The following is a 461,373-nucleotide window of genomic DNA, read 5'->3' as shown; positions in this document are numbered from 1 at the left end:
CGCTTCACTATCTCGGCGTTGCGCACATGGGTCGCGGCCGTGGGGCCGTGGGCAGCGTAGTCGGGTCGCAGTTCTACCAGCGGTACCCCGTTGGCCCGTGCCCAGCTGGCCGCCAGGGCGTCCACGCCGGCCGCGCCGCCACTTACCACTTCCGCCGGCTCTAGTTCGGCCAGTCGCCGGGCAAGTGCCGCGCAGTGTTGAACGCCCCGGCTGCCTACTACTGCCACTGCTTTATTTTTGTATTTTTCCATAATTAAAGATACGTAAAAATTAGTTGCTGTCATATCAACTATTATAAAACTTTAGTTTGTTTATGTCGCTTTTAGTTGTATCTTTGTTTGGTAGTCGGGAAGGCCCTGGCTACTCGCCCATCCGGAGGCCTACGGCGCGGGCACCCCACGGCTAACACCTACAGCCATGCAACCCAATCAACTTTTGCAGCTTGCCGCTGCCGCCTGGAAAGGCCCCGCCCTCTGCCCGTTCGCCGGCATTTGGGTATCGCAGTCCGCCGCCACCTACGACCAGGGCGGCACCTCTTGGTACATCAGCCTTAAGCTGGCCCAGCAGCCCGCCGAAGGGCAGCCCCGCCCGGACTTCAAAGGCACCGGCAAGTGCCCGTTTCACGCGCTGCGCGAGGCGTTCCGCTCCATGCGCGCTGCCTATCCCGGCTATGCTTTTGGGGCCGTGTGGGAGGTTATCAAGGCCGAGGATGAGTTTGCCGGGGTGCCCGCTCATGCCTAGCGTCGCCATTGCCCCAGCCGCGCCCGTCGTGGGCGCGGCTGCCGGCGTACTGGCTACCAAGCTGGCTGCCTTGCAGGCCACCCTAGACCAGCTAGCGGCCAAGTACCCGTCTCGGCCCCAGCCCGCTCCCCGGCCCACGCCGGCCCCCATCGACCCGGCCACCGTTGCCGTTCGCCTGGCCTTGTCTCGCACGCAGTCGGCTCTGTTCGATGCCCGCGCCGCCCGGTATGCGCTGCGCGACAACTACTGCCCCGGCCCCGGCCGCTTTGCTCAGCTGCGCGCCGCCGTCGTGCGCTACCAGCAGGCCCGCGCAGCCTATGCCGCTGCCGCCGCGGCCTTCCATGACAGCCCGGCCGGTGCTGCTCTGCAGGCGGCCCGCGCCAAGTATCACCGCTTTTAGCCACTAGGCCCGCGCCAAGTAGGCGCGGGCCATAAAAGTTCCTCATCATGCCTCAAACAGTTACTTCCTATCAACCTCATTTGCTCGACCCGCACAGCGCCACGCCGCAGCCGGTCAGCCCCAGGAACGGCCGCAGCTTCAAGCTGGATGAATTGTACCAGCTGCTCGATTGCCGCCTGGTCGATGTCGTCCGCCTCACGCCCGAGTTGATTTTGATAATCGACGACGAGGGCAAGTTCCGCAACCCGGCCTACCTCAACCTGCTGGCTACCTACCTCTGGTATCACCACCAGCCCGCAGCGCGGGGCCATGATTCCATCGTCGGCCGCGCCATCCTCTGCCACGACAAGCAATTCAAATAATCAGCCGGCGCAGGGGCCGGCCGCCAACGGGCCCCACCTTTTTCATTTCATACTCCCAAACCATTACCGTCATGTCCACCAAAGCCAAACCCCAGCGCAGCGCCACCACCAAAGAAGTAGCGGCTCCCGCCTTAACCCTCACCAGCTCGGCCGCCGCCGTGCCCGCTTACCTCACCGAGAAGCTGGACGAGGCCACGGGCGAAGTCGTGCAGGTGGCGCGCTTCCGCTACCTGCCCGGCCACCCGCGCCAAGTGCGCTTCGACGCCAAAGCCGGCCAGTTCAACATCAATGGCACCGTGCCGCTCGGCAGCTCGCTTTCCTTTATTCCGCTGGCTTGGCGCGTGTTCCAGGATGATATTCTGAACATGGGCCGCAAGCTGTGGGCCGAGTTGTTTTTTGCCGATGACAAGGGCGCTATCTGCGCCGTGCTTTTCCACGGCTACAGCGTCGAAAATCTTTACCGCCTGATTGAGCCGCTATTTTACGACGACCTCACCCTGGCCGATGTGGTTGTAAAGGTCACGGCCGAGAAGAAGCAGACGACCAAAGAGGACAAAACGGCCACCTACTACATTGCCCAGTTCAGCTACGAAGCCGCCGACGCGGCCGAGGTAGCCGCCCGCCGTGACTTCGCCCGCGACTTCCCCATCTGGCGCGCCGAAACCTACACCGGCGCGGCCGATATGCGCATCCAGCACGGCTACACCGTGCCCGTCGAGGACGACCCCCACACCCCGGAGCCCGCCGCCGAGCTGGCCGCCTTGCCCATCGCTGCCTAGCGGCAGCAACCGCCGGCCGCCCGTCCCACCCAGGGCCGGGCGGCCCCAGCGGGCTAATTCATCGTTGCTCATTTCCATTTCCGCATTATAGCGCAGCACTATGTTTCACGCCATCACCCATCACCCCGAACTGACCCAGGCCCAGCACCGCGCCCTACCCCACGTCAGCAATACCGACCTGAGTACCCTCAAAAACCGGCTTTTGGGCCAGCCCCGCCAGCTCAACCCCGTGGCCCTGTCCTACGGCAGCCACTTTCATACCGCCGTGCTGGAGCCCCCGCACTACGCGCGCACCGAGGAGCGCGGCATCAAGTGGGCCGACCTGGAGCAGCTGGCCCGCCAGGTGCGCCGCCAACGCTACTGCCGCGACCTTTTATATAGGGGCCAGGCCGAACAGTCCTACACCGCCACGCACACCCCCACAGGGGTAGGGGTGAAGCTCCGTCCCGATTTATTAGTGCGCAGCCGCGCCGGCCGCCAGCTCACGCTTATCGACTTCAAAACCACCAGCAGCCCCGACCTACCCCACTTTCTCACCACCATCGAGAAATATGACTACGACCGCCAAGCTGCCCTATATCTTGACGTACTCGGGGCCACCCGCTTCCTCATCATTGGCATGCAGAAGAAGGCCCCGCACGACGTTTGGCGCGTCGAGCTGACCGCCACGCCCGGCCTCATCGAGCAAGGCCGCAAGAAGTACAGCACCTTACTTCGGCATCATGCCCAACAAACCCACCGCTTGCCTCAAGTCGCCGCACCACTGGCCATAGCTGGACCATTGGCGCAGGCCGCCTAACTTGCTACCATTCGTTTCACGCCCAACTTCCTTTTTCCTCATGGCATCATTTGAAATATTTGCAAAAAGCGGCCAATTCTGGTATCGTCTGCGCGCCAACAACGGCGAAATAGTGCAATCCAGCGAGGGCTACACGGCCAAAGCCAGCTGCGAAAACGGCATTCGCGCCGTGAAAGCCAATTGCCAGCCCAACCGCTTCGAGTCGTTTTTCACAGCCGGCCAATACGGTTTCAACCACGTGGCCGCCAACGGCGAAATCATCGGCCGTAGCGAGAAATATACTACTGCCCAATCCCGCGACCACGGCATCCAGGTCGTGCTGCGCGAAGCCCCGGAGGCCCGCGTCCAGGACCTGAGTTAACCATTTTGCTGAACGCAAAAAAGCCCGTTGGCATCTTGCCAGCAGGCTTTTCGCGTTAGGAACCGAAGGCCGTAAAATCATTCATAACTACGGCTTCGATACTGCTGTTGGCTCACTGCGTCCGCCCGTTTGGTAGCCTACCTTGCAGCATGACTCCTTGCCCCCAATTCAGCCACGACGACCATACCCGCGTCTTCCACCAGCACGAGTGGGGCGAGCCAGTGAGCGACCCCGCCATTTTGTTCGAATACCTGATACTGTACACCTTCGCCGCCGCGCTGCCCCTCGGTTGGGTTCTGAAACGCCGCGAAGCCTTCCGGGATGCCCTCTGCAATTTCGAGCCCGCCTGCTTGGCCCACTTTTCCGACGACGACATCAGCGAGTTCTTACGCAACCCGCACGTCATCCGCAACCGCCGAAAGGCCGAAACCACCCGCCAGAACGCGCAGGCGTGGCTCCGGCTGCGCACCGAAGTGGGCAGCGACGCGGCCTTGCTCCGCTGGTTCTACGCCTTTGTGGGCGGCCAGCCGCACCCCAACCAGTGGGCTACGGCTGCCGAGTTGCCCGCCACCACGCCCGCCAGCCACGCCCTGAGCCGCGAGCTGAAGCGCCGCGGCTTCGGCCTGCTCGGTCCCGTGGGCTGCTACCAGCTGCTGCAAACCGCTGGCTTCGTCAACGACCACCTCACCACCTGCCCGCGCCACGCCGAATGCGCCCAGCTCGCGGCCGAGTGGGCGCTTCCGCTCGAAGCCTGACGTTGGATTGGCAATCGGGCCGGGCGCTAGTCCAGGGCCCGGTTGCAAAAAGCCACCAGCGGCCCCAACGCAGCGAAAGCCCCGCCGATGCGCGCCCGCAAGTCCGGCCCAAACAGGTCGGCCTGCGCCAGCGAATGACTGGCCGTAAAGCTTTTCAGCTTCAGGTATGCCACGGCCGGGTTGTCGGCCGCGTAGCCCTTGGGCGGGCGCTGCAACACGTTTTCCCGGCTTAGCTCCCCCAGCTGCCCGGCAAATGCCGGCTGCCGAAGCAGCGCCTCAAACGCGGGCAGATCGTAGTCAATTTCCTGCCGGATGCGGGCCAGTACCGACGGCTCGGGCAGGTACATGCCGCCCGCCGCGAAAGAGTCGCCCGACTCAATGTTGAGGTAGTAGCCGCCAGTTGGCGTCTGCCGGCCCCCGGCGCTGAACCAGGCGGCGAAATTGGTTTTGTAAGGCGACTTGTCGGCCGAAAACCGCACGTCACGGTTCTGCCGGAACACGCATTTTTTCGGGTCCAGCGCCGCCTGCCCAATGGCCGGGTCCGCCGTGCCCAGGTCGGCCAATACGCCGGTCACCAGGGCCAGAAAATCGGCCTTGGCGGCCTCATAGGCCCGCCGGTTGCCTTCCAGCCAGTCGCGGTTGTTGTTGGCCTTTAATTCGGTCAAAAAAGCCAGGGTATTCGGTTGCAGCATGAGGGAAGCGGAAAAAGGGTAACGCTTTGCAAAATTGGTGCACTATAAACTCAAAAAAGGCCCTCGGAAACTCCGACGACCTTTTTTGCCAGCCCTGCCGCCGGCTACCCGTGCAGCTCGGCGAAGAAGTTGACAATGTTGCCGTCCGGGTCGATGACGCGGGCGAAGCGCTGGCCCCAGAACGCATCCCAAGGGGCTGTGTGGCTGCCGTGGCCGGCGGCCATCACGCGGGCATAGGTCGCGTCTACCTCGGCCGGGTCGGCGCACCGGAAATGCAGGCCCACCCGCTGCCCGCTCGGCTGCGGCCACTGCGGGTCAAGCTGCTTCACCATTGCCTCGGTGTCGAAGCCCAGCGTTGGCCCGCCGGGCGTGTGCAGCTCTACATGGGCCTCATCGGCCTGCCCCTCGGGCACGGGCAGGCCCAGGGTGCGGTAAAAATCCAGGGCGCGGCCCATGTCGGCCACGACCAGGCCAATGGTATCCAGTTGAATGCTCATGAATCCGGGTTAGCTCTTGGTGATTTTGTTGATGATTTTCAGGAAGCGGCCGGGGGCCACGCGAGAGCCGATGCGCAACACCCGCGCCAGGCCCACGGCCGCTTCGTAGTCGTCGGCGCGCAGCGCCGCCAGCGTGGCCGCAGCAACCTGCTCCGGGGCAAGTCCCTTGCTGGTTTGGCCGCGCTGTACCCGCGCGCCCTGGTCCAGCTCGGTGTCCACGATGGGCGGGATGATTTCAAACACTTTCACCGACGTAGTCCGCAGCTGATGGCGCAGCGAGATGCTGAAGGAGTGCAGCGCCGCTTTGGTCGCGCTGTACACCGGGGCCCGCGTGAGGGGCACAAACCCCAGCCCCGACGACACGTTGACGATAGCCGCCGTCGGCTGCTGCCGCAAGTGCGGCAGCAGCAGCGCCGTCAGGTGCAGCGGCCCTTCCAGGTTGATGGCCACTTCGCTGGCCCCTGCCCAGAAGGCTTCGGGCTGGTTTGCAAAATCAACTTCGCGCTGAATGCCGGCGTTATTGATGAGCACGTTCAGGCGCGGGCACTCGGCCACGGCCCAGGCCGCCAGGGCAGCGCGTTCGGCCGCCACGCCCACGTCGCACACCCGCACGCGCACGCCCGGCAGCAAGGCCTGCGCCGCCCGCAGCTTCGCTTCCCGCCGCCCGCAGATAAGCACTTCGTTGCCGGCCTTTACCAGGGCCGTGGCCAGGGCCAGGCCAATGCCCGTGGCCCCACCCGTAATCAAAATCGTATTTCCGCTCAGCTGCATGAAGTAAGGCGTTGGTTGACGCTGCAAAACAACGACCACCCTTCCATTCAAAATAGCCGGTTTCGGCCAAAAATCAGTCCGTTTCGGCCACCGCCTGCCGGGCGTACTTCTTCGGCGTGGTGCCGGTTGCGGCCCGGAACAGCCGGGCAAAGTGGCTCAGGTTGGTGAAACCCAGCCGCTCGCCCACGTCGGCCACCGACAGGGCCGGGTCGCGCAGCAGGTGCCGGGCCTCGTCCAGCCGGGCCTGCTGGAAATAGGCGTGGATGCTGCGCCCGAACACCTGTCGGAACAGCACCTTGAGCCGGGTTTCGCTCAGGCCCGCCGCCGCAGCCAGCGCCGCAGCCGTGGGCGGCTGCGCCAGGTCGGCCAGCAGCCGGCCGCGCACCTGCATGAGCCGTTTGGCGTCGGCCGGGTGCATGGCCGGCAGCGTGTGGCCCGCCCGCCCCGCCAGCCGCCCCAGAAACAAGTACAGCAGCTCCTGCGCCTTCAGCCGGTAGTAGAGCGGGCCGAGCGCGGGCGAGGGGGCGGCCGGCGGCTGCCGCAATTGGCGCAGCACGGCCAGAATCTCCGCCCCGGCGTCCTCGTACACGAAAAACGACTTTGCCCCGGCTTGAATTTCGGTCAGCAGCGTGGGCTCCCCGTCCGGCCCCAGCAGCTCGCGCAGCACCGCCAGGCGCACGGTCAGGATGCCCACGAAGATTTCCACCCCCACCGGAAACGCAAATACCCCGCCCATGTCGTCGGTCGAGAGCGTGATGCCGCCCGCCGCCCGTCCGGTGTGTCCGGCATTGGCTCCGGCAAATTCCTGCCGGATGGGCAACTCGTTGAGGTAGAAAGTAATGCACACCAAATCGGTGCGCGGCACGGCCGGTTCGCGCCGCAGCGTGACAGGGGCGCACAGCGTGTAGTGATGCGTAATCAGCTCAAAGCCCGCTTGCAGCACGTGCGCCTGCAAGCCGCCGGTGCCCAGCGCCGCCGGCAGCGTGAGCGTGTGCCCCACCGGCTTCACGCCCGCCACGGCCGCAAACTCCTGCAGAAAATTAACCGCGCCGGTTGGGGTAAAAACTAGCTCCATATCCAGGAAACAAACCTACCCGCTTTTGTTGAAATTATGCTTTGCGACGCAATTAAAAAGCCCGCTGGCAACTTGCCAGCGGGCTTTTTTGTATTGCAAAATATAGCTAATTCTCTCCGGTCAGCCGAGCGCGGCAGCCTTTTCAGCCTGGCTTCCTTATCCGAAATGCTGACCCGTAAAGTACTGCGCGTAAGATTTCGCTTGGTCGCGCACCGCCCGGAATTGCCAGAGGATTTCTTCCTCGCTGCCTGGCACCGCCGAACCTGCACCAACGCCGGTGTTCACTTTTACGCAGCCCGGTAATTGACCTCGGCACAAGGAGGTGCCGCTTCGACTGGCAGCCTCACAAACAGACCCAACAAGCGGCCACTAGCACCAGCAACAGCACTACCGCGTTCCAGCCAGCGGCCGGGCCGCATAGTTGGCCAAACCGTGAGCAAAGTCGGCAAACATCTTCGTGAAAACCGGCCGGAGCAGCCCCGCCAAGGGCCGCAGGCCCCAGGCCAGCTCGTAGCACACCAACCAGTCGATGCGCGTATTATTTTCATTCAGCGCCACAAACTGAATGTCTTCCACCATACGCCGCACCAGTGGTACGGACAGCGCATCGGAACTGAAGGCGAAGCGCCGCCCCGGCTCCAGGGCCAACAGCCGCTCCCGCACCCGAATCCATTGCAAGTGAATGTCGCGGATGGAGCCCATTGCGTAGGGTGAGGCATTGTACCACACGGTTTGCACGTAGCCTTGCGCCCAGACGGGTTGATTTTCGCCCGTCAGCAGCACTTCGTACAGGCGCTCGGCCGACACCGGGGCCACAAGCTGCGTGAGAATCTTTTCCGGGGCCGTGTCGCAAAAGCGCAGGTCCACCGGGATGCTGTTAAACCACATAAGCCGTTAGAGAGAGTCGCCGGAAGCCGCCCGGCGGGCGGGGTCAATCGACGCAATTGGTCAACACCTCCTCCATGCTGCGCAGCAGGTTGGCGCGCATAGCTTCCAGTTGGCGGATTTTCTCGTCAATGGCGGCCAACTTGCCCGCCATGCGGGCCTGCTTTTCGGCGGCCGGCAACTCCTGGTTGGCCCACAGGTCCAGCACGTCGGCAATTTCGGCCAGTGTAAAGCCCAGTTCTTTCGCCCGGTTGATGAGCGTGAGCCGGGCCACCGTCGTGGCCGGGTACGACTTGTAGTTGTTGAAGGGCGAGGGCCGGCCCTCGGCCCGCAGCAGGCCCATTTTCTCGTAGTACCGGATGGTGTCGCGCGAGACGCCGGCTTGCTCCACAATTTCGCCGATAAGCATAAGGAAGGGGATGGAGGTTGGGAAAAGGAGGGAGCAGCTGCCCCGCCCAGGGCCGGCCGCTCCGCTCCCGCGTTACGCGGCTTTGGTGAGCAGGGCCGGATGCTGGCGCAGGTACTCAACCGCCTCGCGCACCGTTTCTTCCACCGGCCGGGGCCGAAAGTTTAGCTCCCGCCGCGCCTTGCTGGTGTCGTAGTCCAGGCGCAAGCCCCAGAACATGTCCACGAACGAAGTTTGCAGCAGCGGGGCCTTGCCCGCGATTTTGCCGCCCGTTTCCATCAGCCAGGCCATGCCCCACAGCAGCGGGCGGGGCAGCCGCGGCGGGGTTTTGAGCGGGTGCTCGGGAAAGAGCTTATTGAGCAGCCCAATCGTTTCGCGGATGCTGGTGCCTTTTTCCTGCGCCAATAGGTACCGCTCACCGGGCCGGCCCTGCGTGCTGGCCGCTACAGCGGCTTTCGCCACGTCTTTTACATCAATCCAGTTAAGGAAAATGTTGGGGTCGATAGGCAGCTTGCCCTGGTAGATGTCAGCTAGAATCTGGTACGACTCGTTCAGGCCGAAATTCTCGCTGCCAATCATGGTGCCCGGCAGGATGCTCACCAGTTCTACCCCCAGCCGCTTCGACAAGTCCAGCGCCAGCTTGTCGGAGTCGTTTTTGGAGTTGTAGTACACGTTGCGCCGGTCGGGGTTGTAGCCCCCGGCTTCCGTGGCGGGCAAGTGGGCATAATTCACCGAGGCAATCGACGACACGTACACGACGCGCCGCACGCCGGCGGCTGCTGCCGCCTCAATCAGGTGGCGGGTGCCGTCCATGTTCACGTCGTAAATCTCCTTTTGCGGGTCTTTGGCCCAGAGCTTGAACGAGGCGGCCACGGCGTACACGGTGTCCACGCCCTGCATGGCGGCCCGCAGTTGAGCCACGTTGGTAATGTCGAGCGGCACGAGTTCGGCCGCCAGCCCGGCGAAGGGCGCGGTGTTTTTGGTGTTTCGCACGCCGGCTCGGACCGGAATGCCCTGCCGGAGCAGTTCGCGGACGATGTTGTTGCCGAGGTGGCCGTTAGCCCCGGTAACCAGGGCAAGTGTAAGAGGGTTCATCTTCTGAGGTGTTAAGTGGCGAAAAGAACTGCCCCCAATAAACACCGTGGAGTATAGTCCACGGTCAAGTCTTTTCAGTAACTATTTTTCAAAATGTGCCTTTACGCCTTGTTGAGGGGTATTTATTTTTTGCTTATGGTGCGTTGGGAATACAAGGAGCCGACTCCCCATAACGGGAGCCAGCTCCCTTTGAGTTTTCGGGTATTACCTGCCGATAGCCGTTGGCGGCAACAACTTCGTCCACATCGGCGGGCAGCATAAACAGCGCCACCCTGCCATCGCTGGTACACATGCCTTCATCACTGCGAGACCACCGAGCACAAAAAGGCCGGCTCCCAATCAAGGAAGCCGGCCAGTCGGCAAGGTTTCAGCCGCCGCAACTGCCCAAGGGGCAGCCACTCCTTTTAGTCGTTCACTTGCTCGGGCACCTTTTCCGCGAGCAATGCAGTTGCCGTCTGCGCGGGCGGCATAATGGGCGTACCCGCCACCAGCTCCCCAAAAAGCGGGTTATTGGGCAGAGGCTGCCCGCCATTGCCATCCGGCACCTGGTTGAACAGGACCACTTCCTCACCGGGCGTACTTTGGGCCAAATGGTCCACCAGCACCTCCTGCCCGCTGTTGGCGTGCAGCGCCTGCGTGAGCAGCGTGTAGGTACTCACATCCACGTTGTAGAGCTGGTTCAGCGCGTTCATCTGCATGGCCGCATCTTCAGCCGCGCCGATGGCATCCGAGAGCAGTTTGGTATAGCGCCGGGCTTTCTGGTCGGCCTTCGCCCGCAGGCTGATAGCGCGCTTCATGCGCCGCTTGAATTGGGTTTGATAAGCAGTAAGTGCCATGATAAAAAGAGGTTAAAAAGTGGAAGAGGGTAGGGAATGAAAAACGGCCAGCCGCTGCCGGCTGGCCGTTTCGGTTTGAGGATGCCCAAGGCTAGGCCACGTACTCAATCGCCAGCGGGTTCGTGCTGTTGTTGTTGAGCGGGTAGAACTTGCCGTTTACCTGCTGGTAAAAGTTGATGCCTACCACGCCCACCACCAGATTAGCTGCGGGCGGGGCCGCCGGGAACGTCGCCACCATCGCCTGGTTGGCTAGGGCCGCACTGTTCACCGCTAGGATGCCGAGCGGGGCCGCTACCACGGCATTCGTGAAGGTCAGCGCCTCCATGTCCACCGACGACACCGCGAATACCACCTCAAAGTGCGTCGTGCCCTGCGGCGCGGCAATGTCGCTGGCCGGGTTCAGGCTCGGGATGGTCATTGTCACGTCCGCCCCGTTGCCCGTCACCTCGTAGGGGAAGTACGTCGTCTGCCCGATGCCTGCCCCCGCGTTGAAGTTGAAGCCGAGCAGCGGCGCCGAGTTGCTGGCGTCGAATATGCGCTGGCCCCGGTCGTTGGTGTCATCGAGGCCGATGACTTCGCGCATCAGCTTAGTGAGGCGCGAGGCCACGCGGCTGTCGCTGGCCGAGGCAATAGCCACGCGTAGCGAGTCGCGTACTGCCTTGCTGTACTTGGCCGCCTGGCCAAATTCTGCCGTGTTCTCCCGAGTACGGGCCATGCTGGCCGCCGTCAGGTACTTGGCTTTGTTGGAAGCCGGCTTTTGCCGGATGCTTCCGTCTTTGGCAAACACGAGGCCCCCTACGGTGCCCTGAATGCCCAAAATGCCGGTTTGTTGAGCCATAGTAAAAAGAAATTGATGAAGTGGATGATTTTAATTGTCGTCCAAGGTGTATAAATAGCCCTGTGCGCAATTGTGAACCAAAATTCATCTACTATTTTTGACTAACCAAGCTCCGCGCCCGAACTAACCCGGTTTGCGCCCACCCATCCCCATGCCGCGCATCTGCATCTATCCAAAAGACGTGGCCCAACTCACCGGCCGCAGCTACGACGCCGCCAAGCGCCTGGTCCGCCGCGCCCGTCAGGCCGCCGGCAAGCCAGCCGGGGCACTGGTCACGGTGCAGGACTTTTGCCAGCTCACCGGCCTCGATGAGGCCGAGGTTTCCCGCGCCCTAAATCCAAGGTCCGCGTAGCAGCCGACCGAGGCTCCCCCGTAGCTCGCCCGTACCTAAACCCAGGCTAAGCCCTACCCGCCCCGCGCCGCTCTCACCAGCCGCCGCCCACAAAAACGCCCGGCCCGGAACAAGCTTCGGCCGGGCGTTTTTGTGTAAAACCACTCGTCAGCTAACCCCTCTAAGCGGCCAGCAGCACCTGGCAAACTTCCGGCACGGCGGCAGTAGCCGCTACCGCCTCCCCGTCCCAAATCCGCCGCATCTCCTGATGCTGGAAGTCCTCAATAATCTTGGCGTAAATCATGGTTGTCTGTATGCGGGTGTGGCCCATCACCTTCTGCAATACTTCCATTGCCATGCCCCGCAGCAGGCTTTGCGTCGCAAACGTATGGCGCGCCGTGTGCATCGTCACCAACTCGTGCTTGGGCACCTGCCGCTTCACCACCTCGCCTAGTTCCGTTGTCACGACTTCCACCATTTCCCGCAGCCCCGCCAGCTCACTGATTTTCTTCAGATTCCGGTTCATCACCTGGTTGGCCATTACCGGCATCAGCTTCTGGCCTACCCCCCGGTACTTGTCCAACAGCGCCGAGGCCGCCGCCGTCAGATAGATACTCACCGACGTGCGCGTTTTGGTTTGCGTCAGCCGCAGCACCCGCGCCCCGCTCCATTCGTGCAAATTTCCTTCGCGCAGTTCGGCTAAGTCCGAGTACCGCAGCCCCGTGTAGCAGCAAAACAGGAAAGCATCCCGCGTCCGCACCAGCCCCGCCGGCAACGCCGCCGCTTCCAACAGTTTCAGGTCCGAAGCCAGCAAATATACCTTGTCCACGTCCACCCACGCCGCTTTCAGCTGCCGCACCTTCAGGGCCAGCGTCAACCCCCGGTCTTCTCCCAGGTACGCCAGCAGGGCCTTGATGTGCTTGACAACTTTCCAGATGGAATTTTGCGCCAGCTTCTTTTCATTCCGCAGAAAGCCTAGCAGCCGGTCGTGCATGGCCACGTCGTAGGCCGCCAAGGTCAGCTTGCGCTTTAGCCTCCCCTCAAATTGCTCCATCAGGTTGCGCGTCGTTTTTACGCCCTTCAACGTGCTGGCCCGCCGCCCCCGCGCCGCCAGGGCTAGGCGGTACTCATCAAACAATTCAATCAGGGGCAGCACCGGCACCGCCTTGGGCTTTTCGACGGGGGCAGGCGGGGCTAGTGCCGCCTTCAAGTCTTCCGGCGTGGGTTCTACGCCCGAGGTGCGCAATTGCCGGTAGGCCGCCTGAACCCGCGCCGCCAAGCTGTCCAGGTATTCGTTGGCTTCCTGAAAGCCCGGCTTGGAGCGCCGAAACTTCTGCTTGTCGGTCTGCCATTCCGAGGCCAAGCATTTTTCGCGGGTCACCAGGCGCAGGCGCTGCCCGTCGAAATAGGCCCGCAGGTGAATGGTGCAGCGCCCAGCTGCGTCCGGCCGGTCGGTGCGGCGTTCAAATTGTACCGTCATGGGGGTTGGAAATGGGGGTGTGGTTGGGGGCGCATTTGGGGGTTTAGATAAGGTGAAACCAGGTAGTAAAGACAGTCCGGGCCAAATGCAAAAACCCCGGAAAACCGCTTCAGTTACCTGATTAGCGACTTTCCGGGGTTTCCGGGGGTAATTACCTGTGGTCGTGTAAGGAGGAACACTAGTTCCGTTGAAGTGCGCTGAAGTCGGCTGTTATCATTGTTTCGGCTCCTCTACGTCCGGTTTGCTTGAGCATGGGCGCTAGAAATACCTGAAGTTAGCTGCGGTTGCATACTGGGTGCATACTGCAACAACGCTCGTTTCAATTCTTCGCTCAGCAATAAATCGGGATTGTCACGAATGAAACCCTCGACCACCAAAGTCAGGCTGGTGGGAGCTGCCTTCGACTTTGTTCGCTTAGCCTCCCATCGCTCGTCAAACTCTTTGCTGCTTTCGGGACGTTGCGCGGTTGCCCCAACGTATCGCTGGAACGAAGCAAAAGTAGTGTGCCCGCTCCAGCTCATGACGTCCTTCTGGTGGAAGCCATTGTCTAGGCATTGAGTGACAAAGGTGCGGCGGAGCGTATGCGAGGTTACATACTCCCACTTTGGTTTTGACCGTTCCAGTGCTTTGCCTCGCAGTCGATAGTCTTGGATATGTTCCTCGCGCAGGCTCGCAATTTGTTGGCACACTTCTTTAATGCCTTCATTGAACTTCTGCTCGCTTATTGTGGGCAGTCTCAACTCGCCATCGCAGGTATATTTAGCCAATACATGTCTTGATTGGCGGACCAGTGGAACATGAACCTTCACTGCCTTCGACGCGCTTTTTTTCATGGGTATGCTGATGAAGTCGTCCGTCACGAACCGATTCTTCAAACGACGCAGGTCGCTCCACCGAAGCCCACAGAAAGCCTGTAAAATGAGCACATCCCTAATCTTGTCCAACCGAGAAAGGTGCGGTAGGGCGAGCCCCTCAATTGCGTCCAAGTCTGTTTGACTTAAGACGAAGGGAGTAGTCAACATTACGGCGTGTAATGCCTTCGCCCCATCGTCGTCCAGATTCACTCCGGGCGCGGGATGTTTCCGTAGGAACTGGCGCAACAAGCGCACCCGCTTGTGTAAGGTCGCGTCGTTGTAGCCCTGCTGTTCCTTCCCCTGCTTTGCTGTTTTCAGCCATTGCTGCCAGCGTCTCACGTCCTCGGTCTGCATGGAAGACAGGAACCAGACAGTGTTATGCGCCTTCTCAAAATCTTGAATGTTGTGCAGAACCGTGTTGAAATTACGCCGAGTACTTGCTGCCCAGTCCTCCTTTGTGTCCATCCACGCCCGCAGCACGGCGGTCAAGGGCTGCTCCGCCACCACTGCCTGTATCGAGGCGGTTCGCTTTTGTCGTTGCTGGTTGAGTTGCTCGATGGTCGGGTACACGCTCCCATTGGCAAGGTATATCTCCCGGACTTGTACTTTCAGTGATGCCAGCACGGCTTGGGCTTTCTTATTGGCTGCGGCAGCCCCTGCGCCAGTCACGCACCGGCTATGGTTGTCCCATTGTGATTTAGCCACACGCACTCCCGTAGGGAGACGTTTGGTTTTGCGGGCGTGGGAATATTCGGCGTAGATGGTGACAACGCCGTTGCCGCCATTACGCGCAACCAGATAACTTTTGTTTTCCATTGTGGAAGTTTTAAAAATGAATGTAAACGGAGCCGTGACCGTGCCCTGCTCAGGAGCACATCTCTCAGGTTCGGCGCTTATAGCATCTCAAAAATCAAAAGTTTTAAATCTGGGCTGGTACAGGTAAAATATATTTTCGGGCTGGCAACTCTTCTTGCTAACGCCCCGGAAAGATGTAGTAATAAAACACTGAAGTCCAATGCCCATAAATGCTCAGGCAAAGATAATTGCTTGCTTGGAGATAGCCTAGCTCCAAGCAAATATTTTGCTATTTTTTGGTAGGAGGGGTGTAATTAAAGGGCGGGCTGGTGAACACAGCCAGCAGCGCATCTAGTCGTTGCGTCGTCCGAGGAATGCGCGTCTTATTTTTATCGCGTAGTAACAAAGCCTGCGCCATCTCCACGCTCATACCCGCGTCCAGTGCCGCTTGGCTGATTCGGATGTATTTCGCGTACCGTTGCACCCATTGTCGCAAATCTTCCCACTCTTGCTCAATGTCCATTCTTGCAGGGTGGAGCGACTGTGAGTTATCAGGAGCGGGAGGAGTAAATGGCATTGATTAAGTAGATGAACTTGAATAATAATATGCTGGATTAATAAATGAATTCCAGTTAATTATTAGCGGGTTGACCATCGCATTGAGTTTCCCTTTCTTCGCCGATGCTCCCGTCGTGTTGTTGGAGGTCGGCTGGCAATTCCGGTGGGGTGTTGTTCATATACTTTCGGAGCTCTCGACTATTGAGGACGCGCCGTAAAGATTCGGTCTGCTCAGATGGGTTTAAATTAGCTAAGCCGACCTCGATGACATGGTAAAGGTCATTAAAATCAGTGTTGAAGCCGAGCTGTTCACCGGCAACTAAAAACCCTTCGAGCGTTCCGGGGGAGTTGAAGCCGCATATGCTATAATACGATAAAAACATCTGGTCCAATTCCTGCGCGATGTTGTCCAGTTCGTCCACTTCGATATTCGAATGGGCGTCGAAATTGCGAGTAAGCCTTGTCCGGTCGGCGTGCGCAATCTCCTTGTCGCGCTTTGTTTTTATGCGGGTAATCAAATCCTCGTACTGCGCGAACTTGAGTTCGTCCGCTATAAGCGCCTTGTCCAGAGCTGTAAATACCTCGGGACTCAGGCTCCTCCGCTCTTGTTGGCGTATCAGATTAACTAAATACTTGAAATTGATGGAGCTACTACCGGTATCAAAAATTTTGCTCAGTTCTAATACTGCGCGGTCTAGAAGCAGTACGGCAGCCATCATCATAAAATGAAAAAACAGCGATACAGCATCGGGGTGCTCCCGAAAGCCATTGTAAAGCTGCCTCCACAGGCGGAGGTACAGCCTAGTGTCTATCACGACGCGATGCAGGCGGTCTAACGTGAGATTTATCTTCGTCTTTCTGCTTTCTGCTTCCCTTAATTGGGCAAAAGCCCTCTCTATTTCCTCGTAGTTCATGGTGTCGGCACATGTTTGACAATGGGTAGCTACTAGATGAAAAAAGCCTCTAGCAGCGAGGTGCGCAAGTAGCCGTCAGCATCGACGTCATCGGTGCCAACGGGTAGCTGCCCACTGCCCACCTGCACGAACACAGTACTGCATTGTACCAAATCCTTGTCCGCGCACATTGGTAAGTGGTCGGGATGCTGGAACGTGCCTTGGACCGCTTGCTCGTTTGCCGTGTGGGGATAGAGCAGTACCGTGTGCTTAGCGTCGTAGTGGTGTGCGTAGGCGTAAAGTTGGCGTAAGTCGGTTTCGGCGGGGCGACCTTGCGGGCGCTTCCACTTGGCGTCGAGAACGATGTTGCCTACACCGGGAACCGTGACCAGTATATCCGGCTGCATCTCGCTGGTTGAGCCCGTAGTAGCTTCCCAAAAAACCTTATAACTGGGTTTCTGCACTGTCCAGCCCAATGGGGTGCCGATGCGCTGCAACGTGCGCAACAGGTACCGTTCCCAGAGCTGATTCATGTTGAACAGCAGTGCCACCAAGTCTTTGGCGCCGCCGCGCAGGTCGGGGCGGTGGTGGAGCAGCAGCAAGCGGGCGATGACCAGCGCGGGACGGTAAGCTTCCGTTTTGCGGTCAAACACAAGCCGGGCGAAGGTTGCAGCCGTGACTTTAAGCGCGGGGGCATCAGACCATTGCAGAAGCGCCCGCGCCGTGCGTCCGCGCAAGGTAGGGGAACTGGTTAGTCGAGGCAGCAGGAGCAGGGCTTGGCGGAGGAGCTGGTTGTGGAGGTGCTGGTGGTCGTAGGTTTGGTGGCGGGTATAAAACCGCTCTTGGTGCACCAGATTGCGGGCAATATGGGTGCCGAATTGGATAGCCCCGCGTAGCGCCATTTGCTGCCCCTCAGTGTGGCGGTAACGCTTCACCAGTCCCCGGTGCAATAAGGCTTCCACCTCGTTGAGGAACAGGTCGAGGTAGATATCGAGCAGGCTGTTCTCCTTCTCGCGCAGCATCGCATTGCTGAGCGAATCCATCGGCAGCGTGCCTGATTCGCGCAGCATCCGCAGCAGAATGTCGCGCCATTTTTGCAGGTCCTCTCCCGAAGTAGTGTCCACGTCGTCCACCTTGGGCAGAATCTCGATGGTCAGGTCACCGGCTTGAATGACGCCCACGTAGCTGCGGAACCGCACCCCATCGTGGCGCATGTCGTAGTAGCGGTGCGCGGCGTGCTCGTCGTGGTAGCGGAAGAGTTGTTCCCAATGCCGCTTTTCGAATGTCACTCCTTGCTGCTCCGCGCCGATACGAAGGGTGCTGTGTTCCAGCACCTGCATAATCTTAGCCATGGGCAGGAAGGCTATGCGTAGATGTCTTGGAATGCCTTGGCTTCCAGCTTTACCACGTCGGTGAGCTTGTACACGGATTTCTCACTCAACTCCCCCGTGTTGTACTTGTCGAACGATATCAGTTTATAGCCGGATGCGTTCTGCTTCTTGTCCACCGGCTGAATGAACGCGCCGCCGAGCACTAAGCCAATCTTGCCCCAATCACCAAAGAAGTACTCCTGTAGCAACGGCAAGATGTTGCGCCGAAAGGCTTCGCGCAATTCCGTTAACGTGGTCACGCGCATGAGCAAGGCGTGACCGATGCAGTGGTCGTGGTCCAGCAGTTGTTCCAACCGCGCATTGATGGCGATGAGCATTTCCCGCACGTTCACGCCCTCTACGTCGGTCGGTAGCAACTCGGGGTCGGGCAGCATTTCCGTGAAGCTGAAACGACGGCGCAACGCGGTGTCCAACGCTTCCACGCTGCGGTCAGCAGTATTCATGGTGCCGAGCAAGTACAGGTTCGGCGGCACGGAGAACTCCTCCTGCGAATAGGGTAGGATAACAGCCAATGCCTCCGCGCAGCCCGCACGCTTGTCATCTTCCAGCAAGGTTATCAGTTCCCCAAAAATGTTGGCGACGTTGCCCCGATTTATCTCATCGATGATGAGAACAAAGGGGGTTGAGGAATTAGGAGCTAATTCAATCCCATGCCAAAGCTCTGAGTTGTTTTCATATCTCTTCAGAGCATTGAATGCAACCCAAAGTAGGGTCATGTGGGAGCCGCCAACTTTATTGGAAATATCGCGCTGCAAATTTGTGATTTGCTCGATGCTTGGGTAGAGTTTATAGAGTTTTTTAATCCGGTCCTTGTCAGCAATATATCCTCGCTCAACTTCCCTGCCTCTGGGGTATCTGAAAGTAAGCTGCCCAGAATCCTTATCGACATTGATAAGCTCTACTTCACTAGACTTTTTATCATTAGACTTTTTAGTTGGTAATAGTACGGGTCCACTGGTGTGGTGAAGGAGGTCATCAAGATGGTCGAGGAAGCCCGTATACAGCTCGTCGAAGGAGACGGATAATGCAGTTGTGCGTGCTGCGCCGTAGTTAGCATAGGGAGCAGCCGTATCACACATTTGCCGAAAAATGCCTTTGCGTACGTCATATTGCACACCGCCGTGGCTGGCGTGGACAGTGCCATCCTTTCCCGTTTCAGCATCCTGCTCGCCTAGCTCAACAGCCGTAGGTGCGGGGGTAGGGGCTTGATGCCTTCCACGAAATCCTCGTAGGTGAAGGCTTGGTGGAAGGTGACAAATGCAATGCGACCTGCCGCCCGGTAATCCTCGAATTTTTGGCGCAGCTCGGCGCGCTTCTCTTTCGGATACTTTGCCGCCAGCTCATCGTCGCTGATACCTTCCAACAGTGCCACAGCACGGGCGGTGGTATGATAGGTCTTGCCTGTGCCGGGAGGACCGTAGAGTATCTGATTTCGGGGTGTCATGGTGGCAGTGTATGCAGTGCCGGGCGGAGGACTGGCTATCAACGTTCGGTCAAAGAAGGGCTCAAAAATATGCTGGTTGGCTCCCGCTAAATCGTTGACCTCGTAGAACGTGCTGAAGCCGCTCGGTGCCCAGTGCTTGTTGATATTCTTGATATTCCAAATGTCACCCTTAACTGGCTCGACCACCAGTTCTGCAGCGCGGTATCCCCACTCATTTCCCACAGGTAGCAACGTAGTGATGTCGTCGGGCAACTCCGACCATTCTCCCGTGAGCCGGTAGATACCCCATAACTCCCTAGACCCAACGCAGGCGTACACGTAGTCGCCAAGCTTCGCCACCTTTTTGAATAGTTCGCCCTGCCCAGCTTTGGCGCTGCCATCAAGAACAAGCCAATGCTTGTCTTTGAGCTTCCCGAGTAGCGGGTATTTCTTCTTGATGAATAGATTGCTCATTGACAGCTTGTACATGGACTTGCCGTCGAGATATAATGGGGTAGGCATAGTAGAGTGACTTTCAGCCGTATTGAGGCGATTGGTGCGCGCCCCAACACGGCTGTTCTAGTTCAAGGTTGATATGAGCAGGTTAATCGAACAAAGGCGCATCTGCAATTGCCTTAGGCTTACGCCCACGCTGACCTTTCGTCGGGGCAGCCACCTCGACGCTCAGCCGTTCCAAGAGTGCGCTAGCGGGCTCGTCCTCGGGGTCTTGCGGTACGAGTTGCCCGTTGAACGCCTTAGCAAGCAACGCCTGCGGCAACTGTTCCACCAGCGCGGCTGCCTGCTCGAATCGGGCTTCCAGTTGGTCGGCGAGTCCAAAGTAGTGGTTGACTTGGCGCAGAATTTCTTGTTGCTCTTTAAATGGTGGAAGGGCAACAGGTAGATTCAATAGCTGTTCTGTATTGATTCCATCACGGGTTGCACCATGGTTCACACGCACTAGATAGTTCGTAACCTCAAAGGAGCCCCTCACATAATAGAGGAAGTAATGAGGTAAAATAGTCTCCCCTGAAAGTCGGAGCCGCATGATATGATAGTTGAACAGTGCTCCCTCAAACTCAGAAGTAACATAGCCTGCTCTGCCCACTGAAGCCATGCGAGAAAAGAGTAAATCGCCTTCGGAAAGCCGATAACGGTTTATTTCATCTGCTTTATCTTCTGTGACATAAGCGGATTTGACTAGGTTAATACCTTGCTCAGTTAAGCAGCCAATTGTCAGTACGGGTACTCCTTCCCTAGTAAAATCATCTTTGCCAAGGGAGGTTCCAAACGGACCAGTCATAACCGGCTGCTCGCCAATTGTACCGACCTGTTCTACTGTAGCCCACGCCCACCCATCTGGCAACTCTGGGAGTTCCGCCGTATCCGGTGCGGCGGGCTCCTCATACTTCCGCTTCCAACTATCGTTCAAGCTGAGCTGCTTGCCCTTCATCTTGGCTAGCTGCTTTTCTTCCCACTGGGCGCGGCGCTCCGCACGGATGCGGTCAAGCAATTCCGACGCCGTTTCTCCCTGTGGCTGCTCTGCCCGCCACGCTTCGGTCAGCTTCCCTGACACTGCTGCCGCCAGCACCGCATTCCGAAACTTCTTCAGCAGCACTGGTAGCTTCTCAAGGCGCTCTTGGCTGGCTTCCATTTTCTGCATGGCGGCATCGAGCTGCGCGACGATGCGGTGTTGTTCAGCAAGGGGAGGTAGGGGAAAGGTCAGTTCATCGAAGGTCACGCTAGGCACCCGAAGATGACCTACTGCGCCATTGAATTTTGATTTGGCATATTGCCGAAATCGCCTCTGCACCAGATAGTAGAAGAGAAATTTCGCTATGCAAATATCCTTCTCACGGAACACGAATACTTCTGTCGTACCGCACCCAATTCCATTGAGCAAACCAGAGGCAATTGCCACTTTACCATTCTCCATGCAAGGAGTGATTTTGGCAAACAGCACGTCTCCATCAATAAATTTCGTGTAGCCTTTCTTAACCTCTCCATATGGTTTCGCATTGGCTGGATTGAGTCTTCCAGTCTCCTCCTCAATTTCGGGCATCGGGACGAATGAGACATCCATATCATCCGAAATATCAATGCCAGAGTGTCCGGGGTTAAGCGCGAAGGCAGTAGATATGCTAGTGGTTTCCCAGCCTGCCGGTAGATTACTTTTCATTGATTTCGAGCAGGCGCAACAGTTCTTTCAATTCATCAACCACGACTTCCAGTTCTACTATAGCATCGGCTGCCAAGTCTTTCGGGTCAAGAAGGTCAGCCGCGCCTGTGAGGCTGGCATTGGCGATAAGTCCCAAGTCCAACGTGTCGCCGCGCTGCTGAATCTCGGCGCGGGTGAAGCTCATCCACCGCGCATCAACATGAGCGGCGCGGTCATCGGCACGATACGCCTCCACGAAGTTGTTGAAGTGGGCGCGAGTGAAGGGCGTCCGCTTCCCAAAGTTCTCCATGTTGGTGCGCAGGTCGTAGTACCACACCTGCTTCGTGTTGCCTTTGTCGGTGGTGCCCCGCTCGAAGAACAACACGTTGGTTTTCACCCCGGCAGCATAGAAAATGCCCGTGGGCAGGCGCAGGATGGTATGCAGGTTGCACTTATCCATTAGGTCCGCCCGCACCTTTTGCCCATCTCCGTCTTGGAAGAGCACGTTGTCGGGGAGCACCACTGCTGCCCGCCCACCCGGCTTAAGCGAGCGGTAAATGTGCTGAAGAAAGTTGAGCTGCTTATTACTGGTTGGGTAGGTAAAGTCAGAACGGGTGGGGCGTTCACCGCCTTTCTTGGTGCCGAAGGGTGGGTTGGCTAGTACCACGTCGTAGCCCTTCATCTGCTCGCCAATTTGGGTGAGCGTGTCGCCCAGCAGGATGTCGCTTTCCATGCCGTGCAGCATGGCGTTCATCAGCGCCAGCCGGTGCGCATCCGCTACCAGTTCGCAGCCCGAGAATGCCTGCTTGCGCTGGAACTCCGCCTGCTTCTCCGTGAGGGTGTAATAGTTATCGGTTTGCGCTTTTACGTGGGCATCCGCCGCAATCATGAACCCAAACGTCCCGCACGCGGGGTCATTGCATTGCTCGCCGGGCTGAGGGTTGACCAGCTCCACCATAGCATTAATCAGCGGGCGCGGAGAAAAATACTGCCCACTTCCAGATTTCACTTCGCCCGCGTTCTTTTCCAGCAACCCTTCGTAGAGGTTGCCTAGTCCTTCCTCCCGCGCCGAATACCAGTCCAGTTCATCAAGGCTCTTGATGATTTTGCGCAGGTTCTTCGGCTCATCAATGTGTGTCTGGGCATTGCGGTAAATCTGGGCGACGGTGCCAGTACCTTCCGTGCCGAGGTGCAGCAGCAGGGTGCGGTAGAAGGTCTTCAGGGTTAAGCCTTCCTTACTAGCGAGCTTGTCCCAACGGTATTCCTCCGGTACATTTTCCTCATTGCCCGTCTCCTTCAGCATTTTGAGGAACAGCAAATAAGTTAATTCGGTGACGTATTGATGATAGGTGATGCCGTCGTCGCGCAGAACATTGCACAGGTTCCACAGCTTCGAGACGATTTCTTGGTTGTTCATGCTTCGATAAAATAACGGAGCAAGGCAGGTGCCTTGCTCCGGGGACTATTGGCTTGATTGAAAAGGAAAAGCTAGGCTACGTACAGGTGCGCTTGTATCGTGAGCAGCACATCATCCAGCTCATTATTAAAGAGGTTGTTGAAACGGTTGTAGCCGCCATCCCCCTTGAAAGGTTGTTGGTCAAGGTCGTCGCGGGTGAGCACGGTCTCCAGCATCAGTTGCGTTTGCACCCGGTCGAGGAACTTGCGCTGGTGGATGTTCCAGCTCTTTTTGTTCCGCACGTGGTCTACCGCCTCCTGCACCCGCAAGGCGAGCGGGCGAGCCGCCACGCCGAGTGCCAGACTACGAATATAGGCGATGATGTCGGCACCCAAGTCCTGTTTTTTGACTGCTTTCCACGCCACATTTAGCTGCGTGTCGGTAAAGCCTTGCTGGTCAAGCGCCCACTTTAGCTCCCGAAGCATGGGGCGGGTCAGCGCCTGTGGGTTGGAGCAGACGATGCTGAGCGAGGTGATACTATTCTGATTGTTCTGCACGAACTCGGCGAACGAATGCAGGTAGTCTTCGGGACGCTGGATAGGATTGGCAGCGTCGCCGCCGTAGCCGCGTTCCGATGCCCGCGCTTCGTCTTGGTGGGTACTGTAGAGCTGCGGTTTCTGAGGGCGGTGTACGCCCGATACCCAATTCAAGGTGGTTTGGTGTTGCTGCAACACGGTGGCAGCCTCGGAGGAGGAGAGCGTGCGTACGTGGTCAAGGAACTGCGCCAGCGTCTGTCCATTCGCACTGTGCGCAAATTGCTCAGATTGCTTTGTCGATAAGGTTTTGCGCTTGCGTTGGAGCTTGGCAAGAATCTGCTCCACCTGCTGCTGCCTTGCCTCATCCGACTCGATGTGGGGCAGTTCAGCAATCAGCTCCGTCACCGACTGGGCAGGGTCCGCCACGACGGGCTGCATAGTGGTCACCGCCTGCATCCCCTCGTACAGCCGTACCGCGTCGTAAATGCGGAAAGTCTCCTTCCCGATGTCGTCCGCCCGGCGCGTAGCCCGCCCCAGCATCTGTTCGTAGAGGATGCGCGAGCGTACTCGGCGCAGGAACACAAGGTTGCAAATGTGCGGGATATCCACCCCGGTCGTGAGCAAGTCCACGGTCACCACGATAACCGGAAAATGCTCGTTCTTAAATTTCTTGACCAGTTGCTGTGGCTTGTCGGCGCTGCCTGTGATTTTGATAATGGCGTCATCGTCCGCCTCAATCCCTGCCTCGGCATACTCTTCCTTTAGAATGCGCACGAGCAAGTCCGCGTGTTGGTCGGAAGCCGCGAAAATTAGAGTCTTCTCGGGTCCTTCCGGCGAAATCTCCTCCACCAGCATCTTCGCAATGGTGCGGTTGAAGCTTTCGGTGAGCACCAGTTTGTTGAAGCCGTCCACTTCCACCCGCAGCTCATCTTCCAGTACATCGAGGTCTTCAATGTTCTGGGTATCGGGATTGAACGCCTGCGGGGTGCTGCCAGACTCCCACACAATACCTTCCTCGCTGAGCTTGGTTTTAAGTAAGATAGGGGGCTCGTGGTCGATGAGGTAGCCATCCACTACGGCTTGCCGGTAGGTGTAGCGGAACACTGGGTGTCCGAACACTTCCACCGTATGCAGTGCCGGCGTCGCCGTCAGCCCCACGCGGAAAGCATCAAAATAATCGAGGACTAACTTGTAAGTGCTCAAGAAGTCCAGTTGCTCCTTATAGGAAATCTGCTCTTCCGACATTTCCCGGTCGAGCGTGTATCCCCGGTGCGCCTCGTCCACGATGATGCAGTCGTAGGCGTCCACCGGCAGTACGGGGGTGTCCGGCTCGGGGTAGTAGATGCGCTTGACCAACGATTGCACCGTTGCCACGTGCAGGCGCGTTTCTGTTTCCGGGAGCCGGTCTTTCAACTCCTTCATGTCGTAAATCTGCCCCAGCGTCTGGTATCCTTCCACGTGGACATCATTGAAGCTGTCCGTAGCTTGGTTGCCCAGAATCTTGCGGTCTACTAGAAAGAGGATGCGCCGGTACAGGCTGCTTTTCAGCAGCCTGTATACTAATCCGAGAACTGTGCGCGTCTTGCCCGTGCCGGTCGCCATTGCCAGTAGTGCCCGCCGCTCGGGAGCATTAGCTAAAATGGCTTCCTCCACTTTCTCGATGGCGGCGACCTGATAGTCGCGCAGCCCTAGTCCATGTGCATCCCGCAGGTAGTCGAATCGGTCTGCCTGCAATGCCGCCTCGGCTTCCTCAATATCCCGTTTGTGCAGCTCAACCAAAGCTTCCGGGGTATACCAGCCGCGCAGGGCACGGGAGTGATTGCTAAGCTTGCGCCCATCCAAAAACCAGATGCCTGACTTCTCTGGAAGCTGGTAGTGGTAGGGTCTGCCGTTGGTGGCAAAAAGGAAGGGGGCTTGGTAGTCTGCCCACGGTGCCCCATCAAGCAGCGCCATACCAGCGGGCAGCTTGATGTCCTTAGCGTACCGCTTCGCTTGTTGCAAGGACCCCGAGACATCCTTGTTTTTCCGCTTTGCCTCCACAACTCCGACGAGGGACAGCCCGACAAACAAGGCATAGTCCGCTGGTCCCGATGCCGTTTGCCACTCGGCAATGGCAAGGTTCCGACCCTTCTCGGGGCGGGTGCCGTTGGAATAGCGCAAAGTCAGGGTGTCGGCTTCCCAGCCTGCCGCCCGGAGCTGCTCATCGATAATGGCGCGGGTCTCGGCTTCGCTCAGGTTCAGGTTGTCGGCTGCCTTCTGGGCTTTCTGCAGGAGCTGTGTCCGTTCCGGCGCAGATAGCTCGGGGCGAGCCGCTAGTGCGGCTTGCAGTTCCACTACGCGAGCTTCTAGTGCCTGCCTCTCCGCTTCGAGCTGCGCCAGTTCCTGCGCTGTATCTCGGCGTTTGGGAAGCACAAAGGCAGGGGGCGTTGCGGCTTCTGAATTCCCATAAGCATCAACCAGCCATTTGCCTAGATGATAGGCGGACTCTAACAAGATGGTCGCGTCGGCGAGGCTACCGACATTCTCATGCGCGGCTTTGTTGCCCCGGCGTTTCAGTAAGTGCAGGATATCCTCCACCTGCCGAGGAAGAAGCCCTTGATGTTTTAGTTGCTCTAAGCGGCGGTGCTGCGTGTTCTCGACCAGCGGAGGGAGCTGATGCTCCACGTACAGGCGGTCCACCAACTTCTCGCCGAACAAACGCAACTTGAACAGGGTAGCGGCGGGGTCTTGGTAGAGTTGGAATTCAGCTTCTTTGCCGAGCGTGTACAACGCTGGAAACTCTTGGTGTAGAAACTGGAAGTTGCTAAAGGGATTCGACACGCAGGATGGAGTGAGAGCAATATACCTAACTGGTCAGCTAAAGTAGGGACCCTGTAGGCGAGTTCAAAAAAGGTTGAAGAAGGCTCCTATCGGGTAGCTCCAAGTATAAAGGTGGAGTGCTGCTAATTATATTGGGCGGTCATTGTTGTGGCAACGCACAGCGCCTTTGTTGACTAATAAAATTAGTTTTATTTAAAGTGTACATTTGCGCCATGATGTATTACAGGAGAAAGGTGTTACTAGGGCTACTGGAGAGTTTCGGTGGAGAGCTGTCAAAGTTGTCCCTGCAAAAGCTACTTTTCCTCGTAGCCCGCCATCAGAAAATAGCCTCCTTCGATTTCTTGCCTTACCACTACGGATGCTATTCCTACCAGATAGGGTGGGATATCAGCGCGCTGACGAAATATGGATACATCAGGGAGTCAGAAAATCAATATGAACTGATTGCCCCCGGTGGGTTCATCGCGCAGTTGAAGCCGGAGGATAAATCTGCGGTGCTTCATGCTTTCAGAACGTACCAAGGGCACGATACGGACGCCCTGATTACGGAGACATACATCAATTACCCCTACTACGCCATCAAGAGTCGTATTGCCGAGCGCGTGCTCACGACCGCGCAGTACCAGAGGGTGCAGGAACAGATTCCCCAGAAGCACACCTCTACTTTGTTCACGATAGGGTATGAAGGGTTATCACTTGAGAAATACTTTAATAAGCTCATTATTAATGATGTAAAGGTGCTGTGCGACGTGCGCCGTAACCCGTTGAGCCAGAAAGTGGGCTTCTCGAAAGGGACATTGCAAAAGGTCTGCGCCGCTCTTGACATTATCTATGTGCACCTCCCCGAGCTAGGCATCGAGAGCAGCAAGCGCCAGAGTTTGAATAGCCAGCGAGATTACGACGAGCTGTTTGCGGATTACGAAGCGAATTACCTTATTCATCAAGGCGAGGGATTGGATAAAATCGTGGAACTATTAGGTACTTACGGACGGGTCGCCTTAACTTGCTTCGAGGCTTCGCACTGTCAATGCCATCGTGGTCGTGTGGCGCAAGCCCTTGTCAATCGCCCTGCTTTTGACGTGCCGTTGAAGCACCTGTAGTTACCCCTACCGCTATATGCCCAAAACCAAAGTCCTTATCGCCGTTAAAACTTATCCCGCCCTATCTACCAAGTACGATGAGTTAGTTTGCACGGCGGGTTTCCTGCCGGATGGGTCGTGGATTCGCATCTTCCCCATCAAGTTTAGGAGCATGGACTATATCAACCAGTACAAAAAATACGACTGGGTTGAAATAGACTTGGTGAAGAACGAAAGCGACATTCGTAAAGAAAGCCACCGACCCCGTACCATCGACGAGGTGCCGACCATTCTTTCCTCGGTGGGGACGCAGAGCAATTGGGCAGAGCGGAAAGCAGTCGTGCTTCAGAACGTGCATACGAACCTCACGCAGCTTATTGAGGAGTCGAGGCAGCGCCCGGCACCTACTTCGCTAGCGGTGTTCAAGCCCACGCGCATCTTAAAATTTGAGTGCCGCCCCACTGAGCGGGAATGGGATGCTAAGAAACTTCAGGCGCTTCAGCAGCAAAGCCTTTTTGAACCAAAAGGCGATAAAATCCAAGTAGTCAAAAAGCTGCCCTATACTTTCCACTATGAGTTCGAAGACGACGCGGGCAGGACATGTTGTCTGATGATTGAGGACTGGGAAATCGGGGCGCTCTATTGGAATTGCTTGCTTAGAGCAGATGGGGATGAGCGTGTTGCGTGCGAGAAGGTGAAAGCCAAATATCTGGATGAGTTCACCACGCAGAAAGACCTATATCTCTTCCTCGGCACCCGCCACACGGCGCATATGAAGAACTACCCAAACCCATTTTCCATTATTGGGGTGTTCTGCCCCAAGAAGGAGGAGTTGACCAAGCCAGTGGCTAAAGCAAAGACTTCAGGGCAGATGGAGCTATTTTAGTCATTCCACCGAAGACGAACTATTGGTCGAGTAGATAACCGCCGCGAGCATGAGCATCTTTCCCATTGTGGCGGCGCACACCATCGGCAAACATTCATGGTCACCAAGACCCCCGAGGGAGCAGTGGTCAGCCGCGCCGACCCTCTTGGACAGACGGGACTACCGGTCATGTAGCGAACCAGTGGACTAAGCAAAGGTATTAAAAAGGCGGGCTGAACATGTTCAACCCGCCTTTTCGGTGGTTATACTGGGCGAGAGAATTGGCTCTTAGAATTTTGCCTCCATGGTTGAATGAGCGTTGTCGGCGCTGGGCAAAAAGATTGAGGTATCACTGTCATCGAGGGGGAGCATGTCTTTCCCTAATAATAACGCCAGTGTGTAGCGGAGGCGTGCAGGAACGGTCTTTTGCTTGTACCACCACTCTAAATGCCACCGAGTGGTTACCAGCAACTCGGTTAACGCTTTGCCCTTGAACGTGCCGTGGGGCATAAATTGCTCCGGCACGGAGGGATTCTTCAACCAGTCGAAAAAATCATCGCGCCGGGTGGTGTGCCACTCGTTCGTTCCCGCAAACCGGTACCGATACAAGGTGCACCCCCAGCCATCGCGCTGGCTTTTCAGGGACAAGTATATTTCCGGCGCATTGGGTTGCACGATAACTACTACGTGCGGTACCCCTGATTGGAAATAGGCGATTCGGTGTTTTCGTAAAGCATTTTCAACGGCGCTGACGGCTGCGTCACGGCGTTGCTTGCTTTCCATTCTCAAGGTGGCTTTCACGCATTCGCAAAAGTCTTTGGTCAGGCAATTGGGGCAAATCATAAAAGAGAAATTTAGAAGTAGGGGAGCGGCTATCGTGGGCGAATAGCAGGCACTAGAGCAAGCAGCCGCAACGATGAAATGCCGGTGGGTTTTAGGTCGCTGCTTTTAGAAACTGGCTAAAGCACCTTTTTCGGTTTAGGCACCAATTTGCACAGCCAGCTTTTTCATCCGTCGAATCCACTCTTCGACTTGCCCCACTACTTGCTGGAGCGTTTCATCGGGTAGACATTGCCCTTTAACAACGCGGTGGAGTGCGAAGCTCAACCAGAAGAGCTTAGTTTGCTGCCGTGCCCGGACAAGCAAGTCCAGTTGCAGCAGGCGGCGTACTTTCCTGTTTTTTTGGAATACGAGCAAGCGGTCCTGCATGTCGAGCAGCTCACAGCCCAAGGCATAAGCTTGTTGGTCTGCGATGTGGGGGTAGGTAGGGTACCCGGTTTCAAATTGCAACATTATTTAAGGGGTTTAAAAAGAAACCGTGTGTCGATTTCACCCCTTATATTCTGCTGCTTCAATTAGTTTAAAATAATTATGGTGTTGAAATCATCGAAGTAAATAATTAAATGAATATCTAAAATTGTAGAAATGTATTTCTGCAATTGATAATAAAGTACTGTAGGATGGAGAAATATATTTCTGCACTCCTCTCTTGAAATATTAGTTTATAGGGCACAACTTTTTTGAAAACAGCACTATAACACCCGTCAAGGGTGTGCAATTACTCTTGCCAAGCTTGTCAGGGCTTACCTGACCGGGGCAGCGGGAGTTTTTACAAGTGATTTTCTCCCGCTGCGTTCCAACCCGCCAAAAAATTACTTCTGGCTCTGGAACGCCGGTAAAAAAAATCACTTCATGGCTATTCACCACAAGTTGTTGGTGCCCTCGCGCATCAATATTCCGCAATTACTTGCCGCGCTCGGGTACGACCAGCGGTACGTCAACGACCACCAAGACAAATACCACTACATCCTGCACAAGATTTTGGAGCAGCGCCTATTTGACTCCAGCATTGAGGCAGATGGCTATTCACCTCTGCATCTGGACACGCTCCGCCGCTTTCTTGGTCGCCGGTACGCGGACGACATTCTCAATCAATTGGTGGTGCTCGGCATTATCCAGTGCGACTATATTAAGCTCTATGGCAAAGAAGGGCAGAAAGCCTACGGCTACCGCATCAACCCTGAGTTCGCCTCAAGAGCAAGCTTGCAGCCCGTAGTGAAGCAGGGATTTGACAAAAAACTCCGCGCTGCCGCCTACAGCTACAAACAGAAGTGGTCGAAGACCATCACGTGGAAGAACCTCGCCCAACTTGGCATCCGCGACAAGGCAGCCACTGCGTTCATCAACGACAAATTAGAAAGTTCGCGGATGATGTTGCAGGAATACAAGGATGTGCTGGCACAGGTAATTGACAAGAGTAATGCCCCACAGGTCATGAATGTGTACCGGAGTATATACAACTCGTACTCGGCGAAGGAGGATAGGTATAAGGCAAGGCATACCAAATCTACCTCCTCTTTCCCCTCCTCATCTGTTTATTCTCTTATTCCGGTACACTTGGTCAAAAAAGGGATACAAAGAAAAGATAATCAAGGTATTACACTGGGTATTTACCTTGCGAGCTTATTGCAAAACAAGCACGGCGCGGACGAGCAGAGCATCCAGCTGATTGCCGAAGCCAAGTACTTTATCGAGCAGCCCGACCCCAGCAGCCGCGTCTTCACCAACCTAAGCAACCTGAGCGGCGAGCTGCGCCAATTTCTTTTCACAAGCGGTTTCCCAGCACGCTGGTAAACCTTGACATCCGCAACAGCCAGCCGTATTTGCTCTCGCTGCTGCTCGTGGACAAGTACGCCGGGCAGCCCTTACCGGCAAGGGTGCAACACTACATCGACCTGACGGCAACAGGGGAGTTCTACGAGCACATGATGAGGCTCATGGGCATCAATTCGGCTGCCATAACCAAGCGTAGCCGGAGCGAATTCAAAAAGACCTTCTTCGCCAAGATATTTTTCTGCTCGGTATATTATTCCCGTAGAACCCCGGAAGGCAAGGTGTTCCGCCAACACTTCGAAGAAGTAGCCGACCTCATCGAAGCCTATAAAGGCAAGGAACACGGGGAGTTGGCGATAACCATGCAGCGCCGTGAGGCAGGCATTATTTTAAAGGTTATCGGGTCGGAGTTGCGACAGCGGGGTATCTGGTACGCCACCATTCACGACTCCGTCGTCGTGATGCCCGAGCATGAGGAGCAGGTGAAGGAATTGATACGCGTTTCTTTCGAGACAGCAGTAGGGGTCGCCCCAACCGTTAACCCCGACTACTTGAGTGCGGAAGGTAATCCTGCCCATGTGAAAGAGTTGGCAGCCGCCGCATTGTTACGGCGAAGCGAAAAACTGCTCGGTGAGATGGCGGAAGAAAGCCAATTTGAATTTTCTGTGCTCGCCACGTTGGACAACTACGCTCCGGTTAGCGGCGACCATTTCTTCGATGACTAGGGACGATTTGTAAGTGCCCTAGTCCAGCATCAGCATACTGTGGGCAACGTCTACGATTGTGGAGCTGCTACTTCCCGTCGTCTGAATGGGTGATTGCCGGGTCATTCACAAGGTCGTGGACCTCAATCCCCAGCATTCGGCTAATAGAAATTAGCGAATCAAGGGAGGGTGCCAGCAAGCCGCGTTCAAACCGACTGACGGTACTCCGTTCCAGATTGGCTAAGTCAGCCAGCTCTTTTTGAGAGAACTGCTTGCCTATTCGGAACGCTCGCAACCGCTCGGCGAACACCTTGATACCTGCCGGATTTTTCACGGCGGCAAGCTGCGCGGAGCCGTTTGGGTAATGTGAGGCTTATAAGCCTCATTTAAGAAAGCCTCCTTATATTTATCACCACTAATTCATCTCTACTCTGCTTCCATCTTAATGAACTTCTTGTCCACGTCGCGCCGCGTTATGCTCGTCGCAACCCTTACCCTATCATCAGTAGCCGCCTCGGTGGCACAAACACAGTCCACACTACCGCCTGCCAAAACGTATTTCGTGGACCAAACTGGCAAACGCCTCGGGGTGAAGGAGCGGTGGTCCGAAGATGCAAATGGTGAGCGGCATGGACGATACCTCCGGTACAATGAAAAGGGACTGGTGGTAGAGGCGCTGCCGTTTGTCCACGGTGCGCAGACTGGTGCTGGGTATCACTATAAGAATCTGAACCCTAAATTCTTCAACCCCTTTCAAACCCGCCCCGACACGAAATTCAGCGGTAACTATCGTAACGGGGTTGAAGTCGGGACGTGGACGGGACGTGATGCTAATACCAATGCGTTGGTTGTGACCGTTGTCTTCGATGCCAACGGGCGCGAACAAACCGTGACGTACGCAGCCGATAAAACTGCCCCAGCGCAAGTAGTGCCCCCCGCGCCGCCGATTTCTGCCGAAGAGCAGAAAAAGTTAAACCAGCGATACGCAGATTCTCAACGAGAAAAAGCTGAAGCTTCTAAGATGCAACACGTAACGCGCGATATTGATACAAGAGGCGTTGCTTTCTATGACAACAGCTATATTTTGAATAAGGCTGGAATGCAAACGTTGGACACCATAGTGAATTATATCAATGTGCGAACTCAGTTGAATAAGCCTATCAAAAGTATTGATGTTGGCGTGACTACTAAAAACGCCAAAGGAGATGATGTGGAAAGAAAAAAGCTATGTATACCTTAAGTATAAACAGGGGAATCGTAATAAAAAAATATTTAAATCAAAAATTGGTAGATAAATCTATTGAGATAAATATTTATTCGTTAGGCTCTACATTCAATCGAAAGTATCTTGATATTGGAGATTTCGATGACAATGTATCGCTGACCATTAAAGGTCCTGTCGGCACCTCGGATATCGGTCCTCGTTGTGTCTGTTATCTGGATGATAAAGATAAGGAGGAGGTTAGGCAGTATAATTTGCCGCAGACTGTAGACCAAATTATCCCTAATGAGAGTTTAAAACAGTATATTTTAAATTCTATTATTGAAATATATGCAAACACAAACATGTATGATGTTTCGGCTGAACAAAATACGAGTCGCTCTGAGAAGATGTATATGATTCCCAGTGAACTTTGGCTTTCAAACATTGATGGGATAATGCCGATTGCGCTGTCAACTTTGGAGGAGCCAACTCCATTCCGAAGCCAAGTAAACGCGCTGATTAACAAAATGAATAAAATGCACGGGGTACATGTTAAATCCGATGTTTTTTTCACACAAGACTTAGGGCGTAGACCTATTCAGTAGTGCAATAACAAGCGTAGCTAAATTCGTAAAAATGTAAGCGCTAATCGTGCCCGCTGTTACTACCACCCATTTGTGGGCAGCCAGTACAGTGACAGAAAAGTATCTGGGATGTAAAGGCTCTAATCGAAGTCGAGAACGGGCAGCTCTGTGCGTGGGTGATATAAGCCCATAGTGGCGGTAACCCCAGAGCTGACACGCAGAGCCAAGCCGTAGCCCAGATGTGGTAGGTGGGCTCCGAAAAGCACGCGTTTGTCAGACATGTAGAGCCCAAGAGTTATCTGCAAGGGTGCCGTCGAGGTGCCGTGTTCGAGAAGTACAGCCCACACTACCTTCTGAACCGGCAGCAGAGCAGGAGTAGCGCCCGTGCCGGCAACCCTGACAGCAACAGCAGAACAACGACCACCCGATATGGTCGGTTCGATAGCCATCCAATAACCATGAGCGAAGAAGAAGAAGAAATGCAGCAGGGCTGCGGGTGCCTGCTGCTTATCCTGCTGCTGGTAGGAGGGTTGTACCTGTACCGGGCGGACGTAAGACGTTTCGTGCACCATGTAGCGCAGGTTTCCAATACGCTGGACAAGGAAAGTGCCGCCCGTCGCAAGGCTGCCCGTTCGGCTCAGGAGGCAGTCCCAACCCGGAACCTAACTTTTCTCTATCGGTTCAACGGGAAAGACCCCAGCGCGGTCAAGCTGCTGCGTCATCCCCGGCTCAAAGCCCGATTACAGAAACTGCTGGGCAGCCAGTATACCTACCTGAAAAGCATCTGGGAGGTGGAAGCGCCCATTGAGGTTGAGGATGGACTGCTCTATGCGTCGGGGATGCAAGCCCACAGCGGCGGCAACCCCGGTGCCGTGCTGATGGCGGACATTGAAACCAACGTACTCTACGTTGGTATTCGCCGCAACCATCGGGTACGGCTCTACTCCGAGAACGATGAGGAGGTGCCTGCCAAAATGCAGGAGTGGGCAAATGAGGGCGAAGCCGATGTGGACGGCAGGGACATATAACAGACGACGGCGACTAAATTCTTGAATGCAGATGGAAGTGAACAATCTTCGTGGGGGACCTTCCTGACCGGGGAGAGCTGCACCGGTCGTTTCGGTTACTCGATGCGCCTGAACGGAATAGCGCCGGGTGTGATACAAGGCGGGGCTCTTGTGTACGTGACTCACTGATACCAATGCTCGCCAAACACCCGTTCCCCCAACGATTTATCCTGCTCCTGTTGGTAGGGAGTCTTCTCCTAGGACTTTATTGCCGCTGGACCGCCGTGCTCTCGCTCTACTACCGCACCAAGTATCACAGCGGAACCCTGCCGCCCGGACGCCGGGAAGTAGCAGCGCGGCGCATCTGCCAAGCAAATCCCTTCTTTAATCAGCAGTATGCGGTGCTGATTAATATGGGGTTGTCTTCCGCGAATAATAGGCTACAGGTCTACAGTTTGCACAGTCAGCGCCCCGTGTTCTCCACGCGGGTGATGCATGGCAGGCGCAGTGGCAGCCTACGGGCAACCCGGTTTTCAAACCAAGTAGGCAGCAATAAAACGGCGCTTGGGCGTTACGTGGTAATTGGAGCATATATTGGGAAGTACGGTCACGCCTACCGGCTGGCGGGACTAGATGCGACAAATGACAATGCCCTGACCCGCAGTATCGTTCTGCACTCCTCAGCCTACATAAGTTCGAAGCGCATAGGGCGCAGCGAGGGGTGTCCTGCCGTATCCCGTGCGGCACTAGCGGCTCTAAGACCTTTTTTGACGACTGGAAGTCTCGTCTGGATTTATAGATGAGGTTGTCAGCCAGCTAATCATCCATATCCGATTTGGACAGGCAGCGTCATTGAATCATCACAAATCGCCTTTTACGCATAGTCCATGGACAGATTGGTGTTCATGTTTCACCCAATGTTGCGTCGTATGCTACCCGTCCGCCGTTGCATTCGCTTGAGCATGGTGGCGATGTTGGCAACGGGGGGTAGCGGGGGTAATTCCGCTATGATACCCCCGCAGCACAGCATACCATCACACGACTACCTCTTGCGGCTTAATCAGGCGTATATCGCCGCGTTGAATCAACACCGCCAGCATAAGGTGCCGGGCAGCGCCCCTGCTCGATTCGATAAGAGTCTCATGAAAAGTGCTGTTCTGTTTAACCAGCAGTTAGACAGCGAGGATACACTTTACCACGACCCTAAGAACCGAACAGCAGAATTGGGAGGCAGCCTCGTAGGCGTGAAGTGCTGGGACCCGCAAGGGCTGTCACAGCATATTTTCGCGCAACTCCAATCGTCGCCGCCGCACGCAGCCATTATGCGAGATACTTCGCTTATTTACATTGGTTTAAGTTCCAGTAGAACAAGGTTCGTAGTACGGCTGAGCAGCACCCCCGCTGCCACACGTTCGCGCAAATCAAGCGAGTAAGCTTTCATCCCAAAAAGGTAGGTCTAAATCCGTAAATCATCCTGAGAACCGCTCTAGTAGAGCAACTAGTCCCACAGTTTGGTTATCTATACTATCTCAGGGGACCAGTAACCAAAAAATAGCTAGTAGTAGCGTCTCCAGTCGGTAACCAAGTGGTTGGCACCTCTGGCAGAGCGCGGCAAAGTGTGGAAAACGCGAACACCCTTTCAGAAGAAAAACATTAATTAAAGGGCTAGAAAATCTAATTGAAAAAACATAGTCTTACACTTTCATGACTACTCTCGCGCGCAATTGGCTCAGAAACGAAGCAGGTGAGTTACTGAAAGGTGACTCGGGGTTGCCGCTGCTAACTTGTTTTTGCGCAGAATGCTTGGACCTAGTACCCGCAGAGCCGGGACTGGCACTGCTTCGAGCTGGAAATGTATATGAGGTCCTTTTTGACTGTCCGGACCATGGACCTATCTACCCTTGGGAATATTGTGACTTGCCGCCCGGCTACTGCGTGGTGGAGGGGCACTTTGAGAAGAAATAAGCCACTGCTTGACCAAGACTTAGAAGGCGGGAATCATCGTCCCGTGCGCACCCACCGGGAGTGCTTAGGTTTGACGATGATTCCAAGTGCTTGCAGGCGGTACTTGATGACGGTCTTACTCACGCCGAATCGTAGGATGAGGTAGTCTAAGGTAGCCCGGTAGTCCTCCCGGTTGACGGGTTGATGGTCGCGGTAAATAATGCCCCGGTTGCGGGAAATGCCGAGGTGTATCTGACAGGCAATCAGGTGTACCCGCAGGATGTCCTCGGGTAGCAGCAAGGCAGCGGCAAATTGATTGGCTTGCCATTCAATCCAGTTTTTGGGATTGGTCAACTCGTGTCTGCCCAGCGTCACGTTGTAGGCAGAATCCCGGAAGCTGTCGTAGAGCTGCTGGCTCAGATGCAGCTCGCGGTGCAAGAAGAAATGCCCTATTTCGTGCGCCAGAACAAAGGCGAACCGGGGCGTGTGCCGGATGGAGGGGCAATGCGGATAATAGAGCCTGCCACATCAAATTCGCCTAGTATGGCATTACCGTAGACGTCGTGCCCAAGTAGCATCGTCGTTTCAATCCGCAGCCTGTAGGTAATTTCCAAAAAGGTCAAAAAGCCGCCGATATCGACAGGACGGTATTCTTTTAACAGGGAAGGATTATAGTCGCCCAGTAATGTCAAGGCGCTTTTCTCAAGTGCTGCTGCCGACCAGTAACGCAAGCCCTGTACCTGCTCCGCAGCCGGAGCGAACAGGTTGGTGAGGAACAAGTGAAGGTGGTTGGTAACTTCCAGTGGGTCATCCTCGGAGGGGGACGTGAAGGACCGGTCTATCTTATGCAACCGAATGTTGTACCCTTCGGGATGAGTTTCCAGCAGCATCATGCCTTTAGCGCGGGCGTATTTGAATGCGCCCTCGTGGAACGTGCTGTCCGTAATGAAGACCCCCTTGACGTTGACGCCTGCGACTTGGATTATTTTGGCGTAAAACTCCTCTACATCATTGACCGGAACTGGGTGGCTGTAGCTCTTGCACTCGATGATGAAGAGGAAAGAGTAAGTGGGGGCATTGGGCAGCCATACCTCAATCGCTAAGTCGAAAATAATATCCTTCTCCCGGTCGCGGGAGTAGTATTTCTTCTTCTTGAAGACCTTGCTGTTCTGTGGAAGAATGCCCAGCTCCCCATTCTGCACCGCCTGTTCAATCAGCGCGTACGCTTTCTCTTCGAACAAGTCGCCTTTCGCGGTGGTGTTCATAACAGAGAAGAATGAATCGTTACAGTAGACTTGCTCACAGCAATGTCAAGCAGCCAAGAAATCATCAACAGCCTTTTGGCTCATCCGCCACACGGGCTTCTCAGAGGTGCCAAGGTTGCTGGCGCGTAGCCGACCCTCCCCTATATACTTGTGGATGGTTTTTTCGGAAAACTGCAATTGCTTTGCGACATCCTTAACGGTAAGCTGAACTAACGACGGACGGGAAGCTTTTGAGACTTGTTGAACTGCCGCAATAACGTGGGGAAGGAGGTCAACGAGGATGTCCTTGGCAATTGTGCTGGATTCGTTTGGAGAAAGTGAAAAAGGCATAAGCTGGGGTGTTTTTTCAGCTTATAGTATCGGGTTTTCCAAAAGTTTATTTTTTCTGCTGATTTCGCCAAAAATATTTGACGATGCTCTACCGTTTGAGAAACCAGCCAACTTCAACGTCATTTAGCCCCTTTTTTACGGGCTGCATACTCATTGCATACTAAAGAAATAAAAAACCCCCTCAGTAAGCTACTGAGGGGGTTTTTCGTGGTCGTGTAAGGAGTCGAACCTTAAACCTCCTGATTCGTAGTCAGGTGCTCTATCCAGTTGAGCTACACAACCATTATCCCGCTTGGGGAGCGCAAAGATAAGAGCTAAAATTTCAGACGTCCAAGCCGGGGGGCATTTTTAGCGTAAAATTTTGCCAGATAACACGCAAGCTGCTGAGAGTCAGATTTTATTTTTCAACGGTTTCTTCAGTGCCGCGGTTCAGGGCTCGCTTCAAGGCGCGGTTGAAGAGGTAGTAAAGCCCAAAAACCGATACGATGATCAGCCCAATCACCAGCAGCTTGCCCGCCGTGCCCGTGTCCGGGTCGCTCACGAGGCTGATAACATCCTGCGCCTTAGTGCCCAACCAGTAGAAAAACAGGCTGCGCGGCAACATGCCCACTACAGAGGCCAGCAGAAACTTGCGGCGGTCAATGCGCATCACAGCCAGCACGAAAGTCATGAGGGCGAAAGGCAGCACCGGCGAGATGCGGGTGAGCACAATAAGCTGCCAGCTTTCGGTTTTTAACTCCCGCATCACGGCGTCGGCCTTGGGGAAGTGGTGCAGGAAGTTGAGCATGCGGCCATGGTCGAGGGAGCTGGCTATCTGGTAGCCTACCAACGCGGCCAGCGCATAGGCTACTACCATACCCGGCAGGCCCACCCATCCAAAGTAAAACCCCGTGACCAGCGCCACAAATGTGGTAGGCGTGAGGGCGAAGGCCATAGTAAAGGCAATGACCACGAAGTAAACAATAGTCTGGACGGGCGTGAGCTGCTGCAAAAGCTCCTGATTGCGGTAGAACAAGAAGGTGAGCGAAGAGCTACCCAGCACCGGCAAGGCCACCAGCAAAAACATGGAGACCAGCGTAGACGCGTTTTTCTGGAAAAGCTCTTTGAGTACAGACATAGGCGGCAAAAAATCGGGCCGACTGTGCGCAGCCGGCCCGAAGGTAGAACGTAAACTATTCAGCAAAGGCTACGTGCCAGGGTGAGGCTATAGAAGTGGCTAGCGGTAGAAGCTATTCCGGGGACTTTGTTTACCAAAAAATAATCGCGCGCGACATTCTACCTTTGGCTTCTCTTGCCCCACCCCGTAAACTTTACCTTTTCGCTTCGCTTCTCCTATGAAATTCGGCACCAAGACCATCCACGCCGGCGTGCACCCCGATCCTGAAACCGGGGCCATCATGACGCCTATCTACCAGACCTCTACATACGTGCAGCGCTCGCCCGGCGACCACCGCGGCTATGAGTACTCGCGCACGCACAATCCCACGCGCACCCAGCTTCAGGATTCGCTGGCGGCGCTAGAAAACGGGCAGCACGGCCTGGCATTTGCCTCCGGCATGGCCGCCACCGACGCCATCGTGAAGCTGCTTCAGCCCGGCGACGAGGTGATTTCGACCAATGACCTGTATGGTGGCAGCTACCGCATTTTCACTAAAGTATTTGCCCCCCTCGGTATCAAATTTCACTTTGTGCCCATGCACGATATGGCCGCCGTGCGTGAGAAAGTAACCGAGCGCACGAAGCTGATTTGGGTGGAAACGCCTACCAATCCGCTGCTCAACATAATTGACATTGAAGCTGCTGCTGCCGTAGCCAAAGAAGCTGGTGCTTTGCTGGTAGTCGATAATACGTTTGCTACGCCCTACCTGCAAACGCCGCTTGACCTGGGCGCCGATATGGTCGTGCACTCGCTCACCAAGTACATGGGCGGCCACTCCGACGTGGTAATGGGCGCCATCATTGTGAAAGACGACGAGCTGCACGAGCGCCTGCGCTTCCTACAAAATGCCTGCGGCGGCACACCTGGCCCTCAGGATTGCTTTCTGGTGTTGCGCGGCATCAAAACCCTTCACCTGCGCATGCAGCGCCATTGCGAAAATGGTCGCGCCATCGCGGAGTTCCTGAAAGCGCATCCCAAAGTAGAGAAAGTGTATTGGCCCGGCTTCGCCGATCATCCTAACCACGACATTGCGGCTAAGCAGATGAACGACTTCGGCGGCATGATCAGCTTCGTACTCCAGGGTGACCGCAAAGAAGATGCTGTGGCCGTGCTGGAAAAGCTGAAGCTGTTTGCCCTGGCCGAAAGCTTAGGCGGTGTGGAAAGCCTCTGTGGTCATCCCGCCACCATGACCCACGCCAGCATTCCGGCCGAAGAGCGCCGCAAAGCCGGGCTAAGTGACTCGCTGATTCGCCTCAGCGTAGGCATTGAGGACGTGGAGGATTTGATCGATGATCTGCGGCAGGCGATTGGGCAAGAAGTAACGGAGGAGCTTGCGGTAGCTGTTAGGTAAGTGTTCTGATAGTTAAGAAGATATAAAATAAAATAAGTGGCTAAACCGCCCGGTCAGAGGTAACTTGATCGGGCGGTTTGCTGTATAGAAGAGACACGCAAACCTATAACCTATCCCCAAACCACTACTATGAAAAACTTACTCTACGCCGGCTCACTCGCAGCCCTGTGCGCCCTAACGGGTTGCAACGACGACGACACGGTTAATCTCGTGCGCTTGGCCCACGCTGATCTGGAAGCAAAAAGTGGCAGTTCGTTGCTCGGTACCGCCAGCTTCAGCCAAATAAGCGGCCGGGGTGTACGGTTATACATAGTGGTAAGCGGCGTAGCGCCTGGCCAGCACGCGGTCCATCTGCACCAGAACGGGGACTGCTCCGGGCCAACGGCTATGAACGCGGGCCCGCACTGGAACCCCACCAGCGAGCCGCACGGCCGCCGGGGCACAGCACCCTACCACCGGGGCGACATTGGCAACATAACGGTAGGCACCGATGGCACCGGTATTCTGGCCGTTACGGCCGAGGACTGGAACATTGGCGGCAGCGACGCTAGCCGGAATATTCTCAACAAAGCCCTCATCGTGCACGCCAATGCCGACGATTATGTCTCGCAGCCTTCGGGAAACTCCGGCGCTCATATTGGCTGCGGCGTGGTGATGGACCAATAGTGCGTAAAGTTTAATAAGAAGCAGCAAAGCACCATATTAAAAAAGCCCCCCATACTAATCTGGGGGCTTTTTTCTGTGTAAAGCCACTGAACTGTTGATATATATAAAACAAATCCTTTATACTAGAGTTAGAATTCGATTTCTTCAGTCGCTTACGCATTTTCGTTTTCGAAGTAATGCCTCTTTTATCACCATCAACTTACGCTTTGCTCGCCGTCGTGGCCGACACACGTTGTTGTTGCTGATTCTATTTAAGCTGACACTTTCTCTCTTCTTACCAGATACCAGGTACGCAGTGCAGGCGGATTCTAACCGCTTGTTCGACTGCGGGATACGCCGCTGTTGTGGCTGTTAGCTTACTCTGCTTCTTTTTTCCAAACCCTTCTTTTCTGTATGAAAAAATTACTACTCTTTCTGGTGTTTGTGCTGGCCTTAGCACCCGCATGGGCCCAGAACATAGCCGTAACCGGCCGCGTGCTGGGCGGCAACGGCTCAGTTCAGCCGGGCGTGACCGTCTTGCAAAAAGGCACTACCAATGGCACCAGCACCGACAATAATGGTAGCTACCGCATCCAGGTGCCCGCCGACGCCGTGCTGGTGTTCTCCGCCATTGGCTCCGCCACCCAACAGATTAATGTGAACGGTCGCACCAACATCGACGTGCGCTTGCAGGACGCCACTACCGACCTAAATGAGGTGGTCGTGACCGGCTCGCGGGCCACCGAGGGTCGCTCCAATATTCTCACTACGGCGCCCGTTGACGTTATTTCGGCCCGCGAAATCAAAGCCTTCGCCCAGGTCGATGTTTCCCAGGTGCTTACTTACGCGGCTCCGTCGTTTCAGTCGTCGCGGCAGGCCATTTCCGACGGCACCGACCACGTGGATCCGGCCAGCTTGCGCGGCCTCGGCCCCGACCAGGTACTGGTGCTGGTTAACGGCAAGCGGCGGCATAGCTCGGCGCTGGTCAACATCAACGGGACCGTGGGGCGCGGCTCCGTGGGCACCGATCTGAACACGATTCCGTTGGCCAGCATCAAGCGCATTGAGGTATTGCGCGATGGAGCAGCAGCCCAGTACGGCTCCGATGCCATTGCCGGCGTAATCAACATTCAACTGAAAGACGACACCACGGGCGTAACGGCCAGCGCCACCGGCGGCCAGCACTACGAGGGCGACGGTCGCGTATTTCAGGGCGACGCCAACGTGGGCATTGGGTTGGGCGGCCGGGGCTTCCTGGATGTGAGCGGACAATTCCTGAACCGCGGCTACACCAACCGCACGTTTGAAGACACGGCTCCGCTCATCTATCTAGGCAGCGGCGGCAACTACCCCGGCGGCACCGCGGCCGATACCGAAGCCAAGCGCCGGGCGCTCAAGGCCCAGGATGACGCCATCGTGGCGGAGCGCGGCTTCGACCGCAAGAATATGCGGGTCGGCAACTCGGAATCGCGCAACTACGGTGGCTTCCTGAATGCCGCCTATAAGCTGGGCGGCACCGTGGAGGCCTACGTGGCGGCGGGTATAACGCGTCGGACGGGCAAAGCCGCCGGCTTTTACCGCCTGCCCAACCAGCCGACCCAAAGCGACCTGAACATTTTCCCGGACGGTTTTCTGCCTTTCATTAACACCACCATCAACGACCAATCGGCCATTACCGGCCTGCGGGCCACTATTGGCGGCTTCGAGGCTGATTTGAGCAATACGTTTGGCCGCAACGAGCTAAGCTTCGATATTTCAAACACCGTCAACGCTTCTTTGCCGCAGGGCCCGAATATCCGCAACCAGACGGAGTTCTATGCCGGCGCGCTCCAGTTCAACCAGAATACAACCAATCTGGGTTTGTCCCGCAAGTTCACGAGCCTAGGGCCGCTGGCTACGTTAAACGTGGCCTTTGGGGGCGAATTTCGCGTTGATCAGTTTCAGATTGAGGCCGGTGAGCTCAACTCTTACACCAACGGCGGGCGCCTGATTGGCACTGCGCCCACGGCCTCCGGCGCGCAGGTGTTTCCGGGCTACCAGCCAACGGATGAGGTAGATAAGTCGCGTAATAACCTCGCGGGCTACCTCGATCTGGAAAGTGACATTACGGAAAGCCTGCTGGTACGCGTGGCGGGGCGAGCCGAGAACTACAGTGACTTCGGCTCGAACGTAAGCGGGCAGATAGCCGCTCGCTACAGTATCATCGATGATCTGGCCCTGCGCGGTTCGTTTGGCAATGGCTTCCGGGCGCCGTCGCTGCAGCAGCGGTATTTCACCAATACCAGCACCCAGTTTGTGAGTGGGGTAGCCAACCAGATTCTGACGGTAAACAACGACAACCCCATCGTACGTAATAGCTTCGACAACGCCACGCAGCCGGGCTTTGGCGTAGGCAGCCTCAAGCAGGAAAAATCGGTGAACCGCAGCCTGGGCGTGACGGCCCGCGTGCTCAAAACCATTACCCTGACCGTAGATGCCTACCTGATTGATATTGACGACCGCATTGTGCTGTCCTCGCAGTTTGTGCGCGCCAACCCGACGGTGAACACGATTCTGGGTACGCAGCCCGTGAGTCGGGTGCAGTTCTTCGCCAACGCCATTGATACCCGCACCCGCGGTATTGATATTGTGGCTAATGAGCGCCTGAATCTTGGGCCTGATGTGCGCCTGGGCCTGACCGTGGCCGCCAACTTTACCGCCACGGAAGTTACGGGGTTCAACAGCTCATCTTCCACCATCAATAATGACCAGACGACAGGCGTGAACAACCTGCGTAATGCCCTCTTCGACCGCCAGCAGGAAACGCGCATCGAGTCGGCGCAGCCCCGTAGCAAGGTTAATCTGGCTGCTAACCTGAACTACGGCATCTTTGGGATTGAAGCCCGCACCGTGCGTTTTGGCGAAGTGCAGTTCCGCGACGCCGACCCGGCCCGCGCCGAACTCATTGACCAAACCTTCGATGCCAAATGGATTACCGACCTGACTATCAGCGCGCAGGTGCACAAGCAGCTCAGCGTAATGGTGGGCGCCAACAACCTGTTCGACGTGTACCCCGACAAGTTTCGCCTGAATCCGCGCAACGACCCTAACAACTTTTCGGTGGATCCGGCCACGAGCTTCAGCTCCAGCCTCGATAATACCAACCGCAACCGCTTCGTGTATAACGCTAACCAGTTTGGTTTCAATGGTGGCTATTACTTCGTGCGTCTCAACGTAACGTTACCCACCAACTAAGCATAGAAGCTGTTTAGGAAGTCGCCAGACCGTCATGCTGGATCTGGCGTCCGCTTGTCGAAGCATCTCTACCGCTTCGTCTGATTACTATTGCAACGAAGCGGTAGAGATGCTTCGACAAACTCAGCATGACGTTTTAGAGTGTTTTTAAGAACTTCCTAAACAGGTTCATACTCTTCAGTTTGAAATAATAAAAAAGCCCCCCAGAATAAAGCTGGGGGGCTTTTTTATTGAAGTTATACTACTTGCTTGGCTGTGGCGCGCTGGTGTTAGAATCCAGGATTTGAAACAGCTCGTCGAGCTTAGGCGTGAGGATAATCTCGGTGCGGCGGTTCTTCTGGCGAGCCACAGGCGTCTTAGCCACGTCTATGGGCACGTACTTGGAGCGGCCCGAGGCCGTCACGCGCTCCGGCGTCACGCCATTAGTAGTCAGCAGGCGAGCAATTTCGGTGGCGCGCAATACGCTCAGGTCCCAGTTGTCCTGCATACCGGCGGTACCTTTACTGATCGGCACATCATCGGTGTGGCCTTCCACCACCACATTCACGTCGCGCTGCTCCTGCAATACCGTAGCTAACTTCTTCAGAGCATCCTGGCCTTTGGGATCTACTTTGGTTGAGCCGGACTTGAACAGCAGCTGCTCGGAAAGCGACACGTACACTTTGCCATCCTTGAGCTGCACTTGCAGGTCGCTGTCGTTGAAGCTGAGCAGGGCTTTACTCACCTTGGCGCGCAGCTCGTTTACGGCTTTGTCTTTCTCGGCCAGGGCTTGCTGAAGTTCGGCCAGGCGGGCTTCGCGGGTTTTCAGGTCGGCGGTCAGCTTATCGATTTCCGTCTGGCTTTTACCTAATTCGGCCTCGCGGCGGGCTAGGTCCTGGGCTACTTTGCTGTAGTCGGCCGTTTTATCTGCCAGGGCGCGGTCGGTGTTTTTGAGTAGCTTTTCAAAGCTGCGATTTAGCTCGCCATACAAACTTTGGGTCTTGCGCAGCACGTTGCCAGTCTGGGTCGAGTCGGCTACCAGGCGTTTATTGTCGAGGCGCAGCTGGGCAAGCTCGTCGCTGGCTTTCTTCAACTCGGCCACGGCTTGGCGCTGCTGGCGCTCTAGGTCGGCTTTGGCTTGTTCGGTGGCCGTTTGGCGGGCCCGCAGGTCATCGTATTTTTTGGAGGCAACGCAGCCGGGCAGCAGCGTGGCGGCCGTCAGGCACAGCGTCCCGAGAAGGAGCGTAGAAGTTTTTTTCACGATAGAACGGTGAATAACAAAGGGCTGGGGGGCAAATGTAGCTGGGTGCAACACCCCGCGGCAAGGTAGCCATGCCCGACCCCAACTTCCAATCATTCATCCGTACGAAGAGATTTTCGACCTATATTTGCCCCCCGTAGTTTTCCGCTCCCGTCTCCCCTAAGAAACCACGCATGGCCTCTTATTCTGACCATAGCGCCGACACGCAGGCGCTGCTTCAGCACGAGTGCAAGACGATTGATAAAGGCTTGCTGCACCAGCCCGGACCCGATTTTCTGGACCGGTGCTTTGTGCCTTCCAATCGGACGCCGCAGGTGCTACGCTCGCTGGGTCAGCTGTATAATCATGGGCGGTTGAGCGGAACGGGCTATATGTCTATTCTGCCCGTCGATCAAGGCATTGAGCACACGGCCGGCGCCTCTTTTGGCCCGAACCCGATGTATTTTGATCCCGAAAACATCATCAGGCTGGCCGTGGAAGGCGGGTGCAATGCGGTGGCCACCACCTTCGGGACCTTCGGAACCGTGGCCCGCAAATACGCCCACAAGATTCCTTTTCTGGTTAAAATCAACCACAACGAGCTCCTGACGTACCCCAATAAGTTCGATCAGATTATGTTCGGGTCGGTGGAGGAAGCCTGGAACCTTGGCGCTACGGCCGTGGGCGCAACTATTTACTTCGGCTCGGAAGAGTCAAACCGGCAGATTATTGAGGTAAGCCAGGCGTTTGAGCGGGCGCATGAGCTGGGAATGGCTACGGTGCTCTGGTGCTACACCCGCAACAATGCCTTCAAAACCGCTGACAAAGACTACCACGTATCCACTGATCTGACTGCGCAGGCCAACCATTTGGGCGTCACGATTCAGGCCGACATCATCAAACAGAAGCTGCCCGAAAACAACGGCGGCTTCCGCGACCTGAAGTTTGGCAAAACCCACAAGGCCATGTACGAGAGCCTGTCGTCGGATAACCCGATTGATCTGACTCGCTACCAAGTGGCCAACTGCTACATGGGCCGCATTGGCCTGATCAACTCCGGTGGTGAAAGCCTGGGCGACACTGACCGCGAAACAGCCATTAAAACAGCTATTGTGAATAAGCGCGCTGGTGGTCAGGGACTTATTTCGGGTCGTAAGGCTTTCCAGCGTCCCTTCGCCGAAGGTGTACAATTGCTCAACGCCATCCAGGATGTGTATCTGGATAGCGAGGTGACAATTGCTTAACGTTTACTGAAGAAGGAAAGCGGATGCATGAGGAAGTGACTTTTGAATGTTCTTTTTCTGTTTGAAATCAGCCTCATTTTCTGACTCCTTCTTCACTCCTCATTCCTCATTATAGAAAGTATGTCTTGGTTTAAGCGCGTAGAGAAAGGCATCGTCACCCCGACGGAGCAGAAGAAGGAGACCCCGGACGGCTTGTGGTACAAGTGCCCGGAGTGCAAAACCGTGTCGCCCATGGTGGAGCATAAGCGCCTACAGTATACCTGCGCCAAATGCAACCACCACGCCCGCATCGATTCGGCTGAGTATTTTGAGGTGTTATTCGACGGCAATCTATTCACCGAGCTTGATGCCGAGCTTACCTCCGCCGACCCGCTGCACTTCGTGGATACCAAAGGCTATCCGCAGCGTATTATAGCCACTCAAGAGCAAACGGGACTTCGCGATGCGGTGCGCACGGCTTATGGACAGCTTAATGGCCTTGATCTGGTGGTAGCCTGTATGGATTTTAAATTCATCGGGGGCTCGATGGGCTCCGTGGTAGGAGAGAAGATTGCCCGCGCCATCGACTACGCCCGCCAGCACCGCATGCCTTTCCTAATGATATCGAAATCGGGGGCGCGCGCATGATGGAAGCTGGCTATTCGCTGATGCAGATGGCTAAGACCTCGGCCAAACTCGCCATGCTCTCCGAGGCGGGGATACCCTACATTTCCCTGCTCACCGATCCTACTACGGGCGGCGTCACGGCTTCCTACGCCATGCTCGGCGACTTCAATATCTCGGAGCCCGGCGCACTGATTGGTTTTGCCGGCCCACGGGTAATCAAGGAGACCATCGGTAAAGACCTGCCCAAGGATTTTCAGAGTGCCGAGTTTGTGCTGGAGCACGGCTTCCTCGACTTCATTGTGGACCGCAAAAACCTCAAACCCCAGCTTACCGATCTGCTGATGATGCTGCGCCCCGCGCCTGAAGTAGTGGTAGAAGCGCTGCCCTTGCAGCGCAGCTTACGCACGGCTGGCACGGCCTGAAAATCAAAGCTCTAGCCTAAAAAAGCCCCCCAACTGTGCGACCGCACTAGCTGGGGGCTTTTTTGGCGGGTCAACCTGCCCATTTCGTTTCAGCAAGGTTTTTGATAGGGCTAACAATATATTCCACGAACTTTTTCAGTCGAAATGCAGTAAGCAGCACTGAAACGTTCCATTACACGTTTAATTTCTGTTTCACTAAGTACACTCTCCCATGAAATCCTCTAACTCACTTTTTTCTCTTTTCCTCGCCTTTACCCTGTTTTTGGGCTCTTGCGCTACGTCGCAGCAGGGAACCGCTACCGGACCCGATACGTCGGCTAATGGCACGGGTGCTCGCAAAACCGGTACTAGCCGTACCGTGAAGGGTGGCGCCATTGGTGCTGGTGCCGGTGCTATTACTGGCGCCGTGCTAGGTCGCGTGATTGGCGGTAAGTCGGGTACGGCAGCAGGCGCCATCATTGGCGCGGCAGTAGGCGGTACGGGCGGTGCCCTCATCGGCCGCCGTATGGATAAGCAAGCTGAGGAGTTGCAGCGCGATATGCAGAACGCCAAAGTAGAGCGCGTAGGCGAAGGCATCAAAATTACCTTCGACTCGGGTATCCTTTTCGACACCAACGCTGCTACGCTGCGTCCGGCTTCGATGACGGAAATCGACAAAATGGCCACTACACTCCAGAAGTACCCCGATACCAACGTTCTGGTGGAAGGCCATACTGATGCCAGCGGCTCAGACGCTATCAACCAGCCGCTTTCGGAGCGCCGGGCGCAGGCAGTTGCCAATTACACCACCTCTAAGGGTGTAGACGCCTCACGCGTTCAGACCAAGGGATACGGCTCGTCACAGCCCATTGCCGACAACACCACCGAAGCCGGTAAGCAGGCTAACCGTCGGGTAGAAATTGCCATCTACGCCAATGAGAAGATGAAGAAAGCCGCCGAGGAAGGCCGCCTGTAAGCCTTGTAAGCAATGCGCTTCAACTGAAAGATTTAAAAAGGCCGCCCCTATAGGCGGCCTTTTTTGTGCCTAAAAAGTCAAGCTAGCTTTAGCTGCACTTTAGATAATATTCGGTCAACTTAAGTGCCCTGCTTATCGTTTACCGCTCAGATTACCACCGGTTTAATCGTACTACCTAACGAGAAAATCATGAAAACTCTTCGCGTATATTTTGCTGTGGCTGCGGCCATGTTGTTTCTGGGAAGTAATGCGGCTTTGGCCCAGAGCGATACCAAGACCGAGAAGAAAGGCTGGAGCCGTAAGGGCAAAGGTGCTGCCATTGGGGCCGGTACCGGCGCCGCGGCAGGTGCTATTATTGCTGGTAAAGGCGACCGGGGTAAGGGTGCCGTAATTGGTGCCGGCGCCGTAAGTGGTACTTTAATTGGCAAGAGGCGCGACAAGAAAAAAGATCCGGTCCGGCACCGGGAGTACACTAAGAAGAACTAGCAACAAACACCCAAGTAATTGCTACAGCAAAAGGCTGCCCCTCGTAGGGGCAGCCTTTTGCTTTATTGCTGAAATGTTTAACTCAACTATATCCGCTTCATAAAAAGCCCTTTACGCGAGCGTGAGGGTATTTTTTTGTGGATAAACAGGATAAGGGCGGGAGTTTGGCAAGGTGGTTGCCTTTCGATTAGTCATGGGAGGCAATTTATTCCAAAACCTTAACCAGCCTTTCACCAACGAATACCAAAACAAACCCCTTCACATTACATCATGAAAACTTCCCGTTCGTACATCGCCTTTATACTAGCCCTGTTGCTGCTAGGCGGTAATTTCGCCCAAGCTCAGACCACGACCACCAGGAAGCCAATGAGCAAAACCGCTAAAGGCGGTTTGCTCGGGGCTGGTGCTGGTGCCGTAGCCGGCGGCGTACTGGGCCGCGTGCTTGGTGGCAAAAACAGCACCGCTGGCGGCGCTATTATCGGAGCAGCCGTAGGTGGTGCCGGTGGCGCCCTCATTGGCCGCCGCATGGACAAGCAAGCTGCTGAGCTACAGCGTGAAATGGCCGGTGCCAAAGTAGAGCGCGTAGGCGAAGGCATCAAAATCACCTTTGACTCCGGTATCCTGTTCGCTAAAAACTCCTCTAATCTGACTTCTGCTGCCCAGACGAACATTGCTGAGCTGGCTGCTACGCTGAAGAAGTACGGCGACACCAACGTGCTGGTGGAAGGCCACACCGACACCAGCGGCAACGACGCCATCAACGATCCTTTGTCGCAGCGCCGGGCCCAGGCCGTTGCTAACTATGCCCAGAGCCAGGGTGTAGACGCTTCGCGCTTCCAAACCCAGGGTTACGGTTCGCGTCAGCCTATTGCTGATAATTCGACTGAGGCTGGCCGCACGGCTAACCGCCGCGTAGAAGTAGCCATTTATGCCAATGAGAAGCTGAAGAAAGCTGCTGAGCGCGGCACCATCTAAGCTTCGCTGTTAGAATATCTTGAAAAAGCCCCCCAGGCACATTCTGGGGGGCTTTTTTATGCATTTGTGAATTGTTGATGAATGAGCCCGCAACCTCAGGGTAGCCCAGCCGGTACAACCGGCTATGCCAACCACCTACGACTCGCCAGCCGCTGAGAAAACGCGTGAGAACCATGCGATTCTGAATGGATTTTATCCGCCGCTGACGTTGGAAACCCCGCGCCGCACGCCCATGCGGGAGCTGATATCCACGCTGTTGTCGCATCGGACCACTCACCACGATGAGGAGCTAGCCTACGACCGGATGCTGGAGGCGTTCGGCGACTGGGAAGGCGTGATGGCCGCGCCGACAGCCGAGCTAGCGCACGCCATCCGGACCACGCGCTGGCCCGATACCCAGGCTCCGCGTATTCAGGAGATATTACGCCGCATAAAGGCCGAACATGGCGCTGTCACGTTGGATTTTCTGCTGGACTGGCCGACCGAGCAAGGCTTGGCCTGGCTGATGGATATGCCCGGCATCGGCCTGAAAACGGCTTCGCTGGTGCTACTTTTTAACTTTCATAAGCCCGTGCTGCCCGTCGATACGCATGTGCACCGCATCGCCCAGCGCGTAGGCATGATTCCGCCCAAAGCCTCGGCTGACAAAGCGCACCAGCTGTTATTGGCCCAATTGCCCGCTGACGCGCTGGTGTTGCTCAACTTTCACAAGCACAATTACTGGCATGGGCAAAAGATCTGTCTGTTCCTAAAGCCAGATTGCCCAAAATGCCCCCTGAAAGGCTTTTGTAGCTACTACCAGGAACATCACGGACCGGCCACCCCGGACGCAATGGCCGCAACGCCCAAGCGCTGGGAAGAAGCCTGGGGCAAGCTGCCGCATTGATAAATGGCCGGCTAAAATCTGATTTCATCTTACTCCCACGTCTGTCATCCTGAGCAGAGCGAAGGACCTTCTCGCACCAGCACGACAAGCGCACCAACGACTTGTTCAGGTGTGAGAAGGTTGTTCGCTCTGCTCAGGATGACAGACGTAGGAGGTGAGGGGTAATACTACCACCTACTTGTGCCAGGCTAAATGGGCTACCTTTGCCGCTATGCGCCTCGTTCGTCATCCGGTATTGTGTAATTACTACGTCACCTACCGGTGCAATGCGCGCTGCTCGTTCTGCGACATTTGGGAAAAGCCCTCACCCTATATTCAGCTGGAGGATGTAGCCCAAAACCTGCGCGATTTGCGGCGCTTAGGCGTCAACGTGGTTGATTTTACCGGTGGCGAGCCGCTGCTGCACCGCCAGATTCATGAGTTTGTGGGCCTTGCTCACGAGCTGGGCTTTATCACCACGCTCACTACCAATTGTTTGCTCTATCCAAAATATGCGGAGCGGCTGCGGGGCAAAGTTGATATGCTGCACTTCTCTCTCGATTCGTCGGAGAAGGAGATACACGACAGAGGCCGCGGCGTCGCCTGTTATGATTTTGTGCTGGAAAGCATTCGAGTGGCCAAAGACTTAGGCGAGCGCCCCGACATTCTCTTTACTGTGTTCCGCGAAAACCTGGCGCAACTGGAGGCCGTGTACCACGACATTACCCAGCCCAACGGCTTGGTGCTTATCATCAATCCGGCCTTCGAGTACAACAGCGTGGCCACCGGTGAGCAGCTAACCACCACCGAGCTGGATTATCTGTCGGCGTTTGGGCGGCGCAGGGGCGTTTATCTCAACGAAGCGTTCATTCAGCTGCGCAAAGACGGCGGCAACCACGTAGCTAAGCCGGTGTGCCGGGCGGCCAGCACCACCTTGGTTATTTCGCCCAGCAATGAGCTGGTGCTGCCCTGCTACCATCTGGGCCAACAGAAATTTCCTGTCAATGGCCAGCTCTACGACTTGTACCGCTCGGCGGAAGTACAGCAGCTGGCGGCACTGGAAGGGCGCTTGCCTGCCTGCGAGGGCTGCACCATCAACTGCTATATGCAGCCCAGCTTCGCGGTAGAAACTAGCAAGTATTTCTGGCAGGCTTTACCTAGCACGCTCAGATACAACCTGGCAAAAGGCACTTGGAGGCGCATGCTGCCGCGCTAAGCCGGGGTAGGCATTGCGTAGCCTAGTTCGGCCAGAGCACGTTGAGCATCGATGGTACGCTGGGTGCCAATTAAAAGGCGGTGCCCGTTGGCTAGCTCCAATTGTATGCCCCGATTGCCCGCAGCATTGTAAGCGTAATTGGTAGTGGAAAAGCCTTTGATACCCCAGCCGCCATACTCACCTAACGGAGAATATTGACGCACGTAAGCACGTCTTACTTCAGTCCAGGCGATACGACGCCAGCTCATTGGGTAAAGGCTGTATGAAATTCCTTCCACGTCGATATGCGTTTCTAGCCGCAGCAGTACGAATATGCCTGTTGTAAGCAGCGCTGGCAGTATTAAAACCACCCATTTTAGGTTCGTGGGAGCTGTTGGCTGCTGGCGTAGCACTAAGAAGGATACCACGCTCAACACAGCTGGAATCAGAAGCGCCAACCACCACCAGGGCCGCCAAAAGTCCTGGCGTTCGGTAAAAAGCGCTGGCAGAGCAGGAGCGTTGGTAGATGGCATAGTGACAGAGATAGACAGCATCTGAATTGGGTCTTAATATTAGTCTTTCTTTGTCAATCCTTTTGTACTGCTATGGACGCGCTTATTTTACCCGTCAACGGAATTGCCCCCCAGCTAGGCGCCGACTGTTTTATAGCCGATAATGCCACCATTGTGGGCGATGTGGTGCTGGGAAATAATTGTACGGTTTGGTTTAACGCCGTGCTGCGGGGCGACGTGAACAGCATCCGCATTGGCGACAAGACGAATATTCAGGATGGCGCCGTCATTCATTGCACGTATCAGAAGGCGGCTACCAACATCGGGGCGCGGGTAAGTATCGGGCATCGGGCCATTGTGCACGGCTGTACCGTGGCGAATGATGCCCTGATTGGTATGGGAGCCATCGTAATGGACCACGCGGTAGTGGGCGCGGGCTGCATCGTGGCGGCGGGGGCGGTAGTGCTGGAAAATACCCGGTGCGAGCCCGGCTATTTGTACGCTGGTATTCCGGCCCGCAAAATCAAACCCGTAACCGAAGAGCAGCGCGCCATGATTGCCCGCACAGCCGATAATTATGTGCTATACGCCAGTTGGTTTCAGCAATAGATTGACAGATTACAAAAAAGCCCCCCAGAATGATTCTGGGGGGCTTTTTTGTATACTCAGAAGCAAAAACCAACTATTTACAAGTTCAACGCTTCGTCGGTTTCGGCCTCGCGCTCGGCGGTGGTAACTACGCGAAGCTGCACCAGCTCCACGGCGCGGCGCGAGCGTTTGAGCACCCGGAATTCATAGTTATCGACAACGGCCACGTCGTTTACTTCCGGAATGTTGCCATAAATCATGTTGAGCAGGCCGCCTACGGTTTCGTAGTCGTCGCCCTCGGGCAGCGGATAGGGGAGATACTCGTTGGCATCAGAAATGGCGGTAGATGTATTCACCCGGTATTCATCAGCCGATACTTTCTCCACCACGGGTACCTCGTTATCATACTCGTCCTGAATCTCGCCTACCAGCTCTTCGATAATATCCTCGATGGTAACGATACCCGAGACGCCGCCGAACTCGTCGGAGACGATGGCGATGTGCATGTGCTTGCGCTGAAACTGCCGCAGCAGACGGTTGATCTTCTTGGTTTCCGGTACGAAGTAAGCCGGGCGCATAATTTTGGCCAGCTCCACCGCCTCACTCCGTCGAATCAATTGAAGTAAATCCTTCACGTAGAGGATACCTACGATGTTATCAATGGAAACTTCATACACCGGAATGCGGGAGTAGCCCTCACTGTACACAGTTTCGAGTACTTGGTCCTGGGGGGAATTTATGTCGATGGCAACGATTTTGGTGCGGGGCACCATAATCTGCTTCACCATTCGGTCGTTGAATTCAAAAACATTCTCAATCAATTCGTGCTCCGAGTCCTGAATTTCGCCACTCTGCTTGCTTTGATCCAACAGGATACGGATTTCTTCAGTGGTGTGCGCCGCCTCGCCGTGGAGGGCTTGCACGCCAAACAAACCCAGTGTCAGATTGCTGAGGCGGTCGAGCAGCCAGATGAACGGCCGAAACACAAAGTAGAAAATTTTGAGCGGCCATGCCACAATCAGACTCACGGTTTCGGAGCGCTGCAAAGCCATTACTTTGGGGGCCTGCTCGCCAATAACAATGTGCAGCGTGGTGATAGTGGCAAAGGACAGTGCCAGAGAAACCCGGTGCAGCCATTCGGGCGATATACTCACGTTTACCGCCGTCAGGGCGCCAGTTACTACTTTCTCGGCTACGCTCTCCCCAATCCAACCCAGCAGCAGCGAAGCCAGCGTAATACCCAACTGACAGGCTGAGAGATACGCGTTGAGATTTTGGAGAATACCTTGCGTAATGCGCGCTAGGTTGTCGCCGCTTTGGGCGCGCAGGTCAATTTGCGAAGCCCGAACCTTAACCAGAGCAAACTCGGCGGCCACGAAAAAACCATTCAGCAAAACCAGCAGAAGGGTAACAAGAATTTGTAAAATCATAGATGCGGAGTGAGGCTCACGCGGCCCGCTACTCCTATGTAACTACAAAAGTACGTGATTCTGTCCAAGCGGTTCGGGCTCTGATCATATTAGTGGCTGGGGGGCAAAATCAGCTGGTTAAATCGGCACGCAACCGCTATCCGCGAAAGTGTGACACTTCCTGCCGAACTTTGTTTGCCTTCGAACTGATTATCATCTTATGCTGCCTCACCGAATTCTGCTTTCCCTGCTCCTCCTCCTGCTCGCCGGCGTGGGTTCGATGGCCCAGGTGCTCACGCCAACCAAGCTTTCCACGGCCGTCAGCCAGCCGAACGCGAAAGTAGGCGATGAAATAGAGCTGATCGTTAATGCTAGGATGAGCGACACCTGGCACCTCTACGCCACCGATTTTGACCCTGATCTTGGCCCGACGGTTTTTGCGTTCACCTTTCCCAAAAGCGCGGCTTACGCGGTGGTCGGCAAGCCGAAGTCGGTAGGCTCCAAAAAGAAATACGACGAGACGTTTGGCGGCGACATCACCTACTTTGAAAAGACTGGCCAGATTCGCCAGCGAATCAAACTCCTCCAGCCCGGCCCGCTCACTATTAAAGCTGATGTAGAGTACCAGACCTGCACCGACGTAGATGGCCGCTGCATCCCGGGCGACGAAACACTGGCTTTTGGCCCCATCGAAGTGGCCGCTGCCCCCGCTGGTACCGGCGCCGTAGCTCCCCTGCCAGCAGTCAATCCGCTACCTCATCTGCCGCTGCCGGCCTGAATGCGGGGGGCAAAACTGCCGCAATACCAGCTCTTGCGCCCGCCGAGGAAGCTGAGATTGCCGCTGACCTGTCGCCCACGCCGCCCGCTACAGCTGCTCAGGCGGCCGTCGTGGCACCACCAGCCTCCGTGACTACGGCTACGGTAGGTTCTGCCTCGGTCGCGGCTGGTGCTTCGGGCACCGGTAGTCTGTGGGGGTTTGGCGTTTTGGCCTTTTTCTCGGGCTTAGCAGCACTTATCACTCCCTGCGTATTTCCCATGGTGCCCATGACGGTTTCGTTCTTCACCGGCGGCACCGACAGCCGGGCGCGAGGCATCTTGAAAGCGTTGGTGTATGGGTTGTCCATTATCCTGATTTATACCATTATCGGTGTTATCGTAGCGCGCTTGCTGGGCGAGGATGGGCCCAATTTTATGGCAACTCACTGGCTGCCAAACCTGATCTTCTTCGCCGTTTTTGTAGTGTTCGGCCTGTCCTTTCTAGGGCTCTTCGAAATTACATTGCCCAATTCACTAGTCAATAAAGCCGATGCGCAGGCCGATAAAGGCGGCTGGCTGGGCGTGTTTTTTATGGCCTTTACGCTGGTGCTGGTGTCGTTTTCGTGCACGGGTCCCATTGTAGCCACCGTGCTTGGCTTGGCGGCACGCGGCGAAACTATTATGCCGGTAGTCGGCATGTTTGGGTTCTCGCTGGCCTTCGCGTTGCCGTTTACCTTGTTTGCCATCTTTCCCTCCTGGCTCAAAAGCCTGCCGCGCTCCGGCGGCTGGCTGAATACGGTGAAAGTAGTGCTGGGCTTTGTGGAGCTGATGCTGGCGCTCAAGTTTCTGAGCATGGCCGATCTGGCGTATCACTGGGGCCTGCTCAACCGCGACGTATACTTGGTGCTCTGGATTGTGCTTTCGGCTTTGCTGGGGTTGTATCTGTTGGGTAAGTTCAAGCTCTCCCACGACAGTGAAATTACGCACCTGAGCGTACCGCGTTTGCTGCTGGCTATCCTGGCGTTCAGCTTCATGACCTATCTGGTGCCCGGCTTATTTGGCGCCCCGTTGCCACTGCTGGCCGGCTACCTACCGCCCCAGTCTAACCGTGACTTCACGCTGGCGGGACCGGGGGGCAATTCTACATTTCCAGCGGCTACCGCCGCCAACGAGCTTTGCGAAACGCCCCGCTACGCCGACTTCCTGGAATTGCCCCACGGACTATCCGGCTTCTTTGATCTGGAGCAGGCCAAGCGTTGTGCCATCGCCCAGAAGAAGCCCATCTTCATCGATTTTACGGGCCACGCCTGCGTCAATTGCCGCAAAATGGAGGCCACCGTCTGGAGCGATCCGCAGGTACTCAAGCGCCTCCGCGAAGACTTCGTAGTGGTGGCTTTGTACGTAGACGATAAAAAGGAATTGCCTAAAAATGAGTGGTATACCTCCCGGCGCGACAATAAGAAGAAAAACACGCTGGGTAAGCAAAACGCCGATTTTCAGATAATGGAGTACGGCGTCAATGCGCAGCCATACTATGTGCTGCTTAATGCCGAGGCGGGCAATCAGCCCTTGGTAACACCTGTCGCCTATGAGCCTGATGTAGCCGGATTCCTAAAGTTTCTGGATGCAGGCCTGGCCCAATACCGCCGACAAACGCAGCCAGTGGCCGCCCGGTAAAGGGTTGATGAATTTCTAAAACCAGAATAAGCTTAGGCTTAGCTTTAGCCTAGCAGGCCGGTGTTGAGACGGTAAAGCTGAATGAGAAGCCGGTCGCTGTCTTCGGTGATTGATAAATCCTGTAAGCTCCCATAAGCGGGTACTTTGCAGGGCAGTTTCTGGGAATAAGCCAGCTCCTCAAACTCCTCATAATGGGGTTGATGCATACCTGTTCGGTGCCAGTTGGTGAATAAAGCCCGCAGCTTGGTGACAAACTCGTCCTCCGGCAGGTCGCGCAGGCGCACGGGCACAGTTTGGCGCAGGGGGCGACTGGTTTCGGCGCGGTCTTCACGAGCGGTTTCCTGCTCAATCATCAGCAGAAGCAGAAAAGCCAACACTTGCTGCGCCTCATCGAACGGAAACGGCGGCAGCCGAGTGGTACTTCGCGCGGCGGCCAGCAGATTATCGGTCCCATCGACGGCCAGTGCTAAGGCCGGCCTGGACTTGGGTTTAGCCGTGCTGTGGGCCAGCGCGTGCAGTAGGTTGTGCTGAAGACGGGCCTTGGAGGCTAACCGCTTCACCTGGCGCGGAATCGGCAGCATCTGCCCGATAGGTCCGGCAAAAGCTCGTAGCAGCAGCCCCAGCAGCGGCGCGTCGTGCTCCGAGCGGTCGGGTAGCAGCAGCTTCACTTGCTGGTCGCGCCAGCCTACCCAGGCAAACCGGGCCAGCAGCCCGATTCCCACTAGCGACAAGACGGGCAGCAGCCACCCGAACTGCGCCCGGAGGCGGTCGGGCAAGGCGCGAACGGGTGGGATGGTGGGGGGCTTTTTGGTTGTAGCAGGAGGAGGCGTTGCGTCTGTGGCTGATTTGGTAGAGCCTGCCTCTGCCCCAGGAGTGTTTGCTGCCGTGGCTTCAGTGGGTGTTGCTTGCGCTACGTTGCCTGCCTCGTCGGGCCCGTTTCGCTGCGTATGTAAGGCACTCACTAGTTCGGTGTGGCGTCGTTCTTCGGTAGCTTGCAACTGTTGTTTTTCCTGCCTGGCTGTCGTTTTTGAGTCGGCCTCTTTTTTAACAATGGATTTGGCCTCGTCTTCCAGATGAGCATAGAAGAGCGCGACCAGCAGGTAGGCGGCAAGCAAGCCAAGCACGGCGCGCAGCGGCAGGGGAAAAAGCTTATTCATGCGGGCTGAGGCGAGGCGGATAGAGTAGGTGCAGCAAGTGCTGGCTCACGCGTGGTCTCAGGAACAGGCTCTTCTGCGCCAAATAGCAGTCGGGCTACTTGCTCGGGGCCACACTGAGCCAGGGTCGGCATTGGCACTACCAAGTCAATCATCTTCTCGAGGTAGCGGGCGGCGTGGCGGCGGGCTTCGGCGGGCGCGGCCAGGCGCTGGTCGTGGTCGAGGGCGTCGGCCAGGGTACGCACGACCTCGGGTACATGCATGCCGAGCACAAAATAGAGGCGAGCCACTCGCTCGGGGGTTGAATTGGCGTGTGCATCCTCCTGGCCAGCGGCTTTGTCGGCGGCTTCTTGCTGGGCCCGCGCCTCCCGGCTGACTTCCACCAGAAAATTCAGGCTTTCGAGCAGCTCCAGCACCCGCGGGCCGGGAATCCGGTCCACGTCATCTACAAAAAACACGATGCGTAACCCGGTAGGCGCGTACCGGAGCACGTCGCTGAACTCGCGCCGGTATTTGTCGCGGAAGCCCGTATCAGCCTGCGCGGCAGCCTGCTCGAACTGGCGCATGGGCAACAGTTCGGTAATGGTGTTGCCGTGGGTGCGCATCCATTGCAGCGCCCCCAGCAACGTGCCCACCCAGGCCAGCACTGTACCCCAGATAGTAAGGCTGGAGCTGCCACTTTCCGGCTTGTCGGTGCCCGCTAGTTGCAGGAGCGCGGAGGTCTCACTTAATAAGTTGAAGGGGGCCAGCATCCAGCCTAATCCGTGGTTAGCAAACCACAGATTGAGGGCGCGGGCCGGCGTTACCAGGTTTAGGTGGAGGGGCGGGGCCTGAAGCAGTACGCCTACCAGGTACAGCAGAACCGGTCCTAGCAGAAACAGCACCAGCCCCACCCGCCAAGCCTGCCAGAAGCTTAGCTCGCGCAGGCGTCCTTTGCGTAAGCTACGGCGGTAAGAGCCGTCGTCGCAGGCCCGCAGCAGCTCCCGCAGAAACGCGCCGAGCAGGTGCTGCCCGCTCTGGTAGTGCCACACATTGATCCAGACGTCGCGGAAGGGTGCCCGATCCTGCTCCTGACACAGCATCTTGCGAATCTGGAGCATCACTGAGCTTTTGCCCGAGCCCCAGTTTCCGGATATTACTACCGAGTAGGGCGCCCCGGTGGCCGCGTTGCGTAGCAGCCCGGCTATGGCCTGCGCCACCGCTCCAAAGCCGAGTGTATCGGCGGCGCTCGGCAAATCATCTTTGCCCACCACGGCAGCCAGCAAATCGGGGCCCGCGTCGGGGATGGTTTCGCGCAGGCGGCGACGACGGCGCAATAGCCGCACGATTTGCCAAACCCAGGCCAAGGTGAGTAGCAGCAGGGCCGCGGTTAGCGCAGCTAGCAGCCAGCCTGGAACAAACTTATCACGGAGCAGAACAGGAAACATCGGCAGACCAGCACAAGCTGAAGGTTAGTTTTTCTTCTTATAATTTCGGGCGGCCTGTTGTTTGGTTTGCGTGTTCAGGCTGTCTGTGCGGCGGTTGGGCGACGTCTGCTGAGACATGGGAGCTTTCTCGAAAACATCATTTTCAGGCTTGGGGGAAGCTTTGGGAGGTTTTTCGTTTGGGTCTGCGGTTCCGCTTGACGGTATCGGACTCTCACCGCCATTGCCAATCTTAGGAGCGCCTTTTTCAAACCCTTGGTCTCCCTTTGAAATGGCTGTCGGGGGATAACCATCCTTACCAAACCTGCCGTCACTGCCTTTTATGTTGCCTCTGCCCTTCTGATTCGCCCCCCGGCAACCGCTGACGCTGCTTGTTTCTGACTTGAAGGCTTTCGTCCGGCAGCTAACGAAGTTTTAGCAGGTGCTTTAGTTGAGGTTTTAGGAGGCGAGGTGACCCAGTCGTCCTTATTCTTATCTACGAAAGGCGGCGGGGCCGCGAGAAGTGACTTAAAATATGCATCTGCCGCCGCTATTGCTTCTGTCAGCTGAGGCCCGACGGCCATTCGTTGCAGCTGGTCACCGTTTGGCGTGCGGGTGAGCAGTAAGGCGCTATCCAGGCGGCCGGGCTGCCAGAAAGCCAGGGTTATAGCCTGTACGCCGGGGCCAAACAGCGAAACAGGTAAGGAAACGTAGGCATCGGCGGTAGCAGACGTATTGCCAGTCGATGGGCGCTGCCGCCAATAAACGGCCTCACCGTTGTAAGTAGTAAGCAAAAGCCCGCCACTGTTTTCCTCAAAAGCTATCGTAGCTACCGAGTCCGTGATTTTGGAGTAATTCCATATTGTCTCCGCCGCAATAGTGATGCGGGCGGCTCGACCCGAATCAAAGCTTAACTCCCGAATCGTTCTGTCCGAAACCACTACAAAGCTTCCCCGGCCGGGCCAGTAGCCTGTGAGCCTGCCCTGCGCCGAATCCGCCCGCCAGCTTTGGCCGTCGTTCGTGGTCGTCCAGATTCTGTTGTCATTTCCTACTGCCACTGCTCTGCGCCCCCGTGGGTCTACCGCCACCGACCGCAAAGTGGTGCCGTTTACATCGGTGAGCTGTTGGTCTTGCCCTTCAGTGGGAGCATCAAATACGTTCTCCACGGTTCGCACCCAGCCCGAATCACCCACAATTAACCCTTTGCCGGGAGCGCCCCAACCGAGCGCTAGTGCCCTGGCCCGGCTGCGGGGTACACCCAGGTCGCGTACCTGCCAGGTGTGGCCTTGGTCGGCACTGAGCAGCACCTTAGCTCTGTCGGCGGTATCAGTCAGCACCCAGACCCAGGTTCTATTGTCGGCGTCCTGCGCGGTGCCGGCCTGCCAAAAGAAGTAGCCGCTGGTTGAGGCCGATGCCTGCGTCGTCAGCCGCTCGCGTGGCCCCCAGCGCCAGAGCACCAAACCCAACACCAGTAGCATCGGCCCCGCCCACAGCCACCGGCGCAGCTGGCGGCCGGCGGCGGCGTAGTCATGTCGCAGAGTTTCGGGGTCAGGGCCACCTGGGGGGCTTTTTTGGCTATTGGAGTCCGTGGCAGTAGGGCGTTCGGCAAAGCTGCCAGACGGTCCAGGGCGCTCCGGCCGCACTACGCTAGCCTTACGCGATGATTGGTTTCCTGCCCGTTCTGCCATCACAACTACTTAAAAAAAGTCTGTTGCCGCTGCTCTACAAACCCTAAAATGCTTTTGCTCCTTAACCACGACTTGGCTTTAGGTAAAGTATAGATCGGAATGATTAATCACGCTGGAGCAAGCAAACGCAGTTGGGAAGGCAAGCACGGCGTTTAACTCCTGTAGTCTCAGTGGTTCGCAGAATTCGGAATAACGTGGGCAAGTAAGGATAGCTCATTTCCGAACTTGCTGTTGCGAAGCCAATGACTGATTTTTAATAAGAAGCGCGCCTTCAGTTCAAGCAAAACACCTTTATGCAATGGTATGAACTGGCTATTGCAGTAATCATAATGGCTAGCCAAGCGCTCCTGCCGGTAAGCTACTACATCAGGAAGAGCAGGCTTTGAAGGTGATTATTCCGAAGCCGCATAAGGTCAGGGCTTCAAAACAAGCCCCACAAGGATAGATAAAAGCACCGCAAAAACTCTTGTTGCTTGCTTGTATAGGTACTAAATAAAATTAAATAGTCAAATAAAAAATTGAAATATTAATACAAAATACAAATATGTAAGATCACCTGCTTGCTCATCAGGCAGCAGTTAATAAAGAAGCAAAAAAGCCCCCCAGGCGCCGCTAATCAAAGCGTGTGGCACCTGGGGGCTTTCTTGATAGAAATTATCTCCTCCGAAATAAAATAAAAAAGGCTGCACCCACCCAGATGCAGCCTTCCAATTAAGAACGTACCCACCCAGATACGTCCCGGTACTTCCCTTCCCACTATAATTCCCCAATCAGCTGTAGAAGGAGGGCTCGAACCTCCACAGAGTAGTTAGCCGGCCGCCGGACCAGTTTTTCCCGAATCTCTACCCCCGAGAGAGGAGGGCATGTCTACCAATTCCATCATCCTACAAGATGCTCAACCACCTTTCGTGTTTGATTATGACAAATGTAGCAGAAGCTTCCGAAAAGTAAAAATATGGTAAGCTTTATCAATAAAATTTACACTATTTTTAATAAATGACTACTTTTGTTGCGATCCAATAAATGAAAGCCCGCAAAAATGGCCCGTGATTACGAACTTGACGATGTAGACCGCAAAATTCTCGCTCTACTCATTGCTGACGCGAAAATGCCCTACACTGAAATTGCTCGCAAAGTCCATGTGTCCGGTGGCACGGTGCACGTGCGCATGTCCCGCATGGAAGAGCTGGGCATTGTGCTGGGTTCCACGCTGCGCGTTGATTATCAGAAGCTAGGCTATGGTGTAAGCGCTTTTCTGGGGATTTATCTGACCAAAAGCTCCGTGTCGGATAGCGTAGCGAAGCTGCTCAGTAAGATTCCCGAGGTCATTAGTATTCACTACACCACCGGCAACTATGGCTTCTTTGCCCGCATCGTGTGCCGTGATACCCAGCACCTGCGCGACGTGCTCCACGACCAGGTTCAGCTCATCGAGGGCATCGAGCGAACCGAAACGCTTATCTCTCTGGAGGAGAACTTAAACCGTTCTATTCAGTTGCTCTGAGTTCAGTTGAAGCCTTACGCGTGATAGTCAATCTGCCCACCGCTATGGCGTTTGCTGCGGCCGTCAGCTTCACGCCCGACTTTATCTTTTTCGACAACTCGCTTCCGCCCCAAGCGCCGCCCACCGAAGCTCACGCCAGCAACCCTGACGCAAGCTTTTACGTGTTGATAGAAGCTAAGAGTAATAAAAAAGCCCCCCAGAGTGATCTGGGGGGCTTTTTTCAATATAATAAAGTGAAGCTTTAAGCTGCCGTTACTTGCGCGTCCAGCTTTTGGGCCAATACGTGCTTCGGCACGGCACCTACTTGCTTATCTACGATCTGGCCGTTCTTGAACACAAGCAGCGTAGGAATGCTGCGAATGCCAAACTTGGCGGAGGTTTGCGGATTAGAATCAACGTCTACTTTGCCGATAATAACGCGACCTTCGTACTCGCCGGCCAGCTCCTCCACTACGGGGCCTACCATGCGGCACGGACCGCACCACTCGGCCCAGAAATCCACGAGCACGGGCTTATCGGAGTTGATTATTTCTTCAAAATTGGAATCGGTGATTTCAATTGCTTTGTGTCCCATGATAGTAGGGGTTGAATGGTGTAGTATCTGAGTGCTTACGAACAAACGGGCCGCAAGGTAGCAGATTGCAGTTCAACAAGCCGCACGACTTAAAGTTCAACTTATCAAAGAAGCCAATAGTTTGTCAAATTTCGTGGAGCCTCTAATTCCTAAATCAGTTGACAAGCATCCATTTCCAGCTCCCGCATCTTGTCAATAAACGCCTTGGGCTCAATCTGAAAGCGGCGAGAGAACATGTCTACGGCTAGCTGCTCATGCGGCTCAGCGAATTGAATCTCGAGGCGCTTTTTGCCGGGAGCGGCGTGAATGGCTTCTTCTAGGCGGTCGATCATAGGGCCGGTGACGGTGCGCAGATCCAGGCGGACGCGGACGCCTTTGCTCATCTTTTCGGCGACGTCGGCCAGGGGCTGCATCGAGATAATGCGCAGGTCCCACTGGTCCTGGGTGTGGCGGCGCAGCTCCTGCTTGAGGCGCACGTACATGGGCGGCACCTGCTCGTTGGGATAATTGCGGGGATTGATGAGGGGGCAAATTTGGTGTAGTCGTCGCGGAATAGCGCGGGGCTGATGCTCGTTTCGTAGTCCTCCAGGGTGAAAGTGCAGAAGGGCTGGCCCATTTTCGTGGTCTTGAACAAGACGTTGTTGATGAGACCAGCCACGGCGATTTCCTTGTTCTTGTGGTTGTCAATCACGTCGAGGCCGCAGGTGCAGTAGGCGTCCAGCTCCAGCTTGTAGCTATCCAGCGGGTGACCAGAGAGGTAGAAACCCACCACTTCCTTCGCGGCGTAGCTGCTCGGTTTTGCTCCAGGGCTCCATGTCGTGCATCTTGGGCAGCGGCGCGGCCACTGCCCCAAACGCTGACGCGCCGAACAGGCTGTGCTGGCTACTTTCCTTGGCGGCGGCGTGCTGCTGGCCCAGCTTCATGGCCTTTTCGATGAGGGGCTGGTCGCCGGCCGGAGCGTCGAGGTACAAACGGCGGTGCTTACCAAAGTCATCGAATGCGCCGGCCTGGGCCAGACTTTCGAAGGTCTTCTTATTTACGGTGCGCAGGTTCACGCGCTTGGCAAAGTCGAAAATGTCGGAGTAAGGGCCGCCTTTTTCCCGCTCTTCCACCATGCTTTCCACGGCCAGCTCGCCCGCGCCCTTCACGGCGGCCATCCCGAAGCGAATGGCTCCTTCCTGGTTTACGTTGAACTTCAGCAAGCTCTCGTTCACGTCGGGGCCGAGCACGGCCAAGCCCTGCTTGCGGGCTTCCTCAATGAAGAAAGTCACCTTCTTGATGTCGCCCATGTTGTTGGTAAGCACGGCGGCCATGTACTCGGCGGGGTAGTTGGCCTTCAGATAACCCGTCTGGTAGGCCACCACGGAGTAGGCGGCAGAGTGCGAGCGATTGAATCCATACTCAGCAAATTTCTCCATCACGTCGAAGACTTCGTTGGCCTTCTTCGCGGCAATCTTGTGCAGGTCGGCAGCGCCCTTGGTGAACTTCTCGCGCTCCAAGGCCATCTTTTTCATGTCCTTTTTGCCCATGGCGCGGCGCAAAAGGTCGGCCCCGCCGAGGGAGTAGCCGGCCAGAATCTGGGCCGTCTGCATAATCTGCTCCTGGTACACCATAATGCCTTGGCTATACTCCAGGATGGGCCGCAGCAGCTCGTGCGGGTAAACCACTTCCTCGCGGCCGTGCTTGCGGTTGATAAAGTTCGGGATGAACTGCATCGGGCCGGGCCGGTACAGGGCATTCATGGCAATTAGGTCCTCAATGTTGGTCGGCTTCAAGTCCTTGAGGTACTGACGCATACCTTCCGATTCAAACTGAAACGTGCCAATAGTATCGCCACGCTGGTAGAGAGCGTAGGTCTTCTCGTCGTCGAGCGGAATGTCGTCGATGTCGATTTTGATGCCGTGGTTTTTCTCAATCAACCGCAGGGCATCCACAATGATGGTCAGGGTTTTGAGGCCCAGAAAGTCCATCTTCAGCATACCCGCCGACTCAATCACCTTGCCGTCGAACTGGGTGATGAGCAGCTCCGATTCCTTGGAGGTCGCGACCGGAATGTACTTCGTGATGTCGTCGGGCGCGATAATGATGCCGGCGGCGTGAATGCCCGTGTTGCGCACCGAGCCTTCGAGCTGGGTGGCCAGGCGCAGAATCTGACCGCGCAGGTTGTCGGGGCTCTCGTCGCGCCGAATCATGTCCAGCTCCTGGTTTTCGGCGAAGGCTTTGGTCAGGGTGGTGCCTACCTGCTCGGGCACCATCTTGGTGAGGTCGTTGGTCTGAGGCAGGGCCAGCTCCATAGCGCGGGCCACGTCCTTGATGCTGGACTTGGCGGCCATGGTGCCGAAGGTGATAATCTGAGCCACCTGCGTCTTGCCGTACTTATTCACCACGTAGTCAATGACTTTCTGACGATTTACGTCGTCGAAGTCAATGTCAATATCGGGCATGGACACGCGCTCTGGGTTCAGAAAACGCTCGAACAGCAGGGAATACTTGATGGGGTCAATGTTGGTGATACCCACACAATAAGCCACCGCCGAGCCCGCCGCCGAGCCCCGGCCCGGCCCCACCGCCACGCCCACTGAGCGGCCATGGTTGATGAAGTCCTGGGTAATAAGGAAGTAGCCTGCAAACCCCATCGTCTGGATGATGCGCAGCTCGTAGTCCAGCCGCTCCTCAATCTCCGGTGTGCGAACGGAATAGCGCGGCTTGGCACCCTCGAAAGCGCCTTTGTAAGTAAGGTGGCGCAGAAAGTCGTCGGCGTTGGCGAACTGCGGAGGCAGCGGGAAATTAGGCAGCAGAATGTCGCGCTGGAGCTTGGGGGGCGTTATTTTATCAACAATCTCGTTGGTATTGTCTACGCTCTCCGGCACGTCCTTGAACAGCTCGTTCATTTGCGCCTGCGTCTTGAAGAAGAACTGATCGTTGGCGAAGCCGAAGCGGGTGTGAGGCTTGGGTTTCTGGAGTTCTTCATCAATACGGCGCAGCTGCTTCTGGGCTTTTTCGTCGCGGCTGTGGTCACGGCGCAGGTTGTCGAGCAGGTCGTACTTCACCTCGCCCTTACCGGTCATCAACGTGTAATACTGGGTTTGAATGTCGCCGACCGGGTTGCTGTGCTCCTCGCCGGTGTTCACGCACAGCAGCAGGTCGTGGGCCGCATAGTCCGTCTGGTCCACGTAGTGCGAGTCGTTGGTGCAGATGACCTTGACGCCGTGCTTCTGGGCGAAGCCGAGTAGCACCTGATTCACGTCTTCCTGGCTTTTGCCGGTGCCATCGAAGTTCATGAGCCCGTGCCGCTGAATTTCGATGTAGTAGTCCTCACCAAACAAATCCAGCCACCACTTCAGCTTTTCCTCGGCCTCCGCTTCCGATTTAAACAGGATAGTCTGGGGAATCTCGGCCCCGATGCAGCAGCTGGTCGCAATCAGGCCCTCGTGGTACTGCTCCAGCAACTCGCGGTCTATGCGCGGGAACTTGGAGTACACTCCCTCGATGAAGCTCATTGAGCACAGCTTGCTCAGGTTGTGGTAGCCAGCCTGGTCTTTGGCCAGCAGCAGCTGGTGAAAGCGCTTGTCCTTTTCGCCTTTCTCTTTGCTGAAGGTCTTCTTGTGGCGGTCTTCGACCAAGTAAAACTCGCAGCCCACGATGGGCTTCACGTTGTACTTGTTAGCCTCGGCCACGAAATTAAAAGCCCCGAACATGTTGCCGTGGTCGGTGAGGGCTACAGCGGGCATGCCGTCTTCCTGCGCCTTTTTCATGAGTTTGCCAATGCTGGCCTGACCATCGAGCAGGGAGTATTGGGTATGGCAGTGAAGGTGGGAAAACGTAGGCATGGCAAGTATTTTAAGCGGACAAGTAATTAGTAAAGATACCCAGACCCGGTCGGAGTTGGAAGCTAAAAGAGCCGCGAAGCTGATAATCAGCGACATAAAAATGCCCCCCAGCTAACCCCACTACTGGTTCCCAGCGTATAGATTCTAGACTTGTTCCTAAATAGCTTCTTTTCGTTTAACAAGATGCCAGTTCCAGATTCCGCAAGCCAGCGCCAGCAGGCGGTCGTTGAAGCTGGCGGACTTATTGCGGCAGGTTTGGGCCACGCAACCCAGGCGTTTAGCTCCGCTGATGGCGTGTTCAACCTTAACGCGGCGGCGGGCGTGGGCGGCATTTTCAGTTCGTTGGGTGTCGGTCAGGGCCGCATCCGGGCGTTTTTTACTGCGCCGGGGCTTGCGGTGGGGCAAGCTTTCCGCGGGCAGCTCGTAGTCAGCGACGAGGCCCAGGTAGCCCAAATCGGCCAGCAGTTCGAAAAGGTCGAGCAAGCCCAGGTTGATATCAAACTCGTTTTTAAGCGCTTGGTAGTCGTGGGTCGCCCCGCAGGTAGTGGGTCCCAGGTAGTGAATGTAGCGGGCCGGGTCGGCAATGAGCGTATTTTTACGGGTCAGTCTTTTTTACCCGAGTAGTCGGCGGCCCGGTCCACCACGGCCCGCGGGCGGTGCTGGGGGCGCTCGGTGGCATCAAGCAGCAGCACGGGTATCTCGGCGAAGACCTGTTGCATCTGGGCCAGCGAGTCGATGGTGCGGGCCGGCAGTACGCCCCGTGTGCGCAAGGTGCGTTCCAGCGCTTTGGCCAATCGGTGCGCGTGTTCGCAGGCTTTAGAGCGGGGCAAGCCAAAGCTGGCGGCTAGCACGTCGAAGGTGGGGTAAGTTTTGAGGTAGTACAGAATGAACAATAGCTTTTGCTGCGGACTGGTTAACACGCCCTTACGCCCACCGCCAGCCTTCCGTTTGCGCGGGCGCTGGTCGGTAAAGCGGGCATCCGCTTCTTGTTGGCAGCCGACCGCAAACGGCTCGGCCAGCGCACAAAAGGCCGCCACATCTAGCCCCGTCAAGGCCCGCATCTGCCGGTCATCGGTTATCGTATTCACGTCTAGCATCCCCAAAAATACTATTTGGGAACAAGTCTTCTAACTAAACCGCCGTTAAGCGTGTTGGCATAGCTAACTTGCTTCCTCGGAACGAAACTCCGTATTTGAACTGGATACCTGACACCTATCAACAACTATGAAATCACTACCCGCCGTCCTCACCGACCCGGTTTATCAAAAGCCCGCTGCCTACTCGTGGCTGGAAACGCAGTTATTGAAGGTTTGCCAGGATGAGCGTGACCTGCCGTTTGCGCGGCTGCTTTTTAATATTAGCCTCACCCTTATTCCGCTGGCCATTCTGCTCTATATCCCGGGCCTGCCGAATTGGATATGGTGGTCAGCGGCGGTGCTGTATCATTTTTTGAACAACATCACCTTTAAGGGTCCTTTCGGGCTGATGCTGCACTGTGTTTGTCACCGGCCGCTGTTTAAAAAGGAGCACGACTGGCTGAACATGGGTATTCCGTGGGCAATTGGGCCGCTGTTTGGGCAGACGCCGGAGACGTACTATACCCACCACATGGGCATGCACCACGCCGAGAACAACATGCCCGAGGACACCAGCTCCACCATGAGCTACCAGCGCGACTCGCTGGGGGGCTTTTTGCAGTACCTGGGCGACTTTGTTAGCGTCGGTATTTTTCGGCTGCTGTCTTATTTCAAGCGAAGGAATAAGAAGAAGTTCCTTTTTAAATCGATTCGCGGGGAGGTGGCTTTTTTCGCGTGGTGCATCGGCCTGAGCTTCGTGAACTTCCCGGCTACGTTCGCAGTGTTTATTCTGCCCTTCATCATCTCGCGGGTCGTTATGATGCTTGGCAACTGGACGCAGCACGCCTTCGTGAACTCCATCGACCCAGCCAACGCTTACCACAATAGCGTAACGTGCCTGAATACCAAGTACAACCATAAGTGCTGGAACGACGGCTACCACACCAGCCACCACGTACGGCCCGCCCTGCACTGGACGGAGCACCCCAACCATTTCCTGAAAACGCTGCCCAAATACGTTCAGAACGACGCCATCGTGTTTGAAGGCATCCATTGGCTGCACCTTTTTGCCTGGCTCATGACCAAGCGCTATGACCTGATGGCCAAGCACTTTGTGAACGTCGGCGACCGGTATAAGAGCGACGAGGATATTATCGAGATGCTAAAATCGCGGACAGTTCGCTTCGTTGAGCCCGAGCTGGCTTACGCCAAGTAACTCCCGCTTGGATGTCGTTGCGATGTAGCGCGAGCTTTCAGTTCGCGTATCGTTGAACGACCTAGGGGCATTTTGCAATGACGTGTTCAACTAAACAACGACACGCGAAGCGGAAGCTTCGCGCTACATCGCAACGACACCCAATCCCTGAGATTTAAAACTAGGACTTACGCAAAGCGGAGGGTAGGGTGAGCCAGTTGACGGCGCAGATAGTTGTCCAGTAGGCCCTGCTTGAGCTGATAGACGGTGGTTTTGGTCTGGTAGGCCAGGCGTTTGAGACAGGCCCAGGTGCGCAGGGCCAGGGCAATATGATTGCGCTGGCTGCGGGCCAGCCGGCACTGGCAGGCTTGCAGGCCGGTAAGCTGCTTGGCTTCGCGGTGAAACTGCTCAATCAGCCAGCGGACGTTGCTTTCTTGCTCGGCAGCGGCCGTGTCCTCTTGTTCCAACTCGTTGGTGAGGAGGTAGTCCGTCCGGTGGGTAGACACCCGTACGCGGAAGAGTTTCAGCTTCGAGTCCTTGGGCATGCCTTTTACTTGCAGTAGTTTGCCGTGGGCCACGTCCTGGGCCGACCAGCTCAGCAGCGCTATGGATTGATAGGGCTGCTGGCCGCCCGAGTCATCGACTAAGCGGTTGCTTTTGAGCGGGCAGTAAAACTGCTTCTGCGCCGTGATAAGCCACTTGAACAGGGCCGTGGTGGCATACCAGTTGTCCATCAGGACGGTGCGGTAGGGCACTTGCCGTACCCGCAGTTGGGTGAGCATGTCCAGCACGTGGGCGTGTTTATCTTTGCCATCCACGTCGGGGGCGAACAGGCGGTAGTCGAGCAGCCAGAACTGGTCGGTGTCGGGATTGACGTACACGCAGCTGACCAGACCGATGCCTTGGATCAGCCCGTGGGCATTGCCCGAGTACTGGCGGCGAACCAGCTCAATTTTGTGGCTATGCGACTTGTCGAGCACCGTATCATCGAAGAGCACATAGCCGCGCGGGCTGCCCACGAACTCGCCCTGCAGCTGCTGCCAGAGCTGGCGCGGCGTAAAACGGCGGGTTTTGAGGAAGTATTGCACGTTGTCGTGCGTGAGGCCGGCCAAGTGCTCGGCCAGGTAGGTGCCGGTGTAGTTCACCTGACTGCTGAGCAGAAACTGCCCGTAGAGCTGCGCCGTGACTTTCATGCTTTAAGATACTCAAATCCCCCTTTTGCGTAAGTCCTAAAAACGACAAAAAAGGACGGCTCAGCGCCGTCCTTTTTTGTTGCAATGAGCTTTGCAAGGGCCTACTTCGTGGCGCGAATAGTCAGGACTTCACCGGGCCGGACGTTGAAATCGGGCTTGCCATTCCACTCCATAATCTGCTTGATGGTGACACCATACTTCCGGGAAATGGCGTACATCGACTCGCCGGCGGCCACCGTGTGGCGTATGGGGCCAGTGGTAGCAGCAGGCGCGGGCGTTACTGCTGTTGCTGGCGTCGGCGTTGGCCGGGGCGCGGCTGGGCTGGGCGTGGCTGGCGCAGTCGGCTTTGGTGCGGGTGCAGCCGCAGAAGGCACCACGCGTAGTACCTGACCCAGGCTTAAAGCAGCGCTGGGGGGCAAATTATTCCATGCCGCCAAGTCAGCGGGGCGCAGACCGTAGCGCCGGGCAACGCTATACAGCGACTCACTTTTTTGCACGATATGCTGACCACTGGCCGGTATATCCAACACCTCAGTGGCTTCGGTAACTACTGGGCTTGCTGGGGCAGGACGGGGTGAAGGTGCAGTTGTGGCCGGAGTCGATTTTGCGGGCGCCGATTTTGCCGGCGCTGTTTTGGAGGAAGCAGGCAAATCGCGTAGCACCACCTGACCAGGGTTTTTTACCACGGGCTCAGCAGCGTTGGCCGTATCGGCAGTAGATGTGCGCGTCGTGTCTTGTGCCTGGCTGGGGGGCAAATTCTGGCTGGAAGTCTGAACTGTGTCGGCAGTAGCCGTAGCGGCTTTTACAGAAGGAGTTATCTGAAGTTTTCCTCGGCTCGTATCAGGCGCAGCCACCGTGGGTGGTGTGGGGGGCAAATCCACTTCTTCGTTTGTCACAGGAGCTGTGGTAGGCGCCGGTGTGGCAGCCGCAACTACTATACTATCTGCTTGTGGCTCCTCTATGATGTCGGTTTGCTCGACGGGCTCTGTTGGAGTGGACTCAACCGGTGTCTTCGCTTTAGGCGTAAGGATGCGACGTGGATTAGCCGGCGCAGGTTGCGGCGCGGCTGTGGAGGCAGTAGCGCCTGCGCCGCGCACGGGCCGCTCGAAGGCGGCTAGCGCACGCTTATCCTGGCTATCCACGTACTCCACGGCTACTTCGCGCGGACGAGTAAACTGCAGCCAAAGCATCCGGCCGGGTCGCAGCTCCTCATTGCGCCGCATGCGGTTTTTGGCCAAAATAGCCCGAGTACGCATCCCGTATTTCTGCCCTACAGTAGTCACTGTTTCGCCCGGCTGAGCTACGTGGTATTGCACCGACGACTTATCCCGCTTTTTCTGCACAAAATAAGGCTGCCCCACCACCACGTTATCAAAGGCATACAAATCGTTGTACTGCATGAAGCGCCGCATCTTCAAATTAGCCCGACGCGCCAGACTTTCCTTGGTATCGCCGGGCAGGGCTACAATGGCGCGCAGGCCGTTGATACGCACGAAATCAGCGTTTTCGGGATCTATATCGGGCTGGGTGAGGAGCTGGCCGGCCGTGGCGGTGCGCTGATTAGCGAGCAAGGCGGTGCGCTGCAGCTCGTCCGTGATGGGCACCAGCACGGTATAAGCTTTGCCCGCCGGCACGGCGCTACCAGGCAGGAGCCAATGGTTGTGGCGAGCCAGCTCGGCGGGGTCAGTTTGCAGCGTTTGCGCTAAAGAGGCGAGCTGCTGGCCGGGCTGCACCGGAAACTCCTGCAGCAGCATCGGCGGCTGCGGATTCTGGCCTACGGCGGGTTCGTAGGCTACTTTATGCGCTAAAAAGGTAAGAATGTAGGGATGCGTTTTTTCGGAAATCTCCATTTCCGTCGCGCCTACATCGGTGGGTAGGGTGTAGGGCTTGGTGCCCGTCAGGCCCAGATTGTAGCTGAGCAGCGTATTCACCCAGTTATGAAAAGTGGCATTATTGCGCCTCAAATAAGCCGCCGCGCCGCGCGAGGAGGCCACAATGTGCTTGCGCTCGTCCACGGTACCATCTACCTGTACGCCCAGCTCCGTCGCCGACTCGCGCTTGAATTGCCAGTAGCCCACGGCGTCGTGAATGGATTGGGCTTCACCCTGTAAACCGCTTTCCTGCAACGCCAGGTAGCGAAAATCAAGCGGAATGCCCTCAGCCTGAAACGTGCGGTCAATCAGCGGAAAATAGGCATCGGCCAAGTCGACGCGGGCCTGAAAGGAAGGCTGATAGCGACGCAGAGCGTCTACTTTTTGCTGCACGGCCTCCCGTCCGCGCGGGGTGAGGCGCAGACGCATGCCACCAAAAGCAAGCTCAGAAGGCACCGTTACGCTTTGGGCACCAGCCAGCAGGGGCAGCAGCCACAAGAGCAGCAGAAGTATTCTTTTATTCATCAGATAAGTAGAGTACACGATCAGTAACGCTCAGCCAAGGAGTTTATCTTACAAAGAAGGCAAATCTGTTGCGAAATTATGTCCTGAGCCCTCTTCAGGTCTGCTTTAGAAGCCTACTACAAGGCACAGAAAAGCCCCCCGGTAGTCAATGGCTACCGGGGGACTTTTTAATTAAGTAGAGCTAGCGCGGCGAGCCGTCGCCGCGGCGTTCCGGCCGCTCACCCGCACCACCTGTGCTGCTCAGGCCACTGCCGCTGCGCAGGTTGTAGGTAAACATGACCATAAAATAGCGCTGCAAGATGTCCGTGCGGGTATCTTCTATATACGCTTCCGTGACGTTGCGCTGAATACTGCGGTTCTGGCCCAGCAAATCGAAGGCGTAGAGACGAATTTCGCCGCGCTGCTTCGCGAATATCTTTTTGCCGATGCTGGCATTCCAGAGCGCGTATTGCTGGTTGAAGCCTGCCGCCAGGCCACCGTTGTAGCGGTGCGTAACGTCGGTTTGCAGGGTGAAGCCGTTGCCCACAATCCAGTTGAAGCGCAGCTGACTATTTTGGGTGAAGTAGTTGGTGTTGAGTTGCGTGCGGGCCGTGTTGCGGGCCCGGCTGAAGTTGGAGTTAGACGAAACCGTAAAGTCCAGCCGCTCGCTGATGTTGCTGCTTACTACCGCGCCCAGGCCCAGCGTGGGCGTCTGGGAGTAGTTGATTACATCATTGATCAGGCCGGGCGTGCGGCTGTAGCCGGCCGTAGCGTTCAGGTTCAGATTAGACTTGATAAAGCCCACCGGCAGCCCGTAGCTCAGCACGCCACGAAAGTTGTACTGCTGCCCCAAGTTGATGGGCCGCGTTAATTGCCCCCCAGCGGGCAAGCGCACCACGCCGCCATTCAGCGCCAGGTCTGTGTCTTCGATGGCAATGAAAGTGCTGTTGGTGATATAGTTATCCGTAAAATTGCCGAGCAGCAGCGCGAAGAACGTAGTCGACTTCTCGGGTTTTGCGGCCGAGTAGCGGATGGTGGCCGAGTGCTGGGTTTGCTGCTCCAGCGTCGGGTTGCCGGTCGTGAGCTGCAAAGGATTCGCATTGTTCACTACTTCCTGCAGCTGACCAATGGAGGGTGGAGGCGTGTTGGAGCGGTAGTTAAAGCGCAGATTTTTCTCCCGCGAGAAGTTGTAGCGCAGCATAGCGTTGGGCAGGAAATTATAAAACGAGCGGTTCAGGCTGGTAGTCAGCGGAAACTCCTGGTCGCTGCGCAAGTCAGCTTTCTGGCCTGCGGCCCCAATCATCACCTGCAAGTCTTTGGTTTGGTGGCGAAAGCTGACGCCCACGCCCTGCGTGAGGTAGGTGTTGGTAAAGACGTTGCTCAACGCCGGGTTCAGCTCGGCGTATTCGCCGATGTCATCCACAAAATCGAAGGTGCGCTTGTCCGAGTTATTGGGCGTGTAGGCCAGCGTATAGTTGAACTGGAGCAGGTCCTGCTTGCTCAGCGGCTCGGTGTACTCCAGGCGCGTACCCAAATTCCAGCCGGTCTGATCTAAGGTCGAAAACTGATTGAGCGAATCGGTTTCTGAGAGCGTACGCAGGTTATTGTCGCCTTGCTTCTGGTTGTAATTGACGGTAGCATTGGCCGACATCGTGCGCCCCGGCTTATTGAAGCGGTGACGGTAGAGCAGGTCATTGTTGGAATTGAGGCCTGTAAGGGCGGAGCGGTAGTCGCTAAGTACGTTGCTGTTGCTTATGCCATCGGCGGCCGTAAAGCCATTGAGGTTGCTGTTGCCTCTGTTTTGCTGCAACGACAGGCGCGGCCGGAAAAGGATCGAATTAGCCGAGTCTATTTTGTGCTCCAGGCGCAGATTGAAGCGGTGGTTGATGTTGCGGCTCGTCGCCAGCGAATTTTCTGAATACGTTTGGTTCGCACCACCGTCGGAGAGAGCGAATTGGCGAAACAGGTTGGTGTTGGCCTGGTTCTCCGATAAATTGAAGAAATAGCTGCCCGTCACTTCGGTTTTCTTGTTCCACACGTCGGAGTAGTTCAGGCCGATGGCGTGGGTGGTGGAGATGCCACCGCTGGAACTCACCAGAAAGTCGCCGGCATTGTTGCCGCCACCTCCGCCACCGGGGCGTCCGCCGCCGCCGCCACCTCGTGGCCCGCCGCCACCACGGGGCGCACCGCCGCCTTGGCGGGAACTGCTAGTCACACCCAGCAAATCGTCGGTGGCGAAGTTCTGCTCGTTGATGTTATTCGATTGGGCCACAACCGACAAGCGCCGGTCGCCCTCAAAGGAGTTGTAGTTGCCGCTCACGCGGTAGCGCTCCGGCCCGGCGCCGGCCACAAAACGTCCAAACTGCCCCGTTTTAAACTCAGGCTTGGTCACGATGTTGATGGTTTTTTCGGTGTTGCCGTCATTGAAGCCCGAAAACTGTGACTGCTCGCTCTGCCGGTCCAGCACCTGAATTTTATCAATCATCTCGGCCGGAATGTTCTTCAGCACCGCGTCGGGGTCGTCGCCGAAGAAGGGCTTGCCATCCACCAGCACGCGTTGCACATTCTCGCCCTGGGCCTGCACCCGGCCGTCCTGCACGCTTACGCCCGGCATTTTGGTAATGAGGTCCTGGGCGTTGGCGTCGGGGTTGGTTTTGTAAGCGCGGGCGTTGAACTCGGCCGTGTCGCCGCGCTGCACGGCGGCTGCGGCGCGGCCGGTTACTTCCACCTCACCCAGCTTAATTTGATTGGAACCAAGCAAAATGCCCCCCAGCACCACCGGCGCGCCCGCTACGGTGAGGGGGCGGCGCTGCGTTTGGTAGCTGACAAAAGAAATGGTGAGCAGATATCGGCCCGGCGCTACCTCAGTGAAGGAAAAATTGCCCCCCGGATCAGTGGCCACGCCTTGTTTGGCCGAGTCCGGGAGGTGGATGAGCAGCACGTTGGCACCCGGCAGCCCCGATTGGTCGGTGGCATCCAGCACGCGGCCGCTGACGGTTTGATTTTGAGCGAAAACGTTGGTCGCGGTAAAAGTCAGCCAGAAGCCGAGCAGCAGGCGTAGCGCTTTTCTCATAATCGATAGATCAGGGGTAATGCGGACGTAGATGCCTGGAAGGGGAGAAAGTTTAATCCAAATCGCGGATTTTGCAGATTAATCGGATTCCACGGATTTTGGTGACGACTCCTTATAACTTAAAAAAAGCCGTCAAATTAAGTCTGGGGGGCTTTTTGGTGAAATAAATGGTACCCGATGATCTAGTCAGGCATGGTCTTCACCAAAATCCGTGGAATCCGACTAATCTGCAAAATCCGCGATTTGGATTAAACTTTCCGCAATAACAACAAGCCGTCGCGCAGGGGCAGGAACACGTTTTCTACGCGCGGGTCGGCCTGCATCTTGGCGTTGAAGGCCCGAACGGCATGGGTGTCTTTATCGGCGGGCTTCACGGCATAGGAGGGCAGGACTTTGTCGCCCCACAGCACGTTGTCGATGAGCAAAAAGCCCCCCGGCCGCACTTGGTCAATTATTAGCTCGAAGTAGGCGTCGTTGTTGATTTTATCGGCGTCGATGAACACCAGATCCCAGGTTTCGGGGAGCGTGGGCAGCACGACGCGGGCGTCGCCGATGTGTAGGTGAATACGCTCGGTGAGGTCGGCGGCAGCCACGTATCGGCGGATGCGGGTTTCCAGCTCCGGGTTTTGCTCAACGGTGTGTAGCTCGCCATTAGGCGTGAGGCCTTCGGCCAGACAAAGGGCAGAGTAGCCCGTGAACGTGCCAATTTCCAGGATGCGCCGCGGCCGGACCATGTGGCTGATCATGCTCAGCAAGCGTCCCTGCAAGTGCCCCGACAGCATGCGCGGAGCCAACACCTGCACGTGAGTTTCGCGATTGAGGCGGCGCAATAGCTCCGCCTCGGGTGTGGTGTGGGCCTCGGCGTACTGGTGGCGTTCATCGTCGGGGGTCACGATTGGGGCTGCTTATCGATGAATTTGTGGGCAATTTCACGTTTCATGGCGCGAGCGGCGCGGGCTTGCTCAGAAGGCTGAAAATAGCGCCACATAACAGCCGACGTAATTATCAGTGCCAAGCTAAAGGCGCTGATGCTCGTCACGATAGATGCCACCAACAACCCCCGTCCATAGTTATCATGAATAAACAAAAACAGCAGCCAGAAGACCGTTGTCAGAACGCCGCTAATAGTCCAGAACAAGCGCTGAATTTTGCTGGTGGCTTTCACTAAGCGAGAATGTGTTGGCAACTTCCAGACAAACCAGGCAATAGCCAGCAGGCCAACCACCGAAGAAATATATTGTAGCCACCGGTACAGCGTGAACGGCCCTACCCACATCTCTAACTCCTTGATGCCAACTGAGATAATCGTATCGCTGTGCGTAAACGCATCCCAGAACACATGCGACAAGCTTCCTATTAGAATGGCCAGCACCATTCGGCCCCTCCAAAGGTTTCGTAAAGGCCAAGGCCGTTCAGCCAGCCAGCTTAGCCGTGCCCGAAGAAATAAAGGGAGGCAACGAACTAAGGGTCGTTTTACTAAGCCATGAAATAACCCAGCTATTAACAGGCTCACGGGTAAATTAAACCAAAGCATACCCAGCCAGGTGTGCCCATAGGAGCCGTAAGCCTGCAGGCGCAAGAAGTATTCAAAATCGGGAGCCATTGTGCCCAATACCAGCCCTGACATGGATAACCAGCGGCGGGTTTTGAAAAGCAATGGCAATACAATAGCCGGATGCGAAAGAGTAAAGGGCATTGTAGCGAAAAGTAGTTATCTAACTAAAAGCACAGCGATATAGCGTACTTAAATACTAGCTGATGAGTTGGCAGCTGCCTAAACGGATGCTATTTTTTCCAGTCTGAATCGCCAGATGGTAAAACCTGATTTCCCCGTTTCCTGCCAGTGCGCCGTGATGCGGTACAATCCATCGTAACGGTAGAAAAAAAGCCCCCCAGCGCCCTGAATACGACGTATCACACGTACGGGCTGGCCAGTGGTTTGGCTGCGGACTAATTCAAGGTTGGCACCAGTCAGGGTTTGATCCGTCACTTGTTGGCCCGATGAACTGCTGCGCCCGCCCTGGCCCGTGTAGAGGATGACGTGGCCCAGGTCCACGTCATCCTCGTATCCTTCGGCTACTACAATGGACTCAGCGCCTACGCCGGTCCTGGCTCCGATGCCAGCGCGCGTAGGCCGGTGCACGCCGGAGGCGCTCAGCTCCAGCCGATTCAGAAATTCGTACCCTTCCCGAATGCCGGTAACCGCTCCGAAAGTGACAGGCTGCTGCGCCATTGTAGGGCTTTACTCCGGCACGTACTGGAGCACGCTCAGATTGTCTTCGCGCAGCACATCGTTGGCCAGCTCACTCAGCTCAGCGGCCGTGATAGCGCGGATACGGTCAAAAATCTCAGTGAGCGGCTCCACCCGGCCAATATCGAGGGTGCTTTTGCCGAGGAGCTGCATCAGGCCGCTGTTGCTTTCCTCCGACATGGCCAGCTGACCCATCAGCTGCTCTTTGGCCGTGTGCAGTTGCAGGGAGCCCAGCGGCTTTTCGCGCAGGGTTTTCAATTCTTTCTGCACCAGTGCCACGGTGCGCTTCACTTGTTTTTTCTCCGTACCGAAATAAATGCCGAACATACCCGTGTCGGTGTAGGGCGAGTAAGTGGCGTCGATGGTGTACACCAGGCCGTATTTTTCGCGCACTCCTAAGTTCAGGCGCGAGTTCATGCCCGGACCGCCCAGAATGTTGGTCAGCATAAAAAACGGAATGCGACGCGGGTCTTCAATGGCATACGCCGGGCCCCCAATCAGGCAGTGGGCCTGGGTGATGGGCTTGCGCTCCAGCTGCTCCATGCGCTGGTAAGAGGAGAAAGGCGTGCGCGGCCGTGCACCCAGACGGGCGGGCAGCGGAGCCAGATATTTCTCGGCCAGGCGCTTTACTTCCGTAAAGGGCAGGTTGCTCACCGAGCTAAACACAAGCCGGTCGGTGCGGATATTATCGGCCAGAAACTGGCGGAAATCCTGTTGTTGAAAGCCTGAGACACTCTGGCGCGTGCCCAGAATGTTGTGCCCCAGGGCATGATTACCGAATATCACGGCGTCGAAGTCGTCGATAATGGCGTCCTCGGGGGCGTCGTGGTACATGGCCATTTCCTCCAGAATCACGCCGCGCTCCTTCTCAATCTCGCGCTCCGGGAATACGGAGTGAAAGGTAAGGTCGGTGAGCAGCTCGAAGGCGCGCTCGAAGTGCGTGCTAAGCAGCGAAGCGTAAAAGCAGATTTTTTCCTTTGTGGTATACGCGTTCAATTCGCCCCCCACGGTTTCGAGGCGGTTGAGAATATGGAAGGAGCGACGCTTTTCGGTGCCTTTAAACGCCATGTGCTCCCAAAAATGGGCTAGACCTAATTGGTGCAGGTCCTCGTCGCGCGAGCCAATGTCGAGCAGGAAGCCGCAATGCGCGATTTTGGTGTGTAGTACTTGTTTGTGCAGTACGCGGATGCCATTGGGCAGCTCGTGCAAATCGTAATCGGCCATGTAATACGGGCTTGGAGTCTTGAAAACAGCAGAGGGCAACATGGCTAAACGCAGCCACCATTTTGCTCCCTGACCAGTAATAACCAGCTAGTGGCTTGACAGGTTTCCTTCTGTTTTTTGGGATGCTGGAAAGGGCGCAAAGGTACAAAAAAGCCCCCCACGACGGGACCTATTAACCTTAGTGCTGGGCCGAAGCCCAGGCTTCGGCCTCGGTCAGTGCATCGATAAGCTGCTGGGTTTGGATGCCGCGGGCACAGTAAAAATGGCCCAGAGGGCATTGTTTATACCCGTGCAAACCGCAGGGCTGACACTCCAATTGTTCTTCTAGCTGCACTACCCGCGAAAACGGACTAAGCGGCCCGAAGCCAAAAAACGGTACCGTAGAACAAAAGACAGCGCACGTAGGAGCCCCCATCGCGGAGCACAGGTGCAGAGGCGCCGAGTCGTTCACGTAATTCAGCACTGCTCCGCGCATCAGCGCCGCCGATGCCAGCAGGGGAAGCTGACCCGCGAGATTTACAACGCCGGCCCGACCGCTTTCCTGGCGCAGCCGCTCGCACACGGCGCTGTCGGAGGGAGCGCCTAGCAGGTACACACTATAATGAGGTGGTAGCGCCCGGAGCAGCTTCAGCCATTGCTCCTCCGGAAACTGCTTCGTAAACCACACCGACGTGGGCGCAATGCAGACATACGGATTGCCGCTAACGTACGGGGCGACCGTGGCTTCATCGGCGGGCGTGGGAAAAAGGCGGGGCGGCGTAAGCGAGGCTTCGGTTTCGGGGTAAAGCAGGTGCAGGTTGCGCGTTACCTCGTGAATTCCCTGGCCCATGAGGTGGGGCGTGACGTGCGTAAACGCAAATGAAAGCGGGTTTTTGTCGAAGCCAATGCGCTTGGGAGCCCCCGAAAATGCGGTCAGAAAGCCCGTGGAGGCAAAGCGCTGCAAGTTGATAACCCGCTCGTAGTCGCCGGCCCGAATCGTGCGCAGCAAGCGCCACAGGTCGCGGTACTTATAGTTTTTCTTGTCCCAGATCAGCACATCGCGCACGTGGGGGTGCTGCTCTATCAGGGCCTCGTTGCCCTTGCGAACCAAGAAATCGACGGGCGTATTCGGCTCCGTCTGGCGCAGGCGTTCCAGCAAGGCCGTGGCCAGAATAACATCGCCAATAAAAGCGGTTTGAATGAGCAGAATGGCGCGGCGCGGGTGCGACTTGGGCGGCATCAGAAACGAAAAGGAGCGAACAGAGCGGGGGGCGAAAATACCCAAGCTACCATAGGATACAAGGTTATAGCACACCCAAGTCGCCCATATTTTTGATTTTAGGATAATAACACCAACTGGCCTGCTTAAAGTGCAGGTAAATTAAACCGTTGGGATGTAGCGCGAACTTTTAGTTCGCGTATCGTTGCGGTTGTTGTTAAAATGCCCTCAGCTGTCATCGTTCAACGATACGCGAACTAAAAGTTCGCGCTACATCTGTAAAGCTGCCTTCGTGCATTCTCTTAACTTGCAACCGCCTTGCTCTTCCTTTCAACCCTAGCCTGTCCTATGCGTTACGGACCCATCGATCCTCAGCTTTTTATTGAAAACCGCCGCAATTTCGTTCAGCAGCTGCTTCCGGCGTCGTTAGCCATTTTTCACGCCAACGACACCATGCCCACCAATGCGGACGGCACCATGGCTTTTCGGCAGAATAATGATTTGTTCTACTTCTCCAGCGTCGATCAGGAGGAGAGTATCCTGCTGTTATTCCCTGATGCCAAGCTTCCCCAGCACCGCGAAATCCTGTTTTTGAAGGAAACCAGCGAGCATATTCTCATTTGGGAAGGCTATAAGCTGACGAAGGACGAAGCTCGCACGAACTCTGGTATTCGCACTATCCTGTGGCTCGATAGCTTCCAGCAGGTGCTGCACGCCCTGATGAATGAGGCCGAGAATGTATACCTCAATACCAATGAGCACATCCGGGCCGTGGTGGAAGTAGAAACCCGCGACGCACGCTTTATCAAGGAGATTCGGGCAAAACACCCGCTGCATCAGTACCGCCGCGCCGCGCCGCTGCTGCACCAGCTGCGGGCCATCAAGAGTCAGGAGGAAATCCGGCTGATGCGCGAGGCGGCGAATATTACGGAAAAGGCGTTTCGCCGTTTGCTGGGCTTCGTGAAGCCCGGCGTATGGGAATATGAGATTGAGGCCGAGATTCTGCACGAGTTTGTGCGCAACCGCTCACGCGGGCCGGCTTACGGCAGTATTATCGCCTCGGGTGCCAGCGCCTGCATTCTGCACTACGTGAGCAATGACCGCCAATGTCAGGATGGCGACGTGCTGCTGCTCGACTTTGGGGCCGAATTTGGCAACTACGCCGCCGACCTATCACGCAGCATTCCCGTAAATGGCACCTTCACAAAGCGCCAGCGTGATGTGTATGAAGCGGTGCTAGCTGTTATGAAGTTTGCCACTTCGCACCTTGTAGCTGGCAACAATATAGAAGACTATCACGCCGCCGTAGGCCAGCAGATGGAGCAGGAGCTAATCAAGCTGGACTTGCTCAACGAAGCGGACGTTCGTAACCAAGACCCGGCCGCGCCGCTTTATAAAAAATACTTCATGCACGGCACCTCACATTACTTAGGGCTTGATGTGCACGATGTGGGGGGCAAATACCGCACGTTTGAGCCGGGCATGGTGTACACCTGCGAGCCGGGTATCTACATTCGGGAAGAGGGCCTAGGCATCCGGCTGGAGAATGATGTTCTCATCACCCGCAGCCAGCCCGAGGACTTAATGGCTTCCATCCCGCTTGAGGTAGAGGATATTGAGCACCTCATGGCCCGGTAAGTAGTCGATAGTAGGCTCCAGTCAGGCTCAAAAAAGGGGCGCTCCACCAAGGAGCGCCCCTTTTTTGAGCCTAAATAGACAAGGAAAACTAGTTTTTTTGAAAATTAAAAAAGATAAATATTCATTTGCTATTCCGTAGGCAAGCCTGAGAATCAGGCGGAAACGCTGTTTTTGTGGACATAAGTTCAGAAAAATGCCCCCATTTTGAGGCCATAACAACAACCTTATTCGTAATGGAAAGTATAGGCACTCAGTTAAGGCTCCTATTCAACCCCGAATAAGTCGCTAAAACCAAAGAAAATGTTTTCACCTAACCTGTATGCTATGAGACACCTTCTAGCAAAATCTGCGGTCTTGGGATTAGCGCTGCTGGCGGCGGCCCCCGAGGGTCACGCGCAAAGTGCGGACCGCAAGACCGGCATTAGCCTTTACGGCAGCACCCTGCAATACCACGGCGACCTGGGCTCGGAGTGGTTCAAGTCCAACAAGATCGAGTACGGCGGGGGCATCACCCTCTCGCGCTATATCACGCCGGGCCTCGACATTGGCATAGCCGCCAACTACGGGGACATGAAGTTCTCCACCAAGGTGCTCAAAGGCATTGAGGATTTGCCCCCCGCCATCCGCCGCTTCGACGCAAACGTGACCACCATCGGGGTGCCCATCAAGTTTAAGCTCAACAACGGCTGGGCTTTGAAAGAGGACGCCGTATTTGCTCCCTACCTGAGCTTAGCGCCGGGTTTGATGATTGCTTCCTCAGATAAGTTCTCTAATGTGGGTGGCGGCGAGCAATTCCTGGGCAACCGCGACCATTACGCCGCTTACCTTCAGGGCAATGCCGGTATTGCTCTGAACTTCTCGCCTTCGTTCGGCATCTTCGTGCAGACGGGCCAGATTTATGCCGCTACCAACACGATTGACAACGTAGACAAAGGCGACCTGAATGACCGCTACCTGCAGCACTCAGCTGGTATCACTTACAACTTTGGCAAGCCCAAGGATGAGGATATGGATGGTGTGCCGGATCGTAAAGACAAGTGCCCCGCCACTCCGGCCGGCGTAGCCGTGGATGAAGCTGGTTGCCCCTTAGATGGCGACGGCGACGGTGTACCGGATTACCAAGATAAGTGCCCCACCGAGAAGGGCTTGGCTAACCTCGAAGGTTGCCCAGACCGTGATAACGACGGTGTGCGTGACTCGGAAGATGAGTGCCCAGACCAAGCTGGTACGGCTGCTCTCCGTGGTTGCCCCGATGCCGATGGCGACGGTGTAGCTGATAAGAACGATACCTGCCCAGATACTCCAGCTGGTACCCAAGTTGATGCTACAGGCTGCCCTGTAAACCTCGACCAGGACGGTGATGGTATCAAGGATGACGTAGATAAGTGCCCCGGCACTCCAGCTGGCGCCACAGTAGACTCTACTGGCTGCCGCGTGATTGACCCTGCGTTGATGCAGAAAGTACGTCCAGTACAGTTTGAGACCAACAGCACGGTTATTCGTCGCCAGTCGTATGGCACGCTTGACAACATGATCAAGATTCTGGATCAATACCCTGAGTATAGCCTCCGCATCGCTGGTCACGCTGACAGCCGTGGTACGAATGAGTATAACCAAGGTCTGTCGGAGCGTCGTGCGGCCTCGGCCAAGCGCTACTTCACTGGTAAGACCGTTGATCCGAACCGTATCACAACGGTAGGCTTCGGCGAAGAGCAGCCTGCTGCGCCGAACACTTCGGCCGCTGGTATGGCTAAGAACCGCCGTGTAGAATTTACCTTCGAGTTCTACATTCCAAGCCAGCCTCAGCCTTAATTGCTGACCGGCTTTAGCCCCAAAAAGCGGCGGACCCATAAGGTCCGCCGCTTTTTTTGTGCTCCTGACGTTAGAATGCATAACGCGTCTTTGCAAAAAAGCCCCCCAGAATATTCTGGGGGGCTTTTTTCGGTTATCAGACTATTGATCAGGTTCGGCTAAGTAAGCTTACGTGTGGTCGCTTCAGTTAAAAGACTGTTTACTGATTGTACCAGATATTCTGCGGCATTCCAGACTAGCGAATCAGCAACAGTTAGTATTCAATGCAGGGGTATAAAAGGCTTAACCTATACTCAAGTAGATCCGAAGCGTCTAGCGTAGCAAGCTGACTTACTCTAGGTGTTAGAACAGCTATTGAGGCTGTTTATGATAAAGGCTATAGATTTTCTCCTTGCTGGATATTGCAGCTTTACAAACAGGGAACGCATCATGCGTAAAATCATTATAGATCGGTGCGCAATGTAAAAGGCAACAAAAAAGCCCTCCACTGGGTGAGGAGCTTTTTATGGATAAGAAAATACACTCTCTATTGAGTCAGCTCGCCAACGGCGCCGGGCAAAAACTTTATAAGCTCATCGACCTGAGAGCGAGTGAAATTGCCGGATACAGCTATCAAGGCGAATGATTCGGGGACGGCTTCTACGTTGCCGATAGCAACCAGCTCCAGTACCCGGTCGCCTTGCTGGCGGATGGCGTAGCGCGTGATGGTAGTGCTGGCCGAATCGGCGGACACGGGGATGGAAGTGTACCGCTCACTGGCCAGTAGGCCATCTACTTCCTTATTAAGGCCCGCCGCAACTAGGCGCTGGGCTCGATCGGTAGTAGGCGTAAAGGTGAGCATTCGAATCTCACGCACCGACGTCAGGGCTTGCGCCAGCTCATTATTGCCCCCCAGCTTACCCAGACGCGCCAGCAGTAGGCGGGTAGTGAAATTAGCGGCTATCGTAGTAGCCTTGAAGCCGGAGCGGTTCTCGTATTTGCGAAAAAACTCCGCTACCGTGCGGGCTGGGGTTTCGGGGCCACTCGTGCGGCAGCTTACCGTGAGGGAAAGACCCAATACGGCGACGAGCGAAAACAGACGTAGCTTGGTGTACATAGGGGAGGGAGCAAAGGTGGTTTGGCTCCCATACGTAGCTCGGCAACGGCCCGTTGGGCCTGGGCATTAATCGAAGGAAACCGCGTTTAGAAAAAACACGTCGCGCCCTGCGCCTCGGGGAGCGCGCACATGTTGATAGCCAAAGGCTAAAAATCGGCTGCCATACCACGCCTGCATGCCCGCGTAGTTGGTGCTGCCCAGCTTTTCCTTACTCTCCGGGTTGGTAGGTTGCAAGGGCACCACCAGATCATTGGGCGACGGTAAGGTGCGGTCAATGATTTTATAGTGAATGTTTTCCTCTTCCAGATAAGTCATAACGAGGCGCTGGCCATCGGGCATGGGCCGCAGCCGTATGGTTTCTTCCAACTCAAATGACTCGACATCTGTCAAAACGAAGGTGTTGTCCCACAATAAATTGCCGCGCCGATCGAAGCCGCATACAATGGCGTGGGTCGTATGAAAGCCGTCGAACTGCCGGTACCGGGTGCCTACCATGCCGGGACCGTAGCTGTCGCTGCGGTAGCGCGGATAGTACACTTCAGCCACCAGCACGTAGCCATTTTGAAAAGGCAGTAAATCGTGCACGAGCAAGCGGTAGCGCAAGGGCAGCTCGCGGTTGGCAGCGCGGCGCTCCTGGCTGCGCTGCCGAATCCGGGCCGCCCGCGCTGGCTTCAGGTAATCAAAGAAGTGCTTCAAACGCGTAAAATCGTAGAAACGGAGCGACTGCCGTACGCCGGTAGGGGTGGTGCCCGCCGTGAGGTCGGCCGAAAACAGGCCCTGGGAGTAGCGCGTGTCGCGGAGGGTGTAAGTGCCGGCCAGCATACGGTCAGAGCTGTCGCCGAGGCTGACCTGAGCGGTTATCAGGCTGCGTTCGCTCTCGGTTTGTACAAATTCTGAGTTGAGCAATTCGCCTTCAGCGGAAAGCTGCTTTAGCTGCAGGCGCGATTTCACGCCGTTTGACTGCCGCATAATTACTTCGGCGCGCTTGGTCGCGGAGTCGGTGAGAAAGGTAAGCTCGGTGGTAAGCGGCTCATACACCGACGGTAGCAGCTGGTGCTTGCCAGCCCTCATATCCAGCTTGACCACCGTCATATGCTGATCCAGGAGCACCGTCACGAAGAGATTGCCAGCCAGCACCTTCTGGTCTAGCACGTCACGGGTCACCTCCGTGTCGAATTTAACCTGAGTTACATTGCCGTTGCGGCCATCGAGGCCGGCTACTAATAGGCGCTCAGGCGCGTAGCGCGACTGGAAAAGCGCATATACTGCCGTCGCCTCGGCGCTCATCAGCTTGAACTCGTACTCAATCGGAATCTCCAAATTGCGCGAGCCCAAGTCCTTCAGTTGATGGTCAAACTTGCGGAAGGTATAGCTGGTGCGTGAGCCGATGAAAACATCTTTTTCTACCAATAGCACCACGCTGCTGTCCTCGGGGATGGCCAGTACGTGTACATCCGTATCATACTGCGTAAAGGGTAGCTCCAGGCGGGCGGGTTGGTTAGGAGCAATGGATGACTCGGGCGCCTGAGCCAACGCCGGCTGCCCAGCTAGCGCTAGAGCCATGATTCCCAGCCATCTAACTATACTATTTTTCATAGCTAACATGCGTCCTATTCGCTGTGACGCTTAGTAAGATACGACGAAGACGGCGTAAAGTCACGCGGCGCAGAAGGTTGTTGGGGAGCTTTTTACAAATGGTTATACTGTTAGTCGCTAGCCTAAAGTGGGAAAAAGCCCCCCAGCCTGCATCTAAGCAAAAAAACCTGCCGTACGAATGGTAGGCAGGCTTTTTAGAAGACGTGACCTACGGTGCTTAGCTGCCCAACTCCAGCACGACATCAAACTCCTCACTGCGCAGCGGCATCACCGACAGGCGCGACTGGCGCAATAAGCCGATCTGGCTCAGGCGCGCGTCGAGCTTTATTGCGGCCAGCGACACGGGGTTAGGTAATGGCTGATGCGGACGCAGCGCCACGGCTACCCAGCCACTTTCGGGCGGCGCGGTGGCATCGGGGGCGGCGGGGGCGGCTACCTCGGCCATGCCCATCACGGTTTTGTCAGTTACGCTGTGGTAGAAAAGAACCAGGTCGCCGGGCTGCATCTGTTGCAGGTAGTTGCGGGCCTGGAAATTGCGGACGCCGGTCCAGTCGGTGCGCCCGTCGCGCACAAAGTCGGCCCAGGAATAAGCCGCGGGTTCGGATTTAACAAGCCAGTAATTCACTTCAAAAACGAAGACAACCGAATAGTAAGGAAAAATAACACGCAAAAAAGCCCGGCAAAAGACGACCTAAATTTCTTTAGATTCACTTTTGCCAGGCTTTTTTGCCCTTCAATGTTTGCTATGGCCTTTATCAAAGACGCAACACCACCAACTTGTCGTTCTCCACGCGCAGCACGCGCAACCGGAACGGTGGGCGCAACTCCGTGTTTTCAAGAGTCATTGTTAATATGTTCTGGTTCTCCTGCGTCGGCTCCCAGCGACCAACATAAGCCTCCGGTGCATCAGCAGGGCCAAAGGTGTAAAAGGTAAACTGCCCATCCTTATCGAAGCGCAGCCCATCCAGGTAAACCGGCCCGTAGCGGAGCACGCTGGGGGGCATTATATAGCCCTGGGGCCGATAAATAACAGTGTCGCCGGGGCGGGCTTCGTGCGAGTTGTACCAGGAGCGGCCATAGAGAGGGCCCGTCGGTCCGTCCAGATTTAGCTTCAGCAGGTCACCCACGTTCTCGGTACAAGCTCCCAATACCAGAGCTGCGAGGACGGTCAGGAGTGCAAGAGTAGAAATGCGCATAATTGAATATAGAATAGAACGCTAGCAGGAGCCGTAAGCTACTACAAAGGTTGTAAGGCTACTGCGGCAAACGCCGCACTTTTAACAAATCTTTTTCCAACGACACAATTTCAAGCTTGTAGCCTGGCTCGTCTTTATTGTCAAAAGTAATATGAAGTACTGCCTCGCTTTCGGCTTTCCACTGGCCTTTGCGCCCTTCCAAGCCATCAGTGGGCGCAATGTCGTACTGCGTAAAGATGCCATTGTGCTCGAAGTTGAATCCCGTGCGTCCGCGTGAGGGGCCGAAAGAATACGTATTGGGCCGGTACACCTCTATATTATCCACGTCCTCCTCGTGTGCGTGCAGCCAAGTGCCTTCAAGCGACAGCAACTGCGGCGACTTGCGCGGGTCGGGTTTGCACGTTACGGCCAGCAGCAATACGCTCAGGCAGCAAAGCAGAGAAAACAGGCGCATAGCAACAACGTAAAAGTGAGGAATGAGCTGGTAAATTAAAGCCTTCCATCTCACAATCAATAGTTGTACCCGAAAAGGCTGCTCACTCTCATCCACTCGTATTATTTAAAACATAATATTTCCCAACCCTGTACCTTTACCTTCCTTCTCCATCCCCCGCTGGGGGGCAAATTCTGCTTCTGTTTTGGACAATCGCGCCCTGATTCGCGCCTTCCGCCTCGCGGCCTCGCTGCTGGAACTGCACGACGAAAATCCATTTAAAATTCGGGCCTACGAAGGTACCGCCGCTGCCCTTGAACGCCTGGAGTTTCCGGTGGCCGAGGTAGAGCGCACCGGCCTGCCCGACCGCACCGGTCTGAGTAAAACCGCCGCCGCCCGCGTGGCCGAAATGCTGGACACTGGCACCTTTGAGGAGCTGACGCGCCTGCTCAGCATCACGCCGCCCGGCGTGGTTGAGATGCTGAATATTAAAGGCATCGGTCCTAAAAAGATTCGTACGCTGTGGCGCGAGCTAGGCGTAGAAAGCTCCGACGCGCTACGGGCCGCCGCCGAGCGCGATGAGGTAAGCAAGCTCAAAGGGTTTGGCAAAAAGACCCAGGATGCCATTCTGCAGGCCCTTGAATTCAGTGACCAAAGCCGGGGCAAGCTGCTGTATCCGCAGGCCGAAGAATTGGCCGAAGCCCTTATTGCTCGCCTACAGGAGGCTTTGTTTACGGAGTCAGTGGCCGTGGCCGGGGAGGTGCGCCGCCGCCTGGAGGTGGTAGAAAACGTGGTGTTGGTAGCAGCTACAGCCCAGGCGGAGAAAGCGCACAAACTGCTGAACTCCCTGGATGGCCTCTCTGCCGACCCCTTCCGCTCCGGGCCGTTTGCCTGGCGCGGCACGGCTACGGCTTCTGGGGTAAAGGTGGAAGTGCTACTGGTCGCCAAAGACGATTTCACGAATCAGCTCTTTTTGCTGACGGGTACCGAAGCGCATTTATCCGAAATATTTGCCCCCCAGGCCGCGCACGGCCAGCCGGCTACGTTGCGGCAGCTGCTGAAAAAGGAGCGTTTCTACCAGGAAACGGCCATTTACGAAAAAGCCGGCCTCCAGTATGTAGAGCCCGAACTCCGCGAAGGCCTCGGGGAGCTAACGTTAGCCAAAGAACATAAGCTACCCCAACTGCTAGAAGATGCCGACCTGCGCGGGAGCGTGCACAACCACAGCAACTACTCCGATGGGGCACACACGCTGCGCCAGATGGCGGAGTTTCTGCGGGATGAAGGCTACGAGTACCTCGGTATCTGCGACCACTCGCAGGCCGCGCACTATGCTAATGGCCTCAGCCCCGAACGGGTGCGCCAGCAGCACCGCGAAATAGATGAGCTGAACAAAGAATTAGCGCCCTTCCGCATTTTCAAAGGCATTGAAAGCGACATTCTCGGCGATGGTGCCTTGGATTATCAGCCCTCGGTGCTGGCGTCGTTTGATTTTGTGGTAGCCTCAGTGCACAGCAACCTAAAAATGGACGAGGCCCGCGCCACCACGCGCCTGCTTCGCGCCATTGAAAACCCGTATTGCACGATGCTGGGGCACCCGACCGGGCGCCTGCTGCTGCGCCGTGAGGGCTACCCAATTGACTACAAAGCGGTCATCGATGCTTGTGCCCAGCATGAGGTTATCGTTGAAATAAATGCCAACCCGTGGCGGCTAGACCTCGATTGGCGCTGGGTGCGCTACGCCCTCAATCAAGGCGTGAAACTGAGTATCAACCCCGATGCGCACCACACCAACGGCTACAAGGATATGCGCTACGGCGTGTTTATGGGGCGCAAAGGCGGCCTGACGAAGGAAATGACCTTTAATACAATGTCTGGGGAGGAAGTGGCCACGTACTTTGCCCAGCGGAAGGCCAGGATTAAGCCAGCCGAAGAGTTTAGAACGACGTTGTTTTAATAGCAGCCTCAACTAGCCCCTTCTCCTAGGGGAGAAGGGGCTAGTTGAGGCTGCTAGAGCTATAATAAGCCTCCGCTGAAAATTCATGAAGATTCTCGTTCTGCGATTTTCCTCCATCGGCGACATCGTGCTGACAACGCCCGTGGTGCGGGCGCTGAAACAGCAGGTGGCGGGTGCACAGGTGCATTTCTGTACCAAGCCGGCCTACCGCAGTATTATTGAGCCGAACCCTTACGTAGATAAGGCGCATTACCTTACTGGTTCGCTCACGGAACTGGTAGATGAGTTGAAAGCCGAGCGTTTCGATTACATCATCGACCTGCACAATAATCTGCGCACCCGCTTGCTGAAGCTGCGTTTGGGTGTGCCCTCATCGAGCTTCGACAAGCTGAATATGCGTAAGTGGCTGCTGGTAAGTCTGAAAATAAATATGCTGCCGCAACAGCACATCGTGGACCGCTACTTGGCGGCAGCCGCGCCTCTAGGCGTGCGCAACGATGGCCTGGGGCTGGATTACTTTATTCCTGCCAAAGATGAAGTAAACCTCCACACGCTGCCTAATGGCTTTCAACGGAGCTACGTCGCCTTTGCTATCGGGGCGCAGCATGCTACCAAGCGTTTGCCTGTTGAACGGATTATTGAGTTGTGCGGGCTGCTGCGCCGTCCAGTGGTGCTGCTCGGCGGCCCTGAGGACGAAACGACCGGACATGTGGTGGAACTGGCTTTTGCCAAGCAAGCCGCCATCTCGCCGCCACCTGCGCGGAAAGTGCCCGACAGTCCTTACTATTTTCCGTTGGAGGCCAATACTGTTAACACGCCACAGACTATTATTTATAATGCCTGCGGGCAGTATTCGCTCAGCCAGTCGGCCTCGTTGGTAAGGCAGGCGCAGTTGGTAGTAAGCCACGATACGGGCCTGATGCACATTGCTGCGGCCTTCAAAAAAGAGATTTTCAGCGTGTGGGGTAATACAGTGCCCGAGTTTGGGATGTATCCTTACCGTACCGAGTTCCGCATCCTGGAAAGGCCGGGCCTTTCGTGTCGGCCTTGCTCCAAGATTGGCTACGAAAAATGCCCCCTGGGCCACTTCAAGTGCATGCGTGAAATTCAATTTGACTTGGATTTGCCCCCCACGCGCGACGGGCGTTAGTAGACTGCTTGCTGGCAGGCAGCAGGCGGTGCCGAAACTTAATAACCGCCCTTTAAGAGCTAAATAGTAAGGTTGAATAAAAAAAGAGTGTGATATATGAATAGGTTGTTTTAAAAGTTGCACGGAAATTGTTGCTTTGCTGATAAAACCATATTCTAATCCTTTCTCTCTTTACTCAATTTATGCGCCTTTTTACTCTTGGGTCTCGCGCCCTCACGCTGGTTATGCTGTTCTTGGTTACGGCCTGCGGTCCCAGCATTTATCTGGCTAACGACTTTCGCTCTTATGCCCCTAAACACAAAACGGTAGCCATTCTGCCTGCTTCCGTGACGATGCAGATGCGCCCTAACCAAGCGCGCAACACAACTGCCGAGCAGCAGCGTGATATGGAGTATAAGAGTGGCATTGACTTTCAGGAAAAAATCTATGCGTGGCTATTGCGTCGCGGCCAGCAGCGCGGCTACACAGTGCAATTTCAGGATGTAACGCAAACTAACGCCAAGCTGCGTGAGCTCCAGATTCCGTACGGGGAGTTGCGTACCCATTCGGCCCAGGAACTGGCTAAAGCACTGGGTGTAGATGCTGTATTGACCACCAGCGTACGGACCACCAAGCCTATGAGCGACGGTGCTGCCTTGGCCGTGGGGGTGTTGGTAGGCGCTTGGGGTGCCACCAACCAGGCTAACATCACCGTCAATATTCACGAGTCAGACGCCGGTAAACTGCTGTGGAAGTACGACTACGTAGCCGCTGGCTCGGTAGGAAGCTCGACAGAAGGTATGGTGAATATGCTGATGCGCAACGCTTCCAAGAAGTTTCCTTACACGCCCAAATCCTAAGTTTTCCTAAGTCTGGCCGGCTTGTCAGAGTGTGGGGCTGCTTCTGCCAATAGGTGGAAGTAGCTCTTTTTGTATAGGTAACTTTATGGAAGCGAGGTAAGTCAAGGAGAAAAAGAGTACATTTTAACTCTGCGAACCTTTACTAACCTGCTATGTCCCATACACTTAATAAGTCAGTGCTCGTGAAAGTGGGTGCTGACGCCTTGCTGGCCGATGTACAGGCTGGTCGTCACACCTTTTTGCTGGGTGAGCCTGTGGAGGCTGGTGGCCAAGACCGTGGCCCTACGCCATATGACTTACTGCTCGCGGCACTGGGGGCTTGTACCGCCATCACGCTGCGCCTCTACGCTGACCAGAAAAAATGGCCTCTGGAGGCTATAGAAGTTCGTTTACGCCATCAGCGTGTGCACCGTACCGACTGCGAAGCATGTGAACAGCAAGGCCAGATGTTGGAGGAAATAGAAAAGGAATTACGGCTGGTGGGGCCGCTTACGGAGGAGCAGCGCCAACGCTTAGAAATGATTTCGCAGAAGTGCCCCGTGCAGAAAACTCTGATGAATGGCTTGCGCATCAAAACCCAGCTAGTGCCTGAAAGCAAGTAGTCTTTGTTTAAAATCGCTTTTTATGGAAGCTAAATCGCCTTGCGCTCACCTCAGTAGCTTAACTGAGCTTATCGAGGATGAGCAGTACGTTTGCCCCGAATGCCTAGCCTCGGGCGACCAGTGGGTGCACCTGCGCGTGTGTCAGACCTGCGGCCACGTTGGCTGCTGCGACAACTCCAAAAACAAGCACGCCACTCGTCACTTCCACGCTACCAATCATCCCGTCATCACCTCCGCCGAGCCTGGCGAGCGGTGGGCTTGGTGCTACGTTGATAGTACGTTTGCTGAGTATTAAACCATAAATCAAGTCTCATCCTAATGATCGTATGGCCAGCTCCAACGACAAAAAAGCCCCCCAGTAAATACCGGGGGGCTTTTTTGTGCCAACTACGAAATTAGTTTGTAATCTTATCGAAGCCGCAGTAGCTGTGCAGGGCTGCCGGCAGATGAATGCCGTCCTCCGTTTGGTTGTTTTCCAGCAAAGCGGCTACAATGCGGGGCAACGCCAGGGCCGAACCATTGAGCGTGTGCAGAAGCTGGGTTTTGCCGCCCTCAGCCCGGTAACGCAGCTTGAGGCGGTTGGCTTGGTACGTTTCAAAGTTGCTGGCCGAGCTTACTTCCAGCCATCTGCCCTGGGCCGCGCTCCATACTTCCAGGTCGTAGGTGAGGGCCGAAGTGAAGCTCATATCGCCGCCGCAGAGGCGCAGCACGCGGTAGGGCAGCTCCAGCTTTTGCAGCAGACCCTCGATATGCGCCCGCATCTCTTCCAGAATGCCGTAGCTCTGCTCGGGCAACGCGATTTGTACAATTTCTACTTTATCGAATTGGTGCAAGCGGTTGAGGCCGCGCACGTCGGCGCCCCAGGAGCCGGCTTCGCGCCGGAAGCAGGGCGTATAGCCAGCGTTGCGAATGGGCAGCTTGTCGGTGGCAATAATCTCGTCGCGGTAGAGATTCGTAATGGGCACCTCGGCCGTCGGAATCAGGTAGAGATTATCCTGCGCGTCGTGGTACATCTGCCCGTCTTTGTCAGGTAGCTGACCCGTGCCATAGCCCGAGGCTTCGTTCACCAGAATAGGTGGCTGCACTTCTAGGTAGCCAGCCGCCCGCGCTTCATCCAGGAAAAAGTTGATAAGTGCGCGCTGTAAACGGGCACCCTGCCCTTTATACACTGGAAAACCAGCGCCACTTATTTTGTTGCCCAGCTCAAAATCGATGATGTCGTACTTCTTGATCAAATCCCAGTGGGGGAGGGCCGTGGGGGGCAAATCTGGCTTAGCGCCATGCTCCGATACTACTTCATTCTCCTGCGGAGAGCGGCCCGCGGGCACGCTGCTATGAGGTAGATTGGGCAGCTTGAGCAACAGCTGCTGCAAAGCAATTTCTACCTGCCCAAGCTCGTCGGCGTGGGTTTTTATATCAGATTTGAGAGTTGCGGTACGGGCCTTCAGGTCCTCGGCACCGGCCTTATCACCGCTCTTCATCAAGCCACCAATCTGGCGGGCCAGCTCATTCGCTTCGGCCTGGGCCGAGTCGTGAGCGGTTTGCAGTTGGCGGCGGCGCTGATCGAGGTTGAGAATGGCCGTAACGTCGGCTTCAGCGGTGGGGTAGTGCTTTTTGGCTAAGCCGGCCAGCACGAGGTCGGTGTGTTCTTTTAAAACGGAAACTTGCAGCATAAGGCAAAAGTAGGGAAGTAGCCGTAGGTTTTGTATTCGGAGCGAGCGTAAATATCAAGGCTGACTGGAAGGCGATGCATAGGTAATTGAACGGGCACGAACCATTACGACACCGCTAATGTCCTTACTATTGTGGCAAATAGCCCGAAAAAAGCGTATCTGATTTGGCGGTTTACCCGTATTAGCCTAACATTGCGACAACAAGCCGGCGGCTGATGCCGGGTCCGCAGTATTTTTTGCTCGCGTACGGCCCGCTTTTATTTCCAGCGCCTCCCGAGTACCCCATTTCCTACGTCTTCTGTGCTTCGCACCGCGCTGCGGTTGCCCTTTATGCCCCGGTTGGCCCGTGCTGCTCCCTATCCTTTCCTGTCTGGTATCTCCACCCCCTTCTGCCCGTTTTCCTCCTAGTTTAGTTTATGTACAATATTGAAGAATTGAAGGACCGTTTGCTTTCCGAGCTAAAAGAAATAGCGGAAGAGCTGAAGGTTGGTAACTTCAAAAAGCTGAGTAAGCAGGATCTGGTTTATAAGATTCTTGATCAGCAGGCCATACTACCCGCCGATCAGCTTCCCCCCAAAATAAAGCCCGTCAGCGCTAAAAATGGGGCTGACCAGCCCTTCTCGGACGTGGCTGTAGCCGATGCTGTACCGGCCGCCGCACCCACGGCTCCCGCTGCGCGTCCGGCCCCGGCCCGCGCCCGCGCTGCCCGAAGCGCCGCGCCGGCTCCCGTTGCGGCCACTGATTCTGCTATGGCAGAAGCTCCTGCCATAGCAGTGCCGCCCGAGTTGACGCTGTCTGAAATACCCACTGCCGTAGCCGCACCCGCTGAGGCGAATGTATCTGCCGAGGCTGAACCAACAACCGAAGATGGCGCAGCCCGGCCCGTAAAGCTGTATCAGCGGCCTGAGCGCCGCTTGCGCAACGGCGTTGAGCGCAACCGCACGGAAGAGGAAACTCCCGCTACTACTTCCGACGGCATTGACACATCGGGTGGCGACGTGCCGGCTTCCCTGACGCCGGAAGGCGCTATTGAAGCGGCTGCCGAGGCCCACTCCGAAACAGCGGCTGCCCCTGTTTCCTTTGCGCCCATCGTGCCCGCCCGCGAGCCGCGCACCGATCACCCTACTGCCCCCCGCGAGCGTGAATACCGCGACGGCCGTGAGCCACGCGAACCTCGCGAGCAGCGTACGGATGCTCCCCGCGAGCGGGAGTACCGTAATGACGCTCCACGCGAAAACCGCGAGCCTCGGGAGTTGCGCGAGCCCCGCGAGCCAAGAGAGAATAATCGTGATAACCGGGAGCCACGCCCTCTACGTGATGCGCCCCGTGATAACCGGGAGCTGCGCGAGCCGCGCGAAAACCGCGAGCCTCGGGAGTTACGTGAGCCCCGCGAACCAAGAGAAAACCGGGAGCCGCGTGAGAACCGTGAGCCACGGGAAGGCCGTGACCAGCAGCGCCGGGATGACCGCTTTGCCGCCCGCGACCAGCAGCGCACTCCGCGGCCCGCTGATGGCCAGCAGCCGGCTGGCCAGCCGCAGCGCCCGCGCAACGACTTTGATATTGTAGTGGATGGCGAAGGTACCCTGGAGCTGATGCCCGATGGCGGCTACGGCTTCCTGCGCTCGCCCTTCTACAATTACCTCGCCTCGCCCGACGATATCTATGTGGCCCCGCAGCAGGTAAAGCAGTTTGGCTTAAAAGCCGGCGACACGGTAAAATGCACGATTCGACCGCCCCGCGAAGGCGAAAAATACTTTGCGCTGGTGGGCGTAGAAGGCATCAATGGCCGCACGGTGGAAGAAGCCCGCGACCGGATTCCATTCAGTAACCTTACGCCGCTGTTTGCCGAGGAGCGCCTCAAGCTGACTACCAAGTCGAGCCTGCTTAGCACCCGTATTCTGGATTTGTTTGCCCCAATCGGTAAAGGCCAGCGCGGTTTGATTGTGGCTCAGCCCAAAACCGGTAAAACGGTGCTTTTGCAGGAAATTGCCAACGCTATTTCTGAAAATCATCCGGAGGTTTACCTCATTATTCTGCTTATCGATGAGCGGCCGGAAGAGGTAACGGACATGGCTCGCTCGGTGAAAGCCGAAGTGCTGAGCTCGACCTTTGACGAAACGGCCGACCGCCACGTTAAGATTGCCAGCATTGCTCTGGACAAAGCCAAGCGCCTCGTAGAGTGCGGCCACGATGTAGTGATTCTGCTCGACTCCATCACCCGTTTGGCTCGTGCCTACAACACGGTGCAGCCAGCCTCGGGCAAAATCCTGTCGGGTGGTGTGGATGCCAATGCGCTGCACAAGCCCAAGCGCTTCTTCGGTGCTGCTCGTAATGTGGAAAATGGTGGTTCACTGACCATTATTGCTACTGCCCTGATTGAAACCGGCTCCAAGATGGACGAGGTTATCTTCGAGGAATTCAAGGGTACGGGTAATATGGAATTGCAGCTGGACCGCAAACTGGCCAACAAGCGCATCTTCCCCGCCATCGACGTACCGGCTTCCGGCACGCGCCGCGAAGACCTGCTCATGGGCAAGGAAGAACTCAGCCGCATCTGGGTGCTGCGCAAGTTCATGTCCGACATGACCGCCGTGGAGGCCATGGAGTTCTTGAAAGACCGTATCAAAGACACCAAGAACAACAACGAGTTCTTGATGTCGATGAACGGCTAATAGGTAATATCACGCAAGTGAAAAAGCCCCCCAGAAAACTTCTGGGGGGCTTTTTTGCGCATTATAGCATAGAGAGTGACACTGCTTTTCTTAGGAGGAAGCCCAGTAGCAGATCATAAACAGAATGAACCGGTACGGAATAATTAAGGCTAGCAAAAAGATGAAGGTGAAGCAGAATGCTTTAACCCAACGCCACGCGCGCGACTCAGAGGGAAATACTTGTTTGAAGAAAAAAGCCGCGTAAATGGTCATCAAGCTGAACATGAGCGGAGCTAGGAAATTGTCGTTGTTGAACACAACTTTTAAGGCTGGCACCAGGCGGGCGGGAACCGACAGCAGCAGCATTGCCGTGAAAACTAGCAATACTCCCCCAAACAAATAGGTACTCAAGCTCAGCCATTCCACGAAGTAGCGCCGCTGCCGCCAAAATAGCAGCCATAGGGCCAGCGCCAGCATCGGAATAAACAGGAAAACAAGGCTCTTTGAATAAATATGGGCTGAGGCATCGAAGCGACTGCTGAACTCCTCAAGAGTAGTGCTGGCGCTTTGTACATATTGCTGCACCCGACCTTGGGCAAACGAACCATACGTTCTATTAGCGAGATGATAACGCAGCCGCGTCTGGAAAGGGCTGAAGTTGGTGAGCCCGGCCAGCAGGTAAAAGATCAGGTTGGTAATGAGGAACAGCTGCACCGGTGGGGCGTGGCGCACCCGCCGGCCCTGCAGCCACTCGGCGGCCAGCCAGCCCGGTCGGCGCGCCTGCCAACCGATGTCGCGCAGCACCCGCAGGTCGAAGTGGGTGACGGTGTCCACGGCGTGCTCCAGAAAGTGCTTGAGCGCATAATCGTGGCGGTGCAGGCGCTTTTCGCCGCAATAGGAACAGTAGGGGCCGTGCAGCTCGGCCTGACAAGTGGCGCAGCGAACGACAGTGGAGGAGGCAGTAGAAATAGATGACATACAGCTGACGCGGGAGAAGACCGCAAGACGTAAGATAGCCACGAGTAAATATTTAACTCTACTTCAACAAGTAAAAAAACAGACCATTGGGGGGCGTTTTGCCCTACGCACCCAACGGTAAGTACTTGCATCGCCCCCGCGCAAGACGGACCTTTGGGCCATGGAAAACACGCCCGACCTCCCCGAACTACTCTACATCTTTGATCCGCTCTGCGGCTGGTGCTACGGCATGACGCCCGTAGTACAGCGCGTGCGCACCGAAATGGTGGGCCAACTGCAAGTGTCAGTACTCAGCGGTGGCATGGTGACCGGCGAACGAGTGGCCCCGCTGAGAGCTAAGTGGAACTATATCAAAAATGCCCTCCGGGACGTGGAGCGGGCTGCGGGCGTACATTTTGGCGACGCTTACCTTCAGCTTGGCGAAGAAGGCACCAATATTCAGAACTCCGAGCCGCCCTGCCGTGCCCTAACGGTTTTTCGCCAGCTGAATACCGACCCCAGCCGCGTCATCGACTTCGCTCACGACATCCAGCAGGCCCATTATTTCCACGGCCAGGATTTAAATGATCCGGCTATCTATGCTACGCTTATCGCACCTTATCAGATAGATGCAGTCGAGTTTGAGCGGCGATTGGCACTGCCCGAAACAGCTACCGCTACGCGGCAGGAATTTGCCGCCGTGGAGCGCATTGGAGTGCAAGGCTTCCCAACGACAATATTGCGCTTGGGGCAGCAGGGCTACGTATTAGCGCGGGGTTTTCAGCCGTATGAGGCCTTTAGCAAGGCGGTCCGGCAGGCCTTACAGCAAGCCACGGAAGAGCAGTAGAATTTGAAGCTGGTTGAATTAGCTAGCACGGGTAGAGACACAATATTTTGTGTCTTCTCGTTGACGCCGTTGGGCCAACTCGTGCAACGGAGACACTCCAACTATTGCGTCTCTACCCCATGCTAACAGCCCAGAAATTAACTAAAATAGCTTCTAAGCTTAGTACAGATTAACCGCCAAAGCTGCCGATTCGCACGACCTGTTGTTTCAGCGGCGACCAGGCAATGCGGCGGCCATCTTCTTTGCCAACCAAATACTGAAAGCCGATGGAGTCGGGGCGCCGGCGCAGGTCGTCCCAGGTTGTGCGGTCGATGGTGCCCGCCTGGTAGGTGTCTTTGGGCGTAACGGCAGGCGTGCGGAAGCTTTTATCCGCAAAAAACTCGTCCATGCGGCGGCGCACAAAAGCTTCGCGCTCGGCCTGCGTGGCGGTGTTGCTTTTCATCTCATACACCATGGACGCCTCCAGATCGGCGGCCGAAAGCACTTCGCGAAAAATCGTTTCGCCGCCGGAATTGGTAATAGTAAAAGTTGCTTCGCCCGCCAGCAGAGAAGGGCCGCGCAGCACCAGGCGAAACACATCCTCGGTAGAAGGCGAAGAGAATCGCCGCCGCCGCTGCACCGTTTTGAGCGTGTCCGATTGGGCATTGACGGCGGGCGCGCGAGTCGTGTCCAGAGGCTCGGCCGGGGCGGCAACACTGGCAGTATCCGCCGATTCTACACGAGTAGAATCGGGCCGGGAGCAAGCTCCGAGCACCAAGAGCAGGAAAGCCGAGCAGAGGACGTGACGCATAGGGCAAGACGATTTGGAGGCTGCTCCCCATACGTAATCAATTGAATTACTGTTCTGGGGGGCTTTTTTAGAACAGATTTCGGCGTCGTTCACTACTGCGTTACCCAATGCCGTAGCACCAGCATCAGCACGAAAGCGGCACTCAAACACAGCGACGATACCTGATTCATACGCATCGTACGCTCAAAGCTGGCCGCTGACGCATCGGACCACGCCAGAAAAGCCCAACGGCTAAACAAGGCCACCACCGGCCCGGTAGCCACCAGGAAGATTAGCAGGTTGCGAAGCTCGTCGCGCTGCCAGTACGTGTAGCCCAGCAGCGCCGCGCCAAACAGCAGCCCCACCGCCGCAAACACAAACGTGCCCCGAATGCCCAGCACGAGGCTCAGGGTTTGGTCGCCGCGCTGCCGGTCTTCCTGGTGCTGATATACCTGCGTCAGCGGATACGAGCCACACAAAAACAGCGTGCTCACCAAGGCCAGCAGTAAGTTGTCGGGGGCCAGAATCTCTTCAGAATTGCCCCCCACGCCCACCTGCGTCATCAGAAAGGTGAATGCGCCCTGAAACACCACCACCACCAGCGTACTCAGAAATGGGTACTTCTTCAGCCGAATGCCCTCGTAGCTATACGCTTTGGAAATGAGTAGATACACGGCCACCAACCCCGCAAACAACGGGCTGAGCAGCCAGGCGCCCAATACAGCCAGCACATCGAACAGCCACACCAGATGCAGCAGTTCCTCCGACACCTTGGGGGGCTTTTTGAGGCCACCAATGCTGCCCTCGTCGCGGTCGTAGTAGGAGTTGTAGCCGTTGGAGGCCGGGTAAGCCAGCACATGCAGCACCACGAATACGCCCACCGCCCGCCACGGACTAAACGGCTGCCGCAGGGCGCTCAGCCCAAACCAGAATACCGGCATCAGGTACACGGAGAAGGGAATGCGCAGCAGGGGCACGGCACGGCGGTAGGCGAGAAGCATAGGCGGGAAAGGGTAGAGGCTACAAGGTACGGTAGTCGGCCGGAGTGGTCCTACGAATTCCGCGGAGCGGTTCGTAGAACCACTATCGTTGCTGATGGCTGAGCCTACATGGGTCGTTCAACGATAGTGGTACTACGACTTTGGAGTCGTAGTACCACACCAGCTACTTAAGCAGAATCAACTTGTTTTCGGCCAGCCCACCAAGTACGTCACCTGCGAGCCCGACCAATGCTTCACCTTGCCGGCCCGCCACTCAAATCTGCCCCCCAGATCAGCGCGATGAGCCAACGCCAGCAGTTGCGCCGTTGGGTACATACGCAGGACGGACACCGTGCCGTCCCAGATAGTGCAGAGCGGAATCAGGGGAATGACAAACGTGAAAAACAGGCGGCTGAGCCGGAATGGCGGCATAAACGGCGTGGCCAACACCTGCATAATGGGCAAAATCGTCCAGGCCAGCAGGATTTCGTGCCAGTGCTTGCCGGCGCCCTCAAACACGCCGATGCCCGCCCCTTGCCGCACGGCGTCGGCCAGGATAGCCTCGGCCGCTGCGGGCGTAAAGTGGTGGAAGGCGGAGAAGATGGTCCGAAACCCGGTGAGATGCGCGGGCACCGCCGTAGCATCGACGGGCGCCGTTTCGTAGCCAATTTGCCCCCCGGAGCTTTCCCGGATGCCTTGCCAGGCGCTGGGCTGCGGGTACAAATCGGTGAGGGTAACGCGCAAATCGGCCAGGCCGGGCAGCTGGCGGAGCGCCCGCGCCACGCCGTCGGTGCCGCCGCCCGCGCCCGCGCCAAGCTCCAGCAGATGACGTTGCTGAGTTTGGAGGAGCGCCTCCTGAAGTACCGGCACCAGCGGCTGATAAATGCCCAAGCGGCTGGTCATGAAGCGCAAATAGTCCATCATGCCCGCCCGAATGACACTCGGGAACCAGGGCTGATCTTCAAACTCGAAAAGGTGGAGGCGGAGCTTCAAAAGATTTGCTCATTTGAAGTAGGCTTCGGATCAACTATTTCTAGCCGCAGATACCATACGGCCCAGAGTGATCCTACTAGCCAAGGCAGGCTCAACCCAAAGAGAAACATTATTGAATTACCTAAGTGAATAGAATCAGAAAGCCAAGCTGCTACAGCTAGGAGAATTATGGGTAGTGCGAAAATGATTGTCGTTGTTGCTAATAGTTTCCCAGAGTAATTAGCCAAAGAAGGCCAATCCTGTACTCTATGAAATAGCCATTTCATAAGTGGTATTCGCAGCAAACCAACAATTGCCGCTGGTACACCGAAACATCCAAGACCTATGGCAAGGAAGGTTAGAGCATCAATGGTGGAAACAGAGTCAAATAAGAATACGATAAAAAATAGAATAACCGGAAGAATACCTGCTAGGCCAGCCCATAAGTGTAACCAGAAATGTCGCCACGCTAATCGAAAGTAAACCTGATCATACGGATAAAATTTAGGCTGTGATAACCTCATAGAGTTGGCGAGAAAATAGTTGCTATCAGTTACGCAAAATTTGGGCAGTGATTTCTTTTTGTGTTAGCTTTGCAAAACAAAGTACTTTTGTCGATATGAATCCAGCCGTCGATCCGCTCGCCCAACTTACCGAGATCCGCGCCATCATGGAGCGCTCCTCGCGCTACTTGTCGCTTAGTGGCCTGTCGGGCATTGCGGCGGGCGTGGTGGCGCTGGCGGGCGTGAGCGTAGGCTACTGGTACCTGGGCCGCGAGTATGGTAGTACGCAGGACTTTGTACGCGTCATGCAGGGCTCGGAGGAAGAACGACTTGCTGCCCTGCCATTTCTGCTGGCACTCACGGGGGCATTATTCTGTTCGCACTGGGTGGTGCTTACTATTTTACCCGCCGCCGGGCGAAGCAGGACAGGGTGCAGCTGTGGAGCCCTCTGGGGCGGCGACTAGCCTTGAGTCTGGCCATTCCGCTGGTGGCTGGGGGCTTTTTTGCCTCGCCATTTACCTGCAAGGCGCGGCCGGACTGGTAGTGCCGGGTATGTTGCTGTTTTATGGTTTAGCTTTGCTGAATGCCAGTAAGTACACCCTGGAGGAAATCCGGTGGCTGGGCCTCACCGAAATCGGGCTGGGGCTGGTGGCGGTATTATTTCCCGGCTACGGGCTGCTATTCTTCGCCCTGGGCTTTGGCCTGAGCCATATTATCTACGGTCTGCTCATGTACAACCGCTACGAACGGACCGCCCGCGCCCTGTGAAGCATAATATTCACCTTCTCAATAAAGCCTTCGACCACCGCGTGCGCCTGGGGGTGATGGCTGTGCTGCTGGGCCAAAGTGACCCGGTAAGCTTCAATGAGCTAAAAGAAGCCCTCGACCTGACCGATGGCAACCTGGCCAGCCACGTAGCCGCCCTCGAAAAAGCAGGCTATGTAGAGGTAAGCAAGCAGTTTGTGGGTAAAAAGCCAAATACCACTTATACGCCTTCCAGGGAAGGTAAGCAGGCTTTTCAGGAGCATTTGAACGCTTTGGAAAAATTGCTGCGGGGGTAAGCGCTCTTTTTTTGTCTATATACTTTGAAATGCAAAGTTCTTTTGACTTTTAAAATTCATTCTGACTACTCTATTCATTATGGAAATCTCCACCAATTTTCCGCCTGCCCGTTCCGCTTCGTCGGTACCGGCCCCTCGTCTGATCCTCACCACCTTGCAGAAAGTGGCCATACCGATCGGGGCAATCTGGTTCTACCTATTGTTCTGGGAGGAGCGCCCGGCCCTGAACGTGCTTCTGTATACCCTGTTCGTGCTGGGTGTTGGGTTGGCAAGCCTGCCGCGCCACGCTCCCCAATGGCGTTCCTACGGGTTCCGGCTGACGCTGGCCGGCACGGTGCTCAGTGCCGCAATGATGGCCTGGTATGGCTCAGGAGCGGCGATGTTAGCCTGGTTGGCCTCATCGGTCATGTGGCTCGGCTACCGCAATCAGCCGCACCTGAAGCTGGTTGTTTATGCGCTACTTACGGCCATCAGCAGCGCCCTACGTGTAGTGCCAAGGCTGGTGCAGCTGCTGGTCTTGCCGCGCAGCCTGGACGGACGCGTGGAACGGGCCTGGTTTTATGGCCGACTGCTGGTGCTGCCGCTAGTAGCGCTTTTAGTGTTCCATATCCTGTTTGTTATCGCTAATCCTGTGTATAGTGCGCTAACGGAGCGGGTGCTGAATGCAATAGGGGAGTGGATGGAGGCTTTTTTGAGATTTTATCAATACCGCAATTCTTGTTTTTCCTGTTTGGTCTGGCCTTGACTGGGGCTGCGCTGGTGATTGTGCCGGTACATTACTTCGCTGATAAGGAATCAGGCTTCGGTGAGTTTATTCTGCGCCAACGCGACCGGGTGGCTTCCTTTGCCGTGCGCCGCCCCGACTTCCGAGCCAAAAAATTCCGGGCGCTCGACTTGCGCAAAGAATACCTCGTAGCCCTCAGTATGTTGGGCTTAGTGAACGTGTTGCTGCTCGTTGTCAATGGCATCGACATCAACTGGATTTGGTTTGACTTTAAGCCCGCCCCCGACTTCGACCTCACTCAATTTGTTCACGAAGGCACCTATGTGCTCATTCTGAGCATTCTCGTGGCGATGGGTATCGTGTTGTGGTTTTTCCGCCGCAACCTGAATTTCTACGAGCGGGGGTTGCCGCTGCTACGCTGGCTGGCGACGGTGTGGGTACTGCAAAATGCCGTATTGGCCGTGTCGGTGGGGCTGCGCAACTACTATTACATTCTCTATACGGGCCTCGCTTACAAGCGAATCGGGGTGTACTTCTTCCTGCTGCTCACCTTCTTCGGTCTGGCTACGGTGCTACTCAAAATCTGGCAGCGCCGCTCGGCTTACTCATTGGTGCGAATGAATGCGCTGGCGGCTTACGTGCTTATGGTGGGGCTGGCCTGCGGCAACTGGGAAATCTGGATTGCGCGCTACAACCTGCGCCCCGAGCTGCACGAGCTTGATTACGGCTTTCTGCTCAACATGCCCGACCGGGTGCTGCCCGTTCTGGCTGCTCATCCGGAGGTGCTCACCCAGCGCCACCTCGTGCACGAGTACTACAGCAGCTGGATAGAGCTTAACCCAGATGCCGCGGCGCAGAGACTTCAGCGGCGCCTGACCCGATTCAAAACCGCGCAGGAAGCCCGCAACTGGCCCAGCTACACCTACGCCGACTGGCAAGCCTATCAGCAGCTGGCAGGCAAGAATCTATAGGCAGAAGTTCTTGCCCATTCTAATTCGTTCCAACCTTATAGCCATGACTTTTTCCGATTGGGCCAGCTACTTCAGCGCCAACCAAGACCACCTCGACAACCTTAGCTGGGACGATACCTATCGTCTCACCGAGCGCGAATTGCGTGCTATCCGCTACTCGCTGCCCCAGTTTCAGCAGGGGGAGCACTCGGAAGGAAAGCATCTGTATCAGAAAGCCAAACACTTCGGCGACCCGGATTATATAGCCGCTATCCGCCTTTTTATCAGGGAAGAGCAGGGCCATGCGCGGGTGCTGGGGCAGTATATGGCCATTCATCAGCTGCCGCGCTTATATAAATCCAGCGCGCTGGATAAAGTGTTTCGCTGGCTCCGGCAATGGGCCTCGCTGGAGCACACGCTTCGGGTGTTGCTGACGGCCGAAATTATTGCTGCCGTGTACTATCAGGCCCTTTATCAGGCTACGTACTCGGGCTTGCTACAGCAGATTTGCCGGCGCATTCTCCACGATGAGGAGATGCACCTCAACTTCCAATGCTTTACGCTCACACGGATTACGCACGGCCAAAGCGGGCTCCGACGCTGGGCCACCCGCCAGGCCTACCGTACGCTGATGGCTGGCACCACGCTCGTGGTGTGGTTTACCTATCATCGCACGCTACGGGCCGGGGGCTACGGGCTGCTAGCTTTTGCCGAAGCCGTGAGCGTAGAGTTTGGGCGGGTAGAGGAGATGCTGGCCGCGCCGGGGGGCATTTCTGTGCGCGGGCAGGCTGTAGACTCAATTGTTTCGGCAAGACCAAGCGCAACTTTTCATCCAACAAGTGTGGAGTTTCAGGAGCTGTGAGCGGGAATGATATGGAAATTAATTGAACCAGAGCATTTATCAATGCGGTTTCATCGGGGCGTCTGGCTACGGGGCCGCGCCTAGTTGGTATATTTGCGTATCCGTCGTTGGTGCCTTCTGCTAGGAGTAGCCCCTCGGCCGCCATGTGTTTTGTTCTGCATGTCCGCTTCCGAATCGCCAAACTCAGTAAAAAAGCCGCGTCGACGCTGGCCTAATATCCTGTCGCGCATGGCGTGGGGAGCTTTTATTATAGGGCTGGGCGTCTTTCTGCTCTATCCTATTCTGGTCAGCACCAACTTCATGTTTCTCTTTGGCAAGTCGCCGGGGCTGGAGGAACTGGAAAATCCGAAAGTGGAAAAAGCCTCCGAGCTGTATACCTCCGATGGCGTCCTGATTGGGACCTATTTCCGCGAAAACCGCTCGCCAATCCCATTCAATAAGATTTCGCCCTTGCTCGTGAAGGCCCTTATTGCCACCGAGGATGCGCGCTTCTACGATCACGCCGGCATCGACCCACGGGCTATGGCCGGCGCAGTGTGGGCCGTAGTACGCGGTGAAAAGCGTGGCGGCAGTACCATTACCCAACAATTAGCCAAAAACCTATACAAAACCCGCCGGGGCGAGACCGGCGGTGCGCTGGGCTACATTCCGGTTGTCAGTACCCTTATCAGCAAAACCAAGGAGTGGTTAACGGCCGTGGAGCTGGAGCGCCGCTATACCAAGGAGGAGATTCTGCGCATGTACTTCAATACGGTGGAATACGGCTCGCAGGCCTTCGGCATTAAAGTGGCCGCCAAAACATTTTTCAGCACCTCGCCCGATAGCCTGAAACCCGAAGAGGCGGCCATGCTCGTGGGCGTGCTGAATAACCCGACTGCCTACAACCCGCGCTTTCACCCCGAAGCCGCGCTCAAGCGCCGCAACCTGGTGCTGGCCCGTATGGGGCAGGCCGGCCATTTTAAAGCCAACGAGGTTGACTCGCTGCAAAAAGCCCCCTGGCCCTGCGCTATCAGGTAGATAAGCATTTTGATGGTCCTGAAGCCTACTTCCGCGGTGCGGTGAGCCAGACAGTAAATGAGTGGTGCGAGAAAAACGGCTACGACATGTACCGTGATGGGCTGAAAATTTATACCACGATTGATTCGCGCATGCAGGCCCACGCTGAGGAATCGGTGCTGGCGCGCATGAAAGTGCTGCAAAGGCAGTTCGATAACTTCTGGCGTAATCGGGGTGGTAACCCGTGGGTAGATGACAAGGGCAACGAAATTCCCGATTTCATCGAAACCCAGATGAAGCGCACGGAGCAGTACAAGCGCCTGGCCGAACGCTATAAAGGGCAGCCCGCCCGGCTGGATTCGGCCCTGAACGCCAAGCGCCCGATGAAGGTGTTTACTTGGAAAGGCGACGGCGACACGACGCTCGTCATGTCGCCCCTCGATTCGCTGGCGTATTACAAAAAGTTCCTGCACGCGGGTATGATGACCATGGATCCCTTCACGGGCCACATCAAAGCCTGGGTGGGCGGCCTGAACTACCGCTTTTTCCAGTACGACCACGTAAAGCAAGGCCGTCGGCAGCCAGGCTCCACCTTCAAGCCCTTTGTTTATTTAACGGCCCTCGACAACGGCTACACGCCCTGCGACCGCATCCGCGATGAGCGCGTGACTATCCGCTATGTGGAGAACGGCAAGAACATGGAGTGGAAGCCCAACAACGTGACCCGCGAGTACTCCGGCTCCAACATGACCTTGCGCCACGCTATGGCCCGCTCCATCAACTCCGTAACCGCCCAACTCACGGAACTGGTAGGTTGGGAGAATGTGGCTAAATACGCTCACAAAGTCGGTATTCGCAGCAAGCTGCTCGATGTACCCAGCATTGGTTTAGGCTCAGGGGGTGATGTGAGCGTGTACGAAATGGTAAACGCGTACAGCACGTTCGTCAACAACGGCTTCCGCACCGAACCCTTGCTCGTAACCCGTATTGAGGACCGCAACGGTAACGTTATCAAGCAGTTTGACCCCAAGCAGAAACGCGTCATTCCGGCCGAAACAGCTTGGCTTATGCTCTATATGCTGAAAGGCGGGATGGAAGAGCCCGGTGGGACTTCCCAAGCCCTATGGGAGTACGACCTGTGGAAGAAAGGCAACGAGATAGGGGGCAAAACCGGTACCACCTCCAACTATTCCGATGGATGGTATATGGGTGTAACCAAGGACCTGGTAAGCGGCGTTTGGGTAGGCGGTGAAGACCGCAGTATTCACTTCTTCCGCTCCCCTCAGGGCGAAGGCAGCCGCATGGCTCTGCCCGTGTACGGCACCTACATGGAAAAGCTCTACAAGGATAAAAACTTAGATATAGAGTATGGCCGATTTCCGCAGCCTACAGTCAAGATATCGAAGAAGTATAACTGCGTAACGCCTGCGCCGCGCCGCATCATTGAGCCAATTGACTCATTGGTCGCGGATAACTTGCTGGAGAAGCTGAACGCAGGTACTATAGCCGTACCAGACAGCTTATAACTCCAAGTGGTTCAGTAACAGCGGAGGAATAAGAACTGATAGTTCTTATTCCTCCGTTGCGTAAAATGATTCCAAGGCGCCTTTCAAACTGGGGTACTCAAACGTAAAGCCTTGATGCAGTACTTTATCGGCGCTTACCCGCTGCGAGCCCAGTACGATTTCGCTCATTTCGCCCATCATCAGGTTCAAGGCAAAAGCAGGAACTTTAGGCAGTACCAATGGTCGATGCATTACATCAGCCAGGGTTTCGGTAAAGGTTTGATTGGTAACCGGGTTAGGCGATACGGCGTTGTAAGTGCCCTGCCACTGTGGCTCATCCAGCATCTGAATCAGCAAGCGACACAAGTCGTCGAGGTGAATCCAGGACATAAACTGTTTGCCTGACCCTAAAGCAGCTCCAGCCATTAGCTTAACGGGCCGGGCCATTTGGGGCAGCGCACCGCCTTCCGTGCTGAGCACGATGCCAATACGCGCAATAATGGTTCGTATACCCAGCGCTGCTACTTCCTGAGCCGCCTGTTCCCACTTCCGCGATACATCGGCCAGAAAATCATCGTCAAGCGTATTGGGGGGCGTTTCTTCGTTTACCAGCTTGTCGCCGCTGTCCCCATAGATGCCGATAGCCGATGCCGACAAGAAAGCTCGTACGTGGTGTTCATCCTTGGACAGCTCCTTGGCTAGCAGCTTGGTGCCATCGAGGCGGCTTTCCATAATATCGCGCTTGCGTTCCTCCGTCCACTTTCCATCCGACACACTCGACCCGGCTAGGTTGATAATGTAATCGGCGTAGCGAATGGCAGCCGGATCCAGCGTATCATGGCGCGGGTCCCAGCGAAAGGTGTGATAATGGCTGGCGCCGGCTTGGCGGCTAAGGAGGGCCACTTCATAGCCCGCATCAATGAGAAGTTCGGCGAGACGAGTGCCAATTAGGCCCGTACCGCCGGTGATGAGAACTTTTTGAGACATACTAATGAGTGTTGCCTAGTGCAGTCTGGCACTTACGTGTTTAGTCGGCAAAGGGTGTTGGGCAGATGAGGTGGTGAATGAGGATGCAAGCTAATAGGCCGCCGACAACTCACAACCAAAATTTACTTCCCAATCAAACGCAGGAACTCAGTGCGCAGCGCTTGGTCACGGTCGAAAGCCCCGCCATACTCAGCCGTAAGCGTGCCGCTGCTGGTATCGTTCACGCCCCGGCTCATCACGCACAAATGGTCAGCCTCAATTAATACAGCCACGTCGTTGGTGTGTAGCGTGTTTTTTAGCTCCTCGGAAATCTGCCGCGTCAGACGCTCCTGCACTTGCGGGCGGCGGGCATAATACTGCACCACCCGATTCAGCTTCGAGAGGCCAACCACATGCTCACCGGGCAAATAAGCTACATGTGCTTTCCCGATGATAGGCACGAAATGGTGTTCACAGCAGGAGAAGAGCGTAATATCACGCTCTACCAACATCTGGTGATATTGGTAGCGGTTATCAAAAAGCTTGACATCGGGCCGATACGCAGGGTTGAGGCCGCGAAACCACTCCTGCACATACATTTTGGCCACTCTGCGGGGAGTGCCTTTCAGGCTGTCATCGTTCAGATCCAGACCCACCAACGTCATGATTTCGCGGAAATGATCAGCGATGCCGGCTATTTTTTCTTCCTCGCTTAGCGCAAAGGCGTCGGGGCGCAGGGGCGTGCGCAGATCAACCGGCAAATGAGCATCAGTAGGAACGGGTTGGTCTGTTGCGGCAGCTGCGGGCACGGAATTATCCATGGTATTCAACAAAGTTGCGTTCGGTCTCATAAAGCGTGACCGATAAAAGTAAATGGGGCTCTATATGAGTCCGTAGCTTTTGCCAAATCACCACGGCGATATTCTCAGCCGTGGGGTTGAGGTGGCGAAACTCTTCCGTATCCAAATTGAGGTTACGATGATCAAAGGTATCCAGAATCTCGCGCTTAATCAGGTCGCTTAAGCGCTTAAGGTCATACACGTAGCCTGTTTCCGGATCGATAGCACCCGTGAGGCGAACGATCAGCTCGTAGTTGTGGCCGTGGTAGTTGGGGTTGTTACACTTATCGAATACTTGCTGATTGCGCGCTTCATCCCAGGTAGGATTGAAGAGCCGGTGAGCAGCATTGAAATGTTCCTTACGACAGACGGTGACTTGCATAGTGCTTGCTGAACCACAGGGGTAGGGTTTTGTTCATTCCACTTTAGTTGGAACAATATATTCTACGCTCAAAAGAACTTTAGCAGCTATCGAAATGGGATGATATCACTTTGTAGTTCAGCTTATAGTCGCGCTGTGGTAATTATATTATATAGGTTATAACTTAAGAAACAAAAGTTGCTGTTCTTGAAAAAAAACAACTCAGAAAGTACGCTGCAAAAGGTAGTCTGGTATAGATTTGGCGTAGTGAGATAGCAGATAGAAACACAATCTTTCTTCAAATAACTTTTTCTTCAACCCCTTTCATCCATATATGAAACAAGGTGTACTACTTTCTCTGCTCCTGAGCTTCATGCTGACGGTAACCGGCTATGCCCAGAAGTCGCCCGTTGATGAAACGGATATGTCCATCAAAGGTATCCCCCGCAAAGGGCAACGCATTTCCTTGCAGCTTGAAAGCAAGCGCGTAGAGGAATCATGGGCTAAACGACTGAGCGAGAGGTTTGGTAGCAAAGTAAAGAACGACAAAGGTGTGTACTCGATGGAGGGTGTCACGATCGATGAGATATCGAAAACGCCGGTTCGGGTTTTTAGCAAAATCGATGCTACCCCTACGGGCACCACCATTTGGTGGGCCATTGACTTGGGCAATGCCTACCTCGACAGAACCGCTACCCCCGTGCAGTGGAGCGCCGCGGAAAAGTACCTAAAAGACTTTGCTCGCCTCCTCTACCGCGAGGACTTAGCAGTGCAGGTGGCCGAAGCTGAAAAGTCTCTGGTTATTTCTCAAAATAATCATAATGCTGTTATTGCTAAGGCTGACTTGGTAAGGAAGGATATGGAGAAGAATAAAGCTCGCAAAACAGAGATTCAACAGGAATTGGCTAAGAACGCCGCCGAGCTTCTCCAGTATAATAACATAGTGGACATGAACCTGAAAGAGCAGGAAGCTGCCCGCGCCGACATTGTAAACATGCGCGTAGCCCTGGAGGCGGTGAAGGATCGGATGAATAAAATAGAGTAGCCTGAGTAGGTTACAAAAAAGCCCCCCAGATAAATTCCGGGGGGCTTTTTTGTTTTATAACGAGTGCAAATATGCGCTTAGCGCATCACGCTTCGCACATGTTCAACAGCGGCCTGCTCATTTTTCCAGCCCATAATGCGCACCCTGCCAGGTGAGGCCCGATGCTGGAACCACAGTCGCAGCATTTGCTGAGCAGCCGGATAGCGTTGGATAAAATCAGTCCAAGTACTCGTCTCTGGTAAGATCTGCTGACTGGGGCGCGCTGGTACAGCCAGTACTACCCGTTCCAGAGCCCCAGCATTATCGAGCAGCACCAAGCCGATAGGTAGCACTTCAAGCACCGTACCTGCCGGCTGACTTTCGGCCAGCACCAACACCGGCAGCGGGCCGCCAGTATCCGTGCTGGTTCCGGGTACGAAGCCGTAGTTGCCGGGATAAGGCAAAAACTCCAGTATCCGGTCTTTACCCGCCCGCTGCTGGGGGGCAAATTCGTGGGTAGCCGGGTCGTAGCGGCGTTCCAGGTTGGTGCCTGCCGGAACCTCAATAACAGCTTGGAGCAGCTTGCGCTCAGTCGAGAAGGTCGGTAGCTCAGCGTAGTCGGTTTGGCAACCAGCTACGCCAAGACCAATCAGAAGGCTGCCTAAAAGTCGTCTGGCTCCTTGCATCAATACCTGAGTTTATTTGGCCAGCTGCACATCAAGCTGGCGGAAAGGGTTGAGTTGATCCAGCTGTAGCACAAAGCGAATCCGATCAGTGAAGTCCTTGCGGCTGCTTGGTAAGCCATTCTCGTATTGAGAACCGGCCACGGGTAGATAGAACTGGAAGATGTTTTTGATGACCGGAACCACTAAGCCCGCATCGTAGAAGAAATTTTGCCCCCCACGGCTGCTATAAAGCGTATTATCTTCCTTCGTAACACCAAAGTCGGCGAATACGCCTAGGCCTGTTACCGGCAGATCGGCCTGCAGATTGAGAGTGCTAAGCCAGCGCTGGCTTTCAACCGGAATATAGCTCTTGAACGCTCCGTCGCGGTCGTCAGTTTGGTGCGTTTGAGCGGTGAAAGCATCCGATATACGTTGGCGGTCCAGAAAAGCCGTTTGACGCCGGTAGTCAGGGCTGCCGCTCAGACCAATGACGAAAGGTGCGTCATTCGACTTTTGCAAAAAACGCCCCCCAAACAGCCGTGCCTGCACGCGCTTCTTTGGTGAGTAGTATCGACTGTACGAAGCCGAAGCGCGCAGCAGTGTTGCTTGTGAAGACGAACTTTCAACAGCTAAATTGGGGGTAAGCCTGTTCAGCTCCACGCTGGCCGACCAGGTTTGCAGCGCGTCGCCGGCCTGTACCTGGTAGAATAAGGTCTGAATGCTGCTGGTCACATCAAAGTCTTCATCGCGCACGGAGGTGTTGGCGATTTGAACCGTGTGCTGGGGAGCATTATACGCCGACTTAGGCAGCGTCAGCGTCAGGCTGGGCTCTACCTTCACATAGCGCTCAAAACGCTGTACCGTGACGCCGGTAACGAGCTGACGAGCTGTTTCCTTCGGCAAAATATTCAGATTAAGCGTACCGATACCGTTCAATTCATTGCGGTTGAAGCTGTACATCGGCATAGCCAGGTAGCTCAGGCGCTTGGGCACCAAAGGGCTGCTATAGAAAGCCGCTCCCAGCATAAACTTATCGGAGGTGTTGGCTCCCAGCACCGGCGCCCAGTTGATGGCGGCGCGGTCCCAGCGCTCCACGCTAACGAGAGGTTGAAGGCGCAGAGGCTCCAGGCGCGGCAAGCTGCCATTTAGCTTAAGTTTATCGTCGCGCCGGTTGAGTTGGGGCGTAAGGTAGGTTGGGTCAATAACGATAGAGGCAACACCCTCGCGGCGGAAGTTGAGCTGGGTTTCTTCATCTTCTTCGCCGTTGCCAAATACGGGCGTCCATTGTGTTTCGAGCACTTGGTCCTGGGCATTGAGCGTAGACACCGGCACGGCAAAGGGTGCGGGCGAGTCGTTGCGAACCAGCACCTTTACCTGGTCATTCGTAACCTCTATATCCCCCACGGCGGCGTTGTAGCGGGTGGTGTTTTGCAGCATATTCTCAAAAAACCAATCCAGCTGCTGCCCGGTGCTTTCCTCGAAGGCCGTTTGCATGTCGGCAGGGGAGGGTGCTTGAATTGCCAGCGCTGGTAATATGCGCGCATGGCGGCATCAAACTTCTCCTGCCCCAGATACCCCGCCAGATACTTGAGCAGAGAAGCCGTTTTGCTGTACACGATAATGCCATAGTTGATCTTGCCGTACTCAGCCGAGCTGGGCCCACTTACTGCTTGGTCGAGGCCCCGGCTGGCAGAGGCCTGATAAGGTACTTGGTCAAGAGCGGCGCGGGTGAGCCCCTCGGTACCAAAAGTGACCGCAAGTCTGCCCGGCTTTAGTAGCTGCGAAAACTGCCCGGAATTGGGGTCTATAACCTCAGCTATGCGGTTTTCGATGTACGAGTTCACGCCCTCATCCAGCCAGGGAAACGCGCGCTCATTAGAGCCCAGAATACCGTAAAACCAATTGTGGCCTACCTCGTGCACAATAGCTGCTGGCATCGTAACGGTTACCATAGGGTACTCCATGCCTGAGCCAGCACTCAAAGCCCCATCGACGGCCGTAGCGGCAGTATACGGGTACTCACCTACCCACTGGGAGTAGTAGGTAACGGCGTCGTTCACGTCCTGCAGGCCTTTTATCCACTTCGCCACGTCCTTATTCAGGAACATCACCCATGTATCCACTTGCTTGCCCGAAGGCAGCGTGACGGCGCTCTTGAGCACATTAAACCGCTTGTCGGCAAACCAGGCGAAGTCGTGCACACGGTCCTGCACGTAGCGTAGGGTTTTCGTCTCGGAAGCGGAGCTCGGGAAGGTCAGGTCTTTACCGTAGTCTTCGGCCTTTTTGGCGGCCATAGCGGTAGCTAGCTGCGTTAGGCGCGCCTGCTCTTCCGAATTCTGTAGTACGCCGGTGGCGCCTACGGTATAGTTCGCGGGCAGGGTAATGCGCACATCAAACGAGCCAAACTCGGAGTAAAACTCGCCCTGGTCCAGGTAAGGCATCGGGTGCCAGCCCTGGCTGTCATAAACAGCGGGCTTCGGGTACCACTGCGTTATCTGATACGACTGCTCTACGTGGCCAAAGCGCGAAAACGAGGCTGGAATCTTCACCCGGAAAGGCGTGCTAATCGTGATTTTGCCCCCGGCGCCAACGGTTGGGGCAAAGCCAGTTTCGCCATGTCGGCGTGCTCTGGGTCGAAGGAGAGTGTGGCAGATTGGCCGTTTACCTTGAAATCAAGCTGATCAATGAAGCCGCGCTGATCTTGGGGGGCAAATTGAAACTTGCGGCTACCGTTGCGCAGCTGCTGCTTGGCAAAGGCCGTGGTATTGTCGCGGTAAGCGTTGGGCCAGAGGTGAAACCAGATAAAGGTGAGCTGGTCGGGCGAGTTGTTGGTGTATTGAATTTCCTCCTGGGCCGTAAGCATATGCTGGCGGTCGTCGAGAGAAACATCAATGGAATAATTGACTTCCTGCTGCCAATAACTGCCAGGTGAAGTAGTCTGCGCCGATAGCGCCAGAGGAAGAAAAGCAAGCCAGCAACTGGCTAATAACTTTTTCATGCGGGGAGAAAAGGTTAACGAGCGAATAAATGTGGGACGAAAGTACGCGGTCGGCCTCAGAATGCCGTGTCACAACCTTTCTGGCAGCCGACCCGTTTTCTCATACTCAGTTTCACCATCCGCCCCTGCGGACTAACACCCCCAACCTATGTCTTTCAATAAAATCCCCAAAGACGATACCCAGCACCAAAATCATCTGGATGGCGCTATCAATAACCTGAACAGTGACTTGCAGGAAGAAGCGTCCAAGGCCGGCTTCGACAATGTGCTTCAGCGCTGGATCGAGGATATAAAAGAGGTCAACAACCCAGAGCTACACCAAATCGTGGTTGATTTGCAGGCTTTGAAGGCCCATTTCAATGGCGGCACCATCGATCATAAGCTCGTTGGTCAGTTAATGGGACGTTTGGGTGAGAATACGCTTAAAGCAGCCATTTTTGCTGAAAACCCAAACACAGCCCAGCGAGTAACCAACTTGGGCGAAACCTTGCTGAAGGCAGCCAAGCAGGTGCAAAATCCCAATGTCAATTCCACTCCCGAGCAGGATTTGAAAAATTCGAACAGCTAATAGCTGCACAATCGAATTTGTATAAACGCCAAAAAGCCGGTTCCTATCGAGGAACCGGCTTTTTGTGTGCTTAAGAAAGCTGGGCTTAGCCGCGCTTCTCTTTGATCTTGGCTGCTTTGCCCGACAGGCCACGCAGATAAAACAGACGAGCACGACGCACTTTACCGCGACGCACTACCTCAATCTTGTCGATGTTGGGCGACAGAAGCGGGAAAATACGCTCAGTGCCAATTTGGTTCGAAATCTTACGAACGGTGAAAGTCTCGCCGTTGGAGTTTGGATTCTTACGCTGGATAACAACACCCTGGAACTGCTGAACACGCTCCTTGTTGCCCTCGCGAATCTTCACGTGAACATTAACGGTGTCGCCGGCGGCGAAAGCGGGGAAGCTGGCGCGGCGCTCCTGGGATTCCTGCTGGATAAAATCGAGTAGTACGCTCATGGCTGGGAAAAACTAAAAATAGGACGGCGCCGCCGTCCGAGTGGTTTCGGGTAAAAGAGGCGCAAATATAGCGCTCTGTTTTGAGGAAGGCAAACTTATTGCGGAGTTAAATCCTGAAAGGGCCAAACGGCTGCGTATATAGAGGTTAGCCAGCTACTCATCCAGCAAATCCGGGCGTCTTTGACGGGTTCTTTCCAGCGCTTGCTCGTGCCGCCAGATGTCAACCTGAGGGGTATTACCCGAGAGCAGAATCTCCGGCACGGTCTGCCCACGCCACTCAGCGGGGCGCGTATAGACCGGCGGGGCCAGCAGATTATCCTGAAAAGAATCGCTCAGCGCCGACTCTTCATTGCCAAGCACGCCAGGCAAGAGCCGCACGATAGCATCGGTCAGAATAGCCGCTCCCAGCTCACCGCCACTGAGCACGTAGTCACCCACGCTGATTTCGTGCGTGATGTAGGCCTTACGAATTCGCTCATCAATGCCTTTATAGTGTCCGCAAAGGATAATTAGGTTCTCGGTTAGCGACAAGCGGTTAACCAGCGGCTGCCGAAGCGTCTCGCCGTCTGGTGTCATATAAATGACGGCATCGTAGCGGCGATCCGCTAAGAGTCCATCTAAGCAAGCCGCAATGGGCTCTACGCGCAATACCATCCCTGCTCCGCCGCCAAATACGTAGTCGTCAATTTGCCCGTGCTTATTAATAGCAAAGCGCCGCAAATCGTGGACGTGAATTTCAGCCAAGTCCTTATCTTGCGCCCGCTTCACGATGGAGTGGGCAAAGGGACTGACCAATAAATCAGGCTGACAGGTGATAATATCGAGGCGCATGGTAGCACCGCCGTTGGCAGTGAAGCTAGGTTCTGAAGATAAATCGGTGATTGAGCGCTGGGGGCTTTTTCAGCTAAGGCTCGACAAACTCATCGGGCTCGTCACGTTCCCGGGAAGCCGGCTTGAGATAAACATCCAGCAAGCCCTCTGGCAATCTAACGTGTAGCTTACGCTCGATTTGGTCGGCGTGTAAAACCAACTCATCCACCACCGGAATCAGCACTTCTTGCCCTTGGTAGCGCATACCCATAAGGTCTTGCTGGGGCATTTCGTAGAACGTCTCCACAATACCTAGCTCGCCCAGCGTTTCGTCAACCACGGTGTAGCCAATAACGTCGTGGAAGTAAAACTGATCATCCTCCAGTTCCGGCAACTCTTCGAGTGTCTGATAGAGCTTGGCATTACGCAGAGGTTCAGCGGCTTCTATCGTGTCGATGCCCTTAAGCTTTAGCAAAACTCGGTCAGCTGTTTGAGGTTGTACCCGCTCTACGGTAAAAGCCGTCAGCTTGCCCGGCGTGGGGGGCAATTCCAACCACACCGACTTCATTTTACGGTAGGCCTCAACGTCGTCAACATCCAGGAAAGCCACAACGAAGCCCTTCAGGCCGTGTGTCTTCCCAATGCCGCCGAGTTGATAACATTCGTCGATAGTCATAGGATAGGGATTCTGATGGGTGAAAGTGGAGAAGATAGAAACGAGCGCTTGTACGATAAAAAAGTTGAGAGTTTAGAAGAAGCTGCCGCGACACCAGCCGCAAGACAACAACTCCTAAACTCTCAAACGTTTAATCTCCTAAACTAAGCTTAGGCGCCAGCTTCCTCAGTGGTTTCGGCCGGAGCGGCTGCTTCGGCCGTCTCGCCTTCGGTTTCAGCAACGGGCTCAACAGCAGGAGTCTGCTTCTTGCGGATTGCTTCGGCACGAGCCTCTTTAACCTTAGTTTCGGCGGCAAGCTGTTGCTTGCGCGTCTCTTCTTTGGCGGTACCCAGGCTAGTACGCTTGCCTTCGATCTTCGCGTCTTTCTGCTCTTTCCAGGCAGTGTAACGCTCGTCAGCTACATCTTGCGCGATAGCACCTTTGATAACACCAAGTTGCAGGTGCTTGCGGTACAATACGCCACGGTAAGAAAGCATAGCACGAACCGTATCGGTAGGCTGGGCACCCTTCATGATCCAATCGAAAGCTTTTTCGCCGTCGAAGTTGATGGTAGCAGGGTTAGTGTTAGGGTTGTAGGTACCGATTTTTTCGATGAAACGGCCATCGCGGGGAGCGCGAGCGTCGGCTACTACGATGTCAAATTGCGCGGCTTTCTTGCGGCCGCGGCGGGCGAGGCGGATTTTAACTGCCATAAACCTAGTTGGTTAAGCGACGGAACCCGTCCGTCTGGTTGAAAGTGAGGCGCAAAGGTACGCACATCTCTGCAAGATTGAAAACCTTTCATCAGATTCAATCTGATTACTAAGTGTTATCAATAAATAGGGAGCAAAAGAAAAGGCTGACTCATTTCCGAGGCAGCCTTTTCTTTTGATTAAGATAAACTAAGCCGCAACGCGCACGGGGGCTTGCTGCTTGCGCTTTATTTTGATAACGCCCATTTTATCCATGCCCCAGATGAACACATAAGTGGGGTCAAACTCCCACCACTTCACGCCGAAATTGACGCGTAGCGGAAGCTTGTGATGATTATTTTGAAACAGTTCGCCAAAAGCCAGAAAGTCTAAGGCCAGCGTGTTCTTCGACTTATCGTGGTTATCAAAGTTCTGATAGCCGTACTTGTGGCCACCCCAGTTTACGATAGCGCCGTGCAACGGACCCATCAGAAAATGAACTGGCAACAACAAGTACATCCACCAGGCGGTAGCAAAATTGATGTAGAAAAGCACGTAAGCTGTGCCCCAGCCCAGACGCGAATACCACTGGCTTCCAAAGTTTTCTATGGCTTCCCACACTGGATAATCACCTTCAAAGCGCTCAGGAGCTTCCACATTATGCTTGAGCAAATCGGTGTAAATAACCTTTGTCTTCCACATCATCGCAAACGGATTGGATGAGAAGTGGGGCGAGTGCGGGTCCATCTCAGTATCGGAGTATGCGTGATGCATACGGTGCAGGATAGCGTAGGCCCGCGGCGACAGGAAGGATGAACCCTGGCAAGCGTACGTGAAGAGATAGAAGAACTTCTCCCAGAACTTATTCATCGTGAACATTTTATGCGCCGCATAACGGTGCAAATAAAATGTCTGGGTGAACAGCGAGAGGTAGTAATGAGCAACGAAGAAGATAAGTATGGGCATAAAGCAGGGGTGTTGAATATCAGAAGAAGCAGAACTAGGGCGTTATTCGCAAAAGTCTACGCAGTTGACTTTAGTTCAGATTTCGAGTACAAACCTACGGCCAGAGCTTTGCAGGGTCAATAAATTAGCTGAAAAGGCCAAAATCTTGTTCAGGTGCTATTTTGCGCTGGTTTTAAAAATAGCAAAGCGCCAATGCTGATAGCGGAGATTCGGCTCTTTGACAGAAGCTTTCTCACCGTTGTTAGCCGTTTTTAAGGCCGCTCTTTCTCAGGACATCTACCTTTAAACCTGTAAACGAACAAAAAGTTGGGAAAAGCTGAAAGCGCTGGCTTTTAATAATATGCGCTGGCTGCTTCCCAATGCGCAATAGTTGGCAGCGGAGCCTCAAAGGTCATCAGCTCTTTGCTGACGGGATGGGCTAGCTCCAGCCGGCGGGCATGCAAGGCGATACTCACATCAGGTAAAGGCGCCAAAAATCCATATTTCACATCGCCCACGATGGGCGTACCCAGACCGGTGGCCAGCTGCACCCGGATCTGGTGCGGGCGCCCCGTAATGGGGTTTACCTGAACAAGATAGCGCGAGCCAGCTTGGCCTAATACTTCATAATCCAGCTCGGAGCGCTGGCCCTGCGGATGAGCCGTGGAATAAGCCTTGGTGACGTTGCGAATAGGATCTTTGACGAGCCAGTGCACCAAGTGCCCGCTGGTAGGCTCCGGGCGCTTACCTACCAATGCCCAATAGGTTTTGTGCACGGTATTGTCCCGAAACATCTCATTGAGGCGACTCAGGGCTTTCGAGGTTTTAGCGAGGGCCACAACGCCACTCACGGGTCTATCTAGTCGGTGCGCCACGCCTATGAAGGCTGCCCCAGGCTTTTTGTATTTGAACCGCAGATACTCCGCAGCCTTTACCGATAAAGGTTCGTCGCCGGTGGAGTCGCCTTGTACGAGCAAGCCGGCCGGCTTATTAATGATAAGCAAATGATTGTCTTCAAACAGAATCTCCTTCTGTTCCGACCATAGATTCGGACGAGTCACGCGGGATTAATTGATGGGTAATAATAAGCTATTGAAAAAAGCCCCCAGCGCCACGATAAAGAGGAACGGGAGTAAAAATTCGGGTTTGCAGAACCTAGTAAGCCTCTTCGGGCGAAGGAAAATCGTGCGTTTTTACGTCCTGAATGTAGCGCTGCACTGCATCGTGCATTACATCACCAATCTCGGCGTAGCGGCGCAGGAAGCGGGGTTTAAACTCTTTGGTGATGCCCAGCATATCGTGAACTACCAGCACCTGCCCATCAACATCGGGGCCGGCGCCGATACCGATAACTGGAATGGTAAGCGTTTCAGCGACCTGCTTGGCTAACGCCGATGGAATTTTCTCCAGCACCAACGCAAAGCATCCTATTTCTTGCAACAGCTGGGCATCCTCAAGCAATTTCTGGGCCTCAGATTCTTCTTTGGCCCGCACGGTGTACGTGCCGAATTTGTAAATGCTCTGGGGCGTAAGCCCCAAATGACCCATAACTGGAATGCCAGCCGTCAGGATGCGCGTGATGGACTCCCGAATTTCGGCACCACCCTCCAGCTTTACGCCGTGCCCTCCCGACTCTTTCATAATGCGAATAGCCGAGCGCAACGCCTCCGACGAATTGCCCTGATAGGAGCCAAATGGCATATCAACGACCACAAAAGCCCGCTTCACAGCCCGCACCACGGAGGAAGCGTGGTAAATCATCTGGTCGAGGGTGATGGGCAGAGTCGTTTCGTGGCCGGCCATCACGTTGGAGGCCGAGTCGCCTACCAGCAGCACGTCGATACCGGCACCGTCGAGCAGGGTAGCCATCGAAAAGTCGTAGGCCGTGAGCATGGCAATCTTTTCACCCCGCCGCTTCATGGCTAGCAGCTGATGAGTGGTCACGAGCTTAACTTCTTTATGCTGAGACATAGGGAGCGGAGAAAGCGAGGTATAAAGGTGGGGCCCAGATCGGCGGATTTTTCTACTAAGCCTGAATTTGCCCCCCAAGCTTACCGATTCTGGAAAGTACGGTTGCGGTTTAGCTTGAGGTCTTGCAGCAGGCTTGACTTGGCAGCAATAGTTACGTTGTAGCCCTGGCGGTAACCAGGGAAAGGAAACCAACTGCCGCTAATTTGCCAGCAGTGCAAATCACGGTAAAAATCGAGGGAAGTAAACGAAACCTGATTGCTGCGGAAGTCATAGCCAGTTCTATAGCCAACACGCAGGTTCGGTGTAAGCTTTACGGAGCCACTAAGGTCGAGTGAGGCTGCTGTAAGCGCATCGGCACGAGGACGGTTGAGCCGGCCCGGAATTGGGCCTGGGTCTTGGTAGGTAGCGCCAAAAGAGGTGCTCAGCTCCCAGGGAATATCAAAGTCGACGTAGTCCTCGTACGGATCAACGCGCACAGGGCTGCCCAATACGGGGTCGTTAGCGGGGGCAACATCGCGCGGCACGGTCGACTTTTTGGTGCCCGCCGCCGGATTGAACTGGTAGCTCAGGTTCAGCGTAGCAGTCGTAAGCTGGGCCAGCCGCCGCTTCGGCTGATTGAAAAGGTATTCGTTGATAAACCGCCCGGTGGAGTCGCGCTGATAGAAGACAAAACCGGCGTTTACCACAATGTTAAGCTTCTTGGCTACCTGCGTGCGGAACGTAACGGCCAGCGGCAGTAGGTTGAGCGAGTCGGCGGCAAAGTCATAGCCGGTATTGAAGTCAAGCCCATCAATCAAGCTTACCTTTTCAAATGGGGTGGTGCCGGTCGTGTCATTTTTGGAGCGAACCTTCATTTCTATCTGGTTCTGTACGCCAATAGTTAGGGCACTGGAAGCGCGGCCATTCGCATTGCCAGCCGTAGCACCGATAAAGCGGCTGAATGCTATCGGGTTGCGCGTTATGTCGTTCTGCTGGCCAAACTGGTTGTACAAGCGGCCCTGCGCATCACGAAGGGCTCCCAGGGTAAGATTAGCCTCGTAAAAGTCGTCGTTGCGGGAGAAATCAGGCGCGTAGCTGTAGCCAACTGAGGGCGTAATTTTGTGGCGGATAGCTTCAATTTTGGCGCCTTTTATGGGTAGAATTCCATAGATATTGGTCGATAGGCTGGCGCCGCCGGAGTAGTTGTACAAGCGGCCAAATTGCGAAACCGTGTCGATGCGTACGGCCTGAGCCAGAGGCTCATAGTTGTAATTCAGCCGTTTGAAATACCAGGATTCGCCGTAGTTGATCGTGGGGTTAAGGCTCAGATACTTTAGTACCGTGTAGTTGCCCAGCGTAATGCCGAACTGGTGCTGGATAGTCGGCTGCGAATTATTCAGCAGGGGCGCCAGATTCGAGAAATCGAAGGGAATAGTGCGGCCCTCGCGCGTACCGCCAATCACGGGAATAACGCCGCCGTTTAGCAAGCGGGGCTGCTCCAGATTGCTTAGCTCATTGCGGCCAATCAGGTTATAGGATATAGCAATCTGCTCGTAAAACTGATCGTAGAAACGTCCCTGGGGCTCTATGCCAAACCACTGATACGGGTACTGCCGAGCTACCTGCACCGACACATCGGGCAGCACAAAGTTCATGACACCCGTCTGCGTATTCTGGTTTTGGCTGAGCTGAAGCGAATAGTTGATGGGCGAATTGCGAATCTGCTTCTGGTAGCTAATCGTGGAGTTGAACGAAGGCGTGAGATAATTCCGCGTATCAAAGGAGTTCTGCTGGTTAAAATCAGTGCTGCCGGCCTGCACACTGGCCGAAAAACGCCCCCCACCGGGCCGGGGAGTAGGCGTGTGGTTCCAGTTTATCCAGATGGTCTTGGGGCTGCGCGGCCGCCGGAACTCCAAGTTAGTGTTTAGCGCCTCCGAGCGCAAAATAAGATTAGCAGGGCGCTGCGTATAATCGATGCTCAGCAGGCCATTGTAATTGTAGCGCTTGATGTACTGCATCTCACCCCGCAGCGCAAAGCCGCCGATAGCTTCGGCATTACCGGCGTATATGTCGCCGGTCAGGCGGAGGCCAATGTATTCGTTAGGAGCGAAATAGTAACCACCATTGCGCAGGAAATAGCCCCGGTCGGCGGACTGCCCAAACGTGGGGAAAATAAGGCCCGAAGCCCGGCTTTTGCCCGGAGTAGGAAAGTAGCCGAAGAGGAAGCCTAGTGGCGTGGGAATATCGCTTATCACGAGGTTGAAAGGGCCGGTCACCACTTTCTCCCCCGGAATCACCTTCATCTTGGTGGCGTTGATGTGAAAGTGCGGGTTCTCTAGGTTACACGTCGTGTACTGACCGTTGCGCCCGAAAATCTCATTCAGCGCATTCTTCTTCACAATGCCGGCATGCACGTAGCCTTCGCCCTGCTGCGTAACGGCATCCGCAATTTTGCCCTTGCGCGTTTTGAAGTTGTAGTTGATGGTGCCCGCCTGATAAAGCCCCCCAGCGTCTTTAAACACCGGCCGGCCCTGCACTTTACCCGTGGAGTCGGGCGCACCATTTGCTTTCAGCAGGTTTTGGCCATAATCAACCGTAATCACGGCCGCCTTCAACGATAAATCCCCGTAATCAACCTTGGCTTCATCGTAGAGGTACGCTACTTTCTGCTGTACATCGAAGCGAATAGAATCCTTCGCCGAATACTTAACCGTGGTTTTGATGTCGCCTTTCACTTCGGCTCCCACACGCAAAGAATCGCCGGCCGCGCTGGTATCAATGGTCGATATGAGGCGGCGCTGACGAGCGGCCCGGCTCGTGTCGGCGGGCAGCGCGTTGGTGATCTGGCGCCCGTCGGAGTTGACGCGCGGCACGACGGCAGGTATGGGCGTTTTTGGCCGCTGCTGTTGGGCCCAGGCGCCGCTGATACTCAGCGCCAAGAGCACAGCTGCGAGCAGCGGCACCAGCCGCCCCGGATGAGGAAGTAGGCAGGAATAACTCAAGCGGAACGGCGCGGGCAAGACTACGTGGTTTTTATCGTTTATTTTGTGGCCATTTGCAAAAGTAGCGGGTAGCTACTCCAACTAACGAACTCTGTGCGGAATATTGTAGCTGTTTGTCTGGCGAGTCTGTTGTTTATTTCGGGCTCGTCGGTAGCCGTAGCCCCTGGGTCGGCGGTTTTGCCCCCCAAGAAGTACCAACTACGCACTGTAGTACTGGATGCCGGCCATGGCGGTAAGGATAGAGGCTGCGCGGGTGTGTCGGCCCGGGAGGCGGCCGTATCCCTGAAAATAATTCTGGAGCTGGGCCGGCTCATCGAAGCCAACGAACCCGATGTGAAGGTAGTGTATACCCGCAAGACGGACGTGTTTGTGGAGTTGGCCGACCGCGCCGGCATTGCCAATAAAAATAACGCGGACCTGTTTATCAGCGTGCATTGCAATGCGGGGCCTTCCGCCGCTTACGGCACCGAGGTCTGGACGATGGGTACGGCCAAAACGGACGCTAACCTGGCCGTGGCCAAGCGCGAAAACGCGGTTATTTTACAGGAAGATAACTATAAAGCCCGCTACAGCGGCTTCGACCCCAACTCGCCCCAGAGCCACATTCTGTTCTCGCTATTTCAGAGCGCCCACGTAGATAATAGCCTGCGATTCGCGCAAAAGGTTGACTATCAGTTCAAAACGAAAGTGGGCCGGAAGTCGCGCGGGGTGAAGCAGGCGGGATTTCTGGTGCTCTGGAAATCGACGATGCCTTCGTCGCTGATCGAAGTCGGGTTTTTGACCAACCGCAACGAGGAAAGCTACCTGAACGATAAATCGGGGCAGTCGTATATGGCCTCGGGTATCTACCGGGCATTCCGGGATTATAAGAATGAGTTAGAAGCTATGAACGGGGATTAAATGCCCCCTAATAGCAGTTAACACCTTGTCTACCTGCCTCTCACCTCCCTCAACAGCTGACCCAACGTGTCAAAAGAAATCAAAGTAGCCCTGCTCGCTCTCGTGGCAATCGTAGCCCTTTACTTTGGGTTTACCTTCCTGAAAGGAAGCAATCTGTTCACTTCCAGCCGTACGTTTCATGCTAAGTATGATAACGTAGACGGGCTGGCCCTCGGCAACCCGGTCATCCTGAACGGGGTGAGAGTGGGGCAGGTGCGCGAGATGCACCTGGTGCCGGAAGAAGGCAACCGGGTACGCGTACAGTTCGAGCTGAATAAAGGCATCGTGGTGGGCGACTCCACCGTGGCCAGCCTGTCGGGCACGCTATTGGGCAGCAAGACTATCACGCTGTTTATGGGCAAGAACTCGAAGGAATATGAGGGCGGCGAAGAGTTGAAATCCTACACCGTAGCCAGTATTACCGACGCCTTTCAGGCTAAAGCCCTGCCCGTACTCGGCACCGTCGACTCGACGTTGATTAAGGTGAATAGCTTCCTGACCAAGGAAGCCCGCCTCAGTATCCAGTCCACGCTGCTCAACGCGCAAGGCTCGACGGAGGCGCTGAAAAACTTGCTGATTATGAATCAGCGCAACATCAACCAGATCACGACCAATATGGCCGAGCTGACCCGTGCGCTCAACGTAACGGAGCGCAAGTTCAGCCGCTTGGCCTCCAACCTGGCGCAAATTACCGACACGCTCAAAAATGCCCCCCTGAGCCAGACGGTGCGGAAAATGAACGCCACCGTAACGGAAGCGCAGGCGACCATGGCCTCGCTCAACGAGTCGCTGACCAGCACCAAAGGCTCGCTCGGCAAGCTTATCAATGATGATTCGCTATACACTAATCTTAACGCCTCCGCTGCCAGCACCGACGCGCTGCTCGTTGACTTTAAGGCTAACCCCAAACGCTACGTCAACTTCTCGCTGATTTCATTTGGCGGCAAGGACAAGGCGAAGAAGGAAGTGACCAAGAAGCCGAATGGTGAGATAGAAATCGAGCAGAAGATAAAAACCGATGGTCCGCAAACCTTGGTGCCCACCGATTCAGTTACCACGCCAGTGAAATAAGGCGTCTGCCAATTTTAAGTACCTTTGAAATCCGCCTTCGGGCGGATTTTTTTGTGTCGAAACCACCCAATTTGCCCCCCACAACCCCTTTTCCCACCCGCATGAATCTGGAGTTCAACAAAAACGAAGACCAAATCAAACAACTCATTTTTCAACTCAGCCAGCGGCATAAGAAAGTAGCCCTGGGTGGCGGTGAAAAGCGCATCACAGCCCACAAAGCCAAAGGCAAGCTCACCGCCCGCGAGCGGATAGCCTACTTGCTGGATGAAGGCGCGGAAACGGTGGAGATAGGGGCCTTTGCGGGCGAAGGTATGTACCAGGCCGAAGGCGGCTGCCCTTCCGGCGGTGTGGTAGTGGTGATTGGCTACGTAAAAGGCCGGCAGTGCGTGGTAGTCGCCAACGATGCCACCGTGAAAGCGGGTGCTTGGTTTCCGATTACGGCAAAAAAGAACTTAAGGGCTCAGGAAATCAGCATAGAGAACAAGCTGCCTACTATTTACCTCGTCGATTCGGCGGGCGTGTACCTGCCCATGCAGGACGAGATTTTCCCCGATAAGGAGCACTTCGGCCGCATCTTCCGCAACAACGCCGTGATGAGCAGCATGGGTATCGTGCAGCTGGCCGCTATTATGGGGCCTTGCGTGGCCGGGGGGCTTATTTGCCCATCATGAGCGATGAGGCCATGATTGTGGATGGTACGGGCTCGGTGTTTCTGGCTGGTTCTTACCTGGTGAAATCAGCCATTGGCGAAAGCATCGACAACGAGACGCTGGGCGGCGCTACCACGCACTCCGAGATTTCGGGCGTCACGGATTACAAGTTTAAGAACGACGAAGAGTGCCTCGACCACATCCGCAACATCTTCGATAAGATGGGTGGCCAGCCTTCCGCGGGCTTCCACCGCGCCGCCCCCGCCGCGCCCGCTGAGAAGCCCGAGGAAATATACGGACTGCTGCCCGCCGACCGCGCCAAGCCCTACGATATGATGGACATTATCCGCCGCCTGGTGGATAACTCGGAGTTTGAGCCCTACAAAGACCTCTACGGCCAGACACTCATCTGCGGGCTGGCGCGCATCGATGGCTGGGCGGTCGGTATTGTGGCCAACCAGCGCAAAATCGTGAAGTCGAAGAAAACGGGCATGCAGATGGGCGGCGTCATCTACTCCGACTCGGCCGACAAAGCGGCGCGCTTTATCATGAACTGCAACCAGAAGCGTATTCCGCTGGTGTTTCTGCACGACGTGTCGGGCTTCATGGTGGGCAGCGCAAGTGAGCACGGCGGCATCATCAAAGACGGGGCGAAGATGGTAAGCGCCATGGCCAACTCGGTGGTGCCCAAGTTCACGGTCATCATCGGCAACAGCTACGGGGCCGGCAACTACGCCATGTGCGGCAAGGCCTACGACCCGCGCCTCATCGTGGCCTGGCCCACGGCCCAGCTCGCCGTAATGAGCGGAGCCGCCGCCGCCAACACGCTCCTCCAAATTCAAGTAGCCAGCCTGAAAGCCAAAGGCGAAGAAATCACGCCCGAAGCCGAAAAGGAATTGCTCGACCGCATCAAAAACCGCTACGAGGAGCAGCTTTCGCCGTACTACGCCGCCGCCCGCTTATGGGTCGATGCTATAATTGACCCGCTGGAAACTCGTAAGGTACTTTCAATGGGTATTGACGCGGCTAATCACGCGCCGATTGAGAAAGCGTTTAATGTGGGCGTAATTCAAGTGTGAGGGATTTCTCAAGAATTATGTATCAACTTATAAAAATACTGGCTGTGGCTCTGATAGTTGTTAGGCCTATAACAGCTTTTACTCAGGGTAATAAATTCACTGATGCAGCAATCAATAATGCAGGCCGAGCAGAGTTGCATTTCGTCTCTGCCGAAAATGACTGTGCTGAAGGTAGTAACCTAGCCGAGAAAGACATTCAGAGAAACTTGCCATTTCTGATATTGAAAAGCGGTATAGCTCCAGTGTCTTACCCTTCTGATAAGGATTTTGAAAAAAAGTTTGGAGTTTATTATTACGAAGAAGGCTGTACTGGTCCAGACAAGGAATGTGTACTGGCTTACAATACTCGTATTTTTCAATACATGCGAGATACTTATGGTAAAGTCTGGATGAAAAGCATCAGGAAGGACGTAATTGGATTCAAAGACTGGAAAGCAAGAAAGAAGTCATAATAAAACTGCATCTGGCGCGAGTTTAGCGCAGCATAACTCGAGACAATCTTTAAAGTGGAGGTTGTACCTCCACTGCCGCGGCAGCGGCAAGTCGTGACCGCGCCGCTTGGACAATCCGGGCGGCGTTGTCGTTCTGGCGGGGGAGGCGCAGCCTCCCCAACTGGCGCGAGCTTGTAGCTCGTGACTAGCCTTGAGTGGAGGTTGTACCTCCACTGCCGCAAAGCGGCAAACTCTAACCGCGCCGCTTGGTTAATCCGGGCGGCGTTATCGTTCTAACGGGGGAGGCGCAGCCTCCCAGCATGGCTGGTCACGAGTTACGCTACGCTAAATGCAAGTCATCCTGCTGAGTGAGGAGCAGCCTCACAATTATAGCAAACACGAGTTACGCTACGTTAAACTCGCGCTAGATAGGGGGCTACGAATCCGTTAGCGCTAGTAGGCAAACCTATCATTCCACGTATGAAAAGGCAGTACATCATTGCTGAATGCAACGGCACGGGGAAAACCACGGCCGCCTATACTATCAGGTTCGTTGAATTGCCGGGAGTTTGAGAATGCTAATGAGATAGCGCGCGGGCTGTCGCCTTTTCAACCAGAGGCAGCCGGGGAGAGTTTTGCATTAGAAACAACGCGTTGGCTACCCGAACTTATCTGCCGTTTTTAATAACGACTGGTGCACAAGGATACCATGTCAGCTTATGAAGCTGTTTAGAAAGTCTGTTTAGTGGTAATTTTTCGCAGAAAGAGGACGATAAACGCGAGCCAATGAAAGGCCAGCCAATTGCCGATGCTGGTTTCATAGCGCACGAGCAGGGTTTTGAAGCTGTCGAGCCAGGCGTTGGCGTGTTCGACCACGGCGCGTCGGCGGTAGAGTGCGGGGGCAAAAAACGTATCGTCGTCGGTCTGCCAATCGGCGGCGCGACGGTTACGGGCACTGTTAGCTTGAATGTCGCGCGCGGCGCATGCCTGCCGTAACTCGGTGGTATCAAAGGCACTATCGGCATTTAAAAACAGCCCGGCCACGGCAATGCCAGCGGCTTCGAGCAACACGCACAGTTCCTCAAACAGGGTGCTCAGCCGGAAGCTGTCGTGGTGGTTGCCCGCCTGCGGGGTCGCACAGGCCAGGGGTTGGCCCTGGTTGTCGGTCAGAAACAGGGCCGTGGTGGTGCGGGCCTTTTTGCGCCCCTGATAGCCCACGGCGGCCCCGCCGTTTTTGGCGGGTGTGTGGCTGCCGTCGAGTTGGACGCTGGAACAATCCAGCCAGTGCTTGTGGCGGCGTAAGACGTTGAGCCACGCCTTTTGCCCCGACCCGTCTTTGCGCCACTTGGTGAAGCGGGCGTACACGCCCTGCCAGGTCAGGGCCGCCCCGGTAAAGACCTGTTTGACGGGTAGATAGCGCCACTGGCAGCCGGTTTTGAGCTTGTAGAGCAGGGCTTCGAGCAACTCGACGGGGTCCACCCGGCGGGGGCGTCCGCCGCGGGACTGGGTCAGGTGGGGCAAAATCCAGGTACGGATAATATCTTTGGGCAGGACTTCCATGAAGCAAGTGAAAGGAGGTGGGTCGCACCCCAAATTTCGCCTGTATTGTGGGAGTCTTTTGCGTTTCTGTTGACCAACGACTACTTTTTAAACAGCTTCTATTCTTTCGTGCAAGTCCAAATCGTCACTTATTACTAATCTCAAGCAGTACAGAAAACTTGCCCAACATCCGGATGGAGCGGTGTAGAAGTTGTTTTTAGTGGTGCTATATCGTAGCGATTACCAGTTGCCGCAAGTCAGCATTAGCCCTCTATCATGGATAAAGCGTCGCTGCAATTGCCTTGTCTACATAGTGCGGCGGAATTCTTTCCTGCTCTAAGCGGCCGTTGGTGCGTAGAAGCAAGTGATACAGAGTCTGCTCAAGAGCAGTCAGGTTGGAGAGGCTATGAGAAGTAAAAATGCCCCCCACGTCGCCGTGAGCGAACTGGGTGTATGTAGCGGCATCCATTAGCAGCGACTGAATAGCCGGAAAATGCGTACGGATTTGAGATAGAATCTGGAAGCCATGCACGTCGATGTCGCCCCAGTAAAACAGGTTCTTCTCGCGCAGCCAGTTGGTGGCGGCTAATAACTGCACGGCAAAGCCTCCGCCCCAGATAGCCAGACCATCGGGCACGGCCGGAAATGAGAGAAACGTCGTCAGATTTTCAATGATGTAGACGCGGCTGCCCGCCAGCCGCAGCTGCTCAAACTCGCTTACCCACACGCTAAAATGGGAGATGGCCGGGTGCAGGCGCAGACGCTCATCCAAAAATCGAATTTTAATGCTGGGCTCCTCCGCGTACAGGTGAAAGCGCCGAAAAAAGTCCTTCTCCTCACTCCTGATATAGGTCGGGATTAAATAATCGAGCAGCAGGCGTAGGATGGCCTGATGCCGCTCGATGAACTTAGTCGGGAGGGCCAGCGGCAGGTTACGAACGTATTGATTAGGTTGAGGATGCTGCTGAAAATACTGACACACTTGCAGCAAATGCTCCCAGGCAGCCGCTGGTAGCAACAGGAGCTTAGGCTGTTGGTGAAGGAGAGGAAGCAACTCCGGCAGCGTTTCCTGCACGCGCTCAGCGGTCCAAGCGAATCCAGCAAACTCGTCGCCTTTGGCAATGAAATGCAAAAAATCGTCCCGTGTTTCAAAACTAATGCGGCTGATTTCGCTCTGATTGGTCTTGGGATTGGGCTTTAAAGTAAGCGTGTACCCGTGGCCGGTTTTGTTTTTAGAATGCAGCAATAGCTCTGCTTGCTGCGCATAAATCTGGTCGGCACCCTGCGTTCGGTCCAGGGTTTTATTGACGGGTGGCTTTAGAGGAAATAGGTTTTCGTCGGCCAGGTATGCCCGCAACACTTTTTCGTAAAGCCGAAGCGATTTGGTTTGTAGCTCGTGCAGGCTAATCATGCGTCAGTATTTTCCGCTTCTGCTTCAGTCAATAGCGTTTCCTTTTGCTCCTGGTAACGATGAATTGGAATGTCCAGCACCACCGACTTGCGCTTATCCTGCTTGGCTTTCATCACCCAGTGAATAACCTCTACCTCCTTTTCCAGAATATGCAAAGAGGTGAGCGGCGTGACGACCATTAATTGCAGCCCCAGACTCTGGCAGAGCTGTAACAGGTATTTCGATTTTTCTTCATCCAGCTTGCTAAACGCTTCGTCGATAACGATAAACCGAAACGAGCGATGCGCCTGCGTGTCGCGGTGATTAATACCGAATTGATGGGCAATGGCGGCTCCCAATACAGTGTAGGCCAGCTGTGCCCCTTCGCCGCCCGACAAACTGCCCGAGCCTTCGTACACTTGCTTCAGCACTTGGTCGGCCCGGAAATACTCACGGGCCCTGAAGGTTGACCAGTTGCGCACATCGGTTACTTCCTGCCGCCACTTTTCGTTTTCCTTGGCTTGCAGCTCGGTAATAAAGGGCTGAATGCGGTCAACGAAATGCGCCATTTCGGCTTCTTTTTCGGCTTTCTTCGGGTCAGCGGACAAGCTAAGTTGAGCAAGGTCGGGCCGCCAGTTCCAATTGTTAAGCTTCTCGAACCGAAACTCGTGGATGCGCCCACGGCGCGTATCGGTGCGCTCCAGTTGAATATATGTATCGGGATTAAGGTTGAAAGCGATATTCCGCAGCGACGCGTTGATCTGCTCAATCGTGTCGCAGATGGTTTGGTGCTGCTCGTCGAGCGATTCGCAGTACTCGGTTAGCGCCTTGGTTACGCCCCGGTTGAACTCGTCGCGGAAGCGGCCCTCCAACTCGGCCAGCTGCTCGTTTTTGATTTGCGCGTAGCGGTCGGTGTATTCAGATAGCTGATCCATTTTGCCGCGCAGGTCGCGCGTGTCGCTGCCCCAGTCCGCGAACTTAGCCAGCACCTCTTCGCCTGGTCGCAGAAAGTCGTCCATGGCTTCCTGAATCTTCTCCTCCTGGCTTTTTTGCTGATTGTATAAAGTCGTGATGTGCTGCGCTGCTTTTTGCTCAACAGCCTGCTTCTGAATCAGAAAATTTGAGTAGGTCAGGGTTTCGCGCAAGGACTGCATTCGTTCATCAAGCCCGCGTAGCCCGGTGGCCAGGTCCTGGGGGGCAAAATTGCTGAGTATTAGTTGTTGCTGCTGCTGCTCGACCTGTACCTGTTTCAGCAAAGCTTCACAGCCGAAGACAGCCTGATTGATAGCCTTGCGGGCCGCATCCAGCTGCTTGAGTTTCTCCTTGAGCAAGCTTAGCTGATCCTTCAGGGTTTTGAGCGAAGCGTTTTCGTTTTCCAGGGCTTCTTTCTGCTTGGTTAGCTGCGCGATTTCGTGTGCGTCGGCTTGCCAGTCAAGCTCAGAAAAGTGCTGTATGGCCAGAATAAGCGTAAAAATCTTGTCGCGTTCCTCTGCTTCTCTCTCCTCTTTACCCAAGCGTAGTAAAGCGCTTTCGGCTTTGCCGATAGCCTCATTCAGCTCACGGCCCCGGCGCTGGTAGTCGCGCAGCAGGTCGCGGTTGTCCCAGCCCAGAATGGGGCGGAGGGCGGTAGTGTCGTCGCGTTCGTGGCGGTTTTTGTTGCGGGTAAGGCCCGAGGGTAGTATCGCTTTTTCGGCGCGCTCGAAGGTAGTCAGGTCTTCGGTGCAGAGGTAGTTAAACCGACTGGCTACGGCGTTTTCCACCCAGGCGGCATAGTGGCTTTTGGGATTAAAATCCAGCTTAGCGGCCACCGTGAGCGGGTCAAGGAAAATCGGGCGGCTCGCTTTGTTTTCTACTTTGTGAAAAACGATTTTTCCGCGCAAATCCCGCTCATTATGCACGTAATCCCGCACGGCTACGCGCAGGCGCTCGGGTACCAGTAGGTCTAGTCCAAAACTGTGCAGCAGCTTTTCGAGGGCGTTGTTCCAGACGGCTTTTTCGTCGACCTTCACTTGTATTACCTCGGCTACGAATGGAATATCAGCTTCGGTAGCCCCTACGGCAGCTAGAATTTCCTGCCGGATTTGCTCAGGTCGGCCGGTTATTTTACCCGCGCTTTTTTCCAGCTGCGCGAGTTCAGCCTCTATTTGGTCGAAGACTGCTTTCTGGATTTCGAGTGCGGAGCGAACCTCAAATTTCTGATCGTCAAGCTGCTGGCGGGTCTGTTGGAGCGCTTGTTGCGCGGCCTGAGCGTGGCTGACGTTCTGCTCGAATGTGCCCGCGTCCGGGTCTTCCACCAAGTCTAGCTGGCGGGCCAAACGATTGTAGTCGCGCAGGTTACGCTCTTTGCTGGTTTTGATTTTCTCCCGTTCCCGAATGTCGCGCTCCAGGTCTTTAATCTGCTGGGCAATCTGATTGTTGGCAATTTGCACCTCCAGCTCGACGCGCTGCCCATCAGCGGTTTCCCAGGCGGTTTCCTGCTGCCCCAGCTCGTGTTGTAGCCGGTCCAGCTCCCGGTCCTGGCGGCTGATTTCTGCCCCCCAGAGGGCCACTTGCTGCTGGGCAAACCACGGTTCGAGCAGTCGTTGCTCTTCCTTAGCCACTTGCAACGCTTTTTTCAGACCTTCATACTCGTCGCTGAGGTCGTACACGGGTTGGAGCAAGGCGAGTTGGGTACGCGCCTTTTCCAGCGCCCGGTACGAGATCAGCAGGGTTTGGTAGTTGCCCATCAATTTTGAGAACTCCGCCTCGGCCGTGCTTTCTTCGAGCATATTGGTCCGAATAAACTCGTCCAGGTCGCCCAGTACCTTCATGCCCACGGTCTGGTTGAACAGCGTCAGGGCCTTATCGCGCATCCCGAACAGGCGCTGAAACGCCGCCGCGTATTTGGGAAACGTATCGAAATCTTCAACGACCCCGTTGCCAAACTGCCGCTTCAGCTTGCTTACCCATTGGTTGGTGGTGCCAAATTGAATATGCTCCGCAATGCTCAGCTCCGTTTTCGATACCAGATACTTATGTTGCAGTTTGCCGCCCCCAAACCACCGCACCTGCACCAGCGTAATGGGCAGGCTTTGGGTATTAGTGAATACACCGAGCAGAATGGAGTAGGTCTGGGACTTGTCAGGACGCAGCTTTTCGGGCCGACTATTCTGCTTTTCCTCATCCTGGGTGCGGCCATAATGCCCTTCCACGTAGGATTCCTCGCTGCGGCCGGAGCGGCTTTCCGCCCCCGACGATTGGTTGAAAAAACGCTTGGTCGGGTTGACCAGCAGCGCCAACAGGCCGTCTACGAGCGTGGTTTTGCCCGAGCCGTTGCTTCCCGTCAGCAGCGTATTCTGGCCGTCAGGCACCAGGCGCGTAATGTCCTGCCCGCTGCTGCCCTCGTGAAAAGTGCCCCAGTTAAACACTTCCAGCGCCTTGAGCCGGTAGCCAGCCGGCCCGGCTAGCGCATCAAATAGATTCGGCATAGTTGCGAAGCTTATTTTTAAATTCTTCCAGCTTTTCGAGGGTAATCTTCGCTTTAAGCAGCGGCTTTACTTCGTACTGCGTCTGGTCGGGATTGAGGTCGTCTTTGCGCGTTAGCTTGAGTAAGCCATTCTCGGTTAGCTTATCAATAAGGCCATCCAACTTATCCAGTAGGGCTTTTTGGTTGGATTGCTGCCGAAAAAACAACTCGATTCGTTCGCGCAGCTGTTCGCGGGTGGCAAAAAGTCGACGACTGGCCGCGTGGGCACTGCCTTCGTGCTCTTCCAGCCACTCGCGCAGCACCACGCACAACAAACTTTGCTCGTAGCTAAGCACCGTGCGCCGCAGCAAGCGCAGGGGCGGATTAGGGTCGTCCTCATTAGGTTCCAGCTGCGTGAGGCGGGCGTAGCCGTCGGCCCGATTCAGGTCCAGGGCCACTCCGAGGTCGGCGAAGTGGGCGCGAATGGCCGACTCGTGCTCTTCCAGCTGCTGCCAGTACTGACGGTCATCGTCGTAAAGGGCATGAGTTTGCAGCAGCTTGATAATAACGGAGGCGTAAGGTTTGGACATAGACAAAGTGGTTAGCGGCAAAAAATCAATTCGGGAAACCCGCATCCGCGCCCGTCCCCGAGGTCGAAATATTCTTTGTGCTGGGTGTTGATGAGGTGTCTGGACGAGGCTGCCGCGATACTACCGTAGGCCATTAGCTCCGAAAGGCCATATTTCAGCCCAAAGACATCGACTACCTGCCGCAGCGTCGCCTGACTTTGGCCGCGCAACAGGAAACTTATATTGGCCACCAATATGGTTTTGTCCACTACCCGCGGCCCCATAAGCGGCCCCAAATCGTCCGCATCCGGGAGCGCCACGGCCAGCGTCCGGGGTTTGATGCCGCTCTCGCGCTCCCGTAGCTCCACCTGGGGCTCAGTAGGGAGGTAGTCGGCCCGGCCATCCAGCTCGAGAAAGACGCCATCCTTGGGCGGATCATTCATCACCTCAAAGGCCAGCGTCCGGATGTCGTTGATGAGAGCCAGGGATTTGCGACGGTCGCGCAGGTTTTTCTCGGACAAGATTTTCTCCAGCTTCCGGGCCAGCGCGTAAAAAGAGTCGTTCACCTTGCGGCCCTCGCCATGCAAATAGAAACGGATTTTGCGCAAAAACCCGTCGCCGGCTTCAAGGCCACGGTTGCGTAGCAGCTCAAACACTTGGTTAATAAGGCTGTCCAGCTCGGCTTTTTGGCGCGGATCGGTCAGGTGCTGGTAGAATGCCTCGAAGCTGCGCCCTTGGGGCGTCAGCCGCAGTTCGTCGAGTGCGTCGAGGGCCAAGCTCAGCAAACTGCCTTTGGTTTGTGTGGCTTCCGACTGCTGCTGGTAAATACGTTGCGTGATATCGCGGAAGTTTGCTTCCACCTCCCGAAAATCGCGCAACAGGCTGCGGGCCACGCCGCTCACATCCTGATATCGGGACTCAATCTGGTAGTCCTCGTAGGTCTGAACGCTTTTAGTTAGCTTCAATTCCCGAATTTGTTGGTCCAAAGCAGCTCTTTGCTGCTCCAGCTCGGCTACTTTCGCCTGCCAGTCATCGGTCGAGTTGTGCACCAGTTCGCGCAACTGATGCACTATGCTCAGGAACCGCGACTCGGTGCCCACGAATGAAGGTTTGTTCAGTAAGGTGGCTACCCAGTCAAGTACGCTTTCCAGCTCGGGGGTCAGCGTGTGCTGGTCGGTGCCCCGCTCATCAGTGTACAAGGTCAGGTAGCCGGCACGCACCCAATCCTTCACCAGCTTGACCGCGCGTTCCTCCGTTGAAGTACCCAACTGCGAAAGATCCCCTTAGTCTTCTTCATAGCCCCAGGTTTCAAGAAAGTCAGCGAGCTGCCCGGTTAGCTTGTCGCTGGCCAATACGGGCGCGTAGCTGCTGGATTTAAAACTCTCCTGCAAAAAGCAAAGTACTAGCGGCGCATTGTGGCTCCGCACTACCCGGATGGCAACCGGAGTACGTTCGGGATGAAAGAGAGAACGATACAGCTGATAAGACATAACGCTGAATAAATGAATTGTTTTGTGTCATAACAGCTGTTCCGCCGACACACGCATTACCTGATAATGACGAGTAAATAGCTTTGTATCTGAGTCCGTATTTCCGGTCAGATTCCTAGACCAAGACAAGTCAGAGGCCAGTTTTTGTCTATATCCCCCAGGTACTGATAAAGTGGTTCCGTAAAAGCAAACGCGTAAGTTCTGTTAAATACAAAATTTATATAATAATTTGATATACAATGTTTTATATTCGAAATAGCAACAAGGTAATAATCGGTTGCTAGGCAAGTGATTTTGCAAATTTGATCATGTAAAGCACAATCAAAACAGCGGCCAAACAGCAACTGGGATTCCACTTAGCAAGAAATTGAAAATACGATTTACGCGAGCACCAGGATACCTCCGGCATCAACGGCTCATTCGGCTTAGGTTTCAGGAAAAAACTGAAGCCGTCGTAGCTTTGCGCTGTTTGTCTTTCTCAATCTTTTGTCATGGCCAAGAAGACCGCCACGCCCGCACCCCAGCTGGTTCATATTCAATCGCCCAGCGTCGATAACCTGTTGCTGTCCAAGGCGCAGAAGGAATTCAACCGCCTCACCAAGCGCATTGCCAAGCTGGAGAGTGACGTGGCGGCCTTCCGCGACGCGGCCACCCGGCTGCGGCAGCGCGTGCAGACTGAATACCGGCCCCTGCAGACTCAGCACAACGACCAGCGGGCTGCCCTTATGCGCCAGCTCGACCGCGCCTACGATACCTACAAGCTCACCAAAACTGAGCGTGGCAAAATCGTGGACCTGATCCTAAATGTAGGCTACGACCTGATCGAACGCGGTTACGAAGACTTGAAGCCCATCTTCGACAAGCACGACCCGCAGGGCTTCGATGAGGCCACGGCGGACGCGGATGAGCAAATCTCGGAGGTGATGAAGCAGCTGTTTACCCAGCAGTTCGGCATCACCTTCGACCCGGCGGTGGAAGTGAATACGCAGGAAAAGTTTCAGGCTTACGTGGCCCAGCAGCTGGCCGAGCAGCAAGCCAGCTTCGCCGACCAGGCCGAGCAACAAAATCAGCGGCGTGCCCAGCGGCCCAAAACGGCGAAGCAGAAGGACGTTGAGGCCAGGAAGCAGACCGAGGAGAAGAACATTACCAAAGCCGTGCGGACGCTATACATGGACCTGGTGAAGGCCCTGCACCCCGACCGCGAGCCGGACAAAGCCGAGAAAGCCCGCAAAACGAGTTTGCTGCAACAAGTCACGACGGCCTACGAGAGCAATGAGCTGCTGACGCTGTTGCGCCTCCAATTGGAGCTGAATCGCATCGATCAGGCCCACCTCGAAAACCTGGCCGAAGACCAGCTGCGCTACTACAACAAGCTGCTGCGCGAACAGGTGCGTGAGCTGGACGCGGCCCTGTACGAGGAGCAGACGGACTTAGCGAACTTCACGGGCCAGCCTTATTATCTGCTGCCTACGCCAGGCGCGCTGGAAGTTGACTTCAAGCGGCAGAAAACGCAGCTCGAAGCCAAGATCAGGCAGCTCGCGGCCGAGGTGCTGGCTTTTGAGCACGACCCGGCCGCGCTAAAGGCGTTTCTGAAGTCCTATCGGATTCCGAAGGCCGGCCAGGGGCCGATCATTGTGCGATTTTAGCTGGTTGTTGCCTATCCGTGGGTGAACGCCTGCTTCCGCGGCCTCTGGGAGGCTTTGTATTTCTTTGCTTTTCTGCTGTCATCTGGGCGGCTGACCTGCCCAGGCCGTATGCGGAGGCCTGCCGTTGGGGCCGATTGAAGCTGCCGAATAGCTGTACGGGCTTGTTTTTGACACCTATTGATGTTTTTCCGCTGTACTCTGCGCCCAGACCTGCCCGGCTCTTCCCGGAGTGAACATTTCCCGCCAGCCTACGTGTTGATTCCAGGCAACCGGCGGCGGCAAAACCGTGTCGGTTGCTTTTATTTACTACCTCGTGCTACTCGGGGCCGCTGCAAACGCCCCGACCATCCATTACATGACCAATAAAGAAATTAAAGCGCTTATTTCTCTGCTCGACGACCCCGAAATTGCCCCCCAGATTGAGGAGCGGATTCAGGCATTGGGCGAGACCATTATTCCTTTCCTGGAAGAATCGTGGGAGGAGAGCCTCGACCCAAGCCAGCAGCAGCGCCTGGAGGATCTGATTCATGATTTGCAATTCGATGGCCTGAAGCAGCGCTTGCGCGTGTGGCGCGATTCGGGCGGTGAAAGCCTGATAGAAGGTATGTGGCTGCTGAACTCTTATCAATATCCTGATGCTGATTTGCAGGCGCTGAACCGGGCCATTGAGCAATTGCGCTTTGAAGCCTGGACGCTGATGCGGCCCGACATGCACCCCACCGATCAGGTGCAGGTGCTGAACCATGTGTTGTTTCGGGCGCACAAGCTGGGCGCCAACACCCAGAATTTCCATTCGCCCGCCAACTCCATGCTACACCTGGTATTGGAAACTAAGCGTGGCAATCCGCTTACGCTTTGCGTGATTTATCTGCTGGTGGCACAACGGCTGAATTTGCCTATTTATGGAGTGAACCTGCCTAATCTATTTGTGCTCACTTACCAGTCGCATAGCCAGATTACGGAGCCGTTTTATATCAACTGCTACAACCGCGGCCTCATCCTGTCGCGCACCGATATTGAGCATTATGTAGCTCAACTCAACCTATCGCCCAACGATATTTTTTACACGCCCTGTTCTCACCTCGACATCGTGCGCCGGGCCTTGCGCAATCTGGTGATGAGCTTCGAGAAGCTGCAGGAACCCGCTAAAGCCGCTGAAGTGGGCAAGCTCCTGGCTATTCTGACCGACGAACTTACTCCTCCCACTGATATTGATCCGAAAGAATAAATGACGAGCAATGGTAGTACGACTTTGGAGTCGTAGTACCCAAAAAAGCCCCCCAGCGCATTGCTGGGGGGCTTTTTTATGAATGAAATACGTGGCTACATTCTCTTGATCAGGCAGCCGGCCGCGCGCTTATCGGCTACGCCCACCGCTTTGCCAGCCAGGATATTGTCCAGTGCTTGGGCTAAGTAATGCTCCTTGGCGAAGGCTTCTACCTGGGCATTATCGTCGATAGCGCCTCTATAGCGCACCGTGAAGCCATTTTCGGTGGGCTGCAATACCACGGCTTCCGGGGTTTTGGTTGCCCCTAATAAGGCGCTCACCTTTTGGCCGGGGTCGGTGAGGTAAGGATAATCGTCGGTGCCAGTGGATTTCATTTTCAGCTTGTCGGCGTCAACTGCTTCAGCCGTAGCTTCCAGGTTGATGGGCACATTGATAAACAAAAACTGCACGCCCTTGCCGCTATACGCCGCATCCAGGGCACTTAGCCGGCTTTGGTAAAGCTTGGAAAAGGCGCAGTTAGGGTTCACAAACACAACCACAATAGCCTTGTTGCTGGCATAGCTGCTCAGCGTAACGGTGGCCTTGGTAGGGCTGGTGAGGCTGAAGTCATTAACGGTGCGGCCATCTTGTGCCTTGGCTACACCCACCGCAACGGTACAGAAGAGCAGGGCGACAGCAGCAATAATTGAGATTCGGCGAAAGAGCATGGGTGGGAGGTTAGAAAGTGGAGCTGAGGGGTAAGGCTTATCCGATAAAACAATAAGTTCTAATCAGAAGGCTTTGAACTGCTGAATCTTACCTGAGTAGCGTGCTACAACTCCACCTAGATTCAGCAATTACAACTCAGCCGTGTGTGGTGTCTTCAACGCAATAAGTTAGCACGTAGTCGGTTGCCAAGCGTTGATAGGAGATTCGGTGTTCGCTGCGGAAGTTTTCTAGCAGCAGGTGCCCCGTCAAAACACCTGCCTCCCGCAGCTCAAACGGGTTGAGCAACAATTGCTCTTTAAACACCACGCCCCGACGACTATGCAACTTGTACAGCGTCTCTTTGGCACTCCAATAGAGACTATATTTCGCTGCATCGTCGCCGGCATTGGCTCGTTCGGTTTCAGCTAGAAACCGGGCTGCCAAATGTTGCGCTTTGGGCCTTATCAGTTCAACATCTGTGCCAACGCGCCCCTGTGTTGCCACAATTCCGACTACCCACTCCCCTGAATGTGACAATGAAACCGCAAAATCAGGCAATTCCTCAAAATACGGGCGGCCATTGGCATCATTGAGTACAAGCGCATGAGCCGGGGTAAGCTCGCGCAGGAGTGTATGCGTCAGGGCCCGGCCCGCCAGCCATTGTGCCTGGCGGGTTAAGTCGCGCACAGCGGGCTGCTTTGAGGCATAGTGCGCAGAGTAGGGGAGGAGGGGAAGCAGTTCGGGGGGCTTTTCTGTAAGATGCCACAGCCCCAGCAAGGTATTTACGGAAAGCGGCGTAAGGGAGTGTAAAGGCATTTATAAAGGAATTGACACGTATACTTTGAACGTCATGCAGAGGCGGCGCCGAAGCATCTCGCTCGCGGGCGTCTGATTACTAATCCTGCATCAGCACGCGAGATGCTTCGGCTTCGCCTCTGCATGACGGACTTTTTTGTAATGGGCTTGGTTAAAGTGACGTCTCGAAATGCTTAGCAAACCAGCTACTAGTCTTTTCGCTACAGGCTTAACAAAACCACTGTAATTTCGCCCTAAGTTACTACCTCACCCATGCCGTTGCTTTCTCGTCCGCAGGTGCAGAAATTGGCCACGCTCAGCGGCCACCGCGACTGCGTGTACGCCTTAGCCGGCTCTGCCGATGAAGATCGTTTCTTTTCAGCCAGCGCCGATGGCATGGTTGCCGTCTGGAGCATCGATGACCTCACGCGCGATGGAGAATTGGTAGCTCGGGTAGAAAACTCGGTATATGCCCTGCGCTACTTACCCGAGCGTGAGTTGCTGGTGCTGGGACACAATTTTCAGGGAATACAGGCCATAGCGTTAGCCGAAAGAAAGCTGGTATATAGCATCGCGCTGCCACCGGCGGCCATCTTCGACTTTGCGTACTCAGCACCCCGACAGCGCCTGTATGTGGCCCTCGGCAATGGCGTGTTAGCAATATTGCGAGCCACTGACTTTACGCTGGAAAAACTGGTGCCTCTTAGCGAGAAAAGTTTGCGCTGCCTGGCTTTGCACGAGGAGCGCGGCGAGTTGGCCGTAGGTAGCAGCGACGCGCTAGTGCGTATCCTCGATGCCGATTCGTTGGCCGTGAAGTACACGCTCACAGGTCACACAAACTCCGTGTTTACCGCTGCCTATTCGCCCGATGGTCAGCAGCTGCTAACGGCCGGCCGTGATGCTCACTTGCGTACCTGGGCCGTGGGGGGCAATTATGCCGAAGTAGGCAGTATTGTGGCCCATATGTTTACCATTAATCACCTGCTGTTCAGCCCCGATGGGCTGCTGCTGGCTACGTGCAGCATGGACAAATCAATCAAAGTGTGGGAAGCCGAAACGGGCCGCTTGCTGCGCGTGGTTGATAAGGCGCGGCACGCCGGCCACGGTACTTCCGTGAACAAGTTATTTTGGTCGGGCCGGCAGAATCGGCTAGTTTCGTGTAGTGACGACCGCAGCCTTGCGGTATGGGAAATTTCATTTAACAGTTAACATTTATCATTTAACAGTTTGGAAAGTGGCTCTGGCCCGCTTTTAATCTGTGAAAGAATAATTGCTCAACAGTAAATGAAAGTTGTTAAATGTTAAATGATACTTGTTAAATGAAAATCACCGCTCTCGATATCAGACAGAAAACCTTTGAAAAAGCCTTTCGTGGCGTTGATAAGGACGAAGTACAAGCCTTTCTGGTCACGCTGTCGCAGCAGTGGGAGCGAATGGGCGATGAAAACCGGGAGCTGCGCCTGAAGCTGGAGCACGCCACCCACGATGTGCAGAAAATGCGCGAAGTGGAAACCAGCCTGTACCGCACCCTCAAAACGGCTGAAGACACCGGCAATAGTATCACCGAACAGTCGCAGCGCGATGCCGATTTGCGCATTCGGGAAGCTCAGCTCAAAGCGGATCAGCTACTAAGCGAAGCCCGGCAGGAAGCACGTCGGCTGGTGGAAGAAGCCACTCGCGAAGCCGAGAAAAGCGTGGCGGCCATGCGCACCGAAGTCAACAGCCTGGGCCAGGAGTGTCATCGACTGGAAACCCAGATGGAAAACCTCGTGCGTGATTTGCAGCACTTGGCTTCCGACGCGTTGGAAAAGGTAGCAAAAGCGAAAGCCCGACCAAAAACCGATGCGGCCGCCATCCTTTCGCGGGCCGAGAGCGTACAGGTAAGCAGGACCGAACCTTCACCCCAAAACGACTCTACCATGCGTGTTTCTTCTGCTTCTACTTCGTCGGCTGCCGCTGTGGCTGGGGCATCCAGCGCCTCCCTGGGGGGCAGTTTGGCTGCCGAGCCCCGCACTATTGGCCCTCAGCCCGGCAACTATAACCCCAAGCCCGGCCAGCAGCCAGATCCGGGCGCGCCGGCGCAAACGCCCGGACCCGACATCCGGCCCGATTCGCCCGACGAAAACCCTGGGAAAGCCGATCCATCCCGCATTTATCAGCCCGAACCTTCCCGCGTGCCTAACCCTGGTGCCCCTGATATTGAGCGTCCTATGCCCGATATTCAGCCCGTCGGCCCCAGCCACCCCGAAATCACGCCGCCCTCGCCAGCCACGCACCCCGGAATGGCCACGGCAGCTTCAACCGAAAAATCGTTTTTCGACGAGATTTAACCCGGCTTTGCCTGTGAAAAGCGAAAGGCCCGCAATAGCTTGCGGGCCTTTCGCTTTTTTGGCGCTATACTTTACCCAAGGTCTGTGAAAAATCAACTCCGTGAGGTCGTCATGCTTAATCTGGCGTCCCGCAGCGCGAAGCATCTCGCGTGTTTAATTGAGGTTACTACTCCCACGTCAGCACGCGAGATGCTTCGATTCCTCAGCATGACTGTTTTTTAGCAACTGTTCAGATACTTTAGTCAAATCAGGGCGCTACGCCACTATTAACTACAGACTACCATGGGACAAATCGCGCTGGAGGGCATGGAGTTTTTCGCTTTTCACGGCTATTATGATGAGGAGCAGAAGATCGGAAATAAGTACGGTGTGGATCTGTACATTCAGACTGATCTGCACGCGGCGGGTGCTTCCGATAAGTTGCAGGAGACTGTAAACTACGAGGTGCTTTACCGCTTGGTAGCGGAGGAAATGCTGGCTCCGGCGCGGTTGCTGGAGCACGTAGGGCACCGGGTGATGGACCGGATTCTGACGCAGTTTCCGCATGTGTACACCGTGAAAGTGTGCGTATCGAAGTTCAATCCTCCATTGGGGGGCATTTGCCGCCGGGCGCGCATCACCTTGAAGCGCAAACGCAGCCAAAACGCCCCCCAGAACCCAGAGAAGTAGAAATAGCGTGCACTATGGGCTTTCTATCAATAAAAAAGGCGACCATAACTGGTCGCCTTTTTTATTGATAGAAAATTATAAGCTGCTAGTGCTTACATATTTCTGTTCTGTTTATCAGAATCGTTGGTGTTCGTGGTATTCGTGGTATTTCGGGTCGAATCGTTTATCTGCTCGATATCCACTTCGGTTTTGCGCACCGTGTCGCGGATGGTTTCTTCCCGCTCGGTTACCTCTTTGCCGAGGCTGATTTCCTCTACTACGCGGGCTTCTTTGCTTACTACGGCACGCTCAGCGCTTTCCGTAATTTCAATTTCACCTTCTTTAAACGCAGTGAAATCGGCTTCCGTAGCGGGGCGGTTTACAGCATGACGCTCCACGTTTACGTGCTCCTCACGCAGACGCAAGCGCTCTTCTACGGGCCGCTCTACAATCCGGCTGCGTACGCGCACGCCGCCTGTTTGCTCCACGCGCTTACCAACTTGCAGCTGCTCTTCTACTACCTTAACCGAACCAGTCTGGTCAGTTTGGTTAGTTTGGTTAGTATTGGATTGAGTGCCCGCATACGCATTGCCGGAAGTACCAGCACCATGTTGCGAGGCCAAATCATCAACATCTACTGCACCATACTCATCGAGAAAGTCACGGGCGCGTTCAGCTTCTGAAGCCGACTGGGCATGCACCGTTACCAATGATTTGCCACTGCGCACTACGTTTGAGTAGTTGTTGGCCGTATTATCATCGTCGCCGCCAAACAGATTGCTGAAAAAATTGCTGACGCTGTCGCCCGCATTATCTACTGCTGCCTCGGCGCGGGTGCCGGTAGTATTTGTGCTGGTGCTGCCACCAGTGCTATAGTTGCTGCCTGAAGCACCGTCCTGATTATACGGAGCTACGTCAACGTAATCACGCTGAAATCCATTCTGCTCAAGCTGCTGTACTGCATGCTGGGCCTCAGCGGCAGTGTTGAATACTCCTACTACGGTATGTGCCATGTTATTAAGGTATTTGGGTTGTGGGTGAAAGAAAGATTAATAATTGGGTAAAGTCTAGGTAGTTGGGTTTGAAGAAGAGGCGGGGTTAGTATCTACGCGGTGCAAGTGAATTTCTTCCTTGCGTAGCGTTATTTGTTGGGGAGTACGCGTTTCTGTCTGGTGCTTCGTGATACGTACTTCTTCTACTAGCAACAGCCGTTTTTCAACGACTAATACTTCCCGTAGAATGGGCATTATCATCGTGTCGCCCTCATAGCGGACCGCCGGTGGCGTAGCAACATATTGGTTGATGGCTACCCGCTCCACATTTACTTCCTCCTGAATAACAGATACATCAACCACTTGCTGCTCTTCCTGTACCGTTTTCGACACGCGAATACGGCCAGTCTCAACCACATCCTTTCCAATCTGCAATTGCTCTTCCACTACAGGAATCGTCACGCGCGAATCAGGCACCTGATAAGGCTGCTGGTTTTCGAAATGATTGTTGGAAGGCTCCATAGGCGGACGCACTGATAGCTGTTGATTAAGTGGTGATGCTCAGGTACCAAATAATACGGAGCGCCTCCTGCTAAGTTGAAAATTGATTAGAAAAATATTCGTGCTTTTTTCATAAAGCTCAACAGTTATGTTATGATGCCTTCGATATATAAAGTCATTATAATAATGATATATTATAATAACAATGATTTATGGATCAGGCCTTTATCTTCAAAAACAAGTGGTTTTACATCTTTAGTGATATATTTAGGTATCATGCTTAAGTATAAATCAATGGGTGGATACAACATCTTATTATACTTATCCGACTAGACGCTTTGCCATAGAAAAGGCACAACTATCTGCTTAATTCCGTGACTTTAGGTAGATGATAATCACGTAGTAAATATTTTACGAAAATATTCGTAGATAAAACTTGTTAGTACGATGAGTTTCGTATATGTTTGTCATACGAATTCCTTCGTACCACCATAACGTCCAGAATCAATGAGCAAGCGACCCCTCCCCAAGCCTACCGAATCGGAGTTGGAGATTTTGCAGGTGCTCTGGCAGCACGGCCCCACTACCGTCCGATTTGTAAACGACGAGCTAAACAAGAAGCGCGACGTAGGCTACACCACTACGCTGAAGCTACTCCAGCTCATGCTCGACAAGGGCCTCGTGCTCCGCGACGACGATAGCCGCACCCACGTGTATCGGGCCGCGCTGCGCGAGGAGGAAACCCAGGGCCTGCTCATCGACCGCCTCCTGGATGCGGCTTTTGGTGGCTCAGCGCTCAAACTAGTGGTGCAGGCCCTCGGGCACCAGCGCACCTCTCAGGCTGAACTGGATCAGATTCGTGACCTGCTGAACGAAATGGAAGAGCAAAAAAACACAACCGAGAAAGGAGGGACCAATGAACTGGCTTGAGCATCTTCTGTCCCCGGCCGTTGTACGGGCCCTGGGCTGGACTATCGTGCATTCGTTGTGGCAAGGAGCAGTAGTGGCATTGGCGCTGGCCGGGCTGTTGCTGCTGCTGCGTCAGCACACGGCCCGCATTCGCTACCGGGTGGCGGGCGTGGCGCTGGTCGCGCTGCTGGGCTTGTCGGTCGTTACGTTTGGTCGCTATTATCTGGCCGGCGGTTCTAACGCGGAGGCGGTTGTTCCTACTGTCTTGGCTACAACAACTGAAAATGCTCATACGGCTGTTCCTGCTAGTCTGGGGGGCAATTTGCCATTGGTATATGCCTTCGACAAGCGCCCAACAGCAACCGCAGCCGTGCAGACCGTAGCACCCACAGTTGGGACTGATGCGTCGTGGCTACCGTATTTCGACCAACACTTACCCCTGATTGTAACCGCGTGGCTACTTGGCTTGCTGACCATGACGCTGCGTTTTCTGGGTGGGCTGGCTTACCTGGACCGTCTGCGCCACTACCGCGTGCGGCCGTTACCGGCCGTGTGGCAGCGCCGCCTGACGGAGCTCGGCAATCGGGCGGGGCTGCGCCGGTCGGTGACGCTGCTGGAGTCGGCGCTGGTGAAAGCGCCGCTGGTGGCGGGCCATCTAAGCCCAGTTATTCTGCTGCCATTGGGCACTATTTCGGGGCTGAGCCAAGCACACCTGGAGGCCATTCTGGCGCACGAGCTGGCGCATATTATCCGGCGCGATTATCTGATGAACCTCGTGCAGTCCATTACCGAGATTCTCTTTTTCTATCATCCCGGCGTTTGGTTTGTGAATGCCTGCCTGCGCACCGAGCGCGAAAACTGCTGCGACGATATGGCTACCGCTCTGTGTGGCAGTCCGCTTACGTTGGCGCAGGCGCTTACCGGACTAGCCGAGCTAGGCCACGACCGTTTTTCAGCGCCCCGACTGGCGGTGGCCGCCGTCGGGCCAGATGGCTCGCTGCTAGGCCGCGTTCGGCGGTTGGTGCAGCGCCGGTCGGCTCCTACATTTTCCGAAGGCTTTATGGCGGCCGTGGTAGTGCTGGGCGGCATCGTGCTGCTGGGTGTAAGTACAGCCTTCTCCATGGCTGATCCGCATTTCAAAGCTGGCGGCAACAAGATGATGGCAATGGGCAATACTTGGCGGGCTGACCTCATACCCGGTCTGATGTTGTCGCCATCCATCGCCGAAAATGCCCCCCAGGGTCCTTTAGTTGAGGCAGTGGAAGTAAGCAACAAGGATAAGGACAAAGACAAAAAGAAGCGCCGTAGTAAGGACGATAACCGGGTTGTTATCATTCAGGATGGCGCGCGGGGCCGCCGCGATGCGGGAACGATTGTGCTGGAACGCGATAAGAAAGGCCGCTTGACAGAAATGTATATCGATGGGAACCGCATTGATGCGCAGGAGCTAAATGCGTCTCGCAAGAAGAGCAAAGACGAAGGCACGCAGGTTATTCGGCTGAACTCAGGTCGTCGCGTTGTACACGCTGAGGCTCCCGCTACGGTGCGATTTGATTATGAGAATGGAGGTAACTTAACTGTAACAGGTAAGAATTGGGATGAAATTCGTGAGGTGGTACTGCCCAAAATCGCCGAAAATATTGATGAGCGTCGGCTGATTCGGGCTAAGGTCGAGCGCCACCTGAATGGTAGTGCCCAGCTTGCTCAACTCGTGGATACAGAAAGATCCCGTGGCCAAGCGCTACGTTTGGCGGAGCAAAGCTTAAGAGACGCCGAGCGGCGCGCTGACAATGAATCAGTGAGAGAAAAAATCAGGGAGAAGATAGAAGACGTGCGGCAGGAGCAGGAGCAGGTGCGCGACCGGCAGCAAGCCGAGCGGGATAGAATGCAGGCAGAGCGCGACCGTCAGCGAGCCATTTGGGACCAGGAGCGTGGTGAGCGCGACAAAGTGCGCGCTGCGCGCGATGAGCGGACACGCAAATCGGAAGATGCCATCATTGCCGAGCTAGTCAAAGACGGACTGATTAAGGACAAACAAAACTTCCAGTTTGAGCTTACCGCCAACGAGTTGAAAGTGAATGGCGAGAAGCAGCCAGAAACTGTCTTGAATAAGTACCGCAAGCTGTTCGAAGAAGGCACTGGCCGCACGATAGGCACCACGGGTAAAGTGATACTAAGCTACAACGGGGGCAATGTAAATCGCATTTACTCAAGCAATGAAGGCTCTAGCACCTATATTATGGCTCCTCCGGCGCCGCCTGTGCCACCAGTCGCTCCTTTGGCACCCGGAGTACCAGCGCCGCCTGTGCCACCGGCTCCTCCTCGTGTGCCCCGCGCCCCAGCTATTAACTCTATGGATTTGGGCAAGCAATTGCGCGCGGATGGGCTGATTGGCAAGAATGATAAGTCCTACCAGTTTCAGATTAACGCCACCAGCATGACCGTGAACGGCAAGCGCCAGTCAGATGAGCTGGCGGCTAAGTATCGGCAGCTGCTGGGGGAAGGCAAGAATAGTAAGTTCAATATGAACATCTCCATTCAGGAGTAGCTCTTACCTCTTTGCTTCTGGAAAAAGCCGGCTTTCTAAAGCAGAAAGCCGGCTTTGGTATTGAAGCTGTTTAGAAAGTCGAAAAAGCCTTTGGAACGTCATGCTGAGCGAAGTCGAAGCATCTCTACCGCTTCGTATGAGCCGTTCAACGAAGCGGTAGAGATGCTTCGACTTCGCGGACGCCAGATGAGCATGACCGTCTGACGACTTTCTAAACAGCTTCATTATAAATGCCCCCGCGGCAACTCTCATTAGGCTTCGTGCATCTATTGGCTTATCGGCGGAAAATCCGGGTCTCACATTTACATATTATGCGGCGGTTTTTACTTTGTTGGTGTTTCGGATTGCTTACATACGTGGCTGGGGGGCAAAATTTGCTCCCCACGGCACCAGAGTCTAACACTAATGCTGCTGCGCCCAAGCGCCAACTGCAGGCCGTCCGCCTCACTCAGCCTATTAAGCTTGATGGCCTGCTCGATGAGGCCCAGTGGCAGGAAGCACCCATAGCCACCGATTTTATTCAGAATAGGCCAAACCCCGGCCCGCGCGAGAAGAACCGTACGGAAGTGCGCGTAATGTATGACGATGCGGCGCTCTATATAGGAGCCGTGATGCACGAATCATCGGCCGACTCCATTATGCGCGAGCTTACTGCCCGCGACGACCTCGGCAATACCGATTTTATCGCCATTTTCCTCGATACCTACAACGACAAGCTCAATGGCTATAGCTTCTTCGTCACGCCGGGCGGCGTACAGCTGGATGCGCGCTACTCGCCTGCCAGTGGCGAAGACTTTGCCTGGAATGCTGTGTGGGATGCGCGTACGGCTCTACGTGGCACCGACTGGGTAGTTGAAATGCGCATTCCGTACTCGGCTATTCGCTTCAGCGCCGCGCCCGAGCAGCTCTGGGGCCTCAACTTCATGCGTCAGCGTAAGCGCGACAACCAGCGCTTTTTCTGGAACGAGATAAAGCCCGAAGCCGATGGCTTTGTAAACCAATGGGGCCAATTGCAGGGCATCCGCGACATCAAGCCGCCGTTGCGCCTCTCGCTTACGCCTTACGTTTCCACTTACCTCAACCATTATCCTTACCAGGAACAGGGCGTGCGCAACACCAGCACGTCGTTCAACGGCGGCGCCGACATTAAGTACGGCATCAACGAGAGCTTCACCCTCGATGCTACGCTGGTACCTGATTTTGGCCAAACCCAAAGCGACAATGTGGTGCTCAACCTCACGCCTTTTGAGGTGCAGTACAACGAGAACCGCCAGTTCTTTACCGAGGGCACTGAGCTGTTTAATAAAGGCAACCTCTTTTATTCCCGTCGGGTAGGAGCCCAACCCGTTGGGTTTTATGCCGTCGAGGGCCAGCTTGGCACAGGCGAGCAAGTAGTTAAAAACCCTGGCGAAACCCGCCTGCTGAATGCCGCCAAAATATCCGGCCGCACGAGTAAAGGACTGGGTATTGGGCTGTTCAACGCGTTGTCCAACGACGTGTACGCTACCGTGCGCGACAGCACCGGGCAGGAGCGCGACGTGTTGACGCAGCCTTTTTCCAACTATAATATCGTGGTGCTGGATCAGTCGTTGAAGAATAACTCCTACGTGAGCCTCGTCAATACCAACGTCACGCGCTGGGGCAAAACGTATGACGCCAACGTGACTGGGGGCTTTTTCGCTTCGCTGATAAAAAGAACGCCTACGCCATTGATGGGCAGGTAGTGTACTCGCGCCGCCGTGGCAAGTCGTTCGCTTCGGAGGCCGACGTGCGCAACCAGGATGGCTATAAATACCAGGTAGGCGTGGGCAAGATCAGCGGCAACTTCACCTGGAAAGTGAGCCACGGCATTGAGTCGGACACGTATGACTCGAATGATTTGGGCTTGCTGCTCAGCAATAACAGCATTGAACAGTCCATCGATTTCAACTATAATAAGTACAAGCCCTTCTGGAAGGTGAATAACATGTACACCTATTGGGGCATCAGCAACGAAGTGCTTTATAGGCCCAAGCGCTACCAGAGCGTGCAGCTGTACGGCGGCGGCAACACCACATTTACCAAGAGCTTTATGACGATGGGGGGCAATTTTGACGCTCTCGCCCCGCCGCCACGACTACTTCGAGCCGCGCGTGTCGCCGCTGGGCCGCCTGTACGTGCGGGTGCCCGCCAACGTGGGCGGCAGCATGTTTGTCTCTTCCGATTATCGCAAGAAGCTGGCATATGATATAAGCTTGTCGGGTCGCTACTATGCTCAGGATCGGGGGCGGCCCAACCGGACGGGCCTTGGCATCGGTATTAGTCCGCGCTACCGGGTCAGTAACCAACTGACATTTCGCTACGACGTGAGCTGGAGCCGGCAAAACCACCAGATTGGCTACGCCGGCGGCATGAGCAGCCAGGAACCCCTCGACGAGCTTTATCTGGACGAGTCAGTATTGGGCAGGCGACGAGTGGTAACGGTAACCAACACATTATCTGGATCTTACACCTTTAATAACCGCATGTCGTTTACCATCCGCACGCGCCACTACACCAGCAATGTGCACTACTACGACTATGTGCGACTGCTGGAAAAAGGCCAGGAAGAAGCCATTGATTACCGCCGCAACCGCGACACGAGCTTCAACGCTTTCAACGTGGATGCTGTGTACTCCTGGTGGTTTGCGCCCGGTTCCCAAATCAGCGTAGTGTGGAAAAACGCGGGCTCCAGTTTCCTCACCGCCGACAAAGCCACCCCGCTTTACTTCGACAATCTGACCAACACCGTAAATACTCCCCATAGCAATTCCTTGTCGATCAAGGTGTTGTACTACCTCGATTACCTGATGCTGAAGCGTAAGAGTAGCTAGGTAAAAGCCCTATCACTCCTTTTTGCCCCCACTGTTATATGGCACAGCACATTGGCGCTCTCACTCTGCTCGTCCGGGACTATGACGAAGCCTTGGCTTTTTATACCGGTAAGCTGGGCTTTGATCTGGTAGAGGACACCGACCTGGGGCAGGGCAAACGCTGGGTGCTGGTAGCGCCGCCGCAGTCAGCGTCCACCAAGTTGCTCTTGGCCCAGGTGGCTTCTGAGGAGCAAGTTCAACAAATTGGTAATCAGGCGGGTGGAAGGGTATTTCTGTTTCTGTACACCGACAATTTCCAGCGCGACTACACTTTGTTGCGAGAGCGTGGCGTACGGTTTCTGGAAGAGCCCCGGCACGAAAGCTACGGTAGCGTGGCCGTGTTCGAGGATTGCTACGGCAACCAATGGGATTTGCTGGAGCAGCGTATTGCTTCCTAACAATCTGAGCTTCACGCTACAACCCTAAAAGCTCGGCGGCTGCGCCAAAAGGTGATTTTTTGCCCCCCATCACCTGTTCCCGCACTTTTGTTAGTTGCTGTTGCACGCGGGGGTTGGCATAGAACCGCTCTTCCAGCTCCTGCCGGATGGCCTCGTATAGCCAGTGCAGGTTCTGCTCCTGCCGACGCTGCTGAAAGTAGCCGCTGGCCTGCATTTGCGTTTGATATTGCTCTATTACCCCCCATACTTCCACCACGCCGGTACCCGTCAGCGCCGAGCTGGTCGTAACGACGGGAGCCCAGCCGGAAGCAGCTTTGGGAAAAAGATGAAGGGCATTTTGGTACTCGCGACGCGCGCGGCGCGCGGCCAACTCATTGCCCGCGTCGGCTTTAGTGATGGTCACCGCGTCGGCCATTTCCATGATGCCTTTCTTGATGCCCTGCAACTCGTCGCCGGCCCCGGCCAGCATCAGCAGCAGAAAAAAGTCGACCATGCCGTGCACAGCAGTTTCGCTTTGGCCTACGCCTACGGTTTCCACAAAAATGACATCGTGGCCGGCCGCTTCGCACAATAGCATGGCCGCGCGGGTGCTGCGCGTAACGCCTCCCAGAGAGGCGCCTGCCGGCGACGGTCGAATGTAGGCAGCCGGGTGGGCCGCCAACTCACTCATGCGGGTTTTGTCGCCCAGGATGCTGCCGCCGCTGCGTTGGCTGGTGGGGTCCACGGCCAGTACGGCCAGCTTCTTGCCCAGCTTATTCACCAAATACAGCCCTAGTGCTTCAATAAACGTGCTTTTGCCCACGCCCGGCACACCCGTAATGCCTACCCGAATGGAGTGGCCCGCCTGAGGCATAACCGCGTCGAGCACCTGTTGAGCGAGCTGTTGGTCGGTAGCCAGGGTGCTTTCCGCCAGCGTAATGGCGCGGCTCAGCACGACGCGGTTGCCGGCCTGAATGCCGGCCACGTACTCGGCTGCGGTGAAGCGTTTGGCCATAGTTGTGGGGCGCCCTTACTTGACAATGAAATTAGGCAAGCCAAACTTACTGCGTTTGCCCCCCAAGCTTATGCCATCGTCTTTGTAACCGCAAGCTAAGCCCGCGGCATTGGGGGTCTCAATGACACCTAAAAAGGGGTTGTCTTCGCGGGCCACGTAGATTTTACCATCCGGTCCCCGCTGGAGCGCCCCGATTTTGCGGTTTTTCGAATCACCTATTTTGGTCGCTTTACTGGTCTTCAAATCAAACTGCCAGATTTGGGCCGCTCCGCCGCCGGTGCCGTTGTTGGTGCTATAAAGCTTGCTGCCATCGGGCGAGAACTCCACGCCGTAAGCTTCCTCGTAGGGACCAAATTGGCGCGGCTTGCTTACTAAGCCCGTTGTACGGTCGAAGTCGAATACCTCAAATTTGTTGCTTTCGCGCCAGATAGCGGCGGCCAGCTTGTTGCCATCCGGCGAGAACTTCATGCAGCCGATAGCATTGCGGCCGGGGCCGGCGTGCATGGTGCCGACGTTGCTTAAAATCGGCTTAGTCTGAACGCCATCGGCCGTAACGAGATAGGCCACAAAGGCATTGGAGTTCCAGCGGTGGCCTACCACCCACACGTCGCGGCCATTTTGGTGGCGTACCGCGGCCAGCTTCTCGGCCACCGGCGAAATGAGCAGCATATTGGCCCGCGGCACGTCGCCGAGGCCATTGTCGCGGGTCATGTCCACCACGGAGTAGCGCATGCCGCCGGGCCGGCCCTGAAAGTCAGTGGTGAAAACGTAAAATACGTTGCCGCTGCCGGGGTCAGGCACAATCAGAACGCCTTGTGTGCTTTCCTGGCCACCCATCAGCTTGCGGCCGTTGGGCATAGGCTGATGCTGACGGTTGAAAATGGTGCCTCCGTTAGTATAGAACAGCAGCTGCCCGGTTTTGGTAGTGGCTACGGCGCAGTTCTCGTTGCTCACCATTTTGCTGTCCAGCAGGGGAGTGGGCTTGCCCTGGGCAAAGCTTAGCCCTGCCATATTGCCAAAATACCAGGTAGATTGCTCGGCCTGAGCCCAGGCTTTTGAGTTGGTAATCAGGCTAATAAACAAGAAGAGAAAAAGAAGTCGTTTCATAAAGTTGCAAAGCGCCGGAGCAGGTGTGGTAACGGGCGCTACTGTAAGGAAAACGGAATTTCATGCCAAGATAATATAGCTGTCGGTGGCAACCGCCGGCGAAAATCAGCGGCGAGAAGTAACAAGCAAGCGCTTTACGGAGTTAAAATACTGGCTGGGGGGCTTTTTTGAACCCAGCTAAACTAGAAAAGCCTCCCATTGTCCGCCTGCATGTTTGAAGCTGTAACCGTCTCACTTCTTTGGTATTGCACATGTTGCGCTCCTTTGTTCTTGTGTTACTAGTCAGTAGCGTTGCTTTAGCAAGTGTGGCTCAGACGCCAGCAGCTAAGTCAACATTGCCTGAGAAGGTAAAAGCTCAGCGGTGGCAGAAGCGGGTAGTGGTCCTCTACGCACCCACAGCCGAATCAGCGGAGCTACGGCAGCAAAAGGCAGGCATGGCAGCCGCCAAAGCGCAGGTGCAGGCGCGTGATATACTTATCATTGAGGCTATTGAAACTAGCTTAAACTCCAACGAAAAGCAGTATGTACGTCAGACGCTGGGTGTGGCGCCGGGCGGTTTTGCAGTGGTGCTCATTGGTAAGGATGGCGGCGTAAAGCGCAAAGAGACCGCTCCCATCGACCCCAAAGTCTTATTTGAGACGATTGATACCATGCCCATGCGCCGCCAGGAAATGCGCCAGAAAAGTAGGTAAGCCCGCAGGCAAAGAAGCAGGGTTTCGGGCCAGGAGCTGAGCGGTATAAAACCAGAGTGCCTCAATTTTGTATGTTAGTTTCCACGGTCGGAATTTGCCCCCCACGGGCTGTCGCTATAGACGGTTCAGGGCTGCTGCCGTATGGATTGCAACCATTTCATTAAAACTCACCGTTCCATGTCGTTTTCCTCCTCCCGCCCCGAAGACTTATTGTTTGATGCCGCCCGTCGGGGTGATGTTCCTTATCTGAAAGAACTGCTGGCCACCAACATCGACGTGAATACCGTGAACGGCAAAGGCTTCACCCCACTGATCGTAGCTGCCTACGACGACCAACTGGAAGCTGTCCAGCTTTTGCTCGAAGCCGGGGCTGATGTGGATGTGCAGGATGCCGGCGGCAACAACGCCCTTATGGGTGTCTGCTTCAAAGGCCACGCCGAAGTTGCCAGCCTGCTGATAGCGCAGGGAGCCGATTTGAACTTACAAAACGGCAATGGGGGCACGGCCCTCATGTTCGCCACTTTGTTTGGGCGCAATAAGCTAGTGAAGCTCATGCTCGATGCCGGAGCCGATACCACCATTCGGGATATCCGCGGGCTTGCCGCCCTCGATCTGGCTGTGCAGCAAGGTAATGAGGAGGCTTTGCAGTTGCTCCAATAACTGTTTGCTACCTTAAAAGCCTATTTGCCGTATAACGCGCAATTGCTCCCGACATGGTTGTTCCGAAGTCAATAAATAGGTCATACGGATTCTCCTAATGGATAGCCTAGCCAGATTTGCCCCCTACATCTATGCCTTGCTTCGCATTGTGGTGGGCTTGCTTTTCGCAATGCACGGCAGTCAAAAGCTATTAGGGTTTCCCGGTGATAAACCACCCGTGGAAATTGCCTCTTTAATGGGCCTCGCCGGAATAATAGAGTTGGTCGGGGGCCTGTTGATTGCCTTTGGCTTCTTAACGCGCAGTGCCGCCTTTATAGCCAGTGGAACCATGGCTGTGGCCTATTTCATGGCCCATGCGCCGCAAGGGGCTCTTCCTATCCTGAATCAGGGAGAACCGGCGGTAATTTACTGCTTCGTGTTTCTGTATATCGCCGTGCAAGGTTCTGGACCCTGGAGCGTCGATAATTTGATGAGAAAAGATAGGCGTGATGTGTTGCCGCGTTAGGTAATTAAGCCTTCGGTAAGAGTATCGCTAAGCTAGCGCTTGGTCCTAAAAAGGAGGGCTGGCGTATCTAACGGGTGTTAGATACGCCAGCCCTCCTTTTAATAAAACAGTTTGCTTCTCTTCAGCTTTTAAAAAGGTTTTGTCAGCAAATAGTAAGCATAGCGCCTTCCCAGCTTTACTTCCTGCTCAATTTCCAAAGTAACCAGTTGGGGTACAAAACCGCAGCTAATAGCGTTTTCCCAAAACTCCTCAATACGGTACGTTACCATGTGAGGCAAGTTCTGGGCGTAGCCCCAACGGTGCGGCTGGCTTATGGGCGTATTATCAGCGTAGCGGATCTGAATAAAAGCCTGCCCACCCGGCTTCAATAGTTTGTAAGCAATGTCCAGCACACGGGTGCCGTACGCCTTGGTAGGAAAAATTTCAAAGACGTAGGTGGAGAAAAACAGGTCGCAGGGCTCTGTAATCGTGCTGAGGACCGTTTCAGGGGTGCCCGCTTCAAACTGTACGGGAACAAAGTTGTGGTAGCCTTCCTGTACTAATTGCTTCTGACACTCATTCACGCTGGCAGCGGTAATATCAGTGCCATAATAGCGGCTTGAGCCGGAAGCGAAGTGCACGGCATTGGCGCCGCCGCCGCAGCCCCAGTCTACAATGCGGGCTGGCTGATTATCAAGGGTTGCCACACCAGCTAGGCGGCGGTACATCTCATAATTGTGACGGCCCATCTTAAGCCACCGCTCGTCATTATTCTTGAATACGCCCGTGCCACGCCAATGGGCATTACCTGGAATGTACTCCCGATCAATGCCTTCCCAGTAATGCTGAGAGTCAGCTATTAGCTTATCTTCTGAGTCGTACAGATGTAAGTTCTCCCGCACCACTCGCTCACTGGAGCGATAAATCCGAGCTAAAGTATTTCGTAACTGAGCTTTCATCAAATTAATTGTAAGAAGTTAGGCTAGCGTATTGGCAATGCAATGTATGCTTTAATATTATTTTAATCCTATAAAAATCCTATTTATATTTGGATAAACCAAATTAAGTGAGAAAATAGCTAAATAAAACTCGTCAGTTGTATTATTTATGCATCTAAATAAGTAGAGGCAAAACAATTTGAAACCTCACATACTACCTCTTAATAATAAGCCTAATAGAGTTGAAGTTGGGCAAATGCTGCCAATATTCACCATGTATAGCTACTGATAAGCTAGTATAGATCGTACGTTCATCGTGTTTTAGCAACCTGGATATGGAGAAATCTGTACTTAGGCCATAAGCAGCAAATAGTTTTACTGCTCCTTTAGCTTTTGCAATATTTCTTGAGCTGCCACTGCAATTACCGTTCCTGGACCATATACTCCAGCTACTCCCGCCTCGAATAGAAACGCATAATCTTGAGCCGGAATCACGCCGCCGGCAATTACCAGAATATCAGCGCGGTCGAGCTTTTTGAGTTCCTCGATAAGTTGCGGAATCAGAGTTTTGTGGCCCGCCGCTAGGCTACTCACACCCACCACATGCACATCGTTTTCGGTGGCTTGGCGGGCTACCTCGGCCGGCGTCTGGAACAAGGGGCCGATATCCACGTCGAAGCCCACGTCGGCGAAGCTGGTCGCGATTATTTTGGAGCCGCGGTCGTGGCCATCCTGGCCCATTTTAGCCACCAGGATGCGCGGCCTACGCCCTTCCAACTTAGCGTACTCGTCGGCCATTTCGCGGGTGCGCTGAAACTCGACATCGTAATCCAACTCAGCAGAGTACACGCCCGAAATGGCGCGGATGGTGGCTTGATGGCGGCCATACACTTTTTCTAAGGCATCAGATATTTCACCAAGCGTAGCACGCACGCGGGCGGCTTGTACGGCCAGCGTCAGCAGATTTTCTGCGCCACTACGAGCTGCTTCCGTCAGCGCTTCCAGCGCTGCTTGCACATTATCGGCGTTACGTTCGGCTTTTATAGTGGCCAGTCGGGCAAGCTGCGCTTCCCGTACGGCGGCATTATCAATGTCGAGCACATCAATTTTGTGCTCTTCAGTAGGCCGGTATTTATTTACGCCCACGATAATTTCCTTGCCTGAGTCGATGCGGGCCTGCTTGCGGGCGGCAGCTTCTTCGATGCGCATTTTGGGCAAACCAGTTTCAATGGCTTTGGCCATGCCACCCAGTTCTTCCACTTCCTGCATCAGCGCCCAAGCTTTATCGGCGAGCTGGTGGGTGAGGCTTTCCACGTAGTAAGAGCCGCCCCATGGGTCCACGACGCGGGTAATGTCGGTTTCGTGCTGAAGGTAGAGCTGGGTGTTGCGAGCAATACGCGCGGAGAAGTCGGTGGGCAGGGCAATAGCCTCGTCGAGGGCATTTGTGTGCAAACTTTGCGTCCCGCCCAACGCGGCGGCCATTGCCTCAATGCAGGTGCGCGCGACGTTGTTGAATGGGTCCTGTTCCGTGAGAGAATAGCCCGAGGTTTGGCAGTGCGTGCGCAAAGCCAGCGACTTCGGGTTCTGGGGGGCAAATTGCTGCATGAGCTTGGCCCACAACAACCGACCGGCGCGTAGCTTGGCAATTTCCATGAAGTGATTCATGCCAATGGCCCAAAAAGACAGCCGGGGGGCAAATTGGTCCACGTCCATACCCACGGCCAGGCCGGCGCGGACGTACTCAAGGCCATCGGCGAGAGTGTAAGCCAACTCCAGATCGGCGGTAGCGCCGGCTTCCTGCATGTGGTAGCCACTGATACTGATGCTGTTAAAGCGCGGCATGTGCCGGGCCGTGTAGGCGAAAATATCGGCAATGATGCGCATGCTCGGTGCGGGCGGATAGATATAGGTGTTGCGCACCATAAACTCCTTCAGAATATCATTCTGAATAGTGCCCGCCAGCTTCTCCGGGCTCACGCCCTGCTCCTCGGCCGCTACGATGTAGAAGGCCATAATTGGCAGCACAGCCCCGTTCATGGTCATCGATACCGACATCTGATCCAGCGGAATCTGGTCGAAGAGAATCTTCATGTCCTCCACCGAGTCGATGGCGACGCCTGCTTTGCCTACGTCGCCCTCCACGCGGGGATGGTCGGAGTCGTAGCCGCGGTGGGTAGCCAGATCGAAGGCGACCGAAAGACCTTTTTGCCCCCCAGCCAGGTTCCGACGGTAGAAGGCGTTGCTTTCTTCGGCCGTCGAAAACCCCGCGTACTGCCGGATAGTCCACGGATTTTGCACATACATAGTAGCATAAGGACCACGCAGATAAGGTGCTACGCCCGCTCCAAAACCCATATGATCGAGGCCGGCAACATCATGGGCCGTGTAGTGGCTGCGCAGCGGAATCTGTTCGGGGGTCAGCGTTTCGGTGGGCGTGGCCGGTGCGGGCAGCAACGGCGCTGCATCGTATGGAATCCGGGAAAAGTCAGGCTTCATGGATTAAGGAAGGATTGGGTGGCCTGGGATATCTAGTTGAGGATTACTCAGAATAAAAGTTGTGTCAGCAACCTGTTTTACAAGAAGTAATCTTAGGTTTTCCCCTGTAGTCGGGCGAGAATATCGGCGGTTTTATAGCCATCTATAGTGAGCTCATCAAAGCCATGGCGTTGCATGGCAGCTTGCATGGTCGCCACGTCGCTCGATATTAAGGTAGGCAGGTGAACTGAAAGGTCAGCTGAATCGGGAGCAGATACCTCGCGGGCCAGAGCGCGGTACTGCTCAACGGTGGCGTACATCAGCGTCACTGTTTCGGGCGTGGAAAACAGCACCGACAGCGTGTCAGCTGGGGGCTCAGACAGTGGCAACGCGATTCTTTCTCCGTGGGGCAGCGTTTTGAGAAAGGAATCCAGAAGGGCGCGATTGGTATCCTGACCCAAAAGCACCACCGCGGCCCGTTGATTCTGCTGGAGCTGCCGCTTGAAATGCAAGGCCGTCACCAGGCGTAATACCTCCGTCGGGTACGTGGCGCGAGTAGTATCGAAGCTGCGGCTGCGCAACAGCTTTTTAGGATCGAACTCAAACTCTTCCTGGGGCTGCGTAAAGCGGTTGCTGCCTACTACTACCTGCTCGCCGGTAGCAATGCGGTGAAACTGCTGGCGGCTAACAGCGCGCAGCTCTTCCAGCACGCTGCCCCAGGCTTTAGGTAAGCCACCTTTTGCCTCGGTGGCCTGGAAAAGTGCCCAAGCCTCACGAGCCAAAGTGTCGGTGAGCGTTTCGAGATAATAGGAGCCCGCGGCCGGATCAGTCACGCGGCCCAACTGCGATTCCTCGCGCAGAATAACAGATAAGTTGCGCGCCAGGCGCGCCGAAAACTCGCCTGGCTCGCGGTATAGGCTATCGAAGGGCGCGACGGTGAGGGAAGTGGCACCGCCTAACACCGCCGCCATCGCCTCCGTCGTGAAGCGTAATAAGTTGGTGTGCGGATCCAAAGTGGTTTGCAGCCAAGATGACGTACTGGTATGGATACGCAACGTAGGAGCAAGGCTGGGGAGCAAATCGAAGGCATGAAGCAGCGTAGCCCACAACCGACGCACGGCTCGCAGCTTTGCGATTTCCAGAAAGTAGCTGGTTCCTACGGCCAGGTGAAGCTGCATGGCAGCTGCCACGTCAGCCACGCTCAGCTCGGCGTTGGGCAGGGCCTGCAAATAAGCCGCCGCTACATTCAGCGCGTAGCCAATCTGCTGGGTATTGGTACCTCCCCGGTTGCCAAAAAAGCTGGCATCAATGGTCAGCGCCTGAAAATCAGGTAGATGTTGGGTTAGCTTCAGTACCATCCGCAGCTCGGGCAACTGGCTAGCGAAGTTGGTAGTATGATGGGTGAGCGAATCAGTCAATAAAAAGCCCCTCAGCTCCTTGCTGGCAGCCAACAGCCTACGTAGTAGACCGGTTGGGTGGTGCGGCAGCGAGTACCCAATGAAGGTGGTATCGAGCGGCAGGAAGCTGTGCAGATAGTCTACGTCGAAAGCGCTGGCATCATCAGAGAAGATAAAATGCACCCCATCGGCTCCGCGGTCCAGGCTTATACGGGCCTGATCTACGGCCTCATGGCCGCTGTTATGCGCCGCCACGCGCACCACCGGTACATTGCGCCAGGAGCGGTCGGGAGCAGCAGGTGCCGGTAGCAGGGGCGATGGTAAAGCACCTAACGCTTCCAGCGCCTCCCGATGATAAAACGGCTGTACGTCAAACCCTTCGGCTGTCTGCCACAGGAGCGCGGCGGGGTCTGCCCCTTTTAAGTCGCGACGAATGCGCTCCTGCCAGGCCTCGGTGATGACAGGTTGAAACTCGGGAAACGAAACGGGTGCCGGACGTGGGATATCGGCCATATGAGGTGGTAAAAAGCCTATGATTCCGGTAAGGAATGCGGGTTAAAGATACCGGATCGGGGTAATAATGGCGAACTAGCTAAGTTATTTGTACGGCTGCGCACGGTATCGGGCTTTACCATCTGTCATTAGTCGCGGCTTACTTAAGGAAAAGTGCTGTTCAAGGTACTTCCACAATGGGATTGGGCAAAAGCACAAAGACCAGCGTTATCTTTGCAATCCGTCTCTTCGCCTTTTGCTGTTTTTATGCATTTTCTCCGCTCCCGTGTCATTGGCTTCGGTCTGTTTCTTGCCGTTACTGTAACGCCAGCCTGTCAGCGCGGGGCTTACGTGGCTAAGCCCACATTGGCCCCTACCACGGCACAGCCCGTAGGCCAGACATTGCTCCCTGACCCCAAAATAGCGGCCCTCATCGAGCCCTACCAGCAGAAGGTAACGCAGCAAATGAAAGAAGTGATAGGTACGGTGCCAGTAGCCATCACTAAAAACGTAGGGGAGTCGCCGCTGGCTAACTTCGTGGCTGATATTCAGCGTCAACGGGCTGCTGCCGTCACGGGCAAACCCATTGACGTAGGTGTAATGACCAATGGTGGACTGCGAGCCAACATACCTGCCGGTCCGCTTATGTTGGGGGGCATTTTTGAGCTGATGCCTTTCGAAAACGAACTAGTGATTCTGGATGTGCCAGGTCCGGTAATGCGGCAGTTATTCGATTACTCAGCTCGTATCAAAATGGCTCTTTCAGGGGCTACTTATTCGGTAAGCGCCGATGGCAAGTTAACCAATATCCTGATTGGTGGTAAGCCCTTTAATCCAACTAAAGCATACACGGTCGCTATTTCTGACTACTTGGCGGGGGGCGGTGATAATATGGTGTTCTTCAAAACGATTAAGCCCCGAGGCACCGGCGTACTGCTGCGCAATGCTATTGCGGACCACATTCGTCAGCTTACCAAAGAAGGCAAACCCGTGGAGGCCAAAGTAGAGGGCCGCGTGAGAGTCATTTAACAATTATCAGTTAACAGCTAGCGTACTATTTCCTCCAAACAAATGTGTGCCAATTAGTTACAGAACAACTGTTAACTGTTAATTGGTAACTGTTAAATGAAACCTATGAACCGTCGCGACTTTCTAAAAAACTCGACCCTTGGCGCCGCTAGCCTGAGCCTGCTGGGTATGCCAGCAATGGCCGCCGATGCCAAGGGCTCACGCCTTACCATTCTGCATACCAACGATATGCACTCGCGCATTGAGCCCTTTCCGGAAGGCAGTGGGCAGTTTGCGGGCATGGGTGGGATGGCGCGGCGGGCTACGCTGATCCAGCAAATCCGGGCCCAGGAGCCCAACGTACTGCTGCTCGACTCGGGCGACGTGTTTCAGGGTACGCCGTACTTCAACTTCTTCGAAGGGGAACTGGAGTTCAAGCTCATGTCGCAGATGGGCTACGATGCCGGCACCCTCGGCAATCATGATTTTGATAACGGCCTGGAAGGACTAGCCAAGCAATTGCCTAACGCGAACTTCCCTTTTCTGATAGCCAACTACGACTTCTCGCAAACACCGCTGGCGGGTCGTTTTCAGCCTTATAAAGTGTTCACGAAAGCCGGCCATCGCATTGGGGTTTTTGGTTTGGGTATTGAAATGGCGGGCTTGGTGGCCGATAAAAATTTTGGCAAAACCGTGTATCTCGACCCCATCACTACGGCGCGTACCACCGTGGCCCGTTTGCGCGACACCGAGCGTTGCGATTTGGTTATTTGCCTGTCACACTTAGGGTATCAGTATAAAAATGAAAAAGTTGATGATCATAAACTAGCTGCGCAAGTGGCTGGTATCGACTTGATTTTAGGTGGTCACACCCACACCTTCCTTGATGCGCCCGTGCCGATCGATGGTCCTAACGGCCACCGGACGCTGATTAATCAGGTTGGTTGGTCAGGAATTAACCTCGGCCGTATCGACTATGAGTTCGAGCGTAAGTCGCGGCGGCCTTCGGTGGCATTGGCTTCGGTAGTACCCGTGCGAACGGCCTGACAAAAGCAAGGAGTCGAGCGTTTTTTTGTGTCCTGACTTTTCCACATTTTTGTCTCCCCCTAATAAAATCGGGGCCCGGTTGCCCCGTGCTCTGACCCTCGTCTCCTATCCTGCACCTGTTGCTTTTGCCCTGTTTAATTGATGCTGAAGGATTGCCAAACCGTATGGGCTAACTGTCTTCGCGTCATCAAGGCAAACATTGGTGAGCAGAGCTTCCGCACGTGGTTCGAACCCATCGTGCCGGTGCAGCTCCACCATAATGTCCTGATTATTCAGGTGCCCAGCCAGTTCTTTTATGAATGGCTGGAGGAGCATTACGTGGATGTGCTCAAGAAAAGTATCTACCAGGAGCTAGGCCACGAAGGTCGCTTAGAGTACAGCATTGTAGTTGATCAGGGCAACGGCCAATCGAAGCCGCGGACGGTAAATATTCCGACGGCCCGCAAGGCCGCTTATCCTACACCCGGAAATAATAGCGTTGCCCAGATGGCCGCCAGCGCTCAAACGGCCAGCGCCCGCAATGTGGCCGCTGCCGCCAGTGCACCTACCAACCCCGACACGCTCCGGAACCCGTTTGAGGCCGCCAAGGGTATTGACCGGAATTACCTGAAGTCGCAGCTTAATCACACGTATTCCTTCGAGAACTACATTGAGGGCGACTGTAACCGGTTGGCCCGCTCGGCGGGTTTGGCTGTGGCCAATAAGCCCGGCACTACCAGCTTCAATCCGCTGATGATTTATGGCGGCGTAGGCTTGGGTAAGACGCATTTGGTGCAAGCCATCGGCAACCACGTCAAGGCTACCACGCCCGATAAGTTCGTGCTCTACGTGTCGGCGGAGAAGTTTACGAATCAGTTTATCGAGAGCCTGCGCAGCAACGCGGTGCAGGACTTTGCCAACTTCTACCTGTTGGTCGATACTCTGATTCTGGACGACGTGCAGTTTTTGTCGGGCAAGGATAAAACCCAGGAGATGTTCTTCCACATCTTCAATCACCTGCACCAGGCCGGCCGTCAGATTGTAATGACCTCCGACCGGCCCCCGCGCGACCTAAATGGTCTGGAGGATAGGCTCTTATCTCGCTTCAAGTGGGGGCTTACGGCTGATTTGCAGAGCCCGGACTTCGAGACGCGTATGGCTATCATTCAGAACAAAATGCAGCAGGATGGCATCGATATCCCGCCGCAGGTAGTGGAGTATTTGGCCCACTCCGTGAACACCAACGTGCGCGAGCTCGAAGGCGTACTGATTTCACTGGTCGCCCAAAGTAGCCTCAACCGTCGCGAGATTGACCTGGAAATGGCCAAGCAAGCGTTGCGCCACATTATCGAAGAGGTAGAAGCCGAAGTAAACCTTGATTTCATTCAGAAAACGGTAGCCGAGTATTTCAGCATTCCGGTTGATTTGCTGAAGGCCAAAACCCGCAAGAAAGAAGTTGTGACGGCCCGGCAGGTGGCTATGTATTTTGCGAAGGAGCACACCAGCCACTCCCTCAAAAGCATCGGTCACAACTTTGGCGGCCGCGACCACAGCACCGTCATCCACTCCGTTCAAACCGTATCGGACCTGATTGATAGCGACAAAAGCTTTCGCAGCACCATTGCGGAGCTACGCAAGAAATTCGCCGGCAAGTAACCCCAAGCTCCAGCTTGGCAACTCGTTGTTTGTAGCGCGAACTTTTAGTTCGCGTTTCGTTGAATGATGGAAGTCAGAAGCTTTTTCATACCAATGCCCGCAACGATACGCGAACTAAAAGTTCGCGCTACATCCCAACGTTTCTTAAACCACATATTTTACTCGCAAAAAAAGCCCCCCAAACTAGTTTGGGGGGCTTTTTTATTGCAAACAAATGCTTAGGCATTGGGCTGGGCATCGCGCAGGGGTACTTGGTGCTGCTGAGCAAATGCGCGAACCTGGTCGCGCAGAGTACGTTTGCGGCGGGTGCCTCTTACTTCGCGCATGCTCAGATTATACTGGTCACCAGCTTTGAGCTTAATGCGGAGCTGCTGGGCCACAAACTCCAGGCTGGCAATATCCTCGGCGGCGAAAGCCTGCTTAGCCCGAAACAAACCGCCCTTGTGTACAATGTAGCCAGGTGTAAACTCCAGGTAGCTCTGAGTGCCAAAGATGGGTGCATTATGCACCAGCACGTAGCCCAGATACACGAAGCTAAACGCCAGAAACACCCAGTGCAGGAAGTGATAGTCGTTCAGACCATCATCCGACGACATAGAAAACAAGGTGTAAGCAATCCAAAAGCAGGCAATGAGCACCTGACCCCAAAACGGGACACGCGAGGTATTGGCTGGTTGCAGACGAATGCGGGTAGAAGTAGCGGGCATAGAAAGAACAGGTAGTTCGGCAAAAAACAAAGTAAACTAAAAACCGGCAAGGCTGTGGGCATTACCGGTTTTTAGTTGCTCAGTAATAATCGTCTGCTGGAATGGCCAACAAGCTTTATCACCAGCAACACTTACTTCAGACTTGCGCTTAAGATCATCTCGGGTACAGCTTGCAGGAGCTGCGAAATAGGGCAGTTCAGCTTGGCATCTTCAGCGTGCTTCTGGAAGTCTTCGGGGGTAATTCCGCTTACCTGACCTTCCGTCGTGACGTGAATCTTAGTGACTTTGGGCTTGCCATCTACTGTATCCATCGTCACCTTCGATTCGGTGTTGAGCTGCTGCACCTGCGCGCCGGCTTTGCTGAGCTGAATAGCTAAGAACATGGTATAGCAGCCCGCGTGCGCCGCACCTACCAGCTCCTCCGGATTTGTGCCCTGCTTGCCTTCAAAACGACTGCCTACCGAATATGGCGCGTTTAGCGCACCGCTTTGGGTGGTGAGGGTGCCGCTGCCTTTCTGGTCGCCGTTCCAAACGGCTTTACCTGCGTGATCTGCCATGATGGGAGTAGTAAGGGGTGAAAATGGGTAGTTATAGTCTACCAACTTATAAAATGGACGTTGGGTTGTGGTAGCTAGCAAATTTGGAGCTTTGGGGGGCAATTTCCCGCAGTAGCGGTAGTTATTACCTCATTGCGTAGCCCGTTGAGCGATTAGGATAAATTAATCCGATAATTTGCTCCTAGATTAGTACTTGTCTTATCCAAATTCGTACGTATTTATCGGTACAGCGTGCTGACTTCAGCTACGTAGTTATTTCAGGAATCCTTATTGCTTATTTATGGCCCTCAAGGCCGCTTTCAGCCGACCTCTCGCAGCCCTCTTGCACCATCGCTACCAGCAGTGGCTGCGGTACCCGATTACTACGCAGCAGCGTGTGCTAGCAAACTTGATCAGTCAAGCCCAGACTACTGCTTTCGGCCGCGACCATGACCTTAGGAGTGTCAGCAACGCCACCCACTTGGCTTTTCAGGTACCCGTGCGCGATTACGAGGCGTTAAGCCCCTATTTTCAACGGGTGCAGGAGGGAGAGGCCGACGTGCTTTGGCCTGGCCGCCCCTTGTATCTGGCCAAAACCAGCGGCACTACCTCGGGCACCAAGTATATTCCGATTACCACCGCCAGCATTCCTAACCACATCAATGGGGCCCGCGATGCTCTGCTTACCTATGTACACCGCACGGGCAAAGCGCAGTTTCTGGATGGCAAGCTGATGTTTTTGTCCGGCAGTCCGGAGCTGAGCATAGTTAACGGGATTCGGACGGGGCGCTTATCGGGTATCGCCAATCACCATGTGCCGGCCTACCTGCGCCGCAGCCAGTTGCCCAGCTATACCACCAACTGCATCGAAGATTGGGAGCAGAAGCTCGACCGCATCGTAGATGAAACGGTAGCACAGCCGATGAGTCTTATTTCAGGGATTCCGCCTTGGGTACAGATGTACTTCGACCGCCTTGTGCAGCGCACCGGCCGACCCATCAAGGATATATTTCCGGACTTCGACCTATTTGTATATGGTGGTGTCAACTTCGAGCCGTACCGGGCGAAGCTCTTCGAAACTATTGGTCGGCCGGTTGATAGTATTGAGCTGTTTCCTGCTTCCGAAGGCTTCCTGGCTTTTCAGGACGAGCCCGGCAACCCCGGCCTGTTGCTCTTGCTCGACGCTGGGATTTTCTTCGAGTTCATCCCCGCTGAGCGGTTTTTCGAGCCCAATCCGCCTCGCCTCACCATTGCCGATGTGGAGTTGGATAAGCAATATGCTTTAGTGCTCAACTCCAATGCCGGCCTATGGGGCTACAGCATCGGCGACACGGTGCGCTTTGTGAGCCTTTCACCCCACCGCGTGGTGGTAAGCGGCCGCATCAAGCATTTCCTGTCGGCCTTCGGGGAACACGTTATCGGGGAAGAAGTAGAACAAACATTGCGCGAAGTCATGGCTCAATTCGCAGAGGTGGAAGTAGTAGAGTTCACCGTCGCGCCCCGCGTGAGTACCACGCCCAACGAGCCTTCCCAGCACGAATGGCTGATGGAATTTGCCCGCCCGCCGCGCGATACGGCTGCTTTCTCCGCCGCCTTGGATGCCGGCCTGCGCCGCCGCAATACCTATTACGATGACTTGCTGGGGGGCAATATTCTGGTTCCTCTCAGGCTCACGAGCTTGCCTCGGGGGGCGTTTCAGCGGTACATGAAGGGTTTGGGCAAGCTTGGGGGGCAAAATAAAGTACCGCGCCTGAGCAACGACCGGGCGGTGGCGGAAGGGTTGGTCAGCGCGGGGTAAAAGCCTTATCTTGGGCTATGAAACCGACAAACGAACCGGACAAAACTCCGCTGAATCACGACACGGACGATCCGGCTTATTGGCACGGCAGAACGGTGGAGGAAAGGCTGGAACACCTGGAGTATCTACGTCGCAAAGTCTATTTCGAGGAACAGGCGAAGCTGGGTAACTACCCAACGGAAATGCCGCGTATGCAAAAGGCCATTCGGGTAATTAAATTGAAGGATAAAAAGTAGGCTAGTGACTGAGTATCCCAGCTTACTTCGTCCCACCGCCACCGAAAGCATTTTAGTCGCTGGTCAGTTGGTCGCTATTCCGAAAGTAAAACTGCGCCTGCGACCGTGGACCGGCGCGCCGCTTACGCATCACTTCAGTCATAAGCCCCTCATAGATTTCGGTGGACGCCCAATGTTCGCGGAGTTGTGCGTATATGAATTGCTCCGGCTGTCGGGCTGGGATGCGCGGTGGGTGGAAACCTATGCCGCTCCGGCCAATGGTCCCTACTTGTTGACTAATTGGCTTGATGCTCCGCTGAAACAGCAGCAACACCAGCCGCTGACGGATACTTGGGTAGCTGAGTTGCTGGCATCAATTGCTGTCCATAACAAAGGCCGCTATGGTGGATGCTGGGATGTGCTGGGTTGGCACAATGAAACGATAGTATTTGCTGAGTTAAAACGCCACAAGAAAGACCGGCTGCAAGCCACGCAGCCGCTATGGCTGGAAGCAGGTTTACGGGCAGGACTGCAACCGGAGAATTTTTTGTTTGTGGAGTGGGATTTTTAAGCGGATTATCGGGGTGTACCGATTTTATCAAAGCCACCAATAGATGAAGCGGAAATGACAGAAGACACGATAAAAATTAGTGCTAGTATAGATTACGGTAATTATTGCACGTTTGATTTAACTGTTTCCACAGGCTGGATTCGTCAATCAATAAGCTTTTTTGGTTACATGGATACATTCAAAAACTTTGGTAAGTCGTTAATGGGCTTGCCAATGAATACTGCTCATGAAGTATTGTTTCAAGAGGGCAACGATGAAGTCTACGGCCCATGCTTTATAGAAATTAAAGCTTACTGTTACGATTATCAAGGGCACACTGCTCTTTATATAATTATTGATAATCAAGAGCGCTTACCCAACCAATACCGGGTAGAATTTTCAATTTTAGCAGAAGCGGCTTCAATTAATAATTTAGGGCTTAAGCTAGTTAGTTGGGAGAATGAGCAGCAAGACACTATTGAATGGAAAGCCCAAATAAGTTAACAAAACCCCACCTCCACGCCGCCTGCCTCGCCTACGTCCACGAGCGGATAGCCGCTGCCACCCAGGCCATGCAAGCCGCCCAGGAATCGGCCAACTCTGAAACCAAGAGCAGCGCCGGCGACAAGTACGAAACTGGCCGCGCCATGGCCCAGGAGGAGCGCAACCGCAACGCCGTGCAGCTCCGCGAAGCCCAGAACCTGCAAGCCGAGCTGGCGCGCATCAACCCCGAGCAAGCCTGCGATACCGTGCGACCCGGAGCGCTAGTCGAAACCAGCCTGGGGGGCTTTTTATCAGTATCAGCGCCGGCAAGCTGAGCGTGGAAGGCAAAGACTACTTCGCCGTATCAGCTGCGGCGCCGGTGGCGGTGGCAATGAGTGGGAAGCGGGCAGGGGACGAATTGGTGTTTAATGGGAAAGTAGTGCGTGTTCTTGGTGTGCAATAGTGCTGCGTTTTAGCACGGCTGATATAGAAAACAATATGGGTAAGACCTTATAATATAGACGGTCAGGCGGAGCGCAACGAAGCACGCCAGATGCTTCGTTGCGCTCCGCCTGACCGTCTATATTGTGTATTGCATCCACTCGAAAAACTAGCCCTTGAGGTTACCGCCTTGTCTTACCTTTGCTGACCCACGTCACCGCTTAGCATGTCCCACCCACCCAAACGTCTTACCCTACTCGGCTCTACTGGCTCCATTGGCACCCAGGCCCTGGACGTGGTACGCTCCCAGCCGAGCCGGTTTACTATCTCGGCGCTTTCGGCCCACTCCAATGCCGATTTATTGATTCAGCAGGCGCTGGAGTTTCAGCCGGCTGCCGTCGTTATTGGCGAAGAAAAGCATTACCAAACCGTTAAAAGTGCGCTGGCTGGGCAACCAACGGAAGTGCTGGCGGGCGTTGCGGCATTAGAAGAAATAGCGAGCCGCCCTGATACCGACATTGTGCTCACGGCGATGGTAGGTTATGCTGGCTTGCTGCCCACTGTGCGTGCCATTCAGGCCGGCAAAACGATTGCTCTAGCCAACAAAGAAACCCTGGTAGTAGCCGGCCAACTCATTACAGGCCTAGTCGAAAAGTACGGCGTGGGCCTGTATCCAGTGGATTCCGAGCACTCGGCTATTTTTCAGTGTTTGGTAGGAGAGGAGCAAAATCCGATTGAGAAAATTATTCTCACGGCCTCTGGGGGGCCTTTTCGGGGGCGCACTATGCAGGAGCTGGCCACCGTGACGAAGGCGCAGGCACTGAAGCATCCCAATTGGGATATGGGGGCCAAAATCACCATCGACTCCGCTTCCTTGATGAATAAAGGCCTGGAGGTAATCGAGGCCAAATGGCTGTTCGGCCTGCGCGACGACCAGATTGAGGTAGTAGTGCATCCGCAGAGCATTATTCACTCGCTGGTGCAGTTCGAGGATGGCTCCTTGAAAGCCCAACTCGGCTTACCTGATATGAAATTGCCGATTCAATACGCTTTGGGCTACCCAGAGCGTTTGCCCAGCAAATACCCGCGCTTCTCCTTTCTCGATTATCCCCAGCTTACCTTCGAGCAACCCGACCAGAGCACCTTTCGCAACCTGCCGCTGGCCTTCGAAGCTATGCGTCGGGGCGGAAATGCTCCCTGTATTCTCAACGCCGCCAACGAAGTGGCCGTGGCTGCTTTTCTGCGCGATGGCATCGGTTTTCTGCAAATGCCCGACCTGGTCGAAAACTGCCTGTCGAAGGTTTCGTACCTTGCCGAGCCAGCGCTGGACGACTACGTGCAAACCGACCAGGAAACGCGCCGCGTGGCGCAGGAATTTTTAAAACATTAACCCAAAAACCCGTGTCATTCTAAGTACAGCCGCGCGGAACGAAGCACCGCTACCGCTTCGTTGCAGTGCCATCGAAGTACTAGTACTGCTCACACTGCAACCGCTTGACTTGCGCTTTTATAAAGTCCCCTTGACGGACAATGGGTAGCACAGACCACCGATTTTCTTAACTCTGTAAAAACAAAAAGCTTTGGATATTCTAATAATGGCCGGGCAGCTCATTCTGGGGCTGACGATTCTGGTGGGCGTGCACGAAATGGGGCATATGCTATCGGCCAAGTGGTTTGGGATGCGGGTGGAGAAATTTGCCATTGGCTTCCCACCGAAATTATTCGGCAAAAAAATAGGCGAAACCGAGTACATGATTGGCGCTGTGCCCCTGGGGGGCTTTGTTAAGATTACGGGCATGATCGACGAGTCGCTTGACACGGAAGCGATGAGCCAGGAGCCGCAGCCTTATGAGTTCCGGGCTAAGCCAGCCTGGCAGCGCCTGATTGTGATGCTGGGGGGCATTATTGTAAACGTGCTCACTGGTATACTCATCTTCACCATTCTTACGGCCAAGTACGGACAGAGCTATCTGCCGGCTTCAGAAGTGCGTTTTGGCGTGGTACCCAGCAAGTTGGGCGAAGAGATAGGCTTCCGCAAAGGCGACAAAATCGTAAAAATCAACGGCCGCCCTTTCGAGCAGTTCGACGATGTGTACGACCCGGAAGTGGTGATGGGCAACCAGAGCTACTATACCGTGGAGCGCAACAGTCAACTGCTTGATATAAAGCTACCTGTGGACTTCATGGACCGCTTGTCCGACAACCAAAATGATCCTGCCCGCTTTGTAGAGCCACTCAATCCTTTTGAGGTGGGCGAAGTAGTAGCCGGCCGCGCCGCCGCCAAAGCAGGTTTGCAGCCCGGCGACCGTATTTTGCGCGTTGGCGACCGGGAAATCAACTTTTTCCCCGAGCTTCAGCAAGCCCTAAAAGACAATGCCGGTAAGGCTACCGCTTTACTAGTGCAGCGTAACAGCCAACCTATTACTCTTACCGCTAATGTTGAGGAGGAAGGAACGCTTGGCTTCCTGCCCAAGTCGTTGCTCCAATACTCGACTAAGGACTACAACTTCATTGAAGCCATTCCGGCGGGCGCTTCCCAAGCATTTGGCATTGTGAGCAACCAGGTGCAGGCATTTGGAAAGATTTTCCGGGGTGAAGCGTCGGCCAGCAAGTCGCTAGGCGGACCGATGGCCATTGCTCAAACCTACGGCGGCACCTTCAACTGGATAAAGTTCTGGACCCTAACGGGCATGCTGTCCATGGTGCTGGCCTTCATGAACCTGCTGCCCATTCCGGCCCTCGACGGCGGCCACGTCATGTTCCTGACGTATGAAATGGTATCGGGCCGCAAGCCTTCGGACAAGTTTCTCGAAAACTCCCAGAAAGTGGGCATGGCTTTGCTGCTGAGCCTGATGGTGTTCGTCATCTTTAACGACCTGTTCAAAACGCTGTTTTAGAACTTATTCATCGTCTTGAGACCTAGATAGAACGGAGGCCGCCTTCGTTCTATTTTTGTTTATAACTTCCGGATCTGTATGCGTCACCTGCTCGTTTTCTGCGCTTTATGTCTGCTTAGCTTCGCTGCCATGGCGCACGCCTACCATGCGAGCATCATGGACGTGCAGTACAATCCGAAAAAGCAGCAGCTGGAAGTAGCCCTGAAGGTGTTTACCGACGATTTCGAGAAAGGCCTCAGTGTCGGCCAGCCGAACACTGTTACTTTCGATAAGCTTACCCCGGCGCAGGTTTCCAGCCTGACTACGGCCTTGCTGGAGCGTTCGGTGGCCTTTGGCACGAAGTCCGGCGAAACTCTGCCGCTCCGCTTTGTAGGTATTGAAAAGGAGAAGGATGCGCATTGGGTGTACTTCTCCGTAAAAATGCCCCCCAAGCCTGCTACCACCATCTACCTGCGCCACCGTCTGCTGCTGGATACCTTTCAGGATCAGATGAATATCGTAAATCTTGACGGCGGTGGTAAAAAGCAAAGTGCCCTGTTTCGGGCCGGCAACGATGAGCAGAAGCTAAGCTTGTAGCCCCGTTTCTGGCGCTAGTTACAGCGGAGCGTGGGTGGTTTACCTCTAGTGCGACTGCCACGACGCTAATGCGCCTTACTTTTAGTAGCCTCGGTTATGGAAGGAATCAGGAGTAGGTAGCTACCAGCCCGCGCCAGCGTCTTTGTTCACTTCGGGCTTAATCAATCGAAACTCTACTCGTCGGTTAAACCGGCTATCCTCTTCGGTTTTCTCCTCCCGTAAAGGCTGCGTGCTGCCGTAGCCCGTATTATCGATGCGGTTGGGTTTAAGCTTGCCCTTCTGCTCAATATAATTACGAATGGCCTGGGCACGGTCTTGCGATAGGGCCACATTCACGTCAGGGTCGCCGCTGGAGTCGGTATGGCCCGAGATACTGAGGCGGAACGTAGGGTGGTCAACCATGAACAACGCAATCTGATCCAGGGTCTGGTGCATGGGTGGCCGGATGGCAGATTTTCCCTGGTCGAACTCGATGTTGCGGAAGATCAGGGGTAGGCGATAGTCGATGGAGTTGGTGAGCAGACGCATAATAGTGTCGCCTTTCAGCTCAAACTGCTTCTCCACACTGAAGAAATCCGGGCTCTGAATGAGCATCACATAGTGCGAGCCTTCAATCAAATCGAAGTCAAACGAGCCGTCGGGGCGCAGGTATTTGCTGGCCACCTCAATGCCGTCATCGGTGTCAATAATGCTGACAATGCCCCCCAGCGGCTTCTTGGTCACCGAGTCGGCCAGTATACCTTCTACGTGCGTGGTTGCCAGCGGCTGCGCCTCCATCGGGAGCGGGAAGGAGTAGAGGTCAAGATTCTTGAGGTCTGTCACCTCTGAGCGGGCGTAGTACAGATTCTTGGAGGCGCCATCAATGGTGAAGTAGTACTCCGAGCCTTTGCCGTTTACCAGTGGGCCTACATTGCGCGGCTCCTGCCAACGGCCCTGCACGCGGTAACTTTTATAAATATCGAAGTCGCCGTAATTCAATAATTGCCCCCTAGAGCTGAAATACAGCACATTATACAGCGGGTGAAAGAAAGGGCTGACCTCACTTTCACGCGTGTTGATTACGGGGCCCAGGTTCTGAGCTTTGCCCCACTGCCCGTTTTTTGCTTGGCGGTGTACCAAATATCCGACAGGCCGAAGCCGCCCAGCCGGTCAGAAGCAAAGTAAAGCGTGTCCTCTCCCCGCGACAAGGTAGGCTGCGAATCCCAGGCGGTTGAGTTCACAGTAGCCCCCAAGCTCTTCGGCACCGACCATTGCCCGTCCTGAAAGGTCGACTGAAACAAGTCGCAGTTGCCGTGGCAGTTTGGGCACTCGCAACGGGCAAAGTAGATAGTGCGGCCATCTTTCGTAATACAGGCCGAACCTTCGTTGTAAGGCGAGTTAATAGGCTTGGGTAGCGGCTCGGCGTCCGTCCAATAGTCGCCTTCCTTCCGCGACGTGTACAAATCCTCATCGATTACGGGAGTGGTAATGCCGCGGGTTTTGCGTTTAGAAGAGAAGATGAACAAGCCTGCTTCCGAGTTCAATGTTGGCCCATAGTCTTCCACATCGGAGTTGATGCCGTCACCCATGCTTGTATACACTCCTTTGGGCGGATGAAACGTGACGATGTTTTTTCGGTATTCAACCAGGTCGTAATAGGTTTTCAGGGGCACGTACAAGTCCTGGGTTTTCTGTTCTAGCGAGTCGTAGTAGAGCTGAATTTTGGTGATATCCTGGCGGTGATGCTTAAGGGCCAACCGGTAATAGGCCTTGGCTCGGGCTTCGTCGCCTGTGCGCTCGCACAGCTGAGCCAAGCGCCAAAGAAGGGACGTATCTTTTTCGAAATTCTGAATACCAAACTGATGCACGTAGGCTTCGAGCAGCTTGCGGGCCTGCGTCCAGTTTTTGCGCTTTTCCGCTCGCTGAATTTCTTTTAGCGCTTTTTTGTCCTGATAGTATGCTACCCGATTTACGTTGGGAAAGCTGGGTGTCGCATCGGGGCGTAGGCGTAGCTGGGGGCTTTTTTGCCTGCGAGGGGCCGTACCTGCAAAGGCTGGTCCGTGGGCTGCTGCGCGTACGTAGCTGTAGTGGCCAATAACCAAAGCAGTAGAGCCAAACCAGTTAAGCGATGCATACAACGTTTTTTGAACACAAAGAGCTGCTACAATTGCCGCGCCAGAGACCAAAAATAGAAGTTTTTCAATCCAAGTGCTAGGCTTATTATCTGCCTGATTGGCTACGTGCTGGGGGCATTTATGCCGAACTGTCGGGGCGGCGCAAATGGTCTAGAGTGGCATAGCACTTGTCAAAGCCTTACCTTCGGACTACCGTTGCCCCTGGGGAGCTACGGAGCGCTGCAACTCTGTCATTCTGGCGCCGCCAGCTTTCCCCGATTGTATTATTATGAGTGAAAACCGCAATTCTCGCCGTCCCAAATCATCCGTTTTGCTAATGGCTGAAGATCCCGCCGAGATGGTGTCCATCATTGCTACTGATCCCGATCAGGTCCTTTCCGGGCAAGATGCGCCCGAAGTATTGCCCTTATTGCCCGTGCGCAATACGGTGCTGTTTCCAGGCGTGGTGCTACCCGTCACCGTGACGCGCAAAAAGAGTATTCGCCTGGTGCGCAAAGCGTATCGGGGCAGTAAAATTGTGGGCGTTCTGGCCCAAAAGAATACCCAAAGCGACGATCCAACGCTCGCCGACCTATACGAAGTGGGCACCATGGCCCGCATCCTGAAGCTGTTGGTGCTGCCCGATGGCAACACGACCATCATCATTCAGGGCCAAAGCCGCTTTAAAGTGGAAGAAGAGCAGCAGGACAGCCCTTATCTGACGGCCCGCGTCAGCTACTTCCCCGAAACATTTCCTAACAAGGCCTCTAAGGAAGTAAAAGGCTTGGTGTCGTCGCTGAAAGATGCAGCGGCCAAGATGCTCAGGCTCAACCCCGAAATTCCGCAGGAGGCCCAGGTAGCGCTGGACAATATCGAGTCGCCCGCTTTCCTTACGCATTTTCTCTCCTCGAATATCAACGTGGAGGTAGGCTTGAAGCAGAAGTTGCTGGAAATAAATGACGGGGTGGAGCGGGGCACGCGCCTGCTGGAAATGATGCTGAAGGAGATTCAGCTCCTGGAAATAAAGCACGAAATCCAGAGCAAGGTTCATACGGACATCGATCAGCAGCAGCGCGACTATTTCCTGCGCCAGCAAATCAAAGTGCTCCAGGATGAGTTGGGCTTTGATGGCCCCGACCAAGAATTAGAGAAGATGCGCGCCCGTGCCAAGGATAAAAAATGGCCCCCAGCCGTTGCCAAGCACTTCGCTAAGGAAGTGGATAAGCTTAGTCGCGTAAACCCCGCGGCGGCGGAGTACCCGATGAGCGTGAACTACGTGGAGTTTCTGCTCGATCTGCCCTGGTCGGAGTACACCAAAGACAACTTCAATCTGAAGCGTACCCGCAAAATTCTTGACCAGGACCACTATGGCCTGGAAAAGGTAAAGGACCGCATCATTGAGTATTTGGCCGTGCTGAAGCTCAAGCAGGATATGAAGGCGCCTATTCTGTGCCTTTATGGTCCTCCCGGCGTGGGCAAAACCTCTTTGGGACGTTCGGTAGCCCAGGCATTGGGCCGCAAATACGTGCGAATGAGCCTGGGCGGCGTGCGCGATGAGGCCGAGATTCGCGGACACCGCAAAACCTACGTGGGCGCCATGCCGGGCCGTCTTATTGCCCAGATCAAGAAGGCCGGTGCTTCTAATCCGGTTATTATTCTGGATGAGATTGATAAAGTAGGCGCCGACTTTCGCGGCGACCCGCAGGCGGCGCTGCTGGAGGTGCTCGATCCGGAGCAGAACTCCACGTTCACCGATAATTACCTGGAGGTAGAGTATGATCTGTCGAAGGTGCTGTTTATTGCCACGGCTAACGCCTTGGACACTATTCATCCGGCCCTGCGTGACCGGATGGAAATCATTGACCTGACAGGCTACACGCTGGAAGAAAAAACGCAGATTGCTAAAAAGCACCTCTGGCCGAAAGTACTCCACGAAAATGGTCTGACGCCAAAAGACGTGAGCATCACGCAGCCCGCTTTGCAGCGCGTAGTCGATGATTACACCCGTGAGTCGGGGGTACGTGGCCTGGAGCGTAAGCTTGGATCTGTAGCCCGCAACATTGCCAAAAGCAAAGCGCTGAAGGAAGAGCATGTCGCCATACTGGAGCCGAAAGACGTAAGCCGCATTCTGGGCGCCGCCATTTTCGACCGCGACCAATACCAGGACAACGAAACGGCCGGCGTCGTGACGGGTTTGGCCTGGACGTCGGTAGGGGGTGATATTCTCTTTATTGAGAGCCTGCTGAGTCGTGGCCGTGGCAAGGTGACGCTGTCCGGGCAGCTGGGCGACGTGATGAAGGAGTCGGCCGTGACTGCCTTGTCGTATTTGCGCAGCCGCGCCGACTCGTTGGGCATCGACTACCGCCTTTTTGATCAATATGATCTGCACATTCACTTCCCGGAGGGCGCCGTGCCCAAAGACGGCCCGAGCGCGGGTATTGCTATTTTCACCAGCATCGCCTCCGTATTTACACAACGTAAAATCCGTTCGCACCTGGCCATGACGGGCGAAATTACCCTACGCGGTAAAGTGCTCCCGGTGGGCGGAATCAAGGAAAAGATACTAGCTGCCAAGCGCGCCGGAATCCGGGACGTGATTCTCTGCGACAAGAATCGCAAAGACATTCAGGAGATTTCAGCTGAGTACCTTAAGGACTTAACTATTCACTACGCGGCGCGCGTCGACGATGTGCTGAAGGTAGCGTTGCTGGACGAGTTGGTAGCCAATCCCATTAAGCTCACGGTGCGCGACGAGCCTACGCCGGTATTATATGGCCCGAGCGTAGAAGTATCGTAGACTTGTATCCCCAAGCTGGAGCTTGGGGAGTCGTTGTTTGTAGCGCGAAGCTTCCGCTTCGCGCGTCGTTGCTGACGCTGTTAAAATGCCCCCCAAGCTAATTGGCTTAACAATACGCGAACTAAAAGTTCGCGCTACTTTCCGTTCAACGCCCCCCAAGCTGTAACTTAGGGCGATGATTTGTTCCATAGTCAGCCGCGTATGTCTTGTGTGGCCTGCTCTGATGCTAGCTGGTCTGCTGAGCCAGCCGGCGGCAGCGCAGATTGGAGGCCAGCAGGCGTTCACCTTCCTGAATTTGCCCCCCAGCGCTAAGCTGGCCGGGTTGGGCGGCGTCAACGTCAGCTCCCGCGACGCCGACGCGACCATGATTTATGGCAACCCCGCCCTACTCAACGCCGACATGGACGGCCGCCTGGCGCTCGGCTACGTTGATTATTTGTCTGATATCAAGCAAAGTACGGCGGCTTACGTCTTCAATACCAAGTCGTTGGGCCGATTTGGCATTGGGCTCACGTATCTGAACTACGGCCGGTTCGAGCAGTTTGATGCCGTTGGCACTAGTTTGGGTGAGTTCTCGGTAAATGAGTACGCGCTGGGCGTATCGGATGGCTACACCAGCGGCAACTTCACGCTCGCCGGCACGCTCAAGCTGGCCGTGTCCGGTATTGCCGGTAATCATTCGCTGGCCGCTTTGGCCGATGTGGGGGGCATTTTTAAACACCCAACGCAGGATTTTACGGTAGGTCTCACGGTGCGCAATGTCGGTTATCAGCTCCAGCCCTACGCCGGAGCCGACCGTGAGCCTATGCCGCTGGACGTGCAGCTTGGCGCATCCTTCAAGCCTGAATATATGCCCTTGCGCCTTTCCATCACGGCGCATCATCTCCAGCAGTTAGACATCGTTTATCTCGACCCAAACCAGCGCGGGCAGCTCGACGATAATGGCGAGGAAATCAAGCCTAAAAAGACGCTGGGCGACAAAATTGCCCGCCACCTTGTGGTGGGGGGCGAATTGTTGTTCAGCAAGAACTTTCACTTGCGGGCGGGCTACAATCATTTGCAGCGCCGGGAGTTACGCCTTGAAAATACCTCGGCTGGGGCCGGGTTGAGCTTCGGGGCAATGTTGCGCATCAGCGAGTTTCAGCTCGACTATACCCGCGCCTATTATCACGCTTCGGGAGCAGCCAACTATTTTACCGTGGCCCGTAATCTGGACTCGCTTTTTAATAAGCGCAATAGTAATTGACGTCATTATCAGATCCTTATAAGACCGTCTTATTTGCCTTAACATTCAGCCCTTGACCGGTCGGTGTAATAAGTTAGCGCCATACTTTTCCTGAAGTAACTCGTTTGGTAAGCAGAGTAACGTCATTAGCCTAACCGGTTAGCACACCGTATAAACTTCCCACGCCCACCCAGCAGCCCTATTTCCCACCTGTGGGTTTTACACCGGCCCACGTTTCGTTTATCCCATGATTGAATCAGCTTCTTTCCTTACCCCGGCCCAGATAGTGGCCGAACTCGATAAATACATCATTGGCCAGCACGACGCCAAGCGCCATGTGGCTATTGCGTTGCGCAACCGCTGGCGCCGCCTGCATGCCCCCGCCGATATGCAGCGTGAAATAGTGCCCAACAATATTCTCATGATTGGCTCGACGGGCGTGGGCAAGACGGAAATTGCCCGCCGCCTGGCCAGCATCGCCGATGCGCCCTTCACCAAAGTGGAAGCCTCCAAGTTTACCGAAGTCGGCTACGTGGGCCGCGACGTGGAAAGCATGGTGCGCGACCTGGTGGAGCAATCGGTGAACATGGTGCGGATGCGCCGCAAGGAAGAGGTGAAAGTGCAGGCCGCGCAGGTAGTAGAAGATATTATTCTGGATGCGCTTATTCCGCCTATTTCCAGCACCTCCACTACGGTAAGCAAGCCGTCCGTGGGCTTCGATGGTGAGGGAAACGCTATGCCCGAAAGCGACCATGAGCTAAATGAGCGTACCCGCGAGAAATTCCGCCAGAAAATTCGGGCCGGCGAGCTGGACGACCGTAAAATCGACATTAAGATTCAGCAGAATAACACGCCCGGCATCGGGGTAGTGGGTGGGCCTGGTAGCATGGACGAAGCCTCCATGGCTGGCCTGCAGGATATGCTCAGCAGCATGATGCCCAAGAAAACCCGGAAGCGCAAGGTGACCATTGCCGAAGCCCGCAAAATTCTGCTCGATGAGGAAGCGGCTAAGCTCATCGACATGGATGAAGTGAAGGACGAAGCCATCCGCAACGCCGAAAACGCCGGCATTATCTTCATTGATGAGATTGATAAAGTAGCCAGCCGCAATGGCAAAAGTGGGGGCGGTGGCCCCGACGTCAGCCGTGAAGGCGTGCAGCGCGATTTGCTGCCCATCGTGGAAGGCTCGGCCGTCAGCACCAAGTATGGCGTCATCAACACCGATCATATCCTGTTCATTGCCGCCGGCGCATTTCACGTAGCCAAGCCCAGCGACCTCATCCCCGAGCTGCAAGGTCGCTTTCCCATCCGCGTAGAGTTGCAAAGCCTCACCAAAGCCGATTTCTTCCGCATTCTCAAAGAGCCTAAGAATGCTCTCACCAAGCAGTATGAAGCGCTTTTGATAGCCGAAGAAGTAGAGCTGTCCTTTGATGACGCCGCTTTGGAGCGCGTAGCCGAAATAGCTTTTGAGGTAAACGAAGAAGTCGAAAATATTGGTGCCCGACGCCTGCACACGGTGATGAGCCGCTTACTTAATGACATCCTGTTCGATGTTCCCGACCGCATTGGTGCCAACGCTCACATTCTGATTACCCGCGAGCTGGTGGAAGAGCGCCTGCGTGATATGGTCCGCAACCGCGATTTGTCGCAGTATATTCTCTGATTATTGGTAGAGCCGCATTATTAATCTATCCATCAGCTTAAGCACTATAACAAAAAGGCGGCTCTCAGAGCCGCCTTTTTTGTTAGGGTTTCCTCTAGGTCTGGTTTGCTCGTATAATAACTTCATTCGACGGTCTCATCTTCACTTTCTATATGCCATGCATTATTACATCATCACTGGCGCGAGCCGGGGTTTGGGCAAAGCGCTGGCCGAAGAAATCCTGCGCCAACCCGATACGATGGTGCTGGGGATTTCGCGCCATGCCACCATTGAACATGCCCGCTACCAGCATCAGCCTCTCGACTTATCGGATATCGTGGCCGTAGAGGCCAATTTGTATAAGGTATTTGCCCCCCAGCCCGATGCATCCAGTATCACGCTGGTTAATAATGCGGCGGTGTTGGGCCAAATCGGTTACGTGGGCGAGCTGCCCAATGAGCACTTCACGTTCGCCTTCGATGTGAACTTGGTAGCGCCCGCCATGCTCATGAACACCTTCCTGGGCAAATACGCCGGCATGACCTGCCCGCGCACTATCCTCAACATCAGTAGCGGGGCGGCCCAGCGCGCCGTAGATGGCTGGGCCGCTTATTCCGCCTCTAAGGCCGCCCTCGATGCATTATCACGCGCCATTCAAAAGGAGCAGGACTTGCGAGGGACAGGAGTGCGCGTTCAAACTATTTCACCGGGGATACTGGACACTGGCATGCAGGAACAGATTCGCGGCACTGATAACCGGCAGTTTAGCGAGGTAGACAAATTCGTGGCTTTTCACACCGAGGATAAGCTCGCGGATCCGGTAGAAGTCGCCCGCAAGATTCTAGCCTCGCTTTAACTGAGTTGATTGGCTGCTATGTCTGCGACCTTGGTGTACAGGTTACCCTAGTGGGTAGTGCTAAAAAAGCCCCCAGAAACTCTGGGGGCTTTTTTTGGCAAAAAATCCTGAACTCTAATAACCAGGATTCTGCTCAATCACAGATCTATTATTTACCACACTGTTCAGTGTCTCACGCTGAGGAATTGGCCAGAGGTTGCGGAAGGGCTGGGTGAAGCCAGAAAGCGTAGAAGCTACGGTGTTCGTACGACGCAGGTCGAACCAACGATGACCTTCGTGCGCTAACTCTACCCGGCGCTCCCGCAGAATAGCGGTGATAAGCGCATCACCTGTCAAGCCTACACGGGCAGCTAAGCCCGCACGCGACCGAACACTATTCAGCAAAGTTAAAGCCTCTGTATTGTTTGTACCTAACCGAGCTAAAGCTTCAGCCCGAATCAAAGCGACTTCTGCGTAGCGAACCATGATGACGTTATCATCACCTAATACGCGAGTGTACTTTTGCGTAATACCCACGACGGGAGCACCAGGCACAGTAGCCGCCGTCACCGTATTCACCGGTAAGCGTTTGTCACCTGTTTCGTGTGCATTCAGGAGGGTTCCTGAAGGGTCTAGCTCATTTCGGCCACCGTTCGCAGTTGGGTACCAGAAGAAAGCAAACGAGTTAGTATTAACTGCGTTGAACTGCAACTCCCAAATCGATTCTGTTTGGTTCTTTAGCAAGTACAGATCAGCATAGTTTGGAGCTAATGGATATGTACCAGTAGTACTCTTCAACTGATTCGTCAAATCAGCCGCCATCTGGTAATTGCCGTTGCGCAATGCAAACCGCGCCTTTAGGGCAATAGCAGCATTTTTGGACATAAAGCCTTTGTTTCCAGCATTACCTAGGTTGGCAATAGCAAAATCAAAGTCAGCATTTACTTGGTCAATTATCTCTTGCTCTGAGGAGCGTGGAATGGGAGCCGTTTCAGTTGTCAACAAGGTTGGTGCAAGCCGCAAAGGCACGCCTAAGCCACCTTTACCATAGCCGTCCGGTGAGCCACCCCAATAACCCAATAGATTCATGTAGTGGAAGGCCCGAAGGCCACGCGCTTGTCCAATGGCATCTACTTTATTATAAGCTGGGTCATTAAACGTTTCAGCGGCATCAATGATGTAGTTGGCCCGGTTAATTGAAATGTAGATGGAATTCCACATGTTACTAAGCTCTACATTATCCGGCAGAATATTATTCTGAAAGATTTGTTGGAAGCTTGGAAACGTGCCACGCCACAGGATGTTATCGGCGCCCATATCCGCAAAAGTAGGATAGCGCAAACCATAATAGTTGGCTCCTGATAAGGAACTGTACATGCCCACCAAACCAGCTTCTATGCCTTGACGGGTGGTATAGGCTTCGTCAGCAGGGAGAGAAGCTAAAGGTTCTGTTTCCAGAACTTTTTCGCAGGAGGCAGTTAGAGAGAAGAGGAGCGATGCAGCGAGGGCTCTTGTAAGCAGTATATGTTTCATACGAAGTCAGAGTGGGGGGTTACAGGCCTAGATTAACACCAAAAGTGATGGTGCGCGCCTGTGGGAAAACAAGAAAGTCAGTTCCCAGTGCCGTAGCACTGCCGCTGAAGGTGTTCACTTCCGGATCAAACCCTGAGTAATTGGTAAGAGTGTACAGGTTCTGCGCCTGCACGTATAAGCGCAAGGAGCTTAGCTTAGCCCGGTTTACCAAAGCGTTACTGAAGTTGTAGCCTAATTGCAAATTCTTTAAACGAGCATAAGAGCCATCCTCAATAAAGCGGTCCGAAGTACGACGGTTGACGTTAGGGTCGCCAAAAACGGCCCGTGGTACGTCGGTGTTCGTGTTAGTGGGCGTCCAACGGTCACGCACGCCGCCCGTCTGACCAAATACCCCATTCATTCCCTCAGAAAAAGACTTTGTATTGTTATAAATCTTGTTGCCGTAAGAGTATTGAATGAAAGCAGTTAAATCAAATCCTTTGAAAGAAAGAGTGTTAGTCAGACCTCCAAACGATTTTGGCTGAGCGCTACCCAAAATTTTCTGGTCAGTAGCGGTGATGATACCGTCACCGTTAATGTCTCTGAACTTGATGTCGCCAGGGCGAGTCAAAGTAGTCTGATACACAGAGGTAGGAGTATTTGCGGCTCTTGCAGCTGCATTCAGGACGTCGATTTCCTCTTGTGTCTGAAAAATACCGTCGGTCTGGTAGCCACGGAAGGAGCCAAGCGACAAGCCCTCAGCCAGCCAGCTAGCGAAACCTTGCCCTGCTGGTGGTCCAGCTAGCTTAGTTACCTTATTGCGAATGAGAGAGATGTTGAAATTGCTGGTCCACTCAAATCCGCCTGGCTGCTTGGCTGCAATATTTACTGTTGTCAAGGCTAGTTCTAGACCCTTGTTCTCAATGTTACCAATATTGGATTGGTAGCCTCCAAAACCAGTATCGAATACCAAAGGTAGGTTTAGGAGCAGGTCGTTCGTCTTCTTGAAGAACACATCACCAATAAACGTAACTCGGTTGTTGAAGAGACCTATGTCCAGACCGATATCAGCCTGTGATGTGCGCTCCCACTTTAGATCAGGGTTGCCCAACTGTGTTGGGGCCAAGCCAGCCAGGCCAGCGTAGTTAGCACCCGAGCCAATGAGGGCGCGTGAGGCAAAATTTCCGATTTCTGAGTTACCTGTTAGGCCGTAGCTAGCCCGCAGCTTAAGCTCGCTGAGCTTGGAGAAGCCATCCATAAAATTCTCCTCAGAAATGCGCCATCCAATAGAGCCCGCTGGGAATATACCGTATTGGTTGTTAGCTCCGAAACGAGACGAGCCATCACGGCGAACACTAGCAGAAAGCAAGTATTTGCCTTTGTAGCCATAGTTTACCCGTGAGATAAGCGAGAACAAATTCCATTCGCTTCCACCACTAGAGGCGTCAGTTTTCTGCGAACCAGCCGACAGGGCGCGAATCTCGTTGCCGGGGAAGTTGGTCGCAATAGCAAAAAGCTCTGAGAAACGGTCCTGCTGATAGTTAACACCAGCTAGCAGCGAAAGGTCATGTGCTTCGTTAAACGTCTTGGAGTACGTGAAGATGTTATCGACGTTAAAATTGGCGTCCTGCCGATAACCACTAAATGCTCGTCCGTTTGTGCCAGCACCAGTGTTGGTAGTAGTTGGGTTGAACTGGTCATCACGGAAGGTGAGGTAGTCCAAGCCAAATGTGGTGCGGAAGCGCAGGTTTTTAATAAATTCAAATTCAGCATACGTAGTGCCAATCAGGCGAGAGCTAACAGCCTCCAGAAAAGGCTCGCGGGCAGCAGCTATTGGGTTTTCAGTGGAAGCACCTGGATCTTTGGCATACGTACCATCTGCTTTAAACTTAGGAATATCACTAGCAACAAGAATAGCTGTACTTACTACTCCGTTGATGTTGTTATCGTTCTGAATTCGGCTGCTGATGGAACGGCTGAGTCCTAAGCTTGTACCAATGCGAATTTTATCGCTCAGATCATGGTCGAGGTTAAGGCGGCCACTACCCCGCTTATAGCTTGACCCAATGACAATACCGTCTTGGTCAAAGTAGGTGCCTGACAGCAGAAAGCGCGTGCGGTCACTGCCCCCGGACAGAGACAAATCATAGTTGTTGATAGAAGCAGTACGGAAAATCTCATCCTGCCAGTTGGTACTCGGAACAGACGAGGGATTTTCAAAACCAGCTACGTCGCGGATACCATCTCCGTTATCGACGGTTACTACTTGGCCACTGCGAATTGCGGCACCGGCATCACTAAAGAAATAAGCAGCCACGTCGGCGTAGCTGCGAAAAGGAGTTGCGCTTACTGTGGGTACAATAATCTCCCCAGACGCATTGCGTGGATAGCGGTTCTGCATCATTTCTAGGAACAGCTCCGTTTGCTCTTGTCCGGAAAGAGCAGGCAATTTCTTCCAGGCATTCTGAACACCAGTGTAGTAATTCAGGTTAACCTTCGTTTTGCCGGCCTTGCCACGCTTCGTCGTTATAATTACTACGCCATTCGAGGCACGCGAGCCATAGATAGCAGAGGAAGCCGCATCTTTCAAAACTTCGATAGAAGCAATGTCAGCTGGGTTGAGGTCAGCCAAAGCGTTCGTTTGCTGTCCACCGGTGCCGATGTTAGTATAGCTACCTGTGTTGATCGGAATACCATCTACTACATACAGCGGCTCATTGCTCGCTGAGATAGAGGACGAACCACGAACACGTACCGCGATACCTGAGCCTGGCGTACCAGAGTTTTGGGTAACCTGAACACCAGGAGCACGACCTTGCAGTGCTTGGTCAGCACTAACAATAGGTGTGTTCTTGAACTCGTCGGCTTTTACGCTGGTAATAGCCCCTGTTACTGCAGCGCGCTCTTGGCTGCCATAACCAACAATTACTGCCTCATTAAGCATCTTGTTGTCAGCAGCCAGCGTGATACTGAGCTGATTGCTGGTGGTAAGCTTTACTTCTTGCGTGACGAAGCCAATCGAGCTCACCACTAACGTGTTACTATTAGCTGGAACGCTCAACGTGAAAGAACCATCTGAATTGGTGGATACCCCTTGCGATGTTCCCTTTACTAAAATGGTCGCTCCCGGCAGACCTTCATTACTTTGCCGGTCTGTGACCCGGCCAGATATGCTTCGGTCTTGGGCTGTCACCTGCTGCAACAGGGTGACAATGAGCAAAAAGCTCATTAGTAAGATTTTTTTCATGCAATAGATTGATTAATGAAAAAAGGTGAGTGTCTAGCTAAAGTAATTAGAAATCAAGTAAGATAATATCATAGTAACATGAAATTTTTTCAAATAAGCCATATATTCTTATAATTACACACCAATTGTATTTTTATGGTAAGATCCAACTGTCTTTATGTAAAAAAATGTACAGTCAGTATTTGAGAAAGTCATATAATGAGGATCTGTTTTACTAGGACTTATTCAAACGTTTTTCATTAAGCTCACTAAAGCAAAAAAGCCCCCCAGAATACTCTGGGGGGCTTTTTATTATGCTTCAATCAATTAATAGCCAGGATTCTGCGCTATGTTCGGATTGTTGGCAATCTCAATAGCCGGAATGGGCCATAAAAAGCGCGGGTCCGTGTAGGGAATCGGGGCGACACTACCTGTTACGGTAATGGGTGCACCTCCGCACCGATAGTTCGCGATGACAGCTTGGGCAGCTGAAAACTTACGGGGAACTCCACCTGAAGTGAAGTTAGGATCCAACACCAGACGGTGGATGTCATCCCAGCGGAAGCCTTCTGCTACCAGCTCAATACGACGCTCATTGAGAATAGCTTGCAGCAAGCTAATTTGGGTAGGGAAGGAGGCTGCCGTATACTGATCAGCAGTCGTTGTTACCGACCGGTTGCGAACCGCATTCAGCAAAGCTAGTGCCTGGGCCGAATTGCCAACCCTGGCTTGGGCCTCAGCTTGGTTTAGCAGCACCTCCGCATAACGGATAATAGGTGCAAAGTCGCTTCCGGTAGCTACATCCCTGTACTTAAAGCTGAAATACCGGACGGGGGACGCTTGCAGCAGTTGGGTGCGGCGCAAATCGGTACAAGTCCAAAAGCTGGCGTTGTATAGGTTAGGGCTGATGGCAATCAGGCCGCGTCCGTTCAGACCTACGGGAGGTGGGGAGCTGGAACCGAAGAACGAAGGCAAAGCACCATTGACTCCCGGGTTATCGTCTGAGCTATTCTCAATCGAGAAAATATTCTCAACAGTAGCGCCCGCAATACCGGGGAAAGCCGCCAAGGGAGTAGCCGTGAGGGCGAAGCCACCAATCGGGCTGGTGAAGCTAGTCGTGCCCGAAATCAGCTTCGCGCCTTCCGTTACTACGGCAGCATAGTTGCCTTGGTGTAGCAGAACCCGCTGCTTGAGGGCAATGGCTGCACCTTTGGTAGCGCGTGTTGCCCGGTTGGCGACGCCGCCCGTACGAGTAGCCGGCAGATTATCCTCCGCAAACTTCAGGTCGTCCAGCATCAGGGTATAGCCTTCAGCCACCGTGTTTCGAGTCTGCGCTCTGGCTCGCTCCACCGTGGTGGTGCTGTTGATAGCAAAATCCCGTACTGGTACGCCGGGGTTACTACCTTGTCCGTCAGCGTATGGCTTGGCAAAGTGCAGCAGCAGCTCATGGTAGGCTAAAGCCCGCAGGAAACGGGCTTCCCCTTCAAATGCAGCGGCGTCAGCGGCTGGAATCAGGTTGGCAGTGCCGGCAGCTCGTACGCCTTCAATAACCACGTTGGACTGGTTAATCAAGGCAAAGAGCGTTGACCACATGTTCACCACGTTCGGGCTCGACGACGTGATGGTGTTGGCATAGACGATACCAAAGAAACCAGCCAGATCGACCACATCAGCGCCGCGAATATCGTCCAGCTCGGTGGCAGCCGCTCCAAAAGGATAGCCTCGAACAGCTAGGCCAGTACCGTTCAGAGGGTCATAGAAGCCCGACTGAGCCGCGTTGTATAAGCCAGCCACCGACAAATTGACTTTGGCAACGTCCTCAAAAGCAGTTCCTTCAGCAACGCTATCCTGGGGTTCTAGATCAGTCACCTCGCAGGCGCTCAGACCCAAGCCCAGTGCCAAGAACGAAGTCAGCGCCAGCATACGGGTCTGGCGGGGGGCAAAACAATTCAAAATTCGATTAGTCATGAGTAGTTAAAGTTTAGAAGGCTGCGTTCAGACCCACCGTAAACACGCGCTGCTGCGGGTTGCCATTGAAGTCAATGCCAGCCTGCGAGTTGGTGTCGCCGTTCGCGTTTACTTCCGGATCAAGGCCTTTGTAGCCCGTGATAGTGAAGATATTCTGGGCCTGGGCGTAGATGCGCAAACGGCTTAGAGCAGCGAAGCCAGCAAAGCGCTGGGGAAGCGTGTAGCCAATCGTCGCGTTCTGCAGGCGCAGGAAGTCACCATCTTCCACGAAGCGGCTGGACGAAGCGTTGTTCAGGTTAATGAAATCCGAGTTAGCAAACTCCAGACGGGGCACGTTCGTTTGCTGGCCAGGCGTCGTCCAGCGGTCCAGAATCTCGGTGCCGTTGTTCAAAAACTCCATGCGCAGCAACTGCTGACGCGTCACGTTCATGATCTTATTGCCCCCCGAAAAGCGGAAGAACACTGCTAGATCAAGACCTTTGTACGTGAATGAGTTATTCACACCACCAAACCAAGTTGGGTTAGAGTTTCCCAGGATAAAGCGGTCCTCGTTAGCCAGCAAAGATGATCTGGGGGTGTTCAGCGCCGTATTGGCGTTACCGAAAATAATCTCTGCACCTGGATTGCTCGGATCGTACGCGTAGTAGGCATTATTAGCAATATTACCTTGTACCAATGAGCCATCACGCTTGCGGTAGATGGGGTTGCCATTAGCCGCGTTTACGCCCTGGAAATCGTAGCCATAGATGGAACCGATTGATTCGCCCACGCGAGTAACGTTGTAGGTGAATAGCAAGTCAGCGTTGTTGTCCTGGGCGTTCAGCTCCAATACCTCGTTTTTGTTCGTGGCGAAGTTGATATTGGTCGTCCAGTTGAAGTCCTCGTTGCTGATATTCTGCGTGTTAAGCGCGAATTCGAAGCCTTCGTTGCGCATCCGGCCAATGTTAGCGTTATAACCATTGTTGGGAACACCCAACGACAGAGGCGTACGCACGAACAGGATCAGATCATCAATGTTGTTCTGATAGTAGTCAGCCGTCAGCGTGAAACGGTTGTCCAGGAAACCAAGGTCAAGACCAATATCCTGTTTCTTCGATGACTCCCACTTCAGGTCTTGGTTACCAAACTGACCATTGATGTTATAGCCAATACCATTTTGCGAACCGTATTTAGCAGGGCCAAATAAGCTGGCGTAAGGGTAGTTACCGATTTCAACGTTACCAACCGCAGCGTAGCTGGCGCGTAGCTTCAGGTCAGATAGAACGCTGGTAACGCCTGAGCTTTTAAAGAAAGGCTCCTGCGAAATGCGCCAGCCGATCGAGGCACCAGGGAACGTGCCACGACGATTAGCTTCGGGTAGCGACGAAATAGCGTCGTTACGAACCGTAGCACTGAGCAAGTAGCGGTCTTTAAAGCCGTAGTTAACACGGGCAAAGTAAGAATCCAGACCACTCTCGCCGAAGCCGCCACCAATAGTAGGGGTAGCCAGGGTGCCAGTGATGATGTTGTTCGTGCCAAAATAACGATCCGAGATACCAGAACCAGTCGCGGAAAATGACTGAGCACGGGTTTTCTGGTATTCCAAACCTACCACTGCGCCTATCTTGTGCGCGTCGCCGAATTGCTTATCGTAAGCAATCGTGTTCTGCCAGTTCCAACGAACCGTAGGACCGAATTGCTGGAATACGATGCCATTCGAGCCGCGACCATCACCGTGACGAGGATCCAGGAACTGGAAGTCGTCGTTCAGGAACACGTCCGTGCCGTATTGGGTGCGCAGACGCAAGCCTTCCAAGGGCTGTACTTCAGCAAACACATTACCCAGAATACGGTAGTTGGTAGCATTAAATACGTTGTTGTCCAGCGCAAACAATACGTTCGTGTAGTTGAAGGAAATACCTTGCGTGTTGTTGCCCTGCCCAATTACAGCCGGGTTGACAGTACTGATGTAGGGAGTACCATCCTCGTTACGGGCAGGTACGTTCGGGAATACCGATAAGGCATTGAGTACGTTGCCCGACAAGCTGTTGCGGCCCGTATTCAAACCCTCGTTTTCTGTGCGGGTCAAACCTACGTTCATCCCTACGTTCAGCCATTTGGTTACTTCCTGATTCAGGTTAGCCCGGAAGGTAGCCCGCTTCAACGAGTTGCCCAGAATAACAGCGTTCTGGTCGGTGTAGCCGGCCGAGAAGTAGTAGTTGGTTTTCTCCGTAGCTCCGCCAATGGATATTACGTGGTTTTGCTGGAAGCCCGTGCGGAAAATCAAATCCTGCCAATCGGTGCTTACATTCTGCCCATTGCGCTCGAAAGGGAAAGCCTGAGGCTTTTCACCAACTGCGGCGTACTTCTCATTGCTGATTTCAATGAATTGCTCCGCGTTTAGTACGTCGTAGCGCTTAGTCGTTTTCGCCCATCCGAACCAGTTGTCATAGCTGATGGTAGCTTTGCCCAACTTACCTTTCTTGGTGGTAATCAGAATAACGCCATTGGCAGCCCGCGAACCGTAGATAGCTGTAGCTGAGCCGTCTTTCAGTACTTCGTAAGATTCAATGTCAGCTGGGTTAATATCACCCAAAGGGTTGTTCGGAGTTACTCCGCTTTGGCTACCCGTAATAACCGGGATACCATCAACAACAATCAGTGGTGAAGCACCCGAAGAGATAGAGTTGGTGCCACGAATCCGAATCCGGGGTGCTTGACCCAGAATGCCTGAGGGAGTAGTTACCTGTACACCGGCTGCCCGGCCAGCCAACTGCTGGTCAAAGCTGGGAGTAGCTAGGTTAGCTATTTCTTCGCCTTTAACGGAAGAGATAGAGCCCGTTACGTCCCGACGCTCCTGCGTACCATAACCAGTTACCACTACTTCACTAAGCTGTTTGGTATCGCCGGCCAATGCTACATTCAGTTCATTGTTGGTACCAATCTGACGCTCTAGTTGAATATAGCCGATAGAGCTGAATACTAGGGTGCCGCCTGTGCCAGGTACTGTTAGCGTGTAAGTACCGTCAGAGTTAGTTGAAATACCATTATTGGTGCCCTTTAACAATACCGTTACACCTGGCAAACCTTCCCCTGATTGACGATCTGTGACCCTTCCCGATACATTTCGGTCTTGGGCCGTGACTTGCTGTAGCAAGGTGAACATGAGCAATATGCTCATGAGTAAGATTCTTTTCATGCAAAGAAGATTTGGGTAAGAAGAAATGTGAAACTTAACTTTTGCTTTGCTAAAAATAGCGATGAATTGTTTAAAACAACATTTTTAATCTTTTTTTCGTAGAAAATGACTTGTTGAGTATTGTATTTATAGAGTATCAAAATCATCTCTTTCTAAATATATACTACAGAAAAGGGAGACATTTATAAAGCGTTAAGGCTATTGTCTTATCAGATTCGTTTTTCTTGGTCGCCTTTCTCATAGGGTAAAAAAAGCATTATTAAGTTTAGCATTTCGCTACGGCTTTCCATCAGATCCTGCGAGATAATGGTTCTGGGGGGCGAAAAAGGATTGCTAGGATTGTTAATCGTATTATCATAAGTGCCTTCCACTTGAATAACTGACCCTCTGGGAATCAGCGTTAAGTGTCGGAACTGGTAAGATTCCTGCCACCGAAAGTCCCATTCCGGAATACTAACTAAAGGGATGTCTTCCCCGTCCGGAGTAGTGGCCCATGCCTTAAAAGCTTTGCCAATCAAGTGCATATGCGGCCAGACATACAGCAAGGATAGATCAGTGCTAACCTTTAGCTGTACCCGAAACTTCTTAACGCTATCAGCTGGAATAACCAGCGGTGGCTCAATGGTGCCTAAGCCACCAGAACCGATGCTGGTAGCCTGAATCTCGCGCTTAATTGGGGTCTTGGTAAAGTAGAGCTTAATTTGAGACCAATCGGTGGTATCGGTACTGGAAGGCCCATAATGCGCGGTGAGTAAGATGACACCTCGCTTGGGCATCGTGAAGCCTATGCCCGCTGGAAACTCCTGTTTGCTTGCACCAGGTATCCAGCCCCCATAATAGGCCACATTCTGCATAAAGGGTTGGAACTCCTGCAAATTGGTAAGGAACTGATCCGACAATACATAGTCTTGACCGGCGTTGATATCGAGCTCAGTTCCTACCGATTGCACGGCATAGTTCGCGTGATGCAGAAGAGCACGATTACCAGGTACAAATTCCACGGCCTGCACGTTTTGATTAGCAGGTATCTCAAACGGAATCTTGAACATGACAAAGTTCTCGGTTCCATTGCCGCGAATCGCGAAGGCCTTTTTAGGCCGTAAAATCAAGTCAGGTTTACGCTGGGGGGCTTTTTCGATCGTTTGCGCGGGAGTTGCGCGTGCTACTTCAGGGCCGCGACTAGTGCCAGTGTCCGTCCACCGCCGGATCAGCGCTATCTGTTGGTCGGTTAGCCGCCGTTCGTTGGCGAAGGAAACATAGTGCGGGTCGGCCTTCCAAGGAGGCATATACCTGCTTTGCGTCACCGATTGAATGGTGCGTGCCCGTCGTGCTACATCCTGAAAGGTGAGTAAGGAGAAAGGGGCTGCTCCGCCAGGCTTGTGGCAAGGCATACAGCTGGTTTGGATAATCGGAGCAATATGCTCGGTGTAGGTTACTGATTTCTGCGCCTTAACTGCTTGAATGCCTAGCAGATTGAGCGCGCCAAAAAGTCCTATCAGTTGATATGTCTTTGTCCGGTAATGAACCGCAACGTGTTGAAAGGAGAAATACATAAGGGAGAGAGAAGCAATTCTATCTGGAGCAACAGCACAACGTGAAATTTACGGACAAATATTTTGGGTTTGACTCAGCCCGCCCCAAACACTACTAAGACAGGATAGTAACCACACAAAAAAAGCCCCCCAGAAGTCTGGGGGGCTTTTTTAAGAGGGAAAGATTAGAACTTATCCCACCAAAGCTTAGTAGTCAAAGCGTCAGCGCCTTGGTTAGCTACTGCAGCTTTATAGTTCGTCAGGTTTACCGACTGCTCATTGCCGGGGTAGCGGAGGCGGGTTGGCAATTTGGCCAAAGCGGCTTCTGGACCGGGCTTCAAATCATTTGGGTAATCCAAACGACGATACTCCGACCAAGCTTCCAAACCTTGCTGAAATAATGCAATCCACTTCTGGTTGCCAATGCTCTCCTTATAGTTAGTAGGATTGTAAACAACTGATGGCTGAGCTAAGTAAGCAGTAGTAGCAGTAGCGCTAATACCGAACTGGTCCATAGAAGCACGGATAGCGTCATTATAAGTAGTGGCAGCATTACCTGCAACAATACCACGAGCGATAGCCTCAGCGCGGAAGAAAAGAACTTCAGCATAAGTCATCAGTACACCTGGAGCTTCAGCGCGGGTGAAGTAAGCACCAAGGCGCGAAGTCTTAGACAAGCCCAAGCCATTGGCCGTCTCTGCGTCAATTCCATTAGGCACACCTACATAATCGCCGCCAGCATCTGGCTTCTCAGCAAATATGGCCAAGCGTGGGTCTTTCAACACCGTGAGCTTAGTTACGAGCGTCTTACTTACCCGGTGATCGTCACGCGTTTTGCGGTTCTCGTTGATGGGGTTGTTATTCGGAGCTGAACCACGATAAACCAGTTGTGCATTTTCCGTATTGCTCTGAATAAGCGTAGCAGGACTGGCAAGAACCTCTTTGATGATAGGCTCAGCAGTTGCTCTGTCTGCGTCGATGATGCGCATCGCTAAACGCAAACGCAAAGAGTTAGCAAACTTCCTCCATAGAGACATATTGCCATTGAAGAGAATGTCGCCAGCGATGGCGCTTCCCGATGGATCAATAAGCTTAGAAGCTTGGTCCAACTCAGCCAGAATGCCTTTGTATACATCTTGCTGCTTATCGTACTTCGGAGCCACAATTCCTTCCTTGAGGCGCAAAGCCTCCGAGTAAGGAATGTCCCCATAGATATCCGTCAGCAGCGAAAAAGTGTAAGAGCGCATGATCAGACCCACCGCCTGATAATTAGGGTTCTTTTGCTCCTGACCAAGCCGTACGATGGAAGTGAAGTCTTCCAGACCTTGGGAATAGAAGCCATTCCAGATGTTCTGGTAAGTGGTGGTACGGAAGAAGTAAGCATCCTCATCAGGATACTGAATCTTCGCCATATGCTGAACGATGATGTCACCACCATCCATGCTGGCTTCTACCCCGAACTGACGGTCGATTGTTGACTCGAGAGCATTGGTCAATACGAAGGCCGGGGTAGCGACTTCTGCTACGTTAGGATTCTTATTGATATCCTCGAAGCCTTTCTCACAAGCGCCCAATGCAAAGGTAAAGGGCACAATTAGAGCTAACTTCCGATACTTAGAAAATTTCATATAAGCTGTGATTTTAAGAGTGGTAGCTAATCGTTGTAATGTGCAAAACGCAGACAACAATCAGTCATTTTTGATTCCTTACAGCGTGAGGTTTACGTTGAAGCCGATGCTGCGCGTTGAAGGGATCTGGCCGAACTCCAAACCTTGGGCGTTGCCGCTGCTGAAAGAAGTCTCGGGATCAATGTTGGGCGCATTAGACTGAAGGATAGCCAGGTTACGACCAACTACAGATAAGCCAATAGTGCTGAAAGGAGTTTTGCTGATCAAACCCTTTGGCAACTGATACCCAACTTTGATTTCGCGGAGCTTCACGAAAGAAGCATCATAGATGCTCGACTCAGCTACGCTATTGCTATAGTAACGCTTGGTGTAGCTCTCAGCATTGCGGCTTACATCGTTAGGACGATAGGTCCCGTCGGCATTGGCGATTACACCTTCACCAATGATACCATTCTCACGGCCACGGAGCGAATTCTCTAACGTGCCAGCATAGTTACCCCAGGTATTACTTACAGAGTAAACATCACCGCCTTGGCGAGTATCGACTAGAACACTCAAATTGACGCCTTTGAAGCTAAAAGAGTTGCTGATACCACCAGTCCAGTTTGGGTTTACATTGCCCAATACTTTGCGGGTTGGGTCAATTCTAGGACGGCCAGTAGCATCATTGATAATCTGACCTTTGTATTCACCTTCTTCTACGCGAAGGAAGCCATTGCCAAACAAAGCACCGTAAGGCTGACCTACGCGAGCCTCTACGTTGGCATTCCACTGCTGGCCTAGCACGAGAGTTTGAAGCTCACCATTCAGTTCTTCCACCTTATTGCGGTTCAGGGCGAAGTTAGCCGTCAGATTCCACTGGAATGGGCTCTCAGGGGTTAGAGGAGCAACATTCAAAATAGCTTCAATGCCTTTGTTACGAATAACACCGGCATTTACCAGTTGGGTTGCGAAACCTGTTGAAGAAGAAACGAGCTGGTTGAAAATCTGGTCAACAGATTTCGTGTCGTAGCCAGTAAGTTCCAAGCCGATGCGGTCCTGTACGAAACGCACTTCAATACCTGCTTCCAGTGACTGCGTACGCTCAGGCCGCAAGTCTGGGTTGAGCAAGTCATTGCTGGCCGTAATAGCTGGATTGCTGCCGAATGGGGTGTTGAAAGGGAAGGTGTTTACAAGCTGATACGGATCCTGACCACCGTTACCTACTTCTGCATAGCTGGCACGCAGCTTAGCAAACGACAACACCGAATTCTGGATACCTAGAGCTTCGGTTACAATTAAGCTACCATCAACAGAAGGGTAGAAGAGGCTGTTGTTTGCATCGGCCAGGGTTGAATACCAGTCGTTACGACCTGTTACGCCAAGGAAAGCGAAGTTTTTGAAGCCTAATTTAGCCGAACCGTAGACGCTGTTTACACGCAATCTGTTGTCCAGGCTAGAAGGCTGCGTAGGGATAGCTGAGTTAGCCAATGTATAAATCCCAGGTACAGCTAGTTCGGGAGCACGACCACTGATCCGCTCAACTTTATTATCACGACGGTTTGCACCAACAGCAAAGTCAATATTGAAATTTTCCGACACGTCCTTGTTAGCCGTAGCCAGAATTTCTGAGTTACGCTCATTTACGTAGTACTCATCTTCCTCATAACTGCCACGAGGATTATCAATGTCACCGACAGCAATACGACGCTGACGCTTCTCTGAATACAAGTCATTGCCGGTACGGGCTGTTACGCTCAACCAGTTAGTCAACAGATAAGTCAACGAAAGCTGGCCATTGATGCGGTCGCGCCGATCATCATTGGTGTTTTCGTTTAGGGTGAAGTATGGGTTGTTGTGGTAGTTGTAGTTCCAGTTATACTTCTCACCATCACGCTCGTAGTCCTTCAACTCGGAGATGTCAACCTGACGACCAAACCAGTTGAACTGCTGCATTACGTTTTGAGCATCGTAGCCCAGGCCAGGACGACGGCCACGGTTCTGGGTGTAGGTAATGTCAGTCGACACTTTGAATTTCTTCGTGATATCAGTACCACCATTCACAGAGACGGTATTACGCTTCAGGAAGGTGTTTTCCAGGATACCAGTCTGGTCCAGATTAGTATAAGAGAGGCGAAAGTTAGCCTTGTCTGAAGAGCCCGACAACGAAACGTTGTTGTTCAGGGTACGGCCCGTACGGAAGAAGTCGCGTACGTTGTCTGGGTGAGCTACCCAAGGAGTGGGAGTACGGTTGCCAGCGGCATCAACTGGTGAGTTGAATTGTGGAATCAGGCGGCCATCGAGGCGTGGGCCCCAGCTTTCGTCCGAACCATCGTTTGTGCCGCTACCAGCGCCATCAACGAACTCAAACTCGCCACCGTTACCCTGACCATATTCATTCTGGTAGTCAGGGAGCTTTAAAACAGAGTCAAAAGTAGTCGTGCTGTTTACGCTAACACCTAAGCCTTGCTGCTTACGGCCTGATTTGGTGGTAATCAAGACAACACCGTTGGCAGCACGTGAGCCGTAAAGTGCAGCAGCGTTAGCTCCTTTCAGTACCGTAATCGACTCAATGTCATCGGGGTTGATGTCGGAAGCAGCGTTGCCGTAGTCTACGCCGCCGTTGCCGTTCGCAGCATCAAAGTTAGAGTTATCGATAGGTAAGCCATTCACTACGAATAGCGGCTGGTTGTTACCAGTGATAGAGCGGTTGCCGCGAATAACAATACGCGACGAGCTACCAGGTGAACCACCATTGCTATTGTTGATTGACACACCGGCTATGCGGCCTGAGAGTGAGTTAACCACGTTTGACTCACGAGCCTGCGTCAATACATCGCCCTGAACGTCTTGCACTGAGTAGCCCAAAGACCTTTTTTCCTCGGTACGACCCAGAGCCGTTACGACTACTTCGCCTAGCTGCTTGGTATCGGTGCCTAAGCTGACATCGATAACTGACTCAGTTCCAATAGCCCGCTCAACGTTCACATAACCGATAGAAGAGAAGGTCAATGTGGTAGCGGAAGCCGGTACGCTAATGGAAAAAGCACCTTCAGAGTTGGTAGAGCCTCCAGTAGAGGTACCCTTCACAAGTACTGTTACGCCTGGCAAGCCTTCGCCAGAAGCACGGTCCGTAACCCGGCCAGTAATGGTCCGATCCTGCGCGACAGCTTGCTGCAACAAGCTAGTCATGAGCAGAATGACCATAAATAAGAGTTTTTTCATTGGGTTGATAGTTTGGTGAGAGAAAGGGAAATTGAATTAGTGAGTGAATAACTATAGCAAGTATAGGTTAAAATGACAACTCAGCAAAGGTTAAAAGCTAAGAACTGCGCTAGCAGAGCCACTTTCCACATTAAAATAGTACCCTAATTCAGTAAGTATACTACTGTTGTAATATTGAATATTTCAAACAGAGGATGATGTGCTTATATAATTTTCTTGTGTTGCGTTAATTATTCTTAGTTAGCGCATCAGGGTTATATATTGGGACATAATAATTCTCAAAAACTTTTGCTTAGCTTGTCGGGGAAAATCATAGTTTTCACTAATTTATTTCCATTCCTCTCACCTAAACGCTTTTTCACTAAAACTAAACAATCTTAAACCACATGAAAAAAGCTTTATTCATTATCTTCTTGATGGTTACCGCGCTGTTGCAGCAGGTGGTAGCCCAGGATAGAAGTATTTCCGGACGAGTAACAGATGCGGGGAGCGGACAAGGTCTGCCGGGGGTGACAGTGTTGGTAAAAGGCACGACGGTGGGTGTTTCAACGGATACTGACGGAAGTTTTAGCTTGAGTGCCCCGGCTTCGGGCACAACGCTTACATTTTCCTCTATTGGTTATCTGACTGTTGAGCGACCGATCGGAAACGCTAGTACAATCAATGTGCAGCTGGCAACTGACACCCGTCAGTTGGAAGAGGTAGTAGTAACAGGTTTGGCCACCTCCATTAAGCGGTCTAACTTGGCTAACGCCGTAACCACTGTTTCGGCCAAAGAACTGATTGGCAGCACTCGACCGGTGACAGTGGACGCGGCCTTGAATGGCAAAGTAGTGGGCGCTAATATCGCCCAGACTTCCGGGGCTCCTGGCGGTGGTGTCAGTATTCAGCTGCGGGGCATCTCGACGCTAACCGGTAACGCGCAGCCGCTCTACATCATCGACGGCGTTTATGCCGTCAATGCAGAGGTTGGTAACGGTTCCGGTAGCGCCGCCTTTTCGCAAGCCGCCTCTACTATTGCAGGCCGTACCACCCAGGATAACCCAGTGAACCGTATTTCCGACATCAACCCTAACGACATCGAGAGCATCGAGGTGCTGAAGGGTTCGAGTGCGGCGGCCATCTATGGTCAGCGCGCCAATGCCGGGGTTATCATCATCAAAACCAAGCGCGGCGCGGCCGGTCAGACCCGAATAGGCTTTACCCAAGACCTGGGCTTTGCCAAAGCCATCCGCCTGCTGGGCAAGGAAGACTTTACGCCCGCCAAAATAGACGCGCGGAATCCTATCGCAAACAATGCGACTGCCGCGCAGATTGCCACTATAACTGCGGCGCGGAACGCGGAGAAAGCGCTCTTGGCTGACGCGCAAAGCGGCGGCCGGATCTACGATTATGAAAAGGAAATTTTTGGCAACACCGGCTTTATCCGCAACACGTCGCTAAATATTTCGGGTGGCACGGAGCGCACCAAATTCTATGTGTCGGGTACGACTACCGACGAGGGCGGCATCGTAAAAAACACAGGTTTCGAGCGCCACTCTATCCGGGCCAACGTGGACCAGAAGATAGGCAATCGGATTGATATCGGCCTGACGTCGAGCTACACTAACTCGCAAAATCGCCGCGGTTTTACTGGTAATGACAATGCGGGTGTCAGCTTGGGCTATACCTTGGCTTACACGCCGAGCTATGCCCAGTTGCAGCCCAACGAGGCAGGAATCTTCCCCGATAATCCCTACGCTGGCGACAATCCGTTGGCTATTGTGGAGCGGGGAAGAAATGAAGAAACTACCAACCGTGTCGGTCAGGCCGCCAATGCTACGCTGCGCATTTTGGACCGTGATAATTCCTCCCTACGCCTAGCCGTGCAGGGCGGTATAGACTTCGCGAACAGCTTTGCTTTCCTGGCGCTACCCGCTGACTTGCAGTCGCAGCGCGGTCTGCCCAATCCTGGCGCCGTGCGTGCGGTCAATAACCGGTTTTTCAACTCCAACGTCCAGGCCTTCCTGATTTACGATTGGAGCCTAGGCGAAGGTATCAATCTGACCTCACAGATTGGCTCTGTCCGCTTGCGCCTTGACCAGACCCTGAGCTACAGCCAAGGGCAGAACCTGGCTCCTGGCACTCCGCTCTCGCCTAACCGCGCTTCGCTCTTCACGCAGGACGTGACCTTCTCCTCTGAGCAGGATATCGGGCAGGTGGCCCAGCAGGAAGTCAACTTCCGCGACCAGATTATCGCCACTGCCGGCATCCGCTTCGACAAGTCGAACCGCAACGGCGACCCAAACAAGTACTTCGCTTTCCCTCGCGCCTCGTTGGCCGTGAACCTGGCCAAGTTTGGCTTCTTGGAGCTGCCATCCGTCAATCTGGTGAAGCTGCGTGCGGCCTACGGCTCAACCGGCGCTCCGGCCTTCTTTAACGCGACGTTCTCCCCACTGGTGAACATCAGCACCGGCGGCCGGCCGGGCTTCCTGCCGTCTACGGTAATCGGCAACGCGGGGATTGAACCGGAGCGCGCTACGGAACTGGAAGGTGGTATTGACCTAGGCTTTCTTGATAACCGCATCAGCCTGGAGGCTACGGTTTATCAGAAGGTTGCTAAGGATCTGATTCAGCAGTTCCCCTTGGCCACTTCCACTGGTGTAAACGCCATTCGGGCCTTCCCGGTAGGCGACCTGCGCAACCGCGGCCTGGAATTGTCCCTGGCCGTGAATCCGGTCCGCGCCAGCAATTTCAGCTGGACCTCAACTACCCTGTTCTCGCTCAACCGCACGGAGGTAACGCGTATCACGGTGCCTGACTTCAACACTGGCTTGGGCTTCGGGGGCACTTTCGGGCGCAATATTTTCCGGCTGGGTGATTCTCCTTCCCGCTGGTATGGTACCCCGGTTAGTGCCACTGAAAACCCAACCATCCTGGGTAACCTGACCCGCTACGATGAGGCCCAGCCGAAGTTTATTATGTCGTTTATCAACAACTTCACCATCGCCAAGAATGTGGAAGCGAGCTTCCTGCTGGCTTGGCGTAAGGATTCTTACACCAGTAACCTGAGCCAATTGCTCAAGGATGAAGGCGGCACGACTGAGGATTGGAGCCAAGACGACGATGGCGACGGCGAGGTAAACGGCATTCAGCGGCAAGGCGGCACGGCTCGGCAATTCATCCAAAACAGCGGCTACGTGCGCCTGCGCGAGGCCAGTATCTACTACTCACTGCCCGCCAGCCTGCGCACCAGCATATTCAAGGATTACGTGCGCAACATCCGGATTGGCGTGTCAGGGAACAATCTGCTCACCTTTACGGATTATGTGGGCTACGACCCCGAGGTGTCGCTGTTTGGCTCCACGACCAACGCTGCTCAGGTAGACGTGACGAGCTTCCCGAACACCCGGCGCGTGTTTTTCCACCTGAATCTTGACTTTTAATTCCTTTTCTTATTCTGACCCATGTCAACTACTATAAATTTTCGATACCGCCCTTTGCTGCTGACGGGTGCCCTAGCGGCCTTGCTTACGGCAAGCGGGTGTAAAGACCTGACCGAGATTGATCCCGTTACGGACCCCAACAACCCCAGCATTGAAAGCGTCATCACCAATGCCAGCAAGCCGCAGATTGACGCGCTGGCAGTCGGCGTTGAGGCGTCCTTGCGCCTCGGCCACGCCAACAACAGCTCCTCCAATCGAGTACTAGGGACCTTGGGGCGGGAAGTAACCGTGCAAGCCTCGACTGAGAGTCGCTGGTACTACGATCTACAGGGCCGGCAGGGCGGTGGCAATAACTCTGTTGCGGTGCTGGACGACGCGGCCTTCTATAATGGGCAATACTCGGATTTTGCCCGCGTGGGTCGGGCTGCCCGCGTGTTCCGCACATCAGCCAACGGTACGTCTGTGCTCGTGCTCGATGCCGCCCAGAAAAAAGGGGTCGACGGCTTCACCCGCACCTATGAGGCGCTAAGCAAGCTGCACATACTTAACCTACAGGGTGCTAATGGCATCCGCGTCGATCTGGACAATATCCTCAAGCCGGGCAAGTTTGTTGCGCCAGCGGAGGCCCTGACCAATATCCGGCAGCAACTCGACGAGGCCAATACGGACCTGGGCGCGGCCGGCGCGACCTTCGCTTTCCCCTCTCCAGCGGATTTGCCGGCTTTAACACGCCCGCTACGTTTGCCCGCTTCAACCGGGCCCTGGCTGCCCGCGTGGCCCTCTACCAGGGCGACTTTGCGGGTGCCCTGACGGCCCTCAATGCCTCGTTCTATGACCGGGCCGGCAGTCTGACCCTGGGACCTAAAATCGTGTTTAGCCCAACCACGGCTAACGATGTGGGCAACCCGTACTTCCAGGCCCCGGATGCGTCACTCTCGACTCTGGTGTCGGTGCCTGACAACTTTGTGACAGAAGCGGAGCCCGGCGACACTCGTCTGGCAAAGGCTCCCCGACGCACTACGCCGCAGGTGGTGGGCCTTATCACGGGTAATTATGAAGCTCGCGTGTTCGCAACGCAAAGCTCGCCGCTGGATATCATCCGCAATGAGGAGTTGATTCTTATTGCCGCTGAGGCCCGCGTTGGTACCAATGACTTAGCTGGCGCGTTGCTCGACATCAACGCCATTCGGACCCGCGCTGGTGGCCTTACGGCCCGGACGGCGGCTTCGCTGGCTAATAGCACGGCTTACATAGATGAGATCCTAGCCCAGCGTCGCTACTCCCTGTTCTATGAAGGTCACTACTTAGTAGACCTGCGCCGCCTCAACCGCCTGCGGACAGCGGTTTCGCCGGCTATTGGCCTGCGTCCGGCGCAGACACTGGCTTACTCAACCGCTCCTTATAAGTTGTTTCCCAATCTGGAACGCCCATCGGCTGAAAAGGCCTGGGATATTGCGAATCCGTAATCATATTATGACCATTTAGTTGCCAAAAAAGCCCCCCAGCGAACAGCTGGGGGCTTTTTTGTGCACTGTGGCTTAGCTCTGCATCAGGAAGCCCTTGATATACTCATCTAGGTCGCCATCCAATACATTCTGCACGTCGGTGCGCTCTATGCCGGTGCGCAGGTCCTTGATGAGCTTATAGGGATGCAACACGTAGTTGCGGATCTGGGAGCCGAAGTCGATGCGCTTTTTGCCAGCTTCTACTTTGTCGCGCTCCACGTTGCGCTTGTCGATTTCAATCTGGTAGAGGCGCGATTTCAGCATACGTAGGGCGTGCTCCTTGTTCATAAGCTGGCTGCGCTCAATCTGACATTCGATGATGATGCCGGACGGAGCGTGCTTGAGGCGCACAGCCGTTTCAACTTTGTTCACATTTTGCCCCCCAGCACCCCCGGCCCGGTAGGTATCCCAGGTAATGTCGGCCGGATTTATCTGAATGTTGATCGTGTCATCAACCACAGGGTAGGCAAACACGGAGGCAAAGGACGTGTGACGCCGACCGCTGGAGTCGAAAGGGGACATACGCACCAGTCGGTGCACGCCAATCTCGCTTTTGAGGTAGCCGTAAGCAAAGTCGCCGCTGATTTCTATGGAGGCAGACTTGATGCCGCCACCTTCGCCAGGCTGGTAACTTACCTGCCGAACGTCAAACTTGTGCTTTTCGCCCCACATGATATACATGCGCATGAGCATTTCAGCCCAGTCCTGGCTTTCGGTGCCCCCGGCGCCGGGGTTGATGTCGATGATGGCGGAAAGCTGGTCTTCCTCATCGGAGAGCATACGCTTAAATTCCAGCTCCTCCACAGCTTTTTGGGTTGTATCGAACTCGCGCTGCATTTCCTGCTCGGTGGCTTCGCCCTCGCGGTAGAAGTCGAACAGAACTTCGGTGTCGGCTACGGAGTTGGCTACGGCCTCATAGTCATCGGTCCAGACCTTAATCGACTTGATGTCTTTCAGAATGGCCTCCGCTTTTTTGGAGTCATCCCAGAAATCGGAAGCTGTGGTTTGCTCCTCAGCGGCTTCTATTTGGGCTTTGCGGTTATCGTAGTCAAAGATACCTCCTCAGGGCCTCAGCGCGGCCCTTCAATTCCTTAACCTGATCTTGGGTCATGTGGGAACAGAAAAATGGATACTAATTAGGAAAGCGGCAAAGGTCCGCAAAATAAAGCGGTCAGCCTGAGAGTAGGCTGACCGCTTCAATAATAAGCTGTAACTAACTGACCAGCGTGTTATACGCTTACCATCCAGCCGTGAGTATCGGCTGCATGGCCGTTGCGAATGGCATCCAACGTCTTAGAAACACGTTTGGAGATGGACTCGGGGCTGATGGGGGGCAAATTGTAGTCTTGGTCACGGTAGCCGATGGTGGCAATAGGCGCGATGGTGGCCGCCGTGCCTACCCCAAACGCTTCCTGCAAGGTGCCAGCTGCCTGCGCTTTCAGAATCTCATCAATGGAAATCTTGCGCTCTTCTACAGGTAAGTTCCAGTCACGAGCTATCTGCAGAACGCTTTTGCGCGTGATGCCGTCCAGAATAGAAGTACTGAGAGCAGGCGTAACAATACGGCCATTGATGACAAACATCACGTTCATGGTGCCCGATTCCTCTATGAAGCGATGCTCCGAAGCATCGGTCCATAGTAATTGGTGGTAGCCCTCCTGGTTAGCCTTTTTGGTGGGCAGCATGGAAGCTCCGTAGTTGCCGGCCGCTTTTGCGTAGCCTGCACCGCCTTCAGCCGAGCGAACAAACTTTTCTTCAAACCGAACCCGCAGTGGCTTATTATAATACAAGCCCACAGGGCAGGTAAAAATCATAAAGCGGTAGGAGTTGGAAGGACGTACGCCCACGAAGCCATCGGTGGCAAACATAAACGGGCGGATGTACAGCGCACTGCCCGGTCCGTCAGGAATCCAGTCTGAGTCAAGACGCACGAGCTGGGTGAGGCCCTGCATAAACAGCTCCTCGGGCAGAGTTGGCATGCACATGCGTTCGGCCGAGGCATTGAGGCGGTGAAAGTTGTCGAGGGGGCGAAACAGGGCTACTTCGCCGTCGGCGTTTTTGTACGCTTTCATGCCCTCAAAAATAGCTTGGCCATAGTGCAGAGCGGAGTTGGCAGGGCTGACCGCCATATCACCATAAGGCACGATCTGCGGCTCCTGCCACTCGCCGTCGTGGTAGTCTACCGCGAACATATGGTCGGAGAAAATCTTGCCGAACTCGAGCGTACTGGCATCAAGATTCGACAGGCGAGAAGCGGTGGTGCGCTGCGTCCGAATGGTCAAGGTATCAAGCATAGGGTGGAGGATAGAATGGGTGGGTAAGGTATCAAACGGCAGACTGGGGTGGGCAGTTGCCGCCGCTCGGGGTACAAAGATACACGAAGATCAAACCACCATCGGGAAGGCTCAGCCGGCAGCCATTAGGAGGGTTTTGGTAATGAAGCTAACTATAATTGCCCCCCAAATAAGTTCACGACATTAAAGCCGCGCTTTCCAGGTTACTTCTTCAGCGCCAAGCTCTTGGGCCATCTTTCGGCTCAGCACAAACAGATAGTCAGACAGCCGATTGAGGTACATAACAACCAGCTCGGCCACGAAAGATTCCTCGCTGAGGTGAATAGCCAGCCGCTCGGCGCGCCGACACACGCAGCGCGCCACATGGGCATACGATACCGCTACGTGGCCGCCGGGCAGAATGAAGGCATGCAGCTCGGGCAGCTGCTCATTCATGCGGTCCATCTCGCTTTCCAGCAGCAGCACATCCTCCTCGTGCAGGTCAGGAATTTTCATCTTCGACTTCTCCGGATCGGAGGCCAAAGAGGCGCCGATGGTGAAGAGGCGGTCTTGAATTTCCTTGAGCAGGTCGCGGCGGGGGGCATTTATTTCCTGGTCGCGGACCAAACCGATATAGGAATTCAGCTCATCCACGGTGCCGTAGCTTTCAATGCGCAGACTGGCCTTCGAAACACGAGTGCCGCCGATAAGTGAGGTAAGTCCTTTATCGCCGGTTTTGGTATAAATTTTCATTCTTTTCAATCAACAGTAGCGCGACTAGCAATGCCCCTATAAGGATGCTGGGGGGCAAATTGTTGCCTGCTTGTTGCTACTTGTTCATTGTCAACTGGTTGTGGTGGGTGGCAATGTCGGTGTTTACTGTGTCCGACTCTACCAGCCCGTCGCGCAGACGCACGATACGGTGGGCATAGCGGGCTATGTCCTCTTCGTGCGTCACCATGATGATGGTGTGCCCTTTGGCATAAAGTGCCTCGAACAGATCCATGATTTCGTGGCTCGTTTTGGTGTCGAGGTTACCGGTGGGTTCGTCGGCCAGCAGGATGCTGGGGTTGTTGACCAATGCGCGGGCAATAGCTACCCGCTGGCGCTGACCGCCCGAAAGCTCATTGGGGCGGTGCTTGGCACGAGTGTCAAGACCTACGCTCCGCAACGAATCCATCGCTTTTTCTTCCCGGTCGCGCTTGTTGTAACCGGCGTAGATGAGCGGCAGGGCCACATTATCCAGGGAGCTGGCGCGGGGCAACAGGTTAAAGGTTTGGAAGACGAAGCCGATTTCCTTGTTCCGCACCTCCGCCAACTGGTTGTCCGACATCCGGCTTACATCCTGACCATTAAGGATATATGTGCCATCGGTGGGCGTATCCAGGCAGCCGACGATGTTCATCAGCGTCGATTTGCCGGAGCCCGAAGGCCCCATGAAGGCTACGTATTCGCCGCGCTGAATGCTGATCGTGACGGACCGTAGCGCGTGGATACGCTCGGCGCCCATCTGATAAATTTTGGAAATGCCAGTGGTTTCAATGACAGGAGGTAGCATGAGCAGCGAGGCAGGTTAGTTCCAGGGAGCAAGAGCAGCGGCCTGAGCGGCGCGCTGCGCTTCGTATTGACTACGAAAGGTAGCATATTCCGTCGGGGCGAGCAACGTGCGCAATTTCTCAAGCGAAGTCTCTGCGTAAGGTGCTAATCCTGCCTGCACAGCCGCCAATACATAAGCCTTTAACAAAGGCGTTGATTCAGGATTATAGTCCAATCCTTTGAGCAGCACATCATAAGCTTTAGCATACTCACGCTGCCGACCGTAAAAGTCAGCTGCTGCCAATATACCCTCAGTCAGGTAGGGTGCTTCCTGCACAAGCTTTGCGTAAAGACGCGCTGCATTGGTGGGCTTGTCGGCAAGCGTAGCCTGAAAATACAGGCGGTAGGGCTGATGGTGGGGGGCAAAATAGGCCGTGCTTGCCAACTGACGGAGGTTGGCGGGCTGCTTGGCTTGTACATAAAATTTACCTCGTAGCACGTTCCAGTCGGAAGCCGCCGCGGTTTTTGTGGTTGGGAAAGGCGCATGCCGCTGTAAAGTGGCACGCACCGCTTCCAGATTACCAGCGGCTAACACGCGCGACAACTGAGCCAGCAAAGCCACTTGCCGTGCTATAGGCGTAGCAATTGCCTCGGCTGCGGTGAGCAGCGCCATCGGATTGGCCTCCGCTGCTCCTTTAACTACTATGTACTGGGCTTTTATAGAATCAGGCGCTGACGGATACTGGGTTGTTACATCCAGAGCAAGAAGGCGCCGTAACCGCTGGCCCCGCCGAGCTAACGCGGGGTTCGAGTCGCGGGCAGCTACGGCGGCCTGAGTTTGAGCTGAATCAGGTTGACCTGCCAAGGCAAAAGCGTACGCGCGTGGCAAGGCGACTTCGGTAAAGCCATTGCGGGCAGCTTCCGCAAAATACATGGCTGCCGTAGCATAAAGGTCTTGATCGAGTAGCCACATTGCCCGCACTTGCTGGTAGTAAGCTGCGCTGGGTGAGTTGCCAATGAGCAAAGGAAGCAGTGTTTCCTGCCCTGCCACTGGTCGGCCGCCGTAGTATTGCGTTAAGGCGCGCAGAAAGGTCAGCTGCTCTGAATAAACCTCATTGCCAGGGCGGCTGCCTGCCTGGGTAAGAACCGGTAGCAGCGTGGTGTCGCGGGCAGCTAGCCGGTGCAGGCCGGCATGGTAAAGACGGCCAAACTCGGCAGCGCTCAGGTTTTGGGTAGTATCAGCAGGTATGAGGTTTGCGGTAGCTTCTTTGTCGCCTGTAAGCTGAGCTAAAAGCAGCGCGTTGCTTTGCAAAGCCACATCATCCGTTTGGGGGGCATTTTCTTGCAAAAAGTCCTGAGCTGCTTTCAATTCCTGATTCTGCACCAGAAAGGCCAGCTGGTTGGCCCGCACTACGGCGTTATCGGGCGATAGCGCGGCGGCCCGTTGCTGATAAAAAAGGATAGAGTCGGTTAGGGCAGAGCGGGAGTACAGCTGGGCCAGGTCGTTAGCCAGCCGGGCGCTCTGGGGGGCATTTTTGATGCCTTCCTGCAGGGTTTTCTGCCGGTCGAAGAAGTCAGTAGGCTCGTTGAATAAAGCGGCCAGCCGCAGGGATATTTTTTCGGAAGGCGCACGACTTAATGCTCTACGCAGCGCATTAATTTCATTTTGCCGCTGGCTGCGAAACCGATAAAGCGCTGCCCGGCCCATGCTGGCGCGGTGGTTGAAGCGGTCGTACACGTCGCTCTCGGCGTAGTAGCGCTCAGACAGAAGGGCCAAGCCATCATTAGTAGGGTCTTCCTCGCTTTGCAGGCGGCTCAAGTCGCCAAGGTTGTTGTAGAAAGCCGCCCGGACTTGGTTGAGCACAAAGAAGTTATTGCGCATGGACACAATTCCCAATGCCCCAATCCCGATGACATACACGGTATAGAACGGCAGCCGCCGCGGCTCATACACCACGCGGTACACGCGCAGCCGCTGCCGGATAAGTGGCGCGAAATTGAGTAAAACGTACAGCAAAAAGCCCCCCGCAGGTCAGTAGTGCCAATGCCGTAAAATCGCGACCAGCAGTGAGTAGCGGGTCATTCGCCGTAGCCAGCGCATAGCCCAAGCTGCCAGCGGCCAACGCCACCAGTACCAGGTAAATATGCGCCGCACCCGGCCAGTAACCAACCCACGCACCATAGGTAGCCGCCCGACGCCGCAGCCCCAGCCAACCTACCAGCACTGCCGGCAACAGCAGCAAGTAGGGGTCCAAACGGACGTTAGGAAGAATCAGAACCTCGCCGTCGTTCAGGTAATACATTAGCAGCGTGCCTAAGTAGAGCCCACTAGCCAGCAAAAATGGCAGCAAGCCAAACCGGCTGCCCGGATTTTCAGCCTGCGTATTTAGCCACAAAAGGCCGTGAATGTTCTCAAATGCTACCCATAACACCAGCAGGGCAAAAACCACTGCTCCGCTGATGGTAGCGTAACTAGCCAAGTGAAGGGCGGTAAAAGCAGGGGAGAAGTTGCTCTGCAGAATGAGAATAGCACTCAGTGCACCCACCAATACCGCAAACGTGAGCAGCCGCTGCCCGAGGGTAGCCGCAGGCCAGAAGGCGTGAAAAACAAAGGCTGGAAGCCCCAGCAGGGCCAACGCCAGCACCAGAAAATACTGCTGCAGAGGGTCAAATACGCCGAGCAGATCGGCATTGAGCGACATCAGCAGGAAGATAACCAGCGCCATGCCCACGACGAAAGCTGGGCGGGCCAAGGTAGTTACCACAGCCAGAAAATACACTAAGCAAACCGCTAGCATCCCCAGCCAGGCCATAGCCGCTTCGGGCTGTACATAGGGCCCGGCCACATCATAGGTCTGCGTGACGAGGTAGCCATTGAGACGCACAGCCAACTCATCGAGGCCGATTTTGAGAGGTGTGAGCGTGGTGGGGACGGGCGTGAGCTGGGGCACCGTAACCACCGGTAAGGTCCGCTCAGCGCCGGTGAAGTGCTGAAATAACGCCAGCCCTATGGCCAGCAACGCCACTATGCCTAGAAGTAGTAGGGCAATACGCCGGCGCGGCGCGGGCGGCAAAGCAAGGGAAGTAGGCACCAACGGTTATTCCAGCACTTTGGGAACGCGGAAGTAGTCTGAGTCTTTGCGCGGCGCGTTGCGCAAACCATCCTGATGATTGATGGTGTTCTGGGCTTCGTCAGGGCGTAAGACGTTGATTTCCTGGGATAAATGCACCAGCGGCTCCACGTCGGTGGTGTCAAGCTCGCGCAGCTCAGCTACCCAATCCAGAATTTTATTCAGGTCGCCGAGCATTTCCTGCTCCTTAGTGGCGTCGAACTCAAGGCGGGCCAGATGGGCAAGTTGGCGCAGGGTGGCAAGGTCAGTACTCACTTTGTTAATGAAGAATTGGGAATGAAGAATTACGAATTGGGGAGGCTGAATTCGGCGTTGCCATTAGCGTTCGGCCTTGTGCTGGAAAGCGGCTGGGGGGCTTTTTCAGCTGCTTCTGATTTGCCGGCGCGCAAAAACGGCCGGGGCGAAGGTTCAGGATGACCAGCTGCATCGGGGTGAAACTCGCTGGCGATAATAGCGAATGCGCGCTGCTTGAGCGTTTCCACGTCAGCCAGCGTCATACCCTGGGTCGGAATTGGGTCGTGGAGGACGATGCGCAAGGGCGAATAGCGTACCCGCAACGGGCCATCCAGATCAGGCAAAAAACGATGATTGAGCGGCATCGAAACGGGCACTATAGGCACGCCAGCGGTAATAGCGAGTTGAAACGCGCCGTCCTTGAAAGGCACCATCTCCTCACCGGGCTTCTTGGAAATAGTGCCCTCCGGAAAAATAATGATGGAGCGGCCCTGTGCTAGTCCAGCCCGCGCCTGCACGATGGCGCGACCCCGGCTCATGGCGCTTTCGCGGTTTACGGTGATGTATACGCGCCCAAATAATGGCCCCCAGAACGGCACCTTCGCCAAATCGCTTTTGCCCATAATGTTCACAAAACCAGGTATGGCCTTAAACAACATAGGAATATCAATGTAGGAGCTGTGGTTGGCCACGTACACGCAGGGCTGAGTGGGGGGCAATTGGTTTCTGCGCACCACTTCCACGGGCATGCCCCACATTCGGATCGAGATAATAGACCAGCTCCGATTGAACGTGTGCAGGTGTCGATACCACGCGGGCCGCCGCCCCAGCACCCATTGCGCCGGATACGTGACCACGAAGGGCATCACAAACCAGAACGTGCTCCAGGTAGTGTACAGCCGATGTCCGAGAAAACGCAGCAAGTCACGCATAGCGCAAATTTAGGAGATAGGAGTTAGAAGTGAGGAGCCAGGAGCAAACGAAAGGCAGCAAGTACGAATATCAGGAATAGAAGCCAAAGCTTTTCCGAATCCTAACTCCTCACTTCTAGCTCCTGCCTCGCCGCCAATACTTTTTCTGCCTTAAGCAAACCAGCTACGCTGATGGCATCGGTGATACGGTCATCCATCACCATCTGAATGGCTTCGGCTAAGGGTAACTTCCAGAGGCGCAGGTCTTCGGTTTCCTCGGGCTCCACATTGCCCTGGGCAAGCTCTTCGGCCAGAAAAATGAAGCCTTCTTCGTCTGTAACCGAGTTGGAGGTATGAATGCGGGAAATAGTAGTCCAGCGCTCAGCAAGCAACCCTGTCTCTTCGCGCAACTCCCGCCGCGCCGATTCTAGCACGTCCAGCTCAATTGGTCCGCCGCCCATCGGGATTTCCCAGGAGTATTCATTCAGCGTGTAGCGGTATTGGCCCACCAGCCACGTATTGCCATCCGCATCGAGCGGCACAATGCCAATGGCCTTGTTTTTCATGCTCACCACTCCATAAATCCCCCGGCCGCCGCCAGGGTTTATTACCTGGTCTTCGCGCACCGTAATCCACGGGTTTTGGTACTGTAGCGCGGTGCTGATTACTTGCCAGGGATTATGATTCGGGTCGAAATCGGAGGGTGCGGAGTGCGGCATGAGATAGTAAAGCGATAAAGGATAAGAAGCACAAAGGTAAGGCGCAGGCCGAAGAGAGACCAACCAAGACATCCGTCGGGGTAAAGAGTAGGTTGGGCGAGTGGTAGCCGGAGTTGGTCCAAAACCTTTCGGTTAAATGGCTGGTTGATAATACATTTGCATCATAATTATAAGTACCTGCGGGGAGAGGTTGTGGAAAGGAAGAATCTTCTCGCGGCGCGCCGATCGGACCTAGGAGTAGGGTGAATAATAATAGCCCATCGACGCACAAAAAAGCCCATTGCATTATGCAGTGGGCTTTTTTGTGTTTAAGATGATTTTGGAGATAGGCAGAATAGTACACTAACCTCGGGTGCCAGATGCCCGTACCAAGTAATAGCTGCCCGCTTACATCCCGGGTAGTCCTTTATATTTTTATGGCTAATCAACCCAAAAAGCAAGCAGCTCAGCCCCAGCCCGGCGACCCGCTTTTCAACCTCAAGCACGCGCAAGCCGAAGCTGAACTAGCGCTGAAAACCGGCGGCCTCGGCCCACTCACCAACGAGTACATCACCACTGACGAAGACGCAGCCCTGGACGAAGGTCCCCGCGACAGCCAGGGTTTCCGGCGCGGCGAAAATGATGCTCCCGTTATCGGCAGCAACGCCGGCGACCACAAATAACCTGTTCTGTCCTTCGGCAGAAACATAATTCATTACATAAAAAGGCTTTCCCCGCGGCGCTGCCAGCCGTAGGGAAAGCCTTTTCTGTGGGTACGGATGCTATAAGCAGCATCGAGGTCTTATTTTCGCGGCTACTATGCTCCTTATTTCCCACACGCACTGAGCCTCTCGAAGCTGGCCTCGACGAAGCCGGCCGGGGTTGCCTGGCCGGACCGGTGTTTGCGGCGGCCGTTATTTTGCCCCCCAGCTTCACTTCAGCTTTCCTCAACGACTCCAAACAAATGACGGCTCGTCGCCGCGAGTTAGTGAAGGCCGAAATATGCGCAGGCGCGGTAGCATGGGCCGTGGCCGAAGCCTCACCCACTGAAATTGCCAGTATCAACATTGCGCAGGCCAGCTACTTAGCCATGCACCGGGCGGTGGCAGCGCTGCCCGTGGTGCCACCGCACCTGATCGTGGATGGTAACCGATTTCGGCCCTATCCGGGTATTGAGCATACCTGCTTTGTGGCCGGCGATGGGCGCTATGCCAGTATCGCGGCTGCTTCGGTGCTGGCCAAAACATTTCGGGATGAGCGAATGCGGGCCTTAGCGGCGGTGTTTCCGGAATATGGTTGGGAGCAAAACGCCGGTTACCCCACCAAAACGCACCGTGATGCCATTCGCAAATATGGCCCCACGGAACATCATCGGATGGGCTTCCGCCTGCTGTGAAACGGCGAGATGGTGAGCGGTGAAATGGTGAGTTGGACGTTCTGGCTGCACCATGTAACGCATTATGTGGCTTTAGAACGTCCAACTCACCATTTCACCGCTTTACCCTTTCATCTGAAGCAAATCCAGAAAGAGGCTAAACCCATCGACCGTTGTGGCGCCTTCTCCAAATTTGTCGAAGCTTAGAGGTTTAATAATGTAGCCACTTACGGCCAGCTCGCGGGCTTTGAGGCGGTCGGCTTCGAGGTCGGAGGTGGTCATGATGAACACATTTAGCGCCACAAACTCGGGGTCGGAGCGAAGGGCTTCGAGCAGCTCCAAGCCATTCATGCGGGGCATGTTAATGTCGAGCATCACCACGTTGGGCTTGGCAATTTTATCTTGCCCATTCTCGCCGCGCAGCAAATTAAGCGCCTCACGGCCGTTGCGGGCCAGGTGAAGCGGCACATCGATGTTGTGCTTACGCAATTCGCGCTGCACGTTCATAACATCCATCTGGTCATCTTCAACGAGCAGGATACTAGGGGTAGTAGTGGTTTCAGTCGACATAGAACACAGAAACTAAAGCGGGAAGACAGACTCGTTTCTGGCTCCCTATACGACTGGGGGGCAAATTAGGCCAACCGTACGCTGGTCTCGACAGAACGGCCCGCCTCTGTCACAGCCAATTTAGGCCAGGTGAACGTGAATGTAGCTCCCTGGCCTTCAGTCGATTCTATCTTAATGGTGCCACCCTGACGCTCCACTATCTTCTTCACAATGGCCAAGCCAACGCCCGTGCTTTCGAGCGTATCGCGGTCCGTAAGGGTCTGAAAAATCACGAATATCCGCTCATGGTACTCTGGGTCGATGCCCGGCCCATCGTCGGCAATGGAGAAAGTGTACTGTTGGCGGTCTTCGCGGCAACTGATGCGCACGGTGCCCGTACCGGGGTGGTCGTGGTATTTAAAGGCGTTGCTGATCAGGTTGGTAAACACCTGCTGTAGCTGCACCCGATTGGTAATAAGGGTAGGCAGATATGTGGGTAGCTCAACTCGAAACCCAGCGGGCGGCGCCAGCGAATCCACAATTTCAGTGAGCAGCTCGCGCACATTTACCCGCTCCTGGGCCTGGGTCGTGCTGCCTACCCTAGCCAGCTCCAAGATGCCGTTAATCAGGTTTTCCATGCGATGCACGCGGGTTCGCATCAGCTGTAGAAACTCGTGAATGTGCTCAGGCAGCTCCTGGCCCATGTCCTCCTCAATCCAGCGGGAAGCACTCTCAATGCCACGCAAGGGAGCTTTCAGGTCGTGCGAAACGACGTAAGCAAACTGGTCCAGCTCTTTATTGCGCCGCTCCAGCTGCGTAATAGTCGAGCCAATGGTGCGCGCCATAACGTTGAGCGAGGTTACCAGCTCACTCAGTTCATCATGGTCATTATCCTGTAGCTGACTCTGATAATTGCCCCCCGCCACGCGGCTCGATAGATCCAGCATCATGGCGATGCGCCCGGCTAATAAGCGACTGATATAGGTGGCCCATACCAGGCCCATAGTGATGGCAATGATAGTAAGCGAAACCGACAGCATGCGGGTTTGCTGAATACTATCGGTTAGCTTTTCCCGGCGCTCGGTGCGAGCGGCCAGCTCGTCGTCCTCAAAGCCCTCAAACAATGACCGAATCTGGTCCATGAGCTGCTTACCCGTGAGGCCTTCCGCCAGCAGTTTATGCTCCAGCCCTTCGAGGGCCACTTGGTCGGGGTTGCGACGCAGGGCCTCGCGCTTCTCACTGATCATCAGATGGGAATAGGATGCCCACTGCTGAAACAAGTGCTGAGCGCGCTCCAGGCGGCCGCGCTGGGGGCTGTCGGGGGGCATTTGCTGGCGCAGATTCACGAAGCGGCCCAGCAGGTTACGCTCCCCCACATGGTAAGGCTCCAGCATGGCTTCGTTGCCCACCAGCATATAGCCCCGAAAGCCCGTTTCCATATCAATGATGTTGCGGAGCAGGGTGGTGGCTTCTTCCGTCCGCAGCTGCGACTCTTCCACCCGCAACGAGTTGCGCAGCACTTTGCGTGACAGCTGGTAATTGATGATTACCACCGCCGCGAACAGGACCGAAATGGCCAGAAAGCCGGCGAAGAGTTTGGTAGAAAGCTTGAGCTTCATGCGAGGCGGTAAGAAAAGAAACTACCGGCCCAGGCCTGGGCTTTCGGTGCGCAGCTTCTGCTCCATAGTGCGCAGCAGGCGCATAATTTCGTCAACGTATCCTTGTACGGAGGCTAGGCCGGCAATGGCTTGCTCTACCTTGCCGGCCTGGTGCAGATCAAGTAAGCGGTTGGCTTCCTGATGAATCTGCTGGTGTACTTTGTCCAGCTCGCGGCTTTCGGGCAGGTGGGCATAGGGGCCCAGAGCCCGTTCCCGAATCCAGACGCCGAGCGCGCACAATTGCGCATCCCGAATAGGCGCCTCAACTATACCGCTACCATAAAGGGCCGAGCGGAGCTTTGATTTGAACAGCAGGTGCCGGACCTGCGCCATTTCAAAGTCCTGTTTTAAATCTTCGTGCATAGAAACCTTGCCCATGAAGTGTCAAAAGTATCATTGGGCTGATAAAAACTGTCCGTGGAGATGCTCCGACCAACGAGAAAAACGGGTCCATTGTTCACGCGTTTGGCGCCCCGTGTACTATAACTCAAAGGTAGCAGGCGCAGTTAAGTAGCCCAGCCGCGAGAATTGGCTAGTTTTGCCCCCCAGAACCCACCCACGTACCTCACTCATTTCCTGATGGCCGAAGACCTCAAAACCGTTACCCTCAACGACGTACACCAGCAGCTGGGGGCCAAAATGGTGCCCTTCGCGGGCTACAACATGCCCGTGCGCTACTCTTCCGACCTCGACGAGCACCACACGGTGCGTCGGGCCGTCGGTATTTTCGACGTATCCCACATGGGCGAATTTCGGGTGCGCGGCTCCAAAGCCCTCGACCTGATTCAGCGCGTAACCAGCAACGACGCCAGCAAGCTCGTGGACGGCAAAGCCCAATACGCCTGCCTGCCCAACAATGAAGGTGGCATCGTGGACGATTTGCTCGTATATCGCTTAGCTGATAATGATTATTTGCTGGTGGTAAATGCCTCCAACATTGATAAAGACTGGAACTGGATCAGCCAGCACAACACGGAGGGCGTGGAGATGGAAAACATCTCGGACCAGATCAGTCTGTTTGCCGTGCAAGGCCCCAAAGCGGCGGCCGCGCTGCAAAGCCTGACCGACGTGGATCTGGGGGGCATTCCGTACTACTCTTTCGTGCAGGGCACATTTGCTGGTGCTCCCAATGTCATTATCTCGGCTACTGGCTACACCGGCGCAGGCGGCTTCGAGCTGTATGTGCCCAATGAAAGCGCCCGCGAAGTGTGGGAGAAAATCATGGCCGCCGGCAAAGATTTTGGTATAAAGCCCATCGGTCTGGGTGCCCGCGACACGCTCCGCCTCGAAATGGGCTATTGCCTCTACGGCAACGACATCGACGACGCTACTTCGCCCCTGGAGGCTGGCCTGGGTTGGGTAACTAAGTTTACCAAAGACTTCACCAACGCCGAAAACCTCAAAAAGCAGAAGGAGCAAGGCGTGAGCCGCAAGCTGGTTGGCTTTCTGATGGATAGCGGCGGCATTCCGCGCAGCCACTACGAGCTGGTAGACGAGGCTGGAACCAAGATTGGCGAAGTAACTTCCGGTACCCAGTCGCCATCGTTAGGCAAAGGTGTTGGCTTGGGGTATGTAAAAACGGAGCTCAGCACGCCCGGCAGCAAAGTTTTCGTGCAAGTGCGCGGCAAAAACCTGCCCGCTACGGTCGTGAAGCTGCCTTTCGTAAAAGGCACCGAGGAGTAAGAATTATACAGAAAGAACGTCATGCAGAGCGACAGCGAAGCATCTCGCTCGCGGTAGTGGGATTACTAATCCTGCATCAGCACGCGAGATGCTTCGCTTTGCTCTGCATGACGTTCTGATTTATGAATAAATACCAATGCCTACTCTCGACGTTTGCCTTTCGCCTGAGCTATTGCCGCTGTATAATCTGCGTGGGAAGGTGGCCGTAGTGGTCGACATTTTGCGCGCTACTTCCTCGATGGTTACGGCGCTGGCGGCGGGCGTTACGCACATCGTGCCGGTAGCGGAGCTGGCAGAGTGCCAGGCTTTTGCCCCCCAGGGCTACCTCACCGCCGCTGAGCGCGACGGCGTGCAGGTGGAAGGCGTCGATTTGGGTAATTCGCCCTTTGGCTACCTCGATGGCAAAGTATCGGTGCAGAATCGCGCTGTAGCTATCACGACTACCAACGGCACCCGCGCCATCCACCTCTCCCTGGACGCTGATGCTGTGGTGCTGGGGGCCTTTTTGAATCTGGAAGCGGTAGTCAATTTCCTGCGCCAGCAGCAGAAGGATGTGATTGTCGTGTGTGCCGGCTGGAAAGGAATGTTCAATTTGGAAGATACCCTTTACGGTGGCGCTTTGGCCGAACGTCTGGCCAACGACTTCGACACCAGCAGCAGTGACGCCACACTAGCCGCCCTGCATCTATGGCAAATCGCCAAATCCGACCTCGCGGGCTACCTGCTCCAATCAGCCCACGTACGCCGCCTCAATAGCTTGGAGGTAAATCAGGATATGGAATTCTGTATTCGCCTCGATGAGTACAACATCGTGCCCATTTGGCAGGAAGGCCGAATCGTGGCGGCCTAGCTAGTAGCGCGGAAATCTGTTCCGCGTCGAGCAACGCGAGAGTCTGGCGTAGGCTAATGGCTGCAAGCGCGTGGATTCGCGCTGCGCGCGACGCGGAACGGATTTCCGCGCTACTTTAACTTCTCATTATCGTGGTGACGCGTGGCGTCGCGCATAGTTTTCTTCTCTAGGTTCTTCGCCAGCGCTTCAGTTAGATTAACGCCGGTTTGATTCGCTAAGCAAATCACCACGAACAGCACATCGGCCAGCTCGTCGGCCAGCACTTTGTCTTTGTCGGATTCTTTGAACGACTGTTCGCCGTACTGACGGGCAATGATACGGGCCACTTCGCCCACTTCTTCCGTGAGCATGGCCATGTTGGTCAGCTCGTTGAAATATCGCACCCCCGTGGTCTGAATCCAGGTATCGACGGTTTGTTGGGCTTCTTCGATGGTCATAAGAGGGAAGGTAGAGTTGTAAAAGATGGGTGGCTTTTGGCGATATAGTAGATTTTTTATTATTTGATAATCAGTAGCTTGTGGGCATTAACAGTTCTTTTCATTTTTGTATGGCTTTCAGCATCTACCACAACCTGCGAACGGACAACCAATACAAAGCGGCAACCGGGCTAACTCAAGTTCAGTTCGACCAGCTTTACGAGCTATTCGCGCCTTTTTATGAACCCAAAATTCCGCAACCCTACCTAAAATCAAACCCGGTTTTAACCGATACACGCGAAGCCTTATTTTTTATTCTGCACTACTATAAAGCCTATCCCACGCTGCATAATATGGCCATCTACTTCGGCTTTTCTGAATTTGCGGTGAGCCAGTATTTAGAGCGACTAAAACCGTGTTTAAAAGCAGCTTTGCAAGCACAAGGCCTGACACAACGCGTTTTATTTACCAAGCAGACGCAATTTGACGACCTCTTCGCGGGTATCGACGATTTAGTCATTGACGTAACCGAAGTTCCGATTGAACGGGCTGCTAATCAGCAGCTTCAGGAGGAATTTTATAGTGGTAAAAAAAGGCACACCCTGAAATGGTTGCTCATCTGCTCGCTCAGCGGCCGGCTGTTGTGGATCAGCAAAGCCTATAGTGGCCGAACGCATGACTTCACTATTTTCAAAGAAATTTTCGCACATATAACCTTAAAAAACTATCGGATTCATGTGGATGCAGGCTTTGTGGGTATTAAAAAATTTATTAACTGCAAGTATGTTTTTATTCCTTTTAAGGCGCGAAAAAATCATCCACTCACGCCACTCGAACGTCTTATTAATCAGGTGTTGGCTCCACTTCGCGTCGTGGTGGAGAATGTCATTGCACGACTCAAATCGTTTTTCGTGCTTCGTACAACCAACCGGATGAGAAAAAAGGAAAAGCTAACCGATGCCTTCGCTTTGTGCGCCGAAGTAGCACATTTCAAGAATATCTGCTCAATCTGCTGATTATCAAATAATAAAAACTCTAGTAGAGACACACCATTTTGTGTCTCGTCGTTGAACAACTGTCGACTGCAACGACGAGACACAAAATGGTGTGTCTCTACATGCTGTAATGTTTTCAACTGGGCGGCGAGTCCAGCACGAGGGTCACTGGGCCATCGTTGAGCAAGCTTACCTGCATATCCGCCCCAAACTCGCCCGTGGGCACGGGCTGGCCCAGCAGGCTTTCTACTTGCCGCACAAACTGCTGATAGAGCGTGTCGGCAACTGGAGGCGGGGCGGCGCCTATGTAGCTGGGGCGGTTGCCTTTGCGGGCATCGGCGAGCAGCGTGAACTGGCTTACGACTAATATTTGCCCCCAGTGTCCTGCACGCTGCGGTTCATTTTGCCTTCCTCATCGGAGAAGATGCGCAGCTGCACGAGCTTGCGCGCCATCCAGTCGAGGGACTTTGTATCATCGTGGGGGGCAAATCCGGCCAAGACCAGCAGTCCCAGCCCAATTTCTCCTACGGTCTGGCCTGCCACTACCACCCGTGCCTCACGCACCCGCTGAACTACTACGCGCATTTTTAAGCAATAAGAAGTATAACGTGGTGTGGTACTACGACTCCAAAGTCGTAGGACCACTATCGTTGAACGGCTCGCATTTGAACAAGTGGTACTACGACTGTTTCTGTCGTAGTACCACTGCAAGTAAACCCTTAATCTTGCCTTCTCAAATGAAAGGGCTTGATTTGGGCCGCTCATCGCTAACGGTTAAATTCCCCTTGAATCAGCGTTCGTTGCTACTTTTCCTGGCTTTACTAGTGGTGGCCGCCATCCGGCTGTACGGATTGGCAGGTGCCGCGCTGCCCGATTACGACTCGGTATACAACTGGCAAATAGTGCAGGAAGTAGCCGTGGGCAACCTAACGCATTTATTTCACCAGGGCGCACCGCTGTTTTATCTGGTTTTCACGCCTTTGGTCTGGCTGGGGGGCAATTTTCACGTTTTACAACACGCCAACGCCTTATTGGCCGTGGTGGCCGTGGGCAGCCTGGCAACATTCGTGGGGCGTGAAGCTCGTCTTTCGGCTTGGCAAACAGCCGGACTAACACTATTCATCGGCACCTCCGTATTCCTGACCTTCTCCGGCCGCGACTTCACTATGAACTCCGGTAATCTGCTGGTGTTTGCCGGCCTGCTCCAGGCTTATTATCATCGCCTGCAAAAGCCCAATCGCCAGACCTTGCTGCGGGCAACTATCTGGCTGATGCTGGGCATAGGCTTTAACTATCGCTTTTTATTTACTGTTCCGATTTTGGTTGCCTTTGAGTTGCTGGCCGCTGATAGCTTATTGCTTCGGCGCGGTAACGTTTGGCGGGTTTTAGCAATCTTAGTTGCGCCTTTTGTAGTGTTGGGCTTGGTGAGCTGGGTGGCTGGTTTACCCTTGCAGCGCCAGTGGCCAGCAGTTTATTATGGCCTCATCATGCGCGGAGAGCCAAACTTGGCCGGTACCGTCGGCATCTTCCGCTTCGACCTGCTCTACTACTTCTATTTCCTGCGCGACTTCGAGTCGCCGCTGGTGCTGCTGACGTTGCTGGTAGCGCCGGTGCTGTGGCGGCGGGAGCTGTTTCAGCATGTGCGGCAGCCTAACCTGGTGCGCTACCTGGCCGTGTGGGGCTATTGCTTCCTGGCCGGCATGTCGCTGCTCATAAAAGCCCCCCGCGGACTCCTGCTGGCCTATGGCGTATTCTATGCGCTAGCCTTCCTAAGTATGCACCGGTTGGTTTCTGGTAAAGCTTTGGGCGCGCTGGTGGTGCTGGCAGTTGGGTTCAATGTGTACCGTATTGAGCGCGAAGTGTATTCGTATGCGCTTACCAACCATCCGCAGGTGGCAGCATGGCTACAAAATCAAAAGGTTGATAAGCTGCTCAGCACGATAGGGCAGGGGGTAGCACCCTTCGCAGCACCAATGTCGGTCAGTGTCGTTACCGATGAAAAACAATTGCCTAGCCTGCGCCGGCAAGGCTACCGATTTGTGCTGCTTGATGCCTACTGGCGCGTAGCCGGCGTGCATCGATTTGATGACTTGCGCCGCCAGCCGGCAGTAGCTGCCTGGCCCGAGTTGCAGCTTACGGCACCCTTGCTTTTCCTGGAACACTCAGAGTACACCGGCCTGACGTATCACCAAACGTTAGCCCGCCAGCAAGCCGCCGCCCGCGACTCCTTTCAGCTACGATTAATTCAGCTTGATTAAGCAAATAGTTGAAGGCTATCAAGAGCGAACGTCACGCAAAGCAGTGCGAAGCATCTCGCGTGCAATCGTATTGTCATGCTGAGCTTGTCGAAGCATCTCTCCCGCTTCGTTGAGTTTACTAACCAGTAGCGATGCTTCGACAAGCTCAGCATGACGTTCTCTTATAAGCAGCCTTACCGCCGAATCTTCAAACTGTCCAGGGTGCGTTGGTAGCGGCGGGCGTTACGGCGGTGTTCGGCATAGGTCGCGGCGAAATCGGAGTAGCCGCTAAAATCGGGACGGGCGCAGAAGAAAAGGTAGTCGTGGGCGGCCGGCTTGAGCACCGCATTCAAGCTCTGCCGATTGGCCGAGGTAATGGGGCCGGGGGGCAACCCTTTGTGCTTGTACGTGTTATAGGGCGAATCTACAAACTTGTCTTTGTTGAGAACGCGCCGCACCCCAAAGTTGCCAATCGCCCACAGCAGCGTCGGGTCGGCCTGCAGGCGCATACCCTGGCGCAGCCGATTGAGATACACACCGGCAATAATGGGCTTATCCTCTGGCTTGGCTGTTTCGCGCTGCACAATGCTGGCCAGTACATGCACCTGCACCGGCGAAAGTCGCAAAGAATCAGCCCGCTTCCGGCGCTCCAGCGTCCAGAACCGACGATGCACGGCTGCTGCAGAATCCAGAAACTGCTCGGCCGAAGTATTCCAAAGCAGGCGGTAGGGGCCCGGCAAAAACATGGTCAGCACCGTAGTTGTGTCGAGCTGATAGCGGCGGCGCAAAAAGCTGTTGTTCTGCAGCAAAGCGCGCACCTTCGCTGAGTCGGCTTCGATCTGAGGAGCAATTTGCCCGACCAGCTGAGGCTTGTATTTGAAAGCGTTCAGCTCAAACGCAACGGTATCCTGTTCGCCGTTAATCAGCTTATCAAGCAGCGCATCATTGCCCAAGCCCCCTTCCAGTCGATACCTGCCAGGCCGCACCTGTCGCGGATACTCCCGATGTTCCGCCAGCCAGGCAAAAGTCTCCGGATTTATGAGCAAATCCTGCCGCCGAATGGAGTCGAGCACCGCCTGAAACGAAGACCCCGTGCGGATATACAAGTAAGCGGGCCCGAAGGGCGAAACGGCCACGTTGGGTTTCCACCATACGCGCCAGGCCGCGTACAGGCCCGCACCACCCGCCACCAAAACCAGCAGTAAAAAAATGCCCCCCAGCCGGCGCCGAAGCCGCGTGAAGGAGTTGGGAGAAGAAGCTACTTTAGTCAAACCTGCTGCTTATCATTCATACACACGACGAAGTTGCCTACGCCGTTTTTTCTGCCTTCGCAACGAGACGTTGCCACACAAAAGTATAGTCATTGGGCGCCGCCTGCTGAATTTGAAACGCTTTTAGGGCTGCGGCCGGCGCTTCGGCGAAAGCTTGTCGTACGGCTGCGGCTGCTTCATTCACGCAGCCCGCTTTTTCCAGCCAGTCATTCAGCGACATAGGCGTGGTGCTACTTACCAAAGACATAGCTTGTGCAGTTAGTCCCGCATCGGTAAGGGCCTGCTGCCACTCAGCGGGCGTCAGGTTGCGGGCGTGCGATGGGTCGCGGAGGGCTTCCACGCGGTTTTGCCATTGACCAACCGTCGGATCGTCATCAGGAATAGTAGTGTCAGCCAGTAGAAAACGCCCCCAGGCATCAATACACGGTTTACTTCAGCCAAAAAGGTCGGCACCGACTGGAAATGGTGGGGCGCAATACGACACGTAACCACGGAGAAGCTAGCCGGCGGAAAAGGCAGCGCCTCTGCCGTGCCTTCCCACCAGCTCACATTCGTAATTCCCTGTTTGGTTTGATTCTGCTCGGCCTGCGCCAGCATTCCCGGCGATACATCCAGCCCCACCACCGACTGTACATGGGGGGCAAATGCCAGCGCCGTGAATCCCGTGCCGGTGGCTACATCCAGTACCGTATCGGTGGGCTGACACGCTGCCTGCGTCAGCAGCCAATCCAGAGAAGAGGCCGTCCAGGAATTCCACTGCGCATTGTAGTGCGATGCCTGACGGTCAAATTGTTCTTTTGCGGAGCTGGGGGGCATTTTCGGAGGTTTGATTGTAAAAGGGGCCTTTACTGCCTTCTACGCGCCATGCACCAGCGCGGCTACCGCCTCAGCAAGTTGCTGCTGCCGCTGTTGGCGCTCAATCTCCACGGGCGGAGCCGAGCGCACCTCACAGTCAGGAATGGGGCACCGCTCACAGGTTTCATTCACGATGCGCAGGGGAATCGCTGGGTCGGCAATAAAGCGGACTTTACGCTTTAGGTTATCATCGCAAAGCAGCCCTACCGTCACGCTCACAGCTGGCTCAGTTGCCGTGGATGCCCGAGCTAAGGTCAGGCAGATATACTCGTTGTCGGTGCCGTAATAGCGGGAGCGCTGGGCGCCAATGGCCACTGTGGGCGCCCCCGGCTTCGCTTGCAGGCGCAGCTCGGCCAAGAGGCGCAACGAAATCCAGCGCCGGCAATAGTGCTCATGCAGCTCATTGCCGTGCGGGTTGTGCAGGCGCGATAGGTGCAGTTCCTTGGTCAGCTCGTAGGGCGCAGTAGCATTTGCTTGGTCGAAGCGCAGGAAAAACAGGCTTTGGAGGCCAAAATGCCGCGGCAGCAAATTGGTCAGGCGCTGCATAAACATCTCCGGCGACACATTATACTTAGTCAGCAAGCCCAGCCAGTGACTTTCATCCCATTTTGCAGCATCAAACAGCTTTTGTACGTCCCGCACCAACGCTTCTTCCTCCATCAGCAGTGCCCCGGCGAAGTAAGACGCCTTGAAGTTGTTCAGGACCTCATCAAAAGAGCGCACCGGGAAGCTGGCATTCACATACGGCCGCTCCCGCAGGTTGAGGTAGTGAAATGCTACTTCTCGCCCAAGCACAAAGGCTTCCTGCGCACTACTTAAACCGGGCCGCAGCAATAATCGGCGGGTTTTGGGCTGAAACACCGACCGCAGCCGACCCAGCGAAGCGTACTCGCCCAGCAGCATGCGATCCAACGAATACCCGTACTTCTCGGTCAGTACGCGCTCCAGCTGCTGTATGTCGAAGGGAGCAGAAGCGTTTAGCTTTTGCTCCACCGTGAAGGTGCGTATATCCTGCTCCAGCTCCTCAAAATAGTTGTCATGCATCTCTTGGTAGGAGCGCAGCGCCGCCAGGAAAAAGTGCTCCTGCCGCATCTCGTAGTTGCGCCCAATCTCAAACAGCGTGCTGATAAAGGCGTTCATTTTAGCCGGTGCATCAGCAATCAGCTCCACAATGCGCATCGGGTCCAGGCCGAACATCTCCAGCGGGAATTCCTTGAGCAAATCTGACTGAAGCAGCTCCGAAATAGGCTCCAGCTTGCGGCTCAGCGTGAGCGAAGTAAGCTGGTCATAGCTCACACCCAGCACTTTGCTTAAGCTCAGAATCTTATCAGCCTTGGGGTACTTCTTGCCTTTTTCAATCTCATTGAGGTACGAAACCGATACATCGCAGGCGCGGGCCATCTCGGCGGGAGTAAGCCCCCGCTCTTGCCGCAGCTCACGAAGCTTTAACCCAAAAATCAATCGTACTATCTGGCCGTGACTCAGCATATCAAAATATATAAGACAGTAAGGATCATTCTTTCTGTCTTGATTCTTCGTGTTGAAAGGTTGACAAATCTACACTTTGTGAGCGATTATTAAATATTAGCGAATATTCGCTTGTTTAATAAAATTCGCTTTACTATGTTTGGTGAGTAGTCCATCCAACTCGCCAAACCACTTTCAGCTATGACTTTCTCCGAGCCACACACATTAGTATCTCCACCTAGGTATCTGGCCCCCGAGCGCGTGAAGGTGCTGGGAGCCTACACGCCAGAGTTTGCCGAGATTTTGACTCCTTCAGCACTGGCTTTTGTAGCCGAGCTGCACCGGCGTTTTGATCGCACACGCCGCGAACTACTGGCTCGTCGGGTGGCGCGCCAACGGGAGTTTGCGGCGGGTAAGCTCCCTGATTTTCTGCCGGAAACCCGTCTGATCCGGGAAAAGCCGTGGACCGTAGCGCCCCTGCCCGCCGATCTGCTCGACCGCCGCGTGGAAATTACCGGGCCCGTGGAGCGGAAGATGATTATCAATGCTCTGAACTCGGGGGCTAAAGTGTTCATGGCCGATCTGGAGGACTCGAACGCTCCTACCTGGGCCAACGTCATTGGGGGGCAAATTAACCTGCGCGATGCGGTGCGCCGCACTATTTCGCTGAACACGCCCACGAAAGAATACCGCCTGAATGAGGAAGTCGCGACGCTCATGGTGCGGCCCCGTGGCTGGCACCTGCTCGAAAAACATGTGTTAGTGGATGGCGAGCCGATTAGCGCCGCGCTGTTTGACTTTGGCCTGTACTTTTTTCATAATGCCCACGAGTTGCTCGCGCGGGGAAGTGGGCCCTATTTCTACCTTCCCAAAATCGAAAGCCATCTGGAGGCCCGGCTGTGGAATGATGTGTTTGGCATTGCTCAATGGTCGCTCAAGATTCCAAAAGGCAGTATCAAAGCCACGGTGCTAATTGAGACGCTGCCCGCCAGCTTTGAGCTAAACGAGATTCTGTATGAGTTGCGCGAGCACTCGGCCGGCCTGAATTGCGGACGTTGGGATTATATCTTCTCCTACATCAAGCGCTTAGGTCTGAATCCTGATTTCCGCCTGCCCGACCGCGCCCAGGTGACCATGACGGTGCCGTTTATGGCCGCTTACTCCCAGCTTGTTATTCAAACCTGCCACCGTCGGGGCGTGCACGCCATTGGAGGCATGGCTGCTCAAATCCCCATCAAGAATGACCCGGAAGCCAATGAGGCCGCGCTGGAGAAAGTACGCCAGGATAAGGTGCGCGAAGCCAAAAACGGCCACGATGGAACCTGGGTGGCGCATCCTGGCTTGGTGCCTGTAGCGCTTGCGGTGTTTGATGAGCTTATGCCCGGTGCCAACCAGATAGAGCGTAAGCGCGAAGACGTGCGGGTAACGGCTACCGACTTAGTGCAAGCGCCGGAAGGCACCATTACGGAGGCCGGTTTGCGGCTTAACATGGATGTGGCTATTCGCTACCTCGAAGCCTGGCTGGGGGGCAATGGCTGCGTGCCGATTTACAATCTGATGGAAGACGCAGCTACAGCCGAGATATCGCGGGCGCAGGTGTGGCAGTGGCTGCATACACCCGACACAACTCTCGCAGACGGCCGCCCCGTCACGCTGGAGCTGTACCGCAGCCTCATCACCGATCAAATAGCGCTGATGCGCAAAGCGGTAGGCGAGGAGCATTTCACGCTAGGGCACTATGAGCAAGCCGCCCGCCTCTTCGACCGCCTCGTGACAAGCAAGGAATTTACCGAGTTTCTGACGCTGCCTGCTTACGAACAGTTGGCGTAAGCTGCAGTGGTACTACGACTCTAAAGTCGTAGTACCACTATCGTTGCTGAAGTTGAAAAAGCCTCCCAGTCGCAGGTTGTTCAACGATAATGGTACTACGAGACCCTTCGGGAAACTCGTAGTACCACCCAAACCCCCTTTTTCCTTTAAAAAACTGGCTTTACAGTCAGCCTGGGCGTGCCATGCCCAATCCCATCGTCACTTTCTAAACCACAACTGCCATGAACAAGCTCGAACGAATCGCCGCTATCGACCACGATTGGACCACAAATCCACGCTGGAAAGGCATTACCCGCCCTTACACTGCCGAAGAGGTAGTGAAGCTGCAAAATTCAATTAAGATTGAGTATTCGTTGGCCTGGCAGGGGGCTGAGCGTTTGTGGCGGCTGTTGCACTCCGAGGAATACGTAGCTGGATTAGGTGCGCTCACCGGCAACCAAGCCGTGCAGGAAGTACAGGCCGGCCTGAACGCCATTTACCTCAGTGGCTGGCAGGTAGCCGCCGATGCCAACGGTGCCGGTCAAATGTATCCTGATCAAAGCCTGTACCCCGCCGACAGCGTGCCCAACGTGGTGAAGCGCATCAATAATGCATTGCTCCGAGCCGACCAGATTCAGAACCTGACGGGTGATGGCAATGTGCATTGGCTGGTGCCCATCGTGGCTGACGCGGAAGCTGGTTTTGGGGGTAATCTGAATGCGTTCGAGCTAATGAAGATGATGATTGAAGCCGGTGCCGCCGGGGTGCATTTCGAGGATCAATTGTCCTCGGCGAAGAAATGCGGGCATCTGGGGGGCAAAGTATTGGTGCCGACTCAGGAAGCCATCAACAAACTGGTTGCCGCCCGCCTGGCTGCCGATGTGCTGGGTGTGCCGACGTTAGTAGTAGCTCGCACCGACGCTGATGCCGCCGACCTCATCACGAGCGACGTAGATGAGCGCGACCAGCCCTTTGTAATTACGGAGGATGGCCGCACCAACGAAGGCTTTTACCGGGTGCGGCCGGGCTTAGCGTCGTGCATTGCCCGCGGCCTGGCCTATGCGCCCTACGCCGATCTGTTGTGGATGGAAACCTCGCACCCCGATCTGGGCCAGGCGCGGCAGTTTGCGAAGGCTATTCATGCCCAGTATCCGGGCAAGCTGCTCGCTTATAACTGCTCGCCGTCCTTCAACTGGGCCAGCAAGCTGAGCGTGGAGCAGATGGAGAGCTTCCGGGAAGAGCTGGCGGCGCTGGGCTACAAGTTTCAGTTTATTACCCTGGCTGGCTTCCATGCCCTGAATACCAGCATGTTTGAGCTCGCCCAAGCGTACCGCGAACGGGGTATGGCCGGCTACTCAGAGTTGCAGGAGCGGGAATTTGTCCTGCAGAAGAAAGGCTTCAAAGCTGTAAAGCACCAGGCTTTTGTGGGTACTGGCTACTTCGATGCCGTCCAAAATGTAGTGTCGGGGGGCAAAACCAGCACAGCCGCCCTGGTTGGCTCAACGGAGGAAGCTCAGTTCTCCATGTAACGCCAAGCTGGAGCTTGGTGCGTCGTTGTTTAAAGCGCATGTAGCGCGAACTTTTAGTTCGCGTATCGTTGAACGACACGTTGGGGGCGTTTTGCAACAGCTTGTTCAACTACTGCACCGATACGCGAACTGAAAGTTCGCGCTACATGCGTTAGAAACAACGACCTTGGCTTTACATGGTAAGTCGCAAAAGAAAAAACAGTACTTTACGATTGTACAGCCTGATCGAAAGGCTCTGCAATCAGAGCATAATCCAGCGAATGACGTTGCGCGGTCTCGAGCAGAATAGTTTGTTGCCAGGGACGCAGCACTTTTTCGGTGCCTAGCTCAATAATATCTGCCACAAGACGATTGGAGAGAACAAGGTTAGCAACGTAGCTATTTATATCAGTTGTGATATGAGTCTTTAACTGAAGCAAAAGCTGCTCGCGAGCATCAGCGCGGGCGGCTTTCTCACCGTTCAGTCGCCGCCGAAACGGGAAGCGCCGCTGCTCACCGGTAGCGGCGGGCTCGGGTACGGGTGCAAATGTATCAGAGGAAAGCGCGGCGAGTTGGTCGAGGTAGGGCGCACGCTTCAGCTCCGGGTGCAGGCCACGAGCGGCTTTCCAGTCGTTGAGGTCACGGGGCGTGTCGCGCACGAGCTCGGAGAGGCGGTCGTTGGCAAACACCATGTAAGGCGGCCGATCCAGTTGCTTCGCCACTTGGTCGCGCAGCATGTAGAGGTCACGGAACAAGGGCAGCTCATCCGGCAGAATACGGTATTTGCCGGCAATACGCAGGTAAGGACGCTCGTCGCGGGTGTAGCGCACCGATTCTAAAGCGGCATTCTCTTCAACGGCCCAATGCGCCCGGCCCAGCGCTTCCAGTTTGGCGTTGAGCCGGTCAGCCAGCTCAAAAAGATAAATGACGTCATTGGCCGCGTACACTTTTTGCGCCTCCGTAAGCGGGCGCTTCAGCCAGTTCGACTTCTGCTCGCCTTTATCTACTTCCAAACCTAACTCACTTTGAATCAGGCGGCCCAAAGAAATGTTGTTATCAGCTTCGGCCAGCAGCGTGTACTGCACGCTGGTATCGGTGATGTGGCGTACGTGCACGCCGTACAGCTCATCCAGCAATAGAATATCCGACTTGCAGCTGTGAAACACTTTCTCAATGGCGGGGTCGCGCAACAACTCCCAGATAGGCTCCAGCTCTTCAGCCGGATTGGTGAGCGGCAGCGGGTCAATCAGGTAGGCGGTTGAACCGTCAAAGATCTGGATCAGGGCAAGGTTGCGGCCGTAGCGGTGGCGCATATCATCAAACTCCAGATCCACGGCCACGCGCGGGGCTTTACGCATGGCATCGGCCGCGCCCTGCACGGCGCCATGCGTTGTTAGGTATTGTATATCAGGTTGTAACATGGAAAAGCAAAACGAAAAACGAGCCGCAGAAGTCAGGCAGTAGGCCTGGGGGGCTTTTTACCAAAGGTAGGCAGGACTGGGGGCAAAAGCAAAGCGGATACCCTGCCGCTAAGCTCCGCTTTGGGGGCGCTGCAATACGGCGCTCCGCTGCTGCACTTGCTCCGCTTTTGCCCGAATTTCGGCTAGTCCCAAATTGTGAACGCTACCCAAGTGGGTGGTGGCAAACTCCCGGTGCGGCGCGTAGCTACCGTCGTTCACTGCCCGGCCTACCTGCTGATAAGCCTCCCGGAAAGGGACCCCCGCCTGAATAAGCTGATTGATATTTTCTACGGAGAAAACACCGTCATATTTGGCCTGGTTCAGCAAGTCAGGCTTGATTTTCAATTGCGGCAAAGCGAATATCAGCATGTCCAGAATATCCACAAACTGCATCATTGGCTCGAAAAGCAACTCTTTCAATAACTGGAAGTCCCGGTGGTAGCCGCTGGGCAGGTTATTCACGCAGAGCGTGATGGTAGTGGGCAGGGCCTGCAAGGCATTGCAGCGGGCCCGCACCAGCTCAAAAACATCCGGGTTTTTCTTATGGGGCATGATGCTGGAACCCGTCGTGAAGGCGGGGGGCAATTCTACAAACGCCAGATCCTGACTGTTGTAGAGCACCAGATCATAAGCCAACTTCGAGAGCGTAGCCCCCACGCCGGCCAGCGCAAAGGCCAGCGTCTTCTCGGTTTTGCCGCGTAGCATTTGCGCGCCCACGGCACTAACCGCCAAGTGGCCGAAGCCCATTTCCTGAGTCGTCAGCTTCCGGTCAATGGGGAAGCTGCTGCCGAAGCCCGCCCCCGATCCTAAAGGGTTTTGGTCGGCGACGGTGTGCGCGGCCTCGAACAGCGCAATGTCCAGCAACAAATGCTCGGCGTAGGCCGAAAACCACAAGCCAAAGCTGCTGGGCATGGCGGCCTGAAAATGCGTGTAGCCGGGCATCAAGTCGGCCTGATGGGTTTCGGCTTTTTGCAGCAGAATATCCACCAGCGCCATGATTTTCGCGGCGGCCTGCTCAGTATAGTCTTTCAGGAAAAGCTGGATGGCCGTCAGTACCTGGTCGTTGCGGGAGCGGGCGGTGTGAATCTTCTTGCCGGCGTCGCCAAATTTCTCGGTTAGGTAGAACTCGATTTTGGAGTGGACGTCCTCAAAGCTGTCCTCAATAACGAAGCGGCCAGCCACAATTTCAGCCTCCAACTCATCGAGTCCTTGCACGAGCTGGTCTTTTTCCCCAACGGAAATCAGCCCAACCTGCGCCAGCATCACGGCCTGCGCCTTAGAGGCCAGCACGTCGAAAGGAGCTAGGTACATATCCAACTCCCGGTCTTTGCCGACGGTGAATCGCTCTATTTTCTCATCAACGGCTATGCCCTTTTCCCAGATTTTCATATCGAAGCAACTGTTTGCGTAAGGTGTAGAGACACATACTTGTGTCTCGTCGTTGAACGACTAACAACCGCGCCATTAGGTGAATACCCACTCAGGTAAATAACGACCGCAACGACGAGACACAAGTATATGTCTCTACACCAAACGAGTTAAAATTGAAAGCCTTCCAGCAGCTCGATGTAGCCTTTAATGCTGGCTCTCACCTCACTAAGGTAGATGTATTCGTTGGGGGTGTGGGAGCGGGCCGAATCGCCGGGACCGAGCTTAATTGTGTTAAACGGCATCACAGCCTGATCAGACAGTGTAGCGGAGCCGAACAGCTTACGACCCAACTTTGCCCCCCGGACTACTAATGGGTGCGTTGGATCGATGCGCGAGGAGTTCAAATGCACGGACCGCGGCGTGACGTCGGCCTGCACGTGCTCCCGCACAATGCGCACTATTTCCTCGTTGGAATACAGCTCGTTGGCCCGCACATCGACCACGAACCGACACGTATCCGGCACCACGTTGTGCTGGGTGCCCGCCTGCACCTGCGTCACTGTCATTTTCACCGGTCCCAATAATTCTGACTCGTTGGGGAAACGGTAGTTGCGCAGCCACAGCATGTCGTCTAGGGCCTTGTAGAGGGCATTTTCGCCTTCATCGCGGGCGGCGTGGCCGGTGCGACCGTGGGCCACACAATCCAACACTATCAAGCCTTTTTCCGCAATAGCTAAGTCCATCTGCGTTGGCTCGCCTACGATGCCTAAGTCAATTTTACCTAATTGGGGCAAAATGCTGCGAATGCCATTGGCTCCCGAAATTTCCTCTTCAGCGGTAATGGCGCAGATGAGGTTGAAAGACGGTGGATTCTGCTCGAAATAAAGAAACGTGGCCAGCAGACTTACCGCCGATGCGCCCGCGTCGTTGCTGCCCAAGCCAGTAAGCTTGTCGCCAGCTACTTCGGCACCAAAAGGATCGGTAGTCCAGCTCGCGCCGGGCTTCACGGTGTCGTGGTGAGAGTTGAGCAGGATGGTAGGCTTGTGGGGGGCAAAATGCTGCGACACCACCCAGACATTGTTGCCTGAGCGCTGAGGTTGAGCGCCGTGCGCAGTTAGAAACCCAAAAATCAAGTCGGCCGTTTTGTCTTCCTCCCGCGAAAAAGAAGGTGTTTGAATCAGCTTAATTAGTAACGCAATAGCGTCTTCAGAAAGCTGCTCGATCAGTACCGACATAAAATCGTTTTTACCGGTTCATTGATTTTCAGCGCGTTTTCGATGACAACCCGCTCCACGCCTGCGTCTAGCGCGGCAAAGGCGTTGTCGAGCTTGGGTACCATGCCGGCCGCAATGGCGCCACGGGTTTTGAGCTCATGGTATTGCCCGAATGTGATTTGCGGAATCACAGAGCTTTCATCCTTTGCATCGGCCAACACGCCGTCTTTCTCGAAGCAAAAATGCAGCTCTACTTGGTAAAACGTAGCCAGCGCACACGCCAGCGTACTGGCAATAGTGTCGGCGTTGGTGTTGAGCAGCTGGCCGTTTCCATCGTGGGTAATAGCGCAGAATACGGGCGTCAGGTCCACGTCAAGCAGGTGTTGCAGTAACGCGGTGTTTACGCTGTGTTCATTAATATCGCCTACAAAACCATAGTCAATTTCCCCCACGGGACGCTTGCTGGCCCGAATAATGTTGCCGTCGGCACCAGACAGACCCAGCGCATTTACGCCCGCCTGCTGAAGCAAGGCCACAATTTGCTTGTTGGTTTTGCCCGCATAAAACATAGTCACCACGTCCAAAGTGGCCGCATCGGTGATGCGACGACCATTTACCATATTGGGCAACATGCCGAGCGTAGTGAGCAGCTCATTGGCTCCTTTACCACCCCCGTGCACCACGATTTTTTTGCCCCCCAGCTGCGCCAGCTGCGTTAGAAACCGGCTGAGCTGCGCCGTGTCATCAATGATTCCACCACCAATCTTAAATATTTTCAGGACTTCGCTCATGCAGGTAAAAAGGTAAAATGGGGCGCTCTGGTCTGTATAGGCCGGGTTTGCGGAAAATTCAGTTGCCTACTGCCGCCGAAGCAGAGAAAGCGTAACACTTTTTTAAAGCCGGACGGGTAAAGTTTCCAAAAAAACGTCTAATTTTGCAACGATTTAGCGGCCTATTCCATTTAAACCGCATAAATACTACCCGCCCTACGGCAGCTGTCATGATTCTTCTCTCCTCTATTGCACGTCTGCTGCCGACCACCCTGGTCGTGCGAACAATGCCAGCTTAAGAGCTGGCTGCAATAGTTTGCCTGCGTTTTTAGTACGTCAAAAACCGGCACGGGGCATCCCAAAATAACCCCGCTAAAGAGAAGTTCTACGAATCATTATTGACACGAGTGTAAGCCATAGGGCGCCTTTTCTCGCCTAGCTAATAACCTTCCGGGTCCTAGCGAGACCTAAGCCAGCCAACTCTTTCTTCCGGGTTTTATTTCCCCGAAACCGGTTCCGGTTGCCGCGTAGGCTTGTCCGCAAGCTCCGCCATTCCTTCTCTCAATCCGTTTTATCTGCCATAAGGCACCCCATTTTTTATCCCATGATGATACGCGTAGCCAATGCCGACGACGCTCGGTACGTGGAAACACTTTGTCAATGGTACGAGGAATCGGCCAAACAGCGGGGCGTTGGCATTGCCAAGCGCAACCCCGACTACGTCCGCCAGAAAATGGTGAAAGGCGACGCCATTATCGCCTTTATCGACGACGAGCTTGCTGGTTTCTGCTACATCGAAACCTATGAGAACAACAATTTTGTGGTCAACTCAGGCCTGATCGTGAATACGGCCCTGCGCAAGGAGGGCCTGGGCCGCGCCATTAAGCACGAAGTGTTCAAGCTTTCGCGCACCAAATACCCGGCGGCAAAAATTTTCGGTATTACCACCAGCCTGGCGGTGATGAAAATCAATACCGAGCTGGGGTATAAGCCCGTGACCTTCACGGAGCTAACGCGGAGCGACGACTTCTGGAAGGGATGTTCCAGCTGCAAAAACTACCCCATCCTTATGGAGAATGACCGCAAAATGTGCCTCTGCACCGGCATGGTCTACGATACGCTGAACGACCAGTTCAGCCAGCAGACAATCGAGATTTTAAGTCAGGAGAAATAAGAACGTCATACGGCGCGAAGCCTCTCGCGTGCAATAGTATTGTCACTAAAGTAGGCGGTCATGCTGAGCGGAGTCGAAGCATCTCTACTGCTTCGTTGCACTGGCATTGATTACTAACCAGTAGAGATGCTTCGACAGGCGGACGCGAGATGGAGCATGACACCCAAACAGAGCAGAACTGCCTCAAAAACGCCATTTCCAACAAATGAAAAAAGTAGTTTTAGCGTACAGCGGCGGCTTGGATACGTCGTACTGCGTGGTGTACCTGACCAAGGAGCTAGGCCTGGAAGTACACACCGTCATTGTCAACTCGGGGGGCTTTTCTGCCGAAGAGCTGCAACAGATTGAGACACGCGCTTACGAGCTGGGCTCCACCAAGCACGAGGTTATTGACATTACGGAGCGCTTCTACCAGGACTGCCTGCGCTATCTGCTGTTCGGTAATGTGCTGAAGAACGACACGTATCCGCTCTCCGTGAGTGCCGAGCGCATGTTCCAGTCCTTGGCGCTGGCCGAGTATGCCCGTGAGCACAAGGCCGACTACATCGCCCACGGCAGCACCGGCGCCGGCAACGACCAGGTGCGCTTCGATGTGGCCTTCTCGGTAATTGCCCCCCAGACCGAAATCATCACGCCCATCCGCGACCAGAAGCTCTCCCGCCAAGCCGAGATTGAGTACCTGCGCAACCACGGCGTAGAGATGAGTTGGGAAAAGGCCAGATATTCCATCAACAAAGGCATCTGGGGCACCAGCGTGGGTGGCGTAGAAACCCTGACTTCGCACCAGGCCCTACCCGAAACAGCTTACCCGACTCAGCTTCAGCAAACTGAGCCCACTTCCATCGAAGTCACCTTCGAGAGAGGGGAACCCGTAGCGCTAAACGGCACAAAAATGCCCCCCGTGCAGCTTATTCAGGAACTGAACGAGTTAGCAGGCAAGTATGCTATCGGCCGCGATACTCACGTAGGCGACACGATTCTGGGCATCAAAGGCCGCGTGGGTTTTGAAGCCCCGGCTCCGCTGATCCTCATTAAAGCCCACCACCTGCTGGAAAAGCACACGTCCTCGCGCTGGCAGCTGCTGCACAAGGACTACATCGCCAACTGGTATGGCACGCTGCTGCACGAGGCCCAATACCTCGACCCGGTGATGCGTGACATGGAAGCTTTCCTGGAGTCGTCGCAGGCCCGCGTTTCAGGCAAGGTATTCATCAAGCTGAAGCCCTATCAATTTGAGCTTCAGGGCATCGACTCTAAGTTTGATATGATGCGGTCTAAAGTGGCGACGTACGGCGAGGAAAACGACGCCTGGGATGCCCGCGACGCGCAGGGCTTCATCAAAATATTCAGCAACCAACTCAAAATCCACAGCAGCTTCAATGGCGAAGATTAAAGCAGGCATCGTCGGCGGGGCCGGCTACACGGCCGGGGAGCTGATCCGCATTCTGCTGCACCACGAGTTTGTAGAGCTGGGGGGCATTGTGAGCTCCTCCAACGCCGGCAACCCCATCTACCAGGTCCACGACGACCTGGTGGGCGAAACGGAGGCGGTGTTTGCCTCGGAGCTGGCTGGCGACGAGGACGTGGTATTTCTGTGCCTGGGCCACGGCAATTCGAAAGCGTGGCTGGCGAAGCACGACCTGCCGGAAACCACCCACATCATCGATCTCAGCAATGATTTCCGCCTGAACGCGGACGCCGAGTTCGAAGGCCGCGAGTTCGTGTACGGCCTGCCGGAGCTGAATAAAAGCCGCATCCAGCGGGCTCAGAGCATTGCTAATCCCGGCTGCTTCGCCACGGCCATTCAGCTGGCGCTGCTGCCGCTGGCGAAGGCCGGCATGCTCACCGACGACATCCACGTCTCGGCCATTACGGGCAGCACGGGCGCGGGCCAGAGCCTATCGGAAACGGTGCATTTCTCCTGGCGCATCAACAATGTGTCCATCTACAAGCCCTTTACTCACCAGCACCTCGGCGAAATAAGGGAGAGCCTGGCGCAGCTCCAGCCGCAGTCAGAGGCTGATATTCACTTCATCCCGTACCGCGGCAATTTCTCCAGGGGCATCTTCGCCAGCGTCTACACGCCGTCGGAATTGACGCAGGACGAGGCGCGGGCGCTGTACCAGAAGTTCTACGCCGACGCGCCGTTCACCACGGTTTCGGACCAGGAAATTCACCTCAAGCAGGTGGTGAACACCAACAAGTGCCTGCTGCATGTTCAGAAACAGGGCAAGCAGTTATTAATTACCTCGGTAATTGATAATCTGGTGAAAGGCGCATCAGGCCAGGCGGTGCAGAATATGAATTTGCTGTTTGGGCTACCGGAGACGACGGGGTTGAACTTGAAAGCGGGATTGTTATAGGTTTTTGCTTATCTACTGATGATTGAAGACTTATCTAGCTCAGCAGGCAAAGCCCAGCGACGCAAGCTATTGGGAGTAATATTTTTAATCATCTTGATGATTTGGTTTGAATCAGGCATACCAAATTCACTGAATGTAGCAAAGCAGGAATTTGACCAATTTAACAGTGCGCCAATCTGTGGGAGAATTACAGAAATACATCCGACGAAAATAGGTACAGGAATGAGCGTAAATGGCGATGCATTTGATTTTTATCCAATAGACGTGTTCCTAAATAGCTTCTTTCTTTTTGGTCAGATGCCAATTCCAAATGCCACAGGCCAGCGCCATAATTCGGTCGTTAAAGGAGGCGGATTTGTTGCGGTAGACTTGCGTGACGCAGCCCAGGCGCTTGGCCCCGCTGATGGCATGCTCGACCGTGACGCGCCGGCGGGCATGCGCTTGATTGGCGGTGCGGTGGGGTTCGGTCAGGGACGTGCGCGGGTTTTTTTGCTGCGCCGGGGCTTGCGGTGGGGCAGGCTCTCGGGGACCACGTCATAGTCGGCGACGAGGCCCAGATAGCCCAAATCGGCCAGCATCTGGAACAAATCAAGCAAGCCCAGGTTGGCGTCAAATTCGGTTTTGAGCATCTGATAATCGTGCGTGGTCCCGTTGGCGGTCGGTCCCAGGTAGTGGATGTAGCGCATCGGGTCGGCGATGAGCGTGTTTTTACGGGTGGGCCTTTTTTTGCCCGAGTAGTCGGCCGGCCGGTCCGCCGCCGCCTGCGCCCGCTGGTACGGGCGTTCGGTGGCGTCGAGCAGCAACACGGACACGTCGGCAAACACGGCCTGCATCTGGGCCAGCGAGTCGATGGCGCGGGCCGGCAGCACCCCAAGCGTGCGCAAGGTGCGCTCCAGGGCCTTGGCCAGGCGGTGAGCGTGTTCGCAGGCTTTGGAGCGGGGCAGGCCAAAGGTGGCGGCCAGCACGTCAAACGTGGGGTAGGCTTTCAGGTAGTAGAGAATGAACAATAGTTTCTGTTCCGGGCTGGCCAGCACACCCTTGCGCCCGCCGCCGGCCCGGCGCTGACGGGGCCGCTGCTCCGAAAAACGCGCATCGGCTTCTTGCTGGCAGCCCGCCACGAATGGCTCGGACAAGGCGCAAAAAGCGGCCAGGTCCAAGCCCGTTAACGCCCGCATTTGCCGGTCATCTGTTATCGTATGTACATCAAGCATTCTCAAAATTACTATTTGGGAACAAGTCTAATGGCTGACGGGCGCTCAAACGACTTCAAATCTTTCATTGCCTTAGCTGCAGTAAATGATTCTGTTGTGAAATCTCCCTATGCTGATACTCTATACCTTTTCTCGAAAAACAGGATGTATAAGTTTACATTCAAAAAATACTAGCTGAATGGAGCTTTTCAACGTTTATCCGCTCGTCAACATCACGCCGGTAAAGGCGCTGGGAGCAACGCTGTGGGATGAAAACGGCCAGGAATACCTGGATTTCTACGGCGGCCACGCCGTGATTTCCATCGGCCACAGCCACCCGCACTACGTGCAGCGCCTCACGGAGCAGCTGCAGAATATCGGCTTCTACTCAAATTCGGTGCAGATTCCGATTCAGCGGGAGCTGGCCGAGAAGTTGGGCCAAGTGTCGGGTTATGATGACTACACGCTATTCTTGTGCAACTCCGGAGCCGAGGCCAACGAGAATGCGCTGAAACTGGCTTCTTTCCACACCAGTAAAAAGCGCGTGGTGGCGTTTAAAGGCGCGTTTCACGGCCGTACCTCGGGCGCGGTGGCAGCTACGGATAACGCCAAAATTGTGGCTCCTTTTAACGCCGGGCACCATATCAGCTTCCTGGAATACGACTTGGCGGCGGTAGAAACGACGCTGCAAGCTGGCGATGTCTGCGCCGTCATCATCGAGCCAATTCAGGGCGTAGGGGGCATTATTATGCCTTCCGATGAGTTCCTTGAAGGCTTGGCGGCACTCTGCAAAACGCACGGCGCGCTGCTGATTGCCGACGAGGTGCAGAGCGGTTACGGCCGGAGCGGCAAGTTCTTCGCGCACCAGCACGCCGGCATTCGCCCCGACGTCATTTCCGTGGCCAAAGGTATGGGCAACGGCTTCCCCATCGGCGGTATCCTCATTGCGCCCGAGTATAAGGCGTCCTACGGCTTGCTGGGCACCACCTTCGGTGGCAACCACCTGGCCTGCGCCGCCGCCCTGGCCGTGCTTGAAGTCATCGAAGGCGAAAATCTGCTGACCCACGCCACCGAGCTGGGCGACTACCTCCGCATTGAGCTGCTGGCCCACGCCGGCGCCGAAGCAATCCGTGGCCGCGGCCTGATGGTGGGCATCAAATACGACTTCCCCATCAAGGAAATCCGCGACAAACTGCTGTCGGACTACCATGTTTTCGTAGGTAATGCCTCGGACCCCACAGTGCTACGGCTGCTGCCGCCGCTGAACATCACGCGGGCCGAGGTTGACCGTTTTTTGCAGGCGCTCTACGCGCTGACGGAGAATTTGGTAACCGCCATTCAGGAACCATCAGCGCTGGATTAGAACGGTGTAGAGACGCGACACTTCGCGTCTCGTCGTTGAACGGCTCGCACTAAACCGCAGGCCCGCCAACGTCAGCAACGATTGAGACGCGAAGTGTCGCGTCTCTACAGCACAACCATAACCTAGAATGAACCAAGTAAAGCTAGTCCTCGAAGACGGCACCTCCATCGAAGGCGAATCCTTTGGGGCCTTCACCTCCGCCGCGGGCGAAGTAGTGTTCAGCACGGCCATGACCGGCTACCCCGAAAACCTCACCGACCCGTCCTTCGCCGGCCAGATTCTGGTGCTCACCACCCCCATGGTGGGCAACTACGGCGTGCCCGGCGAGGAGCTGTACGAGTCGATTTCCAAGATTTTCGAGTCGGATAAGATTCATATTTCTGGTCTGGTTGTCAACTATTACTCCGAGGAGCATAGCCACTGGAATGCCGCCAAAAGCCTCGGCGACTGGCTGAAAGAGTACAATATCCCCGGCATCTTCGGCGTCGATACCCGGATGCTCACCAAGAAGCTGCGCGAGAAAGGCGCGATGCTGGGTAAGGTTGTAGCCGAGGAAAATATAGAGTTCCACGACCCCAACCAGGAAAACCTGGTATCCAAGGTGAGCCCTATCGAGGTAAAGCACTACGGCCACGGCCAGAACAAAATCGTGCTCGTCGACTGCGGTACCAAGACCAACATCATCCGCTGCTTCCTCAACCGCGACGTGGAGCTGATTCGCGTGCCCTGGGACTACGACTTCACCAAACTCGACTACGACGGCCTGTTCCTAAGTAATGGCCCCGGCGACCCCAAAATGTGCGAGGCCACCATCCGGCACCTGCAAAAGGCCCTGGCCCAGGACAAGCCCATTTTCGGCATCTGCCTCGGCAGCCAGCTCATGGGCCTGGCGGCGGGCGGCGACACCTTCAAGCTGAAATACGGCCACCGCAGCCACAACCAGCCCGTGAAGCTCACCGGCACCCAGCGCTGCTACATCACCAGCCAGAACCACGGCTTCGCGGTAGACACTGACACACTACCCGCTGAGTGGGAAATGTTGTTCGAGAACCTCAACGACGGCACCTGCGAAGGCATTAAGCACAAAACCAAGCCCTTCTTCTCCACCCAGTTCCACCCCGAAGCCGCTGGCGGGCCGGAGGATACGGAGTACCTATTTGATGAATTTCTGAAAGAGGTAAACGAGTATAAAAACCGCTAAGGTGTAGCAGATGCTTATTTTTCATCAGTTTACAAGCTCCCGGCCTGTAGTGCTTCTACCACATCAAGCGTCTTGGGCTAGAGAGTACACTGATATGGCTAAGCGTATTCACACTATTGCTGGTGATGCTGTACTACGCATCGACCACATTGGCTCTACAGCTGTGCCCTCTCTGTCTGCCAAGGATATAATTGATATACAATTAACTGTGGCGAATATTAAGGATACAGCTGTCCTAATAAATTCCTTAGAGAAGGCCGGTTTTCAACCAAGAAAATCATTTGAATACGATGAATTTCATGGTTTACCGTCCCAATCTCCAGAACTGCGCAAACGCTACATACGTGAGCCACTAGGTGAACGACGCGCTCATATACATGTGCGTCAAGCTGGCCGATTCAATGCCCGATTTGCGTTGTTATTTCGAGATTATCTCTGCGCAAATGATCATGCACGTGAGGAATATGAGCTGTTAAAGTGCCGCGCTGCGAAACTGTTTCCGAATAGTATAGATGGATACCTTTTCCTAAAAGAACCAGCATTTCATCTTATCTATCACGCTGCCGACTTATGGGCCGAGAAAGTAGGATGGGAGCCCGCTACAGCGAACAATGGAGATTCTTATGAATAGCTGACCTTAATGAAGTGGTAAACATGCTTTGGCTTCGCTCCACCTAATGCTACTCTCTTCACATTCATCACTTCCCAACGCACTACTCTCATGCAAACGAAAGGTAGAAGTTTTCAGAACTGGGGAATCTTGCTGTTAGGAGCGGCGGCGTTTGCGGCGTTCTATTTCATTAAGAATCTCAAGGGGAGGACTTCTTCAAACTAGCGCTAGGCAAGAAATCCGATGTGGTTGTTGCCGCCATGAATGGCGCGAAATCCTCCCCCAGGATACTTAACCGTACGGGGAAGATCGTTTCCAAAAAATTTAAGCTGGATAAACTGGGTCCTAGAGAAGATTCGCTCTCCTTTCGAGTCATTCTGAAAGGTGAAAAGTCTACTGCAACCATCAAAACCCAGGTAATCAAACAGCCATCTGGTGAGTGGAAGTTGGTAAAGAGCGACACCACCTTCTCCAAATAAGAGCATAATCATTACCCTAATCCAACGAGCCACATGCTTCGGCAGGCTCCGCACGACTGCCTTTTAACATGACCGCACCAGCGGCCTGTTACCCTAACCCTTAGAATGGAAAAACCCAACAAAGTTCTCATCCTCGGTTCCGGTGCACTGAAAATTGGCGAGGCCGGAGAGTTCGACTACTCCGGCTCCCAGGCCCTCAAGGCGCTGAAAGAGGAGGGCATCCGCACCATCCTCATCAACCCCAACATTGCCACCGTGCAGACGTCGGACAACATTGCCGACGACGTGTACTTCCTGCCCGTGACGCCCTACTTCGTGGAACGCGTCATTCAAAAAGAACAGCCCGATGGCATTCTGGTGGCCTTTGGGGGGCAAACTGCCCTGAACTGCGCCGTGGCCTTGTACCGCGGTGGCGTGTTTGAGAAGTACAACGTGAAGGTGCTGGGCACGCCCGTGCAGTCCATCATCGATACCGAGGACCGGGATATTTTCAAGGAGAAGCTCAACCAGATTGGCGTATTATCCGCTCGCAGTGAAGCCGTGACCAGCATTGAGGATGCCCTGAAAGCCGCTGAGAGAATCGGTTTCCCGATTATCGTGCGGGCGGCGTTTGCGCTGGGTGGCCTGGGCAGCGGCTTTGCCAACAACATGGACGAGCTGCGGGCCCTGGCCCAGAAATCCTTCACGACTTCCGACCAGATTCTGGTGGAAGAGTCGCTGAAGGGCTGGAAGGAAGTGGAGTACGAAGTGGTGCGTGACCAGTACGATAACTGCATCACGGTCTGCAACATGGAGAACTTCGACCCTATCGGCATTCACACCGGGGAGAGCATCGTGGTAGCGCCGTCGCAGACCCTGAGCAACCGCGAGTACCATAAGCTACGCAGCATCGGCATCAAGACCATTCGCCACCTGGGCATCGTGGGCGAGTGCAACATTCAGTATGCGTTGGACCCCGTTTCGGAGGATTACCGCGTGATTGAGGTGAACGCGCGCTTGTCGCGCTCCTCGGCGCTGGCTTCCAAGGCTACGGGCTACCCGCTGGCGTTTGTGGCGGCCAAGCTAAGTTTGGGCTACTCGCTGTCGGAGTTGAAAAACAGCGTGACGCAGACAACCTCAGCCTTCTTCGAGCCGGCTTTGGACTACGTGGTAGTAAAATTACCGCGCTGGGATTTGGGCAAGTTCGAGGGCGTGAACCGGCAGATTGGCAGCGCTATGAAGAGCGTGGGCGAGGTCATGGCCATCGGCAAATCCTTCGAGGAAGCCATTCAGAAGGGTCTGCGCATGCTGGACACCGGCAAGCGCGGCTTCGTGGCTAATAAGCCTGAAGACCTGGATACCGCTACCATCGACAAGCTACTGAACGAACCGAATGAGGAGCGCATTTTTGCCATTAATCTGGCGTTTGAAGCCGGCTATACACTTGACCAGGTACACGCGCTGACCCGCATCGATGATTGGTTTTTGCAGCGCCTGTACACCATTTTTAAGCTGGGAAATAAGCTAGCTGCCGGCCGTGAAAACGGGTTGAACGGGCTGGAAACAACTTTGCTACGCGAAGCCAAAAAAGCCGGCTTCTCCGACCAGCAAATAGCTGTAAAGCTGCTCGGTGAAGGCGACGTGAAAGCCGATGAGTTGCTGGTGCGTGCGCGCCGCAAGGCGCTGGGCGTACTGCCCGTCATCAAGCAGATTGACACGCTGGCGGCCGAGTTTCCGGCCAAAACCAACTACCTCTACTCTACCTACCACGGCACCGAAAACGACCTGGAGCCCGAAACCGACAAGTCGGTGGTGGTGCTGGGCTCGGGCGTGTACCGCATCGGCAGCTCCGTGGAGTTCGACTGGTGCGGCGTGCAGGCCGTGCAGACGGCTGCCGAGGAAGGCTACAAAACCATCATCATCAACTACAACCCCGAGACCGTTTCGACTGACTACGACGTCAGCGACCGGCTGTACTTCGAGGAGCTGAGCTTCGAGCGGGTGATGGATATTCTGGAATTTGAGCAGCCAGGGGGCATTATTCTCTCCACTGGGGGGCAAATTCCGAACAACCTGGCTACCCGCTTGGAGGAAGCCAACGCGCCCATTCTGGGCACTACTGCGTTTCGCATTGATGAGGCCGAGAACCGCCATAAGTTCAGCAGCATCATGGACGAGCTGGGCATTGCGCAGCCCCGCTGGAAGGAGCTGACCTCGCTGGATGCCATGCTCACGTTTGTGCAGGAAGTGGGCTTCCCGGTGCTGATTCGGCCTTCCTATGTATTGTCGGGGGCGGCGATGAACGTCGTTTCCAACAACTTCGAACTGGAGGAATTCCTGAAAGCCGCCAAGGAAGTAAGCGCCGAGTACCCAGTAGTGGTGTCGGAATTTATTCAGGAAGCCAAGGAAGTGGAGCTGGACGCGGTGGCCGACAAGGGCGAAATCGTGAGCTACGCCATTTCCGAGCACGTCGAGTTTGCCGGCGTACACTCCGGCGACGCCACCATGTACTACCCGCCCCAGAAGCTGTATGTGGGCACCATCCGCAAGCTGAAAATTATTGCCGAGAAGGTGGCCAGGCGCTACGAAATCAGCGGTCCGTTCAACATTCAGTTTCTGGAAAAAGACGGCGAAATTCGGGTGATTGAGTGCAATCTGCGCGCCTCCCGCAGCTACCCCTTCGTGTCGAAGATCTCGGGTAACAATCTGATCAAAAAAGCCACCCAGGTACTACTGGGCAAACGCGTAATCCGCGACGAGAGCGAACGAATCTACGACCTGCCCTTCGTGGGCGTAAAAGCCCCCCAGTTCTCCTTCACCCGCCTCCCCGGCGCCGACCCGGTCATGCGCGTGGATATGGTGAGCACCGGCGAGGTGGGCTGCCTGGGCGACACCGCCGAGGAAGCCCTGCTGAAATCGATGCTGAGCGTGGGGTATAAAATACCCGCGAAGTCGGTGCTGATTTCCAGCGGACCTATCAAGTCGAAAGTGGCCCTGCTCTCGGCTGCCGAGCTGCTGGTGAAGCACGGCTACACCATCTACGCCACCCAGGGCACGCACCGCTTCTTCGCCGAAAATAACGTGCCCAGCAGCCTCCTCTTCTGGCCCGACGACTACCAGGAGCCCAACGTGCTGACGTATCTGAAGGAGAAAAAAATCGACCTGGTCATCAACATCCCCAAGAACCTCTCAAAAGGCGAGCTGGACAACGACTACAAAATCCGCCGCACCGCCGTGGACTTTGGGGTGGGCTTGCTGACAAATGCGCGGCTGGCCAAAGCATTTATTCAGGCCTTCTGCACGCTGAAGCTGGAGGATCTGAAGATTAAGAGTTGGAACGAGTATAAGGCGATGTAAGTCAGTTGTTTACGATCTAAAAGACGCTCATGCTTGATCTGGCGTCCGCTTGTCGAAGCACTTCTACCGCTTCGGAATTAGTGAGTAAAAAATATCTGCATGCTTAAGTAGACCAACTATTTTCGTGGATAATTCACACCAAACGGATACAATGCAACCAGCTCAATCAAAACTCAACAATAGCGGGTATTGGCTTATTGCCTTTTTATTGATTCCTGCACTCTGCGCTATGCAATTTGGCAATGCCTACACGGCCGATAAAGCAATGAGTACGCTTTACAGTGGCTTAGCTGGAGGAATAGCAGGTGCGGTTGGCATTACGTGCTATTATTTCACTGAAAAACGCGCACCGATATTTCGTCTTGTGGTATTAATGATCTTGGGTTTTGTCACGGTACTACCTACGATTCTTTTGCCGCATCCCACTGGGTTGATGAGTAAAGACGGTGTCAGTTATTTCACTTGTCCCGTTTGTGGCTATGTTGCCTACAGAGCACAAGAGAAATCCTGCGACAACTGCGGTGTGGAACTAAGCCAAGATGAAATGCGCCAATCAGGCGTACCTACTTTAGATTCATTAATTGATTTGGAGCAACGCTTTTACTTTATTCCAGACGACGAAAAAATGACTGTAAGTTTCGACCAGCCTACTATTTCTGAAGATGGGTACACCTTGAATAAATCTTGGAATCCTAGTGTTTCTAAAGCCGCTGTAGAAAAGGAAGCATTGAATTATTACGAATTCCGTAAGAAGAACCCTGTCAAAATTCAGATCCTAAAGAAAGAATATATACCTGCTCAATGAAGCAGTAGCTCTGCTTCGACAAGCTCAGCATGGCGGTCTTTTTCCCTTATAGAACCTGAATGAAAAACTTCACCTCCTTCACCGACACGGGCGACTACAAAGCCCTGTTGCAGCAAGCGTATTTTAATGAAGTACAGCGCCTCAGCTTACCTTCGCCCTATTGCACGGTTTTTCCACCCCACCACACGGCTGCCCCTGAAAAGGTGAAGCCCTCGGTACGGGAATACCAAGGGCTTCGAAGAAGTAAGTGCAGATGCACCAAACTTCTCGGTCAGATGAGTAAAAAGCGTGCTTTAGAAATTTCTACCGCAACGGCCGCAGATCCAGTTCAAACCCTGGCAGGGCCGGCTCGGCGCTCAGCGTCGCCTCGAAGCTGGTGATTTCTTCCGGCTCCTGCCCGCGCCGGTAGATGGTGGCGGTTTCGTTGCCAGGGTCGAGGAGGAAGCCGACTTCGACGCCGTTTTCCAGGTAGCTTTCCATCTTACGCCGCAGGGGAGCCAGGCCATCGGAGGGCGAGCGTGCTTCGACCACGAACGAGGGACACACGGGCGGGAAGCGCAGGCGCTGCTGCTCGGTCAGCGCATCATAAGCGACTTTGGGCACCCAGGAGGCGTCAGGCGAGCGAATGGCGCCGTCGGGCAGGGTGAAGCCGGCCGAGGACTCAAACACGTACCCCAGTTGATGCTGGCGATTCCAAAGCATCAACTGAAAATGTACTTCACCTGATTTACGGCTTGATTCGGCTCCGGCGGGGGGCATAAAAATGATTTCATGGTTGGCGTTGCGCTCCAGGCGCAACGTAGGATTATGCTGGCACAACTCTAAAAAATCATCGTCCGTGAGCCGGGTCAGGACGGGGCCGTGCAGCACTACCATATTGTCGATGTCGGCGAAAGTCATGGCAGTCAAAAATGAAGGTGCTTATCCAAATATAAGCTATTATTCTCCCTTACGTTCGACGCGAAATGATTAGTTCGGTTGCTTTTCTCCATTGTGGCGTTCTTGCGCATTAATTCTACTTCATGAAAAACTTCACCTCCTTCGCCGATGCGGGCGACTACAAGGCCCTGTTGCAGCAAGCCCTGGAAATCAAGGCGAATCCGTATGGCTACCAGCACATCGGCAAGAACAAAACCGTTGGGCTGATCTTCTTCAATCCCAGCCTGCGTACCCGCCTCAGCTCTATCAAAGCCGCCTACAACCTGGGCGCGCAAGCCTGGGTGCTCAACGCCGGGGCTGACTCCTGGACCCTGGAAATGGCCGACGGCGCGGTGATGAACGGCGGCACCCAAGAGCACATCAAGGAGGCTATTGCCGTGATGAGCCAGTACTGCGACGTGCTGGGCGTGCGCACCTTCCCCACGCTCAAGGACCGCGAGGCCGACTACAGCGAGGAAGTGTTCAACAAGATTCTGAAGTACGCCACCGTGCCCGTTATCAGCCTGGAAAGCGCCACCCTGCACCCGTTGCAGTCGTTTGCCGATCTGATTACCGTAGCCGAGCACAAGCAAAAGGAGCGCGTGAAAGTGGTGCTCACCTGGGCTCCGCACGTGCGCGCCCTGCCCCAATGCGTGCCCAACTCCTTCGCCGACTGGTTCTCGGAAGTAGATTGGGTCGACTTTATCATTACTCACCCCGAAGGCTACGAATTAGCCCCCCAGTTCACCAAAGGCGCCCGCATTGAGTACGACCAGAAGAAGGCCCTGGAAGGCGCTGACTTCGTGCAGGCCAAGAACTGGAGCAGCTACCAGGACTACGGCCAGGTCATCAGCAACGACCCCGCCTGGATGCTCACGCCCGAGCATATGGCTGGCACCCACGACGCTAAGTTTTTGCACTGCTTGCCCGTGCGCCGCAACGTGGAAGTATCGGACGCTATTCTGGACTCGCCCAACTCGCTGGTGATTCAGGAAGCCGGCAACCGGGTGTTTTCTATGCAGACTGTGCTACACGAGATGCTGAGATAGACCTGTTTATATACTGCCCACACATAAAAAGCCCCCCAGAATACATCTGGGGGGCTTTTTATGTGTGGGCAGTATACAAAATCTCAATTCTGTCTTAGCCAACATTATTTTCTGTTCCTGCTGCTTATTAATCGACTCATTCTATTGGGTTTTTATTGAATTATCACTTATCCACCAGCCAATAGTTCTATTTAGCTCTCACAAAAGACTTCGTAGATAGTTGTAGTAAAACCAGGAATAAGTAAATTCACTGTAGCCTTATAAGTTCTTGCTGGCTTAAAGGATTGAAAGATTCGGTGATGGGTTCTATTTCATGCTGTAAATGATTAACTTACAGCAAGTTCCTGGAGAATTAGAAAGCGGAAGAGGAGATGGACGGGGCGTTTCTGGGGGGACTTAAGCAGGCAAGGAGAGCGAGGAAAAAGAGGTAAAGACCTTCACAAGTACACTTGGTGGTACTTTGTCAGAAAGAAAAAGCATTTATTCATTACTTTGAGCAGCGTATTCACCTGGTCCGTGATACGATAGCAGTTATTTCTTCATTGTTCCACTTTTTTACACCTTTTGCACACGGTTTAGCAAACCGATGTTTTTTATTTTAACTAGGTCCAAACCCAAACCCTACATGAAACAAAAACTTTTACTCTCCCTTGTCTGGTGCGTGCTGCTGGCCTCAACCGCGTGGGCGCAAACCCGGACGGTAACCGGCCGGGTTACCGACGCCAGTGGCTCAGGCCTGCCCGGCGCAACGGTATTGGAACGCGGAACCACAAATGGTGTCAGCACCAGCACCGATGGTGCTTTCTCGCTGACAGTGCAGCCCAATGCTACGTTGGTTATTAGCTCTATTGGCTTTAACACGCAGACCATTCCGGTAGGCGAGCAGTCAGTAATCAATGCTCGATTGGCTACCAATGAAACGGTGCTGAATGAGGCGGTGGTAGTGGGCTATGGTACTCAGGCTAAGCAGGAAGTAACGGGCTCGGTAACCCAACTTACCAGTAAAGACGTGGAAAACGTGCCCGTGGTAAGCTTTGAACAAGCCATTCAGGGGCGGACGCCGGGAGTACAAATCAACCAGGGTTCGGGTAAGCTGGGCGCCGGCGTGCAGATTCGGGTGCGGGGCTCTTCGTCGGTGACGGCCTCCAACCAGCCGCTTTACGTGATTGATGGTATTCCCGTCACTTCTCAGGACGTGGGCTCCGCCAATGACGAGCCCATCAACCCGCTGGCCGACTTAAATCCGAATGATATAGAAAGCATCACCATCCTGAAAGATGCCGCCTCCTCGGCCATCTACGGTTCCAGAGCATCTAACGGGGTAATTCTGGTGACCACTAAAAAAGGACGCCAGGGCCAGACGCGGGTAAACGTGGGGGCCTATTTTGGAACCAGTGAAGCCACCCGCAAGCGCAAATTCCTGAACGCGGCGCAGTACAAAGAGCTTTTCAGCGAGGCAATCATCAACTCCTCCAACCGTACCGACGAGGATAATCCGGGATATATATTCGACAATTATGGCCAAAACCCTGATCTGGAGGAAGTATTCGACTCGGAAGGAGGGCTGGATTTCAACTCCACCTCCGATACTCCCTGGTCCGATCTGGCTTTTCGCAAAGGCAACATCCAGCAGTACGACGCCAACGTGAGCGGGGGGATGCCAAAACCCGTTTCTTTCTGAGCGCCACCTATAATAACCAAGAAGGCATTATTGTCGGCAACCGCTACCGCCGGGGTAGCATGCGCGCCAACATCGACCACTCGATTTCTGAGAAGCTGCGCGTAGGCTTAAATCTCTCCCTCGTGCGGTCGGTCAACGACCGGGTACCCGATGATAACGCCTTCTCCAACCCGGTGCAGCTGAACGCCCTACCCCCGATTCAGCCCGTCCGCGACCCGGTCACGAATGAGCTGAACCGCAACACCTTGTACTACAATGCCCTGGTGGAAGTGGAAAACGCCTCCAACCGCGCCGGTACTTACCGCTCTTTCAGTACGGCTACGCTCGCCTACGAACCCATAAAGGGCCTGACGCTGCGAACCGAGAACGGAGTTGACTTCCTGAGCCTGAATGAAGAGATTTACCGGGGCCGCTTAACCGAAGATGGCGCCCCCACTGGCTACGGGTTCAATAACCAGGCGCAGTCGGTCAACTACACCACCAACAATACCGCCACCCTGGCCCGCAGCTTCAATGATGAGCACACGCTGGAGGCCCTGGTTGGCTTTTCTTTCCAACGATCCAATCTGCAAGGCACCAGCTCGGAAGGGCGGGGCTTCCCTAATGATCAGTTTCGCAAGATTGCTTCGGCGGCGCGCATCACCAGCGGGAGCAGCAGCGGCACGGGCTACACTTTCTTGTCATATTTATCCCGCGTAAACTACTCGTTCCGCAATCGTTACCTAGCCTCGGTAAGCGTGCGGACTGATGCTTCTTCGCGCTTTAGCAAAGACAACCGGTATGGGGTGTTTCCGGCGGGCTCCGTGGGGTATATTCTATCGGAAGATCTTTTTGAGGGCAGCACGGCTGTTAACTTCCTGAAGCTGCGGGCCAGCTACGGCCTGACGGGCAACGCCGAGATTGGCAACTTCGCTTACCGGCGCCTGTTCGCGGCCATCCCGTACGCGGATGTTGCTGGTATTCAACCCAGTGGCTTAGGCAACCCCAATTTGACCTGGGAAAACACCAAGCAAGCTGATATCGGGTTTGAGTTTGGGTTTTTTGAAAACAGAATCTCGGGTGAGGTTGACGTATACGAAAAGCGTACGGAAGACCTGCTGCTCGACTTGCAACTGCCCTACTCGGGTGGCTACCCCATCGTTACCCGCAACCTGGGCAAGCTGCGTAACCGCGGCCTGGAAATCAGCTTGAATACCCGCAATATCGACAAAGTTGTTAAGTGGAATACCAATTTCAACATCTCCTTCAACCGAAACAAAATAACGGACCTGAACGGGCAGGAAATCATTGCCGGAGGGCGCAATCTGGGGCGGGTGCGCGTGGATGAGCCAATTGGGGTATTTTGGGGCAGAAAGTTTGCCGGCGTAGACCCTGCTAACGGCGATGCGCTGTATCTGACGGCGGAGGGCACCACTACCAATGTGTTTACCCAGGCCGCCGTGCAGAAGCTAGGTGATCCAAATCCAAAGTACACGGGCGGGGCTACCAACACCGTAAGTTGGAAAGGCCTGGAGCTGAGCATCTTGAATCAGTTCGTGTATGGCAATGATATTTACAACATCGGGGGGTATTTCAGTCCGTCAATGGCGACTTCTTCGACAACCAAACCATAGACCAGCTTCAGCGCTGGCAGCGGCCAGGCGACATTACCAGCGTCCCGCAGGCTCGCTTTAGCGATGCCAACGGTACCGGCCCCTCGTCGCGCTGGATATCGAAGGGCTCTTTCCTGCGCTTCAAAAACGTAACCCTGGGCTATACTCTGCCGCCCGACCTAGTAAAGCTGGGAATGCTGCGGTCGGCCCGGATTTATGTCACCGGCCAGAACCTGATTACCATTACTAACTACGATGGCTACGACCCGGAAGTGAATACTACCGCTTTCGGCCGTCCGAGCTACTTGCTGGGGCACGATTTCTACACGCCGCCACTGGCTAAAACCTGGCTGGTAGGGTTGAATCTGGGCTTCTAACCCACTTACTTTTCTGGATATAACATCATGAACATACTATTCTCCCCTCGTCGGGCTGCCGTGCTGGCCGCTGGGCTCCTGCTAAGCCTGACCGGCTGCGAAAAGCAGCTCGATGTTCAGCCCCAACAAAGCGTAGACGCGCAAACCGCCCTCGATAGCCCCGCCAGCGTGGAAAGCGCTGTGGTGGGCGCTTATGCCCGCCTGGATTTGCCCCAACTATACGGTACCAACCTGCTGCTGGTGCCCGAGTTGATGGCCTCCGACAACTACATCTTCTGGCAAGGCACCTTTCAGAGCTACCGCGAAGTGTCCCGCCGCCAGATGACCGCTTTTAACGTCGAGGCCGACCGCATCTGGAATCAGGCCTATCAAACCATCAACCTTACTAATCTCATTCTGGATGCTGCTCCAGTGGTGAGCAGCCAGACCCAGCAAGACCGCCTGACGGGTGAGGCACAAATGATTCGCGCCATGCTGTATTTTGAGCTGGTGCGGCTCTACGCTCTGCCTTACCAAGCCGCCGGAGCCAACACCCAGCCGGGTGTGCCTATCAATCTGGCGCCCAATACGACCGAGGCCCAGGCGGCCGTGCGGCTGCCCCGTGCCTCCGTAAACGAAGTGTACGCGCAGATTTTGAAAGACCTGGAAGCCGCTGAAGTTAAATTGCCTACCAGCAACGGGGTCCGCCTTGATAAGTACGACGCCCAGGCCATGCTGGCACGCGTGTCCTTGCAGCAAGGCAACTATACCCGCGCCCTAGCCTTAGCTGATGGGGTGATTCGGCGCAGCGGAGCTATTTTAAATCCTTCGGTGCTGTCGGCCTTCACCAACCGGGGCAGCCGGGAGGTTCTGTTTGAGATTCAGCAGAATGATCAAAACAATGCCGGAGCCGCCAATGATGGTCTCGCCACCTTTTACTCCAGCAACGCCGCAGGCTTTGGCGGCCGGGGCGACGTGCAGGTGCTGTCGGCCTTTTCCAGTCAGTACGGAGCCCGTGATCAGCGGGGCTTGCAAACAGGCATCGGTAACAGCCTTATCTATACCGGGACTGGGCGCAGAGCGGGCCGTTTGCGCTCCTACAAGTGGAATAGCGCGGGCCAGAATATTCCCATTATCCGTTTAGCCGAAATGCTGCTGATCCGTGCCGAGGCGAACACCCGCCTGAGCAGTCAGGTTGGAGCTACTCCGCTCGATGATGTGAATTCGGTGCGCGGCCGGGCTCAGGCAGCCCTCTTGACCAGGGTTACCTTGGCTGATGTTCTCAGGGAGCGGGAATTGGAACTGGCCTTTGAAGGGTTCCGCTTTCACGACTTGCGGCGTACGGGACGTTTGGTCGGTAATGCCGCCTTCAACGACCCTCAGCTATTGCTTCCCATTCCTCAGTACGAAATCAATCTGGGCAACGCACTACCGCAAAACCCAGAATACTAGGCATACTGCGTCTCACATAAAAAAGCCCCCCAGATCTTTCTGGGGGGCTTTTTTTATGTGATTTCAATAAAGCTATTTATCCGACAGCAATACCTGGGGGGCATTTCGACTATTTCCCATAATGATAACCTTGCTGTTGGCTGAAGTGGCAATGGCTTGATTGGCTTTAATAGTCTCGTATTGCAGCAGCCGGTCGCTGAGCTCGGTGCTGATAATCTTTTGATAGTCGGCGATGCCTTGGGCTTCAAGGCGCTTACGCTCGGCTTCCTGGCGCTCCTTCTGAAGCACAAACTGCATTTTCTGGGCTTCCTGCTCGGCCGAAATTTTGCTTTCGATGCTGCGCTTCACCGGGGCGGGCAGCTGAATGTTGCGAATCAAAAGCTGCTCCAGCTGAAGCCCGCGCTGTTGAAAATCACGGTTGATGGTATTGTAAATGCGGTTTTGGAACTCGTCGCGGCTGGTAGAGTACAGGGCCACGGCATCGTAGTACACGGCATTGTCGCGGATGCGGGTGCGCGTAACGGGCCGCACGATGGCATCCTGGTAATTGGGCCCAATGGTGGTGAGGATATGCGGCGCCCGCGTAGGCACCACGCGGTAGAGCACCGTCAGGTCGATGACAACCTCCAGCCCATCGGCCGTGAGCACCTGAATGGCATCGTCGCCGGCACGCTGGCCTTCCTCACGCTGCACCGACATGGTATAGTTCTGCGTGCGCGTGTCAAACTTGGTCACGTTCACCAAAGGGTTCACCACATTCAGGCCACTGGTCAGAATGCGCGGCTGCACCTTACCAAATAAGGTCTGAACGCCCACTTGCCCAGCTTCAATCTGTACTACGGTGCTTGTAGCAACCCCCAGCACGATGAGCGTAGCCCCCGCAAACAGCAGCAAGCTGCGAAACCGCTGGAACGGATACGATATTTTACTCGCATTGAACCCCAAAATAACTAGCACGAGGCCAACGAATACAAGGGTCATAGCCGAGGAAGTTAGGTAAAGAGTGGCGCGGCAAAGTCAGCATAATCTGCCCCCAGCCGCTACGAAAAGATAAGGTTTTGCCAGCTGGTTTGGAAGCAAAGCTGCTATATGCTAGCTATTTCCACTACTTACTCATCTTCGTCATCATCTTCGTCGTTCAGAGCGTCGAAATCAATTTCTTGGGCCAATTCCAGCGCTTCTTCAATCACCGCATCCATCATGGGCTTGGTATCGGCATCGAGGGTGCGCTCAAATAGCTGCAGAATCTGCTCGCCCTCGTCGTTCACATACAGATTGGTGTAGAGGCGCTCAAACAGCTTGGCATCGCGGGTAATAATGCTGTCAATGTCGGCGACGGAGCGGGCGCCCAGCGCGCGGTGCAGTACGTCCAGCACGCGGCGGCTTTCTTCGTGGTCGCCCAGGTCGGTGAGCAGCTTCAGCAAGGACATGGCCACGCCCAGGCGCACGCGCTCAAACCGGAACGGCACATCGGCGCGGCTGGCGTGCTCGAAAGTGGCGTACGCGGCCGTGTCGGGCTCGGTGAGGTAGTAGGCCGCGTCGGCGTCGGTGCGGAAAGCAGCGCGCAGCAGTTGTTCGTAGCGAAGAGCACTCATCTTGGAAGTGGAAAGTAAAGATGGAAAAGGCGGTTCACGCTTGGGCTTTTCGTTAAAAATGCCCCCCAAAGAAGGTCGACGTAACCTAAAAGGCGAAAGGTACGATTGAAGAAAAGACAGTGCGTCTTTCAAAGTGTCACTATCGTCTCGTTCGGCGCTTAGGCAGGCTGATATGACGCAGGTTATTCTTTAACAACACACTTTTAACGACAAAACGGATGACACATAAGAAAAAATGGTTGCTGTTTGCCCCGTCCGGGCTGATGCTGGTTGGCTTCGGCACCTGCCTGATTCAATGGGCTACTAGTCTGCAACGCAAGCAAGTGCCTACCAGCGAGTGGGTGGCCGCCGGCACGCTGGCGCTGGGCGTATTCAATGCCGGACTGTGCGTATTTGGCCGGGGCGTATCGGAAGGCGTATTGTATGAGCTGCGCGAGAAAGGCCCTTCGGCCGTCGTGACGGCGGAGATTCCGCAGGAATAGAGACGTTAAGTAAACGCAACAAAAAGCCCCCCAGATTGCTAAATAAAGCATTGGGGGGCTTTTTTACATAAGAAAGCCGGCGTTTGTGCCCACTCTCCTTTGCAAACGTATCCCGGCTTACGCTCTAAGTTGCACCTCTACATCGCTTATATGCTCAACCGGTAGGCAAGTATACGCCTTTTCGACATATTCACCCGGCTTTGTCAGCATTGCCGGCCGGCTGAGGCCCGTCCGTGGCCTCGCGGCGGCGCTCCTCGTATTCCTGCATGTCGTCCAGCTCGATATTGAGCGCGTCGCCCGAAATCTGGATTTCGCGCAGCGACATCGCCAACGACACCAGCAACGCCAGCAGACTCGCCCCAAACACAACTTGCCCCGCCTGCACAAACCCCGCGAACAGCAGAAACATACAGAGCACACAGCCAAACATGCTGGCTATACCGACCGCCTGCATGTTGCGCACAATCACCAGCCGCTGCCGCAGGTTTTGAATCTGCCGCATCACGGGTGTACTGTGCGTGGTCTGATACTGCGATTTGAGCGTGCGGACACGGTTCGCCAATGCCATGAAGCGGTTGGTGTAAGCCAGCAGCAACAGCGACAAAGCCGGAAAGAGTAGAGCCGGCGTATTAATCGTGATTTCCATAAATTATGAAATGATAAGACGACCTTTCCTTGTGGAGGTCAGGCCTGGCGTGGTACTACCAATTCCGCAGAGCGGTTGGTAGTACCACTATTGTTGAACGGTATTGCGTCAGGTCGTTCAACAATAGTGGTACTACCAAGGAAAAAGCCGTAGTACCACACTAACCTTAATACTACAAGACCTTCACCACGAGCTGCGAAGCGTGCTCCGGCGAGTGGTAGAGGCGGTGTGTGGCTTTTTGAAAATCCTGCTCCTTGGCCTCATAGATATTCGGCACGAAGGTCTGCGGGTTGCGGTCGACAAGCGGGAACCAGGAGCTTTGCACCTGCACCATCAGGCGGTGGCCTTTACGGAAGGTGTGGCACAGGTCCTGAAGGGCGAAGGGCACAGCTGACACCTGGTTCGGGGTGAAGGCTTTCGGCTGCGAAAAGCTCTCGCGGAAACGGCCGCGCATTACCTCGGACCGCACGAGCTGCTGATAACCGCCAAGCTTCACATCAGGCAAGTTGCGGGGGTTATTGGGCGTATCATCGGGATACACGTCGATGATTTTGACCACCCAGTCAGCATCTGAGCCGGTGGTGGCTACTTGCAGCAGCGCCTGAATAGGACCAGCTAGCGTAAGGTCTTCGGTTAAAACATCGGTCTGGTAGGTAAGCACATCGGGGCGGCGGCTGGCGAAACGCTGGTCGTCGGTCATGTACTCGCGGGTCATGCCGGTGGCGGTGGCTTCGGTGAAGGGCACTGGCTTGGCGGGGTCGCTGATGTATTCGTCAAAAAGCCCCCCAGCCGCGGTGGAAGTAGGTTTGCTGAATGAAATTTGCCCCCCAGGCTGAAAAAACAGCGTGCGGTCCTGCGCTTGCTTAGGCGGCCACGCATCGAAAGTACGCCAGCGGTTGGTGCCGCTTTCGAAGATATAGGCCTCGGGCAGCTTCGGTTCAGTGGCCTTATTCGCTTTCAGATAAGACCGGAAAAACGGCGCTTCAATACTGTCTTGGTAGAAAAGCGAGGGCGAGGCACCGTAGGCTACGTTGCCCACCATTTCACCTGTGCCGCGTGCCCAGCCGCCGTGCACCCACGGGCCCATCACGATGCGGTTGGAAAGCCTGGGATTCTGATTTTCGATGGTTTTATACGTTTGAAGCGCGCCAAAGAGGTTTTCAGCATCGTTGAAGCCACCTACAGTAAGCACAGCGGTATTCGTATTCAGGTCGCGCAGGTGAGGGCGGAGGTTGCGGGCCTGCCAGAACTCGTCGTAGTTGGGATGCGCCATGAGGTCATTCCAGAAGGCAACGTTGTTCTTAAAGTAAAGCTCATTGGCGTTTTTGAGCGGGCCCAGACGCAGGAAAAAGTCGTAGCCATCGGGCGTGCCGTGCTGAAACGATGGATTACGGTTGGGCGTGGGCTGGGGGCGGGGCTGCCCGAAGCTGGCCAGAAAGTTAAAAGCATGAGGCAGGAAAAAGGCGCCGTTGTGGTGAAAGTCATCCCAAAACCAGTCGGCAATCGGGGCCTGTGGCGAGGAGGCCTTGAGCGCCGGGTGGCGGCTGGTAAGGCCCACTGACGTGTAGAAGCCCGGATACGAAATGCCCCATTGACCTACCCGGCCATTATTGCGGGGGCCTTTTTTGACTAGCCACTCAATGGTATCAAACGTATCGGTGCCTTCGTCGATGTCCTGCTTGCCGCGCGGCTTATCCTTAGCCGGACGCATATTCACGAACTCGCCCTCCGACATATATGCCCCCCGCACATCCTGATACACAAAAATGTAGCCCTCGCGCATCATGGCAGGCGATGGGCCGAGCGCTGTTTTATAGGTATCGGGGCCGTAGGGGCCGGCTGAATAGGGCGTGCGGTTCATGAGCACCGGGTAGCGCTTGGTGGCTGCGTCGGTGGGGGCATAAATGACGGTGTGCAGCTTGCGGCCGTCGCGCATGGGTACCAGCTGCTCCGTTTTGGTGTAATGCTGGCGCACGTAGACCGAGTCGGCATTGATTTTCTGTGCGTGCGCGGCAGAACTGGTCAGCAGCGCGGCAGCAGTCAGCAGGCAAAAGAGTAATGGAGGTTTCATCGGCGGAGGAAAAAGTGGACGGTCGGCAGAAAGAATACGACGAAAGTAACAGAGATTCGTGCACTGCTACCAGCGGAATAGTACCTTGCTTTAAAAGTAGCACGCCGGTGTAAGCTCCGAGTATGCGCTGGACAGTTTGGCTGAACTGATCCAACCGTCGTGTTACGTATCTTTTTTGTTGCTCCAGCACTAACTGGTCATTTTTAATCCATGAAGAAACCTGCTACCCGGCGGACGCAATTCTGCGTCGGCTCCCTCCAAATCCTGCTCTTCCTGTTGCTGCTACCGTTTTGGAGTCTGACCACATCCCAGGCCCAAACGACCTCGCCTTCCCCAGCCGCTGGCACCTTGCTCACGCCCGGCCAGTTTCTGGGCTACCCGCTGGGGGCCAATTTTACCCCCCACTCAGATCTGCTGCGCTATGTAGACCACGTTGTGCAGAACTCTGGCGGCCGGATGCGTTTGCAGCCCTACGGCCGCACCTACGAAAACCGCCCGTTGGAAGTAGTGCAGATAGCTTCGCCCGAGAACCTGAGCCGCCTGGACGAAATCCGCCGCAATAACCTGCGACGGGCCGGTTTGGAAAGTGGCGCTGCGAAGGCCGCTGAACCAGCCATCGTGTGGTTGAGCTACAACATTCATGGCAACGAAGCGGTGTCGTCGGAAGCCATGATGCAGGTGCTTTACGACCTGGCCAACCCCCAAAACCAGCAGACCCAGCAGTGGCTGCAGAATACGGTGGTGGTGCTGGACCCTTGCGTAAACCCGGACGGCCGCGACCGGTACGCGCAGTGGTACAACCGCGTGCGCAACCGCACGCCCAATGCTTCGCCCTACGCTTGGGAGCACCACGAGCCATGGCCTGGGGGGCGTTTTAATCATTATTATTTCGATCTGAACCGCGACTGGGCCTGGCAAACGCAGCAGGAAAGCCAGCAGCGGGTGGCACTGTATAGCCAGTGGCTGCCCCAGGTGCACGCCGACTTCCATGAGATGGGCGTGGATAATCCCTACTATTTCTCGCCCGCCGCCAAGCCTTTTCACGCCGATATCACGCCCTTTCAGCGGGAGTTTCAGAACACGATTGGCGAGTACAACCGCAAGGTTTTTGACCAGAACAACTGGCTGTACTTCACCCGCGAAACCTACGACCTGTTCTATCCTAGCTACGGCGACACGTATCCGTCGTTCAACGGTGCCATCGGGATGACCTATGAGCAGGGCGGCTCGGGCCGGGCGGGGGTTCAAATCCTCAAAGCTGACGGTGATACGCTCACGCTCAGCCAACGGATTGCACACCACCACGCCGCTAGTATGGCCACCATTCAGGCTACTGCCGAGCGCCACGACCCGCTGGTGCGTGAGTTTGAGAAGTACTACACCACTGCTCGCACCAAGCCCGGTGGCGACTACAAAACCTACGTGCTGGCCGCCTCCAACGACCCTGGCCAGCTGGAAAGCCTCCGTAAATACCTGGAGCGGCAGCAAATCAGCTATGGCTATGCGCCGCGTAAGGTGCGTACCAAGGGCTTTAACTATACCACGGGCAAAAATGAGTCGGTGGAGATACAGCCCCGCGACCTTGTGGTGAGCATGTACCAGCCGAAGTCGACGCTGGTGAAGGTGCTGTTTGAGCCGCGTCCTGCTTTGGAAGACTCACTGACTTACGACATTACCGCCTGGGCTTTGCCGTACGCCTACGGTTTGAAAGCCTACGCGCTGAAAGAACAGTTGAAGGGTGCCGATGCGGCAACCGGAGCCAAGCGGCCTGCAACACCGGTGCGCAACGCGCCGGCTGCCGGTACGCCTTATGCTTATGTAGCACGCTGGACTAATATTCAGGACTTGCGCTTTCTGAGCCAGCTGTTGCAGAAAAAGGTGAAAGTTCGGGTAGCGGAGCTGCCATTTGAGGCCGAAGGTCAAAAGTATCAGGCTGGTACGCTGGTTATTACGCGCACTGGCAACGAAAATCTGGGCCCACGCTTCGACCAGATTGTACGCGCCCAAGCCGATTCGATGGGAGTGATGGTGCAAGCCGTACGGTCAGGGTTTTCTACAACAGGCGCTGATTTTGGCTCCAGCTCAGTGCGCTTTGTGAAGCAGCCCACAGTAGGCTTAGTAGCCGGCGAAGGCATTTCGCCCACCGCGTTTGGCGAGATATGGCACTTCTTTGAGCAGCAAATCGGCTACCCGGTAACCGTAATAGGTACGGACTACCTGAATAGTGTTCCGCTGCAAAAGTTTGATGTGCTTATTCTGCCCGATGGCAACTATGGCGACATCTACCCCGAAAAGAGCCTCGAAAACCTGAAAACCTGGGTGCGGGCCGGTGGTAAGCTGATTGCCATGGAAGGCGCCGCCGCTTACCTCGCCAACCGCAAGGATTTCCTGCTGAAAACGAAGCCAGCGGACACTGCTGCGGCCAAAAAGCGGCTCCCTACGCGCCACTACGGCGCTATGCCGATGCCGAACGCCAGCAAATAGAGGAGCGTGTACAAGGTAGCATTTACCGGGTGCAGCTCGATAATACGCATCCGCTGGCCTTTGGCTACGGCTCCACTTACTACGCTTTAGTGCGTGACACGCTCAATTACCGCTTTTTGGGCGAAGGTGGCTGGAACGTTGGTATTCTCAAAAAGGAAGGCTCTGCCGCAGGCTTCACCGGCCGCCGGGCCCGCCCAAAGCTCACCGATACGTTTGTGCTGGGAGCCCAGGAAATGGGCCGGGGTCAGGTGGTATATATGGCCGATAACCCGCTGTTTCGCGGGTTCTGGCAGGGCGGCAAGCTTCTCTTTGGCAATGCGTTGTTCTTTGTTGGGCAATAAGTCAAAGACCACTATTTAACGGACAAAAAAAGCCCCCAGAAACTTCTGGGGGGCTTTTTAATGCTCAATAACTAAAGAATACTAATCAACAACGTCTTCTACTTTGTTGCCGACTTTCTTGGCGCCTTTCTTCACGGCTTTGCCGGTTTTCTTGGCACCTTTTTCAACTGCGTTACCAGTCTTCTTGCCGGCACGCTTTACGTCCTGGGTAGTGTTGTAGCGCTTCTGGCCTACCTCGGTGCGGCCGGTGCGGGTGGTGGTTTCTGACTTTACGGTACCATTGTCACGCACGTCAACTTCCGTTTTGGTGGTGTTGCCGGTAGCTTCGTTGCCAGTAGTAGTAGTCTGCGCGAAGGCAGCGGAAGAAAAAGCTGTTGCGAAGAACAGCAAAAGAGCCTTTTTCATGGTGGATTTCATATAAGGAGAAGAAGACAAATCTGTCTTACGGGGCCTTATACGGCATGCGCACAAATAAGGCTAACTTACCCGCCTTTTATCTTCTAGTTAGTCATAACGCACGCCTCAGGGCAGTAGCAAAGAGCTGTCGCCGTAGCTCAAAAACCGATAGTCATGCGTTAAAGCATGATTATAGACCCTCCGCCAATCGGGGCCAATAAGCGCGGCTACCAGAAGTAAAAGGGTGCTCTCGGGCTGATGAAAGTTGGTAATCAAGCCGTTTACTACCCTAAACTGGTAGCCCGGCGCAATAAGCAGCTGCGTGGAGGCGCGGAGGAAAGAATTGCCTGAGGACTCCACATGCCGCAGCAGCGCCTCCAATGCCTCACATACAGGCATCGACGGCGAACCTTCATACGGCTGCCACTGCGACACATGCAGCTCGTCTGCAGCAGTAGCGGCAGGCTGGTGAGCTAGCTTAGCGCCCAGCCAATACATACTTTCCAGGGTGCGTAAGCTGGTAGTGCCCACCGCAATTATGGGCTGCGGTGCTTGACGTATTAGTTGACGCAGTACAGATGCTTCTACCACAAACGGCTCGCCGTGCATGGCGTGGCCCGCCATAACCTCGGCCTTAACCGGCTGAAACGTACCTGCGCCCACGTGTAAGGTCACGCGGGCCGTGTGAAAGCCTCGCTGCTGAAGCTCGGCCAGAACGGCGTCAGAGAAATGTAGTCCGGCAGTGGGGGCAGCTACGGCGCCCTCATGGGCCGCGTACACAGTCTGGTAGCGTACGGCATCCACGTCGGTATCTTCCCGATTGAGGTAAGGCGGCAGCGGCAAATGCCCGGCGTAGCGTAGCACTTCCGCAAATGGAAGGGCCTCTGGCTTCCAGCTGAATTGGATAAGCGAGTAGCTATCAGCCGTTTCCAAACGCTCGGCAGTAAGCGTAGCTGGCTTGTCATCAACGGTAAAGGCCAGCTGTACGGGGCCGTTTTTCCAGCGCTTGCCATTACCTACCAAGCACTTCCAGACGCAGCTGCCGGTTTGTTGCATGGCTGGCTCCACGGCCCGATGGGGTGCCACGGGCTCCAGACAAAACAACTCTACGATGCCACCCGTTGGCTTTTGACAAAATAATCGGGCCCGCACCACCTTCGTATCGTTGAAGACCAGCAGGGCGCCGGCGGGCAATTCGGAGGGCAGCTTGTGGAAACGTTGATCCGCAATTTGCCCCCCACGGTACACCAGCAGGCGCGACTGGTCGCGGTTGGGCAATGGCTCCGGCGCAATGCGGCTGGGGGGCAATTCGTAGGTAAAATCCTGGATGGAAAGCTGACGAGGATCGGGGGAGGCAGACATAGCTGCAAAGGTAAGCAGGCAGTCGGCGGCTGGCGCGCAAAAGTCGGAAGCCCCAGGCTAGCTACTTGTGCGCTAATCCAGGGCTTCTCATTCTTTCAATCAGCGCAGACTAATCTGCCCGTTGAAAAAACATTAAATGCTGTTGCGGCAGGCTTTCCACGCTCTCGATAAACTCCAGCCCAACGGCGGCCATTTCCTTGCGGGCTTGCTCCACGCTCATCTTGTGAATACGTTTGATGGGCACATCCACGTCCTCGGCGCGATACTCCACCAATGCCAGCCGACCCGTAGGCGTGAGGCTTTTTCGAATAGCTGTCATCATTTCGCGCGGGTGGTCAAACTCGTGGTAGGCGTCCACAATGAGGACTAAATCAACGTTGTTGGGGGGCAAATTAGGATTTTGCTTGGTGCCTAGAACGGGCTCCACATTAGGTGCCTTATTGCGGGCTTTATTCTCCTTTAAATAGGCAATCATTTCGGGCTGAATGTCCACCGCCAGTACTTTTCCCTGCGGTACTAGTTGGCTCATCTGGAAGGTGAAGTAGCCCGTGCCCGCGCCGATATCGGCCACTACGTCGGTGGGCTTCAGCTTGAGCTCGCGCAGCAAAATATCGGTACCTTCCTCCTGCCGCCGATCATCGCGCTCCAGCCAGCCCGCGCCTTCGTGGCCCATAACGTGTGCAATCTGGCGGCCCATGTAATACTTGCCAATGCCATTGGGGTCGGTGGGAAGCTTTATTTCGTATCCGCTGGTATCGGGCGCAGCGCTCAGACGCTGCTCCGTTTCGAGAGGGAAACGGCTTTCGGTGGGGGGCTGCGTGCAGGAAGTGGTCTGCAAAAGCAGCGCGGCGGGCAATACAATCCACGAAAAAAACAGCGAAACGAGATGCATAGAAAACAAACAGGGATGCTAGGGATGAGCTAACAGCCAATAGGTCCGAAGCGTTCGGAGAATTAATCTGACTGCGCTTTTACGCTCCTTACAAGGGAAACTGATGCTATAACGTCGGCTAATTCAGAAAAATATATTCAAAAAGATGATTTTATTCACCCCTTTCTATCTTTGGACCGTACAAAAGCCGGTTCTACTTCTTTCCACTTACATTTTTGACCTATGAAACACTTATCCGGACTCTGGCAAAAACTAACGCTTGTTGTAGCCGTAACCGCTGCTTTGAGCAGCTGCAACCGCGCCGAATACGCTATGCTGCCCAAAACATCATCTTACCACGGTACTGCTTACAGCGCCGTTGCCACTGCACCCGCCGCCACCCCTAAGGCCGTAACGGAGACCGCGCCCGTAGCGGCCGCGCCTGTTGTCGCTCCTACCGAGCCCACGGTTGCTCCCGTGGCTACAGAATCGGCGCCCGCCGTGGCAGCCAAGAAAACAACCACGATGGCCGCCACGCCCGTCGTGGCTGCTCCAAAGCTGACCTTCGCCCAGAAAGCACTTGTGCAGAAAATCGCCAAGAAAGCCGACAAGCTGGCCAATAAAGTGCAGCTGAAGCAGCGGACTGAAACGGCGGATGCTAATCGTTTGGAGGGCAAACTTCGTCAAGGTCTTATCTTAATCCTCGTTAGTTTACTGGTTGGAATATTGGGGTTCCTTGGTGGAACAATAGGCACCTTGTTCAGCGTCTTATCCGCAATCTTGTTTATTGTTGGAGCAGTACTGATAATTCTATACTTGCTGGATGAGTTGTAAGAGATAGATTTTTCATAAAAAAGCCCTCCAGTATCATGCTGGGGGGCTTTTTTATGACTGACTAACCCACTGTTACATAGGGTCCACATCGGCTACGAGGCGGGCCTGCTTGAACTCCTTCTGGTCTTTCACCACGTTTATGGCCGCCAGCACCTCAGCTTTGGCCTGTTTCAGCACCGTGTGTTCCCGGTCAATCTTGACGGTGATTTCCTGTAAGTAGAAGTTGCGAATGCGGAATATATACGGCGCTTCCGGCCCCAAAATAGCTTCCCGCCCCAGCCTTTCTACTAACTCCTGCGTGAGCAGAATAGCGGCCTGCTCCGCTAGAAGCTGATCTACGTGCTTCACGGTGAGGCGAATCACGCGCATAAACGGTGGAAAGCCGTATTCGCGGCGCTGCCCGATCTCGTATTCGTAGAATTCGAGGTAATCATTGCGGATTACCTTGTCAAAAATAACCTGCGTCGGGTCGGCGGTCTGGATGATGACTTTGCCCTTTTTGCCCTTGCGCCCAGCCCGGCCGCTCACCTGCACAAACATCTGAAATGCCCGCTCGTGCGCCCGAAAATCGGGGTAGTGAATGATGCTGTCGGCGTTGATAATGCCCACCAGACTCACGTTGGCAAAGTCCAGACCCTTGGTTACCATCTGCGTACCCACTAACACATTTGTTACTTGGTTCTCGAAGTCCGCAATGATCTGCTGATACGAGTTTTTGGCGCGGGTCGTGTCCAGGTCCATGCGCTGCACGTTGGCGGCCGGCAGCATGATTTTGAGGTCGTCCTCGATCTTCTCGGTACCAAAACCAACGGTTTTCAGGGCGCGGGAGCCACAAGCGGGGCATTCCACGGGCATGCGGTCGTTGTAGCCGCAGTAGTGGCAGCGTAGCTCGTGGCTGTGCTTATGGTAGCTCAGACTCACGGCGCAGTTCTTACACTTCGGAATCCAGCCGCAATCGAGGCAGTTGATGAAAGGCGAGTAGCCGCGGCGGTTCTGAAACAGAATTACCTGCTCCTTCAAGCCCAGCTTACGCTCAATCTCACTCAGCAGCTCGGGCGTGAAGTGGTTGTGCATCTTCTTCGCCTCGCGCTGCTTGCGCGTGTCCACCAGCTCAATTTCGGGTAGCCCAGCTTCGCCGAAGCGCTTGGTCAGCTGCACCAAGCCCCAACGTCCGGCACGAGTCTGGTAGTAGGTTTCGACAGCCGGCGTGGCCGAGCCGAGCAGCGTTTTTGCCCCCTGAAAGTTGGCCATCATCAGGGCCACCTCGCGAGCATTATAGCGCGGGGCCGGCTCGTACTGCTTGTAGCTTGACTCGTGCTCCTCATCCACAATGATGAGCGCCAGGTTATCAAACGGCAGAAACACGGCCGAGCGCACCCCGACTACCACCTGAAACCGGCCCGACAGCACCCCATTCCACACTTCCACGCGCTCATTATCCGAGAATTTGGAGTGATACACGCCCAGGCGCGTCCCAAATACCCGCATTAGACGAGTGACAATCTGGGCGGTGAGGGCAATTTCGGGCAGTAAGTATAGGACTTGCCCGCCGCCATCCAAGGCATTGCGGATGAGTTCGATGTAGATTTCGGTTTTGCCTGCGCCCGTCACGCCATGCAAAAGCACGATGTCGCGCTGACTGAATTGGGTTAATATTTCATCGCGGGCAGTGGTTTGCGCTTCGCTGAGGGTAAAATGCAGCTTGGCTTCGGGCTCGTCATCGAGCGGGAAGCGCGATACAATCACGTCGAACTGCTCTAGCACGCCGTTTTTAACAAGCGTATTCACCGCCGACGGCGAGAGGTGCGGACTGCTGGTCAAAGCGTTTTTTCCAGGCCCCGGTGATTGGCGTGAATATTCTGGTACACCGGCACACGCTGTAAGTAGCGCATCAGCACGTCGAGCTGCTTGGGTCGGCCAGCCAGTTGGCCAAACAGTGCTTCCAGCGCGCTTTCCTCAATGAAATGATGCGCCAGCCGCACCTTCTTCACCACTTTGGGCGAGTATTTGTCGGCCAGATGCTCAAACAGAAAGATGATATCCTTCTGCATCAAGGACTTAATCACCTTGTGGAAATTGCTGCTGCCAAGCAGCTCCCCGACTTCGGTAAACGTCATCGACTTACCATCCTCGGTGCTCAGCGCCGTCAGAATCTGCTGTTCCTGCTCCGAGATAGGGTAGGGGCTGCCATCGGCGATATACGCCGGATGCAACTGAATGCGCGACTCGGAGCTAAGCTTGAGTGCGGAGGGCAGCGCGGCGTTGATGACTTCACCCAGCGTACACATATAATAATCAGCCATCCAGCGAAATAGCTTCAGCTGCGGCTGGGTCACGACGGGCGCGTCGTCAATGAATTCGAGAATATACTTGGCCTGATACTGGGCTGGCGGAATTTCGTGTACGGCCGCTACAATGCAGCTCAGCGTTTTTTTGGTCCCAAACTGCACAATTACCCGCCCCCCGATCACGACCTCGTCGTTCATCTCGTAGGGCACGCGGTAGGTATACAGCTTGGGCAGGGGCAAGGGCAGAATCACGTCGGCAAACAGCGTGACGCGGTCGGTAGCCGTGGGCTCCGGCGAAACAAAATCAAAAGTGAGGCTCAACGGAAAGAATAGGCAAGGTCGGAAGGTAAAGATAAGGTGTAACATGAAGCGGTGCTTCGTTCATCGAATAATCCGTCATAACGAGGCGACTTGCCATATGAATTCCGGGCGGCGCGCGTACGGCCGAAGCACCGCTTCGAGTTACATTTCAGCATGAAAACTCATTATGAGCGGTTTTTACCCCATCGGCTGCCGCCGGGAGTAGCGTTATTCGTTACGTTTCGACTAGCGGAGTCTCTGCCGCAATCAGTTATAGCTCAGCTACAAGCTAAACGAGAACTTGCCCGTCAAGGCATTATAGCTCCTCAGTCCCACGCCGAACGCTACCGGGAGCAGAAGCGCCACTTTGCTCGCTTTGATGCTCAACTTGACGCCGCAGCCATCGGTCCGCTATGGCTGCGGCAGCCTGCCATCGCGGAGGTCATAAAAGAAGCCATATTCTTTCGTGATGGAAGCAGATACGAGTTGATTTGTTTCTGCATAGTGTCGAATCATGTGCATATGGTGGTGCAACTCGCGGACGATGCCCCTTCTTTCATGCGCACTTTACAGTCACTTAAGGCCAATACTGCGTTGCAGTGTAACCGCTTGCTGGGCCGGCAAGGTCAGTTCTGGCATTTCGAGAGCTATGATCATGTCGTGCGCGACGGCGCTGAAATGCAGCGTATCGTCGCGTACGTGCTTGAGAACCCCGTAAAAGCTGGTTTGGTAACGGATTGGCGAGAGTGGCCACATACGTACTGGTCGCGGGCTCACCAGTAACCCGAAGCGGTGCTTCGGATAACCGGGGTCCGAAGCACCGCTTCGGGTTACAGCTGCACTAATGCCTCAGCTACTGTATGAACCGGCTGCTGACAAGCTCGATTGAAACATACATAAAGCGTAGTGCGGCCCTCAAGCGCCGGGCGCTGCTGCAATAATGGAAGCTCGTTGGTAGGAGTGGGGCTACCAGCTAACACCACATTGGGCAAAAAGTGCTGGCTCAGCTCTTTTCGGATGGCTTGCGCCTTGGGCCCAACAATCGCTATTTCGGCTGTCGGCCGCAGGAAGGCCGCGTACAAGCTAGCCCAATTGGTGAGGTGCTGCGGCTCTTTGATTAGTAAGTCCTGCACTTGAGCCAACATGGTAGCAGCCAGCTCACTTTGGGGGGCTTTTTCTAAGTGCAGGCCCAGTCGATGAAGGTTGTGCGCCATGATCGAGTTCGAAGCGGGAATCACATTATCGAACAGCTCTTTTTTGCGGGCAATTAACGCCTCCTCGTTCGCATCTGTGTAGAAAAACAGGTTCTCCTCGGGGTCGAAGAAATTCTCCTGCGCATAACCTGCGAGTGTTTCGGCCTCACGCAGCCATTGGGCATCAAAAGTGGCTTCATATAAATTTATATACGCTTGAATAACAAGAGCATAATCCTCCAAAAAGCCAGCAATGGTGGCCCGGCCAGCCTTATAATTGCGCCACAAACGAGGACCGTTGCGCAGGTTTGTTTGAATGAAATGAGCGTTGCGCAAAGCTAGCTCCAGAAACTTTTCGTCGTCGAAAGCGCGGTAAGCGTCAATGAGGCCATTAAGCATAAGCGCATTCCAGGCCGTCAGAATCTTGTCGTCTGTACCCGGACGCACGCGTTTGGCCCGAGCCGCGATAATCTTTTTTTCCCAGCCTTTTACCAACTCCGCGAGTACCTGGGGGGCAATTTCATGGGCCGATGCAAAGTCTTCATTCGACTTACGGCGGTGCAGAATGTTCTGCCCGTGCTCCCAATTTCCAGCAGCCGTGCAGTTGTAGTAGGCGGAAAACAGGAGTTCCTCGTCACCCAGAATGTCGCGCAGCTCGTTTTTGGTGAAAACATAAAATTTGCCTTCTACACCCTCACTATCAGCATCAAGAGAGGAATAAAAGCCTCCTTCCGGACTGGTCAGTTCCCGACGCATGAACTCGACCGTATCATATACTACCTTTCGGTACAGCTCGTCTTTGGTCACCTGATAGGCCTCGGCATATAGGCTCACGAGCTGCCCATTATCGTAGAGCATTTTCTCAAAATGAGGTGCCAGCCACTCGGCGTCAACCGAATAGCGGGCGAATCCGCCGCCTACTTGGTCATAAAGGCCCCCCACGCCATTTCACGCAGGGTGCGGTTAATTTGGTCCAGTAGACTCTTATTATCGGTCAGTTTATAAGCGCGCAACAGAAAGCGCCAGATGCTGGGCATGGGAAACTTGGGCGCTTTATCCATACCGCCCCAGGTGCGGTCAAATTTGCCCCCCAGATTAGCTAGTAACAGCTCAAACTGCTCGTCCGATACCGCACTAGCCGCAGATTCCAGGCTGTACTTAGCTAAGTCGCTGGTTTGCAAGATGCCAGCGAACTGCTCCGCCGATTCGTCCAACTCCGTCCGATGTTCACCCTGATATGCCTGACCGATGCTGGTGAGCAGCTGTACCCAATTGCGCGGCGGGAAATAGGTGCCTCCATAAAAAGGCTTCGCATCGGGGTTCAGGAATACATTTAGGGGCCAACCACCTTGTACGCCCATTGCGTGCACGGCATCCATATATACTTGGTCCACGTCGGGCCGCTCTTCCCGGTCTACTTTGATGCACACGAAATACTCATTCATAACCTTCGCAATGCTTGGGTCTTCGAATGATTCACGCTCCATTACGTGGCACCAGTGGCAGGCTGCGTATCCAATACTTACTATTATCGGTTTTTGCTCGTCTTTGGCCTTTTGCAATGCTTCCTCACCCCACGGATACCAGTTTACCGGATTGTGCGCGTGCTGAAGCAGGTACGGGCTGGTTTCGCGGCTAAGAAGATTGGTATAAGCTGGTAGTTGGGAGTCAGACATATATACTAGCGTAAAAGACAAGGCTTACTAGCGAAGAAACCCAGCTAAAAAGGCCGGGTTTCATTTTACGTTTCGGAAGTGGGTTGGTCGGCCGAGGGAGTTGGCTTTTTGCGCGGAGGCCTCGCCCGGCGCTTTGGCGGCGCCTTGGCGGGCTTTGCGTCCGTCGTGGGGGGCATTTCCTGTGTAGGCGCTGTTGAAGCTTCTGCTTCCGGCAAGCCCGGTGCTGTTACAGATGGAGTTATTTGCTCTGACGCAGGCAGTGGTAGCTTACTAGTTGGCTTGCGTCGTGCCGGACGAGTGGCTCTGGGCTTACTCTCAGGCTCTCCCGCCGTGGTTTTAGTGAGTTTGCGAGACGTTTTGGCGGCTTTCACCTGAGCTGCTGTTCGCCGCTTATGTTGCGCGGGTGCAGCGGCCGGCACCTCAGCAGCTGGCGTTTCCAACGTCGGTACATTACTGGTGGAAGTATCTTCCGCAGCATCTTGACGGGAAGCCTCAGCAGTTGTGTCAGTGTAATCGGTAGCCTCGACGGGTGAGCCGGTGAGTATTTCCGGCGCGGCATCAGCTACATTCAGCTCTTCTGCAGATTCGTCAGAGATTGAAATAGCGTCATCCGATAAGTTGGCAAGGGACGCCGCCAACTGCGCGGCCTTCTTGCGGCCACTGCGCTTAGCGCCGCCCCGCGACCGACGTTTCTTCTTAACTGGTAGCACAACAGCATCTGGCGTCTCTACTGTTAGCTCCTCGCTATCGGCTTCGTCTAGGGTTGGGATTGAAGTAGGAGGGGGAGCCACCGAAACCGGCGCAGTCGACGGTTGGGGGGCATTTTCAGTCTCTCCTATATCAACACGTTCTTCTTCGTCCACTTCGGGGACAGCAGCCGGGCGGGGCTTGATTGGCACTGGAAGCGAGTGGAGCTGTTTCTGCACCTCCCGAATCTCCGATCGCACGTCTACCTGGTTGCCAAGCCGTTGCAGTTGAGTGAGGGTAGCTTCCAGAAACTGACGATGCTCGGGAGCAGCCGGGTACAACGGACGGTGGGCCATCGCCTGACGTACAGCATCCCATTCTTTCTGAAAACGCCTAAAGCTGCTATCGAAATATTCGCGCGAGAAACGCTCCCAAACATACTCTTCCGCCACCGGCGAAGGATGAATCATATCAGCAGCGTAGAACCGATAGTCCCGCAAATCATCCATTAGCAGCTCGTAAGCTGGGAAATACGTCACGTCCGGCAGTAGCTCGCTTAAGTAGTGACAAGCTATCCGCAGTACCGACTTACTGACCGCATTCAGAGGCAGCGTGTCTTTTATATGTCGCACAGGACTCACCGTCAGCACGAAGCGCAGTGTCGGATTGCGTCGTCGTAGTAGAGCGTGAGTCTCAGCTATGGCATTAATAATATCGTCGGGCGTCAGTAGCTCTTTCTCAAATTGGTCAGCAGGTACCTTATGGCAATTGCTCACTATTTCCTGAGTTTCACGCAGCCGATAAGCGTAAGCAGTTCCTAGGGTCAATACGACCACATCGGCCGTTTCGAGAAACTGGCCAGTACGCTGTATCAGGTCCTGAATGTGCTGTAACAGTTCCACGGGTGATTCTGAGCCTATAGCAGCGTGCAAATCATAGCTCTGCCAGCGCCCCCGAGCGGGCACCAAGTGCTGTTGCCAATCTGTTTCCTCCCCAGCCGCGGCCCGCAACAACTTACAAGCTGATAGCGGATTAAAGACGGTGCCAAATGGATTGGTGAGCGACCGCACTTTGTAGTTGCTCAGCCGATTACCCAGTACATCTGAAAAGCAGGAGCCTATCGTCAGCACGCGCGCCGCGAGCGATAAGGGGCTGGAATGAGGCGTTAGCGGTATTTCAGTACGAAACATCAGAATAATAAATGACCAGAAACGGGCCAATGGGTAAGCAACCTACTCAACTCTCTTCTTTTAGCCAAAATAGTGGTCGGCTCCTTATGTCTGCCGAGTCTATAATTGATATGCCCACAATGTAGTCAAAGGTATTGTCCACGAATAAGACATAAGAGCTTGACTAAGAAAAAAGCCCCCAGCGAAGTGCTGGGGGGCTTTTTTCTTTAAGCGAAGCAGCTTACTCAGCTACAACATTGAAGTGAACCTGATGCTTTACTTCCTTGTGCAGGTTAATAGTAGCCGTGTACTCTCCAACCGCAGTTGGCTCCTGATCAAAAGAAATACGCTTACGATCCACGTCTATGCCTTTAGCTTTCAGTGCCTCAGCAAGCTGAAGCGTCGTCACACGGCCGAAGATCTTACCGCTCTCACCTACTTTGGCGCGAATGTCAAAAGCAACGTCACCAATCTGGTTAGCGATGCCTTGAGCTTCGGTTTTGATCTTTTCAGCCTTGTGCGCCGCTTGGCGTACGTTTTCAGCTACAATCTTCTTGTTAGTCTTGTCGGCTAGAATAGCCAAACCCTGCGGGAGCAGGAAGTTGCGACCATATCCAGGCTTTACCGTCACGATGTCGTTCTTGTAGCCCAGGTTCTTTACGTCGTCTTTCAGAATTACTTCCATGTTTTTAGGAGAAGTGAGAGGTGAGAAGTGAGAGATGAGACTACCATTCTATTCAATTGCTTGAAAAACATAGTCTCACTTCTCGCTTCTCCCATCTCAGGTCTATTTCAAAGAGTCAGTTACGTAGGGCATGAGAGCCAGGTGACGGGCCTTAGCCACGGCCTGAGCCACTTTGCGCTGGAATTTCAGGCTAGTGCCCGTGATGCGGCGGGGCAACACGCGGCCCTGCTCGTTTACGAACTTCAAAAGGAAGTTCGGGTCTTTGTAGTCCACGTACTTAATACCGTTCTTCTTGAAGCGGCAGTACTTTTTGCGGGTATCCTGCTTGTGGATCTTTTCGTTGGCGAGGCTCATCTTCTTGTTATTGGGCAACTGCTTCCGATTGTTTCTGGGCTTTCTGCTGATTCATTTCTCCATTGCGGCGGCGCTCGTTATAAGCTACTGCATGCTTATCCAGCACCGTAGTCAAAAAACGAATCACACGCTCATCGCGGCGAAATGCTAGCTCCAGCTGGTCCACTATGTTACCAGAGCCAGAGAATTCTACCAAGTGATAATACCCGGTTGATTTCTTCTGAATTGGGTAAGCAAGCTTTTTGAGGCCCCAGTTTTCAGTGTTGATAATGTCGGCGCCATTTTCCTTAAGCACCTGCGAGAACTTCTCGATCGTCTCTTGCACCTGGCCTTCGTTCAGAACGGGCGTCAGGAGAAAGACCGTCTCGTAATTTCTTACTTCCATTAGACGGGATGAAAAAATTAAGATGAAAAACTAAATTAGGGGGCAAAGGTAGCCAAAACTTATTATATAAGCTCTAAGCCTAACCCCTTATTTTCAAGCGACCCACGAATACCAAATTCCTTCCATACAGCTATATAGAAGTGCTGTTCAAGTATTTTTTCAGAAACTACACTTACTATAAAGTAACCAAAACCTTTCCTTTGGAGTAGGGGTTGGTGAATAGATGTCAGTTACAGTAGTACAAGCTCCTAGTCTCTAAGGTGTCTTTTCTGGCTGGCTGAATACTATCACCTTATTTACATAATGAGGTACTACGAAGTGGGTTTTTGATGGGTTTTGCTGTGTTTTCCTTTCCCAAAAATTAGAAGTGTCGCTTTTGTTTCCTGCGATTCCCGACCTACATTTGTGGCCTTAAAGCACCCCTGTGTTTCTTTTCCCCAGTGAATTTGTGCTATGAATAGCATCCGACTTCGTACCCTTCCCCACTTCTTTCTTGCTCTGTTTCTGACGTTTGCCTCCGTCGGCCGTGCTTCAGCACAGGACGTTGGCGCCGCTCCAGACGTGAGTAAAGAAGGGGTAGTTCCTGGAGCTGCGGCCCAGGCTGCACCCGCCGCCGCCGCCGGCACTACTACCGGCGACCCCGCCGCTATTGCCGCTGGCGACGCGTTATTTAAAGGTAACTGCGCCCAGTGCCACGCCATCAACGATGTGGTGGTAGGACCGGCCCTCAAGGATGTGCATAAGCGCCGCCCCATTTCTTGGCTGATTCCCTGGATTAAGAACTCCAGCAAGATGGTAGCCAGCGGTGATGAGTACTCGGTTAAGATCTACAATCAGTATCAAAAGCAGCAGATGCCCAGCTTCGCGCTGACTGACGCTGAAATTACCTCTATCGTATCGTATATCGCCGCTGAGAGCGATAAGCCCTCTCAAGTTGTCGCTGGTGGTGCTACAGCCGGGAATGCTAGCCAAGTTGACGGCCAGGAGGCTGGTGGTGCTGGTGTCGGCGCAGGCGCCGGTCAATATGTCGACCTACTCCTGATTGTATTGGTAGTAGTGCTGATTGTTCTGGTCGTAACCTTGGTCATCATCGCCAATATCATGGGTGATGTGCTGAAAGGCCGCAAAAACCTCGATGGCCGTGACGTTGAGATGCTGGATCAAAAGTTTGACTTTAGCAAAATCTACAAGTCTAATGTCGTACGAGGCTTGGCTGTGGGGCTTTTTGTACTAGTGGTCCTGTATGAGTCAGTACAAGGCGTGATGGCTATTGGCTTGGATCAAGGCTATCAACCCACGCAGCCCATTGCCTTCTCGCATAAACTGCACGCTGGTGAAAATCAGATCAACTGTGCTTACTGCCATACTAGCGTATATAAGAGCAAGAGCGCCAACATTCCTTCGGCTAACATCTGTATGAACTGCCACTCGCAGATCAAGACAGAATCGCCCGAAATCAAGAAGATTTATCGTGCTATTGAGCGCAAGCAGCCTATTCAGTGGGTACGGGTGCACAATCTGCCAGACTTAGCTTACTTTAATCACTCCCAGCACACGCAGGTAGGTGGCGTTGAGTGCCAGACGTGTCATGGGCCTATTCAGAATATGGAAGTGGTGTACCAGTATTCACCTCTCACCATGGGCTGGTGCATCAACTGCCACCGTGAGCAACCACTCAATACGAAGGGCAACGGTTACTATGACAACCTCGTGAAATTGCACGATGTTGCCAACCAAGGTGCCGCCTTCACCGTGTCGTCGAATGGTGGTACTGAGTGCTCCAAGTGCCACTATTGAGTTATCATATAGCTTAAGTGTCAGCAGATGTTCTGATAACTCATTAAGCTTTTAAACTCAGTACCTTAAAATAATACGTCTTACTTAGAGATTGTAGCTGGGTTCTTCTCAGACCTTTAAATCTCCAAGAATATAAGTCAAATAAAATGCAAGAGTCGCCCAAGTATTGGAAAGGAATCGAAGAGCTAGAAAACTCGCCAGAGTTTGCGAAGAATGCTTTCAGCGAATTCGCCGATTTCCTGCCGGTGAGCGAAAAGAATAGCTCCACTGACGCTACTGTTTCTCCGCGTCGTGATTTTTTGAAGCTGATGGGCTTCAGCTTAGCCGCCGCCACTTTGGCTAGCTGTGAAGCTCCCATTCATAAAGCAATTCCATACCTGAACAAACCCGAAGAAGTCGATCCAGGCATTGCCAACTTCTACGCCTCGACTTATTTCACTGGTTCAGATTACAACAGCGTCTTAGTAAAGACCCGAGAAGGCCGCCCCATTAAGTTGGAGGGCAATCCGGAGTCGCCAATTACGCGAGGTGGTTTATCAGCTCGGGCTCAGGCTTCGGTGCTGAGCTTGTACGACAACGCTCGTCTTCAGCATTTTGCCATTAAAGGGCAGCAAGCTGATAAGGACCGCGTTGACCAGGAGATTCGCAGCAAGCTGGCAGCCGTGGGCGGCAAAATTGCTATCGTATCACCAACTATCATTAGCCCTTCTACTAAGAGAGCTATTGCTGAGTTTGCCTCGCGCTACCCTAACACGGAGCATGTGATGTATGATGCTCAGTCACAGTCCGCGTTGCTACAGGCCAATGGAGGTGTATTACCTTCTTTTGACTTTAGCAAAGCCAATGTGATTGTGAGCTTAGGGGCCGACTTCCTGGGTACTTGGATATCACCAGTGGAGCATGCTCGTCAGTATATCACGAATCGCAAAGTATCGAGCGACAAAAGAACAATGTCGCGTCATTTCCAGTTTGAGTCCAATCTTTCTCTAACCGGGTCCAATGCCGATGTACGGGTGCCGCTTAAGCCATCAGAAATGGGGCAGGCTACGCTGGCACTGTATAATGAGATAGTAGGTGGCGGTGCTACTTCCACCTTTAACAACGCACAGTTGAAGAAAGCTGCTGCCGAACTGAAAGCCAACAGAGGTCGTAGCTTGGTAATTGCTGGCTCCAATGATATAGCTATTCAAACGCTAGTAGCTGCCATCAACCAATCGTTAGGTAATGTTGGTGCTACAATCGATACGGCAAATCCTTCAATGGTGCGCCAGGGAGATGATGCGCGGATGATTCGCCTCGTTAACGAGATGAATGCTGGTAGTGTTGGAGCTGTAATATTCTATCACGCCAACCCTGTTTATGATCACCCGTTAGCTGCTAAAGTAAAATCGGGGATTGCTAAAGTATCGTTGAGCATCTCTTTCAACGACCGATTGGATGAAACAGGCAGCCTTTGCTATTACGCCGCCCCCGATCATCACTACTTAGAATCGTGGAATGACTACGAGCCCCGGCGTGGTTCGTTGAGCTTAGCACAGCCTACAATTTCGCCATTGTTTGCTACTCGCCAGGCACAGGACAGCTTACTTACATGGGCTGGGAATCCGCAGAGCTACTATAACTTCCTGCGCGCCAACTGGCGGAGTGTTTTGGGGGGCAATTTTCAGCAAGGGTGGGATAAGGCAGTTCATGACGGTGTAGCCACGGGTACACTTTCGCCTGCGCCACTCGCTCAAGTTGCTGCGGCAGTTGATGTTAATCAAGCAATCAATTCTATAACCCGCGCACCAAAGGGAACAGGCGTTGAGTTCTCACTTTACGAGAAAGTAAGTATTGGTAACGGCTATGAAGCCAATAATCCTTGGTTGCAGGAGTTGCCTGATCCTATATCAAAAGCTACTTGGGGTAATTATGTAGCTGTGCCCCGCGACATGGCTGTAGCAAATGAGTGGGAGCAGGGCGATGTACTTAAAGTTACCGCTAACGGTACATCAATTGAACTCCCTGTTCTTGTTCAGCCAGGTCAGGCAAAAGGATCAGTTAGTATAGCAGTTGGTTATGGCCGCGAGTTAGCTGGTAAGGTAGGCAGCAAAGTAGGCGCTAATGCTTACCCCTTGGCAGCCGTACGTGGCAATGCGCTACAGTATAGCGGTGCTGTCACGCTGGAGAAGACCGGTGCGAAGTCACCCATCGCTCAGACGCAGACGCACCACACGGTTATGGACCGTAAGCCAGTAGTGCAGGAAGCAACGCTGGCTCAGTACATCAAAAACCCCAAAGAGGTAACTGAGTACGATAAAGTTGCTACCCCTGACGGTCTCGAAAAGCCCAACAAAGTATCTCTGTGGCAGGATTACGAATACAAGAACCACCACTGGGGTATGGTCATTGACCTTAACTCTTGTATTGGTTGTGGTGCTTGCGTAATTGGCTGCCAAGTAGAGAATAACATAGCAGTAGTAGGTAAGCAGGAAGTAATCAATCGTCGTGAGATGCATTGGCTGCGTATCGACCGCTACTATAGCTCAGATACTACTAAAGAGGATTTCGCGGAGAAGGGTAAGCTGGACACTTACGAAGCAATGGAAGAACCATCGGAAAATCCGAGCGTAATCTTCGAGCCAATGTTGTGTCAGCACTGTAATCATGCTCCCTGCGAGACTGTATGTCCAGTACTTGCGACTACGCACAGTAGTGAAGGCTTAAACCAAATGACCTACAACCGTTGCGTAGGTACTCGTTATTGCGCTAATAACTGCCCTTACAAAGTGCGGCGCTTCAATTGGTTCTCTTACTACACGAATGAGAAGTTCGAGGCTGTAAATGGTCACATGTTCACCGACCTTGGCCGTATGGTCTTGAACCCTGACGTAACAGTACGGGCGCGTGGCGTAATGGAAAAGTGCAGCTTCTGCGTACAGCGTATTCAACTTGCTAAGCTGGAAGCCAAAAAAGAGCGTCGCCGTCCGGTGGATGGTGAAGTGGTAACAGCTTGTGCTCAGTCTTGCCCAACTCAAGCCATTATTTTTGGCGACCTGCGTGATCCAAACTCACGGGTTTCGCAGGTTACGCGGCGTGAAGATGGAGAGCGTGGCTTCCATGTACTCGACGCTATCAACGTGCAGCCAAACATCACGTATCTGACTAAGATTCGTAATGTGGAGCCAAGCAAAAAGCTAACAGTTTAGAAACAGCGAAGGGACAAGAAGGTATATCGCTGATAAAATAGCTCGTCTCGCCACTTTTTACATTCAAAATTATGCAGCACGTATCGCCAGTAAGAGAGCCGCTCGTAACGGGGGGCAAAACTTACCACGACATCACACAGGACGTGTGCCGCCAGGTTGAAGCTAAGCCAAATATTCGCTGGATGGCAGCCTTGAGCGTGGCGCTCTTTTTTCTAGGCATTTTCTTCTATTCCGTATACCGCACTTTATGGTATGGTATCGGCGAGTGGGGCCTGAACAAAACGGTTGGCTGGGCTTGGGACATTACCAACTTCGTATGGTGGGTAGGTATTGGTCACGCTGGTACTTTGATTTCAGCAGTACTGTTACTGTTCCGTCAGAAATGGCGTAGCTCTATTAACCGTGCAGCTGAGGCAATGACTATTTTTGCGGTAATCTGCGCGGCTATGTTCCCGGTACTGCATATGGGCCGGCCGTGGTTAGCGTATTGGGTATTTCCGTTCCAAAATACATTTGGTTCGCTGTGGGTGAACTTTAATTCACCCCTTCTGTGGGACGTATTTGCCATCTCAACCTACTTCTCAGTTTCCCTAGTATTCTGGTATATCGGCCTTATTCCCGACTTCGCTACTATTCGCGACCGGGCAAAAGGCCCTATTGCTAAGCGAGCTTATGCCTTGTTGAGCTTTGGTTGGAAAGGTTCGGCCAAAGCTTGGTCACGTTATGAAACGGTGTCGCTGATCTTGGCCGGTGTTGCGACCCCTCTGGTGCTTTCGGTACATACTATTGTGTCGATGGACTTTGCAACCTCCGTTGTGCCTGGTTGGCACACTACTATTTTTCCTCCTTACTTCGTTGCGGGGGCCATTTTCTCCGGTTTTGCGATGGTGCTAACGCTGATGCTTATCACGCGGGTGGTATTCAAGCTCGAAGACTACATTACGTTAGAGCACATTGCTTTGATGAATAAAATCATGATGATCACGGGCTCCATTGTAGGTGTCGCTTACATTACGGAGTTCTTCATTGCTTGGTATTCACAAGTTGAGTTTGAGCAATACGCATTCATCAACCGTGCTACGGGGCCGTATTGGTGGGCTTATGCATCCATGATGACCTGTAACGTGATTACGCCTCAACTGGTATGGTTCCGCCGCATTCGCTACAGCATTCCAGCTACGTTCATTCTGTCCATCATCGTGAATATTGGTATGTGGTTCGAACGCTTCGTAATTATCGTTACGTCTTTGCACCGTGATTACTTGCCTTCAAGCTGGGTAATGTTCTCTCCAACCTGGGTTGATATCGGAATCTATGTAGGTACGCTGGGCTTATTCTTCACTCTCTTCCTGCTATTTGCTAAGTTCTTCCCAGTAGTGAACATGGCTGAAGTTAAGACTATCCTTAAGTATGGAGTAGATAATGGTCCAACATATACCGGTCACCATGTTCATCAAGTTGCGCCAGTCCATCAGCCTATTACTCCTGCCGTGCCAGCTTCAGCTCCCGTAAATTATAACAAGCATGACTAAGCGCTTCGCCCTCGGCATCTTCGACGACGAGGACGTGCTATTGCACGCCATTGAGAACATCCGCGCCGCTGGGGTTAAAATCCACGATGTGTTCTCGCCTTATCCTGTTCACGGTATCGACGACGCTCTTGGCATTGAGCGCTCACGCTTACCTATTGCGGCATTCTTCTTTGGTCTAATAGGCTTGGCCTTTGCTCTATGGATGCAGATCTATATGCTGGGTTTCGATTGGCCAATGATTATTGGTGGTAAGCCTCACATTGCTTTGCCAGCGTTCATTCCCATAAGCTTTGAAATGACGGTTCTCTTCTGTGCTCACGGCATGGTAATTACGTTTTTCACGATCAGCAAACTCTACCCACGCTGGAAGGTGCCAGTGATGGACGTACGGGCCACTGATGACAAGTTTGTAATGGCCATCGAATTAAAAGATGATGCTTCTGAATTGAGCCGCTTAACTCAACTGCTTCGCGAAAACGGTGCATCGGAAGTCAACGAAAAAGAAATGACCCAGAAATAATGATGCACTGGCTGAAATTAAGTCTTCAGGGGTCGACAATGCTCTTTGTCACGGTATTGGCTACTAGCTGTGACCGTGCTGACGTTCCGGCTATCCAATATGCCCCCGAAATGTATGAGTCCATCCCATACGAGCCGCTTAGGCAAACCAACGTTAATTTAATCAACCCAATGGGTATCAACGAACGTGTTCCAGTAGTGGGAACCGTTCCATTGGGTAAACTAAATTATTACACGCACATTCCCAAGGACAGTGTAGGTATTGCGGAGCGTGTATTGCGTAATCCTTACGCTTATTCAAAGGCTAACTTAGAAGAGGGAAAGGCGCTCTACACTAGAGTTTGTTCACATTGCCATGGTGAAGATGGCGGGGGCCAAGGACCTGTAGGTATCAAGTTTAAAGGCGTTCCTAACTACTCTGCGGGTGCCTATAAGACCATGAATGACGGACATATCTATCATGTCATTCAATGGGGCCGTAACCGTATGATGCCACACGGTTCTATTGTAAACCCTGAAGAGCGCTGGAAAATTGCTATGTATGTACGCGTGCTACAGCGTGGTGAAGGTCCTGATGGATTGGCTAAACTAGTAGATGTCAGTCAAGATTCTACCGAAATGACGGATCGTGCCAACCAGAGTCCGATAGGGGAGGCACAAGCTGACAAAGCATCAGCGACCCCAGGACAAGGTGGTACGGAGGCAAGAAACGGAACGGCGAACTAATAATTATGGCAACTCTGACGCACCAGGATAGTGCTACGGCTGAACATTTACAACTTTCGCCTAGCACTCGTAAGAAATTCATTACTATAATCGCGGCGGGTGTTATCCTGTTGATTATCGGAGTAGTATTAGCTGCCCTAGGAATAGGAGAGGAACATAGTGCCACTGCTGGCCATGAAGTAGGAACCGGAGCGGGCGCTTCGGCGGAGCATCATGAGGGCAGTCCGGTTTGGCTGAAGAGAGTGCTGGTAAGCCTCTGGCATAGTAATGTTTACTTCATTGGTATTGCCGTTATCGGTACCTTTTTCGTAGCGCTACAATACGTGGCCTACGCTGGTTGGTCAGTCTTAATTAAGCGTATCTCTGAGGCACTAAGCGCGTGGCTTCTGCCAGGTGCTATTATCATGCTCATCGTGTTTTTTGTTGGTCGCCATGATCTGTTTCATTGGACTCATGATGGCATCATGACGCCTGGTCATGAAAACTATGATGCCATAGTTGCGGGAAAAAGCGGGTTTTTGAATATGCCATTCTATGTTATCCGAATGGTTACTTATTTGGGTATCTGGTGGTTCTTTTCGGAAAGACTCAGAAAGCTTTCACTTGAGGAAGACCTTAATGGAGGAACGGAATACTTCCATAAGAGTATAAATGTAGGTGCTTTATTTCTCGTCCTGTTTGCTGTATCATCCTCAATGGCAGCTTGGGACTGGGTGATGTCAATTGATGTACACTGGTTCAGTACGATGTTTGGCTGGTACGTATTCGCAAGCTGGTGGGTATCAGGCCTCGCTGCGGTGACCCTCACTGCTATCTACCTGAAGCAAGCTGGTTATCTTCGCTTTCTGAATGCTAACCACCTGCATGATCTGGGTAAGTTCATGTTCGGCTTCAGCATTTTCTGGACTTATATCTGGTTTTCCCAGTTTATGTTGATATGGTACGCGAACCTTCCAGAAGAAGCTGTTTACTACAACCAACGCTTGGGGGGCTTTAATGGTCACTATACTTGGATCTTCTTTTTTAATCTGCTTATCAACTTCGCTTTCCCTTTCTTAGTAATGATGACACGGGATGCAAAGCGCCAGATGATCATGCTGAAAATTGTATGTATCGCCATCTTAATAGGTCACTGGTTTGATTTCTATCTAATGATTATGCCTGCAACTATGAAGGCTGAAAGCGGGTTTGTTATTGAGATAGGTATTGCACTGATCTTTTTGGGCTCTTTCCTGTTATTGTTTACGAAGCGTCTGTCTCAGGCGTCATTAGTGCCCGTGCATCATCCGTTTCTGGATGAAAGTGTGCACCACACAACCTAAAATTGATTTGAGTATTGGGTGCTAAATAATCCAAATGGGTAGTACGCTTACTACTTATATGCTCATGATCGTTGTACTCACATCTATCCCTAGATAATGATTGCTCTTGGTATCCTACTGGTATTGGTGCTTCTGCTAGTCGTATTCGGCTTGTTGTTTCGCCTCCAGATTCTTACTTCCATCTTTTCTGGTAGCCTGACCCGCGAAATCGGCATGAGCAATCGAGTCAACGCCATCCTCATGATTATCTTCATGGTGGTTGGCGGAGGTGCCTTCGCTTGGTCATTCATTGATAACTATGACAAGATGAATCCTCCTATCGCATCCGTTCACGGGTATGCGGTAGAGAATATGTTTTGGACTACGATGATCATTTTGGGGGTAGCCTTTGCGCTAACCCACCTTATGCTGTTCATCTTCTCTTACCGGTATCAGCATAAGGAAGGACGCAGGGCATTCTTCTTTTCTCACAATAACAAGATTGAGATTATCTGGACATTGATCCCGGCCATTGTAATGGCTAGCCTCGTGTTTGCAGGTTGGAAGGAATGGACTAAAATTACTGGTCCGGCTCCTAAAGATTCTATTGTTCTGGAAGTAATGGGCAAGCAGTTCAACTGGTTGGTACGTTATCCAGGTCGTGATCAGAAATTGGGGGTAGTTAACTACCGCTTAATTGATGCAACCAATGAGTTTGGCTTTGATTTGAATGACAACAATGCGATGGATGATTTCACTGTGAATGAGATCCATGTGCCAAAGGGTCATCCTGTATTGCTTAGGATTCGGTCACGCGATGTGCTGCATGGTGTGTATATGCCAAACTTTCGGGTGCAGATGTATGCAGTGCCAGGTATGCCAACCAAATTTTGGTTTACTCCCACTAAGACCACGGATGAGATGCGTGCTCAGTTAGGTAACCCTAAATTTAACTATGAACTAGCCTGTTCACAGGTATGTGGTCGTGGGCACTTTGCTATGAAAGCAACCATAGTTGTAGATGAGCCAGATGACTACGTAGCTTGGTTTGCTCAACAAAAATCATTTGCAGAACAGAATCCTGATGTTTTAGCTAGCTTCAAACAGAAGTCAGATAAACTGGTTAAAGATAAAGCGGCTGATGCTGCCGCTGTCTTAACTCAGACTACTAAAGCTTCGCTCTAACTTACTTTATAACGCACGCTTAACTATATGGCTGCTAATATTCCCACCAACGCTCCAATACACGGAACGCCCACAGTGCCTCATGTTGAGCACGATGAGCACCTGCATCATGACGAGCACCATGAGCAAAGTTTCCTGACTAAATACATATTCAGTCAAGACCATAAAGTCATTGCTAAGCAATTCCTGATAACTGGTATTTTTTGGGCCATTCTGGGAGGTGCACTGTCTAGCTTGTTCCGTATTCAGCTAGGATGGCCCGAGTCAACTATGTCTTGGTTGACGCCTGTACTAGGTAAATGGGTTGAAGCTGGTAAGCTTAATCCTGAGTTCTACCTTGCCCTTGTTACAATGCACGGCACTATCATGGTGTTCTTTGTGCTGACAGCTGGCTTGAGCGGTACATTCTCTAACTTCTTGATTCCTTTGCAAGTTGGAGCTCGTGATATGGCATCGGGCTTCATGAACATGCTTTCTTACTGGTTTTTCTTTATATCCAGTATTATAATGTTCAGCTCTATATTCATTGAAACCGGCCCTGCCTCCGCTGGTTGGACAATTTATCCTCCCTTGAGCGCATTGCCGCAGGCGATTCCAGGTTCAGGTGCTGGCATGACGCTGTGGTTGGTGAGCATGGCTCTCTTCATCATATCCCAGTTGTTAGGTGGTGTTAACTACATCACTACGGTTATTAACCTAAGAACTCGTGGAATGTCAATGGGTAAATTGCCACTAACTATCTGGTCATTTTTCTTGACTGCTATATTGGGTTTGTTAGCTTTTCCTGTACTCTTCTCCGCTGCTCTGCTACTGATCTTCGACCGTTCATTTGGTACAAGTTTCTTCTTGTCAGATATATACATTGCTGGCCAAGCATTAAATAACACCGGTGGTAGCCCTATTCTGTTCCAGCACTTATTCTGGTTTTTAGGTCACCCTGAGGTGTACATCGTTATCATGCCTGCGATGGGTATGGTATCCGAAATTCTGGCTACCAATTCTCGTAAGCCCATCTTTGGCTACCGCGCCATGATTGGCTCGTTGATAGGCATTTCTCTGCTTTCCTTCGTCGTGTGGGCCCACCATATGTTCGTGACAGGCATGAATCCTTTCTTGGGATCAGTATTCATGTTCCTGACGCTGATTATTGCTGTGCCATCTGGTGTGAAAGTGTTTAACTGGCTGGCTACTCTGTGGCGGGGCAATATTCGCTTCACTACTGCCATGCTGTTTTCTATTGGTTTTGTGTCGCTGTTTATCTCCGGAGGTTTGACTGGTATTATCCTAGGTAATGCTGCGCTGGATATTCAAATGCACAACACGTACTTCGTGGTAGCTCACTTCCACTTAGTAATGGGTAGTTCCGCTTTCTTTGGCCTGTTTGCTGGTGTTTATCACTGGTTTCCAAAGATGTTCGGTCGTATGCTTGATGAAAAGTTAGGTTATATTCACTTTTGGCTCACATTCATTGGTGTGTACTTGGTGTTCATGCCGATGCACTACGTTGGTATCGCAGGTTTCCCCCGTCGCTACTACGCTTGGACTGGTTTTGACAGCTTCAGCCAGTTCGCTGACCTGAACAAATTTATCTCAGCTGCTGCCATATTCGCCTTCGTAGGTCAGTTCATTTTCATCTTCAACTTCTTCTATAGTATCTGGCGTGGTCGTCGTGCTACAGAAAACCCATGGAACTCGAATACTTTGGAATGGACTACTCCTGTCATCCCTGGACACGGTAACTGGCCTGGTGCTATTCCTGCTGTTCACCGCTGGCCTTATGATTATAGCAAGCCTGGTGCAGAGAAGGACTTTATTCCCCAGAATGTACCGTACTCGCAAACGCAGTCTTCAAACTTGCCTAACGAGCGCGAAACAGCTGAATAATTGCCCCCCAACTTTAGAAAACGAGCCGCTGTATTTACGGCGGCTCGTTTTTTTATTACAAGGGAAGTTCAATGTCGGCTGGCCGACCTGAATTTCCCTTATTTTTTTGGGCAAAAAGCGAGTTCCGATTGTTGTATAACCGAACCTAGTCGAAAATCTTAAGCACAATGATTCCTGCCTTCGTGCGCCGCTTTCGCTTTATTGGTATTCTAACAATTGCTGCTGTTTATTTACTCATTCTAGTAGGTGGGGTAGTGAGAAGCACCGGTTCTGGTATGGGTTGCCCTGACTGGCCCAAATGTTTTGGTACCTGGATACCACCAACCCACATTAGTCAACTCCCTTCTGACTACAAAGAAATTTATACTGCTCAACGAGTAGCCAAAAACAAGCGACTGGCCGCCACACTGGAGCGATTTGGATTTAAGCAAGTGGCAGGCGATATTTTTGCGCATCCTACGCAATACATTGAGACGGATTTTAATGTCACTAAAACCTGGATTGAGTACCTAAACCGATTGTTGGGTGCCTTAATTGGAGTATTTGTTTTCCTGACTGTTGTTTTCGCTTTGCCCTATTGGCGGAGAGATAAACCAGTATTCTGGCTTGCTTTCGGTAGCTTTATTCTAGTAGGAGTTCAGGGGTGGTTAGGTTCGTTAGTTGTCTCAACGAACTTATTGCCAGTAATGGTGACTATCCATATGGGGCTAGCACTTGTAATTGTGGCTATGCTCCTGTACGCTGTAGATCGTTCACAGCAATCCACTGAACAAGCAGAAGCAATACCGTTCTCTCCTGCCTTAACAGCCGGGCTCTGGATAATGGTCTTGCTCACTTTTGGTCAAATAGTACTAGGTACACAAGTAAGGGAAGAAGTAGACTTGGTCGCCTCAACCATGAATTACGGCAACCGTGCTGGCTGGATTGAGCAACTGGGGGGCATTTTTAAGGTCCACCGGACGTTCTCATTGTTACTTCTGCTCTTAAACGTCTACCTCGCTTATCAGCTATACCGGCTGCCATCCAAACGGCTCCACAAGTTGACTACTGCGGTGCTTGGGTGCTTGGGTTTAGAAATTCTGGCAGGTATCGTCTTGGCTTACTTTGCATTGCCCGCAGCTATGCAGCCAGTGCACCTCACAGTGGCTACTTTATTGTTTGGGGGGCAATTCTTGGTATTAGTAGCTTACCATAGAATGGCGAAATCAGTAGTGAAGCCCACTTATCCGCGTGTTGTTGCGTAACTTTGCGGCCCCGTTTGACAAAGCTCACGCGGGTGTTTTGTACCCATCCTTGATGACGAAGCTCAAAGCTTATTTTCAGCTGCTCAAATTCCGGCTTTCAATCACCGTCGCCTTTTCAAGCGCTATTGGTTACCTGCTCGGTGTGCATGAGTTAGACTGGAGTCGGGCCTTGCTAGTAATGCTGGGCGGGTTAGCCGTAACAGGTTCGGCCAATACAATTAACCAGATTCATGAGCGCGATTTAGACAAGCTCATGAAGCGTACTGCTAGGCGTCCGTTGCCAATGGGAGTACTTAGCATCCCAGAAGCTTGGGTATTTGCAATAGTCTTAGGGTTAGCAGGTTTAGGCTTATTGGCATATTATTTCAACCTGCTAACTGCTGCTCTTTCCCTACTCTCCCTGATCCTGTACGGCTTCATTTATACACCTCTCAAAACCATTTCCCCAATTTGCGTTTTTGTAGGGGCCATTCCCGGTGGCATGCCGCCACTTATTGGTTGGGTGGCCGCCACGGGGGTATTAGGAGTAGAGGCTTGGGTGCTATTTGGCATTCAATTTATGTGGCAGTTTCCGCACTTTTGGGCCATTGCGTGGGTTTTAGATGAGGACTATAAGCGTGCGGGATTTAAGATGTTACCTACTCCGGGGGGCAAAGACTTGCGCACCGCTTTCCAGATAATGACCTACACGCTTCTGCTAATTCCACTAAGCTTGTTGCCTCTTCAGTTTGGGATGGCCGGCAAAGTATCAGCGATGATTGCGGTGGTGTGTGGAGTATTATTTCTCATGCAGACTTTTTACCTGATGCGCACCTGCTCCAAGAAGGCGGCTATGAACATCATGTTTGGGTCTTTTCTGTACCTGCCGATTGTTCAGATTGCGCTGGTGTTTGACAAATTATAACGCTTTTGCTGTATGCATCCTTCTGAAACGCTTACCGATAAGGAGACCGGAACCGGTCTTCACCCGTTGCGATTACTCCTTGTTCTGCTCATCATCAGTATTCTGATGATGTTCGCGGGCTTAACGAGTGGCTACATCGTCCGCCGGGACGAGGGCAACTGGCTGGAATTTGATCTGCCTACTGGATTGCTGATTAATACGATTATTATCGCCATTAGCTCGGCGACCATGCAGTGGGCTTGGTTTTCCGCTCGTAAGGACAATTTACGCCAAGTCAAAGTTGGAATGCTGGTAACACTGGCTTTGGGTGTACTTTTCCTGATTGGGCAGTGGCAGGTATGGAGTGAGCTGGTGAACAACAGAGTATACTTTGGCGGGGCCGATTCCAATCCATCAGGCTCCTTTATGTATGTACTCACGGGACTCCACGGATTTCACTTAATCACTGGACTTATTTTTCTCGTACTGGTAGTAGTTAAGAGTCTACGCTATCAGGTGCATTCCCGTCAGATGCTAGCTATTACGAATGGAACTATCTACTGGCACTTCTTAGGAGCGCTTTGGTTGTACTTGTATTTGTTCCTACTTTTGAACCACTGATTTCGTCCTTACCCGCTTTATATGGCCACTACCTCCACGACACAGACTCTATCTTCGCCATCCACCCAGGAGCAGCCACGCACTGGCACTTGGGATGGGGGCAATGAGCCTTTCAAGGCTAGCTATGGCAAGCTGATGATGTGGTTCTTCCTGTTGTCGGATGCCTTTACGTTTGCTGCCTTTCTGACTACTTATGGGTTGATGCGTCACCGCCATTTGGCTTACACTGGCACCAACGAGGCCTTTGAGTTCTCGACAGCTTATTGGCCTATTCCTGATAAAGTATTTAATTCTTTCCCAGGCCTACATGATGTCAATTTGCCGCTGGCATTCGTGGCCTTAATGACCATGATCCTCATTTTCAGCTCCGTGACAATGGTACTTGCTGTAGAAGCTGGCCATCGGATGGATAAGAAAGATGTACAGAAGTGGCTGCTGTGGACCATTTTATTTGGTATCACCTTCGTAAGCTGCCAGGCTTGGGAATGGTCGCACTTTATTGGGGGTACTGATACAGGAACCCTAATGGAGGACGGCACACGTTTCTTTGGCGCTAACCTGCAAAGAAATCAATACGGCCCGGTACTTTTTGCTGATCTGTTCTTCTTCATTACCGGTTTCCATGGCACTCACGTATTCAGCGGAATTTGCTTACTGATCTGGTCGTTCATTGCAACCACCAATGGTACTTTCGAAAAGAGAGGCCATTATGAGATGGTCGAGAAAATTGGCTTGTACTGGCACTTTGTAGATTTGGTGTGGGTATTCGTGTTTACCTTCTTCTACCTCGTGTAGCATCTCTCACAAACGAAAACTCCCATTCATAACGATCGGAATATCCTCATTTGATCGTTTGAGTTAAGATCTAAATTCAAAAGTTATGGCTCAGCATAGCACCAACCAACCGCCACAGCTTGGCGAGATTCCGAAGCCCAACACGGGTTGGATCTGGAAGACATTCTTCGTGCTTGTAGGTATTACGGCACTTGAGTTCGTGTTCGTATTCCTGATGGACGCGGGTACCTTACGCAACACCATCTTCATCGTCCTCACAATTTTCAAGGCATTCTTCATTGTTGCTGAGTTCATGCACTTGAAGCATGAGACCAAAGGACTGATCTGGACCATCCTGATTCCTATGGGGCTGCTAATTTGGCTATTGGTAGCTTTGGTTAGTGAGGGCTCTTATGTCGGTGAGTCCATTCAAAACGCTCTTAATTAAGTAATGAGGCCCAAGCAAACGCTGTTTCTGGGCCTCATTCTTTTGGTGCCGGTACTGGCTTTTCTGTTTCTTAAGTCATTCGGTACAAACCGTTACGCGCTGCCAACCTATCTGCCCGACCGTGTTGATTCAACACTAGTAGGCGATAAGTGGCAGCGCGATACTGTTTTTCATCAACTGAAGAATTATAGCTTCCCTTCTCAAACGGGGCGTGTTGTAGGCCAGAAAGACCTGGAAAATGGGCTTTATGTAACAAGCTTCTTTTACACGGCTTGCCCTCAGGACTGTGCCCAGCGAAATAGCCAGCTCACGCGTGTACAGGAGAAGTTTCGCCTTGAGCCACGAGTCCGGCTGGTTTCCTATACTGTCAATCCAACGCAGGATTCGGTATCTGTGCTGGAGCGATACGCTGAACAGTACGGTGCTATAGCCGGTAAATGGTTTTTTCTGACTGGTGACAAAATCCAGCTGAACCGGTTACTAACGGAAGAGTACCGACTGCCGGCGTCCGTGGGTGAGGCTCCAGCCATACAGCATAGTCAACAGCTGTTTTTGGTAGATCGCAACCACCGGGTACGAGGCATTTATGATGGTACGAAGGCGAGAGAAATAGACCGTCTCATCACCGAGATTACCGTGTTGCTTTACACTTATGACCACAACAACAAACCCCGCGCTTGAGCCGGGCGATTTTACCAAGTACAAAATCATCTTGGGTATTCTGGCAGCCGTTGTCCCTCTGCTGGTAGCTATCCTGCATTATTTCCCCAATGCTTTCCGAATTCCGGGCGCGGAAGTGAAATTTTTACCCGCCCTGAATGCCGTACTCAATTCACTTACGGCTATTTGTCTGTTGCTTGGTTACTACTTCATCCGAAACAAACAGGTAGCTCGCCACCGTGCCATGATGGCCATTGCTTTCGCGCTGGGGGGCATTTTTCTGCTTTCCTATGTGGTGTATCACTCCCAGGTTGATTCCACGCGTTTTGGCGGTGAGGGGGTCATTCGGTACATATACTTCTTTTTGTTGCTTACGCACATTGCTTTGGCCGTCGTGACGGTAGGGTTAGTGCTGTTTACCTTGTACTTTGCTTTAACTGAGCAGTTTACTAAGCACCGTAAGATAGCTCGATGGGCTTTCCCCGTATGGCTGTATGTATCTGTAACGGGCGTCATCGTATACTTTATGATCTCGCCTTATTACACGTAGAAATAAGGAAACTTTGTCTTCTTAAAAATGTTGGAATAGTATGAAAAAGGCAGCTGTTACCGGTTTATTCACCTTCATTTTAGGCTTGTTACTTTGTATCGCTCCTATCTCGGCGCAGGCGCAGTGCTCGATGTGCAAAACGCAGGTTGAGTCGGCGCGGGGCGGTAAAGATGAGTACGATGCTTCCGGCCTGAATAAGGGGATATTGATGCTTATGACCGTGCCGTATGTGTTGATGGGTGTTGTTGGGTTTATTTGGTATCGGCATAGCCATGCTAAAAAACAAGGCTAGGAACACCTGATAGGCGAGTGCTGATAACAAGTAGCGCTCTTAACAGAATAGGAAATGCCGCCAAATGGCGGCATTTTTGTTGAAACCCTATTCTCATCTGTGGGGGTGCATCAGCATCCTGATTGCCTTTGAAGCTAGTCCGTTCCTCTCCACTGGTTTTGCTGTTGGCCGCCACGCTCTGTTTCGTGGCAGCTTACCTGAGCAATCGATATGGCCAGGTGCCGGAGGTATTATTGCGTGCCGAAACGGCCCGTCTGCAAAACCTTGTTATTGAAGCGCAACGCACAGCCGAGCGGGAAGCCGACGAAGTTGCTGAGCGCTTGCAGGAGCAGACGCTTAATTTTAACTCCCTTGTTGGTTCAACCACTTACCCTTGCTTCGTATTTGAAGGTGAGAAGCTATTGTATTGGTCAGATCATACGATTCGGCCGGAGGTAGCAGACGTAGGGCAAAACTTCCGCGAGAAGTTAAAGGATATGCGGTTTGGGCAGTATCTGGTGTTGCGGCGCCCCGTGGGGACGCACACCATCCTGACGTACATCCCCTTAGAAAAGCGGTATGGCATTAGTAACCGCTACCTGCGTGAGGGCGCTGAGCAAGCCCTGTTCCGGGGGGCAAATGTGCGGTTGGTGGTGAACGATAACCCCCGATTACCACGCCTGTTCTCGGAGGAGGGAAATTACCTTTTCTCGATTGAAAGCTCTGCCCCTGACCCTGTTACGGGCAAATACCTGCCTGTGGCGTTTTTGCTATTGGGTTTTGGATTGTACTTGGCGGGCTGGCTCCGCTTGGCCCTTAGCTTTTTCTCCAAAGGGCGGATACTGGCTGGAACTAGTTCCGTCGTATTGTCGCTCATGGCACTGCGAGCTGCTCTACTGTTTCTAGGCCTGCCATTTTCGCTGGTTGAGGTGCCCTTGTTCGATCCGCGCCTGTATGCGGCTTCATGGCTTTCACCCTCACTGGGCGACCTGCTGATCAACGCCTGTTTGTTTGTGGCCTTGTCGTATTATGCTTTGCTATTATTCCGCCGCTTCGGAATAGTGCGTCGGGTGCGGCAAATTCGGCGTTTTTACTTGTTGTTCCTCATTGGAACTGCAACGGTGCTAAGCTTTTATGGCTTATTGCAGCTGCTGTTCAGCTTCTATTCCAACAGCTTCAATAACTCCCAGCTAGTACTCGACGTGACCCAGAGCATTGATGTGTCGGTGTTTAAAGGGCTGCTGTGTTTAGCTATCATTCTGCATACTGGCAGCTATCTGGTGGGCTTTTACATGCTGTCGCAGCTATTCATAGCGGCCGTGCGGCCCGCTACGCGCAGCGTGGGTATACTATTATTGGGGCTGACTGCGCTTACAGTCCTGCCTCTGGGGCTGGCATTTAGCCTGACCAGCGGAATATTGCTGGGTCTTACTCTGCTTTTCTTCTTCATCGTGCGGCTGACGGGCCTGCGGCAAGTGGCTTCGGTAGTGCCTTACCAAGTGTACTTATTTATCTTCCTGATGCTGGGAGTGAGCTCAGTGGTAGGGGCATTGGCTTTATATGAGCACTTCGATCGTCAGCTAGTCATAAACAAACAGCGTATTGCCAGCAACCTGCTGGTTGATAATGATTTGCAGGGCGAATACCTGTTAGCGGAGCGCTCCCGCCAGATGGCCGCCGATCCGTTGATTCAAACGATGCTAGCGCGACCTTTTGCTAATCAGGATATGGTACGGCAGAAGATTGTGAAGTATTATCTGCGCGACTACTTTGATAAATATGAGATTGTAGTCACGCTCTTCGACCCAGCAGGAAGGTCGCTGGATGGCAATGAGGAGACGCTGAATCTGGCTCAGCTGCGACGGCGCTTGTTGCGCACAGCCTTGTCCACGGATCACCCCGACCTGTATTTGATTCACAACAGCAACTCTTTTAGCTCCCGGCGCTATGTGGCTTTTGTGCCGGTAGTTACTTCCGCGGGAGGCACGAGTACTGTTTTGTTGGAGCTTTCGCTCAAAAAGCTGACTGCCTACAGTGTCGTTCCTGAGTTGCTGGTTGATCAGAAGTTCTTCCAACCTGGTTTAGGTTCTGAGTTAAGCTACGCGGGCTACGAAAATGGGCGGCTGGTGTATAAGGAGGGCGATTTTGATTACGTAAATCAGCTTACCCCGGCACAGCGCCAAGATCCACGCTTGTATAGTGTAGGCTTGGCTGTTGATGGTTTCCACCATCTGGCCGTGCGCGGCGCCCAGCGCCGCACCGTGGTCGTGACGACGGCCACGTATGCCTTCGACGACTGGCTGGCTAATTTTTCCTTCCTCTTTCTGCTGCACACTTTCTTTAGCTTGCTGGTACTGGGGGGCTATATGTTGGCCAGGGGACAGTATTTTCAGGTTTTCCGCACCACATTCAGCACCAAGATTCAGCTGTTTCTCAACTTCGGCATTCTCGTGCCACTGCTTATCGTTAGCGTTGCTACGGCTAGTCAGGTTACATCGTCGTACCAACGTGACTTGCGGCGCACGTACGAGCGCCGGGGCAAAACGGTGCAGGAAAATCTGCTAAAGAATCGGGCGTTGCTGGCCGATTCATCCGGCCGCGCAGCTCTTGTTGACCTAGCGGAAAACGTTTCTGATCTAACCGAGACGGATCTTAACCTGTACGGCGCCGATGGTAGCCTGCAAGTGAGCAGTCAGCCCTTGATTTTTGAGTCGGGTCTGCTGAGCACCTTAATGCATCCGCGGGCGGTAGCCGAATTGGCAGAAAAAGGGCAGCCACAGGTGCTGCTCACAGAAACGGCTGGCTCCCTGTCTTTCAATACGCTGTATCTGCCTTTGCGTGCGGTGGTGCGCCCCGGCCGCCCCGATGTGGTGGTGGGCTACGTTGGCATTCCGTTTTTTGACTCCGAGAAAGAGCTTGATAACAAGCTTATTGAGCTGATTTGCACCATCTTGAACATCTTCACGGTGATGTTCATTATCTTTTTGGTGCTTACGTTTGTCGCCTCCCGTATCCTGACAGCTCCGCTCAAGATCATCACTGAGAAGCTTAAACAAACGACGCTTACGGGGCAAAATGAGATGCTGGCCTACGAGTCGTCGGATGAAATTGGGTTGTTGGTGCGGGAGTATAATGCCATGCTACTGAAGCTGGAAGAAAGTAAGCAGGAGCTGGCAACCCAGGAAAAGGAAGCCGCGTGGCGCGAAATGGCCCGCCAGGTAGCCCACGAAATCAAGAATCCGCTGACGCCTATGAAGCTTTCCTTGCAGTATTTGCAGAAAGCAATTGCCGAGCGCCGCCCGAATACGGAGGAGCTGATTGGCAAAATATCCCAAACCCTCATCACGCAAATCGACGTGCTCAGCGACATCGCTACGTCGTTTTCTACCTTTACCAACCTGCCGGCCATGCGGCCTGAGCGGCTGGATGTGGTGCCTATTCTAAGACGTTGCGTGAGCTTGCACAAAGGCGGAGTAGGCGAGGGGAGTATTCGGCTGAAGGTGCCGGCTGACGCGAAGACTGGTCGATATATGGTTTTCACCGACGAAAACCTGCTGGTACGTACCTTTAACAACTTGCTTATCAATGCGCTGCAATCGGTGCCGGAGGAACGTAAGCCGCAGATAAATGCCAGCCTAGAGCTCCACGGCACCGACCGCATCGTGATTTGCATAGCCGATAATGGCGCTGGTATTCCTGATGATGTGCAGGCGAAGGTGTTCGTACCCAACTTCACCACCAAAACGTCTGGGTCAGGAATTGGCCTGGCTGTTGCGCGGCGAGGGATTGAAAGCGCTGGGGGGCAAATTTGGTTTGAGACGGAGGAGAACGTGGGTACGCGGTTTTGTATTGATCTGCCGTTGGCACCAGAATAAAAGCTGGTTGTTGCCGCCCGCTTCTTTTATCCGCTCGCTAAGCCCTATTCCGGCATAGCGGCACGAATCTGGCGGCTTCGCACGTTGTGGAGCTGAAAAAAGCCCCCCGCTTGAAAAATAACTAGCATGAGTAGCAGCTTTACGCAAAGTCTTCCGCGTTTCAGCCTGCTGCTCACGTTGTTGCTGTTGGTTCAGGTAGTAGCAGCTCAGCAGATAGGGCCACCTACTACGCGCCGCTGCCGTTGGGTGCGCCTGCTGCCCAACCGCGACACGACCGATTTCTCTTTGCCCGATACCCTGACGATTGTTCCGGCGTCGGTAACGGCTAACGGGCGCTCGGTCGGCTATAATTCAAGCACAGATCAGTACCGGATTATCCGGCCGTCTAGTCGGTTTCCGGCCCCCGACCCCGGCCAGCCAGATATTGTGTTTCAGCCTACTGGGCCCGATTCCGTGCTGATCTGCTACCGGGTGCTGCCCTTGCGGCTGGCGGCGCCTGCTTCCCGCCGCTCGCGTACCCTTATTGACAGCGTCAATTTTGCCCCCCGGTCTTTTAGCTACAACGATTTTGCGGTGAAAGAGCAGATTCTGGCCACGCCGGGCATCAACAAAACGGGCAGCTTGGCGCGGGGCATTTCCTTCGGCAATACGCAGAACGTATTTGTGAACTCAGCGTTGAACTTGCAATTGGAAGGCAAGCTCACGGACCAGATCAACCTTACGGCGGCTATTTCTGACCAGAACGTGCCCTTTCAGCCCGAGGGCAATACCCAGCAGCTACAAGAGTTTGACCGGCTGTATATTACCCTCACGCATCCGCGCTGGAGCCTGACGGCCGGCGACGTAGTGCTGCGTAACCGCCCCGATTATTTCCTGCGCTTTTACAAAAACGTGCAGGGGGCAGCCGTGGAGGCCAAGCTAACCCAAGGAGTCGGCAAGCGGAGCGTGACTACCGCCGCAGCCGGCGTGGCCAAGGGCAAATTTGCCTCCATCGAGTTGCCGCCCCTGGAGAATGTGCAGGGTCCGTACCGCCTGCGCGGCACCAATGGCGAACAGTTTATCGTGGTTTTGGCTAATTCCGAGCGGGTGTACCTCGATGGCCGGCTAATGACGCGGGGCTTTGATTTTGATTATATCATCGATTACAACCAGGCAGAAGTCACGTTCTCGCCCCAGCACCTGATTACGCGCAACTCCCGTATTCGGGTCGATTTTGAGTATTCGGACTTCAACTATGCCCGCTCGCTGTTCGATCTGAGCCATTATCAGGAGCTGGGAAAGCTGAGCGTGCATCTAAACTACTACCGCGAGTCCGACAACCCAGACAACTCACCCAACCTTATTCTGAACGAAACCGACCGGGAGCTGCTGCGCAATATCGGCGACAATGTAAGTCTGGCCACGACGCCCGGTGCCGACTCGGCCGCCTACGACCGTCGCCAGGTGCAGTACCGCCGCGAAGTGCTGACGTTGCCCGATGGAGCACGCTTGTCCACCTTCGTTTATACCACCGATTCCACACGCGGTGTGTATAATGTGCGTTTCACGAGCGTGGGCCAAAGCGAAGGTGACTATATCCTGAGCACCACGGCGGAGAATATTAATGCAAACGGGCGTGTATTTCAGTACGTAGGGGCGGGGAGAGGTAATTACCGGGCTGAGCGCCGCCTGCCTACGCCTTTGCAAAAGCAGCTCGTGACGGCCGGTGCCAGCTACCGCCTCGATTCGACCGCTACCGTATTCGTAGATCTGGCCTCATCGGAGCTGGATTTAAACCGATTTTCGCCGCAGTCAGATCAAGGTCGCGCTTTTCGGGTGGGCTATGCGGTGCTCGATAAGCCTGTGCATCTGCCTTTATTGAAGCAATACAAGCTGCGCTCCACGTTAGACTATGAGTACAGCAGTCGGCAGTTTTCTCCCATCGACCGCTACCGCGATATTGAGTTTGACCGCAACTGGAGCACCAGTAGCACAGTGCAAGGCAACGCTGCTTTTCGGCCCGCCCGCGAGGATAATATCCTGAACTTCTCGGCTGGCTTGGTCAAAGACCAAAAGAATGCTTTTTCCTACCGCCTCAGTCGGCGCTATCGGGCCGGCGAAGTGAGCGGTCTGCAACATTGGCTGGATGCGGCCCAGCAAATTGGTGATGTTGAGCTGCGTGGGGGGCTTTTTTTGCTGAATTCGCAGGCGGGAGCACGCCAGTCCAACTGGGCACGGGGCGAGGCAACAGCCCGGTTTGTTCGGGGGGCAATTGTGCCAGGCTACGCCTATCGTTTCGACAAAAACCGGGTGTCGTTGCCCGATGGTACTTCGCTCACTTCAGCCAACTACTTCGACGAGCACTCCGTGTTCGTACAGAGCCGCGACAGTGCCACCACGCGCTTTCGCCTCGACTACACTTACCGCCGCGACCAGGCACCACTCAATGACGAGTTGCGCACGCGCGGCCGGGCCCAGACCTGGCAGGGCATGTTTGCGAGCCGCTTGGGCAAAACCCAGGATTTATCGGTGCTGCTCACCTACCGCGACCTGGCCGCCCGCGACAGTGCCCGCCAGCGCACCGTACTAGGTAAGCTCGACTGGAACGCGTCTTTCTTCGATAATATGTTGCGCTCAGAGCTAAGCTACAGCGTAGCTACCGGCCGCGAGCTGCGACGTGATTACTCCTTTCTGCCTGTGCCTAATGGCCAAGGGACTCACTTTTATGCGGGTGATGCCAACGCCAACAATCGGCAGGACAAGGAGGAGTTTTTTGAAGCTCAAACGCCCGATGCCCAGTATCGCACGCACATTAAGGTATTTTTGCCCACCGATGACTATATCATCGCCTTCACCAACCGCTTCAGCTACCGCCTTACCAGCAGCTTGCCCCGGCAGTGGCGCGACCAGCCGGGCATCCGTGGCTTCGCCGCCCGATTCACCAGTATCAGCACCGTATCCTTGGACCGGCGCACTACGGAGCGCGACCTAAGCTCACGCCTCAATCCCTTTGCTTTTCAGACCGAAGATGAGTTTTTGCTCTCGCTGAACAAGCTGTTGCGCAATACGCTGTATTTCAATCGGTCTAATCCCATTTTCGGGGCCGAATTCACGGTGCAGCAAACCCAGCAAAAGGCGCTACTCACGCAAGGCACTGACATTCGCAATCTGGCCAGCCAGTCGGTGTTGTTGCGGCGGACATTGGCGCAGTCGTTTACGAGCCGCCTCATCACCACCCGCAGTATTCGGGAAAACACTTCTAACTACCTTGAAACCCGCAATTTTCGGGTGCTTCTCTATGAAATAGCCCCCGAGCTGAGCTACCAGCCAAGTCCGGCCTTGCGCTTCACTGGCACCTATCTGCATGCCTCCAAACGCAACACCTTCGCTGGTCCTGATGAGAATACCCGCGGCATTTTCGACGAGCTAGGGGTAGAAACGCGCCTAAGCCAAGTGAGCAAGCGTACGCTCACGGCGGCCACACGGTACGTGCGCATTGATTTTGAAGGCAATCAAGCTTCCGTAGTAGCGCTGGAAATTCTGAATGCCTTGCGGCCCGGCAATAACCTGACCTGGAACCTGAACGTGGAGCAGCGACTAAGCAACGGCCTGAATGTGACCGTGGCCTACGACGGCCGCAAGCCCGATGGCTTGAGCGCCGTGCATACGGGCCGGATGCAGGTGTCAGTGTTGTTTTAAGACAGCTCACTTACTCTCTATCAACTTTCGCACGCTACCCACCACGGCCAACTCTGCCTGCCCGGCGGGCGCTTTGGCAACGTCGAGCTGCTTGAGGGCAGCAGTTTGCCAGGTAGCGGAAGGCGTTTCGCCCTTCTCCATTTGCCGTAGCCGCTCCAGCGCCAGCGTTGAAATGCTGCTTAGCTGCGCCGAAAGCGGCGCATATTCCTGCAAGCTGGACTGAGCCAGCAGCAACGGGCGCACGAGCGCGTCATTCAACTGCCATTGGCGCAACGGCGTGGCCAAGGTTACCGCTGCTACTTTGGCTTCCCCGTAAGAGCGGCACTGGACTGGGGGGCATTTTGGCGCAGCCGCAATAGATTTTCCACCGCTACGCCAAACTCGCGGGCCGCGTCCGATTCGGCGGGTGCGGCATCTACCAGCCGATTCAAGGGCGTCTGGGTTGTGTACTTCATGCCTTGAAAGTGACGCTTGTATTCCTTCACCGGCTCCAACACGCTAGCCAGCGTGCGAAGTGGTGCCATAGTACGACCAGCCGCTAACTGCGTCAAAAGCTTCTCCGGCGCGCTCCGATGCTGTAAGCCCAGGGTTTCAAGCAGGACAGAAATGCCCCCCAGCCGCCGGTACATATCCGGCACATCTTTCACGGTAGCCGGCGACCAGAGCCGCTCGGCAATAGCCGCCGCGCGTGGCCAGATGCGACTATCGACAATAACCGAATCAGCGAATTCTGCCCACATAGTCGCCTCACCACCTAGTATGCGCTGCTTTTCAACATCAGTAAGGGGCGCATCGGCGGGCAGCGGGTCATTTAGGTAATGAGAGGCAGCTCCGTAGTTTAAGTCGATATAATAGCCGTTGGATAGAATAGTAGCATGGCCGGCTTTGGCAGCTTCGTAAAGACCTTTGCGGCCGCGCCAGCTCTGAATAACGGCACTGGGGGGCAAACCGGGGCCAAGGATTTCGTCCCAGCCTACCATCTTCCTGCCTTGCGCCGTTACCATTTGTAGTATACGACGGTTGAAATAGGTTTGCAGCGCGTGCTTATCTGGCTGACCTTTAGCGGTCACGAAGCCCTTCTCCTTCATGAATTCCACAATGCGCGGATTGCGCCGCCACTGCCGGCCGTCGTTTTCATCGCCGCCAATGTGAAAGTATGGGTCGGGGAAAAGCGCCGTCATCTCTCCGATTAAGGTGTCAAGAAGCTGATAGGTGGTTTCCCTGGTTGGGTCCATGGCGATGTTGAGCACTCCCCAGCGCTGAGCAACGCCATAGGTGGAGTCGTTGCTGGCCAGTACCGGGTAAGCGGCGAGCCAGCTTGTCGCGTGGCCGGGCATATCGAACTCCGGGATAACCCGAATGCCACGGGCCGCGGCGTAGCCTACTACCTCTCGTACCTGTGCCTGGGTGTAATATTGCCCTTCGCTTCCTACTTCGTGGAGGCGGGGCAGCGTTTTGCTTTCCACCCGAAATCCTTGATCATCGGACAGATGCCAGTGCAACACATTGAGCTTCACCGCCGCCATGCCATCTAGGTTGCGCTTCATAACGGCTACCGGCATAAAGTGCCGGGCCGCGTCGATGAGCAGGCCCCGCCAACCGAATCGGGGCTGATCGGTGATGTCGGCCTCGGGAAAGTAGGAGTTCTTTTTCTCCTTGGCGAGCAGCTGCCGCAGGGTTTCCAGCCCCCGCAAGGCACCTAAGCTGGTCGGTGCATCCAAGGCGATGCCCGCTGGGGTCACACGCAGACTATACCGCTCTTCGTCGCCGGCCTCCATACGCCCCACACGACCATAGCGGATGGTAAGATCGGCGGCACCGGAAGAGGTAAACTCGGGAACTAAGCGCTTGCCGTCGGTTTGCTGAACCAGCCAGGTGCTCAGACGCTGGGCGGCCGCGCGCACGGCAGAGTCGGGCGCGGCGGGGACGTTAAGCTGCGTGCGCCACGTATTTTTCAACGCAAAGCGGCCTGCACCCCATTTTACCTGGGCAGGCACCGGCATTAAGTTGCGCGTTTGCGTCGAAGGCTGGGAGTAGCCGCCGTAACCGCAAAGCAGGAAAAAGCATACAAGGAAAGCAGAAGGAAAATAGAAGGGACGAGGCATACCAAAGCGGGAGCGGGTGGACGCTAAAAATACCAGGTTATTTTATCCCACCTCCATCGAGCTTCGACTTTAGACCATCGTAGAGGCGCGTCTTGGCGTCTCCGTCATTGCTGAAGTTGTTATTACTGTGCGTTTCCTCTCGTTCAACGACCACACGCAAGGTTGCGTCTCCACCTAAAAATCGTCAGCAGTTAAATCGTTTTAAATTAACCCGCGCGCTTTAAATTCCAGATAGCGGTTTAACGTATTCACCGTTAATTGGTCGGGCGGGGTGAGGAGAGCGTGAATCCCGTAACGCTGCAACTCACGTACAATCTGGCGCTTTTCCTGAGCAAATTTTTCCGCGATAGTCTGGTTATATACGTCATCAGTAGTTGCGGCAGGCGTGTCAAGAAACTGCCGAAGCTCAGTATTTTCGAAGAAAATGACCAGCAGCAAATGGTCCTTGGCCAAGCGTCGCAGGTAGGGCAACTGCCGCTGCAAGCCGCTGAGTGTCTCAAAATTGGTAAACAGCAGCAACAGGCTACGCTGCCGGATGCGCGTTTTGACATTGGTATACAGCAACTCAAAATCCGTTTCTAAGTACTTTGTGCGCTGCTTGTATAGTACCTCCAGTAGCTTCAATAAATGCCCCCCACGGCGGTCGGCGGGTACTATAGCACCAAGTCGGTCGGAGAAAGTGACAAGGCCCGCTTTATCGTGCTTGAGCATGGCAATGTTGCTCACCACCAGCGTGGCATTGATGGCATAGTCAAGTAAGCTCAAGCCCTGAAATGGCATGCGCATCACCCGGCCTTTATCAATCAGGCAATACACCTGCTGGGCGTGCTCATCCTGAAAGTGGTTGACTACCAACGTATCTGCTCCGCCGCTGGCCCGCCGTGCGGAAGCCTTCCAGTTGATGCTGTGCGGATCATCGCCGGGCACATAGGGCCGAATCTGCTCGAATTCCAGGCTATGGCCCGCTCGTCGAATACGCTTGACACCTACTTCGCTGAGTCGGTTACTGAGGGCCAGCAGCTCGTACTGGCGCATCTGCAAAAACGATGGATACACTGGTACCACATGATCTTGCCCGTAGCGAAACCGCCGCCGCACCAAACCCAGCGGAGAAGCTACAAATACATTGACGGCGCCAAAATGATACTCGCCGCGCTTCACTGGCCTAAGCTGGTAGCGAATTACCTGCGTTTCGCCCGTTTGCAGCTTTGCCCGAAACAGCACGTCACGGCGCTGGAACTGGTGTGGAGTCTCATCTATCGTCTCCGTGTTAACCGCGAAGCGGTAGTGGTTCTCAAGGTAGATGGCTACCTCATTATCGCTGCCATTAGCAAGCTTATCGCCCAACACCCGCCGACCAAACACGCGCCCTGCGCCCGCTGTGCCCGGCGCGTATAGCAGCAGGCCATCGAGCAACGCAAGGGCTGTAAGCACCGCTAGGGCTGCCTGCGCTGGTAGCAAGAGCACCGGCAGAAAAAACGCCACCACAAACCCAGTCACAATGAGTGCGAGGGCTAGAAAGAAGCGGGTAGTCAGAAACAAACTCATAAAGTGCGTAACTGGTCTCGAACTTCCATTAAAGCGAAGCCCAACAAATTGGGCCCTTGCCAACGAGCGGGATTTTCGGCATCAACTGCATCCGCCGCCAAACCAATGCCCCAAATCGTATCAACCGGACTTGCTTCAACTAGCACTCGGTCGTTGGTAGCGAGTAAGAAGTTTGCTAATGGTTTGCTCTGACTAAATTTTTGAAAGTTGCCAGTTTTGACAATTTGATATTTATTCGCCTCCCATACCTCAGGCACGAAGCCCTGAATTTCGCGCCCGATTTTCTTAGCTTCAGCTGGACTAGGAGCGGCCAGAATACGTGTCAGTGCTTCATCATCAGAAAATAGGCGGGCTTTTTCAGCCATCATCCAGTGCTCCGTTGAACGATATATAACTCCTGCTGCTTCAAAGTCCATCAACCACCACTGACTGAGACAAGATTTAGTAATGTTGCCTTCTTTGTTGGGTTGATGACCCCAGAAAAAAAGGTACTTAACGCGCTGGCCTTGCGCAAGCTGGTTGAGTAGCCAAGCAGTTGAATAGTGCATCTACCGCGGGACCTCAATTTGCTGCATAATCTGCTTCACGACCTCATCCGGGGTGCCACCTTCCATCTCGCGCTCGGGGGTGAGCTGGATACGATGGCGCAAAACAGGAGCAGCAAGGAACTGGACATCCTCGGGCGTCACGAAGTCGCGGCCACGCAGGGCCGCCAATGCTTTGGCGCCGTTGAGCAGGGCCAGCGAAGCGCGAGGCGAAGCACCCAGGTAGAGGGCTTTGTGCGCACGAGTCTGACCGACGAGGCGGGCGATATAGTCGAGAAGCTTCGGCTCCACGTGCTGCTGGCGCACCTGCCGCCGCAGCTGCGCAATGTCGGGGGCGGAAAGCACTGGCTGAACCGCTTCCAATGGTGTGCCGCCAAACCCCGCGTGATGCCCCTGCAGAATGGCCACTTCCTGCTCCAGAGTAGGATAACCAACACTGATTTTAAACAGAAAACGGTCGAGCTGGGCTTCGGGCAAACGATAGGTGCCTTCCTGCTCAATCGGGTTTTGAGTGGCTAGTACCAAAAACGGCTCCTGCATGGGATACGTGATGCCATCTTGGGTGATGTGGTGCTCTTCCATCACCTCAAACAGCGCCGCTTGGGTCTTGGCTGGGGCACGATTGATCTCGTCAATGAGCACGACGCTGGCGAAAATGGGACCAGGACGAAATTCGAATTCAGCCTTATTCGGGCGAAAAACGGAAGTGCCCAGTACATCCGAAGGCATCAGGTCGGGAGTAAACTGCAGACGGCTGAAAGGCACATCGAGGGTGCGGGCAAGTAGCTTAGCAGTGAGCGTTTTGGCCACACCGGGCATACCTTCCAGCAGCACATGCCCATCGGCCAGAAGGGCGGTAAGCAGCAGCTCCACCACCGCCTCCTGCCCCACGATAACCTTACCCAGCTCCCGGCGGACAGCTTCAGCGCTGGTGCTCAGGTGGCTGAAGTCGCTGCGGGGGGCAAATACTGGCGTTGGCTCAACCGATGGGAGGGTAGCGGGGGGCAAATTTTCTGCTGGTGCCGGAGCGGCACTAGGCGTCGGGGAGAACGATTCTGATTCCATGAAAGGATTTGGGAGAACAGGTAGAGGCGAAGCTTGGCTAGGCTTTTAACAGGATAAGCTCCTACGTGGCTAGGTAGTTATAGACCTTAATTCGTTGATTATCTGGCAACATACCTACCGGCTCATCCGCCGAAACTCGCTAATGGCATGACTCAGTTGAAGTAATTGCTGATCTGACACTTGGGGAGCGGTCCGAGTAAAGTTAATCAGGCGCAGTAGCTTGTCGACGCCCTCGCGCGGCACCCCGGATTTATGAGTCAGACGGTCCCTGAAATGCTCGTCGTTGAGGTCTAACTCGGGCTCGTGAAAGCGGGTGCGCAGGTACTCCAAAAACAAGTTTATTTTCTTGTCTGCCAGCCGGGTATGGTCGTTGCCCTGACGGTAAAGCGCGGCTATAGTGCGAGTGAAAAGGAGCGTGGTATTGGGTAAAGGCTTGAGGATGGGGATAATGCGTTGGCGACGCTTCGCTTCAAAAAAGATAAATAACAAACTACCCAGACACGTCAGGTAAAAGGCCGCACGCAACGCCGGATAGCGGAGCAGCACGCCCAGCAAGGCTTTGCCACCTAAGCGGCCCTGCTTTTGGTACTCATCCCACCAAGCTGGCTGCGATGCAGGCAAATAAGAGAGGCTGGTAAAGGCAAAATCACTGGTCTGCGGCCTCAGCACAAAGACATTCGTAAACGCAATGGGTACCGAACACAGGTAAAAATGCCCCCCACCATGCGCTACGCGCACCAGCACCGGGCGTCGCCGCTCATCACTGGCCAGCACGGTTGCCCCAGGCGGCAGGCTATCGGCTACGAACCGAGTAGCCGCCATGGGGTCAGGGTAGCGAAAGCGGTGAAGTGGCGCTAAGTCCGGTGCATGAAAACGCAACGTCACGGAGTCGGGCCGTACGGCAATAGAGTCAGATTCGCTGTTTGTACTGAAATGGGGGCGAAAGCTTAGCGCTTCGGCGGTGTCAAAACGCAGGGTATCGCGAAGGTTGCGGTCAAATTCTTCGGCCGCAATAAATACATCGTTGCCCTGGGCCACAAAGCGCAGGAGCGCGTGCAAATCCAGCGAATCGAGGCGAAAAGTGGGCTGAATGAACACGTAGGAAACCGCCGCGCTGGCGTTTGCCTTCCGCGGATCCGTCTCAGATTGCTCTTTCTGCCAGGTAGTTAGCTGGTTAAATATGGGCTCACGTATCGTCTGCACGGAGTCGCGCAGCAATTCGGGCAATAAGTCGTAGAGGGCGTAAGTGCCGTAGGGAATCTTGTCGCGATTAATAAACGTCTGGGTGCGGTCCGCTGGCTTAGGTCGGTAGTAATCCACGGCTATGTACGCGCCAAACAGAACGACAAGCCCCAACAGATACAGTTGAAATTGACGATTTTTCATCAGGCCACGTGCTGAGGTACTTGCGTAATCAGACCAAGCTGCGCGGCGCGTACCTCAGCGTAATGAGCCGAGGTCAGCTCCCACTCCCCATACCACGCGTACTCAAACTGTCTGGCTACCGTAATAAAAGCGGGTCGTAAGGTACTGGGGGGCATTTCTGCTATATAATCCGCGTTGGTTTTTTCCGGTCGCCAGGCAAGCAGGCCGCGGTCGGTGAGCTGCTTGAGTACACTCAGAAAACCCAGGCGCACGGCCAGGCGGTAGTTGCCCGCTTCTTCAGCGGCGGCCAACCGGGCCATGAAGTCGGGCGCGTAAATATCGTCTGCCTCCGCAGTATAAGTAAGGTTGGCCCGACGGGGTGCCCGGCCGAAAGCGCCCGTTATATCAACTTGCAGCAGGCGCAGCACAATGAACACAAATGCTGCTAAAAAGCCGCCGTAGATAACATAGCGCCAGCCGTGTTTATAAGCAGGAGTTTGGTACCAGCTGCTTATCCAGCGCAGAAAGCGCCGCCACAGCGATTGGCTGGTATCGGCAGCGGGTGCTTCTTCCTGATACTGTAGCTCACGCTGCTGTCGTAACGCTTGCAGGCGCGCCGGAGCCGGTCGCCGTACCTGCACACGACTATCAGCGGTATCCAATGGCGGGAGCGGGCGCGGCGTTGCCAAGAGTGGCCGCAGCACCAACAGACTCAACAGCAAGAAGATAGTCCGAAGCGACAAGGAGCAGAAGTAAACGAATGGAGTTGAAAATCAGTGAAATTTGCCCCCAGCGCTAGTATTCGCCCTCCTCATCGGCGCGGTAGCGGTCGGCGGCCACGGGCTGAGCTGGAGCTGCCACGGCCGGCTGCCCGATGCGGCCCACCAGCGTCCGTAAGCCTTCGCCTTCTTTGCGCTCCACCAGGTTGAAATACTGAAAAGCGATAGCCAGAAATAACAACGGGTATAGCATCATAAGCGCCATTGAGCTTACCGTGTTTACGGCCACCACGAGCAGCTCATTGGGCAATGTAGCTCCTGGGGTGAGCATAGACGTTATATTTAGGAACGATTGGGGAATGAAAAATACGATAGCCATCATTCCAATGATCAGGAGCATGACCATAATCAGCCCAAACGTAGACCACCATTTGCCCCATACAAGGTAGAAGCACCGGCGCAACGTGGCAAAAAAGCTAAGCTCCTCTCGCACCCAAATAATGTGAAATAGGCTTAAGCTGAACATTACGTAGAAGGCAGCCAGGTAAGCTATAGGTAAAAGCAAACCAGCCATCGGCCCCAAAATGGATACTAAGCCGAATACTCCTATAGTCGGTAAAGTCGCTGCTATCATCACTATCACCAGGCCAAGAGTAGCGAGCAGGGTACCGAAAATCGGCGGCGCACGAGCGCCCATACATCCGACGCTTCGATATCAGCAGCTGGATCAGCTTTCGATAAAGTAAGCGTCATGTAGCCGTAAGTAGTCAGAATAAGCAGCACTAAAGTTAAAAGGCTGCCTAGTATGGCCATTAAATACTCTGGGCTGCCTATAAAGTCTGCTATCGGGGCAATAGACGCGCTTCCCGTTTTAGCAGCAGTTTTTACCTGCTGCATGTACAGTTGCAAGCGCGACTGCATCAGCCCAGTGCCAATACCGGTAAGCAAGGCCGCCGGCAGCACGATATAAAGCATGCACTTGCCAAAGGGCCGAAAATGGGCGCGCACGAAGTCAAAAGATGCTTCGATTTTTTGGCCGAAATCGCGCTCCTTCAGGAAGTCGGCTGGTTGAGTAAAGGCAAGGCGGGACATACTAGAGAAGATAAAAAGTTAGCTAACACGGTTGGCTTGTCGATATAACCACCACGGATATACCACGAAGTAGCCCAGAATAAATGCTAGTGAACCGCCAATGATAAGCAGGCTCAGCGCCAATGGCATCTCGGTATGGCGTGTCACGAAGCTTTCCAGAAAGCCGGCCACTACAAAAATCGGGACCAAGCCCAGGGCCAGCTTCAGGCCGTCGCGGGCACCTTGACGGAAGGAATCAGCGCGTGCGTAAGTACCCGGAAACAATAGGCTGTTGCCCATCACGAAGCCCGCTCCACCAGCCAGCACAATGGCCGAAATTTCCAGGGTGCCGTGAATCCAGATAGTAAGCACTGACTGCGCGCCGACGCCCTGAGCAAAAAAGAAATACTGGAAAGCGCCCAGCATCACCCCGTTCGTAAACAGTGACCAAGCCGTACCAAAGGAAAGTAGCGCGCCCATGGCAAACGTGCGTAGGGCCACGAAAATGTTATTGCTGGTAATCATCAAAAACATCTCGGTTTGACCCATACCCTTGTACACGGCCATTGGGTCGCCGCGGTGGATGTTATTGAGGGTCTGATTCACGTACTGGTCACCCAGAATCACGCGCACAAACGTGTCGTCATAAGCCGCCGACAAGGTTCCGATAGCTGCTGAAAGGCAAAAGAGGGCAAGGGCCCAAAGTAGCGGCCGATGCGAGCGAGCCACCAATAAGGGTAGCTCAAAGCGCCAAAACCGGCCAAAACGGCCCGTATTCTCCTTTTTGTTTTTATATAACGACTGGTGTAGCTTGCCGGTCAGCTCATTCAGGTACTGCGTGGTCGTGGAATTGGGGTAGAAAGTGCGCGCGTACGATAAATCGTCGGTTAGCTCTACGAACCGTGCCGCCAGCTCATCCGGATCGGTGGTAGGCTGACTGGTGTAGCGCTGCCACTTCTGGGTATTTTGCCGCAAAAAAACCGCTTCACGCATACCGGTTAGAGGGCAAGTAAAGAGAAGTTAAGATAGTTGGAAGCAGCAACACTCGGCGGCAGACACTCTGGCAAATATATTGGTTATCATGAGGGAGCCGTAGTGACGGCGCCTTTTATTTTGTACTTTTTTCAGCATGCGCACCATTCAGGTTCAAACTCCCCAAAACGTTACCGTCGAGTATGAAATCGGCGGCATCGGCGACCGCATCTTGGCCGCTTTCATCGATTACCTCGTGCTTTTCGTCTGGTCAGTAGTCTGGTTTTGGATAGTGTCTTCGATGTCAAAAGCCAGCAACAGCACCATGACCAGGGGGGATCTGATAGCTGTTTTTCTAATCGGGGTTCCGTGGATCTTTTATCACTTGCTCAGCGAAATATTTTTTAATGGGCAGAGCATAGGTAAGCGTGCCCGCGACCTAAAAGTTATACGCCTTGACGGCACCCAGCCCAGTCTGGGCGACTACTTGCTGCGCTGGCTCCTGCGCCTGATTGATATCGGTCTGATGTCGGGTGCAGTGGCCGTCATTACCATTCTGATTAATGGCCGCGGCCAACGCCTGGGTGATTTGGCGGCTGGCACTACGGTCGTGCGCGTTAAAGCCAGTACGCAGCTCGACGAAACCATCATGTTGCCCGACGCCAACTATCAGGTTGTGTTTCCGCAAGCGGCTAGCCTTACTGCCGAAGATGTCACGCTTATTCGGCAACTCTTTCAGCAAGGTATGCGGCGTCAGAACTATCTGCTGCTTAACGAAGTAGCTAACAAAGTCAAGAGCCTGACGGGTATCAGGACCGATTTACAGGACGAGCCTTTCCTGCGTACCATGCTCCGCGACTACGCCCACCTGTTAAACCAGGTGTAAGCTGATTAGGGGGGCTTTTTAGCGAACCACCCGCATCCGTCAACAAGCATCTGACGGAATAAGGCACTCACTAGTGAGCCGTGCCTTATTTCTGACAAAAAAGCCCCCCAGAAACGTTTCTGGGGGGCTTTTTTATAGGCGGACGGCAATAACTAGCCAGCCGCAATGGCTTTACGCTTACCCGTACGGGGTGCACGCTCTTCGCCCTGGCTTAGCAATTCGTCGTCGCGCTCAGCTTTCTTGACTACCCAACTAACTGAGTACAGGTCCTTACGACGGTCGCGGAGGTTACGCACGGCACCGCTGGTGTTCAGATCCTTGAGCAAATCAAGGTCGAGGTCAGCGATGAGGGTCATCTCCGTGTTCGGCGTGGCCTCGGCTACGATGGCGTCGTGGGGGAAAGCGAAGTCGGAAGGACTAAATACGGCCGACTGCGAATACTGAATGTCCATGTTCTCGACGCGCGGCAGGTTGCCTACCGAGCCCGTAATAGCCACGTAGCACTCGTTTTCGATGGCGCGGGCCTGGGAGCAGAGTCGCACGCGCTGATACGCGTTCTTAGTATCGGTCCAGAAGGGTACAAATAAGATTTTCATGCCTTCATCAGAGAGCATACGCGCCAGCTCGGGAAACTCTACATCATAGCAGACGAGGATACCGATTTTACCGAAGTCAGTATCAAAGCACTTGAGCTTGTCGCCGCCGCGCATGCCCCAGTAGCTGGCCTCGTCGGGCGTCACGTGGAGCTTGTACTGCTCGTCCATGGTACCGTCGCGGCGGCAGAGGAAAGCTACATTGTGCAGCTTACCATCGTCGTACACCGGCATAGAGCCCGCTACGATATTGATGTTGTAGCTTACCGCCAGCTCCATCATTTTGGCCTTAATAGGCTCGGTGTAGGCTGCCATGGCCCGAATAGCCACCGAGGGCGAGTCCTCATTAGTCAGCGCCATCAGCGGGGCGTTGAAGAACTCCGGGAACATCACGCAGTCCGACTTATAGCCGCTGACGGTATCGACAAAGAACTCAATTTGCTGGAGCAAATCTTCCAGGCTGCTGGTGGCGCGCATCTGCCACTGTACAATGCCAATACGAACGGTACTCTTCTGATTACCAATAAGTTTTTCTTCCTCCTCGTAGTACACGTTCAGCCATTCGAGCAAGGTGGCAAAGGCCTTCGACTCGGAATCGTAGGGCAGGTAGCCGCGAATGATTTTGCGAACGTGAAACTCGTTGGAAAGCTGGAAGGTCAGGATCGGGTCCGTGATTTCCTTGTTGCGCACCATCTCCACGTACTTGGCCGGCGTCATCTCGTCGGCGTAGGCCGCGTAGCCCGGAATTCGCCCCCCAGCCACCATGGCGCGCAGGTTCAGGTTCTCACACAGCTCCTTACGGGCATCGTACAAGCGCCGGCCCAGGCGCAGGGAGCGGTACTCAGGGTCCACGAATACGTCGACGCCATACAGCGTGTCCCCGTCAGGGTTGTGGGTGTCGAACTTGCCGTTGCCCGTGATTTTGGCATAGGTGTGACGGTCGCCAAAGTCGCTGTACTGCACGATGATAGCCAAGGCTGCGGCCACTAAAGTGCCATTGTCTTCGATACCAATCTGCCCTTCGGGAAACTTGCGGATCAAGGCCGCATACTCCTCTGACGACCAGGAGCCTTCCATGTTGGAATACACCTTGTCCATGATGCCTTTCACTGCCTTAAAGTCGGAGCGGCGCAGCGTACGCAATACCAGCTTGTGCGCTGGTACGGCTGTCGGCGTGAGCAGCTCAACGGTTGTTGGAGAAGATTTATCGGTTACTTTTTTGGCGTGACTGCCACCAGTGCCAGCCTTGCCGTTTGAACTCGTTGCCATAGATGCTATGTGATTTTGTAAATGCAATCGAAATAGAAGACCGGTATTCTAGCAGAAATAAACTGTTAGAACGAGGCTCATGGGTAGGGTACTCTGCTTTAAACTCTAAGGTTTATGGAAGCGTAATTCAGAATAAGAAAAGCAGTTACCTCAACCAGGGATCAGTTTGGAGGGAAAAACACTTCCTTGCTAGTGCTGCGCCGTGAGGTAGGAGTAGCTCGGACTAATAAACGCGTCTAAAGCAGGATAAGCACTTGACTGTGGGCGATAACTACAAGAAGCTAAGATTCGTTTCGGGGAATAACAATTCACCCTTAGCTCTCTAGCCTTATGTACGCCGCACGCTTTCTTCTTCTGCTCCTTATGGTTGCGTCCTTTGGGGCGTGTACTTCTGACCCTGCCGCTTCCGATGCCCCAACCTCCGGCCCCGATATGACGCCTGCAGCCATTGGTAACGATACGTCAGCCGTTGCCGCACGGGTTGACTCAGCCGACCCAGTGCGGCCCATCCCCGAGAATGTTCCCTCAACGGAATATTCTGCCCCGGCTCGTAAAACCACAACGACCGGCAACCCATAGTTAAAACCAGAAATTGCTATTGCCACCAAATAGCAGAAGCGCAATGGCTTTATTATTCTACAGCTGCATCTCCGGCACCTCACCCTCAGGAACGACCAGCTTACCAGCTGTCGCGGCCTGAATATGCTCGACGCTTACGCCGGGCGCACGTTCGCGAAGTACGAAGCCATCGGGCGTAACGTCGATTACGGCCAGCTCCGTCACGATTTTCTTCACGCAGCGCAAGCCGGTGATGGGCAAGGTACAGTCAGTCAGCAGCTTGCTGCTGCCGTCTTTGGCTACATGCTGCATGGCTACAATGATGTTCTTGGCCGAAGCTACCAAGTCCATGGCGCCACCCATGCCTTTCACCATCTTGCCCGGAATCTTCCAGTTGGCAATGTCGCCGCGCTCGGATACTTCCATGGCTCCCAGGATGGTCAGATCTACATGCTCGCCTCGAATCATACCGAAGCTGTCGGCTGAGCTGAAAAGGCTGGAGCCGGGCAAGGTGGTTACGGTTTGCTTGCCGGCATTGATGAGGTCGGGGTCAACTTCGGCCTCCGTGGGGAAGGGGCCCATGCCCAGCAAGCCGTTTTCGGACTGCAACTCGACGTTAATTCCCGCCGGGATATAATTTGCTACCAGCGTCGGGATACCGATGCCAAGGTTGACGTAGGAACCATCGCGCACTTCCTGAGCGATGCGTTTAGCGATGCCGTGTTTATCAAGCATAGTTTGTTTTGTTTGTCATGCTGAGCAAAGCGAAGCATCTCGCGTGGAGTCGTTGGATTAATAATCCGTCAGCACGCGAGATACTTTGTTCCCCAGCATGACGGTCTATTTTTAATTCTGCCGAATGGTTCGTTGCTCGATGCGCTTCTCGTAATTCTTGCCCTCAAATATGCGCTGCACGAAGATGCCGGGCGTATGAATCTGATTGGGGTCAAGCTCGCCGGCGGGCACGAGCTCTTCCACCTCCGCTACGGTAATTTTGCCGGCCGTGGCCATCATGGGGTTGAAGTTGCGGGCGGTGCCTTTGTAGATGAGGTTGCCGGCCGTGTCGCCGCGCCAGGCCTTTACAAACGCATAGTCGGCGGTGAGGCCGGTTTCAAGCAAGTACATCTTGCTCTTAAACTCGCGGCTTTCCTTGCCTTCGCCCACCTCGGTGCCGTAGCCGGCGGGCGTGTAAAAGCCGGAATACCAGCCCCGCCTGCCCGAATACGCTCGGCCAGGGTGCCCTGCGGAATCAACTCTACTTCTAACTCCCCCGACAGTAGCTGCCGCTCAAACTCCGCATTCTCGCCCACATAGCTCGAAATCATCTTGCGCACCTGCTTAGTTTGCAGCAGAAGCCCGATGCCAAAATCATCGACGCCCGCGTTGTTGCTAATGCAGGTTAACTCTTTTACACCGAGGCGCAACAGCTCCTGAATAGCGTTTTCGGGGATGCCACAGAGGCCAAAGCCGCCGAGCATCAGCGTCATGCCGTCGGTGATGCCGTGTAGGGCCGCCTGGGCGTCGGCTACAACTTTGTTTATCATATCAGGTGGGTGGGTAGTTGAGAGCGGGAAATTAAAAGGATAATAGATTCTGCGGAAGAAAACTACAAATTAGCCCCCCACTAAGTGCCGGCGGGCCGCATCGGCATCGTTGGCCAATTGCGCCTTCAACTCATCCAGACTCGCGAATTTTTGTTCATCGCGCAGGCGAGCGACCAATTGCAAGGTTAGGGGCTGGTCATATAAATCACCTTCGAAATCCAGCAAATGCACTTCGATAGTTTGGGCCAAATTGCCCCCCACGGTAGGACGAACCCCAATGTTGAGCATGCCCTGCTGTACGTCGCCGTCGGCAATGGTGGCCAGCACGGCGTACACACCATGAGCCGGCACCAGCTTCGATGCCTCCGCCAGTTCCAGATTGGCGGTAGGAAAACCAATGGTGCGGCCGAGCTGCTGGCCGCGTACAACTGTACCAGTCAGCGAGTAAGAATAGCCGAGGTGGCGGTTGGCCGTGGCAATGTCGCCACTGAGCAGGGCGCGGCGGATGCGGGTGCTGCTCACGCCTACCGCGTCCACGTCTTCGCGCGGAATCTCCTCTACCGCTAAGCCATACCGGTCGGCATGTTTGCTGAGGTATTCAAAGCCTCCTTCGCGGTTTTTGCCAAACCGGTGGTCATACCCAATCACCAGCTTTTTGGCGCCTACCGTGCGCAGGAGCAGCTGCTGAATATATTCCTCGGAGGTCAGTTGCGCGAACTCGCGGGTAAAGGGTACAATCAGCAGGTAATCAACGCCAAACTGTTCGAGGCGCTCAATGCGCTCATCCAGAGTAGAAAGCAGCTGCAAATCGAGCGGCTCAGGATGGGTGGGCGGCGGGTCGAGCACCAGGCGCGGATGCGGCCAGTAGGTAATCACCACGGCGGGGCCGCCACTTTGCCGGGCCACTTCCAGCAGCCGATGCAGAATCTTCTGGTGCCCTACGTGCACGCCATCGAAGGTACCGCTCGTCACCACGGCCTGACCTAGAAACGGAAATTGCGCCGGGTCACGAAAAACTTGCATCTGCTGGGGTGGCTAAATGACGGGAGAATTATTCCTGGGGGGCTTTTTCGTCAGCGGCGGCGGAAGCTGCCGCGGCGGTAGAAGCGTCGTAGTGAGCCAGGCCCTGGCGCACTGGTCGGCGTCGCTCCCCGGCTGGGCGCGGTGGCTTGGCTGGGTCAGCTTCGGGGCGCGGTGGCCGCAGGGCTTCAATATCGGCTATAGTGAGAGCATCTGATAAGGAATACTCCCCAATACGAGTGCGAGCGAGCTGGGTAAGATGCGCGCCACAGCCCAGGGCCGCCCCAAAATCGCGGGCAAGGCTGCGGATATAGGTGCCCTTGGAACACACTACCCGGAACTGCACAGTAGGGAAGTCAATGCTCGTTAGCTCGAAAGCGGTAATGGTAATCTGCTTGCTCTTGATTTCGGCGGTATCGCCACGGCGGGCTACTTCGTAGGCCCGCTCACCATTGATTTTTACGGCGGAGAATAGCGGCGGCGTCTGCTCGATAAGGCCAATAAAAGGAGCGGTAGCCGCTTGCAGGTCGGCTTCGGTGAGGTGAGCGTAAGGTAACTCGGCATCGACGGGCGTTTCCAGATCGAAGCTGGGCGTGGTCTGGCCGAGGCGGAAGGTGCCGGTGTATTCTTTCTCCTGTGCCTGAATGGAGTCGATGTCCTTAGTTTTCTTGCCGGTACACAAAATGAGCAGGCCCGTCGCCAACGGATCGAGCGTGCCCGCGTGGCCTATTTTCTTGATGCGCAGCATGTTTTTCACCTTGCGCACTACGTCAAACGACGTCCAGGTAAGAGGCTTGTCCAGCAACAAAACCTCGCCGGCTTCAAAGTCAAATTCCTGCTGCTTCATATCAATTGCAGATCAATACCCAATCCTATCATTAGCAGAATAATAACTCCGATACCGATGCGGTACATGCCGAAGGACCGGAAACCGAAGCGCGCCACGAAGTTTACAAACGAATTAACCGCCAACAGTGCTACCACAAATGCTACCACATTGCCAAAGGCCAGCACTTGCAAATCGCCGGGCTGTAGAGGCGTGATTTTATAGGCTTTATACAGCTGATACGCAGTAATAACAAACATGGTGGGCACCGCCAGCAGAAACGAAAAGTCGGCGGCGGAGCGACGATCGAAGCCCTGGCTGAGGCCACCCACAATGGTGGCCGCCGAGCGCGACACGCCTGGAATCAGGGCGATGCACTGAAACAAACCGATTTTGAACGCCTGCTTGGTGCTAGGCGTAGTCACTTGCTTGCGCTCCCCATCAAACCACTTATCGACAAAAAGCAGAATAATGCCCCCCAGAACCAAGGAAACGGCTACTACGGTCACGCTTTTCAATAATTCCGTGATTACGTCTTTCAGCACGAAGCCCAGAATACCAAACGGGATAAAGGCAACGGCCAACTTCACGTAAAAATCCACGCTTTGCAGAAAGCGGCGCCAGTACAGTACCACCACCGACAGAATAGCCCCAAACTGAATGGAAGTAATGTACACTTCCGTAAACGGCGCCTGCCCGATACCGAGCAGATTGGCCACAATAATCATGTGGCCGGTGCTGGATACCGGTAAAAACTCCGTCAGACCCTCCACAATGGCTAGGATCAGCGCATGCCAATAATTCATCTATTAACGCTTGTAAGTAGGGCGCGCCGCCGGGATAGGGGCGGCTACTGGTGGCGAGACGCTAGCCACCGAAGCCGCCTCCACTGATGTAGTCTCGGCGGGAGTCGAAATTTGCCCCCCAGGCTTGGCCATAATGGCAAAAAACTCGATTATGAACCCAGTAACCAATAAAATGGGGCCGAGCGTAATGCCCAAAAAGCCAAGGCCGTAGTCCGCTGTATCGAGGGTCATGGTGATAAAGCCCGCTACTAACACGGCCAGGCCGATAAACATGAGTCGATAATTACGGGGCCCGAAAGCGAAGTGGGGAGCGGTGCGTTGTTCCATGGAATACATAGGAGGTTTCAAGCTATGGATTCGGCACAGCTTGATAGAAGTGAACTAATGTTAATACAAATCGTCGAGCGACATGCCCAGATACTTACGCACGGCGCGGTAGGAACTGAAAAAGCCGATGACGCAGCCCAATACGACCATTAGCACGAGTAAAGCACCGATTAAGCGCTCATCGAGCAAAAGCCGAAGCTCATCGACCTGCAAGTACGCATATTGCTGCAAAGCCAGCAGAATAAGCGCCGCCAGCGTACCGCTGATAAAGCCTTGCCACGTAGCGCGCCGCAAAAACGGGCGTTGGATAAAGAAGGAAGTGGCGCCCACCAGCTGCATGCTCCGAATCAGGAAGCGCTGGGAGAAAAGGGCCAGTTTGATGGTATTGTTAATCAGGATGGTCACGACGAGCGTGAGCACCACGGCAAAACCGAGCAGCACCAGGCTGAGCTTGCGTACATTCTGGTTGATGCTGGTAATCAGGCTCTGCACGTATTGCACCTCGTGTACGCCACTTTCGGCCCGTAGCTCCTGCTCTATTTGGCGTAGGTTGAGCGAATCGGTGTATTCGGAATTGATGCGCAGGATATACGCATCACGCAATGGATTATCGCCCAGAAACTGCTGGAAATCCTCGCCGGTTTGCTCAATGAACTGGCGGGCGCCTTCCTCTTTCGACAGGAAGCGCACCTGGGGCTGCCGGTCGCGGAAAGCAATATAGGGCTTGCTTGAAAAGGCTTGCTGCAAGCGCAGGAGCTGCGCTTCGGGCAGGTCGCGGTCCAGATAAACCTGCATTTCCAGGTTCTCTTTTACCAGGTTGGAAAGCTTGTGGGCATGAACCAGCAGCAGCCCGAAGAGCCCAATAACCAGCAACGCCAGCGTGATACTAAACACGACCATCGTGTGCGGGTAACTACCCAGCTTTTTCTTACGAGTGGACGAACGGGGAGGGGAAGCCATGCCGCAAAGGTAGGAGTAGCAATTAGCAATGAACGCAATTACCCGATTTGAATTAGAAAAAAGCCCCCCAGTGATGGTGTAGGCGGTCATGCTGAGCTTGTCGAAGCATCTCGCGTGCTGATATTGAATTAGTAATCCAACTAAACACGCGAGATGCTTCGCTTCGCTCAGCATGACGGTTCTGTTGGTACAGATCTTACATAATGGTGCGAGGATCATCGTCGACGATGAGGGCTTCGCGGGCTTTGCGGGCGGCCTCGTCGCGGCGACGAACGCGCTTACGTGCAAAAAGCTCCTGCAATGAATCAAACTGCTCGGTGTGCAGCAAGCTGATGGCCGCGCGGGGCTGGTTGATGGTTTCCAGGTCGCGGGGCGTAGTTTGGTAGCGCAGACGAGCCCGGAAACGGCCGTCGGGCTGTAGGTAATACTCCAAGCTTAGGTCGCCGAGCAGGGAGGTTTGGGCCGTAGCATCGATGTCGGAGCCCGGTACGGTGCCCAGATTAGTCGTATTGCTAAAGCCGCCTTCGCGGGTCACGCGCAGGCGGCCATTCAAAAAGCTGTAGCTCAGGCGCACCTGCAACGCTTGAAGCTGCTCTTGGGAAAGGCCGTTGAGGTTAAAGTCAATCTCCAGGTTCTGGTCGATCTGAGAGGTAAGCAAACCTAATTGGGTTGACAAGACCTGCCCCAGGCTATTGCCTATCGTGTTGTTGCTGCCGCTCAGCGAAAGCTGCGCAAAAGAGCCGGGGGCGAAAGCTGCTTAAACACGAGTAAGCTGAATACTTGCCTATTCAGCTCCTGCTCGTCGTTGCGCAGCGAGTTCGTAAACGAAGCCAAATCGCCTTCCAAAGCGGAGGGCGCGTCATTGAACTCCAGCCCCAGCTGAATGGCCGGCAGCAATAACGGACCTGTCAGATTCATCACGGCCGTCACGGGCACCACCGCGCCCGCGCTGGGAGTAGCCGTGCCCAGCACCGGCGCCAAAGAGGTGCGCTGGGTGTAGGCGGCCGTCACGTTCATCTGGCCATCCAGCGGGTTGCCGTTCCAGGAAATGGTGCCGCCGGGCCGCACCACGAACTCCTTGTTGATCAGGCCTTGCAAGGTGAAATTATATGCCCCCCGCACGATTTCAATCTGACCGTACATGTTGAATTCGCCGCGGGTATCCACGTTGAGGCGCAGCTGTCCCACAGCCGTACCGCGAATCACGTCGCCGGTACTCTCGTCGAGAATAATCTCCACGTACGCATCCTCGGTCACCGTGAGGTTGAAGTTGAGCTGCAAGCCTGACAGATCCACGCGGCCAGCGGCGGCGGCTACGATGGGCACGGTGGAGGTAGTATCGGTGGGGGGCAAATTGCGGTTTACAAACTTGATGTAGCTGGCTTGCTGGGCTTTGGCCGCATTATCCAGGGGGAGCGAAACCCGCGTGCCGGCCTCACTGCGCGCCGTGACGTTCACCGTCAGGTTATCGACTGGGCCAAACACGCGCGCCTCGCCCGTTCCGTAGGCCCGACCGAAGTATAGCTCGTTTTCCTTGCGGGTGGTATTGAGCAGCTGGAGCTTGCGGAAGTCGGCCCTCAGATTAAGCACCATATTCTGAAAGCCCTGATGTCGAATCTCTCCGTCGAGCGTACCGGTATTGCCGAACACGTCGCGCAGGTTGACTTCCCGGAAAACAATACGGTCTTCGCGGAAGGAAATGCGGTCGGTGAAGCGGTAGGTGGTGCCCAGATAAATAAACTTGAAACGGCCATTACTCACATCGACATCACCCGTGAGGTTGGGGGCGGCAAGCGGGCCAGTCAGCCGCAGCCGACCAACGGCCGTGCCGCGCATATTGTCGAAGAGCGTATTTAGGAGAGGCTCCGCTATTTTTACCGGCGCACTGTCGAGTACGGCCGTGAGGTCGAGCTGGCGTATGGGCTCCCGCGGCGCCACGGTGCCGGTCACCGTAAGCACCCGCTGCTGGCTGTTCATCACATCCAGATTCACGCCCAGCCGACTAGTGGTATTATCCCAGTCGCTGCTGCCGGTGACGTTGCCAATCAGGATATCATCAAACCGAAGCGAATCGACGGCCAGCGAGCTGTTCACGACTAAGGCTCCAAAAACGCCGCTTACAGTTCCCTGCGCATTGGCTACGCCTGTTATATTCTGCTTGGTGAGGGAGCTGAGCGTAGCCAGCTCTAGATTCTGAACGGCCAGCTGCAAGGTTTTGGCCGGATCGGTGGAAATAAAGCCCTGAGCACTCACTTGTTGGGCGCCATTCGATAGGGTCAGGCTGCGGATATCAATCTCTTTGCCTGCATTGGAAATAAGGACTACGTTTTCAGGCGCCAGCGTCCAGTCTTTCCCCAAAAGGTTAACACCCGACTGCCGAAATACCACTTGCACGGCCTGCGGCAGAAAAGCTAACGAGCCATTAATAGCTCCCCGGTTGGTAGTGCCGGTTTGGGCAAGCGAAGTCGAAAAATTGATCTTGTCCTGATCCCAGACGCCCTCCACGTAGAAGTTCTCCGTCTGATTCAGAAGAGGAAGTTTTTGCTTTTCGGAAGTGATATTGGCCTGTGCGAGTATTTCAGGCTGATAGGGCAGCTTGGAGGTGAGCAGCTCCAGGGAGGTATTTATGGCCCGGATGCTATCGTAGCGCAGGCTGTCAAACTGCCCGGCGAGCGTGAAAATAGAAGTAGGACCATTGCGGAAGGAGCCTTCCACCCGTGAATAATTAGAAATCTCCAGCTGCGGCACGAAGAGCTGAATAACTGGATTTGCCCGCTTCAGATACAGATCTAAGTCGATAGCATATTCGGAAAAAGCCCCCTGGCGCTTGCGGCGGTAGTAGTTGGCGGTTTCGGTGTCGTTGCTTTCGAAGTTGAGCTGATATTCCTTGATGAGCGTCTGCACATCGCGGGCTACGGTGGTGAAGTTGAAGTCGCCGTTGGCCGTCAGGTTTAGTACTTCGGAGCGCACGGCCACGCTGCGCTGGCCATTCTGGCGCTGGCTTACGATGTCGAGGGTATCAATAGCCACGTTGCGGCCGGCGAAGCCCACCTTCGTTTCGCGCAGAATAATGCGGCCAATCAGATCATCGAGCTTCAATCCCTGGAAGCGCAAATCGGCTTTGGTGGCAATAGCAACGGCCTGATCGGTGAGGCCGAGGGCGCGCAGATCGGCGCGACGTACCTGCGCCCGCACGTCGAAGGCCTGGCGCTTCTTGTTCAGGTCTACGCGGCCATCGGCGGATATTTGCAGCGCAGGATCGTTAATGGCCAGCTTGCCCTCAAAGGTTTCGCGGCCGAACTGGCCATTGGTTGTGATATTGCGGAAGCGGTAGCCTTTCAGCCAGATGCTTTGCACGGTGGCGTTGGCCCGCAGGCGGGCACCTTCGGGCGTAAAGCCTACGCCTTCTACCCGGCCGCTGAAGGCAATATCGCGCACGGTGCTTTGGTCGCCCAGGAACTTGCCCAGCTCAAAGCCCGTGGTTTTTACCTGGCCTTCATAAGTAGAGTAGCGCGGGTCGGTCTTGAACTTGATATTCACGTCCGACACCACGTTGCCCAGCGCCGTATTGAAGGAGCCGTTGGCTACGAAGTCATTGTAAAAACCTAAAAATCGCCCCTTGAGGCGCACGGTACCGAGGCGCTGCACGTAGGCCCAGCCCTTGGCAGGCACGTACTTGCGAATGTCGCGCCCGTCTATCACAGAGGGCTGCAAGCGCATTTCCACGAAGCTTTCCTTGAGGTTGGGCAGCCCTTCCACGTTGATGCTGCCTACTACGTGCGTGTTTTGGCCGTAGCGCACATCCAGGTTGCGGGTCGTGAAATTGGTGACGTAGCCTTTGGCTTCGCCCGAGAGCAGTACCGTTTCGTTCAGGTCGCGGAGCTGGGGGGCAAAATGGGCGATGTCGTCGGAGGTAAGCCGCGTGGGGCCCAGCCGCGCCGTTACGCGCACCGAATCGTTGAAGTGCGTGAAGTTGAGAAAGCGCTTATAATCGAAGCGCACGTAGTCTTTGAGGTAGCTGCGGCCCACGCGCAGGTCGGTGTTGGCAAACTCCCAATACGTGGGCGCAAACGTCATGTCGGTGTCCCAGTGCTGCACGCGGGTTTTTGAAGGCGTTTCCACGGCGCGCAACTCCCGAATGCGGGTGATGATGGTGTCGCCATGCATCTTAATACCCGAGAAGTCGGCATAGATGCTGTCGACCTGCATGTGGGCGTAGTCGATGCCATACTTGACGCGCGGCTGGTTCTGCCTCTCTAACACGAAGCGGCCATTGCGTAACCCAACGCTTTGAATTTGGAAATCGAAGGGCTTCTTAACGTTGGTGGTGTCGGTGGGGCCGAGCAGACGGCGCACGGCGGCCACAAACTGACTTAAGTTGGTAGAATCGGGCGTGTCGGCGTAAGTGACCAAGGCAAAGCGTGGCTCATTCAGCACCAGCCGGCCTACATACAGATGGCGCGGATTTAACAACGAAAACAGCTGGATATCCGCCTCCGCCCGCCCAATGTGAAACAGCTCACCCCCGCGCCGGTCCAGCACCTGCACATCCTGGAGCAGCACCCGCGAAAACGGCCGCACATCTACCCGCCCAATACTGACGCGCTGCCCCAGCTTATCCGACAAAAAAGTGGCGGCCCGCTGCGCTACCCGCGTTTGTACGCTCGGTATCCGCAACGCCACCAGCACCACGCCCACGGCCAGCACCACAAGCAGGAGCAGCCCCAGCAGGATTTTGAGCAGAACGGAGATAAAACGGGGCACGGAGCGCTAATAGAAAGGAGTGAAACAACGAAGATGCTGCTTTTCGCGCAACCGTTGGCTGACAGCGGGCACAGCGCTGGCTGAGGAACAAAAAAGCCCCCAGCTTCGCTGGAAACGCAACAGGTGGTAAAAGCTGAGCTTGAGTACGCGTCAGACCATCAAACAAGCTGGAGGTTTAGTCATTTAAACGACCTTTGTATGGAAATATGCGGTCAGGGACAAAAGTAACCCCCGGCCGTTTGATTCTCCTACTTTGTGTTTCCTGCCAATCGTGCCGTGAGGGCGCTGATTTTCTGTACTATATGTTGTATCCTGTTATTCTGGCCATCGAATCATCCTGCGACGACACCTCGGCGGCCGTACTGGCTGGGGGGCAAATTCGCTCCAACGTAGTAGCCACGCAGCGCGTGCACGAACAATACGGTGGCGTGGTGCCGGAGTTGGCCTCGCGGGCCCACCAGCAGCACCTGATTCCGGTAGTGCAGGAGGCATTACGCCAGGCCGGCGTGACCAAAGCGGAGCTGGACGCGGTGGCTTTTACCCAGGGGCCGGGCCTGCTGGGCTCGTTGCTGGTGGGCAGCATGTTTGCCAAAACCTTCGCACTGGCGCTGGGCAAGCCCCTGCTGGCCGTGAATCATATGCGGGCGCACATTCTGGCGCACTTTATTAATGAGCCGCGCCCCACGTTTCCCTTTCTCTGCCTGACCGTGAGCGGCGGCCACACGCAGTTGGTAGTTGTAAAAAGCCCCCCAGACATGCAGGTAATCGGTCAGACAATCGACGATGCGGCCGGTGAAGCCTTCGACAAAACCGGTAAGCTGCTCGGCCTGCCGTATCCCGGCGGCCCGCACCTGGATAAGCTCGCCAGCACCGGTAATCCCACGCGGTTCCCGTTTCCGGTGGGCGCTATGCCCGGCTACGATTTCTCGTTTAGCGGCCTCAAAACGGCTGTGCTGTACTTTCTGCGCCAGCAAACGGCTAAGAACCCAGAGTTTATCCGGGAAAACCTGCCGGACCTCTGCGCCAGCATTCAGTATACCATTATTCAAACCCTGCTGCGCCAGCTTCAGCGCGCCGCCGCCGATCTGGGCCTGACACAGATTGCCCTGGCGGGTGGCGTAGCTGCCAACTCCGGCCTGCGTGCCGCTCTGCAGGAATTGGCCGTGGAAAAAGGTTGGGCGGTCTTTATTCCCGAATTTCAATATTGCACCGATAATGCCGCTATGGTCGCCATGACGGCCCATTTTCAGTTCGAAGCCGATGATTTTGCCCCCCAACTCGTTAGCCCGGACCCGCGGTTGAAATTGGGGTAAGAAGAGGTTGATAACTAGAAAAGTGGTCATGCAGAGCGGAGCGAAGCACCTCGCGTGCTGATATTGTGGTAGTAACTCAACGAAGCGAGCGAGATGCTTCGCTCTGCTCTGCATGACGTGCTGGTTTCGTAAGATTTGTAAAATAGCGTCCATCCTTTAATCCCGCATGAAAAACCCCTTCCACCCAGGTGATACCAAAATCTACTCCTTCGTCGTAACATCGGCCGACTTTGCCACGATGGAGGGCCACACGGTGCACGAAGTGTTGAGCACGTTTGCGCTGGGGCGTGGGATGGAGTGGGCGGAGCGGCTGTTTGTGCTGGAAATGCTGGAGGCAGGAGAGGAGGGCATCGGGACCATGCTGCACGTAGCGCATCACGCGCCGGCCTTCGCGGGCGAAACCGTCGAATTTCGCGCTACTTTTGCCGCCCTGGAAAATCGGGAGCTGACTTGCGCCGTAGAAGTCCGGGTGGGTGAGCGGCTGGTAGCTACTGGTCGCACCGGACAGCGCATCGTACGTAGCGAAAAGCTGGCGGCTCGTTTCGCCGCCTGGCGCGCCGGCTCCCCAACATCTGCTTAATCGGCGCCTCAACGCGCTTTCTGTTATTATGGCCAAAGAAAAAGACGCCCCGCGCAAAGTCAACATCGTTAACCGCCGGGCCAGCCACGAATACGCTTTCCTGACCAAGTACGACGCGGGCATGATGCTGCAAGGCACCGAAATAAAAAGCATCCGCGACGGCAACGTGAACATGCAGGACGGCTTCTGCATTTTTCACCCCGACGGCAGCCTGTGGGTACACAACCTCTCCATTTCCAAGTACACCGAAGGTACCTACAACAATCACGAGCCCACCCGCGAGCGGAAGCTGCTGCTCACCAAGCGCGAGCTGCGCCAGCTTTCCGACAAAAGCCAGGAGCAGGGCCTCACTATTATTCCCATTCGCCTGTTCGTGAGCGACCGGGGCTTTGCGAAGCTCGAAATTGCGTTGGCCAAAGGTAAAAAGCTCTACGACAAGCGCGAAGACATCAAAGCCAAAGACCAGAAGCGGGAAATGGACCGAGCGCGCGACTACTAAAGTTTAGCGGCAAATAAGGTGCATTTGCCTTGTAGGAATATAGCTTTGCCTGTGGTTGGTAGAAAGCCGTTGCTGCCGGTCCGAACGGCCGCTAGTAGGTAGCTTTCAAGCTTCAAAACTTAAACTTTCACACTTCCTTGGAATACGGAATTTGCCCCCTGAGCGTGATACCGGTGCGGGCCGAGCCTAATGACCGGGCCGAAATCGTCACCCAGCTCATTTTTGGCGAGTGCTACACCATCGTGCTCATTCAAGGCAATTGGTGCCAGGTTCGCATTGCGGCCGACCAATACGTGGGCTGGATGGATGTGAAGCAACACCAGCCCGTGACCAGTACCTACTTTGCCGAGTGGGGCGCTCATGCCCACCCGCGCAGCCTCGATGTAGTACAAATGGTAAGTGATGCTGACTCGCGCCAGCCTGTTTCGCTGGGCGCCCGCCTGCCTTTTTTCGATGGCATGACCCTGCGCCTGGGTGAGCGGCAGCTGTTTTACAATGGTGCCGCCACCAATCCGGCCTCTAACGGCGACCCGGCGCGTAAGGCCGCACTGCTTCAGAAAATGGGCCAGGCCTTTCTAAAGGCACCTTATCTATGGGGGGCAAAACGCTGTTCGGTATCGACTGCTCCGGACTCATGCAGCAGCTTTATGGCCTGGTTGATATCCAGCTGCCCCGCGACGCCCGCCAGCAGATTGACCACGGCCGCACGGTCCATTTCGTTTCGCAGACCCAGCCCGGTGATCTTGCCTTTTTTGATAATGCCGAGGGCAATATCGTGCACGTAGGCATACTGCTGGAAGACCAGCAAATTCTACACGCCAGCGGCGAAGTGCGCATCGATCCTCTCGACCACAACGGTATCTACAACCGGCAGCGCCAGAAATACTCGCATAAGCTCCGCCTGATCAAGCGCCTGCTGCCGGATTAGGTCGCGTATTAGAAGTAATAAGAACGTCATGCTGAGCAGCGCGAAGCATCTCGCCCGCTTCGTTGATTAGCATTGCAACTCTAGCTAGCGAGCGAGATGCTTCGCGCTGCTCAGCATGACGTTCTTATTAGTTAAGTTACTAACCTAGCACCAGCCGTCGGGTGTTTTGTGAATACTAAGTAACTAAGCCGCTTGCACTCAGCTTAGAACGCATTGATGCGCTGAATGCCCAAAAAAGCCCCCCACAGCCCTGAGCTAAAGGAAACTTAACCCAGTGGCTGTTGTTAATGCGCTAAGAATCACCTAGCTTTCGCTAACCCGATTCTCCCTGAGCGTATGGATCAAAAAGTGCTTGTCTTGAACGGTGACTACACCGCGATTACGCTGTGCAGCGTGCAGAAGGCTTTTGTGTTGCTTTTTTTGGATAAAGCGGAGATGATTGCCAAGTCTGATGGAACTCTGCGCTCCATCAGCCAGACCTTCCCCAAACCCAGCATTATCCGCTTGCAGCGCTATGTGCGCGTGCCCTACAAAGGCATTGCTCTAAGCCGCCATAACATCATGAAGCGTGACCATTTCGAGTGTCAATACTGCGGCTCGACCAAAAACCTAACCCTCGACCACGTATTGCCCCGCTCTCGCGGCGGCGATTCGTCGTGGACCAACTTGCTCACGGCCTGCGCCCGCTGCAACCACGCCAAAGGTCATCGTACACCACATGAAGCTGGTCTTACGGTGCGGCAGCAACCCAAGAAGCCTACGCTGGCCGGCTTTCTCAAACTCTCGGCCGGCACTATAGATCAGAACTGGCACGACTACTTAAATTGAGATATAAATGAGGCAGCAGACGAAAGTTTGCCGCCCTATTCTTTTCTGAAAATACAAGGAATTACCGCTCTGCTTTAAACTTACCATCGTTGCTTGGAGTTAGAGGCATACATTTGCCCCTATTTCCACCCAATCAGCGTTCATGTCTGTTCCTAAGTTTGCTGCGTCCCGCTCTTTCCACACCGAGTTAAAGTCTCGGATCAACGCCTACTTCGAGGAAGCGGGCAAACCACAAACCGGCAACTCTGGGCTTTTCGTTAAGGCGCTTATCCTGACCACGGCTTTTGTGCTGGTGTACCTGCACCTGGTATTTTTCACGCCAGTCGCTTTTCTGGGCATTCTGGAGTGCATTCTGCTTGGTGGAATCGGTGCGGCCATCGGCTTCAACGTCATGCACGACGGCGCCCACGGCAGCTTCAGCAAGTCCAAGTGGCTCAATCAGTTCGCGGCCTTTACCCTGAACGTGCTGGGTGGTAATAGCTTCATGTGGAATATGAAGCACAACCTCATTCACCACATGTATACCAATGTGGACGGCGTGGACGACGACCTCGACGTGCAGCCCTGGATGCGCATGAGCAGCACCCAGCCCCGCCGCAAGCTCCACCGCTTCCAGCATATCTACTTCTGGTTTCTCTACGCCATGCTCTATATCGCCTGGATTTTCTTCATGGATTACCAGAAATATTTCAAAGGCAAAATCGGCGGCATGCCCATCAAAAAAATGACTGCCACTGACCAGTCGGTTTTCTGGGGCTTTAAGGTGATTCACCTGCTGCTCTTTATGGCGTTGCCCATCTACACGGTCGGCTTTGTGTCGTGGCTGGTGGGTTTCGTGACATTCGCGGCCGTGGCCGGTTTCACGCTGAGCCTGGTGTTCCAGCTGGCGCACACTGTAGAGCACGCCGCCTTCCCTATGCCCGACGAAATCACCAACAAGCTGGAAGATGAGTGGGCTATTCACCAGATTAAAACCACCGCCAATTTTGCTACTCATAACAAAGTCATCAGCTGGCTCGTGGGCGGTTTGAACTTTCAAGTAGAACACCACTTGTTTCCCAAGATTTCGCACGTGCATTATCCCGCCATCAGCAAGATTATCAAGCAGATGTGTGAGGAGTTTGATATTACCTACAACGAGTATCCCAAAATGCGCTACGCCGTAGCCTCGCACGTATCGCACCTGCGGGAGCTGGGCCGGAAATAACACTTAGGTAAACCATAAAAAAGCCCCCCAGAGCATTTCTGGGGGCTTTTTTATGGTTTTAACAGATATAGGCTATGAACCGGCACACTAGCCTGACAAACCCGGTGGACGACTGGATGAAGAATTATTTCCGTTTCTAAGGTTCCCGTAGCGTCCTACCGATTCGACGTATATTTGGTGAAGTGTGATACGTCGCCGCTACTTTTCTTTTTTATTATGAAGACGATAACCTTGCATTTGCCTGACCACCTGACAATATCCGAAGAGGAAATACGCAAGCTATTGGCAGCCAAGCTGGTGGAAGCCGGGCAGCTTTCCCCGGAACAGGCCGAGCAATGGCCCGTTACGGAAACGGCCATGCTAGTGGGCCACCCAACCACTGAAGCCGAAGCCGCCGAAATCAAGCATTTGATTGGAATGTACTATGCCGAAAAAGCCACCCGCCTGGTAGATGAGCAGTGGGATGCCAACGGCTGGACCGCCGAAACCATGCACGAATGGGTGCGTGAGCATATGCGTACACCCTACCGGCGCGAGTCAGCGGCGTGAGATTAGTAGGTAACTAAAAGATGGGCCTGGCGTAGAAATTAACATCAGATATAAACCAAACATGGCCTGCTTCAATTGAAGCAGGCCATGTTTGGTTTTAAAGTGTTGGAAGGCTCACGTCTATACTGTCGTAATTTTCCTTGACAATGTTTACTATGTCATCTATATACCGAGTTCGTGTTAATCCGGCTACCCTACTGGCAGGATGGTAGGCTGATATAAAGAGTTTGCCGTTTGATAACCACGACTGCGTAAACTGTTGATGTTGAATATCCATACCACTCCCTGCGAACCGGTTTGAAAAAAGGAGTCATTTTCAAATAAACTCAACGTATTCCAGCCCATAATAACATTAGGTTGATACAACTCTATTTGATCGTGCAGAGCTAGGCGAGTTTGAGCGTATAAACTTGCAAGACGAGTCCAAGGCGTTGTAGTCTCAGCGGTATACTTGCCTACGTTAATAAACGCTATGTGTCGTAGCGCTTTTGCTATGCTTTCATCATCGCTTATGAAAGGGATTTGACTATCAGGTATAAAATCATTCTGCAAGGAATAGCTGATATAGGCTGTTTTATGCCAACTGTTTGGTGCTTTATTGCAAGCTTCTGTGGGATCTTCGTCAATCCAATCAACCATCGACCATGATTCGAGTCCAAAACCGGAGCCATGCGCTTCTTTACCGATAAATAGCGGCCGTATCTTCTGAAGCCGCCACTTATCTAAATTAACAATGCCATCTGTTACGTAGCAGCCAAACGGTTCTATCGTTTGACAGCTTCTGATTCTTGTGTCAAGTTCCTGACACCGTTTGGAAAAATCCATATTTGATGGGGATATGCTAGTGTTGTTTAGTTTATTGAAGAGGAACCGCATGAGCAAAAAGATACCCAAACTCCGTATCTTTGCCGCCCCGCCAGGGTGGCGGGTCTGGAGCCTCAGCTTCAGCGAGTTACTCATAACGCGTACCGGTAGGTGGCCTTGAGCCGGACGTGTAGATAAGGGCCAAGCAAGTATTATGGCAGAAGTAGCAGATAACTTCGACTGGGACAACGTCGGGGCGACCGGCTTTGGTGGCAATTATAGCCCCGAGCAGCGCGCCGAGATGGAGAAAATGTACGGCGACACGCTGACCACCGTTCAGGAGGAAGAAGTCGTGAAGGGCACCGTAGTCGGCATCACCGACCGCGACGTGATCCTGAACATTGGCTTCAAATCCGACGGCCTCGTGCCCCTGTCTGAATTCCGCGACCTGGTTGACCTGAAAATTGGTGACCAGGTAGAGGTATTCATTGAAGACCAGGAAGATTTGAACGGCCAGCTGATCCTTTCGCGCAAGAAGGCGAAGATCAAGCAGGCGTGGAAGTCGATTTACGACGCACTGGAGTTCGATAACATTCTGGAAGGCGTAGTAAAGCGTCGGACCAAAGGTGGTCTGATCATGGAACTGGACGGCGTAGAAGCCTTCCTGCCCGGCTCGCAGATTGACGTGAAGCCCATCCGCGACTTCGACATTTATGTTGGTCGCCGCATGGAAGTGAAAGTGGTAAAAATTAACGCCGCTTTCGACAACGTGGTTGTTTCGCACAAAGTCCTGATTGAGAAGGACCTGGAGAAGCAGCGTGAAGCCATCCTGAACAACCTCGAAAAAGGTCAGATTCTGGAAGGCGTAATTAAGAACATGACCAACTTCGGTGTGTTCATCGACCTCGGCGGTGTCGATGGTCTGTTGCACATCACCGATATCTCGTGGGGCCGCATCGCTCATCCGAGCGAAGTGTTGCAACTTGACCAGAAACTCAACGTGGTTGTTCTTGACTTCGACGAAGCCAAGAAGCGTATCTCGTTGGGCCTGAAGCAGCTGACTCCTCACCCATGGGATTCATTGCCCGCCGATATGGGCGTAGGCTCGAAAGTGAAAGGCCGTATCGTGAACGTAGCCGACTATGGCGCATTCATGGAAATCGTGCCCGGCGTAGAAGGCCTGATCCACGTTTCGGAGATGAGCTGGAGCCAGCACCTGCGCAACCCGCAGGACTTCATCAAGCAGGGCGACGTAGTAGAAGCGCAGATTTTGACGCTGGACCGCGAAGACCGCAAGATGAGCCTGGGCATCAAGCAATTGAGCGAAGACCCATGGACGCGTGGCGACTTCGGCACCAAGTACGCCGTAGGTACTAAGCACAACGGCCTCGTGCGCAACCTGACCAACTTCGGCCTGTTCGTAGAGCTGGAAGAAGGTGTAGATGGCTTGGTGCACGTGTCTGACCTGTCGTGGACTAAGAAAATCAAGCACCCATCCGAAGTGGTGAAGGTAGGCGACCGTCTGGACGTGCTCGTATTGGAGTTGGATGTTGCTAACCGTCGTTTGGCCCTTGGTCACAAGCAGTTGGAGGAGAACCCCTGGGATACGTTCCAGACGGTATTTACCCCCGGCTCGGTGCACAAAGCCACTATTACGGAGAAAAACGACCGTGGCGCGGTACTCGAGTTGCCTTACGGCATCGAAGGTTTCGCTTACCCCAAGTCGTTGGTGAAGGAGGATGGTTCGAACGCCGAGAACGGCGAAGCACTCGACTTCCGCGTAGTGGAGTTCTCGAAGGATGATCGTCGTATCGTGCTGTCGCATACTGCCGTCTTTAATCAGGCGCAGCAGGAAGAAGATACCCGCAACTCTAAGTTCGCCAAGAAGAAGCCAGCCGCTGGTCAAGCTGCTGGTGCCGCAGCTCAAGGCGAAGGCAAACTGAGCGACCTCAAGAAGCCTGCTACGGCTGACAAGTCGACCCTCGGTGACCTGGATGCTCTGTCCGCTCTGCGCGACAAAATGATGGGCAACGAGCGTGACGCTGGTGTGCAAAAATTGGAAGCCCAAGCTCCAAAGGCTCAAAAAACCAAGGCTGACGAAGCTCCCGAGGCTGATGTCGCTGAAGAAACCCCCGCCGCTGGAGGTGGTATCCTTGCTGCTGTAACCGGTGCTGCCGCTGCTGCTTTTGAGAAAGCGAAAGAAGTAGCTGGTGACGTAGTTGACACCGTGGCTGATTCGGCTGCTTTCGAGAAAGCAAAAGAGGTGGCTGGTGATGTCCTGGACACTGTAGCTGATTCGGCTGCTTTCACAAAAGCAAAAGAAGTAGCTGGCGATGTAGTTGAAAAAGCAAAAGACCTGCTGCCCGGCAACGAAGATGCCGACAAGAAGGACGAAGAGAAAGCTTAGGTTTTCCTGGCTTCTGTCTAAGAAAAGGTCCTGACGCTTGTCAGGGCCTTTTTTTATAGGGTGTTGGTAACTTAACCGTAACAATGCTAGGAATCTACCTCGCACGCAACCAAGAGCTTAAGCTAAGCGGAGCCGAAAAAAGCCCCCCAGGTTTGGCGAAGGTCAGATAATGGCGTAAGTTTGCACCCTCCTAACCCGGTGACGTGACCGAGTGGCTAGGTAGAGGTCTGCAAAACCTCCTACGGCGGTTCGAATCCGCCCGTCACCTCTTTTCCTGTTCCTGTTTTCTTTTGCTTAGTGCCCCGGTTGATTAGCCCCAACCGGGGTTTTTGCTTTATAGCCTCTGGCAGTCGCAGGCTGTGGGTAGAAGTCACAAACTATTTTCAATAGACTATCTGAGCGGGGTGTAGTGGTAGGCTTAAAGTCAACGGGTTGACTTTAATCTCGTCTGAAAGGTGTTTATATAAGCTTATCAGTGGCTTTAGGGGCGTATTATCCCTACATTTCGTTTGTGCGTACAACAGCTTGCTTACGACTTCTCCTTTCCTCTTCTTATGAAAATTACCGACCTCCGCACCATGCGCGGCCCAAGCTATTGGTCTGTCAAGCACCTAAAGCTTATTGTGATGAAAGTAGACATGGAAGATTTGGTGGACCAATGGTCTAATGCCATACCAGGTCTGGCAGGCCGGCTCACGAAATTGCTACCCGGTGTGGGCCAGCCCTGCGCTACCCCCGACTCATCAAAACAGGCAATAAAGCACCCTCCTCTAACCCAAGAGCAGCTTGCTGATGGTGAACCGTTGGGCCATGTGATTCAGCATGTTGCCTTAGAACTGCAACGCCTGGCAGGCATGCCGGTATATTGGGGCAAATCGTATCCGGCCACGCAGGAGGAAGGCGTTGAGTATGTGGTATTCACTTACCAGGAAGAGCGAGCTGGCCGCGTAGCCGCTCGAGCCGCTGTGGAAATAGTGGATGCCTTGTGCCATAAGCAGAAAGTAGATATCAAACCTATCATCACAGAGCTGCATAATATTCGTGAGGAGGAGTTTTTTGGGCCTAGCACTTATAGTATAGTTGCGGAGGCCGTTTCGCGTAATATTCCCTATATCCGCCTCAAGAACACGTCAGTTATTCAACTGGGCTACGGTGTAAATCAGAAGCGGATTCAGGCTACCACTTCTACCAACACGACGTTTTTCGCGGTAGACATTGCGGGCAATAAAAACCGCACAAAGGCAATGCTTGCCGATGCCGGTATTCCGGTACCCCGCGGTACAACTGCTTACTCTATCGAGGGCTTGCGCACTGCCATCGAAGAGTTAGGGTTTCCTATCGTGACGAAGCCCCTGGACGGAAATCACGGCAAAGGCGCCAGTATTAACATCACAGATTGGAAGACAGCTCAAACTGGCTTTAAAGAAGCCCAGGAATATTCGCGTGCTGTTATCATAGAGCAATTCATAGAGGGCTTCGACCATCGGCTGCTGGTTGTAAATGGCCAGCTTGTAGCAGCAGCTAAACGCAAGCCCGCCGCCGTGCTAGGCGATGGTAAGAGCACCATTCAGGAGCTGATTGATCGGGTCAACCAAGATCCACGCCGCGGCGAAGGCCACGAGAAGGTACTTACCAAGATAAGAGCTGATAAGCATACAATGGCCATTCTAAAAGCCCGCGACCTGACGTTAAAATCGGTGTTGCCGGAGGGTGAAGAATTGTTTTTGAAGAGCACGGCCAATATTAGTACGGGTGGTACAGCCACCGATGTAACCGATTTGGTGCATCCTTATAATGTACTGCTGGCTGAGCGAGCGGCGGGTATTATTGGCCTCGATATATGCGGCATCGATCTGCTTACCTCTGATATTGCCATTCCGCTTAACGAAGCTCGCGGGGCCGTAATTGAGGTTAATGCCGCGCCAGGATTCCGCATGCATATCTCGCCGGCCGAGGGCTTGCCCCGAAACGTAGCGGCTCCGGTGGTAGATATGCTGTTTCCGCGTGGTACCCCTTCGCGTATTCCTATTATTGCCGTCACGGGTACGAATGGCAAGACCACCACTACTCGCATGATAGCCCATATGGTAGCTGCACAGGGCTACAAAGTGGGCTTCACAACTACCGATGGTATTTATATCCAAGGCAATCAATTAGAGCAAGGCGACTGCACGGGGGGCAAAGCACAGAGTTTGTGCTGCGCGACCCTACTGTGAACTATGCGGTACTGGAAGTGGCGCGAGGCGGTATGCTTCGCTCAGGCCTGGGATTTGATATCTGCGATATCGCTGTTGTAACCAACGTAGCGGCCGACCACCTTGGCATGCGCGACATTAACACCGTAGAGGAGATGGCTGCTGTAAAAGGAGTGTTGCCCCGCACGGTATGCAAAAGCGGTTGGGCTATTCTCAACGCCGATGACGACTTGGTATATGCTATGGCTGAACGACTACACTGCCGCGTAGCACTGTTCAGCATGAATGAGAAGAACCCTCGCATTCTGGACCACGTTGAGGCTGGTGGCGTAGCAGCCGTATACGAGGAAGGCTATGTGACTATTTATCAAAATAGCTACAAGCTGCGCATCGATCGGGCCGTTGAATTTCCTATTACACTAGGCGGACGCGCAACTTTCAACATCGAAAATAGCTTAGCAGTAGTCCTGGCAGGTTACGTAGCCGGCTTTTCGCGAGATTCTATTAAGACTGCTTTGCGCACCTTCGTGCCCTCCGCTGCCAAGACTCCAGGCCGCATGAACGTGTTTAAATTCCCGGAATTTGAGGTGATTGTAGACTATGCCCATAATACGGCTGGCATCACCAAGTACGCTGAGTTTTTGAATAATACACCAGCAACGCACAAGGTTGGTATCGTATCCGGGCTGGGCGACCGGCGTGATGAGGATACGATGAGCTTTGCGCGCGTAGCTGGGAGCATTTTCGATGAAGTAATTCTTCGCCAGGACAAAGACCTGCGGGGTAAAACAGGCGAGGAAATATATGCCTTAATGGCTCGCGGCCTCCGTATGGACAAGCCAGATCTGACAATTACTTATATCGAAGACGAGACAGAAGCCATTCATCATGCACTCCACACTGCCCGCCCAGGTTCCGTTATTAGTGTTTTCACAGAGAAAATAACGGCTACTATCAAACAGATAGAGGAATTCGAAGCACAGATCATACAGGCATAATAGCAACCGGTTTGTGTTTGGCTTCTAACATAAAAAAGCCCCCCAAATTAGATTTGGGGGGCTTTTTTATAACTGAAAATGATCTGTGACCTACTTCAGGGTAAAGGTTGATTTACCGATCATCACGCCGCCTTCATACAGCTCAACCGTGTGAAGGCCGGTTTTGTAGCCTGCACCTTTCGCGTACACGAACTGCACGGGCTGGCGGGTGTTATCATACACGATGTCCTGCTTGGCCGTGTAGAAGGCTTCTGAGCCATCAATCATGAAAGTGCCACCGCCGGTGCTCAGATTATACAGGGCAGAGCCATCGGGCTCCACGAGGCGCATCATAATCTGCTTGGTTTCTTTCGGCGATACGTCGTTGCGGGCAAGGTTGAAAGTCACCTTAATTTTCTCCACGCGCTTAGCCTTAAACTCGTTGTCGTCGTCGTCCTTTTCTTTATTTCGGGAGTTAATCACGTTCACCCGGATATTATCGGCCTGAAGGCGGGAAGCTACCGCTACCTTCTCCGAAAGCTCCTGGTTGGTACGCGCGATAGTCGAAATCGTGTCGGTGAGCTTATTCTGACGCTCTTTCAGCGTGGTGGTTTCGGTGTACAGCACCTCGTTGTCAGCTTTGAGCTGGGCAATTTCATCGTCCTTCTTCCGAAGCTGCTGCTCCAGATTGGTGGCACGGTTGCGGAAGCGGGCCTGCTCGGCCAGCGAGAAGCTGCCCTTGCGGAAGCCGCGAAGCTTGAGCAAATCAGAGTTGATAGTAGCGATGCGCGCTTCTAACGAGTCATTGGCGAGGCCCATTGCCTGTACTTCCTGGCTTTGACGCTCGAAATCGGCTTTAAGGGTTTCGTACTGTTTGATCTGTTCCTCAAGCCGTACATCCTTCGCTTTTACCTCGGCGGTCAGCTGCTCATTCTGCTTACCTTTCTGGTTGTTCATATAGAAAAGCAGGGCATTAATACCGGCCAGAACCAGAAAAAGAGCCACTATCAGCAGAAGACGGCTCTTGTTTTTAGGCTCCGTGTTTTCGTTTTGTTCCATTGAGGAAGGGGATTGGTTAATTGATGTGGAAGTACGCGGCTAGTTAGGACGGTACGCTACCTTTATGCACAAAAATAAAGGACTTACCCATGTGGGCAAGTTTCGGTACTAAATACTCCGTTTACGCGAATATGGATTTGCTGCTTGATGAGACCTATTGGCGGACCCGCTATGCCACCGGCCAGACGGGCTGGGATGTGGGAGCCATAACGCCCCCGCTACAGGATTATTTTAAGCAGTTAGGCCAACCCGATGATCGACGTATCCTCATTCCGGGTGCGGGGAGGGCGTATGAGGCCGAATATTTACACCACCAAGGCTTCAGCCAGGTGTTCGTAGCCGACTTGGCGCCGGAGCCGCTGGAATCCCTGCGTCAGCGTGTGCCCAGCTTCCCTGGGGAGCATTTATTGCAACAAGATTTTTTTGCGCTGTCGGCTCAGCCACCTTATGATTTAATTGTTGAGCAGACTTTCTTTTGCGCCTTGCCCCGCACGCTTCGTCCCGAGTATGCCCGTCAGTGCGCACATTTATTGCGGCCGGGGGGCAAATTAGTAGGCTTGCTCTTTGAGGCGGATTTTGGCTCTTCACCGGAGCCCCCGTTTGGCGGTACTCGCGCCGAGTATAGAGTGTACTTTGAGCCGTATTTCGAGTTCGTCCATTTCGATACTGCCTACAATTCTATCCGGCCTCGGCAGGATAGAGAGTTGTTTATTTGTCTGAAAAAGAAGTAAAACCAAGTTAGAGCTTCGCTTTCCTTCGATTGGTATTAACCCTGTGTTTTATGTTTGACTCTCTCGCCAACGCGCTACCTCATTTTCGTAACACCAACTCTGGTCAGTTTTTCCTGATGGCTGGGCCCTGCGTAATTGAGGGCGAAGACATGGCCTTGCGCATCGCCGAGCGTGTGCGCCAACTCACGGATAAGCTGCAAATTCCCTACATCTTCAAAGGCTCATACCGCAAGGCCAACCGCTCCCGCCTCGATTCCTACACCGGCATCGGCGACGAAACGGCTTTGCGCATCCTGCAGAAAGTAGGACGCGAAATTGGCGTGCCCACCGTCACGGATATTCATGAGTCGGATGAAGCTGCTTTGGCGGCCGAGTACGTCGATGTGCTCCAGATTCCCGCCTTCCTGTGCCGCCAGACCGATCTGCTGCTGGCTGCTGCCAAAACCGGTAAGGTGGTAAATATCAAGAAAGGCCAGTTCCTGTCGGGCGAGGCCATGCAGTTTGCCGTCGATAAAGTGCGCCAGTCGGGCAACGAGCACGTAATTCTTACCGACCGCGGCAACTCCTTTGGCTACGCCGATCTGGTGGTTGACTTTCGCAATCTGCCCGTGATGCAGCGCTTCGACGTGCCCGTAGTGATGGACGTAACGCACTCTTTGCAACAGCCCAACCAAGCCAGCGGTGTTACCGGTGGCCAGCCCGCCCTTATTGAAACCATCGCCAAAGCCGCTATTGCCGTCGGGGCTGATGGGTTGTTCATCGAAACGCATCCTACGCCCGCTACTGCCAAATCGGATGGGGCTAACATGCTACCCTTAGATCAGTTGGAGGCGCTATTGGTAAAACTCACGCGGGTGCGGGATGCCGTGCGGTAAATAAGGGCATACTCTAGCTTACGCAGACAATCGCCGGGTTTGGTCTAATAGCTTATCGAACACATTATCGAAACGAAGCGAGAAATGCTGTTTCGGCTGGTTTTTCCTGAAAAACACCAAGCCCATAAAAAACAGATCCACCGTAAGCATCACTTCCGGGTGCGCTTTGATGGTTTGCCAAGACCTGTCCATTTCCGCTGACCAATGAATGTCATCGAAGACGAACACGCTTTGATCGGTGCGGCGGCTGAGGCACTGCTCGAAGTAGCGCACCGTGGGCTCATAGCGATGGTTGCCGTCGAAAAACACGAAGTCTACGGGGGTAGCCAGCGCGGCTAGGGCAGGGGCGAGCGTATCATCAAGGTTTCCTTCGATAAGCTCTAGATTGCGCAAACCCAGGCTACTGAATGTCTCACGGGCCACGGCAGCGGTAGCCGGGCAGCCTTCAAACGTAAGTACCCGGCTGTGGCTGTTTGGAGTAGCCAAATAGGCAGTAGTCAGGCCCAACGATGTGCCTAGTTCCAGCACCGTGCGCGGCTGAAAATGATTCACTAACCGAAACAGAAGCTGCCCAAGCTGCCGCGATTTAGCGGCTGTGCGGGCAATGTCGCGCACACGGCGCTGCCGGCCGGCACCCGTGCGTGTGCCAGCTCCCAAGTCAGTAACCGTTACGCTTTGGTCACTGGCTTGCAGTTCGGTGCGGCGATGCTCTATGGCTTCGTAGGGGGCAAAAAAGCCTGTGTGGCGCACCACATCGTTGTAGAGCGCAAAAACGAACGGGGAATGCAGCCCATGTGCATTCCCCGCGCGGAGCAAAAATCGGATGTAACTGAATGCTTGGTAAAGCAAATACTTAGCGTTGCGGATTAAAAGAGGCGAGTTAGAGGGTCAAACTCACAACTCGCCGCTAATTTAAGCGATATGGCACAACCAGCGTGAATTCCGGAATTTCAACTGTGAATTCACGGCCGTCGGCGAGGCGCTCCATCTGGTAGGTGCCACGCATCTTGCCCAGACCGGTCTTAAGATTACACCCCGATACGTACTGGTGCGCCTCGCTGGGCTCCAATACGGGTTGCTGGCCTACCACACCTTCGCCCTCCACTTCTCGTACTACGCCGTTCGCATCATAAATGTACCAATGACGGCGCAGCAGCTTGACGGTATACTCGCTGTTGTTGCGAATATCGATTTTGTAAGCAAACACGTAATGTTCCTGGCCGGGGCTGGAATAATCGGGTAAATAATTGGTCGTAACACTAACGGTCACTCCCTGCGTAGTGGTAGTATTCATGGCGTCTGTGCGGTTCGGTAGATAACTAACAGCCGTTCTTGGAATTTGGTTTATCTACGCAAGCCACCTGCAGAAAGGCTTGCCGAACCCGTAAAAACTTTTCCCTATGTCCATAAAGATAGAAGAAAGCTGGCGCAAAGTACTACAAGACGAATTTGAAAAGCCCTATTTTCAACATCTTACTGCCTTTGTCCGTGGGGAGTACGCCACGACTACGGTGTATCCTCCTGGGGGGCAAATTTTTCATGCCTTCGAGGCCTGCCCGTTCGAGCAAACCAAGGTCGTGATTCTAGGCCAGGACCCGTATCATGGAAAAGGTCAGGCGCATGGTTTGGCGTTTTCGGTGGCCGAAGGCGTACGCACCCCGCCTTCCTTGCAAAACGTTTTTAAAGAGCTACAAGCCGACCTGCCCGAAACGCCTCCTGCTCCTAATGGTAACCTCGACCGCTGGGCCGAACAAGGTGTGCTTTTGCTCAATGCCACGCTTACCGTTCGGGCTGCCGAGCCAGCCTCACATCAGAAGAAGGGCTGGGAGCAATTCACGGATACGGTTATTCAACGCGTTTCGGAGCAGAAAGAGCACGTGGTGTTTATTCTGTGGGGAGCTTATGCGCAAAAGAAAGTGGAGCTCATTAACGAGAAGAAACACCTGGTGCTGAAAGCCGCGCATCCCTCGCCCTACGCCGCCGACCGTGGCTTCTTCGGCTCCCGCCCCTTCAGCAAAACCAACGAATACCTGCGTCAGCACAGCTTAGAGCCAATTAAGTGGTGATTTCTGAATCGCGGATTTTGCAGATTAGTCGGATTCCACGGATTTTGGTCACGATTACTTTTTACTAAATACGCCATTTCTGCTGAGTAAAAAAGCCCCCCAGAACCGTTCTGGGGGGCTTTTTCATGAGCTATTAATCGTGACCAAAATCCGTGGAATCCGACTAATCTGCAAAATCCGCGATTCAGATTAATGGATAATGTCGAACAGGCGGCCCCAGCGGATTTTGTTGAAGAAATCAGCGTAAGGATCTACGGAAAGCCAGATCAGAACGGCCTTGCCCACAATATGGTCTTCGGGTACAAAACCCCAATAGCGTGAGTCGAGCGAATTGTGGCGGTTGTCGCCCATCATAAAGTAGTAGTTCTGTTTGAAGGTGTAGCTGGTAAGCGGCTTGCCATTCTGCTGCAACACACCATTGGTAAGCGTCACGCCTTCGTTGTGCTCGTAGCGCATGATGATCTTCTGATAGATAGGCGTGTTCTGGGGAGTGAGCTCCACGGTCTGGCCTTCTTTCGGGATTTGTAGCGGACCATAGTTGTCCCGGTTCCAGGGGAAAACGGCCGTGGGCGTACTGTGTGGGTAATCAGGGTTATTCGGGAAAACCTCCGATTCAGCCTGGCCCGGCTGCGCTACCTCTTCTACTACGCCCTTGATGAAGGGCTGCTGCTTGAAATAAGCCGCAATAGTAGAGGTAGTATTTACCACATAAGCAGGTCCCATGGCAGTCGTCTGCGCTTGGGGTACACCGTTGGGCGAGTTAGAATCCGTTACGCCCAAGTCCTGAAACACCTTATCGCGCACGGGGTCAGTTACCTGCAAGTAGTAGCTGGACTGCATTTGCGGTGGGTTCTCCACTGGCTGCCCGTTGATATACACTTGCGTTTTCTTGATTTCAAGTACATCGCCGGCCACAGCTACGCAACGCTTGATATAGTTGGTGCGCAGGTCGGCGGGGTGCTCGCTTTCAAAGGGAATATTAAATACGACAACATCGCCTCGCGTTACTTCCGAAAAACCAGGCAAGCGGTAGGAGGGAAGCTGAATAGCATCGGAGTAGCTCTTAATATTGGTACCCCAGATGGTCTGGTGCGTAAGCGGCACCTGCAAAGGCGTTTGAGGCGTGCGCGGGCCGTAGTGCAGCTTGCTCACAAACAGATAGTCGCCGACCAGCAGGGAGCTTTCCATGGAGGGCGTCGGGATGGTGTACGCCTCAAAAGTTGCCCAGCGAATAAGCGAGGCCACGACTACGGCAAAGAGAATGGCGTCGCCCCACTCCCGCAAAAAGCTTTTCGGCTTTTTTGGTGCTGCTTCGGTAGTGGAGGTTTTCTCCCAGAATTTTACGGCCATATAGCAATATAAAAACGGACAGCGGGCTGCCCAGGCAAAGCAAGGATACTATTGAAGGGTTAAATATCCGAATTAATGCAGGAATGTGCTTTGTAGAGGTCGGACGCAGGACAATTTGCTAGGAACGCCCAACGTAGCCCGGTACGTTCCTACAACCCGAGCAGCTCCTTCATGCCAAACACGCCTTTGCGCCCCGGCAGCCATTCGGCGGCTAGCAACGCTCCCTGAACAAACCCATCACGAGTGTGCGCTTTGTGCTTCAGTTCAATGGTGTCAGCCGCCGATGAGTAGGTAACAATGTGCGTACCAACTACCTGGCCTGTCCGCTCCGAGAGTACCGCCAACTCTTGCGGAGCAGTAGCGGGCTCGTTGCGCCAGATTGTCTTGGTAGGAAAGTGGCGAATAATAGATTCGGCGGCGGTAAGAGCCGTGCCGCTGGGCTGATCGACTTTCTGGGTATGGTGAATTTCGCGAACCTGCACATCGTAACCGCCGAAGTGGTGCATTTTGGCGGCGATGTACTCGTTGAAATGAAAGAACAAGTTTACGCCCACACTGTAGTTAGAAGCATAAAAAAGCCCCCCACCCATTTCCTTACACAGGTCGCGGGCTTCCTGGAAATGATGCAGCCAACCCGTAGAGCCACACACTACTGGCAACCCCTGGCGTAGGGCCGCGCTCACGTTGGCGAAGGCAGCATCTGGGTGCGTAAATTCAATGGCCGCGTCAACGGTAGTAGCGTCAAAGTCGGTGATGCGTACACCGGGCCGCGAAGGGTCCACGATGCCAGCAATCTGGTGGCCTCGGGCAATAGCCTGGGCCTCAATGGCCTGGCCCATCTTGCCATAGCCAATCAGCAGCAGTTTCATTTCGTTGGGCGGGAAGTAGACTTCAAGTTTAAACTAAGGTTGATGCCGGCCGTGGGCTGCGCCGTGGGCATATAGAGCATGGTGGGCTCCACGCGCAGACTCAGATCGTCGCTGACATCGAAGTCGCGTAAGTGAGCATCCACCAGGGCATCGACTACACCTATGGCGTAAGCCACGGCAGAGAAGGCAATCCACTTGTCGCGGTTGCGGCGGTAGATAATCAACCCGCGTTCTATCGTAGCATTGTCCGCAATCGTGCTGGAAAGCGGGCCGGTATCGATGGTCAAGGGGTCGTTATCGTTGCGGGCCGCTTTTGCTTCCCGAAACTCTTTAAAGCGACTTTGGTAGAAAAACTCCACCGTAAGAGCCGTGCCTAATACACCGTACACAAGGGGCAGCTTCCAGTACTTGCGGTTATAAATCTGGCCGGCGCCTGGCACCAGCGCCGACAACATAGCCGCCTTGGCTGGTCGCGTTACGTGAAGCCCGAATAGCCTTTCGGTACGCCGCGTGGTGTCAGCTACCGCTGGCGTACTGACACGGGCCGAATCGGGACCGGTAGTAACTACCTGGGCTTGCGCCGACTGAGCTAGCGGTGCGGTCGCTAGGCAAAACAAAATCGCCGCTTTCCAATGCCCAGTCATCTGCCGTTGATACGTATTATTAAGACGGTTGAAGAATATGAAGAATGCGCTGCATGTCTTCTACCGAGTCAAACGCAATTCTGATCTCGCCATTGCCTTGAGGGCTAGGCTTCAACTGCACCCGACTGCCAAAGCGGTCGGAGAGGTAGCGCTCAGTGCGGCGCAACTCAGCTACCGGTACCGGCTGGGGGGCATTTTCAGAGGGTTTCTGCCCCGGTATAGAGGCCGGAGCAGCAGTTGTGCCACCACGCACAATCTGTTCTACGCGACGCACGGACAGATCTTCAGCCACGATGCGGCGATAGAGCAGTAGCTGCTGCTCGGCATCCTCAATATTGATGAGCGCGCGGGCATGGCCCATCGAAATCTCAGCGTCGCGCAGACCGATCTGGATGTCGGGGGGCAATTTTAGCAGCCGCAGATAGTTGGTTACCGTCGAGCGGTTCTTACCCACCCGGTCGCCAAGCTCCTCCTGCTTTAGGCTGCACTCACTCACCAAGCGCTGGTAGCTAAGCGCAATTTCAATTGCGTTAAGGTTTTCGCGCTGAATGTTCTCAATCAGGGCCATTTCCAGCATCTGCTGGTCATCAGCCTTGCGGATATACGCCGGAATCGTATCCAGACCCGCCAGCTTAGAAGCTTGCAAGCGCCGCTCCCCGCTAATCAGCTGATAGGAATTCGTGCCCATCTGGCGCACGGTCACTGGCTGAATAATGCCCTGAATCCGAATAGACTCGGCTAACTCCTGTAGGGCCTGCTGGTCGAAGTGGGTGCGGGGCTGATACGGATTCGCCTCGATATGATTCACCGAAATGAAGCCCACCGAATTGACCGGATGCGGCACCAGCCGTTCCCCTTTTTTCTCGTAGCTGCCTTCAATAAGGGCATTGAGCCCGCGACCTAAGCCACCAATTTTGCGCTTCGGAACTGATGCGGGAATCTTTTCTTCGTTCTTCTCTGACATACTTACTAACAGCCTGAGCCCAGTACCGGGCCAAAGCGGGATTCAAAAATACACAAACGCCGGGGAAGGACCTGAAATTTTACTGGTAGCGATTCAGAGATTAAAAAGAACGTCATGCTGCATCTGGCGTCCGGTCACGAAGCATCTCGCGTGTTTCGTCAGATTACTAACCTCACATCAGCACGCGAGATGCTTCGTGACCGGACGCCAGATGCAGCATGACCTCCCACCAAACAAAAGTGGCAGACGAAACCCGCCTGCCATTCTTCATTCCTGATTCCTCATCAACCTATTAAGCCGCTTCATCCTCAGCCGCTTCGGGATCAGCAGCTACCGAGTTTTTCTCCACAATCTCGCGGGCCAGGTTCAGATAGCTGATAGCTCCTTTACTGTCCGCGTCGTGCAGAATGACCGGAATACCGAAGCTGGGCGACTCGCTCAACTTCACGTTGCGGGGAATAATGGTGTCGAATACCAGCTGCTGGAAATGCAACTTTACTTCCTCTACCACTTGGTTAGAAAGGCGCAGGCGCACATCGTACATCGTGAGCAGAATGCCTTCAATCTCGAGCTCGGGATTGAGCCGGCTCTGGATGATTTTGATGGTATTCAGCAATTTGCCCAAACCTTCCAAAGCAAAGTACTCGCACTGCACCGGAATAATCACGGAGTGAGCCGCCGTAAGGGCGTTCACTGTAATCAAACCTAAGCTCGGCGAGCAGTCGATGATAATGAAGTCGTACTGATCGGCCAGCGGCCGTAGGGCCTCTTTCATCTTCTCCTCCCGATTAGGAAGGTTAATCATCTCTACTTCGGCTCCCACCAGATCGATATGGGAAGGCATCAGGTCGAGGTGAGGCAAGATGTTGGTTTGCAGAATGATATCCTGCGCGTTGATGCCATCCACCATGCACTCATAGATGCTGTTCTGAATGTCCTTGGGGTCGAAGCCTACGCCGGAAGTAGCGTTGGCCTGTGGGTCGGCATCTACGAGCAGCGTACGGTATTCCAAAGCCGCCAAGCTAGCCGCAAGGTTGATGGATGATGTGGTCTTGCCCACGCCACCCTTCTGATTGGCTACCGCGATAATTTTTCCCATGTGGGTTACTTCTTACTTGGTTATAATGAGTGAATGGACGAATGAGTAATCGTAGATAATTAAGCATTCGCCCATTCACTGATTGTATTCTACAACTCAATGGTCGACCCAATGGCCATCAACACTAATTCTTTGCCGGCCTCCGTGGCCTGCTCCCGGGCCGCATCGTGGTCGATTTTAATAGGCGGGAAAGTGTCGTAGTGCATGCCGATAAATTGGCGAACTCCTACCCAGTTGGCTGCCTCTATTGCATCGTCAATGCCCATAGTGAAGTTATCACCAATGGGCAGAATAGCAAAATCCAGCTCATGCCGCTCATTAATGAGCTTCATGTCGTAGGTGAGGGCAGTGTCGCCGGCGAAGTAAAAGTTTTTCTCGGCGGTTTCAATCACGAAGCCTGCTGCTAAGCCAGCGTAAGAGCCGTCGGGCATAGAGCTGGAGTGCGCCGCGGGCACCAGCTTCACGGTACCGAAAGGCAGCTTAATTTTGCCCCCCAGGTTCATCTTATAGCTGGCTTTCAAGCCTTTCGCTTCAAACCAGCTGAGCACTTCAAACATGCCCACTAGCTCGGCTCCGGTGCGTTTGCCAATTTCTTCGGCATCGGCTACATGGTCGCCATGACCGTGGCTAAGCAGAATAAAATCGGCTTCGATTTTTTCTACGTCAATGTCCTTAGCCAACTCATTGGGGCGGATAAAGGGGTCGAAGAGCACCTTAGTGCCTCCTATTTCAGCCAAGAAGCAAGAGTGGCCGTAGTAGGTCAGTTTCATAAATAAAGCGAAGCGGAAAGGAGCGGTCAGACGCCGATTTAGCGTTACACTTGCACCGAACTTAGCACAAATATACACTGTTTCGCCTTTCCCATGTCTTCGTTTTCGCGTCGTTTTGCTGGTTTTGCCCTCCCGTTGCTCACGGCATTAGTTAGTTGTGGCAGTCCGGACAGCCCTACCGATGAGCGTCGCGTTTTTCGCTACAATCAGCCCGAGGCGCTTACTTCCCTCGATCCAGCCTTTGCCCGCAACCAGGCCAATACCTGGGCCACGACCCAGTTGTACAATGGCTTAGTAGAGCTGGACGACCAGTTAAAGCCCGGCCCGGCCCTGGCGAGCCGCTACGATATTTCGCCCGACGGCCGCCGCTACACCTTCACGCTTAAACCTAACGTGTACTTCCACGACAGCGAAGTTTTTCCGGGGGGCAAAGGCCGGCGCGTCACGGCTCAGGATTTCGTGTACAGCTTCCGCCGCCTGCTTGACCCGGTAACCGCTAGCACTGGCGGCTGGATTTTCCGGGGCAAAGTGCTGGAAAATAAGACCGGCGAGCCGTCGGATACGGCTTTTGTGGCCGTGAATGACAGCACCGTGCGCATTTATCTGCAGGAGCCGTTTATTCCTTTTTTGAGTATTTTGACCATGCCGTATGCCTACGTGGTGCCCCGTGAAGCGGTGCAGCGCTATGGCAAGGACTTCCGAGAGCATCCGGTGGGCACCGGGCCGTTTCAGTTTCACGATTGGGACGAAGGCAATGCCATAGTCTACCACCGCAACCCGCACTACTGGCGCAAGGACGCGCAGGGCCAGCAGTTGCCCTACCTGGATGCCGTGCAGATCTCCTTTATTCAGGACCGTAAAACCGAGTTTTTAACGTTTCAGCAGGGCAAGCTTGACTTTGTGAGTGGTATCCGGGCGGGCTCGCGCGACCTGATTCTGCACCCCGATGGCACGGTGCGGGAGGATTTTGAGGGCAAGTTCCGCTTCGAGAAGGTGCCTTACTTGAATACCGAATACCTCGGCATTCAGCAGGACCCGACCAACCTGCGCGGCGACGCGGCCAACCCTGCGTTGCGCGACAAGCGGGTACGCCAAGCCTTGAGTTATGCCCTCAACAAGCCGGAGTTGATTGCTTATTTCCTGAATAATGTGGGCCGGCCCGGCAACTCAGGTTTTGTGCCCGCTTCCTTGCCTTCGTTCAGCGAAAACCTGGTGCCTGGCTACACCTATCAGCCCGAAAAAGCCCGCAAGCTACTAGCCGCTGCTGGTTACGGCACTGGTAAGCCTTTACGCCTGCGCTTGGGAACGGTGGCCGAAACCAAGGAGATAACCGAGTACTTACAAAAGAAATGGGCCGAAGTTGGTGTGCAGGTAACCATCGACGTAAGCCAGGGTGCCGCCCACCAGGAAAACGTGGATAACGGCCGCGCCGCCTTCTTCACCAAGTCTTGGCTGGGCGATTATCCCGACGCGGAAAACTATCTGGCCTTGTTTTACAGCAAGAATTTTTCGCCCGCCGGGCCCAATAAAACGCACTTCAAAAACGCCGCCTACGACCGCCTCTACGAACAAGCCCAGCTGGAGCAGGATACCGAAAAGCGCTACAACCTCTACCAGCAAATGGACCGCATTATCGTGGAGGAAAGCCCGGTTATTCCAATGTATTATGATGAGGTAGTGCGGCTTACGCAGAATAACGTGCAGGGCTTAAAACCAAATCCGATGAACCAGCTGGTGCTGGAGCGGGTGCGGAAATTGTAACGCGAAGCGGCGCCTCGCCTCGCGTTGCGGTCGTTGTTCGTAGCCTGATGGAGCATTAACTGAACGTTCGCACTACAACCGACGATTCTTCCAATCGGAGTTCAAAATTGCAGAAAAAGCCCCCCAGATACGTTCTGGGGGGCTTTTTTGATGGTTCGTTCAACGGGCGAAGCGCCGCTTCGCGTTACTTGTTCTTCGATTTGGCGGGGCCTTGCTTGCGGGCTTCAGATTCGCGGTCCTGAGCCGTTTTCATGGCTTCGGCGAGGCGGGCCTGAAAGCCGCCGGGCTTCTTGTCCTTGTTCTTTACTTTGTTAGCTTCGAGCTGGGCGCGGAGCTTGGTTTCATCCACGAAACGGCGGGTGAGGGCTTGCTGGCCGAAGGTGATGACGTTGGAAACGAAATAATACCAGGTGAGGCCGGCGGCGAAGCTGTTCAGCACGAACAGGAAAATCAGCGGCATCAGGTAGCTGTAAAACTTCATCGGGCCCTGCATGGCCGTGTTCACCTGATTGCTCTGCCAGGTCATGAGCAGGGTGGAGGCAGTCATAAGCAGGGTGAACATGCTGATGTGGCTGCCATAGTAAGGAATGGCGAAGGGCAGCTTAGCGAATACGTCGTAGCTGCTGAGGTCTTTAGCCCACAAAAACGCCTCTTGCCGTAGCTCAATAGAGTTGGGGAAGAAGTTGAACAAGGCAAACAAAATCGGCAGGGTAAGCAGCGTGGGTAAGCAGCCGCCGAGCGGACTCACACCCATCAACGTGTAGAGCTTCATGGTCTCGCTCTGCACTTTGTTCTGGTCGTCGCCGTACTTTTCTTTGATCTCGTCCAGCTCCGGCTTCAGCACCTTCATGCGCGCCTGCGATACGTAACTTTTGTACGTCAAAGGCCAGGTTACTAGCTTAATAAGCAGTACCAAGAGAGCGATGATGATACCGTAGTTGCTAATAAACTGCTCCAGGAAGTGGAACACTGGAATCACGATGAAGCGGTTCATCCAGCGGAAAATGCCCCAGCCCAGGTTCACGTTGCGGTCAAAGCCAGGCGTTACTTCCTTCAGGGTCTGAAAGGAGTTTGGCCCGAAATAGTAGCGGAACTGCCCTTTGCCCCCCAGCACATCGGCGGCCGGCACGGTGAGCGTAGAGCTCAGCGTTTTGATAAAGTTATTGGTGGTGTCCGTAGCGGCGGGCACGTTGGAGTTGAACTTGCCCGTGCTGAACTGGTTTTGCGCAATCAGGCCGGCCACGAAAAAGTCGTGCTTGTGGGCGGCCCACTTCACGGGCTCATTGATGACAATTTCCTCGGTGTCTTCGCTGGTTTCGTCCAAAGAGCCGTCGTCATCATTAGCCAAGTAATGGTTGATGGTGGTGTGGTTGCGGTTTTGAGCGCGGTCTTGCTCGGTCTGGCGCACACGGTCGAGGAAGGTAATGGTGATGGGCTCCTGGGCGATGGTGTTGGCCAAACCCGTCATGCGCAGGTCGTAGCCGAGCTCGTAAGAGTCGTTGAAGAGCGTGTATACTTGCTCAATTTGCCCCCCAGCCACGGCGGCCGTAAAGGTCAGGCGCTGGCCCTGGCGGTTGGCTTCCGTAACAGGCTGGGCGGCGCTGGGCTGAAAATACAGATCCGAGAAGCGAACGGTGCGGCCGTCGGTAGTGCGGAAACGGGTGTCGAGCTTCGCGCTTTCCTTATCTAATAAATCGAAAGGCTGACCGAAGAAGGTTTTGTACTTGTTCAGGCGTACAGCCTGCACCTGGCCGCCTTTAGTCGAGAACGTAACAACAAGGTTGTCATTGCTCAGCTGCACATCCTGGGCCGTACCCTGAGCGGCAGTAGCAAAAGCGCCAAGCGCCTGAGCTGCCGCGGCCGAATCCAGGGGGGCGGGGGTAGCGGCCGCCATCGTGTCTGCCGACTGAGCCGGGGCGGTAACGGCAGTAGTAGTGGGCTTAGCGGGGGCTTTTTCCGGCTCAGACTTCGGCGCGAAGAAAAACAGATAAATGAGGAGCAAGGCCGAAATCAAAAACAGGCCGGTTGCTGAGTTCTTGTCCATGAAGGGGAAATAAATGCGAAGGTGTTCGGTACTAAGGAAATAGCCGGGAAAAATGCCCCCCAGCGCGCGACGCTTGTGAGCAAAAATTCGGCAACGCTGCTACAAAGGTCGTTAGTGGCAGCTTATTTTATGCAGAAGCCCAAAATTCGGACGAACTGACAGGTAAATAGCCGGCGGGTTTAAGCCAAAGAGGAATTTGACTGAGTAGTGAACACGAACTCAGTCAAATTCCTCTCCTTGTTCGTAATCAATTAGTTACACTTCATTTTTGTGGTGTTGAATAGCCGCCCGCACGAAGCGCACAAATAACGGATGGGGATTCTCCACGGTGCTTTTCAGCTCGGGGTGAAACTGCCCCGCCACAAACCACGGATGGCCGTTCAGCTCCACTACTTCCACGAGCCCCGTGCCGGGGTTGGTGCCCGAAGCCACCATGCCCGCCGCCTCGAACTCCTTTAAGTACTCGTTGTTGAACTCGTAGCGGTGGCGGTGCCGCTCGCTGATGTGGTTGCGGCCGTAGGCTTTGGCCGCTTTGGACCCACGGCGCAGGTCGCAGTCGTAGGCGCCCAGGCGCATGGTGCCGCCTTTTTGGGTGATATTTTTCTGCTCCTCCATCATGGCAATGACGGGGGTAGGCGTCAAGGGGTCCATTTCGGTGGAGTTGGCGTTGGGCAAATTCAGTACGTGGCGTGCAAACTCTACCACCGCCACTTGCATCCCCAGGCAAATGCCGAAGAATGGAATGTTGTTTTCGCGGACGTAGCGCACGGCGCACACTTTGCCTTCGAAGCCCCGCTCGCCAAAGCCTGGCGCTACCAGCACCCCATCGACACCTTGCAGCAGCTGGGCGACGTTTTCGGGCGTAATGTGCTCCGATTGAATGCTGCGCACCGTGACTTTGCACTCGTTGTGAGCACCCGCGTGTACAAATGACTCATTGATAGACTTGTAAGCATCAGGAAGCTCCACGTATTTGCCCACCAGCGCTATCGTCACTTCCTCCGTGGGGTTTTTTAGTCGGCCCAAGAAGTCCTTCCATACTTCCAGATCGGGCTGCTGGGCGCCACCCGTAAGCCTTAAGCGTTTAATTACCCGCTCGTCGAGCTGCTCCTTGAGCATAAGCAGCGGCACGGAGTAGATGCTGTCGGCGTCGAGGCTCTCGATAACCGAGTTGATCTTAACATTGCAGAATAGTGCGATTTTGCGGCGCATATCCGGCGGAATAGGGTACTCAGAGCGGCACACCAGAATATCGGGCTGCAAGCCCGCCTCGCGCAAATCGCGCACGGAGTGCTGCGTAGGCTTGGTTTTCAGCTCGCCGGCTGCCTTCAAATAAGGGAGCAGGGTGAGGTGAATCACCAGCGAATCGTTGGGGGGCAATTCCCAGCGCAGCTGGCGCACGGCTTCCACAAACGGCAAGCTTTCGATGTCGCCGATGCAGCCGCCGATTTCGGTAATGATAACGTCGAACTCGTCGCCCTGGCCCAGCAGCAGCATGCGCCGCTTAATCTCGTCGGTGATGTGGGGCACTACCTGCACGGTTTTGCCCAGGTAGGCGCCTTCGCGCTCCTTGCTGATTACGTGGTTGTAGATGCGGCCCGTGGTCACGTTGTTGGCCTGCGAGGTGGGCGTGTTCAGAAACCGCTCGTAGTGGCCCAGGTCGAGGTCAGTTTCGGCCCCATCGTCGGTCACAAAGCATTCGCCGTGCTCGTAGGGGTTAAGCGTGCCGGGGTCGATGTTGATGTAAGGATCGAACTTCTGGATGGTAACCCGGAAGCCGCGGGCTTGCAGGAGCTTGGCCAGGGAGGCAGAAATGATGCCCTTGCCCAGGGAGGAGGTCACCCCGCCCGTTACAAAGATGTACTTGGCCGTCGCAGTCGCGGAGGAGGTATTTCGGTCTGGCATAACGGGGGACAAAGTTAGCCGGAATATTCGGGGCTTGGTGAATGCAAAAGGACAAGCCTATTTCCGGGTCGCGGCGGCTTACTGAGGCCCTACATAAAAAAGTCTCTGTTTTAGTATGTATTAACTAGAAATATATATATTAGATTTATATAGTATGCAGCGTGTCGAAGCTGTACAAGGCTGCTGCCGTTTCCCGTGCAACCTAATCAGGAAACGGAGGCTCTTAGTGGATAGAATGATTGCTAATACTCGCACCCCTGGCAACGTCGGTGGCAAGGTCTTACATATAATCTAGTTCTAATCCTTTAAAAAATACAGCCATAAAGTACAGAACGACCAAGCGACTGCTCAAACAGTTCGCAGCCTGTAGTATCGCCCTTTTAAGTTGCGCAACTGCTTTCGGCCAGACCGAAAGTCTCCTTCAGGAAGCTGCTGTTACTCAGGAACAACTCAACACGAGTCAAAAGGAAAAATTAGCTAAAATGGCTAAATCTACTTTATACAAAAACATTAAACTCGTTCAATTTGAAAAACTTGCTACTAAACAAGAAAAGGGGAAAATATACCTTAGAATTCCGGGCGTAGACTGCAAAAAACTCATATTCACCGCCAAAAAGGTTGATTACAAAAACGACGAGAACTACTACTGGTACGGCTCCATAGATAGCGAGGCAGACGCTCCTTGCTCTAGTGGGTCAGTTACCCTAATGGCTCAAAACGAATCAAAATTCGGCACGATAAATATCGATAACCGATTTTTTGAGTTTTTTGAATTAGGCAACGGCGTTCAAGCCTTGGCCGAAATGAAAATGGAAAGTTTTAGTGAAAAGGACTGTGGCGTAAGCTCTAATACTACCCCTAACGCCCCAGTCACACCGCCGGAAGAGTTTGAGGCGCAGCAGCTCACCTTGCCCTGTCCGGGCACCTGTTATGTAAGGGTATTGGTTCTCTGGACTCAGGCAGCTCAGGATAGTGAAGCAAATATCAACGACCGCATTGTCTTGGCTATGAGCTAAACAAATCAGGCATATATCAATAGCTCTATCCCTGAAAGTAGCGTCCGAGTGCAGCTTGCCGGAAGCCAATTAATAAATTTGGCGGTGGTCTAAAGCGTGGTGATGGTGCCGTTTCAGGTTGAATCAAAAGGAGCTTGAATAGCTTGTTCAGCGCCTTTTTCAGTTGGTCATGCATTAGGCTTATCACCACGCTTTAGACCACCGCCAAATACTACTCATTATATAATAATTTAAACGCTTCGCAAAGTAGCATTGAACCTCAACCCGTAGTATTAATTGAAAAGGTTTATCCTAATCCATCCAGCACGACAACGCAGGTTGAAATAAACGTAGCGGGGCCGGAGCTAGTATCGGTATATATCGCGGATGCCTTGCGTAATAGGAAAACAAAAGTATTTCACTCAACTATCAACCCAGGTAAACACACCATAGCTATTGATAACGCGGGCCTTTCACCTGGGGTCTACTACTTAGAAGTAGTTACTTCATCAAAAGTCGAAACTCGTAAATTATTTGTCACGAGATAATTGATTTTTAATTACTAATAACTTCAGGCAACCCTCAAATTTCTTCTGTATGTTTAAGCATAGTATAGTGCTCATCCTTTTGTGTTTTGCGGTGGGAGGCTGCGAAAAAAACACGGCTAATCCGGATAGTAAATATTACGCGAAAGCACTGATAAACGGCGTGCCGTGGCAATCCGGGGCCCGTGGCGGGTTATCTAGTGATAACAAGGAATTGAGTTTAGTATTTGAGCGGCGGGTAGGCTGGACGGGAAAAGAATCAGAGCTAAAAGAAATATTTGGTTTTAGCAAAGTTCAAAATGAGCCCGCGCACCAGAGGGTTTTTAAAATTGACTATCAAAAGCCGAATGCGAAGCTCTCATCCGTCTTCTCCACCTTAGAAGGTGGCGATGCCGGATGTGACGACTATCACATCGTAGAGACTGAGAACTTAAACAACTACATAACCATTACTGCCTTCAATACTGAAACGAACGAAATAAGAGGCACGTTTTCGGGCACGTATGCGGTGAAAAATCCACGAGACAAGTGTAGGCCTGCTGACCCGGACACGTTGCGCATCAGAAACGGCGAGTTTTACGCGAAGCTAGAGTAGCAATCCTTTTATAGCTGCGTGAAAGCTATTCATGATATGGTGCTGTCGAAAGCGGAGCGTTGGTAAGAATATATTCAGAAAATACTTGGAACGTCCTGCTTCGCGCTTGTTGAAGCAGGACGTTCTGGTTGAAATCATTTGTTTTCAGGACTTACGCACTTGCTTTGTCGAAACCTTTCGCCAGCATCTAGGGGGCTTTTCTCAGGCTGGCATAGCGGAGGGCGAAGGGAGATGGAACATCAGGGGCCGCGAAGGTTTTGTGTGCGGCCGGGCACTGGCTGAGGTGTAGTGCGAACTACGGGAAGGCAAAGCCAAGCTTCTGTTTCGCGCATCGTTGGCGTCGTTGCGATGTAGCGCGAAGCTTCTGCTTCGCGCATCGTTGTTTAGGTAAACAAGCTTGTTATTCTTGGTGCGAGTCGTTCAACGATGCGCGAAGCAGAAGCTTCGCGCTACATCCAACGATTCGCCAACCGAAAGACAGCAGAGCTAAACAGGAGCGTAGAGTCACAGTCACACTAAAAAAGCCCCCCAGCGCTTCCTTTTGGCCCTAAATCTGCGCATATTGCGGTAATAACTACTCCGCGCAATGTCGCCCTACCTCCGTTTGCTCGCTTTCTTGATTTTGCTCTTGCTGCCCCTCAGTGCGGCCGCACCGCGCTACGGCTCCCTCAGCAGCGACGATGAAGAGGAGGAAATGGGTGCCAACCGTGGCAAAGGACCGCGCTGGCTGAATAAAATGATTGCGGAATCGGTGGTGCTACGCCAGCATCAGGTGGGAATTTCGATTAGCGAAGTAGCCTCAGGCGAGAAGCTATACGAGCTCAATGCCGACCGTTATTTCACCCCAGCCAGCAACATGAAGCTGTTCAGCTTCTACGCCGGCCTGCACTTGCTTGGCGACTCACTGCCCAGCCTGCGCTACGTCGTGCGCGGCGACTCGCTGCTGTTCTGGGGCACCGGCGACCCCACGCTGCTCCACGGTGATGTGCCCTCGCGTAGGGCATTCGATTTTCTGCAAAACCGCCCCGAGAAGCTTTTCTACCGGGAAATCCCCATGACGGAGGCTGCCTTTGGGCCCGGTTGGAGCTGGGATGACTACAACTATTATTACCAACCCGAGCGCTCCGCGTTTCCGGTCTATGGCAACGTCATTCGCTTCTATGCCGGTCCAAATCGTCGGCCGTCTGTCCGTCCGCGCTTTTTCAATCCCGTTGTGAAAGAAGCCCCAGCCGGTTTTCCGCATCCCGCCGACGACCATGTACGCCGTGAGCTAACTGACAACCGCTTCGTGTACTTCCCTTCGCCCAAGAAATGGATAGACGAGACGCCTTTTCGGCCCAGCTCCCAACTGGTGCTTCAGCTGTTGCAGGATACCTTACGCCGGCCCGTGCTAAATGCCCCCTGGCGCCCGGTGCGCCCGCGGGAAGCGGTGCGCACCTTAGCCGGCCTGCCCGTTGATTCGCTGTACCGGCGGATGCTGCAAGTGAGCGACAATCTGCTGGCCGAGCAACTGCTGCTTATGTGCTCCGCTCGCCTCCGCTCCGATTCGCTGAGCACCCAAAGCGTTATTCGGGCCGTCCGCGCGCAGTATTTGCAAGACCTGCCCGATGCTCCCCGCTGGGTAGATGGCTCCGGCCTCTCGCGCAAAAACCTGATTACGCCCCGCACGCTATCGGCTTTGCTGCTCAAGCTGCACCAGGAGGTGCCGGAACCGCGCCTGTTGAGTCTGCTGGCGGCTGGTGGCGGGCACGGCACCTTGCGCCGCGTGTACCGTGACGCGGCCGGCCCGTGGTTTTGGGGCAAAACCGGCACGCTCAGCAATAATCACAACGTGTGTGGCTACCTCAAAACGCGGAAAGGAAAGTTGCTGGTTGTCAGCTTTATGAATAACAACCACGTAGCAGAAACCATCGTCGTACGCCAGGAAATGGAGCGGGTGCTAAAGGAAGTGCGCGAGCGAATGTAGGGGCGCGTTGCACGCGTCCACCAGCCAAGGCGCCGCTTCATTAGGTAACGTATATAGTTAGGAAGGCCACCTTTCTCACCCCTATGCAGCCCATTATCAAAACCCGTAATAAAGCCGAGGCCGAAGAAGCACAGCGCTGCTATTTCTGGTCGCTGACCCCCTACGAGCGAGTGGCGCTGGCCGTGAAGCTGAACCGGCAGGCCCGCGCCATCTACGCCGCCAACCCAGCTAATCCACCTTTAGATTCTGCGCCGCGAAATGGAAGACGAGTATTTAAGTCTACTACGCCTATTCCACGAGATAGGCGTTGAGTACGTGGTGGTAGGCGGCTACGCCGTTATCGCCCACGGTTTCCCGCGCACAACCGGCGACCTAGATATATTGGTGCGACCTTCAGTAGCTAATGCCCGCCGGGTCGTCCAGGCTCTTGAACGTTTTGGCTACGCCAATGGCGAATTTGAGGAAACCGATTTTACGACAGTTCCTAACTTCCTTTCTTTTGCTTCCAATGGCGTTTGGATTGATCTGATGACGCAAGCCTTGGGAGTAAGTTTCGATGACTGCGTTGATGGAAGTTTGGAATTAACCTTTGCCGACGTGCCAGTACAACATATCAGCTTAGCTGCTCTGCGGCAAACCAAGCGAGCCACTGGGCGCCCCCAGGATCTGCGCGACTTAGAGAATCTGCCTAAGTAATAGCTAAGCTGGCTATGTTATCCTATGATGTGTGGACAGCAGTAGTAATAAATTTGCCAAATACGCCGTCTCGAATTAACCGAACGCGAATGAAAATTAGTCGCCGAGGCCGAGCGTGGCACTTCCAACGGCGGTTACCTATGGCTTTATAAAGCGCTGACCGTCGAATTTGAGCGCAAGCGTTTTAGTGGCCGTTTGACTGATAAATCCCCACCGCTTCAGAAGTTGATAGGGCTTGTCGTCAGGTTCGTAGTAGTCGAAATCAAATTCCGTTACATCCAAGCGTAGCACTTGCTGGTGGGTATCAAATTTCATTAATACGCCAGGCAAGTTCAGGCTAGCACTTTTATCAAAAATGAGATTATTAAGCAATAAGTAGTTGCCTTTTAATTCCATTACGCACGCTATGCGCTGCATGCGATACCCATGTCCTCCCCCATTGCCAAGCAGCAGATACATCGTTCGGCCCGGGCTGTTTAGTTTGTGGATTTCGCTAAACTCACACTCCATGGTAGGCGCATATGCGAACAGTTTACCAGCCTGATTTTTCCATTGTATCACGGGAACATAGACTTGGCCCCAGGTACCACCCGAATTGAAATTGAAAGAGTAAACTCTAAAATGGGCCGCGTCTTTTGAGTCTACAGCTAATTCAAGCCCCATCTTTTGGGCGTCGACTGCCGAAAGCTCATGGCTCTTGAGGTAAATGGCTAGCTGTTTGGCCGTCTGCGCAATCAGATCAGCGCCATCACCTTCTTCCCCTTTACGGTTGATTATGGCTATGCTTTTCTTCAGCTCGGCAGCTGAAAGACCTGTTTTGCTAACCTGCTGCGCAAACCCGGCTAATGTACTGGCGAATACACTGAGGATAACTACGCTCAAGCGTACCAACTTCCTGTCCATAAGTTTATTGCTATTACTGTTAGGTATCCTTCGAAAGATAGTTGAAAGGCTTGTTTACCCCGCTTGGCTGCGTGGACAACAAGTCGAAGAAAGCTTTTAGCTCAACACAAGTCCACTTTTCAGTTGTTCACAGACCCTAATACAGCACCCGAAACTTAATCGTGTGCTCCACCTTGCGCAACGCCCCAATTACCTCCGGGGCGTACTCCTTGTCAATATCCGTAATCACGTAGCCGATGTGCTCGTTGGTTTTGAGGTATTGACCGAGAATATTGACCTGGTGGGCTGCCAGTACATTGTTGATACTGGCCAGTACGCCGGGCACGTTGGCGTGAAGGTGGATGAGGCGGTGAGCCTGCTGCACGGGCAGCTGAATATTGGGCAGGTTTACGCTTTGCTGGGTGTTGCCGGTATTCACGTAGCCCATGATGCGCTCGGGCACGAATTCGGCGATGTTGCGCTGGGCTTCGGCCGTGCTGCCGCCGATGTGGGGCGTGAGCAACACGTTAGGCAGGCCCCGTAGCTCGCTTTCGAAGGTCTCATTGTTCGTTTTAGGCTCGTAGGGAAATACATCCACGCTGGCGCCGCCGATGTGGCCGCTGCGGATAGCTTCGGCCAGAGCCGGAATATCCACGATGTGGCCGCGGCTGAGGTTGAGAAAAATGGCCCCCGGCTTCATCAACGCAAATTCCTCGGCGCCAATAAGGTTTTTGTTATCAGCGCGGCCGTCCACATGCAAAGTCACGATGTCGGCTTGCTGCAATAGCTCTTGCAAGGTGCGGCACTTCACGGCGTTGCCGAGCTGGAGCTTTTCGGCCACATCGTAGTACAGTACCTGCATACCCACCGCTTCGGCCACCACCGACAGCTGACTGCCAATGTTGCCATAGCCCACGATGCCCAGCTTTTTACCCCGAATTTCAAACGAGCCTTTCGCCGACTTGTCCCACTCGCCGCGGTGCATTTTGGGGTTTTTGTCGGGGATGCGACGGGCTAGTACGATGATTTCACCCAAAGCTAACTCTACCACCGAGCGGGTGTTGGAAAACGGCGCGTTGAACACGGCCACGCCCTTTTTCATGCAGCCAACTAAGTCAATCTGGTTGGTGCCGATGCAAAAGGCCCCCACGGCAATCAGGCGGTTGGCGGCTTCCAGCACGCGGGGAGTTACCTGCGTTTTGGAACGAATACCCAAAACGCTCACCCCAGCAATACGCTCCACCAGCTCGTCTTCGTCGAGGCCGCCGGGCACGCTTTCTACCTGGTAGCCTTCCTGCCGAAACAGCTCGGCGGCGCGGGCGTCGGGGTTTTCGAGGAGCAGTACGCTAATGCGGTTTTTGGGGTAGCTGAGCGTCATGGGAAGCTTATTTTGATACAGAAACTCGTCGAAGGACGGAATAACTTCGTCGGCCTGGGCCACGACGGAAGCGCGGGCCACGTTTTCGGTGAAAGCGTAAAAGCGGTTGGCCAGGCCAGCTTCCCGCATCTGGTAGTCGGTGTAGCCGTCGCCCATCACGTACACGTCGCCGGCCAGATCGAGCTGGCGGAGCTGCTCGATTTTGCCCCCGTCGCGGCTGAGCACGTTGTCGGCGTCGAAGCCAGTAATTTGCCCCCCAGCGTCGTAAGTAAAGGTATTGGCCAGTACGTGGTCAGCGTCGATGTCAAAGTCGGCTACTACAGGCTCAATAAATTCGCGGAAGCCGCTGCTTACGATATACACCCGCCCCTGAAACCGCTCGAAGAAGCTGCGGTTGCGCACGATGCTATCCGAAACCTTGGTTTTGAGCTGGGCCACCAGCAGGGGCAGATGCTCGCGCCGGGCCTGCAACAGCGCCAGTCGTTGCTTTAGCGACTCCGAGAAGTTCAGCTCCCCGCTCATGCCCCGATCCGTAAGGGACCGGATTTGACTAACGATTTTTTCTCGCTCTGGGTGATGCTGGAGGGCAATATCCGCCAGCTCATCAAGGCCTTCGACTTGGGTGAAGGTGCTATCGAAGTCGATGATAAGGTAGGGCAGAGGCTGGGTTTGGTCAGACATGGGCGCAATATCGGGGAGAATAGATATCTTGGAGCGCTAAATAGGAGTCGCAAGCGCACGAAAACCGAAGAGAAGGAAAAGAAGCCAATATTTATATGCTTAGTATCTTACTACTGCTGACGTGGCTATGGCCTGGAACCTATCCCCAGCCAGCTGCGGCCGTAACGGTCACATTCAATAAACTATCTCCCGTTGAATATGAGCGCGCCCGTCGCGTTTTCCCAAAATCGGCCCCTGCTACCACCCCTTTAGTCAAAAAAGCAAATGGCGTTCTGACAATTCCAACTACGTCAGGGCCACAAGTTTTTCGGGATATGGTTATTGGAAAAGCTGAAATCGAAAAAGGTCATTCGGAGGACGAAAACACTACGTACACCTATCAAGGGTATCTATCACGTTATAAGCGGCACGTAGTTGAGGTTACATTTTATGAAACCTCCGAGTGGTGGCTGATGGCGGATAATGGGCGGAAGCTAAGGCTGTATGGGATGCCAGTATATGCACCTGATGAGAACAGGATAGCTACAATTTGTCCGGGAATAGAGTATGCCGGTGGACAACCCAATGCAGTTCAGTTGTTTCAGTTAAAAAGTGGGTTGTTACAAAAAGTGTGGGAGATACGGCCCACGACTTGGGAACCAGAAGAAATTTTCTGGACTTCGCCAATTACCCTTTATTTGAAGCGAGAAGAACATTCGGCTACCGATTATTTGGCGCCAGAAGCAGGACCTCGTTTCAGCTATTGGAAGCTGACAATCAGGCAAAAAAGCTCGCCATGATTTATTGTGCAATTCGCAGCTCCGAGCAGGCCGGTACCCAGGCATCGTGCTTGCACTCCGTGCATTTGGTTGCTTCGCCGCGAGCCAGCTCCTGTACATGGGCGCATTGGGCGCAGGCATGAAAACCGGCTTCCTGGGCCCGACGGTGCGTATCGGCCATACGTTCGGGCCAGATGGGCAGGCCGGGCTGCACGTCTTTATCCTCAAAAAAATAAAGGCTCAGGTGGCCAGTAGCTTCGATGTAAGCGCGCCGCACCTGGCCCAGGTGTTCTACCTGCAACTGACGCATCTCGCCGAACAGCTCTTTTTGGGTTAGATTCTGTTTGGTGAAATTCTCTAAGTGGATTTCACCATTTTCCACCAAGAGCACGGGGGCACCTTCCAGCCAGTCACTAAAAACGGGAAAGCGCTCGGTCAGGCGGTTGAAGAGCAAATAGAGCCCCGATACTATCACGAATACCACGAGTACGTGCAGCATCGGCACATCTTCGTAGAACATGGCATCACCGGCGGCTGAACCCAGCGCCAGGATAATGCTTAGCTCGAAGAGGAAAGTTGCCGCACGCCACGCCGACCCGTCACGCGTAAGGCACCAATAATAAAAAGGTACGTCAGCACGCACCGAAATACTATTTCCAGCAAAAACAGCGGAGGCGCGTCGTCAGACAGGAAAATACGGTGCCAGTCGAAGGGCTCGATAGGGGCGGCAAGGAGGAGCATGGAGGCGCGTTGGAAGACTGCTACCCTAACGCGACTTCTGCTGTTACTGTTGTTGGGCTACAGAACTTCAGACAGATGAGCCTCCTCGACTCGCAAAGCCGCTTTTACTGCTGTATTGCCGCCAGTACCCGCTTGATCAACTCGTCAGGCTTGCCATCGTGCCAGCGCCACACGATAACAATGTCGTGTTCGGGGTCAATCCAGATGGTGTTTGAGCCGGCTCCGAGGGCAGCATAGCTGGTGGCCGGGGCGCTAGGCCAGGCTTTCTGCTCCGTGTTGAGCCACCACAGGTAGCCGTAGTCGGGACCCACGGGGCCGCGGGTGGTAGCCTGCTTTATCCAGGCGGCCGGCACGAGCTGTTTTGCCCCCCAGCGGCCCTCACGCAGCATGAGGTAGCCAAAGCGGGCCTCGTCGCGGGCACTGATCCAGAGGCCGCCGCCCCAGCGGGTGCCGCCGCTCACGGAAGGCATAGGCTTGCCATCAATCTGAACGGTGGAGTTGCGGTAAGGCACCCACTGCCAGGTGTTGGAGGCCCCGATGGGATTCATGATTTCGTCACGAAATACCTCCGGCAGGGGCTTGCGCCAGAGTTGCAGCAACGACAGCGCCATGCGGTTGATGCGCACGTCGTTGTATTCGTAGTAGGTGCCGGTCGCCTGGAGCTGCCGGGGCTTCCGCTCGCCCTGACCGAAGGCTTCCTTGCCAATGAAATTCACGTTTTTACCCCATAGCTCACCGGCCCACTCGCTGGTTTGGCGCAAGTGGTGCTCCCAAGTAATGGACTGGTTTTGGGCCGAGGCGTAGCTGCCATCCTTAATGTACTTGGCCACGGGGTCCTTCACATCTTTAATAATGCCTTTCTCCACGCTCAGCCCCACGATAGTTGACAGCACGCTTTTGGCCACGCTGTACGTTGGGTCGGCTGCTTTAGTGTCGCCCCACTCGGCCACGATGTAGCCGTGGCGCAGAATCAGGCCATTGGTAGCGGCCCGACTAGTAGGCAATGGGCCGAGGGGCTCGCCAAAAATTTCCTTTTGAGTGGAGAAGTCGGGCTTCATCTGGGTAGTTTCCTGCTGCTTGGCAAACGCAATGGCCTGTTCCAGCAGGGCGGCATCCATGCCGACCTGCGCAGGCTCTTTGCGCTGCCAGGCGTCGCCGGCGCCGGGGTAATAATAGGTGGTTGGGGACGGAGCGGTTTGCTGGCTGCCGGACGACGGCTGTTTGGCGCAGCCCCAAAAAGCGAGAACAAGGAGAAAGTAGTACGGTGTGTGGCGCATGTGGGGTATTTTCGGGAAAGCCAAAGATGCTTAACTTTCCCCATGCAGCTCACGATTACCCCGGAAATTGTTCTTCTTTTTGCGGTGCTGGCTCAGGCAATATTTGCCGCGGGGCTGCTCTGGTTTGTCCCCCACAACCAACTCCCCAACCGCTTTCTGGCCTTGCTGCTGCTAGCTATGGCCCTCTGGATGCTGGATGGCTTGTGGCGGGCGTCGGGCCTATATGGGCAGAATGCCGAGTGGTACTTCACGCCTATTTACTACTCCCTGGCCTTTGGACCGCTGCTGTACTTTTATGTGCAAAGCCTGGTGAACCAGCCATTTCAATGGCGGGCGCGGTACTGGTGGCATTTTGGGCCGGTATTGCTGCAGGCAGCGCTATACTGGTGGCTGCGGTTTGAGCCTTATTCCGTGCGACTGTGGTTTTGGGAGCATGTGCATCAACCCTACACCTACCGGGTAGAGTTTATCGGCACCTGGGTGTCGCTGATTATTTACTTGGCCTTATGTCTGCGCCTGCTGCGGCGCTACCGGCGCTGGCTGCCCGACAACTTCTCCGAGATGTCGCAGCTGCGCCTGCAATGGCTGAGGGTGCTCTTGCTAGTGCTGGCGCTGGTGAGCGTGCAGTGGCTGGTGGAAGTGGTGCTGCGCGAGTTTTTCAATATGTACTACGCCTACGATTATTCCACCTGGCTGCTGGGCGGCGTGGTCTTGCTGATTGGCGTTGTCGGCCTGCGCCAGGCCGACATGCGGGCCGTGCACTTCGCCCCCACCGAAGCCGCCGAACATGGCGCCCAGCGAATTTGCCCCCTAGCCGTTAAGCATCGACGCTAGGCTGAAGCGTGTAGACTAAAGCAGCTGTTGGCTTGAGGGTAGACGCTACTTAGACTATATGAACACTACACATTTTTATAGCGCGGAAATCCGTTCCGCGACGAGCACCGCGAGTTCCGACGCGGGAAAACCAAGCGGTCCGATATACTTGCGGTGCTCGTCGCGGAACGGATTTCCGCGCTACTGTTCACACACTCTAGTACCACATCATGATCTGGTACGTCCCATATCTGTATCTGGGGCGCTTAACAGGGCTTAGCCGCGCACTTTTGGGCCGTATTCACTAACCCGAATTACGGTCATGAAAAACCTTCTTTTGCTGCTGGCATTGCTAGCCATCAGCTCCTCGACAGCGGCCCAAACGGCCTGGACCGACCACTCCCGCGCCCTGCCCGACAAGCTCCGGCAGGTGCCCGTGGGCCTCACGCTGTGGCACACGCCCAACCCTAATTACCCGGAGCCCGACCCTGCCAAGCCAGGCCAGTACGTGTGGAAGCACAGCACCATGCTGCGCGCCGACGTGGCCGATCTGGAGATAGTAGAGTGCGGCAGCTTTATCTGGTACAGCGCCGAGGGTTGGCAGGCTAACATGCGCAAAACGCCCGCTGAGTTTGCCCAGATATTTAACTGCTCCAAGGGCCAGCTGCGCCAGGGCACCACCTACACTTTCGCCAAAAACTACCGCTACGCCGCCAGCGCCCAGCAGCTCTACGGTGGCGACGCGCTCTGGTACATTCTGGCCAAAGACAAGAATGGCAAGCTTTATAAAGGCATGGGCTTACTAGAAACCGAAGCCACCGTGCGCTAGGCCCGAAGCCGGTAGGTGGTCATGCTTGATCTGGCGTCCGGTTACGAAGCATCTCGCGTGCTAACTCTTGAACGTCATGCTGAGCAGAGCGAAGCATCTCTGCTGGTAGCTAATCCCAACGAAGTGGGCGAGATGCTTCGTAACCGGACGTCAGATCAAGCATGATAAGAGTCAGCACGCGGGAAGCTTTGCTACCGCTCAGCATGACCGCCTTGTAGAAAGGTTTTTTCTCCAATCACAATGGTTCACTCCCTTACCATCTTCATTATGAAAATGCTCATACTTATACTACTCACCAGCTTGCTTTCTGCCTTTCAGCCAGCTGCCACAACCTACCTAGCCTTACCCGCCGCCAGCCCCATTACCTGGACGGGCTACGCAGAAGCAGGCTCCTGGGCACCCAGCGGCTCGCTCCAGCTTCGGTACGGCACCTTCACTGCCGACGGCGCCACCATACGCCAGGGTCGCTTTGAGTTCGATATGAACACCATCACGCATACCGATGCCAAGTTGCAGGAGCACTTGCGGGGGCCGGATTTCTTCGATGCAGAGCAATTTCCGGTTGCGGTTTTCGTGCTGCGCGAAGTCGTGAAGGGGCAGGCCGCCGGCGAGCTTACCTTGAAGGGCATCACCAAATCGGTGCGCTTTCCCATTACTACTACAACTCAACCAGAAGGGCTGCGCATACAAGGCAAGGCTACTATCGACCGCACGCAGTTCGGCGTGAATTATAACTCCAGCAGCTTCTTCCAAAACCTGGGTAGCTATGCCATCCGCAACGAGTTCAACCTGGCGTTTGATATAATTGCCAAAGCTGATAAGTAATTGATAAATAATAGTTTACTTCCATACATTAGTTTGCTGAATTATAAGTGAAAGCTGTTGTTTTCTGCTGTTATGCAAACGAGCCTCTGGAGCCCCCAACTACTACTTGCCCTCGTGCTGCTGCTTGTGGCACCAGCTAGCCAAGCCCAAAAAGCAGCTTTTCAGCGCCTGGACGGCAGTCGTATTTCGGTGCAGGAGATAGAGCGGCTGGTGCCCGCGCTCATGGATTCGGCCAAGGTGCCGGGCCTGGCGTTGGCCATTCTGGAGGATAATAAGGTGCGGTACGTGAAAACATTTGGCTACCGCAATGTGCAGCAGCGTCTGCCTTTGGAACCTCAGACTGCCATGTACGCCGCCTCTTTCAGCAAAGCCGTGTTTGCCTACCTGGTCATGCAGCTGGTGCAGCAAGGCGCCCTGGATTTGGATAAGCCGCTGTATCAATACCTTAACAAGCCTCTGCCCGAACTAAAGGCCTACGAAGACCTGGCTACTGATGAGCGATGGAAGCAGCTCACCGCGCGTATGGCACTGAGCCACACCACCGGCTTGCCCAACTGGCGCTGGCTGGAACCCGATGAAAAGCTGCGGTTTAAGTTTGCGCCCGGCACTCACTACTGGTACTCGGGCGAGGGGTTGCATCTGCTGCAAGTAGTGGTGGAGCATATCACTCAAAAGGGCCTGCTTCAATTAAGCGAGGAGCGGGTGTTTAAGCCGCTGGGGATGGCGCGCACCAGCTACGTATGGCAGCCCGCCTTTGAGGAAAACCATGCAGTCGGCTACTTGGAAGATGGTACGGCCCTGCCCAAGAAAAAGCGCAAAAAAGCCGGTGCTGCGGGCTCCATGGAAACCACCATTGCCGATTATGCCACGTTTGTGGTCGCCGTAATGCAAGGCAAAGGCCTGACGCCCAAAGCGAAGCAGGAAATGGTGCGGACGCAGGTAGCTATTCCCTTCAAGGCTCAGTTTGGCCCGCTGGCCACCGTACCGACTGACGATAACAAGGCCATTAAGCTGGGCTATGGGCTGGGCTGGGGCGTGTTTGAGTCGCCGTACGGGCGCGCTTACTTTAAGGAAGGCCACGACGATGGCTGGGAAAACCACAGCGTAGTGTTTGGCGACCAAAAAAGTGCTTGGTTATCATGAGCAACAGCTCCAACGCCGATAAGCTGTTTAAGGAACTATTGGAAAAGCTACTCGGCGACACTTTTACGCCCTGGCAGTGGGAGAACTACGTCCCGTATAATTACTCGACGAACTAAGCGCTGACCTTACCTGAAAAGCCCCCCAGCGGCTACCTGCTATACCTATGGCTCGCATCATTGACAGTTATGAAATTATAGATGCTCCCGACCCAGCCTGCTGGCGTGCCTGGCTGGCGGCTCAGCACGCCGCCTCGCCGGGCGCGTGGCTGGTGCTGTATAAAAAGGCCAGCGGGCGACAGGGACGCATGACGTATGCCGAAGCCGTGGAGGAAGCACTGTGCTTTGGGTGGATTGATAGTCTGCCACGCCTGAAGGATGAGGCCTGCTTCCACCTGCTGTTTACGCCCCGTAAGCCGCGTAGCGTGTGGTCCCAGCTCAATAAGCAGCGCATAGAGAAACTGCGGGCCGACGGCCGCATGATGCCTGCTGGCCTGAGCAAGATAGAAGCCGCCCGCCAAGACGGCAGCTGGGACACTCTCAACGCCAGCGACGCGCTGGAAATGCCCCCCGAGCTAACAGCCGCACTGGCTGCCAATGAGCTGGCCCAACAAAACTTCGCTGCCTTCCCGCCTTCCGCCAAACGGCAGATCTTGCAGTATCTGAATAGCGCCAAACGCCCCGAGACGCGGCAGAAACGAGTGGAGCAAATAGTAGCGCTGGCAGCGGAAAATAAGAGACCCAATCAATCTCCCAAATAGCCTAAGAAGTAGCACAAAGTTCTCGGCACAAAAAGCCCCCCAAATGGCCACTTCGGGACAAGCGGCTACTTGGGGGGCTTTCTTATCAATACATTCGAAGAGTACGCCGGATTTTGCGCTTGAGGTTGTTAGGCCGCTACGCTGGCACCTTCAAGCTGCTCCAGCGCCTCGGCATCCAGCTGTAAGTTGGTCGCTTTCAACAACTCCTCTACTTGCTGCACGCTGGTTGCGCTGGCAATGGGCGCGGTAAGGCCGGGCTGAGCCATAATCCAGGCGAGGGCTATCTGGGCGGGTGTCGCGTGCAGACGGGCGCTGGCCGCATCGAGGGCCGCCAGAATGGACAGGCCTTTGTCATTCAGATACTTCTGGCCAACGCCGCCGCCGCGGGCGCTTTTCTGGAGGTCAGCTGCTGAGCGGTATTTGCCCGTCAGAAAGCCCGAAGCCAGGCCGTAGTAAGGAATGACGCCTACGTTGTGCTCCTGGCACAAAGGCAACAGATCCTGCTCAAACTCGGCGCGGTCATACAAATTATAGAGGGGCTGCAAGGATTCGTAGCGCGGAAAGCCGTGCTGCTCACTGGCTTGCAACGATTCGCGCAGGCGCGCCACCGAAAAATTGGAGGCGCCAATCACGCGCACCTTGCCTTCCTTTACCAGTTGCGCATACGCTTCCAGCGTTTCCTCCACTGGTACCGTCAGGTCGTCTTTGTGCGACTGATACAGGTCGATGTAGTCGGTTTGGAGGCGCTTGAGGGAGCCTTCCACGGCCCGCAGGATGTAGTTTTTGGCTAAGCCCTTGTTCTCTGCATTCACTTCCCAGCCCACTTTGGTGGCAATAACCACGTCGTCGCGGCGGCCGCGCTGTTTGAGCCACTTACCGATAATGGTTTCGGATTCGCCGCCTACGTGGCCGGGCACCCACACGGAGTAGCCATCGGCGGTATCAATGACATTGCCGCCGCCCGCCACAAAGGCGTCGAGCACAGCGAAGGAAGTAGCCTCATCAGAGGTCCAGCCGAATACGTTGCCGCCTAATACGAGAGGGGTTATAGAGAGCGAGGAGTTACCTAATGGGCGCTTGTTCATGATGATGGATGCTGGTGTGCTTGGATGAGCCAGATGAGAAGTGCTTCTGGTTTACGATGGAAAGCACATGGTTGTGAGAGAAAGCAACAAAGCAGAACGTAAAAAATCAGTGGGGAAGCCGCTCCATTACCCGGTAGCCGTGGGCCGGCACTAGCAGCGAAGCGTTGGGGGGCAATTGCTTGGTTTGATTTTCCATTACATCGTGGAAACTGCCCTCGGCCAGCGCCTGAACTTCTAGCGTTTGGGCCTGGGCCCCGATATTGACAGCTACCACCACTGCCTCCTCTCCCTTGCTTCGCACAAAAGCATATACGTTAGCCGGCGTTTGGACCCGGCTAAACTCGCCGCAGGGGTCGCCATTCAGCAGCGCCGGGTTACGCTTTTTGAGCTGGAGCAGGTTGGTGTAAAAATCTTCCAGCGGATAGTTATTCCACGGAATCAAATCTTTATCGAAGAAGGCTAAGCGCTTTTTCAGGGCGGCTTCCTGCCCGCTGTACACCATTGGCATACCGGGTAGCGTGGCCATCAGCACGGCGAAGGGCAAGGCGTTGTCGCCCAGGCGCTTATACTCGGTGCCATCCCAGCTATTCACGTCGTGGCTGCTGGTAAAATTCATCAGGTACACACTGGGCGGGTACATGCGGCGCTCCGCAGCCAGGTAGTCGCCGACGGCGGCGAGGGGCTTTTGCTGGCGGGCAATGCTGTCGATAAGCGTGTGCAGGCGCAGGCCGTATGTCATGTCAAAGGCTTGCTCCAGCAGCTTGGTGTTGGGGCTGAAATCCTCGGGCCGGAGGAAGGTAGGCGGGTACAGCTCATCCCATTCGGCGAGCATAAAAACAGGCTTTATCTTTTCCAGCTCGCGGCGCGCCTCGTTCCAGAACGCAGTCGGGACCAAGCCCGCTACGTCGGCGCGGTAGCCATCCAGGTCAGCCTCGCGCACCCAATACGCCAGCGCATCGCGCATGTACCGCTGAACCTCAGGCTTGCCGTAATCCAGGTCAATGACATCTTGCCAGTCGGCCACGGGAGGCTGAAAATTGCCCCCCGCATCCTTCGTAAACCAGTCGGGGTGCTCTTTCGCCAGCTTACTATCCCAGCTGGTATGGTTGGCCACCCAGTCCAGAATCACGTGCATATCGCGCCGGTGGGCTTCCCGCACTAAGTGGCGCAAATCGTCCAGCGTGCCCAGATCAGGGTTTACGGCGTAATAATCCTGCACGGAGTAAGCGCTGCCCAGCTTGCCCTTGCGCTTTTCCTTTCCAATCGGATGAATCGGCATCAGCCACAAAATGCCTACGCCCATCTTTTGCAGACGCGGCAGGTGCTGCTCAAACGCTCGAAACGTACCCTCAGGCGTGTACTGGCGCACATTTACCTCATAAATGCTGGCGTTGGCAGCCCACGCCGGATGCTTCACCTGAAAGCGGGCCGGCGTTTCGGGGCAGGGCGCTTCTTTGGGAGCACGCGATTGGCAGGACGCCGACAACAAAAGCAAAGCACTTAGCAACTGGAAAAGTGAGGGATGTGGCATAGGAAAGCGAGTGAGGTGGGAGTATGCCAACTGACTTACTTACAGCAAAATACCATCAACAGACTGAATGCGCTCGGGCAGAATAGAGTCGCCCAATAGTTGACGTAAGTCAATCTCAATGTTACGGCAGATAGCCGACATTGGTATGTCGTTGATGGCGTTTTCGAAGGGGTTTTCGCTGGCGTCGCCGATGGATTCCATGGAGAAGAAAACCCAGGAAATTAACACACTGAAAGGTACTGTAAGCCACCCTGTTGAATCGCCAAACTTGGCCATTTCGCCCACCAGCGAAAAAGGAAGCAGCAGCGTAAACAGGCTGACGAAGATGGTGCTGAAATGGGCATACTGCCGCGGAAATGGAAAGCTTTTGATTCGCTCGCAGCCGCCTTGTTGCGTAAAGCACTCCACTACCTGACGCCCTAGCATGTCATGCTCGAAACCATCGATTAGCTCTTGTCTTTTCAGCTCCGCTAACTGCGCCAAATGGGCATGGAGAAGTTGATTGGTAACGGAAGCGGCTCCACAGTTAGTGCAGCTTAGCTCCATAGGAGCCAGAAAGGGCTCCAGCGTGCTGTGCATTTCCTCGGCCTGTCGGTGCTGCTGTTGCACGAGCTCCCGGCTTAAGGAGCGGACATGAGGGTCTTCCTGCCATAATGCCTGCCGCCGCAACTGTAGGCGCAGAGCATTGCACCAGCCAATTTGCCGCAGTATCAACTGCCGCCGCTGAGCGGCAATGACATCAGGCTGATCAAAATACTGGGCGTGGCCTACCAGCGTATTTACTAGTGCAGCCCACGAGCGGCTGGCATTTGTAATTGCCCCCCAGATGCGCCGCGCCTCCCAGAGTCGTTCGTAAGAGGAGTTGTTTTTGAAACCCACGTAAAACGCCACAGCCGTGCCAATGGTGGCTACGGGCAGAAATGGGATACCGATAAATGTCCAGCCCAGGCCTTTATACATGCCTAGAACTGCGGTGCTAAGCAGCGTATACCACAGGATATGGCGCCAGCTAAAGAACAAAATAACGCGCAGCGGAAAGCTTTTTGACGTATACATAAGCAGGCTGAAGCTGTAAATAAATCGTGTTGGCCAGCCGCGTTAGCGGGCATCTTACTCCGGGTGCACCAGTACCAGCCGCTGATGCTGACCTAGCACTTCGGCCGTGTACACGCCATTGGGTAATGGGCGGCCTTGCTGATCATCGGCGTTCCAGGGCAGCTCATGAGCGCCGATTTCGGTGGCTGACGCGAAAGTGCGCACTACCCTGCCTTGGGCGTCGCGGATACGCACAATATACTGGCCGGGCGTGTGCAGCGTGTAATTGAGGGTGGTGCGCCCACTAAAGATCCGGTTGCTGGGGGCTGCTAAGGTTAAGGGCTCGGGGGCGGCCAAAGTATTGGTAATATTCAGGCGCAGCCCCCGAACAGCCACGGTAAGCGGCTGATTCTGGAAGCGCGCCCGCACATGTAAAGTTTGGTCGGTGGTATCGTAGCGCCAGGTATCGGCGGGCGCGGGCTGGCCAGCTACGAGAACAGCGGTAGGGGCAGTGGCGACGCGCGGAATAAGTAGCTCGATAACGCGGCTGGGGGGCATTTTGGCGTAGCCCTGGCCGCTGGCACTCACGCGAATCTCGGTTTGGGCTGCGGCCGTAGTTCCCGCGAAGGAAAGCAGCTGGAATTGCCCCCCAGCCATTGCCTGAGCGGATTTTCCGTCATCTTCATAGAGCGTAAAGCTGGATTTGGGTACATTGTAGTCAGCATAGAAGCGCACACGCAAGGTATCGGTATGGTAGCGGGCGGTGGTATTGACGTAAGGTGCCAGCGGCAGAAAAGCGCCGGCCTTTACAAGGAGGGGCACGCGCTCTAATGGGGCGTTACGCCCGATAATTTGCCCCCAGCCAGGGTTTCATGGGAGTAAAAGTCAATCCAGGTGCCAGCAGGTAGCAGCACGTTGCGGCGGCGCTGCCCTGGCTGTACTACGGGCGCCACCAACAAGTTAGGCCCGAGTAGATACTGGTCGTTTACGTTACCCAACTGCTCATTATCCAGCCCAGACGCCGCCTCGTAGTTCATCGGGCGGGCGAGCGGCGCGCCGGTCTGGGTGTTCTGCCAAGCCAAGGTGTAGAGGTAGGGAAGCAGCTCGTAGCGCTGGCGGGCGGCATTGCGCACAATGCTTTTGTAGGGCTCGGGATAATAGTAAGGCTCGGGCGGGACGCCTTCGCCGTGGGGGCGCATGATAGGACAGAGCGCGGCCATTTGCAGCCAGCGCGTGTACAGTTCCGGGTCGATGGGGCCAACGCAGAAGCCGCCGGCATCGGAGTGCATGTAGCCCACGCCGCCCATGCCCACGCCCAGCATAATGGGAACCTGGGCCTGAAAGCCCGACCACGACCGATTAATATCGCCCGACCAGGGGAACACGCTGTTGCGCTGCATACCCGCCCAGCCGGAGCGCGCCAGGTTGAATAAGCGCTCTTGTGGATACTCCTGGGCGTATTTCTCGGCAAAAATGCTGGCCCAGGCCTGCCCGTAAGCGTTATGTATCTGGCGGGTAGGGCCCGTGACGTGGTGCATCCGGACGGGGTGGTTTTCGGGCTCACCTAAGTCGCTCCACCAGCCGCCGACGCCTTCTGCCTTGCGCTTTTTGTAATACGACCATAGCCACTCGCGGGCGCTGGGCTTAAACATATCGAGCAACGAAGCCGGCCCGGCCCAGAACGAGGCCACGGTAAAAGGCCGCCCCACCGAGTCGGTGCCAATCAGAGCCTGGGTGCGCACCACGGAGTCGTTGTGGGAAGCGCGCATCACGTAGGGCTCCGAAATCAGGATGGTCTTGACGCCCACCGAATCCAGACCGCGCATCATGGCGGCGGGCTTCGGGAATTTCTGGTAGTTCCAATCGAGGTTGCCCTGGTCTCTGATAGTGCCAAACCAGTACAGGTCCAGCACCAGCGCATCCAGCGGAAAGCCTTCGCGGCGCATGCGGCGGGCCACGGCTTCAGTTTCGGCCTGGGAGCGGTAGCCAAAACGGCTCTGAATCAGGCCCAGTGCCCAACGCGGCGGCAAAGGCTGACGGCCGGTAAGCGCCGTGTAGCGGTCCAGAATAGCAGCGTAGGAGTCGCCGGCCACGAGAAAGTACCCCAAGCTACCCAATGCCTCGCCACTGTATTCGAGTACCCTTTTATTGGTTGCGCCGAGGTCGAGGTGGCCGGCCGTGTGGTTATCAAAAAATACCGCGTAGCCCCGGCTCGACACTACTATCGGCAACGCCAGGTTGAGGTTCGCGGTGCTGTCCTGATAAGCATAGCGGGCTTGGTTGTAAAGCTCCAGGCGGCGTCCGCGGCGGTCAAGCGGCAAGGCCCGCGCGCCGGTGCCGTAAAGCTGCTCGCCGGGCCGTAGCCGGAAGCTTACGCCTGTCTCACTCGGCGCTGAGGCAGCCGTTGCAACGCGCTGAAAAGCCCCCCAGGCCTCCGAAACCAGCGTATCGGAGCCCCGTAGCAGTTGCACGCGCAATGGGTTTTTGCTAACCACCACCTGTAGGTTTTCGCTTAAATCAAGCGTTAGGGCTTGGCTGCTTGCACGCACGCCGGTAGTCAGGCCGGCGGCCGGGGTGGTCACCACGCTCACCGACGAATCGGGCCGTACGGGGCTGCCAGCGGGAAAATACTCGATGCGCACCACGCCTGTTGCCCAGGGGCGCACCCGCAGCGTGGCCCCATCGGTAGCCCGAATGCTGAGCAAACCAGCGCTATACTGGTGCGAGCGGTAAGCGGCAATCGACTGGGCGGGAGGCGCGGAGCGCGGAAATGGGTCTCGCGTGGGCGGACCATCAGCTTCGCGCTGCCCGTAAGCTGGCAGGCTGAGCACCGCCAAAAGTGGGAGTAGTATGGGGCGGAAAAAGGATTGCATAGGGTGTGGCTTGGCAGAGCAAGATACAGAATGCAGTCAGGTTGAAAAGACCCCTGTTACAGACCACATGGAAGCCGGCTAGCGGCCGTCTTTAGCGGTCGGGGCGCTACCTCGCCCGCCGGCATCGAGACAGTGTGAGTAAGCACCCCGGAATAGCGAATTACTATTGTCCGCCTTAACAAAAAAGTAACGGCCGCTTTTGTCAAAAGTGGCCGTTACTTTTTTTATTTCTGGTGGCTGGCGCTGTGTAGTGCTGCCCATTCGTTGCTTGGAGCCGCTGGGGGCAAATAGGACTGGATGAGCGCTTGAAAGCCACTCGTTTGCGGCTAAACAGGCCAGGTTTTGATTTGTTTTTAAGCATCTGATAATGAATATGTTGCACATAATTCTGTACGTTCTTAAACTCAACCGCACGGCGGCTGGCTCGTAAGCTTAGCATCTACCAACCAAAACCCACTACCATTATGCAAGATTCAGGTAATCCTTCCGGCACCGCTCAGCTAGACGCTACTATTAAGGCCCTACAGGGCGGCGACCTCGCCGGATTAGCCCCCCAGGCGGGCGCCAACATTCAAAGCTGGATCAGCACGCTCCAGAACTCTAACAACGGGCAGCTTTCGGGTATCGCCTCCGAACTGGAGCGCCTCAACGATGCCTTGTCGGGCGGCTCCCCCGACACCACCCAGATACAGCAGTCGCTGCGGACGCTGGGCGAGCACACGACCAAAGCCGCCGAGTCGGCCGACCCAGGTGCTCAGGACAAAGTACGTCAGCTGGGCCAGGCCCTCAGCTCGGCTGCTAGCCAGATTCGCTAACCGCGAAAGCTGTTCCTAAATCGGACTGGTGCTGCAAGGCGCTGGTCCGATTTTGTTTGCCGTATTTACGTTTCTGTCCTTCCTGCTGCCTTTCTAAGCGATGTCAACCTCATCTAATAACCTCGCCCACCTCGATTCCACCCTCAACTCCCTAAATGGCGGCCTGCACGAAGCCCGCCACGGCGCTACCCGTAGCATCAACAGCTGGATCGATACCCTGAAAGTAAGTGCCGATACCAAGCTGAACGGCGTAGCCCACGAACTGGAAAACCTCAAGGACCTGCTTGATTCGCCCATGCCCGACACCACGCAGCTTAGCCAGTCACTCACCAAGCTCGGGGAGCACACCACCAAAGCCGCCGCCGGCGCCGACGGTGCCACGGCCGACAAGCTTCAGCAGCTGGGCCAAATGCTCAGCAGCGCCGCTAGCCAACTGAAGTAAGAACTATTTAAAATCGAAAAGACCATCATGCAGAGGCGGAGCCGAAGCATAATGGTCTTTTTTCTCTAGTAGCCGAGTGCCTTATCGTCGCCCCGTGGGTCGGCGCCGCCTTGCAGGTGGCCATCGGGCAGTACGCGGATGGCATCGACGCGGCCCCAGGCACTGCGGGGATTAATCTTGTAGCCGCGGCGCTGCAAGGTGTCGCGGGCGGCGGGAAGGAGGGCGTTTTCTTCGGCGTCGATCTGGTCGGGGAGCCACTGGTGGTGCAGGCGCGGCGCCGATACTGCCTGCTGCATGGTCATGCCATAATCGAGCACGTGAATGATGGTTTGGAGGACGCTGGTGATAATGGTGCTGCCGCCGGGTGTACCCACTACCATGAACAGTTTGCCGCCCTGCGTAACGATAGTCGGCGTCATCGACGACAGCATGCGCTTACCGGGCTCGATGGCGTTGGCGGTGCCGCCCACTAAGCCGTAATAATTGGGCACGCCCGCTTTGGCCGAGAAGTCGTCCATCTCATTGTTCAGCAAAAAGCCCGCGCCGGCCACTACCACTTTGCTGCCGTAACTGCCATTGAGCGTAGTAGTACACGATACGGCATTGCCGGTAGCATCCACGATGCTGTAGTGGGTCGTCTGGTCGCTTTCGTACACGGGCAGGCCCGCGCCGGCCTGCACCTCAGACGAAGGGGTTGCCCGACCCTTATTTTCCAGCGTACTCATCCGATTCTTCACGTAGGTTGAATCGGTGAGCTGGGCCACGGGCACTTTGCCGAAGTCTGGGTCGCCGAGGTAAGTGGCGCGGTCGGCATACACCCGGCGCTCGGCCTCCGTGATATAATGCACGGCCAGCGGCGAATGCCAGCCGGCAGCGCGCAAATCGTAGGGCTCCAGCATTTGCAGCATTTGCAACAAAGCCACGCCACCGCTGCTGGGTGGAGGCATGGTAATTAAATCGTAGCCCCGGTAGCTGCCGCGCAACGGCGTGCGCCACTTGGGCTGATACTTCAGCAGATCCTGCTCGGTAATAATACCGCCGCCCCGCTGCATCTCCGCCACAATCAGCTTGGCAGTCGGGCCTTGGTAGAAGCCGGCCCGGCCCTGGTCGCGGATACGTTCCAGGGTGCGGGCCAGATCGGGGTAGCGGATGGTGTCGCCGGCCTGCCAGGGGCGCTTATCCCCATCGGGCTGCACATAAGCGGGTGAGTGCTTGGGGTTGTACTTAATAAAATCCAGACGAGTGCGGTTGAGGCCGGCAGCTTCTTTGCTTGTGAGCACCACCCCGCGTCGGGCCAGCTCAACGGCGGGCTGCACCAGATCAATCCAGGGGAGCTTGCCCAGCTTTTGGTGCACAGTTACCATGCCCGCCACGGTGCCCGGCACACCCGCCGCCAGGTGGCCCGCCGTGCTCAGGTCGGTGATGACGTTGCCTTGCTTATCCAGGTACATATCACGGCTGGCGGCGGCGGGGGCCGTTTCCCGGAAATCAAGCGCGCCTACGCTGCCCTCATACCCCCGATATAGAAAGAAGCCGCCGCCGCCGATGTTGCCGGCCGTAGGGAGGGCCACCGCCAACGCAAACTGTACGGCCACGGCTGCATCATAGGCATTGCCCCCTTTCTGCAGCACTTCCAGCCCAATGCGCGACGCCTCCGGGTGCGCCGATACCACCATGGCCTGGGCCGTAATCAGGCTCGGCTCGGAAGCTGGCAACGGCGCTGCCAGGGTATTTTCGAGGGTAACAGAAGCGGTTGGGGTGCTGGTAGTGCAGGCCAGCAGCGCCAACAAGGCCAAAGAGTAAAAGCGGGACTTCATGCAGGTAAGATAGGGCTTATAGCCGTTACCAAGCTTTATGCCCCTTTTATAAATATAGTCCCAATGAAATATATTTTTTAAACGAACGCTAAAAATGCCCCCCAGCAGGGCCGGCTACGTTGAGAAAGCAGAAAATAAGACAGCTTTCAGTAGCTTAAGAAGCGAACTGCCCCGTCAACGCTTCTTCCTAACCGGAAGCACGCGATAATCCGATGGTAATGATAGTTTTGCCTAAACTCTAGTTGCGCTATGAAAACTCCTGACCTCGCCGCTGCCCCTACTGCCAGTCTGCCCCTCGTGCAGCAGGACTCCTGGCTCGAACCCTACGAACCTGTGCTGCTGGCTCGGCAAGAGCGGCTGCGGCAGCGGCTGCAGGAAATTGAGCAGTCGCACGGCTCGCTGAGCAAATATGCCACCGCTCACCAACACCTGGGCCTTAACTACGACGCCCGCCGCCGTGGCTACTGGTTTCGGGAGTGGGCGCCAGCGGCGGAAGGGCTGTTTCTGGTGGGCGATTTTAACGGCTGGGACCGTGCTGCTACGCCCTTGAAAAAAGGCGAAAATGGCGTGTGGGAAGTGTTTTTGTCCGATAAAGAGTGCCAGGACCGCCTTACGCACTACAGCCGCTACAAAGTACACGTAGTTACCCACCGGGGGGCAAAAGACCGCCTGCCGGCTACCCTGCGGCGGGCCGTGCAGGACCCCGATACCAAAGATTATACGGGTCAGGTGTGGCGCCCCGAAGCCCCTTTTGCCTGGACTGACCAGAAATTTCGGATTAATAACTACGTGCGGGAGCCCTTCATTTATGAGTGCCACGTTGGTATGGCCACCGAAGAAGGAAAAGTAGGCAGCTACCTGGAGTTTGCCGAAAAAGTGCTGCCCCGCGTGCAGGCCTTAGGCTATAATTGCTTGCAGCTCATGGCCGTGATGGAGCACCCGTACTATGGCTCCTTTGGCTACCACGTGGCCAATTTCTTTGCCGTGTCGTCGCGGTTCGGCACGCCTGAGGAGCTGAAGCATCTGATAAATGAGGCTCATAACAGAGGCATCGCGGTGCTGCTGGATGTGGTGCATTCGCACGCCGTCAAGAATGAGGCCGAAGGATTAGCTGATTTCGACGGCTCTGGGGGGCAATATTTCCATGCCGGACCCCGCGGCAATCATCCCGGCTGGGACTCCAAGCTGTTTAACTATGGGCAGCCCGAAGTGCAGCAGTTTCTGCTCTCCAACCTGCGCTACTGGCTGGAGGAGTTTCACTTCGATGGCTTCCGCTTCGATGGCGTGACGAGTATGCTCTATCACCACCACGGCGAGGGCGTGGCTTTCAGTACCTACGCGCAGTATTTTGGCCCCGAGGCTGATGAGGACGCTATTTTATATCTGCAGCTGGCCTCTACGCTGGTGCAGGAATTAAAGCGCGGCGCCTTGCTTATTGCCGAAGATATGAGCGGCCTGCCCGGCCTGTGCCGTCCCATCAGCGAGGGCGGCATAGGCTTCAATTATCGCCTGGCCATGGGCATTCCCGATTACTGGATTAAGCTGCTCAAGCACCGCCGCGACGAGGACTGGAACCTGGGCGAGCTGTGGTACACGCTCACCAACCGCCGCGTGGGCGAGAAAACCGTGGCCTACGCCGAGTCGCACGACCAGGCGTTGGTCGGCGACAAAACCCTGGCCCACTGGCTCATGGATGCGGCCATTTACGCGCACATGAGCAAGAATGACCCCGACCCGGTAGTGGCCCGCGGTATGGCGCTGCATAAGATGATCCGACTGATCACGCTGGCGCTGGGGGGCGAAGCCTACCTCACCTTTATCGGCAACGAGTTTGGCCACCCTGAATGGGTCGATTTTCCCCGTCAGGGCAACGACTGGAGCTACCACTACGCCCGGCGGCAGTGGTCCCTGGCCGATAATCCGGAGCTTAAGTATCAGTACCTGCTGGCCTTCGACCAAGCTATGATAGGTATGGCCAAGTCGCGCCGCCTGCTGGCCGCCGCCCACGCTCATCTGGTCAACAATGACTCCGAAAATCAGGTCCTCATCTTCGAGCGCGGGGGGCTAATTTTCGTGTTCAACTTCCACACTGAGCGCAGCATTCCCGATTACCGCTTCTTTGTGCCTAAGCCCGGTCGCTACCGCGTCATCCTCTCCTCCGATTCGCCCCAATTCGATGGCTTCAACCGCGTGGATGATGCCTTGGTTTATGAAACATTTCGGGAAGATGAGGTGGATAAATTGAGCTTGTACGTGACCAGCCGCGCGGCATTGGTACTGGCGCGGGAGTGAAGGCTTGGCTGTGACTGAAGCGCCCGTACTACCACTGAAACCGATACCAGGTTTGCACGCCTAGATAGCCTAGCCGCGTCCGAATGGTGTTATTGTAGGTCTTGCTTATTCCATCCTCCGTGTAGGTGTAGGAGATGTTATAGCGAACAAACTCCTGTAAGCCCAGGCTGCCCATCAGCTTCAAGCCCAGAAAATGCGTGTTGACCACGTGCCACTCGCGGCCCACGCCGGCCCGCAGCCCGAAGCGCAGCCCGGCCCCAGTACTAGGTTGAGCAGTTCCATATAGATAGGTGGACGGCTGGCCCATGTTGGTGCTGAGCCTGGTGCCGAAGCCAGCCAATACCGTATAGCGTCGGGAAATGACATCGGCACCCGTTTCTACCACCCATGTGTGCCCATCGACGGACGGAATGGTCCGGTAGAGCAGCACCCCATGCAATTGTGGACTAGTAAAGCGTAGAGATGATGTAGATACGGCTGCAAAGCGGCGACCCCCCGGATAGTCCGCTACGGAAGCGATGCTTAACTTATGGGCGAAGGGCCCAATGCCGGCTTCTAGGCTTAACTGTTGCGTTATTCCGTAGCGAATTCCTATGATACCGGCAAAGCCAAAAGTAGGCCGGAGCAGGATGCGGGAGCTAACTGTTGTCCGGTCAGCAAACACGTACCGGAAACCGTGTATTTGCGGAGCCGCAACTAAGGAAAATGCCTTTTGCGCGGCGGCGGGTGTGGCTATGAAAAGGCTTAAAAGCAATACTCCTCCGCACCATCTGGGCGCGGAGGAGCAAAAGCGGAGTAGTATAATCATTATAAGAGTACGCATTACTTCTTTACAATTAAACGCCGGGTTAACGAGCGTTTGTCCCCGATCAACCGCAGGTAATAAATACCGGGTTGCAGACCCGCCGTAGAAGTCTCAAATACCTTCTTTTTCCTGCCTTCCAACTCTCCTTGGTAGATCGACCGGACCAATACTCCCTCTGCGTTAAAGATGCCTACTTGGACCAACTCTTTTTTGTTTATTTCCACCTCGACCGTAAAGGGGCCGTCGACAACGGGATTAGGATAGGAAGAAACCCGCATGGTTTCGTATTCAGTTGGTGGGCACGAGGTCACACTAGTGTTCTCGACCACAGTATGGGAGGAATTCTCCGACGAGGGATAAAAGAACTCATCAACACCATATCCTAAGTTACCTGAATCACCTCCAATCGTTACCTCTACCTCGTCCGGGTCCACGCCCTCAGGTACAGGGATAATTAGTTCAGCAACTTGTAGCGTTACCTGCTCCTGCCCTTCGCAGTAGTCACCATACGCCACTGCGGAATAGTTTTGTAGTAAGCCATCTCGGATTACCTCCCGGTTATTAAGCATCATGCGCGACTGAGAAATAACGAGCGAGCCGCTAGGTGGGGCTTGAGCCGCCGAGGTAGAGTCCTGAATGTAATTCAGGCTAATACCCAATGCGCTAAAATCATTAGCTGCATCGGCTACCTGATTCTGTAACGTGGCATTCAGATTATGTACGATGAAAGCCCGCTGAGCCTCGTCATACACAACTTCTCCAACCTGAAAGGAAGAACGGCGCGTTGCACTAGTAGCCTGCGTGGGCTGCACAATGGGAGAAATAGCTAAATCAACTGGTAAGTCTAGCGGTTCATGCCCCCCGGTAAAATAGCTGTCTGGTGTGCAAGAAAAAGAGAAATCTCTTGGCGCGTAGTCAGACCCATAGCCAGTCATAACATCGACAACATAACCGTTATAACCGGCCTGTATTTTGGCATAGCCTATAGACGATGTAAAAGCATTCCCTGTTGTTGGTGTTGTATAAGGGGTTCCTTCGCCCTTCCGAGGTGCAATTCCAGTAACGCAAAAATAAGCTTCTGCCCACGCCTCTGCATAACCACAATCTTTATGTTCAGCACCAATAAGGTTAAATATTGCACCACTTCGTTTGATGTTCGCATGGGCTATAAACTTATTTTGATACCAACGGCAATGTTTTCGGATAGTTACCCATCCTCCCGCAAAGGAAGGAACTGTAATAAGCAGGCATACTGCTACCAGCAGAAGCCGTTGGCTTCCGAGTACAAGTTGTTTCATAATGAAGAAGGGTTATAAGTGAAAAAAGAATAAGAAAATAAGCAGCGCGGTCACACCTCTTCCATGAAGATAATTATCTCCCTTTTTGTATGTAGGAAAAGACAGGAATAACTAGAGGCAGCAGGCGTGCGGCGCAGAGTAGCAGGTAGGATGCGTTAGAGCCTGTTAAAGAATGTAAGTAGCTGAGAGACAAAAAGAAACCAGCCAGGTTATTCCCTTTTCCTCATCCGACCAAAGATGTACGAAACGGACCTGACTGATTTCCAATGGCAAGTTATGGCAGAAATGTTGCCCGTCAAACGTCGTCGCAAGTATCCGATCCGACTCATTGTCAATGCCTTGCTCTACCTGACCAAGAGTGGGTGCCAATGGCGGCTATTGCCGAATGACTTTCCGCCCTACCCGATCTGCTTTTACTACTTCCGGCGCTGGCAGAAGACGGGGCAGTGGGCAAGACTGAATAAAATGCTAGTCGAGCAAGAGCGGAAGCAGTCTGCCCCTTCGCGCCAGGCCAGCCCGAGCGTGGCCATTGTGGACGCGCAATCCATCAAATCCAGCGAACGAGGTGTGCCGGATAAAGGCTTCGATGGCTACAAAAAGGGACAAGGTCGCAAGCGGCAACTCGTCGTCGATACGGGCGGGCGGCTGCTGGCTGTACACGTGGGTCCGGCGCAGGAAAATGACCGGATCGGCGGCCAGCAGGCGTTGCAAAAACTAGCTTTACTGGGCTACAACCGGCTTTGTCTCATCCTCACGGATGCCGGCTATGCCAGCCAGGCACTGGGCCAATGGGTGCAGCAAGCCTGCGGCTGGCGACTGGCTACGGCTCCAGGGCTGAACGGACAAGGCGGCTTCACGCCGCAGCCCGTTCGCTGGGTCGTCGAGCGCTCCATCAGGTGGCTGCACTGGGACCGACGCTTAAGCCGAGACTACGAATGCGAGACCAGCAGCGCCGAAGCCACTTTGTATTTGTCCAGTATTCGGCACCTCATTCGTAAATTTTAACAGGCTCTTAAGCGGCACCTCTAAAAACAGCTACTAGGATAGAGAATAGAGCAGAAGCGGGATAGTAAACTGATGATCTAATATAAAAGAAGAATTATAAGATTCAAATTTTACTTTATGTTCTGTCGCATAATTGCAGTTGCTGCAATTATGCGACAGAACAAAGTATAACTCAGTTGCTTGTTACTTCTCGTAGCGGGTAGCTTTAATGTCCTAACTACAGTTAGCCCCCATCTACCGAAAGCGGCGGCCAATCTTAATCCGCTCAATCGCTTCAGCTACCCGCTCGGCTCGCTTTTCGTATTTCTTGGCGCGGGTTATCCACTGGGCGTACTCTTTGCGCTGGGCGTAGGCCAGCTGCTCAAACTTGGTGAGCAAGCCGTTTTGCGCCAGTGCGCTAGTCAGCTCCTCCGGGATGTCCAGGGGGCTTTCTTCGGTGTCGGGGGCCAACACGACATGCACGGTTTGGCCCCAGGTTTTATCAATGGCGTTGCGGATTTGCTTGTGCACGGTCAGGATGTGCTCGCCGTCGGGGGTAGGTATCAGGGGCAGGCGAAACGGAAAGCCGTCGATGGTGCCGCGCATGTGCAGAGTGCCGCGCTGCCCGTACACTTCCTCTACGCTGAAGGGTACGGTCAGAAATACGCCGCCATCGGTGCCGTGCAGCTCCAGCTGGGCGTCGAAGGTTTGCTCGGGAGTAGTAGGGGAGGAAGTCGTCATCAGTCAATTTTTTGACAAAGAAACAACGCTGCCGGCTACTACCAGTTCCGGGTGATGGAGCCTAACGCCATTGTCAGGGCCTCCTCGTCGTGGGCCGCAACCACTTGAATGCGGTCGGCGGTTACTGAATAGGCGCTTTGCAGGCGCTGAGCCAGGGTTTCAGAAGCAGCGAGTATCAGCGTAGCCCGCCGAAGCGCCAGCCGCTCCAGCTCCAGAATCCAGCCGCGGTCGTTGAGCGAATCGCGGTCCAGTGCCAGCGAATGAACGTGCAGCACCAACGGCCGGCCGGTAAGCTGCCGGATTTCGAGGCCCGCCAGCCATACATGCCACTCGGGAGCGTAGATCACGCCGAACTCTTCGCGCAGCGCCAGACGCGTAGCAAAGCGCGTGTACTGAATAATCTGAAAATTAAGGTCGCCGGGGGCTTCAGGCAGCGCGGTCAGGAGGTTGCGCAAAGTTGCCCGGTCGCTCGAAAACTCGATTGGGGGCAAATAGTCTGGTTGGATGGGCGCGGCGGGCGTATCCAGCGTCAGATTATCGCCCGGATGGTCAAGATCGTGGGCCTCGTCGGCTCCAGGCTCCGAAGCTTCTACGGCCTGCTCATCGGTCAGCAGAAGGTCTGGGGGGCTTTTTTGCTGGGCGTAGCCTGCCTCATTCGGGGCCGTTTCGCTTAAGCCAGCCCCATCACTCCGATCCTGCGCAGCTCCTATATAAGGCGCGGCCGGCGACTGCCAGGCACCGGGAGTGCGGGTTGGCTGCAGCTCGTCCAGGTCCGCCAGGGTTAGGGTGTCGAGGCTCGTGATGCGTGCGTTGGGGAGCTGGCCCGCGGGCAGGTGCGGCAGAATAGCCGTCAGGGTAGTCTGGGAAGCTAAGGCCTGCAACAGCGACAGCGACTCGGGCTGCCCCGATTCGGTGACTTGCGTTGTCTCATCCCAGCCTAATAGCAACACCTTGAGATTGGGATTTTCCATGGGAAAGGGACGATGACGGGAAAAAATGGTCAGTAAAAAAGCCTTAAACAAGCTCTAACGTCGTGTTTTACGGAATCTACTCCTAAGGTTAGCTAATTTTCGTGTTAATCAGTTTTACCTTGCAGACTTATGCAAAAAAACATTCCGGCACTGCCGGTATTTTTTGCTCACCTCAACTGCCGCTTTTGCTCATGGCTGATCTCATTCAGGAAAATAATTACATGGTAAACGACCTGGCTACCAGGGGAAAACAAGAGTTTTCTCCCGGCCAGATTGTATCATGTCAGCAAACAAACAACGATTTTCTTTTTGCCTGCGACAACGGCGTGCGGCTGTGCTTGCAGGTAATTACCGATAAAATACTTCGCTTTCGCTACGCTACCGAAGTTGGCTTCGCGCCCGACTTCAGCTACGCTGTGCCCGCCGACCTGCCCCGTGCCGCGCTGGACTTTTTGGAGTTTCGGGAAAAAACCGACCACTACCGCATCACCACCGACCGGCTCATCTGCACCATTGCCAAAGAAAATCTGGCTACGCGCGTGCTCGACCGCTCCGGCACGGTGCTTTCGGCCGACGAAAAAGGCTTTCACTGGGAGCACGACGACAACACCGGCAATGACATCGTGAAGATGAGCAAGCAGGTGCAGAGCGGCGTGCACTATTACGGCCTCGGCGACAAGCCCGACAACATGAACCTGCGCGGCAAGCGCTTCACCAACTGGGGCACCGACACCTACGGCTACGTAAAAGGCTCCGACCCGCTTTACAAGAACATCCCGTTTTACCTGGAGCTGCACCAGAAAATTGCCCACGGCATTTTCTTCGATAACACGTTCAAAGCCAGCTTCGACTTCGCCGCCGAGCGCGCCGACGTGACCAGCTTCTGGGCTCAGGGCGGCGAGATGAACTATTATTTCCTCTACGGTCCCACGCTTACTGAAGTCACGCAGGAGTACACGCGCCTCACCTGTCCGCCCGAAATGCCCCCCATGTGGGCTTTGGGCTACCATCAGTGCAAGTGGAGCTACTATCCCGAGAGCAACTTCCGGGCTATCGGCGCGGGTTTTCGGGAGCGGCAGATTCCCTGCGACGCGCTGTATCTGGACATCGACTATATGGACGGCTACCGGTGCTTTACCTGGAGTCCCACCCACTTTCCCGACCCCAAAACCATGGTGCGGGAGCTGGCCGCCGATGGCTTCAAAACCGTTGTCATCATCGACCCCGGCATCAAGATTGACCCTGAATACCCAGTTTATAACGAAGGCCTGGCCAACGATTATTTCTGCCGCCGCGCCGACGGCCCGCTGATGCGGGGCTCGGTGTGGCCGGGCCTGTGCAACTTCCCCGACTTCACCCGCCCCGACGTGCGCGAGTGGTGGGCGGGCCTGTTCAAAGGCCTGATTCAGGAGGATGGCGTGCGCGGCGTGTGGAACGACATGAACGAGCCGGCCGTGTTCGAGAAAGGCACCTTCCCGGACGATGTACGCTTCAACTACGACGGCCACTCGGCTTCGCACAAAAAGGCTCACAACATTTACGGCATGCAGATGGCGCGGGCCACGGCGGCGGGCGTGAAGCAGTTTTCGTACCCCAACCGCCCGTTCACCATCACGCGCAGTACTTACGCTGGCGGGCAGCGCTACTCCTCCGCCTGGACCGGCGACAACATTGCTTCCTGGGACCACCTGTGGCTGGCCAATATTCAGTGCCAGCGTCTGAGCATCAGTGGCTTCTCGTTCGTAGGCTCCGATATTGGCGGCTTCGTGGAAACGCCTGACGGCGAGCTGTACGCCCGCTGGATTGCCTTAGCAGCCTTCCATCCCTTCTTTCGCACGCACTCCAGCGGCGACCACGGCGACCAGGAACCCTGGTCTTTCGGCGAAGAAGTAACCGATCTGGCGCGCAAGTTTATCAGCCTGCGCTACCAGCTGCTGCCCTACGTGTATACCACTTTCTGGCAGTATGTGCAGCAGGGTACGCCCATGTTGCGCCCCCTGGCTTTTCTTGACCAAAACGACACGGATACCTATCTGCGCATGGCCGAGTTCAGCCTCGGCGACCACTTGCTGGTGTGCCCCATCACCACCGCCGGCGCCGATGGCCGTTGGATGTACCTGCCCAAAGGCCAGTGGTACTACTGGTGGACGGATGAGGCGCGTACCGGCGGGGCCGAAGTATGGGCCAGCGCCGCGCTGGATCGGATTCCGCTTTTTGTAAAAGCCGGCGCCGTCATTCCCCTCTACCCCGTAATGCAGTACGTAGGCGAGAAAGTGGTAGAGGAAGTGACCCTGCACGTGTATTACAAAAACGGCACGGAGCACAGCGTGCTTTACGACGATGGTGGTGAGGGCTACGGCTACCAGGAAGGCCACAGCACCACGCGGCGCTTTACGGTACTCGGTACCGACACTACGCTCACGCTCCGCCAGGAAATTGAAGGCGACTATCAGCCCAGCTTCGCTACCTATCGGGTGGTATTCCACGGCCTGCCCTTTGCGCCGCTGAAAGGCACTGTCGATGCCAAAGCCGCCCCTTTGACGGAAGCTATGACTGAGGCGGACGCCACGCTGCCGCAAACCATTGTGAAGGCAGGTTTTGCGGAGATTGTTATTAACTGATGTTACGCGGCATATTAGTCGATTGCTTGGAAAGGATGTTTCCTGAAGCAGCAATAGCTTCTTTCTGAGGCAGAGGTGCAGTTGCCGCGTAACATCAGTTATTAACTGATGTTACGCAGCAACTGCATCCATTAGTCGGTAAGGCTGTTTCTGAGCGTAGCAAAAGCCGCTTTTTGAAGCGCAGCAGCAAGTCGTGCGTAACATGAGTTATTAAGTAAGCATTGTTCACTTATCGAATACAGTTTATGAAGCTGTTTAGGAAGTCGCCAGATCAAGCATGACGTCCCAGTTTAATTTAGAGGACTTCCTAAACAGCTTCTATGTTAAAAAGCCCCAAAATATTCTGTGGGGCTTTTTTATGCTTTATTGCTGGAAAGTGAAGTGTGCTTATATATTCTGATAGGAAAAGACGTTAGTAGACTTTGACTATATATTTATTGGCTATTATGAAAGACTGGGTGTATATAGCTGGTTGTCTTGTATGTGTTAGAATGATTATAAGCCACAGCAGCTTTGCCCAGGGGCAGCAAACAGCGCTTCCCAGCCTCCCGGTAGTCACTTCCGCGCCGACAGGAACCGCTAAAAAATTGGCGGTGGTCTAAAGCGTGGTGATAAGCCTAATGCATGACCAACTGAAAAAGGCGCTGAACAAGCTATTCAAGCTCCTTTTGATTCAACCTGAAACGGCACCATCACCACGCTTTAGACCACCGCTAAAAAATTAACCGTCCCATCTCAACAGTATAAATTTTACGCCGGCGCTCAGGCCGCCATTCATGTTTACCAAGTAGCTTCAACTAATTACCCAGTGCAGCGAATTGGTATTCATCCGTTGTACGTATTTGCTGGCTACCGCTTACGGCCTAATCTAGCGGTGCAGGTTGGGTTTCTGCAGCGTGACCCGCCTGCACGCGGTGAGAGTGTATCTGGTTTTAATTCGCTGGGCCAACCGTATACTTCTTCTGATTATGAAAATATGTACAATGCTGCTATACCCGTAGTAGTGCGGTATCGTTTCACCGGGCCGCGCCGCTTGTACTTGGAAGCGCTACTGGGTGTAACGACTGAATTTAACCGTTACTGGCGCGACTACTATTATACTGTGGATGGCGAACTATTTCCCCAAGAGCAGGTTAGCGTACGCGCCACGAATACTTATTTGGCAGGTGGCTTAGCAATAGGCTATCGGGCAAGTTCTCGCATAAACATCATGATTGAAGCCTCCGCTCTACGCAATCTAACCACCCGGCCGGGCGGCAATTGGGACCTAGCCAAGAAAATTACGCCCGCCATTGGCGCTGGGCTGCAGTATAACTTTGATTTAGGGCGAAAGAAGACCTGAAGATTAAAGCACTCCACAAAAAAAGCCCCCCAGAATATTTCTGGGGGGCTTTTTTGTGGGTATATACTTTTGCCTTTTCACCCAGAGCAACTAGCTACACCTGTTCCCGCAGATACTGATAGACCTCCGGGTTGCTGAGCAGCCCAATATGGCTTTGTTGGGCAAACACGCTGGTAGTCACTACGGTGCCAGCCGGTAGGGCCGGGTCGCCGAAGGTGCGGCCGATGGCGCTGCCGCCGCCTACCAGGCCGTCGCCGAAATAATGATCCAGAGCTGAGCCCAGGGTTTTGAGCAGGGAGCCCACCAGCACATGGTAATGCACGCCCGGCAAAGGCGGCACGACGGTGCGGGGGGCAAAAATATCGTTCGCGTGCGGGCTTTGCCAATCCTCATCCACCAGCCAGGCGTGGCGCAGGTCCTTGATGCCGTTGCTGCGCTGGTCCATGGCTTTGCTGAGAAAGCGCGTGGGAGCCACGTTTATCTTGCGCAGCAGTACGGAAGTGAAATGGCTGTTTTGCTCCAGAAAAGACCCATCGTTGGGTACGCCCAGCAAGAACACGGACTTCAAGCGCTTCACCCATAGGGCTTGCTCCCGTCCTTTACGGGCTCCGTAATGGCCCGCGCTGCGAATCACTAATCCACCCATGGAGTGGCCAACCAGCACCAGCTCGCCAATGGCGTCGGCGTGTGCTTCGAGCAATTCTCTTAGTAATGTATCGAGCAGCTGCCCATTTTCGGAAATGTGCAGGCCGCTATTGTAGCGCACATAAAGGGACCGCACGCCCGCTTCCCGCTGGAGCAGCGGCCCGTAGCGCGGCGTATCAGCCGCGCCCGATTGCCAGATCATCTCGTCGCCCATCAGGCCGTGCAGAAACACAACGGTTTTCTGCGGCTCACTGCTTAGGCGCAGGTCGGGCACGGCAATATCGGCCCCGTGCTGACGGAAGCTCATCTGAATAGCCCGGCGGTCCTGGCGCTCGGCTAGCTGGTCGCCGATGGCGCCGTTGAGCACCGGCAGGGTAAAGTGGCGGTACGCCTGACCCGTGCGGTACAGAAAATCCACTCCCGTGCCGGGCAAGGCGGCTGCCCGACGCATAGCAGATCGGGCCCGCTGCCACCGCGATGACGGCCCCGTGTTTAGGTCCGGGTTATCAGGGTCAGAGTTGGGCAAAGAACCCTCGGGGGGCATTTCTTGGGTCACTGAATCAATAATTTGCGCGTCAGCGTGCCTTCCGGCGTGCTCAGGCGCAGTAAATAAACGCCCGCAGGTTGTCCCCGCAGACTGATAAGCCGGCCGCCAGCGGCGCTAGCGGGTGCGGCATCCTGCCGCTGTACTACCCGGCCGGCAGCATCCGTAATGGTGAACGGCGCCGTCGCGAGGCCGGGTTTTTGCAAAGAAGCCAACGAGAAATCCCCGTTGGAGCTAGGGTTGGGGTAAAGCACTAAAGCCGCATCCAGTTGCGGGTTGCGGTTAGAGGTAACCGTCAGGGGCAGCGTTATATCATCAACAAACAAGGCGGCCGTAGTGGAAGGCGTTAGGCTGGTACCGGCCACAAAGAAAATACGCAGCGTATCGGGCACTACGGAGGCAGTAGCAGCAGGGTAGGAGATAGGTAAGTTGACCAGCCGATAATCGCTAACGCCGCCATTCAGCAGAAAGGTAGTTTGCCCTACCAGTTGGCCATCCTTTGAGAGCACCAAGCCTACCTGGCCCGTCTCCGCAGAGGTGCCGGTGTACTTATACCAGAACTGCATAGAGGTTGGCCGGGCCGTAAACGGAATGCCGCCCGGCCGCAGCCGAAGGATATCCTCCTGCGTCCGGGGCAGGTTGTTCGGATTGATGGTTGGTGTTTCGGTACCAAGTAACAATAATGCCGGCACAGGGAATGTGCCTAGCAACGGGATGCTTATGCTCCTGAAAGTCAAGCGGGCGGCAAACTGCCCCCCGTGCACCTCCGTCGATTTTGACACTCCATTTATTACTAAGGGTAAGATTTTAGCCGCAATTTCGTCGGAGGTAATCCACTGCGTAGGCGCCTCCACATTATTTTCGGTGGCCCAGGCTTCAAAGGTGCCATTCGCTAAGGTGGTTTGCGCGGCGGCCGTGCCCGACCATCCTAAGCCGCTCAGTAATAAAAGAGAAAGTAAGGGAGCCTTCATGCAGGTGTTAGGTTGAGGTAGGAGAAAGGAAGAGCAGAGACGCGAGCCGTCCAGCTGTCATATACGGGTACATTACGTTGCTAAACAGCTATTTGGTTGTTTGTTTGAGGCTAATTCGAGCAACAAAAGAGTAACCGCCGAGCTTTTGGGGAAAAAGGCAAAAAGTTAGTTGACTTCAAGCGCGCCCGGCAGCCGCGTTTGGCTCAATAATACGCCAGCCAGTCCGCCCGTAATTAATCCGCCCAAATGCGCTGCGTGGTCAATATTGCCCCCCAGCCCGCCCACCAGTCCGTTCAGCATAAAATAGAACACAAACCACAGCATGGTGCGCCGCTGGGTGCGGCTAAAGGGTGCTGCTCTCATCAGGAGTAAGGCTAGTAAAAGCCCATACAATCCAAAAATGCCGCCTGACGCGCCCACCGAGTTTATGCCCGCGCTATTCCACCACAAGCTGGCCAAGCTACCCCCGACACCGCACACCAAAAAGCCCCCCAGCAAGCGCCACCGGCCCAGCAGCGGCTCCAGCAACGACCCCAAGAACAAGAGTCCCAGCCCGTTGAGCAGCAAGTGCGTCACGCCACCGTGCAAAAAGCAGCTGGTAAGCAGGCGCCAGGGCTGGCCATGTAAGGTGAGCGGCGAAAAATTGGAGCCCCACGCCACCAGCTCCTGACCACTTGGTGCGAGCGGATCGGCGGCGGTAAGGGCCAGCAGCGCATAAATCACCAGGTTCAGGTCGAGCAGCAGAGGCGTGACGAAGAACGACCCCGCCGGCCACAGCAGTGCCCGCAGGCTCCGCAGCAGGAGGCGGCCGGTGCTTTCATCGGGGAGTGGCGGGGACGGAGGAGTAGGTGGCGCGGGCGCCTCGGCAGGTACCAGGCCGCGCCGTTGCAGCTCGTGCACGGCGGCCTGCACCACCGCGGGCGGAAAGCGCTGCGCCTGCTGCGCTAGAAAGAAAAGCTCAGCGTCGGTTTTTTGGGTGAATAAGTCGTGGGAGTTGTCGGGGTCCATAAGGACAGTGGCTTGAGCCTCACCGTGCTACCGTCAGATCAATGTGACGAGTGGGCTGCTTGCCGCCGCGCAGCTCATACAGCATATCATCAACGGGGGCTAGTGTCTTAAGTACTTCACTATTCATAGGTGGGCGACCGAGAGAATAGTTCTCGCGCATTTGCTGCAACGACTGCATGCGGCGGTTGGCAATGTCGTGCATCATGTTTATGCGCTGCTGCATGGCCGGCCGCAGATTATGGTTGTAAACCAATACACGCGTTAGCTCCCGCCATTGGTCATACACCAAGCTAGTCTTGCCCGGAAAAGTGGAATCTATCTTGGCTATTGCTACCTGATTGGCCAAGAATTCAGCCTGGTTTTCGGCCTTCCAGAAACGACCCGCCAGAATCAGGTACTTGCCCAGCGGCTTCTTGTCGGTGCGCTCTTTGGCGGGCAGCACACTCGGCTCCTGCTTTACTTGCGCGGCGGTTTCGGCGTCAAAAGTCGGGAGCACATTCAGCTCCACCGATTTCAGCTCCGTCGAGGTAGTGGCTTTAGAAGCCACGGCAAAAGAGGGTGAAGGTTTGTAAAACTGATTATACAAAAAGCCCCCCACGACGAGCAGCGCCACACCGATGGTAGGTGCCAACCAGCGCCGCTCGGTGGGCTCGTCGTCATAGTCAGTTACAAAGCTTTCACCTTCAGTAAGATGAGGCTGAGCTGCTAGCCCACGACGATGCAGCTCCTGCTGCGCCGCCGTTATAACGTCAGCGTGGTATAGCTCAGGATGGTGGAGGAAATAAAGAAGCTCGGTATCGGTTTTCTGGGTAAATAAATCGTTCGCGTTCGTTGGGCTTGATGACATGCGTAAGCTGGATAGCTGGTGAGAAATAGTAAGAATAATAAACCCCCCAAGTTGGCAAAAAAGCGCGGCAATGCCACCCCTTCAGGGCCAAACCCGCGTATAGTTTAGCAAGTACTTTTTCGCTCTAACTACTTCTGCTATGGCAAACGATCAAAACCAGCCCGAACAACAACCCACCGAAGGCCGCCCTATTCAGCAAGGCAGCGTCTCCCAATCTGATCAGCGCCAGCCCGAGGGTCGCCAGGCGTCCGGGGCCGGCAATGATTCGTTGCGCGGCCTCAACGCCGACGATAACTCCGGCAGCGGCGGCACCGAAGGCGGCCAGGTAATCGAAGGCAAAAATATAAGCGACGGCCCCGAGTATGATGCTCCCGGCAACGCCGCCGAAGGCCATGTAGGCGGCAGCACTACCAGCAGTGGCACCGATGCCTCAGGCGGCGGCAGCGAAGTTGGCCAGGTAAATCTCGGATAATACGCCCTCCTACTTAGTTTTTCTACCTATCATTTACCCCCGATTATGGCAAATAACCAGGATAATCAGTCGGCGACCAACGATGGCTCGAACGCCCCCCGCCCCGAAAACCAACACGGCGTAGCAGCACAGCAGCAAGGTCAAAAGCAGCAGACCGGGGCTGACACCACCGACAATGACGGCAACCACGGCGGTAACCGTGGCGGCAATCAGAATAGCGGTGCGGATGCTAAAGGTAGCAGCAACCGCGGCGACCAGCCCAGCGCCGATCAGCGCAACCAAGGTGGCGGCTCGGATAAGGAGAAATCCGACCAAACCCAAAATACTACGGCCGATAAATCGGACTACGGCAATGGCAACGCCGCCAGCAGTGCTGCAAACGACGGCGGTACCATCGACGACGAGAACAACAGCTAAGTGTCAAGCCTTTAGCTACTAGACGTGTTCCTAAATAGCTTCTTTCTTTTTGGTCAGATGCCAATTCCAAATGCCACAGGCCAGCGCCATAATTCGGTCGTTAAAGGAGGCGGATTTGTTGCGGTAGACTTGCGTGACGCAGCCCAGGCGCTTGGCCCCGCTGATGGCATGCTCGACCGTGACGCGCCGGCGGGCATGCGCTTGATTGGCGGTGCGGTGGGGTTCGGTCAGGGACGTGCGCGGGTTTTTTTGCTGCGCCGGGGCTTGCGGTGGGGCAGGCTCTCGGGGACCACGTCATAGTCGGCGACGAGGCCCAGATAGCCCAAATCGGCCAGCATCTGGAACAAATCAAGCAAGCCCAGGTTGGCGTCAAATTCGGTTTTGAGCATCTGATAATCGTGCGTGGTCCCGTTGGCGGTCGGTCCCAGGTAGTGGATGTAGCGCATCGGGTCGGCGATGAGCGTGTTTTTACGGGTGGGCCTTTTTTTTGCCCGAGTAGTCGGCCGGCCGGTCCGCCGCCGCCTGCGCCCGCTGGTACGGGCGTTCGGTGGCGTCGAGCAGCAACACGGACACGTCGGCAAACACGGCCTGCATCTGGGCCAGCGAGTCGATGGCGCGGGCCGGCAGCACCCCAAGCGTGCGCAAGGTGCGCTCCAGGGCCTTGGCCAGGCGGTGAGCGTGTTCGCAGGCTTTGGAGCGGGGCAGGCCAAAGGTGGCGGCCAGCACGTCAAACGTGGGGTAGGCTTTCAGGTAGTAGAGAATGAACAATAGTTTCTGTTCCGGGCTGGCCAGCACACCCTTGCGCCCGCCGCCGGCCCGGCGCTGACGGGGCCGCTGCTCCGAAAAACGCGCATCGGCTTCTTGCTGGCAGCCCGCCACGAATGGCTCGGACAAGGCGCAAAAAGCGGCCAGGTCCAAGCCCGTTAACGCCCGCATTTGCCGGTCATCTGTTATCGTATGTACATCAAGCATTCTCAAAATTACTATTTGGGAACAAGTCTACTAGCTATTTCGTTGCATAGTAATGCGTTCTATCAAATTGATTGTTCACTTAATTTGGAACCAGCACTTAAGTCATTTCACCTTAACCTTTTAATTTCTGCTTTCTTATGTCAACTCACCCCAAGAACACCGAAACAACCTCCGAGGACAGCGGCGCGGGCCGTGTAAGCACCACCAACAGCGGCCAGGACGGCACTTCCATCAATAAGGCCTTCTCCACCGCCAAAAAAGCCGAGCAAAAAGACGAGAACCAGCAAGGCGGCCAAAACCCCGATACCACCAGCACCCAGGGCAACATGGGCGACGGTGCCGGTATCCGCGGCGACTACGGCGACAGCGACCAGACCAACGGCATGGAAGGTGAAGATGGCGCCGATATGCGCCGCGCCGCCGAGGCCGGTAGCGAAAGCGAAAACTCCGATCAATAGGCGGAGGCAGTAATCCTTCCTGCGGTTATAGCATAGGGGCAAATTTGCCCTCCAGAGGCCCCCAGTACTTACGAAGCTTCATTTGGTAGGCTGAAAGCACGTTCCGGCGTATCTTCCCAGCTATGAAAACTACCAGATGGTGCCAAAGCAGGTGGTGGGGGCCTTTTTGTGGGGTAATAATTGGGTTGAGTACGCTAATCAGCCATAGAGCAGCGGCCCAGACAGGCAACCCGTTGCGCAGCTTGCTGCGCGCCGATACGGCCCGTTTCGGGCGGGTGCTGCGCGCCCCAGCGCAGTACCGCATCCAGATAATCTACACCCAAATAAACCGCGACGCCCAGAATAAGCCGCATTTTCGCTCTTACACCTACGGGGGGACAAATCTGCGACGCTACTTCTATCCGGCTAGTACCGTGAAGCTGCCGGCCGCCGTACTGGCCCTCGAAAAGCTGCGAAAGCTGCGTGCTCAGTATCCTGAGCTAACGCCGGAATCGCCCTTACGGATTGACTCTGCCTTTGCCGGCCAAACCCGCGTGATGCGGGATTCTACCAATGCAACGGGCCGGGTCAGTATTGCGCACTACATTCGCAAAGTGCTGTTGGTGAGCGATAACGACGCTTATAATCGACTGTATGAGTTTCTGGGGCCGGGTGCGCTCAATGCGGAGCTGCACCGTCGGGGCTACCGGCGGGTGCGCCTGATGCATCGCCTCTCCGTGGGTGACCAGGAACCCGGCTCGCGCCACACCAACCCAATGGTGTTTTTCGCTGATTCGGCGCTGAAAACACCTGTATATCAACAGCCTGCCAGGTTTTTTCGGGTGCCTGGCCCCGGCTTGGGCTGAAGGGCGAAAAGCTGGGCCGGGGCTATATGCAAGGCGATAAGCTGGTGGAGCAGCCGCTCGACTTTAGCACCAAAAACTACATTTCCCTGGCCAGCTTGCAGGACGTATTGCGGGCGGTGTTATTTCCGGAAAGCCTGCCAGAAAAACGCCGTTTCCAACTCGATACTGCTGATTATGAGTTTCTGCGGCGGTACATGTCGATGCTGCCGCGGGAAAGTAAGAACCCACGCTACGACTCGCTGGCGTACCCTGACAACTACGCCAAGTTTTTGCTGGCGGCCGGTCCGGCCAGGCCGTTGCCGCCCGGCGTACGCATCTTCAACAAAATCGGGCAGGCCTACGGGTTTCTGATTGATAACGCCTACATAATAGACGAAGCGCGGGGCGTAGAGTTTCTGCTTTCGGCCGTGATCTATACGAATGCGGACGGCATTCTCAACGACGACCAATATGAGTACGATGCAATTGGCTTTCCATTCATGCGCGATTTGGGCGAGGCCGTGTATCAACATGAGCTAAAGCGTCCGCGCCGCTACCAACCTGATCTGAGGAAATTCAACACGGTTCAATGAGAGAAAATTATCAACATATGTAACCTTTTGTAAGAAAAGAATACTTCATAACAAGTTGTCTAAAAGGATGTTAATAAAATAATTGGCTATTACAGCACAACTATTGGATACGTTTCAAAGGTGGTTAACAACAAATAGTCTGACTAAGAGTAAACGCTATTACTTACAGCACAGTCAAGCCCTAAACGGGCCGTTTTGGCTTAATTTAACTGTGTGAAAAAGTAGCCGCTATATTGCATGAGTACCAAGCCTGCCTTTGATTTGGGGCGAGCCATTGAGAACAAAAAATGCCCCCCAGTGAGCAAATTTCCCCGAATATGCATGGCCTGCGCGTTATTTCCACGCCGGACTATTACCACCGGCAGGTGCGGGAAACTCCAGATAGCGAGTTGATTAATCTCGCGAAATTTATTCCTAGCCTCGTGCTGGATATTCGCTACGCCACCGCTGCCAACCTGCTCGGCAGGCCTTTATACCAACAGCCCGTTGCCTATCTGCGTCGGCCGGCCGCTACCGCGCTACGGGCCGTACAGAAAGAGCTGGCTACCGTCGGAATCGGATTAAAAGTTTTTGACGCCTATCGGCCATACAGTGCCACCGTGGCTTTCTACGACCATGTGCGCGACGAAACCTACGCGGCTCCCCCGTGGCGCGGCTCCCGTCATAATCGGGGCTGCTCGGTGGATGTTAGCTTGGTGAGCTTAAGTACAGCGCAAGAGCTTATTATGCCCACCGACTTCGATGTCCTGACGCCGGCCGCCCACGCCGATTTCTCAGAAGCTCCTACGCTGGCTCTGCTTAACCGCGCTGTGCTGCGGGCCGTTATGAGCCGGCACTGCTTTGAGCAATACCCCGGTGAGTGGTGGCATTTCGATCATAAGTCTTGGGAAAAGAACGACTTGCTGGACCTTGAGTTTGGCGCTCTGGGCTAAGTGCTATCCACTGCGCTGTGAAGGGCTTTGAGAAAAGTAGCAAAGTCTTTATATTCAGGCTGTAAACTCGTATGCTGCCTTCTCTGCTATGAAAACCTTCACTGTTACAACCCACGGTCATCGCCTCGAAATCAGCGCTAGCTATTGGAATGGCCGCGAAAAAGTAGTCTGCGACGGACAGATAGTATCGGAAAAACGCAGCTTTCTTTTCCTGACACCCCACCTGTTTACCGTAGCCGAGGCCGGAAGTGAGGTGGTATATGAAGTCAATGTGTTGAGCGGACTGGCTGGTATGGGCTACGTGGTGCGACGTAACGGCATTGCGGTAGCAGCCAGCTGACGTGAAGAAAAGGGCTACGACTGAAAACCAGGATTTTGGTTAGCCACAAGCCTGTACGCTTTCCGTCGCTGGTGTGTGTACTTTTACGGGCCTCTTACCCGTTTATGTGCCCATGCCCCCATTGCTCTCCATTGATTTCCGTGCTTTCTTTTTCTTATTAATGTTGAGTGGGCTACTAAGTGGTCCCGCTGCGCGTAGCCAAAATGCCCCCCGAAGCGGGAAATGCGTGGCGTTTGGATTGCCAGCGTCGAGAACATTGACTGGCCCAGCCGCCGCTCGCTCACGCCCGAGCAGCAGCGCCGCGAGTACACCCAAATGCTCGATACGCAGAAAAAGAATGGCATCAATGCCGTGTTCGTGCAGATTCGGCCCGCTGCTGATGCCTTTTACCAAAGCGACCTGGAGCCGTGGAGCAAGTGGCTCACCGGCCAGCAAGGCAAAGCCCCCAGCCCCGCCTACGATCCGCTCCCTTTCCTGATTAACGAGGCCCACGCCCGCGGCATGGAGTTTCACGCCTGGTTTAATCCTTACCGCGCTTCCCTCGATTCGGTGACGAGTAAGCTGGCCGCGAATCATCCGTACCGGCAGCATCCTGAGTGGTTTTTGCGCTATGCGGGCAAGCTGCTCTTTAATCCTGGCCTGCCGGAAGTGCGCGGCTACATCAACAAAGTCATTCTGGACGTGGTGCGCCGCTACGATATTGACGGGGTGCATTTCGACGATTATTTCTACCCTTACCCTGAAGCGGGTCAGGTTATTCACGACGAACTCGCTTTCCAGCAATACAACCCGGATCAGTTGAAGCTGGCTGACTGGCGCCGCCAGAACGTCAATACGCTGGTGCGGGATCTGCACACCAATATTCAGAGCACGAAGCGCTGGGTGAAATTTGGCATTTCGCCCTTTGGTGTCTGGATGAACCAAACCAGCAACCCCGAAGGCTCGGGCACGTCGGCTTTCGAGGGCTACTCGGGCCTTTATGCCGATGCCCGCCTTTGGATGCAGCAGGGCTGGGTCGATTATATTCTGCCTCAGCTTTATTGGAGCACCACGTTCAAAGTAGCTTCCTACCCTGTGCTGCTGGACTGGTGGGCGCGCAACCGCTTCGACCGTCACCTCTATATCGGGCAGGGCGCCTACCGCATCTTCGAAACCAGCAAGCGCGACCCTTCCTGGCGCGACCCAACTGAGCTGCCCCGCCAGATACGCCTCAATCGTTCCTACCCGACGCAGGTAAGTGGTAGCGTGTTTTTTAGCTCCAAATCATTGGTAGCGAACCCGCTGCACGTAGCCGATACCCTGCGGCAGAATCTGTTTCGCTACCCCGCTTTGGTGCCTACAATGCCTTGGATGGATGCGGTGCCGCCCCGCCCGGCTCAAAACCTGGTACTGACCCGCACTGGCCGCGCCGTAAGCCTGCTCTGGCAACCCGGCCCCGCCGCCACCGATGGTGATGTGGCCCGCTACTTTGTGGTGTACCGCTTCGGCCCCGGCGAAACGCCTGCTCCTGACGACCCGAGCCATATTGTAGCCCTCGTGCCCCGGCCCGCCAATAATCTTCCCGCCCTGGTAGATACCACTGCCCGCCCCGGCGTGGAGTACGCTTACTATATCACCGCCGTTGACCGTCTGCACAACGAAAGCCCGCCCGTGCGCGCCAGTACGGCGGCCGGCTCGCCAGTGTTGGTGGCGCAGGCGCCGCCAGTTGCACCAACGCCAGCACCGGCTACTCCGTCCGCAGCCACTCCACCGCCAGCCCGACCTGTGCCACCCGTTACGCCCCGGCCTACTATCAGCCGGCCAGCATCTAATACTACCAGCAAGACTAAAGTGAAGATGAAAAAGCGCAAGCGCGGCGGCTTGCTGAAAGGCATATTTGGTAGATAGCTCTGAAGATGTAAGTTATTCAACAAGCAAAATGCCACACAAAAAAGCCCCCCAGAACTTCTAGGGGGCTTTTTTGTGAATGAAAATACGATACTCTACAGCGCTTTCACGGCCAGCGTCACAGCCACATCAGTAGCCGAAGTGCTGTTAATGCCTGTGACGGTGAAGATGGCATACTGATCGAGGCCGCGCACCCGCGCTACCACCACGTCACCAACCACCACATTGTCCAGGGTCGTAACCTGGTTAGCCGCTACGGCCGTCAGGAAAGTCTGTCGGATGCTATTGAGCGTGGCGCTGGTATAGGCTGCGGCCGCGCCCGTAGTCAGCCGTACGAAGCGGGTGGGTGTAGGTGTGGGAGTGCCCGTAGTTGGGTTCAACGTTTGTAGGCGCACGGCGTTGCTGGCAGTATTGGTAATAGCAACATCCTTAGTACCAACTGGACCGGCCGCAGCTACTGGCGTAAACGTGGTTAAGTCTAGGGCAGCCATGTCGCCGCCGGTAGTACCCGTGTACGTGAGTGTGATATTCCGCGCCGCCGCTAGCGCCATGGGCGTAGCGGGCGTAATGGCGCTCGAAGTGACCGAAGCCGTACGGGCCGGCGTGCGCACTTTGGCCTCGAAGCGGAACGTAACAGCCTGCTCCGCCGAGTTGGCCGGAACAGTTGCATCAACACTTAGCGTCGTAGCCGCCCCGGTTTGGCCACCCGCGGCAGGCAGGCGCTGGCGCAGCAAACGGCGCTCAGCCGCGGTGCCGACGCGCACGTAGGTAATCAGGCTGTCGAGGTCCTTGTAGAGAATGCTCGTGGCGGGCGTAGTAGCCGTGGCCGCCGTCACGCCGTTCACGTTCAAAGTCAGGTTGTAGCGTACCACGTCGCCGGCTACTACCGGACCGGCCGTGGGCGCGGTTACGTTCGTGACGCTGTTTATGCGAATGGTGGGCGTAGCTTCCGCTACCCGAAAAGCGGCGAAGCGGGTTTTCGACTGCCCATTCTGGCTGACTACGCGCACATCCACCCGAATCAGCGCTTTATTGGCGGCTTCGGGCACTACGTAGCGCACCACCAGCGTGTCGGCCCGCTTCAGGCGGGAGTAGGCCGGCTGATACGGAATCGTCTGGACCAGCACCGAGTCGCGGCTGGGCTCCACTTTTTGCAACACCTGTATTTCCCGAATCGGGTCGGTTTGGGTCGCAAAGTTCAGCTCCAGGGGCACGACTTCGCCCACGGCGTATTTGGTGGCCGGGGTGAAACTGGGATTGGCCAGCACCGTCGGAAACTGCGGGCCGACTTCGGTATAGTACTCGTCCAAATCCTCTTCGCAGCCGGTGATGAGGCCCGTGAGCGTCAGCAGCAGGAGAGGAGCGTAGCGTTTTAAAATATGCTTCATATGCAGCGTTGCGGAAGTAAGTCAGAAAAAATGGATTGGGGGGCAAATTCAGCCTTATTTCTGGTCCCACCATACCGGCTGAGCAATGTAATCGGGCGCGTTGGCCCCGAGGCGCGCAATCTCGTTCGGATTGTACAGCACCTCAGTAGCACCGGGCAGCAAGCGACGCGGGAAGCGGATGCTGGCCGGCGTGGTAGGCGTAGCCGCGGTTACCAAGGCAGAATTCACCGGGGTAGGCACCCGGAAATTGACATAAATGGTCGGGTCAAAGTCGAAGCGGCGCAAATCCGACCACGACTCCGGGTTCAGGAACATGGCGATGTACTTCTGCTCCATGATGTTTTTCAGCGTCAGGTCGGCCGCAGTCTGGGGCACGGCGGCGCTGGCCAGGTAAGCCGCAATCTGAGCCGCGGTGATGGGCGGATACGTGACGGTAGAGATTGTCGTGTTCGTGCCGCCCACGCCTATTTTGCGCATATGCGCCCGGATGCCCTCCTGAAACGCCGTGAAGGCCCGTGCGCGGTTACCCGCCCGGAAAGCGGCTTCCGCCTCAATGAATTTCAGCTCGTGGTAGGTAATCAGCTCAAAGTAGCCCAGGTCGCGGGCGTACCAGCTGGCGTAAAAATCGGTGAGCGGGGAGCCCGTAGCCAGGTTAGCCGTAGAAGGAGTGCCCACGCCGGGGTCAGCGCCGATGCTGGTGAGGGTAGCCATAATGGGCAGACGGGGATCGGCTACGCCAAACGTGCGGCCATCCAGATACTTAATGAAGTTGGCCGAGAAGGTAGCCGCCGCGAAGTTGTTGCGGGTGGTGCCGAAGATGTTGGTGGTGTTGGTGAGCGGGGCCACGGCTACCTCAAACTGAAGCTGAGCGTCATCGGCCGTGGTCTGGAAGCCCTGATCAACCAGCGCCAGAATAGCATTGGGGTCATACAGCGGAGCACCTTTCTTGGTCAGGTGGTGGTTCTGGCGCGCCTTGAGCGAATACGCCAGCCTGATCCACTTGCTCACGTCGCCCCGGTACAGGATGTCGCCGCTGACGCTGGGAGCAGTTACGTAGAGGGGCCGGAAGTTTGCCGAAGCCGGCTTGCTCATTTCCGCGATGCCTTCGTCCAGCAGTTTATTAATGCTGGCGTAAATCTCTTCCTGCGGGTCATACTTGGGCGTGAAGTTTTGGGCGCCCTGGAAAGCCTCGGAGTAGGGAATGTCGCCGAACATATCGGTGGCGTGGCTCAGCACCAGCGCCATCATGATTTTGCCGGCCCCGATGTAATACACGGAGCCCTCCGCCTCGGCCGCCTTGATCATGGTCGGAATATTGCCCCCCGAGTAGAAATAGGTGTAGTTGAAGGAGTTGGTGCTCTGAGCGTTCGTAAAAAAGTACGTGTCAACCCCATTGTTGGCCGCCCGGCTTACCAGGTACTGGGTAATAAAAGGGGTACGCAGCGCCGTAAACATCTGCGTTTGGGCCCCATTGGCAATGATGCCGGGAAGCAGGAAATTAGGCGTAGACGTGGTGGGGTTGTTCGGATCGGTGTTCACGTCGAGGAAATCGTCGCAGGCAGTGAACATACCGCCGCCCAGCACCAGGCCCAGCAGGAGAATGAGTTTTTTCATAAAAAGGAAAGACAGAAAAGCCCCAAAAAGCCCCCAGTGGAGGCAGGGCTAATGAAGTTTAGAAAGTGACGCGTACGCCCATATCCACGCCGCGCGTGGCTGGCACGCTGCCGTAGTCGAAGCCAGTGGAGCCGCCCTCGCGCACGCCGGCACCGGCGGCGGAGGTTTCGGGGTCGGCGCCCGTATAGTTGGTGAGCAGCAACAGGTTGCGGCCTGTCACGCTCAGCTCCACGCCTTTAATAAAGGACTGACCAAACACCGTTGTGGGGAGGTTGTAGCTCAAGGTGGCATAGCGCAGGCGCGCCCACGATACATCTTCGATAAAGGCCGACCCGACCGTGCCCAGAATGCTCTGGTAATAAGCCTGCGACAGTTCTACGGGGCGGGTATTCTCTACGTAAGTAGTCGAGCCGTCGGTATTCGGGGTGGCAATCACTCCGTCGAAAACCGCCTCCTTGTAGCGGTCCAGGGTGCGCTCACTCAGACCGGTGCGGGTGGCAAACCAGTCATTGCCGTTCACTACTTTGCCCCCTTGCGGAAATCGAGTAGGAAGGTGAGCAGCAGCCCTTTGTAGGTAAAGGTATTGGTCAGCTGGGTCGTAAAGTCCGGGGCGCGGTCGCCCTGGTAGGTGAAGTTGGCGTTTACCAAGGGGAAGCCGGTAGTAGGACTAACCAGCACCCGGCCGTCGGGGGCGCGCTGCCAATCGCTGGCGCCGATACCCGTAATCGGTTTGCCGGGGTAAGCAGAGCCCTGAGCATTGTCGATAATAAAGGCGTCCGACTGGTTTACCACCGTGAGCACGCTAGGCAGCTCTACCGTTTTGTTTTCGTTGTGGTAGAAGTTGGCCAGCACGTCCCAGGTGAAGTTGTTGGTTTTCACCGGCGAGCCAGTTAGGGATATTTCAATGCCCTTGTTCTCCACGGTGCCGCCGTTGATGTATTGCAGAATGAAGCCCGCCGCCTGACTTACGCGGGGCGCGATAAGCTGGTCGGTGGTGCGGGTGCGGTAGACGTTGGCATCCAGACCCAGGCGGTTTTGCAGAAAGCGCAGCTCCAAGCCCAGCTCATACGAGCGGCTACGCTCGGGAATAAGCAGGCTGTTAGAGCCAAAGAAGCCGTTGCGGAAGCCGCCCCCGATGTAAGTATTAGCCGCCAAAGGCGACTCCACGCGGTAGGGCCCGGTGTCTTTGCCCACCTCAGCAATGGAGCCCCGAATCTTGCCATAGTTCAGAATGGGGTTCTGCTCCAGACCCAGCGTGCGAGTAAACTCATAGCCCGCGCCGATAGAGCCGTAGCCAAATCCTTTACCGTAAATCTTGTTCTGGTCGGGGCGGGGTAGGGTGGACGAAATGTCGTAGCGCCCACTCAGCTCCACGAAGAGCTGGTCCCAAAATACAAAGCTCAGCTGCCCAAAATTGCCCACCAGCCGCCGGGTTACGTCGCTGGTCAGCGCGTTGCGGTTTACAGTGTTGTTGATGCTGACAAAGCTTGGATTTTGAAAAATCAGGCCGATAATATCCGTTTTATCACTCTTGTTCTGCTCCACCGTGTTGCCCAAAATCAGCGTGCCGCTGAAGTTTTCGCTGAACTGATGATTGAGGGTCGCCAGGAAGTTGGAGTTCAGAATGCGGTTCGCATTCGTAGATTCGGCAATACCGCCATCCTGGTTGTTTACCAATGAGGTGCCCACAGCCCGTACCGAGCGCACCCGCTCCTGGTAGAAGTCGGTGCCTAGGGTGTAGCTGAAATTCAGCCACTTGTAGGCGGCAAAGTTTAAGGTCGCGTTGCCGATAAAGCGGTTGGTACGGTCGGTTTGGGGGTTGCGCTCAACGGTGAAGTAAGGATTGTCGGCGTCGCCGGCACTGGTAGCAGAGCCTACGAGGCGGCGGCGGGTGCCGTCAGGGTTGAGATAATTGCGCGTATCATCGTTGCGGGGCCAGCTAAGCAAGCTGATCAGATAGCCCCCCGAGCCCTGAAACAAGCCGGGGCCCTGCACTGGCCGCTCCCCACCCGAGTTCAGGTAGTTGGCCGAAGCGTTGGCGCTGAACTTGGGCGAAATCTGCACCGTGCCGGCCAGGCGCACCGAAGCTTTGTCGTACTGGCTTTCGGGCGCGATGCCCTTGGAGTCGAGGTGCTGCACGGAAAGCAGGAAGCTGGCTTTTTCCGTGCCGCCCGTCATGTTCAGGTAGTTCTGGAAGGAGGTGCCTCGCTGGTAAAAATTCTCTAGGTTGTCGAATACTTCCTCCCCAGGGGCAAAGCGCGGACCCCAGGAGAGACGGGTGTTAGGGTCAAAAATGCCCCCCGTACCCTGTTTGTATTGGTCCTGCAGCTTCGGCAGACGGTTTACCTGATCTACGGAGAATTGAGTGCGGTAATTAAGAGTAACCCGGCCGCCGGTGCCACTCTTAGTCTTGATAATTACAGCGCCGTTGGCAGCGCGCAGACCGTAGAGAACGGCAGCCGCCGGGCCTTTCAGTACCGTCATGCTCTCAATATCCTCGGGATTGATGTCGGAGGCGCGGTTGGTAGTGCCCACCGAGCGACCCAAAATGCCGTTGAAGGATGAGCCACCACCCGGCGCCGTTGATTCGGCAAACGAAGAGTTATCCATAATTACGCCATCGATGACGAACAGTGGTTGGTTGTCGCCATCAAGCGAGGTGCCGCCCCGAATCACGATGGCCGCGCCCTCGCCGGGGCCACCACCCGAGCTGGTGATGTTTACGCCCGCGATTTTGCCCTGCAAAGCATTCACGATATTGGGCTGGCGCGAGTTTACCAGTTCTTTGCCCTGCACTTCCTGCACGCTGGTCACAATGCTGCGCTGCTCCTTTTCAATACCAAATGCGGTCGTAACCAATACTTCCCCCAGGTTAGTAGTGCTGGTGGCTAATGCCACGTCAACGGTGCCAGCCGTAGCGGGGCGCTCCTGGGCGGTATACCCGATGAAGCTGAACACCAGAGTGCTACCTTCAGCTACGTTGGTGAGGTTATAGCGGCCTTCCGCGTCGGTTTGAACGCCATTGGTCGTGCCTTTCACTATCACGTTTACGCCCGGCAGGGGCGAGCGGTCATCAGCGGCGGTTACAACGCCGGTTACGGTTCGGGTGGTTTGGGCGTGGGCCGGCGGGGCTAGCAGCCACCCCAGCGCCAGGAAAAACCATAGAAGTTTTTTCATAGAAAGGAGAGAATAGTGAACGGGAAAGAAGGGGGATGAAAAAGAAAAGACCGGAACCCGAGCGCTCAAAGCAGTTGGATTCCGGCCGTAAAAACGTCCTGGTTTAGTGGGGGGCAAAACACAGACAGCAAGTGATTCTCATAAAGAAAGGGGCAACATGATGAAAAAAGAGGTGGCTACTCGACAACAGTTATTTCGTTTTGCCCAAAAGCTACTCAAAAAAGAAGGGTTAAAACTAAAAACGTTGTGGTACGCGCACAACTATATATGTGATTTTATTTAGTAGCGCTTATCTTATGCACATCAGGGCTGGAGGCGAAAGTACGTGGGGGGCTTTTTTAGCCGTCTGAACCAGCTGCTTTGATTAAGAAAGAACACCATGCTGCGGTCCTGCCAGGTAGGCGCTCCGACTACCCATCTGGCGGAGTGTGCCTGACCTGCGGGAAGCACTTCAGTATTTAAGTATAGTTTTATTGAAACTGGCATTTATCCCATATATTGATGATGCTGAGTTTCTTCCTACTCTCCTTTCTTTCACTTCAATTTCTCCTTTTATGCGTAACACCTACCCATTGAGGCTGGTCCTGTCAGTAGGCTGGCTTCTTATGTGCGTGCTCTTAACTACGCAGCTAGCGGCGCAATCTGGTGGCGCCGCGCGTCAGCCCTTTACCCTGCAGGGGCGCGTTGTGGATGAGCGCGGGCAGGGGCTGCCTGGCACTACGGTTTTGCTTGGGGGCACCACCCTCGGCACGGCCACCAACGCCGACGGCTCCTATAGCCTGCCTGTACAAGTAACCCCCGGAACTTACACGCTGACATTTTCCGCTATCGGCTACCGGGCCCAGTCTCGGTCCATCAGTCTGGGCAGCACCCCCACCGTAACTACCGACGTCACCCTGACGGAAGCCTTCCAGACCCTGGATGATGTGGTCGTAATCGGCTCCACGATCAGCGTAAACAAGCGGGAGCTAGGCAACGCCATCAGCACGGTGACGGCTCGCGACATAGAGCAGGCCGGTACGGGCGGCGCGCTCAATGCCTTGCAGGGTAAGCTGCCCGGCGCGCAAATTGTGCAGAACTCCGGCGACCCTTCGGGTTCCATATCGGTGCGGCTGCGGGGTATTCACTCGCTGCGGGGCTCTTCGGATCCGCTCTACGTAATTGACGGCGTGATTGTGAGTAACAACAGCGCGAACGTATCGCAGCTGGCCGCGGGTCCCGACATCGGGTCGGCCAACGCCGGCCAGAACCGCCTCGCCGATCTTAACCCTAACGACATTGCCAGTATCAACGTCATCAACGGGGCGGCGGCGGCCGCCCAGTACGGCTCGCGGGCCTCAAATGGGGTGGTGCTCATCACCACCAAGCGCGGCAAAACGGGCACGGCGCGGGTTTCAGCCTACGCCAGCTTTAATATAAACGAGTTGCGCAAATCAGTGCCGGTGAATACCTACGGCCAGCAGTTCGGCTTTGCGGGGCTACGTCTGTACACGATTGGTGCCCCCTCGCCCCAGCAGATAGCCGCCAACCCCGGCATTACGACCACGGGCATCACGCGGGCTGGAACCACCACACAGCTGGCCACCAACTTGGTCGATGCGCCGCGCTACGACTACTTCAACGATATTTTCCGGACCAGCTACGGTACCGACAACGGCGCGTCTATCTCGGGTGGGGCTGAGCGGACCCAATATCTGGTGTCGGTGGGCTATCTGAGAAATCAGGGTATCATTGACGGTACCGATTTCACGCGCTACAACGTGCGGGCTCGCGTCGACCAGCGTCTGGCAAACTGGATTCGGGCTTCGGCAGGGGTGGCTTATAACAACAGCTTTTCCAATGAGAAAGCCAACGGCAACGTATTCTACAGCCCAATCAACTCGATTAACATTACCAACAACATCTACGACATCAACCGGCGTGACCCCAATGGCAACCTGCTGGCTGTAGAGCCTACCCGTGTTAACCCGCTGTCCACTATTGAGGACATGAAGTTTACGCAGCGAATCAACCGTACCATCACCGACCTGCAGGTAAATCTGACACCATTTAAAGGTTTTTCGGCAGACTATATTCTGGGGGTCGATACGTACTCGCAGGCGGGCGAAAATTACATTCGGCCCTACCCGTATCAGGCGGCGGCCGGCCTGCCGCTGCAGCGCTACCCGTTCGGTTTCGCAGCCAACGCCAACAACAACGTGCTGCAACTCAACTCCGACGTGAACCTGGGCTACGACCGGCAGCTGACCGAAAACTTCAAGGTGACGCTGCTGGCTGGCTACAGCTACCAGTATTTGCGCGGGGAACTGGTGCGCACGCAGGGGCAAAACCTGGCGCCGACTATCACAACCGTTAGTGGTGCAGCCAGCAACACGGTAGCTTCCAGCGCTGATCTGGATCAATTTAATTTGAGTGGTATTTTCGGGCAGGCCACCTTTGGCTTTCGAAACCTGGCTTTCCTGACGGGGGCCATCCGTCGCGACCGGTCGTCGAAATTTTCCTCCTCCGAAACCAATCAATATTACCCCAAGGTGAGCGCCTCGGTGGTGCTCTCGGATCTGGGCTTCTGGAGGGATGCGGCGTACGCCAAGACCTTCAACTCGCTGAAGCTGCGCGCCAGCTACGGTGAGGCTGGCAACTTGAACGGCATCGGCTCTTATGATCGGTTTTATCAGTTTACTCCCATTGGCTTTCAGGGCCGCAACACCTTCTTGCCCAACGCGCGGCTAGCTAACCCGAGGGTGCGGCCGGAGCGCGTGACCGAACTGGAAGCCGGAGCTGACCTTGGCTTTTTCAACGACCGACTTGGGTTGGGCGTAACTGTGTACAATCAGAAAACCACGGATTTAGTAGTGGACCGGCCACTGGCGCCGTCGCGGGGTGGTTCGTCTATCGTTGAGAACGTAGCCCGGCTTAATAATAAGGGCGTAGAGGTGCAGCTGAATGCTGTGCCGGTGCGAACTGCCGATTTCAGCTGGGATTTCACGGCCATTTTCAGCCGCAACCGCAATAAGATAGTGGACTTAGTGGGTTCGGCGGCCATACTCGTCGATAACGTAGCCGGCGCGCCGGTATATCTCATTAATGGACAACCAGCGGGCGTATTTTATGGCTCGGCTTACGCTCGCAACCCCGATGGCTCCCTGCTGCTTACCCCCCAGGGTTTCCCGCAGGACGAGCGTACCACGGGTCAGGGCGTCGGCTCAATAGACTTTGTGCCGGCGCGCACTGCTGAGGGTCAGCCCAGCTACGCACCGGGTACTACTATTGCCAACGTAGTTATCGGTAATCCCAACCCGGACTGGACTGGCTCCTTCAGTACCAGTTTTACCTACAAGAAACTCTCCTTGCGAGTACTGCTCGATGCCGTGCAGGGCGTGGACGTATTCAATGCCGACTATCGGACCCGTCAGGGCGTGGGCCTGGGAGACTTGGCCGAGCAAGAGCTGCGAGGTGATCTGCCACGCGGCTACATCTTTGCCGTTTACAATACCCAGGAATTCCGCATCGATGATGGCTCGTTTGTGAAGCTCCGCGAAACGGCTCTAACTTACACGCTGCCTCCCATCAGCAAGTTTATCAGCGACTTTAATGTGTCGCTCATCGGCCGCAACCTGTACTCGTGGGATGACTACAAGGGCTTCGACCCCGAAACCAGCGCAGGTGGCGCTTCCGATTTGTTTCGGGCTGTGGACTTTGGCAATGTGCCGATTCCGCGCACCTACCAGCTCCGGTTGTCGGCTACGTTCTAATGAAGTACCCTCTTCTCCAAACTCGCCATTCCATGAAAAAGATACTAATACTGCTGGCTGTGCTGTCGATGGCGACGAGCAGCTGCGACAAAGAATACCTGAACCCCAGCACTGGCAGAGACGTGCAGGTACTAACCAACGCCGACGGCCTGATTACGGTGTGCAACGGCTTGCAGGCCCGTTTCACGACGGGCGGCGCGCTGAGCCCGCTTTATAACACGGTAGCGGCTGGCGGCCTGAGTACCCGCGAGCTGACAATCTTAAACGTGGGTAACATTGAAGAATTTAACATCAGCCTCGGGGCCGGCAACGTCATCAACCTCAACGGGGTGGTGCGCAACCTCTGGACCCAGTCGCAGCTGGTGCGCGCCAATGCCGACCTTGTGCTAGCCAACGCCAACATCGCCGTTGACCCCGGCACGCGTAGCGGCATCATTGCCTACGCCAGCATCTTTCGGGCCCTGGCAATCGGCACGCTGGCGCAGTATTTTGAGCAAGTACCGATAGTCACGCAAGTAAACGCCCCGTTCGTGAGCCGGGTGCAGGCATTGCAGTCGGCCGTAGAGCAGCTGGAGGCCGCCGCCGCGCAATTGAATACCGCGCCGGTATCGGCTGACTTCAACAGTAAAATTGTTCCGGGCATCAACCTGCCCAATACCGTGCAAGCCCTCATTGCCCGCTACAGCCTGCTGGCCGGCGATTATGACAAGGCCATTGCCGCCGCAGGGCGGGTAGATCTGGCAAGCCGCTCCGTGTTCACTTTCGACGAGCTGGCCCGCAACCCTATATTCGAGGTGGCTTTTGGCAACCGCAACGTGTTTGAGCCGACCAACGTGAGTCTGGGCCTGACCGGCGGCTTTGCCCCGGAGGCCGGCGACCGGCGTATCCCGTTCTATACCCGCGCCGCGCCCACAGCCACCCAAAACCGGGGCACCGGCTTTTACACCGCCAGCGCGGCTCCTATTCCGGTCTACGTACCCGGCGAGATGCTGCTGATTCGGGCCGAAGCCTACGCCCGCAAAAACGACCTGACCAACGCCGTGCTGGAGCTGAACCGCGTGCGCACCAGCACCGCTGCCGCTACTACCACTGGCACTGCCGGCTTGCCTACGGCTCCTCCCGGTGCCGGGCTGGCTCCGTACGCTGGTCCGCTCACCCAGGAAGCCGTGCTACTTGATATTCTGCGCAACCGCAGCGTAGAGCTGGCTTTTCAGGGCTTCCGCCTCGAAGATAGTCGCCGCTTCAACCGCCCCGGGCCGGGCGCGGCCGGCTCCGAGCGCAACCGCAACTTTCTCCCCTATCCCCGCACGGAGCGCGAGAATAACCCCACCACCCCCGAAGATCCAGCTATATAGGGCCACTGTTTGACGGCTTATGTGTCCTTCGACTTGACGGCCAGAATTGGGGTTAAACTACAACTACTCAATTTTTAACAGCTGGTTTCTGCTTCAAGCGGAGGCCAGCTGTTTGCATTGGATGAGAAGCGGGTAGCTGCCACTGCTTGGCACATATTTGCTAAGCCATAACGGATGGCGCGGTGGTAATTCATAGCTTCGGAAATCAAAAGTTCTGTCATCCGGCCGCAGGAAGGACTTTTCCACACCATAGCAAGTTTTGAATACACTAGTCGTTCAATGGGGATAAGGTCCTTCCTGCGGCCGGATGACAGAATAAGTGAAAAAACTGCAATTCTAAATAGCTTTGATTCCCTCACCTCTTCCTCAACAAACTCTATGAACACCACGCAAGCTGCCGTAGCTACTACCGGAACCGTGCCGCTGGTGGAGGCCACCGGGCCGGGCCGACTCGTGTCGCTCGATGTATTTCGGGGCATCACCGTCATGGCCATGATACTGGTGAATAATCCCGGCAGCTGGGGCCACATCTACGCGCCGCTGGAGCACGCCAAATGGCACGGCTGCACGCCCACCGACCTGATTTTTCCTTTCTTCCTGTTCATTGTGGGCGTCAGCATCGTGTATGCCCTCGACTCGGCCCGGCAAGACCCAAGCCGCCACTCACAGCTATTGATGCGCATTGTGAAGCGCTCGGCTATTCTGTTCGGGCTGGGGTTGTTTTCGGCGCTCTTTCCCAGCTTTGTATTCGAAACGGTGCGAATTCCGGGCGTGTTGGCTCGTATTGCTGTCGTATTCCTGGTGTGCGGCACCATATTCCTGAAAACCAACTGGCGCACGCAGGCGTGGCTGCTGGGGGGCATTTTGGTGTTGTATAACGTGCTTATGCAGGTGGTGCCCGTGCCGGGCTTCGGGCCTGCCAATCTAGAGCCGGCTACTAACCTCGGCGCCTGGCTAGACCGCTTGATTTTGGGCGAAAATCATCTTTGGAAAGCCAGTAAAACCTGGGACCCCGAAGGCCTGCTGAGCACCGTGCCGGCCATTGGCACGGGCTTGGCTGGAATATTGGCTGGCCAATGGCTGCGGCGTCGCAATACGGAGCCTGCCACCAAAGTGGCGTGGCTTTTTGTAGCCGGTGGGGCTGCTATTGTGCTGGGAATGATCTGGAATGGGTGGTTTCCGATCAATAAAAGCCTCTGGACCAGCTCATACGTGCTCTACACCGCCGGTATTGCGGTGGCTATGCTGGCGGCGCTCTATTGGGTCTGCGACGTGCACGGCTACCGTGCCTGGACCAAGCCCTTTCTGGTGTATGGCGTCAATGCCATCACCGTGTTTTTCCTGTCGGGCTTGGTGCCGCGCCTACTGCAAATGATCAAAATTCCGGTTGCGGCCGGTGAATCCGTGGGCCTGCGCACTTGGCTTTACGATACGTTTTTTGTGCCCTATTTCAGCCCTATTAATGCCTCGCTGGCGGGCGCTATCGTATGCGTGTTGATCTGGCTGGGTGTTTTGTGGGTAATGTACAATCGGCGGATCATTATTAAGGTCTGAATCGCGGATTTTGCAGATTAATCGGATTACCCAGATTTTGGTGACGATTACTGTGATATAGATATACTGACTTTTAGTTTTGTAAAATGCTGTTGGATAGCAGGTATAATAAGATAACTGAGAAGGTGATAGGGGCCGCCATGCAAGTCCATCGGCTGATGGGTAATGGCTTTCAGGAGGTGATTTATCAGCGGGCTCTAGCTTTTGAGTTGGAAGAGCAAAAGGTAGGATTTGTAAGGGAGATTGAGATGCCGATTTTCTATAAAGAAAAGGAAATAGGCTCGCGCCGGGTTGATTTTTTAGTAGAAGAAATGGTACTGGTGGAGCTCAAGGCATTAGCTGAAATCACACCAGTTCACCATGCTCAAATCATCAACTACCTGAACGCCTACCGCCTGGAAATTGGCTTGCTTATCAATTTCGGTGAGCCTAGTCTCCGCTTCAAGCGATTCATCAAAGGCCGCTCAAACCCCACTCAAACCCCACTTAATAACCATCAAATAACAGGTCAGTGAATCCAAAATGGCCTAAATCGTCACCAAAATCCGTGGAATCCGATTAATCTGCAAAATCCGCGATTCAGAAAGTATAGCCCGCAAAATCCTGACGGAGCTTGGTCTTGAGCAGCTTGCCCGTGGCGGTGTGAGGCAACTGATCCACGAACTCCACGGCGTCAGGCGTCCACCAGCGGGCAATTTTGCCTTCAAAGAACTGCAATAGCTCTTCTTTAGTGACCTGGGCATCGGGCTTGAGTACTACCACCAGCAACGGCCGCTCACTCCACTTAGGGTGGGGCACGCCGATGACGGCGGCCTCGGCTACGGCCGGATGGGCAATGGCGTGGTTTTCCAGATCAATCGACGAAATCCACTCCCCGCCCGACTTGATAACGTCCTTGGAGCGGTCGGTGATGTGCATGAAGCCATCGGGGTCGATGGTGGCTACGTCGCCGGTTTTGAACCAGCCGCTTTGCGTGAGTTGGCCCGGCTCGCCGGCCCGGAAATAACTGCCCACGATGAAAGGGCCGCGCACGAGCAGGTCACCGAAGGCGACGCCGTCGTGGGGTAGTTCCTGGCCGGCATCGTCCACAATTTTCATATCTACCCCAAAGATGGCCCGACCCTGCTTGGTTTGAATGGCAAATTGCTCATCGGCAGAGAGCAGCAGGTGCTTGGCTTTGAGCGTGCAGGCGGTACCCAGCGGGCTGGTTTCGGTCATACCCCAGGCGTGGCGGATTTCAATGTGCAGCTCCTCATCGAAGGCTTTCAACAGCGCTGGCGGGCAGGAAGCGCCGCCTACTATCATGCGCTTGAGGGTGGTGAATTGCAGCTTTTTCTCTCGCATAAACGTCAGCAGGCCAAACCAGATGGTAGGTACGCCGGCCGTGAAGGTGACTTTTTCCTGCTCATACAACTCGTAGAGGCTGGCCGCGTCGAGGCCGGGACCGGGCATTACCAGCTTGCAGCCGTTTAGGGGCGCCACGTAGGGAATACCCCAGGCATTGACGTGAAACATGGGCACTACGGGCAATACCGTGTCGCAGGCTGAGCAGTTGAAGCAGTCGGGGAGGGATGCGGCGTAGCTGTGCAGCAGGGTGGAGCGGTGGGAGTAGAGCACGCCCTTGGGCTCATCGGTGGTGCCGGACGTATAGCAGAGCGAAGAAGCGGTATTTTCGTCGAACACGGGCCACTCGAAATCGGTGGTTTGGGCGGCCAGCAGCTCTTCGTAGCAAAGCAGCTCGCCGGGCAAAGCTGAGTCGGCGGGCATGTGGGCGCGGTCGGTGAGCAGGATCCAACCGGCTACTTTGGGGCACTGGGGGGCTAATTTCTCGGCCAGCGGCAGAAAGGTAAGGTCCAAGAAAATATAGCTGTCCTCAGCGTGATTGATGATAAATACCAGCTGCTCGGCAAACAGCCGCGGGTTGATGGTATGACAAATGGCTCCCAGCCCCGACACGCCATAATACAGCTCGAAGTGGCGGTGGTTGTTCCAGGCCAGCGTCCCGACTCGGTCGCCCATCCCGATGCCCAAATTCTTGAGCGCGTTGGCTAGCTGCTTGCTGCGCTGGTGGGCCGCGTGGTAGGTGTAGCGGTGGATGCCGCCTTCCGTTAGGCGCGACACAATTTCGGTGTCGGAGTGCCACTTGGCTGCGTGTTCGAGAAGCCCCGCGATGCGCAGGGGCTGGTTCATCATCAAGCCGAGCATAGAAAAATAGGTTGGGTGGGAAACGGATAATACCGTTTTCTAAGCTAAGAAAAACAACGAGGGGCCTCAAACTCCGGCAACGATTGGCCTCACCCCGGCCCCCTCTCCCCAGGAGAGGGGGCCGGGGGGTGAGGCCAATCGTTGCTTAGTTTTCCTTCAGCACCGGCGATTCAGTAGGCGTACTTTTGCCCTGCTGCACAGCTTCGATGGCAACCTGCAATAAGTGGCTGCGCACGCTCAGGTCGCTGATCTTATTGTTGTTGCGGGTGGGGTTTACACGGTTGGAGAGGAAGATGACGGTAAGATCATACTGCGGATCGACCCAGAAGTAGGTACCGGTGTAGCCCGTGTGGCCGTAGCTGCTTTGGCTGGCGTTTTTGGCCGAATTCACTGATGGGTTGGCCGCGGGACGGTCGAAGCCCAGGGCGCGGCGGTTGTCGGGGCAGAACTGGCAGCGCGTGTACTCAGCCATGGTTTCGGACTTGATGAGCTGCTGCCCGCCATATTTGCCATTCCAGGCATACATCTGCACTACTTTCGCCAGGTCGTTGGCGCTGCCGAAAAGGCCTGCGTGGCCAGAAACGCCCCCCAGCAAGGCCGCGCCTTCGTCGTGCACGGTGCCGTGGAGCTGGTCGTGGCGGAATAGGGAGTCGTATTCGGTGGGAGCAATGCGGCTGAGTGGGAAGCGGCGGGTAGGATTGTAGCCCATAGTCGTGGCGCCCAACGGCTTATAAATCTCATCGACCACAAACTGATTGAGCGGCTTGCCCGAAGCCGAGCGCACAAACCACGGCGACATGATAAACGACAAGTCGGAGTACACGTAGCCGGGCTTCTCGTTCAGCGGCGACTCGGCAATGGCCTTGCGAATCCGCTCCGGGAAATCCTTGCGGGCCCACAGGTTGGAGGCAGCCTGATACGGGAAACGGGCCGACGAATCGGCGCGGAAAAAGCGGCGGTTCAGCTCCGACGGCTTGGTGACTGATACGTCGGCTGCATCGGGGCTTTTACCAAATAGCTTATTGAAAATGCCGCGCGGCTTGGTGTAGTCTTTCCAGAACGGAATCCAGGCCTTGAGGCGGGCTTGGTGGGTGAGCACGTCGCGCAGCTTCAAGTCCTGCTTATTCGTGCCCACAAATTCAGGATACAGCTGCCCCATGGTCATGTCAGGGTTGAACTTTCCCTGATCCTGGAGGCGCATCAGCGCCGGCAAGGCCGCCGATACTTTGGTTACCGACGCCAGATCGTAGATATCGGTGTTCAGCACGGGGCGCGGTTTTTTGCCCCCCAGGCGCGGATTGTTGGCGTAGTCGTGGGTGCCGTAGCTTTTGCGCAGCACTACCGTTCCTTTGCGGGCAATCAGCACCTCGCCACCGGGAAATGCCTGCGCCGCCAAAGCCTGCTGCATCATCGAGTCCACGCGGGCTTCGAGGTTGTTGCTCATACCCACGGCTTCGGGGTAGCCGTAGCTCAGGCGCATGCCGCCCTGGGTACTCAGGCCGAAGCCGCGCGGGTATTGGTCGGAGATGGTAACGGGCAGCTTGCCCTGGGCACCGATGCCGCCAAAAATCATTTGGGCGGTCAGGTCCTGGGCGTTTTTGCTTTCCTGATACGCCAGCACGACGGCGTCGGCGCGGGCCAGGTCGCGGACTTTGGCCACGGCGTAGGCATTGCCAAATACGCTTACCACGATGCGTTGTTTGGTGGTGGCCAGCTCGCGCAGCAGCACGTTGGTTTCCGGCGTCACGCCAAAGTTGGTAGCCGGCAGCCGGCCCAGATTATTGAGGCCGATGAGCAGCGTGTTGTAGCCTTTCAACGCCTCCCGGATCTTCACCAGCTCATCCAGCGTAGGCGTGGCCGATAACCAGAAATGGTCGGCCGGGGCATAGTCCGTCACCATGCGCTGAAAGTCGGTGGTGTCTTTGGTACCGATAGTGACCGTAGCAATGCGCAGCGTGTCGAGGCGCTGCAAGGGCAGTAGGTTTTTCTCGTTGCGCAACAAGGTCAAGGACAGCTCGCTCAGGCGCTGGCTCAGATAGTTGGCGTGGGGCGTGTTCAGGTCCTGATACAGGTTTTTGAGGTCGATAGGCTGGTACTTATTCAGCCCCGCCCACTCCTTCAGCGCCAGCACCTTGCGGCAGCGGCGGTCAATTTCTTCCTGCGTGATTTCGCCCCGATTAATAGCCTCCCGAACCATCGTCAGGGCCAGCGGAATATTTTTGGAGAACTCCAGAATGTCGTTGCCGGCCAGCAGGGCCCGCACATCGCCTTCGCCGGGCGGAAACATGTTGGTAAGGCCCTTCATGTTCATGGCATCCGTGAAAATGACGCCCTCAAACCCCATTTTCTCCTTCACCATCCCCGTCACGATGGGCTTGGACAGCGTGGACGGAATGCCCGTGCTGTCGAGGGCCGGAATGTTGAGGTGGGCAATCATAATGCCCCCCAGGCCCCGCCGCATCAGACTACGGAAGGGAAACAGCTCCAGCGTATCAATGCGGCGCTGGTCTACCCGAATGAGGGGCAGGGCCAGGTGCGAGTCCGTGTCGGTGTCGCCGTGACCGGGGAAGTGTTTGGCTACGGCCAGAATGCCGTTGTCCTGCATACCGCGCATGTACTGGTAACTCTTGGCGGTTACTTCCTCGCGGTTGTCGCCCCAGGAACGAAAGCCGATAACGGGGTTGGCGGCGTTGTTATTCACATCGACCACCGGCGCAAAGTTGACGTGCATACCGGTGCGCTTGAACTGTCGGGCAATTTCGGCGCCCATCTCGTAGAGCAGAGCCGTATCCTGCACGCCGCCCATGCTCATCTGGTAAGGAAACCGCGTGGTACTGTCCAGGCGCATACCGATGCCCCACTCGGCGTCCATGGCCACCAGCAGCGGCACTTTCGCCTGCGCCTGATACCTGTTTAGCAGCTTGCTCTGGCGCACCGGCCCGCCCTGGAAGAAAATTAGCCCCCCGACGCCGTACTGCTGCACCAGCTGCGACACGGAGTCTTCGTCGATGCGCTTGCGGTTGGAGTAAGCCGCCACCATAAAGAGCTGCGCCACCCGTTGGTCGGGCGTGAGCGTGGCCATCACCGAGTCAACCCAGCGCGACTTGGCCGCCTGGGAGGCAAAAGGCACCGGCGCGTTGAGCGGGCGCGGCTTGGCGGCAGTGGTTTTAGACTTTAATTTTGTCGGGCGCTGGGCTGAAGCATCAAATGAGCTCAGCAGTACTAGTAGCAGCCACAGAAACGGAAGGGAGCGGAGGAAGGACAAGATGAGAGCAGAATGGGTTGGGGGGCTAATTTACGGTTACACCACAGTAAACGCACGAGAGTTATTTTTTGCATCTATAAAAATGATGAGAAATTATAGCGGACTTCATGTGCTTACTTATCGAAGCTGTTTAGGAAGTCGAGAGAACGTCATGCTGAGCCTGTCGAAGCATCTCTACCGCTTCGTTGAACTACTCTAGCGAAGCGGTAGAGATGCTTCGACAGGCTCAGCATGACGTCCCGGTTTACTTTGGAGGACTTCCTAAACAGCTTCATCATCACTGCAGCCAAGCGAATCGTGCGCGAAGGAGTTAATTCGGGTAGCTACATCAATGCGTATCTTGCTGATCCTTTTTACTTGACTTGTCAGATATGGACGCCAAAATCACGCTTTATACCCTTCTCGATAAGGCCCTGCAAGACCGGTTGTTCTACGTGCCGTTCTGGGATTGCCCCTACGAATGCACGTTCTGCTGCGTGGACTCCCTGCCCGGTACGGCTCCCGGCTGGCCCGACGCCGGTGAGGCGCTGCTCTTCGAAATGGCGGAAGAAATGAGCCAACGCTACGGTCGGCGCATCGAGCTGCACTTCTACGGTGGCGAGCCTATGCTGCGGGCCGGTTACGTCGAGCACGTAGCCCGGCGGGTGTTGACCAGTCCGTTTATCAGCAAGCTGGTGCTCTATACCACGCTACGGAGCAGCTCCCCGAGCAAGGTGCTCGATATTTTGGGTCCCAAGCGGCTACAAATTCTTGTCAATCCCGATACGGTGAATGAGCGAACCACGGCGGCCCTCCAGGAGCTGAAGGGCGTGGCGCAGCTGAACCTACTGCCCGTGCATCTGATGACTGGCCGTGGAGCCGTGGACGTGCGCGCCGACTGGCATCGTCGGTTGCCCATCGGCTGGCCTGGGCATAGCTGTTTTGCCAAGGCATCGGGCCCGCTCATCAACGGGCCGCAGCAGACGGTGCACGTCTGCTGCCTACCCCAAAGCCCGGTGCTGGGCTCGTTCAGCGACAGCGCCGCCGACTTGCTCAACCGCTACGACGCGGCCCTGCGCACTGTGCCCAAAGCGCTGAATCAGGCCTGCCGCAGCAGCGGGGCGGCCCACCCATGTAGTGTCTGCAACCGCTATTCCGGCTATCAGTCGCAGGCTGGGCCGGGCCGCAATGACTTCGGAGTGCAGGAAGCGCTGGCCTTGGCTAGTAGCGTCCAACCCGTAGGTGCATGAGACGGCATCGCTCCGGCTTAGCGAATTATGTTAAATTCCGTTAGTGCGAAATCTACTCCTTAATCACGATTTCCTCCGTGTGAAACACGTTGCCTTGTTCTCCCTTCAATTGCACCGTCGCCAGTAGCTTTTTGCCTTTCTGCTGAAAGCGAAACACGCCGTAGTGCTTCTGATTGACCAGCGGGCCGATGCGGTATTTATTCGCTTCGCCGGTGTTATTGGTGGCCGAGTGCGTGAGGCCGCTGGAGGTGATTTCGTAGACCGGATACGCCACGCCGGGCAGGGTTATTTTGGCCATTTCGCCGATGTGCCGGTCGCCGCTGACGAGCAGGACGCCTTTGGCTTTGGTGCTGGCCAGCAGGCTGAACAGGCGCTGGCGGGCAGCCGGGAAATTAGCCCACTTTTCATAGGGATGCTCTTCGGCCAGAAACTGAATGCCGGAGCCGATAATGTGGGCGTCGGCGTCGCTGGTGGCGAGTTGCTGCTGAAGCCACTGCCACTGCGCCTCGCCCAGCAGGTCGCCGGTGGCGTTGGGGATGTAGGCTTTGGTAGAGTCTTTTTGGAGGGCGTCCTGGTGGTAGCGGTCGTCGAGCAGGATGACTTTTACTTTTTTGCCCCCCACCTTATAATCGTAGGCGGCGTAGATGCCTTCCTGCTGACGGCGCGGACTGCCAGCAGGTTCCTGCAGGAAGTCGAGGGCCAGCTGCTGGCTTGCTTTTTGGGTCCAAACGATTTGTCGCCGTCGTTGCGGCCGTAGTCGTGGTCGTCCCAGGTGCCGATGACCGGGACCTGGGTGCGGAAGGCTTTGTAGTCGGGTTGATTGAACTGCTGGTCGTACTTGGCTTTAAGCACAGCCATATCTTCGGAGTCGCCGTAGATGTTGTCGCCGAGCCAGATCCAGAGGTCGGGCTTCTCCGCTGAAATAGGCTTCCACATGGGCTGGGGTAGGTTCTGGCGGTTGCAGGAGCCGAAGGCGATGGTCAGCTCTTTCTTGCGCTGCGCCATAGCCGTTGGGCTGCCCAGGTGCAGGAGCAAACCCAGAATCAGGAGGTATTTCTTCATTTTGCAAAGATCTGGGGTAAGGCAGTACTAACTACGCGGCTTGGTGTAAAGCAACTATTAAGAAATGCCCCCCAGCGTACCGCACCGCCTGCCGCCGGTCTAATTTTTGTGCTTGGGGGCACACGCCACGCCGTCACTGCGCGTTAAATGTGCTACTTCCCTTGAAAACTAAACGATTTCTGCCCTTGAATACGCTCCTGATTGTTCTTGCTTTTTTCGTGCGCGCCTGATGGGCGGTAAGCTGACTACCTGCCTCGGGGTCGTATTTCTGTTGGTCGGCGGCCTTAGCCACGCGGCTTTTGCCCAGTACCCCGTGCGGGGTATTATCCGGGATAAACAAACCAAGGAGCCGCTGCCATTCGTGGGTATTGGCGTAAAAGGTACGACCCTGGGCACGGCCAGCAACGAGAACGGAGAGTTCACCCTCAGCTTGCCCTCCGTGCCGCAAACGCTGATCGTATCGGAGCTGGCCCACATCAAGGATACGGTGCGCGTCACGGAGGCGGGCCAGGCGTTGGAAATAGAACTGGCGCCGGCCACGGTGGTGCTGTCGGAGGTGAAAGTGGCCAGCTACGCCTACCAGTTGGTAGACCGCGCTTACCAGCAGATGAAGAAAAACTACGGCCGTAAATTCTACGGCAAAGCCTACTACCGCCAGATCACGCGCATCGACAATGACCCCACGGAACTGCTGGAAATGGTGTGGAACGCTAAGTCCAACAACGCCCGTATTGAAGGCACGAGCATGGCGCAGGGCCGCTACGCCGCCAAGCAAGCCCTGATCAGCGACAAAAATTTTTCGCTCTACACCAAAGCTTTCGGCCTCTACGACGACAAGGCTGACACAACAAAAGCGCTTGGCCTGTTCAGCCCCAACGTTGTCGAGAATTATCTGCTGGAAATAAAAGGTGTTCTGGAAAAAGGCGAGACGGGCGGCGTGGCGGAAATTGCCTTTGAAACGCGCCCCGAGCAAACCAAATACCGCTCGAAAGGCACCGTCTGGATTGACGTGGATACTTACCAGGTAATCCGCTACAAGATGACCACGCCCCAGCTTACCCGCAAAGCCAACAACCCGACATTCTCCTTCAAAAACACGGAGCTGGAGCTGGATATGGTGTTTCAGAACGACACCACGGCCGTAAACCCGCTGGAGCACATCCGGGCCATTATGACCTACGACCTAGTGCGCCCCGGCCTGCCGCCCGCCAAAATGAATGTATCGGCTTTCACCTTTTTCTACGACACCAGTCGCAAGCCTACGAACCTGACGTACAGCAAAGTGAGCAGTAACGAGCGCGACCTGGAAGCCATCAGAAAGGTGAAGTATAATCCGGAATTCTGGGCCAATAACCCGGTGGTAAAACGTACCCCGCTGGAAGATGAGGTAGCCAAGTCATTTGAGCAGAAAGGTGCGTTCGGAACGATGGTAAAAAAGCCCGAGCCTAAGACCGGCATTCGTATTCGGAACGGACAGATAGAATAGTACGCTGGGGGGCTTTTTGCTAAGCTCCACCCATATTTTCTCAACGCCCCGCTCCAACTTCTGCTCGGGAGTTGGGGCGGGGCGTTTTTGGTGGATGTGATGCTTACTTATGCTGCTCCCACTCCGCCAGCTCAGTTCGGTGCTCCTGGTAAATCCGGTTGAGTATGGCCGTGTCGGGATTGGTGCCGAGCACAATGGTAGTGCCTTGCTCACGGGCGTAGTTATTCTCGACTTTGCCCCGGCGCTGATAGCTGGTAAAATACTCCCCAAAGTCCTCAAATTCATCCGTAACCAAGATAATGTGCCGGTATGGCTGCACCGGGCGCGTTGGAAACCAGTACAGGTAGCTGCCATTGAAGCTATGGGCGGCAGGCATCGCCCGCGCCCGATTGTAGTAGTTCAAAGCCCCGGCCTGACCGTAATTATCGCACAGTACCAGGGTGCGGCTCCGCGAAGAGTCGGGCAGACTTTGGTACACTTGCCAGGCTTTGTCGGCCAGCTCCTGCCAGCCCAGCATATCGGCGAAATCCTGGGGCAGCGGGTGAATCTTGCCGTCTTCCCAGCGGTTGGCGCCGGTACTGCGGTAGGCTTCGCCAATCTGCTGCATTCGGGCCGGCGGATAGAGCGCGTAAGCATACGGAAACAGCGGAATAGCCAGCACCAGCAACACTGCCGGCAATATGGGCCGCGCCAGCTTGCTCAGGCGCGGAAAGTGCCCCAGCTGATGCTCCAGCCACGCCGCTCCCGCCGCAAACAGAATGGGGTAGTAACCCAGGGCGTAGTAGCTCTTGCCGTGCAGCACCGTAAGGATAAAAAGCCCCCCAAGAAAGACAAAGCCCACGCTGCGGTATGGCTGAAACGGCTGATAGAACAACAAAGCCAGCAGCCCCGGTACCCACACCCACAGGGCCGGAAAACACATGAGCACCTGGTCTTGCCAGAAGTCAGCCGCCGACACATTTACCAGCTGCGAGTCGTGCAGCAGCGCCATGTGGTGCAGAAAGGGAATGCCATGCCGTAGCTGCCAGATCAGGTTGGGTAAAAACAGCGTCAGAGCAATGCCGGCCGCTATCCACCCGGCTTTGGTAACCAGAATATGGCGCTGCTCGGTCAGCAGAATTCCGGCGAGCAGCGCCCCGATGAAAAAGAAGGTGGTGTACTTATTCAGCAGGCTTAGGCCCAGTACTACACCAATGCCGTACAGGTAGCGCGGCTGCGGCTGCCGACCGTAGGCAAGCAGCCAGTAGCAGCTGAGCGTAAAGGCAAAGACTTCGAACGAGTTGGGCTGAAAGAGGAAGTTGAGCCGCGAATAAGCGCAGACGATGTAGCTGAGGCAGGCCAGCGCCTGCGCCCACCAGCCGCCGCCCAGCCGCTGGGCCGCCCGTCCCACCACGTACACCGTACCCGCGCCCCACAGCAAGGGCCAGAATTTCACCCAAAAATACCCCCCACCCAAGGCCAGCGTGAGCCAGCTTTGCAGGGCCATCAGGGGCGGCACTTCCAGGTAGCCCCAAGCCAGGTGCTGACCATAGTTGAGGTACAGATATTCGTCGCGGTGCAGCTCGTACACCCGGCTGGCCAGCACGAAGCCCAGCAAAAACTTGAGTAGAGCGAAGAGGAGCGGAACAAGGCGTTTCATGCCGGAATATATTCGATTTCTAATAAATGCTTGGTTCGCGTTATTTCCGGCCGACTAGCAAACGCAAGTTGCGGAGTGGTTAGAAATTAGAGTTAGAAGCTAGCTCCCCTCCTCCGCTGAATTCCGCGCATCAAGCGGCGTGGGTTGGGGGTGGTTGGCAATCGTTACACAGTTTTTAGTTGCTAGCTCTAGCCTTTGTTCTCTCAGCATCAACCACCCCCAGCCCACGTCGCTTGATGCGCGGAATTCAGCGGAGGAGGGGAGCTAACTTCTAACTCTAGCTTTGAACGCTCCCCAACCTGAGTTAGCTATATTGCCCCCCACTCAAACTCTCTTCCTCTCTCACCCCTTTCCCCATGAAGAAACTAGCCCTTTCCGGGTTGCTGGTTGGCGCGCTGCTAACCGCTTGTAATCAGCAGAAAACCACGGCCAATGGCAGCAGCGACGCTGCGGCTACCGGCACCGCTGAAGTAAAAGACCTGTCGACGCTGTTTGCCAATTTCTGGGAAGAAAACCTCAAGCTTTTCCCGCTGGACGCCACCACCCAGGGCGATAATCGCTACAACGACCGGCTGCCCAACGACCAGACCCAAGCTTTCCGCGACACGCTCCGGACGACGTACCAAAACTACCTCAGCCAGCTGCAAAAGTTTGACCGCGAAAAGCTGTCGGACAACGATAAAATCAGCTACGATATTTTTAAGTACGACCTGGAGAATAAGCTGGCCGGTCTGAAGCTAAACACCTGGATGATACCGTTTCAGCAGTTTTGGGGCTTGCCCATTACGCTGGGGCAGTTTGGCTCGGGCTCGGGTATTCAGCCCTTCAAAACCGTGAAGGACTACGACGACTGGTTGGGCCGCGCCAAGGGCTTTGCCGCCTGGGGCGACTCGGCTATTGGCAACTTTCGCAAGGGCATGGCCGCCGGCGTAGTATTGCCGCGCACGCTGGTAGAGAAGATGATTCCGCAGATGCAGGATCTGGTAGTCACGGACCCCACCAAGAGCCTGTTCTACGGCCCGGTAGCGAAGTTTCCGGCTGGTTTTTCGGACGCGGATAAGCAGCGTCTCACCGCCGCCTACAAGGATGTTATTCTGATGAACCTCGTGCCGACGTACCGGAAGCTGGGGACCTTTTTGAAGAACGAATACCTGCCTAAAGCCCGCACCACCACCGGTATTTCGGCCGTACCCGGCGGGCCGGAAATCTACCGCTATTACGTAAAGAGCTGGACCACCACCGACAAGACGCCCGAGGAAATCTACCAGACGGGTTTGGCGGAGGTAAAGCGCATTCGCTCGGAAATGGAGCGGGTAAAAAATGAAGTCGGCTTTAAGGGTGACCTGAACGCTTTCTTCACTTACCTGAAAACCGATAAGAAGTTCACGCCCTATCAAACCCCCGAGCAGGTATTGGGAGCTTTCCGCGCCATTCAGGCCAAGATTGATCCGAACCTGAAGAAGATGTTCGGCCGCACGCCCAAAACGCCGTTTGAGATTCGGCAGACGGAGGCTTTTCGTGCGGCTTCGGCCTCGGCTGAGTACAACCAGGGCAACCCCGACGGCTCGCGGCCGGGCGTGTTCTACATTCCTATTCTGAACGCGAAGGAGTTTAATACGACCTCGGGCATGGAGTCGCTGTTTTTGCACGAGGCCATTCCGGGTCACCACTACCAGATTTCGCTTCAGCAGGAAAACGAAAGCCTGCCCAAGTTTCGTCGCTTTGCCTGGTATGGTGCTATGGGCGAAGGCTGGGCGCTGTACACCGAGAGCCTGGGCAAAGAGCTGGGCCTGTACACCGATCCCTACCAGTACATGGGCGCGCTCGGCGACGAGATGCACCGCGCCATTCGCCTGGTAGTAGACGTGGGCATGCACACCAAAAACATGACCCGCGAGCAGGCTATCAAGTATATGATGGATAATGAAGCCATCAGCGAGCAGGGCGCCACCGCCGAGATTGAGCGCTACATGGCCATTCCGGGGCAGGCGCTGAGCTATAAAATCGGGGCGCTGAAGATTCGGGAGCTGCGCCAGAAGTATCAGAAGCAGCTGGGGGGCAAATTCAACCTCAGCAACTTCCACGACGAGCTGCTGAAGGACGGCGTGATGCCCCTGGCCGTGCTGGAGCGCAAAATGGACGCCTGGGCCGCTGGGCAGCAGTAGGTTTCCGCGCTTCGGTTTTAATTAAATGCAAAAGGCAGCCGAATCGGCTGCCTTTTTTTGTGGCTAACAACATCTGGGGGCTTTTACCAAACCTTACACACCTACAATAGACTATACTTTTTTAAGCTGGGCAGTCGGCTTTCTGCCAATACTGTCCGTTTAAGACCTTATACGTTATTTCATTAAAAACCAATCTAATGTCTCAGCAACTCCGACAAACACTCGCCCTGGGCGCTATGGCCGGCATGCGCAGCATGACGGCGCCTGCCACGCTAAGTCACGCTTTGGCCAAAAACAATTCTGCCGCTTTGGCCAGCTCGCCCTTACGGTTTCTGCAGTCGCCCACTACGGCAAAGATTCTTAAGGGCGTAGCCCTCACCGAAATGGTTGCTGACAAGCTGCCCGGTATGCCCGACCGCACGTCGCCACCTATTTTATCGGGTCGCATTCTGGCTGGGGGACTGGTAGGCGCGGCGGCTTACAAAGCCAAAAACGATAGTATGCTGACTGGCGCTCTGCTGGGCAGTGCCATGGCGGTGGCTGCTACCTACGGTGCCTTATATCTGCGCAAAACGCTGGGCAAGACCACCGGCCTGCCCGACACGGTATGGGCAGTGGTGGAAGATAGTTTGGTTCTCAAAAGTGCCCTGTCAGTGGTGCAAGACGCCCGCCGTAGCACAACCAATCAGCTTCAGTAGCTTATTATTCACAAAAAAAGCCCCCCAACAACAAGCTGGGGGGCTTTTTTATACTTGGGTGTAGCTAATTGCTACGTGCCTTCCGGCTCTTAACGTTGGGTAGTAGAGCCGCCACCCATGCCACCGCTGCCAGTGCTACCACCACCGGAAGTTGTGCCATTGCCGCTTTGGTCGGTGCCCGACGCTTGAGAAGGAGCCTGCTTGGCGTTCTGGCTATTGCCATCCTGTGCTTTATCCACTGGCGCTGGCTGGCCCGAAGCCGTTTGCGGCGAAGTAGCCGTGTTGCCGCTAGGTGCCGAGTTCATCGCATTATCAACGGACATCTGCTGGTCGGCGGCGGAGCCTTTGCCTAACGGCGGCTGCACGTTTTGCACCCGATTCACGCTGTCGCGGGCTATTTCGTTCGTAGTGGCTTCGGGGGCGGCTTCCAAATTGAGGTTCCTATCGAATTGGGTGTCTTTGCCGGGGCCCCTCTGGTAGTCGCAGGAGGCTAGTGGGGCCGTAGCGACCAGCAGAATAGCCAGCGCGTAACGCTGTTGGAGTTTCATAAAAAAGTGTTTGGGTTGAAAGACTAGGTTGGAAGGCCTGTATACGGCAAGCGCCCGCTGATAGCCGAAGCTAAATCAGCAATAAAGGTCACCCCCAGCGTTTTTGTCGGGCCGGCCATTTGCGCGCCGCCCGATACCTTTGCCTGATGCCTGTTTCAGCCCTTATGAACTGGAGTGGGGGCAAAGATTCGGCCCTTGCTCTCTACCACGCCCTTCGCAACCCCAGCTACCAGGTTACGCACCTGCTCACCAGCATCAATGCCCACTTCCAGCGCGTATCCATGCACGGCGTGCGGGTAGCTTTGCTCGAAGCGCAGGCCCAGCGCATCGGGTTGCCGCTGGTGCAGCTGGCCCTGCCCGAATCGCCCAGCATGGAGGAGTATGAGCGTCTCATGCACGATGCGTTAGCCCCGTTGCAGGCCCAAGGCGTGAGTCAGGCCATTTTCGGGGATATTTATTTGGAAGACCTTCGGGCTTACCGCGAGCAGCAGCTGGCGCAGATCGGGCTGGGGGGCATTTTTCCGCTTTGGCAGCGCCCCACCGCCGATTTGCTGCGCGAATACCTCGATCTGGGCTTTCAGGCCGTGGTAGTATGCGTAAACGAGCAGCACCTCGACGCCAGCTTCTGCGGCCGCCTCCTCGACGCCGATCTTCTGCGCGATTTGCCCCCCGGCGTTGACCCCTGCGGCGAGAATGGCGAGTACCACAGCTTCGTGTTCGACGCCCCGTATTTCAGCCGCCCCATTCCTTTTGAGCGCGGCGAGCTGGTGCGCCGCACCTATCCGGCCCCCACGCCCGGCGCTCCCGAAGTCGGCTTTTGGTATTGTGATTTGCTGCCAGCGTAGGCTAGATTCTGGTTGTTTCAAGCTTATTATAATGGCCTGACGCAGACAGGCAGGCGTTTTTAAAGCGGTTTTGCCATTATTGTACGGGGAGTAGAGGCGCAATATTTTGCGTCTCGTCGTTGAACTGCTAACGGCCGCAACGACGAGACGCAAAATATTGCGTCTCTACTACGGCGTTCAACGTCTATACGCTGATCCTGAAACTGCTGCATATAACTTGGATAACGCAACAGTAGTCATACCTGAACCCGAACGCCCCATGAGCCAGCCTTATGTTATCCCCGCCACCACTCGCATCGGCCACGTACACCTGAAAGTGACTGACTTAGAACGCGCCATTAGCTTTTACTGCGGCTTACTGGGCTTCCAAATAACCCAGCGCTATGGTACGCAGGCCGTGTTTATCTCGGCGGGCGGCTACCACCATCATATCGGGCTGAACACCTGGCATAGCCTGGGCGGGCCGCCCGCCCCGCGCAACACGGCCGGCCTGTACCACATAGCCATTCTGTACGCTACTCGCCCGGAGCTGGCCGTGGCCCTGAAGCGCCTGCTGGCCGCCGACTACCCCATTACCGGCGCCGCCGATCATGGCGTGTCGGAAGCTGTCTATCTAAATGACCCCGACGGCAATGGCGTCGAGCTTTACTACGACCGCCCGCAGGAGCAGTGGCTCCGCTCCGCCGCCGGCGAAATCAATATGGTTACCGATCCGCTGGACATTCCGGCATTATTGGCGTCAGTTGACATTTAACAATTATCATTTAACACTGAGAGCGAACCTGCTCACTGCTAAATGTTAATTGTTAAATGTCAATTGACCTGGGCACCTTCGCGTAGCACCCAGTTGCCGGCTTGGTCGAGCCACTTTAGCTCTTCACCGGGCCCCACGCCGCGGGCAAAATTGAGTGAGCACACGTCGATAGTTTCGGTTTCGACCCGATTAACTGACATGTGTTCTACATACTTAAGCACTAGTTTTTGCTCGTCAATGCAGCGCGGATGGAGCGCCAGATTGTGCGAGGGGCTGGGCATGGCCGCTGACGGGTATAGCAGCCCATCAAACTGCTCACCCAACTGGAAAGCCTCCGTCAGGGCAACGGACAGGCGATAATTGTGCTGCTCATCGGGGCCTACGGGTTGAGTAAAGCAACCCGTCAGGAACTCGGCCACGTGGCGCTCCGACTCCGGCAAGCGTTGGAGCGCCTTCTGCAGGGCCTCTTCGCGGTCGGAGTGGGGGTCGTCGGCGCAGAGGTCGGCGTACCCAAAGCCCGCGATACGCAGCGGCTTGCGCGTTTGCCAGCGGCTGATAATGATGTGGTCGCCGGGCTTTACGCCCGCCTCAAAAAAGGGCGGATGCCAGGTAGCACTGCAATAAAACATCGGATTGCCGGCCCGATTGGCCCTCTGATCCTTGCTCACTCGTTCAGGCGGCGGATACGATACATCACTAAAGCGTTGGGGCGGCTCGCCTTGGCAAGGTATGCCACGATAAAGCACTAGGCCCGGTTCAAACTCAATGCAGCGCAAGGCGTGGCCCGTCAGTATTTCCCGCATTTGGGGTACCAGATCATCGATGGAGTGCTTGCGCAGATCCAGTTTTTTGAGAACGGCTATTTTTTGGCTGATTTCCTTCGCAGCCGTGGGGTGGGTATCGGGTTGGGAGGAAGGCATGAATGGAATAGATTGATTTTAGGAACAGAGGAGCTTGGTTGGTGTAGTACCTAATGAGACCTCACTCTAGTCCTTCGGAAAGGGGATAAAGTGAGGTCTCATTTAAAGCCAGCAATAGTCTACGACAAGAATCAGCGTCGAGCGTACTTCCTGCCCTTCTTCTTATTCTTCACCAGGAAAAGGGCAACGGTGGCAGCCAGTCCCAGACCTAGCGCCCACTTGGAGAAGGCGGTAGCCACGGGCGGCGGCACCGAGGTTACGCCGGTTTCGTCGGCAGTAGCGGGCTGGGGCACGTAGCGGCCGTGCTTCGGAATAACTACTTCATCGAAGTGCTCCACCAACTCCTTTAGCTGTTGCAGAAGCTGCGTGCCGTGCATCGGAATGCCGTGGCCAGTGGCGGCAATATGGGGCTTCAAATCGGCCAACAGTGTGACCGATTGTCGGGCTTGGGGCCAATTTTGGGTGAAATAAGCAGGTGGGCCGTGCACCTCCTGGCGCTGCTCCCACACCGCCGAACCCGACTCCTGCTTCACGGTTACGAAAGCGTCGCCGGCGAGCAGCACGCGGTCATGCTCACGGAAAAACGATACGTGGCCCGCCGTATGACCAGGCGTATGATGCCAACGCCAGCCGGGCAGATGCGGCACCGAGCCATCGGTGGGCAGGGCTTGTACTCGGCTACCCAGGTCAATAGGTTGCTTAGGATAGAGGAATGACATGGCGGCCATGACTCCGCCGCCTACGGTTGGGTCTGGTGGGGGATAAGCCGAGCGACCCGTGAGGTAAGGCAGCTCCAGGGGGTGCGCGTACACGGGCACATCCCACTCGTTGGCAAGTGTAATCAGCGCTCCTACATGGTCGAAGTGGCCGTGGGTGAGAATGATGGCCGCCGGACGAGCTTCCGCGCCAAATATCTCGGCGGCGTGGCGGCGTATGGTGCCCGCCGAACCGGGCAGGCCCGCATCAACTAAAACCCATTCATTGGTGGGAGCTTCGGGCTCGCGCACATAGTAGAGGTTGGTAAATACATTACGCAGTCCCCAAATACCCGGCGCAACGGCCTGGAGGGCGGGCGTACTAGCTCGGTTAGCCATACAGAAAAGTGTTTTGGTTAGAGATAGGTAAGCAGGTAGTAATTGGTAAGCTAGGGACTTATGAAGCTAAAATCAACCAAAAAAGCCCCCCACAGCAAGCCAGACACACAACGCTGGCCACGGGAGTAGCCTTGCTAACCAGAAAGGCAAGGCAGCAACCGCACCTGCTGGCTATTTTACTGGAAGCGCGATTTCGCAAGTGCAGAGCACATCCCGGCGTGGCGTAGCCACCTGATAATTGGGCTGTGATACCTCCAGCATATAAATGACATCCAAACGCTGCACAGGAACATTATCGGAGTCTTCATTCCATACGCGCAATAAGTAGTTGCAGTAGTAAGGACGCAGATAAATGTTGGAAATGAACAGGTAATTCTCGGAGTATTTGCGCCAGCGGTCGTTTTTGAATAACGACACCACCGACTTGGGCTTGGTAAGCGTAACGGGCCTTCCCTTGCGGTTCAAGTCAATGTGCTGCCCTTCGGGCGTAGTAGCGTCCAGAATATACCAGCCGTCGTCTTTGAAAACAGCCGGCGCAAACATGCCCCAATGCTGATCGGTACGAAATAGGTAGCCAAACCAGCGCAGCGGCTCCGACATAGTGAGCGAAGGATTGGCAATCGAATCCAGATTCCACCAGCATATATAGGCCAAGAGCAAGGTCACCACCGCATTGCGCAGGCGGTGAAGTAGCTGAATAGTTTTGGGGGGCAAATTCAGGCTCGATTCGACCTGCACCCGCACGGGGCTGCGCCAACTACTCAGGCGAGCCAAGTGTGACTGAAGCCGTTGTGTGCGGGTCCGAATGTGCCGATCTATCCAGTTCATGGCGGGCGTGGGCAGCAAACCAAGTACAGAGGCCATGTTTATCAGGAAAAACAACCCGACAAACAAGGTCAGGCTGATGCCCAGATGAAACCCGTACATCACCACCACAAACAGCACCCGCCAGAACGGCACGCCCACTGGAATGAACAGCACAAACGGCAGTAGCAGCTCGGTGTAATAAACCGCAAACGTGAGAAAGCGCATTACTTCCGGAAACTGGTAGAGTATCCGGCCGCCCGGCATCAACACCTGGTCGAGGCTGAGCGCGTAGTAAATAGCGGTGCCTTCGGTGGTCCATTCGGGGGCATTTTTGAGCAACGCCGTACACCAATATACCAGCGCCAGCTGCACAATATACGCCACCGTAGCCGCGCTAAAGTAGGAGTAGGAGGCCGGCTTAGGCTCTGTCCGACCCACATCGGCGGAGTACATGCGGCCCCAGGGCAGGAAAATGCCCCAGAAGAGCAGCATCCGCAGTAGGTCGTCGCCACCCTGGCCAATGATAGGGTTCCGATTCTGCAACGATACCAGCAGCAACCACGATACCACCGTCGCTAGACGGGTTTTGTAGCCCAGCAGCAGCATGAGGGCAAATCCCGCCGCCACCAGAAATAGCAGCGCCTGTACTTGCCACAAGCCACTGATGTTGTGCAGACTAACTTGGTAAGCATTCCAGTTGCGCTCATACAGCACATGGAGAGGCAGAATGCCCATATTGGCATAGTGCGCCTCCAAATCGGTGCTGCGAATAGCCAGGTCAGTCAGGACAACGGCGGCGGTTGCTATGCGCAGTAAGGCCAGTGCCCGAAGATCGAGAACAAAAGGGCTGCGCAGAAAATCGAGGACACGGGTCATAGGAGCCGCGCTGGGGGGCAAAATGAAAGGAAAAAAGAAAGCGAAAAGGTGCGCCACCTAGTTGGATGGTTTGCCTTTTCGCCTTCAAAAGAGCAACCGACCTTAAGGCCGGAATCGGAAATTACTTGGTAGTGCTACCAGTAGTAGTGCTGCCGGATGTAGTGCCGGTAGTAGTGCGCCCCGACGTAGTACCGGTAGTGCGCCCTGAGGTGGTACCGGTAGTGGTGCGGCCCGAAGTGGTGCGCGTGTTAGTGCGGCCCGAGGTAGTGCCAGTGGTAGAAGTGCGGGTAGACTGAGTAGCCGTTCTAGTGCGGCCACTGGTTGTACCAGCAGTAGTACCTGCCGTCATGCCTGCGGTAGAGCCAGCAGTGCTACCCGCCGTTGTGCCAGCCGTAGAGCCAGCGGTGATAGTGCCCGACGTAGTGCTGCCAGCCGTCATGGTGCCCGTGGTAGAGCCAGTGGTCATAGTACCGGCGGTGCTGCCCGCAGTCATGGTGCCAGCAGTAGTACCGGCGGTGGTTCCTACGGTGGTACCCGTCGTGGTAGAGCCGGCGGTTACTCTTCCGGTAGTGGCGCCGGCAGTGGTGCCGTAGGTAGTGCCTGTAGTGGCACTGGTGGTGGAGCCAACAGTAGAGCTACCCGTGCTACCCGTGGTAGAGCCAGCAGTGGTTTGAGCGGAAGCACTTGCCGAAATAAAAACAGCCGCCAATAAAGCAGCAAACGATACAAACGTTGATTTTTTCATAGCTTTGGAAAAAGAGTAATAGGAAAATGAATGGTATTGCAGTAGGAAAACCTAAACGGTAACTTGAATGCTGCTGCAAGATGTAAGAGTAAGTTGATCATCAAGATTTGACGTCAAAGTGCCAACTGCTCTTTATAAAAAGGGGGATAACTACCAGTCGGTAATTATCCCCCTTTTTATAGGTTATATGTTCAAATTAATGAACATCAACTTATCGGGTAGTTGTGCCCGAAGTGGTACCAGTAGTAGTGCTACCTGAAGTAGAACCGCTGGTAGTACCGGTAGTGCTACCCGAGGTAGAACCACTGGTAGTACCCATTGTGGTGCTGCCGCTGGTGCTACCCGAAGTAGTACCCATCGTGGTGGTTCCAGTTGTGCCAGTTGTGGTAGAACCGCTGGTAGTACCCATCGTGGTGCTGCCACTGGTAGTACCCATGGTGGTGCCGCTAGTGCTACCAGAAGTAGTACCTGAAGTGGAACCGCTGGTGCTACCGCCAGTCATAGAGTCGCTGGTGGTGCCTGATGTGCTACCGCTGGTGGTAGTGCCATCGGTGCCAGTAGAGGCGCAAGATGACATCAGCGAAGCTGAGGCAAACATGCCGGCAAATGCGAGGGTCGAAAGAAGAATCCGTGACTTTTTCATTGGAAGGATTAGTTGGTGAACGGGTTAAACCGGAGCGGGTGATATAATTCGAAGAGCCCCTTCTACGTGCAAACCGAAAGGAATAGTTACCGATGCCTTAATTTATTTTTTGCAATAGATCAAAATAACAGACAATAAAACAGCCATTTAATTATAAATATGCCCTCCCAGCTATGAATTTTAGCTATATAGGAAGGGCAAAATAATAATCAAGTCTGATCCTATATAAGCTTGAGTACTACTAAATAACTGATGTTACGCGGCATATTAGTCGATTGCTTGGAAAGGATGTTTCCTGAAGCAGCAATAGCTTCTTTCTGAGGCAGAGGTGCAGTTGCCGCGTAACATCAGTAAATAATAGAGTAAGTGTGGGGCTCTTTTATTAAAAATTAGCGAGTCGTAGAACCGCTACCCGTATCTGTGCCCGTACCTCCGCTAGTGGCACCAGTAGAACCAGTTCCGGCCGTCGAGCCAGTGCCGCCAGCGGTTGAGCCAGCTGTCATGCCACCACCTGTAGTAGAACCACCTGCTGTGCTAGCACTCGTCGAAGACATATCCGTTGTCGAACCTTCCATGGATCCACCAGCCGAATCAGTGGACATCATATCAGTGTCTGAGGAGGTTCCGGTACCGTCCTCCGTTGATGTGCCGTTTGCGCCTCCGGCACCAGCGTTGTCGCCGCTTCCACAAGCACCTAAGGTCAGGGTTGCTGGCAGTAGAGTAGCAGTTAGAACGTTAAGCCGTAATTGTTTCATAATGAAATGAAGGAAAGATGTTGGTTGTGGGTTGGAACAGAAATTAAAATAAGATTAAGCAGCTATACGACGGCATCATGGCAGGCAGTCAAAAAGCAGACGCAGAAGAAATACCTGTTTTTTAGAAAAAACCACAGGTACAAAATACGGACTGAGATACTCATTCCGTATTTTGTACCTGTTAATCAGTTAGTTATACAAGAGGAAGTCAATTTGAATCTCGTTGGCTACCTGACACACCATTTGTTTATCGAGTGGTAGAGCCACTCATTGTACCATCTGTTGTAATACCGCCGATTGTCGTTCCATTCGTTGTAGGTTTACTACCCCAACACGCTCCAAAAGCTACGATTTCTCTTTGCTTATCAACTGCATTATCTGTGCTCCATAAGGTTGGTAGAAGATACTTCTTCAGCTTAGCTGTTTAAACTATAAGTCCAACTGCTACCTATGACACATCAGCCCGCCGTTATTCTGTTTGACGGAGTTTGCAACCTCTGTAACGGCTTCGTGCAGTTCGTTATTAATCACGATTCTGGGGGGCATTTTCGTTTTACTTCCCTACAATCAGAGGTGGGCCAGAAACTTCTGGCCCAATACGGTACCACTGTAGCCGCCACTCCCGAAACCGTAGTATTGGTTGAGGAAGGGCAGATGTATACCCATTCTACTGCCGTGTTGCGCATTCTTCGCGGCTTGGGTGGGGCTTGGCAGCTGTTTTATGTTGGCCTGCTCCTGCCGCGTGCCCTGCGCGACGCGCTGTATCGCTTCGTGGCCCGGCATCGGTATCAATGGTTTGGCCAGCAGGAGGCTTGCATGCTGCCTACGCCTGAGCTGGCAGGGCGCTTTTTGTAGATGGTGCAGCTTGCAGCTGACAAGCCATCGTCCGTCTTTTATAAGGAGTAAGGCTCTTAAACTGCCACTATTAGAGGATAGAGTCTTCCGTAATACTGGGCAGTAAGGTTTTCAGCTGCTTAAGTACCGCAGCAGCATCACCTAGAGAGACAAAAAACTGGTTCTCAAATTCTTCCACGGCCCACGCGGCCTGCACGGCGGCCCGTACGCCCGCTGGAGTTAAGCTTATGGCTTTGGCACGGGTATCAGTGGTGTGCTCAGCGCGCAGTAGGAGCCCTTTGGCCTCCAGCGTCCGCAGCAACTTGCTGGTCATCATCTTATCGATGCGGGCATGAGCGGCCAAGTCTGTCTGCGTGACATTGCCCTGCTGCCCCAGCCAATAGGCTGCCGCCAGCACCACAAACTGCGCATGCGTGAGCCCAAATTTCTCCAAAGCCTTTTTTATCTCGCGCTGCCAATGATTACTGACCTGCCAAAGCACAAAGCCGGGGCTGTCATCCGGGCTTTCAAAGGAAAAAAGCGATTGGGCAACCATCGTGTGTAGGTAGTGGAAAGAGGGTGATTTGAGTCTGCTGCTTCATCATACGGGAGGACATATAATGGTGCGTAAAAAGCCCCCCAGTAATTTTTTGAGCGGTGTCCGAACTCTCAATGGAAGTAGTACTTTAGAACCGCCGCTCCAATTGAGCCGCTGCATCAAGGTCGCTCCGCAGTACAGAATAGTTGCCTAAAAATCTAGACTCGTTTTCTAGGTGATAAAGCAGGCCGCATTCAATCTGGTCCACAACGCGTTTTTCAGGGATAATACATAGTAGCTATGGTTATAGTAAATATAGTTATAGTAATCATATTTACTATAACCATATATGCGTTTTTTGCTTTCTCTGCGTACTAAATGCTACTCTTTCACTAAGCCTAACTTCATGCAAGCTCTACAACTCGACGGAATTAATGAACCGCTTATCCTTCAGGAAGTGCTTACACCTGAGCCCGCCGCTGGCGAAGTGCTGGTTGAGCTCCGAGCCGCTGCCTTCAACCACCGCGATGTCTGGATTCAAAAGGGACAATATGGCGGCCTGAAGTTTCCGTGCATTCTGGGTTCTGATGGTGCTGGCGTAGTAAGCGCCGTGGGAGAGGGAGCCAATCAGTCGCTGCTTGGCCAGGCAGTTGTCATCAATCCGGGCCACAACTGGGGCGAAAACCCGAGAGCGCAGGCCAAAAGCTTCAAGATTCTGGGCCTGCCGGACCAAGGCACCTTTGCCGAATTTATTAGCGTGCCCGCTCAATATGTGCATGCCATGCCGGCCCATTTGAGCTTCGAGCAAGCGGCTGCCTTGCCTCTTGGAGGGCTTACGGCGTATCGTGCGGCCTTTACGCGGGCGGGTTTGCAGGCGGGCGAGCGGGTGCTTATCACGGGTATTGGTGGGGGCGTGGCAGTGCTGGCCTTGCAAATGGCGGTAGCCCGCGGTGCCGAGGTGTGGGTTACGTCCAGCTCGGCCGAAAAGCTAGCTCGCGCCCAAGAGCTAGGAGCCAAAGGAGGAGCCAATTATAACGACGAAAACTGGGTTGCTGACCTCACTAAGCAGGCTGGGGGGCTTTTTGACGTGGTTATAGACAGTGCTGCTGGTCCCAGTTTCAACGCCTTGCTCGATGCTGCCGCGCCCGGTGGTCGTATCGTGTTCTTTGGCGGCACGCTGGGCGCTATTCCGCAGGTGCCACCGGCTAAGGTATTCTGGAAGCAACTCACCATTCTGGGCTCCACGATGGGTACGGAGCAGGATTTCGCTGATATGGTAAGCCTGATAGAGGAAAAGCAGATTGTGCCCGTCGTGGATCAGGTGTTTCCCATTGCTGAAGGAGAAGCTGCTATTCGCCGGTTGGCTGAGGGCGCGCAGTTCGGCAAAGTGGTTCTCAAAGTCAAGGAATTGTAGCTTCGACTATAAGGTTATTTACCTGTATTTTGAGCTTGTGATCAGACAGAAATGAATGATTCAAACATGAGATTTTAAGTAGGAATTTGCAGTAAAATACAAGTTTATAATAACAGGGTTAGGGAATGAAAACCGCTTTAAAGCTGTTGTCTTTTTGATTGCTTTTCTGACGTGTATCTTACTTCCCTAGCTATGAAATTACCTGTTGATTACCTCACTGGACCGGTTTTTCAATTAACCTACCCCACGGGTGAAATTGCCGAATCGGTACCCGTCGTTACCTACGACGATGCTTTGAAAGCACTGGAAGAAGCACTGGCTGACGCGGAAGAGTACAAGTACTTGTTGTTGCGTGCTATTCGCCGTAACGCTTCCGAAACAGTAGCTCCCGAAACTACTGTAATCACGGCTGAAGCAGCTGTAATCCCTATGTATGCTGAGGCTGCTTAGGCTGATAGTATGATTAGAAAAAGGGCGCCACATGTGGCGCCCTTTTTTGTTGCCGACTTTTCCGACCAGCCTTTGTTCATAGCTGCCTAAGAATGTGGTGAGCCAGGGCCGCTGCTTGTTCCCGTAGCTCAGGCACCGCCGTTGACTCAAAGTAAGCTGGGCGTCGGCTGGGGCCTAAGGTGAAAAATACCGCAGAAGCCAGGCCAGCAGCGTCCAGTAAAGCACCGTGTTCGTCGGTTTGGATACCCAGGCGCAAAGGGTCGGGGAGAAGATGGCCCGCTTCGCGCAGGCTTATTACCAGTGGGTCTTGCACGCGACTGTAATCGAGTAGAGGGCCGGTACAGGCAATGACATGGCGGGCGGTAAGCTGCGCGTGTTGGCCGCCGTGGCTTATTTCTACACTTAAATCAGAGCCTTGGGGGGCAATTTGCAGCACGCGGCCTAAGTGAGTTCGTAGCTGGCCGCGGCCCCGCAGCCGTTCTACTACTGCCACATTCTGCTCCGGACTCCGGTGCCGCACCACCGACCAAACCGACGCTATATGACGCAGAAAGCGGTTTTGCTCTACCAATGGCCAATTGGACCATACTCGCCCTAAATCAGGACGGAGCGAGTCGATGACATCGCGCCAATCATAGCCAGCAGCCTGGGCCGCGCGGATGTGCTGGCGCACTACGCGTACTACAGCGCTCACCTCTGTAAGATGAGCTAATTCAGAAGCGTAAAAGCTAGGATACAGCGCGTGCTGTGCTGATCCATGTACCGTTGGCCACCAGCCATGCCGCGAAACAGCCATAATCGGCCCCTGGTGCCCATCGGCGTGTAGTGCCATTAGTACATCAACAGAGGTGAGGCCCGTGCCAATAAGCAAAATCGAATCCTGGGGGGCAATTCCGGTTAGTGCGCCGGGCGCCCACGGATTTGGATGATAGTTCGGTAAAAAATTGCCCCCCAATCCGGCCCCAGCGAGCCCCAATGGCGGAAAATTACCCAGTGCCAACACCACGCGGTGAGTGCGCAATACGTGGCCATCAGCAAGCTCTACCAAAGCTGTGTTATCCATCTTATCAATGACAGCGGCTACGGCTGCCTGAGAATGCCAGTGAATGCGCATCCCATTGGCTACTTCGCCCAGAACTAGGCTGACACACTCCTGAATATACTGCCCATACGTCTGGCGCGGGCAAAATGCAGCCTCGTCAGCGGGTAAGCCTTTCGCGTGCAGCCATTCTACAAAATGCTGGGGCTTATCAGGAAAGGCACTAATGCGACCGGCGCGCACATTCAACAGATACTCAGGCCGCGGCGCCGAATAGGCTAGACCCAGGCCTGGAGCGGGGCGAGGATCTGCCAAATGTACATCGTAAGGGTAGCTGCCGCTGGCATGGGCAAGTTGCACAGCCAACATAGAACCCGAAAACCCCGCGCCTATTATCGTAATGGTACGTCGCTGGGGCATGCAAGTGGAGTGAGAACGGGTGGAGGGCGGGAGGTAGGCCTTAAAACGGACAGCCTGACCAAGGGTTTACCAAGGCCAGGCTGTTATTGTTTAGCCAGAAAAATGAGGCGGGCGGCCCGTAGCTTCCGGCTGGGGTAAGCCCCAGTGCGCTTTTACATATAAGTGCCGCTCACCAAATAATTCTGCACATAATCTTGAATACCATCTTCCAAACGGGTGAAAGGCTGGTCGTAGCCGATACTGCGCAGCTTCTGCATTTCGGCTTGTGTGAAGTACTGATAGGTGTCGCGGATGTCTTCGGGCGTGTCTTTAAATTGAATATCCGCCGTCTGGTCGAGGGCCGCAAAGGTGTTGAGGGCTAAGTCTAAGAAGGTGCGCGCCTCGCCGCTGCCTAAGTTATAGATGCCGGAATTTTTGCGATGACGCATCAGGAAGTAGCATACTTCACACACGTCTTTCACATACACAAAGTCGCGCTTCTGCTCGCCGTCAGAAAAATCAGGGTTGTGAGAGCGAAACAGTTCCATAGAGCCCGTACGCCGAATTTGCTCGTAGGCGTGAAATATCACCGAGGCCATGCGGCCCTTGTGGTATTCATTGGGCCCGTACACGTTGAAAAACTTCAAGCCAGCCCAGAAGAAGGGCTTCTCTTCCTGCGCCACTGCCCAGTTGTCGAAGTCATTTTTCGACTCGCCATAGGGGTTGAGCGGCCGCAGCAACGGCAGCAGCGCGTCTTCATCGGCGTAGCCCAGCGTACCCGAGCCATACGTAGCCGCCGATGAGGCATACACCAGCGGCAGCTGGTACTGACAGCACGCCTGCCACACTTTTTTGGAGTATTCCAGATTCAGCAAATCCAGAATTTGGCGGCTCTTCTCGGTGGTATCGGTGCGGGCGCCGAGGTGAAAGATGAATTCTACCTGCTCGTGGTTTTTGTCGAGCCAGTCAAAGAAGTCGTTGCGGTCCACGTACTCGCGCAGGCGCTTGCCTTTCAGGTTGGCAAGCTTACGCTCCACAGTGAAGTTATCGACCACCACAATATCATTGAAATTGGCGGCATTCAGGCGGGTGACAAGGCAGCTGGCGATAAAGCCGGCGGCCCCAGTGACGACGATCATAGGGCTAAGTTTTGCCTTAAAAGTAGGCAAAAGCCGTGGAGTAGGGTTGAATCTATGTTTAACAGACCGTCATGCAGAGCGGCAGCGAAGCATCTCGCGTGCTGACGCAGGACTAGTAATCTTAACTACTGCGAGCGAGATGCTTCGCTGCCGCTCTGCATGACGGTCTATTTGAATAGCAGGAGTAAGCTAAATCACCATCTTTGCACCATGCTTCGTTTTTTGCTTCAAACTTTGGCATTCCTCCTGTTTGGAGTATGGCTCACGGCGTGTACTTCCGATCAGAAAGCTCCCCAAACTACTGCGGCCACGGAAAATGCCCCCCAGCATCTGCGCGACGATCTTGGGCGGCCCGTCGTGGTGCCGGCGCATCCGCGGCGCATCCTGGCTCTGGCTCCATCCATGACCGAGATGCTCTACGCCGTGGCCGATACAGCTACTATCGTTGGTCGTACGCAGGTGTGTGATTTTCCGAAAGCCGTGCTGAGCAAGCCCATTGTGAATAGCTACCCGCTGGATATGGAGCGCTTAGTAGCCCTACAGCCTGATATCGTATTTACGGTGGAAGGTATCACCTCGCTCGATGATGCCACGCGCCTTCAGCAGCTAGGCGTGCAAGTCTATTACCAGCGCTACACCACCGTACCTGATGTGCTGCGTGGCCTGCGTGATATAGGCCGCATCCTGCACCGCGAACCCCAGGCCCACCACCTCACCGACTCGCTGGCCGCGGAGCTAAAGCAGCTGGAACAGCAAACACCCAGTGACTTACGCCCCAAAGTGCTGGCCATCACCTGGCAGGACCCCATCTACGTGTACGGACAGAATACGCTGTTTACGGACAAAATTCGGCGGGCTGGGGGGCAAAATGCGGTCGTAGAGAAGTTTGCGCAGCCTTATCCAGCCCTCACGCGTGAGTACATTCTGCAGCTTAACCCCAATGTGCTGCTGGGAGGCAGTTTTGGCAAGCTCGATAGCACCTTCTTCAAAAGCTACCCTGAGCTGCGCCGCATCCGGGCTTACCAAACGCGGCAGATCTACGGCATCAACGGCAGCCTGATGGAGCGCCCCGGCCCGCGCGTAGTCGAGTCGGTGCGGGAGCTGCAACGGTTGCTCCGCCAAAGCTTGGCCCAGCTATGAGTCGCCGCGTTGGTCCCTGGCTGCTGGCCAGTCTGGTGCTCACCTTTTTGCTCCTGATTATCGGGCTTCGGGTGGGCAGCTTCGAGACAGATTACAGCATCATCTGGCGCACCCTCACCCACTACGATCCCACCGATCCGGTGCAGCTGGTGCTGGTGCAATTGCGTCTGCCGCGCCTGCTGCTGGCCCTGCTGGCCGGCGCGGGGCTGGCTTTCAGTGGCTATCTGATGCAGGCTATGGTCAATAACGCCCTGGCCGATCCGTATTTGCTCGGAACGGCTTCGGGTGCATCACTGGGGGCAATTCTGTGCTTTGCTTTTCTGGATACCTTAGTGCTGGGGGGCTTTTATCTGCCGCCCTTAGCCGCCCTGGCCGGAGCGTTACTCACCACGATAGTAGTAGTTACCCTTGGTACCCAACAGGGCCAGCTCCGGCCAGCCCAATTACTACTGGCGGGAGTGGCCGTAGGCGCACTTACGGCCGCTATTGGCAGTCTGGTCACGTTCTTGGCCGCCACCGATGCCAAGCTGAGCACCGTTATTTTTTGGGCGATGGGCAGCTTCGAGCGGGCCGGCTGGAACCTGCTGCCGTATCCGGCTGTGGCAGTCGGGGGGGCGTTGGTGCTGTTTACATTTTTGCAAAAAGACCTGAACGTGTTGTTGCTAGGGGAGGAGCGAGCCCAGGCGTTGGGCCTGAACGTGACCCGTCTGCGCTGGATACTGATCCTCACCGCCTCCGGCCTAACTGGCTGTGTGGTAGCGCTTTGCGGCCCCATTGGCTTTGTCGGACTAATGATTCCACACCTCACGCGCTGGCTGCTGGGCGTCACGGGCAGGGCTAACTTATTGTTCTGCGCCCTGCTGGGGGGCAATTTTATGCTCGCCTGCGACCTGCTGGCCCGCCTGCTTTATCCGCCCGCTGGCTTGCCGGTGGGCTTGGTCACGGCCCTTTTCGGCGTACCGTTCTTCGTATATTTGCTGCGGAAAAAGCGCGTAGCGCTTTAGGGGACGGCTAAGTTGAGGTGCAATGTGCTGATTGGTTGAGAAGCTGATACGCTGCGCTATTAGTCATTTTGCTGCTGCCCGGCCTCATTCCGCATCCGCACATTATTTTACTAGCACCGCCACAAATGATTTACGTCAGCCGCCAGGAGCATTTTAATGCCGCGCACAAGCTGCACAACCCCAACTGGTCCGACGAGCGCAACCGTGAAGTATTTGGCCCCTGCGCCAACACCAACTGGCACGGCCACAATTACGACCTCATCGTAACCGTCAAAGGTCAGCCCGACCCGGAGACCGGCTTCGTAATCGACCTTAAACAGCTTAGCAACCTCATCCGCGAGCACATCACCGATCAGGTAGACCACAAAAATCTTAACCTGGATGTGCCCTTCATGCAAGGCAAAATGGCCAGTACCGAGAATTTGGTAGTAGCCTTTTGGGAAATTCTGACTCGCGAATTAGGCTCTATATCCTCCGCTCAGCTCCACTGCATCAAGCTGTACGAAACGCCCCGGAATTTCGTGGAATACTATGGCGAGTAAAGGGTTATTACGGTGAGTCTCACCCAAATAATCTGTCACCTATTCAATTCTGTACCCATTGAAATATTACCTGATTGCCGGCGAGCGTTCCGGAGATTTTCACGCCGCAAACCTGATGCGTGCCCTGCGCACGGAAGATACTACGGCCGAATTCCGGTGCTGGGGCGGTGATATGATGGAGGCTGCGGGGGGCAAATTGGTGCACCATTACCAGGAAATGGCCATTATGGGTTTCCTGGAAGCGGCCACCAGCATCCTCAAGTTTCGCGGGTTTCTGAAAGAATGTCAGCGCGATCTGCTAGCCTATAAGCCCGATGTGCTGATTCTGGTTGATTACGCGGGCTTCAATCTGCGGGTCGCCAAGTTTGCCAAGCAGCACGGCATCAAGGTGTTTTATTATATCTCGCCCAAAATCTGGGCCTGGAACCAAGGCCGCGTGCATACCGTGAAAGCCGTGGTCGATAAGATGTTCGTCATCCTGCCTTTCGAGCGGGAGTTTTATCAGCGTTTCGGCTACGATGTAGACTATATCGGCAACCCTACCGTGGATGCCGTAGCTGAGCATGAAGCTTCCACTGATTTCCGCGAGCGTAACCAGATTCCGGCCGACAAACCCATTATTGCCGTGCTGCCCGGCTCGCGCAAACAGGAAATTGAGAGCATGCTTTATGTTATGCTTTCCGTACTGCCGCCGTTTCTCAATTACCAATTCGTTATTGCGGCCGTCTCCAACCTTGACCGCAATTACTACCAGAACTTCCAGCGCGGCGAAAACATCACCATCGTCTCTGACCAAACTTACGACTTGCTCCGCCACGCCGACGGCGCTATGGTCACCTCTGGCACCGCCACCCTCGAAACTGCACTGTTCGATGTACCGCAGGTTGTTTGCTACAGCACCAGCATTGTTTCCTATACTATTGCCAAAGCCTTAATTAAGGTGCCCTATATTTCCTTGGTAAACTTGGTGGCAGGAAAAGAAGTCGTGAAGGAATTGATTCAGGGCGAATTCAACTCCCGTAATCTGGTGCAAGAGTTGAAAAATATCTTGGAAAACCCAGAGTATATCGCTCGCCAAAAAGCCGACTACGCCGAACTGCGCGAGAAGCTTGGTCGTAGCAATGCCGCACAGAAAGCCGCTAAGCTGATGGTTGGATATTTAAACTAGTAGCTTAGCGCCATTACGTATTGATCTAAGCTTATAAAAGTATGGCAGCCATAAAATAGAAAAGCCCGGAAGAGAATTCTCTTCCGGGCTTTTCTATAAAGCGTTATTATACTCTAATTATGCTGCTCGTAGTTGCTTCAATGGTGACTTTTCAAACTTGCTCTGTGCGTAATCCAGGTCAATAACAAGCTCCTGAACATCCGTTTCCGAAGGCATATCGAACATCGCATCCGTCATAATGCTTTCACAGATGGAGCGCAGGCCGCGGGCACCGAGGCGATATTCATCCGCCTTCACTACGATGTACTCCATGGCTGACTCAGAGAAGGAAAGCTTAATGTTTTCCATCTCGAATAGCCGCTGATACTGCTTCACGATAGAGTTTTTAGGCTCCGTCAGAATCTTGCGCAGGGTAGCATGGTCGAGCGGGTTGAGGTGAGTCAACACAGGCAGGCGGCCAATCAACTCGGGAATCAGGCCAAACTGCTTCAAATCCACGGCTGTTACATACCGCAGGAAATTCTGGGTATCAACCTTTTCCTCCAGCATTGTTTTGGAGAAGCCCATGGGCTTGGTGTTCAAGCGGCTCTTAATAATGCGCTCAATGCCAACAAAAGCCCCCCGCAGATGAACAGGATGTTTTCGGTGTTCACCGTAATCATCTTTTGCTCAGGGTGCTTGCGGCCACCATGGGGCGGTACGTTCACTGTCGTCCCTTCCAGCAACTTCAGCATGGCCTGCTGCACGCCCTCACCGCTCACGTCGCGGGTAATGCTGGGATTGTCGCTCTTACGGGCGATTTTGTCAATTTCATCAATGTAGACGATGCCGCGCTCGGCAGCTTCCACATTATAGTCAGCTGACTGAAGAAGTCGGGTCAGAATACTTTCCACATCTTCTCCCACATAACCAGCCTCAGTCAGTACAGTGGCGTCGGCAATACAGAAAGGCACTTGTAGAATATTAGCCAGCATACGCGCCAGAAAGGTCTTACCCGTACCTGTTTCGCCCACCATAATGATGTTGGATTTCTCAATCACCACATCATCCTTAGTCGAAGGCTTCTGCATCAGGCGCTTGTAGTGGTTATACACTGCTACCGACATTACCTTTTTTGCTTCGTCCTGACCTACCACGTACTGGTCCAGGTACTCCTTCATCTCGCGCGGCTTCACGAGGTTAAATTTCGGCGTCTTGCTGTTTGAGCGAATCTTGTTCTCTTCGTTCAATATCTGCTGGGCCTGACCTACGCATCGCTCGCAAATGTGCGCGTTGATGCCGGAAATCATTACCGAGACGTCTTTTTTGCTCTTACCGCAGAAGGAGCACGTAATATCTGCCATTGCCTGGATTATCAGAATAGGATAGGTAAACTCCGCTCACGCCGGAGCGGCATCAAAGGTACAAAAGCCTAACGCCCTGCGTACGAAAAAAAGTTGCTCTACTGTAGGGCTTCTATTTAAAAGTAAAAACCCCATTCCCGGTTCTTAGGCCGGAAATGGGGTTTTAATTCTGACCATGACGCTTATCATGTCAAAGCATCATAGGCAACCCAAAGCAGCTTAAGCTACTTTGCGCTCAAGCACTTCATCAATCAGGCCATATTCTTTGGCCTCGTCGGCACGCATCCAGTAGTCACGGTCGGAGTTATCATGGATTTCCTGATAGGTCTTACCCGTGTGCTGCGCCAGAATGTCGTAAAGCTCCTTTTTGAGCTTCAGAATCTCGCGAGCGGTGATTTCAATGTCAGAAGACTGACCCTGAGCACCACCGGAAGGCTGGTGAATCATGACGCGAGCGTGGGGGAGGGCCGAACGCTTGTCTTTGGCACCACCAGCCAGCAATACCGCACCCATCGAAGCCGCCAGACCTGTACAGATAGTAGCCACATCAGGACCTACATACTGCATAGTGTCATAGATGCCCAGACCGGCATACACTGAGCCGCCGGGCGAGTTGATGTAGAGTAGAATATCCTTTTTGGCATCCGCTGACTCCAGAAACAGCAGCTGGGCAGTAATGATATTGGCAATATAATCGTCAACGGCCGTGCCCAGGAACACGATGCGGTCCATGATCAGGCGAGAGAATACGTCAATTTCAGCGAAGCGCGTTGGGCGTTCCTCAATTACTGAGCGGGTCATGCCCGTCACGGAGTGGCGCATCTGGCCTTCTATGTGATGCAGGTACTGGTCGACACCCAAGCCGCTCAGGCCTTGGCCTTTAACAGCAAACTTGCGGAATTCTTGTTTATTCAGCATGGCAAATAATAATGGGAGAAGAGGTGTAAAAGCGAAACCGCTGGGCAACAAAAAAGCCCTAACGGCAAGTAAGGGCTTTTTTGTGGGTTAGAAAACCGGCAGACTAGCGCTGGCTAGCTGCCTGATTCCGGAAGTCCTCAGCCGAAATCGGCTTATCAGTAACAACAACTTTGCCGCGCAGGTTTTCAAGTACTTTCTCTGCCAGAATGGCCTCATACTCGTCCACGTAGTTTTTACCGTTCTCCTGCTTAAGGTAGTTGTCAGCGAAGCTGCGGATAGAATCCTGCAGCTCTGGTGTCATTTCCATGTTGAACTGGCCCAGAATCTTCTGCATGGTGCGCTCCACGATTTCGTCGTTCGACACCTTCAAGCCCTGCTCTTCTACTACCTTATTGCGGATCATCGACCACTTCAGCTCGCGCTCATAGTCGTCATAGTGCTCGTCTACCTGCTCCTCGGTGAGATTGCCTTTGTTGGCGCGCACCAGCCACTTCTTGAAGAACTCCTTCGGCACCTCGATGGTCGTATTATTTACCATCTGGTCCACGATCTGACGGTTGAGCAAGCCGTCCGACTCACGGTCGTAGTTCTCCTGTACCGTAGTGCGCACCTTCTCATCGAATTCCTCGCGAGAAGTAATGATGTCCTTGCCAAATACTTTGTCGAACAACTCCTGATCCAGCTCGGGTTTGGTCGTGCGGTTGATTTTCTCAACGTTCAGCACGTACTCGCCGCTTACGTTGGCAGCCTCATCTTTCGAAAGACCTGAAAAGTTGGCAATAGCAGAAGCGTCGCCGTCGAAAGCATCCTTCAAATCAAAGGTTACCGAATCGTTGGCCTTTACTCCGATAAACGTATCGACGTTGTTCTTTACCTTATTAATAGGCAGCAACACCGTACGGCCTTCGCCCTCCTCATCCGCTTTCTTGAGCTTACCATAGAGGTAGTCAGTGGCTTCCGAAGCCTCGGGGTTGGTGCTTTCGCCATACTGGCGGGAAATCTGGTCGTAGGTTTCCTGTAGCGTAGCCTCATCAACACCTATCTGGTGGCGCTCTACGTTCAGGGTTTGATCGGCCGGCAGCTCAAAATCAGGAAGCAAGCCTAATTCAAACTTGAAATCAAAATCCTTCTGGGTGTCAAAGTCAATGTCGCTGGCTATGGGCAGAGGCTCGCCCAGAATGCGCACGTTATTCTCCTTGATGTAGCTATCGACTGCTTTGCCGAGCAAGCCATTGATTTCCTCCACCAGAATACTCTTTCCGTACATCTTGCGAACCAAGCCGACGGGTACTTTGCCCGGCCGGAACCCTTTGATCTGCGCTTTCTTGCTGTAGTCCTTGAGCTTGTTATCAACCGTGGCAGCATAGTCGGCTTCCGTCAGTTGTACTGTCAGGATGGCACTAAGCTGGTCGTCGTTTTTATCGAGGGTAATATCCAAAACAGGTGGTCAGTTAAAGGGTAACGGAAAAGAAACAAGCCGGCAGCCGGTGAAAAAGAAACCCCCAACGTTTGGGTTGAGGGTTGGGGCATTCCTTGAGAAAAAATAAGTGCGGATGGAGGGACTCGAACCCACACGCCTTGCGGCACCAGATCCTAAGTCTGGCACGTCTACCAATTTCGCCACATCCGCCGCAAGGCCAACTGCCTCGGGGCCGCAAAGCTACGCAACGAGTCGGGAAATTCAAACCAACTCCGCAATGAGTAAAGAATGATTATAGTAAACCCGCGCAAATTTGCCCCCCACGCGCTTTCTTCGATGAAATTCAGCACTACTGGGTTCTCTATGAATAGCAGTATATTCTTCCAAAACCTGAATTTGCCCCCCAGCTGTTGAGTCGCACCTTTTTGAGCAGCAGCTTTGTTATAAATAAAACTCGCCCGCTAGTCATGGGCTGAGTTCGTACTTTCGTAGATAACCACGGAGCTTTGGCTCCGCCCGCGTACATGGCTACCCTTATTGATCCTGAAGTAGAGCGCAACGAGATTCTGCGCCATTACCGCCGCTTACTCCGCACTGCTAAGCCTTATTTGCACGGCAACGACGCTAAGCTTATTAAAAAAGCTTTCAATACCTCCTTAGAGGCGCATAAAAACATGCGTCGCAAATCCGGTGAACCCTATATTCTGCATCCATTGGCGGTGGCGCAGATTGCGGTGGAGGAAATCGGACTGGGTACCACAAGTATTGTCTCGGCCCTATTGCACGACGTGGTAGAAGACACGCCGATGGAAATATCAGACGTCGACCGGGAGTTCGGGCCCAAAGTGGCACGCATCATTGACGGGCTAACCAAAATCTCGGGCGTATTTGACTACGGCACCAGCGAGCAGGCCGAGAACTTCCGCAAAATGTTGCTGACCCTCTCTGAGGATGTACGCGTCATTTTGATCAAGCTCGCCGACCGCTTGCATAATATGCGTACGCTGGAGTCGATGCCCCGGCATAAACAGCTCAAAATAGCTTCCGAAACTATTTACCTATACGCTCCGCTGGCGCATCGTCTGGGGTTATACGCTATCAAAACCGAGCTGGAGGACCTGTACTTAAAGTACACCGACACGGAAGTCTATAACGAATTGGTGACGAAAGTGCGCCAGAGCCGTAGCGCACGTAATCGGTTTATCAAGGATTTCGTCACGCCCATCGACGAGGAATTAAAGGTTCAGGGCTTTGATTTTGAGATAAAAGGCCGTCCCAAATCAATTTATTCCATTCTGCGCAAAATGCGCAAGCAGAACGTCACCTTCGATGAAGTGTATGATTTGTTTGCCATTCGGGTTATTCTGGATGTGCCGCAGGAGCAGGAAAAAGCCGCCTGCTGGCAGGTGTATTCCATCGTCACCGACTTTTACCAGCCCAACCCCGACCGCCTGCGCGATTGGGTGAGCACGCCCAAAGCCAACGGCTACGAGAGCCTGCACACCACTGTTATGTCGCGCACGGGGCAGTGGGTGGAGGTGCAGATTCGCTCCAAGCGCATGGACGAAATTGCCGAAAAAGGCTACGCCGCTCACTGGAAATACAAGGATACCGGCACCGTGCAGCCGGAGTCGACGCTGGAGTCCTGGATTGCAAAGGTGCGTGAGATGCTAGAAACTAATAATTCCAGCGCGCTGGAGTTCATGGATGAGTTTAGGCAGAACCTCTTTGTTAAAGAAGTATATGCTTTTACGCCTAAAGGCAAGCTTATTATTCTACCTGATAAGGCAACGGCACTGGATTTTGCCTTTGATATTCATTCTCAGATTGGCTTGCAGTGCCTGGGGGCCAAAGTCAATCAGAAGTTGCAGCCTTTAAGCTACCAGCTCCGCAACGGTGATCAGGTAGAAATCCTGACCTCGCACAAGCAACGCCCTACGGAGGAGTGGTTGCAGTATGTAATCACATCCAAAGCCCGCTCAAAGATTAAAGAGTATCTGCGCGACGATAAGCGCTCTAAAACGGACGACGGACGCTATCTGGTAGAGAAGCGGTTGGAATTGTTGGGAGTTGAGAATAATCAGGAAAATTTGAACCGCTTGCTGGCTCATTTCAACCTCTATAACGTCCAGGATTTCTTTTATCGCTTAGCAATTGGCCAACTCGATGGCCGGGAGATTAAGGTGGAATTATTCGACCCCACTATTGAATCGCCTCACTTATCTTCTTCCTTAGCGCCCAAGTCTTTCGATCAGGAGGTGCAAAAAATTCGAGGAGTGAATGCCAATATGCTCGTCATCGGTGAGCATACTGACAAGTTCGACTATCATATTGCCCCCTGCTGCAATCCGATTCCGGGGGATGATGTATTTGGTTTCGAAACCGAAACCGAAGGCATTATCATCCACCGTACCTCTTGTCCGCAGGCTGTTAAGCTTATGTCGAACTACGGCAGCCGCATTGTGCGCGCCAAGTGGACTGATCAGCTGGAGCTTGCTTTTCTGGCTGGTATCCGCATCAAGGGCTCCGACCGTGTAGGCTTGGTGAATGACGTGACGCGTATTATTTCCAATAGTCTCAAAGTCAATATGCGCTCCATTACCATCGACTCAAATGATGGAATGTTTGAGGGTCAGATCATGGTCTTTGTCAACGATACCGACCATTTGCATAAGATGATTCAGCGCTTAAGCAAAGTGAATGGAGTGCTGTTAGTCGAGCGGTTTGCTACCTAAGTCCTTAGTAGTCCTAGCGAGTTCTAGTTGTTATGCAGTACTAATACTGGGGGGCTTTTTACAATGACTCTTATTTCTGCAAGCAAAAAAGCCCCCCAGTTTCTCAAAATAGAATTTAGTGATTTGGGCAAACACGCAAAGGCAGAGTCTGCCAACTCACTTTCCCGCTTACCTTTGTTACTCCTTATATATAAGGTTACACAATGATTGAGAGAGATAAATTTGAGGAGGTGAAGAAGATTTTCACCGCCTATTTAGAAAATAAGGGCTTGCGCAAGACTTCTGAGCGCTATGCCATATTAGAGGAAATATATGCTCGCACTGGCCATTTTGATGTAGAGGAGCTCTATACCGGCATGAAAGCGCAAGGCTTGCAAGTAAGCCGCGCTACGGTATACAACACGCTTGATTTGTTGGTAGAGCACGGGTTGGTGAGTAAGCATCAATTCGGGCGTAATCTAGCTCAGTATGAGAAGTCATACGGCTACCGTCAACACGACCACGTTATCTGTACGGAGTGCCACAAAGTAGTTGAGTTCTGTGACCCCCGCATCCACGGTATTCAAACCATGGTCGGGGAGCTTTTGAATTTCCATATCTTGCACCACTCTTTGAATCTGTATGGCGTTTGTGGTGATTGCCGCGCCAAAGCTGCCCGCTTACTTTCCGAATGAAAACTGAATCCACCGTTCAAAACGGCATCCTCTACGTCCGCCTCACTGGCGACCTCATCGGCAGCCCTGATTCTCAACCTCTGCTTCAAATTATCAATGACCACCTCGGTGAAGGTGTTGTTTACTGTGCTATCGATTTGTCTAACGTGCGTTTTATTAATAGCACGGGCATCGGTGTACTGGTTTCCATTTTGACAAAGTTTCGCAACCAAGGAGGCGAGTTAGTACTCATCAATCCTTCCGACCTCGTTCGTAAGCTTCTATTCATCACTAAGCTCGACGCCATCTTCATTATTGCGGCTGATAATGCATCAGCCGCCGAACAATTGAAAGCTACAACCTAATGCCAGTTGACGTACTTGTTGGATTACAGTGGGGCGATGAAGGGAAAGGTAAAATAGTAGATGTACTAGCCCCTACCTACGACGTGGTAGCCCGTTTTCAGGGTGGTCCAAATGCTGGTCACACGCTCACCTTTGATGGCCTGAAACACGTACTACACCAAGTTCCATCGGGTATTTTTCACCCGCATATTATTAATGTAGTTGGTAATGGAGTTGTCCTCGACCCCGTAGTGTTCCGGGGAGAGTTGCAGAAGCTAACTGATCGAGGGGTAAATTGGGCCCCTAACCTCTACATCTCAAAAAAGGCTCAACTTATCCTGCCATCTCATCGTGCTCTCGATCGTATTTCAGAAGAAATGCGTGGGGGGGCAAAATTGGGTCGACTCTTAAAGGCATAGGACCCACTTACCAAGATAAGATTGGTCGTACGGGCCTACGAGTAGGGGATGTGTTATTGCCCACCTTTCGGGAGCGCTATACCGAGGCCGTAGCCCGTCATGCGCAGTTTGCCTCATTCCATGGCCGAGACTTAGAGATAGAAGCACTTGAAGAAGAATTTTTCTCTGCGGTCGAATTCCTGCGTGGCCTCCAACTCACCGACACAGAATACTTACTAAACGATTTATTACGTCAAGGAAAGCGCATTCTCGCTGAGGGGGCTCAGGGCTCCTTGCTTGATATTGACTTTGGAACCTATCCATTTGTTACTTCATCCAATACCATTGTCGCTGGAGCGTGTACTGGCTTAGGTGTTGCACCCCGTCATATTGATCGGGTATATGGTATTAGTAAGGCTTATTGTACCCGCGTTGGAAGTGGCCCATTTCCTACTGAGCTTCATGATGAGGTAGGAGAAAGGATACGTCAAGCCGGACGTGAGTTCGGCTCTACCACCGGTCGACCACGGCGTTGTGGTTGGATCGATTTGCCATCTCTGCGTTACAGTATTATGCTCAATGGGGTGACAGAACTCCACTTAATGAAGGCAGATGTGCTGGATGAGTTCACTGAAATACAGGTTTGCACTCATTACCGAACTCCCGATGGTGAGGATACTGACCTCTTGCCAGACTATGAAGCTCTGCAAGCCTTAACTCCTGTATACACTACGTTGCCTGGTTGGCGCACCGATTTACAGTCTATTTCAGAAGTTGAAGCATTACCTACAGAACTTCATTCATACTTGCAATTCCTTGAGCATCACCTAGAAGTGCCTATCCGAATTGTAAGTGTTGGTCCCGACCGACTAAGTACTTTACACTTGAACTAAGTAAAAAGACGCGGCGGGTCTTGACTTGTTCAAAACCCGCCGTATCTTTGTCACCCTGTTTCAGCAATCGGCTAGCAGAAAGGTTTAGATTTTTCGCTTTTTTCTTGACATCGGGTATATAAGGATGTTATCTTTGTAGCCCATTTTGCTTTGGCGAGGTATAAAAGGAAGTAAGTGACGAGAGGTTTCTTAGAAGAGCACGTTGCTGGAACTTGGAATAGTGGAAAAAGGTTAAGAGGCACTCAAAACCAGAAAGCTGATAAAGTTGGGGCCTTAGGTAAGCAAAAAATAAATATTTCTTACCTCTTGACAAACGGTTTATACGAATCGTATCTTTGCAACCCGCTTCACAAGGAGGCGGTTAAATCAAGAGAAAAGTAGGGAAACAAATTTTTTTTCTGCTTTTACTTGCGAAAAGAAAATTTCTCTTACCTTTGCAACCCCGAACGAAAAGGTGTCTGGGTTACTAGGGAGGATAAGGCAGCGCAAGCGGCCACAGGGTCAGTCCGGCAGGGGCTGACGCACGTTCTTTGAATGGTTGGAAAAGACAAATTGGTAAGGCTGCCAAGGTAGGTAACTACCCCGGCAGCGAGCGTAACAAACGAGTTCAACAAGAAGAGTTGGATTACGCCCAAGACAGCAGCCTATGTTCGCATAGGTGAAGAGAATTTATACAATGGAGAGTTTGATCCTGGCTCAGGATGAACGCTAGCGGCAGGCCTAATACATGCAAGTCGAACGGGTGTAGCAATACACTAGTGGCGCACGGGTGCGTAACGCGTAACCAACCTACCCGCAACTGGGGGATAGCCCGCCGAAAGGCGGATTAATACCGCATAATATAGAGTGACGGCATCGTCGTTTTATAAAAGATTTATTGGTTGTGGATGGGGTTGCGTAGCATTAGCTAGATGGCGGGGTAACGGCTCACCATGGCGACGATGCTTAGGGGACCTGAGAGGGTGATCCCCCACACTGGCACTGAGATACGGGCCAGACTCCTACGGGAGGCAGCAGTAGGGAATATTGGGCAATGGGCGAGAGCCTGACCCAGCCATGCCGCGTGCCGGATGAAGGCCTTCTGGGTTGTAAACGGCTTTTCTCAGGGAAGAAAAAGGTCTTGCGAGACCAACTGACGGTACCTGAGGAATAAGCACCGGCTAACTCCGTGCCAGCAGCCGCGGTAATACGGAGGGTGCAAGCGTTGTCCGGATTTATTGGGTTTAAAGGGTGCGTAGGTGGCTTGGTAAGTCCGGGGTGAAAGCCCACAGCTCAACTGTGGAACTGCCCTGGATACTGCCAGGCTTGAGAGTCGTCGAGGGTGGCGGAATGGACGGTGTAGCGGTGAAATGCATAGATACCGTCCAGAACCCCAATTGCGTAGGCAGCTGCCTAGGCGACATCTGACACTGAGGCACGAAAGCGTGGGGAGCGAACAGGATTAGATACCCTGGTAGTCCACGCCGTAAACGATGGATACTCGTTGCCAGCGATAGACTGTTGGTGACTTAGCGAAAGCGGTAAGTATCCCACCTGGGGAGTACGCTCGCAAGAGTGAAACTCAAAGGAATTGACGGGGGCCCGCACAAGTGGTGGAGCATGTGGTTTAATTCGATGATACGCGAGGAACCTTACCTAGGCTAGAATGCGCGTGACCGGTTCAGAGATGAGCCTTTCCTTCGGGACACAAAGCAAGGTGCTGCATGGCCGTCGTCAGCTCGTGCCGTGAGGTGTTGGGTTAAGTCCCGCAACGAGCGCAACCCCTACTTTTAGTTGCCAGCATGTCATGATGGGGACTCTAGAAGGACTGCCTGCGCAAGCAGTGAGGAAGGCGGGGACGACGTCAGGTCATCATGGCCCTTACGCCTAGGGCTACACACGTGCTACAATGGCCGGTACAGAGGGTCGCTACACGGCAACGTGACGCCAATCTCACAAAACCGGTCTCAGTTCGGATCGGAGTCTGCAACTCGACTCCGTGAAGCTGGAATCACTAGTAATCGCGTATCAGCAATGACGCGGTGAATACGTTCCCGGGCCTTGTACACACCGCCCGTCAAGCCATGGAAGTCTGGTAGACCTGAAGCTGGTGCTCGTCACAGAAGCCAGTTAGGGTAGAACAGGTAACTGGGGCTAAGTCGTAACAAGGTAGCCGTACCGGAAGGTGCGGCTGGATCACCTCCTTTCTGGAGCTGATCCGACTCGTGAACTTCGTTCAGTACGCTACTAACTTACCAATACGTCTTTTCCTCTCATTCAAATATTATTAGGAGGGCGACAATAATGCCTCCCTCCTACCCTGATCTAGATCGTAGATCAACTGTTCTTTGACGTAGGATAACGAGTAAGAAGAAAAAGAAAGAAGCGAGGACTACTTTTAGTGGTTTCTTGTTACGAGCCGGCCTTCCTGTTTACGGGAGGGCTAGAAGGTAAGTAAGCAAGGGCACACGGGGGATGCCTAGGCTCTCAGAGGCGAGGAAGGACGTGATAAGCTGCGAAAAGCCGCGGGGATTGGCACATACGAAGTGATCCGCGGGTATCCGAATGGGGCAACCCACTACCGTGAAGCGGTAGGGCCTATAGCTTTAGTGCTATAGGGGCAAACCCGGGGAACTGAAACATCTAAGTACCCGGAGGAACAGAAAATAACAATGATTCCCTAAGTAGTGGCGAGCGAACGGGGACGAGCCCAAACCGAGTTGGTTACGGCCAGCTGGGGGTTGTAGGACCTCAAGATCTGATTGTTTGATTTTAGCTGAACGACGTGGGAAAGTCGACCAGAGACGGTGAGAGTCCGGTAAGCGAGCAAGTCAAGCACGGTAGAGGATTCCTGAGTAGGGGGGACCGGAGAAATCCCCTCTGAATCCAGCGGCACCATCCGCTAAGGCTACATACTCCTGAGAGACCGATAGTGAACCAGTACCGTGAGGGAAAGGTGAAAAGAACCTCGAATAGAGGAGTGAAAAGAACCTGAAACCGTGTGCTTACAAGCGGTCGGAGCCTTCTAGTGGGGTGACGGCGTGCCTTTTGCATAATGAGCCTACGAGTTACTCCTCCCTGGCAAGGTTAAGTGTCTGAAGACGCGGAGCCGCAGCGAAAGCGAGTCTGAACAGGGCGCAGAGTCAGGGGGGTAGACGCGAAACTTTGTGATCTACCCATGACCAGGGTGAAGGTTGGGTAAAACCAACTGGAGGCCCGAACCAGTTTCCGTTGAAAAGGATTTGGATGAGTTGTGGGTAGGGGTGAAAGGCCAATCAAACTGAGAAATAGCTCGTACTCCCCGAAATGTATTTAGGTACAGCGTCGCGGTCAAGTCAGCCGGAGGTAGAGCTACCGATTGGACTAGGGGGTGTCACAGCCTACCGAATCCAGACGAACTCCGAATGCCGGTTGATATACGCGGCAGTGAGGCGTGGGGTGCTAAGGTCCCATGCCGAGAGGGAAAGAACCCAGACCATCCGCTAAGGTCCCTAAATCCGGACTAAGTTGAACAAAGGAGGTCCACTTGCCTTGACAGCCAGGATGTTGGCTTGGAAGCAGCCATTCATTTAAAGAGTGCGTAACAGCTCACTGGTCGAGCGAGAGGGCATCGATAATACGCGGGCATCAAGTCCGGTACCGAAGCGATGGATTTACACGGATGTGTAAGTGGTAGGGGAGCATTCTAGCAGCGGAGAAGGTATGCTGTCAGGCGTGCTGGAGCGGCTAGAAAAGCAAATGTAGGCATGAGTAACGATAAGGCGGGTGAGAAACCCGCCCCCCGATAGACTAAGGTTTCCTGCTCAACGCTAATCGGAGCAGGGTTAGTCGGGACCTAAGGCTACGCCGAGAGGCTACGTCGATGGACAGCTGGTTGATATTCCAGCACTTACTCTAAGAAGTGATGCAGTGACGCAGAAGTGAAAGATGCGCGGGCGGACGGAAGTGCCCGTTGAAGCGCGTAGGTATAGGGTTGGTAGGTAAATCCGCCGACCTTGCTGAACCGTGATAGTACCCTACGGCCTCGGCCACGGGGATAGTCATCCTAATCAGACTGCCAAGAAAACCTGCTAAGCGTTTTAACCTTAGAGTAACCCGTACCGCAAACCGACACAGGTAGTCAAGGAGAGTATCCTGAGGGGCTCGAGTGAATCACGGCCAAGGAACTCGGCAAAATGGACCTGTAACTTCGGGAGAAGGGTCGCTTCCTCTTAGCAATAAGAGAAGCCGCAGTGAAAAGGCCCAGGCGACTGTTTAACAAAAACACATGACTTTGCGAACGCGCAAGCGGAAGTATAAGGTCTGACACCTGCCCGGTGCCGGAAGGTTAAGAGGGGAACTTAGTGGCGCAAGCTGCGAAGGTTTGAATCGAAGCCCCGGTAAACGGCGGCCGTAACTATAACGGTCCTAAGGTAGCGAAATTCCTTGTCGGGTAAGTTCCGACCTGCACGAATGGTGTAACGATCTGGGCGCTGTCTCAGCCGTGAGCTCGGTGAAATTGTAGTCTCGGTGAAGATGCCGAGTACCCGCCACGGGACGGAAAGACCCCGTGCACCTTTACTATAGCTTGACATTGACGCTGGGTAACACATGTGTAGGATAGGTGGGAGGCTTTGAGCCGGGGGCGCCAGCTCTCGGGGAGCCAACGTTGAAATACCACCCTTGTGTTACTCGGTGCCTAATCTCCTGAACGGGGAAACAGTGTCTGGTGGGTAGTTTGACTGGGGTGGTCGCCTCCAAAAGAGTATCGGAGGCTTTCAAAGGTCCGCTCAGACCGCTTGGTAACCGGTTGTAGAGCGCAATAGCAGAAGCGGGCTTGACTGTGAGGCCTACAAGCCGAGCAGGGTCGAAAGACGGATATAGTGATCCGGTGGTTCCGCATGGAAGGGCCATCGCTCAAAGGATAAAAGGTACGCCGGGGATAACAGGCTGATCTCCCCCAAGAGCTCATATCGACGGGGAGGTTTGGCACCTCGATGTCGGCTCGTCACGTCCTGGGGCTGGAGAAGGTCCCAAGGGTTCGGCTGTTCGCCGATTAAAGTGGCACGCGAGCTGGGTTCAGAACGTCGTGAGACAGTTCGGTCCCTATCTGTGGTGGGCGTGAGAGATTTGCGAGGACCTGTCCTTAGTACGAGAGGACCGGGATGGACCAGCCGCTCGTGCACCGGTTGTGGCGCCAGCTGCAGCGCCGGGTAGCGACGCTGGGATGAGATAAGCGCTGAAAGCATCTAAGTGCGAAACTCACCTCAAGATGAGATCTCTTATATAGGAAGAGTCGTGGGAGACGACCACGTGGATAGGCTACAGGTGGAAGGTCGGAAACGGCCGAGCCGAGTAGTACTAATGACTCGAACACTTACCAGACAATGCTCTTTTTCTGCTTTCTTCTTACCCGTTACCTGCGTCAACGTTATTTGTTGTGTCTGTGAACTAGACACGAGCGCCAGTAATGGTGGCTTTAGCCCGGGTGTTCACCTCTTCCCATTCCGAACAGAGCAGTTAAGCCCCGGTGCGCCTATGGTACTACCTTCACCGGTGGGAGAGTCGGTCGCCGCCAACCTTATATTCCAACAGCCCCCCAGCGTCCCACTATCCGGATGCGGGGGGCTGTTCCCGTTTAGGCCAACTTGGAAGTAAAAAGAGGCTACCCGTCATAATTCTCGTTTTAGGCTGAAAATATTATAGTCGATCAGTTAGTTAAGGTGTTACTATACCTATTCATTTCCCTTCAATCAGTACATTTAGCAATGATATTACTGTATCCGTGGTTTTTGTTGGGATTCCTAACTATAGCTATTCCAATAATTATCCATTTTTTTGAATTGCGTAGACCTCAGCTTGTTGTTTTTACCAATGTCAATTTTATTAGAGAAGTAAAAATTATAACTGCTCGGCAACGGAAATTAAAGCATTTGCTTGTGCTGCTGACCCGTATCGGGTTTCTCATTTTTATAGTGTTGATGTTCTGTCAGCCGACTATACCCGCTGCGAAGCAAGATGCTAAGGAAGGCGACTCAGTATCTATGCTTATTGATACCTCACCAAGTATGCAAGCCCAAGGCAATGATCAGTCTCTTCTGGATCAAGCTATAGGTGAAGCAAACGGCCTTGCTAATGTATATTCAGCAACGACGCAATTCAAGCTTTCCAACGTAGCTAATTCATTAAGCAGATCTACTTTTCAAACAATTACAGAGCAGCTAACAGTATCAGGACAGGCAGGAAGTTTGAGGAGCTTGTTAGCTAAGGGTAAAGGTCAGAGCGGAAATGAAAGCGGACAGACCTTTATCTTTTCGGATTTTCAGAAAAATGATTTCGCTCTTGATTTTTTGTCTCTGCTTGATTCAACAGAGAGAGTATTTCTGGTACCAGTAGCCCAAAAAGACATTGCTCAGAATGTGTATGTAGATAGTGTAGGGTTCGATGATGCTTTCGTACGGCGTGGAACAGATATCATGCTGCGTATTCGACTACGTAATGGAGGGCAGGCTACTGTCGCTAATTGTCAAGTAAAGTTATTTGTAGGAGATAAACAGGCAGCAGTTTATCGTACATCTGTTGGTATAGAAAGTCCGACTACTACAACAGTACGAGTGCGCATCAACAATAATGAGTTGCAACAGTGTCGGGTGGAAGTAGAGGATTTCCCTGTAACCTTTGATAATACATACTACTTCACTCTACAACCTTCGCCCCAAATCCGCATTGTGGATTTGGCTACGAGTGAACCGGCAACACAGCGCTTGTATGCAAATGAAGCTTTATTCTCTTACAGCAAAAGCACTCCACAGGCCGTAAATTATAGGCTGTTGCAAGACGCTAATCTTGCATTGGTGCAGCAACCACGTGTGGATGCAAGCCTGCGCGAAAGCACAAAAAGGTTGGTCGACAAGGGAGGATCAGTGGTTATTGTGCCACCAGCTAACGCCGCAGGACGTGCCTCCTACACTCAGTTATTTCGTGCTTTAGGGATAGGTTCGGTACAGTGGGAACCAATACGCACTGGTGCGCCCAATCTAAGGAGTATTGCTACTCCAGACCCAGAGAACCCCTTTTTAAAGAAGTGTTCACTGCGCAGAATCGACAGACTGTGATGCCAAAAGTATCACCCGTGCTACGTTGGTCGAGGTCGGGAACAGACATTCTACGATTACAAGATGGAGACGGCTATTTAGCTAGTTTCAGTAGCGGACGTGGTACCGTATATCTATTCTCAGCCCCGTTTGAAGGTGGCTACTCAGACTTCACTAATCACGCGCTCTTTGTGCCGGTAATGTATCGATTAGCCATGCAAAGCTTCCGCGATGATCAAAGTCCAGCTTATCGTTTAAATCAACGGACGGTTGCAATAGCAATATCAGAGGCGGCAAACAACAGGGAAGAGGTGTTTAAGCTAACAAAGGATAGCTCAACGTTTATTCCTGTGCAGCGAATACAGGCGGGTGAGTTGCGCTTTGATATTCCACCAGGAATGCAAGCCCCAGGATTTTACCAACTCACGCGTAATGGACGGACGGTTAAAACTATGGCCTTCAACTTTGACAAGCGCGAATCAAATCTGACACATTACACGGCCGATGAGTTGCGCAATATGATAGGTCAGAATCGTCCAAATATTCAGGTTTATGATGCTTCTGGGGGGCAATCTGTGGCGGCGCAATATAGGGCTGAGCGGATAGGCACACCGCTATGGCACTACTGTTTATGGGCGGCACTAGCCTGTTTACTGGCAGAGGTACTGTTGCTTCGTTTTATGACAACACGGAAAGTGGCGGAGCCTATGGTAGTGGCTGCCTAAAATGCTTCCCGCAGCATATTGACCAGCGTCCACTATCTTGCTGAGCCACTTCTCATATCAAGTGAATTCAGACACCTCACCCAATCGGCTTGTTGTACGTCATGCTCTTCGCTACGGAGTGGGGGCTGGGATCGTATGCATCATGTGGATAATAGTTCTCTATCTGATGGATAGTAACCCCTATGGGCCCAAGCGGCTGTTAAGTGTATTTGTACCGCCATTAGCAGCTTTACTTTGTCAATGGACAGTCAGGGGTTCCTTCTTACCTGTTGGGCCAGGTTTGCGGCGCGTATTGGCGGCTGGTATTTTAACCACCATCCTGGCTGCCGTTACGTCGGCGGCTGGCGTGTATGGTTTTGCCCGAGCTACCGGACAAGGGCCGATTGATCGGCACTTAACGGAAATGAAGGTGCTTTTAGAGGCTAGTAAGACTGAGTTTATTAAACAGCCTGGAGGTGCGGCACAATATGAGCGCGCCCGTCAAAGCCTAGCTCACACGCCCCAAGCGTTAGCATCTGATGATTTTGAGAAAAAATTACTGTTTGGGTTATTCTTAAGCTTCCCAGGAGCCGTTTTTTTAGAAAATAACTGCGTTCTTGCTGCCAGTATTCATCTTACTCACATCCCCCTAACCCCATGGAAAACACTTCTACTCCAGTTTCTACTACTTCTGTTGGCTTGCGCTACGGACTCCTAACGGGCATAATATCTATTATTTACTCCTTTATTCTGCTGGCGACCAATTTGGAGCAGAATACTGCGCTGTCGCTTTTAAGCCTTATAATCTTGGTTGGCGGTATTTTTCTGGCACATAAAAACTATAAGGAGAATAATAGCGGCTTCATGTCTTATGGCCAGGGCCTCGGAATCGGAACCATTGTCAGCTTGGTTTCTGGTCTGCTGGGGGGCATTTTTCGCTATGTTTATATGGAGTTTATTGATCCCTCTGCAGCGCAGCGCGCAATGGATCAAACTCGCGCTAAGATGGAAGAAGCGGGTAATATGAGCGATGCTCAGATAGATCAGGCTATTCAAATGTCTCAGAGTTTTGCGAGTGGCCCAATCGGTATTGCAGTAGCCGTGCTCGGATCAACTCTTATTGGCTTTCTGATTACGCTTATTATTGCTGCCATCACCAAGCATAATCGTCCCGAGTTTGAGTAAGCGTTTGCCGCAGCATTTCCCTGTCGAGATATCGGTTGTAATCCCACTGCTCAACGAAGCAGAATCGTTACCAGAACTAACGCGTTGGATTCATCGGGTGCTGGCCCAGCATGGGCTCACGTACGAAGTTATTTTGATAGATGATGGTAGCACCGATGATTCGTGGGAGGTAATAGAGGAGTTGGCTCAGGCTGACACTCATCTGCGCGGCATCCGCTTCAATCGTAACTATGGGAAGTCAGCGGCGCTAAACGTAGGCTTCCGGGCGGCCGTAGGGCGCGTGGTGTGCACCATGGATGCCGACTTGCAGGACTCGCCGGAAGAGTTGCCCGAGTTGTACCGCATGATTACGGAAGAGCACTATGACTTGGTGAGTGGCTGGAAAAAGAAGCGTTTCGATCCGCTCAGCAAAACCATTCCAACGAAGCTTTTTAACGGCGTTACGCGCTGGATATCAGGTATTAAACTGCACGATTTCAACTGCGGCCTCAAAGCGTATGATCAGCGCGTGGTGAAAGGCATTGAGGTGTATGGGGAGATGCACCGCTACATCCCGGTCATTGCCAAGTGGAACGGCTTTGCCCGCATCGGGGAGAAGCCGGTGCAACATCAGGAGCGTAAGTACGGAGTTACGAAGTTTGGCCTGGAGCGCTTTGTGTACGGCTTTCTGGACTTGCTGAGCATCACCTTTGTGAGTCGGTTTCGGCGGCGGCCCATGCACTTTTTTGGTACGATGGGCACGTTATCATTTCTACTCGGAATGATCATCACCTTGTGGCTTGGGGGGCAAAAAGTGTATCTGGCTTTCAACAACTTAAAAGCGCGCGACGTAACTGCACAGCCCTTGTTCTTTCTGGCTTTGGTGGCGGTAGTTGTAGGTGTGCAGTTATTTTTAGCGGGATTTTTAGCTGAGATGATTTCTCTGAGCGGAGCCCGTCGAAATGACTACTTAGTACGCGAAAAACTGAATATCAAATAGCGTAGTAGCCCGTGACTAGGAGGCGTCAAGCCTTGCTGATCACGGGCTATTTCTTTATCCATTCAAGCTAAGCTGAAACTATGCGCGTCGTCATTATTGGGCCAGCGTATCCGTTACGGGGTGGATTAGCTACTTACAACGAGCGATTAGCGCGGGCTTTCGGCGAAGCCGGCGACGAGGTTCGGCTGGTTACGTTCAGCTTACAATATCCAGGCTTTCTGTTTCCGGGGCAAACGCAGTTTAGTACAGAAAAAGCCCCCCAGGACTTGCAGATTGAGGTTAGTATCAATTCAGTGAGCCCTGTATCGTGGTGGCGCGTAGGTAATCGGCTGCGCCGCGAAAAGCCCGATTTGGTCGTGTTCCGCTTCTGGCTGCCGTTTATGGGTCCAGCGCTGGGTACCATTGCCCGCCTTATTACTCGTAACCGCCATACGCGCGTAGTGGCCATCACCGACAATATAATTCCGCACGAAAAACGCCCCGGTGACCGGCCCCTGACGCGCTATTTCCTGTCTGCCTGTCACGGTTTTGTAACGATGTCACGCTCCGTGCTGGCCGATCTGCGCCGGCTGCATTTCAATCAGCCGGCCCGCTACCAGCCGCACCCGCTGTACGATAACTTTGGCCCTTTGAAGTCAAAAGCTGAGGCCCTGAAGGCATTAAATCTCAGCACAGATTTTCGCTACATTCTATTTTTTGGCTTCATTCGGGCCTATAAGGGATTAGACCTTTTGCTCGAAGCCTTCGCTGATGAGCGGTTCCGCACCTTACCAGTTAAGCTTATTATTGCCGGTGAGTTTTATGAGCCCGCGGCACCCTACGATGCTCTTATTAAGAGCTATAAATTGGAAGAACGCTTAGTGCGTGCTACCGATTTTATCCCTAATGAGCGCGTGGCCGACTTTTTTGTGCCGCCGACTTGGTAGTCCAACCTTACAAAAACGCAACGCAAAGCGGTGTGTCCCAGATTGCTTACCACTTTGAACGCCCCATGCTGGTTACTGATGTAGGTGGCTTATCGGAATTGATACCTGATGGTGAAGTGGGCTACGTGACCAAAGCCCAACCCAAAGCTATTGCCGACGCCTTGGTTGATTTTTACCAAAACCAACGAGAGGAAAAGTTTACGGCTGGTGTGCGGGAGTGTAAAAAGCAATTCTCCTGGAGTGAGATGGTAACAGCACTTAAAGCCGTGGCAAACTAGCCATGCATAGCCGAAGCAGGTAATGACGCCTGCACGGCTGCAAAAACCTTACTGGGGGGCAAATCTTCCATGCAACTCGTACCTAACTTACAAGTGCCGCGGTAAAAGCAGACGCACTGCCGGTCGGGTTGCACGATCTGACCGCGGCCGTAGAGGTCAAATTCGTGGGGATTGAAAATGTTGTTCATCAGCACCGTTGGCTTCCCAAGAGCAATACTAATGTGCATAGCCATCGTAACCTGAGTCACGACCAAATCCATTTGCTGCATCAAATTAATAAACTGCTCCAACGGAAACGTGCCTAGATAAGCGGCTCCGGTAGCCACGTGCAGGCGCTGGTTGCGTTCATCTTCGGCAGCGCCACCGAGTAACACTGGAGTATAGCCAGCTTGCTGAAGCTGCGAGATCAACTCAATCCAATGTGTATCAGACCATAAGCGCGTGGTCCACCGGTCGCCGCAGCCGGTATTGAGACCGATGCGCGGACCACTTACTGGTAATGCATTCCAGCGGTACCCTTTGTCATCATGATTATCGAAAACGTATTCTTCGCCCCGAAACTCATAGCCGCATAGCTCAAAAATCTCTTGCACATAGGGCTTCTGATTTTGCAAGCTCAGCTCATCAAATACGCCCGTAAGAAATTTGTGATTGGCCAGCGTATTGCCGGGCCAGGGCACACCATTGGGAAGCAGCGTGTAGCCAAATTTTTGAACCGCTCGCATGGTATCGTGCAGGGCGCAGGCTTCTTTGTCTTTGTCCAGATTAAATACGATTTCAAACTCGCGGGCTTGCAGATGGAGCACGTTAGCCAAGTCCAGCTTCAGAATCTCATCGACGGCGCTGGGGGGCAAAATAGCGGGCGTGTGCGTGAGCCAGGTGATTTTAGCAGCCGGATATTCCTGGCGAAGCCGGCGCAGGAGCGGCGTCGTGCGAATCACGTCGCCGATGGCACCGAGCTTGATGATGAGAATGCGCTCCTGGGTAGGCGCGTACACGGGGCAGCCGGCGCATTGGTAGCCATGTTCTTTATTAGGCCGACAGGGCACATCGCCGCGGAAATGGCGGCAGTCAGGATGAACGAGGATGCCGTTGAGTTCAGGCATTGAAGGAATAGAAAGCTGAAGTTATCTTTTGTTTTTCTACGGTCTGCCGACTGTAACTGTCATTCATGATCCAGCTAAAATCGCTGGTCAATGACTGTTAAATACCCACATAATTCATGGGCGAAATGCTTCTTAGTTCGGCTTTCACTTCTTCGCTCACCGTTAAGGTCTCGATGAACTCCCGAATAGTTTGCTCAGTAATGGGGCCGTGAGTGCGAGTAAGAGCTTTAAGAGCATTGTAAGGATCAGGGTAGTTCTCGCGGCGCAGGATT

General features: G+C 54.5%; 408 protein-coding genes, 3 tRNA genes, 3 rRNA genes and 11 pseudogenes (2 of these 425 running past the window's edge). 208 read left to right on the top strand and 217 right to left on the bottom strand.

Going from position 1 to position 461,373, the window contains the following annotated elements:
* Positions 1-251, bottom strand: partial view of an SLOG family protein gene (locus MKZ35_RS12320; RefSeq protein WP_482513577.1) — the 5' portion only. 109 nt of this gene lie to the left of the window's left edge; only the first 251 of its 360 coding nucleotides appear in the window; its start codon is at positions 249-251; its stop codon lies off the left edge, out of view.
* 166 nt (positions 252-417) lie between these two features.
* Between MKZ35_RS12320 and MKZ35_RS12315 the strand changes: the two genes are divergently transcribed.
* The 7 genes from MKZ35_RS12315 to MKZ35_RS12285 all read left to right on the top strand — a co-directional run bounded on the left by MKZ35_RS12315 (position 418) and on the right by MKZ35_RS12285 (position 4,197).
* On the top strand, positions 418-741 hold the full coding sequence (locus tag MKZ35_RS12315; protein WP_482513576.1) for a hypothetical protein: 324 nt from the start codon (positions 418-420) through the stop codon (positions 739-741).
* A complete protein-coding gene (locus MKZ35_RS12310) occupies positions 734-1,141 on the top strand; it encodes a hypothetical protein (RefSeq protein ID WP_482513575.1) in 408 nt (135 codons plus the stop codon). The genes MKZ35_RS12315 and MKZ35_RS12310 overlap by 8 nt, the downstream gene beginning before the upstream one ends.
* A 47-nt stretch (positions 1,142-1,188) precedes the next feature.
* Positions 1,189-1,503, top strand: coding sequence for a DUF3846 domain-containing protein (locus MKZ35_RS12305; RefSeq protein WP_482513574.1), 315 nt, complete (start codon positions 1,189-1,191; stop codon positions 1,501-1,503).
* A 71-nt stretch (positions 1,504-1,574) separates the two neighbouring features.
* The gene (locus MKZ35_RS12300) at positions 1,575-2,282 is read left to right on the top strand and encodes a hypothetical protein (protein WP_482513573.1); all 708 of its coding nucleotides are present in this window, start codon (positions 1,575-1,577) and stop codon (positions 2,280-2,282) included.
* A 100-nt stretch (positions 2,283-2,382) separates the two neighbouring features.
* Entirely contained in the window at positions 2,383-3,081 is a 699-nt protein-coding gene (locus MKZ35_RS12295; protein WP_482513572.1) for a PD-(D/E)XK nuclease-like domain-containing protein, read from the top strand.
* A gap of 40 nt (positions 3,082-3,121) precedes the next feature.
* Complete coding sequence (locus MKZ35_RS12290) at positions 3,122-3,442, top strand: YegP family protein (protein WP_482513571.1); 321 nt, start codon at positions 3,122-3,124, stop codon at positions 3,440-3,442.
* 149 nt (positions 3,443-3,591) lie between these two features.
* Positions 3,592-4,197, top strand: coding sequence for a DNA-3-methyladenine glycosylase I (locus tag MKZ35_RS12285; RefSeq protein ID WP_482513570.1), 606 nt, complete (start codon positions 3,592-3,594; stop codon positions 4,195-4,197).
* Between the two features lie 26 nt (positions 4,198-4,223).
* Here MKZ35_RS12285 and MKZ35_RS12280 read toward each other — a convergent pair whose 3' ends face one another.
* The 11 genes from MKZ35_RS12280 to MKZ35_RS12230 all read right to left on the bottom strand — a co-directional run bounded on the left by MKZ35_RS12280 (position 4,224) and on the right by MKZ35_RS12230 (position 11,292).
* The gene (locus MKZ35_RS12280) at positions 4,224-4,889 is read right to left on the bottom strand and encodes a DUF2461 domain-containing protein (RefSeq protein ID WP_482513569.1); all 666 of its coding nucleotides are present in this window, start codon (positions 4,887-4,889) and stop codon (positions 4,224-4,226) included.
* A gap of 104 nt (positions 4,890-4,993) precedes the next feature.
* Positions 4,994-5,386, bottom strand: coding sequence for a VOC family protein (locus tag MKZ35_RS12275; protein ID WP_482513568.1), 393 nt, complete (start codon positions 5,384-5,386; stop codon positions 4,994-4,996).
* A gap of 9 nt (positions 5,387-5,395) precedes the next feature.
* Positions 5,396-6,184 (bottom strand): SDR family oxidoreductase, encoded by a 789-nt coding sequence (locus MKZ35_RS12270; protein WP_482513567.1) that lies wholly within the window; start codon positions 6,182-6,184, stop codon positions 5,396-5,398.
* A 46-nt stretch (positions 6,185-6,230) separates the two neighbouring features.
* Positions 6,231-7,232, bottom strand: coding sequence for a helix-turn-helix domain-containing protein (locus tag MKZ35_RS12265; RefSeq protein WP_482513566.1), 1,002 nt, complete (start codon positions 7,230-7,232; stop codon positions 6,231-6,233).
* 156 nt (positions 7,233-7,388) lie between these two features.
* Complete coding sequence (locus tag MKZ35_RS12260) at positions 7,389-7,517, bottom strand: hypothetical protein (protein ID WP_482513565.1); 129 nt, start codon at positions 7,515-7,517, stop codon at positions 7,389-7,391.
* Positions 7,518-7,619: 102 nt separating this feature from the next.
* Positions 7,620-8,099, bottom strand: a complete 480-nt coding sequence (locus MKZ35_RS12255; protein ID WP_482513564.1) for an SRPBCC family protein — start codon at positions 8,097-8,099, stop codon at positions 7,620-7,622.
* A 64-nt stretch (positions 8,100-8,163) separates the two neighbouring features.
* Entirely contained in the window at positions 8,164-8,526 is a 363-nt protein-coding gene (locus tag MKZ35_RS12250; RefSeq protein ID WP_482513563.1) for a heavy metal-responsive transcriptional regulator, read from the bottom strand.
* A gap of 72 nt (positions 8,527-8,598) precedes the next feature.
* The gene (locus MKZ35_RS12245) at positions 8,599-9,618 is read right to left on the bottom strand and encodes an NAD-dependent epimerase/dehydratase family protein (RefSeq protein ID WP_482513562.1); all 1,020 of its coding nucleotides are present in this window, start codon (positions 9,616-9,618) and stop codon (positions 8,599-8,601) included.
* A gap of 133 nt (positions 9,619-9,751) precedes the next feature.
* Positions 9,752-9,910 (bottom strand): hypothetical protein, encoded by a 159-nt coding sequence (locus MKZ35_RS12240; protein WP_482513561.1) that lies wholly within the window; start codon positions 9,908-9,910, stop codon positions 9,752-9,754.
* A 112-nt stretch (positions 9,911-10,022) separates the two neighbouring features.
* The gene (locus MKZ35_RS12235; protein WP_482513560.1) at positions 10,023-10,454 is read right to left on the bottom strand and encodes a hypothetical protein; all 432 of its coding nucleotides are present in this window, start codon (positions 10,452-10,454) and stop codon (positions 10,023-10,025) included.
* 91 nt (positions 10,455-10,545) lie between these two features.
* The gene (locus MKZ35_RS12230) at positions 10,546-11,292 is read right to left on the bottom strand and encodes a hypothetical protein (protein ID WP_482513559.1); all 747 of its coding nucleotides are present in this window, start codon (positions 11,290-11,292) and stop codon (positions 10,546-10,548) included.
* Between the two features lie 133 nt (positions 11,293-11,425).
* On the opposite strand from MKZ35_RS12230, the gene MKZ35_RS12225 reads away from it, so the two are divergent.
* On the top strand, positions 11,426-11,644 hold the full coding sequence (locus MKZ35_RS12225; RefSeq protein ID WP_482513558.1) for a hypothetical protein: 219 nt from the start codon (positions 11,426-11,428) through the stop codon (positions 11,642-11,644).
* A gap of 160 nt (positions 11,645-11,804) precedes the next feature.
* Here MKZ35_RS12225 and MKZ35_RS12220 read toward each other — a convergent pair whose 3' ends face one another.
* The 10 genes from MKZ35_RS12220 to hsdR all read right to left on the bottom strand — a co-directional run bounded on the left by MKZ35_RS12220 (position 11,805) and on the right by hsdR (position 25,924).
* Positions 11,805-13,103: a site-specific integrase gene (locus MKZ35_RS12220; RefSeq protein ID WP_482513557.1), complete on the bottom strand. Its 1,299-nt coding sequence runs from the start codon at positions 13,101-13,103 to the stop codon at positions 11,805-11,807.
* A 230-nt stretch (positions 13,104-13,333) separates the two neighbouring features.
* Positions 13,334-14,773, bottom strand: coding sequence for a tyrosine-type recombinase/integrase (locus MKZ35_RS12215; protein WP_482513556.1), 1,440 nt, complete (start codon positions 14,771-14,773; stop codon positions 13,334-13,336).
* A 268-nt stretch (positions 14,774-15,041) separates the two neighbouring features.
* The gene (locus MKZ35_RS12210; protein ID WP_482513555.1) at positions 15,042-15,275 is read right to left on the bottom strand and encodes a hypothetical protein; all 234 of its coding nucleotides are present in this window, start codon (positions 15,273-15,275) and stop codon (positions 15,042-15,044) included.
* Between the two features lie 109 nt (positions 15,276-15,384).
* Entirely contained in the window at positions 15,385-16,224 is an 840-nt protein-coding gene (locus MKZ35_RS12205) for an AbiU2 domain-containing protein (RefSeq protein WP_482513554.1), read from the bottom strand.
* A 32-nt stretch (positions 16,225-16,256) separates the two neighbouring features.
* Entirely contained in the window at positions 16,257-17,555 is a 1,299-nt protein-coding gene (locus tag MKZ35_RS12200) for an McrC family protein (protein WP_482513553.1), read from the bottom strand.
* Positions 17,556-17,566: 11 nt separating this feature from the next.
* Positions 17,567-18,709, bottom strand: coding sequence for an McrB family protein (locus tag MKZ35_RS12195; RefSeq protein ID WP_482513552.1), 1,143 nt, complete (start codon positions 18,707-18,709; stop codon positions 17,567-17,569).
* Between the two features lie 56 nt (positions 18,710-18,765).
* A complete protein-coding gene (locus tag MKZ35_RS12190; protein WP_482513551.1) occupies positions 18,766-19,539 on the bottom strand; it encodes a hypothetical protein in 774 nt (257 codons plus the stop codon).
* A gap of 82 nt (positions 19,540-19,621) precedes the next feature.
* Positions 19,622-21,193 carry a restriction endonuclease subunit S gene (locus MKZ35_RS12185; RefSeq protein ID WP_482513550.1) on the bottom strand — a complete coding sequence of 524 codons (1,572 nt, stop codon included), beginning with the start codon at positions 21,191-21,193 and terminating at the stop codon, positions 19,622-19,624.
* Positions 21,183-22,589 (bottom strand): type I restriction-modification system subunit M, encoded by a 1,407-nt coding sequence (locus tag MKZ35_RS12180; protein WP_482513549.1) that lies wholly within the window; start codon positions 22,587-22,589, stop codon positions 21,183-21,185. Before MKZ35_RS12180 ends, MKZ35_RS12185 begins: the two co-directional genes overlap by 11 nt.
* Before the next feature lie 71 nt (positions 22,590-22,660).
* Positions 22,661-25,924 (bottom strand): type I restriction-modification system endonuclease, encoded by a 3,264-nt coding sequence (hsdR, locus tag MKZ35_RS12175; protein WP_482513548.1) that lies wholly within the window; start codon positions 25,922-25,924, stop codon positions 22,661-22,663.
* A 197-nt stretch (positions 25,925-26,121) separates the two neighbouring features.
* On the opposite strand from hsdR, the gene MKZ35_RS12170 reads away from it, so the two are divergent.
* Positions 26,122-27,024, top strand: coding sequence for a DUF488 domain-containing protein (locus MKZ35_RS12170; protein ID WP_482513547.1), 903 nt, complete (start codon positions 26,122-26,124; stop codon positions 27,022-27,024).
* 16 nt (positions 27,025-27,040) lie between these two features.
* Positions 27,041-27,889: a hypothetical protein gene (locus MKZ35_RS12165; protein ID WP_482513546.1), complete on the top strand. Its 849-nt coding sequence runs from the start codon at positions 27,041-27,043 to the stop codon at positions 27,887-27,889.
* A gap of 267 nt (positions 27,890-28,156) precedes the next feature.
* Here the strand turns inward: MKZ35_RS12165 and MKZ35_RS12160 are convergent, their stop codons facing one another.
* Together MKZ35_RS12160 and MKZ35_RS12155 are read right to left on the bottom strand one after the other, a co-directional pair.
* Positions 28,157-28,651, bottom strand: coding sequence for a hypothetical protein (locus tag MKZ35_RS12160; protein WP_482513545.1), 495 nt, complete (start codon positions 28,649-28,651; stop codon positions 28,157-28,159).
* A 195-nt stretch (positions 28,652-28,846) separates the two neighbouring features.
* Complete coding sequence (locus MKZ35_RS12155) at positions 28,847-29,161, bottom strand: hypothetical protein (RefSeq protein WP_482513544.1); 315 nt, start codon at positions 29,159-29,161, stop codon at positions 28,847-28,849.
* 399 nt (positions 29,162-29,560) lie between these two features.
* Here MKZ35_RS12155 and MKZ35_RS12150 point away from each other — a divergent pair, with 399 nt between their 5' ends.
* Positions 29,561-30,502 carry a hypothetical protein gene (locus MKZ35_RS12150; protein WP_482513543.1) on the top strand — a complete coding sequence of 314 codons (942 nt, stop codon included), beginning with the start codon at positions 29,561-29,563 and terminating at the stop codon, positions 30,500-30,502.
* A gap of 29 nt (positions 30,503-30,531) precedes the next feature.
* Entirely contained in the window at positions 30,532-31,206 is a 675-nt protein-coding gene (locus tag MKZ35_RS12145; protein WP_482513542.1) for a hypothetical protein, read from the top strand.
* Positions 31,207-31,273: 67 nt separating this feature from the next.
* On the opposite strand, the gene MKZ35_RS12140 is transcribed toward MKZ35_RS12145, so the two are convergent.
* Entirely contained in the window at positions 31,274-31,519 is a 246-nt protein-coding gene (locus MKZ35_RS12140) for a helix-turn-helix domain-containing protein (RefSeq protein WP_482513541.1), read from the bottom strand.
* A gap of 111 nt (positions 31,520-31,630) precedes the next feature.
* On the opposite strand from MKZ35_RS12140, the gene MKZ35_RS12135 reads away from it, so the two are divergent.
* Together MKZ35_RS12135 and MKZ35_RS12130 are read left to right on the top strand one after the other, a co-directional pair.
* A complete protein-coding gene (locus MKZ35_RS12135; RefSeq protein ID WP_482513540.1) occupies positions 31,631-32,425 on the top strand; it encodes a toxin-antitoxin system YwqK family antitoxin in 795 nt (264 codons plus the stop codon).
* Positions 32,413-32,994: a hypothetical protein gene (locus MKZ35_RS12130; protein ID WP_482513539.1), complete on the top strand. Its 582-nt coding sequence runs from the start codon at positions 32,413-32,415 to the stop codon at positions 32,992-32,994. The genes MKZ35_RS12135 and MKZ35_RS12130 overlap by 13 nt, the downstream gene beginning before the upstream one ends.
* A gap of 119 nt (positions 32,995-33,113) precedes the next feature.
* On the opposite strand, the gene MKZ35_RS12125 is transcribed toward MKZ35_RS12130, so the two are convergent.
* Positions 33,114-33,422: a hypothetical protein gene (locus MKZ35_RS12125; RefSeq protein WP_482513538.1), complete on the bottom strand. Its 309-nt coding sequence runs from the start codon at positions 33,420-33,422 to the stop codon at positions 33,114-33,116.
* A 9-nt stretch (positions 33,423-33,431) separates the two neighbouring features.
* Here MKZ35_RS12125 and MKZ35_RS12120 point away from each other — a divergent pair, with 9 nt between their 5' ends.
* The 3 genes and pseudogenes from MKZ35_RS12120 to MKZ35_RS12110 all read left to right on the top strand — a co-directional run bounded on the left by MKZ35_RS12120 (position 33,432) and on the right by MKZ35_RS12110 (position 34,783).
* Positions 33,432-34,001, top strand: a complete 570-nt coding sequence (locus MKZ35_RS12120; protein ID WP_482513537.1) for a hypothetical protein — start codon at positions 33,432-33,434, stop codon at positions 33,999-34,001.
* 18 nt (positions 34,002-34,019) lie between these two features.
* Positions 34,020-34,169, top strand: a pseudogene (locus tag MKZ35_RS12115) (murein L,D-transpeptidase catalytic domain-containing protein); the annotation flags it as partial.
* Between the two features lie 5 nt (positions 34,170-34,174).
* Positions 34,175-34,783, top strand: a complete 609-nt coding sequence (locus tag MKZ35_RS12110; protein ID WP_482513536.1) for a murein L,D-transpeptidase catalytic domain-containing protein — start codon at positions 34,175-34,177, stop codon at positions 34,781-34,783.
* Between the two features lie 1,195 nt (positions 34,784-35,978).
* Here the strand turns inward: MKZ35_RS12110 and MKZ35_RS12105 are convergent.
* The 5 genes from MKZ35_RS12105 to MKZ35_RS12085 all read right to left on the bottom strand — a co-directional run bounded on the left by MKZ35_RS12105 (position 35,979) and on the right by MKZ35_RS12085 (position 38,636).
* Positions 35,979-36,362, bottom strand: coding sequence for an ImmA/IrrE family metallo-endopeptidase (locus MKZ35_RS12105; RefSeq protein WP_482513535.1), 384 nt, complete (start codon positions 36,360-36,362; stop codon positions 35,979-35,981).
* Between the two features lie 11 nt (positions 36,363-36,373).
* The gene (locus MKZ35_RS12100) at positions 36,374-37,189 is read right to left on the bottom strand and encodes a restriction endonuclease (protein ID WP_482513534.1); all 816 of its coding nucleotides are present in this window, start codon (positions 37,187-37,189) and stop codon (positions 36,374-36,376) included.
* A 45-nt stretch (positions 37,190-37,234) separates the two neighbouring features.
* Entirely contained in the window at positions 37,235-37,519 is a 285-nt protein-coding gene (locus tag MKZ35_RS12095; RefSeq protein WP_482513533.1) for a helix-turn-helix domain-containing protein, read from the bottom strand.
* 208 nt (positions 37,520-37,727) lie between these two features.
* Positions 37,728-37,801: transfer RNA gene (locus MKZ35_RS12090), tRNA-Arg, on the bottom strand.
* A gap of 115 nt (positions 37,802-37,916) precedes the next feature.
* The gene (locus MKZ35_RS12085; protein WP_482513532.1) at positions 37,917-38,636 is read right to left on the bottom strand and encodes a TVP38/TMEM64 family protein; all 720 of its coding nucleotides are present in this window, start codon (positions 38,634-38,636) and stop codon (positions 37,917-37,919) included.
* Between the two features lie 217 nt (positions 38,637-38,853).
* Between MKZ35_RS12085 and MKZ35_RS12080 the strand changes: the two genes are divergently transcribed.
* The 3 genes from MKZ35_RS12080 to MKZ35_RS12070 all read left to right on the top strand — a co-directional run bounded on the left by MKZ35_RS12080 (position 38,854) and on the right by MKZ35_RS12070 (position 43,908).
* Positions 38,854-40,029 (top strand): cystathionine gamma-synthase, encoded by a 1,176-nt coding sequence (locus MKZ35_RS12080; protein WP_482513531.1) that lies wholly within the window; start codon positions 38,854-38,856, stop codon positions 40,027-40,029.
* Between the two features lie 129 nt (positions 40,030-40,158).
* Positions 40,159-40,695 (top strand): superoxide dismutase family protein, encoded by a 537-nt coding sequence (locus MKZ35_RS12075; RefSeq protein ID WP_482513530.1) that lies wholly within the window; start codon positions 40,159-40,161, stop codon positions 40,693-40,695.
* 393 nt (positions 40,696-41,088) lie between these two features.
* Positions 41,089-43,908, top strand: a complete 2,820-nt coding sequence (locus MKZ35_RS12070; RefSeq protein WP_482513529.1) for a TonB-dependent receptor — start codon at positions 41,089-41,091, stop codon at positions 43,906-43,908.
* A gap of 241 nt (positions 43,909-44,149) precedes the next feature.
* Here the strand turns inward: MKZ35_RS12070 and MKZ35_RS12065 are convergent, their stop codons facing one another.
* Positions 44,150-45,148 carry an OmpA/MotB family protein gene (locus MKZ35_RS12065; protein ID WP_482513528.1) on the bottom strand — a complete coding sequence of 333 codons (999 nt, stop codon included), beginning with the start codon at positions 45,146-45,148 and terminating at the stop codon, positions 44,150-44,152.
* A gap of 173 nt (positions 45,149-45,321) precedes the next feature.
* Between MKZ35_RS12065 and MKZ35_RS12060 the strand changes: the two genes are divergently transcribed.
* From MKZ35_RS12060 to MKZ35_RS12030, 7 genes and pseudogenes are all read left to right on the top strand, one after another.
* Positions 45,322-46,371 (top strand): class I fructose-bisphosphate aldolase, encoded by a 1,050-nt coding sequence (locus tag MKZ35_RS12060; RefSeq protein WP_482513527.1) that lies wholly within the window; start codon positions 45,322-45,324, stop codon positions 46,369-46,371.
* A gap of 120 nt (positions 46,372-46,491) precedes the next feature.
* Positions 46,492-47,399, top strand: a pseudogene (gene accD, locus MKZ35_RS12055) (acetyl-CoA carboxylase, carboxyltransferase subunit beta).
* 256 nt (positions 47,400-47,655) lie between these two features.
* Entirely contained in the window at positions 47,656-48,354 is a 699-nt protein-coding gene (locus tag MKZ35_RS12050; RefSeq protein ID WP_482514742.1) for a YiaD family glycine zipper/OmpA-like lipoprotein, read from the top strand.
* 189 nt (positions 48,355-48,543) lie between these two features.
* A complete protein-coding gene (locus MKZ35_RS12045) occupies positions 48,544-48,840 on the top strand; it encodes a hypothetical protein (protein WP_482513526.1) in 297 nt (98 codons plus the stop codon).
* A 270-nt stretch (positions 48,841-49,110) separates the two neighbouring features.
* Positions 49,111-49,815, top strand: coding sequence for a YiaD family glycine zipper/OmpA-like lipoprotein (locus MKZ35_RS12040; protein ID WP_482513525.1), 705 nt, complete (start codon positions 49,111-49,113; stop codon positions 49,813-49,815).
* 124 nt (positions 49,816-49,939) lie between these two features.
* Entirely contained in the window at positions 49,940-50,701 is a 762-nt protein-coding gene (locus MKZ35_RS12035; RefSeq protein ID WP_482513524.1) for an endonuclease III domain-containing protein, read from the top strand.
* A gap of 211 nt (positions 50,702-50,912) precedes the next feature.
* On the top strand, positions 50,913-51,896 hold the full coding sequence (locus tag MKZ35_RS12030) for a radical SAM protein (protein WP_482513523.1): 984 nt from the start codon (positions 50,913-50,915) through the stop codon (positions 51,894-51,896).
* Here the strand turns inward: MKZ35_RS12030 and MKZ35_RS12025 are convergent.
* Positions 51,893-52,408 carry a hypothetical protein gene (locus tag MKZ35_RS12025; RefSeq protein WP_482513522.1) on the bottom strand — a complete coding sequence of 172 codons (516 nt, stop codon included), beginning with the start codon at positions 52,406-52,408 and terminating at the stop codon, positions 51,893-51,895. The genes MKZ35_RS12030 and MKZ35_RS12025 overlap by 4 nt on opposite strands.
* 72 nt (positions 52,409-52,480) lie before the next feature.
* Between MKZ35_RS12025 and MKZ35_RS12020 the strand changes: the two genes are divergently transcribed.
* Positions 52,481-52,996, top strand: coding sequence for a gamma carbonic anhydrase family protein (locus MKZ35_RS12020; RefSeq protein ID WP_482513521.1), 516 nt, complete (start codon positions 52,481-52,483; stop codon positions 52,994-52,996).
* 77 nt (positions 52,997-53,073) lie between these two features.
* Here MKZ35_RS12020 and MKZ35_RS12015 read toward each other — a convergent pair whose 3' ends face one another.
* Positions 53,074-54,405, bottom strand: a complete 1,332-nt coding sequence (locus MKZ35_RS12015; protein ID WP_482513520.1) for a hemolysin family protein — start codon at positions 54,403-54,405, stop codon at positions 53,074-53,076.
* Between the two features lie 199 nt (positions 54,406-54,604).
* Between MKZ35_RS12015 and MKZ35_RS12010 the strand changes: the two genes are divergently transcribed.
* Positions 54,605-55,162, top strand: a complete 558-nt coding sequence (locus MKZ35_RS12010; RefSeq protein ID WP_482513519.1) for a protein-disulfide reductase DsbD N-terminal domain-containing protein — start codon at positions 54,605-54,607, stop codon at positions 55,160-55,162.
* 110 nt (positions 55,163-55,272) lie between these two features.
* Positions 55,273-56,817, top strand: a complete 1,545-nt coding sequence (locus tag MKZ35_RS12005) for a protein-disulfide reductase DsbD family protein (RefSeq protein WP_482513518.1) — start codon at positions 55,273-55,275, stop codon at positions 56,815-56,817.
* Between the two features lie 44 nt (positions 56,818-56,861).
* On the opposite strand, the gene MKZ35_RS12000 is transcribed toward MKZ35_RS12005, so the two are convergent.
* The 3 genes from MKZ35_RS12000 to MKZ35_RS11990 all read right to left on the bottom strand — a co-directional run bounded on the left by MKZ35_RS12000 (position 56,862) and on the right by MKZ35_RS11990 (position 61,062).
* Positions 56,862-57,974, bottom strand: a complete 1,113-nt coding sequence (locus MKZ35_RS12000; protein WP_482513517.1) for a hypothetical protein — start codon at positions 57,972-57,974, stop codon at positions 56,862-56,864.
* Positions 57,971-59,398 (bottom strand): P-loop NTPase fold protein, encoded by a 1,428-nt coding sequence (locus MKZ35_RS11995; protein ID WP_482513516.1) that lies wholly within the window; start codon positions 59,396-59,398, stop codon positions 57,971-57,973. Before MKZ35_RS11995 ends, MKZ35_RS12000 begins: the two co-directional genes overlap by 4 nt.
* A 317-nt stretch (positions 59,399-59,715) precedes the next feature.
* Complete coding sequence (locus tag MKZ35_RS11990; RefSeq protein ID WP_482513515.1) at positions 59,716-61,062, bottom strand: beta propeller repeat protein; 1,347 nt, start codon at positions 61,060-61,062, stop codon at positions 59,716-59,718.
* Positions 61,063-62,101: 1,039 nt separating this feature from the next.
* Here MKZ35_RS11990 and MKZ35_RS11985 point away from each other — a divergent pair.
* Together MKZ35_RS11985 and MKZ35_RS11980 are read left to right on the top strand one after the other, a co-directional pair.
* Complete coding sequence (locus tag MKZ35_RS11985; RefSeq protein ID WP_482513514.1) at positions 62,102-62,566, top strand: Lrp/AsnC ligand binding domain-containing protein; 465 nt, start codon at positions 62,102-62,104, stop codon at positions 62,564-62,566.
* A 44-nt stretch (positions 62,567-62,610) separates the two neighbouring features.
* Complete coding sequence (locus MKZ35_RS11980; protein ID WP_482513513.1) at positions 62,611-62,811, top strand: hypothetical protein; 201 nt, start codon at positions 62,611-62,613, stop codon at positions 62,809-62,811.
* On the opposite strand, the gene trxA is transcribed toward MKZ35_RS11980, so the two are convergent.
* The 5 genes from trxA to MKZ35_RS11955 form a co-directional block, all read right to left on the bottom strand.
* The gene (trxA, locus tag MKZ35_RS11975; RefSeq protein WP_482513512.1) at positions 62,808-63,140 is read right to left on the bottom strand and encodes a thioredoxin; all 333 of its coding nucleotides are present in this window, start codon (positions 63,138-63,140) and stop codon (positions 62,808-62,810) included. The two genes, MKZ35_RS11980 and trxA, sit on opposite strands and share 4 nt — an antisense overlap.
* 149 nt (positions 63,141-63,289) lie before the next feature.
* Positions 63,290-63,631, bottom strand: coding sequence for a hypothetical protein (locus MKZ35_RS11970; RefSeq protein ID WP_482513511.1), 342 nt, complete (start codon positions 63,629-63,631; stop codon positions 63,290-63,292).
* A gap of 243 nt (positions 63,632-63,874) precedes the next feature.
* Entirely contained in the window at positions 63,875-66,970 is a 3,096-nt protein-coding gene (locus MKZ35_RS11965; protein ID WP_482513510.1) for a DNA polymerase III subunit alpha, read from the bottom strand.
* 156 nt (positions 66,971-67,126) lie between these two features.
* Positions 67,127-67,525: a transposase family protein gene (locus MKZ35_RS11960; RefSeq protein ID WP_482514741.1), complete on the bottom strand. Its 399-nt coding sequence runs from the start codon at positions 67,523-67,525 to the stop codon at positions 67,127-67,129.
* A 47-nt stretch (positions 67,526-67,572) separates the two neighbouring features.
* The gene (locus MKZ35_RS11955) at positions 67,573-68,058 is read right to left on the bottom strand and encodes a helix-turn-helix domain-containing protein (protein WP_482511885.1); all 486 of its coding nucleotides are present in this window, start codon (positions 68,056-68,058) and stop codon (positions 67,573-67,575) included.
* 136 nt (positions 68,059-68,194) lie between these two features.
* On the opposite strand from MKZ35_RS11955, the gene MKZ35_RS11950 reads away from it, so the two are divergent.
* Positions 68,195-69,262 carry a fatty acid desaturase family protein gene (locus tag MKZ35_RS11950; RefSeq protein WP_482513509.1) on the top strand — a complete coding sequence of 356 codons (1,068 nt, stop codon included), beginning with the start codon at positions 68,195-68,197 and terminating at the stop codon, positions 69,260-69,262.
* Between the two features lie 167 nt (positions 69,263-69,429).
* On the opposite strand, the gene MKZ35_RS11945 is transcribed toward MKZ35_RS11950, so the two are convergent.
* The 8 genes from MKZ35_RS11945 to MKZ35_RS11910 form a co-directional block, all read right to left on the bottom strand.
* Complete coding sequence (locus tag MKZ35_RS11945; RefSeq protein ID WP_482513508.1) at positions 69,430-70,434, bottom strand: IS701 family transposase; 1,005 nt, start codon at positions 70,432-70,434, stop codon at positions 69,430-69,432.
* Positions 70,435-70,535: 101 nt separating this feature from the next.
* Entirely contained in the window at positions 70,536-72,830 is a 2,295-nt protein-coding gene (locus tag MKZ35_RS11940; RefSeq protein WP_482513507.1) for a LysM peptidoglycan-binding domain-containing protein, read from the bottom strand.
* A 181-nt stretch (positions 72,831-73,011) separates the two neighbouring features.
* Positions 73,012-75,882, bottom strand: coding sequence for an outer membrane beta-barrel protein (locus MKZ35_RS11935; protein WP_482513506.1), 2,871 nt, complete (start codon positions 75,880-75,882; stop codon positions 73,012-73,014).
* Between the two features lie 248 nt (positions 75,883-76,130).
* On the bottom strand, positions 76,131-76,778 hold the full coding sequence (locus MKZ35_RS11930; protein ID WP_482514740.1) for an O-methyltransferase: 648 nt from the start codon (positions 76,776-76,778) through the stop codon (positions 76,131-76,133).
* The gene (locus MKZ35_RS11925; RefSeq protein ID WP_482513505.1) at positions 76,772-77,578 is read right to left on the bottom strand and encodes a DUF4184 family protein; all 807 of its coding nucleotides are present in this window, start codon (positions 77,576-77,578) and stop codon (positions 76,772-76,774) included. The genes MKZ35_RS11930 and MKZ35_RS11925 overlap by 7 nt, the downstream gene beginning before the upstream one ends.
* Before the next feature lie 78 nt (positions 77,579-77,656).
* Positions 77,657-78,115: a YDG/SRA domain-containing protein gene (locus MKZ35_RS11920; protein ID WP_482513504.1), complete on the bottom strand. Its 459-nt coding sequence runs from the start codon at positions 78,113-78,115 to the stop codon at positions 77,657-77,659.
* 9 nt (positions 78,116-78,124) lie between these two features.
* Positions 78,125-79,357, bottom strand: a complete 1,233-nt coding sequence (locus MKZ35_RS11915) for a M16 family metallopeptidase (protein ID WP_482514739.1) — start codon at positions 79,355-79,357, stop codon at positions 78,125-78,127.
* Positions 79,358-79,535: 178 nt separating this feature from the next.
* Positions 79,536-80,621, bottom strand: coding sequence for a glycosyltransferase family 9 protein (locus tag MKZ35_RS11910; RefSeq protein WP_482513503.1), 1,086 nt, complete (start codon positions 80,619-80,621; stop codon positions 79,536-79,538).
* 282 nt (positions 80,622-80,903) lie between these two features.
* Here MKZ35_RS11910 and MKZ35_RS11905 point away from each other — a divergent pair, with 282 nt between their 5' ends.
* Together MKZ35_RS11905 and MKZ35_RS11900 are read left to right on the top strand one after the other, a co-directional pair.
* A complete protein-coding gene (locus tag MKZ35_RS11905) occupies positions 80,904-82,193 on the top strand; it encodes an aminopeptidase P N-terminal domain-containing protein (RefSeq protein ID WP_482513502.1) in 1,290 nt (429 codons plus the stop codon).
* 324 nt (positions 82,194-82,517) lie between these two features.
* A complete protein-coding gene (locus MKZ35_RS11900; protein WP_482513501.1) occupies positions 82,518-84,005 on the top strand; it encodes an OmpA family protein in 1,488 nt (495 codons plus the stop codon).
* Between the two features lie 526 nt (positions 84,006-84,531).
* Here MKZ35_RS11900 and MKZ35_RS11895 read toward each other — a convergent pair.
* The 5 genes from MKZ35_RS11895 to MKZ35_RS11875 all read right to left on the bottom strand — a co-directional run bounded on the left by MKZ35_RS11895 (position 84,532) and on the right by MKZ35_RS11875 (position 88,347).
* Complete coding sequence (locus tag MKZ35_RS11895; RefSeq protein ID WP_482513500.1) at positions 84,532-85,101, bottom strand: DUF4252 domain-containing protein; 570 nt, start codon at positions 85,099-85,101, stop codon at positions 84,532-84,534.
* A gap of 66 nt (positions 85,102-85,167) precedes the next feature.
* Positions 85,168-86,664: a hypothetical protein gene (locus MKZ35_RS11890; protein ID WP_482513499.1), complete on the bottom strand. Its 1,497-nt coding sequence runs from the start codon at positions 86,662-86,664 to the stop codon at positions 85,168-85,170.
* A gap of 250 nt (positions 86,665-86,914) precedes the next feature.
* Positions 86,915-87,367 carry an EVE domain-containing protein gene (locus tag MKZ35_RS11885; RefSeq protein WP_482513498.1) on the bottom strand — a complete coding sequence of 151 codons (453 nt, stop codon included), beginning with the start codon at positions 87,365-87,367 and terminating at the stop codon, positions 86,915-86,917.
* Positions 87,368-87,452: 85 nt separating this feature from the next.
* Complete coding sequence (locus MKZ35_RS11880; protein ID WP_482513497.1) at positions 87,453-87,893, bottom strand: hypothetical protein; 441 nt, start codon at positions 87,891-87,893, stop codon at positions 87,453-87,455.
* Positions 87,894-87,951: 58 nt separating this feature from the next.
* Positions 87,952-88,347, bottom strand: coding sequence for a hypothetical protein (locus MKZ35_RS11875; protein WP_482513496.1), 396 nt, complete (start codon positions 88,345-88,347; stop codon positions 87,952-87,954).
* Between the two features lie 184 nt (positions 88,348-88,531).
* Here MKZ35_RS11875 and MKZ35_RS11870 point away from each other — a divergent pair, with 184 nt between their 5' ends.
* The 5 genes from MKZ35_RS11870 to MKZ35_RS11850 all read left to right on the top strand — a co-directional run bounded on the left by MKZ35_RS11870 (position 88,532) and on the right by MKZ35_RS11850 (position 93,169).
* Positions 88,532-90,283, top strand: a complete 1,752-nt coding sequence (locus tag MKZ35_RS11870; RefSeq protein ID WP_482513495.1) for a helix-hairpin-helix domain-containing protein — start codon at positions 88,532-88,534, stop codon at positions 90,281-90,283.
* Positions 90,284-90,368: 85 nt separating this feature from the next.
* Entirely contained in the window at positions 90,369-91,433 is a 1,065-nt protein-coding gene (locus MKZ35_RS11865) for a glycosyltransferase family 9 protein (protein ID WP_482513494.1), read from the top strand.
* 182 nt (positions 91,434-91,615) lie between these two features.
* Entirely contained in the window at positions 91,616-92,272 is a 657-nt protein-coding gene (locus MKZ35_RS11860) for a hypothetical protein (protein WP_482513493.1), read from the top strand.
* A 152-nt stretch (positions 92,273-92,424) separates the two neighbouring features.
* On the top strand, positions 92,425-92,874 hold the full coding sequence (locus MKZ35_RS11855) for an OsmC family protein (protein ID WP_482513492.1): 450 nt from the start codon (positions 92,425-92,427) through the stop codon (positions 92,872-92,874).
* 22 nt (positions 92,875-92,896) lie between these two features.
* Entirely contained in the window at positions 92,897-93,169 is a 273-nt protein-coding gene (locus tag MKZ35_RS11850; protein ID WP_482513491.1) for a UBP-type zinc finger domain-containing protein, read from the top strand.
* A gap of 100 nt (positions 93,170-93,269) precedes the next feature.
* Here MKZ35_RS11850 and serS read toward each other — a convergent pair whose 3' ends face one another.
* A complete protein-coding gene (serS, locus tag MKZ35_RS11845) occupies positions 93,270-94,547 on the bottom strand; it encodes a serine--tRNA ligase (protein ID WP_482513490.1) in 1,278 nt (425 codons plus the stop codon).
* 416 nt (positions 94,548-94,963) lie between these two features.
* Here serS and rho point away from each other — a divergent pair, with 416 nt between their 5' ends.
* Entirely contained in the window at positions 94,964-97,219 is a 2,256-nt protein-coding gene (gene rho / locus MKZ35_RS11840; protein ID WP_482513489.1) for a transcription termination factor Rho, read from the top strand.
* 90 nt (positions 97,220-97,309) lie between these two features.
* Here the strand turns inward: rho and MKZ35_RS11835 are convergent, their stop codons facing one another.
* A complete protein-coding gene (locus MKZ35_RS11835; RefSeq protein ID WP_482513488.1) occupies positions 97,310-98,176 on the bottom strand; it encodes a DUF3667 domain-containing protein in 867 nt (288 codons plus the stop codon).
* 160 nt (positions 98,177-98,336) lie between these two features.
* On the opposite strand from MKZ35_RS11835, the gene MKZ35_RS11830 reads away from it, so the two are divergent.
* A complete protein-coding gene (locus MKZ35_RS11830; RefSeq protein WP_482513487.1) occupies positions 98,337-99,002 on the top strand; it encodes a DsbA family protein in 666 nt (221 codons plus the stop codon).
* A gap of 169 nt (positions 99,003-99,171) precedes the next feature.
* Here MKZ35_RS11830 and MKZ35_RS11825 read toward each other — a convergent pair whose 3' ends face one another.
* The 3 genes from MKZ35_RS11825 to MKZ35_RS11815 all read right to left on the bottom strand — a co-directional run bounded on the left by MKZ35_RS11825 (position 99,172) and on the right by MKZ35_RS11815 (position 101,744).
* Complete coding sequence (locus MKZ35_RS11825) at positions 99,172-99,792, bottom strand: hypothetical protein (RefSeq protein WP_482513486.1); 621 nt, start codon at positions 99,790-99,792, stop codon at positions 99,172-99,174.
* Positions 99,793-99,884: 92 nt separating this feature from the next.
* Entirely contained in the window at positions 99,885-100,772 is an 888-nt protein-coding gene (locus MKZ35_RS11820) for a UbiA family prenyltransferase (RefSeq protein ID WP_482513485.1), read from the bottom strand.
* A 177-nt stretch (positions 100,773-100,949) separates the two neighbouring features.
* Entirely contained in the window at positions 100,950-101,744 is a 795-nt protein-coding gene (locus MKZ35_RS11815; RefSeq protein WP_482513484.1) for a class I SAM-dependent methyltransferase, read from the bottom strand.
* A 598-nt stretch (positions 101,745-102,342) separates the two neighbouring features.
* Between MKZ35_RS11815 and MKZ35_RS11810 the strand changes: the two genes are divergently transcribed.
* The 8 genes from MKZ35_RS11810 (at position 102,343) to MKZ35_RS11775 (ending at position 108,345) form a co-directional block, all read left to right on the top strand.
* On the top strand, positions 102,343-102,690 hold the full coding sequence (locus MKZ35_RS11810; RefSeq protein WP_482513483.1) for a hypothetical protein: 348 nt from the start codon (positions 102,343-102,345) through the stop codon (positions 102,688-102,690).
* Positions 102,665-102,994, top strand: coding sequence for a hypothetical protein (locus tag MKZ35_RS11805; RefSeq protein WP_482513482.1), 330 nt, complete (start codon positions 102,665-102,667; stop codon positions 102,992-102,994). Before MKZ35_RS11810 ends, MKZ35_RS11805 begins: the two co-directional genes overlap by 26 nt.
* On the top strand, positions 102,991-103,287 hold the full coding sequence (locus MKZ35_RS11800) for a winged helix-turn-helix domain-containing protein (RefSeq protein WP_482513481.1): 297 nt from the start codon (positions 102,991-102,993) through the stop codon (positions 103,285-103,287). Before MKZ35_RS11805 ends, MKZ35_RS11800 begins: the two co-directional genes overlap by 4 nt.
* Positions 103,288-103,366: 79 nt before the next feature.
* Positions 103,367-104,032, top strand: coding sequence for a hypothetical protein (locus tag MKZ35_RS11795; protein WP_482513480.1), 666 nt, complete (start codon positions 103,367-103,369; stop codon positions 104,030-104,032).
* Positions 104,005-104,982 carry a DUF4153 domain-containing protein gene (locus tag MKZ35_RS11790; protein ID WP_482513479.1) on the top strand — a complete coding sequence of 326 codons (978 nt, stop codon included), beginning with the start codon at positions 104,005-104,007 and terminating at the stop codon, positions 104,980-104,982. The genes MKZ35_RS11795 and MKZ35_RS11790 overlap by 28 nt, the downstream gene beginning before the upstream one ends.
* 43 nt (positions 104,983-105,025) lie before the next feature.
* On the top strand, positions 105,026-105,823 hold the full coding sequence (locus MKZ35_RS11785; protein WP_482513478.1) for a hypothetical protein: 798 nt from the start codon (positions 105,026-105,028) through the stop codon (positions 105,821-105,823).
* A gap of 228 nt (positions 105,824-106,051) precedes the next feature.
* The gene (locus MKZ35_RS11780) at positions 106,052-106,840 is read left to right on the top strand and encodes a transglycosylase domain-containing protein (protein WP_482513477.1); all 789 of its coding nucleotides are present in this window, start codon (positions 106,052-106,054) and stop codon (positions 106,838-106,840) included.
* Between the two features lie 41 nt (positions 106,841-106,881).
* On the top strand, positions 106,882-108,345 hold the full coding sequence (locus MKZ35_RS11775; RefSeq protein WP_482513476.1) for a penicillin-binding transpeptidase domain-containing protein: 1,464 nt from the start codon (positions 106,882-106,884) through the stop codon (positions 108,343-108,345).
* 45 nt (positions 108,346-108,390) lie between these two features.
* Here the strand turns inward: MKZ35_RS11775 and MKZ35_RS11770 are convergent, their stop codons facing one another.
* From MKZ35_RS11770 to MKZ35_RS11760, 3 genes are all read right to left on the bottom strand, one after another.
* Positions 108,391-109,311 (bottom strand): TIGR01777 family oxidoreductase, encoded by a 921-nt coding sequence (locus MKZ35_RS11770; RefSeq protein WP_482513475.1) that lies wholly within the window; start codon positions 109,309-109,311, stop codon positions 108,391-108,393.
* A 122-nt stretch (positions 109,312-109,433) separates the two neighbouring features.
* Positions 109,434-110,111: a GTP cyclohydrolase I FolE gene (gene folE, locus MKZ35_RS11765; RefSeq protein WP_482513474.1), complete on the bottom strand. Its 678-nt coding sequence runs from the start codon at positions 110,109-110,111 to the stop codon at positions 109,434-109,436.
* Positions 110,104-110,511 carry a 6-pyruvoyl trahydropterin synthase family protein gene (locus MKZ35_RS11760; protein WP_482513473.1) on the bottom strand — a complete coding sequence of 136 codons (408 nt, stop codon included), beginning with the start codon at positions 110,509-110,511 and terminating at the stop codon, positions 110,104-110,106. Before MKZ35_RS11760 ends, folE begins: the two co-directional genes overlap by 8 nt.
* Positions 110,512-110,824: 313 nt before the next feature.
* On the opposite strand from MKZ35_RS11760, the gene MKZ35_RS11755 reads away from it, so the two are divergent.
* Positions 110,825-111,535, top strand: coding sequence for a DNA repair ATPase (locus MKZ35_RS11755; protein WP_482513472.1), 711 nt, complete (start codon positions 110,825-110,827; stop codon positions 111,533-111,535).
* Positions 111,536-111,612: 77 nt separating this feature from the next.
* Here MKZ35_RS11755 and MKZ35_RS11750 read toward each other — a convergent pair whose 3' ends face one another.
* The 4 genes from MKZ35_RS11750 to MKZ35_RS11735 are packed head-to-tail and all read right to left on the bottom strand — an operon-like array spanning position 111,613 to position 115,177.
* Complete coding sequence (locus tag MKZ35_RS11750; protein ID WP_482513471.1) at positions 111,613-112,200, bottom strand: inorganic diphosphatase; 588 nt, start codon at positions 112,198-112,200, stop codon at positions 111,613-111,615.
* Positions 112,201-112,212: 12 nt separating this feature from the next.
* The gene (locus MKZ35_RS11745) at positions 112,213-113,673 is read right to left on the bottom strand and encodes a hypothetical protein (RefSeq protein WP_482513470.1); all 1,461 of its coding nucleotides are present in this window, start codon (positions 113,671-113,673) and stop codon (positions 112,213-112,215) included.
* Positions 113,571-114,728, bottom strand: a complete 1,158-nt coding sequence (locus MKZ35_RS11740) for a M1 family metallopeptidase (protein ID WP_482513469.1) — start codon at positions 114,726-114,728, stop codon at positions 113,571-113,573. The genes MKZ35_RS11745 and MKZ35_RS11740 overlap by 103 nt, the downstream gene beginning before the upstream one ends.
* A complete protein-coding gene (locus MKZ35_RS11735) occupies positions 114,725-115,177 on the bottom strand; it encodes a hypothetical protein (protein ID WP_482513468.1) in 453 nt (150 codons plus the stop codon). The genes MKZ35_RS11740 and MKZ35_RS11735 overlap by 4 nt, the downstream gene beginning before the upstream one ends.
* Positions 115,178-115,325: 148 nt before the next feature.
* On the opposite strand from MKZ35_RS11735, the gene MKZ35_RS11730 reads away from it, so the two are divergent.
* Positions 115,326-115,745: a hypothetical protein gene (locus tag MKZ35_RS11730; protein ID WP_482513467.1), complete on the top strand. Its 420-nt coding sequence runs from the start codon at positions 115,326-115,328 to the stop codon at positions 115,743-115,745.
* An 85-nt stretch (positions 115,746-115,830) separates the two neighbouring features.
* Here MKZ35_RS11730 and rplS read toward each other — a convergent pair whose 3' ends face one another.
* The 8 genes from rplS to MKZ35_RS11690 form a co-directional block, all read right to left on the bottom strand.
* The gene (gene rplS, locus MKZ35_RS11725; RefSeq protein ID WP_084446409.1) at positions 115,831-116,187 is read right to left on the bottom strand and encodes a 50S ribosomal protein L19; all 357 of its coding nucleotides are present in this window, start codon (positions 116,185-116,187) and stop codon (positions 115,831-115,833) included.
* A 153-nt stretch (positions 116,188-116,340) separates the two neighbouring features.
* The gene (gene trmD / locus MKZ35_RS11720) at positions 116,341-117,018 is read right to left on the bottom strand and encodes a tRNA (guanosine(37)-N1)-methyltransferase TrmD (RefSeq protein ID WP_482513466.1); all 678 of its coding nucleotides are present in this window, start codon (positions 117,016-117,018) and stop codon (positions 116,341-116,343) included.
* A 73-nt stretch (positions 117,019-117,091) separates the two neighbouring features.
* A complete protein-coding gene (rimM, locus tag MKZ35_RS11715; protein ID WP_482513465.1) occupies positions 117,092-117,673 on the bottom strand; it encodes a ribosome maturation factor RimM in 582 nt (193 codons plus the stop codon).
* Positions 117,674-117,822: 149 nt separating this feature from the next.
* A complete protein-coding gene (locus MKZ35_RS11710; protein WP_482513464.1) occupies positions 117,823-118,365 on the bottom strand; it encodes a 30S ribosomal protein S16 in 543 nt (180 codons plus the stop codon).
* A gap of 189 nt (positions 118,366-118,554) precedes the next feature.
* Complete coding sequence (locus MKZ35_RS11705; RefSeq protein WP_482513463.1) at positions 118,555-119,310, bottom strand: acyl-CoA desaturase; 756 nt, start codon at positions 119,308-119,310, stop codon at positions 118,555-118,557.
* A 332-nt stretch (positions 119,311-119,642) separates the two neighbouring features.
* On the bottom strand, positions 119,643-120,350 hold the full coding sequence (locus MKZ35_RS11700) for an RluA family pseudouridine synthase (RefSeq protein WP_482513462.1): 708 nt from the start codon (positions 120,348-120,350) through the stop codon (positions 119,643-119,645).
* 94 nt (positions 120,351-120,444) lie between these two features.
* Entirely contained in the window at positions 120,445-121,260 is an 816-nt protein-coding gene (gene panB, locus MKZ35_RS11695) for a 3-methyl-2-oxobutanoate hydroxymethyltransferase (RefSeq protein WP_482513461.1), read from the bottom strand.
* Positions 121,261-121,340: 80 nt separating this feature from the next.
* A complete protein-coding gene (locus MKZ35_RS11690; protein ID WP_482513460.1) occupies positions 121,341-124,259 on the bottom strand; it encodes a putative LPS assembly protein LptD in 2,919 nt (972 codons plus the stop codon).
* 75 nt (positions 124,260-124,334) lie between these two features.
* Here MKZ35_RS11690 and MKZ35_RS11685 point away from each other — a divergent pair, with 75 nt between their 5' ends.
* The 4 genes and pseudogenes from MKZ35_RS11685 to MKZ35_RS11670 all read left to right on the top strand — a co-directional run bounded on the left by MKZ35_RS11685 (position 124,335) and on the right by MKZ35_RS11670 (position 128,432).
* Complete coding sequence (locus MKZ35_RS11685; RefSeq protein WP_482513459.1) at positions 124,335-125,141, top strand: N-acetylmuramoyl-L-alanine amidase family protein; 807 nt, start codon at positions 124,335-124,337, stop codon at positions 125,139-125,141.
* Between the two features lie 66 nt (positions 125,142-125,207).
* On the top strand, positions 125,208-126,251 hold the full coding sequence (locus MKZ35_RS11680) for an MlaD family protein (RefSeq protein WP_482513458.1): 1,044 nt from the start codon (positions 125,208-125,210) through the stop codon (positions 126,249-126,251).
* Between the two features lie 101 nt (positions 126,252-126,352).
* A pseudogene (locus MKZ35_RS11675) lies at positions 126,353-127,980 on the top strand (acyl-CoA carboxylase subunit beta).
* A 17-nt stretch (positions 127,981-127,997) separates the two neighbouring features.
* Positions 127,998-128,432, top strand: coding sequence for an FEKKY domain-containing protein (locus MKZ35_RS11670; RefSeq protein WP_482513457.1), 435 nt, complete (start codon positions 127,998-128,000; stop codon positions 128,430-128,432).
* Positions 128,433-129,140: 708 nt separating this feature from the next.
* On the opposite strand, the gene MKZ35_RS11665 is transcribed toward MKZ35_RS11670, so the two are convergent.
* The 6 genes from MKZ35_RS11665 to MKZ35_RS11640 form a co-directional block, all read right to left on the bottom strand.
* Positions 129,141-129,971: an IS5 family transposase gene (locus MKZ35_RS11665; protein ID WP_482512976.1), complete on the bottom strand. Its 831-nt coding sequence runs from the start codon at positions 129,969-129,971 to the stop codon at positions 129,141-129,143.
* Positions 129,972-130,224: 253 nt separating this feature from the next.
* The gene (locus tag MKZ35_RS11660; RefSeq protein WP_482513456.1) at positions 130,225-131,361 is read right to left on the bottom strand and encodes a Wadjet anti-phage system protein JetD domain-containing protein; all 1,137 of its coding nucleotides are present in this window, start codon (positions 131,359-131,361) and stop codon (positions 130,225-130,227) included.
* Positions 131,358-134,807, bottom strand: a complete 3,450-nt coding sequence (locus MKZ35_RS11655) for an ATP-binding protein (RefSeq protein WP_482513455.1) — start codon at positions 134,805-134,807, stop codon at positions 131,358-131,360. The genes MKZ35_RS11660 and MKZ35_RS11655 overlap by 4 nt, the downstream gene beginning before the upstream one ends.
* On the bottom strand, positions 134,791-135,375 hold the full coding sequence (locus MKZ35_RS11650; protein WP_482513454.1) for a DUF4194 domain-containing protein: 585 nt from the start codon (positions 135,373-135,375) through the stop codon (positions 134,791-134,793). Before MKZ35_RS11650 ends, MKZ35_RS11655 begins: the two co-directional genes overlap by 17 nt.
* Positions 135,376-135,386: 11 nt before the next feature.
* Positions 135,387-136,622, bottom strand: a complete 1,236-nt coding sequence (locus tag MKZ35_RS11645) for a DUF3375 family protein (RefSeq protein WP_482513453.1) — start codon at positions 136,620-136,622, stop codon at positions 135,387-135,389.
* A 15-nt stretch (positions 136,623-136,637) separates the two neighbouring features.
* Positions 136,638-136,844: a hypothetical protein gene (locus tag MKZ35_RS11640; protein WP_482513452.1), complete on the bottom strand. Its 207-nt coding sequence runs from the start codon at positions 136,842-136,844 to the stop codon at positions 136,638-136,640.
* A gap of 491 nt (positions 136,845-137,335) precedes the next feature.
* Here MKZ35_RS11640 and MKZ35_RS11635 point away from each other — a divergent pair, with 491 nt between their 5' ends.
* Both MKZ35_RS11635 and MKZ35_RS11630 read left to right on the top strand, forming a co-directional pair.
* Positions 137,336-138,490, top strand: coding sequence for a hypothetical protein (locus tag MKZ35_RS11635; RefSeq protein WP_482513451.1), 1,155 nt, complete (start codon positions 137,336-137,338; stop codon positions 138,488-138,490).
* 355 nt (positions 138,491-138,845) lie between these two features.
* Positions 138,846-139,718 carry a transglutaminase-like domain-containing protein gene (locus MKZ35_RS11630; protein ID WP_482514738.1) on the top strand — a complete coding sequence of 291 codons (873 nt, stop codon included), beginning with the start codon at positions 138,846-138,848 and terminating at the stop codon, positions 139,716-139,718.
* A 95-nt stretch (positions 139,719-139,813) separates the two neighbouring features.
* Here the strand turns inward: MKZ35_RS11630 and MKZ35_RS11625 are convergent, their stop codons facing one another.
* On the bottom strand, positions 139,814-140,425 hold the full coding sequence (locus tag MKZ35_RS11625) for a redoxin domain-containing protein (protein WP_482513450.1): 612 nt from the start codon (positions 140,423-140,425) through the stop codon (positions 139,814-139,816).
* A gap of 136 nt (positions 140,426-140,561) precedes the next feature.
* A complete protein-coding gene (locus MKZ35_RS11620; protein ID WP_482513449.1) occupies positions 140,562-141,221 on the bottom strand; it encodes a 4'-phosphopantetheinyl transferase superfamily protein in 660 nt (219 codons plus the stop codon).
* Positions 141,222-141,473: 252 nt separating this feature from the next.
* Between MKZ35_RS11620 and MKZ35_RS11615 the strand changes: the two genes are divergently transcribed.
* From MKZ35_RS11615 to folB, 3 genes are all read left to right on the top strand, one after another.
* Positions 141,474-142,409 (top strand): WD40 repeat domain-containing protein, encoded by a 936-nt coding sequence (locus MKZ35_RS11615; protein WP_482513448.1) that lies wholly within the window; start codon positions 141,474-141,476, stop codon positions 142,407-142,409.
* 110 nt (positions 142,410-142,519) lie between these two features.
* Complete coding sequence (locus MKZ35_RS11610; protein WP_482513447.1) at positions 142,520-143,530, top strand: DivIVA domain-containing protein; 1,011 nt, start codon at positions 142,520-142,522, stop codon at positions 143,528-143,530.
* Positions 143,531-143,812: 282 nt separating this feature from the next.
* On the top strand, positions 143,813-144,199 hold the full coding sequence (gene folB / locus MKZ35_RS11605) for a dihydroneopterin aldolase (RefSeq protein WP_482513446.1): 387 nt from the start codon (positions 143,813-143,815) through the stop codon (positions 144,197-144,199).
* A gap of 92 nt (positions 144,200-144,291) precedes the next feature.
* Here folB and MKZ35_RS11600 read toward each other — a convergent pair whose 3' ends face one another.
* Positions 144,292-145,191, bottom strand: coding sequence for a YsnF/AvaK domain-containing protein (locus tag MKZ35_RS11600; protein ID WP_482513445.1), 900 nt, complete (start codon positions 145,189-145,191; stop codon positions 144,292-144,294).
* Between the two features lie 54 nt (positions 145,192-145,245).
* A complete protein-coding gene (locus MKZ35_RS11595; RefSeq protein ID WP_482513444.1) occupies positions 145,246-145,692 on the bottom strand; it encodes a YsnF/AvaK domain-containing protein in 447 nt (148 codons plus the stop codon).
* A gap of 486 nt (positions 145,693-146,178) precedes the next feature.
* Between MKZ35_RS11595 and MKZ35_RS11590 the strand changes: the two genes are divergently transcribed.
* The 5 genes and pseudogenes from MKZ35_RS11590 (at position 146,179) to MKZ35_RS11570 (ending at position 152,417) form a co-directional block, all read left to right on the top strand.
* A complete protein-coding gene (locus tag MKZ35_RS11590) occupies positions 146,179-146,601 on the top strand; it encodes a BlaI/MecI/CopY family transcriptional regulator (RefSeq protein ID WP_482513443.1) in 423 nt (140 codons plus the stop codon).
* Complete coding sequence (locus MKZ35_RS11585) at positions 146,588-149,128, top strand: M56 family metallopeptidase (RefSeq protein ID WP_482513442.1); 2,541 nt, start codon at positions 146,588-146,590, stop codon at positions 149,126-149,128. The genes MKZ35_RS11590 and MKZ35_RS11585 overlap by 14 nt, the downstream gene beginning before the upstream one ends.
* Positions 149,129-149,358: 230 nt before the next feature.
* Positions 149,359-151,163, top strand: a pseudogene (locus MKZ35_RS11580) (DUF5916 domain-containing protein); the annotation flags it as partial.
* 55 nt (positions 151,164-151,218) lie between these two features.
* The gene (locus tag MKZ35_RS11575; protein ID WP_482513441.1) at positions 151,219-151,980 is read left to right on the top strand and encodes a DUF5916 domain-containing protein; all 762 of its coding nucleotides are present in this window, start codon (positions 151,219-151,221) and stop codon (positions 151,978-151,980) included.
* Positions 151,981-152,018: 38 nt separating this feature from the next.
* Positions 152,019-152,417 carry a VOC family protein gene (locus MKZ35_RS11570; protein WP_482513440.1) on the top strand — a complete coding sequence of 133 codons (399 nt, stop codon included), beginning with the start codon at positions 152,019-152,021 and terminating at the stop codon, positions 152,415-152,417.
* 16 nt (positions 152,418-152,433) lie between these two features.
* On the opposite strand, the gene meaB is transcribed toward MKZ35_RS11570, so the two are convergent.
* Together meaB and MKZ35_RS11560 are read right to left on the bottom strand one after the other, a co-directional pair.
* Entirely contained in the window at positions 152,434-153,411 is a 978-nt protein-coding gene (gene meaB, locus MKZ35_RS11565) for a methylmalonyl Co-A mutase-associated GTPase MeaB (protein ID WP_482513439.1), read from the bottom strand.
* 15 nt (positions 153,412-153,426) lie between these two features.
* Positions 153,427-154,518: a hypothetical protein gene (locus tag MKZ35_RS11560; RefSeq protein ID WP_482513438.1), complete on the bottom strand. Its 1,092-nt coding sequence runs from the start codon at positions 154,516-154,518 to the stop codon at positions 153,427-153,429.
* Positions 154,519-154,823: 305 nt separating this feature from the next.
* On the opposite strand from MKZ35_RS11560, the gene MKZ35_RS11555 reads away from it, so the two are divergent.
* The 3 genes from MKZ35_RS11555 to MKZ35_RS11545 all read left to right on the top strand — a co-directional run bounded on the left by MKZ35_RS11555 (position 154,824) and on the right by MKZ35_RS11545 (position 156,375).
* Positions 154,824-155,210 (top strand): DUF4174 domain-containing protein, encoded by a 387-nt coding sequence (locus MKZ35_RS11555; RefSeq protein ID WP_482513437.1) that lies wholly within the window; start codon positions 154,824-154,826, stop codon positions 155,208-155,210.
* A 177-nt stretch (positions 155,211-155,387) separates the two neighbouring features.
* A complete protein-coding gene (locus tag MKZ35_RS11550) occupies positions 155,388-155,870 on the top strand; it encodes an ankyrin repeat domain-containing protein (protein ID WP_482513436.1) in 483 nt (160 codons plus the stop codon).
* A gap of 97 nt (positions 155,871-155,967) precedes the next feature.
* Complete coding sequence (locus tag MKZ35_RS11545; RefSeq protein WP_482513435.1) at positions 155,968-156,375, top strand: DoxX family protein; 408 nt, start codon at positions 155,968-155,970, stop codon at positions 156,373-156,375.
* Between the two features lie 128 nt (positions 156,376-156,503).
* Here MKZ35_RS11545 and MKZ35_RS11540 read toward each other — a convergent pair whose 3' ends face one another.
* The 3 genes from MKZ35_RS11540 to MKZ35_RS11530 all read right to left on the bottom strand — a co-directional run bounded on the left by MKZ35_RS11540 (position 156,504) and on the right by MKZ35_RS11530 (position 161,677).
* Positions 156,504-157,313: a class I SAM-dependent methyltransferase gene (locus MKZ35_RS11540; protein WP_482513434.1), complete on the bottom strand. Its 810-nt coding sequence runs from the start codon at positions 157,311-157,313 to the stop codon at positions 156,504-156,506.
* Positions 157,314-157,667: 354 nt separating this feature from the next.
* Positions 157,668-159,788: a methylmalonyl-CoA mutase gene (gene scpA / locus MKZ35_RS11535; RefSeq protein ID WP_482513433.1), complete on the bottom strand. Its 2,121-nt coding sequence runs from the start codon at positions 159,786-159,788 to the stop codon at positions 157,668-157,670.
* A gap of 92 nt (positions 159,789-159,880) precedes the next feature.
* Positions 159,881-161,677, bottom strand: a complete 1,797-nt coding sequence (locus MKZ35_RS11530; protein ID WP_482513432.1) for a methylmalonyl-CoA mutase family protein — start codon at positions 161,675-161,677, stop codon at positions 159,881-159,883.
* Positions 161,678-161,923: 246 nt separating this feature from the next.
* On the opposite strand from MKZ35_RS11530, the gene MKZ35_RS11525 reads away from it, so the two are divergent.
* From MKZ35_RS11525 to dnaA, 3 genes are all read left to right on the top strand, one after another.
* The gene (locus tag MKZ35_RS11525; RefSeq protein ID WP_482513431.1) at positions 161,924-162,685 is read left to right on the top strand and encodes a 5'-nucleotidase C-terminal domain-containing protein; all 762 of its coding nucleotides are present in this window, start codon (positions 161,924-161,926) and stop codon (positions 162,683-162,685) included.
* A 105-nt stretch (positions 162,686-162,790) separates the two neighbouring features.
* Positions 162,791-163,711 (top strand): bifunctional metallophosphatase/5'-nucleotidase, encoded by a 921-nt coding sequence (locus MKZ35_RS11520; protein ID WP_482513430.1) that lies wholly within the window; start codon positions 162,791-162,793, stop codon positions 163,709-163,711.
* A 141-nt stretch (positions 163,712-163,852) separates the two neighbouring features.
* Positions 163,853-165,346 carry a chromosomal replication initiator protein DnaA gene (dnaA, locus tag MKZ35_RS11515; RefSeq protein WP_482514737.1) on the top strand — a complete coding sequence of 498 codons (1,494 nt, stop codon included), beginning with the start codon at positions 163,853-163,855 and terminating at the stop codon, positions 165,344-165,346.
* Positions 165,347-165,564: 218 nt separating this feature from the next.
* Here the strand turns inward: dnaA and MKZ35_RS11510 are convergent, their stop codons facing one another.
* A complete protein-coding gene (locus tag MKZ35_RS11510) occupies positions 165,565-166,053 on the bottom strand; it encodes a hypothetical protein (RefSeq protein ID WP_482513429.1) in 489 nt (162 codons plus the stop codon).
* A 131-nt stretch (positions 166,054-166,184) separates the two neighbouring features.
* Complete coding sequence (locus MKZ35_RS11505; RefSeq protein WP_482513428.1) at positions 166,185-166,610, bottom strand: OsmC family peroxiredoxin; 426 nt, start codon at positions 166,608-166,610, stop codon at positions 166,185-166,187.
* A 280-nt stretch (positions 166,611-166,890) separates the two neighbouring features.
* Here MKZ35_RS11505 and MKZ35_RS11500 point away from each other — a divergent pair, with 280 nt between their 5' ends.
* The 8 genes from MKZ35_RS11500 to MKZ35_RS11465 all read left to right on the top strand — a co-directional run bounded on the left by MKZ35_RS11500 (position 166,891) and on the right by MKZ35_RS11465 (position 173,549).
* Complete coding sequence (locus tag MKZ35_RS11500) at positions 166,891-168,387, top strand: GH3 family acyl-acid amido synthetase (RefSeq protein WP_482513427.1); 1,497 nt, start codon at positions 166,891-166,893, stop codon at positions 168,385-168,387.
* A gap of 17 nt (positions 168,388-168,404) precedes the next feature.
* Positions 168,405-168,623 carry a hypothetical protein gene (locus tag MKZ35_RS11495; protein WP_482513426.1) on the top strand — a complete coding sequence of 73 codons (219 nt, stop codon included), beginning with the start codon at positions 168,405-168,407 and terminating at the stop codon, positions 168,621-168,623.
* Between the two features lie 4 nt (positions 168,624-168,627).
* Positions 168,628-169,173 carry a hypothetical protein gene (locus tag MKZ35_RS11490; RefSeq protein WP_482513425.1) on the top strand — a complete coding sequence of 182 codons (546 nt, stop codon included), beginning with the start codon at positions 168,628-168,630 and terminating at the stop codon, positions 169,171-169,173.
* A gap of 54 nt (positions 169,174-169,227) precedes the next feature.
* Positions 169,228-169,656, top strand: a complete 429-nt coding sequence (locus MKZ35_RS11485) for a hypothetical protein (RefSeq protein ID WP_482513424.1) — start codon at positions 169,228-169,230, stop codon at positions 169,654-169,656.
* Entirely contained in the window at positions 169,635-169,970 is a 336-nt protein-coding gene (locus MKZ35_RS11480; RefSeq protein ID WP_482513423.1) for a 3-oxoacyl-ACP synthase, read from the top strand. Before MKZ35_RS11485 ends, MKZ35_RS11480 begins: the two co-directional genes overlap by 22 nt.
* A 332-nt stretch (positions 169,971-170,302) precedes the next feature.
* Positions 170,303-171,466 (top strand): 1-deoxy-D-xylulose-5-phosphate reductoisomerase, encoded by a 1,164-nt coding sequence (locus MKZ35_RS11475; protein WP_482513422.1) that lies wholly within the window; start codon positions 170,303-170,305, stop codon positions 171,464-171,466.
* A 190-nt stretch (positions 171,467-171,656) separates the two neighbouring features.
* Positions 171,657-172,973, top strand: coding sequence for an RIP metalloprotease RseP (gene rseP / locus MKZ35_RS11470; RefSeq protein ID WP_482513421.1), 1,317 nt, complete (start codon positions 171,657-171,659; stop codon positions 172,971-172,973).
* 78 nt (positions 172,974-173,051) lie between these two features.
* On the top strand, positions 173,052-173,549 hold the full coding sequence (locus MKZ35_RS11465; RefSeq protein ID WP_482513420.1) for a DUF6702 family protein: 498 nt from the start codon (positions 173,052-173,054) through the stop codon (positions 173,547-173,549).
* 120 nt (positions 173,550-173,669) lie between these two features.
* Here the strand turns inward: MKZ35_RS11465 and MKZ35_RS11460 are convergent, their stop codons facing one another.
* Positions 173,670-174,668, bottom strand: coding sequence for an OmpA family protein (locus MKZ35_RS11460; RefSeq protein WP_482513419.1), 999 nt, complete (start codon positions 174,666-174,668; stop codon positions 173,670-173,672).
* On the bottom strand, positions 174,608-175,666 hold the full coding sequence (locus MKZ35_RS11455) for a hypothetical protein (protein WP_482513418.1): 1,059 nt from the start codon (positions 175,664-175,666) through the stop codon (positions 174,608-174,610). Before MKZ35_RS11455 ends, MKZ35_RS11460 begins: the two co-directional genes overlap by 61 nt.
* 313 nt (positions 175,667-175,979) lie before the next feature.
* On the opposite strand from MKZ35_RS11455, the gene lon reads away from it, so the two are divergent.
* From lon to MKZ35_RS11435, 4 genes are all read left to right on the top strand, one after another.
* The gene (gene lon / locus MKZ35_RS11450) at positions 175,980-178,439 is read left to right on the top strand and encodes an endopeptidase La (protein WP_482513417.1); all 2,460 of its coding nucleotides are present in this window, start codon (positions 175,980-175,982) and stop codon (positions 178,437-178,439) included.
* Between the two features lie 208 nt (positions 178,440-178,647).
* Positions 178,648-179,685 carry a type IX secretion system protein PorQ gene (gene porQ, locus MKZ35_RS11445; RefSeq protein ID WP_482513416.1) on the top strand — a complete coding sequence of 346 codons (1,038 nt, stop codon included), beginning with the start codon at positions 178,648-178,650 and terminating at the stop codon, positions 179,683-179,685.
* A 226-nt stretch (positions 179,686-179,911) separates the two neighbouring features.
* Positions 179,912-181,327, top strand: a complete 1,416-nt coding sequence (gene hslU, locus MKZ35_RS11440) for an ATP-dependent protease ATPase subunit HslU (RefSeq protein ID WP_482513415.1) — start codon at positions 179,912-179,914, stop codon at positions 181,325-181,327.
* A gap of 157 nt (positions 181,328-181,484) precedes the next feature.
* Complete coding sequence (locus MKZ35_RS11435; protein ID WP_482513414.1) at positions 181,485-182,162, top strand: SDR family NAD(P)-dependent oxidoreductase; 678 nt, start codon at positions 181,485-181,487, stop codon at positions 182,160-182,162.
* A 114-nt stretch (positions 182,163-182,276) separates the two neighbouring features.
* Here the strand turns inward: MKZ35_RS11435 and MKZ35_RS11430 are convergent, their stop codons facing one another.
* The 7 genes from MKZ35_RS11430 to MKZ35_RS11400 all read right to left on the bottom strand — a co-directional run bounded on the left by MKZ35_RS11430 (position 182,277) and on the right by MKZ35_RS11400 (position 198,389).
* On the bottom strand, positions 182,277-183,674 hold the full coding sequence (locus tag MKZ35_RS11430) for a RagB/SusD family nutrient uptake outer membrane protein (RefSeq protein ID WP_482513413.1): 1,398 nt from the start codon (positions 183,672-183,674) through the stop codon (positions 182,277-182,279).
* A gap of 19 nt (positions 183,675-183,693) precedes the next feature.
* Complete coding sequence (locus tag MKZ35_RS11425) at positions 183,694-186,900, bottom strand: SusC/RagA family TonB-linked outer membrane protein (RefSeq protein WP_482513412.1); 3,207 nt, start codon at positions 186,898-186,900, stop codon at positions 183,694-183,696.
* 306 nt (positions 186,901-187,206) lie between these two features.
* Positions 187,207-188,847 (bottom strand): RagB/SusD family nutrient uptake outer membrane protein, encoded by a 1,641-nt coding sequence (locus MKZ35_RS11420; protein WP_482513411.1) that lies wholly within the window; start codon positions 188,845-188,847, stop codon positions 187,207-187,209.
* Positions 188,848-188,860: 13 nt separating this feature from the next.
* Positions 188,861-192,025 carry a SusC/RagA family TonB-linked outer membrane protein gene (locus tag MKZ35_RS11415; RefSeq protein ID WP_482513410.1) on the bottom strand — a complete coding sequence of 1,055 codons (3,165 nt, stop codon included), beginning with the start codon at positions 192,023-192,025 and terminating at the stop codon, positions 188,861-188,863.
* A gap of 209 nt (positions 192,026-192,234) precedes the next feature.
* On the bottom strand, positions 192,235-193,416 hold the full coding sequence (locus MKZ35_RS11410; RefSeq protein ID WP_482513409.1) for a cytochrome c: 1,182 nt from the start codon (positions 193,414-193,416) through the stop codon (positions 192,235-192,237).
* Positions 193,417-193,742: 326 nt separating this feature from the next.
* Entirely contained in the window at positions 193,743-195,185 is a 1,443-nt protein-coding gene (locus MKZ35_RS11405) for a SusD/RagB family nutrient-binding outer membrane lipoprotein (RefSeq protein WP_482513408.1), read from the bottom strand.
* Between the two features lie 78 nt (positions 195,186-195,263).
* Positions 195,264-198,389 (bottom strand): SusC/RagA family TonB-linked outer membrane protein, encoded by a 3,126-nt coding sequence (locus MKZ35_RS11400; RefSeq protein WP_482513407.1) that lies wholly within the window; start codon positions 198,387-198,389, stop codon positions 195,264-195,266.
* Positions 198,390-198,775: 386 nt separating this feature from the next.
* Here MKZ35_RS11400 and MKZ35_RS11395 point away from each other — a divergent pair, with 386 nt between their 5' ends.
* The 3 genes from MKZ35_RS11395 to MKZ35_RS11385 are packed head-to-tail and all read left to right on the top strand — an operon-like array spanning position 198,776 to position 203,280.
* Positions 198,776-201,814: a SusC/RagA family TonB-linked outer membrane protein gene (locus tag MKZ35_RS11395; protein ID WP_482513406.1), complete on the top strand. Its 3,039-nt coding sequence runs from the start codon at positions 198,776-198,778 to the stop codon at positions 201,812-201,814.
* A gap of 21 nt (positions 201,815-201,835) precedes the next feature.
* Positions 201,836-202,624: a hypothetical protein gene (locus tag MKZ35_RS11390; protein WP_482513405.1), complete on the top strand. Its 789-nt coding sequence runs from the start codon at positions 201,836-201,838 to the stop codon at positions 202,622-202,624.
* A complete protein-coding gene (locus MKZ35_RS11385) occupies positions 202,588-203,280 on the top strand; it encodes a RagB/SusD family nutrient uptake outer membrane protein (protein ID WP_482513404.1) in 693 nt (230 codons plus the stop codon). Before MKZ35_RS11390 ends, MKZ35_RS11385 begins: the two co-directional genes overlap by 37 nt.
* 72 nt (positions 203,281-203,352) lie before the next feature.
* On the opposite strand, the gene prfB is transcribed toward MKZ35_RS11385, so the two are convergent.
* The 9 genes from prfB to MKZ35_RS11340 form a co-directional block, all read right to left on the bottom strand.
* A protein-coding gene (gene prfB / locus MKZ35_RS11380) for a peptide chain release factor 2 (RefSeq protein ID WP_482513403.1) occupies positions 203,353-204,430 on the bottom strand; the annotation gives its coding sequence in 2 pieces (ribosomal slippage) (positions 203,353-204,378 and positions 204,380-204,430; 1,077 coding nt in all).
* Positions 204,431-204,548: 118 nt separating this feature from the next.
* Positions 204,549-205,613, bottom strand: a complete 1,065-nt coding sequence (locus tag MKZ35_RS11375) for a branched-chain amino acid aminotransferase (RefSeq protein ID WP_482513402.1) — start codon at positions 205,611-205,613, stop codon at positions 204,549-204,551.
* A 183-nt stretch (positions 205,614-205,796) separates the two neighbouring features.
* Entirely contained in the window at positions 205,797-206,345 is a 549-nt protein-coding gene (locus MKZ35_RS11370; RefSeq protein WP_482513401.1) for a cob(I)yrinic acid a,c-diamide adenosyltransferase, read from the bottom strand.
* Positions 206,346-206,421: 76 nt separating this feature from the next.
* Positions 206,422-207,150: an ABC transporter ATP-binding protein gene (locus MKZ35_RS11365; RefSeq protein ID WP_482513400.1), complete on the bottom strand. Its 729-nt coding sequence runs from the start codon at positions 207,148-207,150 to the stop codon at positions 206,422-206,424.
* A gap of 15 nt (positions 207,151-207,165) precedes the next feature.
* A complete protein-coding gene (locus tag MKZ35_RS11360) occupies positions 207,166-209,145 on the bottom strand; it encodes a hypothetical protein (RefSeq protein ID WP_482513399.1) in 1,980 nt (659 codons plus the stop codon).
* Entirely contained in the window at positions 209,075-210,220 is a 1,146-nt protein-coding gene (locus MKZ35_RS11355) for a hypothetical protein (protein ID WP_482513398.1), read from the bottom strand. The genes MKZ35_RS11360 and MKZ35_RS11355 overlap by 71 nt, the downstream gene beginning before the upstream one ends.
* A 6-nt stretch (positions 210,221-210,226) precedes the next feature.
* Entirely contained in the window at positions 210,227-210,514 is a 288-nt protein-coding gene (gene gatC / locus MKZ35_RS11350) for an Asp-tRNA(Asn)/Glu-tRNA(Gln) amidotransferase subunit GatC (protein ID WP_084446469.1), read from the bottom strand.
* Positions 210,515-210,543: 29 nt separating this feature from the next.
* Positions 210,544-211,425 (bottom strand): lysophospholipid acyltransferase family protein, encoded by an 882-nt coding sequence (locus MKZ35_RS11345; protein WP_482513397.1) that lies wholly within the window; start codon positions 211,423-211,425, stop codon positions 210,544-210,546.
* A gap of 101 nt (positions 211,426-211,526) precedes the next feature.
* Complete coding sequence (locus MKZ35_RS11340; RefSeq protein ID WP_482513396.1) at positions 211,527-212,123, bottom strand: NUDIX domain-containing protein; 597 nt, start codon at positions 212,121-212,123, stop codon at positions 211,527-211,529.
* 416 nt (positions 212,124-212,539) lie between these two features.
* Here MKZ35_RS11340 and MKZ35_RS11335 point away from each other — a divergent pair, with 416 nt between their 5' ends.
* Both MKZ35_RS11335 and MKZ35_RS11330 read left to right on the top strand, forming a co-directional pair.
* Positions 212,540-212,785, top strand: a complete 246-nt coding sequence (locus tag MKZ35_RS11335; RefSeq protein ID WP_482513395.1) for a hypothetical protein — start codon at positions 212,540-212,542, stop codon at positions 212,783-212,785.
* A gap of 110 nt (positions 212,786-212,895) precedes the next feature.
* Positions 212,896-213,498, top strand: a complete 603-nt coding sequence (locus tag MKZ35_RS11330; protein ID WP_482514736.1) for a ribonuclease HII — start codon at positions 212,896-212,898, stop codon at positions 213,496-213,498.
* 102 nt (positions 213,499-213,600) lie between these two features.
* Here the strand turns inward: MKZ35_RS11330 and MKZ35_RS11325 are convergent, their stop codons facing one another.
* From MKZ35_RS11325 to MKZ35_RS11315, 3 genes are all read right to left on the bottom strand, one after another.
* Positions 213,601-214,047 (bottom strand): response regulator, encoded by a 447-nt coding sequence (locus MKZ35_RS11325; RefSeq protein WP_482513394.1) that lies wholly within the window; start codon positions 214,045-214,047, stop codon positions 213,601-213,603.
* A 65-nt stretch (positions 214,048-214,112) separates the two neighbouring features.
* Positions 214,113-215,645, bottom strand: a complete 1,533-nt coding sequence (locus MKZ35_RS11320; protein WP_482513393.1) for a sensor histidine kinase — start codon at positions 215,643-215,645, stop codon at positions 214,113-214,115.
* A 21-nt stretch (positions 215,646-215,666) separates the two neighbouring features.
* Complete coding sequence (locus MKZ35_RS11315; protein ID WP_482513392.1) at positions 215,667-216,047, bottom strand: CZB domain-containing protein; 381 nt, start codon at positions 216,045-216,047, stop codon at positions 215,667-215,669.
* A 216-nt stretch (positions 216,048-216,263) separates the two neighbouring features.
* Between MKZ35_RS11315 and gcvT the strand changes: the two genes are divergently transcribed.
* Both gcvT and MKZ35_RS11305 read left to right on the top strand, forming a co-directional pair.
* A complete protein-coding gene (gene gcvT, locus MKZ35_RS11310; RefSeq protein ID WP_482514735.1) occupies positions 216,264-217,367 on the top strand; it encodes a glycine cleavage system aminomethyltransferase GcvT in 1,104 nt (367 codons plus the stop codon).
* A gap of 136 nt (positions 217,368-217,503) precedes the next feature.
* Complete coding sequence (locus MKZ35_RS11305) at positions 217,504-218,217, top strand: 2-phosphosulfolactate phosphatase (RefSeq protein ID WP_482513391.1); 714 nt, start codon at positions 217,504-217,506, stop codon at positions 218,215-218,217.
* Between the two features lie 110 nt (positions 218,218-218,327).
* Here MKZ35_RS11305 and MKZ35_RS11300 read toward each other — a convergent pair whose 3' ends face one another.
* Positions 218,328-218,654: a nucleotide pyrophosphohydrolase gene (locus MKZ35_RS11300; RefSeq protein WP_482513390.1), complete on the bottom strand. Its 327-nt coding sequence runs from the start codon at positions 218,652-218,654 to the stop codon at positions 218,328-218,330.
* A 110-nt stretch (positions 218,655-218,764) separates the two neighbouring features.
* Between MKZ35_RS11300 and MKZ35_RS11295 the strand changes: the two genes are divergently transcribed.
* On the top strand, positions 218,765-219,649 hold the full coding sequence (locus MKZ35_RS11295; RefSeq protein WP_482511702.1) for a transposase: 885 nt from the start codon (positions 218,765-218,767) through the stop codon (positions 219,647-219,649).
* Between the two features lie 115 nt (positions 219,650-219,764).
* Here MKZ35_RS11295 and dtd read toward each other — a convergent pair.
* Positions 219,765-220,213, bottom strand: a pseudogene (gene dtd, locus MKZ35_RS11290) (D-aminoacyl-tRNA deacylase).
* 152 nt (positions 220,214-220,365) lie between these two features.
* Between dtd and MKZ35_RS11285 the strand changes: the two are divergent.
* Entirely contained in the window at positions 220,366-221,886 is a 1,521-nt protein-coding gene (locus MKZ35_RS11285) for a hypothetical protein (RefSeq protein ID WP_482513389.1), read from the top strand.
* 173 nt (positions 221,887-222,059) lie between these two features.
* Here the strand turns inward: MKZ35_RS11285 and mltG are convergent, their stop codons facing one another.
* The 4 genes from mltG to MKZ35_RS11265 are packed head-to-tail and all read right to left on the bottom strand — an operon-like array spanning position 222,060 to position 225,479.
* On the bottom strand, positions 222,060-223,136 hold the full coding sequence (gene mltG, locus MKZ35_RS11280) for an endolytic transglycosylase MltG (RefSeq protein ID WP_482513388.1): 1,077 nt from the start codon (positions 223,134-223,136) through the stop codon (positions 222,060-222,062).
* Positions 223,137-223,173: 37 nt separating this feature from the next.
* Complete coding sequence (locus MKZ35_RS11275) at positions 223,174-223,476, bottom strand: hypothetical protein (RefSeq protein WP_482513387.1); 303 nt, start codon at positions 223,474-223,476, stop codon at positions 223,174-223,176.
* A complete protein-coding gene (locus MKZ35_RS11270) occupies positions 223,437-223,952 on the bottom strand; it encodes a class I SAM-dependent methyltransferase (RefSeq protein WP_482513386.1) in 516 nt (171 codons plus the stop codon). The genes MKZ35_RS11275 and MKZ35_RS11270 overlap by 40 nt, the downstream gene beginning before the upstream one ends.
* Positions 223,953-223,991: 39 nt before the next feature.
* Positions 223,992-225,479, bottom strand: coding sequence for a helix-turn-helix domain-containing protein (locus tag MKZ35_RS11265; RefSeq protein WP_482513385.1), 1,488 nt, complete (start codon positions 225,477-225,479; stop codon positions 223,992-223,994).
* Positions 225,480-225,659: 180 nt separating this feature from the next.
* Between MKZ35_RS11265 and aceB the strand changes: the two genes are divergently transcribed.
* Positions 225,660-227,288, top strand: a complete 1,629-nt coding sequence (aceB, locus tag MKZ35_RS11260; RefSeq protein WP_482513384.1) for a malate synthase A — start codon at positions 225,660-225,662, stop codon at positions 227,286-227,288.
* A 221-nt stretch (positions 227,289-227,509) separates the two neighbouring features.
* Positions 227,510-228,796, top strand: coding sequence for an isocitrate lyase (gene aceA, locus MKZ35_RS11255; protein ID WP_482513383.1), 1,287 nt, complete (start codon positions 227,510-227,512; stop codon positions 228,794-228,796).
* A 206-nt stretch (positions 228,797-229,002) separates the two neighbouring features.
* Here the strand turns inward: aceA and MKZ35_RS11250 are convergent, their stop codons facing one another.
* The 4 genes from MKZ35_RS11250 to argB form a co-directional block, all read right to left on the bottom strand.
* Complete coding sequence (locus MKZ35_RS11250) at positions 229,003-230,196, bottom strand: ribonuclease D (RefSeq protein ID WP_482513382.1); 1,194 nt, start codon at positions 230,194-230,196, stop codon at positions 229,003-229,005.
* Between the two features lie 108 nt (positions 230,197-230,304).
* Positions 230,305-231,624, bottom strand: coding sequence for an argininosuccinate lyase (argH, locus tag MKZ35_RS11245; RefSeq protein ID WP_482513381.1), 1,320 nt, complete (start codon positions 231,622-231,624; stop codon positions 230,305-230,307).
* Positions 231,625-231,773: 149 nt separating this feature from the next.
* Complete coding sequence (locus tag MKZ35_RS11240) at positions 231,774-232,841, bottom strand: M20 family metallo-hydrolase (RefSeq protein ID WP_482513380.1); 1,068 nt, start codon at positions 232,839-232,841, stop codon at positions 231,774-231,776.
* On the bottom strand, positions 232,829-233,611 hold the full coding sequence (gene argB / locus MKZ35_RS11235; RefSeq protein ID WP_482513379.1) for an acetylglutamate kinase: 783 nt from the start codon (positions 233,609-233,611) through the stop codon (positions 232,829-232,831). Before argB ends, MKZ35_RS11240 begins: the two co-directional genes overlap by 13 nt.
* 583 nt (positions 233,612-234,194) lie before the next feature.
* Between argB and MKZ35_RS11230 the strand changes: the two genes are divergently transcribed.
* The 3 genes from MKZ35_RS11230 to argC all read left to right on the top strand — a co-directional run bounded on the left by MKZ35_RS11230 (position 234,195) and on the right by argC (position 237,127).
* The gene (locus MKZ35_RS11230; RefSeq protein ID WP_482513378.1) at positions 234,195-234,764 is read left to right on the top strand and encodes a GNAT family N-acetyltransferase; all 570 of its coding nucleotides are present in this window, start codon (positions 234,195-234,197) and stop codon (positions 234,762-234,764) included.
* 205 nt (positions 234,765-234,969) lie between these two features.
* Entirely contained in the window at positions 234,970-236,157 is a 1,188-nt protein-coding gene (gene argG, locus MKZ35_RS11225) for an argininosuccinate synthase (RefSeq protein ID WP_482513377.1), read from the top strand.
* Positions 236,144-237,127 (top strand): N-acetyl-gamma-glutamyl-phosphate reductase, encoded by a 984-nt coding sequence (argC, locus tag MKZ35_RS11220; protein WP_482513376.1) that lies wholly within the window; start codon positions 236,144-236,146, stop codon positions 237,125-237,127. Before argG ends, argC begins: the two co-directional genes overlap by 14 nt.
* Positions 237,128-237,397: 270 nt before the next feature.
* Here the strand turns inward: argC and MKZ35_RS11215 are convergent, their stop codons facing one another.
* Positions 237,398-237,598 carry a hypothetical protein gene (locus tag MKZ35_RS11215; protein ID WP_482514731.1) on the bottom strand — a complete coding sequence of 67 codons (201 nt, stop codon included), beginning with the start codon at positions 237,596-237,598 and terminating at the stop codon, positions 237,398-237,400.
* Positions 237,595-238,338, bottom strand: a complete 744-nt coding sequence (locus MKZ35_RS11210; protein ID WP_482513375.1) for a helix-turn-helix domain-containing protein — start codon at positions 238,336-238,338, stop codon at positions 237,595-237,597. The genes MKZ35_RS11215 and MKZ35_RS11210 overlap by 4 nt, the downstream gene beginning before the upstream one ends.
* Before the next feature lie 178 nt (positions 238,339-238,516).
* On the opposite strand from MKZ35_RS11210, the gene MKZ35_RS11205 reads away from it, so the two are divergent.
* The 6 genes from MKZ35_RS11205 to MKZ35_RS11180 all read left to right on the top strand — a co-directional run bounded on the left by MKZ35_RS11205 (position 238,517) and on the right by MKZ35_RS11180 (position 246,111).
* The gene (locus MKZ35_RS11205) at positions 238,517-239,680 is read left to right on the top strand and encodes an aspartate aminotransferase family protein (protein ID WP_482513374.1); all 1,164 of its coding nucleotides are present in this window, start codon (positions 238,517-238,519) and stop codon (positions 239,678-239,680) included.
* A gap of 127 nt (positions 239,681-239,807) precedes the next feature.
* Positions 239,808-240,881 (top strand): glutamine-hydrolyzing carbamoyl-phosphate synthase small subunit, encoded by a 1,074-nt coding sequence (gene carA, locus MKZ35_RS11200; RefSeq protein ID WP_482513373.1) that lies wholly within the window; start codon positions 239,808-239,810, stop codon positions 240,879-240,881.
* Positions 240,882-240,891: 10 nt separating this feature from the next.
* A complete protein-coding gene (locus MKZ35_RS11195) occupies positions 240,892-241,512 on the top strand; it encodes a GrpB family protein (protein WP_482513372.1) in 621 nt (206 codons plus the stop codon).
* Between the two features lie 224 nt (positions 241,513-241,736).
* Entirely contained in the window at positions 241,737-241,970 is a 234-nt protein-coding gene (locus MKZ35_RS11190) for a hypothetical protein (protein ID WP_482513371.1), read from the top strand.
* A 105-nt stretch (positions 241,971-242,075) separates the two neighbouring features.
* Positions 242,076-245,306 (top strand): carbamoyl-phosphate synthase (glutamine-hydrolyzing) large subunit, encoded by a 3,231-nt coding sequence (carB, locus tag MKZ35_RS11185; RefSeq protein WP_482513370.1) that lies wholly within the window; start codon positions 242,076-242,078, stop codon positions 245,304-245,306.
* A 124-nt stretch (positions 245,307-245,430) separates the two neighbouring features.
* Entirely contained in the window at positions 245,431-246,111 is a 681-nt protein-coding gene (locus MKZ35_RS11180; protein WP_482513369.1) for a transposase family protein, read from the top strand.
* 303 nt (positions 246,112-246,414) lie between these two features.
* Here the strand turns inward: MKZ35_RS11180 and MKZ35_RS11175 are convergent, their stop codons facing one another.
* Positions 246,415-247,011, bottom strand: coding sequence for a Uma2 family endonuclease (locus MKZ35_RS11175; protein ID WP_482513368.1), 597 nt, complete (start codon positions 247,009-247,011; stop codon positions 246,415-246,417).
* Positions 247,012-247,133: 122 nt separating this feature from the next.
* Here MKZ35_RS11175 and MKZ35_RS11170 point away from each other — a divergent pair, with 122 nt between their 5' ends.
* The 5 genes from MKZ35_RS11170 to MKZ35_RS11150 all read left to right on the top strand — a co-directional run bounded on the left by MKZ35_RS11170 (position 247,134) and on the right by MKZ35_RS11150 (position 253,159).
* The gene (locus MKZ35_RS11170) at positions 247,134-248,078 is read left to right on the top strand and encodes an N-acetylornithine carbamoyltransferase (RefSeq protein WP_482513367.1); all 945 of its coding nucleotides are present in this window, start codon (positions 247,134-247,136) and stop codon (positions 248,076-248,078) included.
* 625 nt (positions 248,079-248,703) lie between these two features.
* Positions 248,704-249,759 (top strand): TonB-dependent receptor plug domain-containing protein, encoded by a 1,056-nt coding sequence (locus MKZ35_RS11165; protein WP_482513366.1) that lies wholly within the window; start codon positions 248,704-248,706, stop codon positions 249,757-249,759.
* Positions 249,672-251,372, top strand: coding sequence for a SusC/RagA family TonB-linked outer membrane protein (locus MKZ35_RS11160; protein WP_482514734.1), 1,701 nt, complete (start codon positions 249,672-249,674; stop codon positions 251,370-251,372). The genes MKZ35_RS11165 and MKZ35_RS11160 overlap by 88 nt, the downstream gene beginning before the upstream one ends.
* Positions 251,373-251,545: 173 nt before the next feature.
* A complete protein-coding gene (locus MKZ35_RS11155; RefSeq protein WP_482513365.1) occupies positions 251,546-251,728 on the top strand; it encodes a hypothetical protein in 183 nt (60 codons plus the stop codon).
* A gap of 27 nt (positions 251,729-251,755) precedes the next feature.
* Entirely contained in the window at positions 251,756-253,159 is a 1,404-nt protein-coding gene (locus tag MKZ35_RS11150; protein ID WP_482513364.1) for a RagB/SusD family nutrient uptake outer membrane protein, read from the top strand.
* Positions 253,160-253,231: 72 nt separating this feature from the next.
* Here the strand turns inward: MKZ35_RS11150 and MKZ35_RS11145 are convergent, their stop codons facing one another.
* Both MKZ35_RS11145 and MKZ35_RS11140 read right to left on the bottom strand, forming a co-directional pair.
* Positions 253,232-254,140, bottom strand: coding sequence for a prohibitin family protein (locus MKZ35_RS11145; protein WP_482513363.1), 909 nt, complete (start codon positions 254,138-254,140; stop codon positions 253,232-253,234).
* Between the two features lie 128 nt (positions 254,141-254,268).
* Positions 254,269-254,754, bottom strand: a complete 486-nt coding sequence (locus tag MKZ35_RS11140) for a hypothetical protein (protein WP_482513362.1) — start codon at positions 254,752-254,754, stop codon at positions 254,269-254,271.
* 218 nt (positions 254,755-254,972) lie between these two features.
* On the opposite strand from MKZ35_RS11140, the gene MKZ35_RS11135 reads away from it, so the two are divergent.
* The gene (locus MKZ35_RS11135) at positions 254,973-255,236 is read left to right on the top strand and encodes a hypothetical protein (RefSeq protein WP_482513361.1); all 264 of its coding nucleotides are present in this window, start codon (positions 254,973-254,975) and stop codon (positions 255,234-255,236) included.
* Positions 255,237-255,426: 190 nt separating this feature from the next.
* Here MKZ35_RS11135 and MKZ35_RS11130 read toward each other — a convergent pair whose 3' ends face one another.
* Together MKZ35_RS11130 and MKZ35_RS11125 are read right to left on the bottom strand one after the other, a co-directional pair.
* Positions 255,427-255,882, bottom strand: coding sequence for a DUF2721 domain-containing protein (locus MKZ35_RS11130; protein WP_482513360.1), 456 nt, complete (start codon positions 255,880-255,882; stop codon positions 255,427-255,429).
* A 172-nt stretch (positions 255,883-256,054) separates the two neighbouring features.
* A complete protein-coding gene (locus tag MKZ35_RS11125) occupies positions 256,055-257,953 on the bottom strand; it encodes a CocE/NonD family hydrolase (protein ID WP_482513359.1) in 1,899 nt (632 codons plus the stop codon).
* A gap of 210 nt (positions 257,954-258,163) precedes the next feature.
* Here MKZ35_RS11125 and MKZ35_RS11120 point away from each other — a divergent pair, with 210 nt between their 5' ends.
* Both MKZ35_RS11120 and MKZ35_RS11115 read left to right on the top strand, forming a co-directional pair.
* A complete protein-coding gene (locus MKZ35_RS11120; protein WP_482513358.1) occupies positions 258,164-260,437 on the top strand; it encodes a M14 family metallopeptidase in 2,274 nt (757 codons plus the stop codon).
* A gap of 29 nt (positions 260,438-260,466) precedes the next feature.
* Positions 260,467-260,778, top strand: a complete 312-nt coding sequence (locus MKZ35_RS11115) for a hypothetical protein (protein WP_482513357.1) — start codon at positions 260,467-260,469, stop codon at positions 260,776-260,778.
* 81 nt (positions 260,779-260,859) lie between these two features.
* Here MKZ35_RS11115 and MKZ35_RS11110 read toward each other — a convergent pair whose 3' ends face one another.
* From MKZ35_RS11110 to MKZ35_RS11100, 3 genes are all read right to left on the bottom strand, one after another.
* Positions 260,860-261,195 carry a hypothetical protein gene (locus MKZ35_RS11110; RefSeq protein ID WP_482513356.1) on the bottom strand — a complete coding sequence of 112 codons (336 nt, stop codon included), beginning with the start codon at positions 261,193-261,195 and terminating at the stop codon, positions 260,860-260,862.
* Between the two features lie 105 nt (positions 261,196-261,300).
* A complete protein-coding gene (locus MKZ35_RS11105) occupies positions 261,301-262,536 on the bottom strand; it encodes an S-adenosylmethionine:tRNA ribosyltransferase-isomerase (RefSeq protein ID WP_482513355.1) in 1,236 nt (411 codons plus the stop codon).
* Between the two features lie 109 nt (positions 262,537-262,645).
* On the bottom strand, positions 262,646-263,428 hold the full coding sequence (locus MKZ35_RS11100) for a class I SAM-dependent methyltransferase (RefSeq protein ID WP_482513354.1): 783 nt from the start codon (positions 263,426-263,428) through the stop codon (positions 262,646-262,648).
* A 222-nt stretch (positions 263,429-263,650) separates the two neighbouring features.
* Between MKZ35_RS11100 and MKZ35_RS11095 the strand changes: the two genes are divergently transcribed.
* Positions 263,651-264,241, top strand: coding sequence for a hypothetical protein (locus MKZ35_RS11095; RefSeq protein WP_482513353.1), 591 nt, complete (start codon positions 263,651-263,653; stop codon positions 264,239-264,241).
* Positions 264,242-264,313: 72 nt separating this feature from the next.
* On the opposite strand, the pseudogene priA reads toward MKZ35_RS11095, so the two are convergent.
* A pseudogene (gene priA, locus MKZ35_RS11090) lies at positions 264,314-266,850 on the bottom strand (replication restart helicase PriA).
* Between the two features lie 153 nt (positions 266,851-267,003).
* Between priA and MKZ35_RS11085 the strand changes: the two are divergent.
* The gene (locus MKZ35_RS11085; RefSeq protein WP_482513352.1) at positions 267,004-267,612 is read left to right on the top strand and encodes a transposase; all 609 of its coding nucleotides are present in this window, start codon (positions 267,004-267,006) and stop codon (positions 267,610-267,612) included.
* 47 nt (positions 267,613-267,659) lie between these two features.
* On the opposite strand, the gene MKZ35_RS11080 is transcribed toward MKZ35_RS11085, so the two are convergent.
* From MKZ35_RS11080 to rpsF, 6 genes are all read right to left on the bottom strand, one after another.
* Positions 267,660-268,964, bottom strand: coding sequence for a thioredoxin domain-containing protein (locus MKZ35_RS11080; protein WP_482513351.1), 1,305 nt, complete (start codon positions 268,962-268,964; stop codon positions 267,660-267,662).
* Complete coding sequence (locus MKZ35_RS11075) at positions 268,940-269,698, bottom strand: thioredoxin domain-containing protein (RefSeq protein ID WP_482513350.1); 759 nt, start codon at positions 269,696-269,698, stop codon at positions 268,940-268,942. Before MKZ35_RS11075 ends, MKZ35_RS11080 begins: the two co-directional genes overlap by 25 nt.
* Positions 269,699-269,763: 65 nt before the next feature.
* Positions 269,764-271,575, bottom strand: coding sequence for a GSCFA domain-containing protein (locus MKZ35_RS11070; RefSeq protein ID WP_482513349.1), 1,812 nt, complete (start codon positions 271,573-271,575; stop codon positions 269,764-269,766).
* A gap of 220 nt (positions 271,576-271,795) precedes the next feature.
* On the bottom strand, positions 271,796-272,239 hold the full coding sequence (gene rplI / locus MKZ35_RS11065; RefSeq protein WP_482513348.1) for a 50S ribosomal protein L9: 444 nt from the start codon (positions 272,237-272,239) through the stop codon (positions 271,796-271,798).
* Positions 272,240-272,341: 102 nt separating this feature from the next.
* Entirely contained in the window at positions 272,342-272,593 is a 252-nt protein-coding gene (gene rpsR / locus MKZ35_RS11060) for a 30S ribosomal protein S18 (protein ID WP_086593116.1), read from the bottom strand.
* A gap of 7 nt (positions 272,594-272,600) precedes the next feature.
* A complete protein-coding gene (gene rpsF, locus MKZ35_RS11055; RefSeq protein WP_133271966.1) occupies positions 272,601-272,978 on the bottom strand; it encodes a 30S ribosomal protein S6 in 378 nt (125 codons plus the stop codon).
* A gap of 453 nt (positions 272,979-273,431) precedes the next feature.
* On the opposite strand from rpsF, the gene MKZ35_RS11050 reads away from it, so the two are divergent.
* The 18 genes from MKZ35_RS11050 (at position 273,432) to MKZ35_RS10965 (ending at position 298,114) form a co-directional block, all read left to right on the top strand.
* Positions 273,432-274,775, top strand: coding sequence for a cytochrome c3 family protein (locus MKZ35_RS11050; protein WP_482513347.1), 1,344 nt, complete (start codon positions 273,432-273,434; stop codon positions 274,773-274,775).
* Positions 274,776-274,921: 146 nt separating this feature from the next.
* Positions 274,922-277,963, top strand: coding sequence for a TAT-variant-translocated molybdopterin oxidoreductase (locus MKZ35_RS11045; protein ID WP_482513346.1), 3,042 nt, complete (start codon positions 274,922-274,924; stop codon positions 277,961-277,963).
* A 71-nt stretch (positions 277,964-278,034) separates the two neighbouring features.
* On the top strand, positions 278,035-279,495 hold the full coding sequence (gene nrfD / locus MKZ35_RS11040; protein ID WP_482513345.1) for an NrfD/PsrC family molybdoenzyme membrane anchor subunit: 1,461 nt from the start codon (positions 278,035-278,037) through the stop codon (positions 279,493-279,495).
* On the top strand, positions 279,488-280,015 hold the full coding sequence (locus MKZ35_RS11035) for a DUF3341 domain-containing protein (protein ID WP_482513344.1): 528 nt from the start codon (positions 279,488-279,490) through the stop codon (positions 280,013-280,015). Before nrfD ends, MKZ35_RS11035 begins: the two co-directional genes overlap by 8 nt.
* Positions 280,015-280,740, top strand: coding sequence for a c-type cytochrome (locus tag MKZ35_RS11030; protein ID WP_482513343.1), 726 nt, complete (start codon positions 280,015-280,017; stop codon positions 280,738-280,740). The genes MKZ35_RS11035 and MKZ35_RS11030 overlap by 1 nt, the downstream gene beginning before the upstream one ends.
* A 5-nt stretch (positions 280,741-280,745) precedes the next feature.
* A complete protein-coding gene (locus tag MKZ35_RS11025; RefSeq protein ID WP_482513342.1) occupies positions 280,746-282,062 on the top strand; it encodes a quinol:cytochrome C oxidoreductase in 1,317 nt (438 codons plus the stop codon).
* A 96-nt stretch (positions 282,063-282,158) separates the two neighbouring features.
* Complete coding sequence (locus MKZ35_RS11020) at positions 282,159-283,226, top strand: cytochrome c oxidase subunit II (RefSeq protein ID WP_482513341.1); 1,068 nt, start codon at positions 282,159-282,161, stop codon at positions 283,224-283,226.
* A gap of 27 nt (positions 283,227-283,253) precedes the next feature.
* A complete protein-coding gene (locus MKZ35_RS11015; protein ID WP_482513340.1) occupies positions 283,254-285,110 on the top strand; it encodes a cytochrome c oxidase subunit I in 1,857 nt (618 codons plus the stop codon).
* A 167-nt stretch (positions 285,111-285,277) separates the two neighbouring features.
* Positions 285,278-286,354 carry a COX15/CtaA family protein gene (locus tag MKZ35_RS11010; protein ID WP_482513339.1) on the top strand — a complete coding sequence of 359 codons (1,077 nt, stop codon included), beginning with the start codon at positions 285,278-285,280 and terminating at the stop codon, positions 286,352-286,354.
* Between the two features lie 52 nt (positions 286,355-286,406).
* Positions 286,407-287,258: a heme o synthase gene (gene cyoE, locus MKZ35_RS11005; protein WP_482513338.1), complete on the top strand. Its 852-nt coding sequence runs from the start codon at positions 286,407-286,409 to the stop codon at positions 287,256-287,258.
* Positions 287,259-287,270: 12 nt separating this feature from the next.
* A complete protein-coding gene (locus tag MKZ35_RS11000) occupies positions 287,271-287,858 on the top strand; it encodes a cytochrome c oxidase subunit 3 (protein ID WP_482513337.1) in 588 nt (195 codons plus the stop codon).
* 21 nt (positions 287,859-287,879) lie between these two features.
* Positions 287,880-288,653, top strand: a complete 774-nt coding sequence (locus MKZ35_RS10995; RefSeq protein ID WP_482513336.1) for a cytochrome c oxidase subunit 3 — start codon at positions 287,880-287,882, stop codon at positions 288,651-288,653.
* An 85-nt stretch (positions 288,654-288,738) separates the two neighbouring features.
* On the top strand, positions 288,739-289,080 hold the full coding sequence (locus tag MKZ35_RS10990) for a cytochrome C oxidase subunit IV family protein (protein ID WP_482513335.1): 342 nt from the start codon (positions 288,739-288,741) through the stop codon (positions 289,078-289,080).
* 3 nt (positions 289,081-289,083) lie between these two features.
* Entirely contained in the window at positions 289,084-289,761 is a 678-nt protein-coding gene (locus tag MKZ35_RS10985) for an SCO family protein (RefSeq protein ID WP_482513334.1), read from the top strand.
* On the top strand, positions 289,733-290,290 hold the full coding sequence (locus tag MKZ35_RS10980; RefSeq protein ID WP_482513333.1) for a DUF420 domain-containing protein: 558 nt from the start codon (positions 289,733-289,735) through the stop codon (positions 290,288-290,290). Before MKZ35_RS10985 ends, MKZ35_RS10980 begins: the two co-directional genes overlap by 29 nt.
* 40 nt (positions 290,291-290,330) lie before the next feature.
* A complete protein-coding gene (locus MKZ35_RS10975) occupies positions 290,331-290,582 on the top strand; it encodes a hypothetical protein (protein ID WP_482513332.1) in 252 nt (83 codons plus the stop codon).
* Between the two features lie 128 nt (positions 290,583-290,710).
* Positions 290,711-294,436, top strand: coding sequence for a sensor histidine kinase (locus MKZ35_RS10970; protein ID WP_482513331.1), 3,726 nt, complete (start codon positions 290,711-290,713; stop codon positions 294,434-294,436).
* A gap of 126 nt (positions 294,437-294,562) precedes the next feature.
* Positions 294,563-298,114: a hypothetical protein gene (locus MKZ35_RS10965; RefSeq protein WP_482513330.1), complete on the top strand. Its 3,552-nt coding sequence runs from the start codon at positions 294,563-294,565 to the stop codon at positions 298,112-298,114.
* A gap of 6 nt (positions 298,115-298,120) precedes the next feature.
* Here MKZ35_RS10965 and MKZ35_RS10960 read toward each other — a convergent pair whose 3' ends face one another.
* From MKZ35_RS10960 to MKZ35_RS10915, 10 genes are all read right to left on the bottom strand, one after another.
* Positions 298,121-298,399, bottom strand: a complete 279-nt coding sequence (locus tag MKZ35_RS10960; protein WP_482513329.1) for a hypothetical protein — start codon at positions 298,397-298,399, stop codon at positions 298,121-298,123.
* An 11-nt stretch (positions 298,400-298,410) separates the two neighbouring features.
* The gene (locus MKZ35_RS10955) at positions 298,411-300,219 is read right to left on the bottom strand and encodes a beta-N-acetylhexosaminidase (RefSeq protein ID WP_482513328.1); all 1,809 of its coding nucleotides are present in this window, start codon (positions 300,217-300,219) and stop codon (positions 298,411-298,413) included.
* Positions 300,220-300,420: 201 nt separating this feature from the next.
* On the bottom strand, positions 300,421-301,767 hold the full coding sequence (locus MKZ35_RS10950) for a DUF58 domain-containing protein (RefSeq protein ID WP_482513327.1): 1,347 nt from the start codon (positions 301,765-301,767) through the stop codon (positions 300,421-300,423).
* Positions 301,764-302,315 (bottom strand): NADAR family protein, encoded by a 552-nt coding sequence (locus MKZ35_RS10945; RefSeq protein WP_482513326.1) that lies wholly within the window; start codon positions 302,313-302,315, stop codon positions 301,764-301,766. The genes MKZ35_RS10950 and MKZ35_RS10945 overlap by 4 nt, the downstream gene beginning before the upstream one ends.
* Positions 302,316-303,377 carry an AAA family ATPase gene (locus MKZ35_RS10940; RefSeq protein WP_482513325.1) on the bottom strand — a complete coding sequence of 354 codons (1,062 nt, stop codon included), beginning with the start codon at positions 303,375-303,377 and terminating at the stop codon, positions 302,316-302,318. It lies immediately after the preceding gene.
* Positions 303,378-303,491: 114 nt separating this feature from the next.
* Positions 303,492-304,763: a DUF4350 domain-containing protein gene (locus MKZ35_RS10935; RefSeq protein WP_482513324.1), complete on the bottom strand. Its 1,272-nt coding sequence runs from the start codon at positions 304,761-304,763 to the stop codon at positions 303,492-303,494.
* Entirely contained in the window at positions 304,763-305,485 is a 723-nt protein-coding gene (locus tag MKZ35_RS10930) for a DUF4129 domain-containing protein (protein WP_482513323.1), read from the bottom strand. Before MKZ35_RS10930 ends, MKZ35_RS10935 begins: the two co-directional genes overlap by 1 nt.
* Before the next feature lie 52 nt (positions 305,486-305,537).
* Entirely contained in the window at positions 305,538-306,158 is a 621-nt protein-coding gene (locus tag MKZ35_RS10925) for a hypothetical protein (protein ID WP_482513322.1), read from the bottom strand.
* Complete coding sequence (locus MKZ35_RS10920) at positions 306,101-306,553, bottom strand: hypothetical protein (RefSeq protein WP_482513321.1); 453 nt, start codon at positions 306,551-306,553, stop codon at positions 306,101-306,103. The genes MKZ35_RS10925 and MKZ35_RS10920 overlap by 58 nt, the downstream gene beginning before the upstream one ends.
* An 18-nt stretch (positions 306,554-306,571) precedes the next feature.
* Positions 306,572-307,525, bottom strand: a complete 954-nt coding sequence (locus tag MKZ35_RS10915; protein ID WP_482513320.1) for a stage II sporulation protein M — start codon at positions 307,523-307,525, stop codon at positions 306,572-306,574.
* 136 nt (positions 307,526-307,661) lie between these two features.
* On the opposite strand from MKZ35_RS10915, the gene MKZ35_RS10910 reads away from it, so the two are divergent.
* Positions 307,662-308,390 carry an RDD family protein gene (locus MKZ35_RS10910; RefSeq protein ID WP_482513319.1) on the top strand — a complete coding sequence of 243 codons (729 nt, stop codon included), beginning with the start codon at positions 307,662-307,664 and terminating at the stop codon, positions 308,388-308,390.
* A gap of 152 nt (positions 308,391-308,542) precedes the next feature.
* Here MKZ35_RS10910 and MKZ35_RS10905 read toward each other — a convergent pair whose 3' ends face one another.
* Positions 308,543-310,081 carry a GNAT family N-acetyltransferase gene (locus tag MKZ35_RS10905; RefSeq protein WP_482514733.1) on the bottom strand — a complete coding sequence of 513 codons (1,539 nt, stop codon included), beginning with the start codon at positions 310,079-310,081 and terminating at the stop codon, positions 308,543-308,545.
* Between the two features lie 534 nt (positions 310,082-310,615).
* Between MKZ35_RS10905 and MKZ35_RS10900 the strand changes: the two genes are divergently transcribed.
* Entirely contained in the window at positions 310,616-310,831 is a 216-nt protein-coding gene (locus MKZ35_RS10900) for a hypothetical protein (protein WP_482513318.1), read from the top strand.
* A 57-nt stretch (positions 310,832-310,888) separates the two neighbouring features.
* Here the strand turns inward: MKZ35_RS10900 and MKZ35_RS10895 are convergent, their stop codons facing one another.
* The 9 genes and pseudogenes from MKZ35_RS10895 to MKZ35_RS10855 form a co-directional block, all read right to left on the bottom strand.
* Entirely contained in the window at positions 310,889-311,545 is a 657-nt protein-coding gene (locus MKZ35_RS10895; RefSeq protein ID WP_482513317.1) for a 3-oxoacid CoA-transferase subunit B, read from the bottom strand.
* Between the two features lie 111 nt (positions 311,546-311,656).
* Positions 311,657-312,354: pseudogene (locus tag MKZ35_RS10890) on the bottom strand (CoA transferase subunit A).
* 69 nt (positions 312,355-312,423) lie between these two features.
* Positions 312,424-313,377: a bifunctional riboflavin kinase/FAD synthetase gene (locus MKZ35_RS10885; protein WP_482513316.1), complete on the bottom strand. Its 954-nt coding sequence runs from the start codon at positions 313,375-313,377 to the stop codon at positions 312,424-312,426.
* 28 nt (positions 313,378-313,405) lie between these two features.
* Positions 313,406-314,221, bottom strand: coding sequence for a tRNA pseudouridine(55) synthase TruB (gene truB / locus MKZ35_RS10880; protein ID WP_482513315.1), 816 nt, complete (start codon positions 314,219-314,221; stop codon positions 313,406-313,408).
* Entirely contained in the window at positions 314,218-315,006 is a 789-nt protein-coding gene (locus tag MKZ35_RS10875) for an undecaprenyl-diphosphate phosphatase (protein WP_482513314.1), read from the bottom strand. The genes truB and MKZ35_RS10875 overlap by 4 nt, the downstream gene beginning before the upstream one ends.
* Positions 315,007-315,009: 3 nt before the next feature.
* On the bottom strand, positions 315,010-315,333 hold the full coding sequence (locus tag MKZ35_RS10870) for a DUF3098 domain-containing protein (protein WP_482513313.1): 324 nt from the start codon (positions 315,331-315,333) through the stop codon (positions 315,010-315,012).
* Positions 315,334-315,393: 60 nt separating this feature from the next.
* Positions 315,394-316,293 carry a cell division protein FtsX gene (locus MKZ35_RS10865; RefSeq protein ID WP_482513312.1) on the bottom strand — a complete coding sequence of 300 codons (900 nt, stop codon included), beginning with the start codon at positions 316,291-316,293 and terminating at the stop codon, positions 315,394-315,396.
* A 196-nt stretch (positions 316,294-316,489) separates the two neighbouring features.
* Positions 316,490-316,951, bottom strand: a complete 462-nt coding sequence (locus MKZ35_RS10860; protein ID WP_482513311.1) for a hypothetical protein — start codon at positions 316,949-316,951, stop codon at positions 316,490-316,492.
* Between the two features lie 59 nt (positions 316,952-317,010).
* On the bottom strand, positions 317,011-321,057 hold the full coding sequence (locus tag MKZ35_RS10855) for a translocation/assembly module TamB domain-containing protein (protein ID WP_482513310.1): 4,047 nt from the start codon (positions 321,055-321,057) through the stop codon (positions 317,011-317,013).
* Between the two features lie 302 nt (positions 321,058-321,359).
* On the opposite strand from MKZ35_RS10855, the gene tsaD reads away from it, so the two are divergent.
* The 8 genes and pseudogenes from tsaD to MKZ35_RS10815 all read left to right on the top strand — a co-directional run bounded on the left by tsaD (position 321,360) and on the right by MKZ35_RS10815 (position 326,961).
* The gene (tsaD, locus tag MKZ35_RS10850) at positions 321,360-322,370 is read left to right on the top strand and encodes a tRNA (adenosine(37)-N6)-threonylcarbamoyltransferase complex transferase subunit TsaD (protein ID WP_482513309.1); all 1,011 of its coding nucleotides are present in this window, start codon (positions 321,360-321,362) and stop codon (positions 322,368-322,370) included.
* Positions 322,371-322,536: 166 nt separating this feature from the next.
* Entirely contained in the window at positions 322,537-322,950 is a 414-nt protein-coding gene (locus tag MKZ35_RS10845) for a thioesterase family protein (RefSeq protein ID WP_482513308.1), read from the top strand.
* 28 nt (positions 322,951-322,978) lie between these two features.
* Complete coding sequence (gene smpB, locus MKZ35_RS10840; protein ID WP_482513307.1) at positions 322,979-323,449, top strand: SsrA-binding protein SmpB; 471 nt, start codon at positions 322,979-322,981, stop codon at positions 323,447-323,449.
* Between the two features lie 164 nt (positions 323,450-323,613).
* Positions 323,614-323,703, top strand: a pseudogene (locus MKZ35_RS10835) (hypothetical protein); the annotation flags it as partial.
* Between the two features lie 338 nt (positions 323,704-324,041).
* The gene (locus MKZ35_RS10830; RefSeq protein ID WP_482513306.1) at positions 324,042-324,377 is read left to right on the top strand and encodes a C40 family peptidase; all 336 of its coding nucleotides are present in this window, start codon (positions 324,042-324,044) and stop codon (positions 324,375-324,377) included.
* Between the two features lie 336 nt (positions 324,378-324,713).
* Entirely contained in the window at positions 324,714-325,205 is a 492-nt protein-coding gene (locus MKZ35_RS10825; RefSeq protein WP_482513305.1) for an HNH endonuclease, read from the top strand.
* Between the two features lie 142 nt (positions 325,206-325,347).
* Complete coding sequence (locus MKZ35_RS10820) at positions 325,348-326,412, top strand: fatty acid desaturase family protein (protein WP_482513304.1); 1,065 nt, start codon at positions 325,348-325,350, stop codon at positions 326,410-326,412.
* 216 nt (positions 326,413-326,628) lie between these two features.
* Positions 326,629-326,961: a hypothetical protein gene (locus tag MKZ35_RS10815; protein WP_482513303.1), complete on the top strand. Its 333-nt coding sequence runs from the start codon at positions 326,629-326,631 to the stop codon at positions 326,959-326,961.
* A 189-nt stretch (positions 326,962-327,150) separates the two neighbouring features.
* On the opposite strand, the gene MKZ35_RS10810 is transcribed toward MKZ35_RS10815, so the two are convergent.
* Positions 327,151-327,786, bottom strand: coding sequence for a hypothetical protein (locus tag MKZ35_RS10810; RefSeq protein WP_482513302.1), 636 nt, complete (start codon positions 327,784-327,786; stop codon positions 327,151-327,153).
* A 193-nt stretch (positions 327,787-327,979) separates the two neighbouring features.
* Here MKZ35_RS10810 and rpsA point away from each other — a divergent pair, with 193 nt between their 5' ends.
* From rpsA to MKZ35_RS10790, 4 genes are all read left to right on the top strand, one after another.
* Positions 327,980-330,172 carry a 30S ribosomal protein S1 gene (gene rpsA, locus MKZ35_RS10805; RefSeq protein ID WP_482513301.1) on the top strand — a complete coding sequence of 731 codons (2,193 nt, stop codon included), beginning with the start codon at positions 327,980-327,982 and terminating at the stop codon, positions 330,170-330,172.
* Positions 330,173-330,369: 197 nt separating this feature from the next.
* A tRNA-Cys gene (locus MKZ35_RS10800) sits at positions 330,370-330,440 on the top strand.
* Positions 330,441-330,726: 286 nt separating this feature from the next.
* On the top strand, positions 330,727-332,388 hold the full coding sequence (locus tag MKZ35_RS10795; RefSeq protein ID WP_482513300.1) for a cyanophycin synthetase family protein: 1,662 nt from the start codon (positions 330,727-330,729) through the stop codon (positions 332,386-332,388).
* Positions 332,385-333,365 carry a glutamate ligase domain-containing protein gene (locus tag MKZ35_RS10790; RefSeq protein WP_482513299.1) on the top strand — a complete coding sequence of 327 codons (981 nt, stop codon included), beginning with the start codon at positions 332,385-332,387 and terminating at the stop codon, positions 333,363-333,365. The genes MKZ35_RS10795 and MKZ35_RS10790 overlap by 4 nt, the downstream gene beginning before the upstream one ends.
* Before the next feature lie 90 nt (positions 333,366-333,455).
* Here MKZ35_RS10790 and MKZ35_RS10785 read toward each other — a convergent pair whose 3' ends face one another.
* Positions 333,456-334,403, bottom strand: coding sequence for a hypothetical protein (locus tag MKZ35_RS10785; protein ID WP_482513298.1), 948 nt, complete (start codon positions 334,401-334,403; stop codon positions 333,456-333,458).
* Between the two features lie 131 nt (positions 334,404-334,534).
* Between MKZ35_RS10785 and MKZ35_RS10780 the strand changes: the two genes are divergently transcribed.
* Together MKZ35_RS10780 and kdsA are read left to right on the top strand one after the other, a co-directional pair.
* On the top strand, positions 334,535-335,134 hold the full coding sequence (locus tag MKZ35_RS10780; protein WP_482513297.1) for a methyltransferase: 600 nt from the start codon (positions 334,535-334,537) through the stop codon (positions 335,132-335,134).
* 50 nt (positions 335,135-335,184) lie between these two features.
* The gene (gene kdsA, locus MKZ35_RS10775) at positions 335,185-336,009 is read left to right on the top strand and encodes a 3-deoxy-8-phosphooctulonate synthase (protein ID WP_482513296.1); all 825 of its coding nucleotides are present in this window, start codon (positions 335,185-335,187) and stop codon (positions 336,007-336,009) included.
* Between the two features lie 18 nt (positions 336,010-336,027).
* On the opposite strand, the gene MKZ35_RS10770 is transcribed toward kdsA, so the two are convergent.
* Together MKZ35_RS10770 and apaG are read right to left on the bottom strand one after the other, a co-directional pair.
* Positions 336,028-336,825, bottom strand: coding sequence for an O-methyltransferase (locus MKZ35_RS10770; protein ID WP_482513295.1), 798 nt, complete (start codon positions 336,823-336,825; stop codon positions 336,028-336,030).
* Between the two features lie 91 nt (positions 336,826-336,916).
* Entirely contained in the window at positions 336,917-337,303 is a 387-nt protein-coding gene (gene apaG, locus MKZ35_RS10765; RefSeq protein ID WP_133272011.1) for a Co2+/Mg2+ efflux protein ApaG, read from the bottom strand.
* Positions 337,304-337,409: 106 nt separating this feature from the next.
* On the opposite strand from apaG, the gene MKZ35_RS10760 reads away from it, so the two are divergent.
* Entirely contained in the window at positions 337,410-338,075 is a 666-nt protein-coding gene (locus tag MKZ35_RS10760) for a uracil-DNA glycosylase (RefSeq protein WP_482513294.1), read from the top strand.
* 189 nt (positions 338,076-338,264) lie between these two features.
* Here MKZ35_RS10760 and lepB read toward each other — a convergent pair whose 3' ends face one another.
* The 6 genes from lepB to MKZ35_RS10730 all read right to left on the bottom strand — a co-directional run bounded on the left by lepB (position 338,265) and on the right by MKZ35_RS10730 (position 343,771).
* Positions 338,265-339,425: a signal peptidase I gene (lepB, locus tag MKZ35_RS10755; protein WP_482513293.1), complete on the bottom strand. Its 1,161-nt coding sequence runs from the start codon at positions 339,423-339,425 to the stop codon at positions 338,265-338,267.
* A gap of 149 nt (positions 339,426-339,574) precedes the next feature.
* Positions 339,575-340,294: a 4-hydroxy-tetrahydrodipicolinate reductase gene (gene dapB, locus MKZ35_RS10750; RefSeq protein ID WP_482513292.1), complete on the bottom strand. Its 720-nt coding sequence runs from the start codon at positions 340,292-340,294 to the stop codon at positions 339,575-339,577.
* Complete coding sequence (locus MKZ35_RS10745; RefSeq protein ID WP_482513291.1) at positions 340,291-340,911, bottom strand: DUF5683 domain-containing protein; 621 nt, start codon at positions 340,909-340,911, stop codon at positions 340,291-340,293. The genes dapB and MKZ35_RS10745 overlap by 4 nt, the downstream gene beginning before the upstream one ends.
* 46 nt (positions 340,912-340,957) lie before the next feature.
* Entirely contained in the window at positions 340,958-341,902 is a 945-nt protein-coding gene (locus tag MKZ35_RS10740) for a ParB/RepB/Spo0J family partition protein (protein ID WP_482513290.1), read from the bottom strand.
* Between the two features lie 292 nt (positions 341,903-342,194).
* Positions 342,195-343,001 (bottom strand): ParA family protein, encoded by an 807-nt coding sequence (locus MKZ35_RS10735; RefSeq protein WP_084446571.1) that lies wholly within the window; start codon positions 342,999-343,001, stop codon positions 342,195-342,197.
* Positions 343,002-343,090: 89 nt separating this feature from the next.
* Entirely contained in the window at positions 343,091-343,771 is a 681-nt protein-coding gene (locus MKZ35_RS10730; protein ID WP_482513289.1) for a metal-dependent hydrolase, read from the bottom strand.
* Positions 343,772-343,864: 93 nt separating this feature from the next.
* Here MKZ35_RS10730 and MKZ35_RS10725 point away from each other — a divergent pair, with 93 nt between their 5' ends.
* Entirely contained in the window at positions 343,865-345,532 is a 1,668-nt protein-coding gene (locus MKZ35_RS10725) for an ABC transporter substrate-binding protein (RefSeq protein ID WP_482513288.1), read from the top strand.
* Positions 345,533-345,716: 184 nt separating this feature from the next.
* On the opposite strand, the gene yidC is transcribed toward MKZ35_RS10725, so the two are convergent.
* Complete coding sequence (gene yidC / locus MKZ35_RS10720) at positions 345,717-347,576, bottom strand: membrane protein insertase YidC (protein WP_482513287.1); 1,860 nt, start codon at positions 347,574-347,576, stop codon at positions 345,717-345,719.
* A 255-nt stretch (positions 347,577-347,831) separates the two neighbouring features.
* The gene (locus MKZ35_RS10715) at positions 347,832-349,481 is read right to left on the bottom strand and encodes a CTP synthase (protein WP_482513286.1); all 1,650 of its coding nucleotides are present in this window, start codon (positions 349,479-349,481) and stop codon (positions 347,832-347,834) included.
* 482 nt (positions 349,482-349,963) lie between these two features.
* Here MKZ35_RS10715 and MKZ35_RS10710 point away from each other — a divergent pair, with 482 nt between their 5' ends.
* From MKZ35_RS10710 to MKZ35_RS10685, 6 genes are all read left to right on the top strand, one after another.
* A complete protein-coding gene (locus tag MKZ35_RS10710; RefSeq protein WP_482513285.1) occupies positions 349,964-350,497 on the top strand; it encodes a hypothetical protein in 534 nt (177 codons plus the stop codon).
* 251 nt (positions 350,498-350,748) lie between these two features.
* Complete coding sequence (locus MKZ35_RS10705; protein ID WP_482514732.1) at positions 350,749-351,024, top strand: T9SS type A sorting domain-containing protein; 276 nt, start codon at positions 350,749-350,751, stop codon at positions 351,022-351,024.
* 67 nt (positions 351,025-351,091) lie between these two features.
* The gene (locus tag MKZ35_RS10700) at positions 351,092-351,616 is read left to right on the top strand and encodes a hypothetical protein (RefSeq protein WP_482513284.1); all 525 of its coding nucleotides are present in this window, start codon (positions 351,092-351,094) and stop codon (positions 351,614-351,616) included.
* A 586-nt stretch (positions 351,617-352,202) separates the two neighbouring features.
* Entirely contained in the window at positions 352,203-353,582 is a 1,380-nt protein-coding gene (locus MKZ35_RS10695; protein ID WP_482513283.1) for a D-alanyl-D-alanine carboxypeptidase/D-alanyl-D-alanine-endopeptidase, read from the top strand.
* An 83-nt stretch (positions 353,583-353,665) separates the two neighbouring features.
* On the top strand, positions 353,666-353,893 hold the full coding sequence (locus MKZ35_RS10690; protein ID WP_482513282.1) for a hypothetical protein: 228 nt from the start codon (positions 353,666-353,668) through the stop codon (positions 353,891-353,893).
* Positions 353,841-354,278, top strand: a complete 438-nt coding sequence (locus MKZ35_RS10685) for a nucleotidyltransferase domain-containing protein (RefSeq protein WP_482513281.1) — start codon at positions 353,841-353,843, stop codon at positions 354,276-354,278. The genes MKZ35_RS10690 and MKZ35_RS10685 overlap by 53 nt, the downstream gene beginning before the upstream one ends.
* Before the next feature lie 138 nt (positions 354,279-354,416).
* Here MKZ35_RS10685 and MKZ35_RS10680 read toward each other — a convergent pair whose 3' ends face one another.
* Positions 354,417-355,160 carry a hypothetical protein gene (locus MKZ35_RS10680; RefSeq protein ID WP_482513280.1) on the bottom strand — a complete coding sequence of 248 codons (744 nt, stop codon included), beginning with the start codon at positions 355,158-355,160 and terminating at the stop codon, positions 354,417-354,419.
* Positions 355,161-355,317: 157 nt separating this feature from the next.
* The gene (gene serA / locus MKZ35_RS10675; RefSeq protein WP_482513279.1) at positions 355,318-357,219 is read right to left on the bottom strand and encodes a phosphoglycerate dehydrogenase; all 1,902 of its coding nucleotides are present in this window, start codon (positions 357,217-357,219) and stop codon (positions 355,318-355,320) included.
* A 95-nt stretch (positions 357,220-357,314) separates the two neighbouring features.
* Here serA and MKZ35_RS10670 point away from each other — a divergent pair, with 95 nt between their 5' ends.
* Positions 357,315-357,998: a hypothetical protein gene (locus tag MKZ35_RS10670; RefSeq protein ID WP_482513278.1), complete on the top strand. Its 684-nt coding sequence runs from the start codon at positions 357,315-357,317 to the stop codon at positions 357,996-357,998.
* A gap of 1 nt (position 357,999) precedes the next feature.
* Here the strand turns inward: MKZ35_RS10670 and MKZ35_RS10665 are convergent, their stop codons facing one another.
* From MKZ35_RS10665 to MKZ35_RS10655, 3 genes are all read right to left on the bottom strand, one after another.
* A complete protein-coding gene (locus MKZ35_RS10665; protein WP_482513277.1) occupies positions 358,000-358,497 on the bottom strand; it encodes a DUF421 domain-containing protein in 498 nt (165 codons plus the stop codon).
* Positions 358,498-358,535: 38 nt separating this feature from the next.
* Positions 358,536-358,718, bottom strand: a complete 183-nt coding sequence (locus MKZ35_RS10660) for a hypothetical protein (RefSeq protein ID WP_482513276.1) — start codon at positions 358,716-358,718, stop codon at positions 358,536-358,538.
* Positions 358,719-358,822: 104 nt separating this feature from the next.
* Entirely contained in the window at positions 358,823-359,995 is a 1,173-nt protein-coding gene (locus tag MKZ35_RS10655; protein WP_482513275.1) for a serine hydrolase domain-containing protein, read from the bottom strand.
* A 42-nt stretch (positions 359,996-360,037) separates the two neighbouring features.
* Between MKZ35_RS10655 and MKZ35_RS10650 the strand changes: the two genes are divergently transcribed.
* The 5 genes from MKZ35_RS10650 (at position 360,038) to MKZ35_RS10630 (ending at position 364,362) form a co-directional block, all read left to right on the top strand.
* The gene (locus tag MKZ35_RS10650; RefSeq protein ID WP_482513274.1) at positions 360,038-360,829 is read left to right on the top strand and encodes a hypothetical protein; all 792 of its coding nucleotides are present in this window, start codon (positions 360,038-360,040) and stop codon (positions 360,827-360,829) included.
* Positions 360,830-361,130: 301 nt separating this feature from the next.
* Entirely contained in the window at positions 361,131-361,637 is a 507-nt protein-coding gene (locus tag MKZ35_RS10645; protein ID WP_482513273.1) for a hypothetical protein, read from the top strand.
* Positions 361,638-361,877: 240 nt separating this feature from the next.
* Complete coding sequence (locus tag MKZ35_RS10640; protein WP_482513272.1) at positions 361,878-362,462, top strand: YceI family protein; 585 nt, start codon at positions 361,878-361,880, stop codon at positions 362,460-362,462.
* Between the two features lie 72 nt (positions 362,463-362,534).
* Positions 362,535-363,605, top strand: a complete 1,071-nt coding sequence (locus MKZ35_RS10635) for a serine hydrolase domain-containing protein (RefSeq protein WP_482513271.1) — start codon at positions 362,535-362,537, stop codon at positions 363,603-363,605.
* A 163-nt stretch (positions 363,606-363,768) separates the two neighbouring features.
* Positions 363,769-364,362, top strand: coding sequence for a YdeI/OmpD-associated family protein (locus MKZ35_RS10630; RefSeq protein ID WP_482513270.1), 594 nt, complete (start codon positions 363,769-363,771; stop codon positions 364,360-364,362).
* Positions 364,363-364,490: 128 nt separating this feature from the next.
* Here the strand turns inward: MKZ35_RS10630 and MKZ35_RS10625 are convergent, their stop codons facing one another.
* The 5 genes from MKZ35_RS10625 to MKZ35_RS10605 all read right to left on the bottom strand — a co-directional run bounded on the left by MKZ35_RS10625 (position 364,491) and on the right by MKZ35_RS10605 (position 370,886).
* The gene (locus MKZ35_RS10625) at positions 364,491-365,447 is read right to left on the bottom strand and encodes an aldo/keto reductase (RefSeq protein WP_482513269.1); all 957 of its coding nucleotides are present in this window, start codon (positions 365,445-365,447) and stop codon (positions 364,491-364,493) included.
* Between the two features lie 106 nt (positions 365,448-365,553).
* On the bottom strand, positions 365,554-366,978 hold the full coding sequence (locus MKZ35_RS10620; RefSeq protein ID WP_482513268.1) for an alpha-amylase family glycosyl hydrolase: 1,425 nt from the start codon (positions 366,976-366,978) through the stop codon (positions 365,554-365,556).
* Positions 366,979-367,017: 39 nt separating this feature from the next.
* Positions 367,018-368,034, bottom strand: a complete 1,017-nt coding sequence (locus tag MKZ35_RS10615; protein ID WP_482513267.1) for a bestrophin family protein — start codon at positions 368,032-368,034, stop codon at positions 367,018-367,020.
* Between the two features lie 54 nt (positions 368,035-368,088).
* Complete coding sequence (locus MKZ35_RS10610; protein ID WP_482513266.1) at positions 368,089-368,835, bottom strand: FlgD immunoglobulin-like domain containing protein; 747 nt, start codon at positions 368,833-368,835, stop codon at positions 368,089-368,091.
* Positions 368,836-368,840: 5 nt separating this feature from the next.
* Entirely contained in the window at positions 368,841-370,886 is a 2,046-nt protein-coding gene (locus tag MKZ35_RS10605; RefSeq protein WP_482513265.1) for a TIM-barrel domain-containing protein, read from the bottom strand.
* A gap of 464 nt (positions 370,887-371,350) precedes the next feature.
* On the opposite strand from MKZ35_RS10605, the gene MKZ35_RS10600 reads away from it, so the two are divergent.
* Positions 371,351-371,701: a hypothetical protein gene (locus MKZ35_RS10600; protein WP_482513264.1), complete on the top strand. Its 351-nt coding sequence runs from the start codon at positions 371,351-371,353 to the stop codon at positions 371,699-371,701.
* 100 nt (positions 371,702-371,801) lie between these two features.
* Positions 371,802-372,143 carry a hypothetical protein gene (locus tag MKZ35_RS10595; protein WP_482513263.1) on the top strand — a complete coding sequence of 114 codons (342 nt, stop codon included), beginning with the start codon at positions 371,802-371,804 and terminating at the stop codon, positions 372,141-372,143.
* Between the two features lie 65 nt (positions 372,144-372,208).
* Here the strand turns inward: MKZ35_RS10595 and ggt are convergent, their stop codons facing one another.
* Positions 372,209-373,960: a gamma-glutamyltransferase gene (gene ggt / locus MKZ35_RS10590; RefSeq protein WP_482513262.1), complete on the bottom strand. Its 1,752-nt coding sequence runs from the start codon at positions 373,958-373,960 to the stop codon at positions 372,209-372,211.
* 249 nt (positions 373,961-374,209) lie between these two features.
* On the opposite strand from ggt, the gene MKZ35_RS10585 reads away from it, so the two are divergent.
* Positions 374,210-376,252, top strand: coding sequence for an alpha amylase C-terminal domain-containing protein (locus tag MKZ35_RS10585; RefSeq protein ID WP_482513261.1), 2,043 nt, complete (start codon positions 374,210-374,212; stop codon positions 376,250-376,252).
* Positions 376,253-376,280: 28 nt separating this feature from the next.
* Here the strand turns inward: MKZ35_RS10585 and MKZ35_RS10580 are convergent, their stop codons facing one another.
* Both MKZ35_RS10580 and MKZ35_RS10575 read right to left on the bottom strand, forming a co-directional pair.
* Positions 376,281-377,006, bottom strand: coding sequence for a hypothetical protein (locus MKZ35_RS10580; RefSeq protein ID WP_482513260.1), 726 nt, complete (start codon positions 377,004-377,006; stop codon positions 376,281-376,283).
* Positions 377,007-377,074: 68 nt separating this feature from the next.
* Complete coding sequence (locus MKZ35_RS10575; protein WP_482513259.1) at positions 377,075-378,355, bottom strand: T9SS type A sorting domain-containing protein; 1,281 nt, start codon at positions 378,353-378,355, stop codon at positions 377,075-377,077.
* A 237-nt stretch (positions 378,356-378,592) separates the two neighbouring features.
* Between MKZ35_RS10575 and MKZ35_RS10570 the strand changes: the two genes are divergently transcribed.
* Positions 378,593-379,360 carry an IS5 family transposase gene (locus tag MKZ35_RS10570; RefSeq protein WP_482513258.1) on the top strand — a complete coding sequence of 256 codons (768 nt, stop codon included), beginning with the start codon at positions 378,593-378,595 and terminating at the stop codon, positions 379,358-379,360.
* A gap of 234 nt (positions 379,361-379,594) precedes the next feature.
* On the opposite strand, the gene MKZ35_RS10565 is transcribed toward MKZ35_RS10570, so the two are convergent.
* Complete coding sequence (locus tag MKZ35_RS10565) at positions 379,595-380,080, bottom strand: DUF1905 domain-containing protein (protein WP_482513257.1); 486 nt, start codon at positions 380,078-380,080, stop codon at positions 379,595-379,597.
* 38 nt (positions 380,081-380,118) lie between these two features.
* Positions 380,119-381,051: a glycosyltransferase family 4 protein gene (locus tag MKZ35_RS10560; protein WP_482513256.1), complete on the bottom strand. Its 933-nt coding sequence runs from the start codon at positions 381,049-381,051 to the stop codon at positions 380,119-380,121.
* Positions 381,052-381,242: 191 nt separating this feature from the next.
* On the opposite strand from MKZ35_RS10560, the gene MKZ35_RS10555 reads away from it, so the two are divergent.
* Positions 381,243-383,672, top strand: a complete 2,430-nt coding sequence (locus tag MKZ35_RS10555) for a glycoside hydrolase family 31 protein (RefSeq protein WP_482513255.1) — start codon at positions 381,243-381,245, stop codon at positions 383,670-383,672.
* Between the two features lie 808 nt (positions 383,673-384,480).
* Positions 384,481-385,014: a hypothetical protein gene (locus tag MKZ35_RS10550; RefSeq protein WP_482513254.1), complete on the top strand. Its 534-nt coding sequence runs from the start codon at positions 384,481-384,483 to the stop codon at positions 385,012-385,014.
* A 94-nt stretch (positions 385,015-385,108) separates the two neighbouring features.
* On the opposite strand, the gene MKZ35_RS10545 is transcribed toward MKZ35_RS10550, so the two are convergent.
* From MKZ35_RS10545 to MKZ35_RS10530, 4 genes are all read right to left on the bottom strand, one after another.
* Positions 385,109-386,215 carry an esterase/lipase family protein gene (locus MKZ35_RS10545; RefSeq protein ID WP_482513253.1) on the bottom strand — a complete coding sequence of 369 codons (1,107 nt, stop codon included), beginning with the start codon at positions 386,213-386,215 and terminating at the stop codon, positions 385,109-385,111.
* Entirely contained in the window at positions 386,212-387,174 is a 963-nt protein-coding gene (locus tag MKZ35_RS10540; protein ID WP_482513252.1) for a T9SS type A sorting domain-containing protein, read from the bottom strand. Before MKZ35_RS10540 ends, MKZ35_RS10545 begins: the two co-directional genes overlap by 4 nt.
* A gap of 165 nt (positions 387,175-387,339) precedes the next feature.
* A complete protein-coding gene (locus MKZ35_RS10535) occupies positions 387,340-388,182 on the bottom strand; it encodes a rhomboid family intramembrane serine protease (protein ID WP_482513251.1) in 843 nt (280 codons plus the stop codon).
* Between the two features lie 19 nt (positions 388,183-388,201).
* On the bottom strand, positions 388,202-389,029 hold the full coding sequence (locus MKZ35_RS10530) for a hypothetical protein (protein WP_482513250.1): 828 nt from the start codon (positions 389,027-389,029) through the stop codon (positions 388,202-388,204).
* A 139-nt stretch (positions 389,030-389,168) separates the two neighbouring features.
* On the opposite strand from MKZ35_RS10530, the gene MKZ35_RS10525 reads away from it, so the two are divergent.
* Positions 389,169-389,501: a hypothetical protein gene (locus MKZ35_RS10525; RefSeq protein WP_482513249.1), complete on the top strand. Its 333-nt coding sequence runs from the start codon at positions 389,169-389,171 to the stop codon at positions 389,499-389,501.
* Positions 389,502-389,546: 45 nt separating this feature from the next.
* On the top strand, positions 389,547-389,918 hold the full coding sequence (locus MKZ35_RS10520) for a hypothetical protein (RefSeq protein ID WP_482513248.1): 372 nt from the start codon (positions 389,547-389,549) through the stop codon (positions 389,916-389,918).
* A gap of 30 nt (positions 389,919-389,948) precedes the next feature.
* Here the strand turns inward: MKZ35_RS10520 and MKZ35_RS10515 are convergent, their stop codons facing one another.
* The 3 genes from MKZ35_RS10515 to MKZ35_RS10505 are packed head-to-tail and all read right to left on the bottom strand — an operon-like array spanning position 389,949 to position 390,890.
* Entirely contained in the window at positions 389,949-390,149 is a 201-nt protein-coding gene (locus MKZ35_RS10515; RefSeq protein ID WP_482514731.1) for a hypothetical protein, read from the bottom strand.
* Positions 390,146-390,364, bottom strand: a complete 219-nt coding sequence (locus MKZ35_RS10510; protein ID WP_482513247.1) for a hypothetical protein — start codon at positions 390,362-390,364, stop codon at positions 390,146-390,148. Before MKZ35_RS10510 ends, MKZ35_RS10515 begins: the two co-directional genes overlap by 4 nt.
* Before the next feature lie 22 nt (positions 390,365-390,386).
* Complete coding sequence (locus tag MKZ35_RS10505) at positions 390,387-390,890, bottom strand: helix-turn-helix domain-containing protein (RefSeq protein WP_482513246.1); 504 nt, start codon at positions 390,888-390,890, stop codon at positions 390,387-390,389.
* Between the two features lie 137 nt (positions 390,891-391,027).
* Here MKZ35_RS10505 and MKZ35_RS10500 point away from each other — a divergent pair, with 137 nt between their 5' ends.
* From MKZ35_RS10500 to MKZ35_RS10475, 6 genes are all read left to right on the top strand, one after another.
* Positions 391,028-391,348 carry a hypothetical protein gene (locus MKZ35_RS10500; RefSeq protein ID WP_482513245.1) on the top strand — a complete coding sequence of 107 codons (321 nt, stop codon included), beginning with the start codon at positions 391,028-391,030 and terminating at the stop codon, positions 391,346-391,348.
* 122 nt (positions 391,349-391,470) lie between these two features.
* Positions 391,471-392,193, top strand: coding sequence for a serine hydrolase (locus tag MKZ35_RS10495; protein WP_482513244.1), 723 nt, complete (start codon positions 391,471-391,473; stop codon positions 392,191-392,193).
* Positions 392,194-392,219: 26 nt separating this feature from the next.
* Positions 392,220-392,765, top strand: coding sequence for a serine hydrolase (locus tag MKZ35_RS10490; protein WP_482513243.1), 546 nt, complete (start codon positions 392,220-392,222; stop codon positions 392,763-392,765).
* A gap of 317 nt (positions 392,766-393,082) precedes the next feature.
* Complete coding sequence (locus MKZ35_RS10485; RefSeq protein WP_482513242.1) at positions 393,083-393,697, top strand: M15 family metallopeptidase; 615 nt, start codon at positions 393,083-393,085, stop codon at positions 393,695-393,697.
* Positions 393,698-393,785: 88 nt separating this feature from the next.
* A complete protein-coding gene (locus MKZ35_RS10480; protein ID WP_482513241.1) occupies positions 393,786-394,037 on the top strand; it encodes a hypothetical protein in 252 nt (83 codons plus the stop codon).
* Positions 394,038-394,259: 222 nt separating this feature from the next.
* Positions 394,260-395,924, top strand: coding sequence for a glycoside hydrolase family 10-like protein (locus MKZ35_RS10475; protein ID WP_482513240.1), 1,665 nt, complete (start codon positions 394,260-394,262; stop codon positions 395,922-395,924).
* 95 nt (positions 395,925-396,019) lie between these two features.
* On the opposite strand, the gene MKZ35_RS10470 is transcribed toward MKZ35_RS10475, so the two are convergent.
* The 4 genes from MKZ35_RS10470 to MKZ35_RS10455 are packed head-to-tail and all read right to left on the bottom strand — an operon-like array spanning position 396,020 to position 402,103.
* On the bottom strand, positions 396,020-397,312 hold the full coding sequence (locus MKZ35_RS10470; RefSeq protein ID WP_482513239.1) for a hypothetical protein: 1,293 nt from the start codon (positions 397,310-397,312) through the stop codon (positions 396,020-396,022).
* Between the two features lie 54 nt (positions 397,313-397,366).
* Complete coding sequence (locus tag MKZ35_RS10465; protein WP_482513238.1) at positions 397,367-398,926, bottom strand: SusD/RagB family nutrient-binding outer membrane lipoprotein; 1,560 nt, start codon at positions 398,924-398,926, stop codon at positions 397,367-397,369.
* Between the two features lie 58 nt (positions 398,927-398,984).
* Positions 398,985-399,446: a hypothetical protein gene (locus MKZ35_RS10460; protein WP_482513237.1), complete on the bottom strand. Its 462-nt coding sequence runs from the start codon at positions 399,444-399,446 to the stop codon at positions 398,985-398,987.
* A complete protein-coding gene (locus MKZ35_RS10455; protein ID WP_482513236.1) occupies positions 399,446-402,103 on the bottom strand; it encodes a SusC/RagA family TonB-linked outer membrane protein in 2,658 nt (885 codons plus the stop codon). Before MKZ35_RS10455 ends, MKZ35_RS10460 begins: the two co-directional genes overlap by 1 nt.
* 554 nt (positions 402,104-402,657) lie before the next feature.
* On the opposite strand from MKZ35_RS10455, the gene MKZ35_RS10450 reads away from it, so the two are divergent.
* From MKZ35_RS10450 to MKZ35_RS10435, 4 genes are all read left to right on the top strand, one after another.
* Positions 402,658-405,855, top strand: a complete 3,198-nt coding sequence (locus MKZ35_RS10450; protein WP_482513235.1) for a SusC/RagA family TonB-linked outer membrane protein — start codon at positions 402,658-402,660, stop codon at positions 405,853-405,855.
* A gap of 32 nt (positions 405,856-405,887) precedes the next feature.
* Entirely contained in the window at positions 405,888-407,210 is a 1,323-nt protein-coding gene (locus MKZ35_RS10445) for a RagB/SusD family nutrient uptake outer membrane protein (protein ID WP_482513234.1), read from the top strand.
* Positions 407,211-407,588: 378 nt separating this feature from the next.
* Positions 407,589-408,764, top strand: coding sequence for an acyltransferase family protein (locus MKZ35_RS10440; protein ID WP_482513233.1), 1,176 nt, complete (start codon positions 407,589-407,591; stop codon positions 408,762-408,764).
* Positions 408,765-408,850: 86 nt separating this feature from the next.
* Complete coding sequence (locus MKZ35_RS10435) at positions 408,851-409,279, top strand: GxxExxY protein (RefSeq protein WP_482513232.1); 429 nt, start codon at positions 408,851-408,853, stop codon at positions 409,277-409,279.
* Between the two features lie 64 nt (positions 409,280-409,343).
* Here MKZ35_RS10435 and MKZ35_RS10430 read toward each other — a convergent pair whose 3' ends face one another.
* Both MKZ35_RS10430 and MKZ35_RS10425 read right to left on the bottom strand, forming a co-directional pair.
* Complete coding sequence (locus tag MKZ35_RS10430; RefSeq protein WP_482513231.1) at positions 409,344-410,969, bottom strand: 3-(methylthio)propionyl-CoA ligase; 1,626 nt, start codon at positions 410,967-410,969, stop codon at positions 409,344-409,346.
* A gap of 145 nt (positions 410,970-411,114) precedes the next feature.
* Positions 411,115-414,234: a serine hydrolase domain-containing protein gene (locus MKZ35_RS10425; RefSeq protein ID WP_482513230.1), complete on the bottom strand. Its 3,120-nt coding sequence runs from the start codon at positions 414,232-414,234 to the stop codon at positions 411,115-411,117.
* Positions 414,235-414,605: 371 nt separating this feature from the next.
* Here MKZ35_RS10425 and MKZ35_RS10420 point away from each other — a divergent pair, with 371 nt between their 5' ends.
* Positions 414,606-415,463, top strand: a complete 858-nt coding sequence (locus MKZ35_RS10420; protein ID WP_482513229.1) for a radical SAM family protein — start codon at positions 414,606-414,608, stop codon at positions 415,461-415,463.
* A 52-nt stretch (positions 415,464-415,515) separates the two neighbouring features.
* On the opposite strand, the gene MKZ35_RS10415 is transcribed toward MKZ35_RS10420, so the two are convergent.
* Together MKZ35_RS10415 and MKZ35_RS10410 are read right to left on the bottom strand one after the other, a co-directional pair.
* Positions 415,516-416,085, bottom strand: a complete 570-nt coding sequence (locus MKZ35_RS10415; protein ID WP_482513228.1) for an alkaline phosphatase D family protein — start codon at positions 416,083-416,085, stop codon at positions 415,516-415,518.
* A complete protein-coding gene (locus MKZ35_RS10410) occupies positions 416,067-416,525 on the bottom strand; it encodes an alkaline phosphatase D family protein (protein WP_482513227.1) in 459 nt (152 codons plus the stop codon). The genes MKZ35_RS10415 and MKZ35_RS10410 overlap by 19 nt, the downstream gene beginning before the upstream one ends.
* A 229-nt stretch (positions 416,526-416,754) precedes the next feature.
* Between MKZ35_RS10410 and MKZ35_RS10405 the strand changes: the two genes are divergently transcribed.
* Positions 416,755-418,011 carry a carboxypeptidase-like regulatory domain-containing protein gene (locus MKZ35_RS10405; protein WP_482513226.1) on the top strand — a complete coding sequence of 419 codons (1,257 nt, stop codon included), beginning with the start codon at positions 416,755-416,757 and terminating at the stop codon, positions 418,009-418,011.
* 103 nt (positions 418,012-418,114) lie between these two features.
* On the opposite strand, the gene MKZ35_RS10400 is transcribed toward MKZ35_RS10405, so the two are convergent.
* Positions 418,115-419,650 carry a glycosyltransferase family 39 protein gene (locus tag MKZ35_RS10400; protein WP_482513225.1) on the bottom strand — a complete coding sequence of 512 codons (1,536 nt, stop codon included), beginning with the start codon at positions 419,648-419,650 and terminating at the stop codon, positions 418,115-418,117.
* Positions 419,651-420,006: 356 nt separating this feature from the next.
* On the opposite strand from MKZ35_RS10400, the gene MKZ35_RS10395 reads away from it, so the two are divergent.
* Both MKZ35_RS10395 and MKZ35_RS10390 read left to right on the top strand, forming a co-directional pair.
* On the top strand, positions 420,007-421,815 hold the full coding sequence (locus MKZ35_RS10395; RefSeq protein WP_482513224.1) for a DUF885 domain-containing protein: 1,809 nt from the start codon (positions 420,007-420,009) through the stop codon (positions 421,813-421,815).
* Between the two features lie 197 nt (positions 421,816-422,012).
* Positions 422,013-422,513, top strand: a complete 501-nt coding sequence (locus MKZ35_RS10390; protein ID WP_482513223.1) for a DUF4126 family protein — start codon at positions 422,013-422,015, stop codon at positions 422,511-422,513.
* An 89-nt stretch (positions 422,514-422,602) separates the two neighbouring features.
* Here the strand turns inward: MKZ35_RS10390 and MKZ35_RS10385 are convergent, their stop codons facing one another.
* Positions 422,603-423,061 (bottom strand): hypothetical protein, encoded by a 459-nt coding sequence (locus MKZ35_RS10385; protein WP_482513222.1) that lies wholly within the window; start codon positions 423,059-423,061, stop codon positions 422,603-422,605.
* A 146-nt stretch (positions 423,062-423,207) separates the two neighbouring features.
* Here MKZ35_RS10385 and MKZ35_RS10380 point away from each other — a divergent pair, with 146 nt between their 5' ends.
* Positions 423,208-423,906 (top strand): Dph6-related ATP pyrophosphatase, encoded by a 699-nt coding sequence (locus tag MKZ35_RS10380; RefSeq protein ID WP_482513221.1) that lies wholly within the window; start codon positions 423,208-423,210, stop codon positions 423,904-423,906.
* Between the two features lie 259 nt (positions 423,907-424,165).
* Entirely contained in the window at positions 424,166-424,660 is a 495-nt protein-coding gene (locus tag MKZ35_RS10375; RefSeq protein ID WP_482513220.1) for a VOC family protein, read from the top strand.
* Positions 424,661-424,719: 59 nt separating this feature from the next.
* On the opposite strand, the gene MKZ35_RS10370 is transcribed toward MKZ35_RS10375, so the two are convergent.
* The 4 genes from MKZ35_RS10370 to MKZ35_RS10355 form a co-directional block, all read right to left on the bottom strand.
* A complete protein-coding gene (locus tag MKZ35_RS10370; protein ID WP_482513219.1) occupies positions 424,720-425,580 on the bottom strand; it encodes an RES domain-containing protein in 861 nt (286 codons plus the stop codon).
* Between the two features lie 131 nt (positions 425,581-425,711).
* Positions 425,712-426,674 carry an MBL fold metallo-hydrolase gene (locus MKZ35_RS10365; protein WP_482513218.1) on the bottom strand — a complete coding sequence of 321 codons (963 nt, stop codon included), beginning with the start codon at positions 426,672-426,674 and terminating at the stop codon, positions 425,712-425,714.
* 171 nt (positions 426,675-426,845) lie between these two features.
* On the bottom strand, positions 426,846-428,357 hold the full coding sequence (locus tag MKZ35_RS10360; protein WP_482513217.1) for a hypothetical protein: 1,512 nt from the start codon (positions 428,355-428,357) through the stop codon (positions 426,846-426,848).
* Between the two features lie 121 nt (positions 428,358-428,478).
* Positions 428,479-429,102, bottom strand: a complete 624-nt coding sequence (locus tag MKZ35_RS10355) for a hypothetical protein (RefSeq protein ID WP_482513216.1) — start codon at positions 429,100-429,102, stop codon at positions 428,479-428,481.
* A gap of 224 nt (positions 429,103-429,326) precedes the next feature.
* Here MKZ35_RS10355 and MKZ35_RS10350 point away from each other — a divergent pair, with 224 nt between their 5' ends.
* Positions 429,327-429,764, top strand: coding sequence for a hypothetical protein (locus MKZ35_RS10350; RefSeq protein ID WP_482513215.1), 438 nt, complete (start codon positions 429,327-429,329; stop codon positions 429,762-429,764).
* Positions 429,765-430,950: 1,186 nt separating this feature from the next.
* Positions 430,951-431,355: a thiol-disulfide oxidoreductase DCC family protein gene (locus MKZ35_RS10345; protein WP_482513214.1), complete on the top strand. Its 405-nt coding sequence runs from the start codon at positions 430,951-430,953 to the stop codon at positions 431,353-431,355.
* 70 nt (positions 431,356-431,425) lie between these two features.
* Here the strand turns inward: MKZ35_RS10345 and MKZ35_RS10340 are convergent, their stop codons facing one another.
* Positions 431,426-431,890, bottom strand: a complete 465-nt coding sequence (locus MKZ35_RS10340; protein WP_482513213.1) for a MarR family winged helix-turn-helix transcriptional regulator — start codon at positions 431,888-431,890, stop codon at positions 431,426-431,428.
* Positions 431,891-432,278: 388 nt separating this feature from the next.
* On the opposite strand from MKZ35_RS10340, the gene MKZ35_RS10335 reads away from it, so the two are divergent.
* The gene (locus MKZ35_RS10335) at positions 432,279-433,286 is read left to right on the top strand and encodes a zinc-binding dehydrogenase (RefSeq protein ID WP_482513212.1); all 1,008 of its coding nucleotides are present in this window, start codon (positions 432,279-432,281) and stop codon (positions 433,284-433,286) included.
* 192 nt (positions 433,287-433,478) lie between these two features.
* Positions 433,479-433,736 (top strand): hypothetical protein, encoded by a 258-nt coding sequence (locus tag MKZ35_RS10330; RefSeq protein ID WP_482513211.1) that lies wholly within the window; start codon positions 433,479-433,481, stop codon positions 433,734-433,736.
* Positions 433,737-433,812: 76 nt separating this feature from the next.
* On the opposite strand, the gene MKZ35_RS10325 is transcribed toward MKZ35_RS10330, so the two are convergent.
* Both MKZ35_RS10325 and rfaD read right to left on the bottom strand, forming a co-directional pair.
* A complete protein-coding gene (locus MKZ35_RS10325) occupies positions 433,813-435,195 on the bottom strand; it encodes an FAD/NAD(P)-binding protein (RefSeq protein WP_482513210.1) in 1,383 nt (460 codons plus the stop codon).
* Positions 435,196-435,347: 152 nt separating this feature from the next.
* Positions 435,348-436,313, bottom strand: a complete 966-nt coding sequence (gene rfaD, locus MKZ35_RS10320) for an ADP-glyceromanno-heptose 6-epimerase (RefSeq protein WP_482513209.1) — start codon at positions 436,311-436,313, stop codon at positions 435,348-435,350.
* Between the two features lie 234 nt (positions 436,314-436,547).
* Here rfaD and MKZ35_RS10315 point away from each other — a divergent pair, with 234 nt between their 5' ends.
* The 4 genes from MKZ35_RS10315 to lpxB all read left to right on the top strand — a co-directional run bounded on the left by MKZ35_RS10315 (position 436,548) and on the right by lpxB (position 440,167).
* Entirely contained in the window at positions 436,548-437,453 is a 906-nt protein-coding gene (locus tag MKZ35_RS10315) for an ABC transporter substrate-binding protein (protein ID WP_482513208.1), read from the top strand.
* Positions 437,450-438,457 carry a FecCD family ABC transporter permease gene (locus MKZ35_RS10310; protein ID WP_482513207.1) on the top strand — a complete coding sequence of 336 codons (1,008 nt, stop codon included), beginning with the start codon at positions 437,450-437,452 and terminating at the stop codon, positions 438,455-438,457. The genes MKZ35_RS10315 and MKZ35_RS10310 overlap by 4 nt, the downstream gene beginning before the upstream one ends.
* Before the next feature lie 125 nt (positions 438,458-438,582).
* Positions 438,583-438,999 carry a 6-pyruvoyl trahydropterin synthase family protein gene (locus MKZ35_RS10305; RefSeq protein ID WP_166072939.1) on the top strand — a complete coding sequence of 139 codons (417 nt, stop codon included), beginning with the start codon at positions 438,583-438,585 and terminating at the stop codon, positions 438,997-438,999.
* 58 nt (positions 439,000-439,057) lie between these two features.
* Entirely contained in the window at positions 439,058-440,167 is a 1,110-nt protein-coding gene (gene lpxB / locus MKZ35_RS10300) for a lipid-A-disaccharide synthase (protein ID WP_482513206.1), read from the top strand.
* A 117-nt stretch (positions 440,168-440,284) separates the two neighbouring features.
* Here lpxB and clpX read toward each other — a convergent pair.
* From clpX to MKZ35_RS10280, 4 genes and pseudogenes are all read right to left on the bottom strand, one after another.
* Positions 440,285-441,510: pseudogene (gene clpX / locus MKZ35_RS10295) on the bottom strand (ATP-dependent Clp protease ATP-binding subunit ClpX).
* 219 nt (positions 441,511-441,729) lie between these two features.
* Complete coding sequence (locus tag MKZ35_RS10290) at positions 441,730-442,428, bottom strand: ClpP family protease (protein WP_084446619.1); 699 nt, start codon at positions 442,426-442,428, stop codon at positions 441,730-441,732.
* A gap of 103 nt (positions 442,429-442,531) precedes the next feature.
* Positions 442,532-443,866, bottom strand: coding sequence for a trigger factor (gene tig / locus MKZ35_RS10285; RefSeq protein WP_482513205.1), 1,335 nt, complete (start codon positions 443,864-443,866; stop codon positions 442,532-442,534).
* 110 nt (positions 443,867-443,976) lie between these two features.
* A tRNA-Leu gene (locus MKZ35_RS10280) sits at positions 443,977-444,058 on the bottom strand.
* Between the two features lie 314 nt (positions 444,059-444,372).
* Between MKZ35_RS10280 and MKZ35_RS10275 the strand changes: the two genes are divergently transcribed.
* From MKZ35_RS10275 to MKZ35_RS10210, 14 genes and pseudogenes are all read left to right on the top strand, one after another.
* On the top strand, positions 444,373-446,583 hold the full coding sequence (locus MKZ35_RS10275; protein ID WP_482513204.1) for a RelA/SpoT family protein: 2,211 nt from the start codon (positions 444,373-444,375) through the stop codon (positions 446,581-446,583).
* Positions 446,584-446,786: 203 nt separating this feature from the next.
* Entirely contained in the window at positions 446,787-447,257 is a 471-nt protein-coding gene (locus MKZ35_RS10270; RefSeq protein WP_482513203.1) for a Fur family transcriptional regulator, read from the top strand.
* A complete protein-coding gene (locus MKZ35_RS10265) occupies positions 447,254-447,601 on the top strand; it encodes an STAS domain-containing protein (RefSeq protein ID WP_482513202.1) in 348 nt (115 codons plus the stop codon). The genes MKZ35_RS10270 and MKZ35_RS10265 overlap by 4 nt, the downstream gene beginning before the upstream one ends.
* Positions 447,601-448,871 (top strand): annotated as a pseudogene (locus MKZ35_RS10260) (adenylosuccinate synthase). Before MKZ35_RS10265 ends, MKZ35_RS10260 begins: the two are co-directional and overlap by 1 nt.
* Before the next feature lie 673 nt (positions 448,872-449,544).
* Positions 449,545-451,057 (top strand): 16S ribosomal RNA (locus tag MKZ35_RS10255).
* A 241-nt stretch (positions 451,058-451,298) separates the two neighbouring features.
* Positions 451,299-454,214 (top strand): 23S ribosomal RNA (locus MKZ35_RS10250).
* 84 nt (positions 454,215-454,298) lie between these two features.
* Positions 454,299-454,410: ribosomal RNA gene (gene rrf, locus MKZ35_RS10245) — 5S ribosomal RNA — on the top strand.
* Together the 16S, 23S and 5S rRNA genes form the textbook arrangement of a ribosomal RNA operon.
* Positions 454,411-454,597: 187 nt before the next feature.
* A complete protein-coding gene (locus tag MKZ35_RS10240) occupies positions 454,598-455,944 on the top strand; it encodes a BatA domain-containing protein (protein ID WP_482513201.1) in 1,347 nt (448 codons plus the stop codon).
* A 194-nt stretch (positions 455,945-456,138) separates the two neighbouring features.
* Positions 456,139-456,648, top strand: coding sequence for a hypothetical protein (locus MKZ35_RS10235; RefSeq protein ID WP_482513200.1), 510 nt, complete (start codon positions 456,139-456,141; stop codon positions 456,646-456,648).
* Between the two features lie 61 nt (positions 456,649-456,709).
* Complete coding sequence (locus MKZ35_RS10230; protein ID WP_482513199.1) at positions 456,710-457,345, top strand: DUF4199 family protein; 636 nt, start codon at positions 456,710-456,712, stop codon at positions 457,343-457,345.
* A complete protein-coding gene (locus MKZ35_RS10225; protein WP_482513198.1) occupies positions 457,285-457,812 on the top strand; it encodes a DUF4199 domain-containing protein in 528 nt (175 codons plus the stop codon). The genes MKZ35_RS10230 and MKZ35_RS10225 overlap by 61 nt, the downstream gene beginning before the upstream one ends.
* Positions 457,805-458,791 (top strand): glycosyltransferase family 2 protein, encoded by a 987-nt coding sequence (locus MKZ35_RS10220; protein WP_482513197.1) that lies wholly within the window; start codon positions 457,805-457,807, stop codon positions 458,789-458,791. Before MKZ35_RS10225 ends, MKZ35_RS10220 begins: the two co-directional genes overlap by 8 nt.
* An 80-nt stretch (positions 458,792-458,871) precedes the next feature.
* The gene (locus tag MKZ35_RS10215; protein ID WP_482513196.1) at positions 458,872-459,717 is read left to right on the top strand and encodes a glycosyltransferase; all 846 of its coding nucleotides are present in this window, start codon (positions 458,872-458,874) and stop codon (positions 459,715-459,717) included.
* Positions 459,718-459,749: 32 nt separating this feature from the next.
* The gene (locus MKZ35_RS10210) at positions 459,750-459,995 is read left to right on the top strand and encodes a glycosyltransferase (RefSeq protein WP_482513195.1); all 246 of its coding nucleotides are present in this window, start codon (positions 459,750-459,752) and stop codon (positions 459,993-459,995) included.
* Here MKZ35_RS10210 and MKZ35_RS10205 read toward each other — a convergent pair.
* Together MKZ35_RS10205 and purB are read right to left on the bottom strand one after the other, a co-directional pair.
* Complete coding sequence (locus MKZ35_RS10205; protein WP_482513194.1) at positions 459,992-461,101, bottom strand: glycosyltransferase family 9 protein; 1,110 nt, start codon at positions 461,099-461,101, stop codon at positions 459,992-459,994. The genes MKZ35_RS10210 and MKZ35_RS10205 overlap by 4 nt on opposite strands.
* Before the next feature lie 97 nt (positions 461,102-461,198).
* Positions 461,199-461,373: pseudogene (gene purB, locus MKZ35_RS10200) on the bottom strand (adenylosuccinate lyase) (it continues 1,183 nt past the right edge of the window).

The sequence above is a fragment of the Hymenobacter sp. R533113 genome (genome assembly GCF_056835965.1).
This window is presented reverse-complemented; position numbering and strand designations above follow the sequence as displayed.

Excerpts from the sequence above, each read along its gene's own strand:
- MKZ35_RS12315 (WP_482513576.1), top strand. The coding sequence starts at position 418 with ATGCAACCCAATCAACTTTTGCAGCTTGCCGCTGCCGCCTGGAAAGGC.
- MKZ35_RS12310 (WP_482513575.1), top strand. The coding sequence starts at position 734 with ATGCCTAGCGTCGCCATTGCCCCAGCCGCGCCCGTCGTGGGCGCGGCT.
- MKZ35_RS12305 (WP_482513574.1), top strand. The coding sequence starts at position 1,189 with ATGCCTCAAACAGTTACTTCCTATCAACCTCATTTGCTCGACCCGCAC.
- MKZ35_RS12300 (WP_482513573.1), top strand. The coding sequence starts at position 1,575 with ATGTCCACCAAAGCCAAACCCCAGCGCAGCGCCACCACCAAAGAAGTA.
- MKZ35_RS12295 (WP_482513572.1), top strand. The coding sequence starts at position 2,383 with ATGTTTCACGCCATCACCCATCACCCCGAACTGACCCAGGCCCAGCAC.
- MKZ35_RS12290 (WP_482513571.1), top strand. The coding sequence starts at position 3,122 with ATGGCATCATTTGAAATATTTGCAAAAAGCGGCCAATTCTGGTATCGT.
- MKZ35_RS12285 (WP_482513570.1), top strand. The coding sequence starts at position 3,592 with ATGACTCCTTGCCCCCAATTCAGCCACGACGACCATACCCGCGTCTTC.
- MKZ35_RS12280 (WP_482513569.1), bottom strand. The coding sequence starts at position 4,889 with ATGCTGCAACCGAATACCCTGGCTTTTTTGACCGAATTAAAGGCCAAC.
- MKZ35_RS12275 (WP_482513568.1), bottom strand. The coding sequence starts at position 5,386 with ATGAGCATTCAACTGGATACCATTGGCCTGGTCGTGGCCGACATGGGC.
- MKZ35_RS12265 (WP_482513566.1), bottom strand. The coding sequence starts at position 7,232 with ATGGAGCTAGTTTTTACCCCAACCGGCGCGGTTAATTTTCTGCAGGAG.
- MKZ35_RS12250 (WP_482513563.1), bottom strand. The coding sequence starts at position 8,526 with ATGCTTATCGGCGAAATTGTGGAGCAAGCCGGCGTCTCGCGCGACACC.
- MKZ35_RS12245 (WP_482513562.1), bottom strand. The coding sequence starts at position 9,618 with ATGAACCCTCTTACACTTGCCCTGGTTACCGGGGCTAACGGCCACCTC.
- MKZ35_RS12240 (WP_482513561.1), bottom strand. The coding sequence starts at position 9,910 with ATGTGTACCAGCGATGGCAGGGTGGCGCTGTTTATGCTGCCCGCCGAT.
- MKZ35_RS12235 (WP_482513560.1), bottom strand. The coding sequence starts at position 10,454 with ATGGCACTTACTGCTTATCAAACCCAATTCAAGCGGCGCATGAAGCGC.
- MKZ35_RS12230 (WP_482513559.1), bottom strand. The coding sequence starts at position 11,292 with ATGGCTCAACAAACCGGCATTTTGGGCATTCAGGGCACCGTAGGGGGC.
- MKZ35_RS12220 (WP_482513557.1), bottom strand. The coding sequence starts at position 13,103 with ATGACGGTACAATTTGAACGCCGCACCGACCGGCCGGACGCAGCTGGG.
- MKZ35_RS12215 (WP_482513556.1), bottom strand. The coding sequence starts at position 14,773 with ATGGAAAACAAAAGTTATCTGGTTGCGCGTAATGGCGGCAACGGCGTT.
- MKZ35_RS12210 (WP_482513555.1), bottom strand. The coding sequence starts at position 15,275 with ATGGACATTGAGCAAGAGTGGGAAGATTTGCGACAATGGGTGCAACGG.
- MKZ35_RS12205 (WP_482513554.1), bottom strand. The coding sequence starts at position 16,224 with ATGAACTACGAGGAAATAGAGAGGGCTTTTGCCCAATTAAGGGAAGCA.
- MKZ35_RS12200 (WP_482513553.1), bottom strand. The coding sequence starts at position 17,555 with ATGGCTAAGATTATGCAGGTGCTGGAACACAGCACCCTTCGTATCGGC.
- MKZ35_RS12190 (WP_482513551.1), bottom strand. The coding sequence starts at position 19,539 with ATGCCTACCCCATTATATCTCGACGGCAAGTCCATGTACAAGCTGTCA.
- MKZ35_RS12185 (WP_482513550.1), bottom strand. The coding sequence starts at position 21,193 with ATGAAAAGTAATCTACCGGCAGGCTGGGAAACCACTAGCATATCTACT.
- MKZ35_RS12180 (WP_482513549.1), bottom strand. The coding sequence starts at position 22,589 with ATGAACAACCAAGAAATCGTCTCGAAGCTGTGGAACCTGTGCAATGTT.
- MKZ35_RS12165 (WP_482513546.1), top strand. The coding sequence starts at position 27,041 with ATGCCCAAAACCAAAGTCCTTATCGCCGTTAAAACTTATCCCGCCCTA.
- MKZ35_RS12160 (WP_482513545.1), bottom strand. The coding sequence starts at position 28,651 with ATGGAAAGCAAGCAACGCCGTGACGCAGCCGTCAGCGCCGTTGAAAAT.
- MKZ35_RS12155 (WP_482513544.1), bottom strand. The coding sequence starts at position 29,161 with ATGTTGCAATTTGAAACCGGGTACCCTACCTACCCCCACATCGCAGAC.
- MKZ35_RS12150 (WP_482513543.1), top strand. The coding sequence starts at position 29,561 with ATGGCTATTCACCACAAGTTGTTGGTGCCCTCGCGCATCAATATTCCG.
- MKZ35_RS12135 (WP_482513540.1), top strand. The coding sequence starts at position 31,631 with ATGAACTTCTTGTCCACGTCGCGCCGCGTTATGCTCGTCGCAACCCTT.
- MKZ35_RS12130 (WP_482513539.1), top strand. The coding sequence starts at position 32,413 with ATGTATACCTTAAGTATAAACAGGGGAATCGTAATAAAAAAATATTTA.
- MKZ35_RS12125 (WP_482513538.1), bottom strand. The coding sequence starts at position 33,422 with ATGGCTATCGAACCGACCATATCGGGTGGTCGTTGTTCTGCTGTTGCT.
- MKZ35_RS12120 (WP_482513537.1), top strand. The coding sequence starts at position 33,432 with ATGAGCGAAGAAGAAGAAGAAATGCAGCAGGGCTGCGGGTGCCTGCTG.
- MKZ35_RS12110 (WP_482513536.1), top strand. The coding sequence starts at position 34,175 with ATGCTCGCCAAACACCCGTTCCCCCAACGATTTATCCTGCTCCTGTTG.
- MKZ35_RS12100 (WP_482513534.1), bottom strand. The coding sequence starts at position 37,189 with ATGAACACCACCGCGAAAGGCGACTTGTTCGAAGAGAAAGCGTACGCG.
- MKZ35_RS12095 (WP_482513533.1), bottom strand. The coding sequence starts at position 37,519 with ATGCCTTTTTCACTTTCTCCAAACGAATCCAGCACAATTGCCAAGGAC.
- MKZ35_RS12085 (WP_482513532.1), bottom strand. The coding sequence starts at position 38,636 with ATGTCTGTACTCAAAGAGCTTTTCCAGAAAAACGCGTCTACGCTGGTC.
- MKZ35_RS12080 (WP_482513531.1), top strand. The coding sequence starts at position 38,854 with ATGAAATTCGGCACCAAGACCATCCACGCCGGCGTGCACCCCGATCCT.
- MKZ35_RS12075 (WP_482513530.1), top strand. The coding sequence starts at position 40,159 with ATGAAAAACTTACTCTACGCCGGCTCACTCGCAGCCCTGTGCGCCCTA.
- MKZ35_RS12070 (WP_482513529.1), top strand. The coding sequence starts at position 41,089 with ATGAAAAAATTACTACTCTTTCTGGTGTTTGTGCTGGCCTTAGCACCC.
- MKZ35_RS12060 (WP_482513527.1), top strand. The coding sequence starts at position 45,322 with ATGGCCTCTTATTCTGACCATAGCGCCGACACGCAGGCGCTGCTTCAG.
- MKZ35_RS12045 (WP_482513526.1), top strand. The coding sequence starts at position 48,544 with ATGAAAACTCTTCGCGTATATTTTGCTGTGGCTGCGGCCATGTTGTTT.
- MKZ35_RS12040 (WP_482513525.1), top strand. The coding sequence starts at position 49,111 with ATGAAAACTTCCCGTTCGTACATCGCCTTTATACTAGCCCTGTTGCTG.
- MKZ35_RS12035 (WP_482513524.1), top strand. The coding sequence starts at position 49,940 with ATGCCAACCACCTACGACTCGCCAGCCGCTGAGAAAACGCGTGAGAAC.
- MKZ35_RS12030 (WP_482513523.1), top strand. The coding sequence starts at position 50,913 with ATGCGCCTCGTTCGTCATCCGGTATTGTGTAATTACTACGTCACCTAC.
- MKZ35_RS12025 (WP_482513522.1), bottom strand. The coding sequence starts at position 52,408 with ATGCCATCTACCAACGCTCCTGCTCTGCCAGCGCTTTTTACCGAACGC.
- MKZ35_RS12020 (WP_482513521.1), top strand. The coding sequence starts at position 52,481 with ATGGACGCGCTTATTTTACCCGTCAACGGAATTGCCCCCCAGCTAGGC.
- MKZ35_RS12015 (WP_482513520.1), bottom strand. The coding sequence starts at position 54,405 with ATGATTTTACAAATTCTTGTTACCCTTCTGCTGGTTTTGCTGAATGGT.
- MKZ35_RS12010 (WP_482513519.1), top strand. The coding sequence starts at position 54,605 with ATGCTGCCTCACCGAATTCTGCTTTCCCTGCTCCTCCTCCTGCTCGCC.
- MKZ35_RS12000 (WP_482513517.1), bottom strand. The coding sequence starts at position 57,974 with ATGAATAAGCTTTTTCCCCTGCCGCTGCGCGCCGTGCTTGGCTTGCTT.
- MKZ35_RS11995 (WP_482513516.1), bottom strand. The coding sequence starts at position 59,398 with ATGTTTCCTGTTCTGCTCCGTGATAAGTTTGTTCCAGGCTGGCTGCTA.
- MKZ35_RS11990 (WP_482513515.1), bottom strand. The coding sequence starts at position 61,062 with ATGGCAGAACGGGCAGGAAACCAATCATCGCGTAAGGCTAGCGTAGTG.
- MKZ35_RS11985 (WP_482513514.1), top strand. The coding sequence starts at position 62,102 with ATGGCCCGTGATTACGAACTTGACGATGTAGACCGCAAAATTCTCGCT.
- MKZ35_RS11980 (WP_482513513.1), top strand. The coding sequence starts at position 62,611 with ATGGCGTTTGCTGCGGCCGTCAGCTTCACGCCCGACTTTATCTTTTTC.
- trxA (WP_482513512.1), bottom strand. The coding sequence starts at position 63,140 with ATGGGACACAAAGCAATTGAAATCACCGATTCCAATTTTGAAGAAATA.
- MKZ35_RS11965 (WP_482513510.1), bottom strand. The coding sequence starts at position 66,970 with ATGCCTACGTTTTCCCACCTTCACTGCCATACCCAATACTCCCTGCTC.
- MKZ35_RS11950 (WP_482513509.1), top strand. The coding sequence starts at position 68,195 with ATGAAATCACTACCCGCCGTCCTCACCGACCCGGTTTATCAAAAGCCC.
- MKZ35_RS11945 (WP_482513508.1), bottom strand. The coding sequence starts at position 70,434 with ATGAAAGTCACGGCGCAGCTCTACGGGCAGTTTCTGCTCAGCAGTCAG.
- MKZ35_RS11940 (WP_482513507.1), bottom strand. The coding sequence starts at position 72,830 with ATGAATAAAAGAATACTTCTGCTGCTCTTGTGGCTGCTGCCCCTGCTG.
- MKZ35_RS11935 (WP_482513506.1), bottom strand. The coding sequence starts at position 75,882 with ATGAGAAAAGCGCTACGCCTGCTGCTCGGCTTCTGGCTGACTTTTACC.
- MKZ35_RS11925 (WP_482513505.1), bottom strand. The coding sequence starts at position 77,578 with ATGCCCTTTACTCTTTCGCATCCGGCTATTGTATTGCCATTGCTTTTC.
- MKZ35_RS11920 (WP_482513504.1), bottom strand. The coding sequence starts at position 78,115 with ATGGCGCAGCAGCCTGTCACTTTCGGAGCGGTTACCGGCATTCGGGAA.
- MKZ35_RS11915 (WP_482514739.1), bottom strand. The coding sequence starts at position 79,357 with ATGGCCGATTACGATTTGCACGAGCTGCCCAATGGCATCCGCGTACTG.
- MKZ35_RS11905 (WP_482513502.1), top strand. The coding sequence starts at position 80,904 with ATGCGTTACGGACCCATCGATCCTCAGCTTTTTATTGAAAACCGCCGC.
- MKZ35_RS11900 (WP_482513501.1), top strand. The coding sequence starts at position 82,518 with ATGAGACACCTTCTAGCAAAATCTGCGGTCTTGGGATTAGCGCTGCTG.
- MKZ35_RS11895 (WP_482513500.1), bottom strand. The coding sequence starts at position 85,101 with ATGTACACCAAGCTACGTCTGTTTTCGCTCGTCGCCGTATTGGGTCTT.
- MKZ35_RS11890 (WP_482513499.1), bottom strand. The coding sequence starts at position 86,664 with ATGGCTCTAGCGCTAGCTGGGCAGCCGGCGTTGGCTCAGGCGCCCGAG.
- MKZ35_RS11880 (WP_482513497.1), bottom strand. The coding sequence starts at position 87,893 with ATGCGCATTTCTACTCTTGCACTCCTGACCGTCCTCGCAGCTCTGGTA.
- MKZ35_RS11875 (WP_482513496.1), bottom strand. The coding sequence starts at position 88,347 with ATGCGCCTGTTTTCTCTGCTTTGCTGCCTGAGCGTATTGCTGCTGGCC.
- MKZ35_RS11865 (WP_482513494.1), top strand. The coding sequence starts at position 90,369 with ATGAAGATTCTCGTTCTGCGATTTTCCTCCATCGGCGACATCGTGCTG.
- MKZ35_RS11860 (WP_482513493.1), top strand. The coding sequence starts at position 91,616 with ATGCGCCTTTTTACTCTTGGGTCTCGCGCCCTCACGCTGGTTATGCTG.
- MKZ35_RS11855 (WP_482513492.1), top strand. The coding sequence starts at position 92,425 with ATGTCCCATACACTTAATAAGTCAGTGCTCGTGAAAGTGGGTGCTGAC.
- MKZ35_RS11850 (WP_482513491.1), top strand. The coding sequence starts at position 92,897 with ATGGAAGCTAAATCGCCTTGCGCTCACCTCAGTAGCTTAACTGAGCTT.
- serS (WP_482513490.1), bottom strand. The coding sequence starts at position 94,547 with ATGCTGCAAGTTTCCGTTTTAAAAGAACACACCGACCTCGTGCTGGCC.
- rho (WP_482513489.1), top strand. The coding sequence starts at position 94,964 with ATGTACAATATTGAAGAATTGAAGGACCGTTTGCTTTCCGAGCTAAAA.
- MKZ35_RS11835 (WP_482513488.1), bottom strand. The coding sequence starts at position 98,176 with ATGTCATCTATTTCTACTGCCTCCTCCACTGTCGTTCGCTGCGCCACT.
- MKZ35_RS11830 (WP_482513487.1), top strand. The coding sequence starts at position 98,337 with ATGGAAAACACGCCCGACCTCCCCGAACTACTCTACATCTTTGATCCG.
- MKZ35_RS11825 (WP_482513486.1), bottom strand. The coding sequence starts at position 99,792 with ATGCGTCACGTCCTCTGCTCGGCTTTCCTGCTCTTGGTGCTCGGAGCT.
- MKZ35_RS11820 (WP_482513485.1), bottom strand. The coding sequence starts at position 100,772 with ATGCTTCTCGCCTACCGCCGTGCCGTGCCCCTGCTGCGCATTCCCTTC.
- MKZ35_RS11810 (WP_482513483.1), top strand. The coding sequence starts at position 102,343 with ATGAATCCAGCCGTCGATCCGCTCGCCCAACTTACCGAGATCCGCGCC.
- MKZ35_RS11795 (WP_482513480.1), top strand. The coding sequence starts at position 103,367 with ATGGAAATCTCCACCAATTTTCCGCCTGCCCGTTCCGCTTCGTCGGTA.
- MKZ35_RS11785 (WP_482513478.1), top strand. The coding sequence starts at position 105,026 with ATGACTTTTTCCGATTGGGCCAGCTACTTCAGCGCCAACCAAGACCAC.
- MKZ35_RS11780 (WP_482513477.1), top strand. The coding sequence starts at position 106,052 with ATGGCGTGGGGAGCTTTTATTATAGGGCTGGGCGTCTTTCTGCTCTAT.
- MKZ35_RS11770 (WP_482513475.1), bottom strand. The coding sequence starts at position 109,311 with ATGTCTCAAAAAGTTCTCATCACCGGCGGTACGGGCCTAATTGGCACT.
- folE (WP_482513474.1), bottom strand. The coding sequence starts at position 110,111 with ATGGATAATTCCGTGCCCGCAGCTGCCGCAACAGACCAACCCGTTCCT.
- MKZ35_RS11760 (WP_482513473.1), bottom strand. The coding sequence starts at position 110,511 with ATGCAAGTCACCGTCTGTCGTAAGGAACATTTCAATGCTGCTCACCGG.
- MKZ35_RS11755 (WP_482513472.1), top strand. The coding sequence starts at position 110,825 with ATGAAACAAGGTGTACTACTTTCTCTGCTCCTGAGCTTCATGCTGACG.
- MKZ35_RS11750 (WP_482513471.1), bottom strand. The coding sequence starts at position 112,200 with ATGCAAGGAGCCAGACGACTTTTAGGCAGCCTTCTGATTGGTCTTGGC.
- MKZ35_RS11745 (WP_482513470.1), bottom strand. The coding sequence starts at position 113,673 with ATGCAAACGGCCTTCGAGGAAAGCACCGGGCAGCAGCTGGATTGGTTT.
- MKZ35_RS11735 (WP_482513468.1), bottom strand. The coding sequence starts at position 115,177 with ATGAAAAAGTTATTAGCCAGTTGCTGGCTTGCTTTTCTTCCTCTGGCG.
- MKZ35_RS11730 (WP_482513467.1), top strand. The coding sequence starts at position 115,326 with ATGTCTTTCAATAAAATCCCCAAAGACGATACCCAGCACCAAAATCAT.
- rplS (WP_084446409.1), bottom strand. The coding sequence starts at position 116,187 with ATGAGCGTACTACTCGATTTTATCCAGCAGGAATCCCAGGAGCGCCGC.
- trmD (WP_482513466.1), bottom strand. The coding sequence starts at position 117,018 with ATGCGCCTCGATATTATCACCTGTCAGCCTGATTTATTGGTCAGTCCC.
- rimM (WP_482513465.1), bottom strand. The coding sequence starts at position 117,673 with ATGACTATCGACGAATGTTATCAACTCGGCGGCATTGGGAAGACACAC.
- MKZ35_RS11710 (WP_482513464.1), bottom strand. The coding sequence starts at position 118,365 with ATGGCAGTTAAAATCCGCCTCGCCCGCCGCGGCCGCAAGAAAGCCGCG.
- MKZ35_RS11705 (WP_482513463.1), bottom strand. The coding sequence starts at position 119,310 with ATGCCCATACTTATCTTCTTCGTTGCTCATTACTACCTCTCGCTGTTC.
- panB (WP_482513461.1), bottom strand. The coding sequence starts at position 121,260 with ATGTCTCAGCATAAAGAAGTTAAGCTCGTGACCACTCATCAGCTGCTA.
- MKZ35_RS11670 (WP_482513457.1), top strand. The coding sequence starts at position 127,998 with ATGTATCAACTTATAAAAATACTGGCTGTGGCTCTGATAGTTGTTAGG.
- MKZ35_RS11665 (WP_482512976.1), bottom strand. The coding sequence starts at position 129,971 with ATGGAAGTCCTGCCCAAAGATATTATCCGTACCTGGATTTTGCCCCAC.
- MKZ35_RS11660 (WP_482513456.1), bottom strand. The coding sequence starts at position 131,361 with ATGATTAGCCTGCACGAGCTACAAACCAAATCGCTTCGGCTTTACGAA.
- MKZ35_RS11655 (WP_482513455.1), bottom strand. The coding sequence starts at position 134,807 with ATGCCGAATCTATTTGATGCGCTAGCCGGGCCGGCTGGCTACCGGCTC.
- MKZ35_RS11650 (WP_482513454.1), bottom strand. The coding sequence starts at position 135,375 with ATGTCCAAACCTTACGCCTCCGTTATTATCAAGCTGCTGCAAACTCAT.
- MKZ35_RS11640 (WP_482513452.1), bottom strand. The coding sequence starts at position 136,844 with ATGTCTTATCAGCTGTATCGTTCTCTCTTTCATCCCGAACGTACTCCG.
- MKZ35_RS11635 (WP_482513451.1), top strand. The coding sequence starts at position 137,336 with ATGGCCAAGAAGACCGCCACGCCCGCACCCCAGCTGGTTCATATTCAA.
- MKZ35_RS11630 (WP_482514738.1), top strand. The coding sequence starts at position 138,846 with ATGACCAATAAAGAAATTAAAGCGCTTATTTCTCTGCTCGACGACCCC.
- MKZ35_RS11625 (WP_482513450.1), bottom strand. The coding sequence starts at position 140,425 with ATGCTCTTTCGCCGAATCTCAATTATTGCTGCTGTCGCCCTGCTCTTC.
- MKZ35_RS11620 (WP_482513449.1), bottom strand. The coding sequence starts at position 141,221 with ATGCCTTTACACTCCCTTACGCCGCTTTCCGTAAATACCTTGCTGGGG.
- MKZ35_RS11615 (WP_482513448.1), top strand. The coding sequence starts at position 141,474 with ATGCCGTTGCTTTCTCGTCCGCAGGTGCAGAAATTGGCCACGCTCAGC.
- MKZ35_RS11610 (WP_482513447.1), top strand. The coding sequence starts at position 142,520 with ATGAAAATCACCGCTCTCGATATCAGACAGAAAACCTTTGAAAAAGCC.
- folB (WP_482513446.1), top strand. The coding sequence starts at position 143,813 with ATGGGACAAATCGCGCTGGAGGGCATGGAGTTTTTCGCTTTTCACGGC.
- MKZ35_RS11600 (WP_482513445.1), bottom strand. The coding sequence starts at position 145,191 with ATGGCACATACCGTAGTAGGAGTATTCAACACTGCCGCTGAGGCCCAG.
- MKZ35_RS11595 (WP_482513444.1), bottom strand. The coding sequence starts at position 145,692 with ATGGAGCCTTCCAACAATCATTTCGAAAACCAGCAGCCTTATCAGGTG.
- MKZ35_RS11590 (WP_482513443.1), top strand. The coding sequence starts at position 146,179 with ATGAGCAAGCGACCCCTCCCCAAGCCTACCGAATCGGAGTTGGAGATT.
- MKZ35_RS11585 (WP_482513442.1), top strand. The coding sequence starts at position 146,588 with ATGAACTGGCTTGAGCATCTTCTGTCCCCGGCCGTTGTACGGGCCCTG.
- MKZ35_RS11570 (WP_482513440.1), top strand. The coding sequence starts at position 152,019 with ATGGCACAGCACATTGGCGCTCTCACTCTGCTCGTCCGGGACTATGAC.
- meaB (WP_482513439.1), bottom strand. The coding sequence starts at position 153,411 with ATGGCCAAACGCTTCACCGCAGCCGAGTACGTGGCCGGCATTCAGGCC.
- MKZ35_RS11560 (WP_482513438.1), bottom strand. The coding sequence starts at position 154,518 with ATGAAACGACTTCTTTTTCTCTTCTTGTTTATTAGCCTGATTACCAAC.
- MKZ35_RS11550 (WP_482513436.1), top strand. The coding sequence starts at position 155,388 with ATGTCGTTTTCCTCCTCCCGCCCCGAAGACTTATTGTTTGATGCCGCC.
- MKZ35_RS11545 (WP_482513435.1), top strand. The coding sequence starts at position 155,968 with ATGGATAGCCTAGCCAGATTTGCCCCCTACATCTATGCCTTGCTTCGC.
- MKZ35_RS11540 (WP_482513434.1), bottom strand. The coding sequence starts at position 157,313 with ATGAAAGCTCAGTTACGAAATACTTTAGCTCGGATTTATCGCTCCAGT.
- scpA (WP_482513433.1), bottom strand. The coding sequence starts at position 159,788 with ATGAAGCCTGACTTTTCCCGGATTCCATACGATGCAGCGCCGTTGCTG.
- MKZ35_RS11530 (WP_482513432.1), bottom strand. The coding sequence starts at position 161,677 with ATGGCCGATATCCCACGTCCGGCACCCGTTTCGTTTCCCGAGTTTCAA.
- MKZ35_RS11525 (WP_482513431.1), top strand. The coding sequence starts at position 161,924 with ATGCATTTTCTCCGCTCCCGTGTCATTGGCTTCGGTCTGTTTCTTGCC.
- MKZ35_RS11520 (WP_482513430.1), top strand. The coding sequence starts at position 162,791 with ATGAACCGTCGCGACTTTCTAAAAAACTCGACCCTTGGCGCCGCTAGC.
- dnaA (WP_482514737.1), top strand. The coding sequence starts at position 163,853 with ATGCTGAAGGATTGCCAAACCGTATGGGCTAACTGTCTTCGCGTCATC.
- MKZ35_RS11510 (WP_482513429.1), bottom strand. The coding sequence starts at position 166,053 with ATGCCCGCTACTTCTACCCGCATTCGTCTGCAACCAGCCAATACCTCG.
- MKZ35_RS11505 (WP_482513428.1), bottom strand. The coding sequence starts at position 166,610 with ATGGCAGATCACGCAGGTAAAGCCGTTTGGAACGGCGACCAGAAAGGC.
- MKZ35_RS11500 (WP_482513427.1), top strand. The coding sequence starts at position 166,891 with ATGGCCCTCAAGGCCGCTTTCAGCCGACCTCTCGCAGCCCTCTTGCAC.
- MKZ35_RS11495 (WP_482513426.1), top strand. The coding sequence starts at position 168,405 with ATGAAACCGACAAACGAACCGGACAAAACTCCGCTGAATCACGACACG.
- MKZ35_RS11485 (WP_482513424.1), top strand. The coding sequence starts at position 169,228 with ATGACAGAAGACACGATAAAAATTAGTGCTAGTATAGATTACGGTAAT.
- MKZ35_RS11480 (WP_482513423.1), top strand. The coding sequence starts at position 169,635 with ATGGAAAGCCCAAATAAGTTAACAAAACCCCACCTCCACGCCGCCTGC.
- MKZ35_RS11475 (WP_482513422.1), top strand. The coding sequence starts at position 170,303 with ATGTCCCACCCACCCAAACGTCTTACCCTACTCGGCTCTACTGGCTCC.
- MKZ35_RS11465 (WP_482513420.1), top strand. The coding sequence starts at position 173,052 with ATGCGTCACCTGCTCGTTTTCTGCGCTTTATGTCTGCTTAGCTTCGCT.
- lon (WP_482513417.1), top strand. The coding sequence starts at position 175,980 with ATGGCTGAAGATCCCGCCGAGATGGTGTCCATCATTGCTACTGATCCC.
- hslU (WP_482513415.1), top strand. The coding sequence starts at position 179,912 with ATGATTGAATCAGCTTCTTTCCTTACCCCGGCCCAGATAGTGGCCGAA.
- MKZ35_RS11435 (WP_482513414.1), top strand. The coding sequence starts at position 181,485 with ATGCATTATTACATCATCACTGGCGCGAGCCGGGGTTTGGGCAAAGCG.
- MKZ35_RS11430 (WP_482513413.1), bottom strand. The coding sequence starts at position 183,674 with ATGAAACATATACTGCTTACAAGAGCCCTCGCTGCATCGCTCCTCTTC.
- MKZ35_RS11425 (WP_482513412.1), bottom strand. The coding sequence starts at position 186,900 with ATGAAAAAAATCTTACTAATGAGCTTTTTGCTCATTGTCACCCTGTTG.
- MKZ35_RS11420 (WP_482513411.1), bottom strand. The coding sequence starts at position 188,847 with ATGACTAATCGAATTTTGAATTGTTTTGCCCCCCGCCAGACCCGTATG.
- MKZ35_RS11415 (WP_482513410.1), bottom strand. The coding sequence starts at position 192,025 with ATGAAAAGAATCTTACTCATGAGCATATTGCTCATGTTCACCTTGCTA.
- MKZ35_RS11410 (WP_482513409.1), bottom strand. The coding sequence starts at position 193,416 with ATGCCTTGCCACAAGCCTGGCGGAGCAGCCCCTTTCTCCTTACTCACC.
- MKZ35_RS11405 (WP_482513408.1), bottom strand. The coding sequence starts at position 195,185 with ATGAAATTTTCTAAGTATCGGAAGTTAGCTCTAATTGTGCCCTTTACC.
- MKZ35_RS11400 (WP_482513407.1), bottom strand. The coding sequence starts at position 198,389 with ATGAAAAAACTCTTATTTATGGTCATTCTGCTCATGACTAGCTTGTTG.
- MKZ35_RS11395 (WP_482513406.1), top strand. The coding sequence starts at position 198,776 with ATGAAAAAAGCTTTATTCATTATCTTCTTGATGGTTACCGCGCTGTTG.
- MKZ35_RS11390 (WP_482513405.1), top strand. The coding sequence starts at position 201,836 with ATGTCAACTACTATAAATTTTCGATACCGCCCTTTGCTGCTGACGGGT.
- MKZ35_RS11375 (WP_482513402.1), bottom strand. The coding sequence starts at position 205,613 with ATGCTTGATACCTTGACCATTCGGACGCAGCGCACCACCGCTTCTCGC.
- MKZ35_RS11370 (WP_482513401.1), bottom strand. The coding sequence starts at position 206,345 with ATGAAAATTTATACCAAAACCGGCGATAAAGGACTTACCTCACTTATC.
- MKZ35_RS11365 (WP_482513400.1), bottom strand. The coding sequence starts at position 207,150 with ATGCTACCTCCTGTCATTGAAACCACTGGCATTTCCAAAATTTATCAG.
- MKZ35_RS11345 (WP_482513397.1), bottom strand. The coding sequence starts at position 211,425 with ATGCGTGACTTGCTGCGTTTTCTCGGACATCGGCTGTACACTACCTGG.
- MKZ35_RS11340 (WP_482513396.1), bottom strand. The coding sequence starts at position 212,123 with ATGCCGCACTCCGCACCCTCCGATTTCGACCCGAATCATAATCCCTGG.
- MKZ35_RS11335 (WP_482513395.1), top strand. The coding sequence starts at position 212,540 with ATGGCTAATCAACCCAAAAAGCAAGCAGCTCAGCCCCAGCCCGGCGAC.
- MKZ35_RS11325 (WP_482513394.1), bottom strand. The coding sequence starts at position 214,047 with ATGTCGACTGAAACCACTACTACCCCTAGTATCCTGCTCGTTGAAGAT.
- MKZ35_RS11320 (WP_482513393.1), bottom strand. The coding sequence starts at position 215,645 with ATGAAGCTCAAGCTTTCTACCAAACTCTTCGCCGGCTTTCTGGCCATT.
- MKZ35_RS11315 (WP_482513392.1), bottom strand. The coding sequence starts at position 216,047 with ATGCACGAAGATTTAAAACAGGACTTTGAAATGGCGCAGGTCCGGCAC.
- gcvT (WP_482514735.1), top strand. The coding sequence starts at position 216,264 with ATGGCCGAAGACCTCAAAACCGTTACCCTCAACGACGTACACCAGCAG.
- MKZ35_RS11305 (WP_482513391.1), top strand. The coding sequence starts at position 217,504 with ATGCCTACTCTCGACGTTTGCCTTTCGCCTGAGCTATTGCCGCTGTAT.
- MKZ35_RS11300 (WP_482513390.1), bottom strand. The coding sequence starts at position 218,654 with ATGACCATCGAAGAAGCCCAACAAACCGTCGATACCTGGATTCAGACC.
- MKZ35_RS11295 (WP_482511702.1), top strand. The coding sequence starts at position 218,765 with ATGGCTTTCAGCATCTACCACAACCTGCGAACGGACAACCAATACAAA.
- MKZ35_RS11285 (WP_482513389.1), top strand. The coding sequence starts at position 220,366 with ATGAAAGGGCTTGATTTGGGCCGCTCATCGCTAACGGTTAAATTCCCC.
- MKZ35_RS11270 (WP_482513386.1), bottom strand. The coding sequence starts at position 223,952 with ATGCCCCCCAGCTCCGCAAAAGAACAATTTGACCGTCAGGCATCGCAC.
- MKZ35_RS11265 (WP_482513385.1), bottom strand. The coding sequence starts at position 225,479 with ATGCTGAGTCACGGCCAGATAGTACGATTGATTTTTGGGTTAAAGCTT.
- aceB (WP_482513384.1), top strand. The coding sequence starts at position 225,660 with ATGACTTTCTCCGAGCCACACACATTAGTATCTCCACCTAGGTATCTG.
- aceA (WP_482513383.1), top strand. The coding sequence starts at position 227,510 with ATGAACAAGCTCGAACGAATCGCCGCTATCGACCACGATTGGACCACA.
- MKZ35_RS11250 (WP_482513382.1), bottom strand. The coding sequence starts at position 230,196 with ATGTTACAACCTGATATACAATACCTAACAACGCATGGCGCCGTGCAG.
- argH (WP_482513381.1), bottom strand. The coding sequence starts at position 231,624 with ATGAAAATCTGGGAAAAGGGCATAGCCGTTGATGAGAAAATAGAGCGA.
- MKZ35_RS11240 (WP_482513380.1), bottom strand. The coding sequence starts at position 232,841 with ATGTCGGTACTGATCGAGCAGCTTTCTGAAGACGCTATTGCGTTACTA.
- argB (WP_482513379.1), bottom strand. The coding sequence starts at position 233,611 with ATGAGCGAAGTCCTGAAAATATTTAAGATTGGTGGTGGAATCATTGAT.
- MKZ35_RS11230 (WP_482513378.1), top strand. The coding sequence starts at position 234,195 with ATGATGATACGCGTAGCCAATGCCGACGACGCTCGGTACGTGGAAACA.
- argG (WP_482513377.1), top strand. The coding sequence starts at position 234,970 with ATGAAAAAAGTAGTTTTAGCGTACAGCGGCGGCTTGGATACGTCGTAC.
- argC (WP_482513376.1), top strand. The coding sequence starts at position 236,144 with ATGGCGAAGATTAAAGCAGGCATCGTCGGCGGGGCCGGCTACACGGCC.
- MKZ35_RS11210 (WP_482513375.1), bottom strand. The coding sequence starts at position 238,338 with ATGCTTGATGTACATACGATAACAGATGACCGGCAAATGCGGGCGTTA.
- MKZ35_RS11205 (WP_482513374.1), top strand. The coding sequence starts at position 238,517 with ATGGAGCTTTTCAACGTTTATCCGCTCGTCAACATCACGCCGGTAAAG.
- carA (WP_482513373.1), top strand. The coding sequence starts at position 239,808 with ATGAACCAAGTAAAGCTAGTCCTCGAAGACGGCACCTCCATCGAAGGC.
- MKZ35_RS11195 (WP_482513372.1), top strand. The coding sequence starts at position 240,892 with ATGCTTATTTTTCATCAGTTTACAAGCTCCCGGCCTGTAGTGCTTCTA.
- carB (WP_482513370.1), top strand. The coding sequence starts at position 242,076 with ATGGAAAAACCCAACAAAGTTCTCATCCTCGGTTCCGGTGCACTGAAA.
- MKZ35_RS11175 (WP_482513368.1), bottom strand. The coding sequence starts at position 247,011 with ATGACTTTCGCCGACATCGACAATATGGTAGTGCTGCACGGCCCCGTC.
- MKZ35_RS11170 (WP_482513367.1), top strand. The coding sequence starts at position 247,134 with ATGAAAAACTTCACCTCCTTCGCCGATGCGGGCGACTACAAGGCCCTG.
- MKZ35_RS11165 (WP_482513366.1), top strand. The coding sequence starts at position 248,704 with ATGAAACAAAAACTTTTACTCTCCCTTGTCTGGTGCGTGCTGCTGGCC.
- MKZ35_RS11155 (WP_482513365.1), top strand. The coding sequence starts at position 251,546 with ATGCTGCGGTCGGCCCGGATTTATGTCACCGGCCAGAACCTGATTACC.
- MKZ35_RS11150 (WP_482513364.1), top strand. The coding sequence starts at position 251,756 with ATGAACATACTATTCTCCCCTCGTCGGGCTGCCGTGCTGGCCGCTGGG.
- MKZ35_RS11145 (WP_482513363.1), bottom strand. The coding sequence starts at position 254,140 with ATGACCCTTGTATTCGTTGGCCTCGTGCTAGTTATTTTGGGGTTCAAT.
- MKZ35_RS11140 (WP_482513362.1), bottom strand. The coding sequence starts at position 254,754 with ATGAGTGCTCTTCGCTACGAACAACTGCTGCGCGCTGCTTTCCGCACC.
- MKZ35_RS11135 (WP_482513361.1), top strand. The coding sequence starts at position 254,973 with ATGACACATAAGAAAAAATGGTTGCTGTTTGCCCCGTCCGGGCTGATG.
- MKZ35_RS11130 (WP_482513360.1), bottom strand. The coding sequence starts at position 255,882 with ATGGAAATCACGATTAATACGCCGGCTCTACTCTTTCCGGCTTTGTCG.
- MKZ35_RS11125 (WP_482513359.1), bottom strand. The coding sequence starts at position 257,953 with ATGAAACCTCCATTACTCTTTTGCCTGCTGACTGCTGCCGCGCTGCTG.
- MKZ35_RS11120 (WP_482513358.1), top strand. The coding sequence starts at position 258,164 with ATGAAGAAACCTGCTACCCGGCGGACGCAATTCTGCGTCGGCTCCCTC.
- MKZ35_RS11110 (WP_482513356.1), bottom strand. The coding sequence starts at position 261,195 with ATGAAATCCACCATGAAAAAGGCTCTTTTGCTGTTCTTCGCAACAGCT.
- MKZ35_RS11105 (WP_482513355.1), bottom strand. The coding sequence starts at position 262,536 with ATGTCTGCCTCCCCCGATCCTCGTCAGCTTTCCATCCAGGATTTTACC.
- MKZ35_RS11100 (WP_482513354.1), bottom strand. The coding sequence starts at position 263,428 with ATGCATCTCGTTTCGCTGTTTTTTTCGTGGATTGTATTGCCCGCCGCG.
- MKZ35_RS11095 (WP_482513353.1), top strand. The coding sequence starts at position 263,651 with ATGAAACACTTATCCGGACTCTGGCAAAAACTAACGCTTGTTGTAGCC.
- MKZ35_RS11085 (WP_482513352.1), top strand. The coding sequence starts at position 267,004 with ATGAAAACTCATTATGAGCGGTTTTTACCCCATCGGCTGCCGCCGGGA.
- MKZ35_RS11075 (WP_482513350.1), bottom strand. The coding sequence starts at position 269,698 with ATGTCTGACTCCCAACTACCAGCTTATACCAATCTTCTTAGCCGCGAA.
- MKZ35_RS11070 (WP_482513349.1), bottom strand. The coding sequence starts at position 271,575 with ATGTTTCGTACTGAAATACCGCTAACGCCTCATTCCAGCCCCTTATCG.
- rplI (WP_482513348.1), bottom strand. The coding sequence starts at position 272,239 with ATGGAAGTAATTCTGAAAGACGACGTAAAGAACCTGGGCTACAAGAAC.
- rpsR (WP_086593116.1), bottom strand. The coding sequence starts at position 272,593 with ATGAGCCTCGCCAACGAAAAGATCCACAAGCAGGATACCCGCAAAAAG.
- rpsF (WP_133271966.1), bottom strand. The coding sequence starts at position 272,978 with ATGGAAGTAAGAAATTACGAGACGGTCTTTCTCCTGACGCCCGTTCTG.
- MKZ35_RS11050 (WP_482513347.1), top strand. The coding sequence starts at position 273,432 with ATGAATAGCATCCGACTTCGTACCCTTCCCCACTTCTTTCTTGCTCTG.
- MKZ35_RS11045 (WP_482513346.1), top strand. The coding sequence starts at position 274,922 with ATGCAAGAGTCGCCCAAGTATTGGAAAGGAATCGAAGAGCTAGAAAAC.
- nrfD (WP_482513345.1), top strand. The coding sequence starts at position 278,035 with ATGCAGCACGTATCGCCAGTAAGAGAGCCGCTCGTAACGGGGGGCAAA.
- MKZ35_RS11035 (WP_482513344.1), top strand. The coding sequence starts at position 279,488 with ATGACTAAGCGCTTCGCCCTCGGCATCTTCGACGACGAGGACGTGCTA.
- MKZ35_RS11030 (WP_482513343.1), top strand. The coding sequence starts at position 280,015 with ATGATGCACTGGCTGAAATTAAGTCTTCAGGGGTCGACAATGCTCTTT.
- MKZ35_RS11025 (WP_482513342.1), top strand. The coding sequence starts at position 280,746 with ATGGCAACTCTGACGCACCAGGATAGTGCTACGGCTGAACATTTACAA.
- MKZ35_RS11020 (WP_482513341.1), top strand. The coding sequence starts at position 282,159 with ATGATTGCTCTTGGTATCCTACTGGTATTGGTGCTTCTGCTAGTCGTA.
- MKZ35_RS11015 (WP_482513340.1), top strand. The coding sequence starts at position 283,254 with ATGGCTGCTAATATTCCCACCAACGCTCCAATACACGGAACGCCCACA.
- MKZ35_RS11010 (WP_482513339.1), top strand. The coding sequence starts at position 285,278 with ATGATTCCTGCCTTCGTGCGCCGCTTTCGCTTTATTGGTATTCTAACA.
- cyoE (WP_482513338.1), top strand. The coding sequence starts at position 286,407 with ATGACGAAGCTCAAAGCTTATTTTCAGCTGCTCAAATTCCGGCTTTCA.
- MKZ35_RS11000 (WP_482513337.1), top strand. The coding sequence starts at position 287,271 with ATGCATCCTTCTGAAACGCTTACCGATAAGGAGACCGGAACCGGTCTT.
- MKZ35_RS10995 (WP_482513336.1), top strand. The coding sequence starts at position 287,880 with ATGGCCACTACCTCCACGACACAGACTCTATCTTCGCCATCCACCCAG.
- MKZ35_RS10990 (WP_482513335.1), top strand. The coding sequence starts at position 288,739 with ATGGCTCAGCATAGCACCAACCAACCGCCACAGCTTGGCGAGATTCCG.
- MKZ35_RS10985 (WP_482513334.1), top strand. The coding sequence starts at position 289,084 with ATGAGGCCCAAGCAAACGCTGTTTCTGGGCCTCATTCTTTTGGTGCCG.
- MKZ35_RS10980 (WP_482513333.1), top strand. The coding sequence starts at position 289,733 with ATGACCACAACAACAAACCCCGCGCTTGAGCCGGGCGATTTTACCAAG.
- MKZ35_RS10975 (WP_482513332.1), top strand. The coding sequence starts at position 290,331 with ATGAAAAAGGCAGCTGTTACCGGTTTATTCACCTTCATTTTAGGCTTG.
- MKZ35_RS10965 (WP_482513330.1), top strand. The coding sequence starts at position 294,563 with ATGAGTAGCAGCTTTACGCAAAGTCTTCCGCGTTTCAGCCTGCTGCTC.
- MKZ35_RS10955 (WP_482513328.1), bottom strand. The coding sequence starts at position 300,219 with ATGCCTCGTCCCTTCTATTTTCCTTCTGCTTTCCTTGTATGCTTTTTC.
- MKZ35_RS10950 (WP_482513327.1), bottom strand. The coding sequence starts at position 301,767 with ATGAGTTTGTTTCTGACTACCCGCTTCTTTCTAGCCCTCGCACTCATT.
- MKZ35_RS10945 (WP_482513326.1), bottom strand. The coding sequence starts at position 302,315 with ATGCACTATTCAACTGCTTGGCTACTCAACCAGCTTGCGCAAGGCCAG.
- MKZ35_RS10940 (WP_482513325.1), bottom strand. The coding sequence starts at position 303,377 with ATGGAATCAGAATCGTTCTCCCCGACGCCTAGTGCCGCTCCGGCACCA.
- MKZ35_RS10935 (WP_482513324.1), bottom strand. The coding sequence starts at position 304,763 with ATGAAAAATCGTCAATTTCAACTGTATCTGTTGGGGCTTGTCGTTCTG.
- MKZ35_RS10925 (WP_482513322.1), bottom strand. The coding sequence starts at position 306,158 with ATGGGCGCTCGTGCGCCGCCGATTTTCGGTACCCTGCTCGCTACTCTT.
- MKZ35_RS10920 (WP_482513321.1), bottom strand. The coding sequence starts at position 306,553 with ATGTCCCGCCTTGCCTTTACTCAACCAGCCGACTTCCTGAAGGAGCGC.
- MKZ35_RS10915 (WP_482513320.1), bottom strand. The coding sequence starts at position 307,525 with ATGCGTGAAGCGGTTTTTTTGCGGCAAAATACCCAGAAGTGGCAGCGC.
- MKZ35_RS10910 (WP_482513319.1), top strand. The coding sequence starts at position 307,662 with ATGCGCACCATTCAGGTTCAAACTCCCCAAAACGTTACCGTCGAGTAT.
- MKZ35_RS10905 (WP_482514733.1), bottom strand. The coding sequence starts at position 310,081 with ATGGACAAGGTGTATTCCAACATGGAAGGCTCCTGGTCGTCAGAGGAG.
- MKZ35_RS10900 (WP_482513318.1), top strand. The coding sequence starts at position 310,616 with ATGGTTGCGTCCTTTGGGGCGTGTACTTCTGACCCTGCCGCTTCCGAT.
- MKZ35_RS10895 (WP_482513317.1), bottom strand. The coding sequence starts at position 311,545 with ATGCTTGATAAACACGGCATCGCTAAACGCATCGCTCAGGAAGTGCGC.
- MKZ35_RS10885 (WP_482513316.1), bottom strand. The coding sequence starts at position 313,377 with ATGCAAGTTTTTCGTGACCCGGCGCAATTTCCGTTTCTAGGTCAGGCC.
- truB (WP_482513315.1), bottom strand. The coding sequence starts at position 314,221 with ATGAAGCAGCAGGAATTTGACTTTGAAGCCGGCGAGGTTTTGTTGCTG.
- MKZ35_RS10875 (WP_482513314.1), bottom strand. The coding sequence starts at position 315,006 with ATGAATTATTGGCATGCGCTGATCCTAGCCATTGTGGAGGGTCTGACG.
- MKZ35_RS10870 (WP_482513313.1), bottom strand. The coding sequence starts at position 315,333 with ATGGAACAACGCACCGCTCCCCACTTCGCTTTCGGGCCCCGTAATTAT.
- MKZ35_RS10865 (WP_482513312.1), bottom strand. The coding sequence starts at position 316,293 with ATGGCTTCCCCTCCCCGTTCGTCCACTCGTAAGAAAAAGCTGGGTAGT.
- tsaD (WP_482513309.1), top strand. The coding sequence starts at position 321,360 with ATGTTGTATCCTGTTATTCTGGCCATCGAATCATCCTGCGACGACACC.
- MKZ35_RS10845 (WP_482513308.1), top strand. The coding sequence starts at position 322,537 with ATGAAAAACCCCTTCCACCCAGGTGATACCAAAATCTACTCCTTCGTC.
- smpB (WP_482513307.1), top strand. The coding sequence starts at position 322,979 with ATGGCCAAAGAAAAAGACGCCCCGCGCAAAGTCAACATCGTTAACCGC.
- MKZ35_RS10830 (WP_482513306.1), top strand. The coding sequence starts at position 324,042 with ATGGGGGGCAAAACGCTGTTCGGTATCGACTGCTCCGGACTCATGCAG.
- MKZ35_RS10825 (WP_482513305.1), top strand. The coding sequence starts at position 324,714 with ATGGATCAAAAAGTGCTTGTCTTGAACGGTGACTACACCGCGATTACG.
- MKZ35_RS10820 (WP_482513304.1), top strand. The coding sequence starts at position 325,348 with ATGTCTGTTCCTAAGTTTGCTGCGTCCCGCTCTTTCCACACCGAGTTA.
- MKZ35_RS10815 (WP_482513303.1), top strand. The coding sequence starts at position 326,629 with ATGAAGACGATAACCTTGCATTTGCCTGACCACCTGACAATATCCGAA.
- MKZ35_RS10810 (WP_482513302.1), bottom strand. The coding sequence starts at position 327,786 with ATGGATTTTTCCAAACGGTGTCAGGAACTTGACACAAGAATCAGAAGC.
- rpsA (WP_482513301.1), top strand. The coding sequence starts at position 327,980 with ATGGCAGAAGTAGCAGATAACTTCGACTGGGACAACGTCGGGGCGACC.
- MKZ35_RS10795 (WP_482513300.1), top strand. The coding sequence starts at position 330,727 with ATGAAAATTACCGACCTCCGCACCATGCGCGGCCCAAGCTATTGGTCT.
- MKZ35_RS10785 (WP_482513298.1), bottom strand. The coding sequence starts at position 334,403 with ATGGAACAAAACGAAAACACGGAGCCTAAAAACAAGAGCCGTCTTCTG.
- MKZ35_RS10780 (WP_482513297.1), top strand. The coding sequence starts at position 334,535 with ATGGATTTGCTGCTTGATGAGACCTATTGGCGGACCCGCTATGCCACC.
- kdsA (WP_482513296.1), top strand. The coding sequence starts at position 335,185 with ATGTTTGACTCTCTCGCCAACGCGCTACCTCATTTTCGTAACACCAAC.
- apaG (WP_133272011.1), bottom strand. The coding sequence starts at position 337,303 with ATGAATACTACCACTACGCAGGGAGTGACCGTTAGTGTTACGACCAAT.
- MKZ35_RS10760 (WP_482513294.1), top strand. The coding sequence starts at position 337,410 with ATGTCCATAAAGATAGAAGAAAGCTGGCGCAAAGTACTACAAGACGAA.
- lepB (WP_482513293.1), bottom strand. The coding sequence starts at position 339,425 with ATGGCCGTAAAATTCTGGGAGAAAACCTCCACTACCGAAGCAGCACCA.
- dapB (WP_482513292.1), bottom strand. The coding sequence starts at position 340,294 with ATGAAACTGCTGCTGATTGGCTATGGCAAGATGGGCCAGGCCATTGAG.
- MKZ35_RS10740 (WP_482513290.1), bottom strand. The coding sequence starts at position 341,902 with ATGTCAGAGAAGAACGAAGAAAAGATTCCCGCATCAGTTCCGAAGCGC.
- MKZ35_RS10735 (WP_084446571.1), bottom strand. The coding sequence starts at position 343,001 with ATGGGAAAAATTATCGCGGTAGCCAATCAGAAGGGTGGCGTGGGCAAG.
- MKZ35_RS10730 (WP_482513289.1), bottom strand. The coding sequence starts at position 343,771 with ATGAAACTGACCTACTACGGCCACTCTTGCTTCTTGGCTGAAATAGGA.
- MKZ35_RS10725 (WP_482513288.1), top strand. The coding sequence starts at position 343,865 with ATGTCTTCGTTTTCGCGTCGTTTTGCTGGTTTTGCCCTCCCGTTGCTC.
- yidC (WP_482513287.1), bottom strand. The coding sequence starts at position 347,576 with ATGGACAAGAACTCAGCAACCGGCCTGTTTTTGATTTCGGCCTTGCTC.
- MKZ35_RS10715 (WP_482513286.1), bottom strand. The coding sequence starts at position 349,481 with ATGCCAGACCGAAATACCTCCTCCGCGACTGCGACGGCCAAGTACATC.
- MKZ35_RS10710 (WP_482513285.1), top strand. The coding sequence starts at position 349,964 with ATGGCTAAATCTACTTTATACAAAAACATTAAACTCGTTCAATTTGAA.
- MKZ35_RS10695 (WP_482513283.1), top strand. The coding sequence starts at position 352,203 with ATGTCGCCCTACCTCCGTTTGCTCGCTTTCTTGATTTTGCTCTTGCTG.
- MKZ35_RS10690 (WP_482513282.1), top strand. The coding sequence starts at position 353,666 with ATGCAGCCCATTATCAAAACCCGTAATAAAGCCGAGGCCGAAGAAGCA.
- MKZ35_RS10685 (WP_482513281.1), top strand. The coding sequence starts at position 353,841 with ATGGAAGACGAGTATTTAAGTCTACTACGCCTATTCCACGAGATAGGC.
- serA (WP_482513279.1), bottom strand. The coding sequence starts at position 357,219 with ATGTCTGACCAAACCCAGCCTCTGCCCTACCTTATCATCGACTTCGAT.
- MKZ35_RS10670 (WP_482513278.1), top strand. The coding sequence starts at position 357,315 with ATGCTTAGTATCTTACTACTGCTGACGTGGCTATGGCCTGGAACCTAT.
- MKZ35_RS10665 (WP_482513277.1), bottom strand. The coding sequence starts at position 358,497 with ATGTTCTACGAAGATGTGCCGATGCTGCACGTACTCGTGGTATTCGTG.
- MKZ35_RS10660 (WP_482513276.1), bottom strand. The coding sequence starts at position 358,718 with ATGCTCCTCCTTGCCGCCCCTATCGAGCCCTTCGACTGGCACCGTATT.
- MKZ35_RS10655 (WP_482513275.1), bottom strand. The coding sequence starts at position 359,995 with ATGCGCCACACACCGTACTACTTTCTCCTTGTTCTCGCTTTTTGGGGC.
- MKZ35_RS10650 (WP_482513274.1), top strand. The coding sequence starts at position 360,038 with ATGCAGCTCACGATTACCCCGGAAATTGTTCTTCTTTTTGCGGTGCTG.
- MKZ35_RS10645 (WP_482513273.1), top strand. The coding sequence starts at position 361,131 with ATGAAAAACCTTCTTTTGCTGCTGGCATTGCTAGCCATCAGCTCCTCG.
- MKZ35_RS10640 (WP_482513272.1), top strand. The coding sequence starts at position 361,878 with ATGGTTCACTCCCTTACCATCTTCATTATGAAAATGCTCATACTTATA.
- MKZ35_RS10635 (WP_482513271.1), top strand. The coding sequence starts at position 362,535 with ATGCAAACGAGCCTCTGGAGCCCCCAACTACTACTTGCCCTCGTGCTG.
- MKZ35_RS10630 (WP_482513270.1), top strand. The coding sequence starts at position 363,769 with ATGGCTCGCATCATTGACAGTTATGAAATTATAGATGCTCCCGACCCA.
- MKZ35_RS10625 (WP_482513269.1), bottom strand. The coding sequence starts at position 365,447 with ATGAACAAGCGCCCATTAGGTAACTCCTCGCTCTCTATAACCCCTCTC.
- MKZ35_RS10620 (WP_482513268.1), bottom strand. The coding sequence starts at position 366,978 with ATGCCACATCCCTCACTTTTCCAGTTGCTAAGTGCTTTGCTTTTGTTG.
- MKZ35_RS10615 (WP_482513267.1), bottom strand. The coding sequence starts at position 368,034 with ATGTATACGTCAAAAAGCTTTCCGCTGCGCGTTATTTTGTTCTTTAGC.
- MKZ35_RS10605 (WP_482513265.1), bottom strand. The coding sequence starts at position 370,886 with ATGCAATCCTTTTTCCGCCCCATACTACTCCCACTTTTGGCGGTGCTC.
- MKZ35_RS10600 (WP_482513264.1), top strand. The coding sequence starts at position 371,351 with ATGCAAGATTCAGGTAATCCTTCCGGCACCGCTCAGCTAGACGCTACT.
- MKZ35_RS10595 (WP_482513263.1), top strand. The coding sequence starts at position 371,802 with ATGTCAACCTCATCTAATAACCTCGCCCACCTCGATTCCACCCTCAAC.
- ggt (WP_482513262.1), bottom strand. The coding sequence starts at position 373,960 with ATGAAGTCCCGCTTTTACTCTTTGGCCTTGTTGGCGCTGCTGGCCTGC.
- MKZ35_RS10585 (WP_482513261.1), top strand. The coding sequence starts at position 374,210 with ATGAAAACTCCTGACCTCGCCGCTGCCCCTACTGCCAGTCTGCCCCTC.
- MKZ35_RS10575 (WP_482513259.1), bottom strand. The coding sequence starts at position 378,355 with ATGAAACAACTTGTACTCGGAAGCCAACGGCTTCTGCTGGTAGCAGTA.
- MKZ35_RS10570 (WP_482513258.1), top strand. The coding sequence starts at position 378,593 with ATGTACGAAACGGACCTGACTGATTTCCAATGGCAAGTTATGGCAGAA.
- MKZ35_RS10565 (WP_482513257.1), bottom strand. The coding sequence starts at position 380,080 with ATGACGACTTCCTCCCCTACTACTCCCGAGCAAACCTTCGACGCCCAG.
- MKZ35_RS10560 (WP_482513256.1), bottom strand. The coding sequence starts at position 381,051 with ATGGAAAATCCCAATCTCAAGGTGTTGCTATTAGGCTGGGATGAGACA.
- MKZ35_RS10555 (WP_482513255.1), top strand. The coding sequence starts at position 381,243 with ATGGCTGATCTCATTCAGGAAAATAATTACATGGTAAACGACCTGGCT.
- MKZ35_RS10540 (WP_482513252.1), bottom strand. The coding sequence starts at position 387,174 with ATGAAGGCTCCCTTACTTTCTCTTTTATTACTGAGCGGCTTAGGATGG.
- MKZ35_RS10535 (WP_482513251.1), bottom strand. The coding sequence starts at position 388,182 with ATGGACCCCGACAACTCCCACGACTTATTCACCCAAAAAACCGACGCT.
- MKZ35_RS10530 (WP_482513250.1), bottom strand. The coding sequence starts at position 389,029 with ATGTCATCAAGCCCAACGAACGCGAACGATTTATTTACCCAGAAAACC.
- MKZ35_RS10525 (WP_482513249.1), top strand. The coding sequence starts at position 389,169 with ATGGCAAACGATCAAAACCAGCCCGAACAACAACCCACCGAAGGCCGC.
- MKZ35_RS10520 (WP_482513248.1), top strand. The coding sequence starts at position 389,547 with ATGGCAAATAACCAGGATAATCAGTCGGCGACCAACGATGGCTCGAAC.
- MKZ35_RS10510 (WP_482513247.1), bottom strand. The coding sequence starts at position 390,364 with ATGCGCTACATCCACTACCTGGGACCGACCGCCAACGGGACCACGCAC.
- MKZ35_RS10505 (WP_482513246.1), bottom strand. The coding sequence starts at position 390,890 with ATGCTTGATGTACATACGATAACAGATGACCGGCAAATGCGGGCGTTA.
- MKZ35_RS10500 (WP_482513245.1), top strand. The coding sequence starts at position 391,028 with ATGTCAACTCACCCCAAGAACACCGAAACAACCTCCGAGGACAGCGGC.
- MKZ35_RS10495 (WP_482513244.1), top strand. The coding sequence starts at position 391,471 with ATGAAAACTACCAGATGGTGCCAAAGCAGGTGGTGGGGGCCTTTTTGT.
- MKZ35_RS10490 (WP_482513243.1), top strand. The coding sequence starts at position 392,220 with ATGCAAGGCGATAAGCTGGTGGAGCAGCCGCTCGACTTTAGCACCAAA.
- MKZ35_RS10485 (WP_482513242.1), top strand. The coding sequence starts at position 393,083 with ATGCATGGCCTGCGCGTTATTTCCACGCCGGACTATTACCACCGGCAG.
- MKZ35_RS10480 (WP_482513241.1), top strand. The coding sequence starts at position 393,786 with ATGAAAACCTTCACTGTTACAACCCACGGTCATCGCCTCGAAATCAGC.
- MKZ35_RS10475 (WP_482513240.1), top strand. The coding sequence starts at position 394,260 with ATGCGTGGCGTTTGGATTGCCAGCGTCGAGAACATTGACTGGCCCAGC.
- MKZ35_RS10470 (WP_482513239.1), bottom strand. The coding sequence starts at position 397,312 with ATGAAGCATATTTTAAAACGCTACGCTCCTCTCCTGCTGCTGACGCTC.
- MKZ35_RS10465 (WP_482513238.1), bottom strand. The coding sequence starts at position 398,926 with ATGAAAAAACTCATTCTCCTGCTGGGCCTGGTGCTGGGCGGCGGTATG.
- MKZ35_RS10455 (WP_482513236.1), bottom strand. The coding sequence starts at position 402,103 with ATGAAAAAACTTCTATGGTTTTTCCTGGCGCTGGGGTGGCTGCTAGCC.
- MKZ35_RS10450 (WP_482513235.1), top strand. The coding sequence starts at position 402,658 with ATGCGTAACACCTACCCATTGAGGCTGGTCCTGTCAGTAGGCTGGCTT.
- MKZ35_RS10445 (WP_482513234.1), top strand. The coding sequence starts at position 405,888 with ATGAAAAAGATACTAATACTGCTGGCTGTGCTGTCGATGGCGACGAGC.
- MKZ35_RS10440 (WP_482513233.1), top strand. The coding sequence starts at position 407,589 with ATGAACACCACGCAAGCTGCCGTAGCTACTACCGGAACCGTGCCGCTG.
- MKZ35_RS10435 (WP_482513232.1), top strand. The coding sequence starts at position 408,851 with ATGCTGTTGGATAGCAGGTATAATAAGATAACTGAGAAGGTGATAGGG.
- MKZ35_RS10430 (WP_482513231.1), bottom strand. The coding sequence starts at position 410,969 with ATGCTCGGCTTGATGATGAACCAGCCCCTGCGCATCGCGGGGCTTCTC.
- MKZ35_RS10420 (WP_482513229.1), top strand. The coding sequence starts at position 414,606 with ATGGACGCCAAAATCACGCTTTATACCCTTCTCGATAAGGCCCTGCAA.
- MKZ35_RS10410 (WP_482513227.1), bottom strand. The coding sequence starts at position 416,525 with ATGAAGAAATACCTCCTGATTCTGGGTTTGCTCCTGCACCTGGGCAGC.
- MKZ35_RS10405 (WP_482513226.1), top strand. The coding sequence starts at position 416,755 with ATGGGCGGTAAGCTGACTACCTGCCTCGGGGTCGTATTTCTGTTGGTC.
- MKZ35_RS10400 (WP_482513225.1), bottom strand. The coding sequence starts at position 419,650 with ATGAAACGCCTTGTTCCGCTCCTCTTCGCTCTACTCAAGTTTTTGCTG.
- MKZ35_RS10395 (WP_482513224.1), top strand. The coding sequence starts at position 420,007 with ATGAAGAAACTAGCCCTTTCCGGGTTGCTGGTTGGCGCGCTGCTAACC.
- MKZ35_RS10390 (WP_482513223.1), top strand. The coding sequence starts at position 422,013 with ATGTCTCAGCAACTCCGACAAACACTCGCCCTGGGCGCTATGGCCGGC.
- MKZ35_RS10385 (WP_482513222.1), bottom strand. The coding sequence starts at position 423,061 with ATGAAACTCCAACAGCGTTACGCGCTGGCTATTCTGCTGGTCGCTACG.
- MKZ35_RS10380 (WP_482513221.1), top strand. The coding sequence starts at position 423,208 with ATGCCTGTTTCAGCCCTTATGAACTGGAGTGGGGGCAAAGATTCGGCC.
- MKZ35_RS10375 (WP_482513220.1), top strand. The coding sequence starts at position 424,166 with ATGAGCCAGCCTTATGTTATCCCCGCCACCACTCGCATCGGCCACGTA.
- MKZ35_RS10370 (WP_482513219.1), bottom strand. The coding sequence starts at position 425,580 with ATGCCTTCCTCCCAACCCGATACCCACCCCACGGCTGCGAAGGAAATC.
- MKZ35_RS10365 (WP_482513218.1), bottom strand. The coding sequence starts at position 426,674 with ATGGCTAACCGAGCTAGTACGCCCGCCCTCCAGGCCGTTGCGCCGGGT.
- MKZ35_RS10360 (WP_482513217.1), bottom strand. The coding sequence starts at position 428,357 with ATGACCCGTGTCCTCGATTTTCTGCGCAGCCCTTTTGTTCTCGATCTT.
- MKZ35_RS10355 (WP_482513216.1), bottom strand. The coding sequence starts at position 429,102 with ATGAAAAAATCAACGTTTGTATCGTTTGCTGCTTTATTGGCGGCTGTT.
- MKZ35_RS10345 (WP_482513214.1), top strand. The coding sequence starts at position 430,951 with ATGACACATCAGCCCGCCGTTATTCTGTTTGACGGAGTTTGCAACCTC.
- MKZ35_RS10340 (WP_482513213.1), bottom strand. The coding sequence starts at position 431,890 with ATGGTTGCCCAATCGCTTTTTTCCTTTGAAAGCCCGGATGACAGCCCC.
- MKZ35_RS10335 (WP_482513212.1), top strand. The coding sequence starts at position 432,279 with ATGCAAGCTCTACAACTCGACGGAATTAATGAACCGCTTATCCTTCAG.
- MKZ35_RS10330 (WP_482513211.1), top strand. The coding sequence starts at position 433,479 with ATGAAATTACCTGTTGATTACCTCACTGGACCGGTTTTTCAATTAACC.
- MKZ35_RS10325 (WP_482513210.1), bottom strand. The coding sequence starts at position 435,195 with ATGCCCCAGCGACGTACCATTACGATAATAGGCGCGGGGTTTTCGGGT.
- rfaD (WP_482513209.1), bottom strand. The coding sequence starts at position 436,313 with ATGATCGTCGTCACTGGGGCCGCCGGCTTTATCGCCAGCTGCCTTGTC.
- MKZ35_RS10310 (WP_482513207.1), top strand. The coding sequence starts at position 437,450 with ATGAGTCGCCGCGTTGGTCCCTGGCTGCTGGCCAGTCTGGTGCTCACC.
- MKZ35_RS10305 (WP_166072939.1), top strand. The coding sequence starts at position 438,583 with ATGATTTACGTCAGCCGCCAGGAGCATTTTAATGCCGCGCACAAGCTG.
- MKZ35_RS10290 (WP_084446619.1), bottom strand. The coding sequence starts at position 442,428 with ATGCTGAATAAACAAGAATTCCGCAAGTTTGCTGTTAAAGGCCAAGGC.
- MKZ35_RS10275 (WP_482513204.1), top strand. The coding sequence starts at position 444,373 with ATGGCTACCCTTATTGATCCTGAAGTAGAGCGCAACGAGATTCTGCGC.
- MKZ35_RS10270 (WP_482513203.1), top strand. The coding sequence starts at position 446,787 with ATGATTGAGAGAGATAAATTTGAGGAGGTGAAGAAGATTTTCACCGCC.
- MKZ35_RS10265 (WP_482513202.1), top strand. The coding sequence starts at position 447,254 with ATGAAAACTGAATCCACCGTTCAAAACGGCATCCTCTACGTCCGCCTC.
- MKZ35_RS10240 (WP_482513201.1), top strand. The coding sequence starts at position 454,598 with ATGATATTACTGTATCCGTGGTTTTTGTTGGGATTCCTAACTATAGCT.
- MKZ35_RS10235 (WP_482513200.1), top strand. The coding sequence starts at position 456,139 with ATGCAAAGCTTCCGCGATGATCAAAGTCCAGCTTATCGTTTAAATCAA.
- MKZ35_RS10225 (WP_482513198.1), top strand. The coding sequence starts at position 457,285 with ATGGAAAACACTTCTACTCCAGTTTCTACTACTTCTGTTGGCTTGCGC.
- MKZ35_RS10215 (WP_482513196.1), top strand. The coding sequence starts at position 458,872 with ATGCGCGTCGTCATTATTGGGCCAGCGTATCCGTTACGGGGTGGATTA.
- MKZ35_RS10205 (WP_482513194.1), bottom strand. The coding sequence starts at position 461,101 with ATGCCTGAACTCAACGGCATCCTCGTTCATCCTGACTGCCGCCATTTC.